Source organism: Haloferax litoreum (genome assembly GCF_009674605.1).
GTDB lineage: Archaea > Halobacteriota > Halobacteria > Halobacteriales > Haloferacaceae > Haloferax > Haloferax litoreum.
In genome coordinates, this window is sequence record NZ_WKJO01000001.1 from 1,389,538 (window position 1) to 1,841,448 (window position 451,911).

The 451,911-nt window shown below is 60.6% G+C and carries 438 protein-coding genes, 7 tRNA genes, 1 pseudogene and 2 CRISPR repeat arrays (1 of these 448 only partly in view); of the genes and pseudogenes, 216 read left to right on the forward strand and 230 right to left on the reverse strand.

Annotated elements, in window-relative coordinates:
- Window positions 1–432, reverse strand: partial view of a pyridoxamine 5'-phosphate oxidase family protein gene (locus GJR96_RS07190; protein ID WP_151162314.1) — the 5' portion only. 30 nt of this gene lie to the left of the window's left edge; only the first 432 of its 462 coding nucleotides appear in the window; its start codon is at window positions 430–432; the stop codon falls past the left edge of the window.
- Window positions 433–543: 111 nt separating this feature from the next.
- Between GJR96_RS07190 and arcS the strand changes: the two genes are divergently transcribed.
- The 6 genes from arcS (at window position 544) to GJR96_RS07220 (ending at window position 13,594) form a co-directional block, all read left to right on the forward strand.
- The gene (gene arcS / locus GJR96_RS07195) at window positions 544–2,301 is read left to right on the forward strand and encodes an archaeosine synthase subunit alpha (RefSeq protein ID WP_151162315.1); all 1,758 of its coding nucleotides are present in this window, start codon (window positions 544–546) and stop codon (window positions 2,299–2,301) included.
- A gap of 225 nt (window positions 2,302–2,526) precedes the next feature.
- The gene (locus GJR96_RS07200) at window positions 2,527–2,802 is read left to right on the forward strand and encodes a hypothetical protein (RefSeq protein WP_151162316.1); all 276 of its coding nucleotides are present in this window, start codon (window positions 2,527–2,529) and stop codon (window positions 2,800–2,802) included.
- A gap of 103 nt (window positions 2,803–2,905) precedes the next feature.
- Window positions 2,906–3,214 carry an ArsR family transcriptional regulator gene (locus GJR96_RS07205; RefSeq protein WP_151162317.1) on the forward strand — a complete coding sequence of 103 codons (309 nt, stop codon included), beginning with the start codon at window positions 2,906–2,908 and terminating at the stop codon, window positions 3,212–3,214.
- A 311-nt stretch (window positions 3,215–3,525) separates the two neighbouring features.
- Window positions 3,526–11,646 (forward strand): beta strand repeat-containing protein, encoded by an 8,121-nt coding sequence (locus GJR96_RS18480; RefSeq protein WP_151162318.1) that lies wholly within the window; start codon window positions 3,526–3,528, stop codon window positions 11,644–11,646.
- 141 nt (window positions 11,647–11,787) lie between these two features.
- Window positions 11,788–12,180: a TraB/GumN family protein gene (locus tag GJR96_RS07215; RefSeq protein WP_151162319.1), complete on the forward strand. Its 393-nt coding sequence runs from the start codon at window positions 11,788–11,790 to the stop codon at window positions 12,178–12,180.
- A gap of 490 nt (window positions 12,181–12,670) precedes the next feature.
- Window positions 12,671–13,594, forward strand: coding sequence for a DUF7504 family protein (locus GJR96_RS07220; RefSeq protein WP_151162320.1), 924 nt, complete (start codon window positions 12,671–12,673; stop codon window positions 13,592–13,594).
- Between the two features lie 21 nt (window positions 13,595–13,615).
- Here the strand turns inward: GJR96_RS07220 and GJR96_RS07225 are convergent, their stop codons facing one another.
- On the reverse strand, window positions 13,616–14,674 hold the full coding sequence (locus GJR96_RS07225) for a hypothetical protein (RefSeq protein ID WP_151162321.1): 1,059 nt from the start codon (window positions 14,672–14,674) through the stop codon (window positions 13,616–13,618).
- 119 nt (window positions 14,675–14,793) lie between these two features.
- Between GJR96_RS07225 and GJR96_RS07230 the strand changes: the two genes are divergently transcribed.
- Entirely contained in the window at window positions 14,794–15,816 is a 1,023-nt protein-coding gene (locus GJR96_RS07230) for a DUF5305 domain-containing protein (protein ID WP_151162322.1), read from the forward strand.
- An 83-nt stretch (window positions 15,817–15,899) separates the two neighbouring features.
- Here the strand turns inward: GJR96_RS07230 and GJR96_RS07235 are convergent, their stop codons facing one another.
- From GJR96_RS07235 to GJR96_RS07250, 4 genes are all read right to left on the reverse strand, one after another.
- Complete coding sequence (locus GJR96_RS07235; protein WP_151162323.1) at window positions 15,900–16,472, reverse strand: DUF7344 domain-containing protein; 573 nt, start codon at window positions 16,470–16,472, stop codon at window positions 15,900–15,902.
- Between the two features lie 76 nt (window positions 16,473–16,548).
- Window positions 16,549–17,166, reverse strand: coding sequence for a hypothetical protein (locus tag GJR96_RS07240; RefSeq protein WP_151162324.1), 618 nt, complete (start codon window positions 17,164–17,166; stop codon window positions 16,549–16,551).
- 29 nt (window positions 17,167–17,195) lie between these two features.
- The gene (locus GJR96_RS07245; RefSeq protein ID WP_151162325.1) at window positions 17,196–17,852 is read right to left on the reverse strand and encodes a hypothetical protein; all 657 of its coding nucleotides are present in this window, start codon (window positions 17,850–17,852) and stop codon (window positions 17,196–17,198) included.
- Window positions 17,853–17,869: 17 nt separating this feature from the next.
- A complete protein-coding gene (locus tag GJR96_RS07250; RefSeq protein ID WP_151162326.1) occupies window positions 17,870–18,493 on the reverse strand; it encodes a hypothetical protein in 624 nt (207 codons plus the stop codon).
- 325 nt (window positions 18,494–18,818) lie between these two features.
- Between GJR96_RS07250 and GJR96_RS07255 the strand changes: the two genes are divergently transcribed.
- The gene (locus GJR96_RS07255) at window positions 18,819–19,979 is read left to right on the forward strand and encodes a signal peptidase I (protein ID WP_151162327.1); all 1,161 of its coding nucleotides are present in this window, start codon (window positions 18,819–18,821) and stop codon (window positions 19,977–19,979) included.
- A 6-nt stretch (window positions 19,980–19,985) separates the two neighbouring features.
- Here GJR96_RS07255 and GJR96_RS07260 read toward each other — a convergent pair whose 3' ends face one another.
- The 4 genes from GJR96_RS07260 to GJR96_RS07275 all read right to left on the reverse strand — a co-directional run bounded on the left by GJR96_RS07260 (window position 19,986) and on the right by GJR96_RS07275 (window position 23,481).
- Entirely contained in the window at window positions 19,986–21,104 is a 1,119-nt protein-coding gene (locus GJR96_RS07260) for a hypothetical protein (RefSeq protein ID WP_151162328.1), read from the reverse strand.
- A 152-nt stretch (window positions 21,105–21,256) separates the two neighbouring features.
- Entirely contained in the window at window positions 21,257–21,652 is a 396-nt protein-coding gene (locus GJR96_RS07265; RefSeq protein WP_151162329.1) for a response regulator, read from the reverse strand.
- A 77-nt stretch (window positions 21,653–21,729) separates the two neighbouring features.
- Window positions 21,730–22,731: a pentapeptide repeat-containing protein gene (locus tag GJR96_RS07270; RefSeq protein WP_151162330.1), complete on the reverse strand. Its 1,002-nt coding sequence runs from the start codon at window positions 22,729–22,731 to the stop codon at window positions 21,730–21,732.
- Window positions 22,732–23,274: 543 nt separating this feature from the next.
- Complete coding sequence (locus GJR96_RS07275; protein WP_151162331.1) at window positions 23,275–23,481, reverse strand: hypothetical protein; 207 nt, start codon at window positions 23,479–23,481, stop codon at window positions 23,275–23,277.
- A 513-nt stretch (window positions 23,482–23,994) separates the two neighbouring features.
- Here GJR96_RS07275 and glmM point away from each other — a divergent pair.
- Entirely contained in the window at window positions 23,995–25,314 is a 1,320-nt protein-coding gene (gene glmM, locus GJR96_RS07280; RefSeq protein WP_151162332.1) for a phosphoglucosamine mutase, read from the forward strand.
- A gap of 181 nt (window positions 25,315–25,495) precedes the next feature.
- Here the strand turns inward: glmM and GJR96_RS07285 are convergent, their stop codons facing one another.
- Window positions 25,496–25,696, reverse strand: a complete 201-nt coding sequence (locus GJR96_RS07285; protein ID WP_151162333.1) for a hypothetical protein — start codon at window positions 25,694–25,696, stop codon at window positions 25,496–25,498.
- Between the two features lie 153 nt (window positions 25,697–25,849).
- On the opposite strand from GJR96_RS07285, the gene GJR96_RS07290 reads away from it, so the two are divergent.
- Window positions 25,850–26,434 (forward strand): acetyltransferase, encoded by a 585-nt coding sequence (locus GJR96_RS07290; RefSeq protein WP_151162334.1) that lies wholly within the window; start codon window positions 25,850–25,852, stop codon window positions 26,432–26,434.
- A gap of 36 nt (window positions 26,435–26,470) precedes the next feature.
- On the opposite strand, the gene GJR96_RS07295 is transcribed toward GJR96_RS07290, so the two are convergent.
- Window positions 26,471–26,956: a metal-dependent hydrolase gene (locus tag GJR96_RS07295; RefSeq protein WP_151162335.1), complete on the reverse strand. Its 486-nt coding sequence runs from the start codon at window positions 26,954–26,956 to the stop codon at window positions 26,471–26,473.
- The gene (locus tag GJR96_RS07300; RefSeq protein WP_151162336.1) at window positions 26,949–27,473 is read right to left on the reverse strand and encodes a hypothetical protein; all 525 of its coding nucleotides are present in this window, start codon (window positions 27,471–27,473) and stop codon (window positions 26,949–26,951) included. Before GJR96_RS07300 ends, GJR96_RS07295 begins: the two co-directional genes overlap by 8 nt.
- 556 nt (window positions 27,474–28,029) lie before the next feature.
- Here GJR96_RS07300 and rdfA point away from each other — a divergent pair.
- The 3 genes from rdfA (at window position 28,030) to GJR96_RS07315 (ending at window position 31,168) form a co-directional block, all read left to right on the forward strand.
- Window positions 28,030–28,686 carry a rod-determining factor RdfA gene (rdfA, locus tag GJR96_RS07305; protein WP_151162337.1) on the forward strand — a complete coding sequence of 219 codons (657 nt, stop codon included), beginning with the start codon at window positions 28,030–28,032 and terminating at the stop codon, window positions 28,684–28,686.
- 29 nt (window positions 28,687–28,715) lie between these two features.
- Window positions 28,716–30,680: an archaea-specific SMC-related protein gene (locus GJR96_RS07310; protein ID WP_151162338.1), complete on the forward strand. Its 1,965-nt coding sequence runs from the start codon at window positions 28,716–28,718 to the stop codon at window positions 30,678–30,680.
- 191 nt (window positions 30,681–30,871) lie between these two features.
- Entirely contained in the window at window positions 30,872–31,168 is a 297-nt protein-coding gene (locus tag GJR96_RS07315; RefSeq protein ID WP_225317710.1) for a HalOD1 output domain-containing protein, read from the forward strand.
- Between the two features lie 191 nt (window positions 31,169–31,359).
- Here GJR96_RS07315 and GJR96_RS07320 read toward each other — a convergent pair whose 3' ends face one another.
- The 4 genes from GJR96_RS07320 to GJR96_RS18080 all read right to left on the reverse strand — a co-directional run bounded on the left by GJR96_RS07320 (window position 31,360) and on the right by GJR96_RS18080 (window position 35,820).
- Complete coding sequence (locus GJR96_RS07320) at window positions 31,360–31,977, reverse strand: glycosyltransferase family 2 protein (protein WP_151162340.1); 618 nt, start codon at window positions 31,975–31,977, stop codon at window positions 31,360–31,362.
- 483 nt (window positions 31,978–32,460) lie between these two features.
- Window positions 32,461–34,260, reverse strand: coding sequence for a glutamine--fructose-6-phosphate transaminase (isomerizing) (gene glmS, locus GJR96_RS07325; RefSeq protein WP_151162341.1), 1,800 nt, complete (start codon window positions 34,258–34,260; stop codon window positions 32,461–32,463).
- A 179-nt stretch (window positions 34,261–34,439) separates the two neighbouring features.
- Window positions 34,440–35,603, reverse strand: a complete 1,164-nt coding sequence (locus GJR96_RS07330; protein ID WP_151162342.1) for a sugar phosphate nucleotidyltransferase — start codon at window positions 35,601–35,603, stop codon at window positions 34,440–34,442.
- Between the two features lie 61 nt (window positions 35,604–35,664).
- Entirely contained in the window at window positions 35,665–35,820 is a 156-nt protein-coding gene (locus GJR96_RS18080; protein WP_191965822.1) for a hypothetical protein, read from the reverse strand.
- 106 nt (window positions 35,821–35,926) lie between these two features.
- Between GJR96_RS18080 and GJR96_RS07335 the strand changes: the two genes are divergently transcribed.
- Window positions 35,927–36,781 (forward strand): TrmB family transcriptional regulator, encoded by an 855-nt coding sequence (locus GJR96_RS07335; RefSeq protein ID WP_151162343.1) that lies wholly within the window; start codon window positions 35,927–35,929, stop codon window positions 36,779–36,781.
- A 103-nt stretch (window positions 36,782–36,884) separates the two neighbouring features.
- Here GJR96_RS07335 and GJR96_RS07340 read toward each other — a convergent pair whose 3' ends face one another.
- Entirely contained in the window at window positions 36,885–38,054 is a 1,170-nt protein-coding gene (locus tag GJR96_RS07340; RefSeq protein WP_151162344.1) for an NAD-dependent epimerase/dehydratase family protein, read from the reverse strand.
- A gap of 302 nt (window positions 38,055–38,356) precedes the next feature.
- On the opposite strand from GJR96_RS07340, the gene GJR96_RS07345 reads away from it, so the two are divergent.
- The 5 genes from GJR96_RS07345 to GJR96_RS07365 are packed head-to-tail and all read left to right on the forward strand — an operon-like array spanning window position 38,357 to window position 40,429.
- Entirely contained in the window at window positions 38,357–38,635 is a 279-nt protein-coding gene (locus GJR96_RS07345; RefSeq protein ID WP_151162345.1) for a ubiquitin-like small modifier protein 1, read from the forward strand.
- A gap of 1 nt (window position 38,636) precedes the next feature.
- A complete protein-coding gene (locus tag GJR96_RS07350; protein WP_058571106.1) occupies window positions 38,637–38,894 on the forward strand; it encodes a hypothetical protein in 258 nt (85 codons plus the stop codon).
- On the forward strand, window positions 38,891–39,355 hold the full coding sequence (locus GJR96_RS07355; protein WP_191965823.1) for a hypothetical protein: 465 nt from the start codon (window positions 38,891–38,893) through the stop codon (window positions 39,353–39,355). Before GJR96_RS07350 ends, GJR96_RS07355 begins: the two co-directional genes overlap by 4 nt.
- Before the next feature lie 39 nt (window positions 39,356–39,394).
- On the forward strand, window positions 39,395–40,090 hold the full coding sequence (locus tag GJR96_RS07360) for an AzlC family ABC transporter permease (RefSeq protein WP_151162347.1): 696 nt from the start codon (window positions 39,395–39,397) through the stop codon (window positions 40,088–40,090).
- Window positions 40,091–40,429 carry an AzlD domain-containing protein gene (locus tag GJR96_RS07365; protein ID WP_151162348.1) on the forward strand — a complete coding sequence of 113 codons (339 nt, stop codon included), beginning with the start codon at window positions 40,091–40,093 and terminating at the stop codon, window positions 40,427–40,429.
- Between the two features lie 344 nt (window positions 40,430–40,773).
- Here GJR96_RS07365 and GJR96_RS07370 read toward each other — a convergent pair whose 3' ends face one another.
- On the reverse strand, window positions 40,774–41,385 hold the full coding sequence (locus GJR96_RS07370; RefSeq protein WP_151162349.1) for a GyrI-like domain-containing protein: 612 nt from the start codon (window positions 41,383–41,385) through the stop codon (window positions 40,774–40,776).
- A gap of 96 nt (window positions 41,386–41,481) precedes the next feature.
- Between GJR96_RS07370 and GJR96_RS07375 the strand changes: the two genes are divergently transcribed.
- Window positions 41,482–42,885, forward strand: a complete 1,404-nt coding sequence (locus GJR96_RS07375) for an outer membrane protein assembly factor BamB family protein (RefSeq protein WP_151162350.1) — start codon at window positions 41,482–41,484, stop codon at window positions 42,883–42,885.
- A gap of 89 nt (window positions 42,886–42,974) precedes the next feature.
- Here GJR96_RS07375 and GJR96_RS07380 read toward each other — a convergent pair whose 3' ends face one another.
- Together GJR96_RS07380 and GJR96_RS07385 are read right to left on the reverse strand one after the other, a co-directional pair.
- The gene (locus tag GJR96_RS07380; protein WP_151162351.1) at window positions 42,975–44,906 is read right to left on the reverse strand and encodes an aldehyde ferredoxin oxidoreductase family protein; all 1,932 of its coding nucleotides are present in this window, start codon (window positions 44,904–44,906) and stop codon (window positions 42,975–42,977) included.
- A gap of 126 nt (window positions 44,907–45,032) precedes the next feature.
- On the reverse strand, window positions 45,033–46,100 hold the full coding sequence (locus GJR96_RS07385) for a hypothetical protein (protein ID WP_151162352.1): 1,068 nt from the start codon (window positions 46,098–46,100) through the stop codon (window positions 45,033–45,035).
- 180 nt (window positions 46,101–46,280) lie between these two features.
- On the opposite strand from GJR96_RS07385, the gene GJR96_RS07390 reads away from it, so the two are divergent.
- Window positions 46,281–47,066, forward strand: a complete 786-nt coding sequence (locus GJR96_RS07390) for a histidine kinase (RefSeq protein WP_151162353.1) — start codon at window positions 46,281–46,283, stop codon at window positions 47,064–47,066.
- Between the two features lie 84 nt (window positions 47,067–47,150).
- Window positions 47,151–48,232, forward strand: a pseudogene (locus tag GJR96_RS07395) (archaeosine biosynthesis radical SAM protein RaSEA).
- Between the two features lie 450 nt (window positions 48,233–48,682).
- Here the strand turns inward: GJR96_RS07395 and purQ are convergent.
- The 3 genes from purQ to GJR96_RS07410 form a co-directional block, all read right to left on the reverse strand.
- Window positions 48,683–49,357 (reverse strand): phosphoribosylformylglycinamidine synthase I, encoded by a 675-nt coding sequence (gene purQ / locus GJR96_RS07400; RefSeq protein WP_151162354.1) that lies wholly within the window; start codon window positions 49,355–49,357, stop codon window positions 48,683–48,685.
- Between the two features lies 1 nt (window position 49,358).
- On the reverse strand, window positions 49,359–49,610 hold the full coding sequence (purS, locus tag GJR96_RS07405; protein WP_058571116.1) for a phosphoribosylformylglycinamidine synthase subunit PurS: 252 nt from the start codon (window positions 49,608–49,610) through the stop codon (window positions 49,359–49,361).
- 86 nt (window positions 49,611–49,696) lie between these two features.
- On the reverse strand, window positions 49,697–50,587 hold the full coding sequence (locus GJR96_RS07410) for a DUF7351 domain-containing protein (protein WP_151162355.1): 891 nt from the start codon (window positions 50,585–50,587) through the stop codon (window positions 49,697–49,699).
- A gap of 238 nt (window positions 50,588–50,825) precedes the next feature.
- On the opposite strand from GJR96_RS07410, the gene GJR96_RS07415 reads away from it, so the two are divergent.
- Window positions 50,826–51,809, forward strand: coding sequence for a formyltetrahydrofolate deformylase (locus GJR96_RS07415; protein ID WP_151162356.1), 984 nt, complete (start codon window positions 50,826–50,828; stop codon window positions 51,807–51,809).
- A gap of 53 nt (window positions 51,810–51,862) precedes the next feature.
- Window positions 51,863–52,357, forward strand: a complete 495-nt coding sequence (locus tag GJR96_RS07420) for a VOC family protein (protein ID WP_225317711.1) — start codon at window positions 51,863–51,865, stop codon at window positions 52,355–52,357.
- 1,119 nt (window positions 52,358–53,476) lie between these two features.
- On the opposite strand, the gene GJR96_RS07425 is transcribed toward GJR96_RS07420, so the two are convergent.
- Window positions 53,477–53,794 carry an RPA12/RPB9/RPC11 RNA polymerase family protein gene (locus tag GJR96_RS07425; RefSeq protein WP_151162357.1) on the reverse strand — a complete coding sequence of 106 codons (318 nt, stop codon included), beginning with the start codon at window positions 53,792–53,794 and terminating at the stop codon, window positions 53,477–53,479.
- A gap of 261 nt (window positions 53,795–54,055) precedes the next feature.
- Entirely contained in the window at window positions 54,056–55,078 is a 1,023-nt protein-coding gene (locus tag GJR96_RS07430; RefSeq protein ID WP_151162358.1) for a phosphoribosylaminoimidazolesuccinocarboxamide synthase, read from the reverse strand.
- Between the two features lie 150 nt (window positions 55,079–55,228).
- Here GJR96_RS07430 and GJR96_RS07435 point away from each other — a divergent pair, with 150 nt between their 5' ends.
- Both GJR96_RS07435 and GJR96_RS07440 read left to right on the forward strand, forming a co-directional pair.
- The gene (locus tag GJR96_RS07435) at window positions 55,229–55,987 is read left to right on the forward strand and encodes an SIR2 family NAD-dependent protein deacylase (RefSeq protein ID WP_151162359.1); all 759 of its coding nucleotides are present in this window, start codon (window positions 55,229–55,231) and stop codon (window positions 55,985–55,987) included.
- 121 nt (window positions 55,988–56,108) lie between these two features.
- A complete protein-coding gene (locus GJR96_RS07440; protein WP_154326187.1) occupies window positions 56,109–56,354 on the forward strand; it encodes a hypothetical protein in 246 nt (81 codons plus the stop codon).
- An 82-nt stretch (window positions 56,355–56,436) separates the two neighbouring features.
- Here GJR96_RS07440 and GJR96_RS07445 read toward each other — a convergent pair whose 3' ends face one another.
- Window positions 56,437–56,877, reverse strand: coding sequence for a DUF5518 domain-containing protein (locus GJR96_RS07445; RefSeq protein ID WP_151162360.1), 441 nt, complete (start codon window positions 56,875–56,877; stop codon window positions 56,437–56,439).
- A 137-nt stretch (window positions 56,878–57,014) separates the two neighbouring features.
- Between GJR96_RS07445 and cofH the strand changes: the two genes are divergently transcribed.
- Together cofH and GJR96_RS07455 are read left to right on the forward strand one after the other, a co-directional pair.
- Window positions 57,015–58,385, forward strand: a complete 1,371-nt coding sequence (gene cofH / locus GJR96_RS07450) for a 7,8-didemethyl-8-hydroxy-5-deazariboflavin synthase subunit CofH (protein ID WP_151162361.1) — start codon at window positions 57,015–57,017, stop codon at window positions 58,383–58,385.
- Window position 58,386: 1 nt separating this feature from the next.
- A complete protein-coding gene (locus tag GJR96_RS07455; protein WP_151162362.1) occupies window positions 58,387–58,935 on the forward strand; it encodes a metal-dependent hydrolase in 549 nt (182 codons plus the stop codon).
- Window positions 58,936–59,083: 148 nt separating this feature from the next.
- Here GJR96_RS07455 and GJR96_RS07465 read toward each other — a convergent pair whose 3' ends face one another.
- The 6 genes from GJR96_RS07465 to GJR96_RS07490 form a co-directional block, all read right to left on the reverse strand.
- The gene (locus GJR96_RS07465) at window positions 59,084–59,590 is read right to left on the reverse strand and encodes a pyridoxamine 5'-phosphate oxidase family protein (protein WP_191965824.1); all 507 of its coding nucleotides are present in this window, start codon (window positions 59,588–59,590) and stop codon (window positions 59,084–59,086) included.
- Between the two features lie 129 nt (window positions 59,591–59,719).
- Entirely contained in the window at window positions 59,720–60,883 is a 1,164-nt protein-coding gene (gene cofG / locus GJR96_RS07470) for a 7,8-didemethyl-8-hydroxy-5-deazariboflavin synthase subunit CofG (RefSeq protein ID WP_151162365.1), read from the reverse strand.
- Window positions 60,884–61,180: 297 nt separating this feature from the next.
- Window positions 61,181–61,795 carry a 2-phospho-L-lactate guanylyltransferase gene (gene cofC / locus GJR96_RS07475; RefSeq protein WP_151162366.1) on the reverse strand — a complete coding sequence of 205 codons (615 nt, stop codon included), beginning with the start codon at window positions 61,793–61,795 and terminating at the stop codon, window positions 61,181–61,183.
- A gap of 6 nt (window positions 61,796–61,801) precedes the next feature.
- Window positions 61,802–62,596, reverse strand: a complete 795-nt coding sequence (locus GJR96_RS07480) for a hypothetical protein (protein ID WP_151162367.1) — start codon at window positions 62,594–62,596, stop codon at window positions 61,802–61,804.
- Window positions 62,565–63,752, reverse strand: coding sequence for a tubulin/FtsZ family protein (locus GJR96_RS07485; protein WP_191965825.1), 1,188 nt, complete (start codon window positions 63,750–63,752; stop codon window positions 62,565–62,567). Before GJR96_RS07485 ends, GJR96_RS07480 begins: the two co-directional genes overlap by 32 nt.
- A 218-nt stretch (window positions 63,753–63,970) precedes the next feature.
- Window positions 63,971–64,876 (reverse strand): complex I NDUFA9 subunit family protein, encoded by a 906-nt coding sequence (locus GJR96_RS07490; RefSeq protein WP_151162368.1) that lies wholly within the window; start codon window positions 64,874–64,876, stop codon window positions 63,971–63,973.
- A 184-nt stretch (window positions 64,877–65,060) separates the two neighbouring features.
- On the opposite strand from GJR96_RS07490, the gene tmk reads away from it, so the two are divergent.
- Complete coding sequence (tmk, locus tag GJR96_RS07495) at window positions 65,061–65,654, forward strand: dTMP kinase (protein WP_151162369.1); 594 nt, start codon at window positions 65,061–65,063, stop codon at window positions 65,652–65,654.
- 54 nt (window positions 65,655–65,708) lie between these two features.
- Here the strand turns inward: tmk and GJR96_RS07500 are convergent, their stop codons facing one another.
- The gene (locus GJR96_RS07500; RefSeq protein ID WP_151163946.1) at window positions 65,709–66,029 is read right to left on the reverse strand and encodes a hypothetical protein; all 321 of its coding nucleotides are present in this window, start codon (window positions 66,027–66,029) and stop codon (window positions 65,709–65,711) included.
- Window positions 66,030–66,140: 111 nt separating this feature from the next.
- On the opposite strand from GJR96_RS07500, the gene GJR96_RS07505 reads away from it, so the two are divergent.
- On the forward strand, window positions 66,141–67,187 hold the full coding sequence (locus tag GJR96_RS07505) for a thiamine pyrophosphate-dependent dehydrogenase E1 component subunit alpha (protein ID WP_151162370.1): 1,047 nt from the start codon (window positions 66,141–66,143) through the stop codon (window positions 67,185–67,187).
- A 78-nt stretch (window positions 67,188–67,265) separates the two neighbouring features.
- Here GJR96_RS07505 and GJR96_RS07510 read toward each other — a convergent pair whose 3' ends face one another.
- A complete protein-coding gene (locus GJR96_RS07510) occupies window positions 67,266–67,499 on the reverse strand; it encodes an Lrp/AsnC ligand binding domain-containing protein (protein ID WP_151162371.1) in 234 nt (77 codons plus the stop codon).
- 109 nt (window positions 67,500–67,608) lie between these two features.
- Here GJR96_RS07510 and GJR96_RS07515 point away from each other — a divergent pair, with 109 nt between their 5' ends.
- Window positions 67,609–68,292 (forward strand): potassium channel family protein, encoded by a 684-nt coding sequence (locus tag GJR96_RS07515; protein WP_151162372.1) that lies wholly within the window; start codon window positions 67,609–67,611, stop codon window positions 68,290–68,292.
- Between the two features lie 2 nt (window positions 68,293–68,294).
- On the forward strand, window positions 68,295–68,531 hold the full coding sequence (locus GJR96_RS07520; RefSeq protein ID WP_151162373.1) for an Lrp/AsnC ligand binding domain-containing protein: 237 nt from the start codon (window positions 68,295–68,297) through the stop codon (window positions 68,529–68,531).
- A 131-nt stretch (window positions 68,532–68,662) separates the two neighbouring features.
- On the opposite strand, the gene GJR96_RS07525 is transcribed toward GJR96_RS07520, so the two are convergent.
- The 4 genes from GJR96_RS07525 to GJR96_RS07540 form a co-directional block, all read right to left on the reverse strand.
- Window positions 68,663–69,163 (reverse strand): DUF5813 family protein, encoded by a 501-nt coding sequence (locus GJR96_RS07525; protein WP_151162374.1) that lies wholly within the window; start codon window positions 69,161–69,163, stop codon window positions 68,663–68,665.
- A gap of 381 nt (window positions 69,164–69,544) precedes the next feature.
- Entirely contained in the window at window positions 69,545–71,875 is a 2,331-nt protein-coding gene (locus tag GJR96_RS07530) for a methyl-accepting chemotaxis protein (RefSeq protein WP_151162375.1), read from the reverse strand.
- Window positions 71,876–71,983: 108 nt separating this feature from the next.
- Complete coding sequence (locus GJR96_RS07535) at window positions 71,984–72,163, reverse strand: hypothetical protein (RefSeq protein WP_151162376.1); 180 nt, start codon at window positions 72,161–72,163, stop codon at window positions 71,984–71,986.
- A 61-nt stretch (window positions 72,164–72,224) separates the two neighbouring features.
- Window positions 72,225–72,971, reverse strand: coding sequence for a tetratricopeptide repeat protein (locus tag GJR96_RS07540; protein WP_151162377.1), 747 nt, complete (start codon window positions 72,969–72,971; stop codon window positions 72,225–72,227).
- 279 nt (window positions 72,972–73,250) lie between these two features.
- Between GJR96_RS07540 and GJR96_RS07545 the strand changes: the two genes are divergently transcribed.
- From GJR96_RS07545 to GJR96_RS07560, 4 genes are read left to right on the forward strand one after another with little or no spacing between them, the layout of a single operon-like run.
- Window positions 73,251–74,423, forward strand: coding sequence for a tubulin/FtsZ family protein (locus tag GJR96_RS07545; RefSeq protein ID WP_151162378.1), 1,173 nt, complete (start codon window positions 73,251–73,253; stop codon window positions 74,421–74,423).
- A gap of 52 nt (window positions 74,424–74,475) precedes the next feature.
- On the forward strand, window positions 74,476–75,789 hold the full coding sequence (locus GJR96_RS07550; protein WP_151162379.1) for a tubulin/FtsZ family protein: 1,314 nt from the start codon (window positions 74,476–74,478) through the stop codon (window positions 75,787–75,789).
- The gene (locus tag GJR96_RS07555; protein ID WP_191965826.1) at window positions 75,786–76,610 is read left to right on the forward strand and encodes a hypothetical protein; all 825 of its coding nucleotides are present in this window, start codon (window positions 75,786–75,788) and stop codon (window positions 76,608–76,610) included. The genes GJR96_RS07550 and GJR96_RS07555 overlap by 4 nt, the downstream gene beginning before the upstream one ends.
- 41 nt (window positions 76,611–76,651) lie before the next feature.
- On the forward strand, window positions 76,652–76,804 hold the full coding sequence (locus GJR96_RS07560) for a hypothetical protein (RefSeq protein ID WP_154326188.1): 153 nt from the start codon (window positions 76,652–76,654) through the stop codon (window positions 76,802–76,804).
- Here the strand turns inward: GJR96_RS07560 and GJR96_RS07565 are convergent.
- Window positions 76,786–76,870, reverse strand: a tRNA-Leu gene (locus tag GJR96_RS07565). The genes GJR96_RS07560 and GJR96_RS07565 overlap by 19 nt on opposite strands.
- A gap of 255 nt (window positions 76,871–77,125) precedes the next feature.
- On the opposite strand from GJR96_RS07565, the gene GJR96_RS18400 reads away from it, so the two are divergent.
- Complete coding sequence (locus GJR96_RS18400) at window positions 77,126–77,248, forward strand: hypothetical protein (RefSeq protein WP_255471267.1); 123 nt, start codon at window positions 77,126–77,128, stop codon at window positions 77,246–77,248.
- Window positions 77,245–78,462, forward strand: a complete 1,218-nt coding sequence (locus GJR96_RS07570; protein WP_151162380.1) for an RNA-guided endonuclease InsQ/TnpB family protein — start codon at window positions 77,245–77,247, stop codon at window positions 78,460–78,462. The genes GJR96_RS18400 and GJR96_RS07570 overlap by 4 nt, the downstream gene beginning before the upstream one ends.
- An 11-nt stretch (window positions 78,463–78,473) precedes the next feature.
- Here GJR96_RS07570 and GJR96_RS07575 read toward each other — a convergent pair whose 3' ends face one another.
- Window positions 78,474–78,818 carry a ferredoxin gene (locus tag GJR96_RS07575; protein WP_151162381.1) on the reverse strand — a complete coding sequence of 115 codons (345 nt, stop codon included), beginning with the start codon at window positions 78,816–78,818 and terminating at the stop codon, window positions 78,474–78,476.
- Window positions 78,819–78,911: 93 nt separating this feature from the next.
- Here GJR96_RS07575 and GJR96_RS07580 point away from each other — a divergent pair, with 93 nt between their 5' ends.
- Window positions 78,912–80,201 carry a hypothetical protein gene (locus GJR96_RS07580; protein WP_151162382.1) on the forward strand — a complete coding sequence of 430 codons (1,290 nt, stop codon included), beginning with the start codon at window positions 78,912–78,914 and terminating at the stop codon, window positions 80,199–80,201.
- A gap of 6 nt (window positions 80,202–80,207) precedes the next feature.
- Here the strand turns inward: GJR96_RS07580 and GJR96_RS07585 are convergent, their stop codons facing one another.
- The gene (locus GJR96_RS07585) at window positions 80,208–80,726 is read right to left on the reverse strand and encodes a peptidylprolyl isomerase (RefSeq protein ID WP_151162383.1); all 519 of its coding nucleotides are present in this window, start codon (window positions 80,724–80,726) and stop codon (window positions 80,208–80,210) included.
- A 213-nt stretch (window positions 80,727–80,939) separates the two neighbouring features.
- Between GJR96_RS07585 and GJR96_RS07590 the strand changes: the two genes are divergently transcribed.
- The 3 genes from GJR96_RS07590 (at window position 80,940) to GJR96_RS07600 (ending at window position 82,728) form a co-directional block, all read left to right on the forward strand.
- Window positions 80,940–81,170, forward strand: coding sequence for a YgaP-like transmembrane domain (locus GJR96_RS07590; RefSeq protein WP_151162384.1), 231 nt, complete (start codon window positions 80,940–80,942; stop codon window positions 81,168–81,170).
- 130 nt (window positions 81,171–81,300) lie between these two features.
- Entirely contained in the window at window positions 81,301–82,332 is a 1,032-nt protein-coding gene (locus tag GJR96_RS07595) for a succinylglutamate desuccinylase/aspartoacylase family protein (protein ID WP_151162385.1), read from the forward strand.
- Between the two features lie 39 nt (window positions 82,333–82,371).
- On the forward strand, window positions 82,372–82,728 hold the full coding sequence (locus tag GJR96_RS07600; RefSeq protein ID WP_151162386.1) for a hypothetical protein: 357 nt from the start codon (window positions 82,372–82,374) through the stop codon (window positions 82,726–82,728).
- 20 nt (window positions 82,729–82,748) lie between these two features.
- Here GJR96_RS07600 and GJR96_RS07605 read toward each other — a convergent pair whose 3' ends face one another.
- Complete coding sequence (locus GJR96_RS07605; RefSeq protein ID WP_151162387.1) at window positions 82,749–83,816, reverse strand: anthranilate phosphoribosyltransferase; 1,068 nt, start codon at window positions 83,814–83,816, stop codon at window positions 82,749–82,751.
- A gap of 108 nt (window positions 83,817–83,924) precedes the next feature.
- On the opposite strand from GJR96_RS07605, the gene ahbB (GJR96_RS07610) reads away from it, so the two are divergent.
- The 3 genes from ahbB (GJR96_RS07610) (at window position 83,925) to GJR96_RS07620 (ending at window position 86,808) form a co-directional block, all read left to right on the forward strand.
- The gene (gene ahbB, locus GJR96_RS07610; protein ID WP_151162388.1) at window positions 83,925–84,968 is read left to right on the forward strand and encodes a siroheme decarboxylase subunit beta; all 1,044 of its coding nucleotides are present in this window, start codon (window positions 83,925–83,927) and stop codon (window positions 84,966–84,968) included.
- Window positions 84,969–85,055: 87 nt separating this feature from the next.
- Window positions 85,056–85,775, forward strand: a complete 720-nt coding sequence (locus GJR96_RS07615) for a hypothetical protein (protein WP_151162389.1) — start codon at window positions 85,056–85,058, stop codon at window positions 85,773–85,775.
- A 130-nt stretch (window positions 85,776–85,905) separates the two neighbouring features.
- Window positions 85,906–86,808, forward strand: a complete 903-nt coding sequence (locus GJR96_RS07620) for a CPBP family intramembrane glutamic endopeptidase (RefSeq protein ID WP_151162390.1) — start codon at window positions 85,906–85,908, stop codon at window positions 86,806–86,808.
- Between the two features lie 30 nt (window positions 86,809–86,838).
- On the opposite strand, the gene GJR96_RS07625 is transcribed toward GJR96_RS07620, so the two are convergent.
- Window positions 86,839–87,702, reverse strand: coding sequence for a CehA/McbA family metallohydrolase (locus GJR96_RS07625; protein ID WP_151162391.1), 864 nt, complete (start codon window positions 87,700–87,702; stop codon window positions 86,839–86,841).
- Between the two features lie 207 nt (window positions 87,703–87,909).
- Here GJR96_RS07625 and GJR96_RS07630 point away from each other — a divergent pair, with 207 nt between their 5' ends.
- On the forward strand, window positions 87,910–89,640 hold the full coding sequence (locus GJR96_RS07630) for a Rieske (2Fe-2S) protein (RefSeq protein ID WP_151162392.1): 1,731 nt from the start codon (window positions 87,910–87,912) through the stop codon (window positions 89,638–89,640).
- Between the two features lie 29 nt (window positions 89,641–89,669).
- On the opposite strand, the gene GJR96_RS07635 is transcribed toward GJR96_RS07630, so the two are convergent.
- Together GJR96_RS07635 and GJR96_RS07640 are read right to left on the reverse strand one after the other, a co-directional pair.
- On the reverse strand, window positions 89,670–90,992 hold the full coding sequence (locus GJR96_RS07635; RefSeq protein ID WP_151162393.1) for a methyl-accepting chemotaxis protein: 1,323 nt from the start codon (window positions 90,990–90,992) through the stop codon (window positions 89,670–89,672).
- A 117-nt stretch (window positions 90,993–91,109) separates the two neighbouring features.
- Entirely contained in the window at window positions 91,110–92,144 is a 1,035-nt protein-coding gene (locus GJR96_RS07640) for an NAD(P)/FAD-dependent oxidoreductase (RefSeq protein ID WP_151162394.1), read from the reverse strand.
- A 131-nt stretch (window positions 92,145–92,275) separates the two neighbouring features.
- Here GJR96_RS07640 and GJR96_RS07645 point away from each other — a divergent pair, with 131 nt between their 5' ends.
- The 5 genes from GJR96_RS07645 to msrB all read left to right on the forward strand — a co-directional run bounded on the left by GJR96_RS07645 (window position 92,276) and on the right by msrB (window position 95,406).
- Window positions 92,276–92,980, forward strand: coding sequence for an HAD family hydrolase (locus tag GJR96_RS07645; protein ID WP_151162395.1), 705 nt, complete (start codon window positions 92,276–92,278; stop codon window positions 92,978–92,980).
- Window positions 92,977–93,750, forward strand: a complete 774-nt coding sequence (locus GJR96_RS07650) for an aldo/keto reductase (protein WP_151162396.1) — start codon at window positions 92,977–92,979, stop codon at window positions 93,748–93,750. The genes GJR96_RS07645 and GJR96_RS07650 overlap by 4 nt, the downstream gene beginning before the upstream one ends.
- Window positions 93,751–93,835: 85 nt before the next feature.
- Entirely contained in the window at window positions 93,836–94,540 is a 705-nt protein-coding gene (locus GJR96_RS07655) for an RAD55 family ATPase (RefSeq protein WP_151162397.1), read from the forward strand.
- A gap of 6 nt (window positions 94,541–94,546) precedes the next feature.
- Window positions 94,547–94,963 carry a hypothetical protein gene (locus GJR96_RS07660; protein WP_151162398.1) on the forward strand — a complete coding sequence of 139 codons (417 nt, stop codon included), beginning with the start codon at window positions 94,547–94,549 and terminating at the stop codon, window positions 94,961–94,963.
- Window positions 94,964–95,001: 38 nt separating this feature from the next.
- Entirely contained in the window at window positions 95,002–95,406 is a 405-nt protein-coding gene (gene msrB, locus GJR96_RS07665; RefSeq protein ID WP_151162399.1) for a peptide-methionine (R)-S-oxide reductase MsrB, read from the forward strand.
- A gap of 16 nt (window positions 95,407–95,422) precedes the next feature.
- Here msrB and GJR96_RS07670 read toward each other — a convergent pair whose 3' ends face one another.
- The 3 genes from GJR96_RS07670 to GJR96_RS07680 form a co-directional block, all read right to left on the reverse strand.
- A complete protein-coding gene (locus tag GJR96_RS07670; protein WP_151162400.1) occupies window positions 95,423–95,851 on the reverse strand; it encodes a hypothetical protein in 429 nt (142 codons plus the stop codon).
- Window positions 95,848–96,147 (reverse strand): winged helix-turn-helix domain-containing protein, encoded by a 300-nt coding sequence (locus GJR96_RS07675; RefSeq protein ID WP_151163949.1) that lies wholly within the window; start codon window positions 96,145–96,147, stop codon window positions 95,848–95,850. Before GJR96_RS07675 ends, GJR96_RS07670 begins: the two co-directional genes overlap by 4 nt.
- Before the next feature lie 177 nt (window positions 96,148–96,324).
- Window positions 96,325–96,936, reverse strand: a complete 612-nt coding sequence (locus GJR96_RS07680; protein ID WP_151162401.1) for a hypothetical protein — start codon at window positions 96,934–96,936, stop codon at window positions 96,325–96,327.
- A 249-nt stretch (window positions 96,937–97,185) separates the two neighbouring features.
- Here GJR96_RS07680 and GJR96_RS07685 point away from each other — a divergent pair, with 249 nt between their 5' ends.
- Window positions 97,186–97,461, forward strand: coding sequence for a hypothetical protein (locus tag GJR96_RS07685; RefSeq protein ID WP_151162402.1), 276 nt, complete (start codon window positions 97,186–97,188; stop codon window positions 97,459–97,461).
- A 127-nt stretch (window positions 97,462–97,588) separates the two neighbouring features.
- Here the strand turns inward: GJR96_RS07685 and GJR96_RS07690 are convergent, their stop codons facing one another.
- Both GJR96_RS07690 and GJR96_RS07695 read right to left on the reverse strand, forming a co-directional pair.
- Window positions 97,589–98,017, reverse strand: coding sequence for a universal stress protein (locus GJR96_RS07690; RefSeq protein ID WP_151162403.1), 429 nt, complete (start codon window positions 98,015–98,017; stop codon window positions 97,589–97,591).
- Window positions 98,018–98,165: 148 nt separating this feature from the next.
- Window positions 98,166–99,203 carry a helix-hairpin-helix domain-containing protein gene (locus GJR96_RS07695; RefSeq protein ID WP_151162404.1) on the reverse strand — a complete coding sequence of 346 codons (1,038 nt, stop codon included), beginning with the start codon at window positions 99,201–99,203 and terminating at the stop codon, window positions 98,166–98,168.
- A gap of 83 nt (window positions 99,204–99,286) precedes the next feature.
- Between GJR96_RS07695 and GJR96_RS07700 the strand changes: the two genes are divergently transcribed.
- On the forward strand, window positions 99,287–100,306 hold the full coding sequence (locus GJR96_RS07700; protein WP_151162405.1) for an NAD-dependent epimerase/dehydratase family protein: 1,020 nt from the start codon (window positions 99,287–99,289) through the stop codon (window positions 100,304–100,306).
- Window positions 100,307–100,366: 60 nt separating this feature from the next.
- On the opposite strand, the gene GJR96_RS07705 is transcribed toward GJR96_RS07700, so the two are convergent.
- Complete coding sequence (locus tag GJR96_RS07705) at window positions 100,367–100,906, reverse strand: GNAT family N-acetyltransferase (RefSeq protein WP_225317712.1); 540 nt, start codon at window positions 100,904–100,906, stop codon at window positions 100,367–100,369.
- Window positions 100,907–100,972: 66 nt separating this feature from the next.
- Between GJR96_RS07705 and GJR96_RS07710 the strand changes: the two genes are divergently transcribed.
- On the forward strand, window positions 100,973–101,182 hold the full coding sequence (locus tag GJR96_RS07710) for a hypothetical protein (protein WP_151162406.1): 210 nt from the start codon (window positions 100,973–100,975) through the stop codon (window positions 101,180–101,182).
- A gap of 133 nt (window positions 101,183–101,315) precedes the next feature.
- Here GJR96_RS07710 and GJR96_RS07715 read toward each other — a convergent pair whose 3' ends face one another.
- Window positions 101,316–101,924, reverse strand: coding sequence for a translation initiation factor IF-2 subunit beta (locus tag GJR96_RS07715; protein ID WP_058571177.1), 609 nt, complete (start codon window positions 101,922–101,924; stop codon window positions 101,316–101,318).
- Window positions 101,925–102,126: 202 nt separating this feature from the next.
- On the opposite strand from GJR96_RS07715, the gene GJR96_RS07720 reads away from it, so the two are divergent.
- Window positions 102,127–102,345 (forward strand): hypothetical protein, encoded by a 219-nt coding sequence (locus GJR96_RS07720; protein WP_151163953.1) that lies wholly within the window; start codon window positions 102,127–102,129, stop codon window positions 102,343–102,345.
- A gap of 50 nt (window positions 102,346–102,395) precedes the next feature.
- Here the strand turns inward: GJR96_RS07720 and GJR96_RS07725 are convergent, their stop codons facing one another.
- The 4 genes from GJR96_RS07725 to GJR96_RS07735 form a co-directional block, all read right to left on the reverse strand.
- Window positions 102,396–103,118, reverse strand: coding sequence for a fumarylacetoacetate hydrolase family protein (locus tag GJR96_RS07725; protein ID WP_151162407.1), 723 nt, complete (start codon window positions 103,116–103,118; stop codon window positions 102,396–102,398).
- Window positions 103,119–103,202: 84 nt separating this feature from the next.
- Complete coding sequence (locus GJR96_RS07730) at window positions 103,203–104,240, reverse strand: sulfite exporter TauE/SafE family protein (RefSeq protein WP_151162408.1); 1,038 nt, start codon at window positions 104,238–104,240, stop codon at window positions 103,203–103,205.
- A 2-nt stretch (window positions 104,241–104,242) separates the two neighbouring features.
- Complete coding sequence (locus GJR96_RS18085; RefSeq protein WP_191965827.1) at window positions 104,243–104,392, reverse strand: DUF7512 family protein; 150 nt, start codon at window positions 104,390–104,392, stop codon at window positions 104,243–104,245.
- Between the two features lie 71 nt (window positions 104,393–104,463).
- On the reverse strand, window positions 104,464–105,645 hold the full coding sequence (locus tag GJR96_RS07735; protein ID WP_058571623.1) for an MBL fold metallo-hydrolase: 1,182 nt from the start codon (window positions 105,643–105,645) through the stop codon (window positions 104,464–104,466).
- A 213-nt stretch (window positions 105,646–105,858) separates the two neighbouring features.
- Between GJR96_RS07735 and GJR96_RS07740 the strand changes: the two genes are divergently transcribed.
- Window positions 105,859–106,956 (forward strand): rhodanese-like domain-containing protein, encoded by a 1,098-nt coding sequence (locus GJR96_RS07740; RefSeq protein ID WP_151162409.1) that lies wholly within the window; start codon window positions 105,859–105,861, stop codon window positions 106,954–106,956.
- Between the two features lie 28 nt (window positions 106,957–106,984).
- Here the strand turns inward: GJR96_RS07740 and GJR96_RS07745 are convergent, their stop codons facing one another.
- The 4 genes from GJR96_RS07745 to GJR96_RS07760 all read right to left on the reverse strand — a co-directional run bounded on the left by GJR96_RS07745 (window position 106,985) and on the right by GJR96_RS07760 (window position 110,574).
- Window positions 106,985–107,815, reverse strand: a complete 831-nt coding sequence (locus GJR96_RS07745; RefSeq protein WP_151162410.1) for a DUF1641 domain-containing protein — start codon at window positions 107,813–107,815, stop codon at window positions 106,985–106,987.
- A gap of 3 nt (window positions 107,816–107,818) precedes the next feature.
- A complete protein-coding gene (locus GJR96_RS07750; protein ID WP_323849391.1) occupies window positions 107,819–109,009 on the reverse strand; it encodes an NAD(P)/FAD-dependent oxidoreductase in 1,191 nt (396 codons plus the stop codon).
- 193 nt (window positions 109,010–109,202) lie between these two features.
- On the reverse strand, window positions 109,203–109,394 hold the full coding sequence (locus GJR96_RS07755; RefSeq protein WP_151162412.1) for a hypothetical protein: 192 nt from the start codon (window positions 109,392–109,394) through the stop codon (window positions 109,203–109,205).
- Between the two features lie 208 nt (window positions 109,395–109,602).
- Complete coding sequence (locus GJR96_RS07760; RefSeq protein WP_151162413.1) at window positions 109,603–110,574, reverse strand: aldo/keto reductase; 972 nt, start codon at window positions 110,572–110,574, stop codon at window positions 109,603–109,605.
- A 234-nt stretch (window positions 110,575–110,808) separates the two neighbouring features.
- Here GJR96_RS07760 and GJR96_RS07765 point away from each other — a divergent pair, with 234 nt between their 5' ends.
- Window positions 110,809–111,288, forward strand: a complete 480-nt coding sequence (locus GJR96_RS07765; RefSeq protein WP_151162414.1) for a hypothetical protein — start codon at window positions 110,809–110,811, stop codon at window positions 111,286–111,288.
- Between the two features lie 135 nt (window positions 111,289–111,423).
- Here the strand turns inward: GJR96_RS07765 and GJR96_RS07770 are convergent, their stop codons facing one another.
- Complete coding sequence (locus GJR96_RS07770; protein ID WP_151162415.1) at window positions 111,424–112,266, reverse strand: ion transporter; 843 nt, start codon at window positions 112,264–112,266, stop codon at window positions 111,424–111,426.
- Window positions 112,267–112,675: 409 nt separating this feature from the next.
- Between GJR96_RS07770 and GJR96_RS07775 the strand changes: the two genes are divergently transcribed.
- Window positions 112,676–115,039 (forward strand): methyl-accepting chemotaxis protein, encoded by a 2,364-nt coding sequence (locus GJR96_RS07775; protein ID WP_323849392.1) that lies wholly within the window; start codon window positions 112,676–112,678, stop codon window positions 115,037–115,039.
- A 13-nt stretch (window positions 115,040–115,052) separates the two neighbouring features.
- Here the strand turns inward: GJR96_RS07775 and GJR96_RS07780 are convergent, their stop codons facing one another.
- Window positions 115,053–115,868 (reverse strand): hypothetical protein, encoded by an 816-nt coding sequence (locus GJR96_RS07780; protein ID WP_151162417.1) that lies wholly within the window; start codon window positions 115,866–115,868, stop codon window positions 115,053–115,055.
- Window positions 115,869–116,304: 436 nt separating this feature from the next.
- Between GJR96_RS07780 and GJR96_RS07785 the strand changes: the two genes are divergently transcribed.
- On the forward strand, window positions 116,305–116,499 hold the full coding sequence (locus tag GJR96_RS07785) for a cold-shock protein (protein ID WP_058571634.1): 195 nt from the start codon (window positions 116,305–116,307) through the stop codon (window positions 116,497–116,499).
- 108 nt (window positions 116,500–116,607) lie between these two features.
- On the opposite strand, the gene GJR96_RS07790 is transcribed toward GJR96_RS07785, so the two are convergent.
- Window positions 116,608–116,931, reverse strand: a complete 324-nt coding sequence (locus GJR96_RS07790; protein WP_151162418.1) for a DsrE family protein — start codon at window positions 116,929–116,931, stop codon at window positions 116,608–116,610.
- Between the two features lie 128 nt (window positions 116,932–117,059).
- Window positions 117,060–117,743, reverse strand: coding sequence for a flavodoxin domain-containing protein (locus GJR96_RS07795; protein WP_151162419.1), 684 nt, complete (start codon window positions 117,741–117,743; stop codon window positions 117,060–117,062).
- A 266-nt stretch (window positions 117,744–118,009) separates the two neighbouring features.
- Between GJR96_RS07795 and GJR96_RS07800 the strand changes: the two genes are divergently transcribed.
- The 4 genes from GJR96_RS07800 (at window position 118,010) to GJR96_RS07815 (ending at window position 121,548) form a co-directional block, all read left to right on the forward strand.
- Window positions 118,010–119,290 (forward strand): carboxylate--amine ligase, encoded by a 1,281-nt coding sequence (locus GJR96_RS07800; RefSeq protein WP_225317713.1) that lies wholly within the window; start codon window positions 118,010–118,012, stop codon window positions 119,288–119,290.
- 65 nt (window positions 119,291–119,355) lie between these two features.
- Entirely contained in the window at window positions 119,356–120,084 is a 729-nt protein-coding gene (locus GJR96_RS07805; RefSeq protein WP_151162420.1) for a hypothetical protein, read from the forward strand.
- Window positions 120,085–120,493: 409 nt separating this feature from the next.
- Entirely contained in the window at window positions 120,494–120,943 is a 450-nt protein-coding gene (locus GJR96_RS07810; RefSeq protein ID WP_151162421.1) for a TIR domain-containing protein, read from the forward strand.
- Window positions 120,940–121,548: a RipA family octameric membrane protein gene (locus tag GJR96_RS07815; RefSeq protein WP_151162422.1), complete on the forward strand. Its 609-nt coding sequence runs from the start codon at window positions 120,940–120,942 to the stop codon at window positions 121,546–121,548. The genes GJR96_RS07810 and GJR96_RS07815 overlap by 4 nt, the downstream gene beginning before the upstream one ends.
- A 10-nt stretch (window positions 121,549–121,558) precedes the next feature.
- On the opposite strand, the gene GJR96_RS18265 is transcribed toward GJR96_RS07815, so the two are convergent.
- The gene (locus tag GJR96_RS18265; RefSeq protein ID WP_225317714.1) at window positions 121,559–122,383 is read right to left on the reverse strand and encodes a TIR domain-containing protein; all 825 of its coding nucleotides are present in this window, start codon (window positions 122,381–122,383) and stop codon (window positions 121,559–121,561) included.
- Window positions 122,384–122,491: 108 nt separating this feature from the next.
- A complete protein-coding gene (locus GJR96_RS07825) occupies window positions 122,492–122,989 on the reverse strand; it encodes a hypothetical protein (protein WP_151162423.1) in 498 nt (165 codons plus the stop codon).
- On the opposite strand from GJR96_RS07825, the gene GJR96_RS07830 reads away from it, so the two are divergent.
- From GJR96_RS07830 to GJR96_RS07865, 8 genes are all read left to right on the forward strand, one after another.
- The gene (locus GJR96_RS07830; RefSeq protein WP_151162424.1) at window positions 122,988–123,458 is read left to right on the forward strand and encodes a hypothetical protein; all 471 of its coding nucleotides are present in this window, start codon (window positions 122,988–122,990) and stop codon (window positions 123,456–123,458) included. The two genes, GJR96_RS07825 and GJR96_RS07830, sit on opposite strands and share 2 nt — an antisense overlap.
- Window positions 123,459–123,476: 18 nt before the next feature.
- Window positions 123,477–123,989, forward strand: coding sequence for a hypothetical protein (locus GJR96_RS07835; RefSeq protein WP_151162425.1), 513 nt, complete (start codon window positions 123,477–123,479; stop codon window positions 123,987–123,989).
- A gap of 1 nt (window position 123,990) precedes the next feature.
- Window positions 123,991–124,926: a site-specific tyrosine recombinase/integron integrase gene (gene xerA / locus GJR96_RS07840; RefSeq protein ID WP_151162426.1), complete on the forward strand. Its 936-nt coding sequence runs from the start codon at window positions 123,991–123,993 to the stop codon at window positions 124,924–124,926.
- Between the two features lie 169 nt (window positions 124,927–125,095).
- Window positions 125,096–125,590, forward strand: a complete 495-nt coding sequence (locus GJR96_RS07845) for a hypothetical protein (RefSeq protein WP_151162427.1) — start codon at window positions 125,096–125,098, stop codon at window positions 125,588–125,590.
- Window positions 125,591–126,293: 703 nt separating this feature from the next.
- Window positions 126,294–126,503 (forward strand): hypothetical protein, encoded by a 210-nt coding sequence (locus GJR96_RS07850; RefSeq protein WP_151162429.1) that lies wholly within the window; start codon window positions 126,294–126,296, stop codon window positions 126,501–126,503.
- 3 nt (window positions 126,504–126,506) lie between these two features.
- Entirely contained in the window at window positions 126,507–126,719 is a 213-nt protein-coding gene (locus GJR96_RS07855; RefSeq protein ID WP_151162430.1) for a hypothetical protein, read from the forward strand.
- A 157-nt stretch (window positions 126,720–126,876) separates the two neighbouring features.
- Entirely contained in the window at window positions 126,877–127,230 is a 354-nt protein-coding gene (locus GJR96_RS07860) for a hypothetical protein (RefSeq protein WP_151162431.1), read from the forward strand.
- Window positions 127,231–127,594: 364 nt separating this feature from the next.
- A complete protein-coding gene (locus GJR96_RS07865; RefSeq protein WP_151162432.1) occupies window positions 127,595–128,464 on the forward strand; it encodes a hypothetical protein in 870 nt (289 codons plus the stop codon).
- Window positions 128,465–128,665: 201 nt separating this feature from the next.
- On the opposite strand, the gene GJR96_RS07870 is transcribed toward GJR96_RS07865, so the two are convergent.
- From GJR96_RS07870 to GJR96_RS07880, 3 genes are all read right to left on the reverse strand, one after another.
- The gene (locus tag GJR96_RS07870; protein WP_151162433.1) at window positions 128,666–128,932 is read right to left on the reverse strand and encodes a hypothetical protein; all 267 of its coding nucleotides are present in this window, start codon (window positions 128,930–128,932) and stop codon (window positions 128,666–128,668) included.
- Window positions 128,933–129,207: 275 nt separating this feature from the next.
- Window positions 129,208–130,479, reverse strand: coding sequence for an McrC family protein (locus tag GJR96_RS07875; protein ID WP_151162434.1), 1,272 nt, complete (start codon window positions 130,477–130,479; stop codon window positions 129,208–129,210).
- A gap of 6 nt (window positions 130,480–130,485) precedes the next feature.
- Window positions 130,486–133,896 (reverse strand): MrcB family domain-containing protein, encoded by a 3,411-nt coding sequence (locus GJR96_RS07880; protein WP_151162435.1) that lies wholly within the window; start codon window positions 133,894–133,896, stop codon window positions 130,486–130,488.
- A 197-nt stretch (window positions 133,897–134,093) separates the two neighbouring features.
- On the opposite strand from GJR96_RS07880, the gene GJR96_RS07885 reads away from it, so the two are divergent.
- From GJR96_RS07885 to GJR96_RS07900, 4 genes are all read left to right on the forward strand, one after another.
- A complete protein-coding gene (locus GJR96_RS07885; RefSeq protein WP_151162436.1) occupies window positions 134,094–136,142 on the forward strand; it encodes an ATP-binding protein in 2,049 nt (682 codons plus the stop codon).
- A gap of 549 nt (window positions 136,143–136,691) precedes the next feature.
- A complete protein-coding gene (locus GJR96_RS07890) occupies window positions 136,692–138,668 on the forward strand; it encodes an ATP-dependent nuclease (RefSeq protein WP_154326193.1) in 1,977 nt (658 codons plus the stop codon).
- A gap of 66 nt (window positions 138,669–138,734) precedes the next feature.
- Window positions 138,735–142,334, forward strand: a complete 3,600-nt coding sequence (locus tag GJR96_RS07895; protein ID WP_151162438.1) for an Eco57I restriction-modification methylase domain-containing protein — start codon at window positions 138,735–138,737, stop codon at window positions 142,332–142,334.
- Window positions 142,335–142,398: 64 nt separating this feature from the next.
- The gene (locus GJR96_RS07900; RefSeq protein WP_151162439.1) at window positions 142,399–142,857 is read left to right on the forward strand and encodes a hypothetical protein; all 459 of its coding nucleotides are present in this window, start codon (window positions 142,399–142,401) and stop codon (window positions 142,855–142,857) included.
- Between the two features lie 312 nt (window positions 142,858–143,169).
- On the opposite strand, the gene GJR96_RS07905 is transcribed toward GJR96_RS07900, so the two are convergent.
- The 11 genes from GJR96_RS07905 to GJR96_RS07955 form a co-directional block, all read right to left on the reverse strand.
- A complete protein-coding gene (locus GJR96_RS07905; RefSeq protein WP_151162440.1) occupies window positions 143,170–144,264 on the reverse strand; it encodes a hypothetical protein in 1,095 nt (364 codons plus the stop codon).
- A 140-nt stretch (window positions 144,265–144,404) separates the two neighbouring features.
- Window positions 144,405–145,646, reverse strand: coding sequence for a M20 family metallopeptidase (locus tag GJR96_RS07910; protein ID WP_151162441.1), 1,242 nt, complete (start codon window positions 145,644–145,646; stop codon window positions 144,405–144,407).
- Window positions 145,639–147,039, reverse strand: a complete 1,401-nt coding sequence (locus tag GJR96_RS07915; protein ID WP_151162442.1) for an APC family permease — start codon at window positions 147,037–147,039, stop codon at window positions 145,639–145,641. Before GJR96_RS07915 ends, GJR96_RS07910 begins: the two co-directional genes overlap by 8 nt.
- Before the next feature lie 60 nt (window positions 147,040–147,099).
- Entirely contained in the window at window positions 147,100–147,789 is a 690-nt protein-coding gene (locus GJR96_RS07920; RefSeq protein ID WP_151162443.1) for a helix-turn-helix domain-containing protein, read from the reverse strand.
- Window positions 147,790–147,869: 80 nt separating this feature from the next.
- A complete protein-coding gene (locus GJR96_RS07925) occupies window positions 147,870–148,937 on the reverse strand; it encodes a deoxyhypusine synthase (protein ID WP_151162444.1) in 1,068 nt (355 codons plus the stop codon).
- 92 nt (window positions 148,938–149,029) lie between these two features.
- The gene (locus GJR96_RS07930; RefSeq protein WP_151162445.1) at window positions 149,030–149,791 is read right to left on the reverse strand and encodes a Nif3-like dinuclear metal center hexameric protein; all 762 of its coding nucleotides are present in this window, start codon (window positions 149,789–149,791) and stop codon (window positions 149,030–149,032) included.
- Between the two features lie 96 nt (window positions 149,792–149,887).
- The gene (gene speB, locus GJR96_RS07935; RefSeq protein ID WP_151162446.1) at window positions 149,888–150,700 is read right to left on the reverse strand and encodes an agmatinase; all 813 of its coding nucleotides are present in this window, start codon (window positions 150,698–150,700) and stop codon (window positions 149,888–149,890) included.
- 15 nt (window positions 150,701–150,715) lie between these two features.
- Window positions 150,716–151,090, reverse strand: a complete 375-nt coding sequence (locus GJR96_RS07940; protein ID WP_151162447.1) for a translation initiation factor IF-5A — start codon at window positions 151,088–151,090, stop codon at window positions 150,716–150,718.
- A 143-nt stretch (window positions 151,091–151,233) separates the two neighbouring features.
- Window positions 151,234–151,662 carry a DUF5518 domain-containing protein gene (locus tag GJR96_RS07945; protein WP_151162448.1) on the reverse strand — a complete coding sequence of 143 codons (429 nt, stop codon included), beginning with the start codon at window positions 151,660–151,662 and terminating at the stop codon, window positions 151,234–151,236.
- Between the two features lie 57 nt (window positions 151,663–151,719).
- A complete protein-coding gene (locus tag GJR96_RS07950) occupies window positions 151,720–153,396 on the reverse strand; it encodes an ABC1 kinase family protein (protein WP_151162449.1) in 1,677 nt (558 codons plus the stop codon).
- A gap of 9 nt (window positions 153,397–153,405) precedes the next feature.
- A complete protein-coding gene (locus GJR96_RS07955; RefSeq protein WP_151162450.1) occupies window positions 153,406–153,813 on the reverse strand; it encodes an Hsp20/alpha crystallin family protein in 408 nt (135 codons plus the stop codon).
- A gap of 156 nt (window positions 153,814–153,969) precedes the next feature.
- Between GJR96_RS07955 and GJR96_RS07960 the strand changes: the two genes are divergently transcribed.
- The 3 genes from GJR96_RS07960 to GJR96_RS07970 all read left to right on the forward strand — a co-directional run bounded on the left by GJR96_RS07960 (window position 153,970) and on the right by GJR96_RS07970 (window position 157,906).
- Window positions 153,970–155,190, forward strand: coding sequence for a molybdopterin molybdotransferase MoeA (locus GJR96_RS07960; RefSeq protein ID WP_151162451.1), 1,221 nt, complete (start codon window positions 153,970–153,972; stop codon window positions 155,188–155,190).
- Window positions 155,187–157,070 (forward strand): molybdopterin biosynthesis protein, encoded by a 1,884-nt coding sequence (locus tag GJR96_RS07965; RefSeq protein WP_151162452.1) that lies wholly within the window; start codon window positions 155,187–155,189, stop codon window positions 157,068–157,070. The genes GJR96_RS07960 and GJR96_RS07965 overlap by 4 nt, the downstream gene beginning before the upstream one ends.
- Window positions 157,071–157,159: 89 nt before the next feature.
- Window positions 157,160–157,906 (forward strand): response regulator, encoded by a 747-nt coding sequence (locus tag GJR96_RS07970; RefSeq protein WP_151162453.1) that lies wholly within the window; start codon window positions 157,160–157,162, stop codon window positions 157,904–157,906.
- Between the two features lie 69 nt (window positions 157,907–157,975).
- Here GJR96_RS07970 and GJR96_RS07975 read toward each other — a convergent pair whose 3' ends face one another.
- From GJR96_RS07975 to GJR96_RS08010, 8 genes are all read right to left on the reverse strand, one after another.
- Window positions 157,976–158,644, reverse strand: a complete 669-nt coding sequence (locus tag GJR96_RS07975) for an HAD family hydrolase (protein ID WP_151163957.1) — start codon at window positions 158,642–158,644, stop codon at window positions 157,976–157,978.
- Between the two features lie 117 nt (window positions 158,645–158,761).
- Entirely contained in the window at window positions 158,762–159,145 is a 384-nt protein-coding gene (lwrS, locus tag GJR96_RS07980; RefSeq protein ID WP_151162454.1) for an LWR-salt protein, read from the reverse strand.
- 3 nt (window positions 159,146–159,148) lie between these two features.
- Complete coding sequence (locus GJR96_RS07985; RefSeq protein WP_151162455.1) at window positions 159,149–159,424, reverse strand: 4a-hydroxytetrahydrobiopterin dehydratase; 276 nt, start codon at window positions 159,422–159,424, stop codon at window positions 159,149–159,151.
- Window positions 159,425–159,466: 42 nt separating this feature from the next.
- On the reverse strand, window positions 159,467–159,973 hold the full coding sequence (locus GJR96_RS07990) for a hypothetical protein (protein ID WP_191965828.1): 507 nt from the start codon (window positions 159,971–159,973) through the stop codon (window positions 159,467–159,469).
- Window positions 159,974–160,097: 124 nt separating this feature from the next.
- On the reverse strand, window positions 160,098–161,483 hold the full coding sequence (hemA, locus tag GJR96_RS07995) for a glutamyl-tRNA reductase (protein ID WP_151162456.1): 1,386 nt from the start codon (window positions 161,481–161,483) through the stop codon (window positions 160,098–160,100).
- Window positions 161,480–162,127: a precorrin-2 dehydrogenase/sirohydrochlorin ferrochelatase family protein gene (locus tag GJR96_RS08000; protein WP_151162457.1), complete on the reverse strand. Its 648-nt coding sequence runs from the start codon at window positions 162,125–162,127 to the stop codon at window positions 161,480–161,482. The genes hemA and GJR96_RS08000 overlap by 4 nt, the downstream gene beginning before the upstream one ends.
- 1 nt (window position 162,128) lies before the next feature.
- On the reverse strand, window positions 162,129–163,190 hold the full coding sequence (ahbB, locus tag GJR96_RS08005) for a siroheme decarboxylase subunit beta (protein WP_151162458.1): 1,062 nt from the start codon (window positions 163,188–163,190) through the stop codon (window positions 162,129–162,131).
- 137 nt (window positions 163,191–163,327) lie between these two features.
- Entirely contained in the window at window positions 163,328–163,726 is a 399-nt protein-coding gene (locus tag GJR96_RS08010; RefSeq protein WP_151162459.1) for a DUF5778 family protein, read from the reverse strand.
- Between the two features lie 141 nt (window positions 163,727–163,867).
- On the opposite strand from GJR96_RS08010, the gene uppS reads away from it, so the two are divergent.
- The gene (gene uppS, locus GJR96_RS08015) at window positions 163,868–164,797 is read left to right on the forward strand and encodes a polyprenyl diphosphate synthase (RefSeq protein ID WP_151162460.1); all 930 of its coding nucleotides are present in this window, start codon (window positions 163,868–163,870) and stop codon (window positions 164,795–164,797) included.
- Window positions 164,798–164,824: 27 nt separating this feature from the next.
- Here the strand turns inward: uppS and GJR96_RS08020 are convergent, their stop codons facing one another.
- Both GJR96_RS08020 and GJR96_RS08025 read right to left on the reverse strand, forming a co-directional pair.
- Window positions 164,825–166,189, reverse strand: coding sequence for a serpin family protein (locus GJR96_RS08020; protein ID WP_151162461.1), 1,365 nt, complete (start codon window positions 166,187–166,189; stop codon window positions 164,825–164,827).
- A gap of 218 nt (window positions 166,190–166,407) precedes the next feature.
- Window positions 166,408–167,016, reverse strand: a complete 609-nt coding sequence (locus GJR96_RS08025; RefSeq protein WP_151163959.1) for an undecaprenyl diphosphate synthase family protein — start codon at window positions 167,014–167,016, stop codon at window positions 166,408–166,410.
- Window positions 167,017–167,155: 139 nt separating this feature from the next.
- Here GJR96_RS08025 and GJR96_RS08030 point away from each other — a divergent pair, with 139 nt between their 5' ends.
- On the forward strand, window positions 167,156–168,475 hold the full coding sequence (locus tag GJR96_RS08030) for a DUF92 domain-containing protein (RefSeq protein WP_151162462.1): 1,320 nt from the start codon (window positions 167,156–167,158) through the stop codon (window positions 168,473–168,475).
- Window positions 168,460–168,870, forward strand: a complete 411-nt coding sequence (locus tag GJR96_RS08035; protein ID WP_394349482.1) for a GNAT family N-acetyltransferase — start codon at window positions 168,460–168,462, stop codon at window positions 168,868–168,870. The genes GJR96_RS08030 and GJR96_RS08035 overlap by 16 nt, the downstream gene beginning before the upstream one ends.
- 34 nt (window positions 168,871–168,904) lie before the next feature.
- Here the strand turns inward: GJR96_RS08035 and dnaG are convergent, their stop codons facing one another.
- Window positions 168,905–170,281, reverse strand: a complete 1,377-nt coding sequence (dnaG, locus tag GJR96_RS08040; RefSeq protein ID WP_151162463.1) for a DNA primase DnaG — start codon at window positions 170,279–170,281, stop codon at window positions 168,905–168,907.
- Between the two features lie 145 nt (window positions 170,282–170,426).
- Complete coding sequence (locus GJR96_RS08045) at window positions 170,427–171,170, reverse strand: sugar phosphate isomerase/epimerase family protein (RefSeq protein ID WP_151162464.1); 744 nt, start codon at window positions 171,168–171,170, stop codon at window positions 170,427–170,429.
- A 236-nt stretch (window positions 171,171–171,406) separates the two neighbouring features.
- Here GJR96_RS08045 and GJR96_RS08050 point away from each other — a divergent pair, with 236 nt between their 5' ends.
- The 9 genes from GJR96_RS08050 (at window position 171,407) to GJR96_RS08090 (ending at window position 178,735) form a co-directional block, all read left to right on the forward strand.
- Entirely contained in the window at window positions 171,407–171,622 is a 216-nt protein-coding gene (locus tag GJR96_RS08050; protein ID WP_151162465.1) for a DUF3311 domain-containing protein, read from the forward strand.
- A complete protein-coding gene (locus GJR96_RS08055; protein ID WP_151162466.1) occupies window positions 171,622–173,121 on the forward strand; it encodes a sodium:solute symporter family protein in 1,500 nt (499 codons plus the stop codon). Before GJR96_RS08050 ends, GJR96_RS08055 begins: the two co-directional genes overlap by 1 nt.
- Window positions 173,122–173,229: 108 nt before the next feature.
- Window positions 173,230–173,514: an amphi-Trp domain-containing protein gene (locus tag GJR96_RS08060; protein ID WP_151162467.1), complete on the forward strand. Its 285-nt coding sequence runs from the start codon at window positions 173,230–173,232 to the stop codon at window positions 173,512–173,514.
- Window positions 173,515–173,574: 60 nt separating this feature from the next.
- The gene (locus tag GJR96_RS08065; protein ID WP_151162468.1) at window positions 173,575–174,057 is read left to right on the forward strand and encodes a GNAT family N-acetyltransferase; all 483 of its coding nucleotides are present in this window, start codon (window positions 173,575–173,577) and stop codon (window positions 174,055–174,057) included.
- A 97-nt stretch (window positions 174,058–174,154) separates the two neighbouring features.
- Complete coding sequence (locus GJR96_RS08070) at window positions 174,155–174,952, forward strand: YqcI/YcgG family protein (RefSeq protein ID WP_151162469.1); 798 nt, start codon at window positions 174,155–174,157, stop codon at window positions 174,950–174,952.
- A gap of 1 nt (window position 174,953) precedes the next feature.
- On the forward strand, window positions 174,954–175,514 hold the full coding sequence (locus tag GJR96_RS08075; protein ID WP_151162470.1) for a cysteine hydrolase family protein: 561 nt from the start codon (window positions 174,954–174,956) through the stop codon (window positions 175,512–175,514).
- A 117-nt stretch (window positions 175,515–175,631) separates the two neighbouring features.
- A complete protein-coding gene (locus GJR96_RS08080) occupies window positions 175,632–176,732 on the forward strand; it encodes a putative sulfate/molybdate transporter (RefSeq protein WP_151162471.1) in 1,101 nt (366 codons plus the stop codon).
- A 220-nt stretch (window positions 176,733–176,952) separates the two neighbouring features.
- On the forward strand, window positions 176,953–177,744 hold the full coding sequence (locus tag GJR96_RS08085; RefSeq protein WP_151162472.1) for a hypothetical protein: 792 nt from the start codon (window positions 176,953–176,955) through the stop codon (window positions 177,742–177,744).
- A 64-nt stretch (window positions 177,745–177,808) separates the two neighbouring features.
- Window positions 177,809–178,735 (forward strand): HFX_2341 family transcriptional regulator, encoded by a 927-nt coding sequence (locus GJR96_RS08090; RefSeq protein ID WP_151162473.1) that lies wholly within the window; start codon window positions 177,809–177,811, stop codon window positions 178,733–178,735.
- A gap of 292 nt (window positions 178,736–179,027) precedes the next feature.
- On the opposite strand, the gene GJR96_RS08095 is transcribed toward GJR96_RS08090, so the two are convergent.
- Window positions 179,028–180,083 carry a hypothetical protein gene (locus GJR96_RS08095; protein WP_151162474.1) on the reverse strand — a complete coding sequence of 352 codons (1,056 nt, stop codon included), beginning with the start codon at window positions 180,081–180,083 and terminating at the stop codon, window positions 179,028–179,030.
- Window positions 180,084–180,173: 90 nt separating this feature from the next.
- Window positions 180,174–180,911 (reverse strand): DUF1405 domain-containing protein, encoded by a 738-nt coding sequence (locus tag GJR96_RS08100; RefSeq protein WP_151162475.1) that lies wholly within the window; start codon window positions 180,909–180,911, stop codon window positions 180,174–180,176.
- A gap of 123 nt (window positions 180,912–181,034) precedes the next feature.
- Here GJR96_RS08100 and pdxS point away from each other — a divergent pair, with 123 nt between their 5' ends.
- The gene (pdxS, locus tag GJR96_RS08105; protein WP_151162476.1) at window positions 181,035–181,943 is read left to right on the forward strand and encodes a pyridoxal 5'-phosphate synthase lyase subunit PdxS; all 909 of its coding nucleotides are present in this window, start codon (window positions 181,035–181,037) and stop codon (window positions 181,941–181,943) included.
- Between the two features lie 64 nt (window positions 181,944–182,007).
- Here the strand turns inward: pdxS and GJR96_RS08110 are convergent, their stop codons facing one another.
- The 3 genes from GJR96_RS08110 to GJR96_RS08120 all read right to left on the reverse strand — a co-directional run bounded on the left by GJR96_RS08110 (window position 182,008) and on the right by GJR96_RS08120 (window position 185,344).
- Window positions 182,008–182,505: a universal stress protein gene (locus GJR96_RS08110; RefSeq protein ID WP_151162477.1), complete on the reverse strand. Its 498-nt coding sequence runs from the start codon at window positions 182,503–182,505 to the stop codon at window positions 182,008–182,010.
- Between the two features lie 133 nt (window positions 182,506–182,638).
- The gene (locus tag GJR96_RS08115; RefSeq protein WP_151162478.1) at window positions 182,639–183,520 is read right to left on the reverse strand and encodes a homoserine kinase; all 882 of its coding nucleotides are present in this window, start codon (window positions 183,518–183,520) and stop codon (window positions 182,639–182,641) included.
- Window positions 183,521–183,598: 78 nt separating this feature from the next.
- Entirely contained in the window at window positions 183,599–185,344 is a 1,746-nt protein-coding gene (locus GJR96_RS08120) for a sensor histidine kinase (protein WP_151162479.1), read from the reverse strand.
- A 97-nt stretch (window positions 185,345–185,441) separates the two neighbouring features.
- On the opposite strand from GJR96_RS08120, the gene GJR96_RS08125 reads away from it, so the two are divergent.
- The 3 genes from GJR96_RS08125 (at window position 185,442) to GJR96_RS08135 (ending at window position 189,038) form a co-directional block, all read left to right on the forward strand.
- Window positions 185,442–186,755, forward strand: coding sequence for an NAD(P)/FAD-dependent oxidoreductase (locus GJR96_RS08125; RefSeq protein ID WP_151162480.1), 1,314 nt, complete (start codon window positions 185,442–185,444; stop codon window positions 186,753–186,755).
- Between the two features lie 118 nt (window positions 186,756–186,873).
- A complete protein-coding gene (locus GJR96_RS08130) occupies window positions 186,874–187,560 on the forward strand; it encodes a TetR/AcrR family transcriptional regulator (protein ID WP_151162481.1) in 687 nt (228 codons plus the stop codon).
- The gene (locus tag GJR96_RS08135) at window positions 187,557–189,038 is read left to right on the forward strand and encodes an MATE family efflux transporter (RefSeq protein ID WP_151162482.1); all 1,482 of its coding nucleotides are present in this window, start codon (window positions 187,557–187,559) and stop codon (window positions 189,036–189,038) included. Before GJR96_RS08130 ends, GJR96_RS08135 begins: the two co-directional genes overlap by 4 nt.
- Window positions 189,039–189,056: 18 nt before the next feature.
- Here the strand turns inward: GJR96_RS08135 and GJR96_RS08140 are convergent, their stop codons facing one another.
- Window positions 189,057–189,650 (reverse strand): DUF6149 family protein, encoded by a 594-nt coding sequence (locus GJR96_RS08140; RefSeq protein WP_151162483.1) that lies wholly within the window; start codon window positions 189,648–189,650, stop codon window positions 189,057–189,059.
- 105 nt (window positions 189,651–189,755) lie between these two features.
- Here GJR96_RS08140 and GJR96_RS08145 point away from each other — a divergent pair, with 105 nt between their 5' ends.
- The 6 genes from GJR96_RS08145 to mptA all read left to right on the forward strand — a co-directional run bounded on the left by GJR96_RS08145 (window position 189,756) and on the right by mptA (window position 194,537).
- On the forward strand, window positions 189,756–190,670 hold the full coding sequence (locus GJR96_RS08145; RefSeq protein ID WP_151162484.1) for a winged helix-turn-helix domain-containing protein: 915 nt from the start codon (window positions 189,756–189,758) through the stop codon (window positions 190,668–190,670).
- An 88-nt stretch (window positions 190,671–190,758) separates the two neighbouring features.
- The gene (locus tag GJR96_RS08150; protein ID WP_151162485.1) at window positions 190,759–191,115 is read left to right on the forward strand and encodes a hypothetical protein; all 357 of its coding nucleotides are present in this window, start codon (window positions 190,759–190,761) and stop codon (window positions 191,113–191,115) included.
- A gap of 166 nt (window positions 191,116–191,281) precedes the next feature.
- On the forward strand, window positions 191,282–192,523 hold the full coding sequence (locus tag GJR96_RS08155) for an NAD(P)/FAD-dependent oxidoreductase (RefSeq protein ID WP_151162486.1): 1,242 nt from the start codon (window positions 191,282–191,284) through the stop codon (window positions 192,521–192,523).
- A 216-nt stretch (window positions 192,524–192,739) separates the two neighbouring features.
- Window positions 192,740–192,979 (forward strand): hypothetical protein, encoded by a 240-nt coding sequence (locus GJR96_RS08160; RefSeq protein ID WP_151162487.1) that lies wholly within the window; start codon window positions 192,740–192,742, stop codon window positions 192,977–192,979.
- Window positions 192,980–193,135: 156 nt separating this feature from the next.
- The gene (locus GJR96_RS08165; protein WP_191965891.1) at window positions 193,136–193,531 is read left to right on the forward strand and encodes a DUF7124 domain-containing protein; all 396 of its coding nucleotides are present in this window, start codon (window positions 193,136–193,138) and stop codon (window positions 193,529–193,531) included.
- Between the two features lie 79 nt (window positions 193,532–193,610).
- Entirely contained in the window at window positions 193,611–194,537 is a 927-nt protein-coding gene (mptA, locus tag GJR96_RS08170) for a GTP cyclohydrolase MptA (RefSeq protein ID WP_151162488.1), read from the forward strand.
- 30 nt (window positions 194,538–194,567) lie between these two features.
- On the opposite strand, the gene GJR96_RS08175 is transcribed toward mptA, so the two are convergent.
- Both GJR96_RS08175 and GJR96_RS08180 read right to left on the reverse strand, forming a co-directional pair.
- A complete protein-coding gene (locus GJR96_RS08175; protein ID WP_151162489.1) occupies window positions 194,568–195,371 on the reverse strand; it encodes a TrmB family transcriptional regulator in 804 nt (267 codons plus the stop codon).
- A gap of 75 nt (window positions 195,372–195,446) precedes the next feature.
- On the reverse strand, window positions 195,447–197,096 hold the full coding sequence (locus GJR96_RS08180; RefSeq protein ID WP_151162490.1) for a DUF255 domain-containing protein: 1,650 nt from the start codon (window positions 197,094–197,096) through the stop codon (window positions 195,447–195,449).
- 131 nt (window positions 197,097–197,227) lie between these two features.
- Between GJR96_RS08180 and GJR96_RS08185 the strand changes: the two genes are divergently transcribed.
- From GJR96_RS08185 to GJR96_RS18405, 4 genes are all read left to right on the forward strand, one after another.
- Window positions 197,228–197,725 carry an FxsA family protein gene (locus GJR96_RS08185; RefSeq protein ID WP_191965829.1) on the forward strand — a complete coding sequence of 166 codons (498 nt, stop codon included), beginning with the start codon at window positions 197,228–197,230 and terminating at the stop codon, window positions 197,723–197,725.
- 181 nt (window positions 197,726–197,906) lie between these two features.
- Window positions 197,907–197,980, forward strand: a tRNA-Ile gene (locus tag GJR96_RS08190).
- A gap of 313 nt (window positions 197,981–198,293) precedes the next feature.
- Window positions 198,294–198,482: a DUF1059 domain-containing protein gene (locus tag GJR96_RS08195; protein WP_151162492.1), complete on the forward strand. Its 189-nt coding sequence runs from the start codon at window positions 198,294–198,296 to the stop codon at window positions 198,480–198,482.
- Window positions 198,483–198,654: 172 nt separating this feature from the next.
- Window positions 198,655–198,783 (forward strand): hypothetical protein, encoded by a 129-nt coding sequence (locus tag GJR96_RS18405; protein ID WP_004059773.1) that lies wholly within the window; start codon window positions 198,655–198,657, stop codon window positions 198,781–198,783.
- A gap of 42 nt (window positions 198,784–198,825) precedes the next feature.
- Here the strand turns inward: GJR96_RS18405 and GJR96_RS18410 are convergent, their stop codons facing one another.
- On the reverse strand, window positions 198,826–198,957 hold the full coding sequence (locus GJR96_RS18410) for a hypothetical protein (protein ID WP_255471273.1): 132 nt from the start codon (window positions 198,955–198,957) through the stop codon (window positions 198,826–198,828).
- 19 nt (window positions 198,958–198,976) lie between these two features.
- Between GJR96_RS18410 and yciH the strand changes: the two genes are divergently transcribed.
- Entirely contained in the window at window positions 198,977–199,282 is a 306-nt protein-coding gene (gene yciH, locus GJR96_RS18275; RefSeq protein ID WP_151162493.1) for a stress response translation initiation inhibitor YciH, read from the forward strand.
- Between the two features lie 41 nt (window positions 199,283–199,323).
- Here the strand turns inward: yciH and GJR96_RS08205 are convergent, their stop codons facing one another.
- Window positions 199,324–200,346 carry a sodium:calcium antiporter gene (locus GJR96_RS08205; protein ID WP_151162494.1) on the reverse strand — a complete coding sequence of 341 codons (1,023 nt, stop codon included), beginning with the start codon at window positions 200,344–200,346 and terminating at the stop codon, window positions 199,324–199,326.
- 71 nt (window positions 200,347–200,417) lie between these two features.
- On the reverse strand, window positions 200,418–201,635 hold the full coding sequence (locus tag GJR96_RS08210) for a GNAT family N-acetyltransferase (protein WP_151162495.1): 1,218 nt from the start codon (window positions 201,633–201,635) through the stop codon (window positions 200,418–200,420).
- A 123-nt stretch (window positions 201,636–201,758) separates the two neighbouring features.
- Between GJR96_RS08210 and GJR96_RS08215 the strand changes: the two genes are divergently transcribed.
- From GJR96_RS08215 to GJR96_RS08225, 3 genes are all read left to right on the forward strand, one after another.
- Window positions 201,759–201,980, forward strand: a complete 222-nt coding sequence (locus tag GJR96_RS08215) for a hypothetical protein (protein WP_151162496.1) — start codon at window positions 201,759–201,761, stop codon at window positions 201,978–201,980.
- 116 nt (window positions 201,981–202,096) lie between these two features.
- Window positions 202,097–202,348 carry a hypothetical protein gene (locus GJR96_RS08220; RefSeq protein ID WP_151162497.1) on the forward strand — a complete coding sequence of 84 codons (252 nt, stop codon included), beginning with the start codon at window positions 202,097–202,099 and terminating at the stop codon, window positions 202,346–202,348.
- Between the two features lie 88 nt (window positions 202,349–202,436).
- On the forward strand, window positions 202,437–202,967 hold the full coding sequence (locus GJR96_RS08225; protein ID WP_058571715.1) for a DUF5815 family protein: 531 nt from the start codon (window positions 202,437–202,439) through the stop codon (window positions 202,965–202,967).
- A gap of 40 nt (window positions 202,968–203,007) precedes the next feature.
- Here GJR96_RS08225 and GJR96_RS08230 read toward each other — a convergent pair whose 3' ends face one another.
- On the reverse strand, window positions 203,008–204,030 hold the full coding sequence (locus GJR96_RS08230; RefSeq protein ID WP_151162498.1) for a S66 family peptidase: 1,023 nt from the start codon (window positions 204,028–204,030) through the stop codon (window positions 203,008–203,010).
- 143 nt (window positions 204,031–204,173) lie between these two features.
- Between GJR96_RS08230 and carB the strand changes: the two genes are divergently transcribed.
- Window positions 204,174–207,422 (forward strand): carbamoyl-phosphate synthase large subunit, encoded by a 3,249-nt coding sequence (carB, locus tag GJR96_RS08235; protein ID WP_151162499.1) that lies wholly within the window; start codon window positions 204,174–204,176, stop codon window positions 207,420–207,422.
- A gap of 123 nt (window positions 207,423–207,545) precedes the next feature.
- On the forward strand, window positions 207,546–208,271 hold the full coding sequence (locus tag GJR96_RS08240) for an SDR family oxidoreductase (protein WP_151162500.1): 726 nt from the start codon (window positions 207,546–207,548) through the stop codon (window positions 208,269–208,271).
- Here GJR96_RS08240 and GJR96_RS08245 read toward each other — a convergent pair.
- Window positions 208,268–209,089 (reverse strand): NAD(+)/NADH kinase, encoded by an 822-nt coding sequence (locus GJR96_RS08245; protein WP_151162501.1) that lies wholly within the window; start codon window positions 209,087–209,089, stop codon window positions 208,268–208,270. The genes GJR96_RS08240 and GJR96_RS08245 overlap by 4 nt on opposite strands.
- A 144-nt stretch (window positions 209,090–209,233) precedes the next feature.
- Between GJR96_RS08245 and GJR96_RS08250 the strand changes: the two genes are divergently transcribed.
- On the forward strand, window positions 209,234–210,337 hold the full coding sequence (locus tag GJR96_RS08250; RefSeq protein WP_151162502.1) for a KaiC domain-containing protein: 1,104 nt from the start codon (window positions 209,234–209,236) through the stop codon (window positions 210,335–210,337).
- Between the two features lie 91 nt (window positions 210,338–210,428).
- Window positions 210,429–210,761: a DUF5789 family protein gene (locus GJR96_RS08255; RefSeq protein ID WP_151162503.1), complete on the forward strand. Its 333-nt coding sequence runs from the start codon at window positions 210,429–210,431 to the stop codon at window positions 210,759–210,761.
- Window positions 210,762–210,930: 169 nt separating this feature from the next.
- Here the strand turns inward: GJR96_RS08255 and GJR96_RS08260 are convergent, their stop codons facing one another.
- The 4 genes from GJR96_RS08260 to GJR96_RS08275 all read right to left on the reverse strand — a co-directional run bounded on the left by GJR96_RS08260 (window position 210,931) and on the right by GJR96_RS08275 (window position 215,203).
- Window positions 210,931–211,782, reverse strand: a complete 852-nt coding sequence (locus GJR96_RS08260) for a hypothetical protein (RefSeq protein ID WP_151162504.1) — start codon at window positions 211,780–211,782, stop codon at window positions 210,931–210,933.
- Between the two features lie 212 nt (window positions 211,783–211,994).
- Window positions 211,995–212,666: a nitroreductase family protein gene (locus GJR96_RS08265; RefSeq protein ID WP_151162505.1), complete on the reverse strand. Its 672-nt coding sequence runs from the start codon at window positions 212,664–212,666 to the stop codon at window positions 211,995–211,997.
- A 130-nt stretch (window positions 212,667–212,796) separates the two neighbouring features.
- Window positions 212,797–213,231: a universal stress protein gene (locus tag GJR96_RS08270; RefSeq protein WP_151162506.1), complete on the reverse strand. Its 435-nt coding sequence runs from the start codon at window positions 213,229–213,231 to the stop codon at window positions 212,797–212,799.
- 88 nt (window positions 213,232–213,319) lie between these two features.
- Window positions 213,320–215,203 carry an ATP-binding protein gene (locus GJR96_RS08275; protein ID WP_151162507.1) on the reverse strand — a complete coding sequence of 628 codons (1,884 nt, stop codon included), beginning with the start codon at window positions 215,201–215,203 and terminating at the stop codon, window positions 213,320–213,322.
- A 152-nt stretch (window positions 215,204–215,355) separates the two neighbouring features.
- Here GJR96_RS08275 and GJR96_RS08280 point away from each other — a divergent pair, with 152 nt between their 5' ends.
- Window positions 215,356–215,712 (forward strand): DUF7113 family protein, encoded by a 357-nt coding sequence (locus GJR96_RS08280; protein ID WP_151162508.1) that lies wholly within the window; start codon window positions 215,356–215,358, stop codon window positions 215,710–215,712.
- A 1-nt stretch (window position 215,713) separates the two neighbouring features.
- Here GJR96_RS08280 and GJR96_RS08285 read toward each other — a convergent pair whose 3' ends face one another.
- The gene (locus GJR96_RS08285; RefSeq protein WP_151162509.1) at window positions 215,714–216,988 is read right to left on the reverse strand and encodes a DNA double-strand break repair nuclease NurA; all 1,275 of its coding nucleotides are present in this window, start codon (window positions 216,986–216,988) and stop codon (window positions 215,714–215,716) included.
- A gap of 108 nt (window positions 216,989–217,096) precedes the next feature.
- Between GJR96_RS08285 and GJR96_RS08290 the strand changes: the two genes are divergently transcribed.
- A complete protein-coding gene (locus GJR96_RS08290) occupies window positions 217,097–217,756 on the forward strand; it encodes an HAD family hydrolase (protein ID WP_151162510.1) in 660 nt (219 codons plus the stop codon).
- On the opposite strand, the gene GJR96_RS08295 is transcribed toward GJR96_RS08290, so the two are convergent.
- Window positions 217,757–218,191, reverse strand: coding sequence for a hypothetical protein (locus GJR96_RS08295; RefSeq protein WP_151162511.1), 435 nt, complete (start codon window positions 218,189–218,191; stop codon window positions 217,757–217,759).
- 60 nt (window positions 218,192–218,251) lie between these two features.
- Entirely contained in the window at window positions 218,252–218,698 is a 447-nt protein-coding gene (locus GJR96_RS08300) for a DUF2240 family protein (RefSeq protein ID WP_151162512.1), read from the reverse strand.
- Window positions 218,699–218,827: 129 nt separating this feature from the next.
- Between GJR96_RS08300 and GJR96_RS08305 the strand changes: the two genes are divergently transcribed.
- Entirely contained in the window at window positions 218,828–219,202 is a 375-nt protein-coding gene (locus GJR96_RS08305) for a 30S ribosomal protein S8e (protein WP_151162513.1), read from the forward strand.
- Between the two features lie 156 nt (window positions 219,203–219,358).
- On the opposite strand, the gene GJR96_RS08310 is transcribed toward GJR96_RS08305, so the two are convergent.
- Window positions 219,359–220,360, reverse strand: a complete 1,002-nt coding sequence (locus GJR96_RS08310; protein ID WP_151162514.1) for a phosphate uptake regulator PhoU — start codon at window positions 220,358–220,360, stop codon at window positions 219,359–219,361.
- 342 nt (window positions 220,361–220,702) lie between these two features.
- Between GJR96_RS08310 and GJR96_RS08315 the strand changes: the two genes are divergently transcribed.
- From GJR96_RS08315 to phoU, 5 genes are all read left to right on the forward strand, one after another.
- Window positions 220,703–221,752, forward strand: coding sequence for a PstS family phosphate ABC transporter substrate-binding protein (locus GJR96_RS08315; protein WP_151162515.1), 1,050 nt, complete (start codon window positions 220,703–220,705; stop codon window positions 221,750–221,752).
- Window positions 221,753–221,814: 62 nt separating this feature from the next.
- The gene (gene pstC / locus GJR96_RS08320) at window positions 221,815–222,774 is read left to right on the forward strand and encodes a phosphate ABC transporter permease subunit PstC (RefSeq protein WP_151162516.1); all 960 of its coding nucleotides are present in this window, start codon (window positions 221,815–221,817) and stop codon (window positions 222,772–222,774) included.
- 1 nt (window position 222,775) lies between these two features.
- Window positions 222,776–224,404 carry a phosphate ABC transporter permease PstA gene (gene pstA / locus GJR96_RS08325; protein ID WP_151162517.1) on the forward strand — a complete coding sequence of 543 codons (1,629 nt, stop codon included), beginning with the start codon at window positions 222,776–222,778 and terminating at the stop codon, window positions 224,402–224,404.
- Window positions 224,405–224,455: 51 nt separating this feature from the next.
- A complete protein-coding gene (pstB, locus tag GJR96_RS08330) occupies window positions 224,456–225,310 on the forward strand; it encodes a phosphate ABC transporter ATP-binding protein PstB (protein WP_151162518.1) in 855 nt (284 codons plus the stop codon).
- Window positions 225,311–225,486: 176 nt separating this feature from the next.
- On the forward strand, window positions 225,487–226,167 hold the full coding sequence (gene phoU / locus GJR96_RS08335; protein ID WP_151162519.1) for a phosphate signaling complex protein PhoU: 681 nt from the start codon (window positions 225,487–225,489) through the stop codon (window positions 226,165–226,167).
- A gap of 94 nt (window positions 226,168–226,261) precedes the next feature.
- Here phoU and GJR96_RS08340 read toward each other — a convergent pair whose 3' ends face one another.
- Window positions 226,262–228,490 (reverse strand): CDC48 family AAA ATPase, encoded by a 2,229-nt coding sequence (locus tag GJR96_RS08340; protein WP_151162520.1) that lies wholly within the window; start codon window positions 228,488–228,490, stop codon window positions 226,262–226,264.
- A gap of 198 nt (window positions 228,491–228,688) precedes the next feature.
- On the opposite strand from GJR96_RS08340, the gene larC reads away from it, so the two are divergent.
- Complete coding sequence (gene larC / locus GJR96_RS08345) at window positions 228,689–230,155, forward strand: nickel pincer cofactor biosynthesis protein LarC (protein ID WP_151162521.1); 1,467 nt, start codon at window positions 228,689–228,691, stop codon at window positions 230,153–230,155.
- A 15-nt stretch (window positions 230,156–230,170) separates the two neighbouring features.
- Here larC and GJR96_RS08350 read toward each other — a convergent pair whose 3' ends face one another.
- From GJR96_RS08350 to GJR96_RS08360, 3 genes are all read right to left on the reverse strand, one after another.
- Window positions 230,171–230,575 (reverse strand): VOC family protein, encoded by a 405-nt coding sequence (locus tag GJR96_RS08350; protein ID WP_151162522.1) that lies wholly within the window; start codon window positions 230,573–230,575, stop codon window positions 230,171–230,173.
- A 53-nt stretch (window positions 230,576–230,628) separates the two neighbouring features.
- Window positions 230,629–231,552 (reverse strand): alpha/beta fold hydrolase, encoded by a 924-nt coding sequence (locus GJR96_RS08355; RefSeq protein ID WP_151162523.1) that lies wholly within the window; start codon window positions 231,550–231,552, stop codon window positions 230,629–230,631.
- Window positions 231,553–231,688: 136 nt separating this feature from the next.
- Window positions 231,689–232,426, reverse strand: coding sequence for a hypothetical protein (locus tag GJR96_RS08360; RefSeq protein WP_151162524.1), 738 nt, complete (start codon window positions 232,424–232,426; stop codon window positions 231,689–231,691).
- Between the two features lie 187 nt (window positions 232,427–232,613).
- Here GJR96_RS08360 and radB point away from each other — a divergent pair, with 187 nt between their 5' ends.
- Window positions 232,614–233,303, forward strand: a complete 690-nt coding sequence (radB, locus tag GJR96_RS08365) for a DNA repair and recombination protein RadB (RefSeq protein WP_151162525.1) — start codon at window positions 232,614–232,616, stop codon at window positions 233,301–233,303.
- A gap of 48 nt (window positions 233,304–233,351) precedes the next feature.
- Here radB and GJR96_RS08370 read toward each other — a convergent pair whose 3' ends face one another.
- Entirely contained in the window at window positions 233,352–234,494 is a 1,143-nt protein-coding gene (locus GJR96_RS08370; protein ID WP_151162526.1) for a CBS domain-containing protein, read from the reverse strand.
- A gap of 379 nt (window positions 234,495–234,873) precedes the next feature.
- On the opposite strand from GJR96_RS08370, the gene GJR96_RS08375 reads away from it, so the two are divergent.
- From GJR96_RS08375 to GJR96_RS08400, 6 genes are all read left to right on the forward strand, one after another.
- Window positions 234,874–237,060, forward strand: a complete 2,187-nt coding sequence (locus tag GJR96_RS08375) for a type II/IV secretion system ATPase subunit (protein WP_151162527.1) — start codon at window positions 234,874–234,876, stop codon at window positions 237,058–237,060.
- Window positions 237,050–239,179, forward strand: a complete 2,130-nt coding sequence (locus GJR96_RS08380) for a type II secretion system F family protein (protein ID WP_151162528.1) — start codon at window positions 237,050–237,052, stop codon at window positions 239,177–239,179. Before GJR96_RS08375 ends, GJR96_RS08380 begins: the two co-directional genes overlap by 11 nt.
- A 4-nt stretch (window positions 239,180–239,183) precedes the next feature.
- Window positions 239,184–241,442 (forward strand): hypothetical protein, encoded by a 2,259-nt coding sequence (locus GJR96_RS08385; RefSeq protein WP_225317715.1) that lies wholly within the window; start codon window positions 239,184–239,186, stop codon window positions 241,440–241,442.
- A 12-nt stretch (window positions 241,443–241,454) separates the two neighbouring features.
- Window positions 241,455–243,167 carry a hypothetical protein gene (locus tag GJR96_RS08390; protein WP_151162529.1) on the forward strand — a complete coding sequence of 571 codons (1,713 nt, stop codon included), beginning with the start codon at window positions 241,455–241,457 and terminating at the stop codon, window positions 243,165–243,167.
- A gap of 73 nt (window positions 243,168–243,240) precedes the next feature.
- Window positions 243,241–243,924, forward strand: coding sequence for a haloacid dehalogenase type II (locus GJR96_RS08395; protein WP_151162530.1), 684 nt, complete (start codon window positions 243,241–243,243; stop codon window positions 243,922–243,924).
- Window positions 243,925–244,010: 86 nt separating this feature from the next.
- Complete coding sequence (locus GJR96_RS08400) at window positions 244,011–244,382, forward strand: hypothetical protein (protein ID WP_151162531.1); 372 nt, start codon at window positions 244,011–244,013, stop codon at window positions 244,380–244,382.
- Window positions 244,383–244,521: 139 nt separating this feature from the next.
- On the opposite strand, the gene GJR96_RS08405 is transcribed toward GJR96_RS08400, so the two are convergent.
- Complete coding sequence (locus tag GJR96_RS08405; RefSeq protein WP_225317716.1) at window positions 244,522–245,940, reverse strand: DUF7282 domain-containing protein; 1,419 nt, start codon at window positions 245,938–245,940, stop codon at window positions 244,522–244,524.
- 667 nt (window positions 245,941–246,607) lie between these two features.
- Between GJR96_RS08405 and GJR96_RS08410 the strand changes: the two genes are divergently transcribed.
- Window positions 246,608–247,612, forward strand: a complete 1,005-nt coding sequence (locus GJR96_RS08410) for a tyrosine-type recombinase/integrase (RefSeq protein ID WP_151162532.1) — start codon at window positions 246,608–246,610, stop codon at window positions 247,610–247,612.
- Window positions 247,613–247,734: 122 nt separating this feature from the next.
- Here the strand turns inward: GJR96_RS08410 and GJR96_RS08415 are convergent, their stop codons facing one another.
- A complete protein-coding gene (locus tag GJR96_RS08415; protein ID WP_151162533.1) occupies window positions 247,735–249,132 on the reverse strand; it encodes a hypothetical protein in 1,398 nt (465 codons plus the stop codon).
- A gap of 1,647 nt (window positions 249,133–250,779) precedes the next feature.
- Entirely contained in the window at window positions 250,780–251,391 is a 612-nt protein-coding gene (locus GJR96_RS08420) for a tyrosine-type recombinase/integrase (protein WP_151162534.1), read from the reverse strand.
- Window positions 251,392–251,639: 248 nt separating this feature from the next.
- Between GJR96_RS08420 and GJR96_RS08425 the strand changes: the two genes are divergently transcribed.
- A complete protein-coding gene (locus GJR96_RS08425; RefSeq protein WP_151162535.1) occupies window positions 251,640–252,779 on the forward strand; it encodes a sigma-70 family RNA polymerase sigma factor in 1,140 nt (379 codons plus the stop codon).
- Between the two features lie 176 nt (window positions 252,780–252,955).
- Window positions 252,956–253,795, forward strand: a complete 840-nt coding sequence (locus tag GJR96_RS08430) for a hypothetical protein (protein ID WP_151162536.1) — start codon at window positions 252,956–252,958, stop codon at window positions 253,793–253,795.
- A gap of 133 nt (window positions 253,796–253,928) precedes the next feature.
- Here GJR96_RS08430 and GJR96_RS08435 read toward each other — a convergent pair whose 3' ends face one another.
- A complete protein-coding gene (locus tag GJR96_RS08435; RefSeq protein ID WP_151162537.1) occupies window positions 253,929–254,414 on the reverse strand; it encodes a hypothetical protein in 486 nt (161 codons plus the stop codon).
- 268 nt (window positions 254,415–254,682) lie between these two features.
- On the opposite strand from GJR96_RS08435, the gene GJR96_RS08440 reads away from it, so the two are divergent.
- Together GJR96_RS08440 and GJR96_RS08445 are read left to right on the forward strand one after the other, a co-directional pair.
- Window positions 254,683–255,432, forward strand: a complete 750-nt coding sequence (locus GJR96_RS08440) for a recombinase family protein (RefSeq protein ID WP_151162538.1) — start codon at window positions 254,683–254,685, stop codon at window positions 255,430–255,432.
- Between the two features lie 226 nt (window positions 255,433–255,658).
- On the forward strand, window positions 255,659–255,889 hold the full coding sequence (locus GJR96_RS08445) for a hypothetical protein (RefSeq protein WP_225317717.1): 231 nt from the start codon (window positions 255,659–255,661) through the stop codon (window positions 255,887–255,889).
- 65 nt (window positions 255,890–255,954) lie between these two features.
- Here GJR96_RS08445 and GJR96_RS08450 read toward each other — a convergent pair whose 3' ends face one another.
- Window positions 255,955–256,107, reverse strand: coding sequence for a hypothetical protein (locus tag GJR96_RS08450; protein WP_154326196.1), 153 nt, complete (start codon window positions 256,105–256,107; stop codon window positions 255,955–255,957).
- 98 nt (window positions 256,108–256,205) lie between these two features.
- Here GJR96_RS08450 and GJR96_RS08455 point away from each other — a divergent pair, with 98 nt between their 5' ends.
- Entirely contained in the window at window positions 256,206–259,817 is a 3,612-nt protein-coding gene (locus GJR96_RS08455) for an Eco57I restriction-modification methylase domain-containing protein (RefSeq protein ID WP_151162540.1), read from the forward strand.
- Between the two features lie 5 nt (window positions 259,818–259,822).
- Here the strand turns inward: GJR96_RS08455 and GJR96_RS08460 are convergent, their stop codons facing one another.
- The 3 genes from GJR96_RS08460 to GJR96_RS08470 all read right to left on the reverse strand — a co-directional run bounded on the left by GJR96_RS08460 (window position 259,823) and on the right by GJR96_RS08470 (window position 264,727).
- Entirely contained in the window at window positions 259,823–260,167 is a 345-nt protein-coding gene (locus GJR96_RS08460; protein ID WP_151162541.1) for a hypothetical protein, read from the reverse strand.
- Between the two features lie 45 nt (window positions 260,168–260,212).
- Window positions 260,213–264,010, reverse strand: coding sequence for a helicase-related protein (locus GJR96_RS08465; protein WP_151162542.1), 3,798 nt, complete (start codon window positions 264,008–264,010; stop codon window positions 260,213–260,215).
- 81 nt (window positions 264,011–264,091) lie between these two features.
- Complete coding sequence (locus GJR96_RS08470) at window positions 264,092–264,727, reverse strand: hypothetical protein (RefSeq protein WP_151162543.1); 636 nt, start codon at window positions 264,725–264,727, stop codon at window positions 264,092–264,094.
- 421 nt (window positions 264,728–265,148) lie between these two features.
- Here GJR96_RS08470 and GJR96_RS08475 point away from each other — a divergent pair, with 421 nt between their 5' ends.
- Complete coding sequence (locus GJR96_RS08475; RefSeq protein ID WP_151162544.1) at window positions 265,149–266,069, forward strand: hypothetical protein; 921 nt, start codon at window positions 265,149–265,151, stop codon at window positions 266,067–266,069.
- A 340-nt stretch (window positions 266,070–266,409) separates the two neighbouring features.
- On the opposite strand, the gene GJR96_RS08480 is transcribed toward GJR96_RS08475, so the two are convergent.
- From GJR96_RS08480 to GJR96_RS08495, 4 genes are all read right to left on the reverse strand, one after another.
- A tRNA-Val gene (locus tag GJR96_RS08480) sits at window positions 266,410–266,484 on the reverse strand.
- Between the two features lie 77 nt (window positions 266,485–266,561).
- Window positions 266,562–266,816 carry a hypothetical protein gene (locus GJR96_RS08485; RefSeq protein ID WP_151162545.1) on the reverse strand — a complete coding sequence of 85 codons (255 nt, stop codon included), beginning with the start codon at window positions 266,814–266,816 and terminating at the stop codon, window positions 266,562–266,564.
- 596 nt (window positions 266,817–267,412) lie between these two features.
- On the reverse strand, window positions 267,413–267,946 hold the full coding sequence (locus GJR96_RS08490; protein WP_151162546.1) for a cob(I)yrinic acid a,c-diamide adenosyltransferase: 534 nt from the start codon (window positions 267,944–267,946) through the stop codon (window positions 267,413–267,415).
- The gene (locus tag GJR96_RS08495; protein WP_151162547.1) at window positions 267,943–268,185 is read right to left on the reverse strand and encodes a glutaredoxin family protein; all 243 of its coding nucleotides are present in this window, start codon (window positions 268,183–268,185) and stop codon (window positions 267,943–267,945) included. Before GJR96_RS08495 ends, GJR96_RS08490 begins: the two co-directional genes overlap by 4 nt.
- Before the next feature lie 131 nt (window positions 268,186–268,316).
- On the opposite strand from GJR96_RS08495, the gene GJR96_RS08500 reads away from it, so the two are divergent.
- From GJR96_RS08500 to GJR96_RS08515, 4 genes are all read left to right on the forward strand, one after another.
- Window positions 268,317–269,438 (forward strand): VIT1/CCC1 transporter family protein, encoded by a 1,122-nt coding sequence (locus GJR96_RS08500; protein ID WP_225317718.1) that lies wholly within the window; start codon window positions 268,317–268,319, stop codon window positions 269,436–269,438.
- Between the two features lie 89 nt (window positions 269,439–269,527).
- A complete protein-coding gene (locus GJR96_RS08505; RefSeq protein ID WP_151162548.1) occupies window positions 269,528–270,613 on the forward strand; it encodes a metal ABC transporter substrate-binding protein in 1,086 nt (361 codons plus the stop codon).
- A gap of 5 nt (window positions 270,614–270,618) precedes the next feature.
- Window positions 270,619–271,401 (forward strand): metal ABC transporter ATP-binding protein, encoded by a 783-nt coding sequence (locus GJR96_RS08510; RefSeq protein ID WP_151162549.1) that lies wholly within the window; start codon window positions 270,619–270,621, stop codon window positions 271,399–271,401.
- The gene (locus tag GJR96_RS08515) at window positions 271,401–272,411 is read left to right on the forward strand and encodes a metal ABC transporter permease (protein ID WP_151162550.1); all 1,011 of its coding nucleotides are present in this window, start codon (window positions 271,401–271,403) and stop codon (window positions 272,409–272,411) included. Before GJR96_RS08510 ends, GJR96_RS08515 begins: the two co-directional genes overlap by 1 nt.
- 7 nt (window positions 272,412–272,418) lie before the next feature.
- On the opposite strand, the gene GJR96_RS08520 is transcribed toward GJR96_RS08515, so the two are convergent.
- Window positions 272,419–273,072, reverse strand: a complete 654-nt coding sequence (locus GJR96_RS08520; RefSeq protein WP_151162551.1) for a DUF7504 family protein — start codon at window positions 273,070–273,072, stop codon at window positions 272,419–272,421.
- The gene (locus GJR96_RS08525; protein ID WP_225317719.1) at window positions 273,069–273,914 is read right to left on the reverse strand and encodes a GAF domain-containing protein; all 846 of its coding nucleotides are present in this window, start codon (window positions 273,912–273,914) and stop codon (window positions 273,069–273,071) included. Before GJR96_RS08525 ends, GJR96_RS08520 begins: the two co-directional genes overlap by 4 nt.
- 329 nt (window positions 273,915–274,243) lie before the next feature.
- On the opposite strand from GJR96_RS08525, the gene GJR96_RS18090 reads away from it, so the two are divergent.
- Window positions 274,244–274,420 carry a DUF7838 family putative zinc beta-ribbon protein gene (locus tag GJR96_RS18090; protein WP_191965830.1) on the forward strand — a complete coding sequence of 59 codons (177 nt, stop codon included), beginning with the start codon at window positions 274,244–274,246 and terminating at the stop codon, window positions 274,418–274,420.
- 17 nt (window positions 274,421–274,437) lie between these two features.
- On the opposite strand, the gene gcvPB is transcribed toward GJR96_RS18090, so the two are convergent.
- The 6 genes from gcvPB to GJR96_RS08555 all read right to left on the reverse strand — a co-directional run bounded on the left by gcvPB (window position 274,438) and on the right by GJR96_RS08555 (window position 280,806).
- Window positions 274,438–275,859: an aminomethyl-transferring glycine dehydrogenase subunit GcvPB gene (gcvPB, locus tag GJR96_RS08530; protein ID WP_151162553.1), complete on the reverse strand. Its 1,422-nt coding sequence runs from the start codon at window positions 275,857–275,859 to the stop codon at window positions 274,438–274,440.
- A complete protein-coding gene (gene gcvPA / locus GJR96_RS08535) occupies window positions 275,859–277,202 on the reverse strand; it encodes an aminomethyl-transferring glycine dehydrogenase subunit GcvPA (RefSeq protein ID WP_151162554.1) in 1,344 nt (447 codons plus the stop codon). The genes gcvPB and gcvPA overlap by 1 nt, the downstream gene beginning before the upstream one ends.
- Window position 277,203: 1 nt before the next feature.
- Window positions 277,204–277,584, reverse strand: a complete 381-nt coding sequence (gcvH, locus tag GJR96_RS08540; protein WP_151162555.1) for a glycine cleavage system protein GcvH — start codon at window positions 277,582–277,584, stop codon at window positions 277,204–277,206.
- A complete protein-coding gene (gene gcvT, locus GJR96_RS08545; RefSeq protein ID WP_151162556.1) occupies window positions 277,584–278,678 on the reverse strand; it encodes a glycine cleavage system aminomethyltransferase GcvT in 1,095 nt (364 codons plus the stop codon). Before gcvT ends, gcvH begins: the two co-directional genes overlap by 1 nt.
- 276 nt (window positions 278,679–278,954) lie before the next feature.
- Entirely contained in the window at window positions 278,955–280,211 is a 1,257-nt protein-coding gene (locus tag GJR96_RS08550; protein ID WP_151162557.1) for an aminoacyl--tRNA ligase-related protein, read from the reverse strand.
- A 445-nt stretch (window positions 280,212–280,656) separates the two neighbouring features.
- Window positions 280,657–280,806: a hypothetical protein gene (locus GJR96_RS08555; protein WP_154326197.1), complete on the reverse strand. Its 150-nt coding sequence runs from the start codon at window positions 280,804–280,806 to the stop codon at window positions 280,657–280,659.
- A 249-nt stretch (window positions 280,807–281,055) separates the two neighbouring features.
- Between GJR96_RS08555 and tuf the strand changes: the two genes are divergently transcribed.
- Window positions 281,056–282,318 (forward strand): translation elongation factor EF-1 subunit alpha, encoded by a 1,263-nt coding sequence (gene tuf / locus GJR96_RS08560; RefSeq protein WP_151162558.1) that lies wholly within the window; start codon window positions 281,056–281,058, stop codon window positions 282,316–282,318.
- 47 nt (window positions 282,319–282,365) lie between these two features.
- On the opposite strand, the gene GJR96_RS18280 is transcribed toward tuf, so the two are convergent.
- The 3 genes from GJR96_RS18280 to GJR96_RS08575 form a co-directional block, all read right to left on the reverse strand.
- The gene (locus GJR96_RS18280) at window positions 282,366–282,509 is read right to left on the reverse strand and encodes a hypothetical protein (RefSeq protein ID WP_225317720.1); all 144 of its coding nucleotides are present in this window, start codon (window positions 282,507–282,509) and stop codon (window positions 282,366–282,368) included.
- A gap of 475 nt (window positions 282,510–282,984) precedes the next feature.
- Window positions 282,985–284,277 (reverse strand): ATP-grasp domain-containing protein, encoded by a 1,293-nt coding sequence (locus tag GJR96_RS08570; protein WP_151162560.1) that lies wholly within the window; start codon window positions 284,275–284,277, stop codon window positions 282,985–282,987.
- Between the two features lie 172 nt (window positions 284,278–284,449).
- Window positions 284,450–286,006, reverse strand: a complete 1,557-nt coding sequence (locus GJR96_RS08575) for a S8 family serine peptidase (protein WP_151162561.1) — start codon at window positions 286,004–286,006, stop codon at window positions 284,450–284,452.
- Window positions 286,007–286,224: 218 nt separating this feature from the next.
- On the opposite strand from GJR96_RS08575, the gene GJR96_RS08580 reads away from it, so the two are divergent.
- From GJR96_RS08580 to hmgB, 5 genes are all read left to right on the forward strand, one after another.
- On the forward strand, window positions 286,225–286,704 hold the full coding sequence (locus GJR96_RS08580) for an NYN domain-containing protein (protein WP_151162562.1): 480 nt from the start codon (window positions 286,225–286,227) through the stop codon (window positions 286,702–286,704).
- 113 nt (window positions 286,705–286,817) lie between these two features.
- Window positions 286,818–287,666 (forward strand): TatD family hydrolase, encoded by an 849-nt coding sequence (locus tag GJR96_RS08585; RefSeq protein ID WP_151162563.1) that lies wholly within the window; start codon window positions 286,818–286,820, stop codon window positions 287,664–287,666.
- A 125-nt stretch (window positions 287,667–287,791) separates the two neighbouring features.
- Complete coding sequence (locus GJR96_RS08590) at window positions 287,792–288,385, forward strand: DUF2150 family protein (RefSeq protein WP_151162564.1); 594 nt, start codon at window positions 287,792–287,794, stop codon at window positions 288,383–288,385.
- Between the two features lie 66 nt (window positions 288,386–288,451).
- The gene (locus tag GJR96_RS08595; protein WP_151162565.1) at window positions 288,452–290,599 is read left to right on the forward strand and encodes an Ig-like domain-containing protein; all 2,148 of its coding nucleotides are present in this window, start codon (window positions 288,452–288,454) and stop codon (window positions 290,597–290,599) included.
- A gap of 94 nt (window positions 290,600–290,693) precedes the next feature.
- A complete protein-coding gene (hmgB, locus tag GJR96_RS08600; protein ID WP_151162566.1) occupies window positions 290,694–292,031 on the forward strand; it encodes a hydroxymethylglutaryl-CoA synthase in 1,338 nt (445 codons plus the stop codon).
- Window positions 292,032–292,319: 288 nt separating this feature from the next.
- On the opposite strand, the gene GJR96_RS08605 is transcribed toward hmgB, so the two are convergent.
- Together GJR96_RS08605 and GJR96_RS08610 are read right to left on the reverse strand one after the other, a co-directional pair.
- Window positions 292,320–292,622, reverse strand: a complete 303-nt coding sequence (locus GJR96_RS08605; RefSeq protein WP_151162567.1) for a DUF5789 family protein — start codon at window positions 292,620–292,622, stop codon at window positions 292,320–292,322.
- A 101-nt stretch (window positions 292,623–292,723) separates the two neighbouring features.
- Window positions 292,724–293,431, reverse strand: a complete 708-nt coding sequence (locus GJR96_RS08610; RefSeq protein WP_058571772.1) for a helix-turn-helix domain-containing protein — start codon at window positions 293,429–293,431, stop codon at window positions 292,724–292,726.
- Window positions 293,432–294,028: 597 nt separating this feature from the next.
- Here GJR96_RS08610 and GJR96_RS08615 point away from each other — a divergent pair.
- Together GJR96_RS08615 and GJR96_RS08620 are read left to right on the forward strand one after the other, a co-directional pair.
- Window positions 294,029–294,667 carry a metal-dependent hydrolase gene (locus GJR96_RS08615; protein ID WP_151162568.1) on the forward strand — a complete coding sequence of 213 codons (639 nt, stop codon included), beginning with the start codon at window positions 294,029–294,031 and terminating at the stop codon, window positions 294,665–294,667.
- A 72-nt stretch (window positions 294,668–294,739) separates the two neighbouring features.
- The gene (locus tag GJR96_RS08620) at window positions 294,740–295,261 is read left to right on the forward strand and encodes a GNAT family N-acetyltransferase (protein WP_151162569.1); all 522 of its coding nucleotides are present in this window, start codon (window positions 294,740–294,742) and stop codon (window positions 295,259–295,261) included.
- 51 nt (window positions 295,262–295,312) lie between these two features.
- Here the strand turns inward: GJR96_RS08620 and GJR96_RS08625 are convergent, their stop codons facing one another.
- Entirely contained in the window at window positions 295,313–295,894 is a 582-nt protein-coding gene (locus GJR96_RS08625; RefSeq protein WP_151162570.1) for a transporter, read from the reverse strand.
- A gap of 132 nt (window positions 295,895–296,026) precedes the next feature.
- On the opposite strand from GJR96_RS08625, the gene GJR96_RS08630 reads away from it, so the two are divergent.
- The gene (locus tag GJR96_RS08630; protein WP_151162571.1) at window positions 296,027–297,199 is read left to right on the forward strand and encodes a metal-dependent hydrolase family protein; all 1,173 of its coding nucleotides are present in this window, start codon (window positions 296,027–296,029) and stop codon (window positions 297,197–297,199) included.
- Between the two features lie 9 nt (window positions 297,200–297,208).
- Here GJR96_RS08630 and GJR96_RS08635 read toward each other — a convergent pair whose 3' ends face one another.
- The 5 genes from GJR96_RS08635 to GJR96_RS18490 all read right to left on the reverse strand — a co-directional run bounded on the left by GJR96_RS08635 (window position 297,209) and on the right by GJR96_RS18490 (window position 300,887).
- Window positions 297,209–297,850, reverse strand: coding sequence for a GNAT family N-acetyltransferase (locus GJR96_RS08635; protein ID WP_151162572.1), 642 nt, complete (start codon window positions 297,848–297,850; stop codon window positions 297,209–297,211).
- Complete coding sequence (locus tag GJR96_RS08640; protein WP_151162573.1) at window positions 297,843–298,484, reverse strand: GNAT family N-acetyltransferase; 642 nt, start codon at window positions 298,482–298,484, stop codon at window positions 297,843–297,845. Before GJR96_RS08640 ends, GJR96_RS08635 begins: the two co-directional genes overlap by 8 nt.
- A 91-nt stretch (window positions 298,485–298,575) precedes the next feature.
- Complete coding sequence (locus tag GJR96_RS08645) at window positions 298,576–299,865, reverse strand: MFS transporter (protein WP_151162574.1); 1,290 nt, start codon at window positions 299,863–299,865, stop codon at window positions 298,576–298,578.
- A 78-nt stretch (window positions 299,866–299,943) separates the two neighbouring features.
- Window positions 299,944–300,420, reverse strand: a complete 477-nt coding sequence (locus tag GJR96_RS18485; RefSeq protein WP_151162575.1) for a DUF6194 family protein — start codon at window positions 300,418–300,420, stop codon at window positions 299,944–299,946.
- A 50-nt stretch (window positions 300,421–300,470) separates the two neighbouring features.
- The gene (locus GJR96_RS18490; RefSeq protein WP_151162576.1) at window positions 300,471–300,887 is read right to left on the reverse strand and encodes a hypothetical protein; all 417 of its coding nucleotides are present in this window, start codon (window positions 300,885–300,887) and stop codon (window positions 300,471–300,473) included.
- Window positions 300,888–301,054: 167 nt separating this feature from the next.
- Between GJR96_RS18490 and GJR96_RS08660 the strand changes: the two genes are divergently transcribed.
- The 7 genes from GJR96_RS08660 to GJR96_RS08690 all read left to right on the forward strand — a co-directional run bounded on the left by GJR96_RS08660 (window position 301,055) and on the right by GJR96_RS08690 (window position 308,486).
- Window positions 301,055–301,447, forward strand: coding sequence for a hypothetical protein (locus GJR96_RS08660; RefSeq protein ID WP_151162577.1), 393 nt, complete (start codon window positions 301,055–301,057; stop codon window positions 301,445–301,447).
- Window positions 301,448–301,558: 111 nt separating this feature from the next.
- Window positions 301,559–302,230, forward strand: coding sequence for a DUF998 domain-containing protein (locus tag GJR96_RS08665; RefSeq protein WP_151162578.1), 672 nt, complete (start codon window positions 301,559–301,561; stop codon window positions 302,228–302,230).
- 120 nt (window positions 302,231–302,350) lie between these two features.
- Window positions 302,351–304,330 (forward strand): serine hydrolase domain-containing protein, encoded by a 1,980-nt coding sequence (locus GJR96_RS08670; protein ID WP_151162579.1) that lies wholly within the window; start codon window positions 302,351–302,353, stop codon window positions 304,328–304,330.
- A gap of 77 nt (window positions 304,331–304,407) precedes the next feature.
- A complete protein-coding gene (locus GJR96_RS08675; RefSeq protein ID WP_151162580.1) occupies window positions 304,408–305,295 on the forward strand; it encodes a CPBP family intramembrane glutamic endopeptidase in 888 nt (295 codons plus the stop codon).
- Entirely contained in the window at window positions 305,295–305,840 is a 546-nt protein-coding gene (locus tag GJR96_RS08680) for an HXXEE domain-containing protein (RefSeq protein WP_151162581.1), read from the forward strand. Before GJR96_RS08675 ends, GJR96_RS08680 begins: the two co-directional genes overlap by 1 nt.
- Before the next feature lie 53 nt (window positions 305,841–305,893).
- A complete protein-coding gene (locus GJR96_RS08685; RefSeq protein ID WP_151162582.1) occupies window positions 305,894–307,345 on the forward strand; it encodes a replication factor C large subunit in 1,452 nt (483 codons plus the stop codon).
- A 79-nt stretch (window positions 307,346–307,424) separates the two neighbouring features.
- Window positions 307,425–308,486: a zinc-dependent alcohol dehydrogenase family protein gene (locus GJR96_RS08690; RefSeq protein ID WP_151162583.1), complete on the forward strand. Its 1,062-nt coding sequence runs from the start codon at window positions 307,425–307,427 to the stop codon at window positions 308,484–308,486.
- A 77-nt stretch (window positions 308,487–308,563) separates the two neighbouring features.
- Here GJR96_RS08690 and GJR96_RS08695 read toward each other — a convergent pair whose 3' ends face one another.
- The 6 genes from GJR96_RS08695 to GJR96_RS08720 all read right to left on the reverse strand — a co-directional run bounded on the left by GJR96_RS08695 (window position 308,564) and on the right by GJR96_RS08720 (window position 313,466).
- Entirely contained in the window at window positions 308,564–308,797 is a 234-nt protein-coding gene (locus GJR96_RS08695; protein ID WP_151162584.1) for a hypothetical protein, read from the reverse strand.
- A gap of 100 nt (window positions 308,798–308,897) precedes the next feature.
- Window positions 308,898–309,626 carry an amino acid ABC transporter ATP-binding protein gene (locus GJR96_RS08700; RefSeq protein ID WP_151162585.1) on the reverse strand — a complete coding sequence of 243 codons (729 nt, stop codon included), beginning with the start codon at window positions 309,624–309,626 and terminating at the stop codon, window positions 308,898–308,900.
- Complete coding sequence (locus tag GJR96_RS08705; protein ID WP_151162586.1) at window positions 309,623–310,456, reverse strand: ABC transporter permease subunit; 834 nt, start codon at window positions 310,454–310,456, stop codon at window positions 309,623–309,625. The genes GJR96_RS08700 and GJR96_RS08705 overlap by 4 nt, the downstream gene beginning before the upstream one ends.
- 48 nt (window positions 310,457–310,504) lie before the next feature.
- The gene (locus GJR96_RS08710) at window positions 310,505–311,317 is read right to left on the reverse strand and encodes a transporter substrate-binding domain-containing protein (protein ID WP_151162587.1); all 813 of its coding nucleotides are present in this window, start codon (window positions 311,315–311,317) and stop codon (window positions 310,505–310,507) included.
- Between the two features lie 260 nt (window positions 311,318–311,577).
- Entirely contained in the window at window positions 311,578–312,369 is a 792-nt protein-coding gene (locus GJR96_RS08715; RefSeq protein WP_191965892.1) for a COX15/CtaA family protein, read from the reverse strand.
- A gap of 125 nt (window positions 312,370–312,494) precedes the next feature.
- Window positions 312,495–313,466, reverse strand: coding sequence for a winged helix-turn-helix domain-containing protein (locus GJR96_RS08720; RefSeq protein ID WP_151162589.1), 972 nt, complete (start codon window positions 313,464–313,466; stop codon window positions 312,495–312,497).
- A gap of 258 nt (window positions 313,467–313,724) precedes the next feature.
- Between GJR96_RS08720 and GJR96_RS08725 the strand changes: the two genes are divergently transcribed.
- From GJR96_RS08725 to GJR96_RS08735, 3 genes are all read left to right on the forward strand, one after another.
- Window positions 313,725–314,021, forward strand: a complete 297-nt coding sequence (locus tag GJR96_RS08725; protein WP_151162590.1) for a hypothetical protein — start codon at window positions 313,725–313,727, stop codon at window positions 314,019–314,021.
- 281 nt (window positions 314,022–314,302) lie between these two features.
- Entirely contained in the window at window positions 314,303–315,409 is a 1,107-nt protein-coding gene (locus tag GJR96_RS08730) for a M24 family metallopeptidase (protein ID WP_151162591.1), read from the forward strand.
- A 131-nt stretch (window positions 315,410–315,540) separates the two neighbouring features.
- Window positions 315,541–317,796 carry an NADP-dependent malic enzyme gene (locus GJR96_RS08735; protein WP_151162592.1) on the forward strand — a complete coding sequence of 752 codons (2,256 nt, stop codon included), beginning with the start codon at window positions 315,541–315,543 and terminating at the stop codon, window positions 317,794–317,796.
- A gap of 283 nt (window positions 317,797–318,079) precedes the next feature.
- Here the strand turns inward: GJR96_RS08735 and GJR96_RS08740 are convergent, their stop codons facing one another.
- Window positions 318,080–318,715: a ribonuclease H gene (locus tag GJR96_RS08740; protein ID WP_151162593.1), complete on the reverse strand. Its 636-nt coding sequence runs from the start codon at window positions 318,713–318,715 to the stop codon at window positions 318,080–318,082.
- A gap of 151 nt (window positions 318,716–318,866) precedes the next feature.
- Here GJR96_RS08740 and GJR96_RS08745 point away from each other — a divergent pair, with 151 nt between their 5' ends.
- From GJR96_RS08745 to GJR96_RS08770, 6 genes are all read left to right on the forward strand, one after another.
- The gene (locus GJR96_RS08745; protein ID WP_151162594.1) at window positions 318,867–320,456 is read left to right on the forward strand and encodes an ABC transporter substrate-binding protein; all 1,590 of its coding nucleotides are present in this window, start codon (window positions 318,867–318,869) and stop codon (window positions 320,454–320,456) included.
- A gap of 3 nt (window positions 320,457–320,459) precedes the next feature.
- Window positions 320,460–321,458 carry an ABC transporter permease gene (locus GJR96_RS08750; RefSeq protein WP_151162595.1) on the forward strand — a complete coding sequence of 333 codons (999 nt, stop codon included), beginning with the start codon at window positions 320,460–320,462 and terminating at the stop codon, window positions 321,456–321,458.
- A 16-nt stretch (window positions 321,459–321,474) separates the two neighbouring features.
- Window positions 321,475–322,539 carry an ABC transporter permease gene (locus tag GJR96_RS08755; RefSeq protein ID WP_058571800.1) on the forward strand — a complete coding sequence of 355 codons (1,065 nt, stop codon included), beginning with the start codon at window positions 321,475–321,477 and terminating at the stop codon, window positions 322,537–322,539.
- A 1-nt stretch (window position 322,540) separates the two neighbouring features.
- Complete coding sequence (locus GJR96_RS08760; RefSeq protein WP_151162596.1) at window positions 322,541–323,707, forward strand: ABC transporter ATP-binding protein; 1,167 nt, start codon at window positions 322,541–322,543, stop codon at window positions 323,705–323,707.
- Between the two features lie 54 nt (window positions 323,708–323,761).
- Window positions 323,762–325,093: an ABC transporter ATP-binding protein gene (locus GJR96_RS08765; protein WP_151162597.1), complete on the forward strand. Its 1,332-nt coding sequence runs from the start codon at window positions 323,762–323,764 to the stop codon at window positions 325,091–325,093.
- Between the two features lie 109 nt (window positions 325,094–325,202).
- Window positions 325,203–326,138 (forward strand): DMT family transporter, encoded by a 936-nt coding sequence (locus GJR96_RS08770; protein WP_151162598.1) that lies wholly within the window; start codon window positions 325,203–325,205, stop codon window positions 326,136–326,138.
- Between the two features lie 15 nt (window positions 326,139–326,153).
- Here the strand turns inward: GJR96_RS08770 and GJR96_RS08775 are convergent, their stop codons facing one another.
- Window positions 326,154–326,435 (reverse strand): transcriptional regulator, encoded by a 282-nt coding sequence (locus GJR96_RS08775; protein ID WP_151162599.1) that lies wholly within the window; start codon window positions 326,433–326,435, stop codon window positions 326,154–326,156.
- Window positions 326,436–326,853: 418 nt separating this feature from the next.
- Between GJR96_RS08775 and GJR96_RS08780 the strand changes: the two genes are divergently transcribed.
- The 4 genes from GJR96_RS08780 to GJR96_RS08795 all read left to right on the forward strand — a co-directional run bounded on the left by GJR96_RS08780 (window position 326,854) and on the right by GJR96_RS08795 (window position 329,069).
- The gene (locus tag GJR96_RS08780; RefSeq protein ID WP_151162600.1) at window positions 326,854–327,120 is read left to right on the forward strand and encodes a hypothetical protein; all 267 of its coding nucleotides are present in this window, start codon (window positions 326,854–326,856) and stop codon (window positions 327,118–327,120) included.
- A 112-nt stretch (window positions 327,121–327,232) separates the two neighbouring features.
- Window positions 327,233–328,216, forward strand: coding sequence for an aldo/keto reductase (locus tag GJR96_RS08785; RefSeq protein WP_151162601.1), 984 nt, complete (start codon window positions 327,233–327,235; stop codon window positions 328,214–328,216).
- A gap of 48 nt (window positions 328,217–328,264) precedes the next feature.
- The gene (locus GJR96_RS08790; RefSeq protein ID WP_151162602.1) at window positions 328,265–328,831 is read left to right on the forward strand and encodes a DUF1684 domain-containing protein; all 567 of its coding nucleotides are present in this window, start codon (window positions 328,265–328,267) and stop codon (window positions 328,829–328,831) included.
- Window positions 328,832–328,880: 49 nt separating this feature from the next.
- Window positions 328,881–329,069 carry a hypothetical protein gene (locus GJR96_RS08795; RefSeq protein ID WP_151162603.1) on the forward strand — a complete coding sequence of 63 codons (189 nt, stop codon included), beginning with the start codon at window positions 328,881–328,883 and terminating at the stop codon, window positions 329,067–329,069.
- Between the two features lie 53 nt (window positions 329,070–329,122).
- On the opposite strand, the gene GJR96_RS08800 is transcribed toward GJR96_RS08795, so the two are convergent.
- The 3 genes from GJR96_RS08800 to GJR96_RS08810 all read right to left on the reverse strand — a co-directional run bounded on the left by GJR96_RS08800 (window position 329,123) and on the right by GJR96_RS08810 (window position 330,614).
- Window positions 329,123–329,608, reverse strand: a complete 486-nt coding sequence (locus GJR96_RS08800; RefSeq protein ID WP_151162604.1) for a type IV pilin — start codon at window positions 329,606–329,608, stop codon at window positions 329,123–329,125.
- Between the two features lie 103 nt (window positions 329,609–329,711).
- A complete protein-coding gene (locus tag GJR96_RS08805) occupies window positions 329,712–330,182 on the reverse strand; it encodes a type IV pilin (RefSeq protein WP_151162605.1) in 471 nt (156 codons plus the stop codon).
- Window positions 330,183–330,614 (reverse strand): type IV pilin, encoded by a 432-nt coding sequence (locus GJR96_RS08810; RefSeq protein WP_151162606.1) that lies wholly within the window; start codon window positions 330,612–330,614, stop codon window positions 330,183–330,185. It abuts the gene before it with no gap.
- An 885-nt stretch (window positions 330,615–331,499) separates the two neighbouring features.
- On the opposite strand from GJR96_RS08810, the gene GJR96_RS08815 reads away from it, so the two are divergent.
- Window positions 331,500–334,133, forward strand: a complete 2,634-nt coding sequence (locus GJR96_RS08815) for a DUF7827 domain-containing protein (RefSeq protein ID WP_449271779.1) — start codon at window positions 331,500–331,502, stop codon at window positions 334,131–334,133.
- Window positions 334,134–334,884: 751 nt separating this feature from the next.
- Here GJR96_RS08815 and GJR96_RS08820 read toward each other — a convergent pair.
- Window positions 334,885–337,998, reverse strand: a complete 3,114-nt coding sequence (locus GJR96_RS08820) for an adenosylcobalamin-dependent ribonucleoside-diphosphate reductase (RefSeq protein ID WP_151162608.1) — start codon at window positions 337,996–337,998, stop codon at window positions 334,885–334,887.
- Between the two features lie 537 nt (window positions 337,999–338,535).
- Here GJR96_RS08820 and GJR96_RS08825 point away from each other — a divergent pair.
- Window positions 338,536–338,748 (forward strand): hypothetical protein, encoded by a 213-nt coding sequence (locus GJR96_RS08825; protein WP_151162609.1) that lies wholly within the window; start codon window positions 338,536–338,538, stop codon window positions 338,746–338,748.
- A gap of 68 nt (window positions 338,749–338,816) precedes the next feature.
- Here GJR96_RS08825 and trpG read toward each other — a convergent pair whose 3' ends face one another.
- From trpG to trpD, 4 genes are read right to left on the reverse strand one after another with little or no spacing between them, the layout of a single operon-like run.
- The gene (gene trpG, locus GJR96_RS08830) at window positions 338,817–339,431 is read right to left on the reverse strand and encodes an anthranilate synthase component II (protein ID WP_058571814.1); all 615 of its coding nucleotides are present in this window, start codon (window positions 339,429–339,431) and stop codon (window positions 338,817–338,819) included.
- Window positions 339,428–341,044, reverse strand: coding sequence for an anthranilate synthase component I (trpE, locus tag GJR96_RS08835; RefSeq protein WP_151162610.1), 1,617 nt, complete (start codon window positions 341,042–341,044; stop codon window positions 339,428–339,430). Before trpE ends, trpG begins: the two co-directional genes overlap by 4 nt.
- Window positions 341,041–341,706 carry a phosphoribosylanthranilate isomerase gene (locus tag GJR96_RS08840; protein ID WP_151162611.1) on the reverse strand — a complete coding sequence of 222 codons (666 nt, stop codon included), beginning with the start codon at window positions 341,704–341,706 and terminating at the stop codon, window positions 341,041–341,043. Before GJR96_RS08840 ends, trpE begins: the two co-directional genes overlap by 4 nt.
- Window position 341,707: 1 nt before the next feature.
- Window positions 341,708–342,703 carry an anthranilate phosphoribosyltransferase gene (gene trpD / locus GJR96_RS08845; protein ID WP_151162612.1) on the reverse strand — a complete coding sequence of 332 codons (996 nt, stop codon included), beginning with the start codon at window positions 342,701–342,703 and terminating at the stop codon, window positions 341,708–341,710.
- A 239-nt stretch (window positions 342,704–342,942) separates the two neighbouring features.
- On the opposite strand from trpD, the gene GJR96_RS08850 reads away from it, so the two are divergent.
- Together GJR96_RS08850 and GJR96_RS08855 are read left to right on the forward strand one after the other, a co-directional pair.
- Window positions 342,943–343,017 (forward strand) — tRNA-Val (locus GJR96_RS08850).
- A 44-nt stretch (window positions 343,018–343,061) separates the two neighbouring features.
- A tRNA-Val gene (locus GJR96_RS08855) sits at window positions 343,062–343,136 on the forward strand.
- Between the two features lie 235 nt (window positions 343,137–343,371).
- Here GJR96_RS08855 and GJR96_RS08860 read toward each other — a convergent pair.
- The 3 genes from GJR96_RS08860 to GJR96_RS08870 form a co-directional block, all read right to left on the reverse strand.
- Window positions 343,372–344,205, reverse strand: coding sequence for a hypothetical protein (locus GJR96_RS08860; protein WP_151162613.1), 834 nt, complete (start codon window positions 344,203–344,205; stop codon window positions 343,372–343,374).
- A gap of 161 nt (window positions 344,206–344,366) precedes the next feature.
- Window positions 344,367–344,843 carry a DUF2062 domain-containing protein gene (locus tag GJR96_RS08865; RefSeq protein WP_151162614.1) on the reverse strand — a complete coding sequence of 159 codons (477 nt, stop codon included), beginning with the start codon at window positions 344,841–344,843 and terminating at the stop codon, window positions 344,367–344,369.
- A 59-nt stretch (window positions 344,844–344,902) separates the two neighbouring features.
- Window positions 344,903–345,340 carry a CBS domain-containing protein gene (locus GJR96_RS08870; protein ID WP_151162615.1) on the reverse strand — a complete coding sequence of 146 codons (438 nt, stop codon included), beginning with the start codon at window positions 345,338–345,340 and terminating at the stop codon, window positions 344,903–344,905.
- Between the two features lie 339 nt (window positions 345,341–345,679).
- On the opposite strand from GJR96_RS08870, the gene GJR96_RS08875 reads away from it, so the two are divergent.
- A complete protein-coding gene (locus GJR96_RS08875) occupies window positions 345,680–345,976 on the forward strand; it encodes a zinc ribbon domain-containing protein (protein WP_151162616.1) in 297 nt (98 codons plus the stop codon).
- Window positions 345,977–346,012: 36 nt separating this feature from the next.
- Here the strand turns inward: GJR96_RS08875 and GJR96_RS08880 are convergent, their stop codons facing one another.
- The 3 genes from GJR96_RS08880 to sucC all read right to left on the reverse strand — a co-directional run bounded on the left by GJR96_RS08880 (window position 346,013) and on the right by sucC (window position 348,483).
- On the reverse strand, window positions 346,013–346,387 hold the full coding sequence (locus tag GJR96_RS08880) for a DUF6176 family protein (RefSeq protein WP_151162617.1): 375 nt from the start codon (window positions 346,385–346,387) through the stop codon (window positions 346,013–346,015).
- Window positions 346,388–346,471: 84 nt separating this feature from the next.
- Window positions 346,472–347,341: a succinate--CoA ligase subunit alpha gene (gene sucD / locus GJR96_RS08885; protein ID WP_151162618.1), complete on the reverse strand. Its 870-nt coding sequence runs from the start codon at window positions 347,339–347,341 to the stop codon at window positions 346,472–346,474.
- On the reverse strand, window positions 347,338–348,483 hold the full coding sequence (sucC, locus tag GJR96_RS08890; RefSeq protein ID WP_151162619.1) for an ADP-forming succinate--CoA ligase subunit beta: 1,146 nt from the start codon (window positions 348,481–348,483) through the stop codon (window positions 347,338–347,340). Before sucC ends, sucD begins: the two co-directional genes overlap by 4 nt.
- Before the next feature lie 319 nt (window positions 348,484–348,802).
- Here sucC and GJR96_RS08895 point away from each other — a divergent pair, with 319 nt between their 5' ends.
- The 7 genes from GJR96_RS08895 to GJR96_RS08925 all read left to right on the forward strand — a co-directional run bounded on the left by GJR96_RS08895 (window position 348,803) and on the right by GJR96_RS08925 (window position 356,202).
- Window positions 348,803–349,087, forward strand: a complete 285-nt coding sequence (locus tag GJR96_RS08895; RefSeq protein ID WP_151162620.1) for a hypothetical protein — start codon at window positions 348,803–348,805, stop codon at window positions 349,085–349,087.
- A gap of 172 nt (window positions 349,088–349,259) precedes the next feature.
- Window positions 349,260–350,225, forward strand: a complete 966-nt coding sequence (locus GJR96_RS08900; protein ID WP_151162621.1) for an NADPH:quinone reductase — start codon at window positions 349,260–349,262, stop codon at window positions 350,223–350,225.
- A 93-nt stretch (window positions 350,226–350,318) separates the two neighbouring features.
- Window positions 350,319–351,026: an SDR family oxidoreductase gene (locus tag GJR96_RS08905; RefSeq protein WP_151162622.1), complete on the forward strand. Its 708-nt coding sequence runs from the start codon at window positions 350,319–350,321 to the stop codon at window positions 351,024–351,026.
- A 231-nt stretch (window positions 351,027–351,257) separates the two neighbouring features.
- A complete protein-coding gene (locus GJR96_RS08910) occupies window positions 351,258–352,595 on the forward strand; it encodes a sodium-dependent transporter (protein ID WP_151162623.1) in 1,338 nt (445 codons plus the stop codon).
- Between the two features lie 195 nt (window positions 352,596–352,790).
- The gene (locus tag GJR96_RS08915) at window positions 352,791–354,209 is read left to right on the forward strand and encodes a sodium-dependent transporter (RefSeq protein WP_151162624.1); all 1,419 of its coding nucleotides are present in this window, start codon (window positions 352,791–352,793) and stop codon (window positions 354,207–354,209) included.
- 185 nt (window positions 354,210–354,394) lie between these two features.
- The gene (locus GJR96_RS08920; protein ID WP_151162625.1) at window positions 354,395–355,939 is read left to right on the forward strand and encodes an acyl-CoA carboxylase subunit beta; all 1,545 of its coding nucleotides are present in this window, start codon (window positions 354,395–354,397) and stop codon (window positions 355,937–355,939) included.
- Window positions 355,936–356,202: an acc operon protein gene (locus GJR96_RS08925; RefSeq protein ID WP_151162626.1), complete on the forward strand. Its 267-nt coding sequence runs from the start codon at window positions 355,936–355,938 to the stop codon at window positions 356,200–356,202. The genes GJR96_RS08920 and GJR96_RS08925 overlap by 4 nt, the downstream gene beginning before the upstream one ends.
- An 8-nt stretch (window positions 356,203–356,210) precedes the next feature.
- Here the strand turns inward: GJR96_RS08925 and GJR96_RS08930 are convergent, their stop codons facing one another.
- The 7 genes from GJR96_RS08930 to GJR96_RS08960 all read right to left on the reverse strand — a co-directional run bounded on the left by GJR96_RS08930 (window position 356,211) and on the right by GJR96_RS08960 (window position 360,857).
- Complete coding sequence (locus GJR96_RS08930; protein WP_151162627.1) at window positions 356,211–356,912, reverse strand: glycerophosphodiester phosphodiesterase; 702 nt, start codon at window positions 356,910–356,912, stop codon at window positions 356,211–356,213.
- A gap of 126 nt (window positions 356,913–357,038) precedes the next feature.
- Complete coding sequence (locus GJR96_RS08935; RefSeq protein WP_058571834.1) at window positions 357,039–357,227, reverse strand: 30S ribosomal protein S17e; 189 nt, start codon at window positions 357,225–357,227, stop codon at window positions 357,039–357,041.
- Between the two features lie 24 nt (window positions 357,228–357,251).
- Window positions 357,252–357,896, reverse strand: coding sequence for a DUF447 domain-containing protein (locus tag GJR96_RS08940; RefSeq protein ID WP_151162628.1), 645 nt, complete (start codon window positions 357,894–357,896; stop codon window positions 357,252–357,254).
- A 17-nt stretch (window positions 357,897–357,913) separates the two neighbouring features.
- Window positions 357,914–358,771: a triphosphoribosyl-dephospho-CoA synthase gene (locus GJR96_RS08945; RefSeq protein ID WP_151162629.1), complete on the reverse strand. Its 858-nt coding sequence runs from the start codon at window positions 358,769–358,771 to the stop codon at window positions 357,914–357,916.
- Window positions 358,768–359,550 (reverse strand): tRNA-dihydrouridine synthase, encoded by a 783-nt coding sequence (locus tag GJR96_RS08950; protein ID WP_151162630.1) that lies wholly within the window; start codon window positions 359,548–359,550, stop codon window positions 358,768–358,770. Before GJR96_RS08950 ends, GJR96_RS08945 begins: the two co-directional genes overlap by 4 nt.
- Complete coding sequence (gene cofD / locus GJR96_RS08955; protein WP_151162631.1) at window positions 359,550–360,542, reverse strand: 2-phospho-L-lactate transferase; 993 nt, start codon at window positions 360,540–360,542, stop codon at window positions 359,550–359,552. Before cofD ends, GJR96_RS08950 begins: the two co-directional genes overlap by 1 nt.
- 54 nt (window positions 360,543–360,596) lie before the next feature.
- On the reverse strand, window positions 360,597–360,857 hold the full coding sequence (locus GJR96_RS08960) for a hypothetical protein (RefSeq protein ID WP_151162632.1): 261 nt from the start codon (window positions 360,855–360,857) through the stop codon (window positions 360,597–360,599).
- Window positions 360,858–360,983: 126 nt separating this feature from the next.
- Here GJR96_RS08960 and GJR96_RS08965 point away from each other — a divergent pair, with 126 nt between their 5' ends.
- The 6 genes from GJR96_RS08965 to GJR96_RS08990 all read left to right on the forward strand — a co-directional run bounded on the left by GJR96_RS08965 (window position 360,984) and on the right by GJR96_RS08990 (window position 366,450).
- A complete protein-coding gene (locus GJR96_RS08965) occupies window positions 360,984–361,592 on the forward strand; it encodes a hypothetical protein (protein ID WP_151162633.1) in 609 nt (202 codons plus the stop codon).
- A 62-nt stretch (window positions 361,593–361,654) separates the two neighbouring features.
- Window positions 361,655–362,827, forward strand: a complete 1,173-nt coding sequence (locus GJR96_RS08970) for an HD domain-containing protein (RefSeq protein WP_151162634.1) — start codon at window positions 361,655–361,657, stop codon at window positions 362,825–362,827.
- Window positions 362,828–362,974: 147 nt separating this feature from the next.
- Entirely contained in the window at window positions 362,975–363,373 is a 399-nt protein-coding gene (locus GJR96_RS08975; protein WP_151162635.1) for a DUF5518 domain-containing protein, read from the forward strand.
- 123 nt (window positions 363,374–363,496) lie between these two features.
- Window positions 363,497–364,720, forward strand: coding sequence for an HD domain-containing protein (locus tag GJR96_RS08980; RefSeq protein WP_151162636.1), 1,224 nt, complete (start codon window positions 363,497–363,499; stop codon window positions 364,718–364,720).
- 77 nt (window positions 364,721–364,797) lie between these two features.
- A complete protein-coding gene (locus tag GJR96_RS08985) occupies window positions 364,798–365,811 on the forward strand; it encodes an amidohydrolase family protein (RefSeq protein ID WP_151162637.1) in 1,014 nt (337 codons plus the stop codon).
- A gap of 87 nt (window positions 365,812–365,898) precedes the next feature.
- A complete protein-coding gene (locus GJR96_RS08990; RefSeq protein WP_151163966.1) occupies window positions 365,899–366,450 on the forward strand; it encodes a universal stress protein in 552 nt (183 codons plus the stop codon).
- 11 nt (window positions 366,451–366,461) lie between these two features.
- On the opposite strand, the gene GJR96_RS08995 is transcribed toward GJR96_RS08990, so the two are convergent.
- Together GJR96_RS08995 and pccA are read right to left on the reverse strand one after the other, a co-directional pair.
- Window positions 366,462–367,562 (reverse strand): biotin--[acetyl-CoA-carboxylase] ligase, encoded by a 1,101-nt coding sequence (locus GJR96_RS08995; RefSeq protein ID WP_151162638.1) that lies wholly within the window; start codon window positions 367,560–367,562, stop codon window positions 366,462–366,464.
- Between the two features lie 66 nt (window positions 367,563–367,628).
- Window positions 367,629–369,428: a propionyl-CoA carboxylase biotin carboxylase/biotin-carboxyl carrier subunit gene (gene pccA, locus GJR96_RS09000; protein ID WP_151162639.1), complete on the reverse strand. Its 1,800-nt coding sequence runs from the start codon at window positions 369,426–369,428 to the stop codon at window positions 367,629–367,631.
- A 197-nt stretch (window positions 369,429–369,625) separates the two neighbouring features.
- Between pccA and asd the strand changes: the two genes are divergently transcribed.
- Window positions 369,626–370,660, forward strand: coding sequence for an aspartate-semialdehyde dehydrogenase (gene asd, locus GJR96_RS09005; protein WP_058571847.1), 1,035 nt, complete (start codon window positions 369,626–369,628; stop codon window positions 370,658–370,660).
- 1 nt (window position 370,661) lies between these two features.
- Here asd and GJR96_RS09010 read toward each other — a convergent pair whose 3' ends face one another.
- Window positions 370,662–371,243 (reverse strand): GNAT family N-acetyltransferase, encoded by a 582-nt coding sequence (locus GJR96_RS09010; protein WP_151162640.1) that lies wholly within the window; start codon window positions 371,241–371,243, stop codon window positions 370,662–370,664.
- 108 nt (window positions 371,244–371,351) lie between these two features.
- On the opposite strand from GJR96_RS09010, the gene GJR96_RS09015 reads away from it, so the two are divergent.
- A complete protein-coding gene (locus GJR96_RS09015; RefSeq protein ID WP_151162641.1) occupies window positions 371,352–371,855 on the forward strand; it encodes an HPP family protein in 504 nt (167 codons plus the stop codon).
- A 15-nt stretch (window positions 371,856–371,870) separates the two neighbouring features.
- Here the strand turns inward: GJR96_RS09015 and GJR96_RS09020 are convergent, their stop codons facing one another.
- Both GJR96_RS09020 and GJR96_RS09025 read right to left on the reverse strand, forming a co-directional pair.
- Window positions 371,871–372,209, reverse strand: a complete 339-nt coding sequence (locus GJR96_RS09020; protein WP_151162642.1) for a DUF7521 family protein — start codon at window positions 372,207–372,209, stop codon at window positions 371,871–371,873.
- Window positions 372,206–372,559 (reverse strand): winged helix-turn-helix domain-containing protein, encoded by a 354-nt coding sequence (locus tag GJR96_RS09025; protein ID WP_191965832.1) that lies wholly within the window; start codon window positions 372,557–372,559, stop codon window positions 372,206–372,208. The genes GJR96_RS09020 and GJR96_RS09025 overlap by 4 nt, the downstream gene beginning before the upstream one ends.
- A gap of 101 nt (window positions 372,560–372,660) precedes the next feature.
- Here GJR96_RS09025 and GJR96_RS09030 point away from each other — a divergent pair, with 101 nt between their 5' ends.
- The 3 genes from GJR96_RS09030 (at window position 372,661) to GJR96_RS09040 (ending at window position 376,743) form a co-directional block, all read left to right on the forward strand.
- Window positions 372,661–373,404, forward strand: coding sequence for a sensor domain-containing protein (locus GJR96_RS09030; protein WP_151162644.1), 744 nt, complete (start codon window positions 372,661–372,663; stop codon window positions 373,402–373,404).
- A gap of 100 nt (window positions 373,405–373,504) precedes the next feature.
- Entirely contained in the window at window positions 373,505–375,757 is a 2,253-nt protein-coding gene (locus tag GJR96_RS09035) for an NADP-dependent malic enzyme (RefSeq protein WP_151162645.1), read from the forward strand.
- A gap of 107 nt (window positions 375,758–375,864) precedes the next feature.
- Entirely contained in the window at window positions 375,865–376,743 is an 879-nt protein-coding gene (locus tag GJR96_RS09040) for a CPBP family intramembrane glutamic endopeptidase (protein ID WP_191965833.1), read from the forward strand.
- Window positions 376,744–376,768: 25 nt separating this feature from the next.
- On the opposite strand, the gene GJR96_RS09045 is transcribed toward GJR96_RS09040, so the two are convergent.
- Window positions 376,769–377,059, reverse strand: coding sequence for a hypothetical protein (locus GJR96_RS09045; protein ID WP_151162647.1), 291 nt, complete (start codon window positions 377,057–377,059; stop codon window positions 376,769–376,771).
- A gap of 216 nt (window positions 377,060–377,275) precedes the next feature.
- Here GJR96_RS09045 and GJR96_RS09050 point away from each other — a divergent pair, with 216 nt between their 5' ends.
- Window positions 377,276–377,821 carry a hypothetical protein gene (locus tag GJR96_RS09050; protein ID WP_225317721.1) on the forward strand — a complete coding sequence of 182 codons (546 nt, stop codon included), beginning with the start codon at window positions 377,276–377,278 and terminating at the stop codon, window positions 377,819–377,821.
- A gap of 378 nt (window positions 377,822–378,199) precedes the next feature.
- On the opposite strand, the gene GJR96_RS09055 is transcribed toward GJR96_RS09050, so the two are convergent.
- Window positions 378,200–378,270: transfer RNA gene (locus GJR96_RS09055), tRNA-Pro, on the reverse strand.
- 160 nt (window positions 378,271–378,430) lie between these two features.
- On the opposite strand from GJR96_RS09055, the gene GJR96_RS09060 reads away from it, so the two are divergent.
- Window positions 378,431–378,712, forward strand: a complete 282-nt coding sequence (locus GJR96_RS09060; protein WP_151162648.1) for a hypothetical protein — start codon at window positions 378,431–378,433, stop codon at window positions 378,710–378,712.
- Between the two features lie 24 nt (window positions 378,713–378,736).
- On the opposite strand, the gene GJR96_RS09065 is transcribed toward GJR96_RS09060, so the two are convergent.
- From GJR96_RS09065 to GJR96_RS09080, 4 genes are all read right to left on the reverse strand, one after another.
- Window positions 378,737–379,606 carry an RNA-guided pseudouridylation complex pseudouridine synthase subunit Cbf5 gene (locus GJR96_RS09065; protein WP_151162649.1) on the reverse strand — a complete coding sequence of 290 codons (870 nt, stop codon included), beginning with the start codon at window positions 379,604–379,606 and terminating at the stop codon, window positions 378,737–378,739.
- A gap of 2 nt (window positions 379,607–379,608) precedes the next feature.
- Complete coding sequence (gene cmk / locus GJR96_RS09070; protein ID WP_151162650.1) at window positions 379,609–380,187, reverse strand: (d)CMP kinase; 579 nt, start codon at window positions 380,185–380,187, stop codon at window positions 379,609–379,611.
- A 95-nt stretch (window positions 380,188–380,282) separates the two neighbouring features.
- Window positions 380,283–381,206: a DUF106 domain-containing protein gene (locus GJR96_RS09075; protein WP_151162651.1), complete on the reverse strand. Its 924-nt coding sequence runs from the start codon at window positions 381,204–381,206 to the stop codon at window positions 380,283–380,285.
- A gap of 133 nt (window positions 381,207–381,339) precedes the next feature.
- A complete protein-coding gene (locus tag GJR96_RS09080; protein WP_151163970.1) occupies window positions 381,340–381,963 on the reverse strand; it encodes an adenylate kinase in 624 nt (207 codons plus the stop codon).
- 262 nt (window positions 381,964–382,225) lie between these two features.
- Between GJR96_RS09080 and GJR96_RS09085 the strand changes: the two genes are divergently transcribed.
- The 7 genes from GJR96_RS09085 to GJR96_RS09115 all read left to right on the forward strand — a co-directional run bounded on the left by GJR96_RS09085 (window position 382,226) and on the right by GJR96_RS09115 (window position 389,530).
- On the forward strand, window positions 382,226–383,221 hold the full coding sequence (locus GJR96_RS09085; protein ID WP_151162652.1) for a YeiH family protein: 996 nt from the start codon (window positions 382,226–382,228) through the stop codon (window positions 383,219–383,221).
- Window positions 383,222–383,306: 85 nt separating this feature from the next.
- Window positions 383,307–383,702, forward strand: a complete 396-nt coding sequence (locus GJR96_RS09090; RefSeq protein WP_151162653.1) for a hypothetical protein — start codon at window positions 383,307–383,309, stop codon at window positions 383,700–383,702.
- A gap of 210 nt (window positions 383,703–383,912) precedes the next feature.
- A complete protein-coding gene (locus GJR96_RS09095; protein WP_151162654.1) occupies window positions 383,913–384,413 on the forward strand; it encodes a universal stress protein in 501 nt (166 codons plus the stop codon).
- Window positions 384,406–386,625: an amino acid permease gene (locus GJR96_RS09100; protein ID WP_151162655.1), complete on the forward strand. Its 2,220-nt coding sequence runs from the start codon at window positions 384,406–384,408 to the stop codon at window positions 386,623–386,625. Before GJR96_RS09095 ends, GJR96_RS09100 begins: the two co-directional genes overlap by 8 nt.
- 105 nt (window positions 386,626–386,730) lie before the next feature.
- Window positions 386,731–387,681 (forward strand): alpha/beta fold hydrolase, encoded by a 951-nt coding sequence (locus GJR96_RS09105; protein ID WP_151162656.1) that lies wholly within the window; start codon window positions 386,731–386,733, stop codon window positions 387,679–387,681.
- Window positions 387,682–387,983: 302 nt separating this feature from the next.
- Window positions 387,984–389,012 carry an AIR synthase family protein gene (locus GJR96_RS09110; RefSeq protein ID WP_151162657.1) on the forward strand — a complete coding sequence of 343 codons (1,029 nt, stop codon included), beginning with the start codon at window positions 387,984–387,986 and terminating at the stop codon, window positions 389,010–389,012.
- A gap of 107 nt (window positions 389,013–389,119) precedes the next feature.
- Window positions 389,120–389,530 carry a DUF5518 domain-containing protein gene (locus GJR96_RS09115; RefSeq protein WP_151162658.1) on the forward strand — a complete coding sequence of 137 codons (411 nt, stop codon included), beginning with the start codon at window positions 389,120–389,122 and terminating at the stop codon, window positions 389,528–389,530.
- 49 nt (window positions 389,531–389,579) lie between these two features.
- Here GJR96_RS09115 and GJR96_RS09120 read toward each other — a convergent pair whose 3' ends face one another.
- Window positions 389,580–390,560: an alpha/beta hydrolase gene (locus GJR96_RS09120; protein ID WP_151162659.1), complete on the reverse strand. Its 981-nt coding sequence runs from the start codon at window positions 390,558–390,560 to the stop codon at window positions 389,580–389,582.
- 83 nt (window positions 390,561–390,643) lie between these two features.
- Here GJR96_RS09120 and kynU point away from each other — a divergent pair, with 83 nt between their 5' ends.
- Window positions 390,644–391,924 carry a kynureninase gene (kynU, locus tag GJR96_RS09125; protein WP_151162660.1) on the forward strand — a complete coding sequence of 427 codons (1,281 nt, stop codon included), beginning with the start codon at window positions 390,644–390,646 and terminating at the stop codon, window positions 391,922–391,924.
- 19 nt (window positions 391,925–391,943) lie between these two features.
- Here kynU and GJR96_RS09130 read toward each other — a convergent pair whose 3' ends face one another.
- The 5 genes from GJR96_RS09130 to GJR96_RS09150 form a co-directional block, all read right to left on the reverse strand.
- Window positions 391,944–392,660, reverse strand: a complete 717-nt coding sequence (locus GJR96_RS09130) for a hypothetical protein (RefSeq protein WP_151162661.1) — start codon at window positions 392,658–392,660, stop codon at window positions 391,944–391,946.
- A 109-nt stretch (window positions 392,661–392,769) separates the two neighbouring features.
- The gene (locus GJR96_RS09135; RefSeq protein ID WP_151162662.1) at window positions 392,770–393,468 is read right to left on the reverse strand and encodes an SDR family NAD(P)-dependent oxidoreductase; all 699 of its coding nucleotides are present in this window, start codon (window positions 393,466–393,468) and stop codon (window positions 392,770–392,772) included.
- A 63-nt stretch (window positions 393,469–393,531) separates the two neighbouring features.
- Window positions 393,532–393,951 carry a desampylase gene (locus GJR96_RS09140; RefSeq protein WP_151162663.1) on the reverse strand — a complete coding sequence of 140 codons (420 nt, stop codon included), beginning with the start codon at window positions 393,949–393,951 and terminating at the stop codon, window positions 393,532–393,534.
- Window positions 393,938–394,507: an isopentenyl-diphosphate Delta-isomerase gene (gene idi / locus GJR96_RS09145; RefSeq protein ID WP_151162664.1), complete on the reverse strand. Its 570-nt coding sequence runs from the start codon at window positions 394,505–394,507 to the stop codon at window positions 393,938–393,940. Before idi ends, GJR96_RS09140 begins: the two co-directional genes overlap by 14 nt.
- Before the next feature lie 90 nt (window positions 394,508–394,597).
- A complete protein-coding gene (locus GJR96_RS09150; RefSeq protein WP_058571870.1) occupies window positions 394,598–395,011 on the reverse strand; it encodes an Lrp/AsnC family transcriptional regulator in 414 nt (137 codons plus the stop codon).
- A gap of 97 nt (window positions 395,012–395,108) precedes the next feature.
- Between GJR96_RS09150 and carA the strand changes: the two genes are divergently transcribed.
- The gene (gene carA / locus GJR96_RS09155; RefSeq protein WP_151162665.1) at window positions 395,109–396,191 is read left to right on the forward strand and encodes a glutamine-hydrolyzing carbamoyl-phosphate synthase small subunit; all 1,083 of its coding nucleotides are present in this window, start codon (window positions 395,109–395,111) and stop codon (window positions 396,189–396,191) included.
- Between the two features lie 148 nt (window positions 396,192–396,339).
- Window positions 396,340–397,368, forward strand: a complete 1,029-nt coding sequence (locus tag GJR96_RS09160) for a PAS domain-containing protein (RefSeq protein WP_151162666.1) — start codon at window positions 396,340–396,342, stop codon at window positions 397,366–397,368.
- A 35-nt stretch (window positions 397,369–397,403) separates the two neighbouring features.
- Here the strand turns inward: GJR96_RS09160 and GJR96_RS09165 are convergent, their stop codons facing one another.
- The 3 genes from GJR96_RS09165 to GJR96_RS09175 all read right to left on the reverse strand — a co-directional run bounded on the left by GJR96_RS09165 (window position 397,404) and on the right by GJR96_RS09175 (window position 400,176).
- Window positions 397,404–398,312, reverse strand: a complete 909-nt coding sequence (locus tag GJR96_RS09165) for a GNAT family N-acetyltransferase (protein WP_151162667.1) — start codon at window positions 398,310–398,312, stop codon at window positions 397,404–397,406.
- A gap of 4 nt (window positions 398,313–398,316) precedes the next feature.
- The gene (gene gatD, locus GJR96_RS09170) at window positions 398,317–399,564 is read right to left on the reverse strand and encodes a Glu-tRNA(Gln) amidotransferase subunit GatD (protein ID WP_151162668.1); all 1,248 of its coding nucleotides are present in this window, start codon (window positions 399,562–399,564) and stop codon (window positions 398,317–398,319) included.
- 216 nt (window positions 399,565–399,780) lie between these two features.
- Window positions 399,781–400,176 carry a hypothetical protein gene (locus tag GJR96_RS09175; RefSeq protein WP_151162669.1) on the reverse strand — a complete coding sequence of 132 codons (396 nt, stop codon included), beginning with the start codon at window positions 400,174–400,176 and terminating at the stop codon, window positions 399,781–399,783.
- 94 nt (window positions 400,177–400,270) lie between these two features.
- Here GJR96_RS09175 and GJR96_RS09180 point away from each other — a divergent pair, with 94 nt between their 5' ends.
- The 3 genes from GJR96_RS09180 to GJR96_RS09190 all read left to right on the forward strand — a co-directional run bounded on the left by GJR96_RS09180 (window position 400,271) and on the right by GJR96_RS09190 (window position 402,159).
- Window positions 400,271–400,762: a hypothetical protein gene (locus tag GJR96_RS09180; protein WP_151162670.1), complete on the forward strand. Its 492-nt coding sequence runs from the start codon at window positions 400,271–400,273 to the stop codon at window positions 400,760–400,762.
- A gap of 65 nt (window positions 400,763–400,827) precedes the next feature.
- Complete coding sequence (locus GJR96_RS09185; protein ID WP_151162671.1) at window positions 400,828–401,253, forward strand: DUF5518 domain-containing protein; 426 nt, start codon at window positions 400,828–400,830, stop codon at window positions 401,251–401,253.
- Window positions 401,254–401,364: 111 nt separating this feature from the next.
- On the forward strand, window positions 401,365–402,159 hold the full coding sequence (locus GJR96_RS09190) for a CBS domain-containing protein (RefSeq protein ID WP_151163972.1): 795 nt from the start codon (window positions 401,365–401,367) through the stop codon (window positions 402,157–402,159).
- A 15-nt stretch (window positions 402,160–402,174) separates the two neighbouring features.
- Here GJR96_RS09190 and GJR96_RS09195 read toward each other — a convergent pair whose 3' ends face one another.
- Together GJR96_RS09195 and GJR96_RS09200 are read right to left on the reverse strand one after the other, a co-directional pair.
- A complete protein-coding gene (locus GJR96_RS09195; RefSeq protein WP_151162672.1) occupies window positions 402,175–402,828 on the reverse strand; it encodes an ArsR/SmtB family transcription factor in 654 nt (217 codons plus the stop codon).
- 92 nt (window positions 402,829–402,920) lie between these two features.
- Complete coding sequence (locus tag GJR96_RS09200; protein ID WP_151162673.1) at window positions 402,921–403,589, reverse strand: DUF1405 domain-containing protein; 669 nt, start codon at window positions 403,587–403,589, stop codon at window positions 402,921–402,923.
- A gap of 147 nt (window positions 403,590–403,736) precedes the next feature.
- Here GJR96_RS09200 and gpmI point away from each other — a divergent pair, with 147 nt between their 5' ends.
- Window positions 403,737–405,335, forward strand: a complete 1,599-nt coding sequence (gene gpmI, locus GJR96_RS09205) for a 2,3-bisphosphoglycerate-independent phosphoglycerate mutase (RefSeq protein ID WP_151162674.1) — start codon at window positions 403,737–403,739, stop codon at window positions 405,333–405,335.
- Window positions 405,336–405,368: 33 nt separating this feature from the next.
- On the opposite strand, the gene GJR96_RS09210 is transcribed toward gpmI, so the two are convergent.
- Window positions 405,369–406,001 (reverse strand): TVP38/TMEM64 family protein, encoded by a 633-nt coding sequence (locus GJR96_RS09210; protein ID WP_151162675.1) that lies wholly within the window; start codon window positions 405,999–406,001, stop codon window positions 405,369–405,371.
- A gap of 90 nt (window positions 406,002–406,091) precedes the next feature.
- On the opposite strand from GJR96_RS09210, the gene GJR96_RS09215 reads away from it, so the two are divergent.
- Window positions 406,092–406,463 carry a DUF5830 family protein gene (locus GJR96_RS09215; RefSeq protein ID WP_151162676.1) on the forward strand — a complete coding sequence of 124 codons (372 nt, stop codon included), beginning with the start codon at window positions 406,092–406,094 and terminating at the stop codon, window positions 406,461–406,463.
- Window positions 406,464–406,547: 84 nt separating this feature from the next.
- Here GJR96_RS09215 and GJR96_RS09220 read toward each other — a convergent pair whose 3' ends face one another.
- Window positions 406,548–407,609 carry a DUF7115 domain-containing protein gene (locus tag GJR96_RS09220; protein WP_151162677.1) on the reverse strand — a complete coding sequence of 354 codons (1,062 nt, stop codon included), beginning with the start codon at window positions 407,607–407,609 and terminating at the stop codon, window positions 406,548–406,550.
- A gap of 175 nt (window positions 407,610–407,784) precedes the next feature.
- On the opposite strand from GJR96_RS09220, the gene GJR96_RS09225 reads away from it, so the two are divergent.
- Window positions 407,785–407,933 (forward strand) — tRNA-Met (locus GJR96_RS09225).
- A gap of 38 nt (window positions 407,934–407,971) precedes the next feature.
- On the opposite strand, the gene GJR96_RS18290 is transcribed toward GJR96_RS09225, so the two are convergent.
- Window positions 407,972–408,352 carry a hypothetical protein gene (locus GJR96_RS18290; RefSeq protein ID WP_154326201.1) on the reverse strand — a complete coding sequence of 127 codons (381 nt, stop codon included), beginning with the start codon at window positions 408,350–408,352 and terminating at the stop codon, window positions 407,972–407,974.
- A gap of 311 nt (window positions 408,353–408,663) precedes the next feature.
- Between GJR96_RS18290 and GJR96_RS09235 the strand changes: the two genes are divergently transcribed.
- Window positions 408,664–410,799 (forward strand): DUF7845 domain-containing protein, encoded by a 2,136-nt coding sequence (locus GJR96_RS09235; RefSeq protein WP_225317723.1) that lies wholly within the window; start codon window positions 408,664–408,666, stop codon window positions 410,797–410,799.
- A gap of 579 nt (window positions 410,800–411,378) precedes the next feature.
- Here the strand turns inward: GJR96_RS09235 and GJR96_RS09240 are convergent.
- Window positions 411,379–412,227 carry a hypothetical protein gene (locus GJR96_RS09240; protein WP_151162679.1) on the reverse strand — a complete coding sequence of 283 codons (849 nt, stop codon included), beginning with the start codon at window positions 412,225–412,227 and terminating at the stop codon, window positions 411,379–411,381.
- Between the two features lie 175 nt (window positions 412,228–412,402).
- Here GJR96_RS09240 and GJR96_RS09245 point away from each other — a divergent pair, with 175 nt between their 5' ends.
- Together GJR96_RS09245 and GJR96_RS09250 are read left to right on the forward strand one after the other, a co-directional pair.
- Window positions 412,403–413,053: a recombinase family protein gene (locus tag GJR96_RS09245; protein ID WP_151163974.1), complete on the forward strand. Its 651-nt coding sequence runs from the start codon at window positions 412,403–412,405 to the stop codon at window positions 413,051–413,053.
- 447 nt (window positions 413,054–413,500) lie between these two features.
- Window positions 413,501–417,571, forward strand: a complete 4,071-nt coding sequence (locus tag GJR96_RS09250) for a PKD domain-containing protein (protein WP_225317755.1) — start codon at window positions 413,501–413,503, stop codon at window positions 417,569–417,571.
- Between the two features lie 177 nt (window positions 417,572–417,748).
- Here the strand turns inward: GJR96_RS09250 and GJR96_RS09255 are convergent, their stop codons facing one another.
- The 14 genes from GJR96_RS09255 to GJR96_RS09320 all read right to left on the reverse strand — a co-directional run bounded on the left by GJR96_RS09255 (window position 417,749) and on the right by GJR96_RS09320 (window position 431,175).
- The gene (locus GJR96_RS09255) at window positions 417,749–419,668 is read right to left on the reverse strand and encodes an ATP-binding protein (protein WP_151162681.1); all 1,920 of its coding nucleotides are present in this window, start codon (window positions 419,666–419,668) and stop codon (window positions 417,749–417,751) included.
- Window positions 419,665–419,976 carry a hypothetical protein gene (locus GJR96_RS09260; protein ID WP_225317725.1) on the reverse strand — a complete coding sequence of 104 codons (312 nt, stop codon included), beginning with the start codon at window positions 419,974–419,976 and terminating at the stop codon, window positions 419,665–419,667. The genes GJR96_RS09255 and GJR96_RS09260 overlap by 4 nt, the downstream gene beginning before the upstream one ends.
- Window positions 419,976–422,756 (reverse strand): hypothetical protein, encoded by a 2,781-nt coding sequence (locus tag GJR96_RS09265; RefSeq protein ID WP_225317726.1) that lies wholly within the window; start codon window positions 422,754–422,756, stop codon window positions 419,976–419,978. The genes GJR96_RS09260 and GJR96_RS09265 overlap by 1 nt, the downstream gene beginning before the upstream one ends.
- A 119-nt stretch (window positions 422,757–422,875) precedes the next feature.
- The gene (locus GJR96_RS09270) at window positions 422,876–424,294 is read right to left on the reverse strand and encodes a hypothetical protein (protein WP_151162682.1); all 1,419 of its coding nucleotides are present in this window, start codon (window positions 424,292–424,294) and stop codon (window positions 422,876–422,878) included.
- Between the two features lie 116 nt (window positions 424,295–424,410).
- Entirely contained in the window at window positions 424,411–425,205 is a 795-nt protein-coding gene (locus tag GJR96_RS09275) for a hypothetical protein (RefSeq protein WP_225317727.1), read from the reverse strand.
- A complete protein-coding gene (locus tag GJR96_RS09280; protein ID WP_151162683.1) occupies window positions 425,198–426,994 on the reverse strand; it encodes a hypothetical protein in 1,797 nt (598 codons plus the stop codon). The genes GJR96_RS09275 and GJR96_RS09280 overlap by 8 nt, the downstream gene beginning before the upstream one ends.
- A gap of 12 nt (window positions 426,995–427,006) precedes the next feature.
- Entirely contained in the window at window positions 427,007–427,429 is a 423-nt protein-coding gene (locus GJR96_RS09285; protein ID WP_151162684.1) for a hypothetical protein, read from the reverse strand.
- A 64-nt stretch (window positions 427,430–427,493) separates the two neighbouring features.
- Window positions 427,494–427,754, reverse strand: coding sequence for a hypothetical protein (locus GJR96_RS09290; protein ID WP_151162685.1), 261 nt, complete (start codon window positions 427,752–427,754; stop codon window positions 427,494–427,496).
- Window positions 427,751–428,272, reverse strand: a complete 522-nt coding sequence (locus GJR96_RS09295) for a hypothetical protein (RefSeq protein ID WP_225317728.1) — start codon at window positions 428,270–428,272, stop codon at window positions 427,751–427,753. Before GJR96_RS09295 ends, GJR96_RS09290 begins: the two co-directional genes overlap by 4 nt.
- Window positions 428,266–428,619, reverse strand: coding sequence for a hypothetical protein (locus GJR96_RS09300; RefSeq protein ID WP_151162686.1), 354 nt, complete (start codon window positions 428,617–428,619; stop codon window positions 428,266–428,268). Before GJR96_RS09300 ends, GJR96_RS09295 begins: the two co-directional genes overlap by 7 nt.
- 66 nt (window positions 428,620–428,685) lie before the next feature.
- Window positions 428,686–429,174, reverse strand: coding sequence for a hypothetical protein (locus tag GJR96_RS09305; RefSeq protein WP_151162687.1), 489 nt, complete (start codon window positions 429,172–429,174; stop codon window positions 428,686–428,688).
- 4 nt (window positions 429,175–429,178) lie between these two features.
- Window positions 429,179–430,657, reverse strand: coding sequence for a hypothetical protein (locus GJR96_RS09310; RefSeq protein WP_151162688.1), 1,479 nt, complete (start codon window positions 430,655–430,657; stop codon window positions 429,179–429,181).
- A complete protein-coding gene (locus GJR96_RS09315; protein WP_151162689.1) occupies window positions 430,644–431,039 on the reverse strand; it encodes a hypothetical protein in 396 nt (131 codons plus the stop codon). The genes GJR96_RS09310 and GJR96_RS09315 overlap by 14 nt, the downstream gene beginning before the upstream one ends.
- Window positions 431,032–431,175 carry a hypothetical protein gene (locus GJR96_RS09320; RefSeq protein WP_154326202.1) on the reverse strand — a complete coding sequence of 48 codons (144 nt, stop codon included), beginning with the start codon at window positions 431,173–431,175 and terminating at the stop codon, window positions 431,032–431,034. The genes GJR96_RS09315 and GJR96_RS09320 overlap by 8 nt, the downstream gene beginning before the upstream one ends.
- 170 nt (window positions 431,176–431,345) lie before the next feature.
- On the opposite strand from GJR96_RS09320, the gene GJR96_RS09325 reads away from it, so the two are divergent.
- The 3 genes from GJR96_RS09325 to GJR96_RS09335 all read left to right on the forward strand — a co-directional run bounded on the left by GJR96_RS09325 (window position 431,346) and on the right by GJR96_RS09335 (window position 433,431).
- The gene (locus tag GJR96_RS09325; RefSeq protein ID WP_151162690.1) at window positions 431,346–431,582 is read left to right on the forward strand and encodes a hypothetical protein; all 237 of its coding nucleotides are present in this window, start codon (window positions 431,346–431,348) and stop codon (window positions 431,580–431,582) included.
- A gap of 84 nt (window positions 431,583–431,666) precedes the next feature.
- A complete protein-coding gene (locus GJR96_RS09330; RefSeq protein WP_151162691.1) occupies window positions 431,667–432,320 on the forward strand; it encodes a hypothetical protein in 654 nt (217 codons plus the stop codon).
- 121 nt (window positions 432,321–432,441) lie between these two features.
- Complete coding sequence (locus GJR96_RS09335) at window positions 432,442–433,431, forward strand: Cdc6/Cdc18 family protein (protein WP_151162692.1); 990 nt, start codon at window positions 432,442–432,444, stop codon at window positions 433,429–433,431.
- Window positions 433,432–433,470: 39 nt separating this feature from the next.
- On the opposite strand, the gene GJR96_RS09340 is transcribed toward GJR96_RS09335, so the two are convergent.
- From GJR96_RS09340 to GJR96_RS18495, 11 genes are all read right to left on the reverse strand, one after another.
- A complete protein-coding gene (locus GJR96_RS09340) occupies window positions 433,471–434,502 on the reverse strand; it encodes a hypothetical protein (RefSeq protein ID WP_151162693.1) in 1,032 nt (343 codons plus the stop codon).
- A 434-nt stretch (window positions 434,503–434,936) separates the two neighbouring features.
- Window positions 434,937–435,710 (reverse strand): DUF429 domain-containing protein, encoded by a 774-nt coding sequence (locus GJR96_RS09345; RefSeq protein WP_151162694.1) that lies wholly within the window; start codon window positions 435,708–435,710, stop codon window positions 434,937–434,939.
- A 117-nt stretch (window positions 435,711–435,827) separates the two neighbouring features.
- Window positions 435,828–438,330: direct repeats of the CRISPR family, unit length 30 nt; unit sequence GCTTCAACCCCACAAGGGTTCGTCTGTAAC.
- Between the two features lie 106 nt (window positions 438,331–438,436).
- On the reverse strand, window positions 438,437–438,697 hold the full coding sequence (cas2, locus tag GJR96_RS09350; RefSeq protein ID WP_151162695.1) for a CRISPR-associated endonuclease Cas2: 261 nt from the start codon (window positions 438,695–438,697) through the stop codon (window positions 438,437–438,439).
- Entirely contained in the window at window positions 438,697–439,689 is a 993-nt protein-coding gene (gene cas1b / locus GJR96_RS09355) for a type I-B CRISPR-associated endonuclease Cas1b (RefSeq protein ID WP_151162696.1), read from the reverse strand. Before cas1b ends, cas2 begins: the two co-directional genes overlap by 1 nt.
- 6 nt (window positions 439,690–439,695) lie before the next feature.
- A complete protein-coding gene (gene cas4 / locus GJR96_RS09360; RefSeq protein ID WP_151163983.1) occupies window positions 439,696–440,262 on the reverse strand; it encodes a CRISPR-associated protein Cas4 in 567 nt (188 codons plus the stop codon).
- A complete protein-coding gene (locus tag GJR96_RS09365; RefSeq protein WP_151162697.1) occupies window positions 440,262–442,871 on the reverse strand; it encodes a CRISPR-associated endonuclease Cas3'' in 2,610 nt (869 codons plus the stop codon). The genes cas4 and GJR96_RS09365 overlap by 1 nt, the downstream gene beginning before the upstream one ends.
- Window positions 442,871–443,674, reverse strand: coding sequence for a type I-B CRISPR-associated protein Cas5b (gene cas5b, locus GJR96_RS09370; RefSeq protein WP_151162698.1), 804 nt, complete (start codon window positions 443,672–443,674; stop codon window positions 442,871–442,873). The genes GJR96_RS09365 and cas5b overlap by 1 nt, the downstream gene beginning before the upstream one ends.
- Window positions 443,674–444,759: a type I-B CRISPR-associated protein Cas7/Csh2 gene (cas7b, locus tag GJR96_RS09375; protein ID WP_151163985.1), complete on the reverse strand. Its 1,086-nt coding sequence runs from the start codon at window positions 444,757–444,759 to the stop codon at window positions 443,674–443,676. Before cas7b ends, cas5b begins: the two co-directional genes overlap by 1 nt.
- A gap of 1 nt (window position 444,760) precedes the next feature.
- Window positions 444,761–446,869 carry a type I-B CRISPR-associated protein Cas8b/Csh1 gene (gene cas8b, locus GJR96_RS09380; protein ID WP_151163987.1) on the reverse strand — a complete coding sequence of 703 codons (2,109 nt, stop codon included), beginning with the start codon at window positions 446,867–446,869 and terminating at the stop codon, window positions 444,761–444,763.
- Window positions 446,856–447,641 carry a CRISPR-associated endoribonuclease Cas6 gene (gene cas6 / locus GJR96_RS09385; protein ID WP_151162699.1) on the reverse strand — a complete coding sequence of 262 codons (786 nt, stop codon included), beginning with the start codon at window positions 447,639–447,641 and terminating at the stop codon, window positions 446,856–446,858. The genes cas8b and cas6 overlap by 14 nt, the downstream gene beginning before the upstream one ends.
- Before the next feature lie 767 nt (window positions 447,642–448,408).
- Window positions 448,409–451,395: a CRISPR direct-repeat array (repeat unit 30 nt; unit sequence GCTTCAACCGCACAAGGGTTCGTCTGAAAC).
- A gap of 211 nt (window positions 451,396–451,606) precedes the next feature.
- Window positions 451,607–451,843, reverse strand: a complete 237-nt coding sequence (locus GJR96_RS18495; protein ID WP_151162700.1) for a type IV toxin-antitoxin system AbiEi family antitoxin domain-containing protein — start codon at window positions 451,841–451,843, stop codon at window positions 451,607–451,609.
- Window positions 451,844–451,911 lie beyond the last annotated feature (68 nt).

Consider the following 451,911-nt stretch of genomic DNA (forward strand, 5'->3'; position numbering starts at 1 on the left):
GTCCCACGTGTGCAGTTTCGTCGGCCGAATCCGAATCGTCACCTCGTCGCGTTCCGGTGCCAGCAGTCGCTTCGCCAGTGGGGAGTCGTCGTCGCCGAGATATCGATAGATAAGCCGTCGGAGGACTGCCTTCTCGTCGTCGGGTTCGACCGTTGCGGCGCCCCTCCCACGAACCCCTCGGTAGGGCGGGTCGTTCGTCGACACCTCGAATGCCACGTCGTCGTGGGCGCGGAGGAACCGAACCACGTCGGCGTCGGCCGAGGTGGCACACCGGAGTTCGGGCGTCTCCGGGTCCCACTCGTACCACAGCGAGAGCATCCAGAGGTCGTCCGACGGGGTTCGACACGAGAGTCTGAGGGGAATCGTCGTCATCGTGAGGAACTCGTCGAGACGGTCACGCGACCACGGCCCCGATAGGGTGGGGGTGTCCATAGATGGTCGTTCGTGCTGAAGGAGCTAAATCGTGTAGGCCCGGTGGGACTTCAGCGACGACTCGCGCCCGCAGAAGGCAAGTTAATTGCCCGTCGGGGGCCGAAAGCGGGTATGACCGACTACTTCGAGGTTCACGCGCGCGACGGCGCCGCCCGAATCGGGGAGTTGCGACTCTCCGACCCGGTGACGACGCCCGCGCCCGTGGACGACGTTCTCGAGGATGCTGGAAGCCTCTGGGCGGCGGAACGCGAGATGCCAGCGGGGTCCGACGACGCACTCACCGTCCTCCCACACCGCTCGCTCCCTGCCGGGAGTGCAGACGAGGTTCGCGAGTCGTTCGCCGTCGACTACCCCGCCGTCGACTACCCTTCTGCGGCAGTCGTCACGGCCGACACCGCCGCCGACTACGGCGCTGACGCGTACATCCTCTCTGACGCGCAGGGGTTCGTCGGACACGCCCGCGCCTTCCGCGACAACATCGTCGAAGCCAAACAGAACCTACCCGCAGACACCGCGCTCATGCTCTCCGGTGTCGCGACGCCGCGCAACGTCTCGCTCCTCGTCTACGCGGGTGTCGACCTCGTCGACGAGACGCGCGCCCGAGCACGTGGACTCGAAGGATTCTACCTCACGAACGACGGCGAATACTTCCTCGAAGACCTCGACGAACTCCCGTGTGCCTGTGCGGCCTGTCAGAAACCGGCGTCCGAGTTCACCCGTGCCGACGCCGCCGACCACAACGCGAACGCGCTCCGTGCAGAACTCGCTCGTGTCCGTCGTCGCATCCGCGATGGTCGCCTCCGCGACTACATCGAGGGACAGGCCCGCCACGACCAGTGGTTGACGGCCGCGTTCCGCCGCTTCGACCAGCAGTACACGTACCTCGAAGAACGGACGCCAGTCATCCGCGACACGGAACTGACGGCGGCGTCCGAAGAGTCAATCGACCGCGTGGAGATTCAGCGCTTCGCGGACCGGGTGACGACGCGCTACACGAACCGGTTCGACAACCCGCTCGTCTTGCTCCCGTGTTCGGCGAAGAAACCGTACAGCGAGTCGCAGAGTCACCGCCAGTTCCACGAAGCGGTGCAGTACCGTGCCCACATGGTGTCGATGACCTCGCCGATTGGCGTCGTCCCGCAGGAGTTGGAACTGACGTACCCCGCACAGCACTACGACTCGGTCGTCACTGGCGACTGGTCCGAAGACGAGAAGTCGTTCGTCGCCGAGGTGCTCCGCCGGTACCTCGAACGTAACGACTACCCGCGCATCATCGCACACGTGCCGCCGGGTGCGTACACCGAAATCGTCGAACGAGTCGAAGCGGACCTCGGAATCGACGTCGAGTACACCGTCTCCGAACACCCGACGACGACGGAATCCATCGGCAATCTCATGCGGACGCTCGACGGCGAACCGAAGTTCTCGCGTGACGAACGCGAACACAACGTCGTGAAAGCACTCGCCGACTACCAACTCGGACCAGAGGCGGGTGACGCACTCTTTTCTGACGTGGAACTCGAGATGACGAGTCGCTACCCCAAGTTGCAGGTGTGGAACGACGAGGGCGAACAGTTAGCGACGATGGTGCCACAGTACGGCGTCCTCTCGTTCACACTGGAAGGCGCGAAGGTCTGGCGCGACAGCGACGCACCGACGAAGACCGTCGAAATCGACGGATTCGTCCCACACGGGTCGGTGCTCGCACCGGGCGTCGTCGACGCTGACGACGACATTCGGCCGGGCGACGAAGTCGTCGTCGAGGGTCCCAAGGCGTTCGCAATCGGTCGCGCGGAGATGGGTGGAGTCGAGATGGTCGGTTCCACGCGCGGCATCGCCGTCGAGATTCGCCACGTCGAAGAGAGATAACCGGACTGCGCTGGTAACCGCACCACGACGTGTGTGATTCTGACGGACTCGCCGGCCCCCGTTTTCGTTCGTCAGACACGTATCTGCACTCGAACAGATTCACGTCCGCTCCTCGCTTCGATATGGTAAGAGGGCCGCACAAGCGGTAGATACCAAATCTACTGAGTATTGACTGAATTATCAGTGTGCTATAACTTTAAGTGGTATTCTATACTAACACTGTATATGATGGTTGGGCGACGAGAGAACACACCGGAGACGTTCGGGGAACTCCCCGACGAGGGGGCGTTAGCGTGGACGATCACTCGGGCCCTGTTGGCTGCGAACGATTCTGCGTCACACGCACTCGAACTGCACTTGTTGCAGTCTCAGTACCACGACGACGGTGACGACTCGACAGCGACGAAACAGTACATCGATACAGCAATCGAGTATCACGAACGAATAATCGAGGACCTTCGCCTTGCACGTGAGGGTCTCGATTACTCCGACACTCGGTAGTCTTCGAACCATCCCCGCCCACCCCAGTCCCTCTCTGCAGTCTGGCGAAAATGGTCGTTTCAGTATAACGTGCTTATTTATCGCATGACACAAACATTACCGTATGAAGTTGGCCGTCCCAACTGACTTCGATATACTGGAGGCCCTCTCCGATGGGAGGCGGAACACCGCCGTGAACCTCTCGTATATCCTCGACAAGAATCGCTCGTACATCAACACACGGTTGCCGATACTGGCAGATTACGGACTTCTGGAGCGAGTCGGCCCCGCGCCAAAGTCCGGTCTGTACGAGATTACGGACAAGGGAGTTGTCGTGGTCGAGAACCGAGGCAAGTACCGAACTGACGGTGTCGACTTCGACGAACTCGTCGCGTCCGAACTCAGGGCACGGACCGACGGCGCAGACGAATAAATAGTCAACGACGCGTCACAACCGGAGGTCAGGGACGGCCTTCGGAGGCACCCCGGCGCGAACTCACAACTTCTAACAACGTATTGTCGACGAACTACTGGCCGGTGAATCGCACCACTGCAGTTTGTCGAACAGAGTTACGCCGAGTACTACACCTGTTTAATACCTCTTTACAAGCATTTTAAATAGCCCTATAAGTCACTATTCAATAATGTCTAGAATAGTTATATTTATCTAACTGTCTGGTAAGTGTTTTGGCAGGAATGAACACGCAGTCAGCGAGAGCACTCACACTTACACTCATACTATTGGTGTCTACCATCACCGGTGGCGTCTCTGTCGCCGGTGCCGCGTCTTCGTCTACGGTCACCGTCGACGGTGGCTTCCAGTACGCAGATGGGAGTACGCCGACAGATGCGTGGAGTGCGACTCTCTCCGGCAGTAGCGACTACTCAGACCAGATTGGGACGGACGGAACGTTCCACATTCAGGCTGGGGCGAACCAGACGTACAATCTGAGCTTCGAACAGTACAACCCGGCCTACACGTCGGCGAACTACCCACAGGATGGGGTCGCCGATATCTACGCCATCACTCCTGTGTCCCCGGGGGCGACGAATACGTCGGTCGGCAACTGGACGGTTCCGAACGCGACTCTCGTTCAGGTCGTCGTCCAGAACGAAACCGGTGCCCCCATTCAGAACGCCCATATTCAGATTCGGCACGAGAACAACGGGTCGTCGGCGTTCGCCAGTGCGACCACGAACGCGAACGGTGAGTTGGTCCTCGACACGAACGACCAGACTGGCGTCGAACTCACAGGGGCAGTCGACTTCGCCGTCTACGGGCCAGCAGGCTACGGGTTCAACCAGACGGCGACGACGGTGACGGACAACACGACACTCACCATCACACTGCCGACGGTCGCCACTGTCGACGGAACGCTCAGCGAACCTGACGGCACCGCCGCCGCGAACGATTCGGTGCTCTTCGAACGCGGGTCCACCGGGGAACTGGTGACGACCGATTCGAACGGGAACTTCAGCGTCGACCTCACACCCGGTCAGACGTACGAGTGGGCATACTACCAGGGTCAAATCGACACTCCTGCCCCTGCAGACGGGATTCCTGACTTTCACACGCTGGGCCCGGTCACCGCCGATTCGGGAACGACGACACTCTCTGGTGAAACGCTCCCGAGTGCACGGAACCTCACCGTGAACGTCGTCCGGGAAGACGGGACGAACGTCTCCGGCGCGATGGTTACGTTCTCGCAAGCGATCACAGTCGACGGCACGTCCGTACGGGCCGGTGACGACCGAACGACGAACCAAGACGGTCTCGCACGCATCGAAGTCGACGGCGCGCGGACGACGGACATCAGTGTCCACGCTCCTTCTGGAAGTGACCTCGGGTCGTCGCACACCGAGACAACCGCCGACAGCGACAACGACGTCACCGTCGTCTTGAAGGAGGAAGTCTTCGTCAACGGGACTGTCTCGGCATCGAACGGTATCTCCGTGGAAAACGCCTCCGTCGGTATCCACGGCATCAACGGCACCACCGGTGCACCGAGTGGCATTCTCGAATCCGATGGTTCGTATGCGATACCCGCGAACACGAACGGGACGTACGAGGTGTACTTCCAACAGACCAACTGGCAGGCGAGTGCCGGACACCCAAAAGACGGTCTCGCCGACCTCGCCCCGATTGGTGTCGTCGAAACGTCGACGACTGACGTCGACCTCGGTCAGTTCTCGGTTCCGAAGGGCCACCTGGTGAACGTCACCGTCGTGGACTCCAGTGGAACCCCGGTCGAAGGCGTCGACATCATCGTCGAGGCGAAAGACGCCGACAGTGTCGCCGAGAGCGGCGAAGGCGCGACGACGAACGCCGACGGCGAACTCGTCCTCGACACTGCGACGTCGCCGGGTGTCGAAGCACCGAACGGAACGCTCGGCGTGTACGTCAGTCCGGCGGACGCGACGCTGTCGGATAACAACACCGAGATACTCGTCGACGGGAACCGAAGTGTCACACTGACGCTCCAGGAGCAGTCGCTCGTCACCGGGTCTGTCACCGCCCTCGACGGCACGCCTGTGAGTGGAAAGCAGGTACTCCTCCACGGTGAGAGTGGTGGAAGTAACGTCACCACAGACACGGGGACGTTCACACTCGGTGCGGAGCAAGACATCTCCTACGAACTCGGATTCCGAGACTTCAATCAGGACGAGGCGATTGCCGATTACGAACGCAACGGCATCGTCGACATCTACACGATGGACAACGTCTCGGTCGAGTCGTCAGAGACGAACGTCGGCGACTATCGACTTCCCGTCGCCCACGCGGTGAACATCACCGTCGTCAATCAGTCCGGGGCCCCAGTTTCGGGTGCACCGGTCTACGTCCAACACGTCAACGGGAGCGCCGACTCCGGCGAGTACGGACACACGGATTCGAACGGGATGTTCGTGTGGGACGATGCGTCCCACGTCGGTGCCGAACTCAACGGCACCATCGGTGTGCACGTCGAACCGGGCGGTTCGAAGTGGGTCGACAACGACACCGAGTTCACCGTCACCGAGAACGGGTCCTACCAAATCGTCGTCCAAGAACAGCGTGAATTCACCGGCCGACTCGTCGGACCGGACGGGACTCCCGTCTCCGGTGCCGAAGTTGTCGTCAACACTGGCGGCGACTTCAACTACGCGCGGTCTGATGCTGGCGGAAACTTCTCTATCGGTCTGCCAACCAACGAAACCGCGAGTCTCGGCATCATCGAGTCACCGAACGACGAGTTCACCGAGATTGGCCAGCAAGACGGCGTCGCAGACGTCGTGAAGGTCACGGAGTTCGACACGACTGGAACCACGGCGCTCGGGAACCTCTCTGTGCCTGTCGGCCACCAGACGACGATTCGCGCCGTCGACCGCTACGGGAACCCCGTTCCTAATGCCCCGATGCTCCTTCGCGCAGTCGACGCCCTCGACGACTCGGCCGCGTGGGGATGGAACGACCGTACCGACGCCGACGGCTACCTCCGTGCCAAATCCAACGACTACGAACTCAACGGAACGGTCAAAATCGTCCCCGACGCACCGGATGGCTACACGTCCGTCACCGGCAACGAGACGATTACCGTCGACTCGAACCAGACTCACACGTTCGTCTTCGAACGGCAGGGTGAGGTCGTCTCTGTCAACGGGTCGATAACGGACGCCGACGGCAACGCCATCGAGGGGAACGTTATCAGCGACAACGAACCCGAGCGAAAGGGTCACCTCTCCGAAATCCAGTCCGATGGGTCGTTCACCGTCGACGTCGAGACGAACGAATCGTTCGCTATCGGCTACACCCAGCGCGACGAGAACGGAATCGGTCCCCGCGACGGCATCGCCGACGTGTACCCCTTCGAGACAGTCGACGTCACGTCGGACACGGTGATTGGGTCGTACACGGCCCCGCAAGGGCACGTTCTCAACGTCACAGTCGAGAACCAGACTGGTGCTCCCATCGAGGGGGCGTCGGTGATGTTCCAACCGGAAGGTAACGAAGCGTTCAACCCGATTACCGCGCCCGCGGTCACGAACACCGACGGCAAGGCTGTCGTCGGAAACACGACTGGCCTCGAAGCAACTGGCCCTGTCTTCGTCTACGCGACGCGACTGGGCCAGACCTACGACACCGCTACCGTGACGGTCACCAGTCCGACCGAGGTCACGCTGACCGTCCCTGACCCAGAGCGTGTGACCGTCGACGGTCGGATACTCGACTCCGCCGGAAACCCGGCAGTCAACGACACACTGACGGTCTACTCGAACGAGGTCTACACCTACAACGACCCGATAGCGAGCGAGACGGTGACAGATACGACCGGCCAGTTCTCCACCACCGCCGCCGCGAACGTCACGCAGGAACTGCGATACTTCCAGGGGAACCTCGGTGACCGGAACGCCGGCAACCAGACGTTCTTCCCGACTGACGACACCCCTGACGTGTTTGCGGTCCAGACGCTCGATGGAACTGGCGACGCCCAACTTGGCGACATCACCCTCCCGCAGGCATACCACGTCGAAATCGAAGTCGTGACGCCGAACGGCACGCCGGTCGAAGGCGCGACGGTCGACGTCACACACCAGAGTTCGAGTTCGGACGCCGACGCCCGGTACGATGGGGCCGAGACCAACGCGAACGGCCGCTACGAGATTCCGGCCAGTGACGGCACTGGCATCGACCTCGTCGGTTCCGTGGTGTTTGGCGTGTCTGGACCGAACGGCGAGTACGCCCGGAACGACACCACCATCACGCAGAACCAGACGGTGACCATCGAACTCGACGTCGACCAGCAGTCGGTTCCGTTGTCCCTCGCGGCCAACGCGACGACGATTCCGGCCGGCGAGGACGTTCGGTTCACCGTCACCGACGACGCGAACGACCCTGTGAACGAGTCGAACGTCACCGTCACGCTCCCCGATGGAAGCACACAGACGGTCCAGACGGACGCGAACGGTGAGGCGGTCTTCACGTCCACGACGACCGGTGACTACGCAGTCACGGCGTCGAAGAACGACACCGCAACCGAGGCGTACCAATCTGACTCGCTGACGGTTACGGCGAACGAACCCGGCCACGTCGTCGTCGAATCTGTCGACGTGCCGTCCGAAGTCGTTCGCGGCGAGGACGTGACAGTCGATATCACGCTCTCGAATCCCGGCGCGTTCGACGCGACGGACACGCTCGACGTGACTGGACCACTCGGTGTCGACACCACTGAGACGACACTCACTCCCGGCGAGACGCGAACGGTCGTTCGAACTATCTCCACCCAAGGGACGACGGCAGACACGCTGTCGCTCACGGCCGAAACGAGCAACAACTCGGTCTCCAACACGAGTACCATCCTCGAACCCGCGAACGTCTCGGTCGATGGCTACTCGCTCGTCGAGACGACCATCCTCGCGAACGAACCCGTCAACGCGACGGCGACGCTCAACAACACCGGAGAGGTCGAAGGCACGTACGTCCTCAACCTCTCCGTCGATGGGTCGGTCGTCACCAACGAGACGGTGACCGTCGGACCACAGACCACGAAGACGGTGAACATCGCGACGCTCGTCGCGTGGGAAAGCGACGGCACGCACACCGTGTCGGTTGCCGACCGACCGTCTACGAGCATCACCGTCTTGCGCCCGACCAACCCGGACGCATCGGTGACCGTCACAGCACCGACCGACGGCGACGTCATCGGCAGCGGAACGGTAACGCTGACCTACGACCTCTCGAACGTGACGACCGGCATCAACCACACCGAGTACAGTGTCGATGGCGGCGCGTACCAGACGCTCACGGACGGCCTCTCGACGACGAGTCACACGCTCTCGGTCGCTGACGGCGACCACGACGTCTCCGTCCGTCTCGTCGACAACCTCGGAACCGTCGTCGCCACGTCTAACCGGTCGTTCGCGGTCGATTCGGCCGCGCCGGTGGTCGGCATCTCGGCCGCCCAGACCGACGCAATCGGCGTGTCGAACCCGACTACCGTCTCTATCGAGAGTACGGACGCGAATCCGGGAACGACGACGTTCGCGGTCACGAACGCCTCCGGTCCCGTCTCCGAACGAGCAGTCACCGACGAGGTGGCAGACGGAACCGCGACTATCTCGTGGAACGGGAGTCTCGCGTCGGGTACGGCCCTCGCGTCGGGCACGTACACGCTCGAAGTAACGAGTACCGACGCCGCGGGGAACGCGAACACGACGACGCAGACGGTCAGCGTCGACAACGACGCACCGACGGTCACCGCGACTGGCGTGACCGACGGGACAGAGACGACCACCGTCTACGTCAACGACAGTGACACGCTCACTATCTCTGGCACGGCGAGCGACGCGGAGTCGACCCTCTCGAGCGTCGATGCCGTCGTCAGTTCTGATTCGACGGTGTTCGAAGAACGGTTCGACGCCACGCTCAACGGAGACGGTACGTGGTCTGCGACGGTCGCAGTCGACAAACTCCCCGACGACGGAACCTACACCGTCGGAGGTGTCGCGACAGACGCCGCGAACAACGAGGATTCGTCGCTGAACTCCTCGCTCACGGTCGTCGTCGACAGAGAGGCACCGTCGGTCGGTGCGGCCATCCTCAACGTCACGTCGAACGAAGGCGTCGTGAACGTCACGGCGAACGAGGTGCTCGCAACAGCACCCGACGTGACGGTCATCAAACCGGGCGGGGCGAACGAATCAGTCACGCTGACGCAGACTGCGTCTGGCTGGAACGGGACCTTCGCATACGACGGTGACGGCGAATACCGCCTCGTCGCCAACGCGACAGACCGCGCCGGAAACACCGGCACTGCCGAAGCGACCGCACAGGTCCAGACGGACATCCAGACGGTCGACAAGACGGTCGTCCTCACGAACGGACAGAGTGGCACGTTCATCGAACTCCACACGAAGACCGACGTGAACGAAGCGTTCGGTGCACTCACCGAGAGTGACACCCCAGTCGGCGAACTGTCGAAGAAACTCTCGGGAAGCCAGTTCATCAAAGGTGAACTCGGCGACAAACTCGACCAGAACCTGTCGTACGCACTCGTCGGCATTCCGGTCGACAAGTCTCAGCTTGCGCAGGGTGTCACGCCGCAAGACGTCGATATCCGGTACTTCAACGAGACGACCAAGGAGTGGGAACTCGTCGGCACCACGACGGTCGAGACGCTGAACGTGACCGGCACGCCAACCGAGTACTACGTTGTCAACGTGTCGCACTTCTCGACGTACGGTGCGGTCGCACCCGACACCACGGCACCGTCCATCGACGATAGCGCGTTGTCCGGCAGTGGGTCGCCGTACGACTACAGCACCGACACGGTCGACGTGACGTTCGACTACAGTGACGCACAGAGCGGCATCAACACGAGCAACGTCACTGTCGCGCTCGACGGAACAGACGTGACCGGCGACTACGCCGGCGACCTGCAAGTGACGAGTTCGTCGACGACGCTAACCGCCGTCGACCTCGTCGGGTCCGGTTCGCACGAGGTCACGCTGACCGTCACCGACGAAGCGGGTAACAAGCAGACGACGACCAAGTCGTTCACCGTCGAAGAAGACGAGACGGCACCGTCGCTGGACACGTCCTTCACCGACGGCAAGACGTACGCCTATGGAACTGACTCGGTCAGTTTCGACCTGACCTACTCCGACACCGAAAGCGGTGTCGACACGAGCGGTGTCACGGTCGAATTCACTGATTCCAGTGGAACGACCGATGTCACTGCGCCCGCGACGGTCACGTCGTCCGGTGTCTCGTACACTGCGACTGACCTCACGGCCGGGACCTACACCATCGAGGTGAACGTCCCCGACGGCGCAGGCAACGACAACACGACGACGAAGACGTTCACCATCGACGGCGACGACGCAAAGCCGACCATCGAGTCGGTGACGCAGTCGCCGTCGCCGACGAGTGGCAGTCTCCTGCCAACGACGACTGAACAGGTGAAGACGTCCGTCGACTACACGGACAGCGAGAGTGGTGTGGACGCCAGCGCCATCACCGTCGAATTCGACGATGGGTCTGGCTTCACCGACGTGACGGACCAGGCGGTCATCACGTCGTCGCAAGCGAACTACACGGCGCTCGACCTCGGCCCCGGTGCCTACACGGTCCGGGTGACGGTGGTCGACGCTGACGGGAACACGCGCGTGTCCGACCAGTCGTTCACCATCGGCACGGGCACCGCGCCGCAGATTACGGGGTCGTCGCTGACGCCGACTGCCTCGGGTAGCACGCTTCCAGCAGGAACGTCGCAGGCGACGATTACCGTCTCCTACGACGACGCGGAAGACGACGTCGACACCAGCGCGATTACGGCGACGTTCGACGGCAGCGACGTCACGTCGGACCTGTCGTTCGACGAGTCCGCCGGGGAGATAACCTACCAGGCGACTGGCCTCACCGACGGTAGCAGTTACACGCTGTCCGTCGACGTGGTCGATAGCGCGTCGAACTCGGACTCCACGTCGGTGACGTTCGACGTCGACGAGAGTTCCGACGACTCCTTCACGGGTGGGTCGGACTCCTCGTCGCCCTCGTCGAACTACGATGACGACGACGACAGTTCGAGTTCCCCGTCGTCCCAGTCGGAGACGACGGTGACGACCACGCCCGAACCGACGTCGACCGACCAACCTGCGGACGAACAGACTGACGGCGAGTCGGACACGACGACTGACGACTCGTCCGAGACCGAATCTGAGTCGACGCCGGACTCCGAGGCGCAGACGGCGACGACGACTGCCGAGTCGACGGCCGAAGAGGCCGCCGACGGGACGCAGACGACAGACTCCGAAGCGCCCGGATTCGGCCTGACGACCATGCTCGGTGCACTGATTCTGGTGCTCGCGCTGGTCCGTCGCCGTCTGTAACGGCACACCTCAATTTTCCTTTTTCACGGCCTCCGAGTGCCAACGCACCCGATACGTGCCCGAGTTCGTGAGTCACCACGAAGCGACGGACAGTGAGACGACGCCGCCGCCTTTTTGCTATCTGGTCACCCACTGCACAGTATGACCGTCGAAGAACTCTCACTCGGTGTCCCGAAACCCATCATCGACGCCCTGCCGGAGTCGGACGGCGCGGCCGCACAGGACATGCAGAAGGCCGTTCAGGGGCTCGAAACCCGGTTGAACCGTGCAATCGTCGACGCCGAGTCGGAGTCAGAAGCAGCCCAGTACGTCGTCGACGCCATCGAGCGACTCGAAGACCACTACGAGAAGTACGACGAGTTCGTTCCCGAACTTCGCGCGTGGGGGCAGTCTCCAATTTACGCCATCGCGTGGCGAAACCTCCAGGGTGACCTCATCTTGCAGTTGCAGGAGTACGACTGGCTGAAACCGCACATCGACCGCGAACGGAACCTCCGAATGGTCGAAGACGGGATTCGGTTCGGAAAGCGGTAACTGACCACCGACTCGGTTCTTTCGTCGTACTGTCCGATGTGGTTTGTTCCGAGTCCTCGACGGGATGATTCTCTACAGATGTGTATATATTACACAAGTCTAATGCATGGTTGGTGATGTTCATATATGAAGATGTTGTGTATGGGCGGCCCAGAAGACATTTTTCTGCATAGTAAACGAGGTACGAATCGAGACGACAATATTAGTATTGTTCTCGAATCTTTTTGGCTATATTTGACTCAAGATAATTAATCTATCTTCAATTGGCTTCAAATGAGTGCAGTTTTGTAGTATAGGGCCCAAATATGGCCAAACAATTATTTTCAGGCCAAAACTATCTTTTCAATACTGGCTCGGTCGTGAATTCCGTTCACGAATCACCGCGAACAGACGGCGAATCACTGCTCTCACCCCGTTCTGTGAGCGGAATTTGGAACGAGACGGGTGTGCTCATGCCAAGTTTTAATGACACTGACAGAGTACTTTTTGCATGGACGACTACGACGAGACGGAGTCACGTTCGTCGACGGGTGACTCCGACGAGGGGGACTCGTCGTCACTTGCAGATGTCGTCGAGGGACCCACGTTAGACACGACTACGTTCGACGTGTCCCACGACGATACGGATGCGTACGACGATGCTTCGACGTCCGACGCGACTACAGACGCGTCGCTTTCAGACCTCGCCAACTCCCTTCGCGAGCGACGACCCCGCGGTGGCGAGAGCGAGGTGGCGGGCGACAGGACGACGAGGGACTGGAACTTCGTTCACGACATCAACAGTACCGAGCGTGAATCCAGTGGAACAGTCGACGTCGATTCTGGCGCGGGTGCTGTGCTCGACCAGGTCGAAGACGAGACCACGTTGCTCGTCGGGCCGGGTGGTCCAGTAGACGACCGTCTCTGTGAACGACTGATGTCCCCCGAGTCGACGGTGACGAATCACCACCAACTCGTGATATCGGTCGACGTGCCGCCAGCGGAACAACGCGATACCCTCCAGAGACTCCGGAGCGGTGCAGTTCACTCCCAGGCACTCGTCGATGCACAGTCGTACTCTGTATCCGGCGACGTCGCCGAGTACGAGGGCGTCGAGGTGATGAACGTCGCTTCGCCGAGAGACCTCCGACGCATCGGTATCCTGACCACGAAGGTCCTGTCCAAGTGGAACGACGCCGGCGTCCCTATCTCCATCTGTTTCCACTCACTCTCGAACCTCCTCGACGCCGTGGGAGACACCCAGCGCGTCTTCCGGTTTTTACACATCCTCCACGGGCGGATTCGCGCCGCCGGTGGGCGTGCACACTTCCATCTCGACCCGACCCGCCACGACGAACAGACGGTCCGCACGTTCTACTCGCTGTTCGACGCAGTCGTCGAGTTCGACGCCGACGGGTCAGTCACACTCGTGTGAGTTCACGTGACCGACCGAATACTAGGAGAGCCACTCGAACTCGTTCCTGTTCGGTGACGACGTGTTTTCGGCCTGCGTGGCCTCTGATTCGGTCGCCGTCTGGTCTACATCTGCCTCCGTCTGGTCTACATCTGCCTCCGTCTCGCCGCCAGTATGCGACGGTTCTTCACCGCCGTCACGCGTCCGTGTGTTCTCCTGTTCTGCGGTCGACGCTGGTTCGTCTGCTGTCTTCGACTGACCTGTCGTCTCCGTTGGAGATGCACCCGGTGACCTTCCTGTCGTCGCCGTGTACGTCGACAGGAAGAACCAGGTCGTCTCTTCGGCCACACCGGTCAGTGTCCGGTTACAGTTCGGGCACTCGGGAGACGTGAGGAGCGTGAAGTCGACTGTTCCCCCGCACTGTTCACAGTCGGCGGTGTGGGTTCCGGCCTCACGTGCGGCCTCTCTGAGACGGCGCAGTTGGTCACGCTCGGCTCTGAGTTCTCTAATCTCCGCTTGGTACTGTGCCTGCGTCTCCGTGAGTCGAACGTCGAGTTCGTCGCCCGTTTGGACGAGATACTCGAGAATCGTCCGGAGGTTCTCGAACTCCTCGTCGAGTCGGGCCTGCAGTTGGGATTGCTCTGTTTCGAGTGTCGACCGAACGTCGTCGACGGTGTCTGTGAGTTCGTCTACGTCTTCGTAGCCGGCTTCCACGTCGTCCAGTCTGTCCGCGATTGATTGGACTTCCTCGGCGAGCGTCGAGCGCTGCCGTGACTCCGTCTGAAGTTCGGTCTGGAGTGACTCGACGCGTTGGACTAACTCGTCGAACTCGTCTTCGGTTACTGCGCCGTCCGTCATGGCTGCCTGCCCGTGTCGGTTGGCACCCGGTCGTTCACCACCTCCATCGTCGGCGAACATCGGCGTTCGGTTCCGCCCGTCCAACACCTGCGTGACTTCTTTGAGCGTCCAATACGAGTCGAGTAACTGCTCTAAGACGCGTTCTCGCGAACTGTCGGTTTCGGCGGCTTTCTGCGTCAACCAGTCCTCGAACGTCGAGGTGGCAATCTCTCGGTCACTCTGGTCCGACGACTCGTTGGACATCGTATGTAGACACGCTCTCTTTCGAGATAGTTCGGCTTCTAGGACAAAAGCTTTGTTCCGCGTTGACATACGCGCTACTATGAACCGGTCTCACTCGGAACTAGTTGCACTCCCCGACAATGGCTGTTGAAGACCGCCTCAAACTGTTCGTCACACAGCAGGCACGGCCACTCGTCGTGCTCTTCGCAGTCGCGGGTCTCTTCTGTCTTCTCGGTGCAGGGTACGTTTTTTTCACACCGACGACACAGACTGTCTCCGAGGAGGTCAACGTCCAGACCATCGAGTCCTCGGTCGGAACGAGTGCCGTCGTCACTGGGAACTCCACCCTGTACGAACAGGGAGAGACCCTCGAAAACCGGTCTGCGTACTTCGTTCCAGTCACGCCAAACCTCTCGTTTCACGCCGAGACGGACGTCCCACCGGGTCAGGACGTGACGGTCTCACAGCGACTCACGATGAACGTCGTCGGCGTGCGCGGCGACCAACCGTTCTACCAGTCTGAAGAGGTGCTCCTCGACGAACGACGCAGTGTCTCCGACGGGAGCGTCGCCGCGACTCGTTCGATAAACGTCTCGGCGATGCGCAAAGACATTCAGACGAAACGGGCCGAGACAGACGGTGTCGGTCGGTTTCGAGTCTCTCTCGAACTGAACGTCACATACCAGACGGACTCGTACGAAGGGTCGCTCTCGACGAGTGCACCGTTCGTCATCTCCGGGCAGGCGTACTACCTCGACGGTGCAGTTGCCGACTCACAGACTCACTCGGAGACGGTGCAACGAGAGGTGCAGCGACCATCTGACCCCGCCGAGTATGGTGGGCTAGCGCTCGTCGGACTCGTCCTGTTCGGACTCTGTGGCGTCATCGTCCGTACCGAAGCGGTCAGTGACCCCGAAGAACTTCGGACGCGTATCTCACACAGCAGGCACGACGAGTGGATTTCACGCGGTGAGTTCCCGACTGAGTCCGAAAAGCAGTACATCTCGATACTCACGTTAGCGGACCTCGTCGACGTCGCTATCGACACCAATCGACGTGTCATCTACGACCCAGACATCGAAGTGTACGCTGTCATCGACGGCAACGAGATTTACTACTACTCTCTCGGTGACCTCCACGCGCACGCCTGGTTGAACCTCTGAGTGTGCACTCCTTCGGTCTGTGAGTGCTCGCGTCTTGCCTCCTCGTCTCACCCATTCGACTCTCGTCGGTCCTCGCCGCCTACTCAGAGCGGTTCGTCGAGGTTTTCGAACCGGTACCGTCGATTCGCGAGGGCGTGGTACGCCGCCGAGACAGTGAACGCGGCGATGATTATCGTGGGATACACCAGCGTCGGCACCGCCCCAGTCGGGAGGACGTCCATCCAGAGTCCGACGACGACGAGACACGAGAGGAACGAGAGACCGAGATAGTACACACCCCACGGAATCGAGTTCTCGGGGACGATGTCGAGGTAGATGTCGAGTCGTTCGGTCTGATTCGTCAACTCGACCTCCCCGTTCTCGTACGTCACGATGCCCGCACGTTCGAGTCGCGGGAGGTGTGTCTGCTGGAGTGACGTGTACACCGTCTTCCGTTCTGCGGACCCGAGTTCGCTAATCGATTTGTCCTTCTCCCACGCGGCGACCTGTTCTGCGAGGTCGGAGAGTGAAACCGGGCCGTCCGCCTGTTTACAGTGGTGGATGGTGTACCGCCGCCGGTGGTTACTCATGAGGTCGAATATCTCGTCTTTGGGGAGTCCTGTCTCCTCTTCGGGCGGTCGTCTACCGAGCAACCCACCCGCTCCGCGATTGCTCATCTGTCACGTAAGTGTACAGTGTTCCAGTATTTATTTTCTCGCTTGCACGACATTCCGCTGACGTGCTACCTCGTCTTCACTGGTCGGGCCACTCGGTGTGAACACGGACCGTCACGTCGTAGTCGTCGCTGGGTGGGAGGGCTTCGAGGGTCTCGCCCCGGCCGGTCGGAGTGAGGTCGACGCGGAGTCCGAACGGGACTGCTTCCCCCGGTTCGAGGACGCCATCTGCGACGGACGGTGACGGACTCACTGCGAGGAGATTGTCACCGGACAGCCCCGAGGAGTCGAGTGTGTCGCTCGCCGCTGTCGCCTGGAGTGTGGCCTCGATAGCGTCGAGCGTCGCTGCCGAGAGCGTATCGCTCGTGGCATCGAACGAGAAGTAGATTCCCACGATGTCCTCTGTCCCGACGTTCGTAATCTGGACGATGTCTTCGAATCGCGTCACCGCTCTCGTGTTGAGTCCCCCGTCGTCGCCCCCGGGTGTGAGTGCACTCACGTAGCCATCAGCATCTGTCTGAACGTGAACCGGTGGGTCGTTCGCTGGCGTCAACTCGATATCGCCGTCGGTCGTGTCGACGACGCGGAACGATGCGCCCGCAGACGACGAGACCACGACCGAGGCACCCGACCCGGCGATTCCACCGAGGACGAAGAGGTTGCCCATCGCGAAGAGTGTCTGGCGGCGAGTGGGCATGTGAAGTCCAGGTGAAGGGTTCTCGGGTCTTACTGTTGGTTCGCGACTGCGGTTACTTCGTCGACGAGGACCGTGTTCTCGCTGTCGCCAGCGAACGACCCCGAAACCGAGTTCGCGATACTCGTTTTCTGTACGACTTTCAGACCGACCGTCTCCGACGTGCCTGCCGACACGGAGACGTAGTTCTGCGGGTCGTACTGTGGGTCAGCCCAGTCGGAAGAGACTATGCTCTCCGGTGACCCGTGCGTGAATTGGAACGCTTCGACGACGTCCGATTTCGGGATACTGCCATCATCGACGTCGGCACCGAACCCCGTGTACGTGAACCCGACGTCGTAGTCGGTGCCGTCGGTGTTGTTGTTCGTGAGTTTCAGGATGTCGCCGAAGTCGTGGTCCCGTGTCGCCGAAACCGCGACCTGAACGGTGACCATCTGCCCACCGTTCCCGCTAACGGTCGCCACCGGGAGGTCGTTCGGTTGGAGGGTCGCGAAGTCGATAGATTGGTTCTTCTCGACGGTCGCCCCCAGCGAGTCTGCGGGGTCGATTCGGATGTCTGCCCCCGGCGAGACGACGCGGAAACTGCCGTCGCTGTTGTTCGAGACGACGTCGACTGCACCCGTCCCGAGTGCTGTTCCGACGCCGAAGGCGAGGGTGCCTACTGCGGTGAGGACGTTTCGTCGTTTCATGTGCTGTCGGGCTTCGATTACGCTTGCTCTGCGACGATAGTGAGTTCACCGTCCGTACTTGGCGCACTCGCATTGCCCGTCGTATCGATTTTCACGTCCACGTTGGCGGATTCGCCACTTCCAAGTATGGGTGTTCGACCGTCGTCGATGTAGGACGTCGTCCCATCGTCTGCCGTAGTATTCTGCCCCAAGTAGAACGTCACGACGATTTCTTCTGTTCCATCCGTATTCGAGATAGTGACGGATGCACTCCCAGACGACCCAGTCTGGTCTGGGTCCGAAAGACTGAGTTGAATATCCGGCGTCGTTCCCCCATCTGAATTCGCAACCGCGTTATTCGTAATCGTCAGGGCGTCTTTGATGGTCGTGACCGCGTTTTTGTTGAATCCGGAGGCAGTCGAACCGTCGCCGTCGGGGTCGAAATTGATGGTGAACGTATCGGTTCCGTCGTTTGGCGTATCGTCGGTAACGTACCCACTAGACGAATCGATCTGCAGGAATGCATTCCCGTCTCCTGCAGTGCTCACCGAAACCGTTCGCGCAGCACTCACAGACGAGAACGCACCCGTCCCGATGAGTGCGCCGCCGCCGCCAACAATCGCTCCAAGCCCGAGTAGTACATTACGTCGATTGATTGTCATATATCGTCTCCTCGACACGTCGATGTGTCGTTGTTCGACTCGTATGGACCACCCCTACTTTGTATTCACCTGCTTGAACGAGTCAAACCGGTCGGTTGACTGGTTCAAGCCTGCCTTTCCGTACGAGACAAGTCGGCGTCGTCTCTCGATTGGCCGCGCCAATGTGCACTGTTGTTCACCCGTGTACTGGATTGTGATAGTACATACTCTCCGTGTCGGACACGTGGTCGATGCCGTATCAGTTGCATCGGGTACCCCGCCCATACGTCGCCGCTGATTCGACGGGTCGTTTTATGACCACCAACGCCGTATCCGTCACCAACGCGTGAAGGTCTCGGAATTCGTCGAATACGCAGTGTTGGGTCTCTTCCTGATAGCCGTCGTTGCACTCCTCTTCGGGCAGGCACTCGGCCAACCCATCCTCCTCGGGTACGTCGAGACCGGAAGTATGGAACCGACGATGGAACCCGGCGATGGATTCGTCGCCGTCCCCTCGGTGCTGACCGACTCGCCAGACGCCGGCGACGTCGTCGTCTTCCGTTCCGAGGAACTCCACGGTGGCGGACTGACGACCCATCGCGTGGTGAGACACACCTCCGACGGGTACATCACTCGCGGCGACGCCAACCCGTTCACCGACCAGGACAACGTCGAGCCACCGGTCACGGACTCTCGAATCGTCGCCGAGGCACTCCAACTGAACGGCGAGGTGGTCGTCGTCCCCGGACTCGGAACGGGTGTGCAGACGATCCACGTGGCCGTGGGTGCTGTCGTCGGTGTCTTCGCTGGACTCCCCGGTTTTGAGTCGCTCCTTCGGGGAGAGTTCTCGCCGATGTTGCTCGTGGGAATCGGCGGGGGACTCATCGCCCTGAGCGTCGGCGTCGACTTATTCGGGAGTTCTCGACCCGCCGGAAAACGAACTCGTAGTCGGCCGAACTACGTCTCTATCGGCGTCGTACTGTTCGTCCTCGTCGTCCTCATCTCCGCGCCCGCGACGGTGAGTATGCTCTTCGGGTCGGGGACGACGACAGTCGACATCATCAGTTCGGAGTCGCCGGCCGAGAACCCACTCGTCGTCGAACCGGGTGACGCGGCGACGGTCGAGTATCGCCTGACCAACAAGGGGTACATCCCGATGATGACCGTCGTTGAGTCGACGCACCCAGACGTCACGTTCGGCCAGTCAGTGTTCGTCGTCTCGGGTCAACAGAGTACGACGACGACGCTCTCGATTCGCGCACCGGAACAGACGGGAGCGTACACGCGAGAGATTACAGAACAGCGGTATCTCCCGATTCTCCCGAAGTCACTCATCCTCGGCCTACACGACATCCACCCGTTGGTCGCAATCGCCGTCATCGACGCGCTTCTCGTGGTAGGGGCACTCGCTCTCGGTATCGTCACGCTGGGGATGACCCCGGTCCGGATGCGGACGGTGGGACGAAACATCTCGTTCGTCGAGCGACTGAAGCGGCGGTTCTTGTGACGGCGGTCAGTCGCTGACCTGTCCACTACTCGGGGTGCCAACCACCGTGAGTCCACTCGGACTGTAGACGAGTGTGTCGTCCTTGTCACTGACGTCGAGACCAGTCACGTCGAGTGTCGATGCTGTGGACCCGAGGTCGGCGGTCACTGAATCCCTGCCATTGCCATTCTTGTTCGTGCTCGACAACCGTGCCTGACGGACGAAGATGTCACCGTCAGCGGCGAGAGAGATGCCATCTGTCGTCTCCATCTCCGTCTGATTCGCGTGGAGGTCCCCTGCCGACGTGACGCTAATCGAGTGGTCACTCAGGAGTGTCGTCCCGGTGATATCGACGTCTCCGGACGTGCTCGTGAGCGACATCTTGGCGTTCTTCGAGTCGAACGTCGTCTCAGTCATCGTAATCGACTCGGCCGTGATAGAGACGTCGCCGTTCTTCCCGTTGATGGTCGTACTGGCAATCGTGACCGAGGCTGCGTCGATGTCGATTCCGTCTTGGTAGAACGTCCCGTCGTCGGTGCTGATGACGATGTCCGCAGTTTCGTTGTCGAAGTTTTCGAGTTCGGAACCGGTCAGTGTTTGTTCACCCTCGTCGTACTGGCCGTTGCCGTTCGTGTCGATGTAGCCATCGCTTCCGTCGGGGGCGCTGGACGGTGGGCCGCCACCCGGGCAGTCGTAGTTCACGGGCGTTTTCAGGATTGCATCGGTGACTGTCGTTGCCGACGCTTCTGCGCGAGTGACTGCCACCGTCAGCGTCGCTGTATCGGGACCCCCACCCGACGACGCTGTACAGGACAGTGAGAGCGGTTCTCTCCCGCCACTCTGGAGTGTTGGCGTTCCAGACGCCGTCTCGACCGTGAGCGCGTCCGAAGCAGTGCTCACTTCGTATTCGACAGTCGCATCCGAGTCGAGGTTGTTCACGAGCGACGCGACGTGCGTTGGTTGCCCGGTACTGTTTACCTCGTTTCCGGTCGCCTGGAGCGCAATCAGTGCGCTTTCGTCTGCTGCGACCGAGACACCGACGGCCCGTTCGCCAGCGATAGTGCTGTAGCTTCCTGTCGGGACTACAGCGAGCATCATCCCGAGTGCGACGAACACCACTCCAATGTGCCGTAGCGTCCGATTCATGAGATACTGGCAGTCTCTTCGTTCGATATGTCGGTCGCCAAGCCTCTTGTACACTTCGGGTGTCGGTACCGCACTCGGCCACTATATAGTATAACAAATATATGGGTGTTATACCTTCGCGGCAGGCAATCAGCCCTCTCGAACGACGTCTCCTACGACACCTGCGACTCGAACCACTCGCTCGCGTCGGTGACGACGTCGAACAACCCGTCGGCCACCGATTTGTCGGCCGGGAGTTCGACACACCACGTCACCTGCGTCTGTGCCGCTTGCAGGTTGGTCATGGTGTTTTGGACACGCGACGCGAGGACGACGGGCACCGCAGCGTCGAATCGGCGGATTGTCTTCACTGCCTCGATTCCGTCGTATTGCGGTGGTGCGTGAAGACAGAGGACCAACTGTGGTCGCCGTGTCGTCAGTCCTTCGAGCAACTCGTGGTTCGAGTTGGTGTACCGCACGTCGACGCCGCTCGCAACGTCCCACGCTTCGTCAGGTGGTTCCCCATAGGTGAGTACCTGTGGTGTAACCTCTCCGGTAGTTTCTGACACGCAGTCGTACTTCTCGGATGAGACGTATGATTGTTTCTATGGTCGTGAGAACTGCCGATGGACCTCGGTGTGCGCCGTTAGCGCGACAGTTCGGGTGTCTGGACCGTCAAATCGTACGTCGCGACGGCCCCTTCGAGTGTGGCGTCGGTGAGTGATGGCTCGCTATCGAACCGTGCACACGTGAATCGCGCTGGTCCGTGGACGGTGGTCTCTGTGAACCCCGCACGCTCGGTGACGTACGTGTACGCGAAGTCGAGTCGGCCACCGATTTCGACACCGAATTCGAGCGCCGTGATGGTACAGTCGGAGACGTCGACGTTCTCGTTCACTCGCGAGGTGTTCCAGTACATCTCGCCGTCGACGGTCGCGTGGTCGCAGACGACGTCTCGCCCGACGGTACTCTCGACCATTCGGAACTGCGACTGCGGCGTAAATCGTGCGCCCGAGAACGAGAGCGTCCCCGCGATGGCGGCGCGGACGAACGATATCGTCCTGTCGAAGTGAGCGTTCTCGAACGAGAGACGCGGACTATCGACTGTCGACGCGTCGAAGTACACCGCGGCGTCGAACGTCGCGTAATCGAACACGAGGTGGCCGTCGGCAGTAGTGAGTTCGGTGAAGTCGACTTCGTCGTCGAACTGGCTACTCGTCGCGTCGACACCGTTCGCGACGTGAAGTCGCGCCGCGTCGACCGTCCCACACGCGTGGAGGTGGCCGAGCGAGAGTCCATCCTGGACTGTCGTGTCCCGGAGTGTGACGTCGCCACCCACCCGGCAATGAGAGAGCGATAGCCGGTCGCGAAACTCTGCTGCTCCGGCGTCCAAGTGGTCGCCGACGTGTGTATGTGAGAGCCAGACTGGGCCGTCGACCTGCGCCTGCGTGAGGTCGATTTGTTCGTCGACTGTCGCCTTTCTAAGCGAGATGCCACCGGTGGCGCGGATACCGGTGGCGAGGAACGACGTCCCGCACCCCCCGAACGCATCGAGTCTGCCATCGATGGTCGCATCGTAGAGCAACCACTGCCGGCCAGTCTGGAGGTGTCGACAGGAGAGGTCGCCCTTCGCGTCGAGTCGCTGCATGGACAGTGTCCCCCGACCGTCGCCGCGTCTAATCGGAGTGTGGCGTCCACAGTCGCCTCACTGAGGTCGAGTTCGTCTCGGACGAGCACGTCGCGGAAGTCGACAGCTTCGTCACTTCTGAGCGTCTCACCCGCGAGGTCGAGCGTGTCGAACTGCGCACCGACGAACGCCGAGGGCCGGTCGGGGTCGTCGATCGTCTCGCGGAGCGCCGTCGTGACCGTCTCGGTGTCTTTAGATTCGACCGACTGATGGAACACACAGTACTCGGCATCACTACTCACTGGGTGTGGACAGTGCCACACGTCTCGGTCAACCGTCTCTGTCTGTCCATTCTTCTCAGGTGAACAGTCGTGTTCGTATGCACAGCGAAGCGACTCAGCCACGGATACCAGTAGTTACGTGTCTCTTCACAAATACATTTCTATGGAAACACATCGAATAGCGACCAGCCTGAGTAGATGTGACGTTCTTAGTATTGTTTCACCTCATGGTGGGTGAGGCCGACTCCGTGTTCTCTCGTTCGTGTGCGGTCGCATCGATTGCTCACGTCGAGACGGACGACTCATAGGCTCCGACAGTCGACGAGAACACGACTGCAACGCGGCGGTTTCGCACCGGCAGCGCCACCGATTCGACTGTCGTCCTCGACTCGTTGTGGAGCGAAACCGTAGTCTCTTCGTCTGTGAGTTTGACCGAGTGAAGGCTCTCGTGGTCGCCAACGAACTCGTGGACTGGTTCGTAGAGGCTCACGTTCGGCGCTCCCAGTCGTCACGTATCAATGTCCCCACACAGATTCGACGTGGTCCCACCGACTGCGACAACAGAGGAGATGTCGGTGGAGTTCGTGGATTACTGACCAGCGATACGGGTAGATACTGCCCGTTGTTTGAATATTGCCGACGACACAATGGTGTACACTCTGCCTCTCATGTAGCCAGTAGGGAAACACTCCGTGCATCCCATTGATGACGCGATATCACGCCTTGCACGGTGTTTCCCGTTCCTGCCGTCGAGTGGTGTCTCTCACTTGAACACAACCACGAATCACGGAATGTTTTTATCGGAGACACGTGAACGAAAATCTGGTCAGGAACCACTCGTCTCGGTATCCCCCCAACCCCCACTCCGAGGCACCTGACCGTTTTCCGAACGTCCACGCGGCTACGTGTCTGTTCTCTCGACTCTTCGACCTGAGACGACTCGTACAACTGGTTCCACTTCCTGAGTCGAAGCGTTCATTGTACGATAACTGAACGTTCAGATATGTTTGGAACAAGCGGTGTACGCGGTCCCTTCGGGGACTTGATCACGCCTGAGTTGGCGGCGTCTCTCGGGCAGGCGCTTGCAGCCTGTGGCTCCGACCGTGTCGTCGTCGGTCACGACGCACGAACGACGAGTCCCCTTCTCGCCGATGCCTCGAGTTCGGCCCTCCGAAGTGCCGGTGTCGATGTAATCCGTGCTGGGCAAGTCTCGACGCCGACGCTTGCCCGCGGCGTCGCATGGACAGACTCCGATGCGGGACTGATGGTCACTGCATCACACAACCCACCAGAAGATAACGGATTCAAATTGTGGGAGCCCACCGGACAGGCGTTTGGCGAGGCTCGCCGTACCGAAATCGAAGCGACACTCAATGCCAACGAACAGACGTACGCGTCGTGGGACGATGTCGGCACTGAGCACGACGCCGACTACCTAACGGCACGCCACGTCGACGCCCTCTGTGACGCGGTCGATATCGATGGTAAGTGTTCGGTCGTCGTCGACTTAGGCAACGGCATGGGAGGGGCAACTGTCGAAGCCCTACTCCGCATGGGATGCGACGTACAGACGCTGAATGCGACCCCCGACGGCCACTTCCCCGGTCGTCCGAGCGAGCCCACGGCGGAGACGTGCGAGACGCTCTGTTCCGTCGTCGCCAACACAGATGCCAACCTCGGTATTGCACACGACGGCGACGCCGACCGAATGATGGCCGTCGACGAGACGGGGTCGTTCGTCGAGGGGGACGAACTTCTCGCGCTGTTCGCCCGCGAGGTCGTTACCGATGGTGAGCGTGCTGCTGCTCCACTCAATACGAGTCTCGTCGTCGACGACGTCCTCGACGAACAGGGTGCGTCGCTCACCCGGACGAAAGTCGGCGACGTCTTCGTCGCCGACGCGGCTCGCGACGACGACGTTGTCTTCGGTGGCGAACCGAGTGGTGCGTGGATCTGGCCCGACGAAACACTCTGTCCTGATGGTCCGCTCGCGGCGTGCAAGCTCGTCGAACTCGTCGAACGGCGCGGTTCGTTGGCTGCCCAACGCGCAGCGCTGGCGTCGTATCCACTCCGCCGGACGAGCGTCGAGACCGACGAAAAAGAGGCGGTCATGGAGGGCGTTCGTGACGCGCTGATGGATACCTACGACTCTGGGCGGATTTCGACGCTCGATGGCGTGCGTGTCGAACACGAGGATGGGTGGTTCCTCGTTCGCGCTAGTGGCACGCAACCGCTGGTACGGTTGACCGCCGAGGCACGCGACGAGCAGCGAGCGGACGAGTTGTTGGCGGAGGCGCGAAGCTTCGTCGACAACGCACAGTAAGAGTCTTTTTCACCCACGTTGGTCGCATACTGCCACAGAATCTCCCGCGAGAACCGCATGCGTTCACCGAGTCCTGCGAACCCATCGAGACATATCGAGCTCCCTCGAAAAAACGGTGAATTATCCAGTGCGTCAGATGGGAGCCAGACAGTTCACGGGAAAATCCTGTTTCCTGAACTCGCTACGAGACGACTTCGAACCGGCCGACAGACAAATCAAGAGCGAGTTGTTCGCGTGGGTAGACGAACTCTTGGTCGCCGCTGGACGTCCGAACAGACTGCGCGTCGATCTCGAGAACCGTCTGTTCCTCACAGAGCGTCGAATGCCGAATCGTCGACCCCGTCGTGATTTCGTAGGGGACGATTTCGAGTGTGTGTGACATTGACGTATTGTTGATGGGTATCGTTGATAAGATTTGGGGACTAGACGAGTATTTCCAGACAAACACAGTATAAGCTGTCAAAATTAGTGTTCGTTCCTCGTTTTCACTCTGTCACATCGAACATTTAACCGTGTGGCAAACTAGCATGGGTGTATGAATGGCCCCGACACCGCGGACGAAACGAGCTTCTACCTCGATTACGAGATGCAGGTCGACGCCACTCGTGATGCCGTGTCGAAGCTCGCCCGCGACGTCCTCCAGTACGAGTGGGCAGACTACCTCCGCCGGTTCCCACCAGACGGACCGCAGACGTGGGACCACCTCGACTCGGGCAAGCCGTGGGGCCGCGTCACGCCGCGTACGTGGGACGTCGGTCGGAACCACGGGTTCGACGTGCACTTCGAACACTACCCGACGCCGCGCGCCCTCCAGCGGGGGCAGTTGCGGTTCGAGTTGCATCTCGAAGACGGACTGAGTGGCGACGCCGACTTCTCGGGCGACTCACCGTACACGGCGCTCCGAGGGCGGATTATCGAGGCAATCGAGCGCGTGCGTCAGGAATCAGACGAGGTCCCACACGGCGACTTCGGTACTGGGCGGACGATTTGGTGGTCGGACTACCGGTTCACCGCCGGCGATACGGTCGCGTACTACGAGAAACTTCGAGAGGCACTCTCGGAGCACGCAGTGTTCGTGGATGCGGTGAGCGAGGCGTTGCGGACGTCGGTTGGACAGTAGACTCGGTCTCTCTTCTTACGCTCACGGCGCGTCGACTCACTGCCGATACCGCGTCACGAGTGTGGTGCCGAGGGCGACGACACCGAGGACGACCGCTGGCATCACGTCTGTACTCAGGTACAGCCCCGGTGTCGGTGGGTAGTACCTCGTCAGCGGCCAGAGGAGTGGGTACGAGACGCCCGTGGGTTTCAGCAGGAAGGCATCGGCGACGAGGTGTGACGCAGCGCCGAGTGCGAGGAGTGCACCGACTCGCACGCGTTCGCTCGACCGGACGAGCAGAACACCGACGAGCACCGAGCACAGTGCGGCACCGGTCGTGTGGAGCCCGAACCAGTCGAACGGGATACCGAGGAACTGTTCCATCCAGTAGTTCGAGACGACGAGTTCCGCTTTCGCCATGTCCGGGATGAACGCCCCGGCCATCGCGACGGTGACGTACGGGCGGCTGACCCACTCGTAACGCCACGAGGCAATCGTAGCGAGACTGTAGGCCAACAGGGCGTGTGCGAGCAGGTCAGGCATCGTGGTCCTCCGTCTGTTCGGTTCTGTCGAGTCGCTCGGTCACGTTGCGTGGTGTGGACCGCGACGCCAACGACCAGGTCTCGACGTTGACGCGCCAGTCTCGGACGAGTCTCCCGAGTACCCACAGGCCAGCGAGGAACGAGACGGCGTACATGTAGGTGTAGTTCCCCGGTGGGACGGTGTAGGCGTTCAGCGCGCGTACCGTGTGGTCCGGTTCGACGACGCCGTAGACTGCGAGGCGTTCGGCCTCGTGGGCGTCGACGTCAGTGTCTGTGACTCGGAGTTCGGTCGCTCCGCCCCCGGTGACGATGGTGAGGGGGTCTGTGTCGGTGACGACGCCGGTGAGACTGGTTCGCTCGCCGACCCACGCGTCGTAGTCGCTTCCCAGATGCACCGACTCTGGATACGCACCGACTGCTGGGTCCGGTGTGAGCGACCCGAACCACACCACGAACCCGAAGAGACACCCAAGGAGGACCAGGAGGGCGAGGGCGCGTCGGCGTTGGGTGGTTGGCATTGCGCTTGGGTACGACGTGGAGTGACTAAGCGTTCCCGACAGGTTCGTCGTTGTTGACTCGCTCTCCGGCACGTATTTGTCACTTTAGTCAGAACTCAGTCGACACGACTGGATTTCACAGGAGACTACGACGTGAGTTCGTGCTTCGGGCACAGCCCACTTGAAAGCCAAGGTGACGGTCGCCCCGTCTACAGTCGTAGGTCTCATTTCGAGCAGAAGGTCTGGCTGACATCCTTCATAAATTCACATATCATACAATACTCTATGTTGCTCAGGATTCGGACTCCAAACAGAATTTAAGAAATAAACATAGTTCGCCCAAATAAAAATAATGCAGTAAGGCAATCCGCCCAATATTTTGGCTACAAAACATGTATGTAAAATGGTTGTTCGACGAATCTCAGAAATGTGGCTGTAATTTTGCGGTCTCTATTGAAACGATGGTCTCAAATTCACTGGCTTACGGTATAAATTCATGTCTCAACTTTATCAGCTCTGATAGTTATCAAGTAATGCTTACAACACCCCACACCGAACGAGTGAGCGTACCGACAGAATGCGAAACTCAGGAAACAAGGTCTCCCGTCGTGGTGGGCGGGGCCCCAAAATCGAGCGAATAGCCGAGCGTTACGAACTCTCTGGGCTCGGCGACGACCTCGTGGCCGCGTGGTTGGGCGAGGGACGAGAGCAGCAAAGTCTCCGCGAACTCGAAGAGACGGTCAATAAACGTCTGATTCGGGCAGCCTTGGACCAAGCGGGCGCTCACGTTCTCGACGGAGAACCTGAAAACTTCTATCGACTCCTGACGAGCGACGACGTGTCTGCTGGGAGTCGAACGGCGGCGCGAAATAGCCTTCGCGAGAAGGGTGTGGACGTCGACCAACTCGAGGCGGACATCATATCCTATCAGTCGGTGTACAACTACCTGAAACGACATCGAGACGTTGAGCGCGACTCGACGGACGACGAGACGGCAGTCGAATCCGGGCTCGACACGATTCGGAAACTCCGTTCTCGCCTCCGAACCGTCACAATCGACGTTATCGACCGGCTAGTCAAGGCGAATCGGGTGTTCATTGGCTCGTACGAAGTCGACGTGGACATCCGAGTCACCTGTACAGACTGCGAGACACGAATGACACCAACGACGTTGCTCTCTTCCGGGCACTGTAACTGTGAGCACCCCGCAGACGACGCCACAGTGGACGAGTAGCGACACCTAACCCAAGAATCTACACACGAATGAGCAAATCAGAGGCCCTTCAGGACGCGACTGTTCGAATCGAACGTATCGGTGGGATAGACAACAGGGTTGTCTCGCTCTCACCGGGTGTGACCGTCCTCACTGGACGAAACGCGACCAACCGAACCTCGTTCCTTCGCGCCATCATGGCAGGATGTGGGAGCGACGCGGCCAGCCTCAAAGGCGACGCAGACGAAGGGTCGGTCGAACTCGAACTCGACGGCCGGACCTTCACGCGCGTTCTCACGAGAGAAAATGGCCGCGTCACGGCGAGTGGAACACCCTACCTCCAAGATACGACCACCGCCGACCTGTTTGCGTTCCTACTCGCCTCGAACGAGGCGCGACAGGCAGTCGTCACCTCCCGTGACCTCCACGATGTCATCATGCGACCTGTCGATACGGACGCCATCGAGGACGAAATCGACAGTCTACAGTCCGAACGAAAGCGCGTCGAGCGAGAACTCGACGACCGCTCGTCGCTCGAGGCGGACGAGCGCGCGCTCCAGAAGAAACGCACCGAGTTGGAGACGAAGATAGCGGACCTCGAAGACGAACGAGACGAACTCGAAGCGCGTATCGAGGACGAAGACCAGACGGTCGAAGACCAGCGTGAGAATCGAGACGAACTGGACCGTGTACTCGACGAGTTACAGGACGCGCGCTCCGACCTCGAAACCGTTCGCTTCCGTCTCCAAAGCGAGCGAGAGAGCGTCGAATCACTTCGACAGGAGCGGTCCGAACTGGAGGACGAACTGGACTCTTTCGAGGTGACCGACATCGACCGTGAGTCAGTTTCGGTGCGCATCGACCAGATTCGCACAGAGATAGAAGACCTCAACACGACGATTGCTGACCTCCAGACCGTCGTCCAGTACACAGACGACGTTCTGGACGGCAAAGCAGGCCTCGTGGAAGACTCACTCGGTGGGGGCTCGACTGACGATACGCTCACCGACCAACTCGTTTCGTCGGAGACCATCACCTGTTGGACCTGTGGGACAGACGTCGATCCGGACCAAATCGAGCAGACGACGAACCGACTCCGTGCCGCCCGAGACGACAAGCGGGAACGGCGTGCCGACCTCCGACGTGAACTCGACGAACTCGAGAGCGACCTTCGGGACGCAGAGAAGTCCAAGCGTCGTCGCCAGAACCTCCAGCAGAAACTCGACCGTCTCGAAGACGAACTGGAGACGCGAACGGAGCAAATCGACTCGCTGACCGACGAGCGCGACGAACTCACCGCGCGCGTCGAACAGTTGGAAGCCGAGGCGTCAGCCCTCCGCGGGCAGGCTGAAAGCGACCTCATCGAACTGCACAAAGAACTGAACGAAGTGGAGTTCTCTCTCGACCGCACGCGTGACGAACTCGCGTCTGTGAACGACGACCTCGAAGCGGTTGCCGAGCAGTTCGACGAACGCGACAAACTCGAAGAGCGCCGTGAGCAACTGAACGACGACCTCGAAGCGGCGCGCACGCGAATTCAATCACTCACGTCCGCCGCCGTCGAAGCGTTCAACGAGGAGATGGAGACGATTCTCGACCTCCTTGACTACGGAAACATCGAGCGCGTCTGGCTCGAACGCGTCGAACGTCGCGTCCGAGAGGGCCGTCGAAAGGTGATGAAGACGCAGTTCGAACTGCACATCGTCCGCGAGTCTGACGCGGGGACCGTGTACGAAGACACGATAGACCACCTCTCGGAGAGCGAACGCGAGGTCATCGGCCTCGTCTTCGCACTCGCAGGCTACCTCGTCCACGAAGTCTACGACGACGTTCCGTTCATGCTCCTCGACTCGCTCGAAGCCATCGACGCCGCACGTATCGCCGCGCTGGTCGACCACTTCAAACAGTACCCGACGTTCCTCGTCGCGGCGCTCCTCCCAGAAGACGCACAGGCACTCGATTCGTCCTACGAACGTGTCGCGTGGGGCGACGATGCGTCCCGGTCCTCGGCGTAACGTACTCACCGACCGACTTCCTGTTTCTGTGGACTATATCTCGACGGGAGCGACAGCCCTCTGGACTCAATGGCTTCCGATTTCTTGGCATATACCGGTAGTACGCAAGACATTTAACATGTTGAGAATAAATACATATTGGCCGACATACAGGGGGGCTAACTATTAGCACGATTGCGAAGCGAAGGCAGGTGGACGTAGAACAGACTCGCGTCTGGTACGACTGTGACCGGACGGAAGCAATTTCGGAGGCGATACTCGGCGCGGTGAGCGACCACATGGAGTGCGACGAGACGGCGTTACCGCCGATCAGTGAATACACCGATGTGGACGCATTGAACACGTTGTTCGGGACGCGACGGCCAGCAGCACCCGCACTCTCGAGTGGGACACTCGAATTCAAGTACGACGACGTCGTCGTCACGGTTTCGACAATTGGGACCGTCGAAGTCAGGGATGCGGCGGACGCCGAACCGACATCAGACTAACACGGTCTGTCGAGTTCGGTTCTGATACCTCGCGCCAGACAGGGAGAACACGGTTCAGTGCCCGAAAACAACCCATACGATGCTGTTTTCAAAACTGCTGAAAGTTGTTGTGAAGCTGTTCGATTCGGCTCCCGACGCGACGGTGAGACTGTATTACTCACACAAGAGAACGTCTGGAAATGTAGTAAATTTCATTTGTCGATGATGTGTCGAAAGAGATGGCATGTCTGTGTTATGTGCTCCCATGCGATGCCACGGGGCTTGTCGACCGACCGAGTCCTAATTGGCACTTCGCCGATTCGTGCGCCGTGAGAAGCAGCCTCTAAGACAAAGGTGCCACAGGTACAGGCAGTGTCCAATCGGAGTTGGACCGCAAGATCACGACGAAGTGCGCGGAGTCCAGTGCCGGAGTCCGTCACATCGGCTTTGAGCTGTGTGAGTCGGTTGAGGAACCGTTCTGATGGTCGTGGAATTTCACGACGTGCACCGAGAACCAAGTCGAACTCGCCCTCACGAATTGGAGAGACAAGTCGAGAGAGCTGCTCAGGTCGGTGTTCACCGTCGGCGTCGTAGGTGACAACGATGTCCGTGGTCGCTTCCCGGAACCCTCGTTTGAGAGCCTCGATGTAGCCGCGGTTTCGCTCCTGTTCGACAACCTCCGCACCAGAGTCGCGCGCTTCGGTTGCTGTCGCGTCTGTCGACCCGTCGTCGATGACCAACACGTCGTACTCCTCCGGGATTTCTGCGACCACCTGTCCAATCCGGCCGGCTTCGTTGAACGCCGGAATGATGACTGTCGTATCATTCATGATGAAAGATTCGAATACCGCAGCAATGTACGTTCGTAGTATTTCTAACCTGACCAAAATGGACGACCGGGATTATATCGTTCGAGACTACCGACGTGAGATACCGCACAATCTCGTGCCGTCTCGGCCGGCCGGTACCCAGCCAACACCGTACACGATGAGTGCAACGACGCCCAGGACAATGGTCAGTTGCAAGTGCGTACCGAGGTACAAGCCCGTCGGTGGCGGGTGATATCTTGAGGGCCACAGCAGCGGATACGACTGCTCCGTGAGCTTCAAGAGGAAAACATCCACGACGAGGTGTGGCACGGCACCGGGAGAGAGGTGCGAGAAGACGCGAACCCGTCCAGACGCATAGACGAGCAGCACCCCAGCAACGCGACGATTCCAGCGAATCGTCGAACTGGTGTGTGTTGCATCACGTCTCACTACGAGACAGTGTACGAATATAACCCCCGCAGTTCCGGGGTCTCTGGAACTCGATTATTCGACGGTTACAGACTTCGCGAGGTTACGTGGCTTGTCGATGGGGCGGCCCATCTCGTTGGCAACGTGGTAGGCAAACAGCTGGAGTGCGACGTTGGCGACGAGGGGTTCGAGGCGGCCCAGACTTGGGATGTCGATGGTGTGCTTGCAGAAGGACTCTGTCCCATCCGAGGTGGAGAGCCCGATGACCGGTGCACCGCGTGATTCGACTTCTTTGACGTTGTTGAACGTCTCGTCGGGCGACGCACTCTCGCTGAGGAACGCGAGCACAGGCGTGTTTTTTGTAACGAGTGCGAGAGGACCGTGTTTGAGTTCACCCGCGGCGAAGCCCTCAGCGTGGGCGTACGAGATCTCCTTGAGTTTCAGCGCGCTCTCGAGTGCCACCGGGTAAGCCAGTCCACGGCCGATGAAGAAGAACGCGTCACTGTCGACGTACTGCTTTGCGAGACGCTTGATGTTGGGTTCGGCGTCGAGAATCGACTGGACGGCGTTCGGGAGTCGCCGGATGTTCTCGAGGATGTCGGCACCATCGCCCGCCGAGATAGTTCCGCGGAGACGCCCGAGGTATATCGTAAACAAGGCGAGTGCCGTCACCTGTGAGACGAACGTCTTCGTTGCCGCGACGCCGATTTCGGGACCAGCTTTGATGAACAGCGAATCGTCGACTTCTCGGGTAATGGTACTTCCGACCGTGTTCGTCACAGCGAGTGTGGTCATTCCCGGTGCTTTCGCGCGGCGAATTGCCGAGAGAGTATCTGCGGTCTCCCCACTCTGGGTGACCGCGACCACGAGGGTACGTCGAGAATCGAACCCATCGTACACTTCGTATTCGCTCGCGAGGTCGACGCGGACCGTGAGGTCCACGAGCGGTTCGAGCAGTTCTTTCGCGTACAGGCCGGCGTGGTAGGAAGTCCCGCAGGCGACGATGTGAATCTCGTCGACCGCCTGGAGGTAGCGCTCGTCGAGGTCGATATCAAGGGAGGCATTTCCAGTCAGTTCGTCGATGCGGCCGGAGATTGCTTGGCGGAGCGCGTTTGGCTGTTCGTGAATCTCCTTGTGCATATAGTGGTCGTGGCCAGCCTTTCCGGCTGCTGACGCGTCCCAGTCGACCGTCTGGATCTCACGTTCGACACACTCGCCGTCGTTGAAGACGCTGATGCCATCAGCACTCAGGTGTGCGACGTCACCGTCTTCGAGATACGATACTCGACGCGTATACTCGACGAACGCAGTCACGTCGCTCCCGAGATACATCCCGTCGTCGCCGTGGCCGATGACGAGTGGGCTGTCTTGGCGTGCAGCAACGATTCCTTCGTGGTCGACGTGCGTCGCCGCAATTGCGAAGCTCCCTTCGAGTCGGTCGAGGACGCGCATGGTCGCCGCACGGAGGTCTGCGCCAGCGGCGATTTCCTCTTCTATGAGGTGCGGGATGACTTCTGTATCAGTCTCGCTTTCGAAGATGTGGCCATCGAGCTCCGCTTTGAGTTCGGTGTAGTTCGAAATAATACCGTTGTGAACAACGGCCACGTCCCCACTGCAATCGGTGTGCGGGTGCGCGTTTTCGTCGGTCGGTTCTCCGTGAGTCGACCATCGCGTATGGCCGATTCCGTGGGTGGCATCCGTTTCCGACGGAATGGTCAATCCGTCGATCGTTCCTTCCTGTTTGCGAACTGTGAGTTGCTCTCCAACAAGAGCGATGCCCGCCGAGTCGTAGCCGCGGTACTCCAAATTCTTCAACCCAGTCGAGAGGATGGATGCGCTCTCGTTTACCCCGATATATCCCGTTATTCCGCACATGTGTAGCTTAATTTCCCTATTGGTGACTGCATTCGTCGACCGATTCGCGCTCGTCTTCTATTGGAAATTGCATTCGGTTGAATCCATTTAGTGCTATTGGAACAACTAATCTGGAACCGAATATTCATCTCCGTGCTTCGATTCGTGTGCACTGTGTCTTCCTTCCTGAGTCTGTCAGTTCATCCTCGGTAGACGTGGGTGTCGTTAGGGATTCGACCATCGAGGGCCGAGCCGCTTTCGACGCGAACACCGTTTCCAATGAGCGCCCCTGGTTCGACCGTGACGTTCCCTTTCATCGTGACGTTGTCTCCGATGAGGCCACCGAATTTTATCTCTGTGTACAACTCGTCGTCAACCCGCACGTCGGTCAAGCCACCCTCAATGGAGTTGAGCGGGCCAATCTGTGACCCTGAACCGATGACACAGTCAGCGACGACCGTTCCAGGCTTGACCACCGTGTCTTCGAGGATGATCGTGTTGGTGAGGACGGTGTTCGCTCCGATGGTGACGTTGTCTCCGATTACGACGTCGTGGAAGACGCGTGCCCCCGGTTGGATACGCGTGTGGTCGCCCACGACGGTCGGCTCACCGAGCGTCGCGTCCTCGCTGACGACCGCTGAACTGGCAATCGTCGAGCCGTTTCTCGCCAGCATCGCACTGTTCACCGAGAGGAGGTCCCACGGCCGCGATATCTCCAGCCACATGCCATCGTATCGGACGGCGTGCAACGGTTGCGACTGGATGTACTCTCTGAGCGTATCCGTCAATCTGAGTTCGCCGTAGTGGTCAGTCTGGCGAATCGCGGCGAATATGTCCGGTCCGAACACGTAGACACCGGCGTTGACGAGACTCGACGTGACTTCGTGCGGTTCGGGTTTCTCCTGGATGTCGGTTATTTCCTCTCCATCGAGGGTCACAGCACCATATTGGGTCGGGTCTTCGACTTCGGTAATCGCGAGACACGCATCACCCGTCGACTGGTGTTTGTCGATAATTCGAGAGAGTAACTCCGCGCCGATGATTCGGTCGCCGTTGATGACGATGCAACTGTTGCCAACCTCGTGTTCCGCTTCGAGAAGCGCATCACCAGTCCCACGGGGGTTGGGTTGCACGACGTACTGGATGTCGACGCCCCAGTCGTCGCCGTTTTCGAAGTAATTCTGGATTCGCTCTCGTTTGTGACCGACGACGAGTACGATTTCGTCGACCCCCGCCGCCTTGATTGACTCGACGATGTGTTCTAAGAGTGGCTTGTCACCCACCGGGAGCATCCCTTTCGGCCGGGATTGTGTCAGTGGCTGCAGTCGAGTTCCTTCTCCTGCGGCGAGGATGACGGCTTTCATTGTCTGGCTGATTCGGGCCGAGTGTCTTTTAACTTGGTACTCGTGTCAGTCGAAGACATCCCTACTGGGTTGGCGATTTCACGGCCTGTTCGTCTCCCGTTTCGTCAGCCACCTCGGATCTGCCTTCACTCAGCTTTTCCCAGATTTCAGTGCAACCAGCACCGTCTTCGAGGTCTGCGAGGTGGGCGTCGATGTCGGCGTCATTTTGGTTACTCATAGTCTGAGTAACTATCCAACCCCGGAGTATTGAAACTTCGCATTGGGCCCTCCAAACAAGACTCAGGAATACTAGGAATTAACAGACGTCACACGCACTCTTCGGTATGACTCGCTCCGACGACCTCGCACAACTCCTCGCGACGCTCGATCTCACCGAGTACGAGCGCGACGCGTTGATGCACCTGTTGTCACTGGGTCGGACAACCGCCCCGAATCTCTCGGAGGCGACTGGGATTCCAAAAGCCCGTATCTACGGCGTCTTGGACTCGCTCGCAGACCAGGGTTTCGTGAAGATTATTCCGCAGCGGCCAAAGCAGTACGTTCCGAAGTCACCCGACGAGATTCTCGACCGCGCAACCGAGAACAGACGACAGCAGTTCGAATCCTACCAACAATCCGTTGAGGACGTTCGCGACGAATTCTTGAGCGCATTCGGCCCGCTCTACGAGCAAGCGACGGACGAAACGTCGCCAACAGAGGAACTCTTCTACGTCGTCGACGTGGGTGATGCGAGCGAGACGGAGACGCGGTCGCTGTACCGAGAGGCTACTAACCAAATTAATATTCTCACAAAGGGTTTCGAATACTTGCCAAATGTCCGGTCGACGCTCACCAAAGTCGCTGATACTGGCATCGAAATCAACGTTCTGATGGTTCACCCAAAGCACCTCTCTCCCGAGAACTGTACCGTCCAACGGGAGCGCGTCGAAGAAGTAGTCGCAGAGTTGCATGGCGTGACAATACGGTTCAGCAAAGAGCCCTTGCCGTGGCGTGGGACGATTATTGACCCCTCTATGGATTACCAACACGGAAAGGCGATTCTTCTTGTCGAAGAGAAAGACATCCCTCTCCACATGCGTCAAGCAGCTGTCACCGAGAACGGGTCGTTCGTCGCCGGCTTACAACGCTACTTCAGTCTAATTTGGAAGTACGAGAGTGTTTCCGAGAGCCCACATTGAGTTAGTCGGCTTTCTCTTTGTTTAATGCCCGAATCCCACTCTCCGACGGCGCGACTCGGTTCCTAGGCGGGGTTCTTCCATGCCCAGATATCGAGTGTAAAGTTTACTCCGTGAGGACGCCGGGGAGGAAGCGGTCTTCGTGCGCTTTGATGGTCTCGTCGTACTCGACGAGCGTCCCGAGAATGTCGCGCGCGCCCTCCTCGAAGTCCTGACGCTGCTCACCGATGACGTTCATGTAGCGCTCGTTTTCGATCTCCATCTTGTGGGTCTCGTCTTCGTCACGTGGGTTCTCGAAGTGTTCGACTTCCACGTCGAGGTCGAACTCCGCGGAGACGTCGGCGATGGTGTTCGCCATCTCGACGATGCTGATCGCGCGCGTGACCTGGTTGTAGACGACGTGGTCATCTTCGCGGTCGTCGGGGTCCATGAGCGCGAGGCGGGTGAGTCCCTCGACTGCGTCTTCGAGGCTGATGAACGGCTTGCGCTGTTCGCCCTTGCCGTAAACGGTCATCGGGTAGCCTGCGATGGCCTGCGCACAGAAGCGGTGCGAGACGACACCGAAGTAGTAGTCGAAGTCGAAGCGAGTGGCCAGACGTGGGTCTGCCGCCGTCTCGTCCGTCTCTGTCCCGTAGGTGATAGCCGTTCGCACGTCGGAGATTGGGATACCGAACTGCTTGTGCGCCAGTCGCATGTTGGCCGCGTCGTGGCTCTTGGTGAGGTGGTACCACGACCCCGCCATCGCCGGGAACGGAACGTCGTCACGCTCGCCTTGGTTCTCCATGACTGCGCCGCCTTCCGGGATGGGGAACTCGGGGGCACCGTAGACACCCGTGGTGGTCGTCTCGATGAAGTGCGTGTCCGTCAGGTCGTGTTCTTCGAGGCCCCACAGGAGGTTGCGTGTCGCCTGGAGGTTGTTGTGCTGCGTGTAGTTCGCGCGCTCGCCGTTGATCTGGGAGTACGGCGCAGAGGGCTGTGCTGCCGTATGGACGATGGTGTGCGGTTCGTGGACTGTGAGGAGTTGGTCGGTGAAGTCCTTGTTCGTGAGGTCGCCTTCGACGAACGACAGGTTCGAGAGTCCGTGGACCTCTTCGGCGGCTTCGATGCGCGTCTCGATGTCCGAAATGGGCGTCGCGGAGACGCTGCCAATCTCTTCGACCCAGTTCCGTCGCCCGAAGTTGTCGACGAGGATGACGCGGTCGTCGGTTTGCGAAGCGATGCGGAGTGCGGTCGGCCAGCCGAGGTAGCCATCGGCGCCGGTGATGAGGATGGACATTTTGAGTTACTCAGTATGTGGGTAACCCGTACCGATTAATGAATGTACTGTTTGTCATTCGAACTAACATATCTGTGGTATTCACATGTGATCTGACCTGAAAGCCCACGAGACCAGTGTATAATAGTCAAATTGACTGACTTGATACGTCGCGTCTCCTCGTTCTACTCTGTGCCAACAGTGGTATCCTTACGGGACAAATAGTGCAATCTGATCACTCGGTATCGGCCGTGAACGACTCGGTTCGGTGCCCGAAAACAACCGCGACGTACCTTTTTGTCTCGTGACCGCCGAAGAGAGGTATGGAACTCGAATTACGATTCTTTGCGACGTTTCGGGAGGCGGTGGGCCAGAAGACGATTCACTGGCGTGTCGACGACGACTCGAAGGTGGGTGACGTGCTTCACTCCCTCGAATCCGAGTACGACGGCCTGACAGGGCAGCTCATCGAGGACGGGAACGTCCGGCCACACGTGAACGTCCTGCGAAACGGCCGCGAAGTCGTGCACCTCGACGGCCTCGAAACGACGCTCGAAGACGGTGATACGATAAGCGTCTTCCCACCGGTGGCGGGAGGCTGAGATGGTACGACGAGAGCGAGCGTTTCGGGGCATCTCGACCCGGCTCGTCGTTCAGTACCTCGAAGGACTCGGGGGTGAGGCCGACGGCGAGCGTCGCGTCGTCGGCCCAGACTGGACCGTCGATATCGACACCGAAGTAGTCACCATCACGAGTAGTATCCAACTAACTGAGGTCCAACTCACGTTCGAGGGTGACGAAGAGACGCTCGACGAACTCATCCCCACGTTCGCCCAGAAAGCGATGCGCGCAGGTGGGTGACCGTGGGCACCGACCGCGACTCGCAGCGAGACCCAGAGCGTCTTCGTGACCGACTCGGCCCCGACGAGGACGACACCTCGCCGAGCGGTGGTGCCATCGACGGAACTGCGATTATGATTGCCGCCGCAAAGGCGAGCATCCCCGCCGCGCTCCTGCCGGCGCTTCTCGACCGTGCACAGGGGTTCCTCGACGACAACGCAGACGAGTACGCCCGAGAGTTCGAGTGTGTCTACGAGGACGACGACACGGCAGTCTACTTCGTCCCGCTCGGTCACTGGGATACGAAGGGAACGGAACTCGGCTTCTCACACCGAGAAATCGACGCCGTCCGCCGTGCCCACACCGAACACCTCCGGCGCATCGGAACCAGCGACGACCGACGCGACGAGTTCGAGACGGCACTCGAGATACGCGAAGTCGCCGTCGTTAGTCGTGGACGACCCCGGCAATCCGCGCGCTGATAGACGCATATTTCGGGGCTGGTCTCCTGCTACCGACAGATGCCTACAGTTCCTCCGGATTTACTCGACGGCGTTCGGGACGTCATGCCCCTTCATCTCGGCATCGTCCCGTTCGGCCTCGTCGCGGGTGTCGCCGCCGTCGAACAGGGGCTCTCGATACTCCACGCCATCGGCTTTTCTACCATCGTCTTTGCAGGCGCGTCCCAACTCGCGATGATAGAACTCCTAGGCGCAGACGCACCGCTCGCTATCGTCGTCGGTACCGCCGTCGTCGTCAACCTCCGTATGCTGATGTACTCGGCGTCTATCGCGCCGTACTTCCGCGACTTCGCCGCCCAGTCGAAGACCGTCGCGTCCTATCTCCTCACCGACCAGGCGTACGCGCTCTCGCTCGCACGCTACGGCGAGGACGGGCAGACCGACCGCTTCGCGTACTACATCGGTGTCGCGGCGTCTCTCTGGGTCGTCTGGCAACTCTCTACGATTGCCGGTGCCTTCCTCGGTGCGGGCCTCCCGCCGGAGTGGGGGTTCGAGTTCGCTGCACCGCTCGTATTTCTCGCCCTGCTCGTCCCGGCGCTGAAAGACCGTGCGTCGGCAACCTCGGGCCTCGTGGGTGGCCTCGTCGCCGTCGCCGTCGTCGCCGCGGGAATCCCGTTCCACCTCGATATCATCGTCGCGGCAGTCGTCGGTGTCGGTGCCGGCCTCGCCGTCGAATCGCTCGGAGGTGACGCGTAGATGCCGACGAGTTACGATGCGACGACTGTCTGGGGCGTCATCGTCGTCGCTGGCGTGCTCACGTTCGCCATCAGAGGGTCGTTCGTCTACCTCTTCGGCCGCATCGACGAGATTCCACCGCAGGTCCAGTCTGCGCTCGAATACGTCCCCGCGGCCGTCTTCGCCGCACTCGTCTTTCCAGCGATTCTCGTCCCCGAGGGGGCTGTCTCACTCTCGCTCGGAAACGAACGACTCGTCGCGGGGGTGCTCGCGGCCATCGCGGCGTGGTACACAGAGCGCGTCTTCGTCACCATCGTGGTGGGGATGGGGACGCTCTGGGTGCTCCGATTCGTCGTCTGAGCGCAATACGGGGCAAGGGTACTACCGAACGACGACACGACAGGTCGAAGGCGAACAACGTGGCCAACGCTGGACGACACGTCGCGATTCTCGGGGTGAGAACGCCTTTGGTACGACGTATATGCTGACCTTATCCACCGATAGTCTCTGTATATTCAATACCGTGCCAACGAATGTATGCATCAGCGGTCGACTCCGCGTGAAAGGGTCGCTCAGTCTGGCAGAGCATCCACCCTCGTGGTGGGTGGCCTGAAAAATGGCCTCGATGGTTCGAATCCATCCCCTTTCGTTCACGCCTTCTTTCTCCCACCCCTCACCGTCACCCTCAACGAGAGGAGGTCAGACTACTCCACGACCGGTTGCCGGATAATCGTCTTCAACTTCTCCGGGTCGGTCCGGCGCATGTCGCTCAGGTAGATTTCGTGGTGTGCGCCGCGACGAGTGTAGCCCTGCTCCTCAATGAACTCGTGGACACGTTCGACAGTCGGCCCTTCTTCGGAGTAGGGACCGACGTGGAGCGTCTGTGCAGACAGTCCTTCGTCGAACGATTCGTATCTCACCTCCGAGAGCGTGGGGAGGTCTTTCTTCTGACTGACTTGCTCGCGTGCCTGTTCGACCATATCCTCGGTCACCACGTCCGGTTGCATCTGCAGTAGTGTCCATTGCCACTCGTCTTTCTTCCCCACGTCGAACGCCTCCATGTCGTCGGCCCACCAGAGGCCTTCGAGCGGCATGACGACGTACTTCATCTCTCGTTCGGCCTTGACGATGGACCGAATCGCGTAACTGAACGGGTACAGCGTCTCGACTGCGGCGCTGAACTCGGCTGACGTGTTCGGGTCGCCCTCGCCGTCTATCATCAGGTAGTCGAGTGTGGGGACCTCGACGAGTGAGACTTCGTTCGCCGACTGGCGGTACAACTCCTTCAGTTCCCTCTTGTGGTCCACCGACTCCATCGTGTGGGACAGTTGAACAGATACGGACATAAGCCTATCAGCGGTCTACCAATTGTATCACCAGAACTAAGTTTGGGAGTTAGATACAATACTTCGATGCCCTCCACTTCGGATTCGACTGCCCCTCTCGAAGCGAGCGATGCTGAGCAGACACTGTCCGATTCGCTTGAGGATTCGCCGAACGGTGTGACGCTCTCTCGGCGGCAACTGCTCGGTGCAGGTGGAGCGGCAGTCGGCCTCGGCGGCCTCGGGGGATACGTGCTCGGTGCACGCCCGTTCAGGGCATCCGGGTGCGACCGTTCGCCGATTTCCGTCGAAGACGACGAGTGGTCGTTCCCGAACTACGACCGTCGACACACGTCCACCGCCCCTGCTCGCGCGGCCCCCGATTCGCTGGACGAACGGTGGCATCTCGAGTGGGACGTCTTTCAGTACGGCACACCGGTGGTCGCGAACGACCGGATATTCCTCGCGGTGGAGAACGACCGGGGGAGTTCACTCCGTGCACTCGATATCGTGACGGGGAGCGAGCTGTGGCGAAAGCGGTTTCAAGAGGTTCACGAAGCTCACCCGGCTGTCGCCGCCGGTGACAGCGTTTATTATCACACGAACACCGACGAACGTGGCCGAACCGCCCTCGCACTGGCGATGGGTGACGGCCGAGAGCGATGGGCGTACTCGCTCGAAAACCTTCACGCGTACCCGCCACTGCTCGTCCTCACCGACGGGATGGCACTCGTAGACGACCCCGCCATCGGCGATGAGCAGACAGAGGTGATGGCCGTCGACACGCGCTCCGGGGAACAGTGCTGGCAGACGTCGCTCGATACGAACGCTCTCAACCCGACGCCTGCCGTCGCCGGTGGCCGTGCCTACTACACAGCACGGAGACACCTGGCGGGCGACGACGACGAAAACGAATCGGGTGCCCTCTTCGCGCTCGACACGGAGACGGGGACGGTAGCGTGGGAGACGGCGATTCCACGGAATGTCGACGGTCCCCCGGTCGTCGGCGACGACATCGCGTACCTGTCGGTGTTCAACGGTCCGCTGGTTGCCGTCTCGCGTCATACCGGTGATGAAATCTGGCGGCACGAACAGACCGAGTTGTTCGGCAGGGGTGAGGCCGGGACGGAGTACGCCCACCCGTCGTACGAACTCGGCGCACTGACACCGGACGCGCTTGTGACTCGGCTCGAAGCCTATTCCGAGGCCAGTGACCGTCTCCGTGCGTTCGACCCGAAGACGGGCGAGTTGCTCTGGGAGCGAGTCGCAGAAGGGACCGATGCGTGGTTCACCTCACCGACCGCCGCGGGTACCGACGCCTTCGTCGCCGAAAACCGCGACGACGATTCTGGACGACTCGTTCGTCTCGACGCCCGGACTGGCGTGGTCGAAGAGACTGTCTCGTTCGACTCGTGGGCACACCACAGTCCTATCTTCGCCGACGGCAGCGCAGTCTTCGTCACGGGGACCGGGATGCGAGTGTTCGGTCCCTGAGACGCCACGTTCGGTTTGCTGGGGCTCTGCGGACAGGTTCGAAAGAAAACCGAGGTGTGCGTGGTTCGACGCCGCCCACGTCCGTCCGATTAGTCGTCTGCCGGTGCGGGGGAGTCGCCACGGGAGACGCCCGTGCCGGGCCCGATGTCGATGCCGAGTTCTTCGAGACGCTCGTCTGGGACGACACCGTCGACCCACTGGCGGCGCGCGTAGTACTCTTCTTTCATCTCGTCGAGTTCACAGAGTTGGCCTTCGGAGGCTCCCTGCCCCGGAATCGCCTCGTCGCCGGGGATGAAGCGTCCCGGCAGCGAGTCGTCCGCCCCGTCGAACCCTGCGAGATTGTTGTAGTAGCGCTCCAGCGTGTAGATGCGGTCGCCGGTCTCCAGCAGTTCGTCTTCGGTCACGTCGAGGCCGGTCATGCCGTTGTACTGGAGGACGTACTCTTCGATACCCTCTGCGAAGGCGTTGAACTTGCAGATGTCGAAGGAGTCCGAGATGGCGTGCATGTCCTGGAACAGGGCGACGAGTTCACCCTTCCCCTCGTACTCGTGGGGGTCGACCTTCTCCGGGATGCCGAGCAGTTCGGCAGACGGCGTGTAGCCGCGCAGGTGGCAGGCACCGCGGTTCGAGGTGGCGTAGCCGATGCCCATGCCTTTCATACAACGCGGGTCGTACGCCGGGATGGTCTGCCCCTTGACGGCCAGCGAGTTGCTGTGAGCGTCGAAGCGCTCGGCGAGACCGTTCGCACCCTCTGCGAGCGCGTCCGGGAGTTCGCCCTCGCGGTTGGCAACTTCGTCGATGAGGTCGATCATCCGCTCGGTGTCGCCCCAGTCGAGTTGCTCGTCGAGGTCGTCGAGTTTGCCCTCTTCGGACATCTCCATGGCCATCGCCATCATGTTCCCCATCTCGATGGTGTCGACGCCCATGTCGTTACAGCGTTCGATCATGACGGCGACTTCGTCGCGTTCGGTGTGGCCGGCGTTCGGCCCGAGTGCGTACGCAGATTCGTACTCGTACGACTCGGTACGGACGTTCATCTCCTCGCCTTTGTGCATCACCGACACCTCGACTTCCTTCTTACAGGCGACCGGACAGGAGTGACACGTCGGTTCGTCGACGAGGATGTTCTCGCGGACGTTCTCACCGGAGACGCGTTCGGCATCGATGTCGACGCCTTCGGCATCACGCATCGACCCCGTGGAAGTGTACCTGCCGTTCTTCGTCGGGAGGCCGTCCAGTTCTTCACCCACGTTCATCAGGACGTTCGTCCCGTACACCGACAGTCCACCCTCGTTGGGACCGGTGACTTCGGACTCGCGGATGAGTTGCATCGCCTGCTGGTAGCCCTTCTTGAACGTCTCGGGGTCAGCGGGCTTCGGCATTCGCGTGCCGGACTTGACGACGACTGCCTTGAGGTTCTTCGACCCCATGACTGCACCCGTCCCACCGCGGCCCGAAGCGCGGTCGTCTTCGTTGACGACACACGCGTATTTGACCTGATTTTCCCCACCCGGGCCGATTGCCATCACGGAGAGGTTCTTGCCGAGCGACCCGTCGACTTCGCCTTCGATTTCTTCGATGGTGTCGTGGACGCCCTTGCCCCACAGGTGTGAGGCGTCGTGGAGTGTCACGTCACCGTCTTCGACGACGGCGTACACTGGGTTCTCAGACTTTCCGTCGAATAGCAGGCCGTCGACACCGGACCACTTGAGTCGGGCACCACTCCACCCGCCGTGGTGGGAGTCGGTGACGGTCCCCGTGAGCGGGGATTTCGTCACGAGGGCGATGCGGCCACTCATCACCGTCTGGGTTCCCGTAAGCGGCCCCGTCATGAACGCCAGGAGGTTGTCCGGGCTGAGCGGTTCCACCTCCGGGCCGTTGTCGAAGACGTATTTTACACCAAGCCCGCGTGCGCCGATATACTTCTTCGCATCCTCGTCGTCGATACTCTCGTATTTCACATCACCAGCCGACAGGTCCACCCGCGCGACTCTGTCGTTGTAACCACCGAGTTCTGTCATTGTAATCCTCGATGATTATATAGGGTCGCAACTGAGTTAGTGATTCCCACACCGACGTAACGACAAACGGTTACGTGTTCGCAAAACGACACCGTACCGTCTCTGGATTGCGGCAATCCGTGCGACTTATCCCGGTTTCGGACCAGCGGCCCTGAGCGTCAGGCTCCCGGTAGCGTCGACGACAACACTTGCCGTCCCTCGCGGCGGGCACGACCACCACATCCCCTCGGTCTCCGCACCGGTCTCAGTGCTCGCGAACACCCGCTTCGGACCAGACTCCACCATCGGGACGAAGTCGCGAGTCTCCCCCGCTTCGAGGTTGATAGTCTGCTCGAACGTCTCGGAGTCCGACTCGATTCGGAGGGTGAGGCGGTGCGGGCGGTCGTCTCGATTCGCGACGGTGAGCGTCGTGTTCGCCGGACCACATCCAGTTGTCCCGCTCTCGGTGTCGACGTACTTCGTCGGTTCGTCGGGGACCTGCCACGGTGTCTCGACTTCCATCTCGTCCGTTTCGAGGGCGACACGGTACGTGCCCGTCCGGTACGATACCGGCACGGAGAGTCGCGTCTGAGACGGGAGTCGGTAGGTTCGGTCGAGGAGTGTCGAATCGAACAGGTCGACGCGAAGTCGTGCCGTCGTCTCGTCGCCGGGGTTCTCGACGACGACGCCAGCAGGCGCGTACCAGCGCCCCGACCCGTCACCGACGAGGGGGAGGTCGACGGTCTCGCCACCGTCGTCTACCGCACACTCACGGTTGGGCCGACAGGAGACCGTCCGCCAGAACTCGGCACTCTCTCGGCCGAGCACGACTTCGAGGCCGTCGAGTGTCTCTTCGGTCGCCCACGTGGACGTCGAGCGAATGCCCGTATCTGTCTGGACGAGTACCTCGACGTCGTCCGGTGGGACGTCGACTCGGCGGACGGTTCGCTCGCCGGGGACGAGGTCGACGTTCTCGAAGAATACGTCGCGACTCCCCCGAGTGACGACGAGCGTCGTGAACACGGGGTCCGGCGTCGGATTCCAGACCGAGAGTATTCGCTGGACGCTCGCGTCGGCAGTCGTAACTGCGGTCGGTTCTCCGGTCCCCTCTTCGGGAGTCGGCGTCTCCGTCTCCGTCTCTCCCTCCGGCGACCCACACCCCGCGAGACCGGCGACGCCGGACGCGACGAGCGAGAGGAGGGTTCGGCGGTCCATACCGGAGGATACGGACTGGTCTCATATGAACGTCGTTCTGCGAGGCTGGTTGCCGTCTTCGTAGGTGGTTGCCGTCTTCGTATCCTGCTCGCCCTCACGACAATTATTTACACGATTTGATAATTGGTCCCAAACTGCTATTTCGCCCCTGTTCGAGTGTTCGGTACCTAACAGGTATCTATGGCACTTGAAGACTTCTTGGACGCAATCGAGCCTTCGCGACGGTCGTTATCTGTCGTCAATCGCTCGGCCCCCGACCCCGTCTTGCGGATGCTCGAAACGACGTTCGAAGACCAGTCGGTCCAGGTCGGCGAACAAATCGTCGCAGACCGCGGTGACGACGTCGTCGTCCTCTCTGAAGAGACGGGCGATGGACGAGAGATTCTCGCCACGTCTCCGCTCGAAGAGTTGATGAACACCATCCTGCTCGTGAACTCGGACCTCTACAAGACCGGACAGACCGACCTCGACACCTTCGAACTGCCCGCGGTTCTCACCGAACTCGACGACGTTCCATTCAAACTCCGAGGCTATCCGGAATCGGACAAAGAGAAACTCCTCTTGGTCGCGATTTCTCGGTACATCGAACGACACGCGTGGCGTAGCGGTGCCGGGCGACTCCGGTCGTCGTTTCAGCGACTCTCTCGAATCAAAGACGAGCGAGGAACGCGAGTCGTGTACAAGAAAATCGCGTCGACCGACGTGCAGACCCACGTCTACGGCGTTACAGACTGGACGCCACCGTTCGACTTCGGGGTGCGGAGCCACGGCGGATACACGGCCGACTACCGCGATTCGTGGTTCGTCGTCTACACTCCACCGGACGACTCCCTTCCCGGCCGTCCCGACCAGCCACCGGTCGCCCTCCTCGCACTCGAAACCGAGCCAAAGCGATGGGAAGGGTACTGGACGTTCGACTCGTCTCTCGTCGCCGATATCGACGACTACATCGCGCGCAACATGTGACGAGGGCGAACAGCACTCGACGACCACCGTGACTGCGCACGCCAGACGAAGCGGCTTTACGCCCCCATCCGATAAGAGACTCCAATGAGTAAGCCGAGCCCCGAGGTCTACGAACGGGGACGCGGGATGGACGCGCACAACAAGGTGATGCGCGACATCCGTTCGCGGAAGCAGAAGACCTACGACCCTCACGAGCCGACGCGGGTGTGGATCGACGAGGACAACACGCCCGACGGCGTCTACGACTCGCTGACGATTATCCTCAACACCGGGGGTGTCGCTGGGCCCGTGCCGGTGGCTGTACGATGTGCGGCTACGTCGCCGAATCGGTCGAAGGCGGGAGCGTCTCCCACGAGGCGCTCATGGACCAGATTCAGGTCTGTCTCGACCACGAAGCCGAGGAGATGGACGACGGCGAGAAGGCAGGCCTCATCAAAATCTACACCTCTGGTTCGTTCCTCGACGAGCGTGAAGTCCCCGCCGAGACGCGTGACGCCATCGCCGAGACGTTCGCCGACCGCGACCGGATGGTCGTCGAGTCGCTGCCGGACTTCGTCACGCGCGAAAAACTCGCTGACTTCACCGACCGCGGCCTCGAAACAGACGTGGCAATCGGTCTGGAAACCGCAACTGACCGCGTCCGCCACGACTGCGTCAACAAGTACTTCGACTTCTCCGACTTCGAAGACGCCTGTGACGAAGCGGCCGCGGCGGGCGGCGGCGTGAAGGCCTACTTGCTGATGAAGCCGCCGTTCCTCTCGGAACCGGAGGCACTCGGAGACATGAAGTCGTCTATCCGACGCTGTGCCGCAGTGGACAACTGCCACACCGTCTCGATGAACCCGACCAACGTCCAGCGCTACACGATGGTGGACGAACTCTTCTTCAACGGTGGCTACCGGCCGCCGTGGCTCTGGTCGGTCGCCGAGGCTCTCCGCGACACGGCCGACGTGGACGCCATCGTCGTCTCCGACCCCGTCGGGGGTGGGCAAGAACGCGGTGCTCACAACTGTGGCGAGTGCGACGAACTCGTCTTCAAGGCCGTCAAGGACTTCAACCTCCGACAGGACCCGAGCGTCTTCGACCAGGTGTCCTGTGCGTGTGAGTCGACGTGGGAGTACGTCCTCGACGCGGAGACGAGTTACAACATGCCGCTGGTCCGCTGAGGCCACCGTTCTCGACGGACGTTTGTCCACAAACACCCCGTAGAACGCACTGCTTTCTCCCGGTTTGACGGCGTTAGGGTGTCCTAGCGTCCGGTAACTATCTCCTAACTACTCGGCTAGGATATTCGTATCAAAGAGGGTGTAACCCGTTGTCATATTCGGGAGTTCGGACACGTGCCCACCCGGACTGCCCGCCATCATGACGAAACACACGTACAAGACCGTCTACTACGCGGACGGGTGGTTTGAAATCCGCGAGGAAGAGAACACCGAGGCGTGGATCGCCACGGACGCTCCTCGCGCACTCATGCCATAGCACGCGGTACGCGGGTCGGAAAAACTCCAACCATCGCTCATCGTGTACGCTGCTACATTCGCCCGTCCGACCCCGTATCGCCCACCGCCGCTGCGGCGGTCTTTTTTATCGAAATCGAACGTCGAGCCTCGGCGTTAGCCTTCGAAGCCCGACAGGATTCCGCGTCCGTCGGTACTCCCGAGTTCCGGTAGCGACGCGCGTTCCGGGTGCGGCATCAAGACGGCGACGGACTCGGTGTCTCCGAGGATACCGGCGACGTTCCCACGCGACCCGTTCGGGTTCGCCTCGTCGGTGACGTTGCCGTCTTCGTCGCAGTAGCGGAACAGGATGCGGTCGTCTGTTTCGAGTTCTTCGTACCCCTCGTCGTCGATTTCGAAGCGTCCCTCGCCGTGGGCGATAGGGAGTTCGATGACCTCGCCCTCGTCGTAGGCGCGGGTCCACCGGGTGTCGGCGTTCTCGACGCGGAGGTAGACGTGTTCGCACTGGAAGCGAGCGCTCGCGTTGGTGGTGAACGCGCCGGGCGTCAGACCGGCCTCACAGCCAACCTGTGCACCGTTGCAGACGCCGAGGACGGGGATGCCTTCCTCGATAGCCTCGCGGACGGCGTTCATGACCGGCGACCGTGCGGCCATCGCGCCGCCGCGGAGGTAGTCACCGTACGAGAAGCCACCGGGGAGCATGATACCCGTCGTCTCCTCTGGAAGCGGGTCTTCGTGCCAGACGCGTTCGGCCTCGAACCCGAGGTCCGTCAGCGCGCGGACGGCGTCTCGGTCACAGTTCGACCCGCCAAACTGCACGACTGCAATCATCTCAGGCCTCGACGACCTCGACCTCGTAGTCGTGGATGGTCGGGTTCGCCAGTAAGCGTTCGGCCATCTCGTCGGCGCGTTCGGCCGCCGCGTCGGCGTCCGCCGCGTCGAGGTCGACTTCGTACCGTTCGGTGAAGCGCAACGCGTCGAGTTCGAAGCCGAGTCGTTCGAGTGCGCGCTTCGTGGTCTCCGCCTCCGGGTCGAGCACGCCACGCTTGAGGCGCACCGTCACCGTCGCGGTGTAGGTGGTCATCGGATGACGATGCGTGGTGATGTGCAAAAACGGTTTTGGGTCGCGTTTGATATACACGAACGTGCTCACGAATCGGAGAACGCTGTCTACGGGGCTGGAGAGCGTTCTACGTCGTGGACGTTCAGTTCCTCGTCGATGACGAGGGTGAGTGTGTCGCCGTCGAGTTCGAAGTCGACGGTGGCGCGGAGGGGATTCTTTTCGACCACGGTGAGCGTCGGTTTGTCACGCCACGCGGTCCCCCACAGATTCGGTTGCGAGAGGTCCACCCCGTGGTCGTAGTAGAACGAGACGACTGCCGGGTGGTCGAGGTACGCCAAGCCCACGCCAGAGATGAGTTCCTCGCGGCACCGCGTACACGTGTAGACGGCCATCGCCTCTTCACACACCGTCTCCGGGTGGGGGTCGTCCACATCCATCGAGAGGTGCGGTTCCATTCGACCCTGACAGCTCACACAAAAGCCGTTTCGGGCCTGTGCGAACAAGGATAGTACGTATCGTTCTGCGACTTCGGGGAGGTCAGCGTCGTCGTAGCCTTCGAACACGCCCGGCGGGATGCCGGCGTCTGTAATCGTCTTGTCACAGTCGACACAGCGGACGTGCATGCGTTCGTCCGTGTAGGTCGCTTCGACCTGTCCGTCACACGTCGGACAGGGAGTCTCGACTGGGAGTGGCCCGACGTCGTCGCCGCGAGTGTACGCCCCTGCGAGAATAGCACCGACGACGGTCCACCCGGCGAGACGGATTTCGTACCCTGCGTCGGACTTCTTGACGAAGAGTCCCGTGAGTTTGCCGAGGTGGTAGTTGAACCGACCGCTGTCGGTCACGCCGACTCGCTCGCGGAGTTGTGAGAACGTGAGCGGTTCGTTCGGCGAGTCTGCGAGGACGCGGAGGATGGCGACCCGTGTCTCGTCGGCGAGGAGGGAGAACGCGGTTTCGGCCCCGGGTTCGGTGGACGGGGATGCATCGCGGGCACGCATGGGTATCGATACGCTCGTCTCGGGTTTAATAGAATCGTGTGGTGACAGTATCTCCCGGCCACCCCTGCGACGACAGCGACGATGGCGAACGGCAGGAAGATAGCTAGCCCGAGTCCGAGGACCCGTCTTCGGTGAAGAATGAACTCGCCACCGAGTTCATTGCGGAGAACGACAGCGGTTTACCGCTCGCCGTCCCACGGCGGTATATGTTCAGCCTCGAACAGCTGGAGGTGACGGTATGACGCGAGAATTAACCGAAATCACGGTCATCGGAGGAGACAAGACCGGACTCATCGCGAATGTGACCACCCTGCTGTTCGAACGCGGAATCAACGTCGAGGACTTAGACCAGGCTGTCCGCGAGGGAATCTTCCGGATGACCCTCCACGCGGACACCTCGGAGATGACCTGTTCCCGCGACGAACTCCGCGAGGCACTCTCAGACCTCGGCGACGACCTCGGCGTGGAGGTACAGGTTCGCTTCCCGTCCGACCGCGAAACCCGCGAAATCGCCGTCCTCGTCACGAAGGAGTCCCACTGCCTCGAAGCACTGTTCGAGGCGTGGGCGAACGACGACCTCGGCGCGGAGATTTCGGTCGTCATCGGCAACCACGACACCCTCGAACCGCTGGCGAGTCACTACGACGTTCCCTTCCACGACATCGGCGACGAGAAAGGGACCGCGAACGAAGACCGCCTGCTCGAACTTCTTGCGGAGTACGACGTCGACCTCATCGTCCTCGCGCGGTACATGCGCATCCTCGGCCCGAAGGTCGTCTTCCGGTACGAAGACCGCATCATCAACATTCACCCGTCGTTGCTCCCGGCGTTCCCCGGTGCCGCCGCGTATCGACAGGCGAAGGAGAAAGGCGTCCGCATCGCCGGCGTGACCGCCCACTACGTGACGACAGACCTCGACCAGGGGCCGGTCATCACCCAGCGAGCGTTCGACGTCCCCGACGACGCGAGCATCGACGAGATAAAGAGTCGCGGGCAACCGCTCGAAGCGGACGCGCTCCTCGAAGCCGTGAAACTCCACCTCGACGACGCCCTCACGGTCCACCGCGGGCGTACCAGTCTCCGCGAGGAAGTCGACCCCGAGAGACACCAACTCGGCCTCACTAGCGAGGCACAGGCGTCGAATCCAGACCGCCCGGTGGACGGAATCATCGACGCCCTCGGGACGAAGAAACTGGCCGCCCCCGAGCAGTCCGAAGACTGACCGCCCCGGGGACGGACTGAACGCTTTTCTCGTCGCCCCGCGCAGTCGGAGCGGTGACAGACTCCGAGTCCCAGACTGATTCTGGCCCGCCTGACTTCGGTGGCCGACCGAACGGCCCCGGTGCTGCACGCGCCCTCGGCGAGTTCGCCCTTCGTGTCGAGGACCTCCCGGCGATGCGCGCCTTTTACCGCGACGTGGTCGGCCTCGGCGACCCCATCGGTGACTACGACACGGCGACGTTCTTCGGACTCGGTGAGAGTCACACCGGCCACGAAGCCGTCTTCGTCCTCTTCGACCGAACCGAGACGGACGACTACGTTGGCATCGACCCGGCAAAGACGACCATCGACCACTTTGCGTTCAGCATCGACCCCGGCGACTTCGGCGCCGAAGTCGAACGACTTCGCGGGCACGGACTCGAACTCGACTTCGCGTACCACGAGTGGGTCGAGTGGCGGTCTCTCTATTTTTCGGACCCGGAGGGAAACAGAGTTGAGTTGGTGTGTTTCGACCCGGAAGGGAGGGAAAAGAACGAACGGTTCGAGTAGCACACTCTGTCGGAGTGTCCGTGCTGGACGATACCGTCTTTTTCTCCCACTGAAGCTACTAGTTATCGACCGTTTGCCGAGGGTGTGCTGAATAGAGCGCGCGAGTCGGTCAACCGAAGCAGACTGGAATGCGGCTCGTGATTCGGTCACTGTGGCGGCTATACTCGAGCAGTGTTGGTGTCCGATTCGCTGTCCGTTCCCGACCATCCGTTCAGTCAGATACGGCCGGGTATCTCCTACTCTCCCGCTATTCTAGTCGCTTCGCAAGAATATAGTGTAATAAAGATACACTGACACGACATGGTCTCCCGCAAAAATGAAATCGTGTTCATCTGTGCTATTGTGGGCATGGTTCTTGCCGTATTTGCTGCTGACAGGTTAGATGCCCCGCTATTCGTGTCGACGAGTGTCTTAGTTTTTATCGCAGCGGTTCTCCCGATGGTCATCAACAATCACCTCGAGAGTAAGGAGAAGACCTGAGAATACCCGATACATTAGCCGAACGCCACGAATCCGTTTCGAATGTGGACTCTCGGACTACTGTTCATTTCGCAGGCATACTGAGTAGCTGATTCAGTTGCGTATGCCGGGACAGAGGAAGCTACCGTGATGAATGCACCCTCTGTCTGTTGCATGTCACTACCGACATCGATTGGTGAGGTTTCTGCAGTCGTGCTGAATACAGGGCGCATATCTTGCAGGTAAAGCTCTGCCTCGGGAGTTAATACGAAAGAGAGAGACTAGGGAATTATGGGTAATATAGACGCAACGCATCCGCTCATATTTTTCTTCGTTATACTCACAAGTTCGATTACTGGCTTGCTGTTTGGCGGTATCTTTGGCGCTGCGATTACCACAGCTCTTGGTCTTATGATTTACGCGATTACTGCTTCAGAGGCTGAGGGAGAGATTGCTGAATAGACCCTCTGTCTCTTGCACCGGCGTCCTGCCAAGTGTCGGATAGTTCGTGACCAATTGCGTTACGTTGGTCAGCTATCTATCCGTCTTCAGTTGTGAGCAAAACCAACAGACAGCAGTTGCTACTTGGCGTTCATTTCTGGAGGGAATGAGGAGGGGAGTCTGTGCGTATCTATCGGGTGGGGTTCGCGAGATGCCCCGTCAGGACTCGCGCCACTTGTGGCCACACTCGACGCAGGTGAACAGCCGAACCTCGTAGGAACCGCCCGGCTTCGGCATCATCTCGTAGTAGGCCCGGTCGCTGTCGCAGTCGTCCGACGGACAGGGCTCCTGCACCGTTTCGGTGGAGCCTTGGGTCGCGTCGGCCACGGCGGGTGCCCCGTCGTCACGCTGCCCCTCTCGGGTCGCCATCGCCGCTTCCGCTTGCGAGTCCCGCGGCTCTGTGTTCTCACAAGAGCGACACACCCACGTGTCGCCTTCCGTGTGCATAATCGAACCACACTCGTCGCAGAATTGCATTGTGAATGAGTCGACGTACAGTGCAAATATATGCTCGTTATTCAGCACGCCAGTCCTGTCCGGGTCCGAGGGGTTCCGCCCGAACCCTTATTATCTATTCAAACTGTCTCGAATTCATGAACGTTCTCAAGATTCTGATGGAAGCCATCGAAGGCTACCGCGAGGGTGGCGTCGAAGAAGCAGTCTCCGAAGGCGTCGAAGAAGTTGCAGAAGAAGCGACAGGGCGAGACTTCTGAGACGAAGGACGGTCGCTGAACTCGCTCAGTTCAGGTCGCGAGCGGCGGCGACGGCGTCCTCGATGGACGGTGCGTCGAACCAGTCGTAGTCCACGTAGGCGTTGGTGCCCGCGCAGTAGAGGTCCGAGAGGGCGTCGACGATTTCGTCGGGGAGGTGTTTGGGTTCGATTTCGCACTGCTCGCGCCAGTTGGGTTCGCCCGTCTCGATGGCCTCCTGCTTCGCGGCGGCGACGGCGTCGACCCACTCGGGTTGGACGCGCTTGTAGTACTGGCGGACGACTTCCTTCGAGACCTGCTGGCCGTCGTACGAGAAGCGGTTCTCGTCGAACGTGCCGACCACGTCTGCGACCTTGACGGTCCCGTCGTGGTACAGGCACTCGATTTTCCCGTCTTCGTGGGCGAACCCGGCGCGGGCGGCGTGGTCGGTCAGAATGTGGTTGACCGCCAGTGCGAGTTCTTCGAGTTGGTCGAGGTCCACGACGCCGGCGATGTCGTCCGCCTCGTCCCGGTCGAGGTAGCGGTCTTGTTCTTCGTACTTCGTGGAGAATTCGACGACGGGTTCGGGGAGGTCGACGGCCTCCTCGGGCCACTCCTCGGTGTCGAGGCCGTAGTCCGCGGGTTCGCCGCGCTTGCGGAGACTCGACCCCACGGGGACGGTGTTGCGGAAGACGATTTCGAGCGGAATGAGGTAGTTCTCGCCCGCGACCTCGTGGTACGCGCCGTAGTCGTACTCGCCGTCTTCGTGCGGCAGGTCCGGCACCTGCGTGAGTTCGATGGCCATCTCGGTCGGCGGCGACTCACACTCGCCGAGGTCTTTGACTTCGCCGTCTTCGACCACACCCACGTAGTGCGTCGGGACGTGATTCACGTCCAGGAGTTCGAAGTTGTACGCACCCATCAGACAGAGACTCGCGCCCTTGTTCGGGATGTGGTCGGGCATCTCGCCCCAGTCGAAGACGGAGTAGCGGTCGGAGAAGACGAACCGGCCCCGGCCGAGGTCGGTCGCCGTCGGTTCCTCCTCGACGCGGAAGTCCTTCACGCTGGTCATGTTCGACCCTCTGCGCTCTTCCCACTAAGAACCTTCCACTTCTGTGTGCATCTTGGAGTAGATTTGTGCCAAAGTATGCACGAACACGCGCATCACGAGGTCGTGGAAGTAATCGGGCCGCTTTTTCGATACCCGGCCGTTCGTTCGAGTATGCACACCGACCTCGAATCCGACGCCGAGTGGGTCGCTCGTCTACTTCGCGAGTCGGACACTGCCGTCGCACTCACCGGGGCCGGGATGAGTACCGCGTCCGGCATCCCCGACTTCCGCGGCGAAGACGGCATCTGGAACACCGAGTTCGACCCGCAGTCGTTCCACCGCAACAGGTTCGTGAACGACCCCGCTGGCTTTTGGCAGGACAGACTGCGCCTCCACGAGCGGATGTTCCCCGAGGATGTGGGGCCGAACGCCGGACACGACGCACTCGCCGCACTGGAATCACAGGGCGTCCTCGACGCGGTGGTGACACAGAATACGGACGGCCTCCACCGTGAGGCAGGGTCCGAACAGGTGGTCGAACTCCACGGCAACGCCTCGGAAGTCGTCTGCGAGTCCTGCGGCGAACGGTACGACGCCGACTGGGCGTTGGAACGGGTCAGAGCCGGCGAGGTACCGCCGACCTGCGAGGCCTGTGACGATGTCGTGAAACCGGACGTCGTCCTGTTCGGCGAACGGCTTCCGAAAGTCGCCTACGCGGAGGCACAACAGTTCGCCGACGAGGCCGACGTCATCCTCGCGCTCGGGTCGTCGCTGACGGTCCACCCCGCCGCCGGATTAGTGGGACAGGCCGCCGAAGACGGTTCGCTCGTCGTCGTCAACTTCGACGAGACGCACTACGACGACGAGGCCGCCAGAGTCGTTCGGATGGACCTCACCGAGTTCCTGCCGGCGGTAGAAAAACGAGTCTGAACACTGACGGCAGTGACGAGGGCCGCCGGTTTGCAACCGACCGTCAGTGTCGGTCTTCACCCCGTCGAGGGGCGCAAGTCCGTCGAGCGCGACGTTATGAATAAAATGGCTCGTCGTCGCGGTGGTTGTCGACGTTCTCCGTCTCGGCCGCCTCTTGTTCTCGCATCTCGTCTTCAGCGTCCGGTTCGTCGGTATTGTCCGGTCTCTCGGCGTCGATGCTTCTGTCTCTTCAGGTGCGGAAGCGCCCGCGTCGCCGCCGCCTTCGACCGTCACCCCGTGGTCGTCGTCGTCTTCGACCGCTGGGTCGCGGTCGGTGACGTCTGCCTCGGTTTCGTCGGACATTGGACCAGAGACCAGCGTCGCCTGATGAAAATATATATTGGCCGTCTATCGGACTGTCTGTGACCCGTCACCGGTGTGGGTGAGACACTATTCCGTGTGTGCGGCGTCTATTGGAACTCTTCGTGGAGGTACGCCCCAAGATAGCCACCTAGCGCGCCGAGACCGACGGTGTAGAGGAGGACGACACCGAGGCCAACGAGGACCACGATGCCGAGTCCGAGGAGGCCCAACCCAAAGCCAGCACGCGGTGCGGCGATGGCGAAGATACTGAAGAACGCGAGGACGACGAACCCGAGGAGAACGGCGATGAGGCTCACGAACAGGCCAGAGAGCGCACCCGACTTCACGCCAACGTCGCGGTCGGTACCGGTGAGGTACCCCGCGAGTGCACCACCGAGAATCGTCGACCCCGGCAGTGGCGAGAGGACGATACTGGCGATAGCACCGACGATGGCAGAAAACAGGAGGCTCTCTCCGTCTTCGTCGATGGAGGATTCGCGTTCGTCCAGTGACCGCTCTGACGAACTCGGGGACGTGGAGTGTTCCATACCCGAGACTCTCCGCCTGTGCGTGTAATCTTTTCTGCCGTCGGTCAGGTCTGTGTTTTGCCACCGGTCCGGCCTGCGTCGATTCACCGACTTCCGGGACCGCCCCGTTTTTAGGACCGTAGCACGTCCGTCACGCCATGACCGGTCCCGCCCGCGACGACTTCGGGTTCGACCACGTCCCGGAGACCGACCAATCGTTCGAGAATGCCCTCGCGAAGGCACGAGCGGGCGAGCGCCTCACCGTCGCCGACGGCGTCGAACTCATGACGACGGGAACCGACCGTGACGGCATCGACCCGGTGCGGAAGGAACTCGTCTTGGAAGCGGCGGACCGTCGCCGCGCGGAGGTGGTCGGCGACGACGTGACCTTCGTCGCAAACCTCAACAACAACGTCACGACGGCGTGTACCACTGGCTGTCTGTTCTGCAACTTCAAGAACACCGCCCACCTCTTCGAGGCCGACTCTGACGTGGACCACGGTGGGTTCACCAAGACACCTGCCGAGTCTCGTGACATCGTCGCCGACGCGGTAGAGATGGGCATCTACGAAGTCACGTCCGTTTCCGGCCTCCACCCGGCACTCGTCCTCGACGAAGAACACCGCGAGATTCTCGAATCGTACGACAACCCCGCGGCCGAGGTGAACTACAAGCCGCCCGAGGCGTACGACACGGACCCGAGCACGTACGCCGCGCAACTCGACGCGATGTCAGTCGACGGCGTCCACGTCCACTCGATGACGCCCGAAGAGGCCCACCACGCGAAGCGCGGGACCGACTGGAGTTACGAAGAGGTCTACCGCCGACTCGCCGACGCCGGCCTCGATAGCGCACCCGGAACCGCCGCGGAGATTCTCGTCCCCGAGGTCAGAGACGTCATCTGCCCCGGAAAGATAGGCACCGACGAGTGGGTCGCCGGCATGGAAGGTGCGATGCAGGCCGGACTCGACGTGACGGCGACCATCATGTACGGCCACGTCGAAAACGAGATGCACCGCGTGATGCACCTCGACGTCGTCCGCGACTTACAGGACCGCTACGGCGGCATCACCGAGTTCGTTCCGCTCTCGTTCGTCTACCAGAACACGCCGCTGTACGACCGTGGCCTCGTCACCGGCGGTGCGTCGGACGACGAGGACGAACTCATGGTCGCCGTCTCACGCCTCTATCTCGACAACGTCGACCACATCCAGTCGTCGTGGGTGAAGTTCGGGAACGCGAAGGCGCTCAAACTCCTCAACTGCGGTGCCGACGACCTGATGGGGACGATTCTCTCCGAGGAGATTACGAAACGCGCCGGCGGCGAGTTCGGCGAGTTCCGGTCGTTCGACGAGTACGTCGACATGATTGCGGCCATCGGTCGGCGACCCGTCGAACGCTCGACCGATTATCGGACGCGCCGACCACTCGACCCGACGGACGGCCCGCACGGTCCGCGACTCGGCCCTCGGGCGGACGGAACCCCGATGCTGGAACGCCGCCGTGACCCGGCGACGGCAGACGATTGAGATGATGGCGACTACCCACGCCGCAGTGGGCCTCACGCTCGCCGCTCCGCTCGTCTGGGTCGCACCGGAACTCGCCGGTGCCGCGGCCATCGGTGCACTCCTCGGCGGCGTCTTTCCGGACGTGGACCTCTTCGTCGGGACCCACCGCAAGTCGCTTCACTTCCCCGTCTACTACACCGTCGTCGCTGGACTCCTCGGTCTTGTCGTCTTGGTCGAACCGACACCGCTCAGCGCCGCACTCGCGTTCTTCTTCCTCTCGGCCGGCCTCCACTCCATCTCCGACTGGTTCGGCGCGGGCGACGAACTCAGGCCGTGGGACCGGACCTCTGACCGCGCCGTCTACGTCCACCCGGCCAAACGCTGGCTTCGACCGCGCTATCTCGTGCGGTACGACGGTGCCCCGGAGGACCTCGCGTTGACACTCCTGTTCGCACTCCCCGGCCTCCTCGCTTTCGACGGCGGAATTCGCGTCGGCGTCGCCGTCGGCGTTGCCGTCGCGCTGTTCTACACCGGATTCAGGAAACGGATGCCCGACTGGTTCGGTATCTGAGGGGTCCGGGTACCCCACTCACCGCTCGGGACCGACCACCTGTTCGTACGGCTTCCCTGCCGCGACGCCGCTCGTTGCACTCGTCGCGTTCCGCTCGATGCTCTCCCGGCGGCGGGAAAGCCCCCACTCGGCCAGCGTTTGCCGTCTGTCAGTCGCTGGCCTGCGGGCCGCCGAGTCGTCGCTGTTCGGTGACTGTGGCGGACGGGCCAACGCGTCCCTCCGCCGACTCGATGGACAAGCGAACGAGTTCGAATCCTTGGCACTCGCCGGTGTCGATGGCGTTCTGCGGGAAGACGGCGTTGTCCGCAATCGCCCCGAATGCCGCGCCCTCCTCGCCGTTTGGAACGCCGTTGAGTTCTCCGCGAACGACGACGCTGTGCCAGTCGTCGACGCTCTCGAACTCGCTGATGACCAATTCGGCGGTGACGCCGCACTCCGCGAACTTGCTCTTCGGTGACCCCGGTGGTGCCGCGAGTTGGAAGTAGAGTGACTGGCCGTCGTACCCGAACGACATTGGTCGCGCGTACACGTCGCCATCGAGAGCGATGGACAAGACGCCGTGGCCCTGCTCTCGGAGAACCTCGTCCACGATTTCATCATTCAGTACGCGCCCGTGCTCGACCCAGTTTTTCTCGCCAGTACTCGCACGCTGCATACACTCCCTCTTTTCTCCGTATATATTGCTCCCCATGGCTGTTTTCGCAATTCGAGAATAGCCGAAACGTGATGGCTTCGCACGTGAGGGCCGGAACTGACGAGGTGCCAACCTCGGTCGGTGTCGGACCTACCGCTCGGGTGTCGAAAGCGGCCCGTCGCCGCGGACGACACGCCGCAATCGTCTACTGTGGACGTCATCGTCGCGGAGTCGGTCTGCGATGGGGTCTCGAATCCACGACTCTCGGTTTCGTGGGGCGGGCGCGGCGTCGGCCCCGGGCGGTCGGAACTCGTCCGGTAAGAAGCGTGCGTACACCGGCAATCGTTCCCGGAGTGGGACGCCCGCTTCGTCGGCGATGTCGGCGAGTTCTTGCAGCGCAGGCCACGCGTACTCGGGATTCACGTAGTCGTCTGTGACCGGTGAGACGCCGCCCAAATCGTCGACGCCGCAGTCGACGAGGCTGGCGGCCTCCGAGAGGTTCGGGGGCACCTGCACCGAAATCTCCTCTGGAAGTGCGACCCGCGCCATCGACACCACACGACGCATCGTCTCGATAGACGGGCGCTCGTAGTCCGACCGGTCGTTCGGAACGACGTTCTGGACGATGACCTCCTGTACGTGGCCGTACTCCTCGTGGAGCGAACGGATGGCGAGGAGACTCTCCGCACGGTCACGCCACGACTCGCCGATACCGACGAGAATCCCCGTGGTGAACGGGACGCCTTCTTCTCCTGCGGCGCGAATCGTGTTGAGTCGTTGTCCCGGCGTCTTGCGTCGGTTCCCCGCGTGGGCGTCCACGTCTGCCGTCGTCTCCAGCATCACGCCCATGCTGGCGTTCACCGGCGCGAGCGATTCGAACTGTTCGCGGGTCAAGTCACCGGGGTTCGAGTGTGGGAGCAATCCCTCGTCGAGCGCAACCTCGCACGCGGCGACGAGGTAGTCGAGAATGTCGTCGTACCCCCACTCGTCGAGTTGGCGGTGAATCTCGGTGTATCGCTCGTCGGGTGCGTCGCCAAACGTGAACAGTGCTTCCGTACACCCGGCGTCTGCGCCCATTTGGACCACGTCTCGTACTTCGTCCAGCGACATGAGCGTCGCCTCGCCGGGCACGTCGTAGTAGGTGCAGTACGTACACGTGTAGCGGCACGCGGTGGTGAGTGGAAGGAACACGTTGCGCGAGAACGACAGCGACTCGGGGGCGTCCACGTCGTCGGGGCCGACAGCGAGGAGTCGCTCGACAGCGTCGTCGGCGACGTCGACATCGACTCCGTACTCGTCGGCACCCGGGAACATACCGCTTGGTCTGCGACGGACCACTAAAAACGTATCACTCGCGGGCGATTCGAGAGACAGAAGTCGAGAGTGAGTCGGGGTTTTGGTGCCAGACACGACCCCGACCCGTCCGAAGAGGCGTCAGATGCTGTTCCCAACCGCGTGGGTTCCAGCGAGCCACCGCGACGTTCGGACTCCACTTCGTCGCCCGTGGCGTCTCGAAGACGGCACGGGAGCGCGCGGCGCACGTTGCCTCAGTTCCCGCCGGGCACACGAACACACCGCGCTTGTTAATGTATATCGTGCACCATTATGGAGCTATCGGCATCCGCGGACGGCCCCGACCCGGCCGTCACCGCGGTCCAGACGGACCCCATTCTCGGCTAACCACTCGCGTGAGTGCTCCTGTCCGTGTAGCAGCACCTCGACAAGGTCGCTCGGTTCGTCGATATCGACGGCGAGGCGCATCGAGTCGAACTCGACGAACGACGCGCCGGTGTCGTCCGCGATAGTTCGGTGGTCGGCGATGGACGCACCGTGGTAGTCGACGGAGAAGTCGGGGTGGCGGACGACGAGTGCGTTCGTCCCGCCGCCGAGTCCCGGCGCGGCGACCACGTCGCCCGCAGTCTCGAACAGACGTTCGAGCGTCTCCGGTGTGGCGAGTGCCAAGTCGGCCATGACGACGGCGATGGGTTCGTCACCGCCGAGTTCGTCGTTGACCGCGTCGGTCAGTGGTCTGTCGTCCACAGTGACTGGGACGTCGATGTCGACGGGCGCGTCTGCGAGAACGACCGGGTCACCCCCTGCTCGCTCGATTGCAGCGAGGACGTCTCGGAGCATCGCGAGCGAGAATTCGCGTCGCTCGTCGGCGTCTAAAAACGGGGCGAGTCGCGTCTTCGGGGAACGCCCCCCGAAGGGAACGACGACTCGCATCGAAACTCAGCCCAGTTTGTCGTACGTCTGCTGCTGGGACTTCCAGTAGAGGAAGCCACCTGCGAGCAGTGCGACGACGACGAGACCACCGGCGGCGTAGATGAGCAGTTGAGTCGTCTGACTCGACTGCTTCGCGTTGTTCGCGCGGGTCTCGGCTTCTTCGGCGAGGTTAGACGCGAGGCCGAACTCGCCGCCTTCGAAGGCCTCGACAGCGTTGTCGAACGACTGCTGTGCCTCCTGAGTGTTTGCACCACTGGCGGCCGTGATGGCTGCCTTCGCACCGTCGAGTTTGTCGCGCGCGGCGGCGCTCTCTTCAGTGTAGTGGGTCGCGTTCCACGTGCCGATATCGTTACTGGAGCCACCCTCGCGGGTCTGTTCGAGCGAGAGGACGGTGAACTCCTGTGCCGGGTCGTAGCTGAACTCGTCGACCGCTGGCACGGTGCCAGTCACCGACACTTCGACTTCGCTCGTTCCGTCGTCAGCGGCGACTTGCGCCCCGCTGAAGTTCTGCCCGTCGAAGGACTGCTGGTCGACTTTCGCGCCCGTCTGGTCGTAGTACGTGACGGTCCACGTCACGTCTTCGAGGTGGGTCTGTCCTGCAAGCGTCCACGCTTCGAGTTGCGGGTTCTTGTACAGTTCGTCGAGCGTGACCGATGCGGTCACTTTCGAACCGACCTGCGCCTCGGAGGGTGTGTCCTCGGAGGCGACGCTCACGGCGCCTGCCGGAATCGCAGCGACCGACAGGAGCACGAGGAGCGCGAGGGCCAGCTTAGAAAAGCGACTCCAGTTCGTCCTCGTCATCGTTTATGAGGTTCTCCAAATTGGACTCGCTCTCTTGACGAATCTCCTCGATGTTGTCTTGCGCCTCGATGGCGACCTGCTGTAGTTCCTTGATGCGCGGCACGTTCGCCACGCCGGACAGGAGGATGACACTCGCGACCTTTCCGGCACCCGGAATCGGATAGTCGCCACCGCGAACTTCCATGGAACCGGTCTGCTCCTCGATCCATTTCCGCCCGCGCTCTATGCCTTTCCGGTTCAGATGCTCCGGCGGGCCAGCGAGGACGAGCAGTGCGCGTTCGGCGCCTTCGATTTCACAGGGGAGTGTAAGGCGACCGAGCGCGGCTTTGCGGACGAGGCTGGTGATTCGGTTCGTCGTGTGAGCGGTGTCGAGGTTGTCGTCGGGTTCGTCACCGCCAGTGAGTCGCGACAGGAGGCCGCCACTTTTCTTCTTCCGTGGTTCGACGCCTTCGGACGCGTAGCCGACGGTCGAGACGCCGCCACCGGCCAGCGTGTTGATAATCTCAGACGAGTCGACGACGGACTCTGCGACTTCCTGCCCGTCCGTGACTTCGCCGGCCCCGAAGAGGACGCCGAAGCGGTTGACGATCTCTTCGTTGATCTCGTCGTATCCGCCCTGGACAGACTCGCCGGTCTTACGCCAGGCGTCGTTGTCGAACACGAGGAGGTTGTCGACCTCGCGGACGAACGTCTGGAACGACCGCGCGGCGTTCAGGGTGTAGATGCCACCCTCGTCGGACCCCGGCAGGATGCCGAGTCCGTAGACAGGTTCAGTGTAGATACGCTTGAGGTGTTTCGCAAGGACTGGCGCGCCGCCGGACCCGGTACCGCCACCGAGACCGGAGACGACGAGGAAGGCGTCGACTTCGTGGACGGGGATGCTGTCGATGGCACCCTGCACCTCGTCGATGTCTTCCTCGGCGATTTCCGCGCCGAGTTCGTTGTCCGCACCGACCCCGTGTCCCTTCACGCGGGACTGGCCGATGAGGACGCGCTGGTCCTTCGGGATGTTCTTCAATCCGAGCAAGTCGGCTTTCGCAGAGTTAACTGCGACGGCGGCGCGAACGATGCCTGCGTTTCGTTCGCGGTCGTACTCGACGAACTTGTCGACTACTTTTCCCCCGGCTTGCCCGAATCCGATCATTGCGAGCTTCATAGGTTCGGTCCCCTCGCCATTGCGTGAATGGCAGAACGAACGCGGACATAAGCGTTGTGGGATGGACGTGTTGGTTCGCTGACTGATTAGGTGGAAAAAACGGGTGACGTTGGTAGGGTATTAATCGGACGTTATGCAAGTAGACGCGACTCAGACACCAGTTACGGTCACGCTTCATAACCGATTAATCGAGAAATTGACGACTCCCGACGGGGGAATCAGTTCCGCTCGGCGAGGTAGTCACCGAGTGTCTTCATGTCCGCCGCGTCGACACCGAAGACACCCACGTCGTTCTGGTCGGTCGTGTTGTCGAACTGTAGTGAGCGGTACTGGTCTTTCCCCATCGGGAACCCGGGGATGGCACCGAGGACGGTGAGGCCGACACCGGCCAGACCCATCGGAAGCGGGACGATAGAGATGTTCTTCCCCTCTTCGTCGTAGACCATCTCGGTGATGTCGCGGAGGGTGAGTTTCTGCGGCCCGCCGATGGTGTACGTCGCTCCGACGTGTGCGTCGTCTTCGACGGCGTCGGCGAGCATCGGGGTGAGGTCACCGACCCAGATAGGTTGGAACCGCGTCTGTCCGTTTCCGGGTAGTGGATACAGTGGGACGCCCGGAGCGAACATCCCCTTGAGTCGTTTGGTGAACGAGACGAACTCACCGCCGTCGCCGAAGACCACTGACGGCCGGAAGATGACCCAGTCGAGACTCGACGACTTGAGCGCCTGTTCTGCCTTCCCTTTCGACCTGATGTAGGCTGTGTCGCCCTCGGAGTCGGCACCGAGCGCACTCATCTGGACGAGTCTCGGCACGTCGTGTGCCTCGGCGGCTTTCACGACGTTCTCGGTGCCCTGCCAGTGGACGATGTCGTGCATCCGATTGCCGCCCTTCGGTTCGAACAACGGAGAGAGGGCCACGAGGTTCACGACAGCGTCTTTCCCCTCGAACGCGCCGGCGATGGAGTCGTAGTCTGTCACGTCACCCATCGCCTTCTCGACGCCGTCTGGGAGGTCCTCGCTCGTCGGACTCCGCGACATCGCGGTGACGCTGTGTCCACGCGACTGCAGTTCACGGCACAGGTGGCTCCCGATGAATCCGCTTCCGCCGACAACAAGGACTTTCATACCGTAATATCCGGCGGAACGAGGGTAAAGCTAACGGGCACTTTCGGTCGATTTCGCCGGTTACGAGGCCGATGATAACGTGTTTCCACGACAATGGCCATCACTCACCGGAAGCGGACAGCCCCTCGGAAAAACGTCCGTCACAGTTCGGGCACTTTTTCGTCGGGGACGCGTCAGTGGGTGTATGCTCGTCACGCTCGAGGGACTCGACGGAAGTGGGAAGACCACCGTCTGGGAGGCCCTCCACGACGTCTACCCCGATGCAGTCTTCACCCGCGAACCGACCGACGATTCGTGGTACGGCGAGGCAGTCAACCGTGCCATCGGCGACGACGACGCGGACCCACTCGCGACGCTGTTTCTCTTTACGGCGGACCACGCCGACCACCTCTCGCGTGTCGTCCGCCCCGCACTCGCCGACGGCGAACTCGTCATCTCCGACCGCTACTCTGACTCGCGGTACGCCTATCAGGCGGCGTCGCTCCGCGACAGCGACGTCAAGCGCCCGATGGAGTACATCATGGGTATCCACGCCGCGTTCTCTCGAACACCCGACAAGACCATCTACCTCGACGTGGACCCCGAGACGGCCGCCGCGCGAAGCGGGAAGACCAACAAGTTCGAACAGGCGGCGTACCTCGCCGACGTGCGGGCGAACTACGAGCGACTCATCGAGGCCGAACCGGAACGCTTCGTCCGCGTCGACGCGACGCAACCGCCCGAAGACGTCCTCGACGCTGTCGAAGCAGCGTTCGCTGACATCCTCGAAGAGAACTAGCGACTCCGGTCGTCCAGTCGGCAGGTGGCGCCCCTCGTCGTTCGTGCAGTGTCGTTATCGGGAGTCGGGCAGATTCTCGAACTCCTCCGGCGGCGGGACGTAGAGTGTGTCGATGGTGAACCCGAGTGCCAGTGGCATCCCAATCATGACGCCGAGTGCGGCGACGGGACTGCCGAGGTTCACGCCGATGCCGAAGACACCGGAGAACACGAGTGTCGAGAAGAACAACACCAGCGGTACCAAAAAGAGGGCGTACAGGACGTAGCCCCACTGTGTCTTCAGTCGAAGGCGGAAGAAGCGCGTCATGACCGCCGCGATGAGTGTGTGGAGGCCGATGACGACGACCATCAGCGCGAGGTTGACCACCGAGACCATGCCCTGCCTAGGGAGGCGGTGGTCTTTGGCCTGTCGCTCTCGGCGACGACTCGACTCCCACCCGGCGTGCGAACGGGGGACGTTTATCACGAAGGACCGTGACGCTCCGCCATGCACCGACTCATCGCAGAGCGTGGGTTGGACGACACGGGCTTCACAGCGGACGACGCCCGCGCAGTCCTCCGCGACATGATTCGAGCGCGACGGTTCGACGAGCGTGCACTCGCCCTCCAGCGACGCGGGTGGATGAGTGGCTATCCACCGTTCCGCGGACAGGAAGCGGCGCAAATCGGCGCCGCGCACGCGATGCGCGAGGACGACGTTCTCCTCCCGACGTATCGGTCGAACGCCCTCCAGATTGCGCGTGGCGTGCCTCCGAGCGACATCTTCCTCTTCCGCCGTGGCTACGCCGAGTACGAGTCAGACCACGACGTGCCGGTGTTCCCACAGGCAGTTCCGATTGCGAGTCAACTCCCGCACGCCGCCGGTGTCGGGATGGCCGCCACCTACCGCGACGACGACTACGCCGCACTGGTCTGCTTCGGTGACGGTGCCACCTCCGAAGGTGACTTCCACGAGGGACTCAACTTCGCCGGCGTCTTCGACGCACCCGTCGTCTTCTTCTGTGAAAACAACGGCTACGCCATCTCGCTCCCGCGCGAACGTCAGACTGCGAGCGATTCGATTGCGGCCAAAGCCGACGCGTACGGTATCGAGGGGATGCAAGTCGATGGCAACGACCCACTCGCCGTCAGAGAGGCAGTCGAAGAGGGCCTGAAGAAGGCCCGAGACGGCGAACCGGTGCTCATCGAGGCACTCACGTACCGACAGGGGCCGCACACCACCGCTGACGACCCGTCACGGTACCGTGACGACGACCCGGACCTGCCCGAGTGGCGGGTTCGTGACCCACTCGAACGGTTCGAGGAGTTCTGTCGCGAGCAAGGCATCGTCGACGACGAACTCGTCGAATCGATGTACGAAGATGCCGACGAAGAGTTGCGCGAGGCCGTCGAAACAGCGGAAGCGACGCCCGAACCTGGCCCGGACGAACTGTTCGACTACATCTACGAGGAACTGCCGACCGAACTCGAACAGCAGCGTTCGGAGTACACGGCGTTCGTCGACGAACACGGACCGTTCGAACTCGAACGCTGAGAACGCGCGCTGGGTCTGTCTTCGGTACCGACGGAGAAGGCACTCACCAGACACTGCATACAGCGAACGGCCCCCGACTCAGTCGTCCAACGAGATGTACGTCTTCGTGTCCGAGACACCCTGCAGTCCCTGAATCCGACTCGACGCCGTCTTCAGTATCTCGTACACTGCCTCGGTGTCTACCTCGGCGATGATGTCGTACGCGCCGGCGACGATGTGTGCCTCCGCCACCGTTTCGAGTTCGCGGATTGGTCCGAGTAACTGCTCGGACTCACCAGCGCCAGTCTTCACCATGATGAAGGCGTGAACCATGCGTGTGATATTCTACCACATCATGCAAAAGCCTTGCTTCCGCCGAGTTCGGCAGATTCGGTCCCAACCGGGGTAAGGTTATTTGCCTCCGCCGACATACCGTCTTCGTATGCGGTTCGTTATCATTGGTTCAGGACGGGTTGGTCTGCGTACTGCCCGTGTCCTTCGGGAGGAAGGACACGATATCACTCTCGTCGAGTTGGACCCCAACCGCGTCAAACAGGCGCAGGAGATGGGTTTCGAAGTGGTCGAAGGCGACGGGTCCCACGAAGACGTACTCCTCGACGCAGGAATCGACGACGCCGACGCCCTCGGGGCACTCACGGCGGACCTCAACGTGAATTTCGCGGCGTGCATGATTGGCAAGCACTTCGGGTGCCGGACCGTCATCCGTATCGACGAGGACTACCGTGAAGAGGTGTACAAGAAGTACGCGCGTGAAGTGGACGAAATCGTCTACCCGGAACGACTCGGCGCCATCGGCGCGAAGAACGCCCTCCTCGGTGGGTCGATTCGGGCGATTGCCGACATCGCACAGCACTTGCAGGTCATCCTCGTGACGGTGTCCGACAGTTCGCCGATGAACGGGTACAGTATCGAGGAGGTGGCACTCCCGGCGAACGCCCGTCTCCTCGCGTTCGGCAAGAAAGACGAACCGATGGGTATCCCACTCCCCGACGACTCCCTCGAAACCGGTGACCGAATCGCCATCCTCGCGGACTTCGACGTCCTCGACGACGTTCGGCAACTGCTCGTCGGCGACGAAGCAGTCGCCGCGGCAGGAGGTGCGTGACGATGGTTCACGCCTACATCATGGTCAAAGCCGCGGCGGTGACCAACGGTATCGACCGTCTGAGAGAAGACTTGCTCGCCGTCGACCACGGCATCGTGAGCGCACACATCGTCGCCGGCGATGTGGACTTCATCGTGAAAGTCGACGTGGATTCACCGGCCGACGTGAAGGAAGTCGCCGGAGGGATTCAGGCCATCGACGGTATCGAAGACACCCAGACGTACATCGCGATGGACTGAGTCTCGGCAGTCGACACTTCCATCACGTCCCGAACCACTCGTCCTGCCCGCGATTCGACTCTTGTTCGGTTCCAACTATCGAATTTGCGACTCCTGTACGGCGCGACACGAACGAGCGGCGCGCCTCGAAATCAGAATCCAGTCCCTGCCGCGTCGCGGGCGCGACCGAGAATGCTCGTGACGGGTTCGGTGTACTCGTATCCCGGGATGATGCCTTCGACGAACGTCCCTTCGACGTAGTCGATGACCGCTCCGGCGTCGTCGACACCGCGTCGCTCGTTGACATCTGCGAACGTCGTCTGGACGACTGCTTCGTCTGCGACGCGGCGAACGGCCGGGTCGAGTTCGTGGTCACCCGCGATGACCCCGTTGATGTCTTCGATGCGGAGTTCGAACGTCTCGAACCAGCCGTCTTCGACGATTTCTGCCACGTCGTCTGCGGTGACGGCCGAGAGCATCGGGACGCGAACGGCGACGTCGAACTCGACGTGCCCACTCTCTCGTGGTGCGACGCTGACGGTTCCCTCGAACGGCGTCGTCACCGACTCGAAGGTCCGGTCGTCGACCTGTTCGAACGACCCGTGGTCGCCGAATGCCCGGTGGACGCGACTCGGAATCTCCTGCTCGCTCATAGCGATACGCTAGCCCTCAGGAGAGAAAAGCCCGTTGCGTCGGCGCACCGCCGAATCGCACTAAGGCGTGGGATTCGGCAGGATGGCGGCATGTTTAAGTATCTCGCCGCACTCCTTTCAAGTGACGCTTCGCTTTGGAGGGCCGAAGCGTCAGCGGGGACCAATCTAGGGCGGCATTTCCGCACGGGCCGCTCCCGTGCGGTTGCCTATCCCTTTCTGATGAAACTCGAACGGCGAGCGGCCGTCCTGTCGGTTCTCTGTACTCTGGGCCGTGAGAGACGTCACTGAGAGGCGTCGCTATCGGTCAGTACGTCTCTGTCCTCGGTGACGAACCCACGGCCCGTGTCAACGACGGGGAAAGGTGAAGAACTGCTGATGACGCTACTCGTTGTCCGTCCCCGACCCGTCGGTGGCGAGTTCGGCCATCGTTGGCGACGACACCATCTCTCCGTTCTCGGCCGGTTCGCCTTCGGTTCGGTGCTCGCCAATGGCGTCACTGTCGTGCCCATCGGCCGTTCCGTCATCGAGGTCGGTCTCAGTCGTCTCAGTCCGCACCTCGAATCGGTCGGCGAGCGACCGGAGTTCGTCGGTGGTCGTCGAGAGTTCCTGCATCTGGCCAGCGACGCCAATCATCGCGTCGTTCTGGTCGCGGGCAGCGTCGGCGACGTCCGCCGACTCGGCCTGCGTCTCCGACGCGATTTCGGCCGCTTCGTCGGCCAGACGGGCGACAGATTGGGCGGCAGACGCCTGTGACGCCGTGGCTTCGTCGATTGCGGCGACACCGTGGTCGACTTCTTCGAGTCGGTCCACCGCTTCGTCGATTGCTTCGACGCTCTCAGCCACCGTCTCTGCGCCGGTCGACACTCGCTCCCGTGCGGCGCGAACGTCTTCGACAGTGCCCGCTGCCGCCGACTCGACCGCTTCGATGGACTCTGCGATTTCGGCCGTCGCTTCCGTCGTCTCCTCCGCGAGGGCTTTGACGCTGTCGGCGACGACGGCGAATCCAGCCCCTGCGTCGCCCGCGCGTGCGGCCTCAATGGAGGCGTTGAGTGCGAGCAAGTTGGTCTGGTCGGCGATGTCGCCGATGAGGTCGACCACGTCGGCGATGTCGGCCACGTCTTCGCGCAACGTCTCGGCACCGCTCGCGGCGGCGGCGACTCGGTCGTCGATGGCCGCCATCTCCTCGTGGACGTCGGCGCTGGCGTCGCGTCCGGCCTCGCCGTACTCGCTGGCGTCACTCGCGAGCGTTGCGAGTTCGTCCGCGGACGCCGCAACCTCTTCGACGGTCGCCGAAAGGTCCTGCATCTCCGACGACACGTCGTCGAGGAGCGTGGCCTGCTCTGTCGCTCCCTCCGAGATATCTGCGGTTCCGCGCTCGACGCGGTCGGATGCAGCGGTGACTTCCTCGGTACCGGCGGTGACGCGTTCTCCGGCGGCGTCGACGGTGGTTGCGAACGACGCGACCTGTCCGATGGTCTCTTCTAAGTCGGTGAGCATCGCGTCGATGCCGTCGCCAACGCCGGCCATCGCCTCGTCGTCTGGCGTGACCGACGTTCTGACCGTCAGGTCGCCGTCCGCGGCGTTGTCCATCGTCTCTCGATAGTCGGTCGCGGCGCGTTCGAGGTCACGTTGGACTTCCTCTGCCTCCTCGATGCGTTCGCCCAACGCGTCGCGCATGTCCGCGAACGCGGTGGTCAGTGTACCGAATTCGTCGACACGTGAGGTCGAGAGGTCGACGTCGAGGTCACCGCCTGCGAGCGTGTCGGCGCGGTTTTGGAGTCGACGCAGTGAGACGACGGTTCCACGACCGATGGTGAGGCCCACGAGACCGAGTCCACCGAGTGCCACCCCGATGAGGATGACGATGTCGCGTTCGACGAATCGGGCGACTGCGTAGGCGTTCTCCGGGGGTGCTTCTATCAGAACGGCCCACTCGGTTCCCTCGACGGGTGCGTGTGCCACGACCGACCCGTCGCGTTCGACCACGCCGGATTCACCGTTCACTGCGGCATCGAGTGCGGGAGTCTCTGCCCCGTCGCGATACTGTGTGAGGACTTTACTACCGTACTTGTCGAAGGCGATAGTTCCCTCGGCGGTGACGACACGCGTCCGCGACCCCTCGATGGGTTCGCTGAGCATCTCGGCGTGGCGGGTTGCGTCCACGACGACCATCACGGCGGCGTCTCGGCCCGGAACTGGACTGAGGAAGGCGAGTCGCTCGCCGCCGCCGTATCGGTAGACTTCCGAGATTGCGACGCCGTTCGCGTCGAACATCGTCAACGACCCAGACGTCCACGACACGCCGAGGTCCGAGACGGTCTTCGTCTCTAAGACGGAGTTCGTACTCACGACGATGTCACGGTTCGATGGTTTGACGTAGTGGACTGCGAGCACTTCGTCCGGGAGGTTGTCTTTCTCAACTTCGAGAGCAGTCTCGATTTTCTCTTCGTCTCCCGACCGAATCGCCTCGTACTCAGAGAGCATCCGAGCGGTCCGCGTGTACCCGTCCATCCAACTCGACAACTCCTGGGCCTCCAGGCTCGCGACCATCTCGAGTTCGGTGTGTGCGTCTGCTCTGACCTCTTCGCCGACCATATCGGTGACGTAGAAGCCGAGTCCGCCCATCACCGCCACGACGACCAAGAGAACGAACAGAAACTTCCGGAGGTAGCTCCGTCTGAGTACCTCCGGGACTAACCTGGCGAGTCTCATGCTATTCGTTCGCAAGCAAATGGGACGTAAAGCATTGCCTCACCGGATATCAGGTGTGATAACGAGGGGCGCGATTTGTGCCAATCGACCATTGTATTCGCGGCGTCGCTACGTCAGTTCGCTCACCGTCACACCGAGTGCGACTGCCGCCGCCCCCGTCGCACCTCCACCCGTCGCGACGTACGTCGGGAGTGCGAACACGACGCCACCGCCGACACCCGCGGCTAAGCACAGTGCCATTCCGAGGAGTGCGGCGTCGAACCGGGTGGGGGCGTTTTCGGGGAGCACGGGCTAATTACATATCATTACAGCCCCGGACAAATGGTTTGTGGAGGCGGACCTACTCGCCTCACTCCCTGACACCGTCGCCATCACCGTCGCCGTCTGTCTCGACAGTTCGTTCGATGTCTGCTGTCTCCGGTTCGTGCTCCGTCGCCATCTGTTCTTCCAGTTTCTCGATAGCCCGTTCGCGTTCGCCGACGACGGAGGCGTCCCGTAGGCCGAGTGAGATGGCTGTATCGAAGCACCGAACTGCCGCTTCGTACTGGCCGCGTTCGGCGAGGAAGAAGCCACGGTTGTACCACGCATGCGGTTCTCTCGGGTCGAGTTCGACTGCTCGTTCCGCGTGGTCCAGCGGTTCGGACGAGTCGCCGAACTCCCACAGTGCGTACGCGAGGTTCGTCTCGGCAGTCGCGGCGAACTCGTTGTCGTCGTCGATGCGGAGTGCTTCTCGTGCGGCACCGATTGCCTCGTCGTACTCTGCTAACTGTGCGTGTGCGACGCCCTTGTTCACCCACGCTTCCTGTGCGTCGTGTGAGTCCTCGTCCGCGTAGGCGATGGCGCGCGCGAAGCTATCGATTGCCTGTTCGAACTCCTCGATGGCGACGTAGGTCAACCCGATTTCGATGAGTGCCAGTACGTCTACGTGTTCGGGAACGACCTGTGACTCGTCGACGATGTCCGAGAGGACGTAGTCGTCTGTCGGGTCGACGAGTCTGGTGTTCGTCCGAAGTTCGGGCGGGTCCAGGTCGAATCCGTCGTACGGGTCGCCGAATCCGTCGCCGTCCGAGTATCGGTGGTCACGCGTCGAGGCCATTCGTAACTGTTGGACGGCAATCGAGATAACCTTCACTCGCTGGGAAGCGTTTCCCCGAACTATTGTCTCGTCAGTAGGACACCGCAGACAATATATTACGGACGAATAATATCATAAAGAATTAAATTCGGCCAAATCGCTTAAATGGTCTTGGTAATCTTGGTAGAATCGACTGGGGTGGAGTTAATCCGCGGGTGGGTTACAGTTCGAACCGCTCGAACTGACCCGTTCTGGGCAGGCCGTCCGCTTCTGGAGTCGACCCTGGTTGGAATCCAAACCATGAAATTAGGTATCATTGGTGTCGGCAACGCAGGCAGTAAGATTGTCGACAAGATGGTCGAGTTCGAATCGCTCACGAATCGGAAACTCTGTCGTCACGTGATGGTGATAAACACCGCACGGACGGACCTCACCAAACCAGACCACATCCCGGAGAACCGACGAATTCTCATCGGTGACACCCACCAGAAAGCCAAGGGCCACGGCGTCGGTGGCGACGTGGACGTCGGTGCCGAAGTCGCGAAGAACGACATCGACGAGATTCGACGCGCGTTCGACGACGTGGATATCCACGAGGTGGACGCGATTCTCGTCTGTGCGTCGCTCGGTGGGGGCACCGGTAGCGGTGCCGGTCCGGTGGTCATCAACGAACTGCAGAAGATGTACGACGAACCGGTGTACGGACTGGGCGTTCTGCCCGGCAAGTACGAAGGCGGCCGACCCGCCCTCAACGCGGCACGGTCCCTTCAGTCGTTCGTCAACAACACGGACAACTTCATCGCCTTCGACAACGACGCGTGGCGGTCGAAAGACCAGACGGTCGGCGAGGGCTACGAGGGCATGAACCGCGAACTCGCGACGCGTATCGTCACGCTCCTCGGCGCTGGCGAGTACGACGAACCGACCGTCGCAGAGAACGCGATGGACTCGAGCGACATCATCCGAACGCTCGATACCGACGGCATCTCGTCTATCGGCTACGCCTCGACGTCGGTCGAAAACGGCGACGATGGACTCTTGAACCGCTTCCGCGAGGAACACGAAATCGAGGACAACTCGAACTTGGCGGCAAAGATTAACGGTCTGGTCCGCCGCGCCGTCAACTCCCGACTCACGCTCCCGTGTGACGTTTCCAGCGCCGACCGGGCCCTCATCGTCCTCTCTGGCCCGCCGTCGGAACTCTCTCGGAAGGGTCTCGAAAGCGCCCGCGAGTGGATCGAAAACGAAGTCGACACCGTCGAAGTGCTCGCTGGCGACGACCCCCGAGAGAACGCCTCTGCGCTCTCCGCGGTGGTGTTGCTGTCGAACGTCACTCAGACGCCGCGCATCGAGGCAATCCAGGAACAGGCGGTCGAAGCACAGGAGAAAATCGCCGAACAGGAGGCCGTGCGCGAGGAAGAAATCGCCGACCTCATCACGGACAAGGACGGCAAAATCGACCCGGTCATCTGACCATGACTCCCGGTAACCGGGGGGCCGAGAGTACCTCCCAGGGAGTGGGTCGATGAAGTTGGCAGTCATCGGCGTCGGGAACGCAGGTAGTCGCATCGTCAACAACATCCTCGACGTCGAGAAAGAGACCGGTCGGAACCTCTGTAACGGGAACACGCTCCTCGTCAACTCGACGAAACCGACGTTCGACGTGGACGAACACGTCCCCGAGGAGCGTCGCTTGGTCATCGGCGACGTCTACTGGGACGCCGACGGGTCCGACATCGACGGCGACCCGGAGTTGGCCGCCACGATTGCACGCGAAGAGAAGAACGACATCAACCGGGCGTTCGACCTCATCGAGTTCCATCAGGTCGACGGTATCTTGGTGGTCGCTGGACTCGGCCGCGGCACCGGTGGCGGTGCCGGTGCCGTCGTCATCGACCAACTGAACGAGATTTGTGACCACCCGATATACGCCGTCGGCGTCCTTCCGGCCGAGGCGGAAGGCGACGAAGCGGCGCTGAGCGCCGCCCGCACACTGCAGTCGTTCGTCACGAAGGCTGACAACGTCATCACCTTCGACAACGATGCCTGGCAGGACGACGACGAACAGCGATGGGTCGACGAAGTCGAGTCACCCGATGAGGTGGCACCACCCGATGGTGAGGCACCCACCGGCGACGACGCAGACAGAAGCGGGTACGGACCGGTGAACACAGCACTGGCCGAACGACTCGTCACGCTGTTCGCAGCAGGCGAGTTCAGTGCCCCGTCGGCGTCCGAGAGTCGAATGGACCCGAGCGACATCATGCGAACGCTCGATACCGGCGGTCTGTCGTCTATCGGGTACGCTTCGGTCGAGTTGCCGCAGGGCGGTGGTATTCGCTCACTCGTCCGGTCGTTGTCGAACCGGTACTCGTGGATGCCCGGCGGCGCGTGGGCGTCTGCACCGCTCACAGAAATGGACGACGAAGACGCCGGAACCGCCGCGGCCAAAATCAACAACCTCGTCCGCGAGGCCGCTCGCTCGAAACTCACGCTGCCGTGTGAAATCACGAGCGCCGACCGGGCACTCGTCGTCCTGTCGGGGCCGTCGGAGACTCTCTCGCGAAAGGGGTTCGAAGGCGGGCGCTACTGGCTCGAACGAGAGGCAGACATCGTGGACGTGATGGCGGGCGACGAACCGCACGACCGGGCGACGAGTCTCACGGCAGTCGTCCTCTTCTCGAACGTGACCGACGTGGCGCGAATCGAGGAGATTCAGGAGACGGCAGTCGAGCACCAGCAAGCGCTGGACGCCGACGAGACGCTCGACGAGTCGGCAGAAGACCCGGCTGGCGAGTCGGCAGACGAGACGGCCACTGAGGCGGTGGACTCCCGATGAACACCCCGATGGACGACGACTGGCAAGATGCGCCGACGTGGGTTCCGAGTCGGGTCGCGAACACGGCCACTGCCATGCGTGTCGACCTGTTCTCGTTGCACGCGTCGTGGATGAAACTCGTCTTCTCGCGCGAGTATGAGGGAGACCACTCGGTCATCGAGAACTGGGAACCCGAGAGTACGGGTGAGGCCGTGGGGCACCGTCTCTGGGCCGCACTCGGCGTACTGTACCTCGTTCTCGTGTACCCCATCTTCGTCTTGGGTCTGGCGACGCGGTACTACGCGCACCGGATCGACCGCATCACGGCGGGCCTCGGGTTCGTCGGTGTCACGGCCGTCTCGCTTCTCGTCTGGGGAGGCCTGACCGCGGCGACGTACCTCTCACCAATCGCGTTCGAGGGGTTCGTCGCCGTCGCGGTGGCGGGCGTCGTCGCAACCGTCTCCGCCGTCCTCGCACTCTTCTTCTCCGGCAGAACGGGGCGACTGACGACGGTCGCACTCGCCTATCCCTTCGGGGTCACTGCACTCTTTCTCCCGCCCGTCGTCGCTTCACTCTACTCCCCGACGCTCGCGTCGGTCGTCTTCCCGAGTTCGACGTCACTCGCAATCTGGTTGCTGAACAACGTCCTCGACTTCGCTGGCATCGCCGCGTTCATCCGCGCGTCGTTCGAGTTGCAGGGTCTGGCGTACGTCGGCATGTGGTTCGCCCTCGCGGTTCCAGTTGGCTGGTCTCTCGGTGGCCTCGTCACGCTCGTGAACCGCGTTCGGACCCCACGTACGTCACCGCATGCAGAGGGCGCAGGGTCGAAACTGTACCGGTGAACGCGGACAGCGTGTTCACGATTTAGGTTTTGCCGCCTTGATTGGTCGGCGACATTGCCTCGCTGTCGCTCGCCGATGAAAATGCGGGGGACGAGATTCGAACCACGGTCGCTCCGCTCACCGATGAAAAGGCGTGGGACGCATCGCTCTGCTCACTGTCGTTCGCAGAAGCGAGTGCGGGGGACGAGATTTGAACTCGCGAACCCCTACGGGAGCGGATCTTAAGTCCGCCGCTTTTGGCCTGGCTCAGCCACCCCCGCGCAGTTGACCGTTCTCGGAGGGATAGAAAAGTGCTTTCGTTTTACCTGAATTGAGGTGCTAAGGCCGCTTCCTCAACGAGAGTCCAGAGAGAGCGAGTCGAGAAGATACAGCGTCCACAGGAGCACTACTTTCGTGTTCGGACGTGACGCCAAAACGTCTCGTCAACACCAAACAGGTCAAAAACACGTACAACGCTCAGCCCACAGGACCCCACAATCGCAAACTAAAAATACACACTTTGTGTATAATGTGGTGTGGCAACGCGTAAGAACATCTCTATCCGCGACGACCAAGCCGAGTGGATTCAAGAGAATCACCTTAATCTCTCGTCGTTCGTTCAAGAGAAGCTCGACGAACTCATCGAAGAACGCTCGTGAACTACAGCTACAGGTATCGGCTTCGACCGTCCGACGCGCTCGAAGAGCAGTTAGTGTGGACTGTCGATACCTGTAGACAAGTCTACAACCACTTCCTCCACCGACTCAATCGGAACAACGACACCTCGGCGTACTCCGAACAGAAGCTCTTGCCGAGCCTAAAGACGTGGTGGGGTGACCTGAAACAAGTTCACTCGAAAGTTCTTCAGAAGGTCGTACAGCGATTGTACAACAATCTATCGTCGCTTCGTGGGCGCAAAGAGAACGGCCACCGCATCGGGACGCTCAAGTGGAAACAGAAGGGTGAGTACCGCAGTTTCACCTACAGTCAATCCGGCTTCAAGCTCAAAAACACGAGCGGCCGGACGCGGCTGTGGCTCTCGAAACTCGGCGAAATCTCAATCATATTCCACCGTGAGTTGCCCGAAGATGCTGAAATCAAGACTGTCACCGTGAAGCAGGAGCCCACCGGGAAGTGGTACGCTATCCTCGGTGTTGAGACTCCCAACGATCCACCCGGAAAACCGGAGAACCCTGAGAGGTGTGTCGGTATCGATGTAGGGATTCTCAAATATACTCACGACACCGACGGCTACGCGGTTGGATCTCTCGACTCATCAAAGGAGCGTGAGCGGGTGGAACGCGCTCAACGCGACCTCTCACGGACGGAACATGGGTCTGCGAATTGGGAGAAACAACGCCGCGTCGTGGCCGAACGCTACGCCGACCTCAAGCGAAAACGCCGTGACTTCCTCCACAAGTTGTCGAACTACTACGCTACCGAGTACGACTTCGTGGCGGTTGAGGACTTAGATGCGAAAGGCTTGATCGAACTACCGGGGAACTCGCAAAATCGAGCGAGTGCGTCGTGGGGAACGTTCCTCCGGATGCTCGAATATAAGTGCGAACGCGAAGGGACACACTTCATCGCCGTGAGCCCTCACGGAACGACAAAAGAGTGCGCGTCCTGCGGTGTTTCAGCGGACAAGCCGTTGTGGCTCCGTGAACACTCTTGTCCTACCTGTGGGTTTGAAGCGGACAGGGACGCGAACGCGGCGTGGAATATCCTTTCTCGCGGCCTCAAAGACTTAGGAGTGGGACACTCCGAATCAACGCCTGTGGAGACTGCGCTCCCGGTGGATACGTTCGTATCTGCAAAGCGCGTCGTTGAAGCAGGAAGCCCTACCCCCAGAAGTGAACGGCGTCAGCCGTGAGGTAGGGTAGTTCACCAGTCGACAGAGAGGGTCCCGTCGCCGTGCGGATTCGGTGCGAGTTCCTCGTCGGTTCGTCGGTCGATGACGTGGATGACGCCGCGACCCTTCTTCGCCGGGCACACCTCTGCGGCGCGGACGTTCTCGTCGAGTTCGTCCTCGCCGACGAAGTACGACTTCGCGCGGGCGAGACCAGTATCGAGGTCCATCTCCCAGTTGTCGGCGACTTCCGCGCACCGCCCGGCCCCGAAGCACTTGTTGGCCTCGAAGATTATCTTGTAGGGCTTTTCTTCGACCGGTGGGGCGTTCTCGTCGGACCCGAAGTCACTCGGCTTCGGTCGGTCGGACTCCTCACTCATCGCCGGTGCTTACAACCCGGTGGACTTTGCGCTGTCGGTCGCGCCCCGCCACACCCCGGTGGGACTATCGGCACCGAGACCCTACTCGACACGATGGGCGACACTCCTCGGGAGCGTTTCGGTGACCTCGTTCGCGCCGCGTCGCCGAGCGAACGCCGTCGCTTCGTCGCCGACGTCTGGGCCGCCCGTGGGTGGGAGACGACGGTCGACGGGTCGTTCGTCGTCGCCCGAACCGGGACGCAGACGCGACGCATCGCTCTCGTGGCCGGGGGATGGTTCGGGGTTCGGCCGAGGGTTCCGGACGAAGTCGACGTGGTCGTCGCACTCGATGCCGCCGCCATCGATGCTGCTGACTCTACACCCGGTGTCCGGGTCTTCTCGCTCGACGACCTCTACGATTTGCTCCGATACGGCCTTCCTAGCGACGTGGGCAACCGACTCGTCGAAACCCACTTCGGGACACTGTTCGCCGACCAGTCGGCGACGACATGGCCGGGTCGCTTCTCGTTCTCGTCACGATTCAGGTCGGCCCGGTCGGGCATCGTTCTCGTCGCCGTGGCCGCGTTGCTCGCCCTCGCCATCGTCGCCACAGCAGGGGTACCGGGCGTCGTGCCGGGACTTGGCGGTGGGACCGAGCAACCTCAATCGGACCCGAGTTCGACCCCCATGTCGACGGTGACGCCCGAACCATGGACTATCGCGCCCGGTGTGACGACTGCGGGTATCGAGAACGCGACGCTCCTCGCCAACGCACACCGACGCGCCGTGACGAACGAATCCTACCGGTGGACAGTCGTCTACCGAGAGTCGATTGCGGGTGACGAGACGGGCCGCGAGGTAGAAGTCGTCCGCGTCGAGGCACCGCACGTGTACACCTCCGAGGTGCAACGTGTCGGTCGACTGCGAGCGTTCCCCCGGCCGACTGCGACCGAGGACTCCTACGCCGATGGCTCGATGCGCTACGCTCGTCGCCCGAACGAACCCGACGGCATCGCTGCCCGCGTTCTCGACCCTGACGTTCGCGACGGTCCGGGGCGACACGCGACCCGCGGGGAACGATACGTCGAGTGGTACCTCTCGACGGAACGCTCCCGAGTGGTGAACTCGACAGTCGAAGACGGCGTCGTGGTGTACCGCGTCGAAGGCACTGTGAACGAGTTCCCGCGCTCACGCGACTACGAATTCACTGCGCTCGTCGAAGAAAGTGGGTTCGTCCGGTCGACGCGAGTCTCCTACGAGACGCGCGATGGACTCGGAGTCACTGTCTGGTTCGAATACGACGCCGTCGGTGAGACGACGGTCACGCCACCACAGTGGGTCGGTCCCGAGGACCGACCGACGAATGGGACCGCCGAAGACGGTGTGGCGAACCGGACAGGATAACTGCGTCTACTGGTCGACGTCGACAGATTCGAGGACGACGTCCGACACTGGCTTGTCGTTGCGGTCGGTCGGGACTGAACCGATGTCTTCGACGACGTCCATGCCGTCGACGACCTTACCGAAGACGGCGTGCTTGCCGTCGAGGTGCGGTTGCGCGTCGAGCGTGATGAAGAACTGCGACCCGTTCGTGTTGGGTCCGCGGTTCGCCATCGAGAGGACGCCGGGGCCGTCGTGACTCAGGTCCGAGTGGAACTCGTCGTCGAAGGTGTAACCCGGGCCGCCGCGGCCGGTTCCGGTCGGGTCCCCACCCTGAATCATGAAATTGCTGATGATGCGGTGGAAGAGGATGTCCTCGTAGAGGGGTTCGCCCTCCATCGTCTCGTCCGTCTCGGGGTGGACCCACGTCTTCTCGCCTGTGGCGAGGCCGATGAAGTTCTCGACCGTGTTCGGGACCTTGTCTGCGAAGAGTTCGACCGTGATGTCGCCCTTGTTCGTGTGGAGCGTGGCCGTTGGGTTGTCGCTCATACGTGATTCGTCGGGCGGGCGAGTGAAAACCGTGCCGCCTTCGGAACAGCAGTGGGGTGACCGACAGTCGGTCCGTCGCGGTGTCGTCTCTACCGACGGCGGTGGTTTTGAGTGGTCGACACAACGCCCAGCGCGGAAGCATAGCGCTACCAACCGGCGGGAACGGCCGCCGGCGTTTTTTATCTTGTACTCCAAAGCACGACTGAGATTCACATGAAGCACAACGTCGGAAGCCTCGACCGGATGGTTCGGTTCGCACTCGGAGCACTGCTCGGCGTCCTTGGTCTTGGGGCACTCGCGGGTGCCGTCTCGCTCGGCCCGATTCCAGCGATGCTCGGCGGTATCGTCGCCCTCGTTCTCGGCGTCGTTCTCGTCGTGACCGGATATCGGCAGACGTGCCCGCTGTACCTGCCGTTCGGTATCAACACCTCGGGCCGTAACTGAAACCAGTGTCAGCCGACGATTGAACCGACTCTGCGACTGCTCCAGCACCACCGTCGGCGTCGCGGTCCATTTTTTCACGTCTCCCGCTGTCCCCACTAACTACAAGACACCCGACCGCATTGCGTCGAATATGCACACTGCGGAGACCGTGACGCTCGCTCGTCTTCCCTCTGGCGTCCCGGTGCAGACGACGGTTCACGTCTACGAACCCGACGACGACGACACGGATGGGGCGACACTCTACGTGCAGGCCGCCCAACACGGCCGCGAGATAAACGGAACCGAGGTCCTTCGCCGACTCCACGGCCGACTCGAACGCGCGGACCTGACAGGCCGCGTCGTCGCCGTCCCCATCGCCGACCCCCTGACGTTCGACCGAGTGTCGTACGTTACTCCGGAGGCCATCGACTCGATACACTCCAACATGAATCGCGTCTGGCCGGGCGACCCCGACGGGTCTATCCACGAACGAATGGCCGCATCCCTGTGGGAGTACGCCGGTGACGCGGATGCTATCGTGGACCTCCACACCGGCAGTCCGGACATGCTCACCCACACGGTCTACCGCCAGAACGACGACGCCTCACGTGACCTCGCCGAGGCGTTCGGCGTCGACTTGCTCCTCGCCGAGGCCGCGGGCGAAGACGCCGAAGAAGAGTGGTCCGAACGCAACTTCGACGGCAAACTCCGTGTCGCGGCCACGGAAGCGGGTATTCCCTCTATCACGCCCGAACTCGCGCACAACAAGCAACTCGTCGAGCCCGCCATCGTCGCCGGCGTCGAGGGACTGCTCAACGTCTGTCGGAGTCTCGGTATCCTTCCCGGTGCCGTCGATTCGTGGGACGGCCAGACCTATCGGAACCACCTCGGTCGTGTCTCTGCCGACACGTCGGGCCTCTTCGTCCCCCGCGAAGACCTCGAACTCGGACGGGAAGTCCGTCCCGGCGACCACCTCGGGTGGGTCTACGACCCGACGAAGTACACGGTCCTGCAAGAAGTCGAAGCAGAGCGTGCGGGTGTCGTTTACTCCATCACGCGCGAGGCGACGGTCACCGCTGGACAGACACTCGTCGGCGTGGCACTTCCGCTGGACGACGGTATGGACGACGAGTTGGGTGACGCCGACCCGTTCAGTGAGGCTGAGGACGAATTGGATATTTAGGACAGAAGATATTTGCTCGCGGTATTCGCACAGAAATTCGTGAATCGTCGGCAGGCACTCTCGTTGGCGCTGATTCTCCTCGTTCTCGCGGCGGGAGCGCTATTCGTGACCGACCGATACGCGAAACGACAGGCACTGCAACAAGAAGAAGCGTACCTACAGTCTGAACTGGCGAGGTCATCGTGCGTCACGAACTTCGATACGTCTGGGACGGTAGGTGACGAGAAAGCGACAGTCGTCGACCGGTCGCTCGACGGGCGGTGGGTTCGCGTCTCACACCCATACTGGTACGACACTGACCAGACGCATGCTGATACGTCGTCCGAAGCGGTGTACTACGTCGGTCTGAACTCGGTTTACCGTGTCAACGGAGAGTCACCGGGGCCGGTCTGTTGACGCGATGAGACGGTGCCTATCTAGAACGCGCGCAGGTCTTCGAGAACCTCGGCCGCGGCACCGGAGTCGATAGCCTCACGGGCCATCTCCAGCCCCTCGTCGATGGAGTCGGCGTCCTCGCGCGCGTAGATACGAAGTGCCGCGTTGAGGGCGACGGCGTCGGCGAAGCGGTCCTCGCGTGCGCCCGAGAGGACTTCCTCCGTAATCGTCGCGGAGTCGCCGGCGACGTCGTCTTCGTCGACGCCGAGGTCGTCGTACTCGAAGTCCATGCCGTACTCGGCCGTCTCGATTTCGAAGTCGTCGAATTCGCCGTTGGTCCACTCGGCCACCTTCGTGTAGCCGGGACGGATGTCGTCGTACCCTTCCATCCCCTGGAACATGACGACGCGGCGCAGGTCGTGGTGGTGGCTCTCTTCGAACGTGTTCACCATCTTCTTGGCGAACGCGAGGTGGTAGAACGACCCGAGGTGGACGGAGGCGTTCGCGGGGTTGGCGATGGTCTCGATAGTGTTGACGAACGTCCGAACGCCCATGTTGTCACGGCGCTCCCAGAGCGCGTGGATAGCGGGGTTGAAGTTGGGCTGATAGTAGAAGCCGAACCCGGTGTCGTCCACCATGTTGGCGGACTCGTCGGGTTCGAGTTCGGTACGGACGCCGAGTTCGTCGAGGACGTGCTTGTAGGCGTCCTGCTTCTGGGTCGGGACTCGGTCGCCGGAGTGGACGACGACGGGCGTGCCTGCCGCGGCGGCGGTGACGCCGGCGGCGACGCCGAGGATGGCCGTCTTGCCCTTGCCGTCGTAGTTCGCGCCGCAGTCGACGGGGTCGACTTTCGGCTCGGCGTACTGGACGTGTTCGGCCATCACGTCGGTGTACGCGGCCAGTTCCTCGGCGTTGTTGTGTTTCCAGCGGTTGGCCAACCAGAACGCGCCGAGCGTCGTGTGGTCGGGTTCGTCAGCGAGGATGCGTCGCATCGCTTCCATCGCCTGCGCTCGCGTCATGTCCTCGGCGGACTTCGTTCCCGTGCCGACGACTTCTGTCATCAGACGTTTCAGCGGCCACTCTCCGAACTCGCTGTCGACTGCTGCCATGGTCGTACCTTCGAGTGAGCGTGCAAAAAACGTCCTGTTCGGTCCCGCCGACCGAGACCTGTCCGGCGGTCCGAAAGCGATAGGCCCTCCGACTCCTAAGCCGAGGTAATGACCGCGCTGTCGGACGACTGGCGGGCCGACCTCGACGAGGTCGACGCCGCGCTCATCGACGAGTATCAAAGTGGCTTCCCTGTCGAAGCGCGACCCTTCCGCGTCGTCGCCGAAGACCTTGGTATCGACGAGGAGGAGGCGCTGGACAGAGTTCGCCACCTCCGCGAGAAGGGTATCTTCCGCCGGTTCGGTGCCGTCCTCAATCCGCCCGTCATCGGGAGTTCGACCCTCGCCGCCGTCTCCGCCCCTGAGGACCGATTCGACGAGGTTGCAGAGATAATCAACGGCTACCAGCAGGTGAACCACAACTACCGCCGCGACCACGAGTGGAACATGTGGTTCGTCGTCACCGCCGGGTCACGCGAGACGCGCGACCGAATCCTCTCGGAAATCGAAGAACGGACCGGTTGTGAGGTGCTGAACCTCCCGATGCTCACGGACTACTACATCGATTTAGAGTTCCCCGTGATGAACGACGACCGGTTCGCCCGCGAGAGTCTCGACGAGACCGAGGTGAGTGCGACACGAATCTCCGAGGACGCGACGGGCGACCTCTCAGACCTCGACGCACGACTTCTCGTGGAGATTCAAGATGGCTTCCCGCTGACGAAGACGCCGTACGCGGACGTGGCCGCCGCCATCGACGCCGACACCGACGAGGTCATCGCCGCAATCGAGCGACTCCTCGACGACGGGTGTATCAAACGTATCGGATGTATCGTCAACCACGTCGTCACCGGGTTCCGAAACAACTGTATGGTCGTCTGGAACGTCCCCGACGACGAACTCGACGCACGCGGAGAAGTCGTCGGGAGTCTGCCGTACGTCACCCTGTGTTACCACCGGCCTCGTCGTCCGGAACAGGATTGGCCGTACAACCTCTTCACCATGATTCACGGCCGTGACGCCGACGCCGTGGACGCGAAAATAGACGAACTCGCCACCGAGTACCTCCCGTTCGACCACGAGCGACTCTACTCGACGGAGACGCTCAAACAGACTGGCGCGCAGTACGAAGAACTGGTCAGTTCTCCCGAGTAAGCGACGCCTTTGCGGACACTCGGTGAAAGAGACGCGTTCGACACAACGGTAATGTCGGTCGCTAGCATTATTCTACGCGAGTTATCCATGAGCACTACCTCAGGGGCAGACGAGCAATACCGGTATCCGCAAGGGATACGGGGCCCGCTGCGACCGTTCTCCGGTGTCGTCTGTCCGTACATCGGGTTCGAGAGCGGACATACGCTGTGGCTCGTCGCGTTCGACGAGACACCGACGCCGGTCGACTCCTACGCCGAACTGTGGCTCGAACGGCCAGACGGCGAGTTGGCACTCTACGCGTCCAGTGAGGCGGCGGAGTACATCGTGGCGTACCACGAGTTCGACCGGGTCGAAGAGGCCGCGTTCGCGTGGCAACGTGCAGACAGTGAGGCACTCGAAGTCGGGATGGACAGCGCCGACGGGACGACACTCGACCTTCGCGTCGACCTCACGACGACGACACGGACACGTGTGTTGGACGCCCTCTCTTCGCTGCTTCCGGAGGCCGTTGCGCAGACGTCCATTGGCAGCGCGACCAGTACTCGCGTGTTCAACGCCCTCTTGCCGGCCGGTGGGTCGAAGTCGCGCGGGCGCACCGAGACTGGCATTCGATACAGGGTCGACACCGACCGAATCCTCGCCGTCGAGTCGGCGTGCGGCACACTCGACGGACTCGACCTCGGGAACGTGACGCCGTCACGTTCGACCCGAACGCACGGTGACGTCGAATGCTGGAGGTGGCCCTACGCCATCTTCGGCCGACTCTATCTCGAATACCCTGCACCGGGCCAACCGGTGGTTGCCTGAGTACACGGCGCGTCGAACACCGACTGCCCCCTCGTGGCGCGCACCGCTCTTTTCGTACTCGTTCTCTCCTCGAGAGAACGGCACTCTTGGATTATCCGTCGTCCCGACCAACTAGTGTCGGTGAAGTAAATTGTCCTCCATTCGTCGTCGAATCACGACACATCCAATCGTCGCGTTCTTCGTCCTCTCGTTCGCGATTACCTGGGCTATCGACGCACCGGTCCTCCTGTTCGAGTTACCGCCATCGTGGGCCACGTGGGGCCTCTTCACGCTCGGCGCTCTCGGCCCGTTCGTCGCCGCCGTCGTCGTCCTCTGGGCCGGCGGTGAATCGATTCGGGCGTGGTTCGTGCCGCGACTTCGGTGGCGTCTCTCGATTCGCTGGTACGCCGCCGTCCTCGTGCTCCCACTCGTGTTCGTCGCACTCGGGACGGTACTGTACGGTCTCCTCGGGTACCCAATCGACGTGAACGTCCTCGACATGGGCGCGGCGTTCTACCTGACGGTCCCACTCTTCATCGTCTTCGAAGCAATCGTCGGTGGCGGGAAAGAGGAACTCGGCTGGCGTGGATTCGCGCTCCCGCGGTTGCAGGCCCGGTACGGTGCAGTCCAATCCGGCCTCCTCATCGGCGTCCTCTGGGCACTCTGGCACCTTCCGCTGTTCTTCACCACGTCGGCCCCACACGGGACGTGGCCACTCGGACAGCAGGTACTGTGGGGCGTCAGCATAGTCGGATTCTCGCTCGTCTTGACGTGGCTCTACAACGAGACGGGGAGTGCATGGCTGGCGATGCTCGGGCACGGTTCGATGAACATTCTGAGTGGCCTCGTTCCCATCGACGCGGCAGTCGTCGGCACGCCCATCTACGACGAGGTTCGGGTGGCTGCAATCGGGACGTTCGCTGTGGCGGTGTGGCTAGTCGCACTCGTCCTCGTCGCGACTCGTGGGGTGGACCATCTCTCCCGCGAACCCGCGGCGACCAGTGGGTTCCCGGAGGCGACACCACCCGTCAGTCGACCTGGCCGGGCAGATTGAGTAAAAAAAAAAACCGCACCTCCGTGATTGCTACAGTGGCGACAATCGGGCTAACAACTGGGCCCCGCGAACTGCGCCCCGCTTGGCGAGATAGCCGCTCTTGAGTGCGCCAACCTTCGCGATGTATGCCGATTTGAACGCTCCTTTCTTCGCCAGCACACCACTGGTCAGCGCGCCACGTTTGGCGTAGTACGCCGACTTCCGCCCCGCCGCACCCACGTAGTGTTTCGTACTCGTCGGAATCGGCGTCCGGCGTCCTTGGACCTGCGTCGAACCACTGCGGATAGCGTCGAGGATGTCGTCGGCGGTGAGCGAGGCGCGCGACACGTCGGGTATCTCGATTTCCGTGTAGGCACGGCCGACGTATCCGACTTTGTGGGCGTCGCTCCCGGCGACGCCGGGGTACTGTCTGCTCGCGGCGAATCTGCGAGCACGGCGGTTCTTGTACCCAGTGAAGAGCCACGAGTTGTACGTCTCGATGGCGTCGAACGCGTCACCACCGGACGTGTCGTGATACCGGCCGAGTCGCTTCTTTCGGATGCCGTGGCGACTCCGCTGGAAGGGGTGCGGGACGATTGCGACGCCACCGTGGTCACGCACCCACTGGGCAGTCTCGTCGAGTGGTCGACGGCGGGGCGGGAGTTCTTCGACTCCCAGTGCGAGGAGGTGGCCGTCGGCCGTCGAGACTTCGACACCGGGGATGCCGACGAGGCCGTACATCGGTGCGAGTTGCGCCGCTCGAATGGACTCGTTGATGACGTCGTGGTCGGTGATGACGACGGCGTCGAGTCCAATCTCCGCGGCCTGCTCTAAGATGAGTTCGACCGGGTCGTGGGCGTCGTACGACCCCTCCGAGTGGACGTGCGGGTCGATTCGAACGGTCAGCGCGGACACACTCTGTGGTTAGGCGCGGGCGACGAAAAAGGCATGCCCGAATCGTGTTAGCGTCTGACGCACTTCTCGGTGCGACACTGTTCTGCGCCATATCCACCGTGCGGCGTCTGAAGAGGCGGAATTTGAGGGTGACAGGTGAATGGTCGCCCTCGCTACACAACGTCGTTTCAGCGAACCTTTACGAATTTCTCCGACGTGTGTTATCGTATGGCATCTTCAGATGGGTTCGTCCCTACCGTCGAACTCGCGGACCTCCGCAAGTCCGGCCGTGAAGCCGTCGGGGTGGATGGTCGCGCAATCGCGCTCTTCGTCCACGAAGGCGACGTTCGAGCGGTCGACAACGCCTGTCCACACATGGGCTTTCCCCTCATCGAGGGAAGCGTCGACGACGGCGTCCTCACCTGCCACTGGCACCACGCCCGCTTCGAACTCTCGTGTGGCGACACGTTCGACCCGTGGGCCGACGACGTGCTCACCTATCCGGTGGACGTCCGCGACGGAACCGTCTACGTCGACCCGAACCCGGAACCGGACGACCCGCCGCACGTCCACTGGTCGAAGAGACTCGAAGATGGTCTCGAACAGAACCTTCGACTCGTCGTCGCGAAGTCCGTCATCGGCCTCCTCGACGCTGGTGTCGACGCCACGGACCCGATGGAGACGGGGATTCGATTCGGCTGTCGATATCGGCGGCAGGGATGGGGGTCGGGTCTCACCATCCTGACCGCGATGGCGAACGTCCTCCCTGACCTCGACCCGACCGACCAGAAACGCGCGCTCTACCACGGCCTCGTGGAAGTCGGCAGTGACGTGTCGAACGAACCGCCGCAGTTCGAACAGGATGCACTCGGCGCGACGGACACCGACTTCGAGCGACTCCTGTCGTGGTTCCGCGAGAACGTCGAAGTTCGAGACCCGTCCGGTGCAGAACGCGTCCTCCGAACCGCCATCGACGCCGGATACGACGACGAACACCTCGCGCGACTCCTCGCTACCGCGGCGACAGACCACCGCTACATCCAGACGGGGCACGTCCTCGACTACGTCAACAAAGCCTGCGAGGCACTCGACCACGTCGGGTGGGGATACGCCGACGAGGTGCTCCCGAGTCTCGTCCGTGGCCTCGCGACTGCAGACCGGGCCGAGGAGACCGCACAGTGGCGGCGGCCAATCAACCTCGCCGAACTCCTCGACAACGTGTTCGACGAACTTGACCGATTCGTCGAGTTCGGGTCGGGAAAGACGTGGTCACGACCCGACGACGTGCTCGACACTCTCCTCAGCGACGACCCGGACGCCATCGTCGACGCCCTCGTGGACGCGATTCGTCACGGCGCGTCGCCCGAAGAACTCGCCGACGTCGTGGCACTCGCGGCCGGGATGCGCGTCGCACAGTTCGCGACGAGTAACGAGTTCAACGACTGGAACACGGTCCATCACACGTTCACGTACGCCAACGCCGTCCACCAACTCACGAGACGGACGGACGCGGTAGAACTCTACCGCGGCGTGTTCGACGCCGCAATCAACGTCTACCTCGACCGATTCTTGAACACGCCACCAGCACCGCTTCCACCCGAGAACCCCGATGCCAATCCGTCGGTCGAACTCGACACGCTCGAAGCAGCATTCGACGCCGAGGGTCGGGTGAACGCCGCCGGCAAGGCCGCCGCCCACTTCCTCGACGCCGGTGGTGACCCAGAGACGCTGCGGCGAGAACTCGGCAGTGCACACCTCGTCGAAGACGCCGGATTCCACACCTACCAGGCGCTCGAAGCGGGGTTCGCACAGGCCGCGAACCGGCCGCCAGAAGAAGCACGGACGCTCTTCGTCGGTGTCGCCCGCTACCTCTCGGCGCACTCGCCGACCCGACGCGAACGTGAACAGACGTTCTCTATCGCCGCCCGCCTCCAGCGCGGCGAGTCAGTTCACGAATAGTCGGCGTCGACCGGTGGGGAGTCGCGCGATTAGAGGTTCGACTGGATGTCGAGTTCGTTCATCCGGTCGACTTCACCACTGATTTGTTCGATTTGGCTCATCTGTTCTTCGTTCGCAGCAGCGATGTCTTCTGCCTCCCGTGCGACCTGTTCGAACCCGTCGACGGTTTCGTCGACCATACTGGCAATCTGCTCGGTGCTCGCCGCTTGCTCGTCTGTCGCTCTGGCGACTTCGACGATACCGTCTGTCGCGTGTTCGACGACCTCTGCAATCTCTTTGAACGTCTGGCCCGCGTTCTGAACCTTCGTCGACCCCGTCTGGATGACCTCGTTCGTCTCCCCGAGCGTCTCGACGGTCTCTTCAGAGTGGTCTAACACGCTGTCGACGAGTGACTCGATTTCAGATGCTCGGTCTTTGGACTCTTCGGCGAGCGATTTGACCTCTTCGGCGACGACGGCGAACCCGGACCCTGCGTCGCCCGCGCGTGCGGCCTCGATACTCGCGTTCAGTGCGAGCAAGTTCGTCTGGTCCGCAATCTCGTTGATGACCTCGACGATTTCTTCTATCTCGTGGACGCTCTCGTTCAGACGGGCGATTTTCGTCGTAACGTCCTTCGCCGAGTATTGGATGTCGTCGATAATCGAGATGGTCTCTTCTGCTTCGTCTTCACCTTGGACTGCAGCGTCTCGCGCGTTCTCACTGATTTCTTCGACCTCGTCCGCCGTCGCAGCAATTTCTTCGACAGTCGCACTGAGTGACGACACCTCGGTCGATACGTCTTGGATGGCGCGGTGCTTCTCGGAACTCAGGCGACTGATGTCCTGTGAATTGTACGCGACATCGCGAGACGTCGCTTTCAATTCGTCGACGGAGTGTTTGATACTCCCCGTCGCCTCCTTTAGGTGGGAGATATCTCGGAACGTCTCACTGATTGCGACGACCGTTCCGTCCTCATCGCGGAGCGGTCTCACGACGAGTTCTGTCGGGACAATACGCCCGTCGTAACTCTCTTTTTCTACTTCGACACGAATCTCGTCGCGCCCGTGGTCGACGAGTTGCTTCATCGTGCAGTTGTCAGTCCCGCACACTTCCGGGTTGCAGAACTGGTCGTAACACTTGACTGCGTCGTTGCCCTCCGCTTCGACGCCGCCGAGTTCCTTCATCAGGGAGTTCTCCAAGACGACGTTGAAGTTCGTGTCGAGAATTCGCATCGCTGCCCCGGTCGAATCCATTATCGTTCGGATGTTCGACCCGAACAACTCCCGTAACTCTTCGTGCGACTTCTCGGCCCCGCCAGAGATTACTTGAGAATAATCTGTCCCGCTCGTCGTGCCCTGCTCTTGGGTTGCCATACTGACCCCACAGGAGTGAAATATAACGAATTAGTGGCCGTTCCCACTAAATGGGAACCCCGAACCGCGACGCCTCGTGTGTCTCGTCCGTGCTCGTGTCCGTCGCCTACTCAGTGCTCACTTCTCGGCGATTCGCTCGCCCGCTTCGATACCGCTCCACAGTGCGGCGTGGACCCGACCCTCGCCCACCGTCCAATCGCCGGCGAAGAACAGACCGTCGGGTTCGCCACGGCGGATGACCTCTCGGTTTGCGACGCCGTCGGGGAGGGCGTAGCGCCACCCCTGGTCGTCGACCCAGTCGGGGTCACGCAATCGGTCGTCGTCGAGGAGGTCCGCGACCATGTCGGCCACTTCGTCTGCCGTCTCGTCGAGTGGGTCGTCGTAGTGTGCTTCCGACCACTCGGGGCTCGATTGCACGACGAGAAGGCTCTCACCGTCGGGGACGTGCCCGTCTTTGCACTCTTCGCGTGCGACCCACCCGATGGGGTGTTGCTTGTCGGGGTTGACGAGTGCGTACCACGGTTCGTCGCGCTCGAACGGATAGTGGAGTATCACCGACCGAATCGTCCGATACTGGACGCTCCCAATCGCCTCTCTGAGACCGACCATACACTGGTCGCCCCACCCCATCTCGGTGAGCAGACTCGCTGTCTGTGGGGCAGGCGGCGTCAACAAGACCACGTCGTACGGTCCGTGGCGAGTGCCCGACTCGTCCACGACGGACCAGTACGTCGTGTCTGGGTTGTGGTCGATAGCCGCGACCCGCGTCTCGCGTTCGACAGTGGCGTCCGTTCTGGCGAGCAGTCGCTTGGCTAATTGGGTGATTCCGTCGGTCCACGTCCACTTGTGTTGGTCGCGCCCGTCGCCGTTCGAGATGACTCCGTCGGCGTCGAACGTCCACACGGGTTCATCGATATCGACCAGTCCATCCTCGCCGAGGCTGCGAATCAGTCGCTCGGTTCGGTGGTCGTAGTCTTTGACGTAGTTGGCCCCGTGGTCGTACCGACACCCGTGTCTCCGCCGCGTCGCCGCGCGCCCGCACACCCCGCGACTCTTCTCCAGAATGGTCACGTTCGCGTTCGCGTCACGGAGCGCGTACGCCGCGCCAGCCCCCGCGGCCCCCGCTCCGACGATACACACGTCGCGCGTCATCTCGACACCCCGCGTGTGAGTCCAGCCAGCATCGTCTCAATCTGTGTCTTCGATGCGCTAAAAGACTCGCACCGCGGCGGATTGCGTGGGTGAGACGAAAACGATTCACGTCTCGCACCCGGACGAGACGTATGTACGATTCGGTCATCTTCGACCACGACGGCGTGTTGACCACGCTCGTCGATATCTCGCTCCTCCAGGACGCGACGTGGGCCGCCTTCGACGAACTCGGCGTCGTCGACCCGGACCCAGAACACGTCCGGCAGATGGTCATTCACGTCACTCCCGACGACGTACACACCGTCGCCGACGCCTACGACCTCGACCCCGAGACGCTGTTTCGCGTCCGCGACGAGAAGTCGTCAGCCTTCCAGTGCGACGCCATTGCCGATGGCCTGAAGACCCCCTACGACGACTTCGACGCGATTCGCCGAATCGACGCGCCGATGGGAATCGTCTCGAGTAACCAGCAGGCGACGATAGACTACGTCCTCGACCACCTCGACGCGACGGAGTTGTTCGGGACGGCCTACGGCCGGGAACCGTCGATGACGAGTCTCCACCGAAAGAAACCTGAACCCTACTACCTCGAACGGGCGATGGCCGACCTCGGCGTCGAGTCTCCGCTCTTCGTCGGTGACAGCGACGTCGACATCGCCGCTGCCGAGGCCGCAGGTGTCGATTCGGCGTTCATCCGCCGCGGCCACCGCGCCGACCACTCGCCCTCGCCCGACCCGACGCACGAGGTGTCCGGACTCGACGACTTGCTCGCCATCGACGGTGTTCCAGTCGTCACCGACCCAGACAGTACCGACGAAGCGGAGGCGTCGCGATGACTCGCGTCCCTCGAATCGGCCTCGGAACGATGGGGCTGGACACACCCGAGGAGGCCAGTGCCGTGACGACGGCACTGGAGATGGGTTACCGCCACGTCGACACGGCGCAGATATACGAGAACGAGGCAGTCGTCGGCGACGCCGTCGCTGCCGCAGAGACGCCGCGTGAAGACGTGTTCTTGGCGACCAAAGTCTGGGCGGACAGTCTCGCTCACGACGACGTGCTCCGAACGACCGACGAGAGTCTCGACCGTCTCGGAACCGACTACGTGGACCTCCTGTACGTCCACCGTCCCATCGAGACGTACGACCCGCCCGAGACGCTGGCAGCGTTCGACGAACTCGTGGACGACGGACGCGCGCGTGCCGTCGGGGTGAGCAACTTCACCGTCGACGAGTTGGACGAGGCACTCGACCTGTTGGAGACACCACTCGCCGCTCACCAGACGGAGTACCACCCGTTGTTCCAGCGTCCGGAACTCCTCGAACACGCCGACGAACACGGGTACAGCGTGGTCGCGTACTCACCACTCGCGGGCGGACGGGTCGGCGACGTAGACGAAGTCGTCTCGGTCGCAGCGAAGCACGACGTGACCCCCGAATCGGTGAGTCTGGCGTGGTTGGCCGCGAAGGGTGTGTGTATCATCCCGAAAGCGTCGAGTGAGAGACACCTCAGGGCGAACCTCGAAGCGGTGGCTGTCGACCTCGACGACGAAGATATTGCCGCTATCGATAGCGTCGAACGCGAAGTAGAGCTCTACCCAGAGTGAGAAATGTGCCGTCCAACGGGGCAGAAATATCACTCGTGATACCAGTCCCGGAATGATTATAATAGGACGCACGGTGTGTCCGAACATGCGGATTCCGAGTGGGGTAAGCGGGTTCGACGAACTCATCCAGGGTGGTTTCCTTCCACGACGTCTCTACGTGTTGAGTGGGCCGCCGGGGAGTGGAAAGACGACGTTCACGGCACAGTTCATCGCCGAGGGACTTCGAAACGGCGAGCAGTGCATGTACATCACCATGCACGAAACCGAAGAGGAACTCATCAACGACATGTCGAGCTTCGACTTCGGGTTCGAGACGCTCACGAATTCAGATGGCTTCCGGTACATCAACCTCGTGAGTCCGAAGGGGAAACACCTCCTCAACCAGTTCTCCCAGAGTGGTAGCACGTCGAGCGTGCAAAGCCTCACCGACAAGATTGTCGCCTTCGTCAACTCTCGTCAGGTCGACCGTCTCGTCATCGACTCGACTATGCTCCTGCGTCTGTTCTTCGCCAACGGGTCCGAAGAGATGACGCGGTTCCTCACGGCGCTCAAGCAGGGCGACGCGACGACGCTCCTCATCTCCGAGATGACCGACCCCTCGTCGTATTCCGACGAGCACTTCCTCGCTCACGGTGTCGTCTTCTTCCACAACTACCTCGAAGCGACGGGGATGACACGCGGGATTCAAGTCATCAAGATGCGCGGGACGAACATCGATTGCGACATCAGGTCGCTCTCCTTCACCGACAACGGGCTCGTGGTAGACCCCCGGTCGAAGGTCGACCTCTGAGGGACCATGTACGAACGGGCCTTCGGGACGGACTGGCGGACGATTTCGGACGAAGAGGCCATCCGACGGATGTACGCACTCGGCGTCTCTACCGCCCTCGGCGCGCCGAACCCGAGCGAATTCGAGCGGATTCGCCGGCAGGCGAGCACCGCTTACGGCCGGAGTGTCCTCCAACTCTCCTTCGAAGAAGGGAAACAGCGCGTTGCCCGCAACAGAGGCGAGTACGACACGAAACAAGAACTGTGGGATGCACTCGTCGACGAGGAGACGACGCCGAAGACGACGGGCCGTGCCGACGTGGCCATGCGGAAGCCGACAGACAAACAGGGTGTCCCAGAGGCAGTCGGTCGAGTCGACGTGCTCGACCTCCAGTCAGACGATTTCGCACGGCTTCGGCTTCCTGACTTTCTTCGACGGGAGTAGCCGACGCCGCTTTCTTTCTGGGCTCCGTCTCTTCACCTATGAGCGACGCTGAATTCACTCTCTCGAAGGCAGAGTGGCGGGAACGACTCTCCAAGGACGCCTATCGCGTCCTCCGAGAGCAGGGGACCGAACCACGGTTCTCTGGCGAGCACGTCGACCGCTCTGAAGACGGCGTCTACCGCTGCGTAGGTTGTGGGGCCGAGTTGTTCACCTCGGATACCAAGTACGACTCGCACTGTGGGTGGCCGAGTTTCTACGCCGCCAACGACTCCAGCATCGAACTTCGCCGCGACCTGAGTCACGGGATGGACCGAACCGAAGTCGTGTGTTCGACCTGCGGTGGGCACCTCGGCCACGTCTTCGACGACGGCCCACAACCGACGGGCAAACGCTACTGCATCAACTCGGTGGTGCTCGACTTCGAACCGGAATCAGACGAATAGCTACGTTTCACGCACCCTACGCCGAACTCTGGTACGTGAGGAACGTGATTGCGACTGCCGCGAATAGGTCAGGGAGGAACGTGAACGGTCCCAGACCGCTCCCGCGGAAGCCCAGTAACAGCGAGACGAGCGGACTCGACGTGAGCGCGTACAGGAGCAACGCGGCGGTAAAGAGCAACAGGCTCAGCGTGAAGCGGTTCGGCAGGTCCCGGTAGAGTACCGCGTACGTTCCCGCGAGGAACGCGAGTGCGACGACGTTGTACGTCGATACGAACAGTTTCACCTGAACGAGCGTGTCGGGAATCGGTGGCCCGCCACCGTGGCCCGGCCCACGAGGAATGAGGATATCGGGGGCGAACAGTGTGACGAGTGCCGCGACGACCAGCGAGACGGCGACGACGGCACCCGTTCGACGGAGCGCGTTCTGTGTCGTATCTTCGGTCACGAGTCGTCACCTCCTGCGGGTACGTCGTCCAACTTCGCTTTTCTGGCCACCTCGTCGAGGACGTCGAGGTTCGCTTCCATCTGGTCGGTCAAAAAGTACGTCTTGCCGTAACTGTCTCCCATGGTCATCAACACGTTATTCTCGACGAGGAGCTCCAGGTGGTGCTGTGTGGTCTTGTAGTCGAGGTCGAGTTCGTTCGACAGTTGGTTGGTGTTCATCGGTGTCTCGTCGAGGGTTCGAATGATTCGCAGGCGATTTCTCCCCCCACGAGACCCGCCGATTAGCCACCACAGCACTCGTCGCATCCAATTACCTCGTCAAATCGCCATGTAATAAAATGGAGGGCATGTACGTCAGCGGAACCAGCGTGGGTGGAGTGCGCCGGTGTGTGGTGCATTACGGGAGTGGCGTACGCAGTCGGGGCAGGCAGTACGACGAGCGGTATCTCTTCTGGACGGCGGATACGGTGAGCGTTAGGCCATCGTTCCGCGGGGACCGAAGCCACCCCCGGTGGCAGCACCCCGGCGGACCTGCATTCCGTCACCGTCGCAGTCTCGGACGGGATGTTCGATACCCCACTCGGCGAGTTGGTCGCTGACTGCGGCCCGGACGTCGTCGGTCGTCGCACCGTCGTCACGCATCTCGGTGACGAGGGCTTCGAGTTCGGCGACCTGTTCGTCGGTCAAGTCGAGGCGGTCCTGCGCGTACAGGGCCGGGTCGGGCGTCAAGTCGGCCTCGTCCACGCCGAACTCGAGGAGTTTGTCGTGGACGGCGGTCTGAATCTCGTCGCGGGTGGCACCGTCAGCGCGCATGTCGGCGGCGAGCGTCTGGATTTCCTCAGTCTGTTCGTCGGTCAGGCCGAAGCGTTCCTGCAGGCGTTCTGCGAGTTGGAACTGTTGGCCGTCACCGGGTCCGGCGAACGGCCCGGGACCATGTTCGGCGCGGACGTGCGTTCCATCCGCGGCCTGTGGTCCGTTTCCGGCGGTCTGTGTCTGTGCGGCGAAGCCACCGGTGGCAGCAACCGTCCCCGCGAGGAGGAGGGCGGCAACCACCAGCGTGACTCCGATTGTGGTGAGTCGGGGCATGGGTCTGTACCTCCATATGAAGCGTCGTTCAGTCCATAAAAGAGGATTTTCCGAACTCCAACACGACTCCACGGAGAATCCACCCTGAGTTAGACCCAAATTGAGCCAAAAAGGGTAGTCGTCCGATGGGTTGCCACGACTTCTGGTGCGCGCAAGAGACGCCGATTTCGACCGGTTAGGTCACATCTAACGGCTGAACAGTCACGGTAGCCGACTCGTACCAAACTGCGAAGACGACGTACGAGAAGTATGTCTCGCGGCTACTCCACCACTCATCACACTCCACGTCGCCACTCGTCGGTCACACCGTATGTTCTCGTCGTCGGTGGACTCGTCCTGTTCTGTCTCGCCGTCCTCGCGCCAGTCTCTGACATCTCCGCCGGACTCACGCTCTCGAGTCTCACGACCAGTGGCACCGTTCCCGCACTCGATGGCCGTATCCTCGTCGTGAGCGGCGGACTCTTGCTCGTCAGCGCGGTATCGACACTGTTCGGCCTCGTCCTCTTGTTTATCAGATTGACGTAGTGCTCAAGTGGTCGCTCGTTCGGTCCACGGGACGTGATTCGTCTCCGTTCGTCGCGCGTCGGTCCGGAAAACAGTGTGCAGCAATCACCGCGGTCGCCTCGGCCGCGAGACGTACTCGTTCAGCCGGTCAGTCAGCCTTGATGGGTGTCGCCAGCACGGGGATATCCGACTCGATGACGACGGACCGCGAGACGCTTCCGAGGATGTTGTCTTCGAATCGGGCGTGCGTTCCCATCGCGATGAGGTCCGCGTCGATTTCCCGGGCGTAGTCGAGAATCTCGTCTGCCGGGTCGCCGCGGCGGAGCGTGGTCTCGGCGTCGACGCCGTACTCTGCCATGGCTTCTTTGGCCACGTCGAGGGCGGCAGCGCCTTTCGATTCGAGTTCGTCGCACACCTCGTCTTGTCGCTCTTGTGCGAGCGTCAAGAACGCGCGCTTGTCGACCACGTACAGCAGGAACACCGACGCCTCGCGCTCTGCGGCAAACGCAGCGGCGTCTTCTACGATTGGCGTCATGGAATCGCTCCCGTCGATTGGCACGAGGATGGTGTCGTACATCAAGCGGAGATTAGACTCCAACTGTATCAACCCTCTTAGTCGGTTCCCGCGTGGTGGGAACTACCAACCTCGCGACAGTCGCAGACGGTGGTGCCGCCGTCGCTGCATCGACGGAGGATACGTTTCCTGAAACGGAGACGGCGAGCGCTCAGAACTCGGTGCTCGACGACGAGTCACCCTCGTCGGTGGGTTCGCCCCCACCCGTTGCTTCGGACTCACCGTTGTCAGTTTCGTTGGCGTCTTCTTGGTCGCCGGATACCGATTCGTCAGTCGACTCGGAACCTGGTTCCGCCACGAGTGTGGATTCGGCGTACGACTCGGCGCGTCGCTTCCAGTCTGTCACGCGGCGTTCGGAGACATCGGCCGCCGCCGCGATAATCTCGTCGCCAGCATCTCGGAGTGCCGACACGGTATCGATTCCGCTGGCCCGAAGGCGAGTGGCGTACGCCTCGCCGATTCCGCGGATGTTCCGCAGGTCTTCTGGGTCGCGTTCTTCTTCGACCACCGTCTCGACGACAGGGACGATGTCCGCGAGTTGTTCGGTCATGGAATCGACCCGCCCGTCGAGTCCATCGACGCGTGATTCGAGGCGGTCGACTCTCTCGACGATATCCTCGTGGGTGTGGTCGGTCCCGGTCTCTTCTGTCGGTGCTTTGGTCACACCTTCGACAGCAGCTTCGACACCTGCCGAGATTGCAGTCTCGTCGGCTGGTTTTTCAGCCCCGAACTCTCCGTCGGGTTCTACTGCTTCTGCTCGTCCTGTCTCTGCGTCGCCGTCTGATTCCGATTCCGCCTCTTCCCCTTCGGTCACTTCAGTCGCTTCCTCACCTTCGGACTCCGTTTCTGCTTCCTCCTCGCTCTCTCCCGCCGATTCCTCTCCTCGTTCTTCTTCACTTTCTCCTTCCTCTTCCCGTTCCCCTCGTTCTTCCTCTTCTTCGTCCTCGCTCTCTTCGGTCTCTTCTACTTCTACTTCTGCTTCGCTCTCTCCAGTCACCTCTTCTTCTCTTCCTTCCCTGTCACGTTCAGCAGCGACTTCGTCTGGGAGGATGTAGACGAGTGCCTCTGCGGGCACGTATCCGACGACGTGCTTTCGCTTCTTGTCGGATGTGAGAACGACACCACCGGAATCGAGCGCTTTGTACCCGCCGCACTCGAAACTCGTTCCGTCTGTGAGGTAGACTTTCATGGTCTATAGTAATAGCTCTAACAGGATGAGTGTTTTCGGTACACCTCACGGGTCTTTATTCACACACGGCACCCTCTGGATGCATGCGCGTATTCATCGTCGGCGGGACAGGACTTCTCGGCCGTGACATCGTTCGACGACTCGTCGACGCCGGTCACGACGTGACGAGTCTCCAGCGAGGCGAGACGGACGGTTCCCTCCCCGAGGAAGTAACCCGCGTCACCGGTGACCGCGGCGACGACGCAGCACTCCGTGCCGCCGTTCGCGACGCTGACCCATCTGTCGTGGTCGATTTGGCGTGCTTCGACGCAGATGCTGCTCGTTCGGCGGTTGAAATATGCGAGGGCGTCGTCGACCGATACGTCTTCTGCAGCACGATAGACGTGTACCACCGACCTCCGCCGAAGAATCCCGTCTCCGAATCGAGTCCCCGAAACCCGCCGGTGAGCGACTACGCTGCGGGAAAGATTGCTGCCGAAGACGTGTTCTTCGATGCGCACGAAGCCGGCGACTTCGACGTCGTCGTCCTCCGTCCGTGGAACACCTACGGCGAAGGTGGAACCCTCGTCCACACCTTCGGAATGGGGTCGTACTACGTCGACAGAATCCGCGCGGGGAAACCCATCGTCGTCCACGGTGACGGCACGTCGCTGTGGGGGCCGTGCCACACCGAGGACGTGGCCCGTGCGTTCTGTGGCGCAGTCGAACGCCCCGGCGTCGGTGGCCGGGCGTACAACGTCACGAGCGAAGAGACGATGACGTGGAACCAATACCACAGGAGAGTTGCGTCCGCGCTCAACGCCCCCGAACCGGACCTCGTCCACATCCCCACGGACGTTCTCCGGCAGGTCGCCCCGGAGCGGACACGGATGCTCCGTGATCACTTCCAGTACAGCACCGTCTTCGACAACTCGCGGGCTATCGCGGACCTCGGCTTCCGCTACACGGTCGATTTCGAGACGGGTGTCCGGCGGACTGTCGATTGGTTAGACGACCACGACGCAGTCGAGCGCTGGGAGACAGAACCGCTGGACGATACGCTCGTCGCCGCGTGGACAGACGCGACGGATTCGTTCGTCGAGTCGTTCGAGGACGCCAACTAACGCCACCCTGTTTGCAGTCGTCGCACCGGTGCTCACTCGTGCGTCTGGAGGACCAGATACTCAGATGTGGTCGAACGGTTCGGGGTACGAAAGCGGGCCACCCGTCTCCGGGTCGTCGCCAACCGTGGCGAGCATGAACACTTCTGGCGGCGTCTCGAACGGGTTCTCGAACCCACGGATGCCTGCGGGGTGGAAGCCGAATCGTGAGTAGAACGCCGGGTCGCCGTGGAGGAAGACGAGGTCGAACCCGGCCGCGGCGGCGGCGTCGAGGGCAGCTTCGACCAACGAACTCCCGATTCCTCGCTCCTGTTCTTCCGGAACGACGCCGACGGGGGCGAGCGTGAGTGCCGGAATCGACGGGTCGTCTTCGACCGTGATTCGCGTACAGAGGACGTGCCCGACCACATCGTCGTCGTCGCGGGCGACGAACGAGAGTTCGGGTTCGAACGCGTCAGTTTCGCGGAGGGCGTCGACGAGTATCGCCTCGTCGTCGGTGGGGAAGGCGGCGGCGTGGACGGCGGCGACAGCGTCGGTATCGGCGGGAGTTTCCTGTGTGATGAGGACCATCGTGTGGTCCGAGACTGCCCGTCGGCTAAGCACACTCGATTCTCTCGTCTCGTGAGAACTGACAGAGGTTTTTCATCGGTAGTGAGACGACATACTCGTATGATTCGAGGATTACTCGCCGTGTTTGGCATCGTAGAACTGCTGTTTCCCGACCAACTCGTCGCCGCGCTGACTCGCGTCGCCTACGAAGACGGCGACGAGATGACGCCGAAGCCGTGGGTTTCGAGCGTCGCGCGAATCGAGGGCGCAGTCTTCGTCTTCCTCGCACTGTTCGTCGTCGGCCGACGGTGCGGAAGCGACGACGAGTAACCCTGCCCTGCTCACTTTTCGCGTCGCTCGTGGTCGCCCAGTCGATACGTGACGCTCACTGGACAGCGTCGTGACTCTCCCCCGAGCAAGAAACGTAGAAGTGAGAACAGAGACGAGAGACGCTGCGACTCGATTAGGCGAGTTCGGCGAACGCGAGCGACCCGCTCGTGTTCTTGATGTAGACGCGGACGGTCTGGCCTTCCTGGGCACCGGGGACGAAGATGGTGTACTTCCCGCGCTGGGCGACACCGTCGCCCTTGCGGCCAGTCCCGGTAATTTCGACTTCGTAGGTGCGCCCTTCTTCCACTGCTTCGCGCTGGCGCTTCTTGCTCGTACTGGAGCGTTTCTGGACGGGACGGAAGGCACCACACGCCTCACAGCGAAGCATGTCGACGCCGTCTTCGGTCACGAGACGTGTGTCGGGGAGGCCACACTCAGAGCACGTGACGTACTCTTCGACGTAGTCGTCGAGGGCCTCTTCGAAGTCGTTGATGGAGAACGACCCACTGTAGCGGGCGCGGTCGCCTTCGAGTTGACCGCTCGTACCGAACGTGCGCTGGATGGCGCTGTGGAGGTGTTCGGTCGTCCGCGAGAGTGCGTCGGCGATTTCGCCGAGGTTCGTGAGGCGCGTGAACGCACCGTCTGTCTCGCCTTCGGGGTCTGGTATCTTCAGACGTTCTTGTTCGACGTTTCGTTCCGGAAGGATATCGAGCGCCCGGTCGAGCGCAGATTGATACTCCATAGGCCTTGGAGTGTCTGCCGACGTATAGCCGTTCCGTGAGCGTCTTTCCCGAGGACGCGACGAGGGTGGCACCGCCCCGTCGTTCGATGACGGCACGAGCGAACCGAAGCGACTCCATTCGGTGCCACTCGCCTTCGTTTCGCAATCGCTCAGTGCGAAACCGGTCGCCACTCCTTCGGTGCTGGCGCTCGAACGCGTTCGCATGGGGTACACGTGGCAGTACTACGACCTGGTTCTCGCGGGAATCTTCCTGAGTCTCGTCCTCGGGGTTCTCGTCGGACAGTTCACCGCGATGGAACCGACGACAGCAGTCGTCGGGTTCAGTTTCGTCGCAGCAGCGGTGATGGGCCACGGCCTGTTCGTCAACGGTCCAGTGGACCAACCGACAGACCTCGCCGACGAAGTCGATGCGCTGAACTGAACGCCAGCGACGACTCGCCGCCGGTCACGCTCCTTCTCGCCTCGCCCTCGTCAGTCAGACGCGTCCACGACGGTGTTCGTGAGCGTGCCGACGCCTTCGTACCATATCTCGACGTCGTCACCGGGTTCGACGAGGCCGGGGTTCGCCGGACTGCCGAACGAGACGACGTCGCCCGGTTTGAACGTGTAACGCTCCGAGAGGAACGAGACGACTTCGGCGGGTGAAAACAGCATCTGCTCGGTGTTCGCTTCCTGCCGCAACTCGCCACCGACGTGGGTCGTCATGTCGAGGGTAGACGGGTCCACGTCGGTCTCTATCCACGGGCCGAGTGGACCGGACCCGTCGAACGCCTTTCGTGCTGTCCGACCCGGTTGGTCGAGGGCGTCGAGGTCGTTCAGGATGGTGTATCCGCGGACGACGTCGGAAACCTCGTCTTCGGCCACGTCGTGGCACTCGTGGTCGATGACGGCGGCCAACTCCCCCGCGTATGTCAGTTCGTCGGTCCACGACGGATACTCGACGTCCGCACCCGGGTCGAGCACTGAGACGGGTGGCTTGATGAACCAGTCCGGTTGGTCGGGAACGTCGTAGTCCATCTGGTCGACCGTCGCCGCGTAGTTTCGGCCGACGCAGTAGAGTGCAGACGGGTCGCACGGCGCGAGCAACTCGGCGTCGACGCCGACTTCGTACTCCTCGCCGTCGACCGTCACGAGGCCGTCGTCGTACCGTCCTGTCGCGACACCGTCGTCGGTTCGAATCCGTGCCAATCGCATCGCTGTGGAGTGGACGCTCCACTCACTTCAAGCGATGTGTCTGCGCAAGACGGGAAACAGAAAACGGCCGTCGATGGGGTGCGCTCAGTCGGCCGTCGACGTCCCGGCGGCACCGGATGCACGCATGGACTTGAGGGCACTGTAGATGACAGCACCGGCGACCATGAGCGCAGACCCGAGGATGAGTGCGAGGCTGACGTAGTCGAGAACACCCATCCCGAGGTAGTTACCAGCCTGCCGGACGGCAACTGCGAGGGCGCCGAGGAGCAGCATCAGGCCGAAGTAAATCTTGATTTCGTCTTCGTTGACGATGGACGTCGCCGCGGACCCGACCCGAGCGCCGAGGGCGGACCCAGCGAGGAGCGGAGCGACGATAGAGAGGTCGACACCACCGGATTGCGCGTAGAGGAAGGAACCAATCCCACCCGAGAACATAATCTCGAAGAGGTCAGTCCCAACCGCAATCGGAACGGGCACGCCAATCAGGTAGAACAGCGCGGGCATGCGGATGAAGCCGCCACCGACGCCGAGGAACCCGGACAGCAAGCCAGTCGCGAACGCAACCAAGAGGACCATCCAGAGCGAGACTTGGATGCCACCGCGCAGGGTTATCATCGGCGGGAGCGAGTAGCTCTGAATCTTTTTCGCTATCTCGGGGATATCGTCGGCGTTGATTTCGGCATCTTCGTCGACGTCGTGGCTGACGCCGCCGTCGCCGCCACCTTTCAGTGCTTCGTAGGTGACGAACGCACCGATTCCACCGAGCAGCAGCACGTACGTGATGCTGATGATGTTGCCGGCGAGACCCAGTTCTTCGAGGTGCAGGACGATTTCCTTCCCGATTTCGAGACCGATTGTGGTCCCGATAATCATCGAGACACCGAGTTTGTAGTCGACTTGGCCGAGGTCACGGTGCTTCAGCGTCGCGATGACAGAGGTACCGAACACGAACGCCAGTCCGGACCCGACAGCGACACGAGATGGGTATCCCATCACAAGCAGTGCTGGGGTGACGAGGAACGACCCGCCCATCCCGAAGAAGCCGAAGAGGATGCCGATGAGGAGGCCGAACCCGGCGAACATCGCCAACATGGCGGCCGAGATACCGAATATCTCCATCATCGTCAGTCACCTCCGAGGAGTTTCAGGACAGTCGGGCCGAGGACGCTCTCTAGTGCGCCGTATCCAACGTACAGTACCATGGCCTCGACGAGAACGATTCCGACGAGCGCCGCTGCTTGCGAGTTTCCGGACAGGTTTTCGATTCCAAACATGCGGTGACAGGGTGAGGGGTGGAGGGTGCGGTGTGGTGGTGGGGGAGTCAGTGGACCGTGGGTGAGGGGATTCAGTCGTCGGCGACGGCGCTGTCGGACGTCGCCGCACAGCGGTTCGGGCCGAGTTCGAGTTCGTTCTCTTCGTCCTCGCCGTCCGGTTCGTACTCGCCGGCGTTCGTGGCGATGACCGTCTCGTAGTTCGGGGGCTTCGAGGGGAGGTTCTCGAACATGTGTTCGACGAAGTCGTCTTCTGCCATCCGGAGAATCTCGTTGTTCTCCCAGAGGTAGCCGACCGTCGAGAACATCGGCTGACCGGGCGTCACGTCGATGTACTGCCCGTCGTCGGTGACCGAGAAGTGCCCGGGCAGAATCTTCACGTCGTTCGGTTCGGTCATGATGACGCGGTGGAGCGTCTCGTACTGGACGCGAGCGCCGTCACGGGCGTCCTTGTCGGCGAACTGCAGTTCGGTCCGGCCGATGGACTCGACGAACAGGGTGTCGCCGGTGAGGAGTGCCTCGTCGTCGACGAGGTAGGAAGTCATGCCGGTCGTGTGACCGGGCGTGTGGACGGCCTTGATGTCCACGTCGCCGAGTTCGACGGTCCCGTTCGGTTCGATGGCGTCGAACTCGAACTGTGGGTCGCGTGTCTCGGCGGGCTTGCCGAGGTGGTACGGCACGTCGAGTTTACTGGCGAGGCGGCGACCACCGGAGATGTGGTCCGCGTGGATGTGGGTGTCGAGGATGTGTGTGACTTCCAGACCGCGTTCGGTGGCGGCGTCCACGAAGACGTCGGTCGCACGGGTCACGTCGACGAGGGCGGCCTCTCCTGCCGACTTCGAGCCGACGAGGTAGCCGAGACAGCCCTTCGACCGACGCTGGAACTGAAGGAGGACGAGGTCGTCGTTCGAGGTGGAAATCGGAACGACGTCGTAGACCATACTCCACGACTCCATCCCACCTTCGACGGTCTTGACGTCGTGGGCGAAGCCCTCTCGTTCGAGGTATTCGGCGAAACTGCTCGCCGAGTTGCCGGTGGCACAGATGGTCACCACGGTGTCGCCAGCGCCGATGTCGTCTTTGTAGGCGTCGAAGTCACCGACGAGTTCGTCGTTGTCGCCCGAGTATTCGACGTTCTCGGCTTCGGCGATGTGCCACCCCTCGAAGTCCTCGGGGTTTCGCGTGTCGAAGAGGACGAAGTCCTCGTCCGCATCGATCATATCCCTCAGCTCTTCAGCCGTGATGGTTTCGACCATACACGGTATTGTATAGGAAATGCACGTATAAGGGTTCGAGCGAGACACGTTATTTCCGGCTTCTTACGGGTCGAATCGGCTATTTCCCGTTTCAGAACGAGATACATACAATAATTGTGGCTACCTCTCTCGGAACCTCCCGACGAAGCGACCGGTCACTAGTGAAACAATACCTTCATGCAAGGTGAATTCATACCCAATATTGCGAGGTACATGAACAACTCTGAGATAGAAGACGTCCTCCGAGAGTTGCCGCCGAGTTCGAAGTTCATCTACAATACGCTCCTTCGGATGGGGTCGATGACGCTGAAAGGACTCACCGAAGAGACGCTCCTCTCGTCGCGCACGACGCGCTACGGACTCACGCAACTCGAAGAAGCGGGTCTGGTCGAGTCGTCGCCGGCGCTCCACGACGGCCGACAATCCTGTTACAGTATCGCCTACGGCGCAGTCGGAGGCGACAGAACGGAGTTCGCCCGCGGTGCGCTCGTCGACCCCGAGTGGGTCCGGCAGCGTCTCGACGCGTTCGAGGCGGACGACCCCGAACTTAGACTCGTCGAGGTCACCGACTCCTACGACGAGGGCCACGTCCGTGGTGCGGTTCACCTCGACCCGAGCGAAGACTTCCTCGACGTCGATACGGCGAGTATTCCGGGAACCGAGACGCTCGAACCCGTCCTCGGCGAACTGGGTATCACACCCGACAGTACCGTCGTCCTCTACAGCGACGGGTTGAACGAGTACGCTTCGCTCGTCTACTGGACGCTCAAGTATTACAGACACATGGACGTGCGACTCCTCGACGGCGGGAAGTCGTACTGGGTCGACGCGGGGTTCCCGACGACGCACGACGTGCCTGTCGTCTCGGAGGTGGCATACACGGCGCAGAACCCTCACGAGCGCATTCGGGCGTATCGGCGCGACGTGCAAGCGGCGCTCTCCCGAGACGTGACCATCGTGGACGTTCGCTCGCCCGAAGAGTACCGCGGCGAGACGGCAGGGGGGGCAGATGCTCGCGTCGCCGGCCGGGTTCCCAACACGGTCAACGTGGAGTGGACGCAGATGGTCGGCGATGCGGGTCGGTTCAAAGGTCGCGGCGCACTCGAACAGGAGTTCGCCGAGATGGACCTCGACGAAGACGATGAGGTCATCGTCTACTGTAACGTCGGCGAACGCTCGGCACTTGTGTGGTTCGTCCTCTCTGAACTCCTCGGCTATCAGGCCGTCTCGAACTACGACGGGTCGTGGACGGAGTGGGGCAACATGGTTGGCGCACCGATACGTACCGGCGACCCCTCAGAAAACGAGTAACGCCGCATTTCACCTTTCTTTTCCTGTGCTACTCGCGCCCCACGCGTCCGAGTGCGCGGGCGGCGGCGACGAGTCTCCCGAGTGCGCGACGAACGTCGGCGTCGAAGAGTGCGCCGAGGAGTCCGAAGAGACCGACTGGTTTCGGGTCGTCGTCGGCGAACGCGCCGAGTGTCGCTTCGAGTGCCTCCGTGACCTGTGGGTCGCCGAGCGTCTCGGTGAGTGCGACCACGTTTGCCGCGTTGTGGCCGAGTTCGTACATGTCCACGTCGTGGTCGGCGTAGCCGTCGGCAAATCCGGCGGCGGCCATCCGGAGGTCCTCGATGGCGTGGCGGTTCTCCCGCGTCGCGTCGAGGACGCCGGGGACGAGTTCTTCGGCGAGGTCCGTCGTCGCGTCGAGCAAGTCGACGAGTTCGACGAACGTCTCCATATTCTCGCCGAGTCGTTCGACGAGGACGATGGTCTCCTCGCGTTCGAGGGCGAATCGGAGTCGTTCGACGACGTCGCGGTTCTCTCGAACGGCGTCGAGGACGCCGGGGACGAGTTCGTCCGCGACGCGTTGCGACACTGCGAGCACGTCGAGGAGTTCGACGAGTGTGTCGGCCTCGTCGCCGACTTTCTGGAAGAGTCGCAGCGTCTCTTCGCGCTCGAAGGCGATTCGGAGTTCACGGATGGGTTCGCGGTTTTCGCGGACCGTCTCGCGAAGTTCGGGCGTGAGGTCCGCCGCGAGGTCCTGCGCCGTGACCATCAACTCCAGCAGTTCGGCCAGTTCGTCGGCGTTCCGCTCGATAGCCTGCGCGAGGACTTCGGTGTCGCTGTCGGCGTCGACCATCCCGTCGAGCGCCTGATTTTCGGATGCCATGGTTCAGGGGAGGGGGTCGTACCCGCGCATCCAGGCGTTCCAGTAGAACGCGGGCAGGACGTTGATGTCCATTATCCAGTTCATCCGACTCTCGACCGGAGCGGAGATGCTCTCCTCGTAGTCGAACTCTGCGACCATCGCCTTGCCCTTCTTCGTGAGGAGCGGACACGCCGCGTATCCGCTGTACTCCTTCGTCATCCGTCCGCCTTCGACGAGCGACGAAAGGTTGTCGGCGACGACGTGGGCCTGCTTGCGGGCGGCAGCGGCGGTGCGCGACTTGGGCGTGTCGTCGGCGTCACCGAGGGCGAACACGTTGTCGTACTCGGTGTGTTGCAGGGTGTAGTCGTCGACGGTGATGTACTCGCCGTCGTTCTCTTCGTCACCTTCGGTCAGCGGCGAGTTCTCGGTGACTGCGGGTTGGCCGTACTGAGGCGAGACGGGAGCGTACAGGTCGTAGTCGAGTTCGTCGCCTTCTGCCGAGTGGATGACCTGATTCTCGTGGTCGACTTCGGAGACGGTGAAGTTCGGTTTGAACTCGATGTCGCGGTCCTCGTATATCTCTTCGAGTTTCTCGCGGTAAGGTGAGACGCCGAAGATGGCATCGCCGGGTTTGGTCATCACGACGTCGACGTCGTCGCGGATACCCTGTCGCTGGAAGTAATCTTCCGCCAGCATGGTCATCTTCATCGGCGCGCCGCCGCACTTGATGGGAGTGTCGGGGACGGTCACGACGAACGTCCCGCCGTCGAAGTCTTCGAGTGCCTCGCGCATCGCCACCGCGGCCTCGTAGTGGTAGTACGGATACACCGCGTCGGTCTGTTCCCACCCCTCTGCCATGCCGGGGATGGTCTCGGGGGCCAGTCGGTGGCCGAGCGAGACGACGAGGTAATCGTACGTGAGGTCGTCTTCGGCGGCGTCCAGATTGACTTCCTGAGCATCCGGGTCGATGCCGACGACTTCGTCCTCGACGAACTCGACGCCCGACTGCATCACGTCGCGAACGTCGCGGAACTGGTCTTCCGGTTCCATGTACCCGAACGGAATCAGGTAGAACGACGGTTGGTAGACGTGGTCGCTGCTCTTGTCGACGATACTGATACGGACGTCGGAGCGGTCGAGTTTCCGACGGAGGATGTTTGCCGTCATCGCTCCGCCAGCACCAGCCCCTAGCACGACAATGTGCTCCATAGACATCCACACTATGAGGGTGTACTATCTGAACGATGAGGTAGCAGAGACAACTAGTCCCAGTCACGCCGCCGCCGACGGGTGACGGAGATTATTGTTGGTACTCTGGGGAACGAGCGGAGAGAACCGCCAGCGAATGCGGAGACGCGTCGCTCAGAAACAGGAACAGGATACTCGTACGACGGGCACGTCCCGTCTTTCAGTCCATCTTCGGCATCGACTGGTTCTCCCGGTCGAAGAGGTTGTGGATGCGTTCGGTTCGAGTAGACTCGAACTGGCGTTGACATCGGGCGACCCACGAGTCGGTGCCGGTGGTGTCGGACGTCGTGTTCGGCGACGGGCGGTCTGTTTGCAGGGTCGGTTCGTACGTTGGGCGTGTGTGTGTGCTCACGATTAGTGGGGTGTTGTTCGGGTCGGTCGGACGGCGATGCTACGACGAGGAGAGTTAGTGAAGTACGCGTACGACCGACATGGTGTACCCGGCAGTACAGAGTAATCTATAATAAATGTTCATGTTCAATCAGCGGCGTCTGTCTGATTGTCCCGTCCATCGGCGAGACACGTCGTGGCCGAGGTGACTCCCGGCCGACAGACTCGCGTTACTCGTGTCCCGAAACGCGAACCGATTGGTAGGGTTCTTCGAGGTAGTCGATGTCGGACGACGAGAGTTTGATGTCGAGGGCTTCGACGGCGTCTTCGAGGTGTTCGATGCTCGACGTGCCGACGATTGGCGTCGTGACCCAGTCTTTGTGGACCTGCCAGGCGAGGGCGATTTGGGCCATCTTCACGTCCTTCTCCTCGGCGAGTTCCTGCACACGTTCGTTCACAGCGGGGCCGCCGCCTTCCTCGTATGGGCGGCCGACATCTGCTTCGTGTTCGCCCCGAGTCGTCGATTCGAACTCCTCGTGTGGACGCGTGAGGAACCCGGCGGCCAGCGGACTCCACGGCATCACGGCGACGTCCTCCTTCGCACAGAGCGGGAGCATCTCTCGCTCTTCTTCCCGGTACGCGAGGTTGTAGAGGTTCTGCATGGAGACGAACCGTTCGAGACCGAGTCGGTCAGACGTGTAGAGTGCGTCGGCGAACTGGTAGGCCCACATCGACGACGCGCCGACGTGCCGGACTTTGCCGCGACGGACCGCGTCGTCGAGGGCGCGGAGTGTCTGCTCGATTGGCGTGTCGTAATCCCAGCGGTGAATCTGGTAGAGGTCGATTGTGTCCATCCCGAGTCTGTCGAGTGAGTTGTCGAGTTCCTGCTCGATGGCCTTCCGCGAGAGGCCGCCCGAGTTCGGGTCGTCGTCGCGCATCTGCCCGTAGACTTTCGTGGCGACGACCATCTCGTCGCGGTCGTACTCCGCGAGCACCTCGCCGAGAATCTCCTCGGACTCGCCGTACGAGTACACGTTCGCCGTGTCGAAGAAGTTGATACCGAGTTCGATTGCGCGCTCGATGAGTTCGCGACTCTCTTCGCGGCCGAGTGTCCAGTCGTCCCAGTCGGTCCCGAAGCTCATACACCCGAGGCAGAGTTCGCTCACGGTGGTTCCGGTCGACCCGAACGTCGTGTAGTCCATACGTAACGTTCGGAGGCACCGTATGTAAAATCGGTCGGGGGACGATGGCCGATGTTGACTCGATAGTTGTGGTTGGTTTAGGCAATGTCGTCCCGCGACAGCAACCAGAGGAAAGCCTCAGAAGTACATAAATAGTGGTGTTTGCGTCAAATTCAAATGCTCTGACCCGGTACGACACGATACAGTCTTGCCCGTAATACACAATATGGATTGCGGGACGGACACTGCAACCACATGAAACGGAGAACCTTCATCAACAGATTGGGTACAGTTTCCCTCGGTGGTCTCGCTGCCGCGGGCGTGGCGACGACTGCATCCGCCGCCGACGATGGATACGACCTCGAACTCGCGCCCGGCGACACGTTCTACTTCGCCGAGACGAGTCGAGCGGAGTCACTGATTTACGCGCCGCTTCAGGACGGGAGTACCTACGCGATGTTCCAGGTCCCGAACGGCTTTTTCGACGTCGACACCGTCATCATCGTCCTCGCAGAGAACGGCGAAGTCCTCTACCTCGAGAGCCTCGACGGCGTCCTCTACACAGAAGACCAAATCGGCGAGATGGCCGACCGTATCGGTGAGATGGCCGACCGTATCGTCTACACTGAAGAACTCATCGTCGAGACGGAGTACCTCATCGTCGACGTCACCGAATTCTCGCAGGAGAATCTCCTGACGTTCGTGAGCATGCTCAACCCCCTGAGCCTGTTCTAACCGACGATAGAGCGTCGGCCCTCGAACCTCCATCACCTGACCGGCACCAACACGGACGCCCGTGTCTCCCACCCACCGCCGGTCGTTCTGCTGTCGAAAGACGTCCAGTCGCTCCTTCCTGTGACCACACCCACGTCACTCCCGTGAGTCGTACTCTTGGTAGATGACGTGGCCGCACGACTTGCAGTGCGACGCATCGGGGTCGTGGTACTCCAGTCCGCAACTCTCGCAGACGACGTTGACCTGGTCTTTGTGCGCCCACTCTTTGACGATTTTACTCGCCTGCCATGGGATGAGGATGATACCCGCCAAGATTGCAGCGACGGTGACCCACCTGCCGCCCTGTGTGACGGGGACGATGTCACCGAATCCGACCGTCGTGAGAGCGACGACGACGAAGTAGAACGCGTCACCGAACGTGGCGACACCCGGATTCACCCGGAATTCGAACGAGTAGAACATGCCCGCGGCGACGAAGAAGATGGTCAACACGGTCAACAGTAACTTCATGACGCGAAGCGTGCCGACCGTGACTGTTCCGAAGAAGAACTCTTCATCCTGTGTGAAGCGGTAGAACCGAAGGACACGGACCACCCGAATCGCGCGGAGGAACCCGATGTTGGCCGCGACGACGGGGAACGGAGATATCATGACGGCGAGTGTCGGCAGAATCGCCAGCAAGTCCACCATCGAGTACGCGTTGAAAATCTCGCCGACCCGACTCTTCGCCCCGTACACTCTGAGGATGTACTCCGCGAGGAAGACGAGCGAGATGGCGACTTCGATACGCCAGAACGTCTCTTGGAGTCGCGCCGAAAACGGGTACGTCTCGAGGACGAACACTCCCACGAACACGAGGTTGAGCACGAGAAGAGCGATGTCGATTGCTTTCCCAACGATGGTCCGATGGTCGAGGAGATAGAACCTGACGACGTCTCTCGGTGTGTCGCCGTGACCGGTAGACGCGTGACCCGCCATAGGTGCATTTGGATTCGGTGGGTAATGATATCGTCGCCGACTGACGAGTGTGGTGCCCACTATCAATACATATATCTATATAGCAAATCTCATTTCTGAGATTCACGGGCTGAATTCAACGGACAAGTTATCAAAATGTGACACTACTGTCTACTTGGGGGTCCTCTTCCTCGAACCTCCTAACACCATTCAAAAGCTCTAAAACGCCCACTTGTGCGCACAGCTTGAATATCTCCAGTTAGCGACCGATTTCGTATCTATTCGGCACTATCTCTCTCAACATACTATATAGTAGCTTAATTTATCACTGTTGAGAAACAAGGCCGAGTCGATGCGTAAACGCTGGTTGCGTGGCCGGAAGTTGGTCCCCGTGCGTCTGTTCGACAGCCTCACCGCTCGGATATCGAGTGTGATACCCTCGTCGACCGTTTCGCGGGCGGTCCGGAAGACGTACGCACGCAAGTTCTTCACGGCGGTGGTCCTCGCGATGGTCGTCATGGCGGGCGTCGGTGCTGTCACCTACACGAAGGTACAGGAGTCGCTGGACGACCAGGTCGAACAGCAACTCACGTCGACTGCGGAACTTCAAGCGGATGGGCTCGAGTCGTGGATATCGAGTAAACGGTTGGAGACGCGAACCACGTCTGCGGCGTGGCAACTCCAACTCGGGAACCAGCAGGCGGCGAGTAGTTACCTCTTCCAGCGGAGTTCGGAACTCGGACAGGACGATTTGACGGCGATACACTACGTCGACTTCACCACGGGTGAAATCGAAGAGAGCACGGCCAGTTCGTTGGAAGGAAAGACTGTCGCCGAAGCGGGACTCCCGTGGGGCGACATCGAACAGAACGTCAACCCGGAACCGAACCTCGTCTACGTCTCGTCGGAGACGTTCTCGTCACCTGTCGACGGCGAGCAGTCGTTCGCACTGGCGAGCAAACCGCCAGAAAATGCCGAGTCTGTCGTGGTCGTCACCGTCGGTCTCCCGGCGCGCGTCGCCCAGACAGAACAGACGATGGCCGGAAGCCAAACGACCCTGTACGAGTCCGATGGGTCGGAAATCGTCTCCACGGCGAAGAACGGGAGTGTACCGGCCGCCGCTTCTGACCTCGACGCGAACGGTACGGCACTCGAACAGACAGACGACGCCGTCGTCGCGTACACGACTCTCGACGGTGTCGACTGGACACTCTCGACGGCGGTTCCGACGTCGAGCGCCTACAGTGTCCGCGATAGCGTCGGAAGCGGTCTCCTCGTGACGATTCTCACCGCGATTGGCGCACTCGGTGCCGTCGCACTCGTCGTCGGTCGGCGCACGACACGAACACTCGGCGAGTTGACGACGCGGGCCGAAGAGATGGCGAACGGTGACCTCGACGCGGACCTCGAGACGGACCGAATCGACGAGTTCGGGACGTTGTATCGTTCGTTCGACGAGATGCGTGTGTCCCTCCGACAGAATCTCCGCGAAGCAGAGGACCTGAACGCACACCTCGAATCGAAGGCCGAAGCGTACCGGAGAGTCATGGAACGGTGTGCCGAGGGGGACATCGCGTGTCGGATGGACCCCGACTCCGAGAGTGAGGCGATGGCAGACATCGCGCGGACCTACAACCAGACGATGGACGAACTCGGGACGGTCATCGCCGACGCACAGACGTTCAGCGAGTCGGTCGCCGAAGCGAGCGAAGAGACCAGCGCCAGCGTCGGAGACGTGAACGAGGCCAGTGAAGCGGTCACGGAGTCGATGACGACTATCCTCGACGACGTGGTCGAACAAGACGACCACCTCGACGACGTGACAGAGCGGATGAACGACTTCTCGGCGACGATTCAACAAGTGAGTGCGTCCGCCGCGGAAGTCGCAGACCGTGCCGACGCGGCGGTCGACCGCGGTGAATACGGGCGGGACGCCGCCGCCGAAGCGGTTGCGGAACTTCGAACTATCGAGACGGCCACCGAGAACACCGTCGAACAGGTCGAAGAACTCGAGACTGTCATCGGAGACATCGAGTCTGTCGTCGACTTCATCGACCAAATCGCCTCACAGACACACATTCTCGCACTGAACGCGTCGATAGAAGCGGCCCGTGCGGGCGAGGCGGGCGACGGTTTCGCCGTCGTCGCCGACGAAGTCAAACAACTTGCAGAGGAGACGCAAGATGCGACCGGTCAGATTGGGTCGTCTATCGAGCGAGTCCGTGAACAGACCGAGGCGACGGCGACCGATATCCGCGAGACACAGACCCGCGTCGGCGAGGGCTCAGAGACTATCGAGGAGGCGATGGGTGCTATCGACACCATCGTGGACGACGTCGAAGAGACTGCCGACGGTATCCAGGAGATTCGACGAGCGACTGAACGGCAGGCCCGCGCGACGAGTGAAGTCGTCGCCATGGTCGAAGACGTCTCCGAGATTAGCGAACGAACCAGTGCGGGTGCACGAGACGCCGTCGGGGCGACAGAGGAACAGACCGCGTCGCTGTCGGACGTCTCTGAGCGTGTCGACCGTCTCGCCGAACGCGCCGGTGAGCTCCGTCTCGCCCTCGATAGATTCGACGTGGCCGGTGACACAGTCGAACCCGTCGATATCGACGTAGACGACGCGGCCCTCGTGGTCTCCGACGCGTCTGACGCCCCGTCCACCGACTCACCGGACGACGTCGAGACGACGAACGCGTCCCCCAACGACACTGACGACACGGCTGTCGAACCGAAAGCAGAGGCAGACGGCGGCATCGAGTCCACCGACGGAGACAGGACGGAGAGATGACGACAGAACGGGGTTAGATGACGATACTCCCATCGGGGAGTAACTCACGTTCGGTGCGTGCTGCTTCTCGTCCTTCGTCGACGAGCGTGGGCTGGTCGACTGGTTCCGAGAACCTGTCTGGGTCGGTGTCGACACGCTGAAGCATCGACGAGAACACAGACCCTTTTCGCCCGCCGGCGGAGACGATGCCGCCGTACTTTCGCTCTTCGAAGGGGACCTCGTCGGGGTCTTGGAACTCTTCGCGGATGATTTGGGCGGTGTCGCGGATGTACTCGGCCGCCTCCTTCTGTGAGTACAGACTCTCGTTGTAGTACGTCTCGGCGTACTTGTCGTCGAGTTCCTCTCTGGAGTGTTCCGGCGACTCGTAGAGGACCGAATCCGTGGTCTTGTACCCGCTGGCGAACCGGATGTTCACCGTGAAACTGTCCGGGTACCGCAGGATAACCGGGAAGAACAGCATGTCCGTGACGGTGATGCGTTGTTGCATCCGCCACAGTCCCTCGAAGTAGTACGCCGTCAGGGCACCGACCCGGTCCGTCCGTTCCCCACGCTGGTATGCCTGTGCGACGTCCTCGTAGTCGTCGCCTGCGATGTGACGACAGCGCCGTTTGTAACTCGCGGCGATGCCTTCGAGTTGCGTCTCGTACGCTTCGAGGAGCGATACGTCTGGGTCAGCGAGCATGTCGGCTTTCTGCTCTTGTGCGTCCGCAACGTTCATCATGTTCTCGTAGAACACACGTTCGGCTTCCTCGTTCGGCAGCGGTGTCCGGACTGCTTGCCGAAAGAGCACTTCTGTGTCCCCGTTGAACGTCACCTGCTGCTCGCTCATCTGGCCACATCGTTTGTGACGGAAAGAAATGAATTCGTCGGTCAAACACCGTCTATCTCGACATATCGTGGACATGAATTTAAAAAGGGCTCAGAAATCAACGCCTGCGTGGGAGGTCCGAATCAATCGTCCGCGCGAATCACGGATTCGGACGGCCTGTCGACGTCGACCACGTCGTCTCTCCCCGGTTTCCGGGTCGGAAGGAACGTCGCTGCGGTGAGCATCGCTTCGGCGCTCCCGTCTGGAGCGAAGTGTGGATACCACAGAAGCAGTGACTCTCGCCGTCGATGTGGGTGGTGAGCGTCCCCAAAGCCAAATGTACGTGTACAAATGTCTACCAAAATGGCTCAAAAAGAAATAGATTCAAAAATATTTCTCAAATAGGGAAACAAATACCGATGGTCTTATCCATCTGCTCCGATTGTGTCCAAAAGCAATGGCGAAAGGAAACGTTGATTTCTTCAACGACACTGGCGGCTACGGTTTCATCTCGACGGACGACGCGGACGACGACGTGTTCTTCCACATGGAAGACATCGGCGGCCCGGACCTCGAAGAGGACCAAGAAGTGGAGTTCAGCATCGAATCGTCCCCCAAGGGACCTCGCGCAGCGAACCTGACGCGCCTGTAAACTAGTTTAGTACACCGCTTGACGGCGGCGAAAGACACCGATTTTACCAACGATAACTCTTCCCGAGAGGATTCTATACTGGTTCGGTTCGTGACGTGCGTCTCGCCGTCACCCAATCGAGACGACTTTGTCCGTGTGTTCGACGATACCGAGCAAGTCGCTCATCGCCGACCGAGGGCGGAGTTCACTCGCTTCGAGGCCTCGTGAATCGAGACACGTCCCACAGGCGAACAGTTCACCGCCGTTCTGGAGGAACTGCCGTATCACGCCGTGTGGGTTGTACGTCTCTGTCTCGATGTCCGGCGCTTCGACACCGTCTCCCAGAAGGAACACTTCGACGAGGTTGCCTTCGTCGAGCGCCGTGTTAGCCAGTCGGAACGCGTTCCAGATTCGTTCTGGTTCGTTCGTCTCGATGATGAGCCCAAGGTGCATAAGTCTCGGTTCGTCGTGTCGACTCTTAACAACGTTCTCGATTCTCACTGTGCTACAACAGGGCTCGGCGGTTTGGCCACGTCGGTGAAGAATACAGAGCGAGCGATGCGTAACGCTCTGCTGTGCGCTCAGCACTCGGCTGGTGTGAACCGACGTGCTGCAACCCAGTATGCGAGGCCCGCGGCGCCGACGAGGAGCACAGCGCCAGCAACGACTTGCGAAGCACGCTTTACTCCGGGCGTCTCTCCCTTCTCGGCACCGCGACTGGTGACACGCGCGTCCACGTCGTTCGCGAACGCCTCCGCGAACGCTTCCACGTCGTCCCAGTCGGTGTACTCGTAGTCACGGGAGGTGTCCGTGTCGCCAGTCGTCACCGCCGAGACGAGTTTGAACAGCACGCGTTCCAGTGGGTCGTATTGCGAGTACGTCACCGCGCCGGCGAAGCGGCCGACGTGGTCGGGGTGCCATCCCGTGTTCGACACGAAGTCGTCGACGTACTCCTGTGCACCACTCTGCGCCCACCTGAGTGGGACGATGGACGCGAGCGACAACTGGAAGAACCCGTTCGGCCGACTGGCGAGTTCCTCTCGGTTCTTCTCGACGAACTCGACGACTGCTGGCAGGTGTCTTCGGTTGTTGACCGGCGACCCGACCAGCACCGCGTCGAACGCGCTCACGTCGATATCTGGCTCGTCAGCGACGCGTCTCACGGTGGCTTCGTGTCCTCGTTCCATGAGTTTCTCTCCGACGTAGTCGGCAACCTTCTCTGTCTGTCCCTCACCCGACCCGTACGCGACAAGAATCGATACCATCTGGAACCACACGAAGAGATACGCGCGCCGTCATATTAACTGACAGTCGCGGGGCGAATTCCGCCGAACTCGATGTTCGACGGTTCCCGAACGAGGGGTACGTGTACGGGGGTGGTGACGGTGACGGAAGGCACTGTTCCTCTGTCGAAGGGGCAGTGCGAACATATCAGAATTCGTTACTCAAGGTACAATTATACTGGTCGAAGACGTACATCAAGCCGGACCTACGGGCCACCGTTTGCGGGGCTACAGTTTCGTCCATGTGTATGGAGACAGAGATATCGAGCAGTCGTCGGGCAGTCGGAACCGTCGTGATTCCGGGAATCGCGGCCCCGAGTAGCGTCGCCTGTGTTCGCTCGCTCGGCCGGCGCGGAATCAACACCATCGTCGTCTCAGAGAACCCGACTGCGGCAGCTTTCTCCTCGAAATACTGCGACGAAGCGGTTGTCACTGCCCCGCCGACAGATACCGAAGCGTACCGTGACGAATTGCTGGCACTCGCGAGACGCCCGGACGTTCGTGCGATAATCCCCGTTCGTGAGGAAGACATCTACGTCCTCTCGCGGTTCAAAGACGAGTTCGCAGAACACATCGGGACGCCGTGGCCATCGTTCGAGACGCTTCGGCGCGTCCAAGACCGAAAAGAACTCTTCGAAGCGGCCGCCGAGGCGGGCGTCCCGGCCCCGAAAACGAGGCTGTTCGACGAGTGGGACGACTGGGACCAGCGACTCATCGTCAAGTCGCGGTACAACCTCGTCGCAGACGAGTATCTCGGGAGCGAAACCGGCCAACAGGTGTCTGGACGGGGCACCACGCAGTACGTCGAACAGGGCGAGACTCCCGTCCTCGACGACTTGCTCGCGACGATGAACCACGTCCCCATCGTGCAGGAGTACGTCCCGACGACCGACGAGTACGGGTTCTTCGCGCTCTACGACGACGGTGAGGCCGTCGCGACGTTCCAGCACCGGCAGATTCGCGGCTACAAGTACGCCGGTGGCCCGAGTTCGTTCCGCGAGTCGGTGTCTATCCCGGAACTGGACGCCGCGGGTCGCCGTCTCCTCGACCACCTCGAATGGGACGGGCTGGCGATGGTCGAGTTCCTCCGCGACCCGGAGACGGGCGAGTTCAAACTGATGGAGATCAACCCGCGCTTCTGGTCGTCGCTCCCGTTCACCGTACAGGCAGGCGTCGACTTCCCCTACTACTACTGGTTGCTCGCCAACGGCCGCCGCGACGAAATCGACTCGTCGTACCGAGTCGGCATCGCCGGGCACCTCATCAGGGGCGAACTGCTGTACCTTCACAGCGTCCTCTTCGACGACTTCCCGCTCGTCGAACGCCCGTCTCGACTGAAGGCGTTCGCCGACGTGGCGTGGTCACTCGTGAAGCATCCGCGGTTCGACTACCTCGACTTCGACGACTACCGGCCGTTCGTTCGAGACTTGGCAAATGGATTCGTCAGTCAGCGACGGGCAGCCAACGAACGACCAGAACGTGTATCCGTCCCACCGGAGCGAGACCCACAGACTCGCCTCCTCGAATAACGTACCCGTCTCCCGAAGAGGAGAACAGACGAAACACTTTGTACGAGAACGAGGGAGCGACAAACGTGTCTCGACAGCGTGACCTCGACCGGTTCTATGGACTGCTCTCTGACCTCACAGAGCGAGTCAGTGGGACTCGAAAGCTCAAGGACTGTACGGGCTATATGGAGTGGCCCACCCGCGGTGTCTACTTCTTCCTCGAACCGGGAACGACAAGAGCGTCGTCTGACCAGTTGCGTGTCACTCGTATCGGGACGCACGCTGTGTCTGCGGGTAGCAGCACGTCACTCTGGGACCGATTGAAACAGCACTACGGAACCGGGAGCGGGAGTTCCAACCACCCACACGGCGGGAACCACCGTGGTTCGGTCTATCGGAAGCGTGTCGGCGAAGCGATTATCGAGCGATACGGCCTCCACGACGACTACCCCGACTGGGACGCCCGATGGTCGAGCATCGAGCGCGACCGGTCGGTGGTTCGTGACGAGGAGTACGTTCTCGAACGGCGTGTGAGTGCCTACATCAGAGAACAACCGTTCTTGTGGCTCGCCGTCGACGACGAACCGAGTGCGGACAGTCAGCGAGCGTACATCGAGCGAAACGCAATCGCACTCCTCAGCAACTACCAACAAGCGACCGTCGACGCTCGCTCTGACGAGTGGCTTGGAAACGACAGTCGGAGCGAGAAGATACGGGAATCAGGGTTGTGGAACGTGAACCACGTCGACGAGGAATACGACCCAGCGTTCTTGGACGAGTTGCGTGTCGCTGTCGACGAAACGGACCCTGTTTAAGCGTGACATCTATCGAGCGTACGACTCGAATCCGTGGAAGTAGGGTGGCCTCGGCACTCGAACCAGGAACTATTACCGACCTATGAGCCACTCTGTCAAATCAAATTTCAAAAACAGGGCTCACGCATGAAATGTCTCATCGCAACTTGAGCAGGTCGTCCACTGTCCAGAATTCACCTTCTGCTTCTTGCCGCACTCAGGACACTCTCGCCACACCGAGCGGTTGCCATATGCCATACTTCTAATTACAACGACCTGATGTATATCTCTACCTCGTGATTGTATCCATATTCGTTGAGACCACTTTCACCCTGGTTTGCAGACATTCATCATAGTCGGCCACAGTGTGTAGATAAGACTCGGATAGAGGAACAGGCCCTACGGAACTTCCATACGAGAATTAACCACTATGTCATTCCGAAACAACCGAATTGACTCGCTAAGCGCGAAACGCCGGACAGAATATCGACTTTTCATCTCGCACTCATGGAGTTACAGCAATGAGTACGAACGAATGATTGGTCTGCTGGATGACGCGAGCTACTTCAAGTACAAGAATTACAGTATTCCTTCAGAGAAGGAAATTGATGCTGATACTGACGAGGAATTAGAAGAAGCACTTCGGGAGGGTCAGATAAAGCCATCATCTGTTGTCGTGGTACTCGCTGGGTTGTACTCGACGTATAGCGACTGGATTGGAAAGGAGATACGGATTGCCGAAGAAGAAAACAAACCCATTCTTGGTGTCAAACCTTGGGGTAGTCAACGGACTTCAGACTATGTTGAGCGCCATGCCGACAAAATGGTTGGATGGAATACCGACTCTGTTGTCGGAGGGATTCGTGATTTATCTCCATGAGCAGGGGAGAGAGCGAACATCCAGGAAAAACGAGCGACGGAAATGAACAAAACGCCGAGCTTGAGCAATGGAAATTCTATGGACAGTCTACTCACCAAGTAAGCAACCGCCGACTCAAGAATAATCGCTTCTACCTTCGCCTTCTAATCGCATTATTGGGCGTTACCGGAATAGGAGTTAAACTCGGCTACGTGACCCCTGTAGGAATCATGTTCATCGGGGCTATTGGTCTTCCATTCTGTGTTCTTTGGACATTCCATATCCTCTCGTATAAACAGCTGAACAGCGGGAAGTACCGTGTTCTCTGGGAGATGGCAGAGAACCTCCCATACGACCCATTCAAAATGGAATGGGACCGGCTTGATGAAGGCGACAACCCTGACGTATACATAAAACACACCACAGTCGAAGTCTGGTGGCCACGTGTATTTGGGTTCTTCTACGCTGTATTATTCATCTATGGGACACTCTCATTGCTGAGCCTGTTAAGTTACTATTGGTGGGCTGTTGGCATTCTCGCTGGCATTTGGGCGATATACGCTTTCTTTGTGCTTCGGGGCAAAAGTCCGACGCAGAAATACTGGGATTACACCGGAAATGAATAAGTTACAACGACTAGAGCGAGTGGTCGACAATCGCTCTGACGATTGAATTCTGCCTCCATCCTACCATCTCAATCGCAGCTTCTTCCACTAAGTTTGGTGTCTGCTTCGCCCCGTGTGGACGAATTCCGACGATTGGTTTATCGAATTCATTCGCTAGTTCTATCTCGTTCTGAATCCACTCCCTGTGGGCACTATACATCCCTGCAAGCACGAGGACGACAGAAGTCGTCCGAATTTGGTCCCGAAGCCGAGCACGAAGATGGACATCATTTACCGTATCAAGCGGGTCGGTCAACGGAACGCTGTGGTCCTGCCATTCTAGTTCGTTGAAATCATCGAGGAATTCGACTACTCGCTCGTAATCGTCGTTGTAGTCCCAAGCATGGCTGATGAACACGTTGTACTGGCGGTTTTCGGGACGTGGTCGCTGTTGAGTGGCACCTCCAGCACTTCCAGTTGACGAACTCGTACCCGAATCAAGAATTGTCTTCAATAGGTCCCAGAGGACTTTCACAATAAAAGCCCCGCCAGCTAGCATTAGAACGGCCAGCACTCCATCAGGAATCTCATCCTTGCTATTCAGCAATTGCTGTACTGCTCGGTACTTGGTCACAAAGTAGACGTTCGTATTTCCTGGTTCCCAAATCGCAATATCATCTGGGTTTGCGAAACTTCGATGATGAACTCGGACACCTGGGAGAACATCCGTGTGTCCATCAAAATCATAAGGTATCGGGGGCACCTCGTCTTGTTGGACAAACTCGATTGGGTTATTCCGTTGTACGCTGTGGCGAATTTCTTGCCAAGTCCGTCCTGGTCGGTCCGGCAAATCCATACGCTTCTGTTGTCGCTTATTATGTTATAATTTCGCAACTTAATAACAACTGTTAGAATATTTTCAATTGGTCAGTCTATCAGCAATGGTGCTTGAATCTAAATCCAATCAAGTCGTCTTTTGGCTACGCGAATCGAATAGCACTTCTCGCCATTCGTTTAGCGGCTGGAGAAATTCATCACCCTCTATCCATGATGGAGCAAGGTTTGATTCCATAATGTATCGGTCGCTACTTTCTGCGTCAAAAATTCCTTCTTTGGCCACTCCCGTCTCTACAATGATTATCATTGGAAGGTTAAGCATGTATGCCATTCCTGCTTCCAGATTGTTCCATGCGGTCGGAAGATAGAGGTCAGATATTTTGTTTTCATTCCGGTCCACCCCAGTCTGTATCTGTTTTTGACGGAATCCAAGAATTATCGCACCCTCACACTCTCTCATTACTTCTCGGACCTGCTGTAACGGTGTTTTAATTGAGTAATCCGAATATCCGATAGACCGAACTTCGAGATTTCGGCTGGTTAACTCTCCTTCAAGCTTCTTCCAGAATTGCTCCTGTGAGTCGGTAAGCCCGTTCGGCTTACTCACAAAGATATTCTGTTTCATGGCTACTACCATTCTGTCGAAGTTTCTTAAAGACATAGAAGAAATCACCTTGCTGAAAAATGGCAAGATAGATGATTCTCAGCTTGAAGCGGTTGGAGGAGTGAGGGCAACGTTCTTCAGCCGAATGGCGATGTACGCGATGAGCGCTAGGATACCCGGAAGCGCCACGCCGGTCGTTGCAAAGACGGTGCTGAGAATTCCAGAAATGATGATTTCCTTGCTCATTTGTCGGAGTATGTTGATGACGGTACTCTCCGAACCGCCGTTATGCCCTCAGCAGGACTTGAACCTGCAATACCAGGGTTCCCGTCGATTAACTCCGACGCACCGTTCTTACATTGAGACTCTCCTAGAGATTGATAAACCTGACTCAAGTCTGTTTGAGGTTACTATTGGAGAACTTTGTGCCCGAATTTCGCACATAGACCCGGTTATTACCGGTAATCTCATTATTCTAACAGCCAAATGACTATTCGAGAGTAATTGTATGACAGAGACATCTACGGACAGCCCTAGCGACGGCCAGAACTATCAAACACTCAATGAAAATACGACTCGGGCTGAAATATTCCCAGCGAAACAGCACAAAGAGGAATGGTGGGAAGAAGCCGAACACGAAGGGTCCAGCCTCAGTCGCTATCTCTACGACCTGATTCAAGAAGCCAGGATGTACCGAGACAGCGGCGCACCCTTCATCCAGACACAAGACCAGACAGTGAAGCAACTCCAAAACAAAATCGACGACCTCCAATCCCAACTGGAAGAAGCTCGGCAGGGTGGTGGTGGTGGTCGAACCCATCTCAGTATTGATGACCTCGTTACCCGAATTCTGAACGAGCAATATCAATCGCTAGACGAACTCATCGAACGAATCTCTGCGAGTGATGAAGTAGCCAATCATCTGCAAGGCCAAATCGAGAATCGACTGTACTCTCTCGCAGAAAAAGGCCGAGTAGAATATCAACGCGGTCACGGATGGCGGCTCAAGGAGGAGAACTAGCATGGGAGCTGAACCCGGTTCCTCGAAAATCTATGAGAACAAACACTACGAGGTCAACTACTTCATCACACGAAAACAGGCAGCTGGCAGGAGCGAGAGAACGCTTAATTCGTACAGCCGAGTCCTCCGCAAGTTCTTCCACGACCAATTCCCAGAACTCTCGCCTGATGAAGTAGAGGTTCGGCACGTTGAGGACTATCTAATGGCCCTAACGAAACGTGGCGTCTCCCAGAACTCGAAAAAGAAGTACCTGGAAGTCCTCTCCAGTTTCTATGGCTATACGCTGAAACGGCCGCAGTTTGAGGGAATCACGAGTAATCCCGCAGCAATCGTACTGGAAGAGATATCTCGAATTCGTCCTGACCGCCCCGACTGTGCGACGTGGGAGAATGCCTGTAAACTCATCCACGCCATTCCAGACCCACGAGACAAAACTGTAGCCATCATCTTAGCGAAAACGGGGGCTCGTCTCCTCGAAGCTCTCTCAATCGAAGAAGACGACGTAGACTTAGAGAAGGGATTCATCCGACTCCGAGAACGAAAAGGCGGAGGCCAGACTGTAGTACCCATTGACGACGAGACAATCTACGCTATCAAACGCTATCAGTTCATCAACGCCGATTCCGATTCCCCGTATCTCTTCACGAGCAACCTGGGAGGGCGTCTCAGTAAAGAAAGAATCCGACGAGAAGTAAAAGCCGCTGCCGACCGCGCTGGTGTCGCCCCCAAGGAAGAACGGCGGTTCGAGAAGAAGTTCACACCTCACACGTTCCGAACGGTATTCACAACCCTGATGCGGAAGCAGGGGATGAAGCCGTACATTCTGAAATACATCCGTGGTGACGCCAAGACCGAGACGATGGATATCTATACTCGCATCGACCGGGATGATGCGAAAGAAGAGTACCTGAACTGCATCAAGGAAATCGGATTGTAGCGGCGGACAGCCCGTGTTTGAGGTATCATTGCCATCTTGATTTTCCAGAAGGTACCTTTTTCTAGCGACAATTCTCAATCAACATTCTGGCACCCGGTAGATATATTCCATTGACAGGTAATCATTTGATAGTCATTATAGACGAACTGGCCGTATTCGGGTTTCCCGGATGAATCTGCACCAATATAATTTGAGGATAAGAATGTCCATAGTTCGGGAGTTCGAGGAGTTCTTCGCTTGGTCACTAGTGTCTTCTGTCCGAGTTGGGTTTATTTTGGTCGGCGTGGCTGCCGCGATATTGCTTTGGCCGATTACAATCGTCGTGGGAGCATACTATCTGTTCAAGAGGTTCAGAATTGGCTCGAAAGTAGCCTCTTCAGGATTTGTGGGCTCTCTGAACAAAATAAACGACCAAGTTCAAAAAAATGGGTTATACTCGACACTTCCAGAGCGAATGTCCCCGTATATGAACCTGTTAGACAAGCTTGGAGAAATTTTATTCATATACGGGAGTGTTGCCGTACTTCCTTACTGTATTTGGATGGTCGGAGGCGAGCTCGGTGAAATTGCTGTGGTACTCATGGCAGGCATTGAGGGAGCACTAGCAGTATTTCTGTTCAGACGAATTCTTTCATCAAATAAGAAAGCCAGCAATGACGCATAGAGAGTATTCATTCAAATGGTCGAAATCATTATTTTCAGAAATCCGTTGGAGGACTGTAAAGAGGTTGCCCGTGTTACTATCGAAGGCAATGTCACAGGTGAGACGCCTACCGCGGAGTCTCTCAGGGACCGAATCAAAGACGAAAGAGACCCTATCATTAGTGAATACACGGATGGTCGTGAACTTTTGCGCTACCTAGCTTCTTCTTACTCAAATGGCTATGTCCTGGCGAACTACGATAGTGAAGAGTCCCGGCGAGTAGTAGAGGACCTGAACGATGAAGCATATCGGAATTGGGTTCGAGATGCTGGGCTCGACACCAAACTCTGAACCCCCTCAAACTTTACGCTGATTACTGTCGCTCGACTCCTCACGCATTCCTGAACGAATCGAATAGAATGAATCTCGGTCGTTCTCGAACGGTTCTCTGGCCCAGATAGGTGACACTCAGCCCAATGTTGTCTTGGACTGTGGAGTCCTGAGATTTTCTCTATCAATCAATGGGTGTCCCCTAGTGTGCGTAATTGCTCCAGAGAACGGATTGTTGTTCTCGATGATGATTGGTATTCGAGTGGTGGTGGACGCATTCTCTGTCCTCTCAGCTTTGACCTCCACACCGTTGCAGATCAATAGAGACTGAAACAGTCTGTTGCTCGGGACTCTTATGATGCAACAGAGCGAACACTTTGTACGGTGATTCCACTTGGCATTACTCTTTCTGGGGCTCAACGAGGACCGAGACGGCTGGGATGTCCTCGGCAAGATTGCTGACGGCGAGATAATCGAGGACCCGACTGGCGAGCTTGAGGCGACGTTAAAGGGAGCGTACGATTTGGATGATGAGGTGCGACTGAGAGAGGTGTTCAACAATCACTATATCAACGCTGTTCCGCTGGCAGAGGACGAGGAGTAGCTAATGCGGATTCTCTTTCAGATGTACCATGCCGGCGAGCTACACGACCTTGGTATCATTGAGGATGGCGACGTGGTCGAAAGCATCGAGGATGGTTTTGAGGACTGGGTACGCTTGGAACTAAGTCACCACACGACTCCCGACCTCGATGATGCAGAGGGAATTCTAGAAGCGTATGAGGGGCCGAATCTGATTGCGAAGATAGTCGACGAGTGACTGTCCTAGATATACTATAAATAGGGGAATCTACGGACCCACGCCTCCAGATACGTCCTCTTGTGTGCTCTCCGCATCTATTATGGAATATTCACGGTGTACAGTATCTACAGAGTAGAATTATTATCGGTTCGTGGTCATCGAGAAACTAGATTAGATGTCTAGAAGCAATGGCGGTGGAATTCTATTTGAGACATTCGTAAATGTCGTTCGAGCATTACAAGACCTAGATGGTAAAGCTAGAAACAAGGACATAGTCGAATCAGAGTACACGACTCGGGATGAACGCCAAGTCCTCAATGTTCTCCAAGAACTTCGGAGAATGGGATACGTCACGGATGAAAAACGAGGGATGTACACATACTGGATAGCAGATGAATATGACCTAACTGTCTTCTATACTAGAGAAAAAGAATACTTGGACAATCTAACGACTGGAGAAGAATGGAACGAACAAAAAAGAGAATATATGTTAAAGAAGCTTCGTGACAAGAGTCCCGAATTAGAGTAGGTGTTGTCCCAAAGAAGAGTGTACGAGTCTCCTCTCTTCTATACTACTATAATATAGTAATAATGCATTTCGTCACCTCTGCGCAGTCTGTTGTTTTCCCTCAATGAGAATAGCCAAAATCGACATATATTTTAATTAGATTGAGATGGCTGATTTTTGTCGTGCGAAGGATAGGGGCATAAATTTTATGCAATTATTGACAAGGAAATTATCACTTTTCTATTTGTAACCTTTGGAATGGCCAAAATGAAGTTTCCAAAGGTTACAAGCGCTCTCTCCAAAGGTTACAAACAGAATTCGGAGTTAGATATATACGCACTCGTCAATTTTTCTCAAATAGGCAGAATACCTGCCCAGATAAAATATGAGTAGCGATACTTCATCCAAGCAGCCACCGCTAAAAGCAAGAATCGACGTTCGCCCGACGCAAATGAAAGAGCTCCTTGAGCACGCCGGACTCCGACCAGACGGCCGATACAACTCCTACCACCCTGAGATTCGACTCCGAATCAGCAACGACCAGGTCGAGACGATTGCATACAACTCCGCAAAAGGCGCAATCACCTACGGAGTCTACGAATCCGAATACTTCGACAGTCTCTCCGTCGTAAACGGAGAAACCATCAATGCAATCGTCAACCCCTACAAGATGCAGGAGGGACTGAAGCTCCTTCTGAATCAGCGTCAGGGGACCGGGAAAAAGTCCCCACCCGTGTTCCATATCGAGTTCTATGATGTGGCCCCTAGCGGATACGCACAGAGCTATACAGCCGAGGCAGGGCTGAAACAGATTCGGGAATGTCCGGTTGCAAAGCGCGCGAAGAACAGCTTCCCTACCGGAGTCACAAACCTGTTCAATTCGAACGGCCGACTCTGCATCAGCGACAGCCCGGCACCGACTGTCATTCAGACGAAGACGGACGCTTTGATGCGCATCACGAAGGCAGGGATGAAAGTCAACCACGGCGACTCATTCGAGATTAAGGTCGAAAACGGAGACTTCCGCATCGACATCCACGATAAGAAAGGTAACAGCGTCAGAGGAGTCCTCAGCTCGAACGTTCAGGGGCCAGACTTCAAAAATGCGTACGGAGAGGCATTTGCTCAGGTTGCAAAAAGTCTCGAAGACGGAAACGTAGAGCTACAGAGCGGGCCAGGTCAGCGGCTCGCGGTAATTCAGGAAGGCGACCACTATCGCGCTCACCACGTAATCGCTCCGGTCAAGAAGCCGTAACAGCGCCTCTATAACGGCTGTTTCCTGAATAGATTACCACAGGCGATTCTTTTTCTTCAGAGACCAGTATTCAGGTTGCTGTCTTCGGCGTCCTGAGCGAGTTTTCTCCGTCAATAATGATTCACTCTCACTTCTTCGTAGACCGCGTCTCTGTCACAGCAACGGAAACCTGCTCGCTGTTCTCGACCCTCCAAGCGTGAGTCAGTCCTCAGAACTCCCCTCCTCGTAGCCAGCTTCGTATTCCTCGCGTAGCGTCTCTGACGCCTTCTTTGAGACTTTGATGACGCCCTTGTTGAAGCGCCTGATGGCGATGTAGATGTACAGCAGGAGGAGATACGGCCAGAGAAACAGCCCGATGACGGCATAGACGACGAGTTTGAGAAATCTGTACTCTAACGGACCGATATGAATGCCACCAATCTGAATGCCGCGCGATTCGCCATGCTCGTCGCTGTCTAAATCAGTCATTGTATTCTTCCGGCCAAAGCCGTCGCTGCTAGAACCAGCAACGCCAGTAGGACCTATCCAGAGAGATGGCAGACAAGAATATCAAATTACTTACCATATGTCCTAAACCTGGTTTCTGGACGTCCTCGAATAACAGTGCTCAGCGTACAGTCTCAGAACTGCCGACCGAGTCCACAGTACGAATGATAATTGGCATTCAGTAGACTATCAGATGCGTCATTGCTCGGATGGTGTTACTCTGCGTGCCATCTGTAGCCAATTGAACGAGAAAACGATCAGCTATCCTCTAACAGAGAACAAATCTGCTCGTCCATTCTGTTGTGGACGCGGTCAATATACTCACTGAAACTCTCGGTTGTGGTCGGGATCGGGAATTCTGCCAGAGTAAGAGGATACTCGTCTACGACAGAGTACTGTGTCTCGACATCGCCTCCTTGCTCAGGATAAATCAGAATACCAGGGACATCGTGAGCGAACTGATACGAAACCATCTGATAGAAGTCCGAATTCGGAGGGCGACCCAGCTTCCACTTTGCATCACCAACAAGTACGATCTGCTCTTCCGAGTCCCGAATGAGGATGTCCGGCCGAATTGAAATGGCCCGCTTTCCATCGGTGACTAGGTTTCGGGTTGTCACTTGTGATGCGGCTCTCCACTCGGTATGTCCCTCGGTTACTTCTGCAACCGCTCGCTCTACAGCTCGCTCGAAAATTTGGTTCATGTCGATGAGCAGAGCAAACGAACTTTGGTTCCCAGTTACAAACTCTTTGACGTAGATACTCCTGAGAACAAGTCTTGTGAGGCGGAGTAGGTCTGCATAGTACTCATTCAGACGTGTGAGCTCAACGCGATCTAACGCCGCAGGCTTAGTCGGTTTTAGTGTGACTCGTTGACGAAGGAGATGACGGTGCTTGAGTAGAGAACGCTTCAGATGCTTGCCACGGACGAATCGGGTGAGTATGGATGTTGCAAAGAGAATCGACTGATTTGGGACCGTATCATAGGTCAGCTCTTCGTAGGAGCATTCAAATTGAGTCGGAGCAACGCCTTGTTTCTGAATCTGCTTCTGGACGTTTAGCCGCCCTCGAAGGTGCTTTTCAGTCTCTTCGACTCGCCGATAATCCCGATGTAGACCTTGGCGAATAACGCTCTCAAGTTCAGCTTCATACAGTGCTGCGAGGGCCTCGATAAACGTGCTCCCGGCCGATATAGAGGTTTCTCGCTCAATAGTCACGGACTCGACGCCATGAGCATATCGCAAGAAATGAAGGAGGTTAGTTTGCTTCGTCTTTGGACGAATCTGTATTGTCGGACCATCTGGGAGCGATACAATCCCCACGTGCTGTGTTGCCCGAAGCACCGCATTCCCGTCACGGTCAAATGAAACGCTCAGACGTTCTCCATCGCTGTTAACTTCCGTCTTTAGCATCCGTAGCGCGGAATCAGTCAGATCGAGTGGATCGGTTTCCTCATACTCTCGCAATATGATGTCGACACTCTCGCCATCTTCGCTGTCCAGTAGTGGGAACGAAGTAGACTGTGCCATGATCTGTTAGTGCTCTCTATCTGCGTTCGTCAGTGTTCCCGATTGAACCTCTGAGCGAATGGAATCAAGGCGCTTGTTGTCGAATGCAGGGTGTCGCCAGTAATCTGGCCCCGAAACAGGTCTATCGTGATCGGAGACTTGCTCAAGTACAGCTCTCGCCAACCCGGAGAACGAGTATTCTTCGTCATTGAACAGCCACCGGACACCGTTACTCTGCCCCGATTTTCCGGTGACCTCACATCTCCAGAAGGGATCTGAAGAATCGTATGGTCGGTTAGATTCCTCAGGGACTTTATCGTCGCTAAAAACAAGCTCGTCACCGCTCTGGAGTACGTTCTCTTCTAGTAGAAGGTTCAGCGTATAGATTGTCTCTGAACTGTCGTCAGCACTCCCATTGACCTCCTCCTCAACTAGGTCGATATCTACGAACTCAGCAAGTGCTCGTCGCAGATCATCTCGTGTGAAGTCCGAGATCTCCTCTGACTCCCAGTGGAACAATCTTCCTCCACTCGCCTGGAAGAGCTCTTCTCGAATCCGTTCAAACTGCCCGAAATAGTACTCTTCGAGGAGCGGAAGAATCTCGAATTTCCAGGCGTCAACGATGTCTGCTGCTTCATCGAGATTCATCAGATAGGAATGACCGATCTGCTTCCCCTTCCCCAAATCAGGTGTATCAACGATGGTCTCGTTTAGCTCCCGAACCGCCAAAACTGAGAGCGCCACCAAACTTTGGTAGGGGTCCGAACTGGTCTGCGCCACCTCCTGAATCTCACCTAAGCTCTCGAAGTCGTGGTGGTCGATCAAGACGGAGTAGTTTGGCGGGAATGCTAAGAATCGGAATCGGCGACGAAGGGCGGCGTCAACTAATGCAATCGAACGGTCCGCCGTGTTCATCGTCCCGATCACATAGAGATTTGGAGGGACTGTGAACGGTTCTCTGGAGTGAGATAGAGTGATCTCTACTTCGTTGGGTTGGTCGAGGCGCTTGTCACTTTCGAGGAGCGTGATGGTCTCACCGAAGATCTGCGCGAGGTTCCCGCGGTTGATCTCGTCGACGATCAAGACAAAGCGACGTGCTTCATCGAGGTCGTCATTCTGTTTGGCGTGTTGGTATGCCGTTTCTGCCCGTTGGCAAATCCGTTTGAAAACCCCAGCCTGAATTCTGTATTCCACCATCCCGTCATCAGCCTCAGCGGTCAATCCTTCAATGAAGTCCTCGTAGGAGAATGAAGGATGGAATGTGACTGTTTCGAGCTGCTGTGTCGTCGGTGTGTGATCTGATTGCTGATTAAGCCACCAGTGAGCGAACTGACGTGCAGTATACGTTTTCCCGGTTCCCGGCGGTCCGTAGAAGACGAGTTGTTGAGCTTGCTCTAATTGGCGCTCAATTGTGTCGGTATCTGACGGTTGCCGGTCTGGTGGAGTGAGGATATCACCACCATCTCCCCTATGTCGACCCTGTAGTAGAGCTTTGAACTTCACGTGATTCATGTTCGGAGTGATCTCTACCTCGCTCTGGAGATCACGCAATAGGACAACGAACAGTACCTCTCCCTGATTCAAACTCGAATTTTTGATCGTCCCAGATCCAATCTCGTCTGCTAATTCCTTGAGTTGAATTCGGTGATCTTCGTAGACATCCACGATCTGTTCACACTTGACCGAGTCTGTCGCGGTAACGACAGCATCAATAAGATCGCTACGACGAAGTGCTTCGGTCCAATCACGAACAATTGTCTCTGCGAGTCTCTCGTTTAACCAGTTTTGAGCACCTTCGACCTGATCGATACGTGCACGAATGTCCTTCGTTGCTTCCTTTATCCCGTCATACTGGTCGGCTGGCGGGAGTTGAATATCCCCGTTTAGATCGTATCCTCTCTCTTCGAGTAAATTTGCGAGATGGGGCGACTCCTCAACAAAGATCTTAACCAGCTCATCTGGACACTGCGTGAAATAGTGACCTTGGTTGAGTGAAAGTCGTTTGCTGTAGAATATTTTCCCGCTCTCTTCTCTGATCTCGCGCAGACGGTCTTGATACTCAGGGTTCTCTAGGATCTGTTTGTATACATGGATATGTGGCTCAATTCCTTGGTAGTCTTTGAGCCAACGGAGGTATCCACCTTGCACCTGTTGTTCTTCGGTCCATCGATCATCCGGCGGCCCCTCAAAGTCTTCTTGGAGCGCTGAATCAATCACCGATATTCCAACAATTTGGTGTTGATCCTGAAGGAGATGGAGAACGATATCTCCAGCTTCGGCTTCGCGCATCGCTTCGTAGCGCTTCTGTCCCCCTTTGTCTCGACTGGGGGACATGATCGCCTTCCCGAGTTTGAATTCTCCTTTTTGTTTGTACGGGCGATTTGCAACCTGTGTCTTCTCGATCCAAATTGATGGGTCTGGGCTTGTGTCTTGTCTCATGTCCTCAGAACTTTCTAATTCAGAAGAGTCACTAGTCTCCTCAGTGAGACCAGATGAGCCTGGCCTGCGTTGGACTACATTCTCTTCGTCGAATGAATCCAGGAGTGACTGGTAAAAGCCGCTTTCAACGATTTCCTGGTATGAAGCAACAAGCTCGCACAAATCGATCACAAGGTCATTTTCACTAGGGAATTGACTAGCGTCATAGGAACGGTAGCAGATCGTTGAATCGCCGTAGTACTTGTTTCGCCCAGTCAGCAATTGGCTTGGGAGTTCGATACTTTCCATCTCGAATCGGTCGAGGTCGATCCGAGTTCGGAGTATCTCAGCACGCTTTGAGAGGACCTCTTTCGTTGCCCCAAGGCCATAATTGTCCTTGAGCTGAGTCATCCCCTGGTTGAGAGTCAGAAAGAGCCGATCCTCGACCGTGTCAAACAAATAGACAACATAGAGGCCATCTTGTGGCCCTTCCGCAACTCGTTGATCGAAAACTCCAATCCAAGGGATATTCGCCATTCTCCCTGTACCGCTTGACCCACGTACGTTCAGATGCTCAGGCTCGATTCCATAGGTAGTTGCAGCATCGTGTTTTAGTTTAGATTGAAATTCCCCAGGGAGTTCGGAGTTAATTAGAGAAACGACAGGATGATCCCAATCTTCCTCTGACTTTGCCTCCAGGAAGTGGGTAAGTGCATACTGGGCCTTCATGTTGAGAGAAGAATGAGGGATAGGGAGGCTTTCTGATGAGTTGTTACTGGAGGGAGCGCTCAAATTCTCAACCCGATATCGGCCATTTCCTTTCGCATCTAATTCACCAGCATCTCGGAGCTCTTGGAGAGTTCGCCGAGTAGTTGCCTCCCACGTATTATTATCTGGAAATTTTTCTCGAAGAGTCGATTCGGAGAACGCCAGTAGGTCTTGTAGATCAAATTCCTGCGTATCATGTTGATCGCAGTACCGCGTGATTTCAGCGCGGATCGTGTCCCGCCATTCAGACATACATCTATCACTTCAAGCAGACCATATGAATATGGTGACCACTCTTGTTTCGATGTAGAGGAAGTTAGAACGATTGCCTCGCTTTCTGTTTGACAACTGCTGAGTGAGGCAAGTAACAGCTACTACGAACGATGGTCAAATATCTGTACTGTCATCATAACAGATATGTCCCACACGAACCTTTGTTAAATCGAACAATGGTAAAGGTCCGAACAGAAACGCTACAACGGGCATACAGCAAAATTGTAGACGACGGAAAGGACCTTCATATCTCTGGGCAGCCAGGGATTGGGAAAACAGAGTTCCTCAACAATCTGACCGAAGAGATACCCAGTCAGTATACGGTCAAATCAACGACTGTCCGCGCACACCACGATCACAACAGTCTTGAACGCGATCTCCTTCATCTCGCCCGTAGAGCAGCACCAGAACGAGATACAAAACCAAACCAACTTATCAGCGCTTCTGCTGGTGCCGGACCCATTAGTGGCGGTGGAACAGTGGATGACCGTGTCCGCGACCTATACAAACTAGAGGATCTAACTGCAAATTGGTCGAACGACCCGCTCCTCCTCTGCATTGATGATATCCACAAAATCGCCGACGATGAGCAAGTTGTCCGGGACATTATCGGCGAACTTTCCTCTAGCCTAGGTCAGGGTGTCCAGCTCATCACCCTCGGGCAAATTCGGATGCCTGGTGGCCATGAGCTCGAGGATATCCACCTAAACCTATACACACTTGGTGAGACCCGAGTGTTCCTCCAAGAAGAGTTTGGGAATCTTCCGGAGGATACTGTTCGTGATGTTCACTCTGTAGTTGAAGGCCACCCACTCTATCTCAGTTTACTCACCGAGTCCTCTGAGGATGAAACAGACTTCGATCTCCCTGAATATGCAGTACTGGATACTATCGAAGAACGATACTTGGAAGCTCTCCCCCGAGATACGGTGAAATTTCTGCGCCAATTCGCACCTCTCCCGGAATTAAGCGAAAAACTCTGTGCTGGACTGTTTGAGGAATGGGATGCTCTCGAAATCGACCAGAAACTCCGAGAATTGGATCGACGAGTAATCGTCCAACAGGTAAACCGGACTGATGACGGTGATAAAATCTACAAAATCCACGAACGCTTCCGCACCTTCCTTGTCCGAAAAAACCGTGACGCAGACGACGTCCACCGCGGAGCCTTCCAGTACCACCTCCAAGAGGTGACTGATATGCTGGCGCAAGAGCGTGACGAGAAGTGGGTGAACTCACTTCCGCACTGGTTCTATGCACGGTACCACTTAGATCAGGTTCATGGGGAAAATGCTGGGTCAGAAGCGTTTCGAGAAGAACTCGACTGCATTGATCTCACCTACCCACACCGTGGCCTTGTCATGCTTTATGCGGGAGTCTGCCTTCTCCCAGGAAACATTTTCTCTGCCTGGGAGCAGGAACTTCCCCTGTTCCGGGAATGGGTGTTCGATACGGTTGAGAACCAGCAACAAGCAGAACTGGTTGTTCGGGTATGTGAATGGGCATTGAGCCAGCTTGGAGATGAACCGATGGAACTCTCGGAGATCCAAATTGAAGGGAGCCTGGATGATCTCCCTGAGGAATCACAGGTCTTCAACGATGTTGAATTGGCCGACGCCCATCTTCATCGTCTGCGGAAACTACGGGGGCACATCCTGCGATTTCTCTTTCTTGAGGAGCCGTATCAAAGTAAAGCCCATCGGGAGTTGATGATCAATGTTCTCAGCACATATGGGATCAGCAAAGAGATTCTCTCTCAATTAAAACAGCGTATCAAATCCATTCTCAAGGCAAGTGAACTTGGTGAGGAGTTTGATCAGCTTATAGAGCAGTATGCTGAATCTATTGGAACTGAGTTTGAGAATAGTTTGAATAGCAGCCTTGACTTCTATGAGTTGCGGGACCAAGCGATGAACCTAGGCCGTGAGGCGTTTGACAACCTTCACTACGACCTGTTGCTTGATTCGGGGTTGATCCATGAGATTGCTTTAGAGGGCGGTGAGGTACTCGAGGAAGCAGAGAATCCTGTTTTTGCGATGGTGTGGTACAGTCTATTTGCGACGTACTTCCGCAATGCAAATGTGGTTCCTTCAGCCTTTGACCAGGTGAAGGAAAAATACATGGAGCAGTTAGAGCGGCGTAAGCAGTATGAGCAATCGATTGAGCATCCCATTATATTCGCAGAGGACTCTGCAGAGGGGCTGTCATTAGATGAGCAGGATTAGACTACGGCTCGTTTCTTGGTCACTGCAATACTGATATTCAGTTCAAGACTTTCAGGATCAATGCGGGGCTCAACAAACATCATGGGTGTTCCGTAGGCAACAAGCGTTCCGAGAACATAGGGTTCTTCCTCGGGGTCGACTTCCTATCTCACTATGTGGCGGACAGAATGTTGGCCGGGTAAATCATCGTACCGGAGATTAGAATGAGAGAAATGGAGGCTCGGTGAGAGTTCGGCCTCAGAATTCAAGAAATTCGACACAATTCATAGATATATGAAATCTGGTGGGTAATGGAACCACCACGCACCAGACGCATGAAGGCATCTCGAGATGACTGACAGAGGATGGAGAGACAAGCAAAGTCTAGCCGACGACTCCGGCAGAGTCGTCATCTACTACAAGGTAGACAACCAAAAACAATGGATCCAAGAAGCTGAGAACGCCGGCTACAGAAGCAGAAACGCTATCCTTCCAACGAATCTGTATCTGCATTCTGGCTAAGTGATAGATGGTAAAGAAATATGTATCAGAAAGACTCCAGTGACAGTAGTGCAAATTCGTCGTATCTTTGTGGAAAACTTCAAAGCGATAAAAGGATCTGGGTGGATTGAATTAGAACCCAATCCTACGACCATTATCGGTCGGAATGAAGCTGGGAAGACTTCGATTTTAAATGCGATTTCTTATCTGGGTAATGATGATAGAGTTCCTGATTCCAAACTCAATGAACGAGGTGTCGCTGAATTTGATGGGTCAGGGGAACTGGTTCCGGTGGTTACTGCAGAATTGTTGATCGAAGCAGGGGATAAGACAGAGCGAAAATTGCCTCGTGGTAGTGGTATTGAAACGACTTACTTAACGAAATTCGCCGATGGCTCCAGGGAAGTATTCTATAAACGAGCTGAAACAAGTTCACCTCCGGAGATCTTCGAAGCAGGTGTAGCACGGAACCTTCTCCGGAAAAAATTACACTCAGCTGGTGTAGAGATTCCAAATAATCCAGCCGCCCGAAACGATACTGAAGCTAAAGAAGCATTGATGGATTTTGTATTGCTTGAATCAGAGTATGTTAGGGATACTGTTGGTATCTTCAGAGAGATCGATAGCAGTATCTCTGATGTTGATTATCCTGAGCTAGAAGAAATCGGGCAGGTACTTCAAGAATTGCTAAGTGACGCGGAAGAAGCTAGTATTTGTTCAGCTGATGTCCGAGATGACTTTCCCCCAGTAATTTTTGAGGAGACAACTAGAAAAATTTCGGACTCAATCTCAAGATCAGAGATTGAGGACGGTGGGGTAGGAAAGCCGGTATTATACAACCTTGTAAATTCAATAGATGTCAACTGGACCGATTCAGCTACTGGAGAGATTGAGCGTAAACTCAATAATCTAAGTCGAGACCTTGAATACGCGATAAATGATGCTTGGAGTCAAAAGTCTGTAAGAATCGACATCGTGCCAAACTTCTCTGAAGATGATCTGACTGAAATAGAAATTCGGGTATCTGATTTTCAGACACACGATGGAGAAAGAGCTCGTAGTCCTCGAGATCACCCTTCTGACCGGAGTGATGGATTCCATCGATTCTTGACCTTATATCTGGATGTCATTTCACGGAAACCAGAAAATGGTTCTGCACTCGTGCTTCTTGATGATCCAGGGGTATATTTTCACCCGATCCAGAAGGGAGAGATGCTTGAAACAATCTCGAGCGACTTTGCTGAATCCAGCACTGTAATCTACACCACTCATTCTCCTTTCATGATCAACCTACAGAACCCAGCCGGGACCAGAGTGATTGATCAAGGATCAGGAACGATTAAAAATAGAATAATGGATGCGGAAGAAGGGTCTATTCGTCCGGTATCTGAAGCTCTTGGTTTGTCTGTGGGACTGGATTTATTCGGAGCCTCTGGGCGAATTCTTGCGGAAGGGCCAACAGAGTATTATCTTATTCCAGCAATTTCAGAGTATTTCAGAGAGAATGATTTGGAAGGACTTTCGCTAGACGGTTACCGCGTGCTTCAAATGGCAGGGGTTGGCAACTCAGAAAAATTTAGTAAATGGGCCGTTGAGGAGGACATTCCATTTGTGATTCTTCTCGATAATGATGAGCCTGGTGAAGAAATGAAAGATGAGCTGGTAAGGGATAATCCAGAACTTGAAGACTGCATCCAAATGCTGGATGAGAGAGAAGAAGATGATGACCGGAATGTGGAATTCGAAGATATGTTCCCACCTGACGAATATCTACATGCAGTCAATGACCGATACAGTAGCTTTGATGAATTCACCACAATCAGGGTAGAGGATGAGTCGGAGGGCTGGTATATTGAAGATGAGCTGTACGAGGGAGAAAACTTGGCAAATATTGCTAAAAAACTGGTCGAGAATCAGATCGAGCACGACTTTTCAAAATTGAAAGTTGCACAAACACTCGGGCATCGAATCAGGGATGGTCAAGTAAGCACCGACAGTCTCGATCGATTTGTACAGCTGTTTCAAACAATCAAATATGAACACTAATAAACCGGTCCAGTACGTCCGATACTTACATAGGCGGCCCAACGCACTTACTCCCTAACACAATATATGGCAGATTCTAATACTCCTGAAGCGATCTCTTCTGATGAGTTCACTGATAGCGTTATTGGCGAGTACTTGGATTTGTATGCGGAGATTCAAACCGGAGAACGAGCCGAACACGACTTGATGCCACGGCTCATTGACCACCTTTTCGTTAACATCCTCGACTTTTCAAAAGCTGATTACGAACAAGAAGACGAATGGAATGACATCCGATTCTTTGACGAAGACCGCAATCCGGTAATCATCGTCGAAGGCAAACGCCGAGATGTTGAGGTCGAGGAAGGCATTGAACAGGTCTTCCGATATGCCTCTGGAACGCCTTACGTCCGCTTCCTTGTTAGCACGAACATCGACAATCTTCTACTCTATGAACGCTGTCCCAAATCTCACCCTGACGCTATCACACACTACGGTATCTCCGCACGGAAAATCGCAGAAGTACCCTTCGAAGGAATCGCTAACAGAGCCAGTGGGCAAGCGATTGCCAACGAACTCACTCTTGACGAACGGCAAGCGATTCTGCAACTCAAGCGTCTGCGAAAGTCTGAGATCACCCATGAAGACCGGTATAGCGAATTCGACATCGTCAACCGTCAAGATGTAGATACTGACGAAGGATTCGACAATCTTCTACAAACGCTCGCTACCTGCCTAGAAGACTACTTTATACCCTATACCCTGGCAGCCTTTGATCACTACGAGGAACGGTACCAAGAATTTGAGCGTGAACGACAAGACCTAGAAGCCCAAATCAAACGGTTGAAAGACAGCGGACACGACGACTCCGAAATCGCAGATTTGGAAAGCCAACTTGCAGATCTCAGGGACGAATACGAGATTTACGAGCAGTTCAATAGCGACTACGAAACCTGGGTCCGACTGAGCAACCGTCAAGACACAGACTACGACGAAAACAAGGAGGTATTCTGCCGAGAGAGTGTCTACGTCCAGCTCAATAAAATCCTGCTAATCCGAATTGCTGAGGACAAAGATCTCACAAACCGGATGATCAGCAATGGTGGAGTAGACGATTACTTCGCCTTTTGGAATGATTACACACGCTACGTTAGCCGAAACTACGTTGATTTGTTCGAACTCGCCTCAGAAGAACTCGGCGAGATATACGACCATCTTTACACGCGACGCATCTTCGACTGGGAACTCCGTGATGATCCAGACCTCGATAATGTAATCCAAAGAACTCTTTGGCATCTCAACCATTTCGATTTCAGTGATGTCGACAGAGACGTTCTGGGTCACCTCTACCAAGAACACTTACCTCCGGAGGAACGCAAAGCTCTGGGCGAGTTCTACACACCAACTGCTGTTGTTGACCTGATTCTCGACAGTGTCGGATACACTTCAGACAAGCAGTTAGAGAAGGAAGAGTATGACTTACTCGACCCGGCATGTGGGAGTGGGACCTTCCTCGTTCGTGCGGCCAAACGGTTGTTAGACAGACTGGATCAGAAAGGAGTCCCACCACGAGACGCGATTGAGATTGTACGTGAACGGCTCCACGGATTCGACTTGAATCCATTCGCTACTCACATTGCGGAAATGAACCTACTGTTCCAAGTCATTGATCTCTACCGCGAAGTCAAGGAAGAAGATCCAGAATATACCTTGGATCGGTTCCATATCTACCAAACGGATTCGCTTCGACGAGAGAACCAAGAAAGTTTGACTGCTCTTCATAGCAGTGCAGTTCAACGCCGGTATCGGGAGGAAAGACGACAAGCAAATGAGATGAAAACCCGAAAGGACTACGGGTTTGTTGTCGGCAATCCTCCATACGTCCGAATTCAAAACATTCCAAAAGGACCTGCGCGTGATGATTACGACGAATTTCATTCAGCCCACTACAATTACGACCTCTACATCTTGTTCATCGAGCGTGCAGGTGACTGGCTTGCCGAGGGTGGAGAACTTGGCTTCATAACTTCGAACAAATTCATTCGTAATCGATACGGTGAGAAGATTCGGGACTACATCATCCAGAATTACAAAGTCGAAGAGCTGATTAATTTTGGAGATATATCTGTATTTCCCACGGTTCAAAGTTACCCAATAATTCTCGTAGGACAGCGAATTAATAAGGAGGAGCGAGCTCGGTCCCCAGAAGAGTTCAAACCAGATCAGTATGCATTCACCTATGCTACTGTCCGAGAATCGCTTCCAGAGATCACCCAAACCGCATTGAATGGGGCAACAGGAGATGAGAAGTCCAGTGCGAACGGGGGCAGCCGGATAGCTGACATTATCCGATCTTGCCTACCTGAAACACCAGGCGGTGAACCGCCGAGCGAAGAACTGGTACTGGAGCGGCTAGGGAATGTCGCGTCCGATGTAGAGGCCAACACAGTTCCTCTAGATGTCTTCCCTGTAGAATCACTGATGTTGAGTGACGGTGACTGGCGGTTCGTTCCAGCAGATGAGGGGAAGGCAATGCGAGCGATAGAGGCTGGCGGTGATGAATTCGGTAGTTTCGCCGGGGCTCAAGCGATGAACGGTGCCCAGACTGGAGCGAATGACGTGTTTGTGATTGATTCAGCAACAGTGGAAGAGTGGGATATGGAAGAAGAAATTGTCAAGCCTTTAGTGACTGGTGAAGACATCCACCGCTGGCATACCGAGATCGAGGATGAATACTTAATCTACACAACTCCTGACCTGGATCTCGATGAGTACCCGAGAGTGAAGGCATATCTGGAATCGAACCGAGAGGAATTGCAGAACCGATATGCTGTCCAGCAAGGAAAAAATTGGTACCAACTTGCACGTCATCGTCCTGGTACTTTCGATCGTAAGAAGGTGGTCTCTCCAGACATTTGCTACTATAGCAACTTCTGGTTAGATGACAGCGAGGAAGTGACTGCTTTGAACACTGCATACTGCCTCTGGGCAGACTCTCTGGACGGCGATTATCTTACTGGGATCTTCAACAGTAATGCAGTCCAGTTCTACATGCGTCGGTCGGCCCCGAAGTACAGCAACAATTACATGCGTTACCAGCGGGACTACTTGCTGGCAGTACCCATCCCTAATCCTGAAGAGAATGAATCTGAGCAGACAGAACTTGTGATCGACACAGCAAAGAAGCTCAAAGAGACGACTATGAAGTATCGACGCGCTCAAAAAATAAGAGAGCATCCAGAGTCGTTGCTCGAAGATGTAGATACTGAGTCTCTTTCGTATACGGAGTATATAATGCAGATGGATTTCGATAACGATGATGCGGATGTGAGCCCATCACATGATGGGGTGACGGTACGACTCAACGTTCAGGACAGTATCGAGTTTATCGGGGAGAATTGTGCCGCTGCATTTGTCCGGCTTCTCAATGCATTGGACGTGGGAACAGTAGGGGAACTTCGGAAGCTGGAGGTCCCTGTATCTGCAGAGGAACTTTCCAACCTAATGAAATCTTATCATGATGCAGAACTGGCTGTCAATGAGTTGGCTGAAGAAGCTATTTCCTTAGAAAAAGAGCTGAATGGCGCGGTCTACGAGTTGTATGGCCTTGGGGACGAAGTAAAACGATTAATAGAAGAGAGAGTTGATCGACCTTCTAACCCGCTTGAGTCTAAAGTCCGAGGGTAGGGCTCATACAAACAGAAAAACGCATAAATAGTGATCTCTGGGTTTCAGTTCAGTTGGGCACTCAATGACTCTCCCAAACGATGACAGTAGAGAAAAATCGCCTCCTTTGGAGTTAGGGTCTGAACCAGCCGAATCAGCGTTACAGCTTTCTGATGACCGCTTGTTTGATCTTTCTGACGAGGAAGTTAACCGGGTAAAGGAGGCGGCCAACGCGTTGGCGGAGTATGAGCGTGCAACGGCGGAACGGGAACGGGCTGGAAAGGAGAAGGAGAATGCGGCTGCTAGTCGTGAAGCTGCTGCATCACGACGGATATTCATTGAACGAATCGGAGAACAGTACCTACCCTATGCCGGGTACATCTTGTTCGTCTTCCCCGCGATGGTGATTAGTTATACCCAAATCGTTCAATATACTGATTTCCGTTTCTGGATTGGAAGCCTGGTTTTGTCGCTTGGACCTGTAGGTGCTTTTCTGCTGTTGATGGCTGCTGACTGGGATAATATTTCTAATTGGGTATCCTAGATTACGGTAGGTCTGGAAAATTATATCGAGATATTATTAAAAGCTCTATGCGGCATTCTTAGGAAGAATGTGCACCTCCAAATCCTATAGGAGATGCAGACCTCGGCATTCACGTTGAGCGTTGATGTCTGCATTCTATTGTTCTGCGATGAGCGAGAGAAATGAAGAGTCGGTAAGAGTTCGGCCTCGGCACTCATAGGGCTCCGCATCACCGAGTGCCTAGTTCGGTTCGGAACGGTGCCGTCGTCATCGGCCACCTGAAAATCGCCCTGCATCCGAGTAATCACCATCGGTCTCGAACCGACACCTGACTCACGCCTCCTCCAGTACCGACACGTCGATTCGTGGGTAGGTCACGCCACCAGAAATTGAGCCTTCGCCGGCGACGACGCCCCAGAACCGAACGCGCTCGCCTTCGAGCAGTCGGAAACTGACGTCGTTGTCGAAGAACTGTCCCGTGGGCCACCGGATGACGACGTCACCACGTGGTTTCCCGGCGTCGTTTTCGACGGTGACGGTGGCGAGGCGTGTGCCCTTGCGCTCGAGCGTCTCGGAGACGCGGCCTGCGTAGGTCACAGACGTGCCAGTGTACGAGTCTGGGTCCGTCCGGAGGTCTCCGTACGGAATCACCGACGCGTCGTCGAGAGTGCTCGCCGTCGTCGTGGTGTTGGACTGCGGACCGTCTTCGTAGAGTGGTTGTGGTTCCGGGAGCGACCACTCGACAGACGGCAGTTCGATATCAGGAAGTCGGGAGTCGACCCACGCGACGCGACGTGCGATTGCCGCACGGACTGCCGGCGACTGTTGGACGAGGTCGGAGATGCGTTCGACGACGAGGTACGTGACGAAGCCGCCAACGACGTACTGACTCGCCTTCTTCAGGGCTTCTCGCCGGGAGATAGCGTCGTCGTCTTCGTCGGATGTATCGGCGTTCGACGCTTCTTCCTCACCGGACTCGTCGCCATCTTCGATTGGGTCGCCCAACCAGTTCGTCTGCGGTCGGTCGGTCGAAGCGGCCATGTCACGGACGAACGACTCGATACCCGCCTCGCGGACTTCGACGGCGATAGTGGGGGCATCGAGTTCGACCAGTCCGGGTCGGTGTGCGTCGTCTTCGAGTCGGCCACGACCGATGGCCGCCACGTAGGGTTCCTCTCCGGCGTGGTCGCAGTTCCGAACGAACGCGCTGGTCTTGTCTGCGGTGACGCGCTTCGTCGTCGAAATCCAGATGCGGACCGCTCTGTGTGCGCCTTCGGTCGTCTCTCCCTCTGCTTCGACGTGAACGTCCGTACCATGAAAGGTGACGTGCGTCTCGTACCCGCGGGACTCCCAAATGCGCTCGAAGATGGCGGCGAGTTCGACGTCGGAACGGTCTGCGATGACTGCCCCGAGCGACCGGTCTCTCATTCGGTTCGAGGTTGTCACTTCGGCATTGTTAGCTGTTTTCTCCCAGTTCTCGGCGGTGAGAACAGCGACCAACGAGCGGGAAGATAGTGGGTACGAATCGACAGCAGAAGAGCAGACGGCACGAAGCGACAGCGAGGTTCTCAGTCGAGCAGTCGAACGGCGGCGTCGGCGACGATGTCCGCGACTTCCACCACTTCGTCGGTGTAGACGAACTCGCCGGCCCCGTGGATGTTCTCGCCGTCCGGGCCGACGATGACTGTCGGGAGGCCTGCCCTGTCACCGAGGTAGTTGAAGTCGCCCACGCTGGAGAAGTAGCCGTAGTCCGGGTCGGTCCCCGAGACGGCGCGGGTCGAGTCGGTGAGGGCCGTGACGAGTGGGTGGTCCTCGTCCGTGACGTACGGACCGTAGAGGATGTCGTCTTCGGGGGCCTCGCGGAAGCCAACGTCTACGTCGCTCTCTAGGCCGAGTTCGTCGACGACGCGTTCTGCGTCGGCGCGGGCGTCTTCGAGCGTCTCGCCGACGACCACGTGGCGGTCGACCATGAGGCGTGCCCGCTCCGGCACCGAGAGCGTCTGACTCCCGCCTTCTATCTTCAGCGGGCAGACCGACCCGTCGCCGAGTTTCGGATGGGACCCGACTTCGAGGTCGTCCAGTGCTGCGGCGAGTTTCCCGGCCTCGACGACGGCGTTGATACCGGTGTGGGGTTTCGACCCGTGAGCGGCCTTTCCGCGGACTTCGATGTCGTAGAAGTACCGCCCACGAGCGCCGAGTAAGAGCGCCGGATTCTCGATGTCCTCTTGCGCGAGAATTGGACCGGGTTCGGTGACGATTGCCGCGTCGCAGTCGTCGACGATGCCGTCTCTGATGAGGCGGTCGGTCCCGAGGCCGTACGGTCCTTCTTCGTCCACGACGGCCGTGAGAAGCACGTCGCCGGCGAGGTCGTACTCCGCGAGTGCGTCGAACGCCATCATGACGGCCGCGAGGCCGCCTTTCATGTCGCACGCACCCTGTCCGTACAGTTTGCCGTCTTCGATGCGACCCGACGTGGGGTCTTCCTCCCAGTCTTCGACGAGGAGGACCGTGTCCATGTGGGCGTTGAGCAGGAGTGTCGGCGCGTCCGGGTCAGACCCTTCCAACCGGGCGACGACGTTGTCGCCTTCGTACTCGGTGATGTCTGGTTCGCTCACGTGGTGGTACTCCGGGTCGTGTCCGCGGGCGTCTAGCCACTCGTAGACGAACTCGGCTATCTCGTCTTCCTCGAAGTACGGACTCGGAATCTGCACGAGGTCTTGCAGGAGGTCGATGGTTTCGTCCGGGTCGACGCGTGGGGCGTCGCCCGATACGCGACCATCCTCCCCAGAAGTGTCGAGTTCCTCAGTCATCGCTCACACTCCGAACAGAGGGGTTGTACTCGTCGGATGGCACGCCCGGAAGCGTGCCGAGGATGGCCTCCACGTCGTGGTCGTTCTGCTGGCCGCGGTACCAGTACGCGCCGAAGATGACGAGGCCGAGGGCGACCCACGGGACGTACACCGACAGCGACCCTTTGTACGCCTCGGTCAGGAGGCCGACGGCACCGAGCGACCCGACCAGACCGGTGATAGTGAGGAGCGCCGGACGCGAGAATCCTGCTTCTTCGCCGAGCGTCGAGTCGGTGTAGAGGATGTAGAGGACCGTTATCGACACCGCTGCATAGGCGATGAGGTAACTGAACGTCGCGATGGCGATGGCCTGACTCAGACCGGTACTCCAGAACGTGAGACCGGAGGCGACGACGTAGAGCGTCAAGAGCGACCAGTGCGGCGTCCCGAAGCGGTCGGAGACGGCCGAGAATTTCTTCGGGAACACTTCGTCCCACGCCCACGAGTACGGCATCTTGATGCCGGCGGCCATGACCGCGTGAACCGACGAGGCAGTCGCCAGCAGGCCACCGATGGCGACGATAGTCGTCCCGACGTCGCCGAGGAACACTTCCGCTGCCGTCGAGAGTGGACGCGCCGAATTGGCGAGGACGGTATAGTCGCCGACGACGCCATAGATGACGGCGGCAGTGAACACGTACAGCAGGATGAGGATAGCCGTCCCGCCAGCCATGGCGAGTGGCAGGTTGCGCGAGGGGTTCTTCACTTCTGCGCCCATCTGGCCGGCGACGGCGATGCCGATGTAGGCGTAGAACAACGGGACGGCGGCGGCGACGAAGCCGTCGAAGCCGCCGGTGAAGAACGGTTGATAGTTCGCGGCGTCGATGTTGAGCGCCCCCGGAAGCACGAGGACGAGTATCGACAGGATGAGGAAGCCGAAGATGGCGTTCTGCGAGACGCTGTAACTCTTCGACCCGACGAGGTTGACGAGGAAGAGGACCGTCAACAGTCCGAATCCGGCCAACGCGGGGTCGACGGCGGGGTAGAACACCTGCAAGTAACTGCCGAACCCGATGGCGAGGACGGCGTCAGCGGCCATGTATCCCAACCACTTCGACCACGTGACCACGAACCCGGGCAGGCGACTCTCGAACGTCCGAGAGACGTAGGCGTACGACCCGGCCGCCGCGGGGAAGATGGTCGCCATCCACCCGTAGTTGAGCGCGATGCTCATCGCCAACAACCCAGAGAGGATGACGACGAGAATCACGCTCGGTCCGGTCGTCGAACTTGCGGTGCCGAGCGTGACGAACAACCCTGCGCCGAGAGTTCCCGCCACCACGGTACTTATCGCTCCGAACAGTCCGATGTCGCGGGACAGACTCCGTCCGTCGTTCACGTCTATCGATGACATGCTATGACATGGAACGATTGTTCGGTAAAAGACCCCTGCCTCTCATGAGAGGGACGCGTCTCAATCGTCGCCGAGAAGCTTCGACTCTGCCTTTCTGAGGTGTTCGAGGAGCGTCGCCTTCGAGATGTCCAACTCGTCGGCCAACTCCGCGGCACTCACTTCGCGCGGCCACGTGTAGTAGTCGCGGCGGCGGGCCAACTCGTACACCTCTCGCTGGCGGTCCGAGAGCGTGTCCATCCGGAAGATGCCACTCCCACTGTCCGGTGCGGTGATGAGTTCGACGTCGACGTCCGCGTCCATCTCGTCGCGGACTTCTTCGAGACGTTCGTGGACGGTCTGGCGCGTCTCGTGGACGATGACGGTCCACCGTTCACGGCCGCCCTGCATCCGCACCGGTTCGTCGGGGATGAACCCCCGCGAGACGAGTGCGTCGTTGATAGAGTTCGAGAGGTTGTAGCGGACGACGATACCGCGGGAGGCACGGCCCGGAACAGTGGTGTCGCCGTCGTGTTCGTCCGTCTCCCACACCGACTCCGTCAGGTCGGACGCCCGAATCGTCTCGACCAGTTCGTCGAGTTCGGACACCGTGTCCGCGTAGGCCGTGAACCGGCCGTTCGCGAGACCGTCTATCTCGTGGACGCCGTGGCCGAGGAGTCCTGCGTCTGTCTCGTCGGTGACTTCCAGTGTCCAACAGTCCGGATGCCAGATATCGAGACAGACTCGAACTCCCCGCGCGCCCTCCTGTGCCATGTCTTCACGTTGAAGGGTACTATTCGTCCAAAAAGGTATCCCACGACCGTCAGGTTGGGGACGGGAGTGACTCGTTCAGTTCAGTCGAGACGGTCTCGCGCCGCCGCCACGAGCAACGGGAGCATGATGGTCGCGTCGCCGAGGACCGTCGCGTTCCTGGCGTCTTTCTCCAACTTGCCCCACGAACGCGCCTCGTCGAGCGTCGCACCGGAGAGGCCGCCGGTCGCCGCGGGGTCCATCGTAATCTGGACGCCGTAGTCGTACGCACCGGGCGTGACGAGCATCGTCTGGAGCGTGAAGTTCTTCGGGACGCCGCCGCCGACGAGGAGGCACCCTGCTTTGTCGGCGTCGTACGCGAGGTCCGTGAGCGGCGTCATGTCCGAGAGTGCGTCCAGCGAGAACGACGACGTCTGCGAGTACATCCACGCTTGCAGACCGAGGACGGAGTCCTGCACTGCGGGACAGTAGATGGGCACGTCGGACTCGTAGGCCGCGGCGGCGACACCCGCGTCCTCTTCGATACCCTTCTCTTCGTTCACCTCGCTGTTGGCCCGGCCGAGTTCGCGGCAGAGGCGTTCGATGCTGACGACACCCTCTGCTTCGAGTGCCGGGAACACCTCTTCGCGCAGGTGCGACTCGAACAGGGCGAAGTGTTCCTGTGGGAGGTAGACGTTGTAGATGCGGTCGACTTCCTCGTCGCGGAGCGTCTCGTCGTGTTCGCGCGGGGTCTTCTGGTCGTGATGTTCGGCCCCGTGGTGGTGTTTGCCGCCGATTGCCTCGATAGCGTCGTGCGTCAGGTTCGCGCCCGTCGTCACCAGTGCGTCCACGTAGCCGTCGCGGATGAGGTCGGAGACGATTTTCCGCATCCCGGTCGGAACCATCGCGCCCGCGAGCGACATGAAAACCGTGCAGTCCTCGTCGGCGAGCATCTCGGCGTAGATGTCGGCCGCTTCGTGGACGTCCGCCGCACCGATGCCGGCGTGGCCGTACTGTTCGACGAGTTCGCCGACGGTCATGCCGGCGTGGACTTCAGCGTGGCCGAGTGGGTCGTGACTGAATTCCTCGCGCTCTGGCATCTCGTACCCGCCGTCGTGGTCGTGGGCGTCGTCCTCGTGCCCCCCATCGTGGGCGTCGTCGTGGTCGCTCATGCGAGGGAGTGCGACGTCCGAGCGTTTGAACGCCCCGGTCCGGCGAGGCTATGCGGGGGATTGCCAGACGAGACGACGGGGTGACGACCGTCCTACAACCCGGTCGGGTGACTGATGTACACCGCTTCCAGCCCCATCTTTCGGGCACGCTCGGCGAGACTGCGAACGCCGAACGTCTCCGTCGCGTAGTGTCCGGCGAGGAAGACGGTGATGCCCGCCTCACGCGCCTCGTGGTACACCTTCTGTTTGCCTTCGCCCGTGACGAGTGCGTCCGCACCGGACTCGATAGCCTCGTCTAGCCAATCGACGCCCGACCCGGTGACGATGGCGACGTCCGAAATCTCGTCGGGACCGAAGTCGAAGACCTGCGTTTCCTCGTTCCCGTCCAGTTCGTCGAGTGCGTCGCGGACCTCGTCGGTCGTCTTCGGCGACTCGAACGACCCCGCCTGCCCGATGTGGACCGGTCCGAGCGACCCGAATGGGTCGCGGTCCACGAGGCCGAGATGGTCCGCGAGGCCGGCGGCGTTGCCCAGTTCTTGGTGTCCGTCGAGTGGCAGGTGCGACACGTAGAGCGCCACGTCTTCACGGATGAGTGGTTCGATGCGGGAGAAGTCACGCCCAGTTACGCGGTCGAGGCCGCCCCAGACGAGTCCGTGGTGTGTGACGAGGAGGTCTGCGCCAGCCTCGACGGCGGCCTCGATGGTCGCTTCGGCGGCGTCGACGGCGAAGGCGACCGTCTCGACTGACATCTCGTCCGGTCCAACTTGCAGGCCGTTCGCGCTGGCGTCTACGTCGGCGAACTCGCCGGTCGCGAGCGTCTCGTCGAATCGAGCGACGACGGTGGAGAGGTCCATACAGGTCAGTTGTGGCTCGATGACTTGTAAGAAGCGGGATGACGACCGAGACGTGGTGGTCGAATCCGATGTGGCGGTGGCCGGCCCCGATGGTGGTCAGTCGTGGGCGACGGCGTGTGAGAAGACGAACTCCCGCAGCACCTTCGCCGCGAGCGACGCCGCCTGTCCGTCGTCTCTGTCGTTCACTTCGACCACGTCGAATCCGTCTGCATACGGTGCGACTGCGCGGACCACGTCTCGAATCTCGCGGGAGGTGAGGCCGAACGGTTCTTTCGTGCCCGTTCCCGGTGCGAACGCCGGGTCGGCGGCGTCGATATCGACGCTCAGGTAGACGGACTCGTCGTCGAATTCTGGTTCCCACTCGGGCACGTCTTCGGGAGCGACGACGGTCACGTCGTCGGCCTCGGCGCGTTCCCACTCGTCAGGGGACCCGGTTCGTGCGCCGAGAATGACCGCTTCGTCCACGTCGAGTTCGTCGAGGACTCGGCGCGTAATCGTCGCGTGACTCCACTCGTTGCCGTCGTACTCTTCTCTCAGGTCGAGGTGGGCGTCGAGACAGACGAACACGTCTGGGTCGATACCCGTGACGCCCGCCGCGGTGACAGTGTGCTCACCGCCGAGGACGACCGGAACGGCGTCGTCCCAGACGGCGTCGGTGACGCTCCCGGAGAGCCAATCGATGTAGTCGGGAGCGTCGTCCCACGCGCGGACGTCGCCCGCGTCGTGGACAGCTAATTCGGTGAAGAATTGGTCGGTCCGCCGGTCGTAGTCGTCGAACGACTCGGCGAACCGGCGGATGCGATTCGGTCCGAAACGGGTTCCTGGTTGGAAGGACGTGGAGATGTCGAGTGGGGCACCGAGCAGTACGTAGTCGGCGACCTCGCGGTCTGCGATTGCCCCGGGGAACATCTCTGTGTCTCCCGTTTAGACGATTTTGCGCTGGCCTTCGTACTCGAGGTACTCGATTTCGTCTTCGGGGTTGAGGTCCTCGTCGTCGGGGATACGCATCGTGAACGTCTGGTAGGTTTCGAGGTCCATAATCTGGGCGTCGTCGCCAGTGACGGAGACGACCTGTCCCTGCTTTCGCTCGATAATTGGGACCCACACCTTCGCGTCGACGGGCTGGGAGAGCGAGCGCTTCTTGCCGTCGAAGACGCCACGGGCCTCGACGCGGGCCTTGGCGCTACCGTGCTTACCGGGCTTCGCGGTACTGTAGGCGTAAATCTTGCACGGCTTGTCTTCCATGTTGACGTAGCTGCCTTCTTGGAGCTCGCGCACCTGCTTCTGCTCTTTCGCCATGCTCATTCGTTATCGGATGGAGGGTATAAACGGTTTGGAACCGCTCTCGCACGCGAATCTTTCACGTAGCCCCGCTGAACCTCGAGAGGCCGTTCTCGTCGGTCAGTCTCCCGAGTCACCTCGACCGCTTCACGCACTCGTCGTCAGGCGTCCTCGACGGCGTCTACCTCTGCCATCGACGGGTCGAACCACGTTCCCTGCGCATCGCGCCGTCCGAGACTGCCGAGCGCTCCCGACGCGACGTTCGGCAACGAGAGTGCCAGCATAATCGCCGTCGTGAGTTCGCCGGGTGACTCGAACATGGGGATGAGGTACTGGAACGGAAAGAGAATCGGCGTCCGGTTGAGGAACGTGAGGAGAATCGCGACGGGCATCAGGACACACCCCCAGACGACACCGGTCATCAACCCGTGCCAGCCTCCGTCGGCGGGGTCGGTGCCGACTGTATAGCCCGCGAGGGCGCTTCCGGTGACGCCGCCGACGAGGGTGAACTGCCCCGTCATGAAGAAGACGAGTGCCTCGGTACACGCGGCGAGGCACACCCCCACGACCACCGGACGCCACTCCGTCATGGCCGGAGGTAACGCCACGGGGGCGCATAAAATTACGCGCCCGATTCTCAGCTTTGATTACTCTTCGCGGCGCTGCCGAAGGTTCTGCCTCGTGAACTGTGGCGTCGCCCGGATACCTTTTCGACTCCGGAACGACCGCCACAGGAGGACGGCGACGAACGCCGTCGGGACGCCCGCCGCGCCGACGGCGAGGAGGTTCTGTGGGTCTAACGCGTAGACGATGACCGTCGAGACGAACCCGAACGAGAGGAAGATGCCGTAGATGAGTCGCTTCGCCAGTTTGTCGAGGACGCCTTTGTTGTCTTCGAGACGGACGTTGACCGTCAGGTTGTCGCGGTCCGCCCTGTCGAGGACGCGTTCGAGTTTCGGTGGGACGCGGAACAGCGATTGGGCGGTCTTCTGTGCCTGTTGGCCGACACCCTTGGCGACTTTCTCGATGCTCTCTTCGCGGTACCCCTGTTCGGTGAGGTAGTCGGTCGCCACCGCGATGAAGTCGAAGTCCGGGTCGAGGGTGACGCAGACGCCTTCGACCACACCCGCGACACGGAGGACCAACGCGAGGTTGCGCGGCAGTCGGAGGGGGAACTCGTAGATGGTCGATTCGACCTGTTCGAGAATCTGGTTGACGCGGTACTGTTCGATGTCGTCGCCGCGCGCGTCGGCGATGGCGAGTTCCATCACGTCGCCCATCACCTGTCTATCGACGTTGGGGCTGAGCGTCCCCATCTCGATGAGTGTGTCGAGGATACCGTCGACGTCCTGGTTGGCGACGGCGATGTAGAACTCCACAATCTTCTCTTGGATGAACGGGTCCACCTCGCCGTGCATCCCGAAGTCGTAGAAGATTATCTTCCCGTCGTCGGTCACCGAGAGGTTTCCGGGGTGCGGGTCGGCGTGGAAGACGCCGTCTTGGACTATCATCTGCAGGTAGGTTCGCTGCAAGTTCGTCGCCAGTTCGGTTCGGTCGATACCGAGTTCGTCGAGGGCGGCGACGTTGTTTATCTTCGTCCCCGGGAGGTACTCCATCGTCAGCACTCGGTCGTCGGAGCGTTCTTCGATGGGTTCGGGGATGACGAGTGTGTCGTCGTCTGCGAAGTTCTCCTGAATCTGCCGGAGGGTCCTCGCTTCCTCGTCGTAGTCCATCTCCTCGCGGATGGTCTTGGCGAACTCGTCGGCGAGGTTCTCCAACGAGAAGGCGCGTCCCTGTCCGATGAACCGCATGAGGATGGGAAGCGACCAACGAACAACTCGCAGGTCGGCCTCGACGAGGGCTTCGATACCGGGGCGACGAACCTTGACGGCGACTTTCTCGCCTTCGTACTCCGCGACGTACACCTGCCCGAGACTCGCGCCGCTAATCGGGTCGGTGTCGAACGAGTCGAACGCCTCGTCGACCGGGCCGAGTTCCTCTTCGATGACCGCCTTCGACTCGGCCCACGGTGCAGGTGGGACGTTGTCTTGCAACTGGCCGAGTACGTCGATGTACTCGGGTGGGAGGATGTCGGGGCGTGTCGACAGCAGTTGCCCGAGTTTGATGAACGTCGGTCCGAGGGTAAGTAGTGACTCTAAGAGGACTTCGGCGCGTTCGACACGCATCTCTGAGGAGACGGTGCGTCCACGGCCGAAGAACAGGTACTTCCGCTTGTCACGGGTGTACGCGACGATGAGCGGGAAGAACTGATAGACGACGACGAGGAACCGCCAGTAGGCGCGGAAATTGACCAGCGTGACCACCTCGCCCCGTCAGGCGTCGCCGTCGCCAGAATTCTTCTGACCGGCCGACGAGGCTTCCTCGTCACCTGAGGTGATGGGGATGGTCCGCTCCGGGGCGGCCTCACGTTTGGGGAGGCGGATTTCGAGAACCCCACGTTCCATCGACGCCTCGGCGTCGTCGGCGACGGCATCCGGGGGGAGGGGGAGTTCGGCGTCGAGAAACAGCGGACGCTCTTCGCGGACGTAGTCGAACTCCGGGGGGAGTTGCTTGTCACGCCGCGCCTCGACGAGCAACCGCCCTCTCTCGACTTTGAGGTCGGCAGTCTCAGCGGTCACGCCCGGAAGGTCGAGGACCAACAGGTACGACGTCTCGGACTCCAACAGGTCGGCGAACACCGCGTCCGGCAGTTCGGACAGCGCGTCGCGCAATGTTGACATGAACGACCATAGGGAGGCGGTGTCGAAAAAGCCGGCGGTAGTTCACCGTGTGTATACGCGTGTGAGTCGGCAATTTCGGCCGGCACCGAGGGGTCGTTCGAGACCGGCCGGTGCCGTGAGGCCGACGCTTTTTGCCCCCGGCACCGAAGGACGGCCATGAACCACCACGACCGACGCACGGCCGGGTTCAAGGAACGAACTCGGCTTGCGGACGCCCGCGAGACACTCCTCGCGGCGGTCACGCCGCACGAACGGACCGAACGACTTCCGCTCGGCGAGGCCGATGGTCGAGCACTCGCAGACCCGGCCGTCGCGCCCGCGGACGTTCCGGGCTACGACCGCGCCGCGATGGACGGATTCGCCGTCCGCGCTAGCGACACCTTCGGTGCCAGCGGTCGGTCCCCGAACGTCCTCCGGGTCGCCGACGAGTCAGTCGCACCGGGTGAGGCAGTCCGCGTCCACACGGGGAGTGACCTCCCGGACGGTGCTGACGCCGTGGTGATGGTCGAAGACACCGAGCGATTCGACGACGAACTCGAAGTGTTCGACGCCCTCGCGGAGGGGGAGAACGTCGGCGAACGCGGCGAAGACGTTCGCGAAGGTGACGCACTCTTCGACGTTGGACACGAACTTCGTCCCTCGGACCTCGGCCTCCTCCGCTCTGTCGGCATCGAGGAGGTGACCGTCTTCGAGCGTCCGCGTGTCGCCATCGTCCCGACCGGCGAGGAACTCGTCGAGTCCGACCCCGGCCCCGGCGAAGTCATCGAGACGAACGGATTGACCGTCTCGCGTCTGGTCGAGCGTTGGGGCGGCGACGCGACGTATCGAGACATCGTCGTCGACGACGCCGACTTGCTCCGCGAAGCGGTCGAATTTGACCTCGACCACGACGTCATCGTCACCACCGGCGGGTCGTCCGTCGGTGAGCGTGACCTCATCCCCGAAGTCGTCTCCGAGATGGGCGAGATACTGGTCCACGGCGTTGCGCTCAAACCCGGCCATCCCGTCGCCCTCGGCGTGGTCCAAGACACCCCCGTCGTGATGCTCCCCGGCTATCCGGTCGCCTGCGTCGTCAACGCCTTCCAGTTCCTCCGCCCGGCGCTCAAGGCCGTCGGGTCGCTTCCGATGCGACCCTTCCCGACTGTCGAAGCGACGCTGACCCGGAAGATTCCCAGTTCGCCCGGTACCCGAACGTTCGCCCGCGTCCGCCTCGACGAGTCGGGCGACGAACCCACCGCCGAACCGACCAGAACGAGTGGGTCCGGTATCCTCTCCAGTGTCGCCCTCGCGGACGGGTGGGTCGAAGTCCCGGAGAAGAAAGAGGGGTACGAGGAAGGCGAAACCGTATCTGTCGCGGGATGGGAGTGGTCCGCATGAGAAAGCAGTTCCGTGACCTCGCGTCCCCCGAAGCGGCCCGTGAGACCATCGCGTCGCTCGAACTGACGCCCGACACGGAGATGGTCGCGCTCTCGGACGCCCGAGGCCGAATCCTCGCCGAGCGAATCGACGCCGAGATGGACGTTCCCGGATTCGACCGTGCGAGCATGGACGGCTATGCGGTCCGCGCCCGCGACACCTTCGGCGCGGACGAGGCCGACCCTCTCGAACTCGAACTCGTCGGGGAAGTCCACGCAGGAACCGAACCCGACGTGGAAGTCGAACCCGGAACCGCCGCCGAGATTTCGACGGGGGCGGTCATGCCACCCGGTGCGAACGCCGTCGTCATCGTCGAACGAACTGAGGAACGCGACGGGAACCTCGTCGTCTACAAGGCCGTCGCACCGGGCGACAGCGTGATGCCCGCCGGGACGGACATCGCGGCGGGCGCACGCGCCCTCGGACCCGGCACTCGCATCACGCCGCGGGAGATTGGCCTCCTCTCGGCGCTCGGACTCGACGAAGTCCCCGTCCGCGGCGCTCCCGTCGTCGGTATCGTCTCGACTGGTGACGAACTCGTCCGCCCCGGCGAGGACCTTCGTCCCGAGGCGGGCCAAATCTACGACGTGAACTCGTACACCATCGCCGCTGGCGTCGAAGAGGCGGGTGGCGTCCCCAAACTCTACCCACACGCCGGCGACGACTACGACGAGATGGAGCGACTGCTCCACGAGGCAGCAGCGGAGTGTGACCTCGTCCTCTCTTCGGGGTCCACCTCGGCGAGCGCCGTCGACGTCATCTACCAAGTCGTCGAAGAACGCGGTGAACTGCTCCTCCACGGCGTCGCGGTCAAGCCGGGGAAACCGATGCTGGTCGGCACGCTTGGCGAGAGAAGCGCCTACATCGGCCTGCCGGGGTATCCAGTCTCGGCGCTCACCATCTTCCGAACCTTCGTCGCGCCGGCCATCCGCGACGCCGCCGGCCTCCCCGAACCACAGACGGCGACCATCGAGGGTTCGATGGCCGTCCGCGAGCGATACGCCGAGGGTCGGACGCGACTCATGCCAGTCGGTCTGGTGACTGACGGGTCGGGTGAGACGCTGGTCTACCCGGTGGACAAAGGGTCCGGTGCGACGACGAGTCTGGTCGAAGCGGACGGCGTGGTCGAAGTTCACGCCGACGTGGAGTACCTCGCCGAAGGTGAGACGGTCACGGTCACACTCTTCTCACCCGACGTTCGACCGCCGGAACTGCTCGGTGTCGGCGAGGACGACCCGGCACTGTCGCGACTGCTCGACCACGCTCCGTCGCCGCGATATCTCGCCGTCGGGTCGCGAGAAGGACTCCGGAGACTTCGTGACGGCGTCCCGGACGTTGCCGTCGTCGCGGGCGACTCGCGAAGCGACGTAGACGCCGTCGAACTCGGGTCGTGGACCCGCGAGTGGGGACTCGTCGTCCCCGCCGACAACCCTGCCGACGTGGCGGGCCTCGGCGACTTGGTCGACTCGGACCTTCGGTTCGTCAATCGTGATACGAACTCGGGACTCCGAACCGAACTCGGAACCGCCGTCGCCGCCCTCGCGGAGGAACGCGGGGAGACACGACACGAACTCGTCGAGGGAATCGTCGGGTTCGACAGTGGGCTGAAAGCGTTCGAGAGTCCCGCACGCGCCGTCCTCTCCGGGCGGGCGGACGTCGGTCTCGGCCTCCGGGAGACGGCCGACGCACTCGGTCTCGGATTCGTGACACTCGGCGAACAACCGGTTCGTGTCGTCGCCAACCCGGACCGAACGGAAAAACAGAGCGTGCGCCGTCTCCGCGAGTTACTCGCAGACAGTGACGACGTGTTCGAATCGCTCAGCGGGTACGAGAGCGAGTAAACACACCGCTCGAACGGTTAGACACTATCGTCTCAGAGAACTATAAGATACGTAGAATGTTTTTATCCTCGTAGTGAGTACGACCGGGTATGTGTAGCTCCCGGACGGTCCTCCACGTCGACGACGATGCCGATATGCTCGCGCTCTCAGAGGCGACGTTTCGGCAACTCGACGCTGTCTCTCTTCTCACCGCAGCAACAGCCACTGAAGCCCTCCAGGTCCTCTCGTCACACCCAGTGGACTGCGTCGTGAGTGACTCGCTGGTGCTCCCTGACGGCGTCCCACTCGTGGAAGCACTTCGGCAGCAGGACGAGGAGGTTCCCATCGTTCTGTTCACCGCGAAAGAGTGGTCTGAAGTCGCCGGCACCGCGTCCAACGCGGAGGTGTCCGAGTACGTCCAGAAGGCCGGCCCGGACGACTTTGCGGCGGTCCTTCGACACGTGGACGAACTCGTGTACGGTACCGGTGTTGAGAAGTCACTCACGGGTGGTATCTCGGCGATAGCCGAAGCACTCGCAGACCACGAGAGCGCCACCTCCGAGGCGACGCTTCGCCTCGACCAGGACTGGGAACTCATCGGTCAGTGGCTTGGTGAGGAAGAACTGGGTATCGTCGTCGTCGAGTCCATCGAGTCGCACGCTGGGCTTCCGGCTATCGAACATCCACTCTACGAATCTATCGACGCCGACGCACTCGAAGCGTTACTCCGGCCGGTCCTCGAAGACGAAGAACGACCCGGTATCGAGGTTCGGTTCCCGTACGGCGACTACCAACTCGCCATCACGAGTTCGGGCGACATCTTCGTTCGGCAGGCGCCCGACGAGACGCTCTACTGAATATACGATTTCTCTTCTACTGCCGTTCGACGAGTTCGGAGATTCTCGGTCTCACCGGGTTTCGAGCCGTCACGCCGACCGGAGGAGTTCGTCGAACGTCTGGACGCGATACTCACCGAGGACACATCGCCCACGGTGTTCGGGGCCGTGTCGTTCGACGTGGATGCCGTCGAGGCCGGCGTTCCACGCCGCGCCGATGTCGCTCTCGCCGTCCCCGGCGAGGACACCGGACGTTCCGCCGTCAGTCAGGAGTTCGCCGCCGAGTCCGAGTTGCGAGATGGCGCGCTTGACCGGTGCGGAGTCGGGTTTCCACCCGGTCTCTTCGGTACAGCAGACGACGGTATCGAACCAGTCGCGGATGTCGAGGTGGTCCAACACGGGGTCGGTCAGGAATTGCTGACAGTGCGTGACGATACCGACCGGTCGGCCGGTGGCGTGGATGTCTTCGACCAGTCGGGCGGCGTCGTTGTGGAGGTACGTCGCCTCGGCACGCTTCGACGGGTCTTCTTCGCGGTGGAAGGCAGGCCAGAAGTCCTGAGGGTCGACACCCCACTCGCGAAGGGTCGGGTCGCGTGCGCCACCGAGCCCGTGCCAGATTGTCTCCGCCTCTCGGTCGGTAAACTCGCGACCTAACCGGTCGCCGACCCGGTCGAACACGTCACGCGTGTACGACCACTCGGCATCGACGAGTGTTCCATCGAGGTCGAACAGCCAGAAGTCGTAGTTGTCGGCGACCATTCGGGCAACCAAGTAGGTCATCTGGAGATAAAGGTCTTCTGCCGACGAGTATCGCCGGTCGTCGGCACCGTCTCGCCTGTCGTCGGCACCGTCTCACCGGTCCCCGTCGGGGAATACTCAGTCCTCCCTGTCCGCCGATTCCACGTGAATCGCGCTCCCGAAGTACTTGTGAAGCACATCGCGGACCGATTCGGCGTTGAACTCGTCTAACTCGGCGGCGATAGCCTCCCGAAGGGCCGTCAAGTCCTCCTCGTCGGTTCGGAGTTCGGCGAACTCACAGGAGACGACCGGAACGTCTAGCCACGACTCCGCGAGTTGGCAGGCGTAGACTGGGTCGTTCACCTCGCCGCGCCAGAGTGCATCACGGAACAGCATCCACCCGGATTCACCGGGTTCTGGTGGGGTGACGCGGACGACTGTCTCGAACTCTCGGGGGTCGGTTCCGACGCCGGGGGCCGTATCCAGTCGAAAGCGCACCCGGAAGACGTATCTGAGCGGCATCCCTCACAACTCGGCGTCGAACAGGTCGGCGAGACGCAGGTCCTTCTCGGTGATGCCGCCTTCTTCGTGACTCGTGAGGCGGACTTCGACCTTCTTGTACCGGATGGTTATCTCGGGGTGGTGGAACTCCTCTTCGGCGACTTCGCCGATGCTCGCGGCGAACGCGACGCCGTCGAGGTAGTCGTCGAACTCGTAGACACGGACGATTTCGTCGCCGTCACGCTCCCACTCGTCGTTCAACCGTTCGTCGACGTCTGCTTCGGAGAGTACCTCGGCCATACCAAACATGTCGTCCGGCGAACCGATAAGGATTCGCCCGGGTCACGGCGGCGGCGTGACGACACACCGTGGGCCAGTTAGTATCTGCGTCCCGCCACGCCCCCGACGAACCCGCCCACTCACCGACACGCGGTCACCTTCGTCGACGGCTATCTGAACGGTGGTTCGCCCACCGACCGCGGTTCGCTCTCCGCCCTCGCCGACGAGGACGCCGCTATCGGGCGGGACTCGAACTCGAACGTCACCGGTTCCATCGTCCAAGACGAACGGCCGTGTCTCCCGTCCGCTGACTGGGCGGCCTTCGGCCTCGGTTTGGACCCACGTCCGGAGTGCTGGGCCGTCACCGGCGACTTCGGTGACGGTCCCGACGACAGTCGCCCGGTTTGCGCCGGCGAGGTCACAGACCCGTCGTCTCGGTGTCGCCTCGGCGAGGCGGCGGTCACGGGACGTGCGAAGTCGAACAACGAGTCGTCTGGTACGCGAGCGTACCCAGTGCGAGACAGCGTTGGAACTCCGCTGGACGGTCCACTGGTGGAGTGAGACAGTCATCGAAGCGACATGGCCTCGGCTTGGTACATGAACCTTCGCCGGAGAACGGGTCGAAACAGAACAGTCGTCGTCAGTCGCCGGGCACGGCCGTCGGTTCACCGAGGTCAGTCACCAGTCGTCGCGGTCAGTCGTCTGAGAGTTGCTCGATGACGCGGCGAGGTATCTCGTCTTCGGACGACTCACCGTCGATATCGGGGTGGTTTCCCTCAGAGACATCTCCCAGACGACTGGACGACGTCGCAGTGTCCGGGACGGAGTAGTCGTCGAATCCGGGGTCGAACAACCGCATCGCCGTCTGGATGGTCGTCCAGTCGTCGTCGCCCGCGGCGTCGCGGAGACTCTTCGTCGGCGCGGAGAGCAGTTGCCCGATGAGTGCGTCCGCGAGGGACTCGACGGTTTCGCGCTGTTCGTCGGTCAGGTCGCCCTGCGCTTCTAACTTCGAGAGAGCGGTCGAAACCTCGCGGCGTTTGACGTGTTCTGCCGCCTCGTACATCGAACTAATCGCCTCGTCGGCACGCTTGCGCTTGTAGGCGGCAAGCAGGCGGTCGAACTCCTCGTCTATCATCGCCTCGACCTGTTTCGCGGCCTGTTCGCGCTGGGCCGCAGTCCGGTCGGTGACCGTCTCTAAGTCGTCGATGTCGTGGACGCGGACGCCGTCGACGTCGTCGGCGGCGGGGTCGACGTCGCGGGGTTGTGCAATGTCGATGAGCATCGTCGCACCGGCCGCTTCGAGGTGTGCCGACTCGACGACGTAGTCTGGACTGCTCGTCGCTGTGATGACGATGTCGGCGTCGACGAGCAACTCGCCGAGAGAGTCGAGTCCCGCGGCGGCGGTGATGCCCGGAATTTCGCGTGACAGATGCGCGGCGTGGGAGACGGTCCGGTTCGCGACGACCAACTCGGACACGTCGACGGACGCGAGTGCCTTTGCGGCGAGGGTGCCCATCTCGCCTGCGCCGACGACGAGGGCACGGGCGTCTTCGACGGGGTGCCCCAGTTTCGAGCGAGCGAGTCTGACGGCGGCACTACCGAGCGAGACGGCACCTTCGTTGATGGCCGTCTCGTCGCGGGCGCGTTCGCCGACGTGGATGGCTTTCATCAGTGCGTCTTCGAGCATTGGCCCGATGCTCCCGGCGTCGTGGGCCGCCTCGAACGCGTCCTTGAGTTGCCCGAGAATCTGGTCTTCGCCGAGGACGAGCGATTCGAGACCCGACGCCACCCGCATCAGGTGGCGAAGGCTCTCTTCGTGGTCCATGTGGCGGACGCTCCCGTCTCGAACGTCGGGTGCGAAGTCTTCCAGCGCACGGCGTCCATGGGTGGCGTCGTCGGTGACGACGTAGGCTTCTGCCCGGTTACACGTCTGCAGCGAAAACGCCTCCGTGACGCCCTCACACGCGAGCAGTCGAGCGACGACCGTCTCGACGTCGTCGCTCGACGCGGATTCTATCTCCTGAACGCTCGCCCGGTCGTGGGCGACGCTCACACCAGAGATGACACCCGCGTTTCTCATGAATCACCTCGCATTGTGTCTGTAATCACGCGCGCTGCCTCTCGTCGGGGGTTTGTATCCGCACTACGTAAAGCCTTCCAAACCGACGGGTCGCGCACGACGGCGCGAATCGCGTCACGGCGTTCGGCCGGCGAGTGGTCCGCGTCTTTGAGTTCGTCGCGGAGGTCGGCCGTCAATTCGGCCATCGCGCCGGCACCGTCGAGTTCGGCCTCGATGCGCTCACGCAGGTACTTCGACAGGGCCGGACTCGACCCGCCGGTTGTGATGGCCACGGACACATCCCCGTCGTCCACGGTGGCGGGGACGACGACGCTCCCGGCCTCTCGTTCGCCGCTACGGTCTGCGCGGTTGACCAGCACGCCCCGTTCGCGGGCCGAGTCGACGATGGCGTCGTTCACCGCGGAATCGTTCGTCGCCGCGACGGCGAGTGCCGGGTCGAACCGGTCGAACCACTCGGAGATGTCGTCGGGTGCCGGGGCCGCACGCACGAGTTCGGCGTCGCCGAAGTCCCGGTCTGCGAACTCGGGGCTCACGACGACGGTCTGGGTCTCGCGGGCGAATCGCCGGGCTTTGCGGGCACCGACAGGTCCACCTCCGAACACGAGGATGGTCTCGCCGGACAGGTCGTGAACCAGTGGAATCATCTCACTCCGTGTTGGCGTCTGCTCGCTCGTCCAGTCTGATACCGGTCTTCTTCAAGATTCGGGTCGAGAACAACGTGTCCCAGTCGTCGTCACCGACCTCCCAGTGTTCACTCATGACCTCACGGACGCGCTCGACGCGGGCGTCGCTCTCTGCTTTCGACCGGCCGTGGGTCATCGCGAAGAAGTTGTACGGCCAGACGCCCTCGTGTCGTGGCCGGCGGTAACAGTGGGTGACGAAGTCGAGCGAGGCGATTTCCGGGCCAACCTCCATCACGATGTCGTCGGGGACGTTCCAGACCGTCATCCCGTTCTCGCTGTACCCGAGGGCGTAGTGGTTCGGGATGACGCCGACGCGGCGGACCTTCCCTTCGACGTCGAAGCGTTTGATGGTCTCGACGACCCACGCGGTGTCCTGTCCGAGGGCGTCGGCGACGTCGGCGTACGGCGTCTCCGTGACCGGCAGACCGCCCTGAATCTCTAAGACCAAGTCGCGCTCGTCCGGGGTGAGCATGCGCTCGTCGGACGGTTCGACGTCGGGACCGAGGTGTGAGAGGTCGAGGTCACCGTCGGAGATGGGGCCGTCGAGGAGGAACTTCGCGCCGACGTGGAACTCGTGGCGTTTGGGCATGTTGTACGTCGGTTGCCCCGTCTCCGCCTCTATCTCGCCGAGTACCTCGTCGACACGTGATTCCGTGGCGACGGAGACGACGAACCACATGTTGAGGTGTGGGTGTTCTCGCTCGTAGTTGTGTGCGACCTCTCGGTGGGCGTTGACCTGCTCGGCCACGTCGTCGAATCGCTCCGGCGGGGCGTGCATGGCGACGAGCGTCGCCGTCCCGCCAATCTCTTCCGCGTTGACGAGTGCGCCGAACCGCGAGAGGATGCCTTCGTCGTCCAGTTCACGGATACGCCGACAGAGTTCCGACGCCGTCACGTCTACGCCGCGGTCACGGAGCGCCTCCGCTGCGGGTTCGAATGGACGTTCGACGACGGGGAATCCACCCTGAAAGGCGTTGACGATGGCGCGGTCGAGATGAGAGAGGTCCGCGTCCGCCTGTATCATGGGCGTGACTCAGGATGCGAAGGGAATAAACGACTCGCTTATTCTCACGGGTGTGAGACGGCCTATTCGGTCGCTGACGAGTCTGTCAGGCCGAAATTCCGGTTATTCGGTGTTCGAAAAAGTACGGTAAAACGCGTTCAGGGAACGGGCGTGACGCGGTCGACGTGGTCCAGTGCTTCGAGGTTCTCGACGATGGCGTCGTGGTCGGCCGTCGCCTCGTAGTAGAACACGAGGTCGAAGGTCCCCTCACGGAGGAGTTGCTGGCACTCCCAGACGAACTCGTCGTCCTCGACGCTGAGGCCCTGGAACTGGTTCGAGGAGAAGTCGGTGTCGTCGTTGCCGGCGTAAATCCACGCGTCGCCCTTGTCTGCGTGTTCGGAGATGACGTCGTTGATTGCGACGGTCAGTTCCTGCATCTCGAGGTCCTCGCGACCGCTGAGAGTCGTGTGGACGATAGCGCCGACCAACTCGATGTCACCCGGTTCGAGCAGTGCGAGCGTCCGCTTGTAGAGGTCGTCGTCGATGGTCTCGCTCATGGTCATCTCTTCTCGGGGAGGTACAAACGGATGGCGATTCGTCGGTCAGATTCCTCTCGCAGTCGTCGTCACTCCGGCATCCGTTCTGCCCGACCGAGACGACCCACAAGACACATAGGCTCTGCATGCAACGAAAGGGACATGTTCGGGTGGGTCCGACGCGGCTTTCGACGCGCCTACGAGCGGGTGCTCTCTCGGGAAATCGACGACGGACCGACGCACGTCGCTATCATCCAAGACGGAAACCGCCGTTACGCGAGAAAGCAGGGTGACGACGCACCCGACGGTCACCGCGCGGGTGCACAGACCACAGAGAACGTCCTCGACTGGTGTGAGGAACTCGGCATCGAGGAGTTGACGCTGTACGCGTTCTCGACCGAGAACTTCGAGCGCCCTCCACACGAGCGCGAACCCCTCTTCGACCTCTTCGAGGACAAGTTGTACGAGTTCGCCGACGCCGAACGCGTCCACGACCGAGAAGTCGCCGTCCGCGCAATCGGGGAGGTGGACATGCTCCCCGAACGTGTCCGCGACGCCATCGACTACGCCGAGTCACAGACCGGTGACTACGACAGTTTCACGCTCAACATCGCCCTCGCGTACGGCGGCCGAGCAGAACTGCTCAGTGCCGCCCGTGACGTGTGCCGCGACGTCGAATCCGGCGTCCTCTCCCCCGACGACGTAGACGTCGAAGCGGTCGACCGCCACCTCTCGCGGCAACCCGTCCGCGACGTTGACCTCATCATCCGCACCGGCGGCGACGAACGAACGTCGAACTTCCTGCCGTGGCACGCCAACGGGAACGAAGCGGCCGTCTACTTCTGTGCACCCTACTGGCCGGAGTTCTCGAAGATAGACCTGCTCCGCGGCATTCGGACCTACGAGTCGCGCGAGAAGTCGTGGCAACGGACGCGAACCGAACGCGCCGTCGCACTCGTCCGGGCCGTCGCGGAAGTCGAGTTCGAAGACGCCCGTGCTGTCGCGGGTCGCCTCCGCGAGCAACTGCCGTCGTCGGGTGCCGACGAGGTGTCTGCCGAGTTGGCGAAGCGGACCGACGAGACGGCGGACTGAGGGTCGTCGAAAACGGATTCTCCAGCGTTATTCGTCGCCCTGTGCCGCGCCGGCGTCGACGACGCGGCCGTAGAACAGAATCGCGTCGGTCGGTTTGTCGCGGATACAGAACAGGAACGGCCGGTCGAACCGGAGTTCGCCCCACGACGGGGGCAGTGACACTTCCATGACGACTGCCGTCGCCGCCGCCGCCTCGGTTCCGTCTTCGTCCACGGAGACGAACGACTTGTGGAACACCTCGTCGACGAAGAGGCCACCGCCACCGTCTTCGACCATGCCACTGAAATCCGCGCCGGGGCCGAATGCGACGGGCATGCCGAGGTCCGAGAGCGCCGTCGACAACTGGACTTCCGTCTCGAACTCGAACTTGGGCAACGCGAGTGTTCCCCTGGCGTCGCTCATCACGTCGAAGAGGCCAAACAACCGGTCGGCGGTGAGGTTCTGCTCGAACGACTCGAACTCGCCTTCGTCGGGGAGAATCAGCACCATCGACACCTCTTCTCCGATGTACGGCAACTCGACGGCCTGCGCGCCGGGTACCGACGCATAATTCAGCCGAGAGAACTCGTGGTGCATGAGCGGAACCGTCGATTCGGTGCCGTCCAGTGCGGTGAAGGTTCCCTCCTCGGTGTTTTCGGGGTCGAACTTGTGCAACCAACTCGCCATGAAGTAGATGGCGTTAGTGAGCACGAGGATCGTCTGCGGGGTGATGGCGTCCGCCGGGAGCAGGTCTTCGATTCGGTCTTCGGTCTGGTCGGCGACCCACTCGTTGATTCGCTCACGTTCGCCGTTCGGGTCGCCGCCGAAGTCCGCCCGGCGAAGGCCTGCGCCGTAATTCTCCTCTAAGAGTGCGAGGTAATCCTCGGAGAACGGGTAGTCCTCTTGCCCCCACAGTGCGTTCGCCACGGCCAACTGGAAGGCGTCGACTTCCGTGTCGTCGAAGCGGTCCGTGGTCGTCGCTCGACTGTCGAGTTCGGCTTGGAGGTCGGAAAAGGCAGGATGCACCTCCTCGCCGAGCGTGTAGTGGAGTGTCTCTTCCATCTGTTCGCGAGTGTCGCCGCGAGCGCCGGCGTAGGTCATCGCCAGCGCGACGGAGATGCTGTACGGCGAGAGGAACTGGTTGCTACCCGTTTTGGCCGCCAGATGGTTGTGCAGTTCGAGGGCGAACGCGGCGTTCCCGGACGCGAGCGCGGCGAGTCGTTCGTCGTTGACGTTCGGTGACCCAGTCGGTGGTTCCTCTGTCGGCGTGTCTGTCGACGTCTCGGTCGGGGTATCTGTGGTGGGCGGTGCGGTCGTGTCCGTTTCGGGCGGGGACCCACCGTCGCCCGTACACCCTGCCACTGTCGCGGCGGCGAGGGCACCCGAGAGCGCGAGGAGTTCGCGACGCTTCATGTCGGAACGTTCACACAGTCGACAATATGTTTTCTGTAAGCCCAAACGGTCGTTTGAGTCACGGGCGGGCGCCTAAAACCCGTGTCAGCACAGCTATCACGTGGTTTGGACTATCGTCCAAATTTCTGTTCCACCCTTCGGGCGCAACAGCGTTCGGACGGTTCGCTCGCGCTTACCGTCCAAATCTCCGTATCGGCATAGCCGCCACGTGGTTCGCCCTACCGGCCGAACCTCCGCTGTCTGTCCTGATAGTCCCGCAACGCCCGCAGGAAGTCGCGCTTCCGGAAGTCACGCCAGTTCACGTCGGTGAAGTACAGTTCCGCGTAGACCGACTGCCAAATCATGAAGTCGGAGAGGCGTTCGGCACCCGTCTTGACGACGAAGTCGGGTTCGTCGGGGAACACCAGTCGCTCTTCGATGTCGGTGCCGTCGATGTCGTCGGGGTCCAACTCGCCGGCGTCGACTTCTTCGGCGAGCGAACGGACGACGGCGGCGAACTCGCGTTTCCCGCCGAGGCCGATGTTGACCTGTACGGGAGCGTCGGCGCGTTCGGTGTCACCGGGTTCGCGGACGGCGATGGGGTACGGTGTATCGAGTTCGCGGAGTTCACGAGAGAGCGTCGGGACGACTGCCTCGTCGAGGACACTCACCGAGACGGTGACGCGTTCGGTCCCGTACTCGAACGCCCAGCGGATGGCGTCTTCGAGTTTGGCGTACGCACCCTGTTCTAACAGGTCGCGCTCGGTGATGACGAGGGCGACGTGCTCGGGTGCCGCCGTGTCGTCGAGGCGGAATCGGAGGGCGAGGTAGTAGTCGTACAGTCCCACGGAGGTCTGTACACGCGCCGACGTTTCTAACGCTTCGGGTTCGGCGTGATGTGCGGGTGTGCGGGTCGTCAGACGCGGGAGGAGCGTTCGAGTCACCGATGTCGGGAGGGTTAAGTGCGAGTCGGGGATACCGAACGATGTGACTTCCACACTACGGCGAGCGGGTGGATTCGCGGTCGTCGGGACGCTGGCCCTCGCGGCCCCTAGTCTCGGCGCTGCCGCGTTCGCACCTTTCGCCGCAGTCGCGCTCTTGGCGGCCTTCGTCATCGACGACGGGCCGCTCTTCGAGCTGTTCGCCCGCCCCGGCGACCGGGAGGACGGCCGCCTCAACGGGTTGGCCGGCTTTTCGCTCGCCGCGACCGGGTTGGCGCTTCTGGCGACGGTCCCACGGGAACGGATGCCCCTCACGGTGTTCGTCGCAACCGTGCTGATACTCGCCTACGGGAACCTCGGAGCGCGACTGGTGGATACGCGATTCGACGACGAGTTCCTCCACTCTGCCGGGTTCGTGGCCGCCGGCATCCTCGCCGGGACAGTCGGACAGGCAACCGTCGTGAGTCTCACCGGCGACCCGATGGACCTCGCCCGGTTCACCTTCGTCGCCGCACTCGGTGCACTCGTCGCGGCACTCCTCCGGTCTGCGCTCTACGAACGCGACGACCCCGTCGTCATGCTCACCGTGGGAATTGCACTGTGGGGCGTCGACTGGTTGGCCGGTCCCATCACGCCCACACAGACCGGCGTCTCGCTGTTGTTGACTGTCGCACTCGGCTACGCCGCCTACGCACTCGGAACCGCCTCCGTCGCCGGCATGATTACTGGCGTGCTTCTCTTGCTCGTCGCCGTCGGGTTCGGTGGGTTCGGGTGGGCTCTCGCCCTCGCCTCGTTCTTCGGCATCGGCGCACTCGCGACCAAGTTCCGCTACGACCGAAAAGCCGAACGCGGCGTCGCCGAAGACAACGAGGGGGCGCGCGGCACGGGGAACGTGCTCGGCAACTCGGCCGTCTCGCTCCTCGCCGTCGTCGGGTTCGCCGCGATGGAGACGATTGGACACCAACTCGGTAGCGACCTGTTCGTCCTCGCGTTCGCCGGGTCTGTCGCGGCCGCGATGAGCGACACACTCTCCAGCGAAATCGGTGGCCTGTTCGACAACCCTCGACTCATCACGTCGCTCAGGCGCGTCCCGCCGGGAACCGACGGTGCGGTCACGTGGCAGGGCGAACTCGCAGGCATCGTCGGCGCGGGACTCGTCGCCGGTATCGCGTACGTGTCGCTTCCGCTCCCGATTCCGAATTCGGCGGCGGCGGTCGCAATTCTCGTGGGCGGCGTCGTCGGCATGACTGTCGATAGTCTCCTCGGTGCAACCGTCGAGGGTGCCGGCCTCGGCAATCAGGCGGTCAACTTCCTCATGACGCTCGGCGGTGCGTTGGGTGCGGTCGTCGCGTGGATTCCACTGTGACCGTCCGCCTCGCCCGCCCCGAGGACCGGGGCACACTCTCGTCGCTCCACGGACTTCTCAGCCACCCGTCCCCCGAACTCTTCGACGCGTGGCCAGCCGTCGGAACGCTCCTCGTCTCCGTCGATTCTGACGACCATCCGGTGGGCTATCTCCTCGGCGTCGGCGACCACCTCGCCGAACTCGTCGTCGCCCCGGACGCCCGCAGGGAGGGTCGTGCTACTGCACTCGTCGAAGCGTATCAGGCACGCCACTCGGACGCGTCGCTCACGTTACTGGTCCATCCGGAAAACGAGGGCGCACGAGCGTGTTACGATGCACTCGGGTTCCGTCACGACGAACGTGTCGGCGACGCGTTCGACGGTGACGACGCGATTCGTCTCGTCTACGACGGGTGAGCCAACGCTATACGACAGGTGAAGTGCGACGCCCCTACGTCAACAGTTGGTCGGCGGTCCTGACACGGACGCTGACGGGTTTCTTCACGTACTCGCCCTTCGAACGGGCGACGAGGTCACCGACGCCGCGTTGGGCCGCGATGTCGACGAGTTTCTGACTCGCCTCGCCGTCGACGACGACGAGTCGGGGGGCCGGTTCGGTCTGTTCGAGCGTGTCGTAAATCTTCTCGACGGCGACTTCGTCCAGTAGGTCGAGTTCCGAATCGAGGAGGCGAGCGAGTCCGCTGCCGTCGGTAATCGTCTCGCGGACGTGGTCCGAAAGCGACAGCGTCGGGTGGACGGGGTCGACCGCTTCGGCGACTGCCTCGGACTCGTCGAACACGTCGTCTGGGGCGTGTTCTGCGTCTGCGCTGGTGTCGGCCTCTGTCGTCTTTTCGACGGTGACCGTCCCGCCGTTGTCGGAACTCGCTTCGGGAACCGCATCGGTGGGGCCATCTGCGGGTGGAGTCGACGACGAACCGTCAGTCGTCGGCGACTCCGGGCGAGGGTCCGACGGAACTCCCGGCGTGTCACCGGCGGCAGCGACTGCGGCCCGGTAGTCACCGTCGTCCGGAAGCGAGGAGAATGCGACCTTGTTTCGGAGGGCACGGATGACCGCGGCGCGGTCGAGGTCCTCGACAGACTGTTTGTCGGGGGCGAACGCGACGTAGTCCACGTCGCCAACTTGCGAGAGTTCGCGGAGGATGAGTTCCCCGCCACGGTCGCCGTCCAAGAACGTCGTGACCGTGCGTTCTTGCGTGAGCGTGGCCACGTCGTCGGGGATGTTGGTCCCCTCGACGGCGACGGCGTTCTTGATACCGAATCGGAGGAGCGTCAACACGTCTGCACGACCTTCGACGACGATAATGGCGTCGGAGTCGGCGACACGTGGTCCTGCCGGCAGGCCGTGGTACTCGGTGATGTCCTCGACGCGGACGCTCTCTTTGACCTCTTCGAGAATCTCGGAAGAGGTCATGACGGTGTCGTCGAACGACTCCGTGAGCAGTTCCTTGGCGCGTTCGACGACCATCCGGCGCTTCGCTTCGCGAACGTCTTCGATGTTCGTGACTTCGATGACGGCCTGACACGGTCCGACGCGCGTGAGCGTCTCCAGCGAGGCGGCGAGGATGGCCGTCTCGACTTTGTCGAGACTACTCGCGATGGTCATCTGACCGAACGAGTGGCCGTTTTCGGAGTCTATCTGTACGTCTATCCGACCGACCTTGGAAGATTGTTGGAGGTCACGGAGGTCGAGTTCGTCGCCGAGGAGGCCCTCGGTTTGCCCGAAGACAGCCCCGACGACGTCGCTCCGTTCGACTACTCCGTCGGCGGAGATGGAGGCGTGAATGAGATATTTTGCAGTGTCGTCCATTGGTGAAGTCCTCCCGGAGGAGGTGATGATGTGATGATGGTGATGATGTCATGGGTGGAACCCACGAACGTCTTTATATAAGTCGTGCCCGAGGGAAATATCTATCGTGGCCGACGATTCGAACGCGGCAGTCGCTCCTTCACGATTACGACTCTCTGCGGAGTGACGCCACTGTCTCACCAGCGGTGCGACAGAACTCGGCCGGGTCCGACGGGTCGTCGTGTTCGACGATTGCCCACTCGACGAACCCGTCTCGGGCGGCGGCGAGACAGGCGTCGACGTCGAGTTCCCCATCCCCGAGCGAGACGGGACGACCACCACGCTCGGCGTCCGCATCGAGGACCACGTCTTTGAGGTGAACGAGTGGCGTGCGGTCGGCGTATCGGTCGAGATAGTCGACGGGGTCGTATCCGGCGGCCAGCACCCACGCGAGGTCCAGTTCGAACCCCACGCCGGATTCCTCGGCGAGTCTGTCGAGTGCGGGTTCGCCCGCGACGGTCTGGAGTTCGTGGTCGTGGTTGTGATAGAGGAGTCTGAACCCTCGGTCGTCACACTTCGCCGTCAGGTCGTCGAGTCGGTGTGCTGTCTCGTCGACTGTCTGAGCGTCTGCGAACGCCTCTGGTGGGAGGTAGGGGACGACGAGTGTCTCCACGCCGAGTGCGCCGTATCGTTCGCAGACTGCGTCGAGGTCGGATTCGAGTTCGTCGACACCGACGTGTGCGGCGGGTGCCGTCAGGCCCGTGTCGGACAGTGTCGTCCGTATCGTGTCGCCGTCGTCGAATCCCGCGAATTCGACGCCGTCGAACCCGGCGTCTGCGGCGCGTTCGACCAGCGCCGAAGTCGGTTCGTCGAGTGCGCGGAGCGAGTACAACTGGATGCCGAAGTTCATACACCGACGCTCTCACGGGATGTGGGAAATTGTTCCGGCGGTGACCACTGTCGAGCACCGGTCACACCGGCGACGACTGCGGAAATCACAGCGACCCCCGGATGGCATACTTCCACGCCCTATGAGTGGTCTGAGAAATTCGTCACCGCGTATTGAAGAAAAATATTCTCCAATACGATGCAACGTAGGACAATAGGGTAAGATTTACGTTCTATTGTTAACTATGGTCTCCAAGCATGACGAGAGCACGCATCGATTACCTCTGGATTGCGACGTTCGCAGTCCTCGTGACGTTCGCCGTCCCGTGGTTCCTCTGGGGAGATAGTCGGGTGTTCGCCGGACTTCCACTGTGGCTCTGGTGGCACATCGGCTGGATGGGACTGACAGCGGTGGTCTTTCACCTGTTCACGCGCCGGGCGTGGGACCGCGGAATCGTCGAGGGGGCCCGCTGATGGTCTCCGCACTCGGTATCCAACTCGGCGTCGTCGGCGTCTACCTCGTGGTGGCCCTCGCAGTCGGGTTGCTCGCGTACCGCCTCACGAGTAAAGACGCCGAGGACTACTACCTCGCGGGGCGCTCTATCGGAACCGTCGTCCTCCTGTTCACTACCTTCGCGACGCTCCTGTCCGCGTTCACGTTCTTCGGCGGTCCTGACCTCGCGTTCCGTGCCGGTCCCGAGTGGATTCTGGTGATGGGCGTCATGGACGGCGTCCTGTTCGCCATCCTCTGGTACGTCGTCGGCTACAAACAGTGGCTCGTCGGCAAGGCCCACGGCTACGTGACGCTCGGCGAGATGCTCGGTGACCGCTTCGGGTCGAAGCGCCTCCGGGCCGTCGTCGCGGGTATCAGCCTCTTTTGGCTGTTCCCGTACGTGATGCTCCAGCAGATGGGTGCCGGTGAAGCCATCGTCGGCCTCACGAACGGAATCGTCCCGTACTGGGCCGGTGCCGCCGGTATCACGGTGTTCATGATTGCCTACGTCGTCATCGCCGGTCTGCGCGGCGTCGCGTGGACCGACACGCTCCAAGGCCTGTTCATGCTCGGCGTCGTCTGGCTCGCCGTCGGGTGGGTCGCGACTGCCGCAGGCGGACCCAGTTCCCTCTCGAACGCGCTCGCGACGAACAAACCAGAGTTCCTCGCCCTCGGCGGCGGCCTCTACACCCCGCAGTTCATCATCTCGACTGCCGTTACCATCGCCTTCGGCGTGGCGATGTTCCCGCAAATCAACCAGCGGTTCTTCGTCGCCAAGTCGGGGGCAGTCCTCAAGCGCTCGTTCGCCCTGTGGCCTGTCCTCGTCGTCTTACTGTTCGTCCCTGCCTTCATCCTCGGGACGTGGGCGGCAGGTCTCGGTATCTCGGTCCCAGAAGGCGCGAACGTCCTGCCGGTCCTCCTCAACGAGTACACGCCCGTCTGGTTCGCCGCCCTCGTCGTCGCCGGTGCGATGGCCGCGATGATGTCCTCGTCGGACTCGATGCTCCTCTCCGGGTCGTCGTACTTCACCCGTGACCTCTACCGGCCGTTCGTCGACGCCTCGCTGAGCGAGGACCGGGAAGCGTGGATTGCGCGCATCGGTGTCGCACTGTTCGCGACGCTGACGTTCGTCGCCAGTCTGTTCCGCCCCGGAACGCTCATCGAAGTCGGTGACACCGCGTTCGGCGGGTTCGCGCAGATGGCGCTCCCCGTCATCATCGCACTCTACTGGGCGAAGACGAACCGCTCTGGCATGTTCGCCGGCATCCTCGGTTCACAGGCGTTCTACCTTGCACACGTCTTCGTGCCGACGGTCGAACTCGCGGGCGTCTCGGTGTTCGGCCCGACGTACCTCACGTGGGACTTCGCCCTCTGGGGGATGCTCCTCTCCGCCGTCTTGACGGTCGGCGTCTCTGCGTTCACGGCTACCGCACCCGAAGAGAACCAGCGTCGGTTCTCCGAAGGACTGCGAGCCGACTGAGCTCTCGCGCTACCTGAACTCCGCTGACTAGCGCCTTCCGACTCGCCCTCCGGCACACTTGCTGCCACCGTGGGGAGGTTTATTCCCTTGTGCGACAATTGTTCTCTCATGCCTGAAGAAGTTCTGTTCAAATCCGAGAACCGACAGAGCCGTGCCGAAATCGCGTCGTACCTCCGTGCCGTCGCCGACAAACTGGACGCTGGCGAGCCGATTACACTGAAAGCGGGCGACCAGTCCGTGACGATGGACCCGCCGGCGTCGCCGACGTTCGAGGTGAAAGCCGAACGCGAAGGCCCCGCGGGACAACCCGGCGAACTGAGCATCGAGTTCGAACTGGAGTGGGACGAAGACGGCGGCGACGGCGGCGCGGGCGGCGGCTTGGAAATCGAGTGAGGCGGTTCGCCCGCTCCGAACGAATACTTTTTTGACACCTCTGCGAGTCGTCACGCCACCATGCAGATTCGTCCACTCACCGACGACGACGTACCCTCCCTCGTCGACGACCTGTGGCTTCCCTTCGCCGACGAGATGGGTGGTATCGACCAGTACGACGCACTGTCCGAGGACACCGACGTTCGCGCCGAGGCAGTCGAGTACCGTCGGAACCAACTCGACGACGAGGACAGACAGACGTTCGTCGCAGTGGACGACGACGCTGAACGGCGTCTCGTCGGGTATACGACCGTTTCGTATTCCGAGTCACCGCCAGTCTTCGCTCGCGGGGCGGTTGCGAAAGTGAAAGACCTCTACGTCGCGCCCGACGCTCGGGGCGACGGACTCGGAACACGATTACTCGAACGGGTACACGAGTGGGGGCGCGAACGCGGGTGTGAACGCGCCGCGTTGAGCGTCCACGTCCGCAACGAGGCGGCACAGTCCTGCTACGAGTCGATGGGGTACGAGACGCGGTACGTGAAGATGGACCGACCCCTGTGAATCGCCGGACGACACCGATATCTACCCCCGCGATTTCGGGGGCGTCATTCGACCACTAAACCCGAACCCTCAAATCTCCGCACACTAACCCCCGCGCATGAACGAGTCGGGACACCAGGTGTTGATGGAGCAAGACGTGCTTCGTCATCGCCTGGACGACGACGACCTTCCCGAGTGGGCAGCGCAACACTATGAGACGTTCCGCGAAACGATGCTCGGTGACAACGACGGCGCACCCTTCCCGTGTTACTTCGGCGTCGAGTCTGAGCGAAACGGCGACGCCCTGTACACGTTCGTCGATTCGATGACCGACAAAGACGCTCTGTTAGCGCTCCGGGACACGGTCTTGGAGTACCTCGACGTCTACCGCGACTACTCCGAGGCGTGTTCGCTCGTCACGTTCTTCAAACCGCCCGAAGAAGACCTGACCGAGGCCGATTACCACGAACGCCTGTGGCACATTCTTCAGTTCCTCCACGTCAACGACCCCGAACCGTGGCCGGAGGACATTCCGACCGACCCCGACGATTCGACGTGGGAGTTCTCCTTCGGCGGCGAACCCATCTTCCCGACGACCCGCGCGCCGTTCTACGACGAGCGCCTGAGTCGCTACTGCCCGTGGGGGCTCGAAATCACGTTCCAGCCTCGGTCGCTGTTCGACGGTATCACCGCCGACACCGAGGCCGGACAGAAAGCCCGCTCCGTCATTCAGAACCGCATCGAGGAGTACGACGGTGTCTGCCCGCACGCCGACCTCGGCGACTGGGGCGTCGAGGGTGACCGCGAGTGGCCGCAGTACATGTTCTCGTCGGACGAGTCGCAAGCACCCGACGAGTGCCCGATTCGCATCACGCGCGACCACCCGAAGGTGTCGATGGCACCGGCGGACGACTAACATGGTCGACCTGCCGACCGATGCCGTCCTCGTCTGCATCGATATGCAGGTCGGGTTCGACGAACCGCGGTGGGGAACACGGAACAATCCCGAGATGGAAGCGCGCGTCGCGGACTTGCTCGCCGCGTGGCGCGACGCCGACGCGCCTGTGGTCCACGTCCGACACGACTCGACGGAATCGGACTCACCGCTCCGGAGCGATAGTGGGGGTTTCGACTGGAAACCAGAAGCCGAACCAACCTCGGGCGAACCCGTGTTCACGAAGCACGTCAACAGCGGATTCGTGGGCACCGACCTCGAATCGTGGCTCCGCGACCACGGCTACACGACGCTCGTCGTCTGCGGCCTTACGACCGACCACTGCGTCTCGACGACGACGCGGATGGCCGAAAATCTCGGCTTCGAGGTGTTCCTTCCCGAGGACGCGGTTGCGACGTTCGACCGCGAGGGACACGACGGGACGCACTACTCCGCCGACGAGATGCACCGAACTGCGCTGGCGCACCTGAACGACGAATTTGCGGCAGTCGTCGAGACGGCGGACGTGTTGGCAACTCGCTGACCACCGCGTCGGGAGCGTTCTGCCACTTGTGAAACCCGATTCGGTTACGTTCTGCCGCCTGTGTGGTGTGCTATTGTTACGCAAATATATTTACCGAACCACAGAAAATGTCCCGCCGTGGGCGTCTCGTTCCTCTCTCGCGACAACCTCGCCCTCGAATTCACGTGGAACGAGTTCACGGGCGCGGTAGGAGATTCGGTTACGGTCCTCCCTATCGTCGTCGCGCTCTCACTTCTCTCGGACCTCTCGCTGACGCTCGTCCTCTTCTGGTTCGGCGTCTTCCAAATCGTCTGGGGCCTCTACTACGGCGTTCCACTGTCCGTCGAACCGATGAAAGCGCTGGCCGCACTGGTCCTCGCGGGTACTGTCACGACGACCGAAGCACTCGTCGCCGGGGGCCTTCTCGGCGTCGTCTTACTCGGTATCGGCCGGACGAACTCACTCGAACGAGTGAGTCGGTACATCGGCGCACCCGTCGTTCGCGGTGTTCAGTTCGGCGTCGCTCTCGTCTTGCTCGAAACAGGACTCTCGCTCGGGTTCTCGGACCCCGGTCTGGCCGCCCTCGCCGGCGGTATCGTCGTCCTCGCGGTTCTCCTCGGTCGGTGGAACCTGAGCGCCTTCGCGGTGCTCCTCGTCGGTGGCGGCATCGCCGCGTTTCACACCGGTCTCCCCACGCCGACGCTCCCCTCGCTCGATGGGGCGTTCCTCGTCTCGCCTGCGGGTGTGACCGCCTCGGCAGTAGAGGGTGCCGCCGGCCAGTTGGCGATGACCGTCGGCAACGCCGCACTCGCCACGTCCGTCCTCCTCGCGGATTACTTCGACCGCGACATCTCGGCCGACGAACTCGCGACGAGTATGGGTGTGATGAATCTCACGGCCCTCCCCTTCGGTGGGTTCCCAATGTGCCACGGAAGCGGCGGTGTCGCCGGCAAGTATGCCTTCGGCGCTCGAACCGCCGCCGCGAACGTGATTCTGGGCGTCGGGTACGTCGTCGTCGCCCTCGTCGCAGTCGAACTCGTCGCCGCGTACCCACTCGCGATGCTCGGCGTCGTGCTGACGGTTATCGCCCTCCAACTCGGCCGGACGAGTATTCAGAAGACGGACGAGTACGTGCTGGTCGTCGGGATTGGCATCCTTGGTGTGGTCGTTAATCTGGGCGTGGCGTTCGTCGCCGGTGTTGGTGTGTGGTTGGGGTGGACGCGGTGGACTGGACAGTGAGTGTCGTGAGAGAATACTCGTGGGTCGGTTGGCCGGACCGGCGAACCCCACCGCGACGTGCCACGTCGTGGCTTCGTGTGCGTACGAGCGAGAGTGACGTTCGAGACACTTTCTGCCGACCCTGAAATAGCGTCAAGTGACTCTGGGTTGTCGAGTATCGTATGTGGGGAGCGCGCATCGCACGGCGAAGACCGTCACCGAACGTGAGGTGGCAACGCCGATGAATCGACGTACTGTGTTGAAGACGGCCGCACTCGGACTCGGCGGCGGGGCACTCTCGACCGGGGTCGTCGCGGGGTCGTCGAGAGGAACGACACAGACGGAAACGCGGACACTCACTCTCGCAGCAAACGGCCCTGTCGAGTACACGCTCACCGTCGACGGGAACCTCGAACCCGACACGGACGGCGGAGATTTCTCCGCGGACGGCGACGAGGAAGTCCAGTCGCCGGCCTTCGAGGCCGTCTCACGGATGCGCGACGAGACTGGCCCCATAGAGAACGCCGGGGGGACGAGGTATCTCGGTGACCGGTACCTCGTGAGCGGAATCGTCGAGGTGTGGGGACTCGAAACCAACGGCTACGACGTGCACTTCTACGTCGATGGGTCGCACGCGGGGTCCACGCACGACGCCGACGACGACGGCGTGTTAGTCGACGACGTTGGGGAGTTCAGACCCGACCGCTCGGTGATGATAACGGCGAACGGACCGATTGCGTACGAACTGTGGACCCCGACGACGGAGGTGTCTCCTGACACCGACTCTGGGGACTTCTCGGCCGACTCGAACGACACGCCCACAGACAACGGCGACGGAACGGTGACCGTGACGGACGAGACGGGACCGATTCCCGACGACGCGGGCGGGGCGCACTTCCTCGGTGACCGGTACCGCTTCTCCGGGTCCATCGAGGAGTTCGACCTGCAGTACGACGCCTCGCGCTACGAGGCGTACGTCTATATCGACGAACGGACCGTCGACCCGGTCGACGTCCGCAACAACGTGTTCTGAGCGGTGTCGGAACAGACGACACGGGTCTGTTACTTTATATAACTACCCCGCCGACGTACCACGTATGCAGACGCACATCGTTCCCGTCGGGTTCGACTACGACCGACTCATCGCGCCACTCATCCGCGATCAGTTGGATGTCGACCGCGTCATCCTCCTCGAAGGGGCCGTCGGGAGCGAGGCGAACGTCGAGTACTCGATGAACCTCTCCGGGAAGTTGGAGAAAGACTTCGAGAACCTCCTCGGCGCGGAGACAGAACGCGTCGTCGTCCACGACGTGTACGACTACGACGCCGCGTTCGAGCAAGCGTACGACCTCATCAACGCCGAACTCGACGCCGACGACGAGATGCGGGGAGACGACGAGGAACCCGGCGAAGTCTGGGTGAACGTGAGCGCAATGCCGCGGCCCGTCTCGTTCGCGTTCGCCACGGCGGCCCACTCCATCATGGTGGAGCGACAGGCCGACAGAGACCGCATCCACACCTACTACACCGCCCCCGAGAAGTATCTGGAGACCGAACTCGCCGAGGAACTTCGCTCCGGTCGTGACCTGCTCGAATCCATCCTCGAATCGGGCGAGATAGACGAGGCGGAGATTCGCGAACGACTCGACGTGTCGTCCGACCTCCTCTCGGAGTTCGACGAACGCGGGACGACCATCGGCGCGAAGCAAATCGGTGAGCGCCACATCGTCGAACTCCCCGTCGCCTCCTTCTCGAACGTCAAACCGTTCGAGGAAGTCATCCTCTTCAAACTCGGCGAACACGGCGAGTTCGGGTCCGTCTCGGAACTCGCAGAAGCGCTGGCCCGCGAGATGAACGAAGAGTACACCGACTCCTTCCGGTCGAAGGTCATCTACAACGTCGACCGCCTCGGCCCCGGTGGGAAAGGCTACATCGAGCAGGAAGAACGCGGGAAGTCCTATCGAACGCGACTCTCCCGTATCGGCGAGTTGTGGGTCCGCGCGCACGCCGATAGCGACGAGTAGGACCGACGTGCCGTCGTCGCTCCTCGGGGGTCGATGCGGGGAGACGAGTCGAGCGTGAACGTCGAACAGCACGTTTCTGTGCGGTCTGGCCGCGTCCCACTATAAGAACCTTCGGCGAGGGTGTGCCACTCACCCCCACGTGCGCAGTTCTTAGGTTCTTCTTCGACCTACCGCTTGTCGGGTGAACCGAACGAACCGTTGCCGAGTGCGTGCCTCAGTTCCCGCCGTGGCGACACCAGTCGATTGGTTGCCCATCCTGTACACCGTCCACTCTCCCCTCTCCCCCTACATTTCAGAATTCCAGACCCACCGGGTCGTCAGTTGGCGCTAACGGACTCCGTGGAAGCCCTTCCGGCGGTTCCGGGAGGTTGTACGCGCTCGGTGCGACGTCGTTCGGGCCATCTGCGTAGAACACCGACGCGAGCAGTTGGATGTGGTCGCGCCCGACGCCGAGTTCGAACTGACCGCCGCCGTAGAGTGACATCCCCCGTTCGTGGGCGTACTCGATGGTCTCGAAGAGTGATTCGACGGTGCCGAACCGCGAGGGCTTGATGTTCAGCCACGATGGTTCGAACGGCAGTTCTTCTACGGATTCGACGCCCGTAATCGGGGAGTCCCACGAGACCCGGCCTTGGTGGCCGTCGAACAGCGGTCGGGTCTCGTCGGTGAACGCGGGGTCTTCGACGACTGCGTCGGGGAATCCGGAGAGGACGCGTTCGTAGAGGGCCGGGTCGGGGGCCTGGTCGACCTCGGTCCCCTCGTACTGCCCCTTCAGGTCGAGGATTCTGACGCACTCGTGGTCGGCGAGCGACGCCACGAGGTCGTCGTCCCAGTCTGAGGTGGGGTCGAGTTTGAACTCGCAGTCTGGGTCACGGTCGAGGAGCATCTCGACGCGGTCGGCAGACGGCGGGTCGCCGAGGCGGGTACTCACGACGAACCGCACCGGGTCGCGTTCGCGGCCAACCGCGGTGGCGAGGTCCGTGTCGTTCTGACGAAGCGCGAGGTCCAAGCCGGCGGATTCGAGCGCCCAGCGGCGATAGTGTTCGGACGTGGCGCGTTCGGGGTCTTTCGTCGGAAAGAGCGCAACGTCGTCGAGGGTGGCCGAGAAGTCAGCGAACGAGTCGTACGACCCCGCGAGGTCGAACACGTCGTCCGGCGCGTCGGCGAGGGCGTCGTGGTCTGCTGCGTCGTAGGTCACGTCTTCGCCGCGGCCGACGTGTCCGTCGCCAGCGAGTGCGAAGATGGTGGTCTTACGGAGGAACCCGCTCGACGTGTCGCTCTCGTGGCGCGTGCGGGAGACGGAGTCGACGGTCAGCGGCAGGTCTGCCACTCGGTCGAAGAAGGTCATCGGGTGACAGGTTGGGCGCGGCGCGGCAAAAGCGTACGTCCCGAATCGACGTTCGTGGATGGTCGGCCCAGACCGCGCGGTATCCCCTCTTCAGACTGCACCGCGTTCGACTTTCACGACGCGAGTCGAGAAGGCGAGGAACGTCGCAGTCAACGTCAACACGACGGCACCTGCGGCGGCGAGTTCGTGGGCCGGCGCGACGTGCTGGACGACACCGTCGAGAATTGGCTCGGCCGGGATGAGCGTGTGGTGTGGCGTTCCGACCAGCGGGACGAAGTAGTCGACGACGTCGTTGAAGCCGTACCAGAGGACGGCGGCGAAGACGGCGACGATGGGGAACTTCGCGTAGCGTTGGATGAGGAACGCTTCCACGACCATCGCGAGGTGACTCCAGAAGAGGAAGTTGTACATCGCCCAGTGGAGGTACGAGAAGTCGCTCTTGAATACGAGCAAGACGTACGGTGTCCACAACCCGAGTTTGAGACACCCGAAGAACGCGAGGGCGTTGAGGTACTCGTTAGAGCGGCCGAGTTTCCACAACGCCAGCGAGAGGGCGATAAACAGCGTCGCGACGGGACTGTCGGGGACGAACGGCCACATCACGACGGGTTCGATGCTGAACTGAAACCCGTAGTACCAAAAACCGAAGGCGGTGCCGACGAGGTTGATAGCGACGACGACCCACGCGACGTTGAGGCCGAAGTTTTCGAGCCACTCCGGAAGTGGGTTGAGCCACCGCGGCAGGTCTGCCGTCGCGGGTAATTCGTCGTCGCCGAAGAGAGACCTCGGGTCGTCGAGTAGTCGGCGCAATCGCGTCACCGCGTCCATACTCACGCCGAAGCGTGGGGAAGTGAAAGCGGTGCCGGTCTCACCCATGGGGGACGGTGTCGGATGAGAACCGCTGACGGTCGGAAGAGATTGCTTAAGTGTACCCAGTCGCAAGCCACGAATATGGCTGAGGAGACCGACCTGGAGGAACTCCGGCGCGGCACTGAACTCGTCAAACGCGGGTTCGCACAGATGCAGAAAGGCGGCGTCATCATGGACGTCGTCAACGCTGAGCAAGCAAAGATAGCCGAAGAAGTCGGGGCAGTGGCCGTCATGTCTCTCGAGGCGGTTCCGGCCGACATCCGCAAGCGTGGCGGTGTCTCTCGGATGGCCGACCCGGAGAAGGTCGAAGAGATTATCGACGCCGTCTCTATCCCGGTGATGGGAAAGGCGCGTATCGGCCACTACACCGAGGCCCAGATTCTCGAAGCCGTCGGCGTCGACATGGTCGACGAGAGTGAAGTGCTCACCCCCGCCGACAACGAGTACCACATCGACAAGCGCGACTTCACCGCGCCGTTCGTCTGTGGCGCACGCAACCTCCCCGAGGCGCTCCGCCGCATCAACGAGGGCGCGGCGATGATTCGCACGAAGGGCGAGGCTGGCACGGGCGACGTGAACCAGGCGGTCACCCACCAGCGAACTATCAAGAACCAGATTCGTACGCTCACCGGACTGAACTTCGACGAACGCGAGAAGTGGGCCCGCGAGCACGAAGCACCTGCCGAACTCGTCCACGAGACGGCCGAGATGGGCCGCCTGCCCGTCGTCAACTTCGCGGCCGGCGGTATCGCTACCCCGGCAGACGCGGCACTCATGATGTACCACGAGTGCGACGGCATCTTCGTCGGGTCCGGCATCTTCGGTGCCGAGGACCCAGAGAAGATGGGCACGGCGGTCGTCGAGGCGGTCAACAACTGGGACGACCCGGAGAAACTCGCCGAAATCGCCACGGGCATCGGCAAGGGCATGAAGGGCGAGGCGAACGTCGACATGCCCGAAGAGAAGAAACTGCAGGGCCGCGGCGTCTAACTCGGTCTACGACGGACGCTTCTCATTCTCTCGTTCGATTGCGCGAACGCGGTGAGACGGTCGATTACGCGAGAGTGCGCTTCTTTTCTTTCGACTCGGAGTCTGTCTCGTCCTCTTCGGCGAGGAGGACCGTCACCGGACCGTCGAACTTGAGCATGATGGACTGCGTGGTGTCGCGAGAGATGAGTTTCCCCGTGGGCGAGCGACGGCGACCCGAGATGAACAGATGGTCACACGCTTCCCACTGGGCCGTCTCCAGGACGGAGTCCACTTCGGGGCCGATGTCGGCCACGACACGGTACTCCACGTCGAGACCATCGAGTGCCTCGCGGGCGAGTCGCTTCGCCCGGCGGCGCGCCGACTCCGTCGCTTGGTCCACACCGTAGACGACGTCGGACGACCCGACGTCGGCGAGGGCGGACCGGGTCTCTTCGAACTCGTCGTTCGGGATGACGGTGAGGACGACGAGTTCTGCCCCGCTTCCGGCAGCGAATTCGCCGGCCTCTCGGAGGATACGCTTCGACCGCTCGTTGGGAGTCACGACGACGAGTGCTCGGTTCATGTTCCAAACTTCTCGCGTTTGTGAGAAAAGTCTTCTCGGAATCGTGTTACCACTGACCATGTGAACTCGCCACGGCCTCTCAGTCGGGAGAATTCGTGAAGAATGAGCGTGTGGGAGGGAGTCTCAACAACGCTCAGATATCGAATACTTCCGCCCCGCTTCCGACGCGGGTCTTGTAGGCGCGGGCGGCAACGTCCGCCCCGTCGAAGGCTTCGACCATCGCCGCGGCGACGCGCGTTCGGTCACGTTCACCACAGACAGCGAGCACCGATGGGCCGGCACCGGAGACGGTGACCCCGTCTGCACCCGCGGCGAGGGCCGAGGACCGAACGTCGTTGTACCCGGTGATGAGTTCGGCCCGCGCCGGCGTGACGATTCGGTCGTCCATCCCCGCGCCGACGAGGGCAGGGTCGCGTCGGCACATCCCGACCGAAAGTGTCGCCGCCCGGCCGACAGTGTGGACGATGTCTTCCATGCTCGCGGTGTCGGGAACGACGCGCCGTGCGTCGCGGGTCGAGACGGCGATTTCGGGGAGACAGGCGACCAGTGGAATGTCGGCATCGACGGTGGTGACGCCCTCGTCTGTCGCGACGGTGAACCCACCGAGAAGCGCGGGTGCGACGTTGTCGGCGTGTGCTTCGCCCGAGACGACTGCCTCTCCTTCGGCAGCGACCGGAACGAGTTCTTCGCGGGAGAGTCCCCTGTCGTACAACTCGTTCAGGGCGAGGGCGGCGGCGGCGGAACTCGCGGCGGACGACCCGAGACCCGACGACGGGCGAACGCCCTTGTCGATGCGGATGTGTGCGGGTGCGTCGAGTGCCTCCGCGACGGCACCGACGACGTTTCGGTCCGGGTCTGTGGGGATGTACTGACTCCCGACACCCGTCACTTCGATTGTTGTCCGGTCCGCTCGCTCGACGTGAACGACGTCTGCCGGGCGGTCGAGAGCCACGCCGAAGACGTCGAACCCACTTCCGAGATTGGCGCTCGTGGCGGGTGCGCGGACCGTAACCATGCCCCGGAGTTGCCGTATCGCAGATAAAAATGTGGCGAACGTCGCATTCGGACGGTGTCTCGGCGTCGGAGTCCCGTCTCAGTCGTCCATCGACTCTGCGGGAACCGCCTCGTCGTCCGGTTTCGTTGCCGATTCGATGCCGCTGAACTCGAACCGAGCGCCGCCTGCGGACGACGACGTCAACGAAACCGACCACCCGTGTGCCTCGGCGATGGACTTGACGATTGGGAGGCCGAACCCAGTCCCGTCTTCGTGTGTCGTGTAGCCTCGTTCGAACACGTCTTCGCGTTCAGGTTCGGGGATACCGGGACCGTCGTCTTCGACGTAGAAGCCATCGTCTCGCTGGCCGACGGTGACAGTGACAGCGTCGCCGCCCGCACCTCTTTCTGTCGTCGTCCCGTGTTCCACAGCGTTCCGAAACAGGTTCTCGAACAGTTGTCGGAGACGGCCCCGGTCGGCGACGACAGTCGTCTCGGTGCGGACGTCGAGCGTCGCGTCGCCGACGGCGACACTGCTCCACGCCTCGTGTGCGACGGTGCGAAGCGCGACGGGTGAGACGTCGGTGAGCGTCTCTCCCTGGCGAGCGAGGGTGAGCAAGTCTTCGATAATCGTCTCCATCCGGTCGTGGGCGTCTTCGACGCGCTCGAAGTACTCGTCGTCGCCCGTCTCGTGTGCCAATTCGAGGTAGCCACGGGCGACAGTCAGTGGGTTTCGCAAGTCGTGTGAGACGACGGACGCGAACTCTTCGAGACGGTCGTTCTGCCGCTTCAGTCTGCGTTCGCGCTCTTTGCGCGCGGTGATGTCACGGACGAGGAGGAGCGTTCCGGTAGTCGCAGCGTCTTCACCGAGTTGCGTCGTGTTCACGAGGAAATCTCGCTCCACACCGTCGGTGGTCATCGTCACCTCGGACCTCGATGGGTCGTCGACGGCCGCCATCACCGCCGAAGGAAGCGTCTGTTCGGCGGGGAGACCGTACGAATCGACGAGAGGTCTGGCGAGCAATTGTTCACCAGACGGGTTCACGTCGAGGATTCTGTTGTCTCCGTCGAGGACGATTGCGGCCCCGTCCATCGACTCGACGGCGGACTCCCAGGCGATAGGGACGACGGTGAAGAGGCGATGACGGAAGACGTTCCACGCGACGACCGTAGACGTCAGTGAGAACGCCAGTGCGGGGAGGTTCAACCCTGGAACGGGACTGGCGTCCACGACGTAGACGACGCCGCCGATAGCCGGGACGAGTCCCCCGACGAGCAGGCCGAACGTCTGTTTTCGGTAGATGCCGTCGGCGCGGAGCAGCGTTCGGAGGAGGACGCCGACGCCGACGAAGATGAGAATGTACGCGTAGACGATGAACGCGGTGAACGCGATGTTGTGGTCGTTCACGAGGACGACGTACCCACTCTGCCGCGAAAGCCAGAGGCCGTCCCAGATGAGGCCGTGCCACTGGTTCGTCAACGCGAGACCGGCAACGAGTGCCGAGAAGCTTCCAAGTCCGACCCACGCCGCGCGGGGGAAGTCGTCGAACCCGGCGTGGCGAAGCACGTACGCCAGCCACAACAGGGGTAACGGCGCGATACCGAGGTAGCCGAGTTGGTTCAGGAGAACCTTGGCCGCGAAGTCCGTTCGAGAGAGTTCGAGGGCGTACATCCCCATCCAGAGACCGGAAGCGAACAGCAAGAGTGCGCCGAGGGTCGCACCGGGGACGAGGCGGCGCGCCGTCCGTCGACGGAGCAAGTAAACGCCGAGAATCACGAAGAGGCCCGCACCGACTCCGAGCGGAATCGTGTAGGGTGTGGCCTGCCAGTGAGACGCGCCGTGCATGCAAAGGACTGGGTAGACAGGGGTTAAAACTCCAACCTTCGCTGTCCGAGACCGACCAATCAGAAAGGACTTTCCGACGCCCATCGAACCCCGGTCTATGATAGGCATCGTCGGCGGCGGCATCGCGGGCCTCGCCGCGGCGCATCGACTCCGTAAACGGGGTCACGACGTTCGCATCTTCGAGGCGGCCGACTCACTCGGCGGTCTCGCGGCAACGTACGAGACGAGGGGCGACGACATCGAACGGTACTACCACCACCTCTCGAAGTCCGAAGAGACCATCGTCGAACTCGCAGAGGAACTCGGCCTCGGCGACGACCTTGAGTGGCGCATCGGCAAGAACGCCTACTACGTCGACGGTGTGGTCCACCCACTGGACACGGCGTGGCAAATCGCGGCGTACCCACACATGAGCCTCTACGACAAGTTCCGCCTCGGTATGCTCACCCTCGGCGTCGACGTGCGCGGCGGCATTCCGGACTTCGACGCCTACGAGGAACTCGCGGAGTACGAACACACGCCCATCCGCGACTTCGTGGTCGAACACACGACGCAGGGCGTCTACGACAACTTCGTCGAACCCCTCCTCGACGGCAAGTTCGGCGAGCGCAAAGACGACGTGTCGGCGGCGTGGTTCCTCGGACGCGTCCGCTTCCGGGGGGAACGTGACCTGCTTCGCGGCGAACTGCTCGGCTACTTCGACGGCGGGTTCGCCCCGCTCATCGACGCCCTCGTGGACGCTGTCGGCCGCGAAAACATCCAAACCGGGTCGCGTGTCACCGGCCTCGACACCGACGACGGCGAAGTGAGCACGCTCAGGGTCGAGACCGACGACGGAACCGAGACACACGACGTCGATTCGGTGGTCGTCGCCGCGATGCCGAACGTCCTCGAAGACCTCACTGGCTTCCAGTGCGACATCGACTTCCAAGGTGCGGTCTGTGGCCTCGCCACGATGTCCGAGTCGCTGATGGACACCTACTGGCTCAACATCGCCCACGATGCGCCGTTCGGGTCCCTCATCGAGCACACGAACTTCGTCCCGCCGGAGCAGTACGGCGGCGACCACCTGCTCTACGTGGCGAGTTACGTTCAGGGGCCGCACGAAGACCTCTGGCAGATGGACGACGACGAAGTCGAGGACGTGTGGTTCGACGAAATCGAGGACATGTTCCCCGACTTCGACCGCTCTGTCGTCGAGGACTTCAAAATCGCCCGTAACCCGCGCGCCGGTCCGGTGTACGAACGGGGCTACCTCGACCTCGTCGTCCCCTACGACCTCGCGGACGACGTCGCCGACGGCGTCTACTACGCCGGCATGGCCTCCGAGGCGCAGTACCCAGAGCGCTCGCTCAACGGTGGCATCGTCGCCGGATACGAAGTCGCCGACCGCATCGACGACCGACTGTAAGTCGGCGTCACGCCGCAGTTACGTTTCGACGGAGTTCGTGTCACGCTGAGCCACGCTTACCGGCAATCCACTACGAATCCGGAACCCCTTTTGGCGTCACTGACTGACCAGTCAGTTAGTGAGTTCTGACGCGACGCCGGACCAGTCTGTCCCCGACGAGGTCCACGACGAGTTGATGCAGGCGACGTATCGGGCACTGTGCGCCCACGGGTACGCCGACTTGACGATGCAACGAATCGCCGACGAGGCAGGCAAGAGCAAGTCCCTCCTCCACTACCACTACGGGACGAAACGTGAGTTACTCGTCTCGTTCCTCGCGTACCTGCTGGACCGCTTCGAGGAGAAAGTCGAGGCAACTGAGGGCGACGCGCCACCGGAGCGACTTCGGTTCCTCCTCGACAAGATGGCCCCCGACGAGGACGACGACGGCGACTACGACCGATTCGGCCTCGCGTTGATGGAACTTCGGACGCAGGCACCGCACGACGAGGCGTACCGAGAGCAAATCGCCCAGAACGAGGCGGCCATCCGCGAGCGCTTCGCCGACATCGTCCGCGACGGTATCGAACAGGGTGTCTTCCGCGAGGTGGACGCCGACCAGACGGCCTCGCTTCTGTTCGCCGCACTCGATGGCGCACGTCTCCAGCGAGTCATCGTCTCCGGGTCCGACGCAGACGACGTGACTCGTTCGGCACACGACGCCCCCCACGACGTTCGTGCCGCACTGGAGACGTTCGTCGTTTCGAACCTCCTCGTCGACGACGGTGAGGGAGAAACGAGCGTGGCGACGGAGGGTGACGAGTGAGCGCCCGCGACGTCAACCTCACCGAGGGCGACCTGCTCAAACCGCTGTTGACGCTCTCGATTCCCATCGTCCTCTCGCAACTCATGCAGGTCGGCTACAACCTCGCCGACACCTTCTGGGTCGGACGCGTGGGCGAAGCAGCAGTGTCCGCGCTGTCGTTCTCGTGGCCGCTGGTCTTCCTCATGATATCCATCGGGATGGGGTTCACCGTCGCCGGAACCGTCCTCGTCGCCCAGAACAAGGGCGCGGGCAACCACGACAGAGTCGACCACGTTGCCGGCCAGACTATCGCGTTCGTCACGCTCTTGTCGATATTCTTCTCGGCCGTTGGCTACCTCCTCGCGCCGACTATCTTGCCCCTCATCGGGACGACGCCCGGCACTGAGGTCCACAACTTGGCCGTCGAGTACACGCGGACCATCTTCCTCGGTGTCTACTTCATGTTCGGCTTCTTCATCTTTCAGGCACTCCTGCGCGGGTGGGGCGACACGCGGACGCCGATGTTCCTCATGGCGTTCGGCGTCGCGCTGAACGTCATCATCGACCCGTTTCTCATCCTCGGGTTCGACGGTAACCCGCTGTTTGGCCTCTTCGGGCTCAACGCCCTCCAGTCGCAACTGTTCGCGGCCACGGGGTTCACTGGGTTCGGTGTGCAAGGTGCGGCCATCGCGACGGTGTTCGCGCGCGGACTCGGCGCACTCGTCGGGTTCGGCCTCCTCTTCTCCGGGCGGGTCGGCATCCAACTCTCGCCGCGTGACCTCGTGCTGAAGGCCGACACGGTGCGAAAAATCGTCAAAATCGGTGCCCCCACGAGCGTCGAGCAGTCGACCCGTGCACTCGGTGTCACGGCACTGACGGCCATCGTCGCGTTCGCCGGCGCGGAAGCAGTCGGCACCGACACCGCCGCGGCAGTCGCCGCCTTCGGTATCGGAATCCGCCTCAACTCGCTCGTGTTCCTCCCGGCAATCGGTCTCCAGCAGGGTATCGAGACGGTGGTCGGCCAGAACCTCGGCGCGGAGAAACCGGACCGCGCAGAGCACGGCGTCCACCTCGGCGCGGGCCTCATCGCCGGCGCACTCGTGTTCGTCTCTGCGGGGGCGTACTTCTTCGCCGAACCCATCTTCTCGGTGTTCATCCCCGGCGAACCGAACGTCATCCAAATCGGCGTGGACTTCCTCCGCATCATCGCACCGTCGTATCTGTTCCTCGGCGTCTTCCGGGTCGTCTCCGGTGGGTTCCGTGGAAGCGGGTCCACGCGGACGGCGATGATATTCACGCTCCTCTCGCTGTGGGTGTTCCGCATCCCGCCGGCGTACCTCCTCGTCGCCTACGGCGGCATGGGTGTCACCGGCGTCTGGTGGGCGATATCGCTGTCGAACGTCGTCGCTGCCGTCGCCGCGTTCGCGTGGTTCACGCGCGGGACGTGGAAAGACAACGTCGTCGACTCGCCGCGGATGGCCGCAGCGGCGGACGACTAAAACAGGAGTTCGGCGACCTTACGCCGTCTCTTCGTCGACGTCTTGCAGACCGGGTGCCGCGTTCACATCTACGTTCTCCGGTTCGTCGGTGCCGCCGACGTTGACCTCGCCAGTCTCGTCTTCGACGTACACGTCGTCGGCGAACCCGCCTTCTGCGTGTGGGTGGACGGGATTGTCCAACTTCTCCAGCGTCGCGGGTGCGTCCGGAATCTCCATCGTCCGGAAGTCACCGAGTGGGTTGGCGATGTCGATGTCGTAGCGCTCGAAGAACTCTTCGTAGCGTTCGTAGTGGGCTTCGAGTTCGTCCGCGGGGAACTCCATCATCTCGGTCCACCCGTAGTTGTAGAAGTCGAAGTTGGCCTGAATGTGAGTTATCTCACGGGCCTCGGCCTCCGGGAACCCGGCGTCGAGGGCCGCGAGATAGGTGTCGAAGGTACACTCGAAGAACGCCGCCATGTGGGCTTCGCGCTCGTCCCGGTGGTCCGGGTCGGCGCGTTCGCCGAAGATGCGCACGTGCAGGTCGACCATCTTCTCGGTGGCGATGTCACCGATGACGGGCATGGTGAGAGCCTTCTTCGTCGCAAAGTGGCGGATGTTCTGACGAATCTTCATTCAGTCGCCGGCTTAGGGTCGAATACACGTAAAGACCACGCCTATGGAGGTGCTGAACGAGATTTCACGACGTGTTTTATTGTATCACGTGTTCATGTCCTGACTATGAGCGACTCCGCATCAATCCGCGAGGACTCGGTCCTCGACTGCGACGACTGCCTCTCTCCCGCCGAGGCGTTCGCAATCGTCGCCGACGAGACGCGACTGACCATCCTCGAAGCACTCTGGGAGTCACCTGACCGCCCAGTCCCCTTCTCCGAGTTGCGCCGCCGTGTCGGCGTCGACGACAGCGCACGCTTCAACTATCACCTCGGCAAACTCCGCGGCCAATTCGTCCACAAGACTGAGGAGGGCTACGACTTCCGCCACGCCGGTGAGAAAGTGGTCCGCGCCGTACTCGCAGGGACGTTCAACGAAGACCCGGTCCTTCCCGCGTTCCCCGCGCCAGGGTCGTGTGTCTCGTGTGGTGGCCCACTCGAAGCAGACTACGGCGACGAGAAACTCACAATCGCCTGTGCCGACGCCGACTGCGGGCGAGTCCACGCGCACGAGGAGTTCCCTCCGGGTGGCCTCCAGAACCGGTCGACTGACGCGCTTCTCTCGGCGTTCGACCAGCGAGTGAGACACCTCCACTGTCTCGCCGCCGACGGCGTCTGCCCCGAGTGCGGCGGGACCACGAGTACCGAACTCTCCCGAGACACCGACCCGTTCGAACTCGACGTGGTCGTAAACCACCGCTGTGCGCAGTGTGCGTACGAGGCAGTCTCGCCCGTCGGACTGGTCTTACTCGACGAGTCCACCGTCCTCGGGTTCCTCTCGTCGCGGGGCGACGACGTGTGTGGGACGCCGTTCTGGCGGTTCTCGTGGGTCGTCGGCGACGAGGCACTCACTATCGTCGACGACGACCCGTGGCGCATCAGCGTCCGTATCGAACACGAGTCGGACGCGCTCGTCGTCGAACTCGACGAGACGCTCGCGTGCATCGATTCGCGCGTCGAACACCTCGGCGAGATTGCATAAATTCGGTACGGTAAGCCGGCTTACAAAAATATCATTCTGCTTACCCTTTTGGTATAGGGGGTCGTCCGTCTAGACGAGGAGAACGAACATGACCCACGACAACAAACTCGGTCTTCCAGACGCACTTGACAAGCGTCCGGATGGAATTGGAACGCTCGGAGACACGGTGTTCGTCGCACTCGCGGCAGTGGTCGGTATCTTCGTCGCGACGCTCGCCGCCACACTCGTCGCTCCCCTCGGACCGGGAGTCGGCCTCGTGGCCCTCTTCGTCGGATGGCCACTCGGATTCCTCGTCACGGCGCTCGGGTTCCGTGCGGGCATCGGCGTGGTCGTCAGGACGGGTGCCCCCGCACTGGTTCGTGACGCCCTCCGCCGGACCCGCGCACCGACCCGCGTCGCTGCCGACGGTGGTCGACCGGACGACGTGCCGTGCGACTGCCACTAGTCGGCAATCGCTCCCCCGAACTGAGTAACTCCCTCGCGACCCGGCTATCTCTGCCCGCGAACCGGCTATTCTCTCCGTTTCTCGTCTCTCGTGGCGGATTTCCGCTGACTAAACAATCATGAGGGAGATAGCAATCCACATTAACCCCGAATACAAACGTCGGGTCATGAGTCAATCGTACGTGATCGTCGGCGACGGCATCGCGGGGGCCTCAGCGGCCGAGACCCTCCGTGAGGAGGAACCCGATGCCGACATCACAATCATCACGGACGAGGGTGAACCCCTGTACAATCGCATCCTGATCAAAGAGTTCGCGAAGGGCAAACTTCCCGAAGCGCCCATCTCCATCCACGACGAATCGTGGTACGACGACCGGGATGTCGACCTCGTTCTGAACACGCTCGTCACGGACATCGACCCCGACGCGCACACGCTCACCGCCCACGACGGCACCGAGTACGAGTACGACAAACTCCTCCTCGCCATCGGTGGCACCCCGACCCAACTCCCCGTCGAGAACTCCGACGCGGAAGGCATCCACCACTTCTGGACGTTCCAGGACGCCCGCGACATCAAAGAGCACATCGAACAGGCGGACAACTCCGTCGTCATCGGTGCGGGCCTCCTCGGCATCGACCTCGCGGCCATCACCGCCGCACAGGGCGTCGAAGGCAAGTACCTCATGCGCGGCAAGGCGTGGTGGCGCTACGCGCTCTCGCAGGAAGGCGCGGAGATTATCCACAACGCGCTCCGCGAGCGAAACGTCGAACCGGTCTTCGACTCCGGTGTCGACCACTTCGAGATGGATGATGACGGCGTCGTCACGGCCGCTATCGACCCCAACGGCGACCGCTACCCCGCCGACTTCGTCGGCATCGCCATCGGCCTGAACTTCAACACGGAGATTCTCAGCGGCACGGACATCGAGTACGACACCGGCATCTACGTGGACGAGTACATGCGGACGAACCACGACGACATCTTCGCGGCCGGTGACATCACCGAGTTCCACGACGTCATCCTCGGCGAGCGTGCACAGAACGGTGCGTGGGGCTCCGCCAAGGAACAGGGAACCATCGCGGCCAAGAACATGGTCGACTACGGCTCTGCGGAGTTCCGCTGGGTCTCGTCGTACTCCATCACTCACTTCGACTTCCCGTTCCTCTCGTTCGGTCACCCGACCCTCGGCGACGAGAGTGTCGAAGCCAAGTACTCCGACACCGAGTGGCGGCGTCTCGCCATCAAGGACGGCAAAATCGTCGGCGGCGTCCTCATCGGCGACCTCTCGCCGCAGACGAAGTACAAGAAACTCATGCGCGAACAGGTCGACGTCAGCGGTCAGTTGGAGACACTCGTGAAGCAGGACTTCCAACTCGAAGACCTCGAAGGCGCGGCGGCCGAACAGTAACCGGCCAGACCCTCCCGTTTTCTCCCTCTCTCAGCACCGACTGCGCCTCATCGAGAGGCACCTTGCGGTACTCGATTGACTCACCCTTCTGCGACGCTCTCTTCGTCTCCTCGCGCCCGGCCCAGTCGGGCCACGACGTGACTGCTGACTGTAATATCCCCTCCCGTCTGCAAGTTCTGGCAAACATTTATGTCATTTGGTGGCATGTGTTACCATATGTCATCTAAGGACGAACAGCCCACGTCTGCGCCAGACGTCACCACGTCGCCCGTCGTCGTTCCCGTGACTGACGTGCCCGCCGGTGTTCGGGTTCACCACTTCGACGAACTCAGTGAGCAGACCCAGCACGCCCTCGCAACTGTGTCCCACTCGGGTCGTCTCGACATCGACCCGACCGCCACGCGCCTCTCGCGTGGCGACGTCGTCGTCTTCACCAAATATTTCCGGGTCCAGTAATCGCTGACGACGGCCAACCGACCCGTTTTCACACCACTTCGTTCGACGCTCTGTCGAGTCACTGCTGACCGTCGGTCCGGTCGGCGAGGACCGAAGTGGTTTTCCACGCTTCGCCGCCTATCGGCGGACATGGCTGCAGGTGGCGGACAAGGGACGATGACGCTCGCGTTCGAACTAGAGGCCCTCAAACGCCTCGCAGACCCGAACGCGGCGTTCGCGGACGCTCGCACGTGGACGAAGTACGTCGGCGTCGTGAGCGAGAAACCGACGTACGTCGTGACGAACTTCACCCGGAAAGAGCGCATCCGTCAGGACTTCTTCTCCGGTCCACGCGGCGTCGAAGAGAGTCTCGAGAACGTGATGCGACAGTTCGACACCGACAGACACGTCTTCGTCGGGACCAGCGACGACGACAGGGCCATCGCCGAAGAGACTGGGTGGGAGTACCTCGCCGTCGAAGACGCGGCGGACGCGGCCGAGTGGCCCATCGCCGAGGACGACGAGTCGGTGGAAGACCCGTTCGAGGACGACGGGCGCGACGATTGGCCGTAGTGGACCGGAGCACTCCGTCCTCCAGCGGTTTGTTCGCCTATCGAAAGCACTAATCAGCAACGGCACCTCTTACTCGCTGATGAGTCACCAGTTGCCTGACGTACAGGCCTCTCAGCCGGACGTAACCGTCGGGCTCAGCCAGGTCGGCGTCACAGGCGTCGAGAAGCTCGTCAAGATTGCCCGCGACGGAAAACGTCCGCTCGTCTTGATGGCGGAGTTCGAAGTCTTCGTCGACCTCCCGAGTGGTCGCAAGGGCATCGACATGAGCCGAAATATGCAGGTCATCGACGAGGTTCTCGAAGCCGCCGTCTCCGAACCCGCCTACCGGGTCGAAGACATGTGCGGTGACGCCGCCGAACGTCTCCTCGCGAAACACGAGTACACCACGACGGCGGAGGTTCGGATGACTGCCGAACTCGTCGTCCGTGAAGATACTCCGGCCAGCGGACTGGCAACCCAGAGTACCGCACAGATTATCGCCAGTTCGACGGCCACCGAAGACGGGACCCGCGAAGAAATCGGGGCCGAAGTCGTCGGGATGACCGTCTGTCCCTGTTCGCAGGGGATGTCAGCTTCCCGCGCCCGCGACGTGCTTCAGGACCTCGCCGTCGACGACGACACTATCGAAGAATTCCTCGAGAAGGTCCCCCAACCCGGCCACTCCCAGCGCGGTCACGCGACGCTCACCGTCGAGACGGAAGGGTCTCCCAACGTCGACCTCATGGACCTCATCGACATCGCCCGCGACTCGATGTCGGCGCGTATCTACAACCTCGCCAAGCGCCCGGACGAAGACCACATGACGTACCACGCCCACGCGAACGCGAAGTTCGTCGAAGACTGCGTCCGGTCGATGGCCGAGATGTCTGTGGAGGAACTCGCACACCTCCCGGACGACGCAGTGGTCCACATGAAGCAGTCGAACGACGAGTCGATTCACCAGCACAACGCCCACGCGGAACGCGAAGTGACGCTGGGTCAACTGCGGGACGAACTCGACGCCTAACGCACTCGGTGCGCTGTTTTCGACTCGTTGTTACAACGGGAGCGGTGCTGCTGCTTCCCACCGGGGGTCGAACGTCCCCCTGAGGTCTGCCGCGAAATCCGGGTCCTTCAGGTCTATCATCGCGAACACCTGTCCGGGGTCCAGTGGGTTCGGCACCTCGATACAGACTTCCACGTCGTCGATGAGGTTGAACACGCCCGTGAGGTTCTCCGCCGTCCGCACGTGGAAGTCTGGGTGGTCGGAGAGTCGGTTCATGTACCGCTCGCCGACGCTCTCTGGCAGGCTATCGACGAGGTCCGGCGACATGAGAATCGAGACTTCCACGCCGCGTTCGAGTGCCGCTTCGAGTTCTTCGACGACGAGGTCACCGACCGCCCCGAGGTCGAATTGCGGCGACATCGTTCCGGCGACCATCACGAGCGAATCGTCCGCCGCGGCTAACCGCTCGACGAGGAGGTCTATCGTCTCGTCTGCGCCGACGGCAGCAGTCCAGAACTGGTCGTGGACCGGTTCTGCGGCGTCGAGTTCGTCGTTCAGTTCGTCGACGACGGCCTCGTACTGCTGGGCCTTCTCGTCTAGCTCCTGTCGCTTGCTCTCGAGGAGGCGGTCCAGCGCCATGTCGGGTTCGACGGCGACGTACTTCTTCGGCCGACTCGCCGCCTGACTCCGAATGAGGTGGTACTGTTCGAGACTGTTCAGCACGTCGTAGATGCGGCCCATCGGCACGTCGCTCGCTCGCGACAACTCTTTCGCTGTCGTCGCCCCCGTTCGCAGAAGTGCGCGGTACGCCCGCGCTTCGTACTCAGATAATCCGAGATCTCGAAGACTAGCCATGCATCGTCTGTCTCGTTTCTTCGTTATAAACAAACCGGATGTTTACACCACGTGCCAGTTGGCTGGCGTGGCGACTCAGGCGTCCGATGTGACTGAGGAGACAGCCTCCATCAACTCGTCTGGAGTGGTTGCTTCGTATGTGACTGCCCCCGAACTGACAACAGCGGTGTCCGCGTCGATGTCGGCTTCAGGGACGACGACTGCCTCGTGGTCGGCGACGCGGAGTGCAGCACGATGGAGGTCGGAACCGACGTCACCACCGATTTCGACGACGAGTGGGTCACGGAGAAGTCGCGCCGCGACAGTCCCGTACTCGGCGACTTGGACGCCGATGCGGTCCCACGCGCCGGCGAAGGCACCGATGGCCTCCTCGGCGACGTCCCGATAGCCCTCGGTTCCCGTGAGGACGGCGAGGTCGACCAATGCGTTGGCCATCTCGACGTTGCCGTCGATGGGGCGCAGCGGCGACGAGAGGAGTCCTTCGCCGGTCGCGGGACCGTCGACGAACGACCCATCTTCGAAGAGTTCGTCGATGGCGGCGTCGGCGACGTCGGTCGCAAAGTCGAGGAACGGGTCGCCCGCGACCGAATCGTCACCGAGAACTTGTCGCGCACGACAGGCGGCGGCGACGACGCGCGCGTGGTCTTCGAGGAGGAGTGACTCGCCGACAGCACCGCCCGAGTGGAAGCGCGTGACGACGCCGTCGTCTACGAGGTCTTCGGCGACGCGGTGGAGTGCACGCTCTGCGAACTCACGGGCGCGTTCGTCGTCGGTGAGTCCCGCGAGGACCAACAGTGCGTCCACTGCGAGGGCGTTGCCGCCGGCGTACACCGTGAGGTCGGTCCGCGGTCCGGGGGAGTTCTCGCGTCCTTCCGCACCGAGGAGATAGTAGTCGGTGCCGGCGGCAGGACCCATGCTCCCGCCGAATCCGGTCCCGGTCCACAGCGAGTCGATGAGGAACGAGGCGGTCTGGACCGCCGGGTCGAGGTAGGCGTCTTCGCCGGTGTAGCGATACCCGTTGGCGAACGCCCGGAGGAGGGCGGCGTTCGATTCGAGCGTCTTCTCTCGGTTCGGTTTCGTCCACGCAGCGTCGTCGGCATATCGGAAGAACCCGCCTTCGACGGGGTCGAACAGGCCGTCACGAATCGCGTCGAGGGTCCGGAGCGCTCGCTGTCTGTCGCGTTTGAGCGCGAACTCGACCGTGCGCGGGAGTGGGAACTTGGCAGCGTCGCCCCACCCGGCGTGTGCCTCGTCGAAGGTGACCTCGAGTTGCCCGGCGAGGTGCGCTTCGATTTGGGGGGTGACGTCGCCAGCTGGAGGCAAGTCGCCGGCGAGTGCCCGCGGGAGTCGCCCGGCGTCGGCACCCTTCTTCTCCCAGACTTCGCGGACCCGGTCGATGACCTGTCGCATCCCGTCGGGCCCGATGAACGTCGCGCCAGTGATGGGTCGGCCGTCCGGCGCGAGGAACACCGTCGAGGGGAACCCGCCCATGTTGTACCGCTCGCGGATGCGCGGGTGGCGGTCGACGTTCACACGAATCGGGACGAACCCATCGTTGAGATTTGCGGCGATGCGTGGTTCCGCGTACGTCTCGGCGTCCATCTGGTGACAGTCCTCGCACCACGTCGCCGTCAGCGACAGGAGAATCGGCTTTGCTGTCGCCTCTGCCTCGGCGAACGCGTCGGGGCCCCACGGCCGCCATTCGACGCGCGTCTCGTCGGTCATGTCCAGTCATGTGCAGTGGATGCGGGTAAGCGCTTCGAGGCCACGTGGTACGGGACGGCGCAGTCGTTCGATTCTCTTCGGCCTCAGCCGGGGACAAAAGGGCTATGGGCCGTGACCCGGTAGAGACGAGCATGCGAACGCGCACGCTTCTCGCGCTCTTGCTCCTCATCCCCCTCTCTGACGCGTTGTTGCTCGTGGTCGTCGCGCAGTACATCGACCTCGTTCCCACCGTCGCGCTGGTGGTCCTGACCGGGTTAGTCGGTATGCTGCTCGTCCGTGCCGAGGGGCGACACACCTTGCGAAATCTCCAGACGAAGTTCGCCCGTGGCGACCTTCCGACGAACGAACTGATGGACGGTGGCCTCCTCATCGCGGCGGGTGCCTTCCTCCTTACGCCGGGCCTCGTCACCGACACGATTGGCTTTCTCATTGCCATCCCCGTGACGCGGTATCCCATCCGTGAGGTACTCAAGCGCGTCGTCGTCAAACCGTACCTCGACAAGCAGGCCGGTGGGTTCGTCACCGGCGACGTGTGGACCGCCGGGTTCCCACAGGACGATACCGGCGGCGACGGCGTCTACGACGCCGACCCGGACTCGTACCGCTTCGGCGGCCAAGACTCGGAGTAACGGTTCTCTGTCTCTTTCGACGTTCTCCCCCCGTTCGAGCGCCTGCACTGGGAGTGCAAACACAATCTGTCAGCTGGTCCCGAATCGGCCGACGACGGCGACATTCACTAACACGGACCAACGCTGGTTCGAAAAGAAAGTCTTAAAATCAACAGCGCACAACGAGTGAATGCGCTTACCTGGGCCAATAGCTCAGTCAGGTTGAGCGCTCGGCTGATAACCGGGAGGCCCGCGGTTCAAATCCGCGTTGGCCCACTCCAATCGGCAACGATTCGTCGCCGATGGGAGTTTGGGGCTTACACTCCCCGGCCACCCAACTTCTGCAGTCTACAACGACCGATAGAGCGTCGTCTGTCGCATCACACTGACTCACGTTCTAACAGAACCATCTCTCAGTGTGTGGGCAGCACCGCGTAGACACATGCAGGAAATTTCAGCAGATAGTTAGAATTCGGGGCTCTTAAAGCCAAAATTTTCGACCGAGCTGGCGAGATATCGCAGAATTTGTGTTTGATTGTGTCGAACAGGGGTAACCTATTTATGGAGCCATGATGTGCTATCAACCAACATGGTCTTCAAACTCTCCTGTCTCTACGGATGTGAGTTCACAACCACTGCGGACTCCCGCGAGGACGTCGGCGTCCTCGTGATGGAACACATGGACGACGAACACGACACGCCCGTGGACCCACTCGAAGTGGGCGAACTGGCGCTGAAGAGTCACGATGGCGCGCTATCGACCAGACAGTCGAACTGAAACAATTCAATCAGGTCGTCCCCGGTGTGAGTCTGCCACTATTTCACATCCAGTTGGATACCACGTCGGAGCAGTCGCACGGTTTTGTGAACCTAAACAGCTATCGACGAACAAATTTACTCAGTTCTGTATTCCAGTAGTATTAAAGTCGTACACGACATATGTGATGGTGATGCCAACCATCGACGTCTCCGAACACCTGTACCGCCAGCTCCAGTCCGCTGCCGACGGCGATGACCTCGACGCGGCGATGTGGAAGATGGTCGGTCGCTACCAGCGCGGCAACACGCCTGGCGACTAAACAGGTTCGAGACACCCAACCCGACCGCTCTTGCGGTCATCATCAACCCCTCTCGTCGCGGTATGCCCTTTTCGCGACGAGTTCATTTATCGCCGAGAGCGGCGGCGCTGTTTCGTCGTACACAGCGGTGGTCACAGCCGAGAGTCCTCCGAACGTAGATAGCCACTTATCCACAGAACGCCTCCGAGAACTCGTGGCAAAAGAGACCAAAGATTTCTCCGCTATCAGCGGCCTGCCCGACGAACTCGGCATCGACGACGACCTCTCGAAGGTCGGTCAAGTGCTTTCGATTCGGAGAGACACACGTCGGTACGGTAAACCGATGACCATCGTCTCCGGGTTCGAGATGGACCGCGCCGAGATGAAAGCGCTCGCGTCGGAACTCAAGCGTCGACTGGCCTGCGGTGGGACTGTCCTCGACGACGAGATAGAACTACAGGGGAACCACGTCGAACGCGCACGAGACATTCTCGACGAACTCGGCTATCAGGTCGCGTGAGCGTCGCACGCGCGCCTCGGCGTCACACTGAACCGACCTCGTCATCCGACGAACGAGGTGACGCCGAGACTCTCGGCGAGTAACCACACGAGGAAGAGCACGTAGGTTGCGAGCAGGACGTACGCCTCACCGCGAGTCAGTGCCATCTCTGTTCGGAGGACGGCGAAGAAGACGATGGATGCACCGGTCAGGAAACTCATCATCGGGACCACTTCGTCGAAGACGACGATGGTCCCACCCGCGACGAGGATACCGACGGGGAGGGCGACGAGCAAGGCGAAGACGTTGCTCCCAAAGACGTTCGCGAGACTCATCGCCGCATTGCCCTGACGAGCAGCGGTCACGCTGACGAACGTGTCCGGGAGACTCGTCCCGGCCGCCACGACAGTCAACCCCCAGAGGAACGGCGACGTGCCGAACACCTCACCGAACCCGACTGCCGACCGGACGAGCAGTTCGGCCCCGGCGAGGATGATGCCGAGCGAGACGACGAGGACGACCCACTGCCGCCGCGGGTCGATATCAGTGACGCTCGCAGTGAGCGTCGCGCGGTGGTCCAACGTGTCGTGGTACTGCATGAACAGGTAGAGGCCGTACAGTGCGAGTGGGATGAGCGCGAGCGGACGGGTGACGAAGCCTTCGAGACTGGTCGGACTGCCGAATGGCTGGTAGATGACGGCGAGCGAGAACGTGAGCACGAGAACGGCCAGTGAGAGGAGGTAGAACTGGGCTTCCTTGTACACGAGGTCACGGTTCGACGCCAGTCGTTGTCCCTCGCCGGCGAGCGCGGACACCGCCGGAATCACGAGGATGTTGAACACTGCCGACCCGACGACGGCACCGATACCGATGTCGAACGCGCCGTAGCGCAGGGTGGCGATGACGATACTCGACAACTCTGGGAAACTGGACCCGACGGCGGCGATGATAGCCCCTTGTACGATGGCCGGCAGGCCGTAGTACGCGCCGAGTCGGTCTGAGGCCTGTACGAGGTAGTCACCACCCTTCCACGCGAGGGCCGCACCGACGCCGGCGAATAGGACGAGAACTGAAACCGATGCCACATCTGACTATCGCGTGCGGGTGACAAAAAACACCTCGGACAGGAGAGCAGGACCAGAAGGTGGGGGAACGCTCAGAAGCCTTCTCGGAGGTACACGTCGCGCTGGCTGAACACGTCCCGGAGGACGCCACCGACAGTCGAGTCGTCGACGGTGAGGTACTCGGTTCGTGCCAGTTCGTCCGCCGAGCGAGACCCGACGAGCAGTTGCGAGAGCGCCCCGATTTCGGCGGTCACACCCGGTTCTTCGCTCGTCGGTTCGACTGACGCCTCGCCGTCGGCGACGACGACGCGGAACGTCTCGTCGTTCCACGGACACCGGTCGTCGGTCACGCCGAGCACGAACTCGCCGTCCGCGTTCGTCGGGAACGACACCGCTTCGAGCGCCGCCGGGACGTCGACGATGCGGACCATCGGGCCGGGCTTGATTTCGACTGTCGCCGCTCGTGGGTCGGTCAGGTCGTCGATGAGGTGCGTCCGTTCGTGTGCTCCTGCGATGACCACCTCGTCTACCTGCGAGTCGTGGTCGCGGAGGAAACGCAGGAGGTGTCGTCTGGCCTCGGCATCGACGCCGGCGAGTTCGTCGACGTGCATCGTCCGCGAGTCCCAGTCACCTTTTACGCGGTAGACGACGTACCCTCGCAAGTCACCGTCACGTTCCCACCCGTATACGTACGGGTCTTGGTCCCAACTTCGGAAGATACGGTGTCGCCACCAGCCTTCGGTTCGGTCGAGGGCGAGGTCTTCGGTGGCCGATTCGGTGTACACCTCGTCCAGACGTGCCCAGTCGTCGGCGTCGAGGCGGACGAACTCGCCTTTCGCCTCCGGACTCACCGCTGTGAGTTCTTCCGGCGGAACTGTCGTCTTCGTGTAGTTGTTGGTTGTCGCCCATCCGAATCGCCGGTAGAACTCGTACTTGAACGGCCAGAGTGCCGAGAGATACCGCCCGGAGTCGCGGAACTCGACGAGCAGTTGGTCGAGCATCGTGGTGATGTGGCCCTGCCGACGTGCCTCGGGTGGTGAGGCGACGGCGGAGATTCCCGGGAGTGGATGCCACTCGCCGCGCACGCGCGCTACGTAGTCGTAGAAGGCACAGACTGTCACGAGGTCCGATGCATCGAGCGCATCGGGTGGTGTCTCAGCCGCGGTGTCGTAGAGACCACGCGGGAAGTAGATGTCCGGGTCAGGGAGACTGGTGTCGTCCCAATCGGGGCCGTCTTCCGGACGGAAGGCGTAACTGAGGAACTCGCGGTAGGTGTCGCGGTGGTCCTCGGGAAGCGGGTGGAGGTGCATAAAATCGGTCCGTCGTCCTGCGATATATGTTTTGGGAGGTGGCGTGAGTCGGTGACGAGACGGGACCACCGAGGTGCCCCGAGAACCGTGTGATTCACGTCGCCGCGGCCCCGACGCGTCACCATGAGCGAGATGCGGAGTTCGTTTTTGAAGCGGGGGAACCTGCTCCTCGTGGCCGTCGTGACACTGGGAATCGTCATCCCCGGTATCGCACGACGGTTCCTCGGTGAGGCAGGGTACAACACCCTCGGGATGGTCGTGTTCGTCCTCGGGTACGCAGGCATGATATTCGTCGTCTGGTACGGCTGGATTCGGCCGCTCGACATCTCTGGCCCGGACCGATAACGCCCGCACGTCACTGTCTCGACTATCCACCCCAATATCGTGGGCGAGTGTCGCCCAATCGGAGCGGGAATAACGGAACTTTGATAGTCGATTCGAACCGACCGAGAAAACAAGAGATGCTTCCCCTTCAACTCATCGACAGCTTCCTGCTCAATTACAACATTGGGCAGGCGCTGTTGCTCGTGTTCGTCTTGACGACGGTCGGGGCGCTGCCACTGAAGTCGCGTCGAGTCCTCGGCATCAACACTATCGTCTTCGGCCTCATCTTCCTGTTGACGCCGCAGGCGCTGGCAAAGCCGCACTACCTGTTCCTCGGCATCGCGCTGCTCATCGCTGGCCCCATCCTCTACGCGACGGGCAACCGATAACCGACGACCGACCCGCTGACGACGACTTCTCTCCACTTCGACTCCCAAGAACGCGACGTTTAAACAGTGAGAACCGTAACGCACGGGTATGTCTGAACCGCGCGTTCCCGGCGGTCGCGGGGCGATACTGGACCTGCCCTGCGGTGAACAAAAGCGCGTCCGGGAACTCGACTTGGGCAAACGAGAGTTCGACTGTCCCTGTGGCGGCACCCACGCCGTCGTCATGGACGTGCACCCACCGGACCGATTCCTCCCGGAGTTCCTCGTCGAAATCCTCCAGAGTACCATCGAGACGACGAGCGAGGACATGCCCGAGTTCGGGACGGCGCACCTGATGGGCATCGTCCTCGAAGAGTTCCCCGAGGCAGTCGTCTCCGAAGATGTCTCCGACGACGGCGAGATGGGCGCGGGCATCGTCTGGGTCACCGATTTCGATTCTCGAAGACTCCACGAGATTATCGTCGAACTCGTCGTCGAACTCATGGAACACGCCGTCAGTCACGCCAACGACGACAGCGTCATCTCCGAGTTCGAGTCCAAGATGCTCCAGTTCGACGTGAGCGAGTTCGTCGAGGAGTATCGCGCGCAGCGTGACTTGGACCCCGGTCCGTACGCCTGAACAACTACGACGCGGCTAGGCGGCCAGTCTTCCGTCTCTTCTACTCGAACCGAATCTGTCCACCCGCCGGGTCCAGCGTCGCCGTCGCCCCCAGCGGAAGCGGGACGTTCGGGTCGGCGTGGCCGAATTCCACGTCGAACACCGCCGTCGCGTCGGGATTGTACTCGTCGAGGACGGACACGACTTCTTCGCGTAGTTGCTCGCCGTAATCCGCCGGCGGTTCCCACTCCAACTCGGGCGAGTACGTCCGCGGTCGGCCCATCAGGAGGCCATCGAAGCGTTCGAGCAGGCCGCGCTCACCCATCGCGCGGAGCGTGTATTTCACCTCACGAGGGACAGGAACGTCCTCGGACGTTTCGAGGGCAAGTATCGTGCCGTCCAGTTCCTCCGCGGATGGGAGGTAGCGGTCGGTCTGGAGGTGCCACTTCACGATGGCGAACGACCCGCCCCAGAGTCGACCGGTCACACGTTCGTCTCCGTGCCACGACCGCCCAGTGTTTTCACGCCACTCTCGCGGCTCTTCGGTGTCGAAGTCGAACCACTCGTCGGTCCACTCGTCGGCCGGTTCGACGACACCGAGCGACTGCTCGAAGAACGCGCGTCTGAGGTACCGTTCCACGTAGGGGTGGATTTCGGGGTCGAGGGTGAGCGTCGGGTGGAGGGTCGCACCGTAACTCACGATGCCGTGGTTCCAGAGGAACAACCTGATGTTGTCGTTGTCGCTGAACCCGTAGAAGCGCGTCGGCGAGGCGGCCAACCGGTCCGGGTCGAGGTGCTTCAGGACACGAATCTGGTCGTCGCCACCGGTCACGGTGACCACGCCGTCGATGGCCGAGTCCTCGAACGCATCCATGATGTCCTCTGCGCGCGCTTGCGGGTTGTCCTTCAACCACTCCCAGTCTCTCCGGGCCGTCTCGAAGACGACCGGTTCGAGGTCGAACGTCTCGCGAAGTCGCGCACACGCACGGTCTCGCAGCGAGTCGTCGATGGGGCGGGAGGGTGCGACGATTGCAACCTGACTCCCCGGTTCGAGTGGCGGGGGCGTCGTGAACACACGAGGCATGACACGTACTCGTTTCAACCCCGTGAAAAGCCTTTGCCGGGGCGTACACCGCCGTTTGGCAACTTTTTCGAAATTCGCAATCCTGTTTCGGACCTCGTAATTTTTCGCCGGACTTATTACGATGTGCGGATTGGATTGCATCGATGACCGACGAGGACACGACACCCGGTACCCCGACAGGAACCGAGGACCGGACGATTTTGCTCATCGGAAGTGGCCCGATCCAGATTGGACAGGCGGCGGAATTCGACTACTCCGGCGCGCAGGCCTGCCGCGCGCTCCGAGAAGAAGGCGCACGAGTTGTCCTCGTCAACTCGAACCCCGCGACCATCATGACCGACCCCGAGATGGCCGACAAGGTCTACATCGAACCCATCACGACCGAAGCCATCTCCGAGATTATCCGGAAAGAACGCCCCGACGGCGTCATCGCCGGACTGGGGGGCCAGACGGGACTGAACGTCACGGCCGAGTTAGCAGAAGAAGGCGTCCTCGACGAGTTCGACGTGGACATCATGGGGACGCCGCTGGACACCATCTACGCGACGGAAGACCGCGACCTCTTCCGCCAGCGTATGGAGAAGATTGGACAACCCGTCCCACGCTCGACGACCATCTCGCTGGAAGACGGTGAGAAAGTCTCGAACATCACCGAGGCGGACCTCGAAGAACGCGTCGAAGACGCTGTCGACGACGTCGGCGGCCTCCCCGTCATCGCCCGCACGACGTACACGCTCGGCGGGTCTGGTTCCGGCGTCGTCCACGAGATGGACGAACTCGTCAGCCGCGTCCGCAAGGGGCTTCGCCTCTCGCGCAACAGCGAAGTGCTCATCACGGAGTCCATCTCCGGGTGGGTCGAACTGGAGTACGAGGTGATGCGCGACGCCGACGACTCGTGTATCATCATCTGCAACATGGAGAACATCGACCCGATGGGGATTCACACCGGCGAGTCCACCGTCGTCACCCCATCGCAGGTCATTCCCGACGAAGGACACCAGGAGATGCGTAACGCCGCGCTCGAAGTCATCCGCGAACTCGGCATTCAGGGTGGCTGTAACATCCAGTTCGCGTGGCACGACGACGGCACGCCCGGCGGCGAGTACCGCGTCGTCGAAGTGAACCCGCGCGTCTCTCGCTCCTCTGCGCTCGCCTCGAAAGCGACTGGCTACCCAATCGCCCGCGTAACGGCGAAAGTCGCTCTCGGAAAGCGCCTCCACGAGATTACCAACGAGATTACCGGCGAGACCACCGCCGCCTTCGAACCCGCAATCGACTACGTCGTCACGAAGGTTCCGCGCTGGCCCAAGGACAAGTTCACCGACGTGGACTTCGAACTCTCGACGGCCATGAAGTCCACGGGCGAGGCGATGGCCATCGGGCGGACGTTCGAAGAGTCCCTGATGAAGGCGCTTCGCTCCTCTGAGTACGACCCCGCCGCCGACTGGGACGAAGTATCCGACGAGGAACTCGAAGCGGACTACCTCGTGAAGCCGACCCCCGACCGCCCGTACGCCATCTTCGAGGCGTTCGAACGCGGCTACACGGTCGACGACGTGGTCGAACTCACCGGCATCGAAGAGTGGTACGTCGAGCGCTTCGGCCGCATCGTCGAATCCGTCGAAGCGGCGTCCGAAGGCGACTTCGCCGCCGCCGCGTCCGCCGGTCACACGAACGCCAGCATCGCCACGGCGACTGGGACGAGCGTCGGCGACGTCGAACAGCAAGTCCCCGGCCGCACGTACAAACAGGTCGACACCTGTGCCGGCGAGTTCGCCGCGCAGACGCCGTACTACTACTCGGCCCGCAAGCCCGAGTTCTTCCGCGGGCCGTTCGAAGGCGAATCCGCAGGGAACGAACTCCGCGTCGACCGCGACATGGAGAGCGTCGTCGTCGTCGGCGGCGGCCCGATTCGCATCGGACAGGGTGTCGAGTTCGACTACTGTTCGGTCCACGCGGTGCAGGCCCTCCGCGAGATGGGTATCGACGCGCACGTCGTCAACAACAACCCCGAGACGGTCTCGACCGACTACGACACCTCCGACGGCCTGTTCTTCGAACCCATCACGGCCGAAGAAGTGGCCGACGTCATCGAGGCAATCGACGCCGACGGCGTGATGCTCCAGTTCGGTGGGCAGACCTCAGTCAACATCGGCCACCCGCTCGAAACCGAACTCAAGCGCCGCGGCGTGGACTGTGAGATTCTCGGCACGACCATCGACGCGATGGACCTCGCCGAGGACCGCGACCGGTTCAACCGCCTGATGGACGACCTCGGCATCCTGCAACCGCAGGGTGGCTCTGCGACGAGCGAGGCCGAGGCACTCGACCTCGCCAACGACCTCGGCTACCCCGTCCTCGTTCGCCCGTCGTACGTCCTCGGTGGCCGCGCGATGGACGTGGTTCACTCCGACGAGGAACTCTGTGAGTACATCGAGGAAGCGGTCCGCGTCTCGCCGGACAAGCCAATCCTCATCGACGAGTTCCTCGCCGACGGCGTCGAACTCGACGTGGACGCCGTCTCCGACGGCGAACGCGTCCTCATCGGTGGCGTGATGGAACACGTCGAGGCAGCCGGTGTCCACTCCGGTGACTCCGCGTGTATGATTCCGCCGCGCTCGCTCGACGACGAGACGATGGGCCGCGTCCGCGAAGTCACGGAAGACATCGCCAAAGCCCTCGGGACGGTCGGTCTGATGAACGTCCAACTCGCCGTGAAGCAGAACGACGACGGCTCGAACGACGTGTACGTCCTCGAAGCCAACCCGCGCTCGTCGCGCACGGTCCCGTTCGTCTCGAAGGCGACGGGCGTGCCGATTGCGAAACTCGCGGCGAAGGTCATGGCCGGCAACACGCTGGACGAACTCGACGCGACCGAACAGATTCCCGAGCAAGTCTCGGTCAAAGAAGTCGTCCTCCCGTTCGACCGCCTGCCGGGGTCGGACCCGCGTCTCGGCCCGGAGATGAAGTCGACGGGCGAGGTCATGGGCACTGCAACCACGTTCGGCAAGGCCTACGAGAAGGCGCAAATCGCGGCGAACGACGCCATCCCGCGCGACGGGACGATATTCGTCGACCTCGCCGACCCAGAGTTCCCCGACGCCGACAGCGGTGAGGGACAGGAACTCCTCGACGCGTTCGCTGAGTACTACGACGTACTCACGCCCGACGACGTGGACGACCTGCTGACGCTCCTCCGCGAGGGCGACATCGACTTCGTGGTCTCCCGTGACCGCGAGACGCTCATCGACTGCGTCGAAGAGGAAGTCGGGTACTTCTCGACGTACGCCTCTGCGAAGGCGGCGCTCGAAGCACGCGGCGCGACGGACGAGGACATCGACGTTCTCCCCGTCTCCGAGCGCCCGCGCAACGTCGCCAACTGGGGCCAGTAATCGGCCACCGCTCGACGCGAACGGCCCTCCTTTTCGACCGCCGAACCCGCTGACCATCGGTTCGTCTGGCCTGACTTTTGACGCCTTCACGAAGGTTATTGAGGTTGGACGCTATGCGCAGGTATGACACGGAAGCGCGGCCGCGTCCTCGTCGCCGGTGCGACGGGTCGAACCGGCCGACTGGTCCTCGACACGCTGGCGGAGACGCCGTTCGTCGTGAGGGCGCTCACCCGCGACTCCGACGCGGAAGCGACACTTCGCGCACAGGGTGCGGACGAAGTCGTCGTCGGTGACCTCCTCGACCGAGACGACGTCCGAGAGGCGGTCCTCGACGTCGACGCCGTCGTCTCGACTGTCGGTGTCGCCTTCGGCCTCGAGACGATTCGCGGTGACCTCGTCGATGGCACCGGTATCGAGAACCTCGTGGACGCCGCGACTGCCGCTGGCGTCCAACGATTCGTCCTCACGTCGTCCATCGGGGTCGGCGATTCGAAAGACGGCCTCCCGCTGTCGCTCCGCGCGATTCTGACCGCCGCCGGCGTCCTCTCGGCGAAGGCACGAAGCGAAGAGCGACTTCGAGACGCACCACTCGACCACACCATCGTTCGACCGGGTGCACTGACCGACGCGCCGGCGACCGGCGAGGTTCTCGTCGGCGAGGGTGGGGACTCCGTCTGTGGAAGTATTCCGCGAGCGGACGTGGCTAACGTCCTCACGAGTTCACTATTCACGGAGACGACGGAGAATCGGACGTTCGAAATCGTCTCACGACCGGGGCTTCGCGGCCGACCGAACAACGTCGTCGATATCCAGTGGCAGCCAGTTCCGCGGGTCGAACCCGCCGATTAGTCGAGTTTTCCCAGCGCTTCGAAGAAGTCTGCGGTCGGACCGGCGAGTCGGACCGATGAGTCGGACTGTTCGATGCGAATCTCGGTCGGTGTCGAGACGGTCCTGCGAGTCCGCCCGTCGCCGACGACGACGGCAGAGTCGGCGTCTGTGACCGTCACGGTCACCGTCGCATCCAACGGGACGACGAGCGAAGGCATCCCCTCGCGTGCGGCCATCTCGGTGACGACGAGTCCGTCGACGCCGGGGTGGACGAGCGGCCCGCCTTCGCTGAGGTTGTAGGCCGTACTCCCCGCTGGTGTCGTGACGAGGACGCCGTCTGCGTGGCCGCCGGAGTAGAGTGACCCGTCGACGCGGACCTCCAGCCCTGCACCACCGCCGTGGCCTCGTCGCGGCCCGTGGACGACGACTTCGTTCATCGAGGGGTCCATCTCCCAGTCGTCGCCGCGGGCGACGATGCGCGGCACCTCGCGGACCGACGGCGTGCCCTCGCGGAACGCGGAGACGGCGCTCAGCACTTCGTCGATGGCGTCGTCGGGTGAGACGGCGTTCAAGAAGCCGACTTCTCCGAGATTCACGCCGAGGATGGGGACGCCGTTCGCCCCTCTCGCGGCGTAGAGAAACGTCCCGTCGCCGCCGATGCTCACCACGAGGTCACACGCGTCGAACGCCTCGACTGGGACCCCGGTGACGTCCAACTCCTCGGCCGTCGCGTCGTCGACGACTGCTTCGACATCGACGGCCGCGAGTGCCTCGCACATGTCTGCGGCGAGGTACGCGGCCCGACTATTGCCCTTCTGCGCGACGATGCCGACCTTCATAACCCGCGGTTCTACGTCACCGGGCAAAAGCCCACCGTCACGTCACCAAGTGGCGCGTCTACGGGAAACGTTCATGGGGGCCCCTGCCGACGTTGAACTGATGGCAGGCACGGGCGTCGACCTTCCGAACCAACGGTGGTCTCCGTGAGCGACGACGATTGGTTCGAGCGAGCGCTCCGCGAGGAGGACGACGCGGAGGCCGAGCCAACCGATGCGGACACCGAGACACAGGACGAAGCAACCGAAGGGAGAGACGAGTCTGCTGACGACGGTGAGACCGAGCACTCCGAAGCCAGCACCGACGCGGAGGGCGCGTCTACGAATAGTCCGTCCGACGACTCACCACAGGACGACTTCGCTTCCGACGCGGGCGAGGACCCGTTCGCGACGAACTTCGCCGAGGCGTTCGAGAACGCCCCGATGCCGGATGTCGACGGCACCGGTGGTGAGTTCGGCGACCCCTCAGGTGACGGAGTGGGAGACGACTTCTGGGGGAGTTCTGATTCGCAGCGACAGTCGCCGCAGTTCGACGACGAGGAGTTCGAATCGGACATCGACCGCATCGACATCGGTGTCGATGGCCTCGACGAGATGATTCTCGGCGGTGTCCCGAAGCGGTCGCTCATGGTGACCATCGGCAGCGCCGGGACGGGGAAGACGACGTTCGGCCTCCAGTTCCTCTACAAGACGCTACGAGACGGTGGCAGCGGCGTCTACATCACCCTCGAAGAAAGTCGCCGTCGAATCCTCGACACCGCCGACGAGAAAGGCTGGAACTTCACCGAATACGAGGCCGATGGGAAACTCGCTATCGTCGATTTAGACCCGGTCGAGATGGCGAACAGTCTCTCCAGCATCCGAAACGACTTGCCACGTCTCGTCGAAGACTTCGGCGCGGACCGCCTCGTCCTCGACTCGGTGTCCCTTCTGGAGATGATGTACGACCACCCGTCAAAGCGGCGCAGTGAGGTGTTCGACTTCACTCGCTCGTTGAAAGACGCCGGCGTGACGACGATGCTCACGTCCGAGGCGGACCAATCGAACCCGTACGTCTCTCGGCACGGCATCGTCGAGTACCTCTCCGATGCGGTGTTCGTCCTTCAGTACGTCCGCCCGGACGACTTCCGAGAGACGCGACTCGCAATCGAGATTCAGAAGATACGCGACGCGAACCACTCCCGCGAGACGAAACCATACGAACTCACGAACGAGGGAATCAGCGTCTACCGGCAGGCGAATATTTTCTAAGACCCACCGTTTACCGTTCGGAGTCACCAGAGGTGGCCCGCTATTCGCGTGCGACCCCACTGTTATCCGCGTGCATCACCTATTCTGGTATATGGCAGATGATAAACAGGGCAGAGATGAGCAAGCGGACCGTAAAGAGGAACGTCAGCGTGAGCGGGAGATAGAGGAGGCCCGGGCCCGCGGCGATGAAAAGGAACCGATGGGTGATGACCCAAGTGGGCGACTTGGTCATCTCGATGAAGCACTCGAATCTCACGACTACCCAGCCACGACAAATGAGTTGGTCGAGGCCTATGGTGAGTACGAACTCGAAACACAGAGCGGTGAGAAATCCCTCGAGGACGTACTCTCTTCGACTAAAGACCAAACGTACGATTCAGCCGACGACGTTCGCAGACGGGTACTGGGACTCATAGGCCGATAGTACAACGAATCCAACACACTCATCTTGCAGGTTGACTGCCTGTGCTGAGATACGCTTCGTCTGTCGTTCCCTCTCCTTGAACTCACCCTCTCTATTCAGCATGCAACGTCTGTCAGTTGTTGAGTGTCTCAACAGCGCCACTCGATGCTGTCGACGCCCAGCAACGCAGTCAGACCGCCTCTCCGACTTCGTCGCCCACTCGTGAGCGCCGCTCTCGCGGAACCGCGAGGACGAACTTGATGGCCAGCGTCGCGGCGATGGCCGCCGGCAGGACCGTGAACACGATGACGAGCACCGATACGGTAACCTCGCCTTCAGTGAAGAGGAGGAACGTCGCGAGCGTGAGCGTCGGCGCGAGAACCGCACCGAACACGAGACTGACTCCTGCGAGGGTGTACCCCCACTGTCGCCCTCGCCAGAGCCAGATTCCACTGACGACGAGTGCCGGAACGACGACGGTGAGGTCGAGGAAGTGTGAAATCATCGCCTGTGGGCCGACTTCCGCGACGAGGAGTGGTTCCGTCCCGGTGAGCGTGGCGGGAACGACTTCGGAGAGCCACAAGAAGGCGAGTCCGAGGGCAATCACGACCAAGAACGCGCCGTAGACTCGTCCCGAGACGCGCCCAGATAACTGGTCGTGAACCTCCTCCGCGTCGGTGGTCACGACGCCGCCCACGAACGTGAACAGCGAGAGCGAAAAGAGGGCGGCGTACCCGAGGAAGAACTCGTTGAACGCCACCTGCAGGCCGATAGACGCCCACATGTACGTCATGTACGCGAGTGACCCGAGCCAGACGATGCGTCCCCGGAGCGACCCACGCACAGTAAACCAGAGGCCGAGTGCTACCACGGGGACGCCGACTGCGAGCATCATCAGGTCCTGTGCGAAGTACGTCGGGAGGAGTGCGGGTGCGTCGTTGTAGTGTCCCGGTCTGAAGAGTCCGAGGAGGGCTGAAACGACAGATAGCACGACGAGTACGCTCGTCGTGACGACCTGCCAGCGTCGAATGGATGTCGTCATCGGTGAACCACCACTGAGTGATACGTCGAAGAGCAGGATAACCCAGTTCGACGGTCCCCGGAGGGTGAGAACGTCGGCGCAGCGGAACGTATTCACTCAGGGTGCGCCCGGTGCGAGAAGGTGAGGGGGGAGGGAACGTGTCCGAGGGTGGTGTGGAACGTGCCCGAAGTAGGGGGAGAGGTTGGAACGTGTCCGAGGGGGCGTCTCCCTGCTCAGTCGTCAGCAGGTGCGGCAGGTGCCTCGTGTTCTGGCGCGAAGTCTTCGTAGTGGACGACTTCGTCGACGGGGCGACGGTACTTGGCCTCGGCCTGCAGTTCGCCGGCGTCTTCGGCGGGGATACCCATCGTCATGAGCATGACCGGTTCGTACTGCTCGCCGTCGATGTCGAACGCGTCGAGGACGGCGTCGGGGTCGAACCCACCGATGGGGCAGGTGGCGACACCCTCGTCCCACGCGGCGTGCATGAGTGCCATCGCGACCAGTGACGTAGAGCGAACGGTCCAGACGCGGCGCTCCTGTTCTGGCAGGTCCGCCATGCCGGCGATGTTTTCGAGGATGCCGTCGCGGACCTCCTCGTTCGGGAGGTAGCCCTTTTCGAGCATATCGTCGGCGACGGTTTCTGCGTGTGCCTCGGGGTCTTTGTTGCCCAGGACGATGACCGACGCGGCGGCACCCGTGACGTGTTCTTGGTCGTAGGAAGCCTCGCGCAGGGCCGCTTTGGTCTCGTCTTCCCGGAGGACGACGAACTCCCACGGCTGAAGGTTGTAACTCGACGGTGCCTGAATCGCGTTCTCGAAGATTGTCTCGAGCGTTTCGTCGTCGAGCGGTTCGTCAGCGTATTCGTGGACCGAACGACGAGTCGTCACGACCTCTGTGAAGTCCATCGTTCCCCTCCAAGGACGATACGATAATAGGGCGTTGCAATGCGGGCTAAACCGCCGATTCCAGTGTGTTCGCAGGCCTCATTCCACTGATTTCACCAGGTGACACTCGTGTCACTTGGGCCGGGGTGCTTCACCGGACAATCGTCACCGGAACTGGTGCGCGACGGACGACTTCTTCGGCGACACTCCCGAGAACGAATCGTGAGACACCGGTCCGTCCGTGACTCCCCATCACGACGTGGTCGTAGTCCGCCTCTTCGCTACTCAACACGTCCACGATGGTCTTCGCAGGATTCCCAACGTCGATGACGTCATCGGCCATCCGGTCGTCGTCGACGAGGCCCACTTCCGCTTTCACCTCGGCGAACGTCTCGCGCGCCTCGCGTTTCTCGTCTTGGTACCACTCCTCGGACCCGCTGAGTGCTCGTTCTCGATAGTCGGCGTCTGCGGGGTTGATGACTTTCAAGAGCGTGAATCGAGCGTTCGGCCACTCCGAGACGGCGAACCGAAGCGCAGCGACAGACTGCGGTGACCCATCGACGGGGACGAGGACGTGTTCGGCCATATCTTCGCCTACTCGGCAGGAGGACAAAAACCGCCCGGCGAAACGGGTGCCGCCACCGTTGTCACGTGGACGCGCTGTCGTTCTATCGTCAGTCGCCGTGCCGCGTCACGCAGGTCGACAGGCCCTTCAGTTCGACTGGTTCGGAGTTGTCCGGCGAGTAGACGACCATCTGACCCTTCTCCATGTACGGCACCTTGTCTTCGAGGTTCGGCGGGATGTTGACGCTCTTGATGGCGTCTTCGTCGCCGAGGTTGAGGACGACTTTCGTGTTGATTTGCTTGAAGACGGAGTCGGCGATGTCCTGTGGGTCCTGCGTGATGAGGAACAACCCGAGTCGCTCTTTTCGGCCCTGTTTAGCCGCCTCGGTGAACTTCTCAATGACCTTCCGCGCCTGCACGGTGTCGGCGTTGGTCAAGAAGTTGTGCGCCTCGTCCATCCCGAGGACCAGCGGTGTCTCCTTGATTCGCTCGCTGGTCGGGTCGTTCGAGAGTTTGTCGTCGATGAGGAGTGCAGAGACGGCGAGGACGAACAGTTCTTTCGCCCGACTCGACGAGAGGTGGTACGTTGGGACGACGGTCAATCCGCCGGGACGGACGAGTTCGTGGTCGAGGTCCGTGATGGGTCGTGCGTCTTGGTCGAACACGCCGTTCGGGACGCCGCGAACCCGACGTTTCACCGCGTCGAACGTGGCCTCGTGGACGCGACCCGACTCGTCGAGTTCCTCTTTGAGCGCGGGGTCGTCGAGGAACGTCAGGAACTCGCGGTAGGTTCCGCTGTCGCCGTAGTTGCGGAAGAAGCGGTTGAGGAGTTCCAGCAACGCCGGGTACTGGTTGTCGTTGAGGCTACTGCCGGCGACCAACCACGGCAGGTCGCGGGCCATCGAGAAGGGGATGGTGAACTCCAACTGCTCCGCCCTGTGGTTCGACCCGGGGTACGACGACCCGTCCATCTTCGGGACGAGTGCGAGCGTGTCGTCGTGCCCGCCGTGGGCGATACCTTCACGCTCGTAGCGTCGGGCGGTTTCGTCGTCCATGTCCGGGTTGTCGTCGTGCATCTGTGCGTACTCGTCTTGCGGGTCGAACTGGACGACTGCGGTCTGCACCTGGCGCCCGTCGTCCATCTCGTAAGTGCGCTCCGACGAGAGGTACTGCCGAAGCATGTTCTTCGACCCGTGCGTCTTTCCGGACCCCGTCCCCCCGGCGACGAGCGTGTGTCGAAACACGAGTGGGTCACCGTCGGTGTAGTCGTCTTTCAGTCGGTAGTCGATGGTCGGCGGTTGGGCCGCCGTTCTGACTTTCTCCCCACCGACGGAGAGGTGGCCGAGGAAGACACCGGCTTCGGGAATCTTCAGGCCGGTCTTGATTTGCGTCGCGTCGTCTGCTTCACCCACCGTCGCGCCGGGTTTGGGCACGCGGTCCACCATCCGGCGCTTGAGGTCGCCGCGGTCCGAAAAGAGGACGGCGATGGGTTCGAGTTCGGCCATGAACTTGTAGTCGCGTTCTTCGAACTCGTCGGATGGGCGGCGCATCGCACGCCGCGCGTGAATCTCGGTGGCGTCGTCGGCCTGGAACTCCTGGGCGTATTCGAGGCCGACGATGCGACAGAACAGCAGTTCGTCGTCGGGGTAGGGGACGATGAGGTACTTCCCGAGGCGGACGTGTTCGCGGTTCCCGGCCGTGACGAACGCACGGAGCGTCGTCCGTTCGTGGTCTTCGGAGACGCGGAGGCCCTGTGAGACGGCTATCGCGCCGACACCGCGTTCGGTGCCGACGGGGTCGGCGTCGTACTCCTCGAACTGGAGGTCACCGCCAGTGCCTGCGCCTGCCTCGGCAGTGGACGACGCGGACTCGTCGTCCGTCTGGTGGGTCTCGGTGTCGTCGTCACCCGAGGGGCGTCGACCCTCGCGTTCGTCTCGGTCCGTCCCGTCGGTGTCGTCGCCGACGTAGTCGTTGAAGTCCCCCAGGTCGGTCATGTTCCAACGCTTGCAGGCGGTGTGTAAAAATCCTCACGTCGCCGAGGCGGCCCGGTGGCGTCGCACGTTCGACCACCGGTATTGCCGTGCGCTCTCGTGCGTGTGTCACGTTCCCGCGGACGACTTTTCTGTGTCGAATCCGTATAGCACGCATGCTTCTCGTCCGCGGCCACGGTGGTGGGACGGCGCTCACCGGAACCATCTTCGAACGAGGTGAGGAAGCGCCGACGTATCGCGGTGCGCCCAACGAAGATGCGCCCTACGTCTGGGTCTGCGACGAGTTCTACGAAGTCGAAAGCGGTGGGAGTGAGACGGTCATCGACGGCCGGACGATTCGAGTCGCGTTCGACACGCCACTCCCGCGAGGATTCGACACCCGCGAACAGGCGCTGACGGCCGCAAAAGAACATATCCGGACCCAGTTCGCACGCGTCGGCGTCGACAGCGATGCGGTTCGAATCGAAGTCATCAGACCCGACGAAGAGGGACGACCGGAGGAGACGACGTGACTTACTCGTCTTCGTCCACCCAGCGGATGTTGTCGTAGCTTTTCATCAGGTCCGACCCGAGTTTCTCCGCGAGTTTTCGTCTGAGGGCGGCCTTCTCGCCGACGCTCACCCGCGCCAGTTCGTCTGCTTTCTCGACTGCGAGTGGCGGTCCACGCGTCGCCGCGACGTCGCGCACGACGTGGCGCATCAGTTTCTCTCGCGTCGCTTCGTCCTTGGTGAACGCGTAGGGTGCCTCGACTCGGTAACAGACGTCGGTTCGCGGGTCGTACAGCACGAAGAACGTGACCGTGTAGTCTGCCGGGTCGAGGTGTCGTTCGACGCCGAACGCGTCGCCATCGGCGCTCATCTGCCGGTCCGACCCGCCGCGAGAGACGAACCAGTTCGTAAACGTCAGCGCGTCGGTCCGCCTGTCGTCTCCGTCTGGCCCCTCGTGTCGTTCGAGGAGTCTGACGAAGAACGAGGCGTCGTCGACCCACGGGACGTCGCCCGACCCGTTCTCGCGGAAGTGTCTCTGTACCGTGCGAACGATGTGCTTCGCGCCGGGGTTCTTGACGAACCCAGTGATGGGAACGTCGCGCTCGACGAATCGCTCGACGAGACGGACGTAGTTCTCGACGATGGCTGTCGGTTTCGCGTCGCGGGCGAGGTCCTTGAGTTCCGCGTCGCGGTCCCGCCAGTTCAGGAGTTGCTTCGGGTAGAGTGGCCCGTCGAGGACGAGGAGGTCCGACACGTCGTCGGCGTGTTCGAGTGCGTGGGCGCTCTCTGCGAGGTACAACGAGAGCGCGTGGACGACGCCCTCGGCGTAGCGGTTGACTCGGGGCGCGCGGAGAATACGTCTGCGGGCGTACCCCTCGTCGGACTTGTGCCACTCGTCGGTATCGAAGACGGAGAACGAGTCACGGGTGTGCACGGTCATGACGATAGACCGCGAGCGGTGGAGGTCGAGGTCAGACGGTTCGGCCGCCATCGCGGCGTGGGCCACGTCGAGGACGAGGCCGTTCTTGAACGTCGTCGGGTTGATGGTCCCCGAGTCGAGGCCGTGGACCGTCGGAAACGGTGCGTCGACGAGTGCAACGTCGTCGATGGCCGCCGCGTGGAGGCGTTGCTCGCCGACCGGTTCGACGATTGGATTCTCACCATCGACCGGCACGAGTGGGTCTAACCACGATTCCCAGACCGTCCGTGCGAGGTCCTCGTAGTCGGTGTCGTCGACCGAGTCGGCGATGGAACTCGCCATGGAGGCGATGTCGTCCACGTGGACGGGGTCGAGGGTCATACCTCGGCGTCGTCGCCGACGGTGAAAAATCCGACCGTCTTCTGACCCGTGGGAGATAGCTCGGTCCCGGCACGCTCATATCACTTCGTTTCCAAGCTTCCGGTGACGATGTCAGTCAGCGCGGTCGGGTTCGACCTCGACTACACACTCGCCGTCCCCACACGGGACCGCGAGACAATCCTCTCTGAGGCCGCGGCAGCGGCGGGTGCACCGCCACTCTCTCGAGAGGCGTATCTCCGGGCACACCAAGAGAACCTCACGCGCGAGACGCGCGCGCCGATTTTCGAGGACCTGCTCGCCGAACACGACTCCGCCGTCGACCCAGAACACGTCGCGACGGCGTACCGGGAGCGCATCACGGATGCAGTCGTCCCTGTCGGCGGCGTCGAAGCGATGCTCACCGGTCTCCGGACGACGTACCGAGTCGGTCTCTTGACCAACGGTCCAGTCGTCGCACAGGAGGACAAAATCGACAAACTCGGGTGGCGAGACCACTTCGATACGGCGCTCGTGACCGGTGCACTTCCCGCGGGAAAACCGGACGTTCGGTCCTTCGAAGCGCTCCTCGATGGCCTCGATACCTCACCCGAAGAGACCGTCTACGTCGGCGATAGCGTCCACCACGACATCGCCGGCGCGTACGATGCCGGAATGCTTCCGGTGCAGGTCGTCGGTTCTGACTGCGACGACCCGGACCCGCGTGCTATCGCGCACATCCCGCGCGAGACGTTGCCGACCAGACTCCCAGAACTCCTCGCAGACCTGTAATCACGCCGTTTCGGCGTGGTCGGTATCGCTGTCTTCTCCCGTCCCATCTGCACCGTCGGCCTCGAGCGCTGCGACCAGTGCGCGGAAGGCAGGAAGCGTCCACTTGACCTGCGCACCGTCTTCGACGAACACGAGCGTTCGCGGCGGGCGGACAGCCTTGGGTCGAACCCGAAGGCCCTGTTCACCGGCCGCCTCAGCGGTCACGTCGGGGTGCGAGACGAACTCGATGCGTGCTCGGTCGGGTTGGACGTACACTTCGGCGACGCGCGTGTCGTTCGCTGCAACCGCGTACGCGAAGGCACCGTCGTCGGTCGGTTCCACGTCGGGGTCGGCATCGACCACCGAGAGCATCGCGAACGCTGCTTCGTGGCCGGTCAGTTCGGAGGCGAGTAGTTGCGCGATGCGTGTCCCGTCGGCGAGTCTGTCGACGACCATACTCCTCGTTCGGCGGCGAGTGGTTTCGGGGTGTCGCTTCGAGAGCAGTGTGAAGCGCGTCTATCCGGACAGACCGTGCTTCGCCTTCGACGCCGCTTCGTCCACGTCCACGTCTTTCTCGCGGGCGAAGAGAACGGCGGCGGCCTCTGCGGTCACGCCGAGATTCGACTGGCGTTCGTTGATGCCGGCAACGGCCGCCTGCTTTTCGATGCCGGCGGCGACGCAGGCGTCGAGAATCTGCTCGAAGGCAGACTGCTCGCGAAGGACAGATGCGTCGGGTTCGAACTCTTCGGGAATCTGGACGTCGGCGGGGTCGAATGCCGCGACGACGTCGCCGTCGTCGCGTTCGACGAGTCCGCGACCTGCGGCGAGGTCGATGAGGCGCTTGGCTTGGTCGGGTGAGAACCAGTCGCGGTCGAGGGACAGGGCGACGACGAACTCGCCTTCGCCCAGTCGGGTCGACCCGTGCTGACGGAAGGGGACGGCGACGGTGACGTCGAGACTCATCGGTTCGACGGCGGGTGCGGGTGAACTAAACGGTTTGTGTTGCTCGCGGCGGTCTCAGAGCGTGCTGTGGCACCACTTGACGAGAGTTGATTCGAGCGATTCAAGTAGTCACCGAGGTTTTTACCCCGTATGAAGGACCAAGGACGCTCCAAGCGGAAGCGGACCGGTGGACGGCTCAAGCCGTCTTCGAACAAGAAGCGCTACCAGCTGGGTCGAGAACCCGCCGCGACGACGGTTGGCGAACCCCGATTCCAGGTCATCGACTCCCGCGGTAACAACGAGAAGCTCCGCATGCTCTCGACCAACGTCGCGCAGGTCGCCGACGGTGCCGAGGTCACGGAAGCCGACATCGAAGGTGTCGTCGACAACCCGTCGAACGTCAACTACGCTCGCCGGAACATCATCACGAAGGGTTCCATCATCGACACGAGCGCCGGTCGCGCCCGCGTCACGTCCCGACCCGGACAGGACGGTCAGGTCAACGCAGTTCTCGTCGAAGAGTAACCTCTTTCACCGCGTCGAGATTCGACGCGGCCCCGTTTTTGCAGGCTGAGCGACAGCGACGCGTACGCGTGGGTACTGCACGTCGACCCCTGTCGAAATCGTTCGCAACCGAGAAAAACTGCGATAGCGTACTGTTCGGGGAGCGGTGGGGCCCGTTCAGGGCGTCGGTGCGGCCTTCTGGAGTGCCGTCTCGGCGATGTTGCCACCGTAGTCGGCGCTCCGCGAGACGGAGTCGACGACGAGGCCGAGCAGTTGTGCACGGCCCGGGTCGAGGTCACGGAGGAGTTCGTCGATTTTACGGGCGCGTTCGTCGATTTCCTGCACCGCCTCGCGGGACTCGTTCGCGAGACGGGTCGCTTCGTTGCTGTCTTCGGCGAAGAGGGCGTCCATACCGCCGTTGACGACTTTCTTCGACTCTTCGAACAGTTCCTCGATGGCCGCGATAATCTCTTCGCTCACCGGTTGTTCGAAGTTCAACGAGAGGTGTGCAATCTTCGTCGCGTGGTCGCCGATGCGTTCGAGTTGGCGCGCCGCGGACTGGTAGTCGAAACAGACCTCACGGGGGAGGCCGAGTTCCTCGGCGGCCTTCGGGGTGCGGAGCGTCGCACGGAAGATTCGGGAGACGACCATCCAGAGGCGGTCCACGTCGTCGTCGCGCTGAATGACGTCGTGGGCGAGGTCTTCGTCCATCTCTGCGATGGCGGCGATGGCGTCTTCGAGCATCGAGAGGGCGATGAGTCGCATGCGCGTGACCGCGTTGTGGATGGAGAGTTCCGACGAGTCGAGGAGGTCACGGATGACGACGCGGTCACGGGTCTCTTCGAGAACTTCGAGGCCGACGAGGCTCTGGGTGGCCTCCCGGATAGTCCGGCGCTGGTCGGTCGTGATTCGTCCACTCTCCAGCGCGATGATGTCGAACCCGCTGACGTACATCGTCATGACCGCGCGCGTGAGTTCGTCACCTTCGAGGTTCGAGATGTCGAGCGTCCCTTCGGTTCGTTCCTCTTCGGACCGCGGCGTCAAGAACAGCGAGTCGCCCTCGGGATAGAACTCGACTTCGCTCCCGGCGGAGACGCCGTTCTCGGTCGCCCAGTCTTTGGGAATAGAGACAGTGTAGGTGGAACCGCCCGTCACCTGCACCTTTCGGGTTTCGACCATACGCGTCTCTGGACCTCATCGCACAATAAAACTGTCTATACCTATATACTAATTGAACGGATTACCATCTAGGTACGAGAACAGACGAAATTGGGCCGTATTTCTCGACTGTTCCGACTGCTCTGGAGTCGGACGTGGTCGTTCATATCCCCGTACAGCAGTACGTACACGGATGCCGTGACAGCAGTTCACACTCGCCAGACCCGTATATTTTGGGCTGTGACGGCACGCCCTCTCTCGGCGTGATCGAAGGCGTTGTCATCCGTGTCACACATATCAGAACATATCTCTATATATTTGTCATAGCAGAGTATTTACCCACAAATCGACTCGAAATCGATGATGACGAGCAACACGGATGATGTCCTGTCTCGGCGTAAATTCCTGATCGCTTCCGGCGCTGTTGGCGTCGCTGGCCTCGCTGGATGTACCGAGAACAACACCGGCGGTTCGGACGGCGGCGACTCCGGTGGGTCGGAAGGCGGTGACTCCGACTCCGGTGGCGACGGGAGTGAGGAACTCTCGGGCGCAATCGACATCGCAGGCTCTTCGACCGTGTTCCCGCTCGCCACCGCGATGGCCGAGCGGTTCCAGAAGCAGAACTCGGGCGTCAACATCAACATCCAGTCCACTGGCTCCGGTGGTGGCTTCGCGAACTACTTCTGTCCCGGTGACACCGACTTCAACAACGCGTCGCGCCCAATCAAGGGCGAAGAGGAAAACCAGTGTGCAGACAACGACGTCACCCCCATCGAGCTCAAGGTTGCGACCGACGCCCTGACCGTCGTCGTCAACAACGACAACGACTTCATCGGCGAGGGACTCACCGTCGAGCAACTCCAGACTATCTTCTCTGCCGAAGAAGCACCTACCACGTGGTCTGACGTGAACTCCGAGTGGCCCGACGAGGAAATCGAAATCTTCGGTCCCACTGACGCCTCCGGTACGTACGACTACTTCATCGAGGCCATCATCGGCGAGGAAGGTCCGGGCCACCGCCAGGACTACTCCGCGACCGAACAGGACCGCACCATCATCCAGGGTGTCGAAGGCTCCGAGTACGCAATCGGCTACCTCGGCTTCGCGTACTACAGCGAGAACACGGACTCCGTGCAGGCTGTCGCCGTCGAGAACGACGAAGGCAACTTCGTCGAACCATCGCTCGATACCGCACTCTCCGGCGAGTACAACCCACTCTCGCGCCCGCTCTTCACGTACCCCTCGCAAGGCTCTCTCGCAGAGGAACACGTCGCTGCCTTCGCTCGCTACTGGATGGAGAACTCCACGAGCAAGGAAATCGTCGCCGACGAAGTCGGCTACGTCCCGCTGGGTGACGACGAGCAGCAGGAGATGCTCGACAAACTCAACGCGGCCATCGAAGAGGCTAACTGAACCTCTATTGGCAGAATAGACTAACGAAGCGTTTTTTCATAACCCACGATTCATACAATCCAATGAGCACAGATGACCTCGAAACTGACCTTACGCGGAAGACAGAAAATTCCCCGCGTGAGTTGCTGACGCGGTCGTTCTTTTTCTTGTGCGCGGCGTTGTCCGTCGTAACGACCATCAGCATCGTCGCACTCCTCGTCACCGAGGCGGCGAAGTTCTTCACACTCACTGCCCCACTGATGGGTGTCACGGGAGAAACGGCCTCGCTCGTCGACTTCCTCACGGGGACGACCTGGCAAATTCACAACCAGGAGTTCGGTGTGCTGGCACTCGTCTCGGCGACGCTGATGATTACCATCGGGTCAGCAATCATCGCTCTGCCGCTCGGTGTCGCGACGGCGATTTACCTGAGCGAATACGCGAGTAAACAGGCTCGCTCAGTTCTCAAGCCCGCCCTCGAAATTCTCGCTGGCGTGCCCACCGTCGTGTACGGGTTCTTCGCACTCATCTACATCACGCCCGCGATTGGTGTCGTCTTACCCGGCATCGGGACGTTCAACATCCTCTCGGCGAGCATCGTCGTCGGTATCATGATTATCCCCATGGTCGCGTCCATCAGTGAAGACGCGATGTCCGCCGTCCCCGACGACCTCCGTCAGGCAGGGTACGGCATGGGCGCGACGAAGTTCGATGTGTCCACGGGCATCGTCGTCCCCGCCGCACTCTCCGGTATCTTCTCGTCGTTCATTCTCGCTCTCTCGCGCGCCATCGGCGAGACGATGGCCGTCACCGTCGCCGCGGGTGCGCAGGCGAAGTTCCTCAACCCCCTCGACCCCTCGTCGTACCTCGAAGGTGCGCTACCCATGACCGCGGCGATGGTCCAGTTGCTCACCGGTGACATCACGGGTGGCGGACTGGCCTACCGCAGTCTCTTCGCAATCGGTCTCGTCCTCTTCGTAATCACGCTCATCATGAACATCATCAGCGACTACGTCGCACAACGCTACCGGGAGGCGTACTGAGATGGCAACCCAAAGCGACACCGACCAGATACAAGGCTTCGGGCAAGTCAGCCGAACGACCGGTATCATCTTCCGGTACCTCCTCATGGGCGCGACGATGTTCGGTATCGTCACGCTGGCCATCCTCCTCGTCTACGTCGCCAACGACGCGATTCAACCGCTCACCGCAGACGCTGGATGGTATCTCGTCTTCTTCGCCACGTTCGTCGCTCCGTCGACGCTCGTCGGCGCGTACCTCTATCGGACGAACGTCGACGCACTCAAACTCGGCCTGTTAGTCGTCGGGATGCTCGCGGTGACACTGATGTTCAGCGGTGGTGTGGCTATCGTCTTCGTGGACATCGTTCCACCACTCGTCAGTCTCTCGTACGCGATTGGACTCGTCGTCCCCTTCGCCGCCGTCGTCCTCATGACCAAGTACGAGGACGCGATTCCGTTCACTGCGCGCGTCGCGGCGACAGGCGCTATCTTCTTCCTGTCGCTGTTCGGGATTCCGGGCTACTACCACAGCATCCCCGAGATGGTCCAGAAGATTCCCGTCGTCCCGACAGAGTGGGTCATCATCACGCTCGTCTTCGGCGGCGTCGTCGCCGTCGTCGTCGGCCAATACTTCGCCCGAATTCGTGAGAACGCGCGAGCGGGTGTCGTCGCTGGTGTCGCCGCCCTCGCAGCGACCGGCGTCGCCGCAGCATCCGGGATGTTCACCGGCGTCAATCCGACTGCACTCGCCGTCGTCGCGGCCGGTGCGTTCGTTCCGACTGCCGCCTACGCTGGCGGTGCAGCGCTCACCCGTGAAGAGGAACGAATCGGCCTGCTGTTCGCGGCCGTCGTCATCGGCGGGTCTCTCGTCGGTGCCGGCGTCGTCGACGTGCTCGGCTTCGCCGGCCCACAGTCGTGGGTCGACTGGCAGTTCCTCACGAGTTCGCACAGCGGAACCGCCGAGAACGCGGGACTCTATCCCGCTATCGGTGGGTCCATCCTCCTGATGGTCACCGTTGCGGCGCTGTCGTTCCCACTCGGCGTCGGTGCCGCGGTGTACCTCGAAGAGTACGCCCCGGACAACGTCTTCACGCGCTTCATCGACGTCAACATCTCGAACCTCGCCGGTGTCCCCTCTGTCGTGTACGGGTTACTCGGACTGGGTGTGTTCGTCACCTACCTCGGCCAACCGACGGGGACAGTCCTCATCGGCGGTGCGACGCTGGCATTGCTCATCTTGCCCATCGTCATCATCTCCTCCCGAGAGGCGATTCGCTCTGTCCCGCAAGACATGCGACAGGCGTCCTACGGGATGGGGGCGACGCGATGGCAGACGGTCAAGAACGTCGTGCTCCCCGAGGCGTTCCCGGGAATCCTCACCGGAACTATCCTCGCACTGGGCCGGGCAATCGGTGAAACTGCGCCGCTCATCATGATTGGCGCACCGAACGTCCTGTTCAACTTACCGACCGAACTCAGTTCGAAGGTCAGCGCCATGCCGCTGCAGGTGTACGCGTGGTCGAGTCTCTTCGCCAGCGAGGACTTCTACACGAAGGCCGTTCCGGCGGGTGTCGTCGTGTTGCTCGCGGTGCTGCTCGCGATGAACTCCGTCGCTATCGTCCTCAGGAACAAGTTCGAAAGCGAAAGCTAATACAAGTACATGAGTGATAAAGAGAATACAGCAGAGGTTGAATCTTCAAACATGACCGGGACAGAGGACCCGACGAACGACGAGATGCTCGTCCAGACTGACGTTAGCGATGGCCTGTCGGCGTCGTCGTCGTCGGTGTCGGAGACGACGAACGCGGAGACGATTATCCGCGCAGACGACATCAACGTCTGGTACGGTGACGAACAGGCACTCCAGAACATCTCGATGGAGATTCCCGAAAACAGCGTGACCGCGATGATTGGTCCGTCGGGATGTGGGAAGTCGACGTTCCTTCGGTGTATCAACCGGATGAACGACCTCATCGACGTGGCACGCGTCGAAGGGGAACTGACGCTCCGCGGCAAGAACGTCTACGACGCCGACGTGGACCCGGTCGCACTCCGCCGTCGTGTTGGGATGGTCTTCCAGAAGCCCAACCCGTTCCCGAAGAGCATCTACGAGAACGTCGTCTACGGGCTGAAGATTCAGGGTATCGAAGGCGACTACGACGAAATCGTCGAAGAGTCGCTCAAGCGCGCCGCACTCTGGGACGAGGTCAAAGACCGTCTTCACGAGTCGGGTCTCGACCTCTCCGGCGGCCAACAACAGCGTCTCTGTATCGCCCGCGCTATCGCGACGGACCCGGAAGTCCTCCTGATGGACGAACCGGCGTCCGCGCTCGACCCGGTCGCAACCTCGCAAATCGAAGACCTCGTCGAGGAACTCGCCGAGGACTACACTGTCGTCATCGTCACGCACAACATGCAGCAGGCCGCGCGTATCTCGGACAAGACCGCCGTGTTCCTCACGGGCGGTGAACTCGTCGAGTTCGACGACACCCAGAAGATATTCGAGAACCCCGAGAGTCAGCGCGTCGAAGACTACATCACCGGGAAGTTCGGGTAACTTTTCGGCTCGGCCCACCTGTTCGTCGGTCCCGGCTCGACCATCGAACCCTCTATTTTGTCACTGGTCTGTCACCATCGGTAGGGAACGTCCCGTCACTCCGTCTTGCGTTTGGCTGACGCCGTGTCACTTGTACCATCACAAGGAATTTGATGGTTCCTCTCGGAAGATTAGACATGGCTAGAAACGAGTACCAATCTCGACTCAAGGAACTCGAAGAAGACGTCTCTTACCTCGGTGAGTTGGCGGCAGAACGCGTCCGACACGCACTCGACGCCCTCGACGAGAAAGACGAAGAACTCGCCCAGCGAGTCATCGAAGGCGACGGCGAGATAAACCGCCTCTACCTCGACCTCGAACAGGACTGTATCGACCTGCTCGCCCTCCAGCAACCGGTCGCAGGCGACCTCCGATTCGTCGCCGCATCGTTCAAAATCATCACCGACCTCGAACGCATCGGCGACCTCGCGGTGAACCTCGCACAGTACGCCCTTGACGCCGAACAGGACGTGTACACCGAAGTCGACATCCAGCGAATCGGTGACGCCGCCCTCGACATGGTCGACCAGGCGATGGACGCCTATTCGACCGAAGACTCCGACCTCTGTCGCTCTGTCGCCTCCCGTGACGACGACCTCGACACGATGTGTGACGAGGCATCCCAGACTATCGTGCGGGACCTCATCACCGGCGGCGACTTCGAAGGCGACGACGAACTCGACGCCGAGGAGTCTCTCGTCGACGTGCGCCGTCTCCTCCTCACCGTCCGTGACCTCGAACGTATCGGCGACCACGCCGTCAACGTGGCGGCGCGGACGCTCTACATGATCGACAACGACGACGAACTGCTCTTCTAATCGACCGACGTCTCTCTTCGACCGTCGCTGTTTCGTAACGGTTCACTCGTGCGGAGCGACGCGAAAAAACACGTCCGAGACAGCGGTTCGCGGCTTACTGGAAGCCGAGACGGCCGTCGCGGGTGTCGGGTGAGAGACCCTCGCGAGCACCACCCTTGAACTGGTCTTGAATCTGTTCGTAGTAGCTCATCAGGTCTTCGGTGATGGTCGGGCGGACCGACTCCATCGCCTTGCGGAAGTGGCGCATCTCGATTTCCTCGGCGTCGCTGTTCTCCCGGAGTGCCTCGATGGCGGCCTCGCGGCAGATGGACTCGAGGTCAGACCCGACGTAGCCGTCGGTAATCTCCGCGATTTCGCGGAGGCTCACGTCGGGCGCGAGCGGACTGGCCTGCGTGTGGATGTCGAGAATCTGCTCGCGGCCCTTCTCTTCGGGTTGTCCGATGAGGACGAGGCGGTCGAAGCGACCCGAGCGGATGAGCGCGGGGTCTATCATGTCCGGGCGGTTCGTCGCCGCGATGACCATGACGTTCCCGGCGTCTTCGAGGCCGTCTAACTCCGTCAGGAGTTGGTTGACGACGCGCTCGGAGACGTTGTTGCCGACGTCGTTGCCGCGGGCGGGCGCGAGGGCGTCCAACTCGTCGAAGAAGATGATGGTCGGCGAGACCTGCCGCGCCTTGCGGAACGTCTGCCGAATCGCCTTCTCCGACTCACCGACCCACTTCGACAGCAGTTGCGGCCCACGCACCGAGATGAAGTTCGCGTTCGTCTCGTTGGCGACGGCCTTGGCGATGAGCGTCTTCCCCGTTCCGGGTGGGCCGTAGAGGAGGACACCTTTCGGTGCCTCGATGCCCATGCGCTCGAACTTCTCGGGGGTGGTCAACGGCCACTCGACGCTCTCTTTGACCTTCTGCTTGGGGTCTTCGAGGCCGCCCACGTCGTCCCACGTGACCTTCGGAATCTCGACGAGCACTTCGCGCATCGCCGAGGGTTCGACCTCGCCGAGTGCACCGCCGAAGTCGTCGTTCTTGACCACCATCCGGTCGATGAGGCTCGGTGGGATGTCCTCCTGGTCGAGGTCGATTTCGGGCAGGTAGCGCCGCAGCGCCTTCATCGCTGCCTCTTTGGTGAGTGCCTCGATGTCGGCACCGACGAACCCGTGGGTGTCGTCTGCCAAGTCGTCGAGGTTCACGTCGTCCGACAGCGGCATGCCGCGGGTGTGAATTTGGAGAATCTCCTTGCGGCCTTCCTCGTCGGGGACACCAATCTCGATTTCACGGTCGAACCGGCCGGGGCGACGCAGTGCTGGGTCGACAGAGTCGACACGGTTCGTCGCCGCGATGACGATGACCTGTCCGCGCGCTTCGAGGCCGTCCATCATCGTCAGCAACTGGGCGACGACGCGGCGTTCGACTTCGCCGGTCACGTCCTCGCGCTTCGGCGCGATGGAGTCGAGTTCGTCGATGAAGATGATACTCGGCGACTCCTCTTTGGCGTCCTCGAATATCTCGCGGAGTTGCTGTTCGGACTCACCGTAGTATTTCGAGATAATCTCCGGGCCAGCGATAGAGAAGAAACTGGCAGACGTCTCGTTGGCCACCGCACGGGCGAGCAGGGTCTTCCCCGTCCCCGGCGGACCGTGCAGAAGCACCCCTTGCGGCGGCTCGATGCCGAGTTTCTTGAATATCTGCGGGTGCTTCATCGGCAGTTCGACCATCTCGCGGACGCGCTGAATCTCGTTGGTCAGGCCACCGATGTCCTCGTAGGTGATGCCACCACCGGTCTTCTCGAATCCGGAGATTGGTTCCTCACGGAGTTCGACGTCGGTGTCTTCGGTGACGAGCGCGACGCCGTCGGGTTTCGTCTCGACGGCGATGAGCGGAATCGCCTGTCCGGGCGACCGCATGAATGGGTGGTTCGTACTCGACATCACCGGGACGATGTCGCGTTCGACCACCGGACGCTTGAGAATCTGGCGCTTGACCATCCCGGCCGCGTCGGACCCGAATTGGACACTCGCCTCTTCCGGCGGTGCCAACACGAGTTTGTCGGCCTTCTTGGCATCCGCTTTGCGGATGGTCACGCGCTCGCCGATGCTCACGTCGGCGTTCTGCCGCGTGAACCCGTCTATGCGAACCGTATCAGTGTTCCAGTCCTGCCGGTCTGCCCGCCACACCTTCGCGGCGGTCGTCTTTCCTCCCTCTATCTCGATGATGTCTCCCGGCGAGAGCTTGAGATGGAGCAAGGTGTCCGGGTCAAGACGGGCGATACCACGCCCCGAGTCGTTCGGGTACGCTTTCGCCACTTCAAGTTGGACTTCGTTCATATGAATTACCTCGCGGGGATGCTGATACCTGTGGGAGGCCACCGGATAAGTCCTTCCCCGGTCTGTCCGGGGCGGCGTCTCTCGCAGGTGACAGCTTAGCACACAATAGGGCGGGTGGCTACTAATCCCTACCGACTAAACTGAATTCGCCGCGTCGATGGCTGGCGTTTTTACCTCCGCGTGCCGACGAATAGTATCATGAGACTCCTCGCGTTCGACGGGCGGATGGGTGCGAGCGGCGACATGCTCCTCGGAGCGCTCGTCGCCGCCGGTGCCGACCCGTCTGTTCTCACCCCCGTCGAAGATGCCCTCGACGTCGAGTACCGACGCTCCGAGGTGAACAAGAACGGCATCGTCGCCACCAAAGTAGACGTGCTCCTCGCGGAGACGGACGGCGGTGACCCGCGCGGCGAAGGCCACGACGACGACCACAAACAATCTCCCGACGACCAGCACACGGGCGACGACGAAGACGACAGTGACGACGAGACACCAGCGCACCGACTGCGCGGGGACTTCGCTCTCGGCCACGGTCACGGCCACGGAGACCACAGTCACGGCCATGACCACTCTCACGCACACGACCACAGTCACGACCACAATCATCCACACGACCACAATCATCCACACGACCACTCCCACGCACACGACCACACCCACGCTGAGGGCCACGGTCCACACCGAACGTACCCGGAAGTCGTCGAACTCGTCGAGTCGATGGACCTCCCGTCGAACGTCGAAGACGACGCGACGGCCATCTTTCGCATCCTCGGCGAAGCGGAGGCCACCGTCCACGGCACGGACCTCAAAGAGACACACTTCCACGAAGTCGGCGCCGACGACGCCATCGCCGACGTGGTCGGAACGTGCCTCCTTCTTTCGGACCTCGGGGTCGAACGCGTCGTAACCGGTCCGGTCTCCGTCGGCGGTGGCGAGACCACGATGAGTCACGGCACCTACCCGATTCCGGCACCAGCAGTCCTCAACGTGGTCGAACAGGCCGATTGGTCCATCCGCGGCGGCCCCGTCGAAGCCGAACTCCTCACCCCGACGGGCGCGGCGATTCTCGCGCACGTCGCCGAGGGAGTCGAGACGCTTCCGTCGCTGTCTGTCGAGTCTTCGGGCTACGGTGCCGGGGGATGGGATTTCCCAGACCACCCGAACGTCCTTCGGGCCATCGTCGGCGACGGTGGGTCACGACTCGCCCGCGACGAGATATCCGTGTTGGAGACCAATCTGGACGACGCGTCCCCCGAGATTCTCGGCAGTCTGCAGGAGACGCTGAAAGACGTCGGCGCACGCGACGTCTCCATCATCCCGACGACGATGAAGAAGTCCCGCCCCGGCCACCTCGTCAAAGCCGTCGTCAAGCCCGAAGACGTCGAACGCGTGGCATACAAGCTTGCCGTCGAAACCGGAACGCTCGGCATCAGAGAACACGGTGCTGGCCACCGCTGGACCGCCCACCGCGAGTTCGAGACGGCGACACTCGACATCGGCGGCAACTCCTACGACGTGACGGTCAAAGTCGCCAGCGACGCCGACGGCGTCGTCTACGACCGGAGCGCCGAGTACGACGACGCCCTCGCTGTCGCGAAGGAGACGGGTCTCGCAGTCAGAGAAGTCATGCGTCGAGCGGTGGACGTAGCCGCGACAGACGAGTGAGGTGCCGGCCCTCGCTCAGTCGTCGGTGAGTTGCGGGTACGCGACTTCCCACAGGTGACCGTCCGGGTCGGCGAAGTAGCCAGAGTACCCGCCCCAGAACACTTCTTGGGCCGGCTTGACGACTCTCCCGCCGGCCGCCTTCGCTTCTTCGAGGACTGCGTCGACCTCCGATTTCTCCGCGACGTTGTGGGCAATCGTGACTCCCGAGAACCCTCCACTCCCCTCGTCGGGAACTGTCGCGTCTTCGGCCAGCAACTCTCTCGGATAGAGTGCCAGCCACGACCCTTCGAGCGTGAAGAAGGCGATGTCACTGTCCGGTTCGCGGTCCCGAAGTGGCAGTCCGAGGCCATCTCGGTAGAACTGAATCGACGCGTCGAGGTCTGAGACGCCGAGGGTCACGACTGTGATACGAGGGTCCATTCAGAACGCTTCGCTCGGACCGAGGATAAACACGGTGTGGACCACTCCGTCTCTCACAACTCGTCGAGGAAGTCTCGAACGAGGGGAACGAGGTCCGACCCGAACTCCTCTTGGACGTAGTGGCCGACGCCGTAGAGTCGAACCGTCGAGGAGTCTTCGAACAAGCCTTCGAACGTCCGAAGTTCCGCCTGTCGGAACGCCCCGTCGTCCATCCCCCAGATGAGGCGCACGGGGATGTCTGCGATGTGGGTGCGACGCTCCCAGAGCGACGAGAGCCACGCCTGTGACCCGACGATGGCCTGTGGGAAGACGCCGGTTCCGGTTCGGTCGCCCTGATTCGCCATCCAGTACTGCTCGCGCGCGCCCTTCGTGAACTTCGAGCGGTCGGCGAACCCCATCGGCATCACGACGCGGGTGAACAGGTCGTAGCGCTCGCAGAGTTCGCGGCCGATTCGACCACCGAGGAGTCGTGAGAACCGCGCGAAGTGCGGGTCGTCGGTCACCGGCCACATCCACGTGTTCATCACGACGACGCCGGCGAGGTTCTCGGGGTGGTCGAGAGCGTACGAGAGACCGATTGGTCCGCCCCAGTCTTGCACGACGAGAACCACGTCTTCGAGGCCGAGTTCGTCGATGAACTCCTCGACGACAGCGGCGTGGTCCTCCGGCCGGTAGGAGAAGTCTGACGGACGCTCCGAGAGACCGAACCCGAGGTAATCGAGCGCGACACAGCGATAGTCGTCGCGCAGGCCACGAACGAGGTGTCGGTAGAGGAACGACCACGTCGGGTTCCCGTGGAGCATCAGGAGCGTCGCCGCACCACCGTCTGTCGGCCCTTCGTCGACGTAGTGAACCGCACCGGCAGAGAGACCGAGGCACTTCGATTCGAACGGATACGCCGAGCGGTCGACCCACCCGGCCCCCGTGTGGGCCGCCGAGATGGACTCGTCGAGTGCGTTCGTGCTGAGAGAGGTCATAAGCGAACTACGCGCGCTATCGGCATAAGTCGGGGCGACGGATAACGCTGAGAACGCCGGGAAGAACGCGTCAACGTCTCGTTTACGCGCTTCTCCCCTACAGAGACACGACGACGGGTGGCACTCGGCCGGCGACTTACTCTTCTTGTGCGCGGTGTTCGTCGAGTGCCTCGTCGATGCTCAACTCGCCGCCGGCGACTCGTCGTGCGAGCGTCTCGTCTATCGTTCGGTTGTCTTCGGACACCTCGCGAGAACGGGACTTGATACGCTGGAGTTCGCCCGCGGTTGGCTCTATCTCCCGAGATTCGACTCTCTCACCGCTCATCCGGGCGATGTTGACCGCCGCGAGAACGTCACCCATCCCGCGCGCACCGGACCCGAGATACGGCGTCGTCCCCGTCTCGTCGACGAGTTCGACTGCGACGCCGTCGAGTTCGTTGATGAGTTTCGCCCCTTGCAGGCGGGCACCGTCGCCGATGCGAACGACCGGGTCGATAGCGTCCTGCGTCTCGCGCCGGATGACGTCGACTGCATCCGCAAGCGGAACGTGGAACGCGGCGACGACAGTCTGCCCCGAGAGAACCGCGATTCCGGGCCGTGTACCGGGGTCGACACCGACGATTGTCTGGCCGCCACCGCCGCGGAGCGTCGCGAGGGCTTCGTCGACGGCACGTCGGGCGTCGTCACCAGTCGCGGTCACGCGCGAGACGTGCTGGTCTGACTCGACGTCGTCGTCCGGACTTGTGATGAGAACACGCGCTTGCTCGGGGAGCGAGTCGCCCGGTTCGATGGTGGTAAACGTGACTCCGCGACTTCGCAGTTCGGCCACGGCTTCGTGGTACAGTTCGAAGTCCGCGGTGGCGACGACTATCACGTGTGGGGGTTAGCGGTGGTGACGAATAAATCGTGTTGCGTTATGGTAGCGTTTGCAATTGGATACACATCCAATCGCGCGACTGCGTGCGATTGAGTGTGCACTGACTTGCAAACGCGACTATAGTCGCCGGTCCGCCGCCGGGTGGACCGAGGACTTTTTCGGTCGGTGGCGCGCACTTCCGTCCGTGACAGAGCCAGTCTCCACCGGATGTGCCTCGCTCGACGACCTGCTCGACGGTGGGTTCGAACGCGGCACCGTCACGCAAGTGTACGGACCACCGGCCGCAGGGAAGACGAACGTCGCTCTCTCGGCGGCCGTCAACGTCGCCGCCGCGGGCGGGACCGTCGTCTACATCGACACCGAGGGGTTGTCCGTAGATCGCTTCCAGCAACTCGCCGAAGCGGCCGCCCCCGCCGACGTGGAGACTGTGACTTCGCGATTGATGATCAGCGAGGCGTACGACTTCGAAGACCAGGAAGAGGCCGTCCGCGACGCCGAAGAGTTCGTCGAACAGGCGGACCTCATCGTCGTCGACTCCGCGACGGGTTTCTATCGACTCGAACGGACGGCCGAGGGCGACGGTGGTGAATCGCTCCGACGCGTCGCGCGACAGGTGACGCACCTCCTCTCACTCGCACGAAAACACGACTTGGCCGTCGTCTTGACGAATCAGGTGTACTCCGACCCCGAAACCGACCGAACACGGGCCCTCGGTGGCCACACGCTCGAACATTGGACTGGGACCGTGCTTCGTCTCGACCGCTTCCGCGGCGGGAACCGACGAGCGACGCTGGAAAAACACCGAGCCAAACCGGCTGGTGAGACGGCGACGTTCAAGATTACGGACCGCGGCCTCGCCAGCACCGAGTTCTAAGAAAAGAGGTCGACGGGGGTGGGCCCGTACCACCCCGGAGTGCGTTGCTTACAGTTCGTTCAGTTTGCGCAGCAGTTGGCCGCGGTAGCGCTCGTCCGCTTCGAAGCCTTTCACTTCGAGGACGTTGCGTTCGAGTTTGTCCAGTGCGACGTGGAACGCGTGTTCAGAGCCGTAGCCCTCGCCACTGCCGGCCAGTTGTCCGTGGCTGGTGCGGAGGCGAATCTGGCACTGGATGAGGGGCGTACCGCGGAGTTTCTCTTTGTGTTCGTGGAAGCGAACGTGGGCGTGGTGGACGTTCATCCGCTGGTACTTGTCCGCCACCTCGGTGATGGCCGAGACGATGTCGGTGCGGTCGAGCGTCTCCAGCAGGCCGATGTTCGTGACCTGCACGTCCATGTGTTCTTCTTCGGTGAACGTGAGTGCGCGGAGCACGTCGGTCTTGGTCAGCACGCCGAGGACTTCGCCGTCGTCGTCTTCAGGGGTGACGATGAGACCTGCGATGTCGTTTTCGAGCATCCGAGCGACTGCGTCACGGACGCTCTCTCCGGGCGTCGCGGTGAGCGCGGGACTCGTCATCAGGTCGTAGACCGGTAGGTCGAGCATCCGGTCGGTGTCACCGCGACGGTCTTGCTTCCCCTGTCGCCCTTCGTCGCGAACCATGAACTCAACGAGGTCGTAGGTGGTCAGCACGCCGGCGAGTCGTCCGTCACCGCCGATGACCGGGAGACGCGAGATGCCGTGTTCGCGGAGTCGGTTGATGGCCTGTCCGAGGTGGTCACGTTCGCCGATGGTGACCACGTCGTTGGTGTAGATTTGCTCGACGGTCAGCGCGTCGAGATTCTCGAGAACGGCTTCGAGGATGCCGTTCTGCGTGATGATGCCGTACTGCTGTGCGCCCTCGTAGACGGGGGCGACTTTGGTGTCTCCCTCGACGAGCATGCGTGCGACTTCGCGCACGTCCTCGTGTCGGTCTATTTTCGGGACCGCTTTCGTCAGCGCAGCGGCTTTCGTGTTGTCTTCGACGTGCGAGTTGATGAGTTGCTTCTCACCGATGACACCCGCGTAGTCGCCGTCTTCCACGACGATGATGCCCTTAGGGTTTTCCCGCTCGAAGATAGAGCGGACTTTGCCTAATCGCTCGTTAACGTCGACCTCGATGAAATCAGGAGTGGCGATATCAGCAATATCCATAATACATCTTGATATACAACGTGTCCTCTCTTGAAACTTCGTCCCGTTTCCACCCCACAAGAACCACCGAAATCGCAAGGCGTCGGCGAGTCTGAACGGTCGAATTCTGACGACTGACGGGCTGTGTGTCTCATTACCATACTCACAGAGGGTGGAAGATGATTGTTGGCAGACACTCCCCGACGACGACCACTAGGCTGGTCGTGCGCGACGACCCGAAAATCCCCGGCAATTTTGGTCTCATAACGGACGAAAAGCCGTACCTTGGCCGAACGAATGTTCTCCTAATTCGGAAGGTAGGACCGTCATAACTCCTGATATTCGGATATCTAGTCGCTCCATACTTACACGCTTTCCGACCGTTCACATTTTCAAGAGTATGGCGACTCCTGACAAGAACACCCAGACCGACCGCCACGAAGGCGAGGAATCGTACCGAGCAGATGGCTCGGGGCGCACCGAACTGGTCCCGACGACGGGTCCTGACGCGATGGCCGCGCGTGCGATGGAGCTTCCAGTCCCAGCAGCGGCCCGCATCGAGTACGGCCCCGAAGACATCGGTTCCGAGGCCGAACACTCCGACACAGAGGAGAGAGAGACGCCGGAGACGCTCCGCGAGGTGGTGCTCCGTGAGGTCAAAGCCTTCTTCGCCGACATCGACGACAAGACGGCGTTCGCGCCGACCCCGTCGGACGAATTCATCGAAGAGAACTTCTTCGACTTCTCGTTCCTCGAAGGGGTCGAAGACGTCGAACACTACTGGGTGAACAAGCCGTTCGCGTTCGTCTCGATTCTCTACGACCACGACCAGCGAGAACACAGATACCACGTGAGCGAACCCATCCTCGACCCCTTCGAGACGTTCGTCCGTGACGACCTGACGAAGATTCTCCGCAACAGCCTGCTGTACCGTGACCTCGACCACGACGGCGACCGCGAAGACGTGTTCGACGGTGAGGCTCGTGAGATAATCTCCGAACACGCCGCGACGGTCGAAGATGGTTCTCTCTGGAAGTTGTTCTACTTCTTGCTCCGCGACTTCATCCACTTCGGCCGTATCGACCCTGTGATGCGTGACCCCGGAATCGAGGACATCTCCTGCGACGGTGACGGCGTCCCGGTGTACATCTTCCACGGCGTCTACCGCGACATGCCGACGAACGTCGTCTTCGACGACGGCGACCTCTCGTCGTACACCATCCGCCTCGCGCAACGCGCGGGCAAGCAGGTGACCGTCTCCGACCCACTCGTCGACGCCAGCCTCCCGGATGGCTCTCGCGTGCAGTTGACGCTCGGGTCCGACGTGGCGACCCGCGGGTCGAACTTCACCATCCGGAAGTTCGCGGACGAACCCCTCTCGCCGGTCGACCTCGTTCGCTGGAACACCTTCAGCGTCGAGCAGATGGCGTACTTCTGGTTGGCTATCGAGAACAACCGCTCGCTCATCTTCGCGGGCGGGACGGGGTCCGGAAAGACCACCTCGATGAACGCGGTGTCGTTCTTCGTCCCCGGTCACGCGAAGGTCGTCTCCATCGAGGACACCCGCGAGATTACCCTGCCGCACGAGAACTGGATTCAGTCGGTCACGCGCGACACCTTCACGGCCGATGGCCGCGGTGAAGTCTCGATGTATGCGCTCTTGCAGGCCGCCCTGCGACAGCGTCCCGAGTACCTCCTCGTCGGTGAGATTCGGACGGAAGAGCGCGTCGCACTGACTTTCTTCCACTCGATTGCGACGGGACACACCGCGTACACGACGTTCCACGCGGACTCGTCGGAAGGGGTCGTCCACCGCATGCGCAACGAACCGCTCGGTGTGCCCTCGCAGATGCTGTCGGACCTCGACATCATCTCCGTCCAGAAGCAGATTCACCTCGACGGCGACCGGACGCGCCGCAACATCGCTGTCACCGAAATCGTCGGCGTCGACCACGAAGGCGAAGTCGAACTCCGCGACGTGTTCAAGCGAAACCCGACCAACGACGCGCACGAACGAGTCGGCGAGTCGAAGATTCTCGACGAAATCGCCGCAGAGCGCGGGTGGACTCAGGCCGAACTCCAGTACGAACTCGACATTCGTGCCGACGTGCTTCGCTACATCGCCGCACAGGGAATCGACGACTACCGCGCCGTGTCGGCGATGATTCGCCGGTTCGAACGTGACCGCGAGAGCCTCCTCGCCCACGTCTACGCGGAAACCTCGCTCGCGACCGTCGAATCTGACGAAGACGATGACGCTTCGGACGGTGGCACCGCCGAACCCGACGCTGCTGAACCGCTGGACGACGTCGAACTCGCCGCAGAAGCAGAGGAGATTCTCTCGGACCTGTTCGACATCGAAGTCGGCGGCCCCAAGGACGGGGACGCCACTGGAGACGACGAATCAGTCGACGACGACCACGCCGCTGACGACGCTGTCGGCGACGCGGCCAGCGACGATGACGCCGCCGAACCTCCCGAGGCAGACGACACGACGACCGACCACACGTCCGAGGAAGACGCCGACGCGTCTGCTGATGACGACGTGAGCGACGAGACCGATTCGGAGGACGACGATGCCCGCTGACTCCCCCTCTTCGGTCCCGCTGCCCGACTACGAAGTCGAGCAGTACTTCCCACGCGAACACTTCGACGACTCGCCCGAAGACGTCCGTCGCCTCCGCGAGCGCTACGGGTACATTCGCACGTACTTCAAGCGCCACCCCGCGGGGCACCGTGACCTCCAGCGCTGGTTGAACCAGACGCGAATCGGGACGACCTACGACGTTTACCTCACGCAATCCGTGAAACTGGCGCTCGTCGCCGCGGCACTCGGGTCGCTCCTCGGACTCGCTGTGACGCTCGTCCTCACCCAGATGGGTGTGCTCGCGAACGCGTCGAGTCCCGTGCGAGTCGGCGTCGGTTACAACCTCATCGCGCCGTTGCTCCCGTACAAGGTCCTCATCCTCGGGACACTCCTCGTACTCCTGCTCGGCGGACTAGCCGGTGCCGGGACCTACTATGCGCGGTACTACCTGCCGCGGAGTCGCGCCGAGATGCGTGGCCGCAGCGTCGACATCCTGCTCCCGCACGCAATCGTCTACATGTACGCCCTCAGCCACGGTGGGATGAGCTTCCTCGAAGTCATCCGCTCCGTGGCGGATGCGCCCGACTACGGCGAGGTGTCTCGCGAGTTCGAAATGATAGACCGCGACATGAAACTGTTCGGGAACGACCTGTTCACGGCGCTCCGCAACGCGCGGAACCTGACGCCGTCTCTCAACTTCGAACAGTTCCTCGACGACTTGCTGTCGGTTCTCGACTCCGGTGGCGACGTCACCGCGTTCTTGGACCGCGAGTCGTCGACCTACCTCGAAGAAGCACGTGACGAACAGGAAGACTTCATCGAGACGCTCTCGATGCTTTCCGAGGTGTTCGTCGCAGCGTTCGTCGCCGCACCACTGCTGCTCATCGTCACCCTGATGGTCATCAGTTTCCTCGGCGGCAACACGCTCGTCCAACTGTACGCGCTGAACTACCTCATCTTCCCGCTGGGGATGGCGTTGTTCTTGCTCCTCATCGACGTGCTGTCGGCCCCGTACACGCAGGACACGGTCCGAACGAAACACGACAGCACAATCGTCCAAGAGATTTGGACGACTCTCCGGGAGTTGGGCGCTGTCGCCCGCCGTGAGATAGAACGTGCCCGTGAGGAACGCTGGGGTGACTCCAACACGATTGCCTCTGACGGAGGCGTCGTCGACGCTCGCTACGACCACTACCGCCGTGCGAACGTCGTCTCGGACCTCCGCGAACTCGTCGGCGACCCGGTCGACATCATGCGCCGACAACCGTACCTCTCGGCCGTCATCACGGTGCCCATCGCACTCGTCGCACCTCTCGCCGCCGTCTCCTTCGGCCTCGCGACGCCGAGTATCGACGCCATGCTGGCCGACCCGTACAACACGACTGTCTGGTTGGTCGTCCTCCCGTTCGCCATCGTCGCCATCCCGCTCACCGTGTTCCACGAACTTCGAACCCGCCGCGAGCGAACCCTCGAACAGCGCTTCCCCGACACGCTCAACCTGCTGTCGAGTGCGAACCAGATGGGTATCCCGCTCGTCGAAGCACTCGCACTCGTCTCGCGGTGGTCGAGCGGTGCCCTCGCCGACGAACTTCGCGCGCTCCGTAACGACATCAGCTGGAACTACGACGCCCACACGGCGCTCATGGCCTTCGCCAGTCGCCTCGACGTCCCGCAACTCTCGCGGGTCATCCGCCTCATCGCCAGCGGTGGTCGAACGAGTGGTGACCTCTCGCGAGTTCTCAGCGTCGCCGCCGAAGACACGCGGAATCGGTACAAACTGGAGAAATCCCGCCGTCGCGCGATGGGGTCGTACATCGCAATCGTCGTGATGGGCTACCTCGTGTACCTGTTCGTCATCCTGATGCTGGGTGCGAGTTACCTCGGCCCCCTCGCCGAGATGACCGTGCCCACCACGGCGTCGAACGGCCAATCCGTCCCCATCGCAATCGCGTCCGTCCCACTCGCCAACTTCCACGTGGTGTTCTTCCACTCCGCGCTGGTCCAGGCGGTGGGCAGTGGACTCCTCGCCGGAAAGTTAGCCGACAACAGTGCCCTCAGTGGCCTCAAGTACGCCCTCGGACTGTCCGCGCTGGCGCTCGTCGCCTTCGCATTGGTGTAGAACCATGACTCACAAACAACCCTCCAAACACACACAACCGCCACTCAGGCACGTCTCGCGCGGACTCGTCGCACGCTTCGGAAGCGACTGCTCGCACCTTCACTCCGACCAGCGGGGCGCATCGGCCATCCTCGGTACGATGTTCGCGTTCGCGCTCGTCGTCTCCGTCGTCGCTATGGTGCAGGTCTCGGCCGTTCCCGCGTGGAACCAACAGACCGAATTCGAGCACCTGACCGAAGCAGAGCGCGACTTTGCGGCGCTCGACGAGAGCGTCGCTGCCGCATCGATGGGGACACAAAGCCGCGCCTCCGTCGAGGCCGGCGTCAACTACCCCACCCGTGCGTTGTTCCTCTCTCCGGCGGGAGGCGCTGGCACCGTTCGAACGACCTCTCCAGCGACTGTGACAATTTCCAACGTCAACGCCACGACGAGTGGGACCGCCGAGTACTGGGACGGCACGGACAAGACGTTCGACGCTCAGTCGCTCACCTTCCAGCCCGATTACCAGTACCTCCAGTCGAGCCCTGTGTTCACGCACGAAGGGATTGTCCAGTACACGGCGTACTCCGACGGAACCAGTCAGTCGGAAGTCGGCGCGACCCAGTCGCTCGTCGACGGGAACAGAATCTCACTGGTGCTCCTCGAAGGGAACATCGACACTGCATCAGGCGAGGCGATGACGCTCAGCGTCACGCCGCTCAGTGCGGGGACTGACTACATCACGGTGACTGATGGGGACGGACCAATCAGTATCTCCGTCCCGACCCACCTCTCGAACGAGACGTGGCACGAACTCCTCGAAGACGAACCGAACGTGCTGTCTGTCTCGTACGACGACAGCACCGACCCACACGTGGTGACTGTGACGCTCGTCCCCGGAAAGGAGTACGACCTCCACATCGCCCGTGTTGGCATCGATACGCACGGAACCTTGCAGGACCCGGTCTACATCGTCGACATCGCCGGTGACGACGCAGTCGTCCCTCCCGGTGCGACCCACCGAGCAGTTGTCGAGGTCCGTGACGCACAGAACAACCCCGTTCCAAACGCCGTCGTCCGTGTGGACGACGCTGGGACCGACGGCGACGTTCGGGCGCGCGACGGCGACAGCATCAAGACCAGAACTGACGCGAACGGTCGCGCCACGTTCCTCTACCGCGCACCTGACAGCATATCGAGTCTCTTCGGCGACGACGGAACGAACGGCATCGTCGAAGACCAGTTCGACGTCGAGGTTCTCGACGAGAACCTGACCACTGTCGATAGCGTCACCTTCGACATCGAACTCCGCGAAGGGAGTTCGTCCACGACGCGTCGCGGCCTCGTCGCGGCCGTCGACGACCCCGGGTTCGCCTACGACGATAAGAACAGAAACGGGCTGTATGATGGGAATGACACGAGGGTGCCGTTCGAAGAAGGAACGTACGAGGCTACCGTCGGCGTCCTCGTTGTCCCACCAAGTAACGGCACTATCATCTCGGACGACTCGATTACGTTCATTGGGAACGGAGTCTCCTTGCACACTGACGCGGTGTCGACTAACGGAGACATCAAAGTCAACGGCAGGGGCCACCCCGTGAAAGCCATTGGTGTGAGTCTCACCGCTCCTAGTGGGGTCATCGACGTCGAGACAAGTAGTACTGTAGACGTTACGGGGGCTTCACTCTCTGCTGATGGGGAGATTACCGTGAGCGGTGACCTCGGTGTCAACCTAAAAAGTGCCGGGTTGACCAACTACAAAGGTGGGAAGAGCAAGGCCATCTCGGTCGCCTCGTCAGATGGGTTTGTGGACGGCAAAAATGTCGACATCTCCAGTCAAAAGAACATCAACATCACCGGCGACAAGGGTGTCGACCTCGCTGGGGCAGGACTCTCAGCGGCCCAGAGCCAGTCCTCAATCACGATTGGGTCGGATAACGGTAAAGCCAACTTCGACGGTATTGTCGCCCTTGTCGACGGCGACTTCAACAGCACCATCGACGGGAGTATCTCCCTCGTCGGAGCGAACATCGCATCGACCAAGAGCGAAGATATCACAATCGCCTCGACCACCGGCAAGCTATCCGGAAAGGAAGCCGCCATCGTCACCGGTGGAGACGTCACGCTCAAAGCGACGTCATCGTACATCACTCTCCCCCGGTCGAATATCGATGGTAACTTCGTCACGATTGACGCCGGCACGTACGTCGACCTAACAGATGCTACCTACCCGAAAGAAGCCGACGGTGACTCCGATATCGACCCAGACCCGGTGGGGGAATAGGAGGCCACAGACATGTCATTCCACGCTCTGTTCACCCGACCGGTCGACCGAACTGACCGCGGCGTGTCCGAAATTCTCGGACTCCTCTTCGCGTTCGGACTGGTCATCTCGATTATCGCAGTCGTCCAACTGGCTGGGACGCCCGTGTGGACCGCAGGCGACGAAGCAGACCACCAGCACCGCGTGGCGTCTGACCTCGCCAGTGTCGACGGGGCAGTGTTTCGAACCGCCGGGATAGACCCAACTGGCAGCGTGGCCGTCGAGACGGACACCACGTACCCACAGCGATACCTGGTCGTCTCTCCACCCGAATCGACCGGCACGTTCACCACGACTGAGAGGGGTACGGTGACGCTCAGTAACGTCACTGCGGTTGGCAACGAGGCGGCGTATTGGAACAATTCGACTCACGTGTTCGGCAACGCGACGACGCTCGTCTACAGCCCCGACTACACCGAGCGCGAATCACAATCGCTCGTCATCGAATCCGGCGTGTCGTACCTCGAATCCGACGGTGAGGTCGTCGTCCATCGCCAGTCGCTCGTCCACGGAACGACCGTGACGCTCGTCGTCCTCGAAGGCGACCTCGACGGACACACGACCGCTGGTGAAACTATCAAACTCTCAGCTGTCTCCGTCCGGAGCGAACCACTTCCGGTCGTCGACGACGGGACGCCGATTCGGATTTCGGTCCCGACTCGCCTCGACGAGTCGGACTGGTCCGACCTCCTCGCCAGCGAACCATACGCTGCTGTGGTCGCCGGTGACCCCGATGGCGACCCATCGACGGTCACCATCGAACTCGTCTCTGGGAAGACGTACGACCTCCGTATCGCGCGCATCAGCGTCGGTACGGCAGTCGAACCGACGCCCGCAACGTACCTCGTCACTGAATCAGGTGACTACGAGTCGGTCCCAGTGAACGGAAGCCAGACGCTCGTCGTCCGAGTCTTCGACGAGTACGGGGCCCCTGTCGCCGGCGAGGAGGTCGACTTCACCACGACGACCCTACTCGGTGGAAACGTCACACCACTCGATGGACCGGTGGCCGTCACTGACGAATCGGGTCGTGCGTACCTCTCGTATCGGGCACCGACTGACGTCGTCCACATCAAGCGTGACACGGTCGACGTCAGCCTTCCCAACTCGAGTGCACCGGGTAATACGACGACTATCCCTCTCGAAGTTAGAGGGTCGACCGAACCTGCTCGGTTCCTTATCAGTGGTGGGAGCATCGTCGTAGAGACGGACTTTGGTAGTGACTTCGACGTGATTGGCAGCGCTATCAAAGACGGGGATGGAAACGACGTCCCAGTCGATATCACACTCAGAGTCGGTGGAAAATCGCATCAACCGTGGTCCAACATCAACGACGGCCAGAACCACACGTTCGCTACCACAGGTGCAGATAGCGATGACATCACCATCACTGCCGAAGCGGAATTCGACGGTGGGTTCACCGTTCGGTCTAGCCGCCCGAGTGACTCAGACCAGGTGCTCGTACTCCGGGACGGTGACGACGTTCCCACCGTCGAGGGATACAACGGTCAGGAGGACGCTGCGGAGTTCCTCGAACCGTACATCGGTGACGACGGCACCATCGTTCTGGACGACAATCAGGCAATCTTCCTGTTCGAACTCGGGACGACAGACGAGACCAGTCCGGCGTTCGACAGACAAGACGCCGTCATCCTCGTGACGCTCTGGAACACAGATATCGAGTGAGCCGAACGAGGATATCGGTCCACTCCACACGACCAACACAGAGTTAACAAACCTCACACCGTACGTCTCGGACATGGCTTTCGACCCTGACCGCGTTTCGACCGTCACTTTCGATTCCTACAGTACGCTCGTCGATGTCGACGCCGCCGAGAAGGCGCTGGCGGACCGCGTCACCGACCCGGAACCAGTCTCGAAACTCTGGCGCGCCCGTTCACTCGAATACACGTTCGTCGGGAACCACGTCGACGAGTACCGCCCGTTCTACGAGGTGAACCGTGCCGCCCTCCAGTACGCACTTGACGCCCACGAGGTAGCCGTGTCTGAGACCGAACGCGACGAGATTCTCTCCGTCTACCACGAACTCGACGTGTTCGACGACGTGCGAGCGTCCATCGAACGACTCCGAGACGCAGGGTACGCCTGCTACGTCGTCTCGAACGGGAATCCCGAGATGCTGGATTCGATGGTCGACCACGCGAACATCCGTACGCTCCTCGACGGCATCGTCAGCGCCGACGAAGTCGAGGTGTTCAAACCTGACGCGGAACTCTACCGCCACGCCGCCGCCAGAACCGGCACCGCAATCGACGAGATTGCCCACGTGACCGCCGCGTGGTTCGACGTGATGGGTGCGCAACACGCGGGAATGCAAGGGGTATGGGCCAACCGAAAGAACTCGCCGTGGGAACCGTTCGGCCCGACCCCCGATCTGACAGTCCCGGGGATTGCAGAGTTCGTCGACGAACTCGGCGTCTGAGTGTCGAGGTCTATCTGCCGTTTTCGTTTTCACTCCCTATGACAAATGGTGACAACACTATTCGTGTCGGAGCGATATCTAATTGTATGGAAAGACGGCGAGTCAAAGGCGGGTTCTTCGCAGTCGTCGGGTTCGTCCTCTCGCCGTTGTCGTGGTGGAACGACCTCGTCGTCAACCTCCCACTGGCGTACGCGTTCGGTATCGCTGTCGCCCTCATCTCGCGGGAGTTGTTCCTCCCGGGCGTCATCGCGGGGTACTGGCTGACGAACGTGGCCGGGTTCGTCTTACTCCACAAGGGTGCAATCGACGTCGTCTCGGGCGAACCAGAACCGTATACGACCCGCAGTTTCGCCAAAGACTTCCTCATCTCTGTCGGGTATACGGTGCTCGTCGTTCTCCTCGTGAGTTTCGGTATCTTGACCGTCCCGGACGAAATTTTGTCTGCGCTCGGACTGTAACCCAACGGTCCCAGTCACGCAGGAGTGGCAACCAGACGCAGTCGCCACTATCAGGCATCGAGACGCAGTAAAAAAAATCGGCTGCAACGTGTCTGTGCCTCTCGTGTGGACAGACCGGTGCAGTCCCGTATCTCCGTAGTTAGGCTTCTGCCGACCCGCCTGACTCAGTCTGGGTTTCTTCTTCAGTTGGCGATTCTTCTTCAGTTGGCGGTTCTTCCGTCATTTCACCATCGACGATGGTTATCTCTGCAGTGTCGGTCACCGGTTCACCGTCCGCGGTGTAGGGACCATCTTCTGCCCCATCAGACGTGATGAAGTCGAGTTCTTGATTGTCGTTGGTGTCCAGGTGTGGCATCGCCGTGAGCGTGGCGTCCTCGGTTAGCGGTTCGTCGATGCGGACCGTAATCCCTGAACTCTCTCCCGGTTCGAGATATTCGGACGCACCGATGACGGAACCATCTTCTGCGTGGATTGCGATAAATCCGCCCTCAGAGAGTGACACACTCGACACAGTCACCACTGTCCCATCGGACTCCTGGTCGCCGAACGTAACGCTCGCGGTCGCTTCTTCAGCAGGAGTTTCAGTTTCGGTGGCTGGTGCCTCGGTTTCAGTTTCGTTAGTTGGCGTCTCGGTTTCGTTGGTCGGCGTTTCAGTTTCGTTAGTTGGCGTTTCAGTTTCGTTAGTTGGCGTCTCGGTTTCGTTAGTTGGCGTCTCTGGCTCCGCGGCCTCGACCGTCACGTTCGCGTCGTCAGTGACTGGTTCGCCATCCACCGTGTAGGGGCCATCTTCGGTCCCGTTCGAGGTGAGGAAGTCGAGAACCTCGTTGTCGTTGGTGTCGAGGTGCGGCATCGCGGTGAGCGTCGCGTTCTCGGTCAACGGTTCTGCGAGGTCGACCGTCACGTTCGACTGGTCACCGGGTTCGAGGTACTCGGACGCGCCAATGACGTCACCGCTCTCGTTGTGAATTGCGATGAACCCACCTTCTGAGAGTGTGGCTTCCGCGACGACCACCGAGTTACCGTCGGTGGTCTGGTCGTCGAACTGGACTGACGCCGTGGCTGGTTGTTCGGTGCTCACGGTGAGGGTGGTCACTTCACCCATGTCGCGCGTTTCGACACCGTGGATGTAGGTACCCTCTTCGAGACCTTCCGTATCGACTTCGAAGGTAATCGTCTCAGTCTCGTTCGGGTTCAGTGCCCATCCTCTCCGCTCGACGACGTCACCTTCGAGGCGGAACTCGACGCACTGAACCAGCGGTGCGTCGTTCGGGTTCGTGATGTCCGCCGTCACCGTCACCGTCTCTCCGGGTTGCACCGACGATGGTGCAGAGAGGTTACCCACGTCGTACGATTCGAACGACTCGTTTACCGGATATGGACACTGTCCAGTCTGTTGTTGTTGTTGAACCTGTGCGTACTGGGCTCCGACTGCCTGTGTGCTTGGCCCATCAACTGCCTGTGTTGTTCCAGCAGGGGCGGCAAAGCCGACACCTGTCGCCGCCACTGTGACGAATGCGGCGACGGCAAGTATCCCTGCGATGTGTGTTCGGATATTCATGTGTCTGCGATGACAACGTACCGAATCGACGGACAAAAGGTGACGAGATTGTTTCAGTAACTCGTTGACGTGACTATCAATTTACGTGACTGTATTATGAGGTTAGCCTGTCTTTTAGGCCGGACTGGGTGGTTGATTTCGGCAAATCCGAGATAGTTCAATCCCCACGATTGTTTTCTTCTGACTGTTTCAGTTAACTGTCAAAGAATTGTTTCACTATCGGAAGTTGATAGTCTGTCGTCTCCGTTTTGAGACTGTCCTGACAATTAGATGGATGCGTTTTGGAGACTGTTCTGTTGGCGTCGATGTGTGGGTTATTGGGAAGGGTGGGCAGATTCGAACCTCACTCGCAACAAGTTGCTCGCTGACTCCCACCTCGCTGCGTTCGATGTGGATTCCGACCTGCTCCTTCAATAGCATCAACAGAAGTGATGGGTTGGGGCAGATTCGAACTGCGCGTAGAAGGCCTCAAACAGCCGTTTTCGGCCTTCTACTCAGACTCGGGGTTCGGCACCCCTCACCCCTCATTGCCGACCTGCTCCGTGTGAAGGAGCCGTCACAACCGGGAGCGACCACCTTCGACACGAAGGACTCGTTCCCATCGGCGCGCGCGGGGCAGACTTACGTTCTGACTGCCGGGGAACTGGGCCGCACGGGATACCAAACCATGACTCGGAAAATTAGTCCAAAAGAGGCCGTCAATAGGTATCTCGCAGAACGAAAATCAGAGGTAAGCAAATCATCCCTGCAGAATTATCGCTACCTCCTCCGTCGATTCGTCGAATGGTGTGAGCTGAACGACGTCGACACGCTAGAACAATTAGACGGGTTCGACATTCACGACTTCAAAATCCATCGTCGGGACGAGGACGGAATCTCAAACCTCACTCTGCACAAAAATATGTGCAACCTCAGGGTGTTCGTCCGTCACCTCGAAGCGTGGAACGCTGTCGAATCTGGTCTATCAGAGTCGATTATCGTCCCGAACATTGGAGACCCATCAAAAGACCGAAGCATCGACCCTGAAACGGCAAAACAGATTCTCGATTACCTCAGGAAGTACGAGTACGCATCGTTCAACCACGCACTATTCGCGCTCCTTTGGGATACAGGAATGCGAGTTGGCGCAGCACGCTCTCTAGATTTCAGTGATGTCTATCTAGAAGAGATGTACGTCGACCTCCATCATCGGTCGGTGGAAGGTACACCTTTAAAGAATGGAGACGGCGGTGAACGTCAGGTGAACCTCCACGCGTGGGTGTGCGACGTTCTAGAAGACTATGTTGACCAGAAACGCGTCGACAATACTGACGACTTCGATCGCGACCCACTGTTCACAACGCGACAAGGCCGTGCGCACGTCAATACACTCAGGGCCAGAGTCACACAGGTGACGCAACCATGCTTGTACACAGGCGAGTGCCCGCACGATCGAAGTCAGGACGACTGTGAGGCATATCAAAGTAGAGAGCATGCAGCGAAGTGCCCTTCTTCGGTGTCTCCTCACGATATCCGGCGATCATCGATTACTGCTTGGCTCAATCAAGGACATCGTAAGGAGTTGGTGAGTGACCGGTGTGATGTGTCTCCCAAGGTTCTCGACAAGCACTACGACGTCAGGTCAGAGTCAGACAAACGAACTGCTAGACGGGATGCATTCGACATGAGCTGAACACCTAGACGCTGTTGAACTTCACACCCAAACCTCACGCCTTTGATCATGTTGCACACAAAAACTCAGTATAGACAACTTCTACACATCAGACGACACTCTATCCCCGACTCTGAAAACCCCTAGGCGTCCTCAAACTCGTCCTCAAACCAACCAAGCAACGTGATACGGTCATAATTATAGACTCTCGGCCCGTGAACATCCTTTTCCACCCTCTCAACGTCACCATCCTTGCCGAATTTTTTCACGTCCGATTTAATAAGAGACGCCCCAAGACGCATTTTGTCCACAATGTCCTCATGTTTGGATTCGTCAGCAGGCTGTTGGTAAGCAAGATAATTCAACGACCGAACCACACAAATGTGGAGCCGTTTCGCAACTTTCGCGCGCTCCATCATCACCTCACGATTAATCTCTTCCGACGACCGCTCCACGTCCAACCCCTTGTGTTGACGCATATCCTCATCACGCTCATAGCCCCGAATACTGCTCACCATATCCCGGAGATTCCAATTATATGCCCTTCCCAAACTCATAGTTTCATTAAACCGGGAGTGAGGGTCCGTCGCTAACTTTCCGTGAGGCATCCACAGCAAACCAGTTTCCTCCATCAACACATCGAAATAGGTATCCCGGTCACTCCGGTCGAACAGTTGCCGGTCACTCCGGTCGGGATGCACCTCCCGCATCACCTCTTTAACCCGGTCAACGGACAGTGAATCCTCATCACTTTGCTTAATGATATAATTCACACGCGCATAGACAACAGCCGCCATCGCCCGCTTAGACGACATGGTGTGGTGGTCGCCGGTGATCGCGGACGGACCTAACAAGACAGAAATACGATATTCCTCAACCAACCGTTCAATCTCTTTGATGTCGTCATTGCAGTCGATTCTCACCGGCTCACCGCCTAACTCGGCCATTCGCGTCAACGCCAACGCATCACCCACATCATGTTCACGATAAACCGACAGGAATCGGTCTGCTATCTCAACACCATCAACGATACCGAAGTCATCCGCTTCTTCCTTCTTTTTTGCGACCTCTTCTTCGGTGACTTCACCGTTGAGAATGGACATTGCAGTGCTGAGTTTCCGATCGGTTTTGTGTTCCGGGCGTTCATGACGGCGTTCAGCAACAACCCCGTCGAACGTCTCGATTATCTCTTTCGCCTGCTCGTTCTCGTCGTCAATGACGGCCATCAGCATTTGGCTCATAGCCTCAACCATCTCTAGCAATTGCTCGGTGTTCTTCGCAATATTCTCACTACGAGCCTCGAAACTATTGTTGACAATTCCTTCAACATAGTTTTTAAACGCCGCGTTGTACGTCTCGCGGTTTGCGGACGGAGATTCGTTAGCAATATGTTGAATCTTATTTTTAATGTTCCTGTCAACCTCGATGGTCATCGTCTCAGTTTCCGGGCCGATACTGACGAGATTGTCAGGTTGACGTTTATAGACGTCTTCACCGTCCATGTGTTTCGGAGCGAGTTCGTCGTTGGTTGTGTCGGTCATTTTTCCCTCGTTGATAGTACCTGCCTTTATACCTTCACCACCCCCGCACTTGCTAGACAACTCAAATCTTAATCTTAACACATGACGACTGATTTGGGCGACCGTCACCGAAAAACACGGTCCCACGACCCTCTAGAACACGCCAGCACGCGCCCTCGAAAACCAATCTGGATATGGGGGGATTTGGTCGCCCTGTGTTTAGGTGGGATGAGGAATTTTAAGATTTTATCGTGGTGTGTTGGACGCTCTCTTGCCACTCTAGAATCTTCGGTCGCTTGTTGGCGGTGGTGATTTCACGACACCACCCAAATCCGAACAACATCAGCAACAACAGCAACAACAACAATAATTTCTTACTACTACTACTACTACTACTACTACTACCACCCCAATCTGGGGGACGGCCTGAAAATGTAACCGTGAAACATCGGCTGTGCAAAATAGATACACGAGAGAGCGGCTAACACGACTATTTAGACTTCTGGATTTCTTCACTACGGCTACTCACGACCCGGCCAAATCCCCCCAGATATCCACCGGGATAGAAGGTGGGTTACATCGACATTCAGAAAGAGCCTCGACGTGTTCTAGAGCTGATGGACTTGGGTCTCATATCGATTTATACACTTTGCACGTAGGGTATCGATTCGAGTTGTGGACTGATTCCAGATTAGAGTGGTTTCAGTGATGACGAGTTGTTGAGATGCCACGGTTTCTAGAACACCTTGGGTTCCTTCTGGATTCGACTCGATTGGGTACTGGTGATACAAGTGAGATGGGTGTCTGTTTTGGTTCAATTCCCCCGAATTCATAACTCAGTCTGAGGATTGATGTGGGTTGGTTTCGACTCCTCTCAATTCGGATTCCGTCTTGTCGATTCTGCATCGGATAACTGATTTTTCGTAGAAAAATCAGTAACCCATCTTTTGGGTCAGGGTGGAACCCCCTATTATATCGTCCCGGTTTGATGGGTTACGATTCGTTACTAAATAACTACAAAAACTCGTTACGATCTTCGGGTAACCCACGATTAGTAGGGCTATAGATGTTAATACCTACAGATAGTACCCCAATGGGTTGTGATTTGGTTTACTTATGTATCGTAACCTATCAGGGGTAACGATGGCCGGTAACTTGCTGTGATTTCTATGAGTTCTAGAACACCGCCATGATTGATTATACATAAGTTTTTGATGGTGTTTCTGACCCCAGCGGAACTGGTGATGTCACCGGAACCAGTGGTGTATCCCGTGCTAGAACTCATAGTGGAGCAGACTCAACACCTCAAGTATGAACGACCTCCCTGCTGACAGTCTATTTAGTGAAGAGGATTATCGACGGATGGCGAGGACCGCAGACCGGCACATCGATCTGCTCACTCTGCTAGATGATTCTGACGGGTTGGAATCTGGCAGGCTTAGCACCTATCTCAAATGGCCTGTATGGGGTGTTGAGGATGCTATCCGAGAGTTACGCCGGGTTGCTCTTGTCGTCACTCACGAAGACCCGTCTCGAAGCCGGTCTCGGTATCACGAAATAACGGATTTAGGCCGGGTTATCGTCCGGTATGGGGTGGTTGACGGGATTGCACGGTTGCGTTCTGAGGAGTTCGATTTCTAGCACAAGACTTCTTTTTCCGCAGTAAAATCAGGCGACGTCTAAGTGGGTGTAGATTGATTCGGTGGTTGTCACCGAGGAGTGACGCAATCTGCTTTTGACCTTGTATATACCTTCGTCCTCTCGTGCTAGAAGTCGATACGCGACCGAGTGCCGGAGTGTGTGCGGCGTCACGTCTTTCGGTTCTCCACGCCCCACACCTCGATAGGGTCGAATGTCGGCTTCGAGGGCGGCGTCTTCGATGATGTTCCGAGCGGTTTCGGTGGTCATACGTTCCGATTGCCTGCTAGGGAAGAGGTAGTCTGAGTCCTTCCAGCGACTATTCAGGTAGGTCCGGAGAGTTCGGAGGGTTTCCGGAGCGAGGGAGAGCGCGGCTGGTGGCCTCTGTCCTTCAGGGGGTTGTTTCTGAATGTGGCTTGGAATCCGTAGAACGCCGTCGTCAAAGTCGATCATCTCGGTTTCAATATGGACGGCTTCGCTCACTCGGAGTCCTGTGTCGGCCATGAGTGCTATCAGGGCATCGTTGCGACCGGAGAGATAGGGTTGACTGATTTCGACTGTGGCGTTTCGGAGTTCGTCTATCTGTTCGGGCTTCATCCAGACCTGTATCCTCTCTTCTTCTTGCTGAGTTTTGGAATTCATATTTAGGTTGCTTTCGTGGGGATGTTCGTGTTCTAGAACGCGGTTCTCGGGGTTTTCAGAATCATTCTAGCAGCCGAGTTTTGGTTTTCTATAGGAGATTCCCAAACTCGTCTGAATAGTTAACACACTATCACGCGGTATTAAAAATTTAACTACAATTAATAGAACTTATTAAAGTTATACTATAAATTATTAGGTACCATTCTATAGGCAAAATATTTATCCCATATCTCATACTGTGTGGGTATATGGACGAGAAATTCGACCCTAGAAGTATGACGGGGGCACTTGATGAGATTATCCCTCCCAACGAGACTACTATCGGAAGCAAAGCTGCACTCAAAGAGATGGAGCCTGTTGTTGATAGCATATCTGAAGACATCTCTGGTATCGGCCGGAAAGCCGCACAGCGTTACCTATTGCGGTACGAATACGGTATGTCGACTAACGAACTCGCGAGCGAGTTCGACGTCACCCCACAAACAATCTCGAATCAGGTTAGTGAAGTCCGAGTTAAGGTACTGAAATATCCGCGATTGGCGAGTGTAATCGGTACGCTCCGTGCTCATCGGTCAGGCCTTTCTGAACCTGATATTGAAGATGGCCACACTTGGGATGGCGAAACTACCCTACAAGGTGTACCCATTGAATACAGCTGCCAGTTCCGAACTGGTTCTGCTTCCCGTCCTTACTCATGGGCTTACCTGTGTGAAAGTCGATACAGAGATGACGACACAATCTACCATCTCTTCGTTGACTACTTGATTGACGCAATCCACGGTGTCTTCCTAAAGCGGCTTAGGATGGGAATCTCGAAAAAATCGTGGGAGCGTCCTCCGATCACAGAAAAGCACACCTACTGTGCATACCCGCTCCCCAACTTAGAAATCCCAAACAACCGAAACGGTACGCTCCTTGACGCGGCTGAGTACCACTGGGCTTACGATACAAAGAACTATTTCGAGACGCGCGTCACGGAAGGGGTCGAGAAAGGTGACTTGGAGTATTCTGCAGAAGATGGTAATACAGGTCTTGGGCGAAGCGCATACCTCACCCGAGATGATGTTCTCTCCCACCGAATCCGGAATTGCCGTGATCCTGAAGAGGCAATCGAAGAATATGCTGAGGCTGTTTTTGTGCGAAATAACCTCGAACGATTATGCCTGACATATCCATTCAGCAACCCATTCGATCTTGAATACGAAACGATAACACAAGTCTGGAACGGCCAGCCGTCTAGATTGGACAACTATGAGTTCACAGGTAAGTTCGATAAAGAAAAAATGTATGACATCACGATAAATATGAGGAGCAGATACCTCGGAAGGGACGTCCGTGCCCCCACTAAGAGGAACAGCGTCGATATGCCTACATGGAAGTCGTACTAAGCTCCCTTCCATTGAGGTTCTCAGCCAGCACCTGAAAATATCAGGGTAATAATCATAATGGCTAGGGGACATTATGTGTCATGATAAGAGACTTGTCAGCACCAAATAATTTGGTTGGCATCGAACGGGGTTCAGGTGACGCATATCCAAATGTTTTCTATGTCCGTCATGCCGGTATGACCGCCCCTGAGAGGTTAATTGAGGAGATGTGCCGCGAAGGGAAGATCATTGTACATCATGCAGACTTTGAGTCGGTTGAACCCTCCGATTACGACATTGATTCAACGAGTCGATATGCAAGGAATGATATCCGCGACCTACGCGAAGCAACTTCAGAAGGCGCTTTGGTGGGTGTTACATACGGGATGATTAGCAAGAAATTCACCCGAGTCGGCGTCATTGAATCAGGAACTGAAATCGAATTTGTTCGACGTCATTTTGACGGTCAGGAACGGGTCTACAAAGTTGCTGACATCAACGACTATATCGACGTTGATTTTGTGGAATGTCCCGTTATATTTGTCGCGCGATCACAACAAGGACCAACAATCTCACGTTATCCAACTGCTAGCAAGCGAGCGATACGGGCAATCGTTAATGGTAGTAGTGTAACTCGGGATGTTTGGTCGCTCTCGTCAGGCCAGTTTGAGTTGCTAGCTCGGCGGGACATTGAGGAGTGCCATGATAATTTCGAACTTAGGTTACCCAGTGGCCGGACGTTAAAAGACATTGACATCGTTGGTGTGGATAAATATAGTTCAGACATCATCGCGCAGGCAACCCTGAAAAAGGGCCGGAGAGAGGTGAAGAACAAACGAGATGATCTCCTCGACTACGATGCAGATGAGCGGTACCTGTACCTTCCACAGGGACTGGAAGATGTATGCGATGGATATGACGTGACACCCAGACCCGCTAAGAAAGTATTCGCTGAGCTTGATCAGAAAGAGGTTGCCTCGAAGCACATCTCGAAAATGCTTGACCTCTCACGTGTTGGGTCTAGATTCAACAATTAATATACGGTCCTGTCGGACATCTTGGCTGCTGATAGTTTGTTGAGACCGTGCTGAATACAGAGTGTGTGTAACAGAGCAGATTACTTCGTTTCAGAGCTATCGAGGTGAATCAGCTGTTCAGCTCGCTTGCCTACTATACGATAAGTCGTGCTACTATCTGGGAAATAAAACCGGTACCAAGGAGCAGGAATCCAGCCCCGCGAATAAACGCCTGCTGTCGGTCAAGCCGCGTCTGAAGCCCCTTCTTAACAACACGGTAATCAACGTCAAGGCCGAGATCCTTCCCGAGAGCAACCTGCTTATCCTCGTCATCCGGGTCTGTGAACAGGTACACGGTCTCGTAGCCATACTTGGACATTGTGTAAAACCCTACCCTCATTGCCCACACATCGGGAGGGAACTCGACATTGTAATGAGCTTCAAGGATTTTCTTGAGCTGGCCGTAGCCCCGTTCTCCCTCACGAATACCGGTACCCTCCATTCTATTCAACCCCCGCCTTACGACTGCTGACCACAATATCAGTTTGGCTCTCGGGATATCTGGCAGAGCGATAATCGCGGCTCCAAGAATATCAAGAGCCAATCCACCCGTGGCGAGCAACGTCGAGATGGTAGCCATGGCAGAGGAGTTGAAGCCCCGCATACACTATTTTGTTGGTCACTTCATTCTCTGGATCGGGGGTATTTCCGTACGACGCGCTTTGGAAACCACGGTGCAACATACGCGCCCTGTATTCAGCACGAACGCAGCAACCTATCATCTACTGAGAATTTCAATAGAGGCCAATTCCCCGGGTTGGATGTAAATATACGACCGTCAATTTACAACTTGTAAATTACCTTCCCTATTTTATAAGGGCGGGTGCCTGTAAATTCCAACTCGAACAATGGCTCAAGGTCGGAGTTACGCGGCATACATTCGACGCTCAACAGAAGACCAATCCGACGAACACCAACTGTCCGACATCGAAGACTGGTTGGATTACAACGATGTATCTGTCTCCGAAGTCGACTTCTACCGAGAACAGGCCAGTGGTGCGAAACGCGACCGCGAAAAGTTCAACCAACTAATCGAAGATATTGAAGACGGGCACTATACTGATGTGGTTGTCTGGGAAGTCTCACGAGTCGCCCGACACGGATTAGCCGCACAACGATTCTTTACAGTCTGTGAGGAAACTGGGACCGTCATCCACGTCACCAACGGGAGCGTTCGACGTATTGAACCCGAGGGAGAAGGTCGTATGGTGGCAGGAATTATCGCCGAGGTTGCCGCAGAAGAGCGACGTAATCTAATTCGTCGAACTAAATCAGGCCTGCGTAGAGCACGTGAAGACGGCAAGTGGACCGGTCCAGCTCCGACAGGGTTCACGACCGACGACGGCTATTTGACCCCAAATCTCAACCCGAACTATGACAATAAAGAAACCGGATTTCTGGACGTTGTTGACGCTCTAGAACGCATTGTATCGGGGGAGTGGAGTTACAACAAAGCTGCGGAGCACACGCCGAACATTACGCGACAGACGTTTTCTAACATTCATCAGGATGAAGAACGGTTGGCGTGGTATCTTGAGAGACGTGCTGAGGATGATCGTGTATCCGAAGCATTGGGGGAAGTTGAACTTCAGTCGTAACGTGTTCTAGAACACGGGTATTGTGGTTGGTGGCAATCTGGGTTGTGAGCAGGCAATTCAGCGGGCTTGGTGCTGTTATGTTGTAATCCTCAATGGATGTCAGGCCTCAGCGGATGTGCTGAATACAGAGCAAGAGTCGGTCAGCGGTTCCGTGCTTAACGTGACTGAACTGAATCGTTCAGTACAGACGACAGAATTATTATGACAACAAAAAGAACAGATGGTGATGGAGATACCGCCCGGCCCCCGAAAGCTCCGCTACTTCCTTAATCTCCTTATGTTGGCGGTTTTCCTCTACGCCATAGGCTACATCCTCTCACAACTCTACGGATTTACGCTCTTAGAGAACGTTATTTCGCCTTTCATAGAGAACCCAATGGCGCTTTTTGAATTGGCGGGCGTTCTATCACTGATAGCCCTTGCAGCCATTGGTCGGAAGTATCTCTCTGATTTCTAAGTCTATTAGTTTCCGGGAACCGAAGCCATCTCAAAATTGGCAGAACTAGAACTTGGTCGGGAGTGCTACTGTGAGACTTCCGACGTAGTGGATTCGTCCGCATACCGTTCTCGGAGTGTTTCGACCAAGATAATCTTCATCGGGATGTTCTTTCGAACGCTTTCTTCCCGCAGGTCATCGTGAATCGCATCAGGGATGTCGTAGCTAATCCGGCTCATTGCACTCGGGCTTACTGCTTTGAATACAAGAACTCTCGCAACAATGACACCATAGTCTTTGCCACAGATTGATATGAAACGAGTGTGTCGGCCATCGTATGACTCTCCAGCAAATCAAAGCCGCTGACATCGCCGGCTGGGACTCTCTACAGGATATTGCTGATTCTCTCGAGAAACGGGGGCTCAAGACACGGCCGAACCTTGGTGAAGAACACCAACTTGTTCTTCAGCTCTCTGACAACGAATTCGTCGTCATTGTAGAAGCCGGCCCCGGCGAATCTGCAACCGACTTCAAACCCGAGAACCGTACACGCCATACGAACCTCGTAGCGACCAACGATTTCGAGGAGTTCACTTTCCTCACGCGTGTTCGAAGTTGGGAGGGACAGCAGCACGGCCGAATCAAGCACCAGAAACTCTCATTCAGTAAAGAACAGTTCGAGCGGGATAGTGGTGAGAAAAATACGATTCTACAGAAACTCAACTCCATAGAGTACGGGACATCTGCGGCAATTTACGATACACTCTACGACACCCGTCAAGTCGTCAAAAAGTTCTACCAACAATTTGAGAACCTTCGTACCGACCTTGTGCAGGAGGTCTCGGGTATACCTGATGACCGTGGTGACGCAAAACAAAGGTACGTGCAGGTCATCCTCGACCGGATGATCTTCCTCTACTTCATCCAAGAAAAGCGCCTACTCCACCGCGACCGCGACTACCTCCACGAACAGCCCGCGAAGGTCGTAGACGAAGGGGAAGATCGCTACGAAGAATTCTACGCGCCGCTATTCTTTGACTACCTCGCGGAGGATAAGCAGAACCCGGACTTCGGGAAACTCCCCTATCTCAACGGTGGCCTCTTTGCAAAGAACCCTGTCGAAGAGGAGTTCGAGGACGCAAAACTGGGCGATTCAGCCGAGAAGACGAACGAATTGTTCGACGATATTCTGGACTTCCTTTCCGACTGGAACTGGAACGTTGATGAGCGACTCGACATTGTTGACCCGAAGAACCTCTCCCCAGCGGTTCTCGGTCACATCTTCGAACAGACTGTTAACCAGAAAGAGATGGGCGCATACTACACGCCCGAGGAAATCACCGGTTTCATGGCCAGACGAACGGTCCACCCATACCTCCTTGACCAATTGAACGAGACCGTCGGTGCGTCCTACAACGAGATTGACGACGTGTTCGGCTTCACTGAGATAGACGCATCCAAAGAAGCGGCAGCGCTCGCAGACGGCGGGATGGTCACCCAGCAGGCGCCAACTGAGAATGTCGATGTCGGGCATGTTGAGACACTTTATCACGACATCCTGAAGGAGACAAAAGTCCTCGACCCTGCAGTCGGTAGTGGGGCGTTCCTCCTCGCCGGACAGGAGGTGCTGCTCGACCTCTATATGCAATGTATCGAGTTCTTCCAGCGCCTCGAAGACGAGGGCAAGGGATGGGAACTGTCATCGCGGACACGCGATGAGTTGGAAACTATCGCGTCTGGGAAGGGGAACGCGTCGCTGTACGCGAAGCGTACTATCATTCTGAATAACCTCTATGGTGTGGACATTGACGATGGAGCGGTCGAAATCTGTAAACTCCGACTATGGCTCTCAATGGTCGCAGACATTGAGGACGAACCGGGTGAGGTCGAACCGCTTCCCAACATTGATTTCAACATTCGTCAGGGAAACAGTCTAATCGGATTCACTGAACTCACAGAGGTTGCTACAGAAAGTGGCGATGCATCTCTTACGAATTATGGCGGGGGTGTCGGCGAAAGTGTAAGAGAGATGTACGAGGACGTCATCAAGGCTGTAAAAAGGCACAAACAAGCAAATACTGCTTCCGAGGCAACAACTGCACGTAATTTAGCAGAGTCACGCATTCAAACCTATAGCGAAAGTTTAGACGAGAAAATCCTTGAGGAATTCAGGGACTCCGGTGTGGACGATGTTTCGTTAGAAGACATTAGTAATTATGAGCCGTTCCATTGGGTTTTGGAGTTTGCCACGGTGTACCAAGATGGTGGATTTGATCTCATTATCGGAAATCCACCATGGGATGTCTTGACCAAAGACCGGAGCCACTTCTTCCCAAAGTACGATGAGATATTTAGAACGAGAAGTCCTAGCGGGAAGAACAGCATTCAAGAAGACCTTCTAAAGGACCCAGAAATCGAAAAGGAATGGGAGCGATACCAAAAGGACATGGAGCGGCGGTCTGCCTATTTCAATAATTGTGATCGATTCAAATTACAAAGTCCAAAAGTAGCAGGGCAAACCGTCGCGAATGAGAATGACCTCTCTATGTTGTTCCTTGAGCGCGTTTATAAACTAATCTCTGATGGCGGGTATGTGTCATTAATTCTCCCCGGGGTAGTTTTCAATGGAGGTGCAGCGAAAGACTTGCGGAATTATGCACTTCAGAATACGACATTAAACTACGTTCTTGGGTTTGAAAATCGTGGGATTTTCCCGGAAATCGATAACCGCTATCGGTTTGGAATCATGGTCTTCAAAAACACCGGTGGAACCGGTTCTGTTTACGGGATATTTAATCAAACTACGGTCGATGTTCTAAGAAATATAGAAGAAATCTCCTTTGAGATTCCAAAGAGAGTACTTGAAAACTATTCGCCAGAAGCGGGTATCTTTCCCTACGTCGACTCCGAAAGAGAAGTAGACGTACTCAATCAAATTTTGAAACATCCTCCAGCGTCTGCGGAGATAGATAGTGCGTGGCACGCTGAACTGTACAGAGAACTCGACAGTTCCTTAGATTCAGATCGCTTCTTTGAGAACGAAACTGTTGGCGACTATCCGATATATCAGGGAAAAAATATATTCCAATATTCTCATGATTCCAAATTCGTTGATGACCTTGAAGAGGTTAGCTTGTGGGGCATTGAGTGTGACAAAGACAGAAGCGCAAAGTGGCGCATCCGTGAGAAAGCGTTCAGATCACGTGACCCTAGTGTAGGCTTGAAAAAAGCGATATACACTAAATTCAATGGTACTGGTTCACAGAAGGGGTTTGTAAATAACCTTCTAGAAGAACACGATAGGGAGCCATTGTCTCTTGAGGATGTATTACTGGACTGTACCGAATATCGTGTTGCATTCAGAAAAATCGCACGCTCAACAGATGAAAGAACTGTGATTGCGACGGTATTACCGAAAGGAGCCGTCGCTGTCGATAGTATCCACACTGTGAGGCCTTACAGTGTTGACCCGGAGGAAGAACATCTTGGAGACTATCCCTTGCATTCCGCCTATGAGAGGGTCTTTACCGATAAGGAACTCTTCACGTTTGTTGGTCTACTGAACAGTATCCCATTTGATTATTTGCTGCGAACAAAAATTGATTCGAATATTCTAAAATACAAATTTGAGGAGTCACAGATTCCTCGACTCACTCAGGGTGATGACTGGTTTGAATTCATATCGATACGTGCGGCTCGGTTGAATTGTTATGGTGAGGAGTTTGAGGAGATGCGCCAAAGGCTAGGTGGTGTTGATGTTGTTGACTCTGAAGAAGAAAGGAAAACAACGCAGGCAGAGATTGACGCAGCGGCATTCCATGCTTATGATCTATCTGAGGACCAGATGGATTACATCCTTTCTGAGTTCCATACCGTGGACAGTCCACGCGTAATGACAGATGAATATATCTCCTCAGTTAGGGACAAGTACCACCAACTGAAGGAATAACGGCGCTATTCCCACGCGCCACTGAACTCTACTTCGAGACCGCACGCACTTGCTAATCTTGAAATGTCTATCTGTTTTCCTCTTTTATTCACCAAAGTGTCAACATAATACCCTTCGGTGAATTCGTACTTCTGCCGCCGAATATCTTCGTCTTCGTCAGTTATTTCTTCAATTATCGGGGTCTTTTTCCGGTCTGGTTTGTATGGTATTTCAATATTTTCAAGTAAATCATATTCACTGCTGAGAATCTCAGTTACTGTTACCATTGCGTCTACTTGCTTCCCACTCCGAATTGTATGGACCTCTTGACCCTCCCTGAGAAGAGTAGTGATATAGTCGTTATCAGCCATAATCGGCCCTCTCACTCGCACCTCAATAATAGTTTACCAATCAATTCAATTTCCGATTACTCCCCAGCAAATGAGACGGGCATTCACAGCACTTTCTCCAACTAGTGTATCTTGGTACTCGGTTGATGATTCGATGTTCTCCTCAAGAAACACTTCAAGTTCTTCAAGGAATTCGGTTGGTGGCCAGTCAGGGAGAGATCCATATTTGTCGTGATGCCGGAACGTTCCACGAAGAATTCTGTCCTCATCGGTATTTGCAAGCTTCACCTCGTCCAGACGACTGTGGAGGTTGTCCGCCCATTCTCCAACCGTGTCGTGGTCTTCACGACGACAGGACTCATCCCCGAAGTTTGGTCTAATATAGTGGAGTATGAAGTCCAGAATCGTCTCCTGCTCTTTCGAGTAGGAGTCTCCCTGCTTGAATGCACCCTCGACCTGTCCTTCGCGTATCTCTTCGAGTCGCTCGTCGAGAATGTATGTAATCTCCTCTCGGTTCGCCAGCACGTGATCAATGTTCCCCGATACTGGCTCGCCCTCCACAGATGGATTGATCGAAAGCGTCTGTACCGATCGCTCCTTCACGCCATCACTGAACGGCTTGTAGTAGAACGCCCGTCGAACACGCCCTAGTGGGGCTTCCTCCACATTGTCATCGAACCACAGATGAGCGAGCGCGAACACACCCGGACGGGGACCCTTCTTGTGGTTGACCGCGTTCGTATACAGGAACTCCCGCTCCCCGGGTGGGTCTGCAAAGAAGCCCTCTGCGTACTCGAAGTCGTCTGCAGTAAGTCCATATTTCTCATTTAATTCGCGCTTGAGCAGGAAACGGTCATACGCTGCCTCCTCGTTACTTCCAGCGTTACGAAGAAGTGGGTTCTTGCTCGTGTCGTCAAGTTCGTTGACGTCCTCAATCTCTCGCGACCGCCGTAGCGAGTCTTCAATCTCGTCGACTTCCAGTTCCCCAATTGTCTTTTGGGTGCTGACCCCCGCTTGTTCTAGAATCTGATCCTCGTTCGGGTCTAGAATATTGTTCTCTTTCCCAACGATGAGGGCGATGTCATTGATTTTCGCCTGTAGCCGCTTCAGCAACTTGATTGCGGCTTCGATATCGCCGTCCGGGTAGAAGTTGTGGACATGTTTCTCCGCCGTACTCCCGATACGGTCGATACGCCCGACACGCTGGACGATTCGCATTGGGTTCCAAGGTAGGTCGTAGTTCACTGCGACATGGACGTCCTGTAAGTTTACACCCTCACTGAGTGTGTCCGTCGCTACGACGTACTGGACCTCATTCTCATCTGACTCTGCAAGTGTACTCTGGTACCCAGATGCCTGCGGCGCGAACCGTTGAATGATGTCTTGCTTGTTCTCGTCCCCGCCTTTCACCACCGCACTATTCGCGGCTGTCAATGGTGAGTCCGGGTTGTCGCGAAGCGTCCGATAGACGTAATCTGCAGTCCCACGATATTGTGTAAATATCAGAACTTTCCGGTCGTGGTTCTGAAGGACCTTTGCGAGTCGGTCGATCTTCGGATCGCGGAATTCTCGCAATGAGAACACTGCTTCGTAGAAGTTCCGAGTCGCAACATCCACTTCTGAGAGGTCGCTCTTCGGGTACAGTACCGGATTCACCTCATCTTCGGGGACAGTGGGAAGTGTCCCTGCATCATGGTCGTGGAGCCAACCACGCACCCTGACGGCGTGATCGCTAACATCTCCAGTATCTCTGGCTACGTCTCCAATAAACTGCGTGAGGAAATATGCTAGCAGCGTCAAGTCCTCACGAATGTAGTTCTTGACCTCCCCTATCGTTGCGTCAGCCAACTCGTTTTCTGTGTTCTCATCGCTACCGTCAGCACGAACGGCGGTTGAATCGAATCCAAACTCTTCAAGTGTCTGTTCTATATCTTCAGCGGCGTCTTTTCCTTCAACGAAGTCATCGATGGTTGATGGGTTCTCCCCATCTTGTACCGTTCGAAGAAGATTGATGTCCTCACTTTCAGGGAGGTCTTCTAACAATCCGAGTAGCTGGCGCTCGCTCCGATGCAACGTTTCGATGGACTGTACGAACGCGTATGTCGAGGATTCCAGCCGCTTGAGTAGGTTCAGTTTATAGAGTGCTTTCAACGTACCGCCCGCCTTTGGGTTTTTCACTGTGATGTGTGGAAGGTGGAGAGCGTCCATCACGTCGGGGAGCATCCGATAGATCGGTTGGTAGGCAGGTGGGAGTGAATATTGCTCTTTGTGGAGTTTTGGGGGCTTGAAATTCATCTCGAAGTCCTCTTCATCCTGAATAAGGTCTTTCACATGCTTGCGTGTCCGAAGGACCATCACCTCGTTGAGGATATTCGAGATTTCGGTCGATTGGCGCTGTAATTGCTCGGTGATTTGCTGTTGCTTCTGATCAGAAACTTCCTCTTTCCCGGCGGCGATACGCTTTCGTGTTTCCGCGAGATCGATGTACTCGTCGAACGCGTCGAAGTCAAGCGACGCCTTGTTTCGAATCTCTTCTGGACTCGTGAACAGGCTGATTAGGTTCTTCAAATCAGTGGCGCTGTTGTTGATAGGCGTCGCAGTCAGCATGACCATCGTCTTCCCGCGTAGTTGCCGGAGATTCGCGTGACGTCGCGTTCCTTTGTAATCGTCATCGTTGTCAGGGTTTGGACGCCACTTACCGAAGTTACGGAAACGGTGGGCCTCGTCGATGAGCAGCACATCAAACTTGTCCCGGAGAGTTTGTACCTCCTCGTATGAGAGGTTCTGGAACTTGCTGACGCTCATCACATCGAGGTGTGTGCCGTCTACCTCCAGTCCGAAGTAAGGGTCCCCGTCTTCGTCCGTCCCGTGTTGAAGCAGGTCTTTCCACTGGTCGGTCAGGTTAGCAGGTACGATGAGAAGGCAACGTTCCCCACTCTGTCGATAGTCGTAGAGGAGTTCACCGCCAATGAATGACTTCCCTAGACCAACAGAGTCGGAGATTATACAGCCGTCGTATTGAGAGAGTTTCTCTCTTGCACTTTCATACCCCAAAGTCTGGAAGTAATAGAGTGGGCTGTCCCGGACGCTGACGTTGCCGCTGAGTTCGTCGTATGCTAGCAGTTTGTAGAGTTCGAAGGGTTCTAGATAGGTCCCCAGTTCGTCGTCATCAGGGCCTCCGGGCTTTTGCTTCTCCTTCCACTCCTTATACTGGTCACTGTTCTCGATGACTCGAACAATTTCTTCATCGAAATCTTCAGCGTTTGCCCATTGATTGTCGTACCAGTCTTCGAATTTCTGCGTCTGGTATCGGTCTTGGCTAGTGAGGTTTAGTTCGATGTTGTTTCGGTGACCCGACGCAGAGAAATTCGAGGACCCAACGATTGTCGCACACGCACGTGTATCTTCACCTTCTGGAGCAGGCTCTTCACCGTCGTCCAAAGGGGCTCGGAAGGCAGCCCCTTTTGCATGAAAATAGCCGTTCTCGGGATTCCGGATGCGGACTTCGACGATACCCTCAGCAATGAATTCACGGAGGCGATTCAGTCGTCCAAGTTGCGCGTTGTTCAGATTCTCAATATCGTCTTTGAGTTCCTTTCTGAACGACTCACGGAGGCTTTGACCTTCTTCGATTTCATCAGCAGTCTGTTGATTAGTCTGACGCCCCATCAGAATTCGAAGTGGAGCCCGACCGAGTTCCTCAGGGTCTGCTAAGTTATCTAAATCTTCCTTATAGAGGTCGAATCCGGAGAGGTAGAAGTATCCTGTTGCAATCCGAGCCTCTTCGATCTGGGGAATAATCTTCTTGTAGACCTCTTCGAGACTCTTGTCGGCATTATCGACAAGCGGGGGAACAGAAAGCATTCTAGATACAACCAATTGTCAGTAGACAAACTTAGTCTTTCTCGGGAGTCTCGATTGACACCGACCGCTTGACTCACTGTGTTAGATGAGCCCCTGTTGTTCGGCTTCTATTCGAGTCATCTGTGGGAGAAGGTCGTCACGGAAGCCTTGTTTGTGATGTATTTTGGCGTGGCAAGTATCACAGACTAGCATTGTCTCTTCTGGGTTGTACGAAGTGTGATGATTCGCTCGGTGTTCTGGATGTAGGATGCCCTCGCAGACTTCACAATACTCTAAATCAACGCTGTCGCCAAGCGAGGCTTCAATTTCACGTTGGTGCAAACAAGCGTCACAGACCTGCTGTTCGCGTTTGTACGTGAGTTCCTCACCACAATCCACACATGGGTAAGATACCTCAACGACGTCAACTACCTCGTACTCTTCGCGTGCCCGATCCCAACTCTGGAACGCTGCTACAGTGTCGAAGACGTGTTCGTGGATGAAGTGGTTTCCTTGATATGCGGTGCAGTTGGTACAGACGTTCCCGAAAACTTCCAGTCCTTGTGTTCGACTGAAGGTCTTCTCGACGTTGCAGTACTCTTTGTCTACGAGTTTCTCTCCTGCTAGTTCCCATGTTCCACCACCAAACCCACCTAGCCCTCTGGGATACACTACCTGAATCTGCGTGCTGCATTTCCAGCAATCAGTGTCGTAGCGCCAGATTTCGATTCCGATCATAGAAACGAAGACTGCCTATAGTGTCATCAACCTATCTGGTTCGGGATAGGCTGGCGAAGCAAGAAAGGTAGCAATAGGTTGCGTTACTTGATTAACTAATTCAAGAATATTCAAATTTTGAAACAGACAAACTCGCCAATAAACTGATTAGTCAGTGGATTAGTTAATCAATTAGTTAACTAATCAATTAACCAAATTTTTGAGCAATAAATTGGTTACTGTATGAATTCATGGGCTGATTGACTTATAAATTAGTTAATTATCCTAAACTCACTGGCTAAGACGTATCCGCCCACTCAAGCATTCGGGTTGTAAAATATCTCGAAAGAACCCAGATGTTCGAGTGCTCTCATACGAACATCTCTCCACTAATAACTGCACGGGAGGACGAGTATATCAGCCCATGTACTGACATATAGATATGGCTGATCTCCGTGAAGAATACCACACATTTCAAAAAGAACATCCAGATGAATCTGACGTCCTCAAAGAACTTGACGACCTCATCAGCGATTACGATGTCCGTCACGAAACCAGTCTAAAGGATCCGTTCTTGACCGCATGCTTCGAACGAATTGACCCAGAGCGTAATTGGGAAGAACTCGTCAGAGACGCCGAAAACTACGAGAACTGGTGGGGAAAGAAAAAAAGACGGGCGACAGCGCTGCGTATGCTGATGACCCTACAGATTGGCTGGCCAGAACATAAGGGATTACTAGAGTTTGACTGGAAATATCTAATTGGCATCCTATACGCAATCAAGGCAAGTGATGATGGAGTTGACCAATCCGAGGATCACGTACCCGTAACGTATCCCCCGGATCTGGATCTCGAACTGCTAGAGCGAGACTTGCCGGAACGAACTGTGCCCAATTGCGACATCCCAACCATACTTACCTTCTCACCAGATATCAAAAATAATGCGGTAGAATCTCTAGCGGAGCGTAGCATTAATCCTGAGGCTAATAACCATCACGTAGTTTACGTCATTGACTGCACCCCAGAAACAGAACCCGAGCGGTCTGCAATCACCTCAATTCGGCACTATGCCCAAGCACTCCGCATTGGGGGGAAACCCCTCAATGACCGAGAAGCTGCAGCCGTATTACTGAATGAATCTCAAGGCCTTCTCTACGTAGGATATTCCCACGAGTTCCCGAAGAGAATGAATCGCCATTTCAAAGGGAAAGCTACTGGTGGGGCAAATTTCATGAACCTTTACAAGCCGAAACGACTACTCGACATAGATGATTACCCCTCTGACGAGATTGCGGAAAGTGAAGAAATAGATCGCGCCAGTGAATTGAAACGTCAGACTGAGTGGTTTGTATACCAGTACTAAATCTATTTTCCACTGACACCCATCGTTTTGGTCAGATAACTTTCAATGCGGAAGTTGAGTCTAGTATACTGGGGAACCCAGTCTGCGACAAACCCCAACCAGATTCCACTCTGAGCGACTCGCCTCTCTGTTCAAACAGTGCCGTCATGTCTCGCACAACATCTGAAAATCATGTCTCTCGCACCCTGAATTACTTAAAGCAAGCAAAGTAAATTCACCACAATCCCGTGATGGCAGCGACCCGGCACAAGCGGGCTGTTCGAATCAGACGTGCTAGCGACTGCTCTATTAATAAACGAAGCCGTCCCGTACGTCGATTCACTTTCTGTCAGAACAAAGATGGGTTGGGGCAGATTCGAACTGCCGACCTGCTCCGTGTGAAGGAGCCGTCATAACCTGGCTAGACCACCAACCCAGCGACGACTGTTCGTTCCCTGCGCCACCAATTAAGACTTACGTTGTGCCGTAATTACGGGGACCGCACCGACCCGCTCAGGAACTGGTTCGCCCAACGCGGCGTCGAACCTTCCCGGCCGCTTCTCTGCTGCGAGTCGCTGCACGGCGTGCTTCGTATTCGACGCGCTCGCGACGCGTCTGTGGCCCGACTTCTTCTTCGGCTTCCGGTTCACGGCCGAAACGCTCCATAAGTTGGTGGCGGAGCGGTTCTGTCTCTTCGTCGATTCCCGCGTAGAGGTGCTCGAATCCCCGCCGGAAGTAGTACCGTGCGTCGGTAAAGTGTCGGTTCATGACCTCAGATAGTCTCGGGAACGAGAAAACAATTATGTCAGTCGGTACCGAATGTCATGCCTCCGCGAACGAGCGACACTTTTTTGTAATTCTTAGGTGTACCTAAAACACGGGCAAATCGGCTACGTCCGTAGTCGGAGCCCCGTCTTGCGTCTGTCCTTCCGGGACGGTAGAACCGTGGGCACGCTTCGTCCGTCCTGGAATTCCCACGACTTCGAGCCACCAGTTCGTCCTGAGCCTCACTGCTGGGTCGCGAAGGCCCTGTCTTGGCGCTCTCGTCACCGGTCGTACACCCCACAACTCGTGGTTACTATCTCGCCGGCCACGACGAGACGTGCACAACACGCTTTTTCGCCTCCAGCTTCGTCGCCTCAGTCCGCACCTTGTGGCCCCCACCACGGGCAGTCGGTACATCGGTCGATTCCTGTCACAATCGAGGTTCCCCCGCCGCACTCGGGACACGGTGGTCGTGTTCGCATACGAATTCGGTCGGTCGGCAGTCGATAGGAATGGGTACCCAACCATAGTCGGGTCGGGGTCCCGGCCACCGGTGGTCGGTGGGCGAAAGCGCCCCCTACTTCACCGAGACTAGGTCTTCAGTACGTCGGCGAGTCTTCCCGGACACCGTCGCGTTTGTTGACCAATCGGGCGAAGACGAACAGGGCGTCCGACAGTCGATTGAGGTAGGCGACGACTTCGGTGTTGACTGGTTCCTCTGCAGCAAGTGAGACCACTCGGCGTTCCCCACGTCGGGAGACTGCACGTGCGTGGTGAAGTTTCGCTCCCGTCTCGCTCCCGCCGGGAAGGATGAACGACGTAAGCGGGTCGAGTTCCGACTCAGCGTCGTCTATCCACGCTTCGAGGTCGTCCACGTGTTCGGCCCGTATCTGCGGGTCGTCTTCGTCTGGGTCGGGGTTCGCAAGGTCCGCTTGCACGATGTGGAGGTGGTTCTGCATCGCTTCGAGAACCTCGTCCACGTCGTCGTACCCCGTCGGCCGTACGGTTCCGATGAGTGTGTTCACCTCGTCGACCGTTCCGTACGCTTCGATTCTGCTGCTCGTCTTCGACACGCGGGTCATATCCCGCAGGTCGGTCATTCCCTCGTCGCCGCGGCCGGTGTATATCTTCATCGTGCGAGTGTGTTCTCGATGTACTGGCTGATGTTCTCACTCTCGTTCATCGTCACGCCGTGTTCCTCGTCGACGAGAACGGGGACGACGCGCTGACCGCTCACCCGTTTCACCTCGTCGCGGTCGGAGTGGAGTGGTTCGACCCACTGCGTCTCGTAGTCGATATCTGCGTCTGTGAGGGCGTCGTGAACCCGTTCACAGAACGGACATCCATCGAGCGCATACAGAACGATTCCCATACCCCGTCGTTAGGAGCGACCGAGCAAAGAGATTTGGACACCGGACGGTGGGGTGAGTGTCCGTCGGTCGGCCGACTGCGGACGGTGGTGTAGCACGATAGCTATGCTAACTCCGGTCGTATCAGCCAGTAATGATGAGTGATTCACCGTCCATCGACATTGAGCGCGCCAAAGCGGCGTACCGCGACGAGATAGACGGTGCCTATCTCTACGACGTGCTGGCGGACCTCGCCGACACGCCGGAACTCCAGTCCGTCTACGACAGACTGGCGAACTCGGAACGCAGTCACGCCGAACGACTGCGAGAAATCATCGACGACGACGATTCGCTGTCGTCGACGCCGTCGTGGCGTGCACGGGTTCTCGCACGACTCGCACGACGGTTCGGTCCCAGTGTCGTCCTGTCCACCCTCACCGAACGCGAAGTCGACGGCGCAGCAACCTATCTCGACGCTGGAGAGACGGCCATCGCGGCGGACGAACACGGCCACGCACGCACACTTCGGGCACTCTCTGAGACGACAGAAGGCGTGCAGGGGACGACGCTCGCGATGCTGGAGGGACGTCACCGCGCGACGAGTGGAAACACGCTCCGAGCGGCGGTTCTCGGTGCCAACGACGGATTGGTCTCGAACCTCAGTCTCGTGATGGGTGTCGCCGGCGCGTCGCTCTCCCCTGAGTCGGTTCTCATCGCCGGTCTCGCTGGCCTCGTCGCCGGGTCGGGGTCGATGGCGATGGGCGAGTGGCTTTCGGTGCAGAGTTCGCGCGAACTGTACGAGCGTCAACTCTCCGTCGAGGCCGCCGAGCTCGAAGCGACACCGGAACAAGAGGCCGAAGAACTCGCGCTCATCTATCGCGCGAAGGGAATCCCGGACGCGCGGGCGACCGAACTCGCGATGCAAATCGTCTCCGACCGCGAAACCGCACTCGACACGCTCGCGCGCGAAGAACTCGCTATCGACCCGGAGGACCTCGGAGGGTCCGCGTGGGGGGCAGCAGCGAGTTCGTTCGTCCTCTTCGCTATCGGCGCTGTCATCCCGGTGATTCCGTTCTTCTTCATCTCTGGACTGACGGCCGTCGTCGTGAGTCTCGTACTGAGTGCCATCGGACTCTTCGCCATCGGTGCGGGAATCACCGTGTTGACTGGGCGAAGTCTCCTCTTCTCTGGTGGTCGGCAGGTCGGTATCGGCCTCGTTGCCGCTGCGTTGACGTACGGAATCGGGTCGCTCGTCGGGGTCGGCTTAGTTGGATAGAAGGACTATGTGGCACTAATTTTGACGCGTCTAAATTCAAACTTAGAGCAATACATCTATATGCTTGCTCCAGTCTATATCAGATAGTAATGACCAACGAATCTCGTTTCGAACGAGAACGAACGGTATCTCGACGGCGCGTACTCGCCGCTGGAACCGGTCTCGTGACTGCTGGCCTCGCCGGGTGTCTCGGTGGAACTGGCGGTGCTTCTGAGAGTGATTCGAACTCGAACGCCATCGAATCTGACGACGGTCCCGTCGTCGTCGCGTCTTTCTTCAGTTTCTACGATTTCGCCCGAAAGGTTGCGAAGGACACACCGGTGACGCTGAAGAACTTGATTCCCACGGGTCTCCACGGCCACGGGTGGGAACCCGACGCGAGTGTCACACGGGACATCATCGAGGCGGACGCCTTCGTCCACGTCGGAGAGGACTTCCAACCGTGGGCCGACCGCGCGATTCAGACGCTGAAAGACGACGACGTGGACACGCAACTCATCAACGTCCGCGAGGGCGTCGAACTCGTCGAACTCGCCGCCAGTCTCGACAGAGAAGAAGAGGGCGTGGGCCAGGGCCGAGGGAAGGACCCTCACTTTTGGCTCGACCCTCAGCGCGCGAAGACCGCTGTGGACAACATCACCGAGGGCCTCGTCGAACTCGCACCCGAGTACGAAGACACCTTCCGGGACAACGCCGCGACGTACAAGACCGAGGTTCTCGACCGAATCGACCGCGACTACCAGCGTATCTTCGACGAAGCAGAGCGGAAGGTGGTCCAGTTGGCCGCCCACAACGCGTTCCAGTACATCGGTGTGCGCTACGGCGTCGAGATGCGCCCACTCGTCGTCAACCTCGCGGCCAGTGGCGACGTGAAACCGTCCGACATCACCGAGGCGAAGCGTGTTATCGACGAGAACGACATCAAATACGTCGGTGCCGGTGTCTTCGAGACGCGAAAGCCAGCGAAGCAGTTGATTGCGGAGACGGACGTCGAAGCCTACTACCCGGTGACTCCCTACGCGGGCGTCCGCGAAGACTGGGTCGAGAACGACTGGGGCTACGAGGAAATCGCCTACAACATCAACATGCCGACGTTCGAAATCGTCCTCGGAAACAAGACGCCCGACGAAGTCGGGTACGATGGGTGGAACGACGAGTGGAGGAACTTCGAGTGAGCACGATGACCGCTTCCGACCGGGCGTCTGAAGGTCGGTCTGCGTCGCAGTCCGAAGAAGCAATCGTCGAACTCTCGAACGTCGAGTTCGGCTACACCGCGAGCCCTGTCGTCGAAGACATCTCACTCCGCATCGACCCCGGCGAGTACGTCGCTGTCGTCGGCCCGAACGGGTCTGGGAAGTCGACGCTGATGAAACTCATGTTGGGCCTGCTCCGCCCCGACGATGGCACCGCGACCCTGTTCGGCGAACCGTCACACGTCTTCGACGACGGTGCCCGAATCGGCTACGTCGCTCAGCATGCGAGTGCCTCGAAGGAGATGCCCATCACGGTGCGCGAAGTCGTGCGCATGGGTCGGTTCCCACACGTCGGGTTCGGACGTCTCTCTGCCGAAGACGACCGAATCGTCGACGACGCTCTCGAAACAGTCGGCATGACGGCCTTCGCAAACCGGCGCGTGACGAAACTCTCCGGTGGCCAGCGACAACGAGCGTTCATTGCACGGGCACTCGCGAGTGAAGCAGACCTGCTCGTGCTGGACGAACCGACCGTTGGGGTGGACGCGGAATCGGTCGACGCCTTCTACGAACTGCTCGAATCGCTCAACGAGTCGGGTATCACCATCCTACTCATCGAACACGACCTGAGCGCAGTCACCGAACACGCAGACCGAGTCGTCTGTCTCAACCGTGAGATATACTTCGACGGCCCGACCGAGGAGTTCGTCGAGAGCGACGCACTCGCTCGCGCGTTCGGGACGGCAGCGACGTTCTTGGGAGGGAACTGATGACCGCGGCCCTCCTCGTTCCGCTGCAAACAGGCCTCCTGGACACGCTCCTCGCGCCGATGTACGGCATCCTCGAGTTCTGGTACTGGCTGTTGACCCAACTGTACTACCTGACTGGCCTCGAACTCATCAGCCCGCAGTACAAGTTCATGCACCGCGCCATCCTCGTCGGCCTCTGTATCGGCGTCATGGCCCCCCTCATCGGGACGTTCCTCGTCCACCGACAACTCGCGCTCATCGGGGACGCCCTCGCACACACGGCATTCGCCGGTGTCGCCGTCGGATTGTTCCTCAACGGCGTCCTCAGCCTCGGCGTCTCACCGTACCTGACCGCCGTCGTCGTTGCAGTCATCGCCGCACTCCTCATCGAACTCATCTCCGAGGCGACGGACGCCTACAACGACGTGTCGATGGCTATCGTCCTCTCGACGGGGTTCGCACTCGGGACGGTACTCATCAGCCTCAACGCCGGTGGTCTCGCGGTCGGTATCAACCAGTACCTCTTCGGTAACCTCTCGACTGTCTCGGCGGAGAACGCAGCGATTCTCCTCGTACTCTTCGCTGTTATCGTCGGTACCGTCGCACTCACGCGCAACCAACTCCTCTACGTCACCTTCGACGAGACGGCGGCGGCAGTCTCCGGTCTCTCAGTCACGTGGTACAACCGCGTGATGGTCATGCTGACCGCACTCGTCGTCGTCGGTGCGATGCAGATTATGGGCGTCATCCTCGTCGCCGCGATGCTCGTCGTGCCCGTCGCCGGCGCGGCGCAGGTGTCGCGGAGTTTCTCCGAGTCGCTCCTCGTCTCCGTCGTGCTCGCCGAACTCGCCGTCCTCATCGGAATCGGCGTGTCCTACTACGGTGAGGCGACGGCGGGCGGCGTCATCGTCCTCGTCGCAGTCGGTATCTACGTCGTCTCTGTCGCTATCGGAAAACTGCAAGCGCGGGTCCGCGAGGACACGGCACCAGAACTCGGGAGTATCGACGCCGGTGACGCCGGCGACGCGTAGCCGTTCGTTAGAGCGAGACGGTGACCGTCTCGTCGACTCCAGAGAGGCCCGAGGTGGTGAGCGTCGCCTCGCGCCGTCCGGTCTTTTCGACTTCGATGCACGCTTTGAACGACGTCTTCATTCCGGCGACGACGCTGTTCACGCTCGCGCCGATGTCGCTACTCGTGTCGAGGGCGCAGATACCGATTCCGTCGCCGCGTCGGAGTTCCGACAGGAAGTTCGAGTTCAGCAGTCGGTAGACCGAGCGCACGTCGTCGGCCTCCGCGCAGATGGTCGAACAGAGGTAGATTCCCGCCCGGAATCGAGGTGTCTGTTGCTGTGACTCCGAGAGGTGCATCGAGAGGTTCATCCCGAGTTTCGTGAGGTCTCCGAGGTCGTCTATCGCGTCGATGTCGGTCCCACTGGCGCCGGTTCCGGTCAACACGGAGGACCGAGACCCGGCCCCGCGGACGGCCCGGTTGAGGGCGCGTTGGACGCCTCGCCCACTCTCGTTCGTCGCGACCACGACGCTTCGTTCGTCCTCTTCTGCGGCGACGAGTCGGTAGAAGACGGACTGGAGTGCGTCCGAGTCGTCGCCGACGAGCAGGATGCTCGTCCCACTATCTATCGCGTCGAGTCCCATCGAGTCGGCGGTGAACGACGCCGAAGACCCGAGACTCATTGGACTACCTCCACGGTTCGCGTTCTACGCGCACCCTGTCTGAGTTCGAGAATCTCCATCGCCGTCTCGGCGAACTGCTGGAGTTCGTGTCGCTCTTCGGCGTCGTACGTCCGCACTTCGTGGTCGATGAGGCACACTTGTCCGATGACGTGGCCGTCGCTGGTCGTCATGTTCGCGCCCGCGTACGAGCGGATGCCGAGGTTCGCGAGGTGAGGGTTCTCGCTAAACCGCTTGTCTTCTCTGAGGTCTTCGACGACCATCACGTCCTCCTGTAACATGCTGTGGGTGCAGATGGTCTCTTCGCGCGTGAGTCGGTCCCAGTCGCCGCCGTGACACGAGAGGATGTTCTCTTCGTCCGCTTCGACCAGACCGATGAACGCGATGGCCGTGTCGAAGTGACTCGCGATCAAATCTGTGAGTCGGTCGAAACTCTCCTCGATAGGGAGTTCGTCGATATCGTACTGTGCGAGTGCGTCCAGTCGTTCCTGCTCGTCGTCCGGTTTCAAGAAACTGACCTGCGCGCTGTGGTTGATGACGTCGTCGACGACGAACGTCAATCGGTCGTACGCGTCGGGTAAGTCTCGGTTGACGTACTCTAAGAGCACCTCCTCGAAGGATGCCGTGTCGATTTCTCCCGGTGACACGTCGGTGAACAGCACACACGGTGTCTGCGGTGCGGTCTGTCTGATTGCCTGAGCGATTTCGAGACCACTCCCACCGTCGAGTTCGTATCCCGTGACGACACAGACGACGGCCCGTTCGTCCAGTATCGTTCGGGCATCTTCGACAGACGTGGCTTCGACTGCCTCGAACGTCTCTTCGGCATCTATGGCGGCCGACACCTCGTCAATTCGACCCGCTGTATCGACGCACAAAATTGTCCGACTCATTGTTCACTCGAAAATTAGTGAATGTGTGTAAAGTTCTATGTGCCAAATTATCGCCCTCGATATTCAGGTCATTTAAGTGGTACACTGGCCGGTTTACCGTCGAATTCTGTCGGACCTCTCGACTCACCGACGACAGCGACCCTGAGCACTCTTTTTCTCCGAACCACCCGATTTTGTATCGCGCTATGTAGTTTATGGCGTCAGAATACGTGCCCTTTGGCTGCACACGGGACCGACCACGAACCAATATCTTCAACAACGACCACGACGGATTCGCTCTCATGAGCGACCTCGAAATCGAACGCGACTGCCCGGTCTGTGGCAACGACACGTTCTACCTCGCCGCCAGCATGCAGGTCCACCTCGGAAAGAAGACCAAGTGGCACTGTACGAACTGCGACTACGGCTACATCCACATCACGGACGACGTGGAGACCTACGCGAAAGCCGAAGCGTAAGAAAAAATCGAGTTTCGTTATTCTTCGTCGCCGAGCGACTGCCAGGAGAGTCGCGGGTTGCGTGCCGCAGACACCTGGTCGATGCGTCGGGCACTCGTCTTCGAGGGCGCTGTCTCCAGTGCCTCGTCCGAGTCGGCGTACGCGGCGTTGAACGCGTGTGCCAGGTCGTCGAGCGACGCCTTGTCCTCGACTTCCGTGGGTTCCGTGAGCATCGCCTCGGGGACGAGTTCGGGCCACTTCGTCGTCGGCGGGTGGACGCCGTAGTCGAGCATCCGCTTTGCCACGTCTGCGGCGTCGCGGTCACCCGACGTGGCCGCGAACTCGTGGTGGAACGGTCCGTACGGCACGTCGAGGTCGATTTGCGAGGCGAGGTAATTCGCGTTCAACACAGCCTTCGCGCTGGCGTCTGCGAGGCCTTCGTCGCCGAGACGGGCGATGTAGGCGTACGCCTTCACGAGCACCAACCAGTTGCCGGCGAACCCGTGGACTTTCCCGATGGACGACTCGGGTTCGTACTGTTCGTACCCTGCTGCCGTCTCGCGGACCATCGGACTCGGGAGATACTCGGCGAGTTCTTCGACGACACCGACCGGGCCAGCACCCGGTCCACCGCCGCCGTGGGGCGTCGCGAACGTCTTGTGGACGTTGTAGTGCATGATGTCGAAGCCCATGTCGCCGGGGCGAGCACGGCCGAGGAGTGCGTTGAAGTTCGCACCGTCGTAGTAGAGCAGTCCGCCTGCCTCGTGGACCATGTCCGCGATTTCGACGATGTCGCGCTCGAACAACCCGAGCGTATTCGGGTTCGTGAGCATGAGCGCGGCCGTCTCCTCGGAGATGGCGGCGTCGAGCGCTTCGATGTCGACGCGGCCATCCTCGTCAGAGGGGAGTTCGACCACGTCGTACCCCGCCATCGCGGCGGACGCGAAGTTCGTCCCGTGGGCGGACGCCGGAATGATAATCTCCGAGCGGTCGTCGTCGCGGGCCTCGTGGTACGCTTTCGCGATGAGGATGCCGGTGAATTCACCTGCGGCACCGGCCGGCGGTTGGAGCGTCACGGCGTCCATGCCGCCGATGTCGGCGAGGTGCTCCTGGAGTCCGTGGAGGAGGCCGAGCGTCCCTTGGACCGTTCGGTCAGACCGGTCGGGGTGAACCGCCGCGCGGGCGTCGCCAGCGACGTCCTCGGTGAACGACGGATTGTACTTCATCGTACACGACCCCAGTGGGTACGGTCCCAGTTCGACGCTGTAGTTCATCTGCGACAGGCGGGTGTAGTGCCGCGCCAGTTGGGGTTCCGAGAGTCCCGGCAGCGTGAGTTCGTCGCGAGTCAGGTCGTCGGGGAGGACGCCGTCGGCGTCGACTTCGACGGTGGTGCTGTCCTTTTCGGACAGGAGCGGTTCGTACACGTCGTCACGGCTGAATCGGGCTTGGTCGAAGTTCATCAGGCTACCTCCTCGAAGGCCGCGACGAATTCGTCTGCGGCGTCGGCGTTCGCCTCGGTGATACAGACCTGGATGTGGTGGTCGTCGAGTGCGTGGACCGCGAACCCGCGACCCGCGAGGTCGTTCGTAATCGCCGGTGCGGGTTGGTCGGTGTAGACGACGAACTCGCGGAAGTGGTGCCGGTCGTGGACCGGAGCCTTCACGCCCGAGAGGTCGTCGAGACGCTCGGCGAGGTCACGGGCCTCGGTGACAGCGTCTTTCGCAACGCCGACGAGGCGGTCCGGGCCGAGCCACGCGATGTGCATGGCAGTTCGGAGCGCCACCCACGCCTGATTCGTACAGATGTTCGACGTGGCTCGCTCTTTGCGGATGTGCTGTTCGCGGGTCTGGAGCGTCAGCGTGAACGCTCGCATGTCTTCGGAGTCCTCGGAGACGCCGACGAGGCGGCCCGGAACCTGTCGAAGGTACTCTTCACGAGTCGCGAAGATACCGAGGCCCATGCCGTAGGCCGACCCGATACCGAGTGCACCTGCTTCGCCGACGACGACGTCGGCACCGACGCTCGCGGGTTCTTGCAGGAGTGAGAGGGCGACGACGTCGCTTCCGAGACAGAACAGTGCGTCGTTCTCGTGGGCGATGTCGCCGATGTCGGCGAGTCGTTCTTCGATGACGCCGCGGACGGTCGGACTCTCGGCGTAGACCATCACCGTCTCGTCGTCCACGAGGTCAGAGAGGGCGTCGACGTCGACAGCGCCGTCGTCCATCGGGTACTCGCCGATTTCCATGTCTGCGCCGTCGAGGTAGTTTTCGAGGACACCCAGACGGCCTTCGTGCAGGTGCTCGGGGACGAGCACGCGGTGGCCGCTCGCACCGCGTCGGAGGCGGTTCGCGAGGAGTGCGGCCTCGGCGAGGGCCGTCGCGGCGTCGTACATCGAGCAGTTCGCCACCGGAAGGCCGGTCAGTTCGACCAGCATCGACTGGTACTCGAAGAGAACTTGCAGGAAGCCCTGCGCAATCTCCGGTTGGTACTGTGTGTAGGACGTGAGGAACTCAGAGCGGCGCGAGAGGTCGTCCACGAGTGCCGGCACGTAGTGGGCGTGGTGGCCCCGGCCGAGGAACTCGGTCAACTCCTCGTTGCGGGCGAAGAGGTCCGCGAGCGACTGTCTGAGTTCTCGTTCGTCGGTCGAATCGATACCGAACTCGTCGTCGAAGCGCACGTCGGCCGGGATGTCGAAGAGGTCTTCGACGGAGTCGACACCGATGGCGTCGAGCATCGCGGCCTCGTCAGCGTCTGTGTGAGGGGCGTACGGGCTTCCGACCCGTCGTCCGTTTCCAGCCGTCATCTCACTCCGTCTGCTCGCGGTACTCCTCGGGGGAGAGGAGGTCGTCGAACTCGTCCGTGTTGGACGGTTCAAGCTCGAGCATCCACCCGTCGCCGTACGGGTCGTCGTTGACGAGTTCGGGCGCGTCGAAGAGGTCTTCGTTGACGGCGACGACTGTGCCCGAAATCGGGGCGTAGAGGTCGGAGACCGCCTTGATACTCTCGACGACGCCGAATTCGTCGCCGGCGGCGAGTTCGTCACCCTCGGCGGGGAGTTCGACGAACACGACGTCGCCCAGTTCGTCCTGAGCGAAGTCGGAGATGCCGACACGGACGGTGTCGCCGTCGGTGGTGGTCCATTCGTGCGATTCGAGGTACTTCTTGTCGTCGGGAATTTCGAACATTATCGGTCGATAAAGGGTGGTGTGACTATCTCTGCGCGCTTTTCTCTGCCGCGGACGAGGACGTACAGGACGGTCCCCTCCTCCGCGTACTCGGTCGGGACGTATCCGAGGCCGATGGGTTCCGACAGCGTCGGACTCATCGTCCCACTGGTCACCACGCCCACGACGTCGCCGTCCTCGGTGGCGATGTCGTAGCCGTGACGGGGGACGCCTCGGTCGAGGAGCGTGAAACCGACGAACGTCTCGTCGACTCCTGCTTCCTTCTGGCGTTCGAGGGCGTCGCGCCCCACGAACTCGGTGTCTCTCTTGACGACGAAGCCGATGCCCGCCTCGTAGGGGGTTCGGGGTTCGTCTTCGGGGTCGAAGTCCTGCCCGGAGAGCAGGTACCCCATCTCCATCCGGAGGGTGTCGCGGGACCCGAGACCACAGGGTGTCGCGTCGAGCGACGACCAGACTGTCTCGGCGTCGTCCCACGGACAGAGGACTTCGAAGCCATCTTCGCCGGTGTAGCCCGTGCGGGCGACCCAGCACTCGACGCCCGCCACGTCAGCGAACGTCGCTTGGAACTTCGACAACTCGCCGAGATTCGCGTCGGGCGCGGCGTCGGTGACTGTCTCGAGTGCGTCGGGCCCCTGTACCGCGAACATGGCCCAGTCTTCGGTCACGTCATCGACGGTGGCGTCGAGGTCCCACTCGTCGCGGAACGAGGTCCACCGGTCGTACATCTCTTCGTCGTGCCCTGCGTTCGGGATGAAGAGGTACACCCGGTCGTCGCGGTCGGGTAATCGGTAGACGACGGTGTCGTCGATGATGACACCCTCGTCGTTCACGATTGCCGAGTACTGCGAGTCACCCGGGTCGAGGGCCGTCACGTCGTTCGTCGTCAGGCGTTGCATCAACGCGGTTGCGTCCGGGCCGGACACCTCTATCTCACTCATGTGTGAGACGTCGAAGATGCCGACGGCCTCGCGGACTGCCGCGTGTTCTGCCTTGATGGAGTCGTACTCCACAGGCATGTCCCATCCGCCGAACTCCGTGAAACGCGCCCCGGCGTCAGCGTGGGCGTCGTACAACGGCGGCTTTCGAAGGCCCATACCCGGCACTGCGAACTGCGATAAGTAATGCTTTGGTATCTCCTCTCGCGGAGTAAGCACATATGTGCATCGAATGGTACTCGTGATTGGGTGAAAACACCACGAACCCGCAACCCGAACGGCGAAATCTGCCACCTTGCCGGAGTTCGGGTAGAAGACGGAGTGACGCACCAATAAACTAGATAGTGCGATACAGAATGGATCGTCCGCCCGATGCGGTCGCTCGTGACACAGAGTTGCTAAACAAATGGGCGCGAACGCGAGAGAACAGGCGGGCTATCGACTGACGATGTCGGCAACCTGTTCGAGTTCGACGAACTCCGTGTCGCCGTCGCGTGTTTCGAGTTCGACTTCGCCAGTCTCTCGGAAGTTGTTTCCGAGGACTGCCTTCCGGGGGATACCCAGCAAGTCACTCTCGGCGAAGCGTTCGCCGATAGTCTGGTCGGGGTCGTCGAAGAGGAGTGTCTCATCGCGCCCGCACGTATCGTGGAGTCGGTCGGCGGCCTGCGCTATCGCTCCATCGTAGTCGAGGGGGACGATTGCGAGGGTGTAGGGTGCGACGGTCCCGGTTTCCGTCACGGGCCACCGACACCCGTCGTCGTCTGCGTGTTGTTCGATGAGTGTGTGTACGAGTCTGTCGACACCGATACCGTAGCTTCCCATCTGGACGGGTCGCGTCGACCCATCGGCCGTATCAACTGTGAGACCTGCGGGGACGGAGTACCGCGTGCCCAGTTTGAAGACGTGTCCAATCTCGATGCCCTCTCCGGCGGTGAGCCTGCCCCCACAGACGGGACACGAGTCGCCGGCAGCGAGGTGGCCGTCACCCGACTCGTCAGTCACACCGACGCGACACCCGTCCGTCTCACAGGAGACGAGTGCGGTGCTCCCCGTCTCGACGAGTGCGACGAACTCCTCGGACGCAGACCCGCCCATCACGCTGTTCTCCGCGTCGACGACGACGAAGTCGATGCCGAGTGCGTCGAAGATGCGGCAGTAGGCGTCGCGCACGCGAGCGTACCACTCGTCGAGCGACTCCTCGGTGGCGTGGAGGCTGTACGCGTCTTTCATCGTGAACTCTTTTGTCCGGAGGAGTCCGTTCCGGGGGTGGTCGTCGCGGTGTTTCCGCGCCACCTGATAGAAGAGTCGGGGGACGTCTTCGTATGACCGGACGAACCCCTCGACGAGGTGGACGACACCCTCTTCGTGCGAGGGTGCGAGACACATCGCTTGGCCGTCGCGGTTTTCGAACGTGAACATCTCGTCTTCGAAGTTCCCCCAGCGGCCACTCTGTTTCCAGATGGCTTTGTGCTGGAGACTGGGGAGGCTGACAGCTTGCCCGCCGATGGCGTTCATCTCCGCTTCGATGAGGCCGATGACGTTTCGACGGACTCGCTGCCCCGAGGGTGTGAACCCGAACAGTCCACTGCCGAACTGTCGGACGAGTCCTGCCCGGACGGCAAGTTGGACGGTGTCGTTCTCCCAGCCTTCGCTCTCACGACTCGTGAAGAGCGTCACCTCACTTCGACGCATTGGCGTCACCTCGGGTGTCAGAACGACGGCGTCGCTGGACGGGAAGACGAATGCTCGTTAGTAATCGGTCAGAAACAGCGTCGGTACAACTATCGCGGAACCCAGCCGCGAGTCGCACCGGACTCACGGCTTCGAATACTGGTTCGGTCGTCTGTTGCCATGCAATTGTCACGATTGGGCGTGTGTAAATAAAGATTTCTCAACACGTCCGAGCGAGTGGTCGTCTGGGTGATGCCCAGATACCACGCGTTTCGAGTTGGGATGCCCCTCTCCACGCCGGCCGGAGATAGATTTATGAGGGTGTACGTAGAAATAGTTACTATGATTGTTGTAAGTTCTGAGGAACAGACGCCTGTCCGCTCGACGCCCGTCCGCCGTACCGCCACCTTCGCCGAGATGTCCGCCGCGATGCGTAATCTCTGAGTGTTCTTCGCCGTCTCACAGACTACATCTCCAGTTCTCTGCTGTTCTCGCTTCGGGAGCCGCGGAATCGTCGTGCTTCGTCGCTTCCAACGCCGGGGTCCGTGACTTCGCCACCGTGACCGACGGCCACTGTTCGACGCTCGACTACTGGTTGGGCGACTTCGTGGCACATTGTGGTCGTTGACTCAATTCCTATTCTTCAATTGATATATGTTCTCCTACTATCACCGGCAGGAATTGTCTACTGAAAAACACGACACGGCTCGGCATTCGTCCCACGAATAGTCTACTATTCCAGAGATTCACAGGACCAAAAACGTCGGATTCGCGGGCATATGGCGCTGAAACACTCTATCTCGGGAAAACGGATATACCCTTGGGTGTCATATTCTACCAAACTGGGCAACAGTGCCCTGATACCATGGCAGACAAACCACACCAGAACTTAGCCATCATCGGACACGTCGACCACGGGAAGTCCACGCTCGTCGGTCGACTCCTGTTCGAGACAGGCAGCGTACCGGAACACATCATCGAACAGCACCGCGAGGAAGCGGAGTCCAAGGGCAAGTCGGGTTTCGAATTCGCCTACGTCATGGACAACCTCGCCGAAGAGCGTGAACGCGGGGTCACCATCGACATCGCTCACCAGCGCTTCGACACGGACAAGTACTACTTCACCATCGTGGACACGCCCGGCCACCGCGACTTCGTGAAGAACATGATTACCGGCGCGTCGCAGGCCGACCACGCGATTCTCGTCGTGGCCGCCGACGACGGTGTGGCCCCACAGACCCGCGAGCACGTCTTCTTGGCCCGGACGCTCGGTATCGAGACACTCATCATCGCCATCAACAAGATGGACGTTGTCGACTACAACGAAGACAGTTACAATCAAGTCAAAGAAGAGGTGCAGCAACTCCTGAAACAGGTACGGTTCGACACCGACGACGCACGATTCATCCCCATCTCCGCGTTCGAAGGGGACAACATCTCCGAACACTCGGACAACATGTCGTGGTTCGACGGGCCGACCGTCCTCGAGTCGCTGAACGACCTCCCAGAACCGTCACCGCCGACGGACGCGCCACTCAGAATTCCGATTCAGGACGTGTACACCATCTCGGGTATCGGGACCGTTCCCGTCGGACGCGTCGAGACTGGTGTCCTGAACGTCGGTGACAACGTGAGCTTCCAGCCGTCTGACATCTCCGGCGAGGTCAAGACCATCGAGATGCACCACGAGGAAGTCGGGCAGGCCGGCCCGGGTGACAATATCGGGTTCAACGTCCGTGGTGTCGGCAAAGACGACATCCGCCGCGGCGACGTCTGTGGCCCGGCAGACGACCCGCCGTCCGTCGCGAAGACGTTCAAAGCGCAAATCGTCGTCATGCAGCACCCATCGGTCATCACCGCTGGGTACACGCCAGTCATCCACGCGCACACGTCACAGGTCGCCTGTACGTTCGAATCGCTCGACCAGAAACTCGACCCCGCGTCGGGTGAAGTCGCCGAGGAGAACCCCGACTTCATCAAAGCCGGTGACGCCGCTATCGTCACGCTGCGGCCGCAGAAACCACTCAGCATCGAGCCATCGTCAGAAATCGCCGAACTCGGTAGCTTCGCAATCCGCGACATGGGACAGACCATCGCGGCCGGTAAAGTACTCGAAGTCAACGAGTGATTCGACCGTCCCGTTCCGTCTTTTTTATTCTGTGACCGTGTGCTAGCTTAGCCCTGGACACCGGGGTAGAGTGCCGAGACCTGCCAGACGTTTGCGCGGACGCCCGCACGTTCGATGTCCATACGGACCTGCTCGCCACGACGGTGACTCGCGAGATAGTCGCGAAGTGCCTCGTCGTCGTAGGAAGTCACGTGGTACGTCGACCCGTTTTCCCCCCGCAAGGTCGCCGCCCCATGGTCATTTACCTCGTTTACGATTGTGTACGTATCCGCACTGTTTGTGGACACCATCTCGGGCATAGTGGCTAATATGTGTGTATATAGCATAAAACCGGCGATTCGTTTGATAAATCATTATAAACTAAACTACGATTTTCAGCGTGGCTAACGGAAGGCGTGGGAGACGACCCCGGTGGGTACGGCTCTTTCGAGCAGTGGCCAGCAAAACGGCTCGTCACCCACGAGCAACCAGAGGCCACGCACCGACAGTTCACGGCCGGTGTGGGACGTGTCGTGGTTCTGTCCTCCCGTCTGTGAGACGGGTGAGGGTGCCCTGAGAACTGGCACTGACCACGAGCTAGGTGGCCCCTCTGTTGGGTGGGCCGAGCGCGAGTGGACGGAGGCTTCCTAGAGGGTTAACAGACTGGCCTGATATAACAAGGACTACTTAGGTCCCCGACTCGGTGCTGACGCGACGACGAACGTCGACGTAGTAATCTCGCAACACGTCGCGCCCGATTCGAAGCGGTGTATCGGTTTCGGTATCCTCGTCGACGACGGCCGTCACCGTCCGTCGGTCACCTGCCAATTCGACGACGATATCGACGCGCGGGGTGGCCTCGTCGGAGAGGACAGACGGTGGTTCGGTGCCGACCTCTCTCGCCAACGCGGGGTCGATTCGCGTCGTGTCGGCGGCGGTGTCGATGTGCGCGAGAACGACTTTCGACCCACTGAGTCCAGTGACCGTCACGCGTTCCGTGTAGCCAACGACCGGCACGCGGTCGTCCCGGACGGACGAGGGTGCGTCTTCGGGTGGCGTCCCGTCGAGTTCGTGGGTGAGTCGTTCTACGTCTGCCTCGGTGACACTTCCGCCCGCCCGTTCGATTGCGAGGCGGGCGATAGCCGCCGCGGGGGACCGGCCAGTCGCGCGGAAGAGTCCGCGGAAGCCCGCAGTCGGGTTGACTTCGAGAACGACCCACCCGCCGGGTGCTTCGATGAGGTCGACACCTGCGTAGTCGAGGCCGAGGGCGCGCGTCGCACGGAGTGCCGCCCCCGCCGCTTGCTGGGAGAGGTCGTCGGTCGCGTCTTCGACGTCACCACCGAGTGCGACGTTCGTGCGCCAGTCGCCCGCCGGCGCATAGCGGTACATCGCCCCGACGATTTCGTCGTCGACGACGTAGACTCTGAGGTCACGGTGGTCGTCGGCCTCGCTGAGATACTCCTGGACGAATGCCCGGCGGTCGTCGACTGACGCCGACAGGTGTCGGTCGTGGTCGACGAGCCACGTCCCACCGCCGTTCGTTCCGATAGCCGTCTTGTAGACGACCGGTGTTCCGAACGTGGACCGTTCCTCGTTCAACTTCGCGTCCCCCGTGGCGAGGTACGTGTGCGGGATTGGGACGCCCGCGGCGGCGAGCGTGGCCGCTGTCGCGTGCTTGTGGACGGCGAAGAGGACGTTCCGCGGGTCGTTGAGGACCGGACGGACGGCAGCGTAGCAACTGGCGATAGAGAGGTCTTCGAGCGGGGTCGTCGACTTCGAGAGCAAGAGTCGATTGACGACAACGTCTACGTCAGGTTCGAGTCGAACGCCGTCGGACGACACGTCGATACCGATTACCTCTTCGTGAAGCCAATACGCTTCGTGGCCCAGTGCTTCGACTGCGTTGCTGAGCGCTTTCGTCTCCCTGCTGTCGTGAAATCCGAGGATACCCACCGTGACAGACTCATCTCCCCCAGTCATGGGTACAGATACGAGACCAGGTGGTATCAGCGCATCGTGAGGTCTCGGAAGACGAGAACGATTGCCGTGTGGGAAAACGGGACCACACCCCGACAGGCTCATGAAGAATCTGTGGTTGTGATGCTGACACTTGGGTTGCAGGGGTGTCGGGACGTGGGGTCCCGTCTGTCCGTTACTGCGTTTCGGTGATTGTCACGGTGTAGCTTCCGCTTCCACTGTAACTGTCGACGAGGACAGTCAGGTCGGTGGACGTATCAGGGTTGTCGATGACAATCTGTTCGGTACTGTCCGTCGACCACGAGCGGTAGTCGTAGTTGTTCGTCGTCGGGCACTGTCCCGACCCTTCATCGACGTACAGGTCGAAGTCGGCGTCCGACGGACCGCTGAGGTCGACGACCACCTGCGACGGTGAACTGTACTCCCACGCGTACGACCAGCAGTCGGAGTCTGACGACGAGGTGAGCGAGTCGTCGACGGTAGACGTCGTCGAAGACCCGCCGGACCCGCCGCCACCGCCGGGTTGGGTTTCGACGGCGTTGGCCGCGTCGACGCGGCCCGCACCCTGTTCGGTGTCTTTGAGACCGATGTCGACTGCGGTGTTCTTCAAGTGACTCCGCAGGTCGGCCGGAGACATATCGTACTGGGCGAGGGCGAGACCGGCGACGCCCGAGACGACGGGTGTCGCCATCGAAGTGCCCGATATCTCCTTGTACTCGGTGCTGGTCGTCCAACACGAGAGGACGTTCGTCCCCGGTGCCGCAAGGTCGATTTCTGGCCCGTAGTTGGAGTAGTTCGCCAGTGACCCGTCGGGGTCGAGAGCGGAGATAGCCACACACTCGCTGTACGCTGCGGGGTACGAGACGTTTCGTCGGCCGTCGTTTCCGGCGGCGGCGACGACGAGCGACCCCTGCTGGGTCGCGTACGAGACGGCGTTCTTCATCGTCGACGTGTAGCCACCACCACCGAGTGAGAGGTTGATGACGTCTGCACCGTTGTCTGCTGCCCACTCGATTGCGTCTGCGATGTCGCTCGTCGAACCGCTTCCCGATTCGGAGAGTGCGCGGCCGGAGAGGAGCGAAGAATTACTGATGCCACCGATTCCTTCGTCGTTGTCGGTTGTCCCGGCGGCGATACCTGCAACGTGGGTTCCGTGATACTCGTCTGCGAGTACGTCCGGATACGGGTCGTCGTCCGTATCGACGAAGTCGTACCCTTTGTCCGTGCCGAACTGCGCAGAGAGGTCGGGGTGGTCGTACTTGACGCCCTGGTCGACCACGGCGATTGTCACGTTGGAACTCCCGAGTGTGGTGTCCCACGCGACGTCGGCGTTGACCTGTTGGGGTGCGTACTGACTTCCGTACTGTGGGTCGTTCGTCGTGTAGAGCGCTTCGTGGGTTGCGTTGCGCTCGGCGTACTTCACGTGTTTCCGACTCGTGATAGCCGAGATGAAGTTCTCGGACGCCTCGTCGGACGCTTCATCGGGGAATTCGACCGCGACGTACCCGAGGGTCTTGTTCTCGTGAACGACTCGTGCCTTACCGGGGAGGTGCTCTTCGACTACTCGACGCGGACTGCCTGCGGCCTTCGAGACACCGACGAGAACTTCGTTCTCTTTGGGTCCCGGAGACCGACCGGGGGTTGCGGTTGTCACACCCGCCATGCCGGTGAGCCCCGCCGCAGCGGAGAGCTTCAAGAATGCCCGTCTGTTGAACGTTGGGTTGCCTGTCATAGGCACACACATCTCAGATGGATGTAATAATATGTGTTATGTTGACTGAAATCTATATTTCACCATAGTTTTCAGACGTATTTCATAGTTTGGTGCAAAAACCGGACAATTATCTAAGAACTGGTCGCAAAACGATACCCCTGGTTCCCCGAGACGGCGGGAGAAACACGGGGGACGAGCCTCGAAATTTATAAACACGAAACGGGGTGAGGGGATGTATGGACCTCTTGCGGCGGTTGTTCGCTTCCGGCGCCTCCCCGTCGGGGCGAGTCGCCCTCTTCGTCGACGGACCGAACGTCCTTCGCGACGAGTTCGACGTGGACCTCGACGACATCCGTGAGGCGGCGCGGGCCCTCGGCGGACAGTTGAGTGCGACTCGACTCTATCTCGACGAACACGCGACTCCCGGACTGATTCAGGCGGCCGAAGCGCGCGGGTTCGAAGTCATCGTCACCAGCGGCGACGTGGACGTCAAACTCGCCGTCGACATGACTCGATTCGCAGTCGAAGGCCGGGCAGAGGTCATCGCCATCGCCTCACGAGACACCGACTTCAAGCCCGCACTCGAGACGGCGAACGAGTACGGACTCCGAACCGTCGCCATCGCCCCCGGCAGTTACGGCCGGTCCGACGCCCTCCAGAACGCGGCGACCTACGCCGTCACGCTCGACGAACTGGCGGGCCCCCGTAGCGACTAACCACTTCGCGGGGCTGAACACGCGTCTCGCACCGTCGACTGCTCGCCGCTCGAACACGTCCACGGCGCGTCCCGAACGGTTCGCTTTTTTCCCGGCCGGCCGACCACTCGACCATGCAGGAGTTCGACACGCCGGTGCTGGACAACCACCTCCACCTCGACCCGGACCACGGGCGCGGTGTCGAGGCGGTCGAGGACTTCGCCCGAAGCGGCGGGACGCACCTCCTCGTCGTGAACAAACCGTCGTGGCTCTTGGGCCACGAAGTCGAGACGGGCGCGGACTTTCGCCCCGTCTTCGAGACGACCATCGAGGTGGTGCGCGAGGCGTCCGAGATTCTCGACGGCCGAGCGTGGCCCGTCCTCGGCGTCCACCCGGGACTCGTCTCGAAACTCGTCGACGACAGAGGATACGACCCGGAGGACGCCCGCGACCTGATGTGCGCCGGACTCGACACTGCCGCCGAGTTCGTCCGCGCGGGCGGCGCACTCGCCCTGAAGTCAGGGCGACCCCACTACGACGTGACCGACGCCGTCTGGGACGCCTCGAACGAGGTACTCAAGCACGGACTGGACCTCGCCGCCGACTGTGACTGTGCACTCCAACTCCACACAGAGTCGACGACAGACCTCTCGGACGTGGCGTCGTGGGCCGACGAACGCGGGGTCCCGCGTGAGCGTGTCGTCAAGCATTACGCGCAAGGTCACCTCGTCGGCGGGACGCCGAGCGTGATGAGCGACAGGGACCGCCTCGAAGTGGCCGTCGAGCGAGGCGACCCGTTCCTCATGGAGACCGACTTCATCGACGACCCCGACCGCCCCGGCGCGGTGATGGGTCCGAAGACGGTTCCTCGCCGAGTGGACTGGATGCTCGACGAAGGGTACGACGCCGCGGTTCGGAACGCGCACGTCGAGACGCCCGAACTCGTCTACGACATCGACACCGAGGCGACGCTCGACAGGTAATCGACGCGACCGGCCTGCACCACGGCGACACGGTGACGTCCGTGCTGTCCTCCGGCACGCCCCGGGGTCGCATGCAGTACATCCGATAAGAAAGGCATTTGAGTCCGGCACGGGAGGATGTAGGTATGACCGAGGCCGAGGAACGATACTACTCCCCGGAACGCTGGCAGAACTGGTTGACACGCGTCGAAGAAGAGGACCTGGACCTCGAAAGCGAAGAGACCGGGCGCCTCCTGATGAACATCCAGAACGACGCGGCAATCGCAATCGCGAAGATTCTGGCCGCGTACGACGACGGCACGCTCGACCAAGAAGAGGCACTCGACGAACTCGCCACCGTCCACGACATCGTCATGGCGGAAGCCGAGTTCGAATCCGAGAACGAAGAAGGCGAGATTCTCATCGGCAGCGTCCAGACGAGTCTCACCTGTGCCTTCTTCACGGCTGAAGAGTACCTCGTCGCGGGTCCTGCCGACCTCGAAGACGACCTGGAGGCGTACGTTCTCGCCGCCGCGGACGCCGAGAAGGCAGACGACCTCGACGCCGCACTGGGTTACATCGTGCAGATGGGGACGAACGTCGTCGCCGGCGAGGAACTCGACATCACCGTCCTCGACGACATCGAGTTCGGCCTCGTCACGGAGTGGGTCGACGGTATCGAGAGTCTCCAGAGCGGTCTCTCGGAACCCGAAGTCGTCGAAGAAGAAGAAGAAAACTAGACTCGGCCGTCTCATGTTTACGTAACTGTAGGAGTCTTTTTCCCCTTTCAGTTACCTTCGGATTATATGACCTTCCGGGGGGACGAGCGCGCAGTCACTGTCCAAGTCGGAGCAGTGCTGCTGTTCGGAATCATCGTCATCTCGATGTCGATGTACCAGGCGTCCGTCGTCCCGAACCAGAACGAGCAAGTCGAGTTCCAACACAATCAAGACGTTCACGACGACTTCGTCTCGCTCCGTGGCACCCTCATCGAGAGCGCGGCCGAGTCAACGACCCGCCCAGCAACTGTCACACTCGGCACGCGCTATCCGAGTCGGGCGCTGTTCGTCAATCCAGGACCTGTCACAGGGACACTCGAAACACGCACACTTGGCATCGTCGCCATCTCGAACGTCAGTACGAGTGAAGACGAGACAGACGACTACGTGACCGACGACGCCCTCTCGTTCACGACGAACTCGGTAGAGTACCGGCCGAGTTACAACGTACTCCAGAACTCGCCGTCAACGGTCTACGAGAACACTGTTGCGTACAATCGATTCGAGAACGGGTACAACGGGACGCTCACTGAGCAGACGCTGGTCGACGGCCGGTCGATATCGCTGGTTCTCGTCTCCGGAAACTACTCCGAAAACGGTGTCGGGACCGCGACGTTCGACGCACGGGCGGTGAGTCCAGCGCTGCGGACGGTGTCGGTTACCAACAACTCTTCCGATCGAAACGTGACGATTACCGTGCCGACGAAACTCTCGACGGCCGACTGGGAGTCGATTCTGGACGAATCTGGGGAATTAGACGGGTCGGGTGACGACTCGAACGACGCCTACGTCCACGATGTTCGCAACGGAACTGGCGATAGCGTCGTCCTGGTCATGGAACGCGGTGAGACCTACAATCTCCAGATTGGGAATGTTGGGGTCGGGTCAGGTGGCAACACCCCGTCGGCACACTATCTTACGGTCGTGGATTCGAGTAGTTCGTCGGTGACGTTCGAGGTCCGAGACCAATACAACAATCCGGTTAGTGGTGCGACACTGAACGCGACGGTGCTCCCTGCAACGACGCTCTCGGCACAGGGAGAGACGGGGTCCGCACTCACTGGGCTTCGAACAGACGCTCGGGGGCAGATACCCGTCTCGCTCGACTCACCGACAGCAGGGACGTACACAGTGCAAGCGAGCATCGACCGCAACCCTGCGACTGACCCCTTCGATGCGTCTCGCCGTCAGGAAGCGAACGCCGACGTCGTCGTTAACAGTGCTGGCACTGGCCCGGGTACTGGAACGTCTGGACCATATGACGTGACGTGGGACGGGGGCGCGATGGATGCGGCCGGCGGGAGTGCGGTCGATTACTACAGTGCGAACGACACGGTCGTCGTCGACAGCAGTAGCATCTCACAGGTCGACGGGGTCGTCGACGTGGTGGACAGCGACAGTGGTGACCAGGTCGCGAACGTGAGTGTCGACTTCGCGACGAACGATTCGTCGGTGTTGACAAGTGGATTAGATACGGATGTGACCGATGGGAGCGGTGTCGCGACCACGACAATTTCGGTCGTAGACGGCGTTGCGACAGCGTACGCAACGGCAGGTGGGTCGTTTGATACCCTCCACGTCAAAGTTGTCTCGGCGACTGGAGGCGGCGGTGGCGGGGGGTCCGGAGATGCATGGCAAGATACCAACGAAAACGGTGTCCAAGACGCAGGCGAAGCAGTCGACATCAGTGACGGCCAGTTCGACAACTCAAGCGTGGACCTGTACGTCGAACAGGACGCGAGCGACGTGACGGCAGACACCATCAACCTAAACGCGAAGAACATCATCTTAGAACCGAACTTCACCGCCCAATCGAGTGGGAACGGGGACAAGATAGTGATAACCGCGGCTGATTCGGTCGTCATCGACGGTGCAACCCTCGAAACGTCCGGATCGAACGCGGACGTGTCGATTACCGCCGGTGGGAGTATCTCGGCAATCGGAACCACGGTTCGGACGCAGAACCAGGGTGACATCTCGGTAGATGCCGGCGGAAATATCACTGCCAGCCAGTCGACGCTTGACGCGAGTAATAAAGGCGAAATTACGCTGGACGCCGGTGGTAACATCGTCATCCGGAACGCGGTGGTCTCTGGCGACGACGGGGTCACGTACACGGCCGGTGGGACGGTCGATGATTCCGGAACCGACTATTCCGGTGGGCAATCACCGTAGGTTTCGACCTCATAGAGCAAGAGGCCTGAGTATTCGACGAACGACGTAACTCCCTATCGACAAAACCATATGCCCCCACTCTGAAGAATCATCCATGACTTCCGTCGGCATCGACGCCATCGAGATTCGGACGGGTAAACTGGTTTTAGACCTCCCCAACACCTTCGCGCCGGTGAAGGGCGAAGACCCAGAGAAGTACACCAAGGGCCTCGGCCTCTATACGTCGTCGTTCCCCGACGTGTACGAGGACATCGTCACGATGGGAGCGAACGCCGCCAAGGCGCTGATGGAGCGAAAGGGTCTCACCCCTGAGGATATCGGCCGCATCGACGTGGCGACCGAATCCGCGTTCGACAACTCCAAGCCGGTGTCGACGTACATCTCGGGCTGCCTCGAACAGGTGTTCGAGGGCGACTTCCGCCACGCGAACAAGGGCGAGCGCAAGTTCGCGTGTATCGCGGGGACCCAGAGCCTCGACGACGCGTACAACTGGATTAAGGCCGGACGCAACCGTGGCCGTGCAGCACTCGTCATCGCAACCGACACCGCACTCTACGAACGTGGTGACCCCGGCGAGGCGACGCAGGGTGCCGGTGCCGTCGCGATGCTCATCGACGAAGACCCTGACCTCGTCGAACTCTCGACGGAGCAGGGCTACGGCAGCATGGACGAGACGGACTTCCTCAAACCGAACCAGCAGTTCCCGTCCGTCGACGGCAAGCGCTCCATGCAGGTTTACCTCGCACGCATGCGCGAGGCCCTCGAAGATTACGAGAGCGTCGCGGGTCGAACCCACCCCGACGACTTCGAGTACATCCCGTTCCACACGCCGTTCCCCGGCATGGTCCGAAAGGCCGCGCTCCTCGGGTTCCGTCACATGAGCCGTGGGACGGAAATCGAAGACGACCTCGCCAGCGAAATCGGTCGTCAGCCACGTGAGGACGACTTCGAGACGTGGGACGACTACGAAGAGGCCATCCGCGCCTACATGGACGACCTGAAGACGACCGAACAGTACCGCGACTGGTACACCCGCGTCATCGAACCGACGCTCGACATCTCTAGCCGCGTCGGTAACTGGTACACTGGGTCCGTCCACATCGCGCGTCTGTCGGCGCTGAAGGCGGCCGCCGAAGAAGGCAAGGAGATGACCGGCAAGAAGCTCCTCGTCGGTTCCTACGGCTCTGGCGCACAGGCCGAGATTCACGCCGAGACGGTTCAGGAGACGTGGCTCGACGAAATCGAGGCAGTCGACGTCGACTCCCAACTCGCAGAGCGAACCGAGATTTCGTTCGACGACTACGAACTCATCCACGACGTGCACAACCACGAGAAGGAAATCGAAGTCGAGGAGTTCACCCAACCCGAAGGCGAGTTCGTCTTCACTGGCTGGGGTCGCATGAACGAGCGTCGCTACGAGTACGTGGAGTAACGCGACCCGCCGCGTTCACACGACAACCGGGTCTCTGAGGCCGCAACCGAGCGACCACTTCTCTCTTCTTGACCACAATCGCGGTCAGTACGTTCTTCGTGGTGACCTCCTCGCGTCAGTGTGGATGAGCGAACGTGGCCCCGCCTGCGAGGTGTCCTCGCGTTGGTGCGACGATGGTCGTCAGTCGCCGACGTCGTATCTCTCGACGAGGCCACCGACTGCTTCGACGTGGATTTGCTCCGACTCGGCGTCGGTGAGTTATCCTGTGGTGAAATACTGAACTCGGCTTCAGAACGACCGAACTTCGTCGGGAAGTGCCGTCCACGACTCCGCCGGGTCGCCTCCGCGGTCGTCGTAGAACTTTCGCCCGATGTAATCGTCGCTGAGGTTCCCGATAATCGTCGTGTACAGGTCGTTCGCGGAGTCGAACGTCGCCGTCCCGAGCGGTGTGAGAATCGTCTCGATAGTCTCAGAATCCTCGACATCCGGCGCGTCGACTTCGACGTCACCGATTCGTTCGACGACGCCGTCGATATCGACCGGGTACGCCAGTTCGTCGTCGAGGTAGGCTGAGAGTTCTTGGAACTCCATACCGGTCATACCACGCGAGCGCCTTTCGGCTTTTTTCGCACTCTCGAAGATACTCACGAGAACCGGGCAAAGTCGAGAGAACCGCAGCGGTCGGAGCGACGTTACGGGAGTTTCCGCAGGTCTTCGAGCATCTCTTCTAAGTCGCGGTTCGTCACCGCGAGGCCGAATCCGTCGATAGTCGCGAGCGACGGGGCGTGTTCCCAGAGTTCGTCTTCAGTGAGTCCGTGGAGGACGACAGCGTTCGGCGTCGGCGTGACGACGCGCATCGCGACCAGTGGGGACTCGCCACGAGTGACGCCGGTGAAGACGAGTGCGCGACTCGTGGACTGGCCGTAGAGTCGGTAGAACTCTTCCGATGAGAGGCGCGTGATGGCCTGAATACTGTTGATGACGGTGTGACCGCTGATTCGGTCCTGGTCGCCGTCGACGATTTTGGTCGCCCCGATGGCGTCGTAGAACGTGTCCAGCGGGATAGAAGTCGGGTACTCGCGGAGGTCCTGGACGATGTCGCTTTCGAACCCTGCGGAGAGGACGCGCGCGTACTGTCGGATGCGACTGCCGCCTCGCGCCTCGTCGATGTCGAGCAGTGCTTCGACCATCCGACGGATGACGCCGATGCCGGGACTCTCGCGGCGGCCACTCTCGTAGTCCGAGACGACCGACGACGAGACGTCGAGTTGCTCGGCGAGGGCAGTCTGTGAGATGTCGAAGTCGGTACGCCACTTTCTGAGCGTCGCACCGGGGTCGTCAGAGAGGGTTATCTCTCCCGCGATTCGGCGGGCGAGGTCGTCGCGTGGGGCCGCGGTCATCGGCCGCACCTCCATACGACGGGCGGGTAAGACATGGGGTAACGTGCGGGAGTCCACCGCAAAAGAGTGTCGAAAGTGGTAGTCGTCGCCTGACGAACTCGCTGAGGATAGAAGTGGAGGACTCTGTGGAGATACTCAGAATTTGACAGGTGTGGCGTGACACAGACAGAGGGTGTACGTAGCAGATGTACTCGCGAGAAAGAACGTGTTGCCCTACGTAGTAACCGCATCCCGAACGAGACGAGGGAGGATACCTCCACCGACGATAATTACGAGAATTCTCAACCACATTGGTGAATCGGTAAACAGATGAATTGCGATGAGTACCCCAATTGTGAGAACTCCGAACAGAATGAATATTTGATGTTCGCGGGAGACCATTCGTTCGAAAATTACTGATGAGCAACTAATACGTGATGGTCGTCAAGATGATCTTTCTAATACGAACGCACCCTTTTGATACTGATACATATGCGCGCTCTATTCAGCACGGCTCCGAAAAAGTATCAGGAATAACGAAATCCGACAGGACCAAGCGAAGCGAATCCGAGTGAACCCCACGGAAACCTCAAGTTCGTCCGATGGAGACTGTGTGGTATGCCATCGACCCTCGTTCACGTCGCCGTCGGCGGCCTCGTCGGGGTGGCACTTCTCGGTCGCTGGTTCGACTCGCGGAGTCTCGCTGTCGTCCTCGTCGCAGCGATGATTCCGGACCTCGACTCGTTCACGAGTACACTCGTTCCCGGAAGCCATCGGTCACTCCTGCACACGCTCTTCTTGCCGTTGGTGCTCGTCGCACTCGTCGTCTACGACACGCGTCTCCGCGACGAGTCGGTAATTCGTGAGCGGTGGGGCATCCGCGGCGTCGTCGTCGCGTGGGTTGCAATCGCTGCGCTCCTCGGCGGCGGTATCATGCCGGACCTCTTTTCGAACGGTGTCAATGCCTTCTACCCCCTCCACGACACCTTCTACGCCATCAACGGGGAGGCACTGTGGTCGAACACGCGCGGATTCGTCCAGACGTTCGTCGAACTCCACCCCGAGTCGCCACCGCCGACGACCCAGACACTCCACTACAGCACTGTCGTGGACCCCTCTCCGGGTGCTGAACCCGAGAACGTCGAACGAATCGCACCGCTTGCCTCGTCAGGTCTGGAACTCATGCTCGTCGTCCTCGGCGGGGGCGTCGTCGCGGGGCGACTGCTCCTCGAACGGGTCCAACCCCCAGTGCAGTAAGGTTCGTCGTCGCTTCCGCGACGACACTCTCGACTCCGAGGGTTCATAACCGATGACGGCGCACCGCCTCTCATGAGCGACACACCCGACGGCGTGGCGGTTCGTCCCTACGACCCGGCGGACGCCGAGGCGTTCTGGGAACTCAAGCGCGGGTTCGAACTCGGTATCGGCGAGGGAACCGGTGGCGACGACAAGCGCTCCAAATACGAAGCGAAACTCACCGACGACTACCGAACACGGTATCTCACGTGGGTCGAACGCTGTTCGACCGACGACCCCGGATGTGTCGTCGTCGCGGAAGCGACGACAGACGGCGAGACGGACGAACTCGTCGGCTACGCCTTCGTGCTCCCCGAGGAGATGACGTTCATCTGGGACGCGGCGGTTCTCAACGAGATATTCCTCGCGCCAGCGTACCGAGGGACCGGCGTCGCCGACGAACTCATGCAGGCCGTTCTCGACCACGCGCGGTCACAGGACCTCCCACTGGACCGGATGGTCCTCGACGTGGACGAAGCGAACGACAGAGCGCGAGCGTTCTACGACCGGTACGGGTTCGACCACTGGGGCGAACTCGTCGCTCGGGACCTCTGAGCGAGGGGTGGGCGGGTCCACTCTGCCGGTAACAGAGCGTGCTTTCCGACGCTATCGAAGTGCTGTGGCGAGTCCTCCGCCGAAGGAACCCAATGCGAGCGGGTACACCGCTCCGGCGAGGAGCGCGGCGGTCACTGGGTCCGGGCGAGCGACAGCGTCGCCAATCGAGACGGTGAACAGAACGATTCCCGCGAGTGCGACGGGCAGGTAGCCGAGTACCGTCGTCGCCCCAGCGAGTGCACCGGATTTCACGGACGACTGACCACTGACGATGGCCACGACGGCCCCTGCGGCGAGCAACGCGACGACCGGAACGACGTAGAGGGCCGGAGAGAACGCCTCGACACTCTCGATGAGGTTGGCCGAGGACGTGGTCCCGAAGAGTCCCGGAAACGTCGTCGTGGTACCGTGGGCGTTCAGGAACACCCACCCGACGACTTTCCACGTTGCGAGGTCGGACCCGAGGGCTTCGAGAACCTGACTCGCCGTCGAATTCTCGATGGGAGCGGCGGTGACGAGGTACGTCGCCAGATACGCGAGGACGGCGGTGCCGAAGCCAAAGAGTCCCCCGATACCGGCGGTTCGGAGTGTCGATTGTGACGATTCGGAGACCGATTCTGGTGCCACTGACATGGTGTCGGGCCGGTCGTCTGTCTCGGATAAATACCTCGTGGCCGTCGTGTGGGGTGGTCCCATCACTCGGAGGTAGCCGAAACCACTGGTGGAGGGGGCACGTTCAAGTCCTGTGGCCCGATACCGGGTAGCATGCTGCTCCGCGACGGCCGAGTTATCGATGGCGGGCGCTCCCCCGACGAGAGAGACGTGCGAGTCGACTCCGAGACTGGACGCATCGTCTCGGTCGGTGACCTCGACCCGAACCGCCACGAACGCGTCGTCGACCTCTCCGGGAAGACGGTTACACCCGGATTGGTCGACGCGCACGTCCACTTTTCGCTGTCCGGAGAGCGGAGCGTCGAAGACGTCGTCGCACTATCGACGCCGCAACTCACACTGGTCGAAGCACGGAACGCCCGCAAGACGCTCGAAGCGGGCGTTACCGGAGTTCGAGTGATGGGGGCACGCGACATCGATGTCGTCCTCAAACGGGCCGTCGACGCAGGCGACGTGCCGGGGCCACGGATGGTCGCCAACTGCCGGTCCATCACGATTACCGGCGGGCACGGCCACCACATGGGTCGCGAGATAGACGGCGCGGACGACGCTCGTCGGGCGGTTCGAGAGCAGGTCAAACGCGGTGCTGACTTCATCAAGTTCATGACGACCGGTGGGGTGACGACGCCGGGGAGCGACCCGGGAGCAGTCGCTCTCACCGACGAGGAACTCCACGCCCTCGTGGACGAAGCCCACAGACGCGGCGTCCACACGGCGACCCACGCCCACGGTGCCGACGGAATCAAAGCCGCCATCAGAGCGGGTGTGGACACGGTCGAACACGGCACGTTCCTCGACGACGAGGCTGTCGACCTGTTTCTCGAACACGACGTGACGCTCGTCCCGACGCTCTCGGCCCCGTACCACATCTCCCGCAACACCGAAGCGGCGACCAGAGAGGACGTGTCGAAAGTGGATTTCGTCTACGACAGACACCTCGAATCGTTCCGGAAGGCAGTCGACGCGGGCGTCACCATCGCCGGCGGCACCGACGCGGGGACGCCCTTCAACTACCACGGCGGCAACGCCTCGGAGATACAGTTCATGGCGCAACACGGGATGGACCCAATCGATGCCATCCGGGCGATGACCGAGACGGCCGCAGACGCCATCGGCCTAGAGGGGTGCGGCGTCGTCGAACCCGACGCTCACGCCGACTTGCTGGTCTTCGACGACGACCCACTGTCGGACCTCACGGTTCTGAACGACCCGTCGGCCGTGCTGAAAGGTGGTCGCGTCGTCTCTGGGACGTTGCCGGAGAACTGAGAGACCGACTTACAGGACGTCGCTCGCGTCCCAGTAGAACTCGGCGTCGTACTCGCCGCCGGTCGTCTCCCGCCACTCCTCACGGGAGACACTGTACCGGAGTTCGTCGACAGGGTTGCCGTCGACGATGATACTGTTCCGGTCACGGCCGTCGAGACGCCCGCCCAGCGCGCCCATGTACTTCTCGATTGCTCGCTGTGACTTCTCGTTCGCGGCGACGTGTGAGACTTCGACGACTTCCAGGTCGAGAACGTCGAACCCGAGTGCGACGAGCGCCGCCGCCCGTTCGCCGGAGTAGCCACGGCCCCAGAACTGTGGTCGAATCCACAGGCCCAGTTGGCCGACTCGACGGTCCCACTTCGTGTGGAGGCCACCGAACCCAGCGAGTTGGCCACCGCCATCTTCGCTCTCGCGCGTGTAGACGGCGTAGTCGGCGCTCTCGGCGTCGTTCCACGACGACTCGCCGCGGTCGAGGAACTCCTTCGTCACCTTCGGAGTCTCGTGACGCGACCACGGCATGAACCGGGTGACGTCGTCGATTTCGGGGGCCGAACACAGGTCGTACACCTCGTAGACATCGAGGTACGTCGGGAGTCGGGCGACCAGTCGAAGACGCTCCGTCTCGACGACTTCAGGGTAGAAGTCACTCATCGTCGCCCTCCCAGCGGAATTCGGCGTTGTACTCGCCGTCAGTGGCGTCGTACCACTGGTCGCGCGTCACCGAGTAGGTGCGCGTGTCGCGGGGGGTACCGTCCATATCGACCACGTCGTTTCTGAAGTGGCCGTCGTACTGCCCGCCGAACCGGTCGACGTACTTCTCGATGGCGCGAACCGAGTTGTCGTTCTCCGGGAGGGCGGCGGCGTACGCGACTTCGAGGTCCAACAGGTCGAAGACGGCGGCGAAGAACGCGGCGGCACGCTCACCCGAATAGCCGCGGCCCCAGAACTTCTTTCTGAGCCACAACCCGAAGACGGCGCGGCGGTTGTCCCACTCGGGGTGGAACCCCGCCGTGCCAGCGAACTCGCCTGCGCCGTCTTCGCCCTCGCGAGGGAAGATGGCGTAGATGGCGTTCTTCGCCGACTCGTGTTGTTCTTCGGCCTGCTGGAAGAAGTCGAACGCCTCTTTCGGCGTCTGGTGGGGATTCCACGTCACGTACTCCGTCTCTTCTTCGATGGTGTCCGACCGCGACGCGGCGAAGTAGTCGTAGGCGTCCAACGGGTCGACAACCTCCCGCGACAGGGCACGAAGCCGAAGCCGCGGGGTGACAATTTCGTCGGGGAACATGGAACAGATGGCACTCGGAGCGAGTTAATAAGTTTTCTGAACATTGACATATGTGGGCACACTCCGTGTTAGATGTTCTCGAAGCGGTGAATCAGTCGTCTAACTGCGGACTCCCACGCTCTGTCCCGACCGACGATTCGTAGTCGCCGAACTCGGGGTGCGTCTCGCGCATCCAGACGAGTGCGATACCGCCAGAGACGAACATCGCGGCGGCGGTGACGTAGAACGCCATCTGGACCGAGACGAGGTCGGCCGCGACGCCGATGAGGATGGCACCAAAGCCGTAGCCAGCGTCGCGCCACATCCGGTAGACGCCGAGTCCAGTCGCCCGCCACGTCGGGTGTGCGGCGTCGCCGACGACGGTAATCAAGTTCGGATACAACAGCGCCATTCCCACGCCGGTGATGCCTGCGGTCACCATCCACGGGAGATATCCCGAGACGAACGTCGTCGCGAGGACACCCGCACCGGCGAGGAACATCCCGGCGACCACCGGTGGACGGCGACCGATGTCGTCGGCGAGTTTTCCGGTGTAGAGCTGGAGAACGCCCCAGACACCGCCGTAGACGCCCACGACCCCCCCGACTTCCACGACGGAGAGCCCCGAGGACGTGAGGTACAGTGGGTAGGCAATCCAGACGAGGGCGTCCACGAACTTCTCGACACTCCCCGCTTGTGCGGCGGCGAACAGCGTCTTGTCACCCCACGTCGCGCGCTTCAAAATCTCGGCGAACGGGAGGTTCGCATCGGCTTCCTCGGTGCTCCCCGACGCCTTCGCCTCTGCTTCGGCGTACGGAAGCGTCTCTTCGACGAAGAAGAGAGCGACGACGAGGCCAACGAGGACGACGCCGACGAGGAAGACGAACGGTGCGGGTCGGAGGCCGTACTGCCCGGCGATGATTCCCGTCACCCACGACCCGACGGCGACGCCGCCGTAGCCGAAGGCTTCGTCGAGGCCGACGGCGAGTCCACGGCGTTCACTCCCTGCGAGGTCTATCTTCGCGTTGACGCTCATACTCCACGCGAGTCCCTGATTGACGCCGAGGAGGACGTTCCCGACGGTCACCCACCACCAGTTCGGCGCGTAGATGAGGACGAGCGGAATCGGCAGTGCGACGACCCACCCGGCGACGAGAATCGGCTTTCTCCCGTACGTCTCGGCCCACTTGCCCCCGTAGAGGTTGAGGAGGGCCTTCACGAACCCGAAACTCACCACGAACGACCCGATGACGAGGACCGATTCGACGCCGAGCACGTCTCTTCCGAGGATGGGGACGACGTTTCGTTCCGACCCAATCGTCAGTCCGACGGCGAACACCGTAAGCAACTGGAGGACGAACTGCTGCCAGTTCTCGCGGAGTCCCTGGACGTAGCCTGCCATCTGTGTGCAGGTAGTTCAGAGAGTCTCGTACTAATAGTGTTCGATAGTCACACTACTCTGCACAGTCGCTCTGTCTCGTTACTGGCCGGCCGTGGCACTCGCAGCGGAGACTCGCTTCGAAAACTGCGCGCCTGCCCGGTCGTAGGCTTCGTCGAGCAGTGGTCGAAGAACCGACTCGACTGTCGTTTCGGACGGTGAGACGATGCTCACCCACCCTGCCCACCCGTAGACTGGATGCGGATGCAGTTCGTCGAGGGCCGTGAAGTCGTGTCCGGTGTCCACAACGCCGCCTTTCGGTGGGCGCTCCGGGCGAGCGCCGAACAACCGCCGATAGGTGGCATCGCCGATGCCGAGGTTCACGCGCCAGACACCGTCGCGGTACAGGTGCGATGCAGCGTCGTTCTCGCTGTCACGGTCTTTGACGGTCACGAAGTAGGTTCCGCGAGGGAGTCGCCCACCGGGGTTGTAAAAGAGGCCCTGTTCGCCCCACGCCTCGTCGACGACGACGTCGTCGTATCGGTCTGAAACGTACCTGCGGAAGTCGTCCGGAGTCACACACAGTGGACGCGCTCTGAGAGCGTCAATCTTCCCGCGACGGATGGCACCTACTGAAGCCACTCTCGTCTCCACTCGGCGAGTCGTACCCTCGTCGGTGAATCCTCGGGAGCACCGGCGACGAACACACCCACGTGGACGAGTGCGAGGGCGACGTTCGTCGCCCACCAGAATCCGAGTGGCGCGAGTGCGAGTTGAAACGCGGCACCGACGAGGAGACTCACACGTGCATCGCTCCCGCCGCGAAGCAGCGTGACTCCCAAGAGTGCCTCGAACACGACGAGAATCGCGAGGAGTCCGTCGAGGTTGGGGAGGACGATACCGCTCCAGAGCGTGCGGTAGGTGTCGAACACGATGTACTGTGTAATCTCGCCGTACACGTCGGGTGCCCGGAGTCCGAGGTAGACGTGGACGAGAGCGCCACCGACGTAGGTCAGCCCCAACAGGAGGCGAACACCGACGGTCACTCGTGTTCTCCATCGGCGTCCTGAGTGGGCTGACGTGGATTTCATCGGAACTCTCGGTAGTGGGTTGGTTCGTCTGGTGGGTAAGCCCTGTCAAGTCCTCTCACGGAGTAAGAATCACGTGTGGACTATTTGTCGCGTCGGTGCCTCTAGGTAGGGGGTGGCTGGGATTGAACTGGGAGAGACTCGTCGCAGTGTACGCGCTGGTAGTTGGCGTCGCGATACTCGGCCTGTGGGGAGGGCTCATCGTGACGAATCAGACGACTGAGTTCCGGACAGAGCCATTTTCGATGTTTACACACCTCGTCGCTGAGGGACTGACAGCCGTGGCCCTCCTCGGCGCGGGAATCGGCCTCGTTCGCGGCACCGTGTGGGCACGCCCGCTTAGCCTCGTCGCGTTCGGGTTGTTACTCTACGCCGTCATCAACAGCGCTGGGTACTACGCGCAAATCGGAGAAATCGGCCCGATGCTCGTGTTTTCTGTGCTCGCGTTCACGACGGTGGTCGCGCTGGGATGGTCGTTGATGGATGCTCGGTACGAGACGAGACGGATATCGTGGTAGCACGAACTCGTGATGCGTGCTCCCAAGGCGCCTTGTGACGGTTCTTGAGGGGTGGGAACCATCTGATATCTCCTTAGAGATAGTCGTCGACTGTACAGTTGGTGAGTAGTGATGACCCAGATGCAGCGTGAAACAGTTCGCGTCAGTGCGATTCGGACGGTACTCAGCGACGGCCGGTCCCTCGCTGGAGTCCTCTTTTTCGCCCTCGCAGCACAGTTCATGACCGTAATCATGCTCGCGGCGGCGATGGTTCCCGGATACGACTTCAACGCCGCGGCTATCAGTGACCTCGGTGTCTTCCCCGAGACGGCGATGCTGTTCAACGTCTCGCTCGTCGTGGTCGGGGTGTTCAACCTCCTCGGCGGGTACGCGTTCTACCGGACGCACGGCAAGCGCTGGTTGTTCGCCCTCTTCGGCGTCGCCGGCCTCGGGGCCATCGTCGCGGGCCTCTTCCCACTCGGAACGTCTGACCTCCACAGCCTCGGCGCGTTGCTCGCGTTCCTGTTCTTCAACCTGCAGGCAATCGGGAGTGCGACCCGAGCAGAGGGTCCGATGAAGGTCCTCTCGGTCCTCCTGGGTCTCGCTGGCCTCGTCTTCGTCGTCCTCATGGTCGTCGGCGACGGCGGCAACACCGCCGTGTTCGGCCCAATCGGCCACGGCGGAACCGAGCGCATGATTGTCTACCCCCCGATGATGTGGCTCGTCGCGTTCGGTGGGTACCTCATGGCGTCCACTGATGGGCAGGCTACCACTGCCGACACGACCCCTGCTGGCGCTGACTGACGGTCGTTTCGACCGGTCACGCGGTGCGCCCGCACCGCTTCAGGCACCCCTCCGTTCGGCCCTCCTCACAGAGACACAGACTCCTCCCACACAGAGACACCCCACACCAAGATTCAGATTATGACCCTCGCCCCTACCCGACTCCTCGTCGTCCTCACACTGGTCCTCGCAGTCGCGAGTACGCCCGTGCTCGCCTCCGTCGCCGGGCCGACTGCACCACCTGTAGACTATGCAGCCACGTCCACGGGACCCCCGCAGATTGACGCCGATTCTATCGACACCGACGAGTTCGAGACGTGGCTCGACGACACGATGGCCACACAACTCGAATCGTATCACGTGCCCGGTGCAGCGGTAGTCCTCGTCCAAGACGGCGAGGTAGTTCTCGCCAAGGGATACGGCTACGCTGACGTCGAGTCCGAGGCACCTATCGTCGCGAACGAGACGGTCTTCGGCGTCGGGTCCACGTCGAAACTCGTCACGTGGACGGCCGTGATGCAAGGTGTCGAAGACGGACGACTCGAACTCGACCGAGACGTGAACGACTACCTGACTGAGTCGCCCGTCACTGTCCCACCGACGTACCCTGAGCCGATTACGCTCGAACACCTCGGCACTCACACTGCTGGCTACGAGGACACCTTCGGCGGGACGCTCGTCGACGACCCGAGCGACCTGCGACCACTCGGAGACGTTCTCGCCGAGAACCAACCGAACCGCGTCCGTCCACCGGGTGAGTCCGTCGCCTACTCGAACTACGGCGCTGGACTCGCCGGTCACGTCGTCGCCGAGGAGTACGAGACGACGTTCACAGACTACGTCGAGGACAACATCTTCACCCCGCTGGAGATGCGCGACAGTACCTACGACCAACCCGTTCCCGACCGCCTCCAGCCACGACTGTCGAACGGGTACGTCTACCAGAACGGCGAGTACGTCGCACAAGAGCCCCAAATTTGGGGCATCGCACCACAGGGCGGAGCCATGCGTTCGACGGCGACGGACATGGGGAACTTCATGCTCGCGTATCTCGACAACGGACAGTTCGGCTCGGAACGTATCCTCGAAGCCGACACCGTCGCCGAGATGCATCGGAAGCACGTCGTGAAAGCACCCGACGCGCCCGAACTCAACGGCATGGCATACGGGTTCATCGAGATGGACCGCAACGACGAACGCATCGTCGGCCACTGGGGAGACACGGCTTACTTCAGGAGTCTCCTCGCACTCTACCCGGAACGCGACACCGGTCTGTTCGTCGTCTACAACTCGCCCGGCGGACACGACGCCCGATTCGAACTTCTGCAAGCGTTCACCGACCGGTACTACCCGCGCTCCGAGACGCCAGTCGTCGACCCCCCGGCAGGGGCGGCAGACCGGGCAGCCCAACTGACCGGTGATTACCGCTCGTTGACCGTCTCGGAGTCGTCGTGGCACCGTGTTCTCGGCGTGATGACGCGCACGGTCACGGCCGGAACGGCCGACAACGGGTATCTCACGACGCAACGACTCGGTGGAGAGCAACGAACGTGGGTCGAACTCCGACCAGATGTCTACGAGGAAGTCGGCGGACAGGAGAAACTCGTCTTCCAACGCGACGACGAGGGCCGGGCGACGCATCTGTACTTCGGGAACTTCGGTCCGGCGACGTACGAACGCGTCCCGTGGTACGAGTCGCTACTCGTCGTCGAGGGAACGCTCGCCGGCGGTATCCTCGCGTTCGTCTCTATGCTCCTGCTGTGGGTCGGAGGGTTCGTCTGGCGACGTGTTCGCGGCCGGGAGCGTCCGAGCGAGCGCGAACGCGTCTCTCGCTGGCTACTGGGCGTGACGAGTCTGCTGTGGGTCGCCACCGTGGTCATCTTCGTCTTGGCGTGGCTGAACTTCAACGCCGAAGTCGCCTCACCGTCGCTGGCGCTCCGAGTGGGGAGACTCCTCCCGTACGTCGCCCTCGTCGGGACACTCGGGGCGGTGGTCGCAACCGCCCTCGCGTGGCGCGATAGCTACTGGACGACGCCCGTCAGAATCCACTACGCCGTGGTGACACTCGCCGCGGTACTCGTCGCGTGGCAACTGTCGCTACTGCGCATCCTCCCGCTCTGAACAGCATTCGACTACCCATTAGAGTACACTACACCAATGAACCACACACCACGATTCGACTGTCGGAGGAACCGCCGATGATACTGCAACGAATCCGCGAGTTCGTCGCGGCCAGACCGGTCGCGTCGTTCTTCGGTCTCGCGTACGGATTCTCGTGGCTCGCGTGGGCACCGGTCGCGCTCGGAGCAGACGAACCCTTGCGGACGATTAGTTTCGTCCTCGGTGGCTTCGGCCCGGCACTCGCTGGTGCCGTCGCCACGTGGCTTGCGGGCGACTCTGTCCGTGCGTGGGCGGGACAAATCGTCCACTGGCGCGTCGCCCCACGCTGGTACCTCGTGGCGTTCGCGCTCCCACTCGTGGTCGTCGCACTCGCGAGTCTCGGACTCGCGTTCGGAGGCCACGAAGTCGACATCGGCCTGCTGTCCGGCCGCGTTGTGGCGGTCCTCAGCGGGTTCGTGTTCGTCGCGCTGGTCGGCGGCGGGAACGAAGAACCGGGGTGGCGCGGCTTTGCCCTCCCACGGCTTCAAGAGCGGTACTCCCCGATTCAGGCGACGCTCGTCCTCGGCGTCGTCTGGGCGTTCTGGCACCTCCCCCTGCTGGCCACCGGTCCTTCGGCCATCTCCGGGACGGAGTCGTTACTGGCCGAACTCCCCCTCATCGTCGCGCGTATCCTGAACATCGTCGGCGTCGCGTTCCTCCTGACGTGGGTCTACAACGGTACAGGGGAGAGCGTCCTCGTCGCGTTGCTCGCCCACGCCGGGTTCAACACGGCGAACAGCACGCTCGTCCCCCTCCCGTTCGAGGCGCTCAACGGGGACGCCGCGACGGCCGTCCTCGTCGCGGGCACCGTTGCGGTTTGGGTCGTCGCCATCCTCCTCGTCGTCCTCACGCGGGGCCGACTCGGATACGATGCCGATGGTGCGACACACCTCTCGACGGGCGACGTGTCGACGACGGCAGATTGATGTCGTCCGTTGTCGCCACCGAATCCCTCGCGTGGATGTGGCTTCTCCCGGTCAGTTGGCTGGTCCACGACGTCGAGGAGATTCTCACAATCGAGCGATGGTCTCGGCGGTCCACACGGTGGGTCGAGACGAACGAGATTTCCGGACTCCAGCGTCGCCTCGTCGACATGCTCGCGACGACACGGCGACAGTTCAGCATCGCCGTCGGCATCGTCGGCATCGTGTTCGTCGTGGCGACCATCGCCGGTGTGTCCGACCTCACAGGCGTCGGTATTCTCGTCTACACCGCGATGCTCGGCGGGTACTTCGCCCACGCGTTCGTCCACCTCGGGCAATCGCTCGTCGTTCGCGGATATACGCCGGGCGTCGTCACCGCCGTCGTCGTGGTGATTCCAGCATCACTCGCCCTCTATCGTCGTCTCTTCAGCACCGGACTCGTCGGTCTGAAGACGGCCACCGTCACGGGAATCGTCGGTGTTGTGCTCTTCGTCCCGGTCGTCGTCGGGGCCGGACGACTCGCCGGGCGAATCGCGGGCGAGCAGTGAGCAGAGACTGACGCTCCGGAACCACTAAACGCGTCTCGTTCCTTCTGCCGGTAATGGTAGATTGGACGGAGAAGTACCGCCCATCGACGCTCTCCGAGGTGCGCGGGAACAACAAGGCTCGCGACGCTCTCGCATCGTGGGCCAAGTCGTGGGACGACCACCGGGAGGCAGTCGTCGTCCACGGCAGTCCGGGCATCGGAAAGACCTCCGCCGCCCACGCACTCGCGGCGGACATGGGGTGGGAGACGGTCGAGTTGAACGCCTCGGACCAGCGAACCGGCGACGTCATCGAACGGTTCGCCGGTCGCGCCGCGAAGAACGCCACGCTCGCAGGTTCCTCGTCGGGAACCTCCACCCGGCAGTTGGTCATCCTCGACGAGGCGGACAACATCCACGGCAACTACGACCGCGGCGGGGCGAGTGCCGTGACGAAACTCGTCAAGTCGTCGAGTCAGCCCATCGTCCTCATCGCCAACGAGTTCTACGACATGAGTCGCGGCCTACGGAACGCCTGCCAAGAGATAGAGTTCCGCGACGTCTCGTCGCGTTCTATCGTCCCCGTCCTCCGCGACATCTGTCGGAAAGAGGGTCTCGAATTCGAATCTGCGGCGCTCGAACGCATCGCCGACATGAACAGCGGCGACCTGCGCTCTGCGGTCAACGACCTGCAAGCCATCGCCGAAGGGCGTGACCAGATTACTGAAGAAGACGTTGTCATGGGCGACCGGGACCGCTCGGTCGGTCTCTTCGAGTTCCTCGATTCGGTCCTCAAAGAGAAGTCCGCACAGGAGGCGCTGTACACCGCCTACGACGTAGACGAGACGCCAGACGACCTCACGAAGTGGATAGAGGACAAGGTCTCACTCGTCTACGAACCGGACGAACTCGCCCGCGCCTACGAGTTCCTCGCCAACGCCGACCGCTGGCTTGGTCGCGTTCGCGCCTCGCAGAACTACTCGTACTGGCGCTACGCGACGGACAACCTCGCTGCCGGCGTCGCCGCCTCCCGTGACCGGACGCGCGGCGGATGGACGCGCTACGGTGGCGCACCGTACCGCTCGACGCGGAACAAGACACGTGACACCGTCGTTCGGAAGATTGCGGAGAAGGGCGGATTCAGCATGGCGACGGCCCGCCGCGAAGTCTTACCGTACCTCTCCGCGCTGACTCACCACTGCAAACCGCGCGAACTCACCGTCGCCATGGCGGCGTACTACGGGTTCGACGAATCGCACATCTCGTTCGTCACCGGTAGTGGTGAGACGACGAACAAGGTCCAGTCAATCGTCGAGGACGCAGAAACACTCCGGGAGGAACTCGTCGAAGAACACGCCGGCGGCGCGTTCGCCGGGATGGAAGATATCGAGACGACAGACGGCGTCGGCGACGACGCTGGCGGCGACACGGACGACGTACTCGACAGAGACGACGGGGGCGACGACAGTGAACCCGAACCGGCGTCGGCGACTGACGACGGCCAGTCCGGACTCTCGGACTTCATGTGAGTCACCTCGTCCTCGTCGGACGGGGCAGTTTGTGACGGGGGGCCGAGAGTTTTTGTAGGATACCGGCTGACCCATGCGTATGCGTGCCGCAGTCCTCCGCGAACATGGTGAACCACTCGACGTGACAGACGTTCCCGCGCCGACACTCGACCCCGAGGGTGTCGTCGTCGACGTGGAGGCGTGCGGCATCTGTCGAAGCGACTGGCACGCGTGGATGGGCCACGGTGAGTGGGCAAACGATGCAGTGGACCCGGGGCAGATTCTCGGTCACGAACCTGCTGGGCGGGTCGTCGAAGTCGGTGAGCGCGTCGAGACGATTCGAGAAGGTGACCGCGTCGCACTTCCGTTCAACCTCGCCTGCGGGTCGTGTGGGTACTGCCGAACTGGGCACGGAAACGTCTGTACGGGCGACCATCCGCACGCCCTCGGGTTCGAACAGACGGCGCAGGGCGCGTTCGCCGAACAGGTACACCTCCCGTCGGCGGACTACAACGCGATTCGACTCCCGGACGGCGTCGACTCGCGCGATGTCGCGGCGCTCGGATGCCGGTTCATGACCGCGTACAACGCGCTCGACGCTCGTGCGGGACTCCGTGCAGGAGAGTGGGTCGCCATCCACGGGTGCGGCGGCGTCGGTCTCTCGGCAATACAGGTTGCGAACGTCCTCGGCGCGCGCGTCGTCGCCGTCGACGTGCGTGAGGAAGCGCTCGACGTGGCCGCAGACCTCGGTGCGGAGGTTCTCGTGAACGCGGCCGAAGACGACGCAGTCGGAGCGGTTCGTGACGCCACAGACGGCGGCGCACACGTCTCGGTCGATGCGCTGGGCGTGGCGGAGACGTGTCGGAACTCCGTTCGGTCGGTCAGGCCGCGTGGGACACACGTACAGGTCGGATTGACCACGGACGAAGAGCGAGGTGCGGTTTCGCTCCCGACCGATTGGATGACACGACACGAAGTGTCGTTCCTCGGTGCGCGCGGCATGCCGCCGACGGACGCCACGGACCTCCTGTCACTCTTGGCGTCCGACGCGGTGGACCCCGGGTCACTCGTGACCAAGACGGTGTCTCTGGAGGAGGTTCCCGAGCGACTGGCGGCGATGACCGACTACGATACCGTCGGCGTCGAAGTGATGGTGCTGTAGGAAGGTGTGATTCGAACGCGGATGTGAAGTCCTGCCTTCGAGACCAGTGTCGAGCGATGCCACCGCTGTTGGCGACTCTACGCAGTCGGCGTCAGGACGCGGTTGGACGCCGCCTCGTCGTCTTCGTCCAGACCTTGCCAGACCGTGGTGCCACAGTCGGGACAGTCGATGGTCTCGACGCGTTCGCCGTTCATCTCTGTCGGCCAGTCGCCGATGTCGCCGGCGCGACCACAGGTCTGGCAGAACAAGACCGTCTTCCGTCGGGTCGTATCGGGCGGGTCGGTACTGAATGCGCGGGGAGAGGGGTTCATGCCGGAGAGAAGCGGTGGTCCCGGCAATAAGCTTGTTGGATAGTTGTCGGGTGTGTGCCCGACTAACCCACCTCAGAGTCGCGTCTCGGTGTGGCCGCTCTCAGAGAATCTTCGAGAGGAACTGCTTGCCCCGGTCGGTCTTCGGGTTCTCGAAGAACACTTCGGGCGGGGAGTCTTCGACGACGCGTCCGTCGGCCATGAGGACGACGCGGTCACCGACTTCGCGGGCGAACCCCATCTCGTGGGTGACGACGAGCATCGTCATGCCCTCGTCGGCGAGTCCGTGCATGACTTCGAGCACTTCCCCGACGAGTTCGGGGTCGAGCGCGCTCGTCACCTCGTCGAAGAGCATCACGCGTGGGTCCATCGCCAGTGCGCGGGCGATGGCGACGCGCTGTTGCTGCCCACCCGAGAGTTGGTTCGGGTAAGAGTCCGACTGTGTGGCGAGTCCGACCCGGTCGAGGAGCGTCTCCGCCCGCTCTGTAGCGGTCGATTCGTCGAGGCCTTTGACTTTCGTCGGTGCGAGTGACACGTTCTCCAGTGCCGTCTTGTGCGGGAAGAGGTTGAAACTCTGGAACACCATCCCGATACGCTGACGCAGGTGGTTGATGTCCGCGTCGGGGTCCGAGATGGACGTTCCGTCGAGACGAATCTCGCCGTTCTGAATCTCTTCGAGGCGGTTCGCACAGCGAAGGAGCGTCGATTTGCCCGACCCGGAGGGGCCGATGATGACACACACTTCGCCCTCTTCGACGTTCAGGTCGATGTCCTTGAGGACGTGCGTGTCGCCGAAGTACTTGTCCACCCCTTCGAATTCGAGGAGACTCATCGGCGGTCACCTCCCCAGTCGGAGCGCGCTTCGAGGTAGCGAACCACCTTGCCGAGCGGCAGGGTGATGCCGAGGTAGGCGATGGCGACGAGCAGAATCGGCGTCCACGGGTCGAACGTCGCGGAGTTGATCTGGCGGAACGCGCTGATGAGTTCCGGGACAGCGATGACCGTCAGCAGTGACGTGTCCTTCACGAGGATGACCTGGTCGTTGCCGATTGCGGCGAGTGCGTTGCGCCACGCCTGTGGGAGGACGACTTCACGCATCGCTTGAACGTACGACATCCCGAGCGAACGGGCGGCCTCCATCTGGCCTTCCGGGACGGCGTTGATACCGCCACGGACTGCCTCACCGACGTACGCGGCGTGGTTGAGCGTCAAGCCGATGATGGCGGCTGGAATCGCCCAGTTCGGGATGGGGAACTGGCCCGGCGGCCAGAACGCGGGGATGCCGAAGAAGATGACGATGAGTTGGAACAGCAGTGGCGTCCCGCGGAAGAACTCGACGTACCCGCTCGCGACGGTGTTGGTGATGCGAGTCTTCGAGACGCGGCCGAGGCCGACGAAGATGCCGGCGATGATAGAGAGGAAGCTTCCTGCGAGGAAGATACCGAGGACGAGCAGGTAGGCTTCGATGAACTGCGGATAGATAATCTCGACGAACAGGTCGAAGTCGACCTGTGTGAAAATGATGGCACCGATGAACAGGCCCACGACCAGTGTGAACAGTGAGGCGAACGCCGCGCCCGCAAATTTGAGCGTCTTGTCGTTCAAAAACTGCTCTTGGAACTCCTCGTCAGAAGTTCTCCCGTCTGAGTATGATTCAGCCATTGGTAATGGTTAACACAGTGTTTGTATAAAAACGGGTGGTGCGTCGATTTAGCCCGAGAAGTACTTCGAGTAAATCTCGTCGTACGTCCCGTTGTCTTTGATGGTCGCGAGCGCGCCGTTGACCTCTTCGCGAAGGTCATCGTCGTCCTTGCGGAAGCCGATACCGTACTCCTCGACGGTGAGGGTGAGGTACGGCGGTGCATCCTTCCCGGCCTCTGAGGCAGCGCCTTCGCCTTCGAGGAACTTGACGTCGTCTTCGCGCTCGTTGACGAATTCGGCGTTGACCGTGTTGTCGTTGACGACTGCGACGACCTGGTTGTTGATGAGCGCGTCGAACGCGCCGTTGACTTGGTCGTAGCGCTGGATGGTCAGGTCGCCACCGAACTCTTCTTTGAGTGCGTCGGCCGCACCTGCGCCGGTCGTTCCCTTCTGGACACCGACCGTCTTGCCTTTGAGGTCCTCTTTCGAAGAGATGTCGCCGTTCTTGAGGACGATGATGGTCTGGTACGCGGTGAAGTACGGGTCGGAGAAGTCGATTTTCTCCGCGCGTTCTTCCGTGATGGTCATCGCGGACATGATGACACGGAAGTTCCCGTTGTTCAGCGACGGGATGATGCCGTCGAAGCTCGTCTTCTGGAACTCGTGTTCGTAGCCGAGTTCGTCGCCGAAGACGGCCTGTGCGATGTCGACGTCGAAACCGGTGAGTTCGCCATCGGTCGTCTCCCACTCGAACGGACGGTACGGGATGTCCGAGCCGATGGTAATCGTTTCACTGCCGCCACCGCCGCCGCCGAGACACCCGGCCAGCGTGAACGTGGCCGCAGAGCCTGCAGCGCCCTTGAGATAGGTACGACGTTTCATAACAGGCCACAGGTAGCACACCACCGTATAACACTTCTTCGATACGCGACTCCATTCACACAACTTTTGGTGAAAATTGCCTCTAAATGAGTTGAATGAATAGAAATGGCGCGACAATCTACACAGAACACAAACAAACTCTAATCAGTGAGATATCTGTTCAACTAATAGCTGATTAGTTGAATCTCTGAGAAACGGTCGTGTCATGGCAAGCAGGAGTCGATTCCGTCTCGTGTCGCCTTGCGCCGCCGCCGACGGATTCAGTCGGCGTCGTTAGTGACGGTGTCCCGCGGCACCGGGAGGCCACCACGGACGACGAGAGCGGCGGCGACGACGAGGACGAGTGCGGCGACTGTTCCGCCGAGGTGGGCCAGTTGGAGCGTCGGACCGTACACCTGTCTGCCGGCGATGAGTAAGGCGACGACGACGACGCTCGCGGGTGCGGTGATGAATCTGAGACGCCCGTACACGTCGGCACGGGTGGTGTGAGCGGCACTCGCCCAGAGTGTCGCGGCGACGAGGGCGGCGTAGGTTGCGAGGCCGACGACGTAGTAGGTGGCCTGCGTCAGGGGGCCGAACGAGACGAAACTGTGTGGTGCGAGGACGAGCATGATGGGTGCGCCGACGAGTGCGACGCGGATGGCGTCGGCGACGCGGGGAATCCCACGGTCGGCGAGGCCCCACGCGGCGGCGGCGACAACGGCCGTGAAGATGGACGTGGCAACGACGTAGTGCGCGGTGAGGATGACCCACTCGTATTCGGTGACGGTGAGTGCGCCGAGGACGATTTGGAACGGGAGAATCACGGTCGCGACGACGAGTGCCCAGCGGACCCGCGCTTGGACGCCTTCGCGCCACGCTTTCACCGTCGTCCCGAGGATGAGGAACCCGGTGAGCATGGCGACGAGGCGGTGGAACCACTCGATGAAACTGCCCCAGTTGGCGGGGAACAGGCCCAGGAACCCGTCACAGAACGGCCAGCGACCGGCACACGTGAGACCGGCACCCGAGGCGGCGGTGTAGACCCCGAGGACCATCAGGATGCCCGTCATCGCGGCGGCCCCCGCGAGGAGGCGGCGAAGCCGAGGTGTCATACGCGGGGGTCAGGCCTGCGCGAACTTATATCTCGTAGGTACGTGGTTCGAAAAGCCATCAGTTTGTCAGTTCGTAGAGGGCGTCACACTGCGTCGATGTGCAGGTCGACGACGCGCCCTGTTTCGTCGATTGTCACGTCGATTCGGTCACCATCGACAGCGGCGCTGACCCGGATTTCGAGCGGGTCTTCGGAGGCGACGCGCCGTTCGAGGATGGTCTTCGAGACGGTGAGCCAGTCGTGGCCCCACACGTCGTCGTGGCCACGCTCGTGATAGAACGCCTCTGCGGACGGGTGAGTGAACATCTGGCTCTCGCACGGAATCTCGAAGTTCATGTGGCAGATGTCGCAGATGTGGTGGAACCGAATCGGGAATATCGTGTGACACGTCGAACACACGTGGCCGTCGGGAGCATCGTGACTCTCACAAATCGACGGTGTGATGCTGACCGTCCCGGTACACTCGGGACAGACACCCTCCATCATCGTCTGGAACTTGTGATTAATCCAGATTTGTTGTGCTTCGTAGACCTGCTTCAGTGACCGATGTCTCAGACCGGTCGGCGGGAGAAACTCCGTCGCACTCAGGCATCCGCGTGGCATCCCAACCGTCTGGAATGCGCCTTCACAGGCGGTGCACCGGACGGCCAAGAAGTCCAGCGTTCGTTCGGTCCCGTACTCGAGTACGACCTGCCCACCACACAGCGGACAGGGGTCGTCGACGGGTTCGGAGTCGAACACGACGTCGCCACCGAACGACTCCGCCAGGACGGTTCTCATAGTCCGTTCGCCCGCCCGCGTGATGACGTACCCGTCTTCGGTCCGATGGACGAACTCGTCGAGCAGCTGTTTGAGGTGGTAGTTGAACTGTGATCCATCTTTCACCCCGACCCGTCTCCGTAGTTCTGCGAACGAGAGCGTCTGCTGTGGGATGTGTTCAGTCGGCTCTCGTTCTTTCCAGAGTTCGTGCAGAATCCCGAGTCGGGTCTGGTGGCCGAGGGCCGCAAAGGCTGCCTCCGGGCCGGTGCCCGCGCCTCGTGATATATGGACTGCCAATGCGTCTCACCTGATTACTCTTGGCCATGAGACACGTTAACAGTTGTCAATAAAACACGACCGTTTGTGATTTTCACTGTCACACGCGTGCTGCGTTCAGTGACACATCACCGCCGTCGTCACGAGCGCACATATTTGGAACTCGATATGTATGACAAGACTCCGATGTAAATCAATTTCAGTTCAGGTATTGATAGAAATGTTTTTCAGCGAACATATTTCCCCACGACGAGCGTACATCTGACTGGGGGGAAAGAGATGAAGCAAGTGTGGCTCACGAGGGGGTTCGTGACGCTCTGTGTGGTGTGTGGTCTCCTCGTCGCCGGTGTCGGGCCGGTGGCGGCGGATGAAATAGCAACTGGGGACGCGGTGCCGTGCGACCTCCTATTCGAATCAGCGTACGCGGAAATCGATTCGCTCACGGCGGGGGTGTTGGTCGACTACGACAACGAAGTGGACGTAATCGCGTCGGTTCAGGCGATTGCGTCCCAACTCGCTTTCGACGCCGAACGGAACGAATGTTCGCCTGCATCGACGACTGCACCGGTGAACTAGCCGTCCGCTGGCGGCGACTCGTTTTCTGAGAAGCCGGTTCAAGCGGTGACGCTCACCGCCGAAGAACAGACTGTCGAAGCGTTCGGCAGGGATATCACCGACCTGTCGGCCAAGGCGCGGGCGGAATTCCGCGCAAGGACGACCTGAGCGGTACTATTCGGGGGGAAGCGGTCGATTTTTTCACAGACGATGCCGACGACGACACCGCGCTTTCGTCGCCACGCACGGTCACCCCAGAGACGAGTCGTCCCATTCAAGTCTGTTCAGTTGGACCGCGGGATATGAACGAGCGACTCGCATCTCGGGCCGAGCGACTCGACGCGTACCTCGACGACCACGACGTCGAGGCCGTCTGGTTCGCCCGCCCGAACTCGTTTGCGTGGCTTCTCGGTGGGGACAACGTCGTCGACCGTGACTCGCCGGTCGGCGTCGCCGCCGCAGGGTACGACGGCGACGAGTTCCACGTCGTGACCGACAACATCGAAGCGACCCGCCTCCTCCACGAAGAAGTCCCGCACGAGGACGTTCGAATCCACCAGTACCAGTGGTACGAAGGCTCTCTGGCCTCGGGCGTCGCCACCGTCTCACCGACGCCGGCAGCGGCCGATTTCGACGTTCCGGGCTTCGCCGACGTGGACGCCGCTGAACTCCGGCAACCACTCTCTGACGACGATATCGACGCGTATCGGGAACTCGGCCGCGACGTGGCGAGCGCCGTCGAACGGGTGTGTCGGGAACTCGAACAGGAAGATTTGGAGACTGAAGTCGCCTCGGGTCTCCGGGTCACGCTCGGAGCCATGGGCATCGAGACGCCCGTCACCCTCGTCGGCGGCAGTCGACGCGCCCAGAAGTACCGCCACTACACGCCGAAACAGGAACGCCTCGGTGACTACGCCCTCGTCTCCGTCACGGCCCAGCGAGACGGCCTCTACGCGAGTTGTACGCGGACCGTCGCATTCGACGCACCCGACTGGCTGGAGTCGCGTCACGAGAAGACGATGCGCGTCGAGACGAACGCACTCGCGGCGACACAGCGAGTAGCAGACGACGGTGGAACCGCCGGCGACGTGTTCGACGCCATCCGCGACGCCTACGACGCCGTCGGAGAGTCCGACGAGTGGTTGAACCACCATCAGGGAGGTGCCGCCGGGTTCGCCGGACGCGAGTGGTTCGCGAAACCCGATGCCGACGACCCAGTTCTCGAACCGATGGGCTACGCCTACAACCCGACCATCGAGGGCGCAAAGAGCGAGGACACCGTTCTCGTCACCGGCGACGACGTCGAAGTACTGACCACGACGGGGCAGTGGCCGACGCAGACTGTCACGGACGAGACCGGTTCGGTCGAACTCGAACGGCACGGAATCCTTCACCTCGATACGGAATAATTTTCGGCCCGGTTTGGCTCGGACACCCCGTCGACACCCGCCCGCCGTCTGGCGGGAATTCGACGCCCGTCGAAATCAATATTCGACGGTGTTGGATAGTTTTTTCCCCTCTGCGTGAGGAGGTGTGAACCATGGGACTGGACGACGACTCACGGGACTATCACCGGCAAGACCCGCCGGGTAAAATCGAGATTGCGACGACAAAACCGACGAACACACAGCGAGACCTGAGCCTCGCGTATTCGCCCGGCGTGGCGGCACCGTGCCGTGACATCGCGGACGACGAAGACGCAGCGTACGAGTACACCTCGAAGGGCAACCTCGTCGGTGTCGTCTCGAACGGGACGGCCGTCCTCGGCCTCGGAGATATCGGCGCACAGGCGTCCAAACCCGTCATGGAGGGGAAGGGCGTCCTGTTCAAGCGCTTCGCCGACATCGACGTGTTCGACGTCGAACTCGACATCACCGACGTGGACGACTTCGTCGCCGCCACGAAGGCCATGGAACCGACGTTCGGGGGCATCAACCTCGAAGACATCAAAGCGCCGGAGTGCTTCGAAATCGAGCAACAACTCCGCGAGCAGATGGACATCCCCGTCTTCCACGACGACCAGCACGGCACGGCCATCATCTCCGGTGCCGCCCTGCTCAACGCGGCGGACATCGTCGACAAGGACCTCGACGACCTCGAAATCGTCTTCTCTGGTGCGGGCGCGTCTGCGCTCGCGACGGCACGGTTCTACGTCTCACTCGGGGCGAAGAAAGAGAACATCACGATGTGCGACTCCTCGGGTATCATCACCGAGTCGCGTGTCGAGGCGGGCGACGTCAACAAGTACAAAGCCGAGTTCGCTCAGCCAGTCGACGAGGGTGACCTCGCGGACGCGATGGCCGGTGCGGACGTGTTCGCCGGCCTCTCCGTCGGCGGCATCGTCTCCCAAGAGATGGTCCGGTCGATGGCGAACGACCCAATCATCTTCGCGATGGCGAACCCGGACCCCGAAATCACCTACGAGGACGCCAAGAGTGCCCGCGACGACACGGTCATCATGGCGACGGGTCGCTCTGACTACCCGAATCAGGTGAACAACGTCCTCGGGTTCCCGTTCATCTTCCGCGGCGCACTCGACGTGCGTGCGACGGAGATAAACGAGGCCATGAAGCGTGCCGCCGCCGAGGCACTCGCCGAACTCGCCCGACAGGACGTGCCCGACGCCGTCGTCAAAGCCTACGGCGACCACCCACTCCAGTTCGGTCCCGACTACCTCATCCCCAAACCGCTGGACCCCCGCGTGCTGTTCGAAGTCGCACCCGCCGTCGCACAGGCGGCGATGACCTCCGGTGCCGCCCGCAAGCGCCTCGACATGAACGAGTACCGCGAACGCCTCGAAGCGCGTCTCGGGAAGTCCCGCGAGATGATGCGCGTCGTCCTCAACAAGGCGAAGTCGAACCCCAAGCGTGTCGCTCTCGCCGAAGGGTCCAACGAGAAGATGATTCGCGCGGCCTACCAGATGCAAGAAGAGGGTATCGCCCACCCCATCCTCATCGGTAACACGAAGGTCATCCTCCGGAAGGCCGAGGAACTGGGCCTCGACTTCGACCCCACCATCGCCAACCCGCGTGACGGCGAGTGGGACCACTACGCCGACCGACTGTACGACCTCCGCAAGCGCAAGGGCCTCACGGAATCTGAGGCCGCAGAACTCGTCCGCCGCGACTCCAACTACTTCGCCAGCGTCATGGTGGAGATGGGCGACGCCGACGCGATGCTCACGGGGCTGACTCACCACTACCCCGGTGGACTTCGCCCGCCGCTACAGGTCATCGGCACGGCCGAAGACGCGAACTACGCCGCCGGTGTCTACATGATGACGTTCAAGAACCGCGTCGTCTTCTGCGCCGACACGACGGTCAACCTCGACCCCGACGAGGAGATTCTCGCAGAGATTACGAAACACACGGCCGAACTGGCCCGTCGGTTCAACGTCGAACCGCGCGCCGCACTCCTGTCGTACTCCAACTTCGGCAGTGTCCGCAACGAGGGCACCGCCAAACCCCGCGACGCGGCCAATCTGCTGCAAGACGACCCAGAGGTGGACTTCCCCGTCGACGGCGAGATGCAGGCCGACACGGCACTCGTCGAAGACATCCTCACAGGGACCTACGACTTCTCGGACCTCGACGAACCGGCGAACGTCCTCGTGTTCCCGAACCTCGAAGCGGGCAACATCGGCTACAAACTCCTCCAGCGCCTCGGCGGCGCAGAGGCCATCGGCCCGATGCTCGTCGGCATGAACAAGCCAGTGCACGTCCTCCAGCGCGGTGACGAAGTGAAGGACATCGTCAACCTCGCGGCGACAGCCGTCGTCGACGCGCAAGAGGAGTAACGTTCTCCGTTTTTTGTCCACCGTGAGACGACTTGCGTCTCACGAGCCTTCGTTCGCGACCGCTCACAGAGGCAGACTTTTGCGACGAGGGTGAGCGGAGCGACCCCCCGGAAACGATGGTCGTCAACGGGTTCTGGTGTCCTCCCAACAGGTGGGGACATTGGGGCTGTTGCTCGTCATCGGTCTCCGGTTGACGAGTCGAGGAGTTGGAGTCTGAGAACGCGAGAGACTGCCGTGACCGCCCGTGTTTTCGGTCCGAGTAAAGCGGACCAAACGGGAGACGCTAGTCGTCGCTTGCGTGCCCTTCGCACCGCGATGGTGGGAGATAACTCACGTCGTTGTCCGATTCGAATCCGAGTGGTTCCGGGAGCACACATCGGTCTGGTTTCCGATTGACGTGTTCGTACTCTCTCGGTGAGTTCGCGAGTGGATGTGCCGGGTTCTCCCGACTGTCGATGCGGGCGGCGCGGACTTCCCCGAAGCCGGCGATTCGCGCTTGAATCCCCCGCCAGTGGTGTTCACTGCCTGTGGGGACGACGATTCGTTTCGGCGACTTCCAGTCGGGGTGGTCTCCGGCGAGCACCGCGTTGTTGACGTTCGCGGCCAGGTCGTCGTGGTCGACGAGGACGCCGACCCGGGCACCCGGCGGTGCACGGTGGGCGAGTACGTCTAACCCGAGGTGGAGCGCGCGATACTCGGAGATATTGTTGTTCGGCGCAACGTCTTGGAATGCGATACGGGCGACTCGCTCGCCGTCACGGGTCTCTATTACGACACCGAGTCCGCCGCCGTTCGGTCGATACGACCCGTCCGTCGCGACGTAGAAGTGACGGTGATGGGTCCGCGGCGGGTGCGCGATGTGCGGCGTTGGCGACTCGTCGAACAGGTCCCTGAGGGTGGGACGGCCGGTCACGGCCATACGAATCGTTCCGCGATGGGAGCTAATAAGCGTACCCCGTGTTGGAGGTGGGAGCACACTATGTTATATGGTACCGATATATAGAGTCGGTTCTGAAGATTCGCCGTCCGTAGGCAATGGATATAAGAACGACCGACTCAATCTACCTGCGATGACTGATAACAATTCACATATTGGCAGGCGAACGTATCTCAAGTTAGCAGGGGGCGCAGCAGCGTCTGCCGCACTCGCGGGATGTGCGGGTGGCGGCGGTGAAGAGACGACCACCACACCGACGCCGGAAGAGACGAGTGAGCCGTTCGACGTGACGATTACGCAGGGCCAGATGCCCTCCGGTCTCGACCCGCAGGACCACCGTGAGACGCCGACAGACATCGTCGTCCTGCACGCGTACGAAGGTGTACTGACTCGTGACGCCGTCGGTGCCGTCCAGCAGGCACTCTCGACGAACTACGAGCGAATCGAGGGCGAAAACGCCGTGCGGTTCGATATCCGCGAGGGCGTCACCTTCCACAACGGCGACGAACTCACTCCCGAAGACGTTGCCTACAGCATCAACCGCGTCGTGGACGAGAACGTCGGCTTTGCGAGTCCGCAGAGCGACCAACTCGCCGGGGTCGCCGGCGCAGAGGTCATCGAAGGCGAGAGGGCCGTCAAGGTCAACAACACGTCGCTCAATCCCATCGTGTTCTCCGAGTTCGCGACCTACCTCGACGTCATGCAGCAGTCGTGGGTCGAAGAGAACGACAAGGCGTTCATCAGCCAGAACATGAACGGCACGGGTCCGTTCCAACTCGACTCCTACACCGAAGACGAGGAAGTCGTCCTCACGCGCTACGAGGACTACTGGCAGGACCCCGCCGCAGTCGATACGCTCACGTTCCGCGCCGCGTCCGAGGCGAGTACGCGCGTGAACCAACTCCTGCAAGGCGAGACGGACGTCATCGTCAACGTCCCGCCGCAGGAGGTCGAGCGTGTCAACAACTCCGAAGGTGCGCGGGTCGCCGCAGCACCGTCCACGCGTATCATCTACAACGCGATGCGCTACGACCTCGAACCGTTCGACTCGGTCGAGTTCCGGCAAGCGATGAACTACGCCATCGACTTAGAGAGCATCGTTCAGAACGTCCTCGGTGGGTTCGGTGCCGCGACGAGTCAACCGACGCTCCCCGAGTTCGTCGGCCACAACGCCGACCTCGACCCGTACCCGTACGACCCGGACCAGGCAGAACAACTCGTCGAAGACTCCGGCTACGCCGGTGCGGAAATCGAGCTTCACACGCCGGTCGGTCGCTACCTGAAAGACCTCGAAATAGCGCAGGCAGTCGCCGGCTACATCGACGAACTCCCGAACGTGACGGCGACGGTTCGCCAACGCGACTTCGGGTCCCTCGTCGACGAACTCCTCGCGGGGTCCATCGAGGCGCGTCCGCCGTGGTTCCTCATCGGTTGGGGTGAAGCAACCTTCGACGGTGGCCTCGTCATGCAGGCGCTTCTCGCATCTGACGGGACGCTCACGACCTGGCAGAACGAAGAGTTCGACTCACTCCTCGAACAGGCCGGCAACCAATCTGGCGACGAACGCGATGCGACGCTGCAAGAAGCCAACGCGCTGGCGCACGAAGAGTGTCCGTGGATCTTCCTGAACCAACAGTTCAGTGTCTACGGTGTCAACGACTCCATCGCGTGGGAGGCCCGCTCCGACGAGCGTATCGATGTGTACGACATGAGCCAGAAGTAGTCGATGTCACTGTCGAGGTTCCTCATCAAACGCTCGCTCCAGGGCCTGTTCGTCATCTGGGGGGTCATCACCGTGGTCTTCGGACTGCGGTTCATCTCGCCGGGTGACCCGGCGAACGTCCTGTTGCCCCCGGACGTCGACCCCGAGGTCAGAGCGCAGGTCATCGCCGAACTCGGGTTGAACGAACCCCTGTACGTGCAGTACTGGGACTTCGTCTCGGGCATCCCGGTCGGCGACCTTGGCCTGTCGCTCGTGACGCGGACGCCAGTCGCAACTCGCGTCATCACGAAACTGCCGGCGACACTCGAACTCGCGATTGCGGCGACCATCGTCGCGGTCATCATCGCGATTCCGTTGGGCGTCGTCTCGGCGACGCGACGACACCAACCCGCCGACTACAGCGCGACGGTGTTCTCGCTCGTCGGCATCAGTACGCCGAACTTCTGGCTGGGCGTGATGCTCATCCTCGTCCTCGCCGTGCAACTCAACTTGTTCCCGACGAGTCAGCGACCCATCGGCATCGATGGAATCGTGTTGCTCCTCGTCGGTGGGAACCTCAGCGCTGCATTCGACGGGTTCACCACGTGGGTGTGGCACATCACACTTCCCGCAATCACGCTCGGAACCTACTTCACCGCGCTCATCACGCGCCTCACTCGAAGCGGGATGCTCGACCAACTGGGTCAGACGTACGTTCGAGCGTCGCGAGCGAAAGGACTCCCAGAGACACTCGTCCGCTACAAGCACGCGCTTCGAAACACACTCATCCCGGTCATCACCGTCATCGGTCTCCAACTCGGTACCCTCATCGGCGGGGCCGTCATCACGGAGGCCGTCTTCGCGTGGCCGGGACTGGGGACGCTCATCATCAACAGCATCAACGCACGCGACTGGCCGGTCTTACAGGGGTCGCTCATCGTCGTCGCGGTTGGATTCGTCCTCGTAAACATCCTCGTAGACGCGCTGTACGCCTACGTCAACCCACAGGTGGCATACGATTGAACCAGGTCGTTAATCGATGATATCGGAACGAACACGCAGAAACCTTCGCCGGGAACTCCAGCGAAGTCTTCTCGCGAAGATTGGCATCGTCGTCGTCGTCTTCATGCTGGCGATGGCCATCTTCGCGCCGTTTATCTCGCCGTATAGTCCGGGACAACAGAATCTCGAAAACGCACGTCAACCCCCCATCGGATTCAGCACGAAAGAGACGAAGGAGGTGACGAAGATGGAAAACGGGAGCGTCGTCATCGAAAACGGGCAAGTCGTCACTGAAGAACAGACCGTGTACACGAACGCGACGTTCGCCCATCCGCTCGGTACCGACGGAAACGGGAGAGACATCCTCTCTCGCATCATCTACGGTGCCCGCACGTCCATCCTCGTCGGTCTCTTCGGAACCTCGCTCGCCGCGCTCATCGGCGTCCTCGTCGGTCTGTCCGCAGGGTTCTACCGCGGACGCGTCGACGATGTGTTGATGCGCGGGGCAGACATCATGCTCGCGTTCCCGTCGCTCGTCCTCGCAATCGCCCTCGTGGGTGTGTGGGGACAGGCGCAGGCACCCATCCCCGACCCGTTCGTCGTCTCCGGTATCGCACCCGCGTTCCGGTCCGCCGTCGGGTTGCCGACGGGCATGCCAGAGACCGTCGTTCTTCCCGGGACGGTCATCGTTGTCGTCGCTCTCGTCAACTGGGTGTGGTTCGCCCGCGTCTCACGCGGTGAAGCACTCTCGATACGGGAAGAAGAATACGTGAAAGCCGCACGTGCCCTCGGCGCAAGCGACGGGCGGACGGTGCTCCGACACGTCCTCCCCAACGCAATCACGCCCATCCTCGTCCTCGCGACGATTCAGGTGGCCGCGATTATCCTCCTCGAATCCGCACTGTCGTTCCTCGGGTTCTCGGGGGCCGACGTGTCGTGGGGCTTCGACATCGCACTCGGTCGGCAGTACCAGTCGACTGCGTGGTGGATATCGACGATGCCGGGTCTCGCCATCGTGGTGACGGTCATCGGCTTGAACCTCGTCGGCGATTGGCTCAGAGACGCACTCGACCCCGGCATCGAGGGAGAGGGAGGTGTCTGAGATGGCAGACCCAATCCTGAAAGTCCGTGACCTTACGACCCGATTCTTCACCGAAGAGGGACAGGTCAACGCCGTCGAACACGTCTCGTTCGACGTCGAAGACGGGGAGATATTCGGCATCGTCGGCGAGTCCGGGTCCGGCAAGTCGGTCACCGCACTGTCGGTCATCGACCTCATCGAGTCTCCCGGCCGTGTGACCGAGGGAGAAATCTGGTACCGCAACGAGACGCTCGCAGACGAGTTCCGGGGGTCCATTCCCGACGCCGTCGACGGCGACTTCGTGGACGTTCGACGACTCCCGAAAGGCGTCCGCCGGTCGCTCCGTGGACCGTCGTTCAGCATGGTGTTCCAAGACCCGATGAGCAGTTTCAACCCCTCGCTCACCGTCGGCGAGCAAATCGCCGAAGCGGTCGAGGTGCAGCGCCGAGCGCGGGCCAACCCGCGAAGAACTCGGTCACGGACGCAGGGATACGGCCTCGGGAAACTCGTCGCCGACACGCTCCTTCCATCGCAGAGCTACGTCTCCGACGAGAGCATGAACCGAGCGGTCGAACTCTTAGACCAAGTCGGCATCCCCGACCCTGAGGACCGCGCCGAAGAGTATCCCCACCAATTCTCCGGTGGGATGCTCCAGCGGGCGATGATTGCGCAGGCCCTCGCCGGCGAACCCGACATCCTCGTCGCCGACGAACCGACGACGGCGCTCGACGTGACGATTCAAGCGCAGATTCTCAACTTACTCCGCGACCTGCAAGAACACGAGGGGATGAGCATCCTGATGATTACCCACGACTTGGGCGTCATCGCCCGGATGTGCGACCGCGTGGGCGTCATGTACGCGGGTGAAATCGTCGAGCGAGGTCCGCTTGCGGACATCTTCGACAACCCGGTTCACCCGTACACGCAGGGGCTTCTCGGGTCGATACCCGACGTGGACGACCCCTCGACGCGCCTCGAACCCATCTCGGGGAACGTGCCGAGTCTCATCGACTCGGAGATGCCGAACGCGTGTTACTTCGCCGACCGATGTCCCAACGCCATGAACGACTGCCTGACCCGGATTCCGGAGTACGAACTCGACGGCCGACACAGTGTTCGCTGTGTCCTCGCCGAACGAGAGTACGACCCGAACGACGCCATCGACACGGAGGTGTACGCCGATGACTGAACGAAGTGAAGCATCGTCGTGCTCACCGGAACGGAGTTTCGGGGGTGTACGCCGATGACTGAACCACTCCTCGAAGTGCGTGACCTCCAGAAGTATTACTTCGAACGAGACACGTTCGTCGACTCGCTCCTCGGCCGAGAGCGTCGAAGTGTCAAAGCAGTCGATGGCATCTCGTTCGACATCCAACCCGGTGAGACGCTCGGACTCGTCGGTGAGTCCGGGTGTGGGAAGTCCACGACTGGTGAGACACTCCTCCGTCTCCGCGAGGCGACCGGCGGGTCGGTTCGGTTCGACGGGGAGAACGTCTTCGAGATGGATTCGGACGAACTCAAGGCGTTCCGTAAAGACGCCCAAATCGTCTTTCAGGACCCCTTTTCCAGTCTCGACCCCCGGATGACCATCGGCGACATCATCGCCGAACCGTTGAAGATTCACGGTATCCCGGAAGGCGCAGGCGACCAGTCCAAACGGGAGTGGCGACGTGACAAGGCCGGTGAGTTACTGGAACGCGTCGGTCTCTCGGCGAACCAACTCGACCGGTATCCGCACGAGTTCTCCGGCGGGCAACGCCAGCGCATCGGTATCGCGCGGGCACTCGCGCTCGAACCCGATTTCATCGTCCTCGACGAACCGGTCTCGGCGCTCGACGTGTCCGTGCAGGCGCAAGTGCTGAATCTCCTCGACGACTTACAGGATGACTTCGGCCTCACGTACCTCTTCATCGCCCACGACCTTTCGGTCGTCCGGCACATCTGTGACCGCGTCGCGGTGATGTACCTCGGAAACATCGTCGAACTCGGCCCGACTGACGAACTGTTCGAGTCACCGAAGCACCCCTACACGCAGGCACTTCTGGAGAGCGTCCCCCGCCCCTCGACTGCCGAACACGGCCGTCGCGTGGAGGCTCTCTCTGGTGACGTGCCGTCACCGCGAAATCCACCGTCTGGGTGTCGGTTCCGAACGCGGTGCCCGAAAGTCATCCCACCTGACGACCTGAACATCGACCAGGCGACGTATCGGGCCGTCATGGACCTCAGAGACGCCCTCGTCGTCGGTGACGTCAACCCAGACCACATCTGGGACGCGGCAGACCCTGAACGTGTCGACGAAGAGGCGTTCATCGCGGAGGCACGGTCACGACACGTCGACGCCGAACTTCGAGGAGAGGTGGCCGGCGTGGTCGATACCGCGCTCGGACACCTCGCAGAGGGCGACGAGGAACGCGCCCGAGAGACGCTTCAGCGTCGCTTCGAGAGTCCGTGTGAGACGCGCCGCCCCGCCGTCGGCGACGCGCCTCACCCCGCCGCGTGCCACCTCTTCGAGGGGTCCAACGAGGTGACGGTCATCGAGACGGACGCGGGCGCGGCAATCGAAGCAGACGACTGAGCGGCCCCCGGACTTTTTTTGAGACGAATCGTCCCTTCGATGTCCGTCGGATTCCGGCGAAACGACCCCCCATCGAAACGTTCAGGCCCCCACCGACCACATCACCGCTGTGACACGGTACCGCAATCTCGGACTCTTCATGGTCCTCGCCGCTATCTGGGGGTCTGCCTTCATGGCTATCAAGGCCGGACTGGAGTTCTTCCCACCGGTCCTCTTCGCCGCCCTCCGCTACGACGTGGCCGGGGTCATCATGCTCGTCTACGCTGTCTACGCCACTGACTCACCGCTTCCACGCAGTCGTGCAGACTGGACAGAAGTGACCATCGGGGCCGTCTTCCTCATCGCGGCGTATCACGCCCTGCTGTTCGTCGGTGAGACGGACCCTGCGGTGACGAGTGCTGCTGCTGCCGTCATCGTGAGTCTCAGTCCGGTCCTTACGACCGGGTTCGCACGAGTGCTCCTCCCAAGTGAACGACTGACCCCACTCGGTGTCGTCGGGTTACTCCTCGGACTCGTCGGTGTCGCCGTCCTCTCCGAACTCGACCCGAGCAACTTGCTCGCTGGCGGCACCGTCGCCAAACTCCTCATCTTCGGCGCGGCGGCGGCGTTCGCCTTCGGGTCGGTCCTCACCCGCCGTATCGACTCCGACATGCCGATAGAGACGATGGAAGCGTGGTCGATGCTCGGTGGCGCACTGCTGATGCACGCCATCTCCCTCGGGATGCGGGAGTCGTTCGCCGACGTGGTGTTGAACACGGAATCGATTCTCGCACTCGCGTACCTGTCGCTGGCGGCGAGTGCAATCGGCTTTCTCATCTACTTCGACCTGCTCGAACGCCTCGGCCCAATCGAAATCAACCTCGTCTCGTACGTCGCGCCTATCTTCGCGGCACTCGCCGGATGGGCCTTCCTCGACGAGGTCCCGACTCTCGCCACGGGCGGCGGGTTCGCACTCATCTTCCTCGGGTTCGTCCTGCTGAAACGCGGTGCCATTCGACGTGAACTCCGCCACCGATTCGGTAGTGGTGCCACGCCGACCGACTGAGCGAAGTCCTGCAGATTACTCGTCGAGACGCTCGACCGATTCGACGTCGCCGACCATCGACCACCCGTCTTCGCCGGGGGCCTGTCTGCCGACGATGACTGCCTCGTTGTCCTCCGTCGTCGCAAATCGATACAGTGCGTCGTCTCCCTCGCGTGTCCCCTCCGCTTGAAACTCTGTCTGGAAGAACTCCGCACTCTGAAGGGTGAACCGCCCCTGCAACTCCTCGTCGACGACGAGGTACATCGCGTTCGGGTGGATGTTGTACATGCGCTTGGCGACGCGATTGAGGTCGGACATGGTTCGGCAGTCGTGCCGACGGAGTAAATCGATAGGGGAAGTGGGTTTGGGTCGGTCGAACCAGTGAGCAGTCACTCCAGCGGCATACACTGGCGTCGAAAACCCCGGAAAAGCGCGCTCCGACCGTACTTTGGCCGTTCCTAATTCGACGCTCGAAGCGGTCGGTGTCTCGTGGTTTGTCTCTGTCTAACGTCACGATAGTGCTAGATATTCAGGGGTTCGAAATAGTTCAATATTACAGACAATTATATCGAACAAAAACGTTAGAAGCGCCGATAAACTGTCCAGAGTCCTCTCGACAGACGATAAAATTTCACATTTATCAGAATATCACGAGTAAACGAGGATGAAATGAAGCGAATTCTCGCACCTAATTATGACCCCTCCCGCCGTCATAGAGAACGCAGGTTCCCCCGCTATGTCAAACTCGTCAACCAACCTCCCACGCGAACGTCTCTCCGACCTCCGAGAGATGGTCGCAAACGAACAGCAACTTCCAATCGGTGTCCGCCTCGTCGCAGCGCCACTCAGATTCGTCGGCTTCTGGGCCGCCGTCGCCCTCCCATTTCTGTACGTTCCACTCCTGTTTGGTGGGCTCGAAGCCAGCGAACTCACTGTCTTCGTAGCGCTCGTCGCACTGAACGCACTCGCCCTCGTCATCGGTCACAACTACGCGCGTTCGTAAACTCGCGTTGCCCTCCACTGACCGACGTTTTTCGCCGTCCTATTCTCCCGTTAATCTGGACAGTCAGCCGTGAATCGAGGTTCTTTACCGCGCACCGTTCGTCGAGTCGAGTATGTCGCTCGAGATGGTCCCGTTGGGACGAACCGGAACGAGCGTTTCGGAGATTGCGTTCGGAACGTGGCGATTCGGCCGACAGAACGACACCGGTGAGGTGGAAGTCGACGCCGAACGGGCGCATCGACTCCTCGACGCCTACGCTGCTGCGGGTGGGAATTTCATCGACACCGCAGACATGTACGGCGATGGCGCGAGCGAATCGTTCATCGGTGACTGGCTTTCGACTCGCGACAGGGAGGACTTCGTCGTCGCGTCGAAGATATTCTGGCCGACGCGCGAGGACGCCAACGGCCGTGGTCTCAACCGGAAGCACCTCCGCCGGCAAATCGACACCATCCTCGACAGACTCGGGACCGACTACGTGGACCTGCTGTACATCCACCGCTGGGACGACAACACCCCAGTCGACGAGTTCATGCGCACGCTCGACCAGTTCGTCCGCGACGGGAAGGTGAACTACCTCGGAACTTCCACGCTCGAACCCAACGCGTGGAAGGTGGTCAAGGCGAACGAACTCGCGGACAAGCGCGGGTACGAACCGTTCCGCATCGCTCAACCTCGGTACAACGTGGTCAATCGGGAAGTCGAAGGCAACTACCTCGACATGTGTGCGGACTACGACATCGGCGTCATCCCATGGTCGCCGCTCGCCGGTGGGTTCCTCACCGGCAAGTACGCCCGCGACGAGGCACCACCGGCAGACTCCCGCGCCGCGAACGACCAGCGGTTCGCGGACTCCTACCTCACGTCGGAGAACTTCGACGCACTCGACGCCGTGGAGTCTGTCTCCGACGAAGTCGGGGCTTCGCCCGCGCAAGTGAGTCTCGCGTGGTTGATGCACCACCCACAGGTTACCGCGCCCATCATCGGTGCTCGTACGGTCGACCAACTCGAAGAGAACCTCGTCGCCGCCGGTGTAGACCTCTCGGCCGACCAGTTCGAGCGTCTCTCGGCCGCGAAACGACACCTCACGGTGTGAACGTCTCAAACCGTCAGGTGTAGGTGTGGTCGGTGGATACCACCGTCCATGACCGACGACGCGTTCGACCCCGAGGCATACGTCGCCGAACTGCGCGAGAAGCGACGCGAGAAAGACGACTTCTTCGACTCGCATCCACAGTCACCGATTCCACCGGCAGAACGCGACGCCTTCGACGGTCTGGACTACTTCGACCCCGACCCGGACTACCGCGTGTCTGCCACCGTCGAGACGCACGCCGACCCTGAACCGGTCGTGATGGACACCTCGGCGGGACGCGAAGTTCGGTACCTTCGCGTCGCGACCTTCCACTTCGAACTGCGGGACACCGACCTCGAACTCGGGGCGTACCAGCAGGAACACGACGACTCGCCGACGCTCTTCGTGCCTTTCCGCGACAAGACGACGGGTCAGCAGACCTACGACGGTGGCCGGTACATGGAACTCACCCCGGACGTGCCGCTTTCGGACCTCGACGATATCGTCGTGGACTTCAACCTCGCGTACAACCCGTTCTGCGCGTTCACGGACACCTTCGACTGTCCGCTGCCGCCCGAAGAGAACTGGCTGTCCGTCGTCGTGCCCGCGGGCGAGAAGAAGTACGAGTCCCCGTAGCGAGCAAAAGCGCAAGTTCCATATTCTCCTGTTCCGGAGAGGCTACCATATGGGACTGTTCAGTTCGCGCAACGCGCTCATCGGAATGGCGCTGATGGTCGTCGGAACCCTCGCAATGCTTCCCTCCTTGCTGCCAGGCGCTACACAAGTGATGTCGTACGCCCTCGTGTTCGGCGCGGCGGCGCTCACCTTCGGGACGTGGCTCGTCGGCACGTCTGAAGGCGGTCGACCGGTCTAAGGCCGAAGCTCGTTGTGGCTATCGGCGTCGAAAAAATCGAATTTTAGCGGCTTTTACGCGTCCGGTCCGCTCCACTTCTGGAGCGTCGCGGAGTTCGAACCACTCTCGGAGGTCCAGACGATGGAGAAGGTCTGGTCGCTTAGGTCCTTATCACTCGTTGTGTTGTAAGCCTTGATGGACGTACCGGCAGAGATTTTGTCGTCTGCGGCATAGCCCCACTCAGTGAAAGCGTTCGACGTTCCGTTGTTGTTGGGGGCGTTCGTCACAGAGTAGTTCTGGTTGGACTTGAGCGAGATGCTCGACGCCACGATTGATTCACCGCTTTCGTGGGTCACCGTGAACACGTCTTGGCCGCCGTCAGTGTCCTGGAAGTCGAACGAGAAAGACGCCTGCGGAGCGGTCTCGCTCACTTGGTCACCGAGACCGAGGACGAACGTCCCGATGACGGCCGCCAAGATGACCGTAATTGCTACCATCAGGATAACCCCGATGACTGGCGATACCGCGTCGTCGTCTGTGAGTAAGTCTTTGAAGTTCATAATTACTGAATGTACGCTCTTCTGAATATTCAGCATAATTGAACCTAAAGCTACCGGGGTTAGTTATCGAAGAAAACGGGTGACGGAAAGAGTTGCTTCCTGCTTAGGCGTTCGGTCCGCTCCACTTCTGGAGGGTGGCGGAGTTCGAGCCTCCCTCAGAGGTCCAGACGATGCGGACCGTCGCATTGGCGAGGTCACCGGAGTTCTGTTCAATAACGGTGGCGCTCTTGCCTGCTGTGATTTCACTGTCACCAGTGATTGAATTCCAAGTGCCGGTCTTCGCGCTTGCACCTACGAGGGGTGATCCAGAGGAGTCGTTCAGCGCCACCGTCGAACTGACGTTAACGAGGTTGGCATCAATCGACGTCCCACTTTCGTGCGTTACCGTGAGTGCCGTGCCGTTATAATCGAAGCCAAAGCTTGCTTGCGGCGATGTTTGGTTGACTTGGTCACCGAGGCCGAGGACGAACGTCCCGATGACGGCAGCGAGGATGACGGTAATCGCAACCATCAGGATGACACCGATAACCGGCGACACCGCGTCGTCGTCAGCGAGGAGTTGTTTGAAATTCATTTATCCGTTGTAGGTCCACTTCTGGAGGGTGGATGAAGTACTACCACTTTCAGAGGTCCAGACGATGCGGACGGTGTCTCCATCGGCGAATGCTGCATCAGGACTAATAACTGCTGACTCGCCTGCACTAACTTTGTTGTCAGCACCAGCGGTGAACGACGCAGATGAAATATTGTCTCCAGTAATGTTCAACTGGCTAGCAGGAATCGCTTCACCACTTTCGTGAGTGATTGTGAAGTTATTACCGGTAGTGCCACTATCGTAATCGAAGCTGAAACTCGCCTGCGGTGCCGTCTCGCTCACTTGGTCACCGAGACCGAGGACGAACGTCCCGATGACGGCCGCCAAGATGACGGTGATTGCAACCATCAGGATGACCCCGATGACTGGACTGACTGCACGGTCTTCTGTGAAGAGATTTTTGAGTTGCATTGGTTGTCCGACACCCGGACGGTACGGTTGATGCCGGACGCACTGGTGCGCTCTGTGTCGCACGAGGAGGGGTCGACCCCTCGCTCCCTGCCCGGTTTCCGTCGCGGTGTGTCTAATCGATTGGTTACTCTGGGGTTACTTAAAGATGGGTGCCAAATTAATGGGATGTTACACGGTAGATATCATCGATTAATATACTCTTTATACTGTCTTTAAGTCCTGAAGGTCACCCCAAATGTCTCAGTTGGATTACCTAATCCAAAATTGGGGGGTCGATCTGGCGTCTCTGCGCCGCCGGGCGAGCTCGATGAGGGTCAGATGTGCCATCGGTAGCAACAGATTACAACGGAACGTCTGTTTTATCACTCTCGCGTGCGGGCGCGCGAGAACTATTGAATACGCTCCTACGTGTCTAACGTCGAAAGCGACTCCCGTCGCGCGCGGGCCGTCGCGCAGAACAAACACGGGCACCAACCGGCCGTCAGAGAGCGCAATCGCTCGAAATGTTGTGTCGTCGAGAACGAGTTCGCTCCCGGCGAACCGGGAGCGTCGTTCCTACCCAAGGTTGCGTGCGCACGCGCTTTCTATTGAATAGATTCCCACATAAATGCTTTGTGGGTTATATCCCCTTCTCGGCGTCTGTACCTCACGTATGTTAACGTTCCGTGAGAGTTCAATCACACAAAGTATTTACCGCGAAGGCTCAACAGGTCCAACCGTACCCCTGCCCATGGAGGCATCTGTGAGTACCCCGCCTCGGCCCGGGTTCATCCCCGGCTTGGTTACGTCCGAGGGTCGACGAAAACGATGTCCCCGACTGCAACACCCATCAAATCAACAATGACACGCAATAAGCAAATCCGTGCAGTACTTCTCGCTGCGCTGATGGTCTTCTCGGTTTTCGCCGGGACCGTCGCGCTTTCGGGAACTGCTGCTGCGGCTGCGACTAACGTCACTGGTACCGCGTCTGGCGACACGGTGCTTGTGAACGCGACGCTCGCCGGAACCGAAGACAACGCGACAGCGTATGTCGACACGAACGGTAACGGCAACTTCGACGCAGGCGAACCGAACACTGTAAACAGCTCCCTCGGCACCGCAACGGAACTCAATGAGTCCGTTGACGTCAGCGGCGTTGCCGGCGGCACCTACACTGTTGGTGTCGTCACTAACGTCGACGACGCATCCGAATCCGACGATCAGGGTGCCTCTGTCACCATCGACGACGGTGAATCGCCTGAGCTCATCTCGGCAGTTCACTACGAACAGCCCGGTGGACAGGCAGTCCTCGAACTGTCGTTCTCCGAGGAAGTCGTTGACACGAACACCATCCAGCTCTACCAGGACGAGAGCCCAGTTAGCGCGACCTACACCCAGAACAACAAGGGTCAGGTCGTTGCACAGACGTCCTCCCTCCTCACTGGTGACCTCGAAGTCAACCTCGAAGATGTCGAGGACACTGACGGGAACTCTGTCACCGGTCTCGACGGCGACGAAAACGCGACCGTTACCGTCGCAACCGTGACGGTTGACGGCGACGCTGGTACTATCGGCACCACCGACGCATACCAGGGCGAAACGGTTGCCGTCACGAACGACACGCTTGACGTCTCGGTCTCCATCGAGTCCGACGACAGCCAGGACGACAACGAAGGCTTCTTCCGCTCCGGTTCCACCGGCGCGACGTCCGCTGTCTACACGTTCGACACGACCGACCGCGAGACGGAGCGCTACAACGTCTCCTTCGGCGGTTCCGTCGTTGAGAAGGTCCAGGTCCGTGACCTCGGCCTCGACGTCACTGTCGACGACCTGAACATCACCGACGAGGAATCCATCGAGGGTACGGCCTCCTCGAACGCGGGCGAACGCATTATCGAAGTCAACGTCCTCGACGATGATGGCGACGAAGAATTCTCCACTGGCGAAGTCGAACTCGACGGCCAGGGTGAATACGACTTCGACATCAACGTCACGGCTGAAGACATCGACACCGGCGACTACACGGTCGAAGTTGTCGACAAAGGCTCCGGCGTCAGCGTCGAGTCCGACACGGTTACCATCTCGGAAGCCGCAGACGGCTCGGCTGACTTCGCGACCAGCGTCGTCACCGACCAGCGTGGTGACGTCTTCGCGATTCCTGTCTCGCTCGACAACACTGACATCGCAACCGTCACCATCGGTACGGAAGAACAGGGTTACCTGGCTAACGTCACCGTTGAGGACGGCGACTCCGACGGCGAAGTCATCCTCCTCTGGGACAGTTCCGAATCCACCAACAACAACGTGGACACTGTCTTCGACGTTGACGACAGCGACGACGACATCCTGACGACTGGCGACGACGCAACCGACATCACGAACAACACCTCCGACCTCATCGACTCCGGTGACTACGACCTCGAAGTCCGCACCGGTCGGTCGGCTGGTGACGCAGACAACGTCGCAACCCTCGTCATCGAGGAAGCTGGCGTCCAGACCGTCCAGACCTGGACGGCAGCTGGCAGCGCGAGCTTCAAGGACCTCGACGACGTGAACGCGGCACTCGAAGACAGCGAACTCACGCAGGACGACCAGATCGCCTTCGGCGACAAGGTCATCGTCCAGATTGTCGCCCCCGGCCTCGAAGGCTTCACGGGCGCTCAGGACGACGAGACGCCGAACTTCTTCGCAACCTCGAACGGTTACGACGATTCCTACCGTCTCACCATCAACCAGACCAACCCTGGTCCGAACCGTGACCCCAAGATTCTCAACGTGAGCGACGCCTCTGTCGTCGCTGACGGTGACAACGACACCTACTTCGTCGTCTTCAACACGGACGAAATCGACGCAGTCCGTGACTCCGACGACGACGGTGTCTACGACTCCAACGACCCCGCCGCGACGCTCGAAGACGACGACGCATTCAACGTCGAATTCAAGCTCGTCGGTGAGGACGACGTCTCTAGCAACCTCGCACTCGTTGAGGACAACGTCACCATGATGGACTCCTACGAGCACATCGAGGGCGAGCACGACACGGACGCCGACCCGATCAACGTGACGAACGCTGAGAACCAGACTGTCTCTGGTACCTCGAACGTCGCGCCCGGTACGGAACTCACCGTCCGCATCAAGTCCGACGGCGACACCCAGCCGCGCTTCCTCAAGACGGCGACCGTCGTCGTCTCCGAGAACAACACGTTCTCCACGGACTTCGACTTCAGTGAGCAGAACCTCGGCGACACGTTCCTCGTGACTGTCTCCGGTGGCGAAGCTGACGAAGTTGAGGCAGACGGCAACGTCGTCGAAGCAGTCGAGACCACGGAGGAGACCACCGAGGAAACCACCGAGGAAACGACTGAAGAGACGACTGAGGAGACCACCGAAGAGACGACTGAGGAAACGACCGAGGAAACCACCGAGGCAACCACCACCGCGGCTGAAGAGACGACCGAGTCTCAGACGCCCGGCTTCGGTGTTGTTGTCGCCCTCGTCGCCCTCGTCGCCGCTGCGCTCCTCGCAGTCCGCCGCGACTAACGACGCTCACTAACCACCGGGACCTTCCCGGCCCTTTTCCATTCTTTCGACGCCACACAGACAGCGACAGCGCTCGTCTGATGCGCCAGCTGCATCGGTGACTGGCGGGTAACTGTGTGTTCGACTCAGTAAGATGTGTCACCGAACTTCTACCGAATGTCGTGGCTCACTATCGGCCACAGAGTCGAGTCGAGCAGGTCACACCGTGCGACGCTGAGACGACTCAGTCGTGTCCAGACAGACGAGTCGCACCGTTGGCTGAGTTCGTCACTGTTCTCTCGACGACCACGCGCTCCGATGGACAGCAGGTACGTCCACACGAGCGCTCCTGACTCACGACTGAGTGTCAGAGTCCGACCACCTCGACTGAAACTCCAGACGACCAGCGAGAAGCGTGACAGCGCAGCGAGAGTCATGACTGTCTTCACTGTCGTCGTGACTGAGTCGTCTCCCGACCGCCGGTCTGGCTATGCCAGTCGCGCACGTCCGCTCCTCTTGACGTGAGGGGACACAGCGACGACCAGAAGGCGTGTGAGTCGAACGCCCGTCGTCAGCACGGCCGAGACACGCCCAGCCAGCGTCATTCACGGTGAGTCGACGAAGGTGACGACACTGTCTCGCTCGCGTCACGGTGGCCGCAACGCTTGCGGAACGCCCAGCGATGCTACTTCTCGGTCGAGCGTACCGAGCGACGAGTCGAGAAAAGAAATCGATTGATAGCCGGTCAGTCGACCGGACCGTGCCTACCCGTTCAGCACTCGGACCAGCCGCAGTTCTGGCAGGTCTTACAGCCTTCGGAGTAGTAGAGGTTCATCTCACCACACTCGGGACACTCGGGGCTCTCACCGGCCGCAAGCAGGTCGGCAGTCGCGTCCTGCTTGGGTTCGGTCGAGTCGTCGGAACCGGCGTCGACGGCGACGCCACCGTCGGTGTCGGTTCCCTCGGCCTCTGCGGCCTCAGCTTCGACTTCGGTCAGGTTCTTCTGGCGCGGGTAGCCCTTGTCGATGTCGCCGTTGAGGTAGCGGCGCATCGCGGTGCCGATGGCGTCCGGGATGGAGTTGATCTGTTCACCCTTGTCCCAGGCGACCTTCGGACTGCGGATACCCTTCAGTTCGTTCGCAATCTCTTCGGGGTCGACGCCCGAGCGGAGCGACGTGGAGACAGTCTTGGCGAGTGCCTCGGTGAAGGACGCCGTGAAGCCACCGGAGTTGCCGATGTTGGCGAACAGTTCGAACGGTTCGCCGTCCTCGTCTTCGTTGATGTTGACGTAGAGTTTCCCGTAGCCCGTGTCGATGCGCTGGGTGACGCCGTAGAGCACGTCCGGACGGGGGCGCTTCTTGCCGACGTCGCTGGGCGAGTCGGCGAAGGCGAGTTCGAGTTCGCTGCCGATGAGGTCTGCGGCCTCTTCGCTCTCGAGGAACGCTTCCACGTCGCCGAACACGTCGCGAATCTGCGAGACGATGGCCTCGGCGGCCTCTTCGTCGTCGGAGAACTCGGTGTTCTTCGCGCGCGTCGTGAGCACCTGCTTCGAGCGCGTGCCGTCGCGGTAGACGGTGACGCCCTTGCCGCCGTGGTCGTAGATGTAGCGGTAGACTTCGTCCATGTCCTCTTTCGAGGCACTGTTCGGGAAGTTACACGTCTTCGAGATGGCGGAGTCGACGCCCTTCTGGAGCGCACACTGGACGCTCGCGTGTTCGAGACCGGTCAGGTCGGCCGTGACGACGAACAGTTCGGAGATGGCGTCCGGAACCGACGAGAGCGAGGAGACGCCGTCGAACTCGTTGTTGGCCATCTGTTCTTGCGCCTCGCGCTTGACGGCCTCGACGTCGATGTCGTTGGCCTCCAGCACGCGGAGGAAGTAGTCGTCGAACTCGACGAGCATCTCGTCGCCCTGCACGTCGTCGGAGACGTTCTTGTAGTAGGCGACGTTGTAGATGGGTTCACAGCCACCGGTGGTGTTCGACACCATCGAGGTGGTGCCCGTCGGGGCGATGGTCGTCGTGTTGTGGTTCCGGATGGGGAAGCCGTCCTCCCAGTCGTCGGCGGACTGGCCGGTGTGGTGTTCGAACCACTCGCGGTACTCGGTCGGGTTTGCGTACTTGGAGTCGTCCCACGCCTCGAACGACCCGCGTTCTTCGGCGAGTTCGTGCGAGGCCCACTTGGACTGGTGGTTGATGTGGGTCATGAGTTGGCGCGCAATCTCGTTTCCTTCGTCGGAGCCGTAGCGGACGCCGAGTTGGATGTAGAGTTGCGCGAGGCCCATGATTCCGAGGCCAATCTTCCGGAGTTCGCGGACCTTCTCTTCTATCTTCTCGACCGGGAAGTCCGACATCGTGACGACGTTCTCGAGGAAGCGCGTCCCGTTCTCGATGCGGTAGTCGAACTCGCCCCAGTCGACGGCGTCTTCGAGGAAGGCGTCGACGGCGGCCGACAGGTCGTCGTACTCGTCACCGTGCTGGTCGTACCAGACGCGCCAGTCGGGCGACTCGGTGTCGACGAGCGTCGAGAGGTTGATGTGGCCGAGGTTACACGCCTCGTACTCTTCGAGTGGTTGCTCGCCGCACGGGTTCGTCGCGAGGATGCGGTGGTCGGGGTGTTTCTCGACGTCGAAGGAGTGTTCCTTGTTCGCGCGTTCGAGGTAGACGACGCCGGGTTCGCCGTTCTCCCACGCACCGTCGATAATCTGGTCCCAGATTTTGACCGCGGGGATGGACAGCACTTCGCCGACTTCGACGTACTCGCCGAGACCGAACATCTCGTAGATTTCTTTGGTCTCGGGCGTGGCGACGTGTGGTTCTTCCGTGCGCGGGTTCGTGAAGACGAACTCCTCGTCGTTGTACAGCGCTTCCATGAAGCCGTCGGTGATACCGACAGAGATGTTGAAGTTCGAGAGGTGGCCTTCGACGGCGTTGCGGAGGTGCTTGGGGACGCGCCCGTCCTCGTCGATGAGTTCGCGTGCCTCTTCGAGAGCGTCGGCGAACTTCGTGTGCGTGAAGTCGTCGGGGTCGTTCAGGCGCAGCGTGTGCGCGAGCGAGACGTCCTTGTTCTTCGCGTGGAGGAACTGGATGATGTCGGGGTGGGAGACGCGCATGACGCCCATCTGTGCGCCGCGGCGGGCACCACCTTGCGCGATGGTCTCACACATCTGGTCGAACGTCCGCATGAACGTGATGGGGCCGGAGGCGATACCGCCGGTCGAACCGACTGCGTCGCCGTAGGGGCGGAGTTTCCAGAACGCGTAGCCCATGCCACCGCCGGACTGGAAGACCTCTGCGGCCTCCTTCGCGGTCTGGTGGATGTCGGTGATGTCGTCGCCAGGTGAGTCGACGAAACACGCCGAGAGTTGCTGGAGTTCGTCGCCAGCGTTCATCAGGGTCGGCGAGTTCGGCATGAACGAGAGTTGTTCCATCATGTCCTGGAACTCCTCGCGCTTTTCGACGACGACGTCACGAACTTCCTCGGGAAGTTTGGGGACGAGCGTCTCGTAGGCGAACTTGTTGACGTTGTAGATAGAGAGGGTCGCCTCGGCGTCCGTGTCGTCGGCGGTGACACCCTTGCCGAAGACTTCTTCGGCGAGTTCGTCGCGCCGCGGGTGGTCGGGCTTGACGAGGTCGGGTGTGACGGTAATCTCGATGTCGCGCTGTTCGGCCTCGAAGACGGCCTCTGCGAGGGCGATGTTCTTCGCGACGCGCGGGAAGAGGTCCTCTTGTGTCTCGATGAGGTCGCCGTTGGCGTCCTTGCGAAGATAACGCGCGGGCAGGATGTTGTTGTAGGCATTTCCGGTCATCCGTTCCGCGAGCGTCTCGCCTTCGGTCCGTTTGACCGGCAGGACGAGTTCGTCGGTGGAGAGTTCTGCGTCGCTCATCTTACTGTCCCTCCTGCCCGACTCGTGTCGGGGCATCGGTGTGTCGTAGACTTCGTGAAGTTCCGCTCATTGTGACGATATTGGTGTGTGGGGCGTGGTCGGTTAAGGCTTCGGACTCCGGGGCGTTTCACCCCCGAAACTATCACATTTTGTGCAGTTTTGAGGAAGGCGAACGACCGGGTCCGAAACGCACATTTTTTCTAGAGGTGACCAGAGCACATAACGGTAGTCAGAGCGGAGCGGAAGTGAAATAATGCGTCGTATAATCGCATTACAACGTGGCGATATGCAGTAGAACGCGAGGGGGGACGAACGGGCGCTGAAACTGTCACATGGGGGTGTGTCCCGCATTCGAGTGACGAATATAAAGGAACTCCTGACTGAACGAGCCTCAAGAAGTATCAGAATTCGTATGTTGGGTAATTCCCCGTGCGTGAAGGGGCTAAAATCCGCAGTTTCGGGCGGTCGAACGCGGCCGAAAACGCGCGACGGTATCGTGCCACAAACTTATTCGCCTCGCCGGTACCATATTCGGGTATGGTACTTTCCCCCCTCGTCCTCGTACCGTTGCAACTCGGCGGGTTCTTCGCCGGTCCACTCGGACAACTGTTGTTAGTAGTCATCGCCGTCGGCGTCGTCGTCCTCGTCGGCCGAATGGTGTTGAAAATCGCGTGGCGACTCGTCACCATCGCGGCGGTCATCATCGCCGTGTTGCTCTTGCTGTCGTTCTTCGGCATCAACGTCCTCTGAGCAGAGAACCAGCGACGACGCCCCGACTCTGGGCGTTTGGACTGTGGGCGTCGGCGTCTACGTCTCGACTACGCCACGTCGAACCCAGCGACAGCAGACAAGAAGTTTCTGACGACGCCGTGTCCCGACCCAGTGAGGACGCTCTCTGGGTGGAACTGGACGCACTCTATCGGGTAGTCTCGGTGCCGCACACCCATCACGAGCGACTCACCCTCGTGGTCGGTGGTCGCCGTCACGTCGAAACAGTCGGGGATTTCGGTGGCGACGAGCGAGTGGTAGCGACCTGCGTGGAACCCTGCTTCGAGGTTCGTGAAGACGCCGCTGCCGTCGTGGTCGATGGGGAACGCCTTCCCGTGAATCGGCGACGGTGCGTGACCGATTGTGCCGCCGTAGGCGTAGACTGCCGCTTCGAGGCCGAGACAGACCCCGAGCGTCGGAATCTCTGTCGAGAGTTCTGTGAGTACCTCGTTCGTCACGCCCACGTCGCGGTCGTTCTTCGGGTGTCCCGGCCCCGGCGAGATGACGATGGCGTCGGGGTCGAGGGCGCGAATCTCGTCGAGTGACGCGGTGTTCTTTCGAACCTCGATGTCGAGTGGTTCGCCATCGACTGTCTGTTCGGAGAAGTACTCCACGAGGTTGTACGTGAACGAGTCGAAGTTGTCGACGACGACGAGACGCGTCATCGGGTCACCCCCGTCGCTTCGGCCTCTGAGTCCGCTGGTTCGTCCTCGGTGTCCGAGGGTTCGTACTCGATTCGCCGAACCGCTTCGAGGACGCCGCCCATCTTCTGTTCGGTCTCGTCGTACTCCGAGGCGGGGTCGGAGTCGGCGACGATGCCCGCGCCGGCGCGGACGGTTATCTCGTCTTCGTGGCCGTCGGTTTCGACTGTCGCGGTCCGGATGACGATTGCCATGTCGGCGTCGCCGGTCCACGAGTAGTAACCGACGCCACCGCCGTAGACGCCGCGAGGTTCGTCTTCGAGGTCGTCGATAATCTCCATCGCGCGGACCTTCGGGGCACCGGTGAGCGTCCCTGCGGGGAACGTCGCTCGGGTGGCGTCGAAAGAGTCGTAGTCGGCGTCGAGTGACCCGGAGACGGTCGATTCGATGTGCTGGACGTGGCTGTACTTGATGACGCTCATGAACTCTTCGACGCGGACGCTCCCGGGCGTCGAGACCCGGCGCACGTCGTTGCGGCCGAGGTCCACGAGCATCGTGTGTTCGGCGCGTTCCTTGGCGTCAGCGAGGAGTTCGCCGGCGAGGCGACGGTCCTCGACTGGTCCAGACCCGCGGGGGCACGTGCCGGCGATTGGGTTGACGACGACGCGTTCGCCGCGCACCGAGACCAGCGTCTCGGGACTCGCCCCCACGACGCGCCGGTCGCCGTGGCGGAGCAGGTACATGTAGGGGGAAGGGTTGACCTCACGGAGCGAGGCGTACAGACCGACTGGGTCGACCTGTCCACGGAGTTTCCGGGTGCGCGAGAGGACTCCTTGGTAGATGTCGCCGTCGCGGACGTGTTCTTTGGTCTTCCTGACTGCGGCCTCGTAGGACGCACGTGACCCTGCTTCCTCGTCGGTTCGCTCGAACCCACCGAGGACGGGGTCGTCTGCAGATTCGAGTGCCGTTGCGACGGCCTCGACTTCGTCGACGACGGCGTCGTACACGTCCGTGGAGTCGTCGTCCGGGGTGACGACCGGCGTACAGACGAGTTTCACCGTGTCTTCGACGTGGTCGAACGCGAGCGTCCGGGTCGTCAACACGAACTCGGCGTCCGGGTCGTCCGTGTCGGGTCTGTCGCGGCCGACTTCGTCCAACCAGAGGTCGTAGACGGCCTCGTAGGCGAGGAAGCCGACCAGTCCGCCGGTGAGCGTCTGGCGGTCCCGCTCGGGGAAGTTGACGCGCGGGAGGTCCGGGAGTGCGCCGCGAAGCGAGTCGAGTACGTCGCCCTCGGCATCACGGATAAACGACGCCGCTGGGCCGCCGAGGTCGGTCACCTCGGTTCCATCTGGGCCGACCGTGACGACTGCTTCGGGGTCGTACCCGACGAACGAGAAGCGTGCGTGCGAGTCGGCGGTGGCCGCAGGCGACGAGAACGCCCCTTGCGGGTTGCTGGACGAGACTTTCTCTGCGCTCTCCAGGAGGAACCCGTAGTCGCTCCGGTCGGCGAGTGCGGTGTACGCGGCGAGTGGGTCGATGTCCACGTCGAGGTCGGTCACGAGGTGCGTGACGACGGGTTCGTCGTAGTCGGCGAGTTCTTCGGCGAAGGTGTCGCGGGCAGTCTCTGGTCGTGTCACGCGGGCACCTCCTCGTGGTTCTCGCCGTCCCGACAGGCGGCCTTGGCCTCGCTGACGAAGGTGTGAATCGCGTCGTGGTCTTTCACGCCGCCGGAGGATTCGACGCCGCTGGCGACGTCGACACCGTCAGGAGAGACAGTCCGAACCGCGTCGGCGACGTTGTTCGGCGTCAACCCGCCGGCGAGAATCACGGGAACGTCGACTGCGTCCGCGAGTTCCTGTGTGGCCTCCCAATCGTGCGTCTGTCCGGTTCCACCGGCACCCGAGTCGGATGGGGTGTCGACGAGAATCGCGTCGACGGCGGGTGCGATGGCGCGCGCACGCGACAGGTTCGTCGCTTCCACGACGGGAACGACGCGGACACGCTCGTATCGGAGCGCGGTGAGTTCGTCTGCCGAGAAATCGGCGTGCAGTTGGAGGACGTCGGGGCGGACTTCGGCCACGAGTTCGCGAGCGCGGGCGACCGAGTCGGGCATCGTCACGAGGACCGTCGAGAGGAACGGCGGTGCCGAGTCGAACAGTTCGCGAGCGCGGGTCGGCGTCACCTCACGCGGGGTATCGACGGGCACGTCGCAGATAGTACCGACAGCGTCCGCACAGGCAGACGCGACGACGTCGAGGTCGGTCTCGGTGGTGACTCCGCAGATTTTCACACGGGTCATCTCACGCCTCCCGGAGTGCGTCGAGTTTCGCTGCTGCGGACCCGGTATCGATGGCGTCGCGCGCGACGTCGACCCCCTCTTCGAGCGAGTCTGCGAGGTCGGCGACGTAGATGGCCGCGCCCGCGTTGGCGAGGATGAGGTCACGCTTGGCACCGGTGACGTCCCCGGAGAGGATTCCTTCGAGGTCGCGGGCGTTCTCCTGTGGCGACCCGCCAGCGACGGCGTCGATTGGGGCCTGTTCGAGACCGAGGTCAGCAGGCGTGAGCGTGTACTCGACGACGTCGTCGCCGTCGACTTCGGCGACGGTAGTCGCGTCGTGGAGGGCGATTTCGTCCATTCCGGACCCGTGGACGACGAGGGCGCGTTCGACGGGCATGTGCGAGAGTGCGTTGGCAATCATGGGAACGAGGTCCGGGTCGTAGACACCGAGAACCTGTGCGTCTGCACCCGCGGGGTTCGTCAGGGGGCCGAGCACGTTGAAGATGGTCCGCATACCGAGTTCCTTCCGCGGGCCGATGACGGCTTTCATCGCGGGGTGGAACACGGGAGCGAGCATGAATCCGACACCGTTGTCGTCGATACACCGTTCGACCGATTCGGGGTCCGCTTCGACGTCGACGCCGGCGACTTCGAGCACGTCGGCACTCCCAGAAGACGAAGAGACGGAGTAGTTTCCGTGCTTGGCCACCGCGGCACCCGCGCCGGCGGCCACGAGTGCACTCGTCGTCGAGACGTTGATGGTGTTGTAGTCGTCGCCGCCGGTTCCGCAGGTGTCCACGAGTGGGTCACGTGACGGGTCGATAGTCAACGCGGCGTCGCGCATCCCCTGTGCGAACCCGGCGATTTCGGCTTCGGTCTCTCCTTTCGCCCGAAGCGCAGTGAGCAGAGCGCCGATTTGCGCCTCCGTCGCCTCTTCGAAGACGGCGCGCGCGGCGTCTCGCGCCTCCTCGACGCTCAAGTCAGAACCAGCAGTGACGCGTTCGATGTAACCTTGCATTGATAATCACCAGTGTACGTGTTCGAGATACAATGTACAAATTCGTACATTGACTTAAGGGTGTCGGGCTGGCGAAAATCGCCGCCACTGGAGGGTTTCACACAGACCGAATCGGCGGCGTGAGACGGTGGGAGTGCACTGTGCTGGGAATCGCCGCACGTGGTCCGATTCGAAAGCTTAAATTGTACCCCCGGACAACGGAGAGATGCGTCCGAACGGGCGTGGGAAGCACCGTAACCGGGTTGGTGGTCTAGTCTGGTTATGACACCTCCTTGACATGGAGGAGGCCGGCAGTTCAAATCTGCCCCAACCCACTACACTTCCCACGCTTTCGGAGTTCGACGATGTTCGCAACACCGGGTTGGTGGTCTAGTCTGGTTATGACACCTCCTTGACATGGAGGAGGCCGGCAGTTCAAATCTGCCCCAACCCACTACTTTCTCGCGGCGAATTACCTCCCAAGCACCGCGTAGCGTGTGCTCGGTGCTATGCGTCGCGTGTAATCGTGCCGCGGGGCAGATTTGAACCAGCGAGCGACTGCAAGGAGCGAGTGAGGTTCAAATCTGTTCACCCGCTGTTCACGACGAATTACCTCCCGAACACTGCGTGGCGGTACGAGCGAGATTCTCATCTACTCCACCACTCACACCGACTGAAAAAGACGCGACTCAGATGTCGTGAACCACGTCGGACGGGTCCATGTTCTGTTCGTCAAGGTAGACGTTGACCTGATACTGCGACACGTCGTAACCGAGATTTAACCTCTCGACGGACCCACTGAAGCGGTATCGGTCACCGAGGAAGTTGCTTCCTCCGGCGTTTGCGGGTCGTGGTCCCGTCGTGTCGGCAGCAGTCATCGTCCCGTCACCGTTGTCTGTCGGTACGTCGTCTGAATCCGCAGCGAAGTCGCCTCCTTCGGTGTCCGGGACGAGGTCACCCTCGACCAGCAGTTCGTACTCGGTGGGCCCGTTCGCAGTAATCATAATCGTTCGCTCTCTCCCGAGGACGAACCCCTGTCGTTGTGGTTCGTACGGACTCGAGAGGAATTCGTCGAGATACACGTACGCGTCGGACCCCGGTTCGGGTTCGACGTCCAGCCGCTGGACGTACCCGACCACGCGGAACCGGTCGCCGAGGAAGTTGTTCTCGCCCGCATCTTCGGGCCGTGGACCGGTTTCGTCGCGTGCCCCCACGTTGGCCGGCCCATCGGGGTCGAACACCGTGTCGTCGGAATCCGCCGAGAAGTCCCCGAATCTCGTGTCGGCTTCGAGCGTCCCGTTCACGGTGAAATCGTAGTCGACAGGCCCGTTTGCCGTAATCATCAGCGTGTGCATTGGCGACGACTCGGTCTGGGTACTCACGGACCCCACGACGGTTGGAAGTGTGAACGCCGACCCCCCGATTCCGATGGCCGCCGTCTTCAGCACCGCTCGTCGGTTCAGTCGCCGGCCCGCACTCTCTGGTGGCCTCGACAGGCTGTGCGTTATGCTATCACTGCGCATAAATAATATAACAATGCAATTACACATAAGCGTATTTCACCGCAGACAGAACTACACCAAAATAACGACAAGATGTGTGTCAAATCGGGTTACGGTACGTTCTGGTAGGGTTTCACGACTCGGCGTCGTGTGGAGAAATTGTATCGAAGACTGATATGTTTCTAATCGTCTGCCGGCACGAGTTCTGGGGTGGAGAACGTACGCCGACGGTAGACGTGTGCAATCTGGAGGACGACCGCGTATCCGAGGACGGCGAGGGCGACGGCGAGAATCGCGTTGCCGAGGAGTTGCCGAAGGACGATATCGACGCCCGAGTCGAGCGATACGTCGGCGACAGTAGCACCGGGAACGGGACCGAGGAGGTACGAACCCAGCCAGAAACTCGCGCCGTAGACGGCCCACTTGACCGGTGGGTTGAACACGACGAGCGTCGCGACGAGTGCGAGTTTGCTCGCGCGCTCGACGAAGTATGCAATGAGGGCGAAGAGTGCAATTGCAGTGCCTGCGGTCGGCATCGCCACGACGAACACACCGAAGGCGAAACTCGCGGCGATTTCGTGGGGCGTGTGGTCCGCCGCGAATGCTCGCTCGATTCCCGTCCACACGCGGTCGCGAACCGAGGCTACTCTCTCGCGCACAGGTAAGGGCTAGATGCCGGTGAACAGTATCAATCCTTCGCCGTGCGGGACGGTAACAGTTATCTGAATCTCCGGTCCGACTCCCACTTCTCTTTGAGTTCGACCATCTGGCCGACGCCCCGGGCGACGTCAGAGATGTGAAAAGCGATGTCGGTGGCCGTGATGATACCGACCATCTCCGCGCCGTCGACGACGACCAGTTTCTTGACGCGCCCGTCGCGCATCTTCTGGGCGGCGACACGACTCGTCGAGTCCGGACGAACCCACTTTATCGGGTTCGACATGATTGCTCGCGTCGGAATCTCCGCCAACGGTTTGCCACTCGCGACACCCGCGCGGAGTACGTCGGATTCAGTGACGATTCCCGCCGGTCCACCGTCTGTACTCACGACGACGCTCCCAGCGCCCTTACTGAGCATCAGACGCGCACAATCGGCGACGCTGGTGTTCAATCCGACAGTCGCCACATCCTCTGTCATGATTTCGTCCACGCGCATCGTTATGCACCAGCAGGTGGTCGCTGTCGGTCAATCGAGTGCGTACGGTAGCCCGTAAAGTTCCGATTTTGATACTCAGCTGTAATATCAGTCGAGACGTGCGCGTCACGCAGACGCATCGAAGAGGAGAACCGCAGCGTCGCTGGCGTCGTAATCGCATTACGTGGGGACGGCATGCCCCCTACAACGACAGTTTCGTCCATTAGCGAGACTAACCGGAATGGAGCGGATAAATCCGTGCATCTGAATATCATCACCGATAATATATGGAGCCTCGCTCGGTTCTCCCAGTTTCGATGCGAGCGGCAACGATACAGCTGTTGAACGCTAGCAATCCACATGGATATTGGTCTCCGACTCCTCGTCGCAGGGTTCTGCATCGTTGCGCCGTCGCTCCTGTTCGTCGGGTTCGTCCGTGTCCTCGACAGCATGCGAAACGACGCCCTCGTCGAACGCGTCCTCGACAGACTCGACGAAGATATCGACGGCACAGGGACGACAGTCGACCCAACGACGTTTCTACGAACGGCACAGGAGAAGTCGCGAGAGAAGATGACCACGTGTCCAGAGTGTAGCGTCCCGAACACAGTCGAGAGCGTGCGGTGTGGATTCTGTGGGACGAGATTGCATCGGTAGCCGGGTCGAGACGCCCTGTGCGGGCGGGCCACCGTCCTACTGGACGACGAACTCGGTCGACCGGTCGGGATTGACGCCGTGAAACAACGGTTCGAACGACCCCGCTTCGGTCGGGTCTTCGAGGAGCGTCTCCATCAGTTCGTCTTCGAGTTCGTGAAGCGGATGTGTCGATTTCGCTCTCGCTTCGACCAACTGTTCGAAGTCTTCAGCCTCGATGTACCACACGAGGTAGTCGTACTCGTCCCCGTACTCGACGAACAGTGAGAGCGTCTGGAGGGTCTCTTCGTCCCAAATCGCACGGACGCCGTCTCTGTCTTCTCGTGCTTCTGTGCGCAACTCGTCGACCCACTCGAACACCGCATCCGTCTTTCCCGGTTTGATTCGCTGTTTTCGGACGAACGTATCTACCATGGAAATGATGTGGGTTGGTTGACAGTAAACGTGCCGGCCGCGTCGCTCTTCGAGGTGGAAAAATCGAGAAGTGAGTCCGAAGACTTAGAGGAAGTCTTCGATGTGGTCGGCGACTTCGTTCGGGGTGTCGCCGACGGGGACGCCCGCGTCGTTCAGGGCGTTGATTTTGGACTCTGCCGTGCCGGTCCCGGACCCGGAGACGATAGCGCCGGCGTGACCCATGCGCTTGCCCGGCGGTGCCGTGCGGCCGGCGATGAAGCCAGCGACGGGCGTGTCCATGTTCTCGGCGATGAACTTCGCCGCCTGCTCTTCGTCTTCGCCACCAATCTCACCGCACATGACGACGGCGTGCGTGTCGGGGTCGTTCTCGAACGCTTCGAGGGCGTCGACGAACGACGTGCCGATGATTGGGTCGCCGCCGATACCGATGGCGGTGGTCTGACCGATGCCGCGCTCGGTCAGGTTCGAGACGACCTGGTACGTGAGCGTACCGGAGCGCGAGACGAGACCGACGTTCCCCTCTTCGAAGATGTTGCCGGGGAGGATGCCGAGTTTGGCCTCGCCGGGCGTGATGATACCCGGACAGTTGGGGCCGATGAGGCGCGTGTCGACTTCGGACAGGCGCTTGTTCACCTTGGCCATGTCCTGCGTCGGGACGCCCTCGGTGATGGCCACGACGAGGTCGAGGTCCGTGTCGAGTGCCTCGAAGATGGCGTCGCCAGCGAACGCCGGCGGGACGAACACGACAGACGCGTTTGCGTCTTCCTCTTCGACTGCTTCGGAGACGGTGTCGTAGACGGGAACACCTTCGACTTCCTGCCCGCCCTTGCCGGGGACCGCACCGGCGACGACGTTCGTGCCGTACTCCATCATCTGCTGGGTGTGGAAGCGGCCTTCCCCACCGGTGATACCCTGTACAACTACGCGCGTGTCGTCGTCGACGAAAATACTCATTGGGACACCTCCTGTGCGTTCTCGACAGCACGCTGGACAGCGTCTTCCAGCGTCCCCTCGACCTGTACGAGTTCCGTGTTCAGAATCTCCATCCCCTCTTCGGCGTTCGTGCCTGCGAGGCGGACGACGACCGGTTTCGGAATCTCGTCGAAGCTCTCGAGTGCCTCGTTGATACCCTTGGCAACCTCGTCACCGCGGGTGATTCCGCCGAAGATGTTGAAGACGACGGAGTCGACGTTCTCGTCGGAGAAGACCATGTCCAACGCGTTCGCCACGCGTTCGGCCTTCGCGCCGCCACCGATGTCGAGGAAGTTGGCGGGTGTGCCACCGAAGTAGTCCACGAGGTCGAGCGTCGTCATGACGAGACCGGCACCGTTGCCGATGATACCGACGTTGCCCGACAGACGGACGTAGTCGAAGCCGTATTCGCCAGCCTTGGCTTCGAGTTCGTCCTCGTAGGAGTCTTCTTCCATCGCCGCGAGGTCCTCGTGGCGGAAGAGTGCGTCGTCGTCGATGTTCATGACGGCGTCCGCAGCGACGACGTCGCGGTCCGACGTGATCATGACCGGGTTGATTTCGATGTCGGACGCGTCGTTGGCCTCGTAGAGGTCGTAGAGCGTCGAGAGGAACGAGGCGACGTCGAAGGCCACGTCACGTGGGATGCCCGCGTCGAAGACGAGTTTGCGGGCTTGATACGGGTGCAGACCGAACGCGGGGTCGACGTGTTCGCGTGCGATTGCGTCGGGGTTCTCCTCGGCGACTTCCTCGATGTTGACGCCACCTTCGGTCGAGACCATCGCGACGGGCTTGCCCGCGCTCCGGTCCATCGTGACACCGACGTAGAGTTCGTTCTCGAAGTCGACGCCCGCTTCGACGAGCACCTGCTCGACGGTGTAGCCCTTGAGGTCCATCCCGAGGATGTCCTCTGCGGCCTGCCGGGCCTCGTCTTCGTCCATGGCGATCTTGATACCGCCGGCCTTGCCACGCCCACCGACGTGAACTTGCGCTTTGATAGCCGCGGGGTATCCGATGTCCTCGACCGCCTCCATGACCTCGTCTACAGACGACGCGAGACGGGACTCTGGGACCGGAATCCCTGCCTCTGCGAAGATATTCTTCGCCTGGTATTCGTGAAGCTTCATTACCATGCGTGGGAGGGGAAGGCACGCGCTTAAATCCCATCCATCTCGTTCAGTATTGTCTCGGAAAATTACGGGACGCGGGTTTACTCGGTGGTCGAATAATACTTTCATTCGGCCGATGGAATTCGGGTGACAACGGTGTTCGGCTGCCGTCGCTCGGACGGCGTGGTGTCACAGACGGGTCTCTCACACGCGAACTCACATCTCTCGACCCGTCTCCGAGCGTGAAGTGTGCCCACCAGTAGTGTCTCCGAATCGTACAGTCTCGATTACCCGCATCTACCGGTGTGTGTTTGTCACTCAAGGACGTACTCGGCGTATGGGAACCGAGACAAACGAACGCCGCCACACTGGAGGGTTCGGTTGGGCCCTCGGCATGGTCCTCGGTCTCTCGTTCGGCGTCGCCGCTTGGTGGATGACGGGGCAGATAACGATGCTCCTCGTCATCTTCGTGGCGACTGGGACCGCATTAGGGTTCGCGCTCGAACGGTCTCTGCACCCCGCGCCGCTCACACCCCGCCAACGACGCATCCTGTTGGTCCTCCTGACGTTCGGTGTCGTCGCCGGTGTCCTCGCCTTCCTCGCTGGGGCAGGACTTCGGTGAGTCACCGCACACTCGCCCTCCAGTGAAGCACGCCGCCTCTGGCACTAGTAGCGATAGCGCTCCACGTGACACGGACAGTGATACCTCGCTCAGCGAGTCGTCACGAATGCGAACACCCCCGTATCTGGCCGGGGTGTCCGATTTTATCACGAATGAGGACACACATCTCGCCATGCGCGCTGTCAGATTCCACGAACACGGTGGACGCGACGTACTTCAGGTAGACGACATCGACACGCCCGAACCGGCGGCAGACGAGGTGCTCGTCGAGGTTGCCGCGGCGGGCGTCAACCCGGTGGACACCTACTTCCGCGAAGGGTCGTACCAACCGTTCGCGATGCCGATGATTCCCGGCGTCGACGTTGCCGGCGAAGTCGCGGCGGTCGGTGCCGACGTGACCGGATTCGAGGAAGGCGACGCAGTCGTCGGCACCGGTATCGGGAAGGACCACTACGGTGGATACGCCGAGTTTGCCGCCGTTCCGACCGACCGCCTCGCAGTCCTCCCAGAAGGAGTGGACCTCGTCGCGGCCGGCGGTGCGGGCGTCGCCGGCGTCACCGCGTGGCGAGCACTCGTCGACCACGGCGAGATGCAACTCGGAGACACCGTCCTCATCCACGGCGGGTCCGGCGGCGTCGGTCACGCGGCGGTTCAACTCGCCGCCGCGGCGGGTGCCCACGTCATCGCGACTGCGGCCCCTGAATACCACGACCGAGTGTCCGAACTCGGCGCTGACGTCGTCCTCGACTACGACCGCGACGACCTCGCAGACGCCGTCGTCGACGCGGCGAAGGGCGACGGCGTCGACTTGACACTCGACCACCGTCTCGACGACTACCTGCAGTTCGACGCCGACGTGGCGACGACCGGCGGCCGCGTCGTCGGCATCGGCGAGAACGACCCGCAGGTCGGCTTCGACCTCTCGTCGTCGGCCCGCGGCAAGGACCTCCAGATTACGATGATGAGCATGTTCAACACGCCGGAACTCGCCGCGCCACTGCGCGAACTCGCCGGACAGATGGGCGCTGACGAGTTCGAAATCGACGTGGCACGAACCTACGGCCTCGACGAGGCGGCCGAGGCCCAGCGAGCAGTCATGGAAGACAGTTTCCTCGGCAAACTCGTCATCACGCCCTGACCACACTCGGACTGCGGTTTTCTGTCTCAGACATCGACCAGCGGTTGCACGGCCACGACCAAATTATGGGCCTCGCTCACGTAGGACACGGACATGGACGTGAACTACGACTTCGATGGAACAGTCGCACTGGTCACTGGCGCGAGCGGTGCCCTCGGCGGCGCTGTCGCCCGTGCCTTCCACGATGCCGGTGCATCTGTCGCGGCCGCGGACGTGGTCGCTCCCGACGACGATGACGGCTTCTTCGACTCCGAAGGCGTCCGCTTCTACGAGGGCGACTTCACCGACGAGGACGAGGTGGCCCGCGTCGTCGACGCCGTCACCTCGGACTTCGGGCGACTCGACTACCTCGCCAACATCGCGGGGACGTGGCGCGGTGGGACACCTATCGACGAGACGGAGGCGGGGACGTTCGACTTCCTCTTCGACGTGAACCTGAAGACGATGTTCCTCGCGTCGAAGCACGCGATTCCACACCTCGAAGAGACGCACGGGGCTATCGTGAGCGTCTCTGCTCGCTCCTCACTCGAAGGTGGGAACGGTGACGGCATCTACCGGGCGTCGAAGGCCGGCGTTCGCCTCCTCACGGAGACGATAGCGAAGGAGAACCTCGGTGTCGTCCGCGCGAACGCGGTGATGCCGAGCGTCATCGACACGGCGATGAACCGCGAGATGATGCCCGATGCCGACTTCGACGCGTGGGTAAAACCAGACGAGATTGCGAGCATGGTGTTGTTCCTCTGTTCAGATGCGTCGTCGTCGACGAGTGGGGCCGCGGTTCCGGTCTACGGAGAGGCGTGATAGCACGTTCCGTGATACATTATTCCACACTCTCGCGCACGAATTATTTCACCCCGAGTGAGCCATTCACGAACACGACACACGTTAGAATTTAGAAGGGAATTTTCCCCGATATTCGGACGAACGTCTTTCCATATATAATCGGTTGGAGAATTATGTCGATTTTTCCTCCGATATGCGACGGCATACCGCGTCATTTATCACACCCACATCGGCAACAGGGTGGTAGATATGAGCGAACGTGAAACATGGGCAAGCAGGGCAGGATTCATCCTCGCCGCTGTCGGGAGTGCCGTCGGCCTCGGGAACATCTGGCAGTTCCCGTTCAAGACCGCACAGTTCGGCGGCGCGTCGTTCCTGATTGTCTACCTCGTCGCCGCACTCGGCATCGGCCTCCCGGCCATCCTCGCCGAGTTCATCATCGGACGCAAGACTAACCTCAACACCATCGACGCCTTCGAGAAACTCGGGCACAAGAACTGGCGCATCGTCGGTGCCCTCGGCCTCTTCACCGGATTCTGGATTCTCTCGTACTACAGTGTCGTCGGCGGGTGGGTGCTCCGCTACATCGGCGGGAGCCTCACTGGCGCGTACTTCGGTGCGCCCGCCGAGTACTTCGGACAGATTTCGGCCGGCATGGACGCTCTCGTGCTCCACGCTGTCTTCATGGCACTCGTCGTCGGCATCGTCGCCGCGGGCATCGAAGACGGCATCGAGAAGGCGACGAAACTGATGGTTCCGAGTATCGTCGTCATCCTCGGCGCACTCGCCGTCTTCGCCTTCACGCTTCCCGGCGCGTCCGCAGGGTACGCGTACTTCCTCTCGCCTGACTTCGACGCACTCGCCGCGAACTTCACCGACATCGTGCCGTTCGCCGTCGGCCAGGCGTTCTTCTCGCTCTCGATTGGGATGGGAGCGATGATTACCTACGCCTCCTACATCGACGGTGACCAGAGCCTGTTCGGTGACGGTATCACCATCGTCTTCCTGAACAGTTTCGTCGGCATCCTCGCTGGTCTCGTCGTCCTTCCGCTCTTGTTCGCACAGGGTATCGACCCCAACACGAGCGGTGCGGGCGCGGTGTTCATCAGCGTCGCCGGCGCGTTCGGAAACCTCCCCGCTGGACAACTCATCGGTGTCGTCTTCTTCGGCGTCGTGCTCATCGCGGCGCTCTCGTCTGCGATTAGCCTCCTCGAAGTCGTCGTCTCGTGGGTCATCGACAACTACGACGTGTCCCGTCCGCAGGTGGCCGTCACTCTCGGCGGAATCATCTTCCTCCTCGGCGTCCCGTCGGCCATCGACACGGCGTGGCTCGGCTGGTTCGACACGCTCGCGTACAAGTTCTTCCTGCCGGTCGGTGTGCTCGGTATCCTCATCTTCGTGGCGTGGGTCTACGGCGCACCCGCAATCGACGAACTCATGAAGGGCAGTGGCCTCGGCGACGGCGTCGGCCTGACGTGGCTCTGGCTCGCGCGGACGCTCGTCATCGTGGGCGTCGTCGTCACGCTTGCACTGGGCCTCCAGACCCTGTTCCTCGGCCCGAACCCGGCTATCATCCCGCCGCTGTAACGCGGGAGCAAACCGCCGTTCCGCGGCAGAAACAATCCACTTTTTTGAGCAGTTACGAATCGTAGGTGGTTATGCATATTTCCCGACCAATCGACAGCGAATTTCGCATTTGTGGCCGGTAGAACCGTTAAATTTCTGCGATGACGTTTCTTCGGTTCGAAAGCCATTTTAGGGGCGGACTGACAATGAGTCTCAATGGCACGAGAAACATGGGCAACACGGCTTGGATTCATCCTCGCCGCTGTCGGCAGCGCCGTTGGCCTCGGGAACATCTGGCGGTTCCCGTGGCAGACCGCAGAAAACGGCGGGAGCGCGTTCCTCGTCGTGTACCTCGGAATCGTCCTCCTCGTCGGCGTCCCCGGACTCCTCGGTGAGTTCGTCATCGGCCGGCGAGCGAAGAAATCGCCGGTCGGGGCGCTCCGTGACCTCTCTGGGTCGAAGAAGTGGGGCATCGTCGGCGCGTTTTCAGTCATCACGGGCATCTCGCTGTTGTCGTTCTACAGCGTCGTCGGCGGGTGGATTCTCCGCTATCTCCTCGAAAGCGGTGCGTCCATCGTCTCCGGGAATCCCGCGTACTTCGCCAACCCCGGCCAGTACTTCGGTGGCGTCTCCGCCGGCGTGGACGCCGCTGTCTACCACCTCCTGTTCCTCGGACTGACCGCTCTCATCGTGTTTGGAGGCGTCCGCAAAGGCATCGAACTCGGCACCAAAGTGATGATGCCCGCTGTCCTCGTCCTCCTCGTCGGCCTCGCGGCGTGGGCCGCGACGCAACCCAACGCGGCGGCCGGATACGCCTTCTTCCTCCGATTCGACCCGTCGGTTCTCTCTGAGAACTTCTTCGCCATCCTCGGCCCCGCCGCCGGACAGGCGCTCTTTACGCTCTCGCTCGGTGCGGGTACGATGATTACCTACTCGTCCTACCTCGACGAGGACCGGTCGCTCCCCTTCGACGGGTCGGCCATCGCCGTCCTCAACACGAGCGTCGGTGTCATCACCGGCCTCGTCGTCTTCCCGCTCCTGTTCTCGCAGGGCATCAACCCCACCGAGACCGGAACCGGCCCCGGTGCGCTGTTCGTCGGCCTCGCGGGCGCGTTCTCGCAACTGCCTGCCGGCACGCTCATCGCCACGGCGTTCTTCGCCGTCGTGACGCTCGCGGCACTGTCGAGTTCCATCAGCATGCTGGAGATTCCGGTCGCGTTCCTCGTCGACGAGTACGACATCTCGCGCAAGCAGGCGGTCCTCGGCATGACCGGCCTCGTCGCCGTGACGGGTACCGTGTGTGCGTTCAACCCCAGTATCTTCGGATTCGTCGCGGGCACGCTCGTCAACGTCCTCCTGACCGCTGGTCTCGCGGCGTTCCTCCTGTTCGTCGGATGGGTCATGGGCCGCGACGCAGTCGACGAGTTCACCGCGGGTGGCGGGGCCGTCGCGAAGGCCCTCGGCACGCCGTGGCTCTTCGGTGCCGGTGTCGTCCTCCCGCTGTTCCTCGTCTTCACGCTCTTGACGCACTTCGGCGTGGACGCGAGTCTCGGCTTCTGGCCGACTGTCGGCATCTCGGTGCTCGCGAGTGCCGCCGCGTTCGTCGGCCTGCGACGACCCAACTCGGTCGTCTAGGTCGCGTTCGGGTTCTCTTTCTGCCGCCGCATCGACGCAGTCTGCCGATTCCACCGCGTGATTTGTGATGAACGTTCGACCCATTATTCGACAGTTGTCGAAGTAAGGGTTGCCGGATTGCGGAACTCCTTTGACCCCAGACTACGCACCGACGTTCCAATGAGCGAAGGTGGTCTGGCATGACGATGGAAGACCGGATCGACGAACTCCGTGAGAAACGCGAAGAAGCACTCAAGGGCGGCGGTGAGGACCGAATCGCCTCCCAGCACGACAAGGGCAAGATGACCGCCCGCGAACGCGTCGATTACTTCCTCGACGACGGCACGTTCCAGGAGTTCGACCAGTTCCGCACGCACCGAAACCACAAGTTCGGCATGGAAGAGTCGAAACTCCCCGGTGACGGCGTCGTCACTGGGTACGGCGAAGTCGACGGGCGAACCGTCTTCGTCTTCGCCCACGACTTCACCGTCTTCGGCGGGTCGCTCGGCGAAGTCTTCGCCGAGAAGGTCTGCAAGGTGATGGACAAGGCGATGGAAGTCGGTGCACCCGTCGTCGGGTTGAACGACTCCGCCGGCGCGCGCATCCAAGAGGGCGTCCAGTCGCTCGGCGGGTTCGGCGAAATCTTCCGCCGCAACACCGAAGCGTCGGGCGTCATTCCGCAGATTTCCGCTATCATGGGTCCCTGTGCCGGCGGTGCGGTCTACTCCCCGGCGCTGACGGACTTCACGTTCATGGTCCGCGACACCAGTCACATGTTCATCACCGGCCCGGACGTCATCAAGACGGTCACGGGCGAGGAGGTCACTTTCGACGAACTCGGCGGTGCGACCACCCACACCTCGACGAGCGGCGTCGCGCACTTCGCGACGGACACCGAAGAGCAGGCACTCGACGACATCCGCCACCTCCTCTCGTACCTCCCGCAGAACAACGTCGAGGACCCGCCCCGCGTCGAACCGTGGGACGACCCGGACCGCGTCGACGACCACCTCGCCGAAGTCGTCCCCGACCAACCGCGAAAACCGTACGACATCCACGACGTGCTCGGTGGCGTCCTCGACGAAGGCTCGTTCTTCGAGGTGCAAGAAGACTTCGCGAAGAACATCGTCGTCGGCTTTGGCCGCCTCGACGGCCACTCGGTCGGTCTCGTCGCGAACCAACCCCGCGTGAACGCCGGCACCCTCGACATCGAGTCGTCCGAGAAGGCCGCGCGGTTCATCCGGATGTGTGACTCCTTCAACGTCCCCATCCTGACGTTCGTGGACGTGCCCGGGTTCCTCCCCGGTACCGACCAGGAACACAACGGTATCATCCGTCACGGCGCGAAACTCCTGTACGCCTACTCCGAGGCGACGGTGCCCCTGATGACAGTCATCACGCGCAAAGCCTACGGCGGTGCCTACGACGTCATGGCCTCGAAACACCTCGGTGCCGACGTGAACTACGCGTGGCCGACGGCAGAGATTGCAGTCATGGGCCCGCAAGGCGCGGTCAACATCCTCTACCGAGAAGAACTGGCGGCGGCCGACGACCCCGACGCTCGCCGCGACGAACTCATCGAGGAGTACCGCGAAGAGTTCGCGAACCCGTACACTGCCGCCGACCGTGGGTTCGTGGACGACGTCATCGAACCCGGCGAGACGCGCAAGCGACTCATCGCGGACCTCCGCATGCTGAAGTCCAAGCGCAAGTCCCAACCGGACAAGAAGCACGGGAACATCCCGCTATGAGCGACGACCTGCTCTCGGGACTGTCGATTCCCGACGATGCAGACCCCGAAGAGGCGGCCGCCATCGCCGCCGCCGTCGGCGCGCACCTCCACGACCAACAGGCCGCCGCTGCCGCCGCCGCGGCCGACGACGAAGAGACGTGGAACGAAAAGCGCTGGCAGTACGCCGGCCGACTCCACTCCGTCACCGGGTGTAGCCGCCGCGTCCCTTCAGGTGCGCCCACGAACGCGTGGGCGGCATCTGGTCGCGTCGACCGGTTCTGAGAACTGCTCTACGCTTCTCGCAGTCCGTTACCGACGACGGCCGGGTCGTCGACGATGACGCCATCGACTCCCCACTCGCGGAGACGTTCGACTACCTCCCGTTCGAGGACCGTCCACGCGTTGAGTTCGAACCCTGCGTCGTGAGCCTCGGCGACGCGCACGGCCGAGAGCAGGTCGTAGTGGGGGTGGACCGCCACGCAGTCGAGTTCGGCCGCGACGCGGAGTGAACGGTCCCAGTCGGTCGCGAAGAGAAACGCACGGGGAAGGTCGGTGGTTCCGAGTGCGCCCTCTCGTTCGGCGGCCTCTCGCACCTCCCGAAGCGCATCTGGGTCGAACGACGAGACGAGAACGTCGTTCGCGGCGTCGGCGACGAGGGCGACGATGTCGTCGGCGAGTCCCGCTTCTTTCAGTTCGACGTTGACCGAGACGCGGTCGGGAAGCGCGGCGAACACCTCGGCGAGCGTCGGAATCGACTCCTCAGAGTCACCGACACGGAGCGCGCGGAGTTCAGAGCGTGTCGCGTCGGCGACGGGGCCGGTTGCTTCGGTCAGTCTGTCGAGCGTCGAGTCGTGGAAGACGACGAGTTCACCGCTCGCACAGCGCCGAACGTCGAGTTCGACCCAGTCGAGGCGTGCTGCCGCGGCGCGGAAGGCCGCGAGCGTGTTCTCCGGGCCGAGTGCGGGGCACCCGCGGTGACCGATGACGCGCATGGGTACTGGTCGGACGACGACGGCCTAAATCCCTGTCACGCGACCCGGCGTCGTCACGTGGCCGGCGCTATCGCTCCCGACGTGGGTGGAGAAGAGTAGTCGCAGAGAGAATCGTCTGCTTCGAATTTACGCGGTCTGGGCGCCCTTCTTCCGGGTGATGTAGCCCGCGATGCGGTTGCGGACGCTCTTCGACTCCACCGTCGTCAGTTGACTGACGCTGTCTTTGTTCGTCTCGAAGTCCGTGTTGAACGCCTGCGGGTATTTCTCCAGCAGGATGTTACCAAGCTGCTTGACGTACTTGGGCTTGATTGCCATGTGCGGAATTTCCCCGGACGAACACTAAAACGATTCGTTCCGTCTTTGCGACGCCCGCTCGCGCCACCCCGTCACCTCGTCGATGCGTGCGAACGCCTCACACTCTCTCGGTCCCCCACACTTCTCGACTGTCTCCGCGAAGTACGCGAGTCGGTCGAGGAGGACGTCGGTATCGAACGTCGGCACGTCGAGACGGGAGGCGGCGACTGTCGCGTCGACGACGGCCCCGAACCCGCGGTTGATGGTGAACGGCCGGGTCGATTCGACGGCCGCATCGACGGGGCGGAGTTCCCATTTCTCCCACTGCGTCCCGCCATCGTCGCCGGAATCGACGTGTGTCGCTTCGACTTCCGCCCACGCGTCAGCGGAGTCGAGGACGGGAGACTGCGCCTCGCGGATGGTCATCGCCGCCTCGACGAAATCCATCGGGTCGGTGACGAACTGGACGACGCCGCCACCTTGGCGATGGAAGTTTCGTCGCGTACGGGTGTTCCCCCACGTCGTCGCGGTGACTGTCCCGTCGGGGCCGTCTGGTTCGTCGGAGTCGTCGGGCGCATGGAGTCCAAGCGCGGCGAGGTTCCACAGGTCGTTCGGGCCAAGCGTGGCGACGACAGACTCGGTGACGCCGCGGAGTTCGACGGGCCACTCGACACTCGCACCAGACCGCACAGGTCTACCGTCACCAGTCACAACGGGACCCCCCGCTCCAACGCGATGAACGTCGCCGCACAGACGATGTCTGCGGTCGTTCCGGGGTTGATTCCCTCGGCGACGAACGACTCGGCGAGTTTCTCGGCCTCGTCCGGATTCGAGACGGCGGCAGCGCGGTCCATCACGTCGCGTGCGACTGCGGCACCGTGGTTCGTGACGACGAGTGTGTCGGGTTCCTCGGCGAGCAAGTCGAGAAACGCTCGCGCGACCCGGTCGGTGACCGGTCCTTCGTCGGCGAGAATCGACTCGGCGGCACAGAAGGTTCGGGTGAACCCACCAGTCCACTCGCGGCCGTTGGCGTCTCTGTCGGCGCTGAGTTCCATCACGTCGTAGAAGGTGAGACCCTGTCCTCGCAGGGTCGACTCGGCGTCCGCCCCGCGTCGGACGTCGAGGGCAGGAGCGTCTTCCGGGGGGTCGCCGACGGCCACGTCGACGTGTTCGAACGCCCGGTAGAACGACACCGCGTCGTCGACAGTAGTCTGTTCGACCACGTCGGTCACGCCCGTCGGAGAGAGGTCCCCTGCCGCGGCCGCCCGGACGAGCGGAACGAGGAGGAGCAAGCACCCGAATTGCGTGTTTCCGCCGCCCTGTTCGCTCATCCCGGCGACGGCCGTCTCGAACGCCTCGCCGACCGATGCACCATCCTCGGCGAGTCGGAGACCCGACGCGGACCCGACGGCACCGGTCAAAAAGTGTTCGAAGTGCAGGTCAGAGAGGTCACGCCGTCGGTCCACGTTCCCCGGCTTTGGGGTTCCAGCGACTTCGAGGAGAAGCGCGAGTTCGGCGTGTCGTGCCGGGCCGAACCCTCGGTCGGAGACCGGTGTCTTCGTCATCGGGCAGATGCCTCCGATTCGTCGGGGCTGTGGCTCTCGTCGGCAGATTCGAACCACTCGCTGGCGGCTTCCTTGACACGACTGAGAACGACCGGGTCGTCGCTCGGTCGGCCGACGCTGACGGCGTCCGCGCCATATCGGAGATACTCGTGAGCGGTCTCTCGGTCCCGGACGCCGTTGTTGGCGACGACGAACAGGTCGGGCGCGGCGGCGACGACGTCGGCGACGACGGACTCCGAATCCATCGCATCGACGTGAAGCCACGATGCGCCCGCGTCTGCGAGTTTCGGTGCGAGTGCGGCGAGGTCGACGCCCTCGACTTCTGCGCGCACTTTCACGCCGACGGGTGCGTCGGACTCGGCCGCCGCGGCGACGTAGTCCACGAGTCGGGCGGTGTCGCGCAGGAGCGACTCGCCGCATCCGATTGCGCAGAGTTCCGCTTGCCGGCAGTGCGCGTTCACCTCGACGCCAGCGCCGTGGTCGGCACAGACTGCGGCGACTTCCCGAATCGGGTCGGTCGATGTGGCGCGGACGTTGACGGCGACGAAGAGGTCCGAATCGTCCAGTGCGGTGAGTTGGTCCGCGACGAAGCCGAGTGGGTCGTCGGTCAGGAACTCGGAGCGTCCGCGGGCGACGAGGGCGTGAGCGGCCTCCTGTGCCGTCTGGTCGAGTGCGACACCGCCGAGGAACGCCGCACCGACGTGTGGTGACGCGGCGCGTGCCCAGTCGGCGTCAGATTCGCCGCTGAGACTCGCGACGGCGAGGCGAGGCGAGAACATCACGACACCTCGTTGAGCGCGTCATCGACGGCGCGAGCGACTCGTTCGGCGTCTTCCGAGTCGTCGATTCGCGTGTCAGTTCTGACGACTGGTCGGTCGAGGTCGGTGCCGTCCTCGTCGTCGAGGACGAACGCGTCGGCGAACGGGTAGGCGTCGGCGACGCCCGCCGTCGAGGGGTCGTAGCCCACGCCGGCCATGAGGTCCGCCGCAGGGCCGGAGAACACCCGGTCTTCGACGAACGGCGAGACGGCGACGACGGGTGTCTCGGCGAGTACCTCGCGGAACCCATCGAGGGCGAGCATCGGTCCGATGCTCGTGACGGGGTTCGACGGACCCACGACCACCGGGTCCGAGAGGGCGTCGACCACGTCGTCGGTGAGACGCGCCGCCTCCGCGCCGCGGAACTCCACGTCTCGAACTGCGGGTTCGGCGCGGCGGTGGACCCAGTATTCCTGAAAGTGCATCGTCCCCTCGTCGGTGTGGACGAGCGTCGCCACGGGGTCGTCGCTCATGGGGAGCAGTGAGACGTCGAGGCCGAAGGCGTCTGCGAGGGTTCGCGTGACGTCGGTGAGCGAGTACCCCTCGTCGAGGAGTGACGTGCGAGTGATGTGGACTGCCCGGTCACGGTCACCGATTTCCATGAACTCCGCGATGCCGGAGAACCGTCGCCAGCGTGCGATGTCACGGCCGGCGGTCTGTGCATCGTCGGAGAGATATCGCGGCCCAGATTCGAGGCCGGCCGCGTCGGCGAGGCGGTGGAGTTCGTCGTCCGTCTCGGTGGTGTCGTCGGCGATGCCCCACCACCGGTCGGTGTCGAGGACGCCACCGCCCCAGAAGAGAACGGTGTCCACGTCGGGACAGACGAGGTGGCCGCCGAGTTCCACGTCGTCGCCCGTGTTGGCGACGACTGTCGTCTCGGCGGGGTCGAACACCTCACCCGCACCGTCGAGGAGTTTGGGGGTGCCCGTGCCCCCAGCGAGGAAGGTTACCATGCTCCGCCGTAGGGTGAGTGGCGGTTTGAAAGTTCCTTCACCGGACGTCGTCGTTCACCGACCGCCGCGATACGCCACGGACGTGTCGAATTTCGACGGCATCACCTGCCCCGCGACGGCCTTGCGGACGAAGTACCCGGTGAACCCAGTCGTCACCGACAGTCCGAGCGAGAACACGATTGCCGAGGCGCGTGCGATGGTGAGGCCCGTGAGCGCGCTCATACCCACCAGATACGCCGCGTTGAGTCCCGCACCACCGGCCACGACGAGCAAGAACAGACCGAGGAGGTTCCCGAGAGTCGATTTCAGACCCATGCGACCACTATCACCCGCGTGGTGGAGTGGTTTGTGGCGGCCGACTGCGCAGTCATACCAATCGATTGCGCCGCGAGACAGCACGAACCACAGAATAACTATCCGTTTTGCCAGACGATACGGAATATGGCACAGTCCTCGCTCTCCCTCCCCTCCATCCTCGTCGCCGCCCTCGTCGTTCTCGTAGCCCTCAGCGGTGCGTTCCTCGTCGTCGACTTCGACGCGGCGACCTACCAGACATCGGCGGAGCACACGGCAACCGCCGCCAGCGCCGGTGCCGAGTCACTCCCCCCGGTCAACAACGGGTACCTCGTCGTGGACGCACCCGACGCCATCCGCGACGACCTGACCGACGAACTCGTCGCGTCGTTCCAACGCGAGGGACTGTCTCTCGACCCAATCGAGGCCCGTGACTCGTACGACCGGGCCGTCGTGGTCGTCGTCGTCGACGAGTGGAACCCGCGCTGGAACCCCGTCACGCCGTCGGGGTCCGTGACGTGGCGTGCCGCGTTCGACGCCGGCGGACACCGCCAGCACATCGATGCGGGACTCTCCGGTGACCCGTTCGTGTTCAACTCGACGATGGGTCCCGACGTCGCGGGAACCCTCGACGCTCGCGTCGACGTGTCCGGTACCGGTCTCGTCTCACGACCAGCCTATCGGACCCGCCTCATCGACGCCGTCTCCAACACGACGGCCGAACAGGTCACAGCACAGTTCGAGCAGGGCCGATAGCGTCGGTTCTCTGCACCGGGTGAACACTCGGGATATTTGACACTCGTCGTACAAGCATCGGTATGACCGCGGTCAAAGACAGCGTCCACGACTACATCTCGCTCGACCCTGTGGCCGCCGAACTCGTCGACACGCCCGAGTTCCAGCGCCTGCGACACATCAAGCAACTCTCGACGGTTCGACTCGTCTACCCCTCCGCGAGTCACACACGCTTCGAACACAGTCTCGGCGTCTACCACCTCGCGTCTCGCGCCCTCTCGCATCTCGGCATCGACGGTGACCGCGCCGCCCACGTCCGTGCTGCTGCCCTCCTCCACGACATCGGACACGGGCCGTACGGCCACCAGACCGAAGACCTGATTCGCCGTCGAACTGGCCGCGACCACGACGAGATACACCATCTGCTCGATGGAACGGCCGTCGGTGACGTACTCGACGCACACGGCCTCGACCCGGGGCGCGTCGCCACCCTCGTCGCAGGCGACAGTGGACTCGGGCAACTCGTCTCTGGCGAACTCGATGTCGACCGGATGGACTACCTCGTCCGCGACGCCCATCACACCGGTGTCCCCTACGGCACTATCGACCACGGCCGACTCGTCCGCGAACTTCGGTACCGGGACGGCAAAGTGGTCCTCGCGGAGGGAAACGTCCAGACTGCCGAGTCACTCTTGTTGGCCCGCGCGTTGATGAACGGGACGGTCTATCGCCACCACGTCTCACGTATCGCGGGCGCGATGCTCGAACGGGCGTCCGAACGACTCGTCGACGACGCCGTCTCACTCGACGAGTTCGTCCGGATGGCCGACCACGACTTGCTGGTCGCTCTCGGCGACCACGTCCCCGAACTCGGCCGTCGCATCGAGTGCAGAAACCTGTACAAGCGAGCGGTCTGGGCACCCATCGACGCGGTTTCGACAGACGTGGTCGAACTCGATTACGAGGCGTCGCGGGCGGCCGAACGTGAGATAGCCGACGTGGCGGGCGTGTCCCCCGTCTCGGTCATCGTCGACGCCCCGTCGCGGCCACGAATCAAAGAGTCACGGTCTCGTGTCGTCGTCAACGGCGTCGTCCGCCGACTCGAAGACGCGTCAGAACTGGTCGGTGCGCTCCGGGCAGCAGAGCGAACCCAGTGGCGACTCGGCGTCTACGCTCCCGAATCCGTTCGCGACGAGGTTGCGGCGGCAGCAATCGACGTGTTGGACGTCCCGACGCGAGTGACGACCCACGCGTAACGGCACGGGTCGCTGCCAGTTCGAGTGACTATCCGACGCTGTCCGACATCCACCACCACCCGACTTTCAGATTGTATGTCCTCAAACCCGGGATTTTCATGATACCTGTCTGAGGTATTTAATCGATTTCACATCGTTGTGAGAGATATGGACATTAACTGGCGTGCTGTCCTATACGGTTTCGCGACCAACATCGTCCTCGGACTGCTCAGCGGGTTCGTCATCCCGTTCACAGACGTCGCGCTCCCAGTCGTCGGCGCAGGGTTGGCCGGTCTCATCGCAGGTGGTGTCGCTGGGTACTACAACAACCGCAGTACGATGAGTGACGCCACGCACGGCGCATTGGCCGTCGTTATCGGTGCGCTCATCGTGGGTGTCATCCTGACTGTCCTCGGAACGCTCGTCGCGGGTATCTTCGGCCTCGGTGCGGGGCTTGGTCTCCTGGTCCTCATCTTCGTCGCAGGTATCCCCGGCGCTGTCGGTGGTATCATCGGTGGCTACATCAACAGTGGCCGTGGAGAGGCCGCAGGTCGCCCGGCAGCCTAATCGGACCGCTGAGACAGTCTGCGTCCACGGTTCCCGTTTTGTGACCCATTCGACACAGAGCCACCGGCCCGTTCGCGCCTCCCCGCCCGACCTTTTTAGCCGATGACGACCGAATGCCCCACCATGACGACCATCAAGGACAGCGTCCACGACCACATCGAGGTCGAGGGCGCGGCCGAGGCCCTCCTCGATACGCCGGAGATGCAACGCCTTCGGCGTATCAAGCAGTTGGGGACGGTCCAACTGGTCTACCCCTCTGCGAACCACACGCGCTTCGAACACAGCCTCGGCGTCTACCACCTCGCCTCCCGCGCCCTCTCGCACCTCGGCATCGAGGGCGACGCTGCCGCCCACGTCGAGGCGGCGGCCCTCCTCCACGACGTCGGTCACGGCCCCTACAGTCACAACATCGAGGACGTGACACAGCGACACACGGGCAAGTACCACGACGACGTGGACGAACTCGTCACGAGCGGGAACGTCGGCGAGGTGCTCGAATCGGAGGGACTCGACCCGACGCGCGTCGCCGCCCTCGTCGCCGGTGAGGGTGAGTTCGGCCAACTCGTCTCGGGCGAACTCGACGTCGACCGGATGGACTACCTCGTCCGCGACGCCCACCACACCGGCGTCCCCTACGGCACCATCGACCACGAGCGACTGATTCGGGAACTCGCGTTCGTAGACGGTGAACTCGTCCTCGCGGAGGGGAACGTCCAGACGGCCGAGTCGCTTCTGCTGGCCCGTGCACTGATGAATCCGACCGTCTACCGACACCACGTCGCGCGTATCTCGAAGGCGATGCTCCGCCGTGCGTCCGAGAGACTCCTCGCCGAACCGGACATCGACGCCGACGAACTCCGCCGGATGGACGACTACGACCTGCTCGTCGCGCTCAGACTCAATCCCTCGACGAACGAGTTCGCCGAACGTCTCGCCAACCGCAACCTGTACAAACGGGCGGTCTGGGCGGAACTCCCGGACGTCCCCGAGTCGGTCATCGACGCCGACCACGAGACGATAGCCGACTTCGAACGCGAGATAGCCGCCCGTGCCGACGTGCCTCCCGAGTCGGTCATCCTCGACGTGTCGTCGCGCCCCTCGATGACCGAATCGTCTTCACGGGTGATGGTCAACGGCGAGATTCGGCAGTTAGAACGCGAGTCGCCGCTCGTACAGGCGCTTCGAACCGCGCAAGAACAGCAGTGGCGACTCGGCGTCTACGCGCCGAGTGACGAGACCGAACGAGTCGGACGCGCCGCGGCGGATGTCCTCGGACTCGACATCGACGGCGCACTCGTCTCGGAGGTCAGACGCAGTCTGAACACGACGTTAGACGAGTTCGAGTAGCGGCACCTCGCCCGTCGAAACGGGGCGACCACTCCGAGACGAGAGGTTCAAGCCACGGGACGACCGATTCGAGAGCGATGCATCTCGAGGGAACCGTACTTCGTGGCCGCGACTTCGAACCAGTCGAGGGACGGGTCGTCGTCGAAGACGGGACGATTACCGCCATCGAGGAGACCGAGACAGACTCGACGGATATCATCCTCCCCGCGTTCGTCAACGCACACACCCACCTCGGCGACTCCATCGCGAAAGAGGCGGGCGAAGGACTCTCGCTCGACGACCTCGTCGCCCCGCCGGATGGGCTGAAACACCGACTCCTTCGGGCCGCGAGCACCGACGAGAAGGTGGCCGCGATGCGCCGGTCGTTGCGGATGATGGAACGCGGTGGAACCGCCGCCTGTATCGAGTTCCGCGAGGGCGGCGTCGACGGTGTCGACGTCATCCGGCAGGCGCTCGATGGCCGTGATATCGAGGCCGTCGTCCTCGGCAGAGAGACCGAGGCGGCGATGGAAGTGTCGGATGGGTTCGGTGCCTCCGGTGCACGCGACGCGGAGTTCGGCGAACTCCGGACCGCGACGGCGAACGCCGGTAAACTGTTCGGCATCCACGCCGGCGAGCGTGACTCGCTGGACATCACCCCCGCGTTGGACCTCGACCCCGACTTCCTCGTCCACATGGTCTACCCGAAACCGCCTCATCTCGAACGCGTCGAGGACAGCGAGATTCCAATCGTCGTCTGCCCGCGGTCGAACCTCGTCACCGGCGTGGGCGTCCCGCCGGTGCGAGAACTCGTCGAACGAACCACCGTCGCCCTCGGCACGGACAACGTGATGCTGAACAGTCCCTCGATGTTCCGCGAGATGGAGTTCACCTCCAAACTCGCCGACGTTCCGGCCGCCGAAGTGTTGCGGATGGCGACCATCAACGGTGCCGACATCGCCGGGCTGAACTACGGACTCGTCGAAGAAGGCCGTGAGGCGAAGCTACTCGTCCTCGACGGCGACACCGACAACCTCGCCGGCGCACAGGACGTGGTTCGCGCCGTCGTCCGGCGTGCTGGGATGGCGGACGTGAAAGACGTGTACTGCTGAGTCGGCGACAGACCGCTCGCTATTCTCGGAATATTCTCACTGTCGCAAAGTGTTATTACCTGCCGTGGTAATATGTCACTTAGTGTCATGGTGTTGTACGACCGAATCATCGTTCCCATCGACGGGTCCGCAGGGTCGGCCCGCGTGGCGACTCACGCCGCCGCACTCGCCGCAGTGCACGGGGCAGAACTACACGGCGTCTACGTCGTCAATGCCGGAAGTTTCGCCGGACTCCCGATGGAATCCTCGTGGGAGGGGCTGGACGACCTCCTGCGCTCGGATGCTGAATCGGCGCTCGAACTGGTGAGACGGGCGGCCGAAAAGGAGGGCGTCCCAGTGGAGACACACGTTCTCGAAGGGACACCGAGTCGAGAAATCGTCGAGTTCGCCGAACGCGGCGAGTGTGACCTCGTCGTGATGGGGACACACGGCCGAGGGGGTATCGACCGCCTCCTCCTCGGGTCGGTTGCCGAAAAAGTCGTCCGCGCGTCTTCGGTGCCGGTGCTGACCGTCCGCATCGAAGGCGGTGAGGACGCCTCCGACCTTGCCGCGGACGCGGCAGGCGAGACGGCGACGGAATCACCAGTCGAGACAGACGGGTCCGCCGACACCGCCGCGACGGCCGACGGCGAACAATAACCTGTTTTCAGTCAGTCGTCACCGGCCGGTCGGAGGTGTTCGCAGTCACCGGCGTGGACACGGACTGCTCCATCGTCGGTCTGGACGACGAGTGTACCGGGGTGTTCGACGTCGACTGCCTCGCCTTCGACGACGCCGCCCGCAGTGTGGACCCGTACTCGTCTTCCGAGCGTGTCTGCTCGTTCGCGCCACGCCGGGAGCACGCTGTCGAGGTCGGTTCGGAGTTCGTCGAACCGTTCGAGCACACGCTGGACGAAGACGCGGCGTTCGACGTCACCCGCTTCGGCGGACACGCTCGTCGCACCCGCTGGGAGCGTCGCCGGGTCGAGATTGACGTTGACGCCGGCCCCGATGACCAACCACGAGACGCGGTCCGCTTCGCCCTCCATCTCGGTGAGGATGCCGCAGAGTTTTCGGTAGGGGTGGGGTTCAGACGCTGGCGCGCCCGACGATTCATCGCCCGTCGTTCGCTTCCACGGGCGACTCACGATGACACCATCTGGTTCTTCCGAACCAGATGAGCGATTGTTCGCTTCGCTCACAATCACACCATCTGACTCCTTTGAGTCAGATGAGCCATCGCTCGCTTCGCTCACGATGACATCGTTCGGCCACTTGATACTCGCATCCACCCCTGCTTCTCGCGCCGCGTCACACACCGCGACGGCCATCGCCAGCGTGTACAGCGGTGCGAACGCCGGCGGTTCGTCCGGTCTGACGAGGACGCTCATCCAGACGCCGCCGTCGGGTGAGGCCCACACGCGGTCTTTGCGGCCTCTGCTGGCCGACTGCTCGCGGGCGACGACGACGACGTCGCTCGCACCCTCGGCGGCGAGTTCGCGGGCCCGGTCGTTCGTCGAATCGAGCACGTCGTGGAACTCCACGTCGTAGTCGGCGTCCAGTTCGTACTCGATGGCCGGGCCGCCGTACTCCGGCACGTCGGTCACGACGTACCCCTCGTCGGTGCTCTCGATGCCGAAGCCGTCGTCTCGAAGTGACTCGACGTGTTTCCAGACGGCGGCGCGGGAGACGCCGAGTCTGTCGGCGAGTTCGGGACCGGAGACGGGTCCCTCGGCGAGTGCGGCGAGCAGGGTACGTCGCGTGTCGCTCATGGAGTCGGCTACTGCGGCGCGCAAAAAGAGGTTCGCGGTTCGTGGTTCAGTCGTGGCCGGCGTCGTCTATTCGATGACGATGAGCACGTCGCCCATGTCGACGCTGTCGCCTTCACCGACGAGGACTTGCGAGACGGTGCCGCCGCGTTCGGCGACCACGTCGTTTTCCATCTTCATCGCTTCGAGGACGCAGACCGTGTCACCGGGTTCGACTTCGTCGCCTTCCTCGACGTCGACAGAGAGGATGGTCCCCTGCATCTCGGCGGTGACGGACTCGCCGTCACCCTCGATGATTTGCTGGTCGTCGTCGCCGTCGTCACGGCGCTTGCGCGGGCCGGACGGCTTGGATGCGGATGCTGCCGCAGCACCACCGACCGGGATGGCGGGCGCGCCGCGTTCTTCGAGGCTGACCTCGAAGCGCTTGCCGTTGACTTCGACGGTGAACGTCCGTTCGGTGGTCTCTTCGTCGTCGTCGTCGCCGGCGACGGCCTCCGGGGCCCAGCGCTCGACGGCGGCCTGAATGCGGTCTGGGTCGAGAACGTTGTCGAGGTACTTCGTCGTGTGCGTTCCGGCGCGGAACTCCTCGTCGGTGAGCATGAGGCGGTGGAACGGGATGACCGTCCGCAGGCCCTCGATATCGAACTCGGCGAGTGCGCGTTCGGCGCGGGCGAGGACTTCCGTGCGGTCCGACCCCGTGACGATGAGTTTCGCAATCATCGAGTCGTAGTCGCCGCCGATTTCGTCGCCCTGACGGACGGCGTCGTCCATGCGGATGCCGATACCGCCCGGCGGGTCGTAGGTCGCCAGCGTGCCCGTCGCGGGTGCGAAGTCCTTCTCGGGTGCTTCCGCGTTGATACGGAACTCCATCGAGTGCCCGTCGATTTCGACGTCGTCTTGCGAGAAGTCGAGTTCCTCGCCGGCGGCGACGCGAATCTGCCACTTCACGACGTCGAGACCCGTCACTTCCTCCGTGACGGTGTGTTCGACCTGGATGCGCGTGTTGACTTCCATGAAGTAGAACTCGCCGTCTTCGACGAGGAACTCCACCGTGCCGGCGTTGTGGTAGTCGGCGGCGCGGACACCGCGTCGTGCGGCCTCACCGATACGCTCGCGCAGGTCGTCGTCGAGGGCGGGCGACGGTGCCTCCTCGATGACCTTCTGGTGGCGGCGCTGGAGTGAGCAGTCACGCTCGCCGAGGTGTCGGACGTTGCCGTGTTCGTCGGCGAGAATCTGCACTTCGATGTGGCGCGGCGCTTCGAGGTACTTCTCGACGTAGACGGAGGCGTTGTCGAAGTACGCCTCACCCTCGCGTTTGGCCGTCTCGAACTGGTCGTCGACTTCGTCTTCGGAGTGAACGACCTTCAGGCCACGGCCACCACCGCCACCTTCGGCCTTGATGGCGACCGGGTAGCCGTAGTCGTCGGCGACGGCCTTCACGTCCGCGGCGGACTCGGCAGGTTCGGTCGTCCCGGGGACGACCGGCACGTCCGCGTCCTGCATGAGCGCACGGGCCTTCGTCTTCTCGCCGAGGCGTTCCATCGCGTCGGCCGATGGGCCAATCCACTTGAATTCGGACTCTTCGACCTTCCGTGCGAACGTCGCGTTCTCCGCGAGGAAGCCGTATCCGGGGTGGATGGCGTCGGCACCGGCCTTGCGCGCCGCTTCGATGACCGACTCGTGGTCGAGGTAGGAGTCGGCCGCACGAGCAGGACCGATGTTGTACGCCTCGTCGGCGTAGCGCACGTGGCCGCCGTGCTTGTCGGCCTCGCTGTAGACGGCGACGGTTCGGACTCCTAACTCCTCACATGCACGCATGACGCGTACTGCGATCTCGCCTCGATTGGCGACGAGAACCTTGCTGAACATTTGCGGTAGTCTTTCAGGGAACTCCACGTTATTCTATCGGTTTCCACAACGCACGTCGGTACCCTGTTCGACGATTGCCGATTTGTGTGTTCGACCGTGATAGAACGTCCGAAACTGCCGTTCTCTCGAACTGTTTGGGGTGAATATCGGCTCGAATCCAAACGGCCTTATGCGTGTGCCACACTACGACACGGGTAATGGCAGTACGAGTCGGAATTCTCGGCGCAACCGGTGCGGTAGGACAGCGATTCATCCAACTCCTCGAAGACCACCCAACGTTCGAACTCGGGGCACTGACTGCGAGTGAGTCCAGCGCGGGCAAGCGCTACGACGAAGCGGCGAAGTGGCGCGTCAATACCCCTATCCCGGACCACGTCGCAGAGATGGAAGTCGGCCGAACCGACCCCGCGGACGTTCCTGACGACATCGACCTTCTCTTCTCGTCGCTCCCGTCGTCTGTCGCCGCCGACGTCGAACCCGACTTCCTCGACGCGGGCTACGTCGTCTCGTCGAACTCCTCGAACGACCGCATGGCCCCGGACGTTCCCCTGACGATTCCCGAAATCAACCCCGACCACCTCGACCTCATCGAGGTCCAGCAGGACGAACGTGGGTGGGACGGCGCACTCGTGAAGAACCCGAACTGTTCGACCATCACGATGGTCCCGACGCTCGCCGCACTCGACCAGTTCGGCCTCGACCGGGTCCACGTCACGACCCTCCAGGCAGTCTCCGGCGCGGGGTACGACGGCGTCACCTCGATGGAGATTATCGACAACGCCATCCCGCACATCGGCGGCGAAGAAGAGAAGATGGAGACCGAGTCGCGCAAACTCCTCGGGTCGTTCGACGGCGCGGAACTCTCGCTCCACGACGCCGAGGTCAACGCCTCGTGTAACCGCATCCCGACGCTCGACGGCCACCTCGAGAGCGTCTTCGCCGACCTCGAAGAAGACGCCTCCCCCGACGACGTCGCCGCCGCGATGCGCGAGTTCCCCGGTGTCGACCTGCCGAGCGCACCCGAGCAACTCATCCACGTCTTCGAAGACAACTACCGCCCACAACCCCGTCTCGACCGTGACCGCGGCGACGGCATGCAAATCTCCGCCGGCGCGATTCAGGAGACGCCCAACGGCGTGAAGTACAACTGCCTCGCCCACAACACGATTCGCGGTGCGGCGGGCGCGTCCGTCCTCAACGGCGAACTCCTCGTCCAAGAAGGCTGGATTTAGACTAGAACCATTTGTCTGCGGTTCGGCCGCGTTCTTCTCCTTCGTCTTCGACTACGTCTCGTTTCCACTCGTCGAAGAGCAACCCGTAGCGAAGCGTGTCGACGTGTTCGCCGTCGACGAAGCCCTGTTCCCTGAGGACGCCTTCTCGCTGGAACCCCGCTTTTTCGAGGACGCGACACGACGCCGGGTTCGTCTCGTAGGCGTTCGCGTAGACCTTGTTCAGTCGTCGCTCTCGGAACGCGTATCCACAGATAGTCCGAAGCGCATCGGTCGCGTAGCCCTCCCCCCAGTGGTCCGGTGCGACCGAATACCCGACTTCGACGGCCCCGTTGATTACGTTCGGGGCCTTGAATCCGATACTCCCCACGGGAGTGCCGTCGTCACAGACGACGAAGTTGCTGTCGTCGCCGTCGCCGCGCGATTCGACCCACTCGCGTTCGTTGGTGCGTGTGATGGGGTCGACGGCCGCGATTCCGTTTCGCACGCGTGGGTCGTTGACCATCTCGTGGAGGAACTCGATATCGTCCGTTTCGACGGTCCGGAGTTCGACGAGTTCGCCTTCGAGGAATACTGCGCCGGGCATGCAGACGATGTCGCCGCGAAACCATTTGAAACTCCGCCCACAACTCGACTCACCACCCTGCTGGCCGAGTCAGCACTGTTTTCAGTGTGCACCAGTGCATCGAACGATATGGATGGCCGAGGTGTCGAAACCGCGCTCTCTGCAGGCCTCTCGTTCGCTGTTCTCGGGGTCGTCGCGTGGGCGACTGGTGCGGCCTTCGTCTTCCCAAGCCTCGGGCCTTCGGCCTTCGTCCTCGCGTTCGCGGAAGCCAACGAACGTCCGCGAGGGGCCACCGTCGTCGGCGGACACGTCATCGGGGCCGTCGCTGGCTTGCTCGCATATTCACTGCTCGCACCCGGCGTGGCACTCACAGCATCCATCCCGGCGTTTTCGGTCGCTGGACTCAGACTCGTCGCCAGCGGCATCGTCTCAGTCGGCCTGACCAGTTGGGGGATGGTCGCCGCCGACACCGTCCACGCACCGGCGTGCGCGACGACGCTCATCGTCTCGCTCGGCTTGCTCTCGTCGCCGATGGGCGTCGGCATCATCGTGGTGAGCGTCGTGGTGTTGGTTGCGGCCCACGAGGTGGGTCGGTGGACTGTCGCTCACTCACCAGTCTCGGCGGACGAGTGACCGGAGAGACTCGACTTAGAAACGGCCGTACAGGGAGTACGCGATAGCGACCAACCCGGCGATTTCGCTCAGGTTCGTCACCAGCACCACGGCCGACCCGGGGAGGGTCGTAAACGTGGAGAGGCCGAAAGAGAACACCGCCGGGACGGCGGTCAAGAGAACGATACCAACCGCGAGGAGGAGCATCGGCGTGCTGTCGTTGCGGCGGTAACCCTGGTAGGCCTTCCGCGCGATGAACAGGCCGAGTACCGCGGAGACGACGAAACTCGCGAGGACGAGTGCGACCTGAGTGGTCGAACCCGTCTCGGTTACTTGGAGGGCGAGTTGTAGGGCAGGGGCGTGTGGTAGATTCATCGTAGCTCCTCGTAGAGGCGGGTGAAGCGGTCAGCGGGGGATTCCCCGTCCGATTCGCGGTCGACGTCGAGTGTCATTCGGCCGTCGTCGAACGTGACTCTGAGTTGGCCGACGTTCGCGCGGTAGACGGCGAAGTGGTGGCCCGATTCGGCGTATCGAGTCTCCTCGGTGAGGAGTGCGCATTCTTTGAGCGCCTCGACACGACGATAGACGGTCGGTGGTGACATCTCGTAGGTTTCTGCGAGTTCGTTCGCGGACAGGGGTTCGTGACTCGTTGCGGTGAGGATGGTACGTGCGTACTCGTCGTCGAGTAGGCTGAGTACCCTCGCGTCGTCGCAATCCTCACTCACGTTCTTGCATGCCACGACGAGGGTATATAATACATTGCCGAGTTTCTGACCCGGAAAGTCGGCGACGAGATATAACTGGCTCCCCACTGAACGACTGTACCATGAACCAGACCGAGTCGAGTTCGCCCGACGTCCTCGACGTTCTCACGCGCGCCGTGAGTGCCCCCCTCCAGCGACAGACGTACAAGAACTTCCTGTACCTCGCAGTCGCGTTCCCGCTCGGACTCCTGTACTTCGTGACGCTCGTCACGATGGGTGCACTCGGCGTCGGTGGCATCGTCCTCCTCTTCGGGATTCCGTTACTCCTCATCACCCTCTTCCTCGGCACCGCATTCATGCGAATCGAGACGGAGAGCGTCCGCCGACTCGTCGGGTTCGAAGTAACTCACCGAACCGGTGACACGACGCTCGAAGACGGCATCCTCGCGTACGTGAAAGACCTCGTCACCGACTACGGCACGTACGTGAGTCTCGTCGTCGTCTTCACGAAGTTCTGGGTCGGTCTCGGACTGCTGGTCAGCCTCACCGTCTGGTCCTCGCTCACGACGGCGTTCGTGTTGCTTCCGTTCTACTACGACTACCCCGGTGTCGGCGTCGACTTCGGCGGGTCACTGGTCGTCCTTCCCGAACTGCGCATCACGCAGGACCTCTGGACCATCAGCGTCGCCGGACCGATTCACCTCGTCAACGGTGAAGCCACCACACTCCAGGGCGCACTGGTCGTGTCGGCACTCGGCCTCGCTCTCCTGTTCGTCGGTCTCAACTTGGTGAACGTCACGGCGTGGCTCCTCGGGTACGTGACGAAACACCTCGCACCACACGCTCGCGTCGTTCGACTCGGCTGAGACGCCGACGTACCTGTTCTTCCCGAACGGCAGTGTCGATTTCGACTAGTCTCTGCGCCGAACGAAGAGGCTACCTTTCTCAACGACGCGGGTGACTACAATGACACTCGAGGACGACGCTCGGGAGTACCACCGCAAGGACCCGCCCGGAAAGATAGAGATTGCGACGACGAAACCGACGAATACACAACGAGACCTGAGTCTCGCCTACTCTCCCGGGGTGGCCGCGCCGTGTCTCGATATCGCGGACGAACCCACACTCGCGTACGAGTACACGGCGAAGGGGAACCTCGTCGGCGTCGTCTCGAATGGCTCTGCGGTCCTCGGCCTCGGCGACATCGGCGCGCAGGCGTCCAAGCCAGTCATGGAGGGCAAGGGCGTCCTGTTCAAACGCTTCGCCGACATCGACGTGTTCGACGTGGAGTTCGACATCGCCGACCCCGAGGCATTCGTCGAGAGCGTCGCCGCGATGGAACCGACGTTCGGGGGCATCAACCTCGAAGACATCAAAGCGCCGGAGTGCTTCGAAATCGAACAGCGACTCGGTGAGAAGATGGACATCCCCGTCTTCCACGACGACCAGCACGGCACGGCCATCATCTCCGGTGCCGCCCTGCTCAACGCCGTCGAAATCGCCGACAAGGACCTCTCTTCCCTCGACGTGACGTTCGCCGGGGCGGGTGCTGCGGCGACGGCGACGGCCCGGTTCTACGTCTCGCTCGGCATCCCTCACGAGAACATCACCATGTGCGACATCGACGGTATCCTCTCGGAGTCGCGTGCCGAGGCGGGCGAACTCAACGAGTACACCGAACCGTTCGCTCGTGGGGTCGAAGACGGGTCTCTCGAAGACGCGATGGAGGGTGCAGACGTATTCGTCGGCCTCTCCGTCGGCGGTATCGTCTCCCAAGCGATGGTCCGGTCGATGGCCGACGACCCAATCATCTTCGCGATGGCGAACCCGGACCCCGAAATCACCTACGAGGATGCGAAGGACGCTCGTGACGATACGGTCATCATGGCGACGGGTCGCTCTGACTACCCGAATCAGGTGAACAACGTCCTCGGGTTCCCGTTCATCTTCCGCGGCGCACTCGACGTGCGGGCGACGGAGATCAACGAGGCGATGAAGCGCGCCGCCGCCGAGGCGCTTGCACACCTCGCTCGACAAGACGTGCCCGACGCCGTCGTCAAAGCTTACGGTGACGAACCGTTACAGTTCGGTCCCGACTACCTCATCCCCAAACCGCTCGACCAGCGCGTCCTCTACGAGGTGACGCCAGCGGTGGCGAAGGCGGCCATGGAAAGCGGGGCCGCCCGTCTCGAACGCGACTTGGCGGCGTATCGCGAGGAACTCGAAGCGCGTCTCGGGAAGTCCCGCGAGATGATGCAAGTCGTCCTCAACAAGGCGAAGTCGAACCCCAAGCGCGTCGCTCTCGCCGAGGGGGAAGACGAGAAGATGATTCGCGCGGCCTACCAGATGCAGGAGGAGGGAATCGCCGAACCGATTCTCATCGGCGGAACGCGACGGATTCTCCGGAAAGCAGAAGCCCTCGGCCTCGACTTCGACCCGACTATCGCCAACCCACACGACGGCGACTGGAGTCACTACGCCGACCACCTCTACGAGAAGCGACAGCGGAACGGCCTCACCCGCGTCGAAGCGGGCGAACTCGTCGGACAGGACTCCGATTACTTCGCCAGCGTCATGGTCGATATCGGCGACGCCGACGCGATGCTCACGGGCCTGACCCATCACTACCCGTCGGCGCTCCGTCCGCCGTTGCAGGTCGTCGGCACGGCCGACGACGCGAACTACGCCGCCGGCGTCTACATGCTGGCGTTCAAGAACCGCGTCGTCTTCTGCGCCGACGCGACGGTCAATCTCGACCCGGACGAGGAAGTCCTCGCCGAAGTCACCAAACACACGGCCGAACTGGCCCGTCGGTTCAACGTCGAACCGCGCGCCGCACTCTTGTCGTACTCGGACTTCGGCAGTGTGGACAACGACGGGACGCGAAAACCACGGAACGCGGTGAAACGCCTCCACAACGACCCAGAGGTGGACTTCCCCGTCGACGGTGAGATGCAAGCCGACACAGCACTCGTCGAGGAGATGCTCACCGGGACGTACGAGTTTTCGGACCTCGACGAACCGGCGAACGTCCTCGTGTTCCCGAACCTCGAAGCGGGCAACATCGGCTACAAACTCCTCCAGCGCCTCGGTGGCGCAGAGGCCATCGGTCCGATGCTCGTCGGCATGGGCAAACCTGTGCACGTCCTCCAGCGCGGTGACGAAGTGAAGGACATCGTCAATCTAGCGGGAGTGGCCGTCGTCGACGCACAGGAGTAAGGTCCCCCGACGACGGCGTCGCTCTTCGCCACCGACGGGACCACCGTTCCCCCGACGAATACGTCACGCAGAAGTCATTTATGGTGTGGCGTATCGAACTGTCTCGCATGGTGTCCCGATTTCGAGAGGTCGTCGACCGACATCCGGTCGTCACGTTCTTCGCGCTGACGTACCTGCTCTCGTGGACTGTGTGGGCACCGCTCGTGTTCGGTCCGGGGCGACCCGGTCTTCGTACGACGCTCCTCATCATGCTCGGTGGGTTCGGACCGGCCGTGGCCGCGCTCATCCTCACGTGGGTGCGTGGAGAGAGCGTCCGCGGGTGGTTCAACCAGATACTCCGGTGGCGTGTTCCGCTCAGATACTGGGTCGTCGCACTCGTCTTGCCGGCGGTGTTCGCGCTTGCGGGGAGTTCGCTCGACATTCTCGTCTTCGGCGGGGCGTTCGACCCGACCCCACTCGCCGCGCTGGCGAGCTATCCCATCGGTATGCTGCTCGTCTTCTTCGTCGGCGGTGGGAACGAAGAACCGGGGTGGCGAGGATTCGCACTCCCGCGACTGCAAGCGAGGTACAGTGCGCTCACGGCGAGCCTAATTATCGGTGTCGGATGGGTTGTCTGGCACCTTCCGCTGTTTGTCGTACCGGGGTCGGCGCAGGCGAACCTCCCGTTGCAATTCTACGCTATCGCCGTCGTCGCGGAGTCAGTCGTGTTCACGTGGCTCTACAACGAGACTGGCGGAAGTGTCCTCGTGGCGATGGTTCTCCACGCGTCAGTCAACAACTCACCGCTGTTTTACCTCGCTGGGGGGAGCGAGGCTATCAGGTCGCCTACCGGCTATGGCGTCGTGGCCCTCGTGATTGTCGTCGCCGCGTCGATACTGGTCGTCGTGTACGGCCCGGAGCGCTTGTCGAACGGAGAGATTCCACGGGGGCCACCAGAAGTGCTGGCAGACAGTGGGCGGACGCCACCCAGTCACCCAACCGACTAGTGCCGGCAATCCGGGTACCGTGTGGTTAGAATCCGTGGTCGCCCCCGATGATTTCCGAAAACGAGTTCATCGACTGGTGGAACTGACTTCGACTGACTCGTGTCCCTTCGTCGGATTCGGGAACTCGAATCTCGATGTGGTCGAAGTGGGCGTCGTACCTGTCGAAAAGCAGTGCGGAAGTCATCGTCGAGCGTGTGTCTTCGTACTCGTCTTGCTCGATGACGAGTGTGTCTCCCGACTCGTGCACGTCGTACACCTCGATATCGTACGCATCGGCGATGTGCTGTACGGTGTGCTCGATTCCGAGGCTATCCATGGCACGGCATTCAATCAGGGTACGATAAAAATTCCCTTTCAGAGGCGACAGAATTCGTGTTTCTATACATTCATTTATACGTTCCGGAAATGCATCACAAACCGGTAGACGGACTGGTAATGCTGATTCTCTGGTCGGGCGTAGACTCAGAGAGGACACTGAAGTTGACAAGCGAGTCACACTTATCACGGTACTCGTTGTGGTTATGTTGGGGCAATGGAAAATAAAACCAACATATCTCGGCGGAAACTCCTTCGAGGAGTCGGTGTCGCGGCGACACTCGCGGCGCTTCCGGTGGGGACGGCAGTGGGACAGACGGCGAAGAGCAAGTACGACGACGAGGATGGAAACGGCATCCCCGACGAGGGAGAGGTCGTCACGGGGACGTACAAGTCGGTCTACGCGTACGACGCCAACGGGGACTGGTACTGGGACCTCGGTGACGGGCGTGTCCAAGGCACTGTGGGCGGCGTGGACGAACTGGACCAAGAGACGCTGACGGTCTGTGACTACAAGGTCCAGTACCGTGGGTCGTTCGAGAACGACCCGTTCCTCGACTCTGGGTGGGTTCGAAACAACATCAACTGCAAGGGGTACGACGACAACGGGAACTACAACTACCTCATCATCCACAAGACGGACCCACGGTACACCGGGAACCGTCCCCCGGCGTTCGGTGGCGACTGGGAATACTTCGTCGACGTCGAAAGCAAACTCGGGAACAAACTGGTGCGGCCACAGAACCCGCCGGGTCAAAACTGAACGGGTCGTGTCTCGGTCACGACCGTACCACTCTGGTCGTTTTTACACTCGTCTCGTTGCTCACCGGAGTGTTGGCGGAGAGTACGTCATCGGTTGTACCGCGAGACGAACGAAGTGAGTCTTCGCGGCCTTTTTGGTCCAGATTTTTCGAGGAGAGGTTCCCGCAGGACAGTCAAGCTGTCCGAGGAACCCGACGGTGAAAAAGGTGGAGTGGGACCGCTGAGCGTCGAGCCCGGAAGTCGCAGCTGACGAGCGGAGCGAGGAAGACCGTCTTCCGACGTTCGACTCTCAGCGTTGTGACGAATTCACTCGACGCAGTTTATTTCTCGCCGGAGTCCTAGGACTCACGGCTCGAAGGGTTGCGTCGAGAGAAATTAGTGGGACCGCTGAGAGTCGAACTCAGGTCCTACCGACCCCATCGGCAGAGGATACCACTACCCCACGGTCCCAGGGTGCATTCAAAGCGATGCGTGTCTCGCGGTTAAGCCCTTCGTTTCGTCGTCGGAACGCGACGTCGTGTCGTGCGATTCTATCGCACATTTCCCGGCTGCGAACGGATGGTTAAACGGGGAGTACGGCTATGTTCGTCCGGTCACAATTGACAACCAAATGTCGATTGTCCTCGGTGGCATCTCGTTTGACCTACTCTACGGTCTCACTGCCGTCGTCTTCGTGGTCGCACTAGCCGTGGCTGCCGCCCGGTGGCGCGTGATGCGGAACGACGACGAGGCGAGACCGCCAGAACAGCAACCAGAAGAGTCGTACGGATACCCACTCGCCTCGTGGCGGTACGTCTACGACCTCGACAAGGCGGACGCAGAGCGTGCGGTGAAGTCGGTTCACGAGCAGGCCGAGACACTTTCAGAAGCAGAGAAGCAACGGAAACGATAGCGAGGAACAGCGATTCGAATCCGCTCAGACCAACACGCGCTCTAACGAGACGACCGTTCCGGACTCGGCGTCGGCGTTGCCGACGAGTTCGCCGAGACAGACGGCGGACCCATCCTCGGTATAGCAGGCGACGAGGTCACCACGGGCCGCGTCGGAGTCCACGTCGAATACGCCAGGGGCGTAGACCGGAGCGCCGTTTGCGACTTCGCGGGCGGCACTGTTGGCAATCGTAACTGACGGGAGGTGCGTCAATGCGCGTTCGGCGGGCGAGACGAGGTCACGAATCCACGACTCGTCGCCTTCCTCGGCGAAGACGAGGGCGTCTTTCAGGTCGTGGAGACCCACGAGGTCCGTGTCGTCGAACGGGTCGGTCGCAGTCCGGCGCAGGTGGCCCATGTGGCCGCCGGTTCCGAGTGCGAGACCGAGGTCGTGACACAGTTTGCGGATGTAGGTACCCGACTCACAGCGAATGCGGAGGAGCGCCTGTCGGTCCTCGACTTCGAGGAGGTCGAGGTCGTAGATTTCGCGGACGCGAAGGCGGCGTGAAACGGCCGATTTGCGGGGAGGCTTCTGGTAGAGTTTGGTCTCGAACTCGGCGACGGTCGATTCGATATCGGCGGGTGCGGGTCCGTGGAGTTCGAGGACCGAGACGTACTCTTTCGACCCTTCGAGGAATACCTGCGCCATCCGTGTCGCGTCGTCGAAGAGGATGGGGAGACACCCGGTGACCTTCGGGTCGAGGGTTCCCGAGTGCGCGGCCCGGTCGAGTCCCGCCATGTCGCGGACCCACCCAGTCACCTGGTGGGCCGACGGCCCCGGTGGCTTGTCGAGGTTGACGACGCCGAACGAGAGGAGTTCGTCGACGCTTCTGTCTTCGGGTGGGGTGCGGAGCATGGTTAGAAGTCGTAGCGGACGCCTTCGACGGGGTACTTGCCTTCGTCGTCGTCGGGGTCGTAGGCTTCGACCGCGGCAGTGATGATTGCAGGCACTTCAGATTCGCCCCAACGGGCCGTGTTCAGTGAGATATCGTAGATAGAGAGGTCCGTGATGTCGATGTCGTAGTATTCCTCGTAGCGGAGTGCTTCGCTGGCCTCGCGGGTCGTGGTCTCTTCGCGGGCGACGTCTGCGGGTTTGTCCTCGCGGTCGGCGATACGCGCTGCACGAACGTCCACTGGGGCGTCGAGCCAGAGTCGGAGGTCGGCCGCGTCGCCCGCGAGCCAGCCAGCCAGTCGGGATTCGAGGAGCACGTCGTCGCGTTCGAGTGCAATCGTTCGGAGGCGGCGGTCGAGGTCGCGGTCGATTTGGTCGTCTTCCTCGGCGAGTTTGTTGAACTCGACGGCGGTCATGTCGTGTTCGGCGGCGAGTTCGCGGAAGATGTCTCCGCCGCTGATGTGTTCGAGGTCGAACGCCTCAGCGAGTGCGGCGGCGGTCGTACTCTTTCCGCTGCCCGGTGGCCCGGAGACAGTCAGTAACATATTCTGTCTCCGTGGGGTTGGCTAAAAGAGGTTATCGTTGGCGACGGCCCCTGTGGGGCCTTCTCACGCCGGTCGAGAGAAGTTGGTCCGTCCAGTTACGCGGTGGACGGGGTCATGTCGATGTTGAGTCCCTTGCGGATAATCTGGGTGAACCCCATCGAGCAGAGGAAGTACCAGACAATCCACGCCTGCATCGGGCCGACGACGCCGTCTTTCCAGGCGACTTCACCGACCATCGGGAGGACCAACGGTTCGAGCGTGACGTGTGGCTGGGCGTTCGCGCCGCCGACGCCGATGGCCCAGTACATCCAGAGGAACACCGGGATGGTGAGGAACATAATCCAGACCATCGGGCGGAACTGCTCTTTGAACATGCCCATCTGGTCGCCCATCGCTTCCATCTGTTCTTCTTGAATCTTCTCCAGTTCGGCGTCGTCGCCGCGCTCGCGGGCATCCTTCTGCCGTTTCTGGATGTCCTTCATGCGCTCTTGGTACACGGCCATCTTGTCCATGTCCATGAGGTTCGCCTGCAGGAGCGTGGAGTAGAGACCGGTCGCGAGTGCGAGAACCATCACGACGGCGTAGAACGGGAGCAACTCGGCAAGCGGGCCGAGCGCGACGTCCATGACCCCGCCGATGACGTTGCGAACTTCGGCGACGGAGTAGCCGAGGAACAGGCCAACAGTCACGACTGCCGCGCCTTTGTCGTACTTCGACCACGACGAGTCGCCGGTATCGGCCGACGAGGTCGACGAGGACGAAGACGAGGACCCGGACGACGAGTCGTCTTCGAGGCCTGCGCGGGTCGCCGCCACGTCAGCGAGTCGGAACCCTTCGTCACCGTCGACGAGGACTCCTTTCTCGATGAGGCGGCCCCACTGGCCGCTCGTGAGCTCGTCGCGGACGTCGGCCCACTCGACTTCGCCGTCGTCCGCCCGTTCGAGGACGGTCTCGACGGCGGCGCGCATGTCGGTGTCCGAACCGACGAGGTCGCGCACCTTAGATTCGATTCGTGCCATTACCGCCCCTTTAGCAACCGGCCGTTATCAAGGTTTTACCTTGTGGACGAGCGCACGCACGACTGTCACTGGGGTGTCCCTGTCCGAATCGACGCAAAAAAGCGAGTCGAGTATCCAGAGTCCGTGTCGAACCTTACTGGCCGACGACGTCGACGATGTCCTCGAATACTTCGTCAGGCGTCTGTTCGCCGTCGATTTCGACGAGGACACCTTCGTCGCGGTAGTGCTCGATGACCGGTTCAGTGTTCTCTTCGAAGACCGAGAGACGCTCACGGACGGTCTCTTCGGTGTCGTCGTCGCGCTGGACGAGTTCGCCACCACATTCGTCACACACGCCTTCTTCGTCCGGTTGGTTGAACTTGACGTGGAAGTTGGTTCCGCACTCGGAACAGACGCGTCGGCCGGTGAGTCGCTCGACGAGTTCGTCTTCGGCGACCTTCAAGTAGAGAACGGCGTCGAGGTCCGTAATCTCGGTGAGGTACTCCGCCTGCGAGAGGTTGCGCGGATAGCCGTCGAGGACGTAGCCGTCGGCGTCTTCGAGTGCCGCCTTCACGATTTCGTTGACGACGGCGTCGGGGACGAGTTCGCCCTTCTCCATGAACGACCGAGGCGTGCCGTACTCGGTTTCCATGTCCTTGTTCGCGCGAAGCGCGTCACCGGTGGTGACGTGGTCGATGTCGTATTCTTCGGCGAGTTGCTTCGACTGTGTGCCCTTGCCGGCGCCGGGCGCGCCGAGCAGGAGGATGCGCTTGCCCATATCGACTACCATCCGGCGAGAGCATATAGTGTTGAAGATACCTGCCCAGATATGCGACGAACCGAGTCGGGAAAAGCGGCAGATGCTGCTGGCTGATTAGCGACGAGACCGTGGTATCCGGTCACACTACGCTGGTTCGCGGACAGTACTGCCGCTTCCCGCGACGCAGAGCGACACGTTCAACGGGGCGGGAGTCGTCCGACCCACCGATGCGCGAGTCGCCGGCCGGGGTCGTTGAACGCACCTTCGTTCACGTCGGACTGTGAGCGGGACAATATTCGAACGAGTCCAGCGTCTCCTCCCCGGACTCGTGCTGCTCGCCGTCCTCGCGGGACTCGCGACGCTCGTCGCCAGCGTCGTCCCCGGCGTCAACGCACTCTTGCTCGGTGTCGTCTTCGGGGCCGTCGTCGCCAACACGACTGGTGTCCCCGCGTGGGCGAGGCCGGGCGTCCGCACGCAAACGGTACTCCTCGAAGCGGGTATCGTCCTCCTCGGCGCTCGTATCGCTGTCGACGAACTCGTCGCCTCTGGCGTGACGCTCGTCGTCCTCGTCGTCGCGACTGTCGTCGCGAGTATCTTCCTCGTCGAACTCGTCGCCGGGCGCGTATTCGGTCTCGCCCGCGACACCAGTTCGCTCCTCGCCGCGGGTGCGAGCATCTGTGGCGTCTCCGCCGCGACTGCTATCGCGGGCACTATCGACGCCGACGGTGAGTCACTCGCCCACGTCGTGGCGACAGTCCTCCTGTTCGACGCGATTACACTCGCCGTCTTCCCCATCGCCGGTGACGTGCTTCCGCTCACTGGGCGTCAGTTCGGCGTCTGGGCGGGCCTGAGTATGTTCAGCACCGGGCCGGTCACTGCCGCCGGGTTCGCCCACTCCGACGTCGCCGGGCAGTGGGCGACGGTGACGAAACTCGCTCGGAACTCGATGCTCGGCGTGGTCGCCCTCTGGTACGCGTTTCGCTACGCTGACGGGTCGTCGACGGACGTTCGAGCGGTCCTCGACGGCGTCCCTGGCTTCCTCGTCGGGTTCGTCGTGCTCGCGGCCCTCACGAACGTCGGGGTCTTCTCTGGCGACGTGCTCGCGGCGTTCGATACCGGCAGCGACGTGCTATTCGCACTCGCCTTCGTGGGCCTCGGCCTCGACGTTCGTCTCGCCGCGATGCGTGAGACTGGCATGACGCCCGTGTTCGTCCTCGCCGTCCAGTTACTCGCCGTGAGCGCGGTGACGCTGGCGGCGGTCATCATCCTCATCTGACGTGGTGTGACCGTCGTCTTCGCCGCGGCCCGCGTCGCCGCGACGACGCGGGCCGTTTTTGTACCGAGCGGGAGTAGCCACGACTATGACTCGATTCGAGGCCGACACACCCCGCGAGCGCCGAAAACTCTTCGCCGACGCCGTCACCGCTCACCGGAATCGCGGGAGTGCGTTCTTGACCATCGAGGCCGAACGCGACCCGGATATCGACGGTGAGAGCCCCGGTCCGTGGATTCAGTTCGGCGAGCGGACGTTCAACGTGGACGTGACCGACGACGAACTGGCCCGTCTGAAAGACCTCCTCTCGGAGTTCCCGGAGTTCCGTATCGACCAACTGGAGAGCCCCGACGAGGCGGAAGGGACGAACGTCAGAATCACCGCACGCTCCGACGCGAACCGTCTCGCCGGCTTCGCAGACCGCGTGTTTCAGACGGTGTTCGAGCGCACAGAAGACTATCGGGCGTGGGTCGTCGCAATCTGACGACGTACACGAGACGAACCTCCCGTCCGGCTGGCAAATTTCGCCGACACGAGGCTCGGATTTGCGAACTTCTATACCAACTCACGTCAAAGCCGGCGATATGAATTCCCGACGGTCACGTTGTGAATCGGGCGCTGTTGGACCCGACACAACCCACCTCCGCCGGGTCGAATCGCTCGCTGTACACCCAACACACTCGTGTTCCATACTATGACCGAACAGTACCAGCCACTGTTCTCACGTCCACTCCTCCCGCTTGCGAACGAGGAGGACGCCGAGGTGACGTGCGGTGTCGCCTTCCCGCGTATCGCGGCGAACGACGGCACGGCATTCGTCGTCCACGTCATCGAGAAAGCCGGCGGTGCTCCGGACAAAGCGGGCGTCGAACAACGCGAAGAAGTCGCAGACGACGTGTTCGACGTCGCTCACCGTGTCGCGGACGATGTCGGCATCGACATCGACACCGACCTTCGGTTCGACACGAACGTCGGCGACGCCATCCTCGACGCCGCGAGAGACGTGGACGCGTCCGCCATCGTGTTCACGCCGCGCGGTGGTCGGTCGTGGTGGGACCTCTTTTCCGGTGACGTCCGCGACCGGTTGATTCGAGAGAGTGACCGCCCCGTGGTCGTCTTGCCCCACGACAGTGTAGAATCCGACGGCGGAACCGACGAGCAGTCGAACGACACAGGAATGGTGAGACATGACTGACGAGGAACTCGCAAAAGACCTCGGCCCACTCGCCGCCCTGACGATTGGTATCGGGACCATGATTGGTGCCGGTATCTTCGTCTTGCCGGGTGCCGCCGTCGAACAAGCGGGACCACTCGCCGCCGCGGCGTTCGTCCTCGGCGGTGTTATCGCACTGTTGACCGCCGCGTCCGCCAGCGAACTCGGGACGGCGATGCCGAAATCTGGTGGTGCGTACTACTACATCAACCACGCACTCGGTCCGCTGTTCGGCAGCGTCGCCGGGTGGGGCAACTGGATGGGTCTCGCGTTCGCCTCCGCGTTCTACATGACCGGTTTCGGCCAGTACGTCGCAACCTTCCTGACCGTCCCGAGTCTCTCCCTCGCGGGAGTGACCATCTCTGGCGTCAAACTCGTCGCACTCGCCGGAGGGACGCTGTTCGTGTTCATCAACTACGTCGGCGCGAAAGAGACGGGGAAACTCCAGAACGCTATCGTCCTCATCTTACTGGCTATCCTCGCCGTGTTCACGCTCTTCGGCCTCTTGAACGCCGACATCGCGAAACTCAGGCCCTTCGTCCCACCGGACAAGGGCGTGAGTCCACTACTCCCCGTGACGGGTCTCATCTTCGTCTCCTACCTCGGGTTCGTCCAGATTACGTCCGTCGCCGAGGAAATCAAAGACCCCGGAAAGAACCTCCCACGCGCCGTCCTCGGGAGCGTCATCATCGTCACGGCCGTGTACGCACTCGTCCTCGTGACAGTGCTGGCCGCCGTCGACAACAGCCTCGTCGCCGGCAACGAAACTGCCGTCGTCGACGTTGCGCGCACACTCATCGGACCGCTCGGTGCTGCTGCGATGCTCTTCGGTGGTCTCCTCGCGACGGCGTCGTCCGCGAACGCCTCGATTCTCGCCTCGTCGCGCATCAACTTCGCGATGGGTCGTGACCGCATCGTCTCCGAAGAACTCAACGAGATTCACCCACGGTTCGGGACGCCGTACCGCTCTATCGCCATCACGGGCGGGTTCATCTTACTCTTCATCCTCCTGGCCGACGTGGGAACGCTCGCGAACGCCGGCAGCGTCCTGCACCTCATCATCTACGGCCTCCTCAACGTCTCGCTCGTCGTGATGCGCGTCGCCGACCCAGAGGACTACCAGCCCGACTACCGGGTGCCGCTGTACCCCTTCACGCCGATTCTGGGCGCGATTACGTCGTTCGCACTCATCGCCTTCTTCGCCGACACCATCGTCCTGCTCGCAGTCGGGTTCGTCGTGTTCGCGATGCTCTGGTACGCCGTCTACGCCCGCGGACAGGCGAAGAAGCAGGGTATCCTCGGTCAGTACGTCCTCCAGCGGTCCGAAGAACTGCCGTCCGCCGCCGTTTCGGCGACGACATCGGTCCAACCCGACGGTGGCTACCGCGTCATGGTTCCGCTCGCCAACCCGGAGAGCGAACGTGACCTCGTCACGCTCGGCGGGTCAGTCGCGAAAGCGAACAACGGCACCCTCGTCGGCGTCCACATCGTGCAGGTCCCCGACCAGACGGCGCTCGAATCTGCACGAGAAGAGTACGACTTCGCCGAGGCCGACGAGTTGCTCGAACAGGCCCGCGTCGACGCCGACGAACTCGACATCGACATCGAGACGCACACGATTCTCTCGCACCGCTCGTTCGAGGAGGTGTTCGACGCCGCCGAGATGTACAACGCCGACCTCGTCGTGATGGGATGGGGCCCCGACAGTCACGGCGCACCGGGCCGTGCGGAGAGTGCCATCGAAGAGATGACCAACACGCTCCCGTACGACGTGTTGGTGCTGAAAGACCGTGGCTTCGACCCATCGTCGGTCCTCGTCCCGACGGCAGGCGGTCCCGACTCGGACCTCTCTGCGTCTATCGCCACGGTGCTCACGGAGTTCTACGACGCCCAGGTGACGCTCCTCCACGTCGCCGACGACGAACGAGAAGGTCGGGCCTTCCTGCAGAAGTGGGCCGAAGAGCGCGGACTCGGTGACGCGACGCTCGAAGTCGAAACCGGCGACGTCGAGCGAGCAATCGAGTCGCACGCGAAGGATAAGTCGCTGCTCGTCATCGGAGCGACCGAACGCGGTCTCCTCTCGCGCCTCGTCCGAGGGACGTTGGTCCTCGACGTCGTCGACGACGTGGACTGTTCAGTCCTCCTCGCCGAGCGGAGTCGAAAGCGCAGTATTCGGGAGCGTCTCTTCGGATAACGGTTCGGCCACGTAACCGGGTCGAACTTCCCCCCGAACTACGGGCGCCTCACCCCCGTTCGTGTCGCCGCACCACATTTGTCTTCTGCCCGCGTAGCGAGACGTATGTCGAGCCAAACGGGGTTGAAATGTGAGGACGTACAGTTGCCGGTGGAGGCGTCTGGTCGACTTGTCGACGTCGGCGACACCGAACTCTACGTCGTCGAGGCCGGACCCGAAGACGGAGAACTCGTCGTCCTCCTGCACGGGTTCCCCGAGTGTTGGTACGCGTGGGCTGACTACTTCCGACCACTCACCGAGGATGGGTACCGGGTCGTCGCACCCGACCAGCGCGGATACAACCTGAGTGACCAACCGTCGGGCGTCGGTTCGTACAGTATCGACGACCTCACGGGTGACGTGGTCGGCCTCGTCGACGCCTTAGGTCGTGAGAAAGCACACGTCGTTGGCCACGACTGGGGTGCCGCAGTCGCGTGGTGGACGGCCCTTCACCACTCCGACCGTGTGCGGTCGCTCACGGCGATGAACGTCCCTCACCCCTCCGTCTTCGGCCGACACCTCCGACGTGACCCGGCCCAGCAACTCCGCAGTTGGTACGTCCTGTTCTTCCAGGTGCCGAAACTCCCCGAACTCATCGCACCCGTCGGCGACTGGGCCATCCTCGAACGGACGATTCAGTCCTCATCTCTCCCGGGGACGTTCTCGCCGACTGACATCGAGCACTATCGGGCAGCGTGGTCGGTCCCCGGTGCGTATCGCTCGATGGTCAACTGGTATCGGGCCGTCGTCCGTGAGCGACCCCAACCGAGAGCGACCACCGTGGAGGTTCCGACGCTGGTCGTCTGGGGTACCAAAGACCAGTTCCTCCGCCCCAAGATGGCCAGAGAGAGCCTCTCGTACTGCTCGAACGGTCACCTCCGAACGTTCGAGGGCGCGACACACTGGGTCCACCACGAAGAACCCGTCGCCGTCGCTCGTGCCCTCATCGAACACATCGACGACACGTGGTGGACGCCGAACAACACCCCGGACGAGGCAGGCCATCGGCCAATCTGAGACAGTGACACGCGCCCGAAGTCGGCACCGTTTTACGTCGTCTCGATTCCCCTATATAGACCCATCGAGGGGACTTAGCGAGGTTCTTGTACGTCCAGAGTATCGTTTGAATCGACGCGGTCACAGTCCGGTGGTGGTGGGACGTCCTGTTCCACGTCGAACCGTCTCCGCGTCTTCTTCATGAGCAGGGACGGGGGACCGTCCCACCTTCACCCGATGAGGGGGACGGCTATCGATAGTCCACGAGTCGGGCGGTGGCGACGGATGAGTACGTTCTTACTCACGGCCACCCGACACCGATTATGACCGACCTCGGAAAGGTCGACCGCGACTTCTTCGACGAGTACATCTATCCACGTCTCGGCGCAGACCGAGACGACGTCGCGCTCGGCCCGACCCACGGCGTCGATTTCGGCCTCCTCGATATCGACGGAACCGCAGTCGCACTCGCGACGGACCCGATATCCGTGCTTCCAGCCCTCGGGTTCGACCGCGCGGGGCGGTTCGCTATCGACATCGTCCTCTCTGATATCGCCGTCTCCGGACTCGACCCCTCGCACATCGCCATCTCGTTTACCCTCCCGCCGGAGATGAGCGACGCCGAGTTCGCCGAACTCTGGAACGCGATGCACGAAGAAGCGGCGGACCTCGGCGTGAGCATCGTCACTGGCCACACCGCCCGCTACTCCGGGTGTTCGTACCCGTGGGTCGGCGGTGCCACCGCGCTGGCCGTCGGCGACCACGAAGATGTGGTCCGCCCCGACGGTGCACGACCCGGTGACGACGTTCTCGTGACGAAAGGACCCGCAGTCGAGACGACTGGCCTCTTGACGACGCTCTTCCCAGATGGATTCGACGGCCTCGACGCCGACGTTCTCGAAACCGCACAGGAACGCCTCGACGAGACGGACGCCGTCCGCGACGCGATGACCGTCTCGGCGGCCGGTGGCCGAAAGGTCCACGCGATGCACGACGCGACCGAATGTGGCGTCCACGGCGCACTCAACGAGATTGCGCAGAGCGCCGGCGTCCAACTCGAAATCGACGAGTCGAGTATCCCCTTCCGGCCGGGCGTTCGCGAGGTGTGCGACTATCTCGACATCGACCCGTGGCGAGCGACGACTGCCGGGACGCTCGTCGTCGCACTTGACCCATCCGTCACCGACGACGTGATTTCGGCGCTCGAAGCTCGTGGAACGCCTGTCGGCGTCGCGGGAACCGTCGTCGATGGCGAGGGCGTCGTCGTGGACGGCGAGCGAATCGAGCACCCGGACGTCGACCCGTCGTGGGAAGCGTACGAGCGTCTGGCCACGGCGGCAACAGATGAGTAGGGTTCTCCCGGTTCCACGGACGAACGACACGTTGTGTCACGGTATCCAGACTTTCTTTCAACCCGTGAACACTATTGAAGTTATTTCCGACCATACATTCCGGCGTCATGGTAGTAACGAAGTGGCGTGCGGTCGCACTCGGATTCGGTGTCGCCCTCCTCTTTTCGCTGGTCGCGTCACTCGCCGCGCAACTCGCCATCCTCGGTGGCGCAGTCGGCGGACTCGTCGGTGGGTGGGTCGCAGGCTACTACGCCAATAGCGGACGGGTGAGCGGTGCGTGGAACGGATTCCTTGCGGGGGCGATTGCGTCGCTGTCGGTCATCGCAGTACTCGTCGTCGTGGGCCTCTTCGTCTCGCTTTTTACCCCCTCTCTGGGCGGTGTGTTCGCAACCTTCGGCCTCGCGTTCGCCCTCCTCCTGTTCGCACTCCTCCACGCGATTCCCGCGACGGTTGGCGGCCTCATCGGTGGCATGTATCCACGCGAGGAGGCCGAGGAAACCGGCCAACCGACGACGTAACCGTCAGAGCCCCGCTCTTCCCCCCATACTGCCCCCTCCTGCGCGTCGCTCAAATACCGTCTTTCAACGCATGTGCGACTCTGTCGAGTGCCGCGTCTGCCACGTCGACGTCCGCGGTGAGGCTGAGAAAGCCGTGCGGCATCGCAGGTTCGTGGTCGTGGACGACACCGACGCCTGCCGATTCGAGTGCTGTCGCGTACGCCGCCCCTTCGTCTCGAAGCGGGTCGAATCCGGCAGTGACGACGTACCCCGGCGGCAGGTCGGCGTACGAGTCCGCCCGAAGCGGTGCCGCGAACGGGTTGTACCGGTCGACCGGCGACCGAAGGTAGGTGTCGTGCGCCCACAGTACGTCGCGCCGAGTGAGCAGTGGGCCGTCGGCGTTCTCGGAGAGTGACTGGTGGTCGCTGGAGAGGTCGGTCATCGGGTACAAGAGGTGTTGCGACTCGATTGTCGGACCGCCGAACTCCCTGACGTGGAGGCACGTCGCTGCCGCGAGGTTCCCACCTGCACTCGTTCCCCCCACGGCCAGTCGGTCGGCGTCTCCACCGATGCTGCCCGCGTTCTCTGCGACCCACTCGGTCGCCCGTACACAGTCTTCGAGGCCTGCCGGAAACGGGTGCTCGGGTGCGAGACGGTAGTCGACGGAGACGACGACGCGCCGCGAACGCGTCGCGAGACGACGACAGACACCGTCGATGGAGTCGAGCGTCCCCATCGCCCAGAGGCCACCGTGGAAGAAGACGAGGACCGGTCGCGTCTCGCCGGGTGCTGGATGATAGACGCGAATCGGAATTTCGCCGGCAGGTCCGGGAATTGCGAAGTTCGTACTTCGCGCTACGTCGGGGGCGTCTGTCGCGGCGAACACCTCGTCTTCGACGCGTCGAGCGCTCTCGACACCGAGTGCGGACCACTCCGGGATGCCGAGTCGTTCGACGTCGTCGACGACTGCCTGCGCTTGCGGGTCGAGCGTGTCCGTCGCAGTGACAGTACCACCGTCTGTGGGAGACGAGTCGTCGCCGAAGAGAACCATACGGGAGGCGCGCAGGCGAGCGTGAAAAACACCACGCCGTACGGTCCGCAAACATACTTGCGCCGAGCGACTAACTCGCGTTCATGAACGACGAGGGCGACACACCGACACTCGACCGTGCCCGCGAGATGGACGCCGCCGACCCGCTTTCGGACCTCCGCGACCGATTTCACGTCCCCGAGGGCGAACTGTACATGGACGGGAACTCGCTCGGCCCACTGTCGGTAGACGCCGAGGCGGCGCTGGACCACGTCGTCGACGAGTGGCGTGAACTCGGCATCCACGGGTGGACCGACGCCGACCCCGACTGGTTCACCTACGGCGAACGACTCGGTGACCGACTCGCACCCCTCGTCGGTGCACGCCCCGAGGAAGTCGTCGTCGCCAACTCCACGACGGTCAACATCCACACCCTCGTCGGGACGTTCTACGACCCGGAACGCGGCGAGAAAATCGTCGTCGATGACCTCGACTTTCCGACGGACCACTACGCGATTCGCGCACAACTTCGTCAGCGCGGTGTCGACCCCGACGACGCCCTCCGGGTGGTCGAGAGCCGAGACGGCCGGACTATCGAGACAGAAGACGTACTCGCGGCCATCGACGACGACGTCGGCATGGTGTTTCTCCCCTCGGTCCTCTACCGAAGCGGCCAATTGTTCGACATCGAAGCCATCACCGAAGCGGCACACGACGCGGGCGCACTGGCCGGGTTCGACCTCGCGCACTCGGTCGGCGTCGTTCCGCACGAACTGTCGGCCATCGGTGTCGACTTCGCCGTCTGGTGTCACTACAAGTACCTCAACGCCGGCCCCGGTGCTATCGCCGGCCTCTACGTGAACGAGCGACACTTCGGCGTCTCTCCGTCGCTCGCCGGATGGTGGGGCAACGACAAGGAGACGCAGTTCGACATGGCGCTCACCTACGACCCGGCGCACTCCGCCGGTGCGTTCCAGATTGGAACGGTTCCCATCCTCGCTGCCGCCCCGTTGGACGGCACGCTCGACATCGTCGAAGATGCCGGCGGCGTCGCTGCACTCCGCGAGAAGTCGCTCGCTCTCACCGACTACCTCGTCGACCTCGTGGACGAGCGACTGCCGGAGTGCGAAGTCGGGACCCCGCGCGACCCGGCGACCCGCGGCGGTCACGTCGCCGTCGAACACCCCGAGGCGTATCGAATCAGCCTCGCACTGAAAGAACGCGGCGTCGTCGTGGACTTCCGTATGCCGAACGTGGTTCGCGTCGCACCTGCACCGGCCTACATCGGGTTCGAGGACGTGTTTCGGGCCGTGGAGCATCTGCGCGACATACTGGACGGAAATGAGTACGAACAGTTCGAGACGCGAAGTGGCGGGGTGACGTGAATCGGGGCACCGAGTGACTTCAGTTCGGTCTCACGTCGCCGGCAGTAGACCGCCGAAGTCGGCGTCGCCACCGGTAGCCGTACACCCCGTAGAGGACCAACACGACCGCCGGAACGACCACGGCATTGGACAGAAACGCCGAACGACCGTAGGTACCCCAGACCACGAGGGGCATTCCAACGACGACAATCGGCGTGGCGACGATTCGAGCGTAAATCGGGCTGGGAACCGTCACATCACGAACGGCGACATCGACACCCATCTGTTCGAGCGCCGATTCGAACGCAGGCACCTCAGCAGTGGAGACAGACGTTGACAGCGGCTTGGCGACTGCCCATCTGGTGTAGTGAAATCTCACGAGAGCGACGTCGGTGAACCGAAGTATCGTGACGTGGTCGAAGTCGTCCGCGTCGATGGGTGAATACGCTTCGTCCGTGTACGGTTTCGTCTTCGTTAGCGTACGGTTCTCGTAGTCGACGGTCACGCGCGGAGCGACGAACTCGTGGCTCATCCACAGAAGCAAGAGCGCGATGCCGAACGGCATCGCCGCGGCGAACGGGACGAACACGTCGTGAACCTGCGCCGCGAGGAGGGCGGCGAGTGGAAGACCGACCACGAACCACGCCCATCCCCTGGTACTCCCGACCAGCGCGGCGAACGCGAATCGAACAGGGACGTCACGCGTCCGGTCGAGTCGGACACCGAAGACAGCGGTGTCGGTGCCTGTTTCACTCACTGCTCTCGCTGTCCGCAGGCGTTCGTACGTACATTGTGACGAGTCATCGGAGACAGCTGATTAATGTTCCCCAGGTGTCGATAGAATTCGTGAAAGACGGGGAACTGCTCTACCAGTCGATGACCCGCTTGTCGCGCCAGAACTTCCCGGACGGACTACCCGGTTCGAACTGGGCCACCCACGTCGGCGTCTCGGCACCTTTCTCGACGGGACGAGACGCGTTCTCGCCACCCATGTCGGTGCGGACCCATCCGGGACAGACCGAGTTGGCGATGAGTCCGTCGTCTCCGTACTGGCCGTCGAGGTAGACAGTCAGACCGTTGATGCCGGTCTTCGAGATTCGATACGACGGCGACCCGCCGGACTGTCCTTCTTCGAGTGCACCCATGCCAGACGAGACGTTGACGACGCGACCACCGTCGTTCTGGAGGAGGAGTGGGACAGCGTGTTTACACAGTAGCATCGGCCCGCGCAGGTTGACGGCGAGCGTCTGGTCGATGGTGTCTGTCGGTTCTGCGACGATATCGTCACCGAACTCCCCGATTCCAGCGTTGTTGACGAGGATATCGAGACGGCCTTCGCTGGCGAAGATGCCGTCGACGGCCTCTTCGATGTCACCTTCTTGCGTCACGTCGAGGAGGACGCGTTCCGTTCCCTCGGGCGTCTCGTTCGTGACGCTTCGCGACCCGGCGTAGACCGTCGCTCCGAGGTCACGGAGGTTCTCGGCGATTTGGTGGCCGATGCCTCGATTCGCGCCGGTAACGAGGGCAACTTGCCCGTCGAGGTCGTCGTACACGTCGGGTTCCATACGGGGGTCTGAGCACTCGGACCGGTTATTCTCACCGAAAGTCGGCGACTCGGTTCGTGTGACTCACTCGACGACGACTTCGACTTCGCGGAACTCGTTTCCGGTCCACTCGTGGGCGGTCAGTCGCCCGTCGGGGTTGCAGATGAGGTAGACGTACCCCGGCCACGACGCCTGCGCGCGGTCGGCGGCGCTCGGAACCGGTGCCGACTCCGGGTGCGAGTGATAGAACCCGACCACGTCATCTCCCTTCGATTCGGCGTCGTCGAAGGCGGTGACTGTCTCTGCGGGGTCGAGTTCGTAGGCGACCCGCGGGTCGTCGGCGACGTTCGAAACGGGGAGTGAAGCAGAGATAGAGTTTGCTTGGTGGTCCCCCACGAGGACGCCACAGACTTCTTCGGGAGGGTCTTCGGCGGCACCCTCGCGGGCGTGAGTAAGTACCTCGCCGCGGACGTGCGACGCGAGCGTTACGTTATTCGAAGTCACGGCGCATCGCAATCTCGAACCACGGGCACAGACGCAGTTGGCGGTACCACTGCGGGTGGTCGTGGAGGTGCTCGTAGTCCACCCAGAGCATCCCCGCGATTTCGTCCTCGTCGGGGTCGAGACTGGTGTCTTCGAGGGTGACCTTCAGGACCGCACAGACCTCCCACTCGAGGCCGGCGTTCTCGTAGTAGCGCTTGTACTCGAACTTGTCCGTGACGCGCAGGTCGGAGTACTGGTCGGGCGTGATGCCGAGTTCCTCTTCGAGTCGCTCTTCGGTCGCTTCTTCCTGGGACTGCCCTTCGACGGGGTGGGAGGCGACGGTGCCGTCCCAGTGGGTGTCCCACAGGCGCTTGTTCGGTGCGCGCTGTGCGAGGAGCAGTTGGCCCTCCTCGTTGAACACGAGACAGGTGAAGGCGCGGTGGCGGATGCCGTCGCCCGTGTGGGCGTCGAGTCGGTTGACGGTCCCCTCCGGGTTGTCGTCGGAGTCGACGGCGATGACGTCCTGTGCTGCGTTCTTGTGGAGTTCCGTGGCCTCGTCGGCCGCTGCATTGCTCATGTCCGTCTCGTCGGAGGCGGGGGTCAATTATGCTTCGATGCGGACCAGCCACACTCGGTCGTGGTCGACTCGTGTCCCGGGTGTCCCGCGTCACCCGAGGCGTTCGTCGAGAATCAAGCGCGTCTTCGTACTCTTCACGTCGTCGTGCTCGCGCGCACGCGTAATGAGGTCGTTGACCGCTCGCGTGTCGGCCGCGTCGACGACGAGGACGATGTCCTCTTCGCCCGACACCTGCCAGACGAAGTCGACGTCCTTCCACTCGGACATGAGTTCCGAGACGTCGTTCGTATCGACGTCGACTGCGACGGTCACCTCTATCATCGCCTTCAGGTTGCCCGTGCGGGTCGCAATCGTAAATCGTTCGATGACGCCTTCGTCGACTAACCGCTCGACGCGGTTTCGAACCGTCCCTTCAGACGTTCCGACTTCCGCCGCAATCTCCGTGTTCGGGGTTCGAGCGTCCCGTCGGAGGATGTCGAGGATGCGTCGGTCCAACTCGTCCATACCCCACGTGCCGCCCCCAGCGACTTACCGATTACGAATTTCGTAACTCGACTTCGAAAGCAACACTTATGCACCCGGGTTCCGTTCGTTTCTCGTAATGTCGGACGCCTATCTGGCCCTGGAAGACGGTCGCGTGGTCGAAGCGCGTGGTCGCGTTCCGGGACGCACACGTGGTGAACTGGTGTTCACGACCGCATACACCGGATACGAAGAGAGTCTGACCGACCCTTCGTACGAAGAACAAGTCCTCACCTTCTCGTACCCCCTCATCGGGAACTACGGCGTCCGAGCCGAGCGATTCGAGTCCGACCGGGTCCACCCGCGTGCCGCCGTTGCACGCGAGTTCACCGACGACGTCGTCGAGTGGCTCGCCGACGAGGGCGTGCCAGCGGTCGACCACATCGACACCCGTGACCTCGTGACGTCGATTCGTGAAGAGGGCGCGATGAAGGTCGGAATCGCCGTCGGCGAAGATGCGACCCCTGAAGCCGCGAAAGAAGAACTCGCGAAGTGCAAGGGCATGAGCGAACACGTCGACATCGGCGCACAGGTCACGACACCCGAACTCACCACCTACGAGGGTGACGGCGACCAGACGGTCACGCTCGTCGACTGTGGTGCGAAGCAGTCTATCGTCGACTCGCTCGTCGAACGCGGGGCGACAGTTCACGTCCTCCCGTACGACGCGACGGCGGACGACGTGTCCGCACTCGACTCCGACGTGCTGTTCATCTCGAACGGTCCCGGTGACCCGGAGAACTACACTGCGACTCGCGAACTCGTCGAGGAGTTCGCCGGTGACGTCCCCATCGCGGGCATCTGTCTCGGCCAACAAATCGTCGCGAGCGCACTCGGCGGCACCACCGAGAAGATGGCCTTCGGTCACCGTGGCGTGAACCAACCCGTCCGCGACCTGCAGACTGGGAAAGTCATCATGACGACCCAGAACCACGGCTACACCGTCGCAGACCCCGGTGAGCACCTCGACGTGACGCAAATCAACGTCAACGACGACACCGCGGAAGGCCTCGAAAGCGAGGACCTGAGCGTCATCACGCGCCAGTACCACCCAGAGGCTCACCCCGGACCCCACGACTCGCTCGGCTTCTTCGATGACGTCCTCTCCATGGCGGACCCTGAGGGAAATGGCCGTAAGCGGCGCATCGTCGCCTCGGACTGACCGAATCGTCCTCTAATCCACAATTTTACCAGTTACGAACCACTTTCCCTAATCTCGACCAGCGGCGGTGCTGTCGGTCACTTTGACAGGGATATCCGAGGCCGCCATGAGAGGTACTGTCAAGCGCTTACGGCACGTACCGATTCTCATGGGGGACGCTTCGCTCATCGAGCGGGGGTTCGACGAACTCCCAGCGGAGATTGCACTACTCGATACACACGGTGACATCATCTACACCAATCGAGCGTGGCGAATGTTCGCCGAGACCAACGGGTACGTCGGTGACGTCGACGCGATTGGCGTCAATTACCTCGACGTCTGCGAGGCGGCGCGCGACGAGGACGAGACAGCAGGCCTCGTCGCCGACGGCATCCGCGCTCTCCTCCGCGGGCAACAGGACCTGTTCGCCATCGAATACCCGTGTCACTCTCCGACGGTATACCGGTGGTTCATGATGCGGGCCGTTCCCTTCGATACGCCCCGACACGGGCGATTCGTCCTCGTCATGCACCTCGACATCACCGAGCGCCGACTCGCAGAGTTGCAAGTCAACGAGAAGAACCAGCACCTCGCGATGCTCGCACACGTCCTCTCGAAAGACCTCAAAGAACCACTCACGGCGGCAATCGAGAAGGCAGGGCGACTCGTGGCGAAAGACGCCCCCGACGCGTCGTCGCTCTCGAAGATACTCTCGCGCATCGACGCCATCATCGAACAGAGCGTCACGCTCGCCGACCAGGTGGCGACGCTGGAACTCGAACCGGTCGACTTCCGCGAGTACGTCGAAACCGAGTGGGAGGCCATCGGCAACGCGAGCGACATCGACTTTCGCGTGACGGGTGGTGGCGTCCTCGCCGCAGACGAACACCTCTTCGGACTCTTCCTCAGTTCGCTCTTCACGAACAACGTCCGACGAAGTTCTGTTCCGGGGTACCCCTCGCAAATCGTCGTGGGAGCGACCATCGACGGCTTCTACGTCGACGACGACGGCCCACGACCCACTGCCGAAGAACGCGCCGCGGCGACGGGACGAAACCAGTTGCTCGGGGTCGATTACGACTCGGTCGAACTCTCTGTCACCAAACGAATCGCCGACCTGCACGGGTGGGACCTCGACATCACCGAGTCAGAACTCGGCGGTGCCCGGTTCGAGGTCCGCGGCATCACGTGGCGGTGACCGCGTCGGTGTCGGTCCAAGTGGTGAGTCTGTGACTACGAGAGGTCCGCTTCCATCACGAAGGTCGGTTGTTCCGCCACGTCGCTCCGCGCGACAGAGACGTCTGAGACCCACTGGACGCCCTCGGGGACGAGGACGCGCGTTCGGTCGGCACCGACCGACGCCGCATCACGCCGAACAGCGTCTATCAGCGCAGTGCAGGCGTCTTCGTCGTTCCACGCGGCGACTGCGTACTCGGCCCACGTCACCTCGCCTTCGTCGTCGAGTTCCCGCGAGTACGTCCGATTGCGGTAGGTGAAGCCGCGGACTCGGTCGTCGCCGACGACGAACAGTCGGTCGTCTGCCGCCGCGTCGTGGAGTCTGGACCGGGTCAGTTCGGAGACGGCCCACGATTCGTTGGCGTCGAGAGCGAGCCCAGAGAGTTGGGTTCGCATCTCGCTGCCGGTCCAGAACGCCCACGCCGCGTCGGCGTCGTCGGTGACCGACAGAGCAGGTGTCGCGTCAGCATTCGGTTCGGGTGTCGCCCAGCGGAACTCCATTCCCGGGTCGAACCCGACGTGTCGGGCGTTGGCGAGACTGGGGACGTTCCACGAGAAAATCATGTTTCGCACCCGTTTCGCACCCTGGTCGCGCGCCCAGTCGAAGAGGGCGTGCGTGAGTTCGGTTGCGAGGCCTTGCTCGCGGTACTCCGGTGCGACGCGCATCCCTTGTGCCCACGCTTCGTACTCCGAGAGCATGACCATCTGCGCGATGGCCGCAACCTCGTCAGAGGGCGTCTCGTCACCCATGTCGACGAGGAGGGTCGCTTGCTCGTTCTCGCCCGGTTCTATCCACTCGTGGTAGATGTCGGGGATGTAGTCTGACCCGCCGCGGTCGGCCCACGTGTCGCGGGTGAAAGCGACGACAGCGTCGTAATCCTCGGGTCGCGCGGGTCGTATCTCCATCAGGTTACTCCCACGGGACCGAGCGCTCGGTCAGTTCGCCTTCGAGGTTCCGCCCCATGGCACCCGCCGGGTCCGAGTGGTTCGCGAGCGCCCACATGAGTTTCACCTTCGCGGTGCCGGGGAGGGTGTCACCTGCTTCGACGACGCCCGCGTCGAGGAGGTCACGACCAGTGTCGTAGACGCGGTCACAGACGCGGCCTTCGAGACACTGCGAGGTCATGACGACGACGGTGCCGTCCTCGACGAGTTCCTCGATTCGCGGGATGAGGTCGGTGTGGATGTGCCCGAGACCCGTGCCCTCGATGACGAGGCCCGCTTTGCCGTCGAGGTAGTCGAGGACGGCGGGGTCCATCCCGGGCGTGAACTTCACGAGTTCGACGCCGGATTCGAGGCCAGCGTTGAGTGCGAGTTCCTGTTCGTCGCGAGCGGTGTAGTCGCGACGGAACGTGACTTCTTCAGCCTCGTAGTCGACTTCGCCGAGCGGTTTCGCACCGATGGTCTGGAAGGCATCGCGACGCGAGGTGTGGTTCTTGCGGACGCGAGTCCCTTCGTGGAGGGCGCACACGTCGTCGGACTCGGAGCCGTGCATGCAAATCATGACCTCCGCGGCGTCGGCCTTGGCGGCCTCGACGGCGCAGACGGCGTTCATCACGTTGTCGGAAGACGGCCGATCCGCCGAGCGTTGACTGCCCGTGAAGACGATGGGAACGGGGGTGTCGAGCATGAACGACATCGCCGACGCGGAGAACTGCATCGTGTCGGTTCCGTGCATGACGACGACGCCGTCGGCACCCGCCTCGATTTCCTCGGCGATGGCCTCCGCGAGGTCGACCCACACGTCGGTCGTCATGTTCTCGGAGAGGATGTTGGCGACGACCCGCCCGCGGTAGTTCGCGCGTCCGGCGAGGTCCGGCACGGCGCGAAGCACGTCTTCGGCGTCGAACTGCGCCGTCACGGCACCGGTTCGGTAGTCAACCGTCGATGCGATGGTCCCGCCGGTGGAGATGAGCGAGATAGTCGGGAGGTCTTCGTCGAACTCGATTTCGGAGGTTCCGTCGCTGTCGGACTGTGCGTCTTCGATGTCGTAGACGTCCGTCTCCAGTACGTCGACGTCCGCATCGTCGAGCTCGATGCCGACGTTGTAGCCGCCGTCGAGTTTGACGACGAGGTACTCGTCGGTCGAAGAGGGCATCAAGACACCTTCGTTCGTGACGCCCGCGTTGGTTACGCGGACGCGGTCCCCTGCGTTCATATCGCGGGATACCGCGGGGTCAGACTTCAAACCCACCTTTTTATCGGAGGGGTGGCTGAGCCACCCCTCCGACAAAAATCTGGAGGGAAAAAGGCCGAGAGGCTCGCGATGCTCGCCTCTCGGTGCGATTGCTGGTCAGGACAGCACGGGACGCACCCGCACAGCCACCCGTATAGTCTGCCCAGTGCTTTGATGGCCAAGACAGACCAATCGTTGCTATACTTCTACTGTCTCCTCGTCGACCTCGCCACTCGATTCGACTCGCAAAACCGTGGATTCGTAGTCTTGAATGGTGTCGCTGTAGGCTTCTTGCCCGTCTACGTACAGGGTGACGTCACAGGTTTCGGCGTCGGCCTCTCGTCTGAGTGTTTTCCCTTCACCCGGTCGTATCTCGAATTCTTCGTCTCGGCATCCCGCGTCCAACACAACCGCTCCAGAGAACGCTGGACTCACGAACACTCTCAGCATCTCAGAGCCCTCACACAGTTGGTACGGGCCGCATTCGTCTGTCGTCTCGGCGTCATCCTCGGAACGTCGAGTAGATGCATCACTCGTACAACCGGAGAGAGCGACGAGCGAGCCAGCAACCGCGAGAACCCGTCTGCGTTTCACACTGTTACAGTCGACTGACATACTAAGTGTCTTGTGAGGGTTCACCAGCGCACACGGCACAAGAGCCATCACCGTCGCAGACAACCTAGCAGACATGCAACGGTCGGACCAAAAAGAGTCTGAGCGGTCCGTCGACGACATCTTCGCCGGGCTAAATCTCGACGAGGACGAATCGACGCCGACGAAGGACTCGAAACGCGGCGGTGGTCGTCTCGGTGGCCTGTTCTCCCTCCGGACGTTCCTCGTCGCTCTCGTGCTCTCCATCGGTGGCCTCCTCGTTGGTGGCGCAATCCCCATCGTCGGGTTCGTCGGCCGCTTCGTCGGCATCGCTGCGGTCGGATTCCTCCTCGGACTCGTCGGGTCGAAGCGACGATATGTCGAAGTCGGACTCGCGGGCGCGATTGCCGCGGGCCTCGCGTTCGTCCTCTCGACGCTGTTCTCGGTGTTCGCGCCGTTCGCAGTCTCGCTCCTCGCGGACTATGGGCTCGCAATTGCGGGCGTGGGCGCGCTCAGCGGTGCCCTCGCTGGACTCGTCGGCCACTACTTCGGCCGTGATTTGAAAGACGGCCTGACGAGAGAGGTGTAGCCGGGGCGTGGCGGTGATTACTTGACGATGGAAAACCATTTTTTCAGTGACAACAGTCGAGACTCATGTTCGAGATTGGTCCCTCCCTAAAGAGGCTCCCCGATGCGTGGCGGTACGCGCTCGTCGGTGGCCTGCTTTCGCTCCCGTTTACAGTCGCCAGCTACGCGCAGACCCGTTCTGAGTTATCACTCTCGGCGGTACTCGTCGGCGGATTCCTCGCCGGATACCTCGCAACGCGGCAGACGGGTGAGAGCACGGGTGTGGGTGTCCGTGCCGGCCTCGTCGGTGCCCTCCCGGTCCTCTGGATGCTCTCCGACATGTTCGGAACTATCCGCGTGCTACCGAACCCGGTGTGGTTTTCGGCAGTGCTCGTCGCCATCGCCCTCGTCGTGGCCGTGCTCGCCTTCGGACTAGCCGCGCTTGGTGGGATGGTCGGGTCGAGACTCGGGAGTTGGGTTGCCGGCGGCCCACAGACACCAGCACCTCGGTAACGCTCAGTTCGATTCGGTTGTCACGGTCAACCAAGCCAGTACGTTTAGGCCGGTGCAGGCTGAACGTGGGCTACGCCGATTCACCGTGCGAGGCACTTTTCTATGACACCGATGGAACTCGACGACGTTCGCGTCGACGCGTACATGACGACTGGCGTGGATACCGTCTGCCCCGAGACGTGGGTGACTGATGTCGTCGACCAACTCAAGACCGGGTCGCAGTACGGTGGTCTTCCGGTCGTCGACGGCGACGACCACCTCCTCGGGTTCGTCGGCGCAATCGACATCTTGGAAGTCCACGGCAGCGAGCAAGTGAAGTCGGTCATGAGTCGGAATCCCGTCGTCGTTCGTCCGGAGATGACGGTGAAGAACGCGGCCCGCGTCATCTTCCGCACTGGCCACCAGTTCCTCCCCGTTGTGGACGACGATGGGGTTCTCCTCGGTATGTTCTCGAACGGGGACGCCGTCAGGAGTCAAATCGAGCGCACGACGCCCTCGAAGGTGCAGAGTACACGGGAGATGCTGGAACGCACCCACGGGATTTCGATTCGCGTCACCGAACGGGACGTGGCCGTCTCCTCGTTGATTCCGACGCAACGCGAAGTACACGGTGACGAACTCGAAGGTCGCACGTACGAACTCAAGAACGGCCTCGCAGAACCACTCATCGTCGTCTCCTACGGTTCTGAGACGCTCCTCGTCGACGGGCACCACCGCGCACTCGCGGCCCGGCGACTGGACATCGAACGGATGGCCGCGCACGTACTCACGGTCTCACCGGAGGAAGTCGGACAACTGGGCCTCCGACGAATCGCTCGCCTCGGCGGACTCGACTCCCTCGCGGACGTCGAAGTCAACGACTACGTACAACACCCGCTCATCGAGAAGACGGAGTCTGCCCGGTAGGAGCGACGCGCCGACTCAGTTGATTTCCCAGCCGTCACCGTTGTAGACGACGAGTCCACCCTCGGCGAGACGCTGGAGTGCCGCGTCGACCATGCCGGGGTCGGCGTTCACGTCCTTCGCAACGTCTCTGACGGTGTCGGCACCGTTCGCGAGGGACGCGAGAATCTCGGCGTAGAACCGACTGTCGGCGTCGACGCCGAGGCGTTCGTTGATTCGGTCGAGGACGTCGGTCAAGCGACCCTGGACCCACCGCTGGGCGAGTGAGAGTTCGTTGTCGAGTTCCTGTAACTTGCCGAGTTCGCGCGCGAGGTCGACGACGTCGTTCGTCTCGGTGTTCTCTACGTCGAGCGTGACGTGTGGACATCGACCGGCCATGTCGAGACTCGGACTCGGTGGGTAGGCGCTCTTCGCGCCGAACCCGTACGGTGAGACGTTCACCTCGAGTCGGAGGTTTCGCGAGATGTGGAAGTACTTTCGTCGCTGGTCGTCGGTCCGTGACTCGATGAGGCCCGCGTCTTCCAACTTTCGAAGGTGGTCGATGACGGCCTTTGGGCTGACGCCGAGGTACTCGCTTATCTCGGTGACGTAGCAGGGTTTCTGCGAAAGTAACCGCAAGATTCGACGGCGGTTTTCGTTCCCGAGTAGGTCTAGCAGTACCGCGGAGTCCATTACGTATCCACATAGTCTACGGGTAGGCAAAAGCCTGACTCATGTGGAACGTGACGCCGTAATGCGATTAGTGATTCCTCCGCACGGTTGGGTCAGGAGGCCGACGGTGGGAGACGTTCGAACGCTCGGTCGGCGAGGAACACCGCGAAGAACGACAGACCGACGGTGATGACTGCGAGCAGGACGCCAGCCTCGTACTTCAGCGGCGGATAGTAGCCGAACCCGTAGTCGAACACGTCGTTGACGAGTGCGAGTGCGAGGGCGAATCCGAGCGCACCTTTCGTCGTCGCACCGTAGCGTGGGACGAGATACGCCGCGACGAGAAATCCGAGGTGGGTGAGCATGATTCCCCAGTAGTCCCAGAGCGCCGCACCGGAAAAGCCGACGTAGAGGTCGGGACGGAGGTTCAGTGCGACGGCGGTCCAGATACCGTACTTGACCAACCAGACGAACGCGAGCGTGTGGAGGTACGCGAGCGGTCGATTGACGGGCGCGTCGGCGACGCGGCGGCCGAGGTTCGGGAGCAACGTCGCGGCTGACAGCGTCATCAACGCGAGGGCCGCCGGCGAGTCGCCGAACAGCGGGTAGAGGAACGTCGGGATGTCGGCGAGCGAAGGGTCGGAGTGGACGTAGAAACTCACGCCGACGAGGAACGCCGAGGCGTTGAGGGCGAGGAAGACGACGAGACTGGGGCCGTTTCCGAGGTAGTACTCGACCCACTCGTCGACGGCCTCGTCGAGGTCGAAATCGCGCAGACGCATCGCCGATGTGGACGGTGCGCCGGAAGAAAAGGCCGTCGGGGACGACCTGGAGGAGTCGCCGTCGAACGAGTGGCCGTCCGAGTCGAACGGGCGGCCGTCGCTGCCGAGAACAAAGGACAATTACCCCGCGGTGCCGAATCGCCGCGTATGAACGCAGCCCTCATCATCCTCGACGGGTGGGGTCTCGGTGACCACGACCGCCGCGACGCCATCAAAGCGGCGGACACGCCGAACTTCGACAACTACCGCGACGCGGGTGCCTCCGGCACGCTCATCGTCGACGGGCGGCGCGTCGGCCTTCCGGACGGCCAGATGGGTAACAGCGAAGTCGGCCACCTCAACATCGGGGCCGGCCGCGTCGTCAAACAGGCGTACACCCGCATCGGCGACAGCATCGAAGACGGGTCGTTCTACGAGAACGAGGCCATCACGGGCGCGTACGACCACGCCGAAGAGACGGGCGGCCGCGTCCACCTGATGGGTCTCGTCTCCGACGGCGGCGTCCACTCCGACCAAGAGCACCTCCACGCACTCATCGAACTCGCGGCGGACCGTGGCGTCGAGGCCGTCACTCACGCGTTCATGGACGGGCGTGACACCTCTCCGACCGGTGGCGAGGGCTACCTCACCGACCTCGAAGCAGTCGTCGACGAACAGGGAACCGGACAAGTCGCGACCGTCTCAGGGCGCTACTACGCGATGGACCGCGACCAGAACTGGGAGCGAACGAAGCGCGCCTACGACGCAATCGTCGAACGCGAGGCCGACTGGACCGCAGCGACCGCCGTCGAGGCCGTCACCGACTCGTACGACCGCGGCGACACCGACGAGTTCGTCGAACCGACACTCGTCGACGATGCACCCGCGCTCGAAGACGGCGACTCGGTCATCTTCTTCAACTTCCGCGCGGACCGCGCCCGCCAACTCGTCCGGATGCTCTGCGACATCGAACCCGAGTGGGACTTCGAGACGACGCCGCCGGAGATTCTCATGACGACGATGACGCAGTACGACAAGACGTTCGACGTGTCGGTTGCCTTCCCGCCGGAGCAACCCGAAGACACGCTGGGAGAAGTCCTCGCCGGCAAGGGGATGACCCAGATGCGCCTCGCGGAGTCCGAGAAGTACCCCCACGTCACGTACTTCCTCAACGGTGGCCGCGAAGTCGAGTTCGACGGCGAGATTCGACGTATCGTCCCGAGTCCGGACGTGCCGACGTACGACCTGCAACCCGAGATGTCCGCCGAGGAACTCACCGACACGGCCATCGACGTCATCGACTCGGACGACCCGGACGTGATGGTCCTCAACTACGCCAACCCCGACATGGTCGGGCACACCGGCGACTACGACGCGGCTATCGAGGCAGTCGAGGCCGTCGACGCACAACTCGGCCGACTCGTCGAGAGCGTCCGCGCACACGGCGGCCACGTGTGTATCACCGCCGACCACGGAAACGCGGACGACATGGGCACCGAAGACGACCCGCACACTGCGCACACCTTCAATCCAGTTCCGTTCGTCTATCTCGCCGCCGAGAACGCTGACGAATCGGCAGGCGCGGACGGCGACGCCGAGGACGCCGAGGACGCCGAGACGGACGAGTCCGAGGCGGCAGACCACCCACTCTCGGGCGGCCGAACAATCCGCGAAGGCGGGTCACTCTGCGACATCGCACCGACGATACTCGAACTGGTCGAAGTCGACCAGCCTTCGGCGATGACAGGCGAGTCGCTCCTCGAATAACGGGCTGACTGGGGAATCGGCCTCGTCCCGATATTACGCTTCGGCCCCTGCCCTGTACCGGCGGTACGCGGGGGGAACGAGTAACCCACATCCTGCGAGCGCTGCGAGTGCGACGAACTCCGGTCGAACGACTGCCTGTAGCGACCCAGTTGTGAGCGTCTCGACAGACGCGCCGGCGACGACACCTGCGACTGCCCACGGGAGTTCACCGAGTGCGGTTCCGAGTGCGAACGCGCCGAGTGGGACGTTCGCGACACCCGCCGCGACAGACACAACGTCGGATGGAACCGGCAGTAGCCTGCTCGCGGTGACGCCCCGAACGGACCCCGTCATCGCGACGGTTTCTTCGCCAACCTCGGCCAGTCGGGTCGTCCCGCGGAACCGGCGGGCGAAGAGGAACGGAGGGATGCTCGTGAGGACGATGAGCGCGAGGGCGAACGGAATGCCGATTGGGCCGAGTCCGTACCCGACGACGAGGGCGATGAGTGTCGTCGGCCACGCCAGAAGCGGACGAACGAGGGCGAGGATGCTCACCGCGACGACGAGACGAACTGGGTCGGCAGCGACCCACGTCGCGTGCGAGATGGCCGCCGCTGGTGAGACGACGAACGCACCGACCAAGAGGACGGCCAGTGCGAGGCCAGCGGCGAGGCGTGGGCGGTTCACGGTGACTCGCCAGAGCGTCGTCTCGCAGCGACCAAACCCTTTGTGCTTCGGAGGGCTTTAGCCCGATGCGGCTCGATAGGTACCTGATTCGTGACGGAACAGACACGTGAGGAACGCGTCGAACTCGCACTCGAACTCCTCGCCCACCTCGAAGCGGACGAACTCTCGCTCGCCGAGGTGGTCGACCGCATCGAGACGGTCACGACAGACCCCACGCTCACGCGGGACATCCTCGACAAAGCAGAACTCCGCGGCATCGTCGAACGGGAAGACGGCCGAATTCGACACCAACGCGGCGGGACGTTCGTTCGGTTCGAGAGTCAGGTCGTCCAGCGTGAAGGGGACTTCGACTGTCGTCGCTGCGGTGCGTCCATCTCGACGGGACACTTCGTGCGCTTCGAGTCCGGTGAACTCGGACCCTTTGGCTCGTCGTGTATTCGGAAAGTCCTCGGGCGAGAGTAGTCGAACACTCGGGGGAATGCGACGAAAGAGAAGGAAGGCGCGTCGAGACCGGTGGTGAGAAGTGGAGTGCGTGAGAGGGCCGGATTATCGGCCGCGGCGAAGTTCTTCGATGAGTTGCTCGATGAGTTCCTGCTGGTAGCCGAGTTGCTCACTCTGTGCTTCGACGACTTCGCGGAGTGCCTCGACTTCGGCCGCGAGTTCTGTGATGTCGTCGTTCGAATCAGACGCGGGTTCGAAACCAGACCCCTCGAATCCAAGGTCGGCGGCGTCTGCGACGTTCTTCGTGGTCGTTTCGACCGTCTGGGCCTCTGGCGACGACGTACTCGTCGTGGCCGTCGCCTCGACGGTCTGTCCCTCGGCCGGTTCTGCGGATTCGTCGTCCGCGCTCCGTGTCGCGTTCGCTGGTTCGTCGGACAGTTCGCCGGGATTGGCGCTCAGGGGGTCGGGCCCCTCGCCGAAGTCGGTGTTGTCCCGGGCCTCTTCGGCCTCCCCGTCTGCTTCCTGCTGTTCTGCAATCATGAGACGGAACTCTTCGAGACTCCCCACGTCGTGGTAGGCACAGAGCGCCTTCGAGAGCTTCTCACGGACGACGCGAACCTCTTCGTTCGGAATCTTGAACCGCTCTTGACGGCCGTCGACGGTGAGTACGACTGTCGTCGCGACGCTCCCGGATTCGAACTCGAGGTCGGTCACGTCGTCGTAGTGGTACGACTCGTAGTCTTCGTCCCACACCGCGCTTCCGATGTGGCGGACGACACGACACTCGGCGACGGCGAACGTGAGTTCGCTGAACCGGAACGATTGGACCACGCGTTCGTCGTCGTCGATGACGCCGGCCGCAGAGAGGACACCTTCGACGATGGGTTGGAGTGCGTCGTCGAGGCGTTTGACCGAGAGTGCGAACGTCTGGCTGCCGTCGAGGCCGTAATCGAGTGAAATTTTCGCTTTTCGTCGTCCCGCGCTCACAGAGAGTCGCTCGGCAGCGTGTGGAAGCTCATCGACCGACTCGTCCGAGAGAAGCCCCTCGGCGCGGTACACGAGGGTCCGCGTTGGAGTCACAAACAGTTCGTCCTCGCCCCCGAGGTGGACGCGAGACACCACGTCTTCCTCACCGAGGATGGACTGGACGATCTCCGGTTGGCTCATGCGTGTGTGCACCCAGTGTCGGGTCATAAATCCGTGGGTCACAGACCCTCGTGAGTGTGCCGTGAGGGTGCTAGTTGTACGGGCGTATCGCACCCAACCGAGTGCAATGGTGACTCGCCACGGGGTCGGCCAAGATGAGAAGCTTAAATACAATCACCGAACAACGCCAAGTTGAGCCCGGGTGGCTTAGCTGGACATAGCGCCGCACTCATAGGGTTTCACAATCGGTGCGGAACGCCTTGGAAGCCTCCGCCCCTCGCGAGGTCATGCCGGCCTCGCACCTGGGACATGCGGAGATCGTGGGTTCGGAGCCCACCCCGGGCATACTTCAATTCCTTTACATGCCCAATTAAAAAGGGGAGTTACAACGCCGTCTCCTGATTTTTCACTGGAAACGACGGGGGTGTCCCTCTGATGGCTGTCACGACCAGCAGTGGTTGTGACGGCTGTATCCTCGAAGACTGGGGTGAGAGTGCGTGAGTCTCCGCGGTTCCTACTTCACAGCGCTCGCGAACGAGGATGTTGTCCCGGCCGACGACCATCTCGTCTTCGCCATCGTCCGCGATGTTCCTGAGTGGGCCGACGATCTCGTCGACCGCGCGCTCCCCCACCTTGCACCACCTGAGTCGCTGGAGCGTGCTCGGCGTCGCGTCGAGGAAGCTGCCAAGAAAGACGACGATGTGACCAACGCGGTCGCCGTCTCGTGGCACTCGACCAACTTCGAAGAACGCTTCCAGAGCCATCTTCACTCTACTGGGCCGCGTGAAGTCCTATCGAAAGTCGAGTCTGACGCCGAGGAGAAGACTGTCTGGCTCGTTTCGTGGCGTTCCGACGAGAGGTACGACCATCGACGCATCGTCGTCCGCGAACTCCGACAGCGGACGCAAGACGACCCGTGCGATGAAGGCGAACACGAATGGTGTCGTGGGTCTGCCATCGGCGCCACCGTGTGTCGTGTCTGCGGCTACGGTTCGCAGTCGATTACAGATTGGTTTGGTCAGGAGGTCCGCATCGATTACGGTCGTGATGCCACGGCTGACAGAGGTGTTCGACGATGAGCGACGACCGTTCCGGCGATATCGTCGCCGAATTCTCCGTCCTCGACGATGCCGACATCGTCACCTCAGAGGATGACGACACTGTCGCGTCTGCGGTTGAGGGTGAGTACACGCCCGACCACGTCGACAGAGACGTCCAAGACGAACGAGAGAGCGTCGAGCTCGAGATGCACGAGTACGTCGCGACCTGCCGCTACTGCCAGACGACGTTCGAAACCGAAGAGGCCGCTCTCGAGCACGAGTGGAACTGCGACCTGGAGCCGACCGGTGAGTGCCGCTTCTGTGGTGGCACGCACATCCGGAAGGACGTTCGCGAGGACCACTTCTACAGCTGTGTCGAAGCCGAGGAGCACGAGCGTCGTCAGAAACGCGGTGTTCGCGCTCGGACGATGCGCGGGCAAGACTCGAAGACATCCGTTTCGGGCCTTCGGAAGTTCCTCCTTCCGCAGCCTCACGAGTTCTCGGCGTACCTGAAGTGGGACAATTCCCTATCGACGTACTTCGGTCTCGTCTCACTCTACAAGATGCACGATTTCGAGGAGTACGGGAACCTCCGAACCGGTATCGAGTTCGGTGGCGAGGACTGGAATGTCGAGTTCGGCTACGCCGACAACCCCGGTCTTGCGACGCCAGACGATGAGACCGACCTCGGTCGCTGGGACTGGCGCCTCGACAATGTTCCCGAGTTTTTGATACGCGTTTACCCTGCCGCGTACCAGTCGTTCAAAGACGCGAAAGACGACAACCGGAAACGCGCGTACTTCCGTGTCCGGCCGCGCTGGCCCGGTATCGAATCAAAGAGCGGAAAGTCGATTCCGAACCCCCACGGCATTCTCGGCGTCGACGTTGAGACTCGTGGGAGTTACTTCGAGTTCGACCAGTACCCGAGCATTCTCTTCGAAGCGCTACGGGAGCTTCGCGAACGTCAGGACGAGTTTAATTGGAACTCGTTCACTGGGATCGACTTTCGGGCACTCCATCCCGAGAAGATCCACGAGTCGTCTAACATCACCGACGCGGAACTCTACGTGCGCGCGAAGAAGGGCGAGACCGGGAGAGTGTACGCTCTCGACGGGACGCTCCACCGCATCGCACTGATTCTCGGCGGTGAGCGGAGCGGCTACTCGAAGACTGTTCGCGACGACCGTGAGTGCGAAGGCTGGTATCACACGTCCACGGTCTGCGCCATGCGCGCCGCCGAGGTAGTGGGTGGACACGAACTCCCGAAGGAGTTCAAGCACTACCACGTGAAGAATCCCGACGCAGTTGCGGGAACGCCGCTGGAGAACCCGAAGATTGGTGTCTCCTACCAGAACTCACTGTACGACGATACCTTCCGGTTCAAAGACGTCGACCGCCTCCACAAGGAACTCGACGAGGCGTTGTTGAACGTCCTCAACTGGTCGGACCTCCCCGTGACGCCCGACCACCAGAAGTTCGTCAAGGACGATTACTTCAAAGTCGAAGGCGAGGCCCGGATGGCCAAAGTCGTCGACGACCCGCTTCCGCGTATCGCCCAGCAGCAGGACGACGAGATTCGGAAGTTCGCTGTCGCTGGCAACATGGTCGAGACGGATATCGACGTTGTCGACGAACTCGTTACCGACGGTGGTGACCTTTCGCCAGCCGATATTGCCGAGCGTATCGGCAAAGACATCGACACCGTCTACAAGTCCCTCAAACGCCTCGGTGACCTCGTCATCCACGAATACGCTCACGTTGAACTCGCATCGAAGCACATCGCGAACGGAATCGTCGAACACATCGAGTCTGCACGGCGCACCGTCGAGGCCACTCTCGAAGAGGCTGCTGGTGACATCATCCGCGCCGACACCTACGGAACAAGTGACGACCCGTGGTCTCACTGGCTCCGAAACTGGGTCCGTAACCGCACCGATGGAGACGACACTGAACGCCTTGAGATGGCCCCACAGAAGTCGCGGTCCGAGATTAAACGCCTCGTGCGCTCCGGTGTGAATGCCTGGTCCATGGTCACCGGCCGCCACCAATCCGAGTTCGCGAACGAGTTCGAGGTCGTCGCCACCGACCTGGAGACCTCGAGGCGTCACCGCTTCGACCGTGTCTACCTCCTCCAGATGTTCGGGAAGAACATCGTCAAGACCACCAGATAGAGCCCGACTGCTGAGTGGCAACACTACTGTTCTTCGATAGTACCGGAAATTCCTTCTTTGTTTTCAGGCCGTTGGCAACTGTATTTTTCTGGACGTCGTCTCGACCCGCCAGCGACCGCCACCGCCGTCACTCCGAATCCGGGGGTACCCCCCTGATTCTCCGTTAGATGTGTGGCTAAAGAGCCACACACCAAGATTACTTCCGCCACCTTCGGTGGCTCCAGATGAAACACATGAAGCGGGGGTCGCCGCGCCTACTCGGCGCGGCTTGTAGTAGCTGATGTCTACTTACTCTAGACCTTTTTCCTAGGTTATCAGTAGTAAGGAATAGGACTTATTCTAGAAGAACTAGTCTAGAACCTAGGTAAGCGGTAGTAAGACTAGTCCATCACAACGTTAATAGGCTAGGTCACCTAGGAGTAAGACAGGTTACAGTGGACTACCACTGGGGATTACAATGAACTTCCAAAATCGCCTCCGTTCGTTAGAAGAACGGTATGAGGTCTCGAAGAGCCAGCACGCGCATGAACTTGGCCGAACGGTTGCTTACCTTCGAGACTAAACCTCCGCGATACCGGCTTATGCTGACTCGCTGAGGTAAGTTGCAAAGTCTGATTTAGTGGGACCCGAGATTCTGATTAGCTCTGTATGCCCACCCCGTTCGACAGAGTCGATCATGAACTCAGTACAGAGATCCGCGTGCTTTTGTGCGTACTGAGTTAGTGCTTTAGACCGGGGGAGGGTAAGATCGTAATCCGCTAATTTGATCGAAATATCCCCTTTTCGCTCAACTACTTCACATCCCCAGTCTTGAAGGAAAGAGAATGCGGTGGTATTCCGCCTTACAGTGAGTATCCGCTTTGATTCAGCAATATAGTCGTCCACCCAACGCTGCCAGTCGTAGTCTTGGGTGGCGAGCTTGGGGAGGGAAAATCCAGATTGAGCACTCTCGAGATACCATTCGGCGAGGCTGATAGAAGTTCGATGATTTGCGTTTGGGAGCGCGTGCTTCAATATTAGTGTAGACATCAGCTGGCCTGCTACGTCTACGGCGGCGCCTGTCCAGTCGATTTGTGAGAGTGCGTCGGGAATATTCTCGACTTCGATATTCTTGTATATACCCAGCTTTTCACCCTCCTCAAGTTCTTTTTCCTCAATTACTCCTTCGAATATCTGGAGGTATCTGAGTGTAATGATACGGTCGTCTGAGTCAAAGGAATCGAGGGCTTGGTCAAATTTATCGTCGATATCGTCAACCGTTCCACTGGCTCCATTGTTTGTATAAAGTACGTAGAACGGTGTTCCGAAATCAAATCTCTCAATCTTTGCATCACTGTCTGAGGAATGGATGCTATCCCGATCCTCGGTGACGTAGGCAAGCGAATACTGGTTATCATCCGGGTGATGGTAATAGACGGTGTTAGACATGTTTGGAGAGGGAAAGTTGATTTAGCAGCTATTGTGAATAAGACAGTTCACGGGGACTTCAAATACACCCCTCGAATCAAGCGTACCACAAATTTAACGAGAACGAAGGTTCCCGTACAGACTGTGCGTATCTTCGCTTCATTAAGTGATGGACCACCCTGTGCGAGTGTACGAGATGATTGCCTGCTACACTCGGGTCTCGACGGAGGACCAGAACCTCGACCGACAGATAGACGCGACGCAGAAGTACGCCCACGAGACGTTCGGTGTCGGACTCGACGAACTCGAAGTCTACCGGGACAAGTCGACGGGGACCGACACGAACCGGTCGGCGTACAAACGGATGATGTCCGATGTCGAAGCTGGCGCCGTCGACGCTGTCGTCGTCAACAGTATCTCGAGAATTGCACGGTCGATTCGCGACCTCGACCGGACGGCAGAGCGAATTGGTGAGTGTGGCGCCGAGTTACACATCATCTCTGAAGGGTTCACACTTCGACCGGATGACGACGACCCGTACCAACGAGCGATGTTCCAACTGCTCGGAGTTTTCTCCGAGTTAGAAGCACGGATGGCGCAGCAGCGAACGAAGGAGGGTATTTCTGTTCGGCAACAGAACGAAGAGTACCATCACGGACCAGCACCGTTTGGGTTCGAGAAAGACGACGGATTGCTCGTCGAGGGCGAAAACTACGACCAAGTCTGTGCAGTGTTGGAGTTGGTCTCGAAAGGGAATCTCTCGAAACGGAAAGCAGCGAAGGAACTGCAGACGTCACGGGCTACGGTGGACCGGTGTCTTGATCGAGGGACACTCTATGGCCTCTAGCGGTAGACGTTGTTCTGAGTTTGGTAGCCAATATGATTGATAATTATCCCGACTTGGGAGTCCCATATCCAATATCGGTGTGAATTTTCTGATTGCGGAAAAATCGCGATAATTGGCGAGTTCCAGAGTCACAATGGGGCGTTTTTTGGGGAAAGAACCCGACGTTTGTTATTCTGAACCCAAACTGATTAGGCATAACTTTGAAGTATACTAGTTTATATAGAATTATTTTTTATTATTGTTAATGAATTTCGGCGGAGGTCAAAATAACCGCTGGAGGTCGTCGAAAGGTGACACCCAGCGATGGTCAAGAGAGCGGTCCAACAGTGCATTGACCAGCAGTGGTGGAGCCTACGTTTCGGCTGATACTACAACGAGGGATAAATGAGAGGCGCGAATCAACAACGGTCTGAGCGGGTCAGGGCTGTGGTTTTGGCAGCGGTGGTCGTGTTGTCGCTGGTCGCCTGGATGCCGCTGGCCGCGTCTGCGGTGAGCGACGGATCGGACATCTCGTATTCGAACCTGTCGGTGACGCCGAGCGCCATCTACGAAGGAAGTGCCGTCACAGTGAACGTCACCGTCGAAAATACAGGCGGGGCTTCACAACCATACAACACGACGCTCACAGTCGACGGCGAAGTTGTCGATTACCAGACAGGAACCCTCGGTGCGGGAGCAAGCAAAGACCTCACCTTCACCAAGACGCTCTGGGGCGCTGGGACCAAGGACGTCGCCGCCGGTGGCCTCGCGGCTCAGACGGTCACTGTCAGCGAGGCGAACGCGAAGTTCCACGGCGGACCAGGCAACCTGGGTTACTACCCGAACCAGACGGGGCCGCTCAGTGACCCCGTCGAAGCCTGGAACATCTCGGACGGAACCCCAATGGTGATGCAACCGACGATCGTCGGTGACACGCTCTACATGGCGTTCCACGATGGGGGCAAACTCTACGCCCTCGACCCGAAGACGGGCGCGGAAAAGTGGAACGCCACGCCTGGCGGCAGCTCGGGGTCGACGTGGACGACGCCCGCCCACGCGAACAACGTGCTCTACCTCGGGTCGAACGACTACAAACTCCACGCGATTAACGCGACCGACGGGTCAGAACTCTGGAACTACTCGACACAGACCAACGTGCGTTCCGCCCCGGCCGTGGTCGACGACGTTGTCTACTTCGGCAGCAACGATGGGAACCTGACGGCACTGAACGCGACGACGGGTGAAGAGCTGTGGTACTACACGATGTATCAGCCGGTGTTGGTCGAATCGAACCCTGCAGTCGTCGACGGTGTGGTCTACATCTCTGCGGACGACAAGAACGTCACGGCGCTGAACGCGACCGACGGTAGTCTGATCTGGAACTACACGATGATTGATGAAAGTCAGTCTGGTCCGACAGTCGCCAATAATACGGTGTTTGTCGGTAGCGACACCACTCCGAGTGGGTCCGACGGACAGGTCTACGCCATCGACGCCACCGACGGGACGAAGCGCTGGAACTACACTATGGCTGGCGACGTCGATTCCAGCCCGGTGTACGCCGACGGTGTCCTCTACGCTGGCAGCCGCGGCGGCGACCTCGTGGCACTCGATGCCACCGACGGCAGCAAAATCTGGAACGTCACTGGCAACGGTTTCCGAGGTGCGCCAGTTGTGGCGGGCGACGTCCTCTATATTTCCGATTATGGTTCGAACACGATCCACGCGTTCAACGCGACCGACGGGACAGAGCTCTGGTCGTACAGTTCGCCAGTAAGTACCCTTTACCCGACACCACTGGCCTGGAACGGCTATCTCTACTACGGTTCGGGCAGTATGTTCCACGCGCTGAAAGAACCGGCACCGATCATCTCTGACGTGAATGCGACCAGCCCCTCGGGGCAGAGCGTCTCTGTGTCGTTCACCTCCTCGCAGAGCCTGACGAACGTCTCCGTCTCGCTGAACGCGTCCGGAGCGACTGTGGCGACGTTCACCGAAGGCGACTTCGACGAGTCCGGGAGCGGACCGTACACGTACACGCTAACGACGCCGTACGATACCGGCTCGGATGGCAGTTACAACGTCTCGGTCGACACCGCCGAGAACGACAAGAGCCAGGACGGCGCGACCGGTGAGTCCGACGAGGTCATCGTCGACTCCATCACACCAGTCGCAAACGCCGGTAAGGACAAGACGGTCGACGAAGACACCCCGACCGACTTCAACGGCACCGCAACCGACGCCGTCGGCGTCACTGGATACTGGTGGAACTTCAGTGATGGCACCACGGTCGCGGGCCAGAACGTCACACACGCGTTCGCCGACCCCGGCACCTACACCGTAACGCTGAACGCCTCGGATGCGGCGGGCAACAACGGAACGGATACCCTGTCTGTCACGGTCAACGACACGACCGCACCGACGGCCGAGGCAGGCGCAGACCAGACGGTTTCCGAAGACACATCCGTCAATTTCGACGGCAGTAGCTCCACGGACAACGGCGCAGTCGCAACCTACGAGTGGAACTTCAGCGACGGTTCGGTTAACGCGACGGGCACGACGCCGACGCACACCTTCGCTGACCCCGGTACCTACACCGTCACCCTCAACGTCACGGACACAGCGGGTAACTCCGCGTCCGACACTCAGACTGTGACTGTAACAGATGGAACTGCACCGACGGCCGAGGCAGGCGTAGACCAGACGGCAGACGAGGACACCTCAGTCAATTTCGACGCCAGTGGCTCGACAGACGCCGGGACGATTGATTCATACGAGTGGAACTTCAGCGACGGCTCGGTTAACGCGACGGGCGCGACGCCGACGCACACCTTCGCTGACCCCGGAACCTACACTGTCACCCTCAACGTCACGGACGCGGAAGGCAACTCTGGATTCGACACCGTGACCGTCACGGTGAACGACACCACCGAACCCACCGCCGACGCTGGCAGCGACCAGACGGTGGACGAGGACACAGTGGTGAACTTCGATGGCTCCGGTTCGACCGACAACGGTGTGCTGTCCTATGAGTGGGACTTTGACGATGGCTCGGCGAACGCCACGGGCGCAGCGCCGACCCATACCTTCGCTGACCCCGGCACGTACAACGTGACTATAACCGTGACTGATGGCGGCGGAAACACTGACTCGGACGTGTTGGTCGCCACTGTCAACGACACGACCGCTCCCACTGCCGACACTGGTGGGAACCTATCAGTCACCAAAGGGAAGTCGGTCACATTCAACGCCTCCCAGTCGACGGACAACGTGGGTATCAGCTCCTACGAATGGGACTTCGGCGACGGGACGAATTCCACGAACGCGACTGAGACCCACAAATACGGTTCCACGGGCACGTACACAGTTACCCTGAACGTGACTGACGCTTCCGGATACAGTGACTCAGACACCGCTATCGTGACCGTCAAGAAGAAGCCCAGGTCGTCTTCGTCTTCGTCCTCGTCTTCGTCCTCGTCTTCGTCATCATCCAGTTCCGATGACGAATTGGAAGAGACTGTGGATACGGATGAGGGAGATGAGACAGTGGTCGTCGTCGACACGGACGACGAGAACGAGACAGATACCGAGACGAAGCCCGGGACAAAGACGTCGAACGTGTCGGTGAAGAACGTTGACCCCGACAAGCCGGTCGTTATCGGATTCGACGCACCGGTGAACGAGACCAGTTCGGATGACGGAACCAAGGACGGTGGCGACGGCGAGCCAGCAAAGCCGGTCGAAAACATCTCGGTCTCACAGATGACGGTGAACGTCGACACCGGCGAGGACTTCACGCTGAACGTCACGACGTACGATGCCGCAGAGGACGAAGAAACCGGCGAACGTTTCCAACGAGAGACGGGAGCGACCTCGGCAGGCTACGTCGTCGTCGACCACTCGGTCAGCGACGAACATATCGAAAACGTGACGTTCAATTTCAAGGTGCGCAAGGTCTACTTCCAGACCACGGAACTCGACCCAGATGCAGTCGCTCTCTATCGCGACGAGGAAACGCGGTGGCGCAAACTCGACGCCGCAGTCGTCGACGAATCAGAGACACACTACGTCTTCCAAGCAACTTCTCCGGGTCTGTCAGTGTTCACCATCGGGTCGACCGTCCCAAGGTTCGATGTTACGAGCGCTGAACTCTCAGAATCGGGCGTGAACGTTGGTGAGGAGGTTCAAGTGACAGTCAGTGTGTCGAATATCGGTGGCGCGGACGGTACCTACGCTGTCGACCTACTGGCCAATGGCGAACAACTCACCAGTGACTCGTTCGAGGTGGGGGCGTTTGACGACGGAACGACGACGCTCACCTACGCCTTCGACGAGGCAGGAACCTACGAACTGACTGTCGGCGATACCGTTGTCGGGAGCGTCAACGTCGAAGACCAGGAGACACCGACCGAGGAGGCTGCGGAGACGCCAGCTCCCGAACCGGATACTGGGAGTGACTCACTGCTGGTCGGCATAGTGGCCCTTCTATTAGCAGTCGGACTGGGCGTCGTCTTCTGGCGACGAAATCAAGGTGAATAACGCTCGATATTCGGGACAAGCGTAGAAGGCGTTTCAGGCAGTGGTCTGATTTGACCGCCTAACGTTCTGGCTCCAACTGCGCTGTCTGATTGAACAGGTTGAGGAACAGCCCAAGAATCATAGCTGCGGCAAGGGACCGAAAATAGACGCTCCTCGAAACCAACCAAATCTCGGTACCTACAGCCCAATCTCCGCGGCTTCAGCTTCGGCCCGACTGAACGACGAATTATCGGACGGGGCAATCCCAATATCCGCGAGCGACCGCTCGATGAGTGGCTTCGCCCGTTCGACATCGCACATCTCGACTGTTTCAGACATCCTCATCCGAGCGGACGCCTCCGCGAGACGCTGCATTGCATCGAGTTTTCGGGCCGTAATCGGGAGCGGTGGGCCGTCGTACTCTGATTCACCCATCTTCGACGCGTACCGCTCGGGGAGAGAGGTCTTCGTCTCGACGAACCACTCACGCATCTCCCGTTCGACCTTCTGGTCGCGAACGACCGGCTGGATGGCTTTCGCAGCAGTCACGTAGGCGGTAAACTCGTCACGACTTAACCGGACTGACGGCCCAGAATCGTCTGGTTCGACCTCGTCACCCACAGCACGCCGACCAGCGCGCTGTCGAGACTCAACCATCGTCCCCGCAATCTCCCGAATCTTGTCTTCGTCCTCCTCAGACCGAATCGTGAAGATGAGGTCGAACCGTGAGAGCAGCGGCGACTTCAACTCCACCTGTTCGGCGATGTCCTTCGATGGGTCGAAGTGACCTCCTGTTGGGTTCCCTGCAGCGAGAAGTGCCGTCTCGGCCGGTAGTGTCGCGTTCTTTCCTGCCTTCGAGACGTGCACTTGTTGGGATTCGAGCGCGGTGTGCAGCGCATCGAGGTCGGACGTGTCGCCCTTATCGAGTTCGTCGACGACAGCGATGCCTTCGTTCGCCCGGACCAGCGTCCCCGCCTCGATGGAGAACTGTTCGTTGCTGAACGAGTCCTTCACGATGGCCGCGGTGAGCCCTGCTCCCGACGAACCAGTCCCATCAGTGAGCGCTCCCCTCGGAGCGGTCTCGTAGGCCGCCTCGAGCAGCAACGTCTTCCCGGTCCCGGGGTCGCCGAGAAGAAACATGTGCGAGTCGCCGCGGTGGCGTGTTCCGTCCTCGGCCGTACGCGTCCACCCACCGAACTGCTGCAGCACCAGCGCCTCTTTGACGTGGCGATGGCCCTGGTGGGATGGTGCGAATGAATCGACGAGGATATCGAACGTGTCCGGCGCAGATGCGACTTCATCAATGATGTCCTCGTACTCCGAGAGGTCGGCGTCTTCGAAGCCTCCCTCCTCGACGGTGTATCCAGTTCCGACGAGTTCCTTTTCGAACACCACCTCGCCGGTATAGACCGGTGCGACACGCCCGACGAACGTGGTTCGTGTGCCTCCTTCGACACGGGAGTTTCCAGCGAGGTCGTCTTTCAGATGGACGTCGATGTGTTCGGTCTCACCGCGGGCGTTCTCCGGCGGTTCCTGCAGCCGAATCTTCTGATAATCGACCCACTCTGATTGCGTCTCGTCCAATCTGAAGGGACCTTTCGTCTCGCACCCCTGGCACTCGTGTGGCTCTCGGAGTTTGCCGAAGCCGTGTTGGGGAATGTACGTCACCGTCCCGCAGCGGAGGCATTCAAACGCGGCTTCAGTGACCATCGGATTCACTTCGGTACGCTTCGTGATTTGTCCCTCCAGCGCCAGCATGCGGCCCGACCAATCTGCAGGAGAGAACGACCCGACTGCGTACGTCGCATCGTCCGGGAGGTTCACGACCGAGACTGACGTTCGTGCCATCGGTTTCTCGCGACCGGGGACGTCGTACTCCCTCACGACCGCCTCGATCGCTTCGAGCGTCGTCTCCGGGCGGGCGACGATGTCGCTCGCGACGCCAGACACGCTCGACAGCGTCACCTCTTCGGACTCGTCGACGTCCGCTTCGAATCGAGCGATAGCCTTCCAGTCGAGTTCGAGGCGAGTCTCTTCTGGGTAGACTTTCGACAACTCGTAGATGTCGTCATGGGCGACCGCGTCGACGACCTCCGCGAGTCGTTCGTCGTAGTTCATAGCGCCCCCAGAACCGACATCCAATCGAACGACAGCGCCTTTTCGATGGCAATCGAGGCGAGTTCGCGGCCCCGAGTGACGTTTAGGGAGACGACACCGACGACCAGGAGGGCAGCGAGTGTGAGTGCGATAACCTTCGCGTCGTGGGCGGCCGTCGACGCAACACCCGCCGCGACAGACCCCGCTTTCGACGCCTTGTGGACGTAGCTCGCGGCGACGAGCAACACGAGGAGGCTCATCACGGAGATGCCCTCGATGCCGACCGATGCGAGTGTCCGAGACAGCACCTCACGGGCAATGTCCATCATCAATCGTCGTCACCTCCGATTTGGAAGACGTTCTCAGGTGCCTTCGCCTCGGCCACGCGTGCCTCTCTCCGTGTGTACCACCAGTAGCCGATAGCACCCACGGCGAGCATCACACCCAGCACGGACGCCAGCGGAAGCGCGGTGTCAAGTGCAGACTTCACCGGCCCTGTGATGGACTCTGGCGAGATGAGCAAGATGCCGATGAACGCGGCGACAACGAGCGAGAGTAGTACCAATGGGCGTGAGTAAACCGGGGTCGAGGACGTCCCAGAAGATGAGGACCGACGTTCGGTGTACCCAATCGCGCCGGCGATGATGACGAGGACGATCGCCGCAACGAGGCCAGGATTGAGAACCGGCATCGCCGGGACGTAGTCGTTTGCGACATCGGTCACCGAGCCTCCATCTCCCCAGAAGCCTGGTCCGTCTGACGTGTCGGTTGTTGACTCCGACAGACGGATGTGAAGGATTTCGTCAGAGTCGTCGTCTTGGAGGGACACGGTCTCACCTGCGATTGTGGAATCTCGTTGTGTCCCCTCTGTCGTCGAGTAGAGGATGTACTTCTGACCGCCAGACGGTGCCAAGAACTCGAAGGAAACACCATCTCCGGGATGTTCACCCGGCATCACCGAAATCTTCGGTTCGGTTGTCGACGGTTCGGTGACTCGGAACCGGGCTTCGCCGGTAGCGACGTCCACACCAACTGGGATAGTCGAGACGCGGAACGTCGACGTGCTCGACGCACTCGGCAGATGGAGGCGGTGATATCCGGTGGCAGTCACCTCGTCGTACTCCGAATCACCGAACGACTCGTTGTAGGTGTAGTGCAACCGGCCCTCGTCTGGTGACCCCCCGAGAGAAATATACGAGTCGTTTGCCCACGACTCGAGTCGGATTCCAGAATCAAGGCGCTCACCGAGTGGTGTTGGGTCGGTAACCGTCAGGGTTCCGTTAACTGCGACGACTCGCTGTCCAGTCGTGCGAACCGTAACGGTATTGCCGCCGGAGACGGACCCGAGTTTAACAGTTAGCGTCGATCCGTCGAGGGTATAGTCTCCGGGAGCGACGGTTGACCAGGACCCGCTGTTTGTCCGAGTCTCGAGATTCTTCAGGGATGCAACGTTCGAACCGAATGATATGGTGAGTGTAGCACCATTCGTATCTTGCGAGTAGGCACGAGAAAAGTTGTACGACTCGATCCACTTGCCACCAGAGAAATTGACTGACTGGTCGTCTTGGGCAGTGTGAGAGATCGATACGTCGACTACTGGCGACGGGTCGTCCGCGTTAGGTGGTAGACCTGTTCCGACAGTTATGTTGTTCTCCCCCGTCGTCAGCCACGAATCGTTGGCTGGTAATTGAACAGACTCTCCCTCGGATAGACTCCCAGTGTAACTCGTCGTATGTCCGTTGATCGTGACCGATGGATTGGTTGTCGTCTGACGTTCCTGAAACAGCATCTCGACCTGGTAGTCGACCCCAGTGTCGGGTGTGCTGAAGCTCACCGATGAGGTTGACGTCGTCAACGCAACCTCTCCGGTTGCCACACCACCGGAACCGGTCATCGTCGTCGTCCCGTTCGGGCCAGTCACGCTCGCGTCGAATTTTAGTGCGTGTCCATGGATATACGCCTCTCTAGGCGGTTTTTCTCCTCCGTAAAATGCTGACCCACCGGTCTCTGAGCTGTTTTCCGGAACTGCGAGCTCGTCAGTGTCTGAGCCCCCAACAACATCGAACTCGAATGTGACTGGTTTCGATGGGTCGACGTCGACAGCTGAGAACGATATGGTCTTCATACCTTCTCCAGAGGGTTTCCACCCCGATTTCACGAGAGTCGCTCCGGTTTCACCATACTGCCCATCCGGAGCTTCGTTGTTAATATAAACGTCAATGACAAGCCCACTCGGGTCTGTCGTTGCAGGGAACGAAATACCCGTGACGGTATCGACATATCCAGCGTCGAAAGAGACCTCTCCTCCGTAGTAAGTTGAACCAGATGAGACATACGCAATCCTTCCATCACCAGTCTTCGGCCCCTCCCAATACGTTGTGTTCGAGTCGTCGCCAATCGAGGTCACTCTTGCAATTGGTTTGTCATTTGAGGACGGGCCAGATGGTGTTACGTTACCACCGATAGAGAGCGAGATGGATTCACCATCAACCACACCTGCCGTAGACTCGTTATCCCACTCTCTCCTGGTGTGGCCGGTCACGTTGACCGAGAGGTTTGACACGGAGTCCGTCGAAGCGAGCGAGTAATCAAGATTTGTTCCGTCCAACGCACCGCTTGCGGAGACTTCGACGGTCCCCGAAAACGACACGACGTTCGACGAGAAGTGCGCAACGTCGAACAGTAGCAACCCTGCGTCGTACCGAACTGGCGACGACCATTCTGAACCGTCGTCGTGTGTCCCGTAGATTCGCTCTGGCGTGTATCCGAGTGCGTCACGAACTGCACCGGCGTCTATCGCGACCGTCCGTCCAGTCGAGTGCACGTCGTCGCGCAGCACCAGCACGACCTCGCCACCACCGACAGTTGTCCCGTTGACGTACTCGGACGCGCGGTCGGGCGTGGTGGCTATGACCTCCAGCGATTCGGCGTGGTCAGACGCCATCACCGACCCCTCCAAGTCTGCAGCTCGGAGTGGTTGACTCGTACCAACTGGGAAATCCTCCGAAACGTTCGCGTCAGGAACACCGACGAGACCACTCGGGGCGGCCGTCACAACTCCGACGAACGGTGTCAGCGTCGACGCCAGAATCATCGCGACCAGCAGCATGCTCAGCACCCGCTGGGGGCCCCCCAAAATGCCCCTCCCGGGGGGTATTTCAGTATCATGATTATAATACGCGCGCGGGAGGCGTGTCAGGTAACCCGACAGTTTCCGGAGAGTTCGCCTCACGCCGCCTCACCTCCGATATCCGACCCCAACTTAAAGGACTGCGAAGTCGTTGGAATGCGAGCAACGACGACAGAACCAACGTTGCTTCCGGTCATCCTCACCACGACCTCCCCGTCCTCGACGACTGGTTCTTCAAACGCCATCCCCTCGACTGGGGACGCCAACTCGTCGCCAACAGCACCCGTCTTCGCTGATATCCACCCCGAACCCGGGTCTCGAACGTAGAGACGGTGGTCCATCTGGTTCTGCCACGAGGCAAAGACCGAATCGTCGAACTCTGGTTTATCGTTCGAGTCAACGTCGACGTCCGTCGGTGACTTCGGTAGCTCTTCGGGTGCACCGAGTCGAACCCGAAGCCATCGGTTCTCGTCCGCAGGTGCTTCTGGAACGTCCTTCCACCCGAAGTACGAGAACTTCGCGGTGTTGTAGCACAGCCCTGTGCCGATCGGCAGATCCGACGTGAGGTCGGTCGTCATCGGGATGTTGTCGAAGCCGACTGGCCACGTTCCGCGGACCTTCTTAATCGGGTTCGGCGACCCGTCCGGCATCTGAATCCGCCACTTGAACTCGCGCCGAATCTTCTCGTGGACGTTCTCTTCGTAGTGGCCGAGGTAGTATTGCGAGAAGCGAGCGCGTCGCGACTCGGCCCACAGTGACCGCAGGAGGTCGATTTTGTCCCACAGTCGACGCCCCGGTGAGTTCCGTGCGGACTGTGGGACGAAGTCGCCGACCTCGTCGAAGATGAGCGCCGTCCATCCCATGTGCGTGCCGTGTTCAGTGCGTGCGAGGATGAACGCGAACCACCAGTCGGTGAGCGGCGTCGCGTGCCGCCCTTCCGACGGGTCTGCCTCCCACGTTGGGATAAACGGGAGAGGCTCACCGACGCGTTGAGTCTCTTCTGTTAGTTCACGGCAGCCTGAAAACGACGGGTCGGGATAGACGACGTTGAACGTCCCGGCCTTCTGTTCAGCCAGTTTGTCGACGAGGTCGAGGACGTCGTCGTAGCACCGAACGTCGCGAGCGACATCCTCAATGCCAGCATCGTACCGGCCGTCGTCTTCGTCTTCCCACGTCGCCTCGATCGTGGCGTTCGACGGCAACCAGACAGTCGCCCACTCTTTGAGACGAAGCCACTCGGAGCGTGCAGGAGAGCCGCGCCAGATGACCTTGTTGGCGTTCATCTCGTCGGTGAACGGGGAGTCTTCCATCAGCCGAATCGCCAGGGACGCTGCTTTCGTCGACTTGCCAGAACCGCGGTCGCCTTTGATGAACGCGTCCGTTCCACGCGGTGTCGTCGTCACGTCTGGCTTCCGCTCGTGGACGACGAGGTCGGGGTAGACTCCCGACTTAACCTGCCCCGGTTCTGGGATGAACTCCTCTGGGTCGAACGGAGGGATGCCGAACTTCTGGCGCATCTCGTACGCGTCTGTTTTCCAGTGCTTCGGGGCAGTGTGAGAGACGGATTGTTGCGTCCTCTCGCCCCAGTCGTGCCCCCGTGGAGGGGTCGAATTATTTTGTGATTTTGACATAGTTATCCACTCGGAACGTGGGTCTCTTTCGTCGCGTTCTGTGCCACCTCGGTTGCGCGGTTAGCCACCTGCCGAGCTGACGCGTTGAATCCGGACAAGACGAACTCGGCGGCCCACGACTCTCGGAAAAACCGAGCACGCTCACCGTCGTCGAGCATCATCCGACGGACCGGGAGTTCGAAATACGCGGCCTCGATGACGTCCGAATCGACCTCGGCGTAACTCGCCTGGACGACTTCTTGCCCCCACTCGACGAACGCATCCTCGTCGACGAACCCAGCGAGGAGTTCGTCGAGGAGTGTCGACATCCTGGATTCGAGTGTCCCGAGTTCGGGACGCATGGCCGGGTGTGCCTGCGTTCGGACGTTTGGCATCGGTCCGTCGTCGTCATCGTCGAGGTAGTCCTTTGCCGACCACCGAAACTCGCGGTGAGACCGACGAATGGCCGGGAGGAGGTCCATGACGGCGATAGACCGACGGACTTCAGCAGCCGTCGACGTCGAGAACGTCTCAGGAGCATTTCGAATCGTACCCCACGGTTCGTCGAGGAGTGCGGACATTGTGCCGGACGACGAGACGATTTCGGCGAACCACTCGTCGTCAAGCGCCCCAAGCGTGTGAATCGTCACCTCCGACATCCACCGCAGGACGTCGGAACGCGTCTCGAACCCGTCCAGAAGTTGTTGGAACGTGTCGCGCTGGTCGGCCGACAGCTTTGCAAGCGCTCGACGAGGCGCACCATCTGCATCGGTCTCAGACTGGGACGGACGACGATGTCGACGGTAAGTATCACTCATCGTCCTGCCCTCCGTCTGTGGTGGCCGTTTCCCTGTGGTCACCGCCGATGTACCGTCGCGTGACGGTGTCCATCTGCGAGGCTTCTGCGCGGTCAGACAGCGCCTTGTTCTCCGCTTTGTTCTCTGCCTTCTCGGCGTGGAACCGGTCGAACAGCGTCTCCCACGACTTCACGTTCCCAATCTGGTCTGCGTGTTTCAGCATCGCAGCGAGCGCGTTTCCATAGTGGACGGGAGCGAGGTCGACGCCGAACCGACCAGAGACTGGTCGCATTACCTTCGTCACGAAGAGCGCAAATCCACCGACGAGGATGCCGATAGCCGCCGAATCGAGCAAGACGCCACCGAGAAACCACGACGCACCGAGGACCGTCGTACCGCCGAGAATCGCCTTCACGTTCACGTCGATGCGCCCCTCCTCGTCGCGGGTCACGATGTCGGGGAACCGAATCTCGTGCCGCTCAGGAGTGTACTCGACCGGGTTCGGCGACTCGGGGTCGAGGAAGTAGAGTTCCTCGTAGGGACCGCCGTTCACTTCGATGGACGTCTTCGGCCGCCCGTTCGTCTCCATATCGGCACGAGCGCCGCGTAATCGAGCATAGAACTTCGCGAGACCCCGCTTCACCGCTGAGCGCACCCCGTCGGTCCCTCGAACCATTCGTTGCGGGTAGACGTCCGCTATGAGTCGACCGGGAACAGCGTCCATGTCGACCGTCTGGCGACTCGATGAGCCACCGTCGGTCGCGACGTCTTCTGCCAGCGGGTCGGGTCGGCTGTCCGTTTCGGTGGGTGACGCACTTCGGACCATCGAGTCCATCCCGTCTTTCGCCCGCAATCGGACGAACAGCGCGAGGTACGAGTTGTCTCCGAACCATTCCGTCGCGAGAATACCGAGGAAGACGCCACCGATGACGCCCAGCATCCACGGCGCGCGAATCAGCGACGACGAGAGCTGTCGCCAGAAGATGACCATCGCTGCACCGATGCCGATGAGCGCCAGAATCCACGCGAGAAGTGAGATATCTGGGCTCCCACGGGCCTTCTCGACCGCACGCCGGCCAGTGAATAGCGTCACGGACGTGAATCCGGCAAACGGGAGTGCGATGAGGCCGATAGCCCACGCGAGTCGAGCACCTTCGGAGTTCGTCTGGATGGGTTTCGCTGCCTTCGTCGACGCGTGGTAGAACGTCCAGCGCTTCTCGCTCGGTTCCGTCAGACAGTTCGGTTCGCCCTCCTCCTGGACGCACATCGTCACTCGTACCCGGTCGTCGTAGTGCGGGTGCAGGTCGATACGAACCGGCTTCGAGTAGCCCGCCGGAACCGTCACCTTCTGCGAGTGCGTCGTGACGTTCTTCGCGACCGGGACCGGTTCGGTCGTCCCGTCTTCGAGTTCACGAGTGACTGTCCCTGCTTTCCAGTACGCAATTCGGGCGGTCACGTTCTTCGGCTCGACACCGAACGCTCTCCGGGATTCGAGTCGGACGTAGTTCCTCCGAACTGTTTCTCCCGGGGTCAGAAACGACCACATCGGCGAGTCTTCGCCCTCGATTATCAGGAGGCCCGTCGGTAGCGTCTTCACGCCGTACTGACCGAAACTGCCGCTCGCTCGAACCGAATCTGGTGCATTCGCCGGTTTCTGACCGCCTTGGCTCAACTGCTCAATCGTCAGTCCCGAGGCGTTCGCAGTCGACGAGTTCGACGCTGTCTCGTCTGACTGTGCGACCGCTCCGATGGGCACGAGAACCGACAACACGACCAGCGCCAGCAACGCCAGCGTCGCGATGCGTCTCATTCGGAATGCACCTCAGAACGTCCCCCGTCGAAGTCCCACGATGCCGCCGATGCCAATCGCCACGAAGGCGATGCCGACGAACTGAATTGTCGATAGCTGGACCGCCCCAGAGATACCGGCCGCACCAGCGATGGCGACGACGATGCCGGAGATGAGTTCGGGTGCGTTGACGAAGATATCCCCGAGCATCGCTCCGAGGTCACCGAGCGACATGCCGGCCTCGTAGAGGCCACCCAGTACGCCCACGGTGACTGCAGAGAGGAATCCGACGCCACCACCGATAGCTCGCTTCGACCGGTCCCCGACGCCAGCACCGACCTCTGAAGCCGTCTTGTCCTCTTCGTACTCCGCCCACGCGAAGATGAGGAGGACGACGATGGCGAGGCCGGCGAGAACCAAGAGCCAGTTCGACGTGAGGAGTTCGACGACGGTCATCGGGGTGCCTCCACCGAGACTGCCGTACTCACCGCTCGATTCGTCTTCTGTGTCTTGCTTCGACTCATTGTCTTGATGTCCTAAATTTGTACAGCGAAACCGCGAGCATCCCCACTGCCGCCACGAAGAACATCGTCTCCCACGGCAGTGAGGGGAGTATTTCGGGCCCGATGAATCGGGTGAACAGTGCAGTGACTCCGTACCAGTCGCCCGACAGGAGGAACGACGGGTCGAGCGTCAGCAACGATTCGAGAAACATCACCGCTCCCGCGAAGATGCTTCCGACAACAGCTGCAGCCTTTTCGAGAGGACTGGTCTCGTTCATGGCAACAGCCCTCCCAGTCCAGGGATTGCATCCGCGACGACTCGGACGACGAGATAGACGAGGAGCGTCGCTGCTGCCGCAAGCACCGCCGACGCGAACGCCCCAGCGATGGGCGCGGCCAGACCGGCATCCATCAGTGGCCCGGTGAGTTCCTGACGAAACATCGACGGCATCTCGAGAAACGGGGTCAGCCCGTCCCACGCGCTTGTACCAGCGGCAGCGAACGCGTCGTCGATGACGTCAGTCGCCATCGCAACCGCCCAGTCGATGGTTCCGAACGCGAACTCCGCCGGTCGGAGAAACACGTTCGTCACGACCCACGTGGCAACCGTCATCACCACGAACGCTGCCGGGGCTTTCAGGAACGACCGAAGGTCGTCAGGGTTGTTCGAGAACGACGCCAACGTCCCCAACACGCTGAATCCTCCACCATCAGATTCGTCCGCTGTCTGATCCGGGCCAGACCTCGCACCGGAGTTATTGTAGGTCTCTCCGCCCGTATCGGACGCGTTCACCATATCGCGCCCCTCCGGTCCCAGATGGTCACGACGATGAGGAGGACGGCGATGGCTTCGAGCGCCATCAGCACGGGTGCAAACGGACCGAACTCGACCGCCGCAACCGCTGCCGCCCGCCAACTATCGGTGACGAGGCCAGCACTCTCGCCGAGCGCGTTCGTCACGAACGTCGTCAGGAGTCGCCCGACGAAGTCGATGAGTGCGACCTGCGCGCCCACCAGCGTCGACAGCAACTCGATCTGAACTGCTCCGAACAGCGTGACCGCCGCCGCGAGGAGTGTCCCGACGAGCCTCTGAACTCGAATGGACCCGTCTTCTGCGACGTACTGCGCTGCGTCACTCGACATGAGTCACCCCCAGGTGTCGTCGAGTCCCGCCAGCATCTCCGTCGTCGGTTGTCCGGCCCATCTTCATCAGTTCTCGTCGGTGAAGTCGCCGTCTTCGTCGTTCCCGATGAGTGGCAAGTCGAGACCGAGACCCGGCACGTCCGAGTCCCGGCGGTCGAGGTACCACGTGATGATTCCGACCACGCCGATGGCGACGACGGCCGCCAACCACGGCAGGAACGGCCCCAACTCAGCGAATGGACCAGACAGCATCGACTCAGCAGCGCTCCGGAACGACGCTGAGACGAACCCGGCAGGGTCGCGAGTCAGTGCGAAAATCCACGCCTTCCCCCCGATGCCGAAGGCATCGAGAAGCATCACAGGGAGGTTCACGAACGACTCCCCGAGTGCGATTACCGCCGACCCGGCAAAGACGAAGATACCGCTCACTGTCGCGATGAACGCCTGACCGAAGTTGTCGAATCGGTCGGCGAAGTTGATGTAACTCCGCGCGCCGTCGAGGCGCGGCCCACTCGACGACGAACCACCCCCAGAGCCGTCAGGCGCGTTCACCATCGGTTCAGGCCCCCGACCGGCGCTTCACGAGTCCGATACTCGCGGCAATCGTCGCGATGCCTGCCGCGATGTAGTTCACGAAGCCGTTGACGAACGAGAACCAGCCACCGTCGTCAGACGAGAAGCCGGGGCCGCCCACCGACGGTTGCATCGCCGTGAACTGGTCCTCGGTCACCTTGTACTCGAATTTGACGACCGTATCCTGACCGGGTTGGACCGTGTCGTCGAGCGTGATGGACCTGTCGAGCGACGTGTACGAGGCCGTCTTGTCCGTCCACGACTCGATGTCTTCGAACGCGGTCGATTCAGAGACTCCCTCGGCGACTTCGACGGACAACACGCGGTCGCGGGTGACCGATTGCTCGTCTTGGAGTACCGGGAAGGCGTAGTCGAGGTCGTACGCGTCCTCGAGGTCCATCCGGTACTGGACCGTCACGGTACCGTAGTAACCGGGGTACTTGTTGCCCGTCTCTTTGAATTCGACCTTGACGTCTTCGTCGGGCAGTTTCTCGGCGGTGAAGTTCGCGTCGAAGGTCAGGCCCTTGATCTCCGCGGAGTCTGCCCACGACCCCATCGAACTGAGTTCGTTCAGTTTGAGGTTCCCAGAGGCGTTCTTCTCGTAGACGTCGACGGTTTCGAGGTCGTCGTCATCGTCGGTGTTCTTCAGTGTCGTGCCGAGTTTGTACTTCGAGAGTTTGTCGAGATTCAGCATCGACATCGTGACGTCCGCGTCGCCGCCGGTAACGACGACTTCGACCGTTTCGAGCGTCCCGACCGACCCGTCACCCGCGGTGACGAGGTCCATCTTCCCCATCTGTTCCTGGAAGACGTAGCCGTCTCCAGTCGAGTTCGCGATGAGGTCCGAACCAGTCGTGCGCGAGGAGTTGACCTCTGCGACGTAGTAGTCGCCATCGTCGTCGACTGCGCGGACCTCGACGGTCGTGTCTGCGTCGAGTGCATCGACGTCGACGCCGACCGCGAGATGCTTCTTCTGGATGTCGTTCTCGATAGAGAAGTTCGAGAACGACGCCGAAACCGAATCAGAAGCGGTCATCGACCCGTTCGTGGCGATGTTCAGGCCGTCGACGCCGGTCACGGGTTGGGAGTTGACGACAGTCAACGTCGAGTCGGACGACCACTCGGACGCTGAGAGTGCGGAGACGTTCTCCTTGTCGTGGGGGAACGCCCCAAAGTCGTCGACTGCGACGTGAGTCGGGGTGAGTTCGTACGGGTTGTCGATGGACCCGTTCACCTCAGCCGGGGCGGTGACGATGTCGCCGTCGTTGTTCTCGTAGATGAGCGGCGAGTCCCAGCTCATGTTGTGGGACGCCTTCGTCAGTTGGACTGCGTAGCCGGGGTTCGGCGTTGCATCAGCACTGAAATCGATTTTCGACGAGGCGTCTGCCGCTGCGGCCGGTGTCGTCACCAGCAACACGGCCATTACAACCGCGAGGATGGTGAGGAGTCGACTACTCGCCGACATGGTTCACCCCCGCTGTGGCGGACCGATACGCGAGGAGGCCGAGGCCCGCGGCGACGAGTCCAGTCAAGAGTGCAGTGAACTGCACGGCGCCACTGGCAGACCCCCAGAGCCACCCCGTGATGGACGCGAGGAGCAACGCCCCGGACATCGCGTAGTCTCGGACCGACCCGGAGAGTCCGTAGCCTGCGACTCGGGTACGAGTGGTTGGGGTCGCCCCTCCATCGGTCTCGAAGCGGTCGTCGACGTAGAACACGTGCACGTCGGCAGGGAGCCGAACGTGGGGATGCCTGTCCGCGTCGACGTCGATATCGATGTCTCCATCGAGCGAGTCGACTGCCATCGCGTGGGTGTGGCCGTTCGCGGTGACTGCCACGTCACCCATCGACCGCGTCCTCCGAGTTCTCGATGTGTGCTGCGTCGGTCGCGAAGAGTGACTCCCACTCTTCGGACTCCGAGCGTCGGTACTCGACGATTTCTCCGTGAACCCCTGTTGGAGTTCGTTCATCTCCGTCAGTCATGGTCTGTCGGCGGCCGACGTTCGGCTTCGCCGATAGTTCATGAATCACTAGAAGACGCGATAAGACTCTGAAAATCCGGACTTGTCGGTGTTCGTTGGGTGTCGTCTCGCGTGGTCAAGACGAGTCATCTCACCAAGATGGTTATCTGGACTGATGCGGCACTGTGGAGTATGGCCGTGACCGAATCAGAGGCCGACCGAATCGAACTGTTGCAGGCATTGTTGCAGGCAGACAAGCGGTCCGCGTATCGCTCGGGGAATGGAGTCGTGATTTCGCCACCGCAGATCGAGCCTGGAGAGGAGTACGCCGTGTTCGGTGGCGATGTGGAGGTTCCAGAGGTGTTAGAGGAGCAGTGTGTGGCGAAGATCTATCGAGTCCACGAGGTTTCAACTGGAGATGGTGTCTAGTTAAGTCAACCTCTCGTTCTTTCCTATACTTCTGAATGTCCTGAATCACAAAGATGTAGTTTATCGGTTGAGATATCTTGATGAATGGATTTGACGCAGATACCGTGGAGTCACATTACTGGTTTTGTCGTCACGGCATCAGCAACTTTGCTCGGTGTTTGGACTGCGTTTTGGCTTGACCGTCAAGAGGGCAAACGCCGTGAACTCTCAAACGCAGAGATGCAATTGCAGGCAATCCAGAAAGAGTGTTCAATAAACAACCAGATAGCTAGTTCGACGTTAAGTACAATCCAAGAGCTCCAGCATGGTAAAAAGCGAAAAACGAACGCGGACCACTATGTCATTGACCAGTACCAGACTGATGCCTGGGATGGATCCAACAACGAACAGCTTGTAGCGGTTGTAGACGACGAGCTGTTTGCACGACTCCAAGAGCTCTATGCCGATGTCAAATCAGTGAACGAACTCGTCTATCGACTCCGTTCGGAGTCGCTCCATCCAGAAATCGGTGAACTCGTTGGGGAAGGTGGATACCAATATGAGGCTTGGACGATTTCAGTTCTCGCCTACGACGAAAGGAGTGAAGAAGTTGATTCGATTGGTTTGGGCCCTCTCATTCGACAGCGCACCGAGAATATTATTGGAGAGGTCGTTCGTCTCGAATCTGAACTTGGTGAGGAGATAGAGGATATTCGCAAACGCCGTAATAAACTCGGACTTCCAATCACGCTGGGCTGATGTTTCTACGAATGACTACAGCTGATTTCACCTTCTTCCCTCCACATTGTAGTTTGGTTCGGACAATTCGGACACTCCTCACTACTCATTAAGACCCCATCACATCGATATTTACAACAAAATGATTGCCCGAGAGGAGGTATTCGACGTCGACACGTTCGTTCCTGCGGACCTCATCCACAGAAATCACGAACTGAATCTCCTTTCGACAGCGCTCTCACCGATTCTCGACGGTAATCCGGGTTCCAACACCATCGTCACCGGGCCATCCGGTGTCGGGAAGACGACGACAGCGCGCTATGGAGTCGCCCAACTCGAAACCGAGGCGGACGTGACGACACAGTACGTCAACTGTTGGGACGACCACCGCCCCTGGGCGTTGCTTCACGATATCCTCTCCCCAATCGGGAAAGTTTGGGATTTACATCGGCAGTCGACGGCACACGACGTCCTCCTGACTCGGATTCGAGAGTCGGTGGAGAAGCCGTACGTCGTCATCCTCGACGAGGTCGACCGCATCGACGACACGGATTTGCTCTACAGTCTGGATGCAATTCCGGAACTGACGCTGATTCTGATTACGAACCGTGAGGAGGAATTGTTTGCCACGATGGACGAGCGGGTTCACTCGCGATTCCGGTCCGGGGTTCGGATTTACTGTGACCACTACAGCGTCTCAGAACTCGTCGAGATTCTCCAGGGGCGTGTCCGTGAGGGTCTGCAGTACGGTGTGACCGAGGGGATTCTGGAGCGGATCGCTGATCACGCTGCAGGCGACGCTCGCGTCGCGATTCGGTCGCTGTACCGGGCGGCAAAGTTGGCCACCGATGGTGTGCTGACGACCGACGTCGTCGACGAGGCGGTTCCGATGGCTCGCGGTGAGTTACGACAGAAGACGTCGAGTCGACTGAAGCCACACGAGTCGACGCTCTTGGAGATCGTTCGGGAGCACGGACCGCTCAAGATGGGTGAGTTGCGGCCGTTGTACTTGGATGAAGCTGGTGATGACCGGACGGCGCGGTCGTTGCGGCGTGATTTGCGCAAGCTCGCTGATTATAACCTGGTTGAGGCGAGAGGGGAGACGAATGGGCGGCGGTATGTTGGGTTGTAGTTCGTTATGAAATGTTCAAAACTCAGAACCTATTCGTTTCTAAACCATTGATTCGTCTAGGTACTTGCAATCGCCCGGATACACGATTCTTCCTTCATATTCAATGAGAAGGTTGTTAAGCTTCTCTAGCAGGTTATCAGCATGTTCCAGTTCCCGTGAGCCTTCTTTGATTAGACGCTCATCTGTCTTTGATTTTCCTTCGAGGATCCGTTTAATTTCCCGCAGGGCTGCTTGTTGAATCTCTTCCTGATACTCGTCCAGTTGATCGAGATTTCCAGACTGGAACGTTGCTTTCAGAGGAGTTCGGTGTTCGTGAGTTGGGATCATCCATACACCTTCCTCTGGTTTTGCTTGTCCCCCTGAATTTTCCATGCTAGTCTCGAGAGCGTCAACAAGGTCGTCGACATTGTCGTGGAAGCCCCTATCGAGCTTGATGTGTTGTTCGAATACCCATTCGTCAAAGCCGAAACCTGGACTGAGTGTGTATACCTCTGTTTCTAAAGAGAGGGAATTATCGAAGTTATCAATGAATGAGTTTCGAGCCTGAATAAGCCGTTCATGTGTATCCTCTATTTCTGACTTGGTCTCTCGGAGGTCAGGTGCATGGTTTTCCAGGAGGTCCTGAAAATATCGGTCATCTTCCAGCTCCGGTGGCATCACTGAGAATTTTGTATCCCTTCCAAAACGCAGTTGTCTGAGCGTTGGTGCCGACTTGATATCCGTGGTGGTTACTTCTGGAAGATTAGACCCGTACAGACCTGGCTCACCGACCCGGTGCAATTCATTTACCTCTCCGTACCACAATTCGATTCGTTCCCTTAGCGTTTCAGTGTGCTCCATCCGGAGATCACGGTTGAACTCTTGCGATAACAACTCTTGTTGTGATTCAAGAATTCCCTTCTGCTGATAATATAGTGTCGCGAGAAGCAGGGAAACTCCGACGCTAAGGGTAAGGTCGAGTGAATCGAACCCAGAGGAACCGATTTCCTCTTGGGCAACCATAGCAGCCCCAAAAATCAGAGCCAGTAGTAGAACAAACCCGATTCCTTTGCGGAGTTTCCTGTTGTTCATAATCTGATGACGCCTCGCGGTCAGTAAGTAACTTCCCGACCGAGCAGAGAATTACAGACCACAATTCTGAGCCAATTTGTAGAACTCGACTTCTCAGACCTATTTCGGCCAATCCGGACACGACCCGACTACGAACATCTGTCGGGGGTACGTCTGTGGCTGTAGCATGGCCTCGAGTGACCACACGCGGTCAGAATCGATTGCGTCAGTAGAAATCGACCGCTCAGATCTCCACCAACGACTCCGGTTCGTCTGTCCAGTCGGACACGTCGACTGGACGTTCTTAGGCGACCACATCTGGTGTGTCTCGTGTGCTCGTCATCGTTCGAATGGGTACAACGTTGGGGATGGGCCGGCGTACAAGCGAGTCTGGGACCGTAAGGAGCTGCGGCGGGTCACTATCTCGCGGGTGGAAATCGTTGAGTGATGCTCAGTTACTCTGATTCACCGGGATACACGATTTCCATCGGGATGCCCCCAAGCTCTTCGTCTTCTGTGGGATCATCCGGAAGTGTTGGGTAGTCAGTATCGTCACTGCGGTCTTGGAGGCCGATTTTTGCGGCTGTGACCGCGAGGACGGCAGCATCGAGAACGTCGTCGACGCGTCCCTTCGAGATTCGGTGATGCCATTCGGCGTTCTCACTTCGTTCTTCTACGACATCTTCGACCTCGTCGTATAGGTCTTCGAGAGTCTCTGACCCGCTTGTTGCCTGCTTAAGCACATTGAGTCGAGCTTCGACTCCATCGCCGTCACTCTTCGACGAAAGCTCGTCGTCGCTCAAGTCGTCGAAACAGACCTCTGGGTGGCTCTCGTAGATTTTCTCTCGTGCGTCGGCGTTCTCCTGGAGGAAGACGTCGGCTTCGAGGATTCGGGGGAATAGCCACCAACTTTGACTCCCAAGTGAACCGCCGTTGTTCTCTTTGGCCGTCTCGTAGTCGTCGGCCTCGACGACATCCCGTGGTGGAATCGTGAAGACCGTACTCGAACGACTGCCGAGTCTCTCCTTGGCTTCGGTGTCACAGTCTCTCGTGTCGTTCTCTGGAAGGCCGATAGGGATGTCGACGAGAATCGATTGGACGTCGTCTCCCTTCCCGTGTTCGTGCCAGACGTTGTAGATCGACGGTTCGGTGGTCACGTTCGGTTCGTCACCGGCTTCGACGACGACCCAGCAGCCACCGGCCCAGTCGACGCCGAGATAAGAGGTCATGGATAGTTACTCGTTCAGTGGTGACGCCGTACAGACATCAAGATACTCGCAACTGTGGCACTTGGCAGGGTTTGTCTGAAACGTGGTCGTGTAACTGTGCTCGGCTTCGTCGATAGTGATTCAATCCCACAAGGGTTCGTCTGTAACGCTGGCGGTATCTCCGGCCCGGAACGACTGTAAAACGCTTCAACCCCACAAGGGTTCGTCTGTAACTATCAAACTCCTCCCGGAACTCGAAGAGAACTCGGCTTCAACCCCACAAGGGTTCGTCTGTAACACGCAACGTGGGCCGAGAACAACCCGGACGACTCGCTTCAACCCCACAAGGGTTCGTCTGTAACGAGTTTCTGATCATTCTATGCTACAACCTCGCTGCTTCAACCCCACAAGGGTTCGTCTGTAACCAGTCATCCGGCTTCGAGTTGATAGATTCGTTCGCTTCAACCCCACAAGGGTTCGTCTGTAACGGTCTGCTTGCCGCCGAGTTCCATCTAAATCACCCCGCTTCAACCCCACAAGGGTTCGTCTGTAACACGTTTGCTGAGTGTTTGGCCCTCCAGTCAAGGCCGGCTTCAACCCCACAAGGGTTCGTCTGTAACTCCTGTCCCTTGCAGTGGTCCGCACCCCACGCGCTTCAACCCCACAAGGGTTCGTCTGTAACTCGGAAGATGGTGAAGATGTTGCTATCCGCGGACGCTTCAACCCCACAAGGGTTCGTCTGTAACTTGCAGGTATCCACGCATCCGCAGTTTCGTCATAGGTGCTTCAACCCCACAAGGGTTCGTCTGTAACAAGGTCACGACGTCTTACTCATCGACCTCGCGGGCTTCAACCCCACAAGGGTTCGTCTGTAACTCTGGTGACGGAGGTATCCAAATCGTCGACGTCACCGGCTTCAACCCCACAAGGGTTCGTCTGTAACCACGGGCGACCCGACCGGCGACCGCGGGACCTACGGGCTTCAACCCCACAAGGGTTCGTCTGTAACTACACCACAGACAGTTCACAATTGGCTTAGTCGAGGAGCTTCAACCCCACAAGGGTTCGTCTGTAACACGTTAGAGCGTATCCAGTCGTCGACCCAGACGACGGCTTCAACCCCACAAGGGTTCGTCTGTAACGACTACTAGAATCAGTGAACTAAATCTGCCGGTTGCTTCAACCCCACAAGGGTTCGTCTGTAACGACTTTGTAACGTGTGTACCGATTGGTATCGCGAGCAGCTTCAACCCCACAAGGGTTCGTCTGTAACGATGGATGCCGGTCTGGCCGCGCCCATCGCTGGGGCGCTTCAACCCCACAAGGGTTCGTCTGTAACCCGTGCAAAGGCAATTGCGAATTTGACCACCCAGTGCTTCAACCCCACAAGGGTTCGTCTGTAACAACCGGACTCGAAGAGGATGTACGAGCACAAAGTGCTTCAACCCCACAAGGGTTCGTCTGTAACAAGAGTCGACCGGCGAGTGCCTTTGCAACGACGTGCTTCAACCCCACAAGGGTTCGTCTGTAACGCTGGATACCCTCGACGACGCCCTCGTACCACGCGCTTCAACCCCACAAGGGTTCGTCTGTAACGCGTGTGCGCCGGTAGTTGGTCCCGTCGCATCGCCATGCTTCAACCCCACAAGGGTTCGTCTGTAACTTCCGCAGCTTGGCGAGGTCGAGGCGGTCAGCGATGCTTCAACCCCACAAGGGTTCGTCTGTAACACCGAGAGCGACGGGGCGACCGAAGCGACCGGGAAGCTTCAACCCCACAAGGGTTCGTCTGTAACGACCCACTGCAAGAAGGCTCGACGGTGCTGGGATAGCTTCAACCCCACAAGGGTTCGTCTGTAACGATGGACGAGTCGCGTGCCGCCGAACTCCTCACCGGCTTCAACCCCACAAGGGTTCGTCTGTAACCCGGCATCGGCGAAACCCACGACAATCGCATCGCTGGCTTCAACCCCACAAGGGTTCGTCTGTAACCCTCGCGAGGGGTGCGACCGACGTGCTCTTCGAGCTTCAACCCCACAAGGGTTCGTCTGTAACGTGAACTCGGATTGCTCAACGAAAAACAGACGGAGGCTTCAACCCCACAAGGGTTCGTCTGTAACGACGAGCGTCGTGCCGATCAGGTTCTGATGGACCTGCTTCAACCCCACAAGGGTTCGTCTGTAACAACGACAACTCTGGAAAATACTGGTTGCGTTGGGCGGCTTCAACCCCACAAGGGTTCGTCTGTAACGCGGAACTTGGCCTCACCAGTCGCGACGTCCGCACGCTTCAACCCCACAAGGGTTCGTCTGTAACTCGTTGAGGAGGCCGACAGGCCGCTTGCACCAAGTGCTTCAACCCCACAAGGGTTCGTCTGTAACTATGTCCATACCCTCCGCCGGTCCTCGATTCACGAGCTTCAACCCCACAAGGGTTCGTCTGTAACCGTGATGTCTTCGAGGACGACGTTCGCGCCCAAGCTTCAACCCCACAAGGGTTCGTCTGTAACTCGGTGAGTCCCTTCTCTTCGTCCTCGGGGTCAAAGTGCTTCAACCCCACAAGGGTTCGTCTGTAACGCGGCAATGCATTCGGCTGGCATCTCGCCGACGTTCACGCTTCAACCCCACAAGGGTTCGTCTGTAACCATGCCCAATTCTGGGCCCTCAAACCTCAGAATGGCTGCCCAGCACATAGTGTTTCCGTCGACCTCCAATCCCCCCACAACCCCCCGGGGGTCGATGGAAAACCTCTCAGATGAACCTGGAATCCTCAGTCGGATCTTCGCCGTAGACCGTCCGGTTGAGTAATGAGTCTGAAGACAATTCGTACAAGACGACTGATTCCCCGTCTTTTAGCAAGGCTTCGATATGTCCGCGGAGTTCTTCGAGATCGCCGGCCGATATCTCTCCCTCAAGGACTGAGTTTTGAACATGAGTGAGGTATCGCCGCGAAAGACGGAGCATCTTCTGAGTACGATCTGCTTCCATGTCGTACACGAGAACGACGTACATCACCACCACTTCTTGAACGGCTCGTACGGTTCGCCTGCGACGAGGTGCTTCTTGAGTTTGTATGCTTCTAGCCTGAGGAGGTATTGGTAGCTCACTTTACGTTTCAGGTTCGGGTGTTCAACTGTCTCTTCCAATGTCTCTTCGAAGGCCCTCGTGTACGTCGTTCGACCATCTTCGGTCAACAGGCATGCACCAACTTCCTGACGGAAGTCGTCAGTCGTAATCTGCTTCCGGTTCACCAACCGGAAGAGAACCCGATCCGCCAACAGGGGTTTGAACAAGTCGGCTAAATCCAGCGATAGTGAGTACCGTCGCTCACCAGGCTCATGCAGATAGCTCACTGCCGGGTCGAGCGCAGTTGCTCGGATAGCCGAGACACAGTTGGCATATACTAGCGCATTTCCAAAGGAGATGAGACTGTTGACCGGATTTGGCGGCGGATTGTACTCTCGCCCCTCAAGTGCGAATGCCTCAGGTAGCACCGCATCAAACGTTTGGTAATACGCTCGTCGTGCAGTCGCCTCGACACCGAGCAGCTCCTCAACTCTCATCCCACTGCTGATACGCTCGGATGCGTTGTCCAGATCCGTAATCACCCTTGACAGATCGTGACCGCGACCATTGTAGTAGGTGACGTTGGCCCGCATATTGTGGATGCTCCCGGCGACGAACGACGCCGCGAGGTCACGACGATGATCTGGGTCGTCGTAGGCACGCACCTGTTCAACGAGCGTCCGGCCCGACGTTTGTCCGCGTTCGGGCATCAGCGACCCTGAATAGCGGTCATTCCAGCCGAACACGTGTGCGGCGACCCCGTGGTCGTTGAGAAACCCAATCAGACGAGTATTGTAGTCGATCTGTCCGTGGAGAAAAACCGCCTCAGCGTGTTCGATTGGAATGTGTTTCTTCTCACCATCGTCGGTGACGACCCGAAGGGTGTCATCTTTCCGCTCTATGCGCCCGTCTGAGAATACGTGGTAGTTTCTGTCCATCGTGAATCAGCACCAACAAAGGTCGTGATAGGCACACGAGTCACAGAATGGCTTCTCTTCGGGTTCTGGAGGTGACTCGTCCGAGACAATTTCATGGATCTTCCGGATTGCGTCCTCAACTTTCTTCGCACGTTCTGGGGTTAGTTCGACATCCTCGCGTCGCCGTTCGGTCGGATGTGCTAGGACACCGTCGCGTTCGACGCCGGCGACGCGATCGAGGTACCACAAGTAGTATGATAGTTGCATCCGTGCTGGCTCAGTGAGCGCTGATGACGGTTTGACCTCAACCACACGACCATCTTCCAACAGGTCAAGCGAGATCATTCCTAACCGCAGGTTCTCCTCTCCTCGATCGCCGTATGACGAGTCATCAACCCTCGTTCCTCGGACGATTGCTGAGTTCTCCCGGTCAATCTCGAGATTCCGACTGGCAAACCACAGCTCTCGCTGGCAGACGTAGTAGTACTGCATCATCACACCGGTCACCCGAAACGGATTGGCCACCGCGTCGCCACGGGCGGTCGCGAGGAGGCGGTTCACAGGGTCTTGTTGGTCGTTACACTCCCCAGACATCACAGGATCCTGTGCCCGGCGGTAATCTCGGGGACGACGAACCCAGTTGTTTGGTTGAAGTACCCACCATGTTGACCAATATCCAACTGATAGAGCCCATTTTCTCTATCAATCGGAGGAAGGTGTTTAATTGTCTCAGCTGTTTCGTCACCGTTGCTGAACGGCACTGAGATACGGATCGGCTTTGTCGCGTCAAGGAGATTCCTGACTTCTGTATACTCACGTGCTTCCCTCGCCTCCCGCAACCGCTCGACGAGATTGCGGTCAATATCAGTACGACAGATAACTACGTCGGCTGCGCGCCGGGAGTCAATAAGCGACAACTTGCCCAATTCATCCCCGCGAGCGTCATCAACATACTCAACGAATTCCTGTGACCCGACGTTACGGTTCTTGTGGAGCCGGTGGTAGTAGTCCTCGACGGCGTCACGCGCAACCGCATGTTCGGGTAAAACACCACTTCCATCATCGATGCTATGAAGCACTTTCGCCGTTACTGGGAGCAACGAAGTGCCGCGGTTATAGATTGCCTCCGCAGGCGTTTTTTTCTGATCACTGGGAGCATCAAGCCACCAAACAGTTACAACGCCATGATTCCGTTCGAACGAGCGATTACACCGGCCAGCAGCCTGGACGATGCTATCGACCGGCGCTAAATCACGGAAAACATGGTCGAAGCTGATGTCGACACCGGCCTCGATCAGTTGCGTCGAGACGGCAACAACAGGAACACCGGACATCGTGAGTTTCTTCGCTGTTTCGATGAGAGTGAGTCGGTCAACAGGCCGCAGTCGTGTCGAGAGGTGTATCAGCGCTGGGCCGTCGCCACGACACCGCTTGGCCAGCACCGTAGAGTCGACACCTTCACCGGGTTCATCCGCTGACGGCGAGTCCCTGAGGAGGTTTGCGTATTCCTCCGCTACATCGACGAAGTGCTGGCGACCGTCGGTGACCTCCTTGGTGAGTCGTCGAGCGCTCTCGATAGTGTTGCACACGGCGAGAGCAGATTCATCATCCCGTGCAACAGCACGAATGGCGGCGGCAGCGTCTTGGTAGGCGACCGGTCCCTCGCGGTCGTCGAGGTACCGCCTTACTGATCCGTGGAGCCGATACTCGACGCGCTCACACGCCGCGAAGTAGGTGTTTGGTTCTTGGACGAGTTCGACTACGTCGTTGTCGAGAACGTCTGTCCCTTCAAACAGCCGAGGCTGCGTCGCTGTCATCGCAATCACCGACGCATCGTACCGTTCAGTCAGTATTCGGATCAGTCGGGGGACTAGCTTCCACCAGTCGAGCGGGAGACTCTGCGGCTCGTCGAGGACTATGACCGCATCATGTAGCGCCGGGAGCTTCATCGATTGACTATTTGCCGGGCCTGCGAGGCTCTCGAACAGTTGTACGAACGTCGTCACCGTTAATCCAGCCCGCCAGCTCTCCCCAAGCATCCCGGCGACGTCATCGTTCAAGTCGACCTCGTCACCGTCCACGTCAGGGTCGAAGGTCGTCTCAGAGAGGTGATGGTGGACCGTGAGAAGTCTCCCAGGGTCATCGTAGATGTCGGTGAGCTCGCCCACGACTTGGTCGATGATACTCGTGAACGGAAGCGCATAGACGACCCGCTTACCTTTGAGTCGGTCGCGAAGGGCGAACGCAGCTGAGAGGCCGCTCAGCGTCTTTCCCATCCCCGTTGGGAGGGTGAGCGTTGCGACACCACCACCACTCTCAGCGAACGCCTCGACTCCACTGAGTACGCTCTCCCGAGCGCGGGCACGATGGTAGTCTAACTGTTGAGCCCGCGTGCCATCTGGATCTGGATCGGTGTCAAGGTCGTCGACGTACGAGTCAAGTTTGGCGAGTGATGGAATCTTGGGTGCATATATCTCCGATCCATCTGGTGCTCGCGCGGCGTCGGTCTTGTCTGCGAGGACCAATGCGCTCCAGCACTGAAGAACGAGTTCGTAACACGAGTCAGACAATGCATCCCGTGTCGGCGTCCCGCCAGTCAGCGACTCCACCGAACCGGAAACCTCATCGAGGAGCTTCCAGAACGACGCCCGAAACGACTCCCAATCGGCACCCCCGCCGGACGCGTCTTGGAGAATCTGAGTCGCGATGTCTCGGTGTCGACCGTCGATATCGACAATTTGCTGGTACACGGCGTCTTGTACCTGTTCTCTCGGGTCAACAGTCCGACCGGTAACCCCTTCTGCACCTCGGCGAAACGAACGATTGTAGACGTACTCTGCGACATCGGGGATCCGTCCGTGGTGTTTCGCCACCGCCACGAAGCCAGCGAGACACGTCTCAGTCGTGTACCCGCGGGCATCAAGCACATAGTACGCCGCGAACGAACCGATTGGTGCGTGGTGCCGTAGTCGCTTATCCCTAATCCGTTCGTCGTCCAGGTAAGCTTGGAACCACGACGATGCCTTTCCGATGTCGTGAACGTACGCGAGAGCTTTTACCACCTCTTGGAGTGACTCGCCGTTGGGGGTCGTGGTATCGTTGGGAACGATGTGGTCGACCCGATCCACGACGCCTGTAAGATGGTCGACGAGCGCTCGTGCAGGACGGCCGTTCTCGGCTGGGTGAGAGCGGGGGCCTTCCATCAGGTAAACACCACTGTCCGGCCGTCTACGCGGGCGGCTTCAACGTCGCGGACAGAGAGAGCCTCGGCGTCGGGGCTATAGGCGTATGCGGCGAAGCCACTCGTCGTCCGGCCACCAGAGTCGGTCGTCATGAATGCTGGAGACTCCTCGGCTTCAAACCGAATGTCTGCCTGTGGGATGACCCGTTCGACCCCGTTAGGAATCGTTGAGTCGACCTCGACGATGCTATCGTCGCCACCGTACCCCCGTTCGATGTCGAACTCACCGTGGTACTCGACGTCAGCAAGATACTCCGAGAGTCCCAAGCTGGGGATGTAGTGTGACTTCCCGGCAGCGAGCATCTCTCGTAACTCGGCGTACCGACCGCGGTCAGCGAGTGAGATATCGATTCGGTAGGCAGGATCGACCAGCACCTCGTAGTTGTGTTGCTGGCGTGGCTTCGACGGGTCGGGGAGCTTCACGCTAATCTTCCCTCGGGAGTTGAACGAGTGGAGATGCTCGGTGGCCGTCGAGAGTGTGTTCATCGGCATATTGATCGTCCGGAGCGGTTGTACCGGCTCGATTGCAATCAGCGACTGGTCAGGTCCGAACAACTCGTAGTACTGGTCACGGCCGATGCCGAGCATCGCGGCGAGCAGCCCGGCGACAGTCGTCCGCGGGATGACCCGGTAGGTCTGCTTGACGATGTTGCCCTCAACACGTCGGAAGTGTGCCCACGGGCCCCGGATAGTGAGAGACAAACAACGGTCTTGCCAGTCGCCGCCCGCGGTTGACAACTGATGGCGTTCGTGGTCTTCGGGCATCACTCTGCGTCGACGGCTTCAGGGAGTGTCTCGGTGTGCTCGTCGTAGACATCGATAACATGAACCGAGTCAGTGCCGACTGCCTCTTCGAGTGCCTCGTAGAGCAGTTCCTGCGTACCCAGCTCACCGTCGTACGTGACCTGAAGCACGTCGCTCGCCACAACGTGAACTTGTTCAATTCGGTCGGCAGCGCCAGCTAGTCGGTCGACGAACTCGTCGACAGAGACAGCGAGGTCACGCACGTCACGTAATTCTTCGTCATCTTTGGACCCGGCTTCGTCAAGCGTTAGATCTCGGTCGAGTCCCCCAAGGTGGAAGCTCTCCTCAGCGTACTCCACACGGCAGTACAGCCGGGGCTCTTGTCCCACCTTACTTCGGCTGATCGTCTGGTTCTTAATAGACCGCCAGCAAAGCGTGTCGAGTCGTTCGACGTCTGCGACTGAGAGCTTGGTGTCATCGGCGCCGTGCTCGTCGACGAGACCATGGAATCGGAACAGCCCATACTGAATCCGGTGGTCGTCAAGATCGAACCCACCTTGCCCTTTCCCCTTCTGAGTGGCGATGACGCTTGTCAGGCTATCGTACTCTTCGTTCTCGTTGACCGCGTGCATCGACTTTCCGGGCGAAAACTGTACGGGTCCAGTAAAGTGGTCCGGGAGGTGCTTCGCATACTTGTTGTCCGTGTCGACCGACATCGTTGCGCCGAAGTATCGGACGTCAGCACTATTAGCAAGGAAATCCCCGAAGACAGCATCTCGGAACCGGTCTGCTTCCTCGTCCTCGTCGAGGTCGTAGTCGTCTAGGTCGATGGCCTTCAGTCGGTCCTCAAGGAGCTGCTTGCGTGTGTACTGTTCGCCATTCTCCTGGACGTTTCGGATGTAGACACCATGCCCATCGTCGTCCAGTTGGTCTCGGAGGTATCGCTTGAGACGGACGTCGGTGACGATTGCCTGTTGTGTCTGTGGGTCAATCCGCGGTCGGTTCGACCCGCTCAACGGGTTCCCGTTGGGGTTTGCGTCGACGGCGTCGTACAGGAAAACGATTTCAGAACGATTCTTGACGGTGTCAGTGGTGGTTTCAGACATTTTAGTTGTCCTCGTTGTTGTCAGCGGTGTTATTGGTCGATTTCTTACGGTCATTCATCCCATACGTGACTCCCAGCGCGTAGTAGAAGCGAAGGTCGTCCGTGTCGATCTCCCAGTCCTCGGGATCGGTTTCGAGGATTGTCTCACGGAGTTGGTCGACGATGTGGTCGAACTTCGTTCCACCATAGCTCACACCCTGCTTCTTCTCTTGTCGAGTGTAGGTGAGGGTCTTCGCGATTGCCTCCTGTGTGACCTTCTTCACTCGTGCTTGGGTGATCGACTTAACAGGGTACTGGTCAACGACGGTCGTCGACCGGCCCTCACTGTAATCTTGATAATTACCAACTGCGCCGACGAGCGCGCCAAGGAGGAACGCCCCACGGCGTTGGTCGGTTACAGGCGTGTCCGAATCCTGTGAAAGAGCGGGAGTGTCTTTGATGAACGATGCAAGTTTGGCGGTGGGGGTTCCCCCATCAGCTATCGCTGGTTCTGTTTGGTGCATGTTGGAATCGGGTATCTCGTAGGTTGGTTCTCTAGTAATCGGCTGCATGTGCTCGTCGTCTGCGTCCAGCAAGTCCAAGTCGGTCGACGCAAGTGCACACAACTGCGCAAACTGACCTGCAACTTGGAACGATGGGAATTCCTCGCCCTCTTCTGCGATGATTCGGTCTACGTACTCGCCGAGGAGTGTCTGGACGTTGATCGAGTCGCCACTCAGTACACTGACGAGCGCCCCAATCCGGGGGTCGTCCGCGCTCGCGTCGGTATCGTCACGCTTGGCGAACGTCTGTGCAAAGTACCAACCGTTCGAGACAGAATGAAGCCGAGATTCAGCGGGGACGAGTAGGTCCCATTTCTCGTGGGTTGGCATCGGTGCCGTCCAGTCGTCGTCAGAGTCGAATGCGGACGTCAGAACGATCGCATCGTGTGCTTGCTCGAGGGCAACCGGATACAGTAACCGGCCGTTCATCGACTCGCCGAAGACGTCGTACCGCGACATCTGGTGCGGCATCACAGCAGAGACGTAGAAGCGCAGTGTGTCGTCGCTAACTCCCACGTTGTTGTACATCTGCTCGACGGGTGTCATTCCGTCGTCGGCCGTCGCCGCCTGATGCAGCAACGCGTACAGCTTGATCGCCTTTTCGGGTGTTGGAGTTCCGAAAAAGTACGGCAAGCAGTATACTTTCGCCCCGAACGTCCGGTAGGTACACGCCTCGACAAACGTCTCGGAGTTCATCATCGTTACCGCGGCGTCTTCTGAGACCGGGTGAGTCCGCCACGCTTCATCTGGATCGAGTCCGGGAAACTTCTCCAGCTGCTTGCCGAGATAGTAGTTCTGCGGGTCTTCTGAAGTACCGACAGTCCGCGTTCGCTGGCCGGTGATGAGGTCTGTGGCCTTCCCGGATGAGTCGCTTGCTTGACCTTTTGAGACAAGCTTCGAGAGCTTCCGTCGACGCATTGCCTCGAGGAACACGTCAATGTCGCTGGGCCATCGGTACTCCTCATCTTCTGACCGGCGAACTTGGACGGTGAGGAGTGCAGTCGTCGATTCGCCACCGAGTTCCGCATCGACTGCCTCTTTGATTCGCTCGGCTACGTCTTCGTCGTCGCCCAAATTGGCAAGCTCATTGACGATCCAGCCCTGTTCGCTATTGGCAGCGGTTCCCTGGACGACGTCGTCAGTCGCCCACTTTGACAGCCGTTCGACAGCATATCGACCGAGTTTCTCTGGGTCACTATTGCGTCCTGCCTGGTGGGTGATGCTGTGGTCAATCCCGCGTGCGGCAGGATATTTTGAGTGAGCGACCTTTTCGACTCGGTCGTCAGTGTATCGTGTGACCCAGACAGGTCCGCGATCGTCGTCCGCGAGCTGGGACTCGTCGCCCGAAAGGTCAACCCGAACAACGATCAGACTGCCTTCGGTGTCGACGAGGTCGCCTGCTGCATCAGGTGTGAGGTACGGTGCGTATTGCCCGCCTCCAGCCGTCGCAAGCGTGTACAGCTTCCCGTAGAGGAACTGTAGCTTGCGAAGCGATGTAATCGGTGAGTCAGGGAGTTCATCGACGAGATCGCCCTCGTATGTCTGTTTGAACTCTTCAGGCTTGAGCATCTTCTCCCCCCTGCAGGATGTTGATGAAGCCCAGTCCCAGCGCGTTCTTTTCACCCAGTCCGGTGTCGAGCGCGAGGTTGAGGTGGCGGCGGTGGTCGTCGTCACGAACGGTGTAGCCGAACTTCCACTTGCTCAGGACGTACGTGAGTTCCTGGCCTTGTGAAACGGTCACTGGGATGGCGAACGTCTTGATCAACTCGTAGGAGTCGAACAAGTCGTACTCCGTGTCCGACGGTCCGGGGAGGTACTCTGGGCAGAACAGATTGTGCTTCTTGTCGAGGTTGTTCTCGAGTTGAGCTTTCAACGGCTCCATCGAGTGTTTTGGTCGCCAGAAGATTGCCTGGTCGCCCTCTTTTTCGATGCCGTAGTCAGCAGCACGCCACGGCGGGATTCGTACGAGGAGCCCCGTTCCGGACTCAATCGTGCCCGATGTTCCGGGCTCACCGACGTCTGGTGAGATACTGGTCATCTCGTCGATATGGAACGGCATCTCCCCGATGTTCAGTTCACGATTCGTGATGAAGTCTTCAGCCACCTCTGCGAGGAGGTCCTCTTGCGGGGCGGCGACGAGAAGCGTCCGCTCGTCTCCTTCCTCCATGTCGTACGGCGGGAATGGATTGCTGTAGCTGAACCCAACCGGACGGTTTGCGTCGTGGTATTGGTCGTACTTTGTATCCTGTAAGGCTCGCCAGAGGCGCCCTCGGAGCTTGTGGTGATACTTATTGTCGTAGGCAGCGTCGCGGCGAGCGCGCAGCCGAGTTAGTAGTCTCACTGTCTTGTTTTCGAGATGTTATTATCGAAGGATAATATCTGTTTCTCCGACACGTGTCGCGGTCTCGATGCAGAGGTTCGTCTCTCACAGAGTAAGGAGGGTGGATCATTCAGTCCCACAAGGGTTCGTCTGAAACTGTCGACAACTCGTTTCACCGCGCGTTCCCACTCGTAGCTTCAACCGCACAAGGGTTCGTCTGGAACAACGGCTCTCGGAGACCTCGATGCTAATTGGCGGGTGCTTCAACCCCACAAGCGTTCGTCTGAAACGCCGAACTCTACCGAGTGGCCGCAGGACGAGCACACGCTTCAACCCCACAAGGGTTCGTCTGAAACGGCGCGAGCTGACGGTGCCGGAACGTCGACTGGTCGCTTCAACCCCACGAGGGTTCGTCTGAAACAGTGAACGCCTCAAGCGGCAAATCGGCATGCGTGCGCTTCAACCCCACAAGGGTTCGTCTGTAACTGGCGGTGTTTTGATTCGAAGCATCTGCCGGTCGCGGCTTCAACCCCACAAGAGGTCGTCTGTAACACCACCTAGAATGTTCGGACTAGAACTTAACACAGAAGCTTCAACCCGACAAGCGTTCGTCTGTAACAACAACACGGCCAACGCGGGCGCAATAACAGATTAGCTTCAACCCCACGAGGGTTCGTCTGAAACACGGGCGGACGGTGATGTCAAGCTGTGGACCTCGGTAGCCTCAACCCCAGAAGGGGTTCGTCTGAAACAAGCGAACCCGCCACGATGAGGACAGCACTCTTGATGCTTCAACCCCACAAAGGGTCGTCTGTAACTGCGGCACACTCGCCGCCGACGTAGTAGCGTACCTGCTTCAACCGCACAAGGGTTCGTCTGAAACCTGCTTCACGATGTTGTGCGCCTCGTCGCAGGACACGCTTCAACGCCACAAGGGTTCGTCTGTAACTCATGCCGCGCCCCCTTGCTTGCTCATCATCTGACTGCTTCAACCCCATAAGGGTTCGTCTAGAACATCGGTGGCCGATGCACCCCTAAGATCATCAACGTCGCTTCAACCCCACAACGGGTCGTCTGAAATCCGTCGAACAGATGGATGTGCGTCTGCCACGTGCCGCTTCAACCCCACGAGGGTTCGTCTGAAAACTGCAGCAGCGACCCAGGTATCACACTCTTGTAGTCGCTTCAACCCCACGAGGGTTCGTCTGAAACAATGAATCTCTCATTCGTCGGATTGGCGGCACCAAGCTTCAACCGCACAAGGGTTCGTCTGAAACGCGGTTGCGGCCGTAGCAAGAGAGTGGCATCGAACGGGCTTCAACCGCACAAGGGTTCGTCTGAAACCGGCACGAACGCAGTCATTGAGGTATCGTTTAACGAGCTTCAACCGCACAAGGGTTCGTCTGAAACTATTCACAGTGACGGGTGAGACCCCGTCAGCAAGTTTGCTTCAACCGCACAAGGGTTCGTCTGAAACGAGAACTTCTCGTTCGCTGTTCCCGGCACGCTTGAGAGCTTCAACCGCACAAGAGTTCGTCTGAAACCACCCGCCGACCATGACTCGGCGCTCGTGTAGTGCTTCAACCGCACAAGGGTTCGTCTGAAACATGCACCCAGCATCCGCAACGTGAACACGACGAGTGCTTCAACCGCACAAGGGTTCGTCTGAAACACTCGTGGTCGCCGAGGAGTCGCTGGTAGGAGTTGACGCTTCAACCGCACAAGGGTTCGTCTGAAACTACTGAATGTTATCGGTTCGTCTACCCACGGGGGTTGCTTCAACCGCACAAGGGTTCGTCTGAAACCGCCCCGCGGACCAGTTGGCCCACGGACCTGTTTCTGCTTCAACCGCACAAGGGTTCGTCTGAAACGCTCGTCTCCGACTCCGACCGTGGTGACGGTATCCGCTTCAACCGCACAAGGGTTCGTCTGAAACTCTTCGAGGAAGAGGCCGAAGTTCTCAATGCCTCGCTTCAACCGCACAAGGGTTCGTCTGAAACCAGCCAATCCCGTCTTGCCCGGACATTCCAGCGCCGGCTTCAACCGCACAAGGGTTCGTCTGAAACTCTGGGAGTTGTTTCTTTGGAAGCGTAGCATCATCAGGCTTCAACCGCACAAGGGTTCGTCTGAAACGCCAGTTCCACCGTGCGATGCGACACGGTCGCCAGACGCTTCAACCGCACAAGGGTTCGTCTGAAACAACTGGCGACGTGACGAAACTACAATCACAATTGCAGAGCTTCAACCGCACAAGGGTTCGTCTGAAACAGTCTGTGTAATCCCGTGCCATGTGTGCAATGTGCTTCAACCGCACAAGGGTTCGTCTGAAACGATTTCATCATCAAGTGCTTAGAGGACGCACTGGGAGCTTCAACCGCACAAGGGTTCGTCTGAAACTGCTCGCGATACCAATCTATACACACGTTACAAAGTCGCTTCAACCGCACAAGGGTTCGTCTGAAACCATTGAACCGAGTCATCATCTCAGTCGCCCCCCATCCGCTTCAACCGCACAAGGGTTCGTCTGAAACTTCGGACGTGCAATCCAGAACGACGGGTCAACCGTTGCTTCAACCGCACAAGGGTTCGTCTGAAACCCGTTGTTGTCTCCTTTGACGTTGACTCGATGCGTGCTTCAACCGCACAAGGGTTCGTCTGAAACATAGCCGCGACTGTCGCGGCGGTAATCGGCCAGGTGCTTCAACCGCACAAGGGTTCGTCTGAAACCGTTCTGAAAACACGGAACTTCTTGCCGCAACTAATGCTTCAACCGCACAAGGGTTCGTCTGAAACGCTCTCGGCGAGTACCTGACCGAATTCGCGAACCAGCTTCAACCGCACAAGGGTTCGTCTGAAACACTTTGTCGATATACGTCACACTCGATGGATTGGGTCGCTTCAACCGCACAAGGGTTCGTCTGAAACGACTTTGAATGGGTGGCGGGAGCAACGCTTGCAGAGCTTCAACCGCACAAGGGTTCGTCTGAAACCAGGCTCAATTAGATATCATCTGGAATGTGCTAACAGCTTCAACCGCACAAGGGTTCGTCTGAAACTGAGTAAATCCGACCCGTCGACTGGCGCATGCCGCGCTTCAACCGCACAAGGGTTCGTCTGAAACTAATCGTTCTTTCTTTGGCCTATCATGTTTCACTGGCTTCAACCGCACAAGGGTTCGTCTGAAACTCCAGGGCGTGCTCGGGGTGGTCCACGTAGTAGCCGCTTCAACCGCACAAGGGTTCGTCTGAAACCGCCGTCGGACAACGTTCATACTCGGCCCATCCGAGCTTCAACCGCACAAGGGTTCGTCTGAAACGCCGAGTCCACCGCCGTCGACCCACTCGAACCAGAGGCTTCAACCGCACAAGGGTTCGTCTGAAACTTTTCCTCGACAGTCTGTTGGCGGTGTTCCACGATTGCTTCAACCGCACAAGGGTTCGTCTGAAACCACCACATCGTCCCGGATAGGATGAATGGATCGGATGCTTCAACCGCACAAGGGTTCGTCTGAAACACGAGGGGAACGTCTGGCACCCGCCCGAGCAGGTCGCTTCAACCGCACAAGGGTTCGTCTGAAACCCGCCACCAGACCGAACACGGCTCGGGTGCATGGACTGCTTCAACCGCACAAGGGTTCGTCTGAAACGTTCGGCGGCGGGCTCCGGATGCACGCACCACTCGCTTCAACCGCACAAGGGTTCGTCTGAAACATCCGCTACCGGCAGGAAGAGACGACGACGGACGAGCTTCAACCGCACAAGGGTTCGTCTGAAACCATGCCCAATTCTGGGCACACAGCCCGCAGATTGGCTGCCCAGCACATAGTGTTTCCGTCGACCCGCAATCCCCCACAAACCCCCGGGGGGTCGATGGAAACCGCTCGGTCAACAACGTCCGGCCAATCGGACACACCCCAGTCATCGCTTTTCCACACCAACACAGTCGTCTAGACTGCCGTGTCAACAGCCAGCGCAATCCAAAACCAACTACTCGTCGTCGACGGGTTCCAGCGTCGAGGCATCGAGTTCCTCGTCCAAGTAGCAGAGGCCGTCATCGGTGATGCCGTAGAGACCACGACTGATTCGGGTCAAGAGACCGAACTTGACCAACTTGGAACAACGACTTGCGTGATCTGGAACCGGGCTACCGAGCTCGTTGATAGCCTGTGGGGTGAGATTCCCGTGCTCCCGAATCAACTCCAAGATTCGGTCGTCAGACGAAATCGTCCATTCAGCTCAGTTGCTGGGAATATATTCTATGGCCCCCTTCCCATAGCATTTTAACAGATACA

What these genes read in the sequence shown, in the direction of transcription:
- arcS (WP_151162315.1), top strand. Translation starts at nt 544, where the DNA reads ATGACCGACTACTTCGAGGTTCACGCGCGCGACGGCGCCGCCCGAATC.
- GJR96_RS07200 (WP_151162316.1), top strand. Translation starts at nt 2,527, where the DNA reads ATGATGGTTGGGCGACGAGAGAACACACCGGAGACGTTCGGGGAACTC.
- GJR96_RS07205 (WP_151162317.1), top strand. Translation starts at nt 2,906, where the DNA reads ATGAAGTTGGCCGTCCCAACTGACTTCGATATACTGGAGGCCCTCTCC.
- GJR96_RS07215 (WP_151162319.1), top strand. Translation starts at nt 11,788, where the DNA reads ATGACCGTCGAAGAACTCTCACTCGGTGTCCCGAAACCCATCATCGAC.
- GJR96_RS07220 (WP_151162320.1), top strand. Translation starts at nt 12,671, where the DNA reads ATGGACGACTACGACGAGACGGAGTCACGTTCGTCGACGGGTGACTCC.
- GJR96_RS07225 (WP_151162321.1), bottom strand. Translation starts at nt 14,674, where the DNA reads ATGTCCAACGAGTCGTCGGACCAGAGTGACCGAGAGATTGCCACCTCG.
- GJR96_RS07230 (WP_151162322.1), top strand. Translation starts at nt 14,794, where the DNA reads ATGGCTGTTGAAGACCGCCTCAAACTGTTCGTCACACAGCAGGCACGG.
- GJR96_RS07235 (WP_151162323.1), bottom strand. Translation starts at nt 16,472, where the DNA reads ATGAGCAATCGCGGAGCGGGTGGGTTGCTCGGTAGACGACCGCCCGAA.
- GJR96_RS07240 (WP_151162324.1), bottom strand. Translation starts at nt 17,166, where the DNA reads ATGCCCACTCGCCGCCAGACACTCTTCGCGATGGGCAACCTCTTCGTC.
- GJR96_RS07245 (WP_151162325.1), bottom strand. Translation starts at nt 17,852, where the DNA reads ATGAAACGACGAAACGTCCTCACCGCAGTAGGCACCCTCGCCTTCGGC.
- GJR96_RS07250 (WP_151162326.1), bottom strand. Translation starts at nt 18,493, where the DNA reads ATGACAATCAATCGACGTAATGTACTACTCGGGCTTGGAGCGATTGTT.
- GJR96_RS07260 (WP_151162328.1), bottom strand. Translation starts at nt 21,104, where the DNA reads ATGAATCGGACGCTACGGCACATTGGAGTGGTGTTCGTCGCACTCGGG.
- GJR96_RS07270 (WP_151162330.1), bottom strand. Translation starts at nt 22,731, where the DNA reads ATGCAGCGACTCGACGCGAAGGGCGACCTCTCCTGTCGACACCTCCAG.
- glmM (WP_151162332.1), top strand. Translation starts at nt 23,995, where the DNA reads ATGTTTGGAACAAGCGGTGTACGCGGTCCCTTCGGGGACTTGATCACG.
- GJR96_RS07285 (WP_151162333.1), bottom strand. Translation starts at nt 25,696, where the DNA reads ATGTCACACACACTCGAAATCGTCCCCTACGAAATCACGACGGGGTCG.
- GJR96_RS07290 (WP_151162334.1), top strand. Translation starts at nt 25,850, where the DNA reads ATGAATGGCCCCGACACCGCGGACGAAACGAGCTTCTACCTCGATTAC.
- GJR96_RS07295 (WP_151162335.1), bottom strand. Translation starts at nt 26,956, where the DNA reads ATGCCTGACCTGCTCGCACACGCCCTGTTGGCCTACAGTCTCGCTACG.
- GJR96_RS07300 (WP_151162336.1), bottom strand. Translation starts at nt 27,473, where the DNA reads ATGCCAACCACCCAACGCCGACGCGCCCTCGCCCTCCTGGTCCTCCTT.
- rdfA (WP_151162337.1), top strand. Translation starts at nt 28,030, where the DNA reads ATGCGAAACTCAGGAAACAAGGTCTCCCGTCGTGGTGGGCGGGGCCCC.
- GJR96_RS07310 (WP_151162338.1), top strand. Translation starts at nt 28,716, where the DNA reads ATGAGCAAATCAGAGGCCCTTCAGGACGCGACTGTTCGAATCGAACGT.
- GJR96_RS07320 (WP_151162340.1), bottom strand. Translation starts at nt 31,977, where the DNA reads ATGAATGATACGACAGTCATCATTCCGGCGTTCAACGAAGCCGGCCGG.
- glmS (WP_151162341.1), bottom strand. Translation starts at nt 34,260, where the DNA reads ATGTGCGGAATAACGGGATATATCGGGGTAAACGAGAGCGCATCCATC.
- GJR96_RS07330 (WP_151162342.1), bottom strand. Translation starts at nt 35,603, where the DNA reads ATGAAAGCCGTCATCCTCGCCGCAGGAGAAGGAACTCGACTGCAGCCA.
- GJR96_RS18080 (WP_191965822.1), bottom strand. Translation starts at nt 35,820, where the DNA reads ATGAGTAACCAAAATGACGCCGACATCGACGCCCACCTCGCAGACCTC.
- GJR96_RS07335 (WP_151162343.1), top strand. Translation starts at nt 35,927, where the DNA reads ATGACTCGCTCCGACGACCTCGCACAACTCCTCGCGACGCTCGATCTC.
- GJR96_RS07340 (WP_151162344.1), bottom strand. Translation starts at nt 38,054, where the DNA reads ATGTCCATCCTCATCACCGGCGCCGATGGCTACCTCGGCTGGCCGACC.
- GJR96_RS07345 (WP_151162345.1), top strand. Translation starts at nt 38,357, where the DNA reads ATGGAACTCGAATTACGATTCTTTGCGACGTTTCGGGAGGCGGTGGGC.
- GJR96_RS07350 (WP_058571106.1), top strand. Translation starts at nt 38,637, where the DNA reads ATGGTACGACGAGAGCGAGCGTTTCGGGGCATCTCGACCCGGCTCGTC.
- GJR96_RS07360 (WP_151162347.1), top strand. Translation starts at nt 39,395, where the DNA reads ATGCCTACAGTTCCTCCGGATTTACTCGACGGCGTTCGGGACGTCATG.
- GJR96_RS07365 (WP_151162348.1), top strand. Translation starts at nt 40,091, where the DNA reads ATGCCGACGAGTTACGATGCGACGACTGTCTGGGGCGTCATCGTCGTC.
- GJR96_RS07370 (WP_151162349.1), bottom strand. Translation starts at nt 41,385, where the DNA reads ATGGAGTCGGTGGACCACAAGAGGGAACTGAAGGAGTTGTACCGCCAG.
- GJR96_RS07375 (WP_151162350.1), top strand. Translation starts at nt 41,482, where the DNA reads ATGCCCTCCACTTCGGATTCGACTGCCCCTCTCGAAGCGAGCGATGCT.
- GJR96_RS07380 (WP_151162351.1), bottom strand. Translation starts at nt 44,906, where the DNA reads ATGACAGAACTCGGTGGTTACAACGACAGAGTCGCGCGGGTGGACCTG.
- GJR96_RS07385 (WP_151162352.1), bottom strand. Translation starts at nt 46,100, where the DNA reads ATGGACCGCCGAACCCTCCTCTCGCTCGTCGCGTCCGGCGTCGCCGGT.
- GJR96_RS07390 (WP_151162353.1), top strand. Translation starts at nt 46,281, where the DNA reads ATGGCACTTGAAGACTTCTTGGACGCAATCGAGCCTTCGCGACGGTCG.
- purQ (WP_151162354.1), bottom strand. Translation starts at nt 49,357, where the DNA reads ATGATTGCAGTCGTGCAGTTTGGCGGGTCGAACTGTGACCGAGACGCC.
- purS (WP_058571116.1), bottom strand. Translation starts at nt 49,610, where the DNA reads ATGACCACCTACACCGCGACGGTGACGGTGCGCCTCAAGCGTGGCGTG.
- GJR96_RS07410 (WP_151162355.1), bottom strand. Translation starts at nt 50,587, where the DNA reads ATGCGTGCCCGCGATGCATCCCCGTCCACCGAACCCGGGGCCGAAACC.
- GJR96_RS07415 (WP_151162356.1), top strand. Translation starts at nt 50,826, where the DNA reads ATGACGCGAGAATTAACCGAAATCACGGTCATCGGAGGAGACAAGACC.
- GJR96_RS07425 (WP_151162357.1), bottom strand. Translation starts at nt 53,794, where the DNA reads ATGCAATTCTGCGACGAGTGTGGTTCGATTATGCACACGGAAGGCGAC.
- GJR96_RS07430 (WP_151162358.1), bottom strand. Translation starts at nt 55,078, where the DNA reads ATGACCAGCGTGAAGGACTTCCGCGTCGAGGAGGAACCGACGGCGACC.
- GJR96_RS07435 (WP_151162359.1), top strand. Translation starts at nt 55,229, where the DNA reads ATGCACACCGACCTCGAATCCGACGCCGAGTGGGTCGCTCGTCTACTT.
- GJR96_RS07445 (WP_151162360.1), bottom strand. Translation starts at nt 56,877, where the DNA reads ATGGAACACTCCACGTCCCCGAGTTCGTCAGAGCGGTCACTGGACGAA.
- cofH (WP_151162361.1), top strand. Translation starts at nt 57,015, where the DNA reads ATGACCGGTCCCGCCCGCGACGACTTCGGGTTCGACCACGTCCCGGAG.
- GJR96_RS07455 (WP_151162362.1), top strand. Translation starts at nt 58,387, where the DNA reads ATGATGGCGACTACCCACGCCGCAGTGGGCCTCACGCTCGCCGCTCCG.
- GJR96_RS07465 (WP_191965824.1), bottom strand. Translation starts at nt 59,590, where the DNA reads ATGCAGCGTGCGAGTACTGGCGAGAAAAACTGGGTCGAGCACGGGCGC.
- cofG (WP_151162365.1), bottom strand. Translation starts at nt 60,883, where the DNA reads ATGTTCCCGGGTGCCGACGAGTACGGAGTCGATGTCGACGTCGCCGAC.
- cofC (WP_151162366.1), bottom strand. Translation starts at nt 61,795, where the DNA reads ATGCGAGTCGTCGTTCCCTTCGGGGGGCGTTCCCCGAAGACGCGACTC.
- GJR96_RS07480 (WP_151162367.1), bottom strand. Translation starts at nt 62,596, where the DNA reads ATGACGAGGACGAACTGGAGTCGCTTTTCTAAGCTGGCCCTCGCGCTC.
- GJR96_RS07485 (WP_191965825.1), bottom strand. Translation starts at nt 63,752, where the DNA reads ATGAAGCTCGCAATGATCGGATTCGGGCAAGCCGGGGGAAAAGTAGTC.
- GJR96_RS07490 (WP_151162368.1), bottom strand. Translation starts at nt 64,876, where the DNA reads ATGAAAGTCCTTGTTGTCGGCGGAAGCGGATTCATCGGGAGCCACCTG.
- tmk (WP_151162369.1), top strand. Translation starts at nt 65,061, where the DNA reads ATGCTCGTCACGCTCGAGGGACTCGACGGAAGTGGGAAGACCACCGTC.
- GJR96_RS07500 (WP_151163946.1), bottom strand. Translation starts at nt 66,029, where the DNA reads ATGGTCTCGGTGGTCAACCTCGCGCTGATGGTCGTCGTCATCGGCCTC.
- GJR96_RS07505 (WP_151162370.1), top strand. Translation starts at nt 66,141, where the DNA reads ATGCACCGACTCATCGCAGAGCGTGGGTTGGACGACACGGGCTTCACA.
- GJR96_RS07510 (WP_151162371.1), bottom strand. Translation starts at nt 67,499, where the DNA reads ATGGTTCACGCCTTCATCATGGTGAAGACTGGCGCTGGTGAGTCCGAG.
- GJR96_RS07515 (WP_151162372.1), top strand. Translation starts at nt 67,609, where the DNA reads ATGCGGTTCGTTATCATTGGTTCAGGACGGGTTGGTCTGCGTACTGCC.
- GJR96_RS07520 (WP_151162373.1), top strand. Translation starts at nt 68,295, where the DNA reads ATGGTTCACGCCTACATCATGGTCAAAGCCGCGGCGGTGACCAACGGT.
- GJR96_RS07525 (WP_151162374.1), bottom strand. Translation starts at nt 69,163, where the DNA reads ATGAGCGAGCAGGAGATTCCGAGTCGCGTCCACCGGGCATTCGGCGAC.
- GJR96_RS07530 (WP_151162375.1), bottom strand. Translation starts at nt 71,875, where the DNA reads ATGAGACTCGCCAGGTTAGTCCCGGAGGTACTCAGACGGAGCTACCTC.
- GJR96_RS07540 (WP_151162377.1), bottom strand. Translation starts at nt 72,971, where the DNA reads ATGGCCTCGACGCGTGACCACCGATACTCGGACGGCGACGGATTCGGC.
- GJR96_RS07545 (WP_151162378.1), top strand. Translation starts at nt 73,251, where the DNA reads ATGAAATTAGGTATCATTGGTGTCGGCAACGCAGGCAGTAAGATTGTC.
- GJR96_RS07550 (WP_151162379.1), top strand. Translation starts at nt 74,476, where the DNA reads ATGAAGTTGGCAGTCATCGGCGTCGGGAACGCAGGTAGTCGCATCGTC.
- GJR96_RS07555 (WP_191965826.1), top strand. Translation starts at nt 75,786, where the DNA reads ATGAACACCCCGATGGACGACGACTGGCAAGATGCGCCGACGTGGGTT.
- GJR96_RS07575 (WP_151162381.1), bottom strand. Translation starts at nt 78,818, where the DNA reads ATGAGTGAGGAGTCCGACCGACCGAAGCCGAGTGACTTCGGGTCCGAC.
- GJR96_RS07580 (WP_151162382.1), top strand. Translation starts at nt 78,912, where the DNA reads ATGGGCGACACTCCTCGGGAGCGTTTCGGTGACCTCGTTCGCGCCGCG.
- GJR96_RS07585 (WP_151162383.1), bottom strand. Translation starts at nt 80,726, where the DNA reads ATGAGCGACAACCCAACGGCCACGCTCCACACGAACAAGGGCGACATC.
- GJR96_RS07590 (WP_151162384.1), top strand. Translation starts at nt 80,940, where the DNA reads ATGAAGCACAACGTCGGAAGCCTCGACCGGATGGTTCGGTTCGCACTC.
- GJR96_RS07595 (WP_151162385.1), top strand. Translation starts at nt 81,301, where the DNA reads ATGCACACTGCGGAGACCGTGACGCTCGCTCGTCTTCCCTCTGGCGTC.
- GJR96_RS07605 (WP_151162387.1), bottom strand. Translation starts at nt 83,816, where the DNA reads ATGGCAGCAGTCGACAGCGAGTTCGGAGAGTGGCCGCTGAAACGTCTG.
- ahbB (WP_151162388.1), top strand. Translation starts at nt 83,925, where the DNA reads ATGACCGCGCTGTCGGACGACTGGCGGGCCGACCTCGACGAGGTCGAC.
- GJR96_RS07615 (WP_151162389.1), top strand. Translation starts at nt 85,056, where the DNA reads ATGAGCACTACCTCAGGGGCAGACGAGCAATACCGGTATCCGCAAGGG.
- GJR96_RS07630 (WP_151162392.1), top strand. Translation starts at nt 87,910, where the DNA reads ATGGCATCTTCAGATGGGTTCGTCCCTACCGTCGAACTCGCGGACCTC.
- GJR96_RS07635 (WP_151162393.1), bottom strand. Translation starts at nt 90,992, where the DNA reads ATGGCAACCCAAGAGCAGGGCACGACGAGCGGGACAGATTATTCTCAA.
- GJR96_RS07640 (WP_151162394.1), bottom strand. Translation starts at nt 92,144, where the DNA reads ATGACGCGCGACGTGTGTATCGTCGGAGCGGGGGCCGCGGGGGCTGGC.
- GJR96_RS07645 (WP_151162395.1), top strand. Translation starts at nt 92,276, where the DNA reads ATGTACGATTCGGTCATCTTCGACCACGACGGCGTGTTGACCACGCTC.
- GJR96_RS07650 (WP_151162396.1), top strand. Translation starts at nt 92,977, where the DNA reads ATGACTCGCGTCCCTCGAATCGGCCTCGGAACGATGGGGCTGGACACA.
- GJR96_RS07655 (WP_151162397.1), top strand. Translation starts at nt 93,836, where the DNA reads ATGCGGATTCCGAGTGGGGTAAGCGGGTTCGACGAACTCATCCAGGGT.
- GJR96_RS07660 (WP_151162398.1), top strand. Translation starts at nt 94,547, where the DNA reads ATGTACGAACGGGCCTTCGGGACGGACTGGCGGACGATTTCGGACGAA.
- msrB (WP_151162399.1), top strand. Translation starts at nt 95,002, where the DNA reads ATGAGCGACGCTGAATTCACTCTCTCGAAGGCAGAGTGGCGGGAACGA.
- GJR96_RS07680 (WP_151162401.1), bottom strand. Translation starts at nt 96,936, where the DNA reads ATGCCCCGACTCACCACAATCGGAGTCACGCTGGTGGTTGCCGCCCTC.
- GJR96_RS07685 (WP_151162402.1), top strand. Translation starts at nt 97,186, where the DNA reads ATGTCTCGCGGCTACTCCACCACTCATCACACTCCACGTCGCCACTCG.
- GJR96_RS07690 (WP_151162403.1), bottom strand. Translation starts at nt 98,017, where the DNA reads ATGTACGACACCATCCTCGTGCCAATCGACGGGAGCGATTCCATGACG.
- GJR96_RS07695 (WP_151162404.1), bottom strand. Translation starts at nt 99,203, where the DNA reads ATGAAAGTCTACCTCACAGACGGAACGAGTTTCGAGTGCGGCGGGTAC.
- GJR96_RS07700 (WP_151162405.1), top strand. Translation starts at nt 99,287, where the DNA reads ATGCGCGTATTCATCGTCGGCGGGACAGGACTTCTCGGCCGTGACATC.
- GJR96_RS07710 (WP_151162406.1), top strand. Translation starts at nt 100,973, where the DNA reads ATGATTCGAGGATTACTCGCCGTGTTTGGCATCGTAGAACTGCTGTTT.
- GJR96_RS07715 (WP_058571177.1), bottom strand. Translation starts at nt 101,924, where the DNA reads ATGGAGTATCAATCTGCGCTCGACCGGGCGCTCGATATCCTTCCGGAA.
- GJR96_RS07720 (WP_151163953.1), top strand. Translation starts at nt 102,127, where the DNA reads ATGGGGTACACGTGGCAGTACTACGACCTGGTTCTCGCGGGAATCTTC.
- GJR96_RS07725 (WP_151162407.1), bottom strand. Translation starts at nt 103,118, where the DNA reads ATGCGATTGGCACGGATTCGAACCGACGACGGTGTCGCGACAGGACGG.
- GJR96_RS07730 (WP_151162408.1), bottom strand. Translation starts at nt 104,240, where the DNA reads ATGATGGAGATATTCGGTATCTCGGCCGCCATGTTGGCGATGTTCGCC.
- GJR96_RS18085 (WP_191965827.1), bottom strand. Translation starts at nt 104,392, where the DNA reads ATGTTTGGAATCGAAAACCTGTCCGGAAACTCGCAAGCAGCGGCGCTC.
- GJR96_RS07735 (WP_058571623.1), bottom strand. Translation starts at nt 105,645, where the DNA reads ATGGTCGAAACCATCACGGCTGAAGAGCTGAGGGATATGATCGATGCG.
- GJR96_RS07740 (WP_151162409.1), top strand. Translation starts at nt 105,859, where the DNA reads ATGAACAACTCTGAGATAGAAGACGTCCTCCGAGAGTTGCCGCCGAGT.
- GJR96_RS07745 (WP_151162410.1), bottom strand. Translation starts at nt 107,815, where the DNA reads ATGGCATCCGAAAATCAGGCGCTCGACGGGATGGTCGACGCCGACAGC.
- GJR96_RS07750 (WP_323849391.1), bottom strand. Translation starts at nt 109,009, where the DNA reads ATGTCTATGGAGCACATTGTCGTGCTAGGGGCTGGTGCTGGCGGAGCG.
- GJR96_RS07760 (WP_151162413.1), bottom strand. Translation starts at nt 110,574, where the DNA reads ATGGACTACACGACGTTCGGGTCGACCGGAACCACCGTGAGCGAACTC.
- GJR96_RS07765 (WP_151162414.1), top strand. Translation starts at nt 110,809, where the DNA reads ATGAAACGGAGAACCTTCATCAACAGATTGGGTACAGTTTCCCTCGGT.
- GJR96_RS07770 (WP_151162415.1), bottom strand. Translation starts at nt 112,266, where the DNA reads ATGGCGGGTCACGCGTCTACCGGTCACGGCGACACACCGAGAGACGTC.
- GJR96_RS07780 (WP_151162417.1), bottom strand. Translation starts at nt 115,868, where the DNA reads ATGAGCGAGCAGCAGGTGACGTTCAACGGGGACACAGAAGTGCTCTTT.
- GJR96_RS07785 (WP_058571634.1), top strand. Translation starts at nt 116,305, where the DNA reads ATGGCGAAAGGAAACGTTGATTTCTTCAACGACACTGGCGGCTACGGT.
- GJR96_RS07790 (WP_151162418.1), bottom strand. Translation starts at nt 116,931, where the DNA reads ATGCACCTTGGGCTCATCATCGAGACGAACGAACCAGAACGAATCTGG.
- GJR96_RS07795 (WP_151162419.1), bottom strand. Translation starts at nt 117,743, where the DNA reads ATGGTATCGATTCTTGTCGCGTACGGGTCGGGTGAGGGACAGACAGAG.
- GJR96_RS07800 (WP_225317713.1), top strand. Translation starts at nt 118,010, where the DNA reads ATGGAGACAGAGATATCGAGCAGTCGTCGGGCAGTCGGAACCGTCGTG.
- GJR96_RS07810 (WP_151162421.1), top strand. Translation starts at nt 120,494, where the DNA reads ATGTCATTCCGAAACAACCGAATTGACTCGCTAAGCGCGAAACGCCGG.
- GJR96_RS07815 (WP_151162422.1), top strand. Translation starts at nt 120,940, where the DNA reads ATGAGCAGGGGAGAGAGCGAACATCCAGGAAAAACGAGCGACGGAAAT.
- GJR96_RS18265 (WP_225317714.1), bottom strand. Translation starts at nt 122,383, where the DNA reads ATGGATTTGCCGGACCGACCAGGACGGACTTGGCAAGAAATTCGCCAC.
- GJR96_RS07830 (WP_151162424.1), top strand. Translation starts at nt 122,988, where the DNA reads ATGGCTACTACCATTCTGTCGAAGTTTCTTAAAGACATAGAAGAAATC.
- GJR96_RS07825 (WP_151162423.1), bottom strand. Translation starts at nt 122,989, where the DNA reads ATGAAACAGAATATCTTTGTGAGTAAGCCGAACGGGCTTACCGACTCA.
- GJR96_RS07835 (WP_151162425.1), top strand. Translation starts at nt 123,477, where the DNA reads ATGACAGAGACATCTACGGACAGCCCTAGCGACGGCCAGAACTATCAA.
- xerA (WP_151162426.1), top strand. Translation starts at nt 123,991, where the DNA reads ATGGGAGCTGAACCCGGTTCCTCGAAAATCTATGAGAACAAACACTAC.
- GJR96_RS07845 (WP_151162427.1), top strand. Translation starts at nt 125,096, where the DNA reads ATGAATCTGCACCAATATAATTTGAGGATAAGAATGTCCATAGTTCGG.
- GJR96_RS07855 (WP_151162430.1), top strand. Translation starts at nt 126,507, where the DNA reads ATGCGGATTCTCTTTCAGATGTACCATGCCGGCGAGCTACACGACCTT.
- GJR96_RS07860 (WP_151162431.1), top strand. Translation starts at nt 126,877, where the DNA reads ATGTCTAGAAGCAATGGCGGTGGAATTCTATTTGAGACATTCGTAAAT.
- GJR96_RS07865 (WP_151162432.1), top strand. Translation starts at nt 127,595, where the DNA reads ATGAGTAGCGATACTTCATCCAAGCAGCCACCGCTAAAAGCAAGAATC.
- GJR96_RS07870 (WP_151162433.1), bottom strand. Translation starts at nt 128,932, where the DNA reads ATGACTGATTTAGACAGCGACGAGCATGGCGAATCGCGCGGCATTCAG.
- GJR96_RS07875 (WP_151162434.1), bottom strand. Translation starts at nt 130,479, where the DNA reads ATGGCACAGTCTACTTCGTTCCCACTACTGGACAGCGAAGATGGCGAG.
- GJR96_RS07880 (WP_151162435.1), bottom strand. Translation starts at nt 133,896, where the DNA reads ATGTCTGAATGGCGGGACACGATCCGCGCTGAAATCACGCGGTACTGC.
- GJR96_RS07885 (WP_151162436.1), top strand. Translation starts at nt 134,094, where the DNA reads ATGGTAAAGGTCCGAACAGAAACGCTACAACGGGCATACAGCAAAATT.
- GJR96_RS07895 (WP_151162438.1), top strand. Translation starts at nt 138,735, where the DNA reads ATGGCAGATTCTAATACTCCTGAAGCGATCTCTTCTGATGAGTTCACT.
- GJR96_RS07900 (WP_151162439.1), top strand. Translation starts at nt 142,399, where the DNA reads ATGACTCTCCCAAACGATGACAGTAGAGAAAAATCGCCTCCTTTGGAG.
- GJR96_RS07905 (WP_151162440.1), bottom strand. Translation starts at nt 144,264, where the DNA reads ATGAGAGACCGGTCGCTCGGGGCAGTCATCGCAGACCGTTCCGACGTC.
- GJR96_RS07910 (WP_151162441.1), bottom strand. Translation starts at nt 145,646, where the DNA reads ATGACTGAGGAACTCGACACTTCTGGGGAGGATGGTCGCGTATCGGGC.
- GJR96_RS07915 (WP_151162442.1), bottom strand. Translation starts at nt 147,039, where the DNA reads ATGTCATCGATAGACGTGAACGACGGACGGAGTCTGTCCCGCGACATC.
- GJR96_RS07920 (WP_151162443.1), bottom strand. Translation starts at nt 147,789, where the DNA reads ATGGCACAGGAGGGCGCGCGGGGAGTTCGAGTCTGTCTCGATATCTGG.
- GJR96_RS07925 (WP_151162444.1), bottom strand. Translation starts at nt 148,937, where the DNA reads ATGAGCGACCACGACGACGCCCACGATGGGGGGCACGAGGACGACGCC.
- GJR96_RS07930 (WP_151162445.1), bottom strand. Translation starts at nt 149,791, where the DNA reads ATGGACCTCTCCACCGTCGTCGCTCGATTCGACGAGACGCTCGCGACC.
- speB (WP_151162446.1), bottom strand. Translation starts at nt 150,700, where the DNA reads ATGTTCCCCGGGGCAATCGCAGACCGCGAGGTCGCCGACTACGTACTG.
- GJR96_RS07940 (WP_151162447.1), bottom strand. Translation starts at nt 151,090, where the DNA reads ATGGCGAAAGAGCAGAAGCAGGTGCGCGAGCTCCAAGAAGGCAGCTAC.
- GJR96_RS07945 (WP_151162448.1), bottom strand. Translation starts at nt 151,662, where the DNA reads ATGACGGAGTGGCGTCCGGTGGTCGTGGGGGTGTGCCTCGCCGCGTGT.
- GJR96_RS07955 (WP_151162450.1), bottom strand. Translation starts at nt 153,813, where the DNA reads ATGTCAACATTGCGCGACGCGCTGTCCGAACTGCCGGACGCGGTGTTC.
- GJR96_RS07960 (WP_151162451.1), top strand. Translation starts at nt 153,970, where the DNA reads ATGAACCACCACGACCGACGCACGGCCGGGTTCAAGGAACGAACTCGG.
- GJR96_RS07965 (WP_151162452.1), top strand. Translation starts at nt 155,187, where the DNA reads ATGAGAAAGCAGTTCCGTGACCTCGCGTCCCCCGAAGCGGCCCGTGAG.
- GJR96_RS07970 (WP_151162453.1), top strand. Translation starts at nt 157,160, where the DNA reads ATGTGTAGCTCCCGGACGGTCCTCCACGTCGACGACGATGCCGATATG.
- GJR96_RS07975 (WP_151163957.1), bottom strand. Translation starts at nt 158,644, where the DNA reads ATGGTCGCCGACAACTACGACTTCTGGCTGTTCGACCTCGATGGAACA.
- lwrS (WP_151162454.1), bottom strand. Translation starts at nt 159,145, where the DNA reads ATGCCGCTCAGATACGTCTTCCGGGTGCGCTTTCGACTGGATACGGCC.
- GJR96_RS07985 (WP_151162455.1), bottom strand. Translation starts at nt 159,424, where the DNA reads ATGGCCGAGGTACTCTCCGAAGCAGACGTCGACGAACGGTTGAACGAC.
- GJR96_RS07990 (WP_191965828.1), bottom strand. Translation starts at nt 159,973, where the DNA reads ATGACTGTCTCACTCCACCAGTGGACCGTCCAGCGGAGTTCCAACGCT.
- hemA (WP_151162456.1), bottom strand. Translation starts at nt 161,483, where the DNA reads ATGAGAAACGCGGGTGTCATCTCTGGTGTGAGCGTCGCCCACGACCGG.
- GJR96_RS08000 (WP_151162457.1), bottom strand. Translation starts at nt 162,127, where the DNA reads ATGATTCCACTGGTTCACGACCTGTCCGGCGAGACCATCCTCGTGTTC.
- ahbB (WP_151162458.1), bottom strand. Translation starts at nt 163,190, where the DNA reads ATGATACAGGCGGACGCGGACCTCTCTCATCTCGACCGCGCCATCGTC.
- GJR96_RS08010 (WP_151162459.1), bottom strand. Translation starts at nt 163,726, where the DNA reads ATGAGCGAGACCATCGACGACGACCTCTACAAGCGGACGCTCGCACTG.
- uppS (WP_151162460.1), top strand. Translation starts at nt 163,868, where the DNA reads ATGTTCGGGTGGGTCCGACGCGGCTTTCGACGCGCCTACGAGCGGGTG.
- GJR96_RS08020 (WP_151162461.1), bottom strand. Translation starts at nt 166,189, where the DNA reads ATGAAGCGTCGCGAACTCCTCGCGCTCTCGGGTGCCCTCGCCGCCGCG.
- dnaG (WP_151162463.1), bottom strand. Translation starts at nt 170,281, where the DNA reads ATGGACGACACTGCAAAATATCTCATTCACGCCTCCATCTCCGCCGAC.
- GJR96_RS08045 (WP_151162464.1), bottom strand. Translation starts at nt 171,170, where the DNA reads ATGAACTTCGGCATCCAGTTGTACTCGCTCCGCGCACTCGACGAACCG.
- GJR96_RS08050 (WP_151162465.1), top strand. Translation starts at nt 171,407, where the DNA reads ATGACGAGAGCACGCATCGATTACCTCTGGATTGCGACGTTCGCAGTC.
- GJR96_RS08055 (WP_151162466.1), top strand. Translation starts at nt 171,622, where the DNA reads ATGGTCTCCGCACTCGGTATCCAACTCGGCGTCGTCGGCGTCTACCTC.
- GJR96_RS08060 (WP_151162467.1), top strand. Translation starts at nt 173,230, where the DNA reads ATGCCTGAAGAAGTTCTGTTCAAATCCGAGAACCGACAGAGCCGTGCC.
- GJR96_RS08065 (WP_151162468.1), top strand. Translation starts at nt 173,575, where the DNA reads ATGCAGATTCGTCCACTCACCGACGACGACGTACCCTCCCTCGTCGAC.
- GJR96_RS08070 (WP_151162469.1), top strand. Translation starts at nt 174,155, where the DNA reads ATGAACGAGTCGGGACACCAGGTGTTGATGGAGCAAGACGTGCTTCGT.
- GJR96_RS08075 (WP_151162470.1), top strand. Translation starts at nt 174,954, where the DNA reads ATGGTCGACCTGCCGACCGATGCCGTCCTCGTCTGCATCGATATGCAG.
- GJR96_RS08085 (WP_151162472.1), top strand. Translation starts at nt 176,953, where the DNA reads ATGAATCGACGTACTGTGTTGAAGACGGCCGCACTCGGACTCGGCGGC.
- GJR96_RS08090 (WP_151162473.1), top strand. Translation starts at nt 177,809, where the DNA reads ATGCAGACGCACATCGTTCCCGTCGGGTTCGACTACGACCGACTCATC.
- GJR96_RS08095 (WP_151162474.1), bottom strand. Translation starts at nt 180,083, where the DNA reads ATGACCTTCTTCGACCGAGTGGCAGACCTGCCGCTGACCGTCGACTCC.
- GJR96_RS08100 (WP_151162475.1), bottom strand. Translation starts at nt 180,911, where the DNA reads ATGGACGCGGTGACGCGATTGCGCCGACTACTCGACGACCCGAGGTCT.
- pdxS (WP_151162476.1), top strand. Translation starts at nt 181,035, where the DNA reads ATGGCTGAGGAGACCGACCTGGAGGAACTCCGGCGCGGCACTGAACTC.
- GJR96_RS08110 (WP_151162477.1), bottom strand. Translation starts at nt 182,505, where the DNA reads ATGAACCGAGCACTCGTCGTCGTGACTCCCAACGAGCGGTCGAAGCGT.
- GJR96_RS08115 (WP_151162478.1), bottom strand. Translation starts at nt 183,520, where the DNA reads ATGGTTACGGTCCGCGCACCCGCCACGAGCGCCAATCTCGGAAGTGGG.
- GJR96_RS08120 (WP_151162479.1), bottom strand. Translation starts at nt 185,344, where the DNA reads ATGCACGGCGCGTCTCACTGGCAGGCCACACCCTACACGATTCCGCTC.
- GJR96_RS08125 (WP_151162480.1), top strand. Translation starts at nt 185,442, where the DNA reads ATGATAGGCATCGTCGGCGGCGGCATCGCGGGCCTCGCCGCGGCGCAT.
- GJR96_RS08140 (WP_151162483.1), bottom strand. Translation starts at nt 189,650, where the DNA reads ATGAAGATTCGTCAGAACATCCGCCACTTTGCGACGAAGAAGGCTCTC.
- GJR96_RS08145 (WP_151162484.1), top strand. Translation starts at nt 189,756, where the DNA reads ATGAGCGACTCCGCATCAATCCGCGAGGACTCGGTCCTCGACTGCGAC.
- GJR96_RS08150 (WP_151162485.1), top strand. Translation starts at nt 190,759, where the DNA reads ATGACCCACGACAACAAACTCGGTCTTCCAGACGCACTTGACAAGCGT.
- GJR96_RS08155 (WP_151162486.1), top strand. Translation starts at nt 191,282, where the DNA reads ATGAGTCAATCGTACGTGATCGTCGGCGACGGCATCGCGGGGGCCTCA.
- GJR96_RS08160 (WP_151162487.1), top strand. Translation starts at nt 192,740, where the DNA reads ATGTCATCTAAGGACGAACAGCCCACGTCTGCGCCAGACGTCACCACG.
- GJR96_RS08165 (WP_191965891.1), top strand. Translation starts at nt 193,136, where the DNA reads ATGACGCTCGCGTTCGAACTAGAGGCCCTCAAACGCCTCGCAGACCCG.
- mptA (WP_151162488.1), top strand. Translation starts at nt 193,611, where the DNA reads ATGAGTCACCAGTTGCCTGACGTACAGGCCTCTCAGCCGGACGTAACC.
- GJR96_RS08175 (WP_151162489.1), bottom strand. Translation starts at nt 195,371, where the DNA reads ATGGCTAGTCTTCGAGATCTCGGATTATCTGAGTACGAAGCGCGGGCG.
- GJR96_RS08180 (WP_151162490.1), bottom strand. Translation starts at nt 197,096, where the DNA reads ATGACCGACGAGACGCGCGTCGAATGGCGGCCGTGGGGCCCCGACGCG.
- GJR96_RS08185 (WP_191965829.1), top strand. Translation starts at nt 197,228, where the DNA reads ATGCGAACGCGCACGCTTCTCGCGCTCTTGCTCCTCATCCCCCTCTCT.
- GJR96_RS08195 (WP_151162492.1), top strand. Translation starts at nt 198,294, where the DNA reads ATGGTCTTCAAACTCTCCTGTCTCTACGGATGTGAGTTCACAACCACT.
- GJR96_RS18405 (WP_004059773.1), top strand. Translation starts at nt 198,655, where the DNA reads ATGCCAACCATCGACGTCTCCGAACACCTGTACCGCCAGCTCCAGTCC.
- GJR96_RS08210 (WP_151162495.1), bottom strand. Translation starts at nt 201,635, where the DNA reads ATGCACCTCCACCCGCTTCCCGAGGACCACCGCGACACCTACCGCGAG.
- GJR96_RS08215 (WP_151162496.1), top strand. Translation starts at nt 201,759, where the DNA reads ATGAGCGAGATGCGGAGTTCGTTTTTGAAGCGGGGGAACCTGCTCCTC.
- GJR96_RS08220 (WP_151162497.1), top strand. Translation starts at nt 202,097, where the DNA reads ATGCTTCCCCTTCAACTCATCGACAGCTTCCTGCTCAATTACAACATT.
- GJR96_RS08225 (WP_058571715.1), top strand. Translation starts at nt 202,437, where the DNA reads ATGTCTGAACCGCGCGTTCCCGGCGGTCGCGGGGCGATACTGGACCTG.
- GJR96_RS08230 (WP_151162498.1), bottom strand. Translation starts at nt 204,030, where the DNA reads ATGCCTCGTGTGTTCACGACGCCCCCGCCACTCGAACCGGGGAGTCAG.
- carB (WP_151162499.1), top strand. Translation starts at nt 204,174, where the DNA reads ATGACCGACGAGGACACGACACCCGGTACCCCGACAGGAACCGAGGAC.
- GJR96_RS08240 (WP_151162500.1), top strand. Translation starts at nt 207,546, where the DNA reads ATGACACGGAAGCGCGGCCGCGTCCTCGTCGCCGGTGCGACGGGTCGA.
- GJR96_RS08245 (WP_151162501.1), bottom strand. Translation starts at nt 209,089, where the DNA reads ATGAAGGTCGGCATCGTCGCGCAGAAGGGCAATAGTCGGGCCGCGTAC.
- GJR96_RS08255 (WP_151162503.1), top strand. Translation starts at nt 210,429, where the DNA reads ATGGCAGATGATAAACAGGGCAGAGATGAGCAAGCGGACCGTAAAGAG.
- GJR96_RS08260 (WP_151162504.1), bottom strand. Translation starts at nt 211,782, where the DNA reads ATGACGACATCCATTCGACGCTGGCAGGTCGTCACGACGAGCGTACTC.
- GJR96_RS08265 (WP_151162505.1), bottom strand. Translation starts at nt 212,666, where the DNA reads ATGGACTTCACAGAGGTCGTGACGACTCGTCGTTCGGTCCACGAATAC.
- GJR96_RS08270 (WP_151162506.1), bottom strand. Translation starts at nt 213,231, where the DNA reads ATGGCCGAACACGTCCTCGTCCCCGTCGATGGGTCACCGCAGTCTGTC.
- GJR96_RS08275 (WP_151162507.1), bottom strand. Translation starts at nt 215,203, where the DNA reads ATGACCGACCTGGGGGACTTCAACGACTACGTCGGCGACGACACCGAC.
- GJR96_RS08280 (WP_151162508.1), top strand. Translation starts at nt 215,356, where the DNA reads ATGCTTCTCGTCCGCGGCCACGGTGGTGGGACGGCGCTCACCGGAACC.
- GJR96_RS08285 (WP_151162509.1), bottom strand. Translation starts at nt 216,988, where the DNA reads ATGACCCTCGACCCCGTCCACGTGGACGACATCGCCTCCATGGCGAGT.
- GJR96_RS08290 (WP_151162510.1), top strand. Translation starts at nt 217,097, where the DNA reads ATGTCAGTCAGCGCGGTCGGGTTCGACCTCGACTACACACTCGCCGTC.
- GJR96_RS08295 (WP_151162511.1), bottom strand. Translation starts at nt 218,191, where the DNA reads ATGGTCGTCGACAGACTCGCCGACGGGACACGCATCGCGCAACTACTC.
- GJR96_RS08300 (WP_151162512.1), bottom strand. Translation starts at nt 218,698, where the DNA reads ATGAGTCTCGACGTCACCGTCGCCGTCCCCTTCCGTCAGCACGGGTCG.
- GJR96_RS08305 (WP_151162513.1), top strand. Translation starts at nt 218,828, where the DNA reads ATGAAGGACCAAGGACGCTCCAAGCGGAAGCGGACCGGTGGACGGCTC.
- GJR96_RS08310 (WP_151162514.1), bottom strand. Translation starts at nt 220,360, where the DNA reads ATGGTCGAAACCCGAAAGGTGCAGGTGACGGGCGGTTCCACCTACACT.
- GJR96_RS08315 (WP_151162515.1), top strand. Translation starts at nt 220,703, where the DNA reads ATGACGAGCAACACGGATGATGTCCTGTCTCGGCGTAAATTCCTGATC.
- pstC (WP_151162516.1), top strand. Translation starts at nt 221,815, where the DNA reads ATGAGCACAGATGACCTCGAAACTGACCTTACGCGGAAGACAGAAAAT.
- pstA (WP_151162517.1), top strand. Translation starts at nt 222,776, where the DNA reads ATGGCAACCCAAAGCGACACCGACCAGATACAAGGCTTCGGGCAAGTC.
- pstB (WP_151162518.1), top strand. Translation starts at nt 224,456, where the DNA reads ATGACCGGGACAGAGGACCCGACGAACGACGAGATGCTCGTCCAGACT.
- phoU (WP_151162519.1), top strand. Translation starts at nt 225,487, where the DNA reads ATGGCTAGAAACGAGTACCAATCTCGACTCAAGGAACTCGAAGAAGAC.
- GJR96_RS08340 (WP_151162520.1), bottom strand. Translation starts at nt 228,490, where the DNA reads ATGAACGAAGTCCAACTTGAAGTGGCGAAAGCGTACCCGAACGACTCG.
- larC (WP_151162521.1), top strand. Translation starts at nt 228,689, where the DNA reads ATGAGACTCCTCGCGTTCGACGGGCGGATGGGTGCGAGCGGCGACATG.
- GJR96_RS08350 (WP_151162522.1), bottom strand. Translation starts at nt 230,575, where the DNA reads ATGGACCCTCGTATCACAGTCGTGACCCTCGGCGTCTCAGACCTCGAC.
- GJR96_RS08355 (WP_151162523.1), bottom strand. Translation starts at nt 231,552, where the DNA reads ATGACCTCTCTCAGCACGAACGCACTCGACGAGTCCATCTCGGCGGCC.
- GJR96_RS08370 (WP_151162526.1), bottom strand. Translation starts at nt 234,494, where the DNA reads ATGGATATTGCTGATATCGCCACTCCTGATTTCATCGAGGTCGACGTT.
- GJR96_RS08375 (WP_151162527.1), top strand. Translation starts at nt 234,874, where the DNA reads ATGGCGACTCCTGACAAGAACACCCAGACCGACCGCCACGAAGGCGAG.
- GJR96_RS08380 (WP_151162528.1), top strand. Translation starts at nt 237,050, where the DNA reads ATGCCCGCTGACTCCCCCTCTTCGGTCCCGCTGCCCGACTACGAAGTC.
- GJR96_RS08385 (WP_225317715.1), top strand. Translation starts at nt 239,184, where the DNA reads ATGACTCACAAACAACCCTCCAAACACACACAACCGCCACTCAGGCAC.
- GJR96_RS08390 (WP_151162529.1), top strand. Translation starts at nt 241,455, where the DNA reads ATGTCATTCCACGCTCTGTTCACCCGACCGGTCGACCGAACTGACCGC.
- GJR96_RS08395 (WP_151162530.1), top strand. Translation starts at nt 243,241, where the DNA reads ATGGCTTTCGACCCTGACCGCGTTTCGACCGTCACTTTCGATTCCTAC.
- GJR96_RS08400 (WP_151162531.1), top strand. Translation starts at nt 244,011, where the DNA reads ATGGAAAGACGGCGAGTCAAAGGCGGGTTCTTCGCAGTCGTCGGGTTC.
- GJR96_RS08405 (WP_225317716.1), bottom strand. Translation starts at nt 245,940, where the DNA reads ATGAATATCCGAACACACATCGCAGGGATACTTGCCGTCGCCGCATTC.
- GJR96_RS08410 (WP_151162532.1), top strand. Translation starts at nt 246,608, where the DNA reads ATGACTCGGAAAATTAGTCCAAAAGAGGCCGTCAATAGGTATCTCGCA.
- GJR96_RS08415 (WP_151162533.1), bottom strand. Translation starts at nt 249,132, where the DNA reads ATGACCGACACAACCAACGACGAACTCGCTCCGAAACACATGGACGGT.
- GJR96_RS08420 (WP_151162534.1), bottom strand. Translation starts at nt 251,391, where the DNA reads ATGAATTCCAAAACTCAGCAAGAAGAAGAGAGGATACAGGTCTGGATG.
- GJR96_RS08425 (WP_151162535.1), top strand. Translation starts at nt 251,640, where the DNA reads ATGGACGAGAAATTCGACCCTAGAAGTATGACGGGGGCACTTGATGAG.
- GJR96_RS08430 (WP_151162536.1), top strand. Translation starts at nt 252,956, where the DNA reads ATGACCGCCCCTGAGAGGTTAATTGAGGAGATGTGCCGCGAAGGGAAG.
- GJR96_RS08435 (WP_151162537.1), bottom strand. Translation starts at nt 254,414, where the DNA reads ATGGCTACCATCTCGACGTTGCTCGCCACGGGTGGATTGGCTCTTGAT.
- GJR96_RS08440 (WP_151162538.1), top strand. Translation starts at nt 254,683, where the DNA reads ATGGCTCAAGGTCGGAGTTACGCGGCATACATTCGACGCTCAACAGAA.
- GJR96_RS08445 (WP_225317717.1), top strand. Translation starts at nt 255,659, where the DNA reads ATGGAGATACCGCCCGGCCCCCGAAAGCTCCGCTACTTCCTTAATCTC.
- GJR96_RS08450 (WP_154326196.1), bottom strand. Translation starts at nt 256,107, where the DNA reads ATGAGCCGGATTAGCTACGACATCCCTGATGCGATTCACGATGACCTG.
- GJR96_RS08455 (WP_151162540.1), top strand. Translation starts at nt 256,206, where the DNA reads ATGACTCTCCAGCAAATCAAAGCCGCTGACATCGCCGGCTGGGACTCT.
- GJR96_RS08460 (WP_151162541.1), bottom strand. Translation starts at nt 260,167, where the DNA reads ATGGCTGATAACGACTATATCACTACTCTTCTCAGGGAGGGTCAAGAG.
- GJR96_RS08465 (WP_151162542.1), bottom strand. Translation starts at nt 264,010, where the DNA reads ATGCTTTCTGTTCCCCCGCTTGTCGATAATGCCGACAAGAGTCTCGAA.
- GJR96_RS08470 (WP_151162543.1), bottom strand. Translation starts at nt 264,727, where the DNA reads ATGATCGGAATCGAAATCTGGCGCTACGACACTGATTGCTGGAAATGC.
- GJR96_RS08475 (WP_151162544.1), top strand. Translation starts at nt 265,149, where the DNA reads ATGGCTGATCTCCGTGAAGAATACCACACATTTCAAAAAGAACATCCA.
- GJR96_RS08485 (WP_151162545.1), bottom strand. Translation starts at nt 266,816, where the DNA reads ATGAACCGACACTTTACCGACGCACGGTACTACTTCCGGCGGGGATTC.
- GJR96_RS08490 (WP_151162546.1), bottom strand. Translation starts at nt 267,946, where the DNA reads ATGAAGATATACACCGGCCGCGGCGACGAGGGAATGACCGACCTGCGG.
- GJR96_RS08495 (WP_151162547.1), bottom strand. Translation starts at nt 268,185, where the DNA reads ATGGGAATCGTTCTGTATGCGCTCGATGGATGTCCGTTCTGTGAACGG.
- GJR96_RS08500 (WP_225317718.1), top strand. Translation starts at nt 268,317, where the DNA reads ATGATGAGTGATTCACCGTCCATCGACATTGAGCGCGCCAAAGCGGCG.
- GJR96_RS08505 (WP_151162548.1), top strand. Translation starts at nt 269,528, where the DNA reads ATGACCAACGAATCTCGTTTCGAACGAGAACGAACGGTATCTCGACGG.
- GJR96_RS08510 (WP_151162549.1), top strand. Translation starts at nt 270,619, where the DNA reads ATGACCGCTTCCGACCGGGCGTCTGAAGGTCGGTCTGCGTCGCAGTCC.
- GJR96_RS08515 (WP_151162550.1), top strand. Translation starts at nt 271,401, where the DNA reads ATGACCGCGGCCCTCCTCGTTCCGCTGCAAACAGGCCTCCTGGACACG.
- GJR96_RS08520 (WP_151162551.1), bottom strand. Translation starts at nt 273,072, where the DNA reads ATGAGTCTCGGGTCTTCGGCGTCGTTCACCGCCGACTCGATGGGACTC.
- GJR96_RS18090 (WP_191965830.1), top strand. Translation starts at nt 274,244, where the DNA reads ATGAGCGACCTCGAAATCGAACGCGACTGCCCGGTCTGTGGCAACGAC.
- gcvPB (WP_151162553.1), bottom strand. Translation starts at nt 275,859, where the DNA reads ATGAACTTCGACCAAGCCCGATTCAGCCGTGACGACGTGTACGAACCG.
- gcvPA (WP_151162554.1), bottom strand. Translation starts at nt 277,202, where the DNA reads ATGACGGCTGGAAACGGACGACGGGTCGGAAGCCCGTACGCCCCTCAC.
- gcvH (WP_151162555.1), bottom strand. Translation starts at nt 277,584, where the DNA reads ATGTTCGAAATTCCCGACGACAAGAAGTACCTCGAATCGCACGAATGG.
- gcvT (WP_151162556.1), bottom strand. Translation starts at nt 278,678, where the DNA reads ATGGGCCTTCGAAAGCCGCCGTTGTACGACGCCCACGCTGACGCCGGG.
- GJR96_RS08550 (WP_151162557.1), bottom strand. Translation starts at nt 280,211, where the DNA reads ATGCGTCGAAGTGAGGTGACGCTCTTCACGAGTCGTGAGAGCGAAGGC.
- GJR96_RS08555 (WP_154326197.1), bottom strand. Translation starts at nt 280,806, where the DNA reads ATGTGCCACGAAGTCGCCCAACCAGTAGTCGAGCGTCGAACAGTGGCC.
- tuf (WP_151162558.1), top strand. Translation starts at nt 281,056, where the DNA reads ATGGCAGACAAACCACACCAGAACTTAGCCATCATCGGACACGTCGAC.
- GJR96_RS08570 (WP_151162560.1), bottom strand. Translation starts at nt 284,277, where the DNA reads ATGACTGGGGGAGATGAGTCTGTCACGGTGGGTATCCTCGGATTTCAC.
- GJR96_RS08575 (WP_151162561.1), bottom strand. Translation starts at nt 286,006, where the DNA reads ATGACAGGCAACCCAACGTTCAACAGACGGGCATTCTTGAAGCTCTCC.
- GJR96_RS08580 (WP_151162562.1), top strand. Translation starts at nt 286,225, where the DNA reads ATGGACCTCTTGCGGCGGTTGTTCGCTTCCGGCGCCTCCCCGTCGGGG.
- GJR96_RS08585 (WP_151162563.1), top strand. Translation starts at nt 286,818, where the DNA reads ATGCAGGAGTTCGACACGCCGGTGCTGGACAACCACCTCCACCTCGAC.
- GJR96_RS08590 (WP_151162564.1), top strand. Translation starts at nt 287,792, where the DNA reads ATGACCGAGGCCGAGGAACGATACTACTCCCCGGAACGCTGGCAGAAC.
- GJR96_RS08595 (WP_151162565.1), top strand. Translation starts at nt 288,452, where the DNA reads ATGACCTTCCGGGGGGACGAGCGCGCAGTCACTGTCCAAGTCGGAGCA.
- hmgB (WP_151162566.1), top strand. Translation starts at nt 290,694, where the DNA reads ATGACTTCCGTCGGCATCGACGCCATCGAGATTCGGACGGGTAAACTG.
- GJR96_RS08605 (WP_151162567.1), bottom strand. Translation starts at nt 292,622, where the DNA reads ATGGAGTTCCAAGAACTCTCAGCCTACCTCGACGACGAACTGGCGTAC.
- GJR96_RS08610 (WP_058571772.1), bottom strand. Translation starts at nt 293,431, where the DNA reads ATGACCGCGGCCCCACGCGACGACCTCGCCCGCCGAATCGCGGGAGAG.
- GJR96_RS08615 (WP_151162568.1), top strand. Translation starts at nt 294,029, where the DNA reads ATGCCATCGACCCTCGTTCACGTCGCCGTCGGCGGCCTCGTCGGGGTG.
- GJR96_RS08620 (WP_151162569.1), top strand. Translation starts at nt 294,740, where the DNA reads ATGAGCGACACACCCGACGGCGTGGCGGTTCGTCCCTACGACCCGGCG.
- GJR96_RS08625 (WP_151162570.1), bottom strand. Translation starts at nt 295,894, where the DNA reads ATGTCAGTGGCACCAGAATCGGTCTCCGAATCGTCACAATCGACACTC.
- GJR96_RS08630 (WP_151162571.1), top strand. Translation starts at nt 296,027, where the DNA reads ATGCTGCTCCGCGACGGCCGAGTTATCGATGGCGGGCGCTCCCCCGAC.
- GJR96_RS08635 (WP_151162572.1), bottom strand. Translation starts at nt 297,850, where the DNA reads ATGAGTGACTTCTACCCTGAAGTCGTCGAGACGGAGCGTCTTCGACTG.
- GJR96_RS08640 (WP_151162573.1), bottom strand. Translation starts at nt 298,484, where the DNA reads ATGTTCCCCGACGAAATTGTCACCCCGCGGCTTCGGCTTCGTGCCCTG.
- GJR96_RS08645 (WP_151162574.1), bottom strand. Translation starts at nt 299,865, where the DNA reads ATGGCAGGCTACGTCCAGGGACTCCGCGAGAACTGGCAGCAGTTCGTC.
- GJR96_RS08665 (WP_151162578.1), top strand. Translation starts at nt 301,559, where the DNA reads ATGACCCAGATGCAGCGTGAAACAGTTCGCGTCAGTGCGATTCGGACG.
- GJR96_RS08670 (WP_151162579.1), top strand. Translation starts at nt 302,351, where the DNA reads ATGACCCTCGCCCCTACCCGACTCCTCGTCGTCCTCACACTGGTCCTC.
- GJR96_RS08675 (WP_151162580.1), top strand. Translation starts at nt 304,408, where the DNA reads ATGATACTGCAACGAATCCGCGAGTTCGTCGCGGCCAGACCGGTCGCG.
- GJR96_RS08680 (WP_151162581.1), top strand. Translation starts at nt 305,295, where the DNA reads ATGTCGTCCGTTGTCGCCACCGAATCCCTCGCGTGGATGTGGCTTCTC.
- GJR96_RS08685 (WP_151162582.1), top strand. Translation starts at nt 305,894, where the DNA reads ATGGTAGATTGGACGGAGAAGTACCGCCCATCGACGCTCTCCGAGGTG.
- GJR96_RS08690 (WP_151162583.1), top strand. Translation starts at nt 307,425, where the DNA reads ATGCGTGCCGCAGTCCTCCGCGAACATGGTGAACCACTCGACGTGACA.
- GJR96_RS08695 (WP_151162584.1), bottom strand. Translation starts at nt 308,797, where the DNA reads ATGAACCCCTCTCCCCGCGCATTCAGTACCGACCCGCCCGATACGACC.
- GJR96_RS08700 (WP_151162585.1), bottom strand. Translation starts at nt 309,626, where the DNA reads ATGAGTCTCCTCGAATTCGAAGGGGTGGACAAGTACTTCGGCGACACG.
- GJR96_RS08705 (WP_151162586.1), bottom strand. Translation starts at nt 310,456, where the DNA reads ATGGCTGAATCATACTCAGACGGGAGAACTTCTGACGAGGAGTTCCAA.
- GJR96_RS08710 (WP_151162587.1), bottom strand. Translation starts at nt 311,317, where the DNA reads ATGAAACGTCGTACCTATCTCAAGGGCGCTGCAGGCTCTGCGGCCACG.
- GJR96_RS08715 (WP_191965892.1), bottom strand. Translation starts at nt 312,369, where the DNA reads ATGACGGGCATCCTGATGGTCCTCGGGGTCTACACCGCCGCCTCGGGT.
- GJR96_RS08725 (WP_151162590.1), top strand. Translation starts at nt 313,725, where the DNA reads ATGAAGCAAGTGTGGCTCACGAGGGGGTTCGTGACGCTCTGTGTGGTG.
- GJR96_RS08730 (WP_151162591.1), top strand. Translation starts at nt 314,303, where the DNA reads ATGAACGAGCGACTCGCATCTCGGGCCGAGCGACTCGACGCGTACCTC.
- GJR96_RS08735 (WP_151162592.1), top strand. Translation starts at nt 315,541, where the DNA reads ATGGGACTGGACGACGACTCACGGGACTATCACCGGCAAGACCCGCCG.
- GJR96_RS08740 (WP_151162593.1), bottom strand. Translation starts at nt 318,715, where the DNA reads ATGGCCGTGACCGGCCGTCCCACCCTCAGGGACCTGTTCGACGAGTCG.
- GJR96_RS08745 (WP_151162594.1), top strand. Translation starts at nt 318,867, where the DNA reads ATGACTGATAACAATTCACATATTGGCAGGCGAACGTATCTCAAGTTA.
- GJR96_RS08750 (WP_151162595.1), top strand. Translation starts at nt 320,460, where the DNA reads ATGTCACTGTCGAGGTTCCTCATCAAACGCTCGCTCCAGGGCCTGTTC.
- GJR96_RS08755 (WP_058571800.1), top strand. Translation starts at nt 321,475, where the DNA reads ATGATATCGGAACGAACACGCAGAAACCTTCGCCGGGAACTCCAGCGA.
- GJR96_RS08760 (WP_151162596.1), top strand. Translation starts at nt 322,541, where the DNA reads ATGGCAGACCCAATCCTGAAAGTCCGTGACCTTACGACCCGATTCTTC.
- GJR96_RS08765 (WP_151162597.1), top strand. Translation starts at nt 323,762, where the DNA reads ATGACTGAACCACTCCTCGAAGTGCGTGACCTCCAGAAGTATTACTTC.
- GJR96_RS08775 (WP_151162599.1), bottom strand. Translation starts at nt 326,435, where the DNA reads ATGTCCGACCTCAATCGCGTCGCCAAGCGCATGTACAACATCCACCCG.
- GJR96_RS08780 (WP_151162600.1), top strand. Translation starts at nt 326,854, where the DNA reads ATGTCAAACTCGTCAACCAACCTCCCACGCGAACGTCTCTCCGACCTC.
- GJR96_RS08785 (WP_151162601.1), top strand. Translation starts at nt 327,233, where the DNA reads ATGTCGCTCGAGATGGTCCCGTTGGGACGAACCGGAACGAGCGTTTCG.
- GJR96_RS08790 (WP_151162602.1), top strand. Translation starts at nt 328,265, where the DNA reads ATGACCGACGACGCGTTCGACCCCGAGGCATACGTCGCCGAACTGCGC.
- GJR96_RS08795 (WP_151162603.1), top strand. Translation starts at nt 328,881, where the DNA reads ATGGGACTGTTCAGTTCGCGCAACGCGCTCATCGGAATGGCGCTGATG.
- GJR96_RS08800 (WP_151162604.1), bottom strand. Translation starts at nt 329,608, where the DNA reads ATGAACTTCAAAGACTTACTCACAGACGACGACGCGGTATCGCCAGTC.
- GJR96_RS08805 (WP_151162605.1), bottom strand. Translation starts at nt 330,182, where the DNA reads ATGAATTTCAAACAACTCCTCGCTGACGACGACGCGGTGTCGCCGGTT.
- GJR96_RS08810 (WP_151162606.1), bottom strand. Translation starts at nt 330,614, where the DNA reads ATGCAACTCAAAAATCTCTTCACAGAAGACCGTGCAGTCAGTCCAGTC.
- GJR96_RS08815 (WP_449271779.1), top strand. Translation starts at nt 331,500, where the DNA reads ATGGTCTTCTCGGTTTTCGCCGGGACCGTCGCGCTTTCGGGAACTGCT.
- GJR96_RS08820 (WP_151162608.1), bottom strand. Translation starts at nt 337,998, where the DNA reads ATGAGCGACGCAGAACTCTCCACCGACGAACTCGTCCTGCCGGTCAAA.
- GJR96_RS08825 (WP_151162609.1), top strand. Translation starts at nt 338,536, where the DNA reads ATGGTACTTTCCCCCCTCGTCCTCGTACCGTTGCAACTCGGCGGGTTC.
- trpG (WP_058571814.1), bottom strand. Translation starts at nt 339,431, where the DNA reads ATGACGCGTCTCGTCGTCGTCGACAACTTCGACTCGTTCACGTACAAC.
- GJR96_RS08840 (WP_151162611.1), bottom strand. Translation starts at nt 341,706, where the DNA reads ATGACCCGTGTGAAAATCTGCGGAGTCACCACCGAGACCGACCTCGAC.
- trpD (WP_151162612.1), bottom strand. Translation starts at nt 342,703, where the DNA reads ATGCAAGGTTACATCGAACGCGTCACTGCTGGTTCTGACTTGAGCGTC.
- GJR96_RS08860 (WP_151162613.1), bottom strand. Translation starts at nt 344,205, where the DNA reads ATGCGCAGTGATAGCATAACGCACAGCCTGTCGAGGCCACCAGAGAGT.
- GJR96_RS08870 (WP_151162615.1), bottom strand. Translation starts at nt 345,340, where the DNA reads ATGCGCGTGGACGAAATCATGACAGAGGATGTGGCGACTGTCGGATTG.
- GJR96_RS08875 (WP_151162616.1), top strand. Translation starts at nt 345,680, where the DNA reads ATGGATATTGGTCTCCGACTCCTCGTCGCAGGGTTCTGCATCGTTGCG.
- GJR96_RS08880 (WP_151162617.1), bottom strand. Translation starts at nt 346,387, where the DNA reads ATGGTAGATACGTTCGTCCGAAAACAGCGAATCAAACCGGGAAAGACG.
- sucD (WP_151162618.1), bottom strand. Translation starts at nt 347,341, where the DNA reads ATGAGTATTTTCGTCGACGACGACACGCGCGTAGTTGTACAGGGTATC.
- sucC (WP_151162619.1), bottom strand. Translation starts at nt 348,483, where the DNA reads ATGAAGCTTCACGAATACCAGGCGAAGAATATCTTCGCAGAGGCAGGG.
- GJR96_RS08895 (WP_151162620.1), top strand. Translation starts at nt 348,803, where the DNA reads ATGGGAACCGAGACAAACGAACGCCGCCACACTGGAGGGTTCGGTTGG.
- GJR96_RS08900 (WP_151162621.1), top strand. Translation starts at nt 349,260, where the DNA reads ATGCGCGCTGTCAGATTCCACGAACACGGTGGACGCGACGTACTTCAG.
- GJR96_RS08905 (WP_151162622.1), top strand. Translation starts at nt 350,319, where the DNA reads ATGGACGTGAACTACGACTTCGATGGAACAGTCGCACTGGTCACTGGC.
- GJR96_RS08910 (WP_151162623.1), top strand. Translation starts at nt 351,258, where the DNA reads ATGAGCGAACGTGAAACATGGGCAAGCAGGGCAGGATTCATCCTCGCC.
- GJR96_RS08915 (WP_151162624.1), top strand. Translation starts at nt 352,791, where the DNA reads ATGGCACGAGAAACATGGGCAACACGGCTTGGATTCATCCTCGCCGCT.
- GJR96_RS08920 (WP_151162625.1), top strand. Translation starts at nt 354,395, where the DNA reads ATGGAAGACCGGATCGACGAACTCCGTGAGAAACGCGAAGAAGCACTC.
- GJR96_RS08925 (WP_151162626.1), top strand. Translation starts at nt 355,936, where the DNA reads ATGAGCGACGACCTGCTCTCGGGACTGTCGATTCCCGACGATGCAGAC.
- GJR96_RS08930 (WP_151162627.1), bottom strand. Translation starts at nt 356,912, where the DNA reads ATGCGCGTCATCGGTCACCGCGGGTGCCCCGCACTCGGCCCGGAGAAC.
- GJR96_RS08935 (WP_058571834.1), bottom strand. Translation starts at nt 357,227, where the DNA reads ATGGCAATCAAGCCCAAGTACGTCAAGCAGCTTGGTAACATCCTGCTG.
- GJR96_RS08945 (WP_151162629.1), bottom strand. Translation starts at nt 358,771, where the DNA reads ATGACGAAGACACCGGTCTCCGACCGAGGGTTCGGCCCGGCACGACAC.
- GJR96_RS08950 (WP_151162630.1), bottom strand. Translation starts at nt 359,550, where the DNA reads ATGTTCTCGCCTCGCCTCGCCGTCGCGAGTCTCAGCGGCGAATCTGAC.
- cofD (WP_151162631.1), bottom strand. Translation starts at nt 360,542, where the DNA reads ATGGTAACCTTCCTCGCTGGGGGCACGGGCACCCCCAAACTCCTCGAC.
- GJR96_RS08960 (WP_151162632.1), bottom strand. Translation starts at nt 360,857, where the DNA reads ATGGGTCTGAAATCGACTCTCGGGAACCTCCTCGGTCTGTTCTTGCTC.
- GJR96_RS08965 (WP_151162633.1), top strand. Translation starts at nt 360,984, where the DNA reads ATGGCACAGTCCTCGCTCTCCCTCCCCTCCATCCTCGTCGCCGCCCTC.
- GJR96_RS08970 (WP_151162634.1), top strand. Translation starts at nt 361,655, where the DNA reads ATGACCGCGGTCAAAGACAGCGTCCACGACTACATCTCGCTCGACCCT.
- GJR96_RS08975 (WP_151162635.1), top strand. Translation starts at nt 362,975, where the DNA reads ATGGACATTAACTGGCGTGCTGTCCTATACGGTTTCGCGACCAACATC.
- GJR96_RS08980 (WP_151162636.1), top strand. Translation starts at nt 363,497, where the DNA reads ATGACGACCATCAAGGACAGCGTCCACGACCACATCGAGGTCGAGGGC.
- GJR96_RS08985 (WP_151162637.1), top strand. Translation starts at nt 364,798, where the DNA reads ATGCATCTCGAGGGAACCGTACTTCGTGGCCGCGACTTCGAACCAGTC.
- GJR96_RS08990 (WP_151163966.1), top strand. Translation starts at nt 365,899, where the DNA reads ATGGTGTTGTACGACCGAATCATCGTTCCCATCGACGGGTCCGCAGGG.
- GJR96_RS08995 (WP_151162638.1), bottom strand. Translation starts at nt 367,562, where the DNA reads ATGAGCGACACGCGACGTACCCTGCTCGCCGCACTCGCCGAGGGACCC.
- pccA (WP_151162639.1), bottom strand. Translation starts at nt 369,428, where the DNA reads ATGTTCAGCAAGGTTCTCGTCGCCAATCGAGGCGAGATCGCAGTACGC.
- asd (WP_058571847.1), top strand. Translation starts at nt 369,626, where the DNA reads ATGGCAGTACGAGTCGGAATTCTCGGCGCAACCGGTGCGGTAGGACAG.
- GJR96_RS09010 (WP_151162640.1), bottom strand. Translation starts at nt 371,243, where the DNA reads ATGCCCGGCGCAGTATTCCTCGAAGGCGAACTCGTCGAACTCCGGACC.
- GJR96_RS09015 (WP_151162641.1), top strand. Translation starts at nt 371,352, where the DNA reads ATGGATGGCCGAGGTGTCGAAACCGCGCTCTCTGCAGGCCTCTCGTTC.
- GJR96_RS09020 (WP_151162642.1), bottom strand. Translation starts at nt 372,209, where the DNA reads ATGAATCTACCACACGCCCCTGCCCTACAACTCGCCCTCCAAGTAACC.
- GJR96_RS09030 (WP_151162644.1), top strand. Translation starts at nt 372,661, where the DNA reads ATGAACCAGACCGAGTCGAGTTCGCCCGACGTCCTCGACGTTCTCACG.
- GJR96_RS09035 (WP_151162645.1), top strand. Translation starts at nt 373,505, where the DNA reads ATGACACTCGAGGACGACGCTCGGGAGTACCACCGCAAGGACCCGCCC.
- GJR96_RS09040 (WP_191965833.1), top strand. Translation starts at nt 375,865, where the DNA reads ATGGTGTCCCGATTTCGAGAGGTCGTCGACCGACATCCGGTCGTCACG.
- GJR96_RS09045 (WP_151162647.1), bottom strand. Translation starts at nt 377,059, where the DNA reads ATGGATAGCCTCGGAATCGAGCACACCGTACAGCACATCGCCGATGCG.
- GJR96_RS09050 (WP_225317721.1), top strand. Translation starts at nt 377,276, where the DNA reads ATGGAAAATAAAACCAACATATCTCGGCGGAAACTCCTTCGAGGAGTC.
- GJR96_RS09060 (WP_151162648.1), top strand. Translation starts at nt 378,431, where the DNA reads ATGTCGATTGTCCTCGGTGGCATCTCGTTTGACCTACTCTACGGTCTC.
- GJR96_RS09065 (WP_151162649.1), bottom strand. Translation starts at nt 379,606, where the DNA reads ATGCTCCGCACCCCACCCGAAGACAGAAGCGTCGACGAACTCCTCTCG.
- cmk (WP_151162650.1), bottom strand. Translation starts at nt 380,187, where the DNA reads ATGTTACTGACTGTCTCCGGGCCACCGGGCAGCGGAAAGAGTACGACC.
- GJR96_RS09075 (WP_151162651.1), bottom strand. Translation starts at nt 381,206, where the DNA reads ATGGCACGAATCGAATCTAAGGTGCGCGACCTCGTCGGTTCGGACACC.
- GJR96_RS09080 (WP_151163970.1), bottom strand. Translation starts at nt 381,963, where the DNA reads ATGGGCAAGCGCATCCTCCTGCTCGGCGCGCCCGGCGCCGGCAAGGGC.
- GJR96_RS09090 (WP_151162653.1), top strand. Translation starts at nt 383,307, where the DNA reads ATGACTCGATTCGAGGCCGACACACCCCGCGAGCGCCGAAAACTCTTC.
- GJR96_RS09095 (WP_151162654.1), top strand. Translation starts at nt 383,913, where the DNA reads ATGACCGAACAGTACCAGCCACTGTTCTCACGTCCACTCCTCCCGCTT.
- GJR96_RS09100 (WP_151162655.1), top strand. Translation starts at nt 384,406, where the DNA reads ATGACTGACGAGGAACTCGCAAAAGACCTCGGCCCACTCGCCGCCCTG.
- GJR96_RS09105 (WP_151162656.1), top strand. Translation starts at nt 386,731, where the DNA reads ATGTCGAGCCAAACGGGGTTGAAATGTGAGGACGTACAGTTGCCGGTG.
- GJR96_RS09110 (WP_151162657.1), top strand. Translation starts at nt 387,984, where the DNA reads ATGACCGACCTCGGAAAGGTCGACCGCGACTTCTTCGACGAGTACATC.
- GJR96_RS09115 (WP_151162658.1), top strand. Translation starts at nt 389,120, where the DNA reads ATGGTAGTAACGAAGTGGCGTGCGGTCGCACTCGGATTCGGTGTCGCC.
- GJR96_RS09120 (WP_151162659.1), bottom strand. Translation starts at nt 390,560, where the DNA reads ATGGTTCTCTTCGGCGACGACTCGTCTCCCACAGACGGTGGTACTGTC.
- kynU (WP_151162660.1), top strand. Translation starts at nt 390,644, where the DNA reads ATGAACGACGAGGGCGACACACCGACACTCGACCGTGCCCGCGAGATG.
- GJR96_RS09135 (WP_151162662.1), bottom strand. Translation starts at nt 393,468, where the DNA reads ATGGAACCCGACGTGTACGACGACCTCGACGGGCAAGTTGCCCTCGTT.
- idi (WP_151162664.1), bottom strand. Translation starts at nt 394,507, where the DNA reads ATGAGCAATGCAGCGGCCGACGAGGCCACGGAACTCCACAAGAACGCA.
- GJR96_RS09150 (WP_058571870.1), bottom strand. Translation starts at nt 395,011, where the DNA reads ATGGACGAGTTGGACCGACGCATCCTCGACATCCTCCGACGGGACGCT.
- carA (WP_151162665.1), top strand. Translation starts at nt 395,109, where the DNA reads ATGTCGGACGCCTATCTGGCCCTGGAAGACGGTCGCGTGGTCGAAGCG.
- GJR96_RS09160 (WP_151162666.1), top strand. Translation starts at nt 396,340, where the DNA reads ATGGGGGACGCTTCGCTCATCGAGCGGGGGTTCGACGAACTCCCAGCG.
- GJR96_RS09165 (WP_151162667.1), bottom strand. Translation starts at nt 398,312, where the DNA reads ATGGAGATACGACCCGCGCGACCCGAGGATTACGACGCTGTCGTCGCT.
- gatD (WP_151162668.1), bottom strand. Translation starts at nt 399,564, where the DNA reads ATGAACGCAGGGGACCGCGTCCGCGTAACCAACGCGGGCGTCACGAAC.
- GJR96_RS09180 (WP_151162670.1), top strand. Translation starts at nt 400,271, where the DNA reads ATGCAACGGTCGGACCAAAAAGAGTCTGAGCGGTCCGTCGACGACATC.
- GJR96_RS09185 (WP_151162671.1), top strand. Translation starts at nt 400,828, where the DNA reads ATGTTCGAGATTGGTCCCTCCCTAAAGAGGCTCCCCGATGCGTGGCGG.
- GJR96_RS09190 (WP_151163972.1), top strand. Translation starts at nt 401,365, where the DNA reads ATGGAACTCGACGACGTTCGCGTCGACGCGTACATGACGACTGGCGTG.
- GJR96_RS09195 (WP_151162672.1), bottom strand. Translation starts at nt 402,828, where the DNA reads ATGGACTCCGCGGTACTGCTAGACCTACTCGGGAACGAAAACCGCCGT.
- GJR96_RS09200 (WP_151162673.1), bottom strand. Translation starts at nt 403,589, where the DNA reads ATGCGTCTGCGCGATTTCGACCTCGACGAGGCCGTCGACGAGTGGGTC.
- gpmI (WP_151162674.1), top strand. Translation starts at nt 403,737, where the DNA reads ATGAACGCAGCCCTCATCATCCTCGACGGGTGGGGTCTCGGTGACCAC.
- GJR96_RS09220 (WP_151162677.1), bottom strand. Translation starts at nt 407,609, where the DNA reads ATGAGCCAACCGGAGATCGTCCAGTCCATCCTCGGTGAGGAAGACGTG.
- GJR96_RS18290 (WP_154326201.1), bottom strand. Translation starts at nt 408,352, where the DNA reads ATGGCTCTGGAAGCGTTCTTCGAAGTTGGTCGAGTGCCACGAGACGGC.
- GJR96_RS09235 (WP_225317723.1), top strand. Translation starts at nt 408,664, where the DNA reads ATGAGCGACGACCGTTCCGGCGATATCGTCGCCGAATTCTCCGTCCTC.
- GJR96_RS09240 (WP_151162679.1), bottom strand. Translation starts at nt 412,227, where the DNA reads ATGTCTAACACCGTCTATTACCATCACCCGGATGATAACCAGTATTCG.
- GJR96_RS09245 (WP_151163974.1), top strand. Translation starts at nt 412,403, where the DNA reads ATGATTGCCTGCTACACTCGGGTCTCGACGGAGGACCAGAACCTCGAC.
- GJR96_RS09255 (WP_151162681.1), bottom strand. Translation starts at nt 419,668, where the DNA reads ATGAACTACGACGAACGACTCGCGGAGGTCGTCGACGCGGTCGCCCAT.
- GJR96_RS09260 (WP_225317725.1), bottom strand. Translation starts at nt 419,976, where the DNA reads ATGATGGACATTGCCCGTGAGGTGCTGTCTCGGACACTCGCATCGGTC.
- GJR96_RS09265 (WP_225317726.1), bottom strand. Translation starts at nt 422,756, where the DNA reads ATGCTGCTGGTCGCGATGATTCTGGCGTCGACGCTGACACCGTTCGTC.
- GJR96_RS09270 (WP_151162682.1), bottom strand. Translation starts at nt 424,294, where the DNA reads ATGCGCCAGAAGTTCGGCATCCCTCCGTTCGACCCAGAGGAGTTCATC.
- GJR96_RS09275 (WP_225317727.1), bottom strand. Translation starts at nt 425,205, where the DNA reads ATGAGTGATACTTACCGTCGACATCGTCGTCCGTCCCAGTCTGAGACC.
- GJR96_RS09280 (WP_151162683.1), bottom strand. Translation starts at nt 426,994, where the DNA reads ATGAGACGCATCGCGACGCTGGCGTTGCTGGCGCTGGTCGTGTTGTCG.
- GJR96_RS09285 (WP_151162684.1), bottom strand. Translation starts at nt 427,429, where the DNA reads ATGACCGTCGTCGAACTCCTCACGTCGAACTGGCTCTTGGTTCTCGCC.
- GJR96_RS09290 (WP_151162685.1), bottom strand. Translation starts at nt 427,754, where the DNA reads ATGAACGAGACCAGTCCTCTCGAAAAGGCTGCAGCTGTTGTCGGAAGC.
- GJR96_RS09295 (WP_225317728.1), bottom strand. Translation starts at nt 428,272, where the DNA reads ATGGTGAACGCGTCCGATACGGGCGGAGAGACCTACAATAACTCCGGT.
- GJR96_RS09300 (WP_151162686.1), bottom strand. Translation starts at nt 428,619, where the DNA reads ATGTCGAGTGACGCAGCGCAGTACGTCGCAGAAGACGGGTCCATTCGA.
- GJR96_RS09305 (WP_151162687.1), bottom strand. Translation starts at nt 429,174, where the DNA reads ATGGTGAACGCGCCTGACGGCTCTGGGGGTGGTTCGTCGTCGAGTGGG.
- GJR96_RS09310 (WP_151162688.1), bottom strand. Translation starts at nt 430,657, where the DNA reads ATGTCGGCGAGTAGTCGACTCCTCACCATCCTCGCGGTTGTAATGGCC.
- GJR96_RS09315 (WP_151162689.1), bottom strand. Translation starts at nt 431,039, where the DNA reads ATGGGTGACGTGGCAGTCACCGCGAACGGCCACACCCACGCGATGGCA.
- GJR96_RS09320 (WP_154326202.1), bottom strand. Translation starts at nt 431,175, where the DNA reads ATGACTGACGGAGATGAACGAACTCCAACAGGGGTTCACGGAGAAATC.
- GJR96_RS09325 (WP_151162690.1), top strand. Translation starts at nt 431,346, where the DNA reads ATGGCCGTGACCGAATCAGAGGCCGACCGAATCGAACTGTTGCAGGCA.
- GJR96_RS09330 (WP_151162691.1), top strand. Translation starts at nt 431,667, where the DNA reads ATGGATTTGACGCAGATACCGTGGAGTCACATTACTGGTTTTGTCGTC.
- GJR96_RS09335 (WP_151162692.1), top strand. Translation starts at nt 432,442, where the DNA reads ATGATTGCCCGAGAGGAGGTATTCGACGTCGACACGTTCGTTCCTGCG.
- GJR96_RS09340 (WP_151162693.1), bottom strand. Translation starts at nt 434,502, where the DNA reads ATGAACAACAGGAAACTCCGCAAAGGAATCGGGTTTGTTCTACTACTG.
- GJR96_RS09345 (WP_151162694.1), bottom strand. Translation starts at nt 435,710, where the DNA reads ATGACCTCTTATCTCGGCGTCGACTGGGCCGGTGGCTGCTGGGTCGTC.
- cas2 (WP_151162695.1), bottom strand. Translation starts at nt 438,697, where the DNA reads ATGTACGTCGTTCTCGTGTACGACATGGAAGCAGATCGTACTCAGAAG.
- cas1b (WP_151162696.1), bottom strand. Translation starts at nt 439,689, where the DNA reads ATGGACAGAAACTACCACGTATTCTCAGACGGGCGCATAGAGCGGAAA.
- cas4 (WP_151163983.1), bottom strand. Translation starts at nt 440,262, where the DNA reads ATGTCTGGGGAGTGTAACGACCAACAAGACCCTGTGAACCGCCTCCTC.
- GJR96_RS09365 (WP_151162697.1), bottom strand. Translation starts at nt 442,871, where the DNA reads ATGGAAGGCCCCCGCTCTCACCCAGCCGAGAACGGCCGTCCTGCACGA.
- cas5b (WP_151162698.1), bottom strand. Translation starts at nt 443,674, where the DNA reads ATGCCCGAAGACCACGAACGCCATCAGTTGTCAACCGCGGGCGGCGAC.
- cas7b (WP_151163985.1), bottom strand. Translation starts at nt 444,759, where the DNA reads ATGTCTGAAACCACCACTGACACCGTCAAGAATCGTTCTGAAATCGTT.
- cas8b (WP_151163987.1), bottom strand. Translation starts at nt 446,869, where the DNA reads ATGCTCAAGCCTGAAGAGTTCAAACAGACATACGAGGGCGATCTCGTC.